The 398,362-nt window shown below is 55.2% G+C and carries 378 protein-coding genes, 4 tRNA genes, 1 other RNA gene and 4 pseudogenes (1 of these 387 running past the window's edge); 253 read left to right on the top strand and 134 right to left on the bottom strand.

Annotation, left to right across the window (positions count from 1 at the left end; all coding sequences use genetic code 11):
• Nucleotides 1-590: hypothetical protein (locus DFR30_RS14340; protein ID WP_207891878.1), on the top strand; the 590-nt coding region annotated here is incomplete at its 5' end.
• Between the two features lie 213 nt (nucleotides 591-803).
• On the opposite strand, the gene DFR30_RS10695 is transcribed toward DFR30_RS14340, so the two are convergent.
• A tRNA-Ala gene (locus DFR30_RS10695) sits at nucleotides 804-879 on the bottom strand.
• A gap of 202 nt (nucleotides 880-1,081) precedes the next feature.
• On the opposite strand from DFR30_RS10695, the gene DFR30_RS10690 reads away from it, so the two are divergent.
• The 10 genes and pseudogenes from DFR30_RS10690 to DFR30_RS10645 all read left to right on the top strand — a co-directional run bounded on the left by DFR30_RS10690 (nucleotide 1,082) and on the right by DFR30_RS10645 (nucleotide 18,299).
• The gene (locus tag DFR30_RS10690; protein ID WP_207891877.1) at nucleotides 1,082-2,251 is read left to right on the top strand and encodes a tyrosine-type recombinase/integrase; all 1,170 of its coding nucleotides are present in this window, start codon (nucleotides 1,082-1,084) and stop codon (nucleotides 2,249-2,251) included.
• A 1,221-nt stretch (nucleotides 2,252-3,472) separates the two neighbouring features.
• Nucleotides 3,473-3,635, top strand: a pseudogene (locus tag DFR30_RS10685) (IS3 family transposase); the annotation flags it as partial.
• Nucleotides 3,636-3,954: 319 nt separating this feature from the next.
• Entirely contained in the window at nucleotides 3,955-4,962 is a 1,008-nt protein-coding gene (locus tag DFR30_RS10680; RefSeq protein ID WP_132973078.1) for a chromate resistance protein ChrB domain-containing protein, read from the top strand.
• Nucleotides 4,963-4,984: 22 nt separating this feature from the next.
• The gene (locus tag DFR30_RS10675) at nucleotides 4,985-5,677 is read left to right on the top strand and encodes a hypothetical protein (RefSeq protein ID WP_132973076.1); all 693 of its coding nucleotides are present in this window, start codon (nucleotides 4,985-4,987) and stop codon (nucleotides 5,675-5,677) included.
• Nucleotides 5,670-10,997, top strand: a complete 5,328-nt coding sequence (locus DFR30_RS10670; RefSeq protein WP_132973074.1) for a beta strand repeat-containing protein — start codon at nucleotides 5,670-5,672, stop codon at nucleotides 10,995-10,997. Before DFR30_RS10675 ends, DFR30_RS10670 begins: the two co-directional genes overlap by 8 nt.
• Nucleotides 10,998-11,008: 11 nt before the next feature.
• Nucleotides 11,009-11,899, top strand: a complete 891-nt coding sequence (locus tag DFR30_RS10665; RefSeq protein WP_132973072.1) for a TolB family protein — start codon at nucleotides 11,009-11,011, stop codon at nucleotides 11,897-11,899.
• Entirely contained in the window at nucleotides 11,896-12,987 is a 1,092-nt protein-coding gene (locus DFR30_RS10660) for a FlgD immunoglobulin-like domain containing protein (protein WP_132973070.1), read from the top strand. The genes DFR30_RS10665 and DFR30_RS10660 overlap by 4 nt, the downstream gene beginning before the upstream one ends.
• Entirely contained in the window at nucleotides 12,987-13,469 is a 483-nt protein-coding gene (locus DFR30_RS10655) for a tetratricopeptide repeat protein (RefSeq protein ID WP_207891876.1), read from the top strand. The genes DFR30_RS10660 and DFR30_RS10655 overlap by 1 nt, the downstream gene beginning before the upstream one ends.
• Before the next feature lie 17 nt (nucleotides 13,470-13,486).
• Nucleotides 13,487-17,821 (top strand): RHS repeat-associated core domain-containing protein, encoded by a 4,335-nt coding sequence (locus DFR30_RS10650; RefSeq protein WP_132973066.1) that lies wholly within the window; start codon nucleotides 13,487-13,489, stop codon nucleotides 17,819-17,821.
• On the top strand, nucleotides 17,805-18,299 hold the full coding sequence (locus DFR30_RS10645; protein ID WP_132973064.1) for a hypothetical protein: 495 nt from the start codon (nucleotides 17,805-17,807) through the stop codon (nucleotides 18,297-18,299). Before DFR30_RS10650 ends, DFR30_RS10645 begins: the two co-directional genes overlap by 17 nt.
• A gap of 287 nt (nucleotides 18,300-18,586) precedes the next feature.
• Here DFR30_RS10645 and DFR30_RS10640 read toward each other — a convergent pair.
• The 5 genes and pseudogenes from DFR30_RS10640 to flgA all read right to left on the bottom strand — a co-directional run.
• Nucleotides 18,587-18,802, bottom strand: a pseudogene (locus DFR30_RS10640) (integrase core domain-containing protein); the annotation flags it as partial.
• A gap of 513 nt (nucleotides 18,803-19,315) precedes the next feature.
• The gene (locus tag DFR30_RS10635; RefSeq protein ID WP_132973060.1) at nucleotides 19,316-20,059 is read right to left on the bottom strand and encodes a flagellar brake protein; all 744 of its coding nucleotides are present in this window, start codon (nucleotides 20,057-20,059) and stop codon (nucleotides 19,316-19,318) included.
• Between the two features lie 112 nt (nucleotides 20,060-20,171).
• Nucleotides 20,172-20,654, bottom strand: coding sequence for a flagella synthesis protein FlgN (locus tag DFR30_RS10630; protein ID WP_132973058.1), 483 nt, complete (start codon nucleotides 20,652-20,654; stop codon nucleotides 20,172-20,174).
• A 5-nt stretch (nucleotides 20,655-20,659) separates the two neighbouring features.
• On the bottom strand, nucleotides 20,660-20,986 hold the full coding sequence (gene flgM, locus DFR30_RS10625) for a flagellar biosynthesis anti-sigma factor FlgM (RefSeq protein ID WP_132973056.1): 327 nt from the start codon (nucleotides 20,984-20,986) through the stop codon (nucleotides 20,660-20,662).
• 90 nt (nucleotides 20,987-21,076) lie between these two features.
• Entirely contained in the window at nucleotides 21,077-21,859 is a 783-nt protein-coding gene (gene flgA, locus DFR30_RS10620) for a flagellar basal body P-ring formation chaperone FlgA (RefSeq protein WP_132973054.1), read from the bottom strand.
• A gap of 81 nt (nucleotides 21,860-21,940) precedes the next feature.
• Here flgA and DFR30_RS10615 point away from each other — a divergent pair, with 81 nt between their 5' ends.
• The 13 genes from DFR30_RS10615 (at nucleotide 21,941) to flgL (ending at nucleotide 34,039) form a co-directional block, all read left to right on the top strand.
• Nucleotides 21,941-22,894: a chemotaxis protein CheV gene (locus DFR30_RS10615; RefSeq protein ID WP_132973052.1), complete on the top strand. Its 954-nt coding sequence runs from the start codon at nucleotides 21,941-21,943 to the stop codon at nucleotides 22,892-22,894.
• A gap of 72 nt (nucleotides 22,895-22,966) precedes the next feature.
• Nucleotides 22,967-23,809, top strand: coding sequence for a CheR family methyltransferase (locus DFR30_RS10610; RefSeq protein ID WP_132973050.1), 843 nt, complete (start codon nucleotides 22,967-22,969; stop codon nucleotides 23,807-23,809).
• 165 nt (nucleotides 23,810-23,974) lie between these two features.
• Nucleotides 23,975-24,370, top strand: a complete 396-nt coding sequence (flgB, locus tag DFR30_RS10605) for a flagellar basal body rod protein FlgB (RefSeq protein WP_132973048.1) — start codon at nucleotides 23,975-23,977, stop codon at nucleotides 24,368-24,370.
• Nucleotides 24,371-24,373: 3 nt separating this feature from the next.
• Complete coding sequence (gene flgC / locus DFR30_RS10600) at nucleotides 24,374-24,787, top strand: flagellar basal body rod protein FlgC (RefSeq protein ID WP_132973046.1); 414 nt, start codon at nucleotides 24,374-24,376, stop codon at nucleotides 24,785-24,787.
• A 28-nt stretch (nucleotides 24,788-24,815) separates the two neighbouring features.
• Nucleotides 24,816-25,487: a flagellar hook assembly protein FlgD gene (locus DFR30_RS10595; RefSeq protein ID WP_132973044.1), complete on the top strand. Its 672-nt coding sequence runs from the start codon at nucleotides 24,816-24,818 to the stop codon at nucleotides 25,485-25,487.
• A gap of 24 nt (nucleotides 25,488-25,511) precedes the next feature.
• Complete coding sequence (flgE, locus tag DFR30_RS10590; RefSeq protein WP_132973042.1) at nucleotides 25,512-26,723, top strand: flagellar hook protein FlgE; 1,212 nt, start codon at nucleotides 25,512-25,514, stop codon at nucleotides 26,721-26,723.
• A gap of 19 nt (nucleotides 26,724-26,742) precedes the next feature.
• Nucleotides 26,743-27,483 (top strand): flagellar basal body rod protein FlgF, encoded by a 741-nt coding sequence (locus tag DFR30_RS10585; protein WP_132973040.1) that lies wholly within the window; start codon nucleotides 26,743-26,745, stop codon nucleotides 27,481-27,483.
• 27 nt (nucleotides 27,484-27,510) lie between these two features.
• On the top strand, nucleotides 27,511-28,296 hold the full coding sequence (gene flgG / locus DFR30_RS10580; RefSeq protein ID WP_132973038.1) for a flagellar basal-body rod protein FlgG: 786 nt from the start codon (nucleotides 27,511-27,513) through the stop codon (nucleotides 28,294-28,296).
• A 27-nt stretch (nucleotides 28,297-28,323) separates the two neighbouring features.
• Nucleotides 28,324-29,049 (top strand): flagellar basal body L-ring protein FlgH, encoded by a 726-nt coding sequence (flgH, locus tag DFR30_RS10575; protein WP_132974456.1) that lies wholly within the window; start codon nucleotides 28,324-28,326, stop codon nucleotides 29,047-29,049.
• A 10-nt stretch (nucleotides 29,050-29,059) separates the two neighbouring features.
• Nucleotides 29,060-30,163: a flagellar basal body P-ring protein FlgI gene (locus DFR30_RS10570; RefSeq protein WP_424565401.1), complete on the top strand. Its 1,104-nt coding sequence runs from the start codon at nucleotides 29,060-29,062 to the stop codon at nucleotides 30,161-30,163.
• Between the two features lie 13 nt (nucleotides 30,164-30,176).
• Entirely contained in the window at nucleotides 30,177-31,142 is a 966-nt protein-coding gene (gene flgJ / locus DFR30_RS10565; RefSeq protein WP_132973034.1) for a flagellar assembly peptidoglycan hydrolase FlgJ, read from the top strand.
• Nucleotides 31,143-31,196: 54 nt separating this feature from the next.
• The gene (gene flgK, locus DFR30_RS10560; protein ID WP_132973032.1) at nucleotides 31,197-33,134 is read left to right on the top strand and encodes a flagellar hook-associated protein FlgK; all 1,938 of its coding nucleotides are present in this window, start codon (nucleotides 31,197-31,199) and stop codon (nucleotides 33,132-33,134) included.
• 2 nt (nucleotides 33,135-33,136) lie between these two features.
• Nucleotides 33,137-34,039 carry a flagellar hook-associated protein FlgL gene (flgL, locus tag DFR30_RS10555; protein WP_132973030.1) on the top strand — a complete coding sequence of 301 codons (903 nt, stop codon included), beginning with the start codon at nucleotides 33,137-33,139 and terminating at the stop codon, nucleotides 34,037-34,039.
• 28 nt (nucleotides 34,040-34,067) lie between these two features.
• Here flgL and DFR30_RS10550 read toward each other — a convergent pair whose 3' ends face one another.
• Both DFR30_RS10550 and DFR30_RS10545 read right to left on the bottom strand, forming a co-directional pair.
• Nucleotides 34,068-34,814 (bottom strand): 4'-phosphopantetheinyl transferase family protein, encoded by a 747-nt coding sequence (locus DFR30_RS10550; RefSeq protein ID WP_132973028.1) that lies wholly within the window; start codon nucleotides 34,812-34,814, stop codon nucleotides 34,068-34,070.
• Complete coding sequence (locus DFR30_RS10545) at nucleotides 34,814-35,527, bottom strand: hypothetical protein (protein ID WP_132973026.1); 714 nt, start codon at nucleotides 35,525-35,527, stop codon at nucleotides 34,814-34,816. Before DFR30_RS10545 ends, DFR30_RS10550 begins: the two co-directional genes overlap by 1 nt.
• Nucleotides 35,528-35,883: 356 nt before the next feature.
• Here DFR30_RS10545 and DFR30_RS10540 point away from each other — a divergent pair, with 356 nt between their 5' ends.
• The 18 genes from DFR30_RS10540 to DFR30_RS10455 all read left to right on the top strand — a co-directional run bounded on the left by DFR30_RS10540 (nucleotide 35,884) and on the right by DFR30_RS10455 (nucleotide 59,462).
• On the top strand, nucleotides 35,884-36,834 hold the full coding sequence (locus tag DFR30_RS10540) for a tetratricopeptide repeat protein (protein ID WP_132973024.1): 951 nt from the start codon (nucleotides 35,884-35,886) through the stop codon (nucleotides 36,832-36,834).
• Between the two features lie 69 nt (nucleotides 36,835-36,903).
• Nucleotides 36,904-42,426, top strand: coding sequence for a sulfotransferase (locus DFR30_RS10535; RefSeq protein ID WP_132973022.1), 5,523 nt, complete (start codon nucleotides 36,904-36,906; stop codon nucleotides 42,424-42,426).
• Nucleotides 42,427-42,598: 172 nt separating this feature from the next.
• On the top strand, nucleotides 42,599-43,444 hold the full coding sequence (locus DFR30_RS10530) for a flagellin N-terminal helical domain-containing protein (protein ID WP_132973020.1): 846 nt from the start codon (nucleotides 42,599-42,601) through the stop codon (nucleotides 43,442-43,444).
• Between the two features lie 79 nt (nucleotides 43,445-43,523).
• Nucleotides 43,524-43,940 carry a flagellar protein FlaG gene (locus DFR30_RS10525; RefSeq protein ID WP_132973018.1) on the top strand — a complete coding sequence of 139 codons (417 nt, stop codon included), beginning with the start codon at nucleotides 43,524-43,526 and terminating at the stop codon, nucleotides 43,938-43,940.
• A gap of 60 nt (nucleotides 43,941-44,000) precedes the next feature.
• Nucleotides 44,001-45,332 carry a flagellar filament capping protein FliD gene (gene fliD / locus DFR30_RS10520; protein WP_132973016.1) on the top strand — a complete coding sequence of 444 codons (1,332 nt, stop codon included), beginning with the start codon at nucleotides 44,001-44,003 and terminating at the stop codon, nucleotides 45,330-45,332.
• A 52-nt stretch (nucleotides 45,333-45,384) separates the two neighbouring features.
• Entirely contained in the window at nucleotides 45,385-45,804 is a 420-nt protein-coding gene (gene fliS, locus DFR30_RS10515) for a flagellar export chaperone FliS (protein WP_132973014.1), read from the top strand.
• Nucleotides 45,805-45,829: 25 nt separating this feature from the next.
• Nucleotides 45,830-46,147, top strand: a complete 318-nt coding sequence (fliT, locus tag DFR30_RS10510) for a flagellar protein FliT (protein WP_132973012.1) — start codon at nucleotides 45,830-45,832, stop codon at nucleotides 46,145-46,147.
• A 266-nt stretch (nucleotides 46,148-46,413) separates the two neighbouring features.
• Nucleotides 46,414-47,859, top strand: a complete 1,446-nt coding sequence (locus DFR30_RS10505) for a sigma-54 dependent transcriptional regulator (RefSeq protein ID WP_132974455.1) — start codon at nucleotides 46,414-46,416, stop codon at nucleotides 47,857-47,859.
• Between the two features lie 126 nt (nucleotides 47,860-47,985).
• Nucleotides 47,986-48,921, top strand: coding sequence for a sensor histidine kinase (locus tag DFR30_RS10500; RefSeq protein ID WP_132973010.1), 936 nt, complete (start codon nucleotides 47,986-47,988; stop codon nucleotides 48,919-48,921).
• Nucleotides 48,921-50,270: a sigma-54-dependent transcriptional regulator gene (locus DFR30_RS10495; protein WP_132973008.1), complete on the top strand. Its 1,350-nt coding sequence runs from the start codon at nucleotides 48,921-48,923 to the stop codon at nucleotides 50,268-50,270. The genes DFR30_RS10500 and DFR30_RS10495 overlap by 1 nt, the downstream gene beginning before the upstream one ends.
• Before the next feature lie 11 nt (nucleotides 50,271-50,281).
• Entirely contained in the window at nucleotides 50,282-50,611 is a 330-nt protein-coding gene (gene fliE / locus DFR30_RS10490) for a flagellar hook-basal body complex protein FliE (protein ID WP_132973006.1), read from the top strand.
• 18 nt (nucleotides 50,612-50,629) lie between these two features.
• Complete coding sequence (fliF, locus tag DFR30_RS10485; protein WP_132973004.1) at nucleotides 50,630-52,279, top strand: flagellar basal-body MS-ring/collar protein FliF; 1,650 nt, start codon at nucleotides 50,630-50,632, stop codon at nucleotides 52,277-52,279.
• Nucleotides 52,272-53,282 carry a flagellar motor switch protein FliG gene (gene fliG, locus DFR30_RS10480; RefSeq protein WP_132973002.1) on the top strand — a complete coding sequence of 337 codons (1,011 nt, stop codon included), beginning with the start codon at nucleotides 52,272-52,274 and terminating at the stop codon, nucleotides 53,280-53,282. The genes fliF and fliG overlap by 8 nt, the downstream gene beginning before the upstream one ends.
• Complete coding sequence (locus tag DFR30_RS10475) at nucleotides 53,275-53,904, top strand: FliH/SctL family protein (RefSeq protein WP_132973000.1); 630 nt, start codon at nucleotides 53,275-53,277, stop codon at nucleotides 53,902-53,904. Before fliG ends, DFR30_RS10475 begins: the two co-directional genes overlap by 8 nt.
• Nucleotides 53,904-55,307 carry a flagellar protein export ATPase FliI gene (gene fliI / locus DFR30_RS10470; protein WP_132972998.1) on the top strand — a complete coding sequence of 468 codons (1,404 nt, stop codon included), beginning with the start codon at nucleotides 53,904-53,906 and terminating at the stop codon, nucleotides 55,305-55,307. The genes DFR30_RS10475 and fliI overlap by 1 nt, the downstream gene beginning before the upstream one ends.
• A 20-nt stretch (nucleotides 55,308-55,327) precedes the next feature.
• Nucleotides 55,328-55,768, top strand: coding sequence for a flagellar export protein FliJ (gene fliJ / locus DFR30_RS10465; RefSeq protein WP_132972996.1), 441 nt, complete (start codon nucleotides 55,328-55,330; stop codon nucleotides 55,766-55,768).
• Nucleotides 55,769-55,836: 68 nt separating this feature from the next.
• The gene (locus DFR30_RS10460; protein ID WP_132972994.1) at nucleotides 55,837-57,090 is read left to right on the top strand and encodes a flagellar hook-length control protein FliK; all 1,254 of its coding nucleotides are present in this window, start codon (nucleotides 55,837-55,839) and stop codon (nucleotides 57,088-57,090) included.
• Between the two features lie 122 nt (nucleotides 57,091-57,212).
• On the top strand, nucleotides 57,213-59,462 hold the full coding sequence (locus tag DFR30_RS10455) for a putative bifunctional diguanylate cyclase/phosphodiesterase (RefSeq protein WP_132972992.1): 2,250 nt from the start codon (nucleotides 57,213-57,215) through the stop codon (nucleotides 59,460-59,462).
• A gap of 188 nt (nucleotides 59,463-59,650) precedes the next feature.
• On the opposite strand, the gene DFR30_RS14675 is transcribed toward DFR30_RS10455, so the two are convergent.
• A complete protein-coding gene (locus tag DFR30_RS14675) occupies nucleotides 59,651-59,779 on the bottom strand; it encodes a hypothetical protein (protein ID WP_279386904.1) in 129 nt (42 codons plus the stop codon).
• A 435-nt stretch (nucleotides 59,780-60,214) separates the two neighbouring features.
• Between DFR30_RS14675 and DFR30_RS10450 the strand changes: the two genes are divergently transcribed.
• The 24 genes from DFR30_RS10450 (at nucleotide 60,215) to DFR30_RS10340 (ending at nucleotide 81,529) form a co-directional block, all read left to right on the top strand.
• Nucleotides 60,215-61,627, top strand: a complete 1,413-nt coding sequence (locus DFR30_RS10450; protein ID WP_132972990.1) for a coiled-coil domain-containing protein — start codon at nucleotides 60,215-60,217, stop codon at nucleotides 61,625-61,627.
• A gap of 538 nt (nucleotides 61,628-62,165) precedes the next feature.
• A complete protein-coding gene (locus DFR30_RS10445) occupies nucleotides 62,166-62,735 on the top strand; it encodes a flagellar basal body-associated FliL family protein (protein WP_132972988.1) in 570 nt (189 codons plus the stop codon).
• A 12-nt stretch (nucleotides 62,736-62,747) separates the two neighbouring features.
• Complete coding sequence (gene fliM / locus DFR30_RS10440; RefSeq protein ID WP_132972986.1) at nucleotides 62,748-63,728, top strand: flagellar motor switch protein FliM; 981 nt, start codon at nucleotides 62,748-62,750, stop codon at nucleotides 63,726-63,728.
• Nucleotides 63,729-63,752: 24 nt separating this feature from the next.
• The gene (gene fliN / locus DFR30_RS10435) at nucleotides 63,753-64,169 is read left to right on the top strand and encodes a flagellar motor switch protein FliN (RefSeq protein ID WP_132972984.1); all 417 of its coding nucleotides are present in this window, start codon (nucleotides 63,753-63,755) and stop codon (nucleotides 64,167-64,169) included.
• Nucleotides 64,170-64,180: 11 nt separating this feature from the next.
• Nucleotides 64,181-64,627, top strand: coding sequence for a flagellar biosynthetic protein FliO (fliO, locus tag DFR30_RS10430; RefSeq protein ID WP_132972982.1), 447 nt, complete (start codon nucleotides 64,181-64,183; stop codon nucleotides 64,625-64,627).
• Complete coding sequence (gene fliP, locus DFR30_RS10425) at nucleotides 64,624-65,367, top strand: flagellar type III secretion system pore protein FliP (protein ID WP_132972980.1); 744 nt, start codon at nucleotides 64,624-64,626, stop codon at nucleotides 65,365-65,367. The genes fliO and fliP overlap by 4 nt, the downstream gene beginning before the upstream one ends.
• 16 nt (nucleotides 65,368-65,383) lie before the next feature.
• Nucleotides 65,384-65,653: a flagellar biosynthesis protein FliQ gene (fliQ, locus tag DFR30_RS10420; RefSeq protein ID WP_132972978.1), complete on the top strand. Its 270-nt coding sequence runs from the start codon at nucleotides 65,384-65,386 to the stop codon at nucleotides 65,651-65,653.
• Nucleotides 65,654-65,667: 14 nt separating this feature from the next.
• A complete protein-coding gene (gene fliR, locus DFR30_RS10415) occupies nucleotides 65,668-66,447 on the top strand; it encodes a flagellar biosynthetic protein FliR (protein WP_132972976.1) in 780 nt (259 codons plus the stop codon).
• Between the two features lies 1 nt (nucleotide 66,448).
• Complete coding sequence (gene flhB / locus DFR30_RS10410) at nucleotides 66,449-67,642, top strand: flagellar biosynthesis protein FlhB (RefSeq protein WP_132972974.1); 1,194 nt, start codon at nucleotides 66,449-66,451, stop codon at nucleotides 67,640-67,642.
• A 2-nt stretch (nucleotides 67,643-67,644) separates the two neighbouring features.
• On the top strand, nucleotides 67,645-69,756 hold the full coding sequence (flhA, locus tag DFR30_RS10405; RefSeq protein ID WP_132972972.1) for a flagellar biosynthesis protein FlhA: 2,112 nt from the start codon (nucleotides 67,645-67,647) through the stop codon (nucleotides 69,754-69,756).
• Between the two features lie 74 nt (nucleotides 69,757-69,830).
• On the top strand, nucleotides 69,831-71,081 hold the full coding sequence (gene flhF / locus DFR30_RS10400; protein WP_132972970.1) for a flagellar biosynthesis GTPase FlhF: 1,251 nt from the start codon (nucleotides 69,831-69,833) through the stop codon (nucleotides 71,079-71,081).
• Nucleotides 71,068-71,955, top strand: coding sequence for a MinD/ParA family protein (locus DFR30_RS10395; RefSeq protein WP_207891875.1), 888 nt, complete (start codon nucleotides 71,068-71,070; stop codon nucleotides 71,953-71,955). Before flhF ends, DFR30_RS10395 begins: the two co-directional genes overlap by 14 nt.
• On the top strand, nucleotides 71,952-72,683 hold the full coding sequence (locus tag DFR30_RS10390) for an RNA polymerase sigma factor FliA (RefSeq protein ID WP_132972966.1): 732 nt from the start codon (nucleotides 71,952-71,954) through the stop codon (nucleotides 72,681-72,683). Before DFR30_RS10395 ends, DFR30_RS10390 begins: the two co-directional genes overlap by 4 nt.
• A gap of 78 nt (nucleotides 72,684-72,761) precedes the next feature.
• The gene (gene cheY, locus DFR30_RS10385) at nucleotides 72,762-73,145 is read left to right on the top strand and encodes a chemotaxis response regulator CheY (RefSeq protein ID WP_207891959.1); all 384 of its coding nucleotides are present in this window, start codon (nucleotides 72,762-72,764) and stop codon (nucleotides 73,143-73,145) included.
• Nucleotides 73,146-73,149: 4 nt separating this feature from the next.
• Entirely contained in the window at nucleotides 73,150-73,920 is a 771-nt protein-coding gene (locus DFR30_RS10380) for a protein phosphatase CheZ (protein ID WP_132972962.1), read from the top strand.
• Nucleotides 73,921-73,932: 12 nt separating this feature from the next.
• Entirely contained in the window at nucleotides 73,933-75,990 is a 2,058-nt protein-coding gene (locus DFR30_RS10375) for a chemotaxis protein CheA (protein WP_132972960.1), read from the top strand.
• 114 nt (nucleotides 75,991-76,104) lie between these two features.
• Nucleotides 76,105-77,166 carry a protein-glutamate methylesterase/protein-glutamine glutaminase gene (locus tag DFR30_RS10370; protein ID WP_132972959.1) on the top strand — a complete coding sequence of 354 codons (1,062 nt, stop codon included), beginning with the start codon at nucleotides 76,105-76,107 and terminating at the stop codon, nucleotides 77,164-77,166.
• A 3-nt stretch (nucleotides 77,167-77,169) separates the two neighbouring features.
• A complete protein-coding gene (locus tag DFR30_RS10365) occupies nucleotides 77,170-77,910 on the top strand; it encodes a flagellar motor protein (protein WP_132972957.1) in 741 nt (246 codons plus the stop codon).
• Between the two features lie 52 nt (nucleotides 77,911-77,962).
• The gene (gene motD / locus DFR30_RS10360) at nucleotides 77,963-78,892 is read left to right on the top strand and encodes a flagellar motor protein MotD (protein ID WP_132972955.1); all 930 of its coding nucleotides are present in this window, start codon (nucleotides 77,963-77,965) and stop codon (nucleotides 78,890-78,892) included.
• A complete protein-coding gene (locus tag DFR30_RS10355) occupies nucleotides 78,889-79,689 on the top strand; it encodes a ParA family protein (protein WP_132972953.1) in 801 nt (266 codons plus the stop codon). The genes motD and DFR30_RS10355 overlap by 4 nt, the downstream gene beginning before the upstream one ends.
• Nucleotides 79,686-80,339, top strand: a complete 654-nt coding sequence (locus DFR30_RS10350; RefSeq protein WP_132972951.1) for a chemotaxis protein CheW — start codon at nucleotides 79,686-79,688, stop codon at nucleotides 80,337-80,339. The genes DFR30_RS10355 and DFR30_RS10350 overlap by 4 nt, the downstream gene beginning before the upstream one ends.
• 86 nt (nucleotides 80,340-80,425) lie before the next feature.
• Complete coding sequence (locus tag DFR30_RS10345; RefSeq protein WP_132972949.1) at nucleotides 80,426-80,908, top strand: chemotaxis protein CheW; 483 nt, start codon at nucleotides 80,426-80,428, stop codon at nucleotides 80,906-80,908.
• A 36-nt stretch (nucleotides 80,909-80,944) separates the two neighbouring features.
• Nucleotides 80,945-81,121, top strand: coding sequence for a hypothetical protein (locus DFR30_RS14335; RefSeq protein WP_165869172.1), 177 nt, complete (start codon nucleotides 80,945-80,947; stop codon nucleotides 81,119-81,121).
• Nucleotides 81,122-81,130: 9 nt separating this feature from the next.
• Nucleotides 81,131-81,529, top strand: a complete 399-nt coding sequence (locus DFR30_RS10340) for a DUF2802 domain-containing protein (protein ID WP_132972946.1) — start codon at nucleotides 81,131-81,133, stop codon at nucleotides 81,527-81,529.
• Between the two features lie 6 nt (nucleotides 81,530-81,535).
• On the opposite strand, the gene DFR30_RS10335 is transcribed toward DFR30_RS10340, so the two are convergent.
• Nucleotides 81,536-81,823 (bottom strand): EscU/YscU/HrcU family type III secretion system export apparatus switch protein, encoded by a 288-nt coding sequence (locus DFR30_RS10335; RefSeq protein WP_132972944.1) that lies wholly within the window; start codon nucleotides 81,821-81,823, stop codon nucleotides 81,536-81,538.
• Complete coding sequence (fliK, locus tag DFR30_RS10330) at nucleotides 81,820-83,349, bottom strand: flagellar hook-length control protein FliK (RefSeq protein WP_165869171.1); 1,530 nt, start codon at nucleotides 83,347-83,349, stop codon at nucleotides 81,820-81,822. Before fliK ends, DFR30_RS10335 begins: the two co-directional genes overlap by 4 nt.
• Before the next feature lie 92 nt (nucleotides 83,350-83,441).
• Between fliK and DFR30_RS10325 the strand changes: the two genes are divergently transcribed.
• Entirely contained in the window at nucleotides 83,442-84,362 is a 921-nt protein-coding gene (locus DFR30_RS10325; protein WP_132972940.1) for a pentapeptide repeat-containing protein, read from the top strand.
• Nucleotides 84,363-84,393: 31 nt separating this feature from the next.
• Here the strand turns inward: DFR30_RS10325 and amrA are convergent, their stop codons facing one another.
• From amrA to glgB, 5 genes are all read right to left on the bottom strand, one after another.
• A complete protein-coding gene (gene amrA / locus DFR30_RS10320) occupies nucleotides 84,394-84,960 on the bottom strand; it encodes an AmmeMemoRadiSam system protein A (protein WP_132972938.1) in 567 nt (188 codons plus the stop codon).
• Between the two features lie 12 nt (nucleotides 84,961-84,972).
• Nucleotides 84,973-85,761 (bottom strand): AmmeMemoRadiSam system protein B, encoded by a 789-nt coding sequence (gene amrB / locus DFR30_RS10315; protein WP_132972936.1) that lies wholly within the window; start codon nucleotides 85,759-85,761, stop codon nucleotides 84,973-84,975.
• Nucleotides 85,762-85,888: 127 nt separating this feature from the next.
• Nucleotides 85,889-87,298, bottom strand: coding sequence for a sensor histidine kinase (locus tag DFR30_RS10310; protein WP_132972934.1), 1,410 nt, complete (start codon nucleotides 87,296-87,298; stop codon nucleotides 85,889-85,891).
• 37 nt (nucleotides 87,299-87,335) lie between these two features.
• On the bottom strand, nucleotides 87,336-88,202 hold the full coding sequence (locus tag DFR30_RS10305; RefSeq protein ID WP_132972932.1) for a phosphate/phosphite/phosphonate ABC transporter substrate-binding protein: 867 nt from the start codon (nucleotides 88,200-88,202) through the stop codon (nucleotides 87,336-87,338).
• A gap of 55 nt (nucleotides 88,203-88,257) precedes the next feature.
• Complete coding sequence (gene glgB / locus DFR30_RS10300) at nucleotides 88,258-90,477, bottom strand: 1,4-alpha-glucan branching protein GlgB (RefSeq protein WP_424565400.1); 2,220 nt, start codon at nucleotides 90,475-90,477, stop codon at nucleotides 88,258-88,260.
• Between the two features lie 78 nt (nucleotides 90,478-90,555).
• Here glgB and glgC point away from each other — a divergent pair, with 78 nt between their 5' ends.
• The 4 genes from glgC (at nucleotide 90,556) to DFR30_RS10280 (ending at nucleotide 95,481) form a co-directional block, all read left to right on the top strand.
• Complete coding sequence (glgC, locus tag DFR30_RS10295) at nucleotides 90,556-91,824, top strand: glucose-1-phosphate adenylyltransferase (protein ID WP_132972930.1); 1,269 nt, start codon at nucleotides 90,556-90,558, stop codon at nucleotides 91,822-91,824.
• Complete coding sequence (locus DFR30_RS10290) at nucleotides 91,814-93,523, top strand: glycoside hydrolase family 57 protein (RefSeq protein WP_132972928.1); 1,710 nt, start codon at nucleotides 91,814-91,816, stop codon at nucleotides 93,521-93,523. Before glgC ends, DFR30_RS10290 begins: the two co-directional genes overlap by 11 nt.
• Nucleotides 93,524-93,543: 20 nt before the next feature.
• The gene (malQ, locus tag DFR30_RS10285) at nucleotides 93,544-95,010 is read left to right on the top strand and encodes a 4-alpha-glucanotransferase (RefSeq protein WP_132972926.1); all 1,467 of its coding nucleotides are present in this window, start codon (nucleotides 93,544-93,546) and stop codon (nucleotides 95,008-95,010) included.
• Nucleotides 95,011-95,115: 105 nt separating this feature from the next.
• Entirely contained in the window at nucleotides 95,116-95,481 is a 366-nt protein-coding gene (locus DFR30_RS10280) for a DUF6455 family protein (protein WP_132972924.1), read from the top strand.
• 34 nt (nucleotides 95,482-95,515) lie between these two features.
• On the opposite strand, the gene glgP (DFR30_RS10275) is transcribed toward DFR30_RS10280, so the two are convergent.
• Nucleotides 95,516-98,074 (bottom strand): alpha-glucan family phosphorylase, encoded by a 2,559-nt coding sequence (gene glgP, locus DFR30_RS10275; protein WP_132972922.1) that lies wholly within the window; start codon nucleotides 98,072-98,074, stop codon nucleotides 95,516-95,518.
• Between the two features lie 24 nt (nucleotides 98,075-98,098).
• A tRNA-Leu gene (locus DFR30_RS10270) sits at nucleotides 98,099-98,185 on the bottom strand.
• A gap of 66 nt (nucleotides 98,186-98,251) precedes the next feature.
• On the opposite strand from DFR30_RS10270, the gene queA reads away from it, so the two are divergent.
• The 5 genes from queA to secF all read left to right on the top strand — a co-directional run bounded on the left by queA (nucleotide 98,252) and on the right by secF (nucleotide 103,683).
• Entirely contained in the window at nucleotides 98,252-99,286 is a 1,035-nt protein-coding gene (queA, locus tag DFR30_RS10265) for a tRNA preQ1(34) S-adenosylmethionine ribosyltransferase-isomerase QueA (RefSeq protein WP_132972920.1), read from the top strand.
• A 22-nt stretch (nucleotides 99,287-99,308) separates the two neighbouring features.
• Nucleotides 99,309-100,424 carry a tRNA guanosine(34) transglycosylase Tgt gene (gene tgt / locus DFR30_RS10260; RefSeq protein WP_132972918.1) on the top strand — a complete coding sequence of 372 codons (1,116 nt, stop codon included), beginning with the start codon at nucleotides 99,309-99,311 and terminating at the stop codon, nucleotides 100,422-100,424.
• A 93-nt stretch (nucleotides 100,425-100,517) separates the two neighbouring features.
• Entirely contained in the window at nucleotides 100,518-100,844 is a 327-nt protein-coding gene (gene yajC, locus DFR30_RS10255) for a preprotein translocase subunit YajC (RefSeq protein WP_132972916.1), read from the top strand.
• A gap of 31 nt (nucleotides 100,845-100,875) precedes the next feature.
• Nucleotides 100,876-102,726, top strand: a complete 1,851-nt coding sequence (gene secD / locus DFR30_RS10250; RefSeq protein WP_132972914.1) for a protein translocase subunit SecD — start codon at nucleotides 100,876-100,878, stop codon at nucleotides 102,724-102,726.
• An 18-nt stretch (nucleotides 102,727-102,744) separates the two neighbouring features.
• Complete coding sequence (gene secF / locus DFR30_RS10245) at nucleotides 102,745-103,683, top strand: protein translocase subunit SecF (RefSeq protein ID WP_132972912.1); 939 nt, start codon at nucleotides 102,745-102,747, stop codon at nucleotides 103,681-103,683.
• Between the two features lie 24 nt (nucleotides 103,684-103,707).
• On the opposite strand, the gene DFR30_RS10240 is transcribed toward secF, so the two are convergent.
• The 10 genes from DFR30_RS10240 to DFR30_RS10200 form a co-directional block, all read right to left on the bottom strand.
• Nucleotides 103,708-104,046, bottom strand: coding sequence for a hypothetical protein (locus DFR30_RS10240; protein WP_132972910.1), 339 nt, complete (start codon nucleotides 104,044-104,046; stop codon nucleotides 103,708-103,710).
• A gap of 100 nt (nucleotides 104,047-104,146) precedes the next feature.
• Nucleotides 104,147-104,356, bottom strand: coding sequence for a hypothetical protein (locus tag DFR30_RS10235; RefSeq protein ID WP_132972908.1), 210 nt, complete (start codon nucleotides 104,354-104,356; stop codon nucleotides 104,147-104,149).
• Between the two features lie 146 nt (nucleotides 104,357-104,502).
• Nucleotides 104,503-105,303, bottom strand: a complete 801-nt coding sequence (suhB, locus tag DFR30_RS10230) for an inositol-1-monophosphatase (protein ID WP_132972906.1) — start codon at nucleotides 105,301-105,303, stop codon at nucleotides 104,503-104,505.
• Between the two features lie 78 nt (nucleotides 105,304-105,381).
• On the bottom strand, nucleotides 105,382-105,729 hold the full coding sequence (locus DFR30_RS10225) for a DUF3106 domain-containing protein (protein WP_132972904.1): 348 nt from the start codon (nucleotides 105,727-105,729) through the stop codon (nucleotides 105,382-105,384).
• An 8-nt stretch (nucleotides 105,730-105,737) separates the two neighbouring features.
• Nucleotides 105,738-106,172, bottom strand: coding sequence for a hypothetical protein (locus DFR30_RS10220; protein ID WP_132972902.1), 435 nt, complete (start codon nucleotides 106,170-106,172; stop codon nucleotides 105,738-105,740).
• Nucleotides 106,159-106,779, bottom strand: coding sequence for a sigma-70 family RNA polymerase sigma factor (locus DFR30_RS14330; RefSeq protein ID WP_165869170.1), 621 nt, complete (start codon nucleotides 106,777-106,779; stop codon nucleotides 106,159-106,161). Before DFR30_RS14330 ends, DFR30_RS10220 begins: the two co-directional genes overlap by 14 nt.
• Before the next feature lie 46 nt (nucleotides 106,780-106,825).
• Entirely contained in the window at nucleotides 106,826-107,227 is a 402-nt protein-coding gene (locus tag DFR30_RS14325) for a hypothetical protein (RefSeq protein WP_165869169.1), read from the bottom strand.
• Nucleotides 107,228-107,282: 55 nt separating this feature from the next.
• Nucleotides 107,283-108,167, bottom strand: a complete 885-nt coding sequence (gene asd / locus DFR30_RS10210) for an archaetidylserine decarboxylase (RefSeq protein ID WP_132972898.1) — start codon at nucleotides 108,165-108,167, stop codon at nucleotides 107,283-107,285.
• A 5-nt stretch (nucleotides 108,168-108,172) separates the two neighbouring features.
• Nucleotides 108,173-108,640 carry a copper chaperone PCu(A)C gene (locus DFR30_RS10205; RefSeq protein ID WP_132972896.1) on the bottom strand — a complete coding sequence of 156 codons (468 nt, stop codon included), beginning with the start codon at nucleotides 108,638-108,640 and terminating at the stop codon, nucleotides 108,173-108,175.
• Nucleotides 108,637-109,272, bottom strand: a complete 636-nt coding sequence (locus DFR30_RS10200) for an SCO family protein (protein WP_132972894.1) — start codon at nucleotides 109,270-109,272, stop codon at nucleotides 108,637-108,639. The genes DFR30_RS10205 and DFR30_RS10200 overlap by 4 nt, the downstream gene beginning before the upstream one ends.
• A gap of 50 nt (nucleotides 109,273-109,322) precedes the next feature.
• Here DFR30_RS10200 and prmB point away from each other — a divergent pair, with 50 nt between their 5' ends.
• Nucleotides 109,323-110,243: a 50S ribosomal protein L3 N(5)-glutamine methyltransferase gene (gene prmB / locus DFR30_RS10195; protein ID WP_132972892.1), complete on the top strand. Its 921-nt coding sequence runs from the start codon at nucleotides 109,323-109,325 to the stop codon at nucleotides 110,241-110,243.
• A 240-nt stretch (nucleotides 110,244-110,483) separates the two neighbouring features.
• A complete protein-coding gene (gene hemN, locus DFR30_RS10190) occupies nucleotides 110,484-111,863 on the top strand; it encodes an oxygen-independent coproporphyrinogen III oxidase (RefSeq protein WP_132972890.1) in 1,380 nt (459 codons plus the stop codon).
• A 57-nt stretch (nucleotides 111,864-111,920) separates the two neighbouring features.
• Here hemN and DFR30_RS10185 read toward each other — a convergent pair whose 3' ends face one another.
• Nucleotides 111,921-112,109: a hypothetical protein gene (locus DFR30_RS10185; protein WP_132972888.1), complete on the bottom strand. Its 189-nt coding sequence runs from the start codon at nucleotides 112,107-112,109 to the stop codon at nucleotides 111,921-111,923.
• A gap of 140 nt (nucleotides 112,110-112,249) precedes the next feature.
• Here DFR30_RS10185 and aroC point away from each other — a divergent pair, with 140 nt between their 5' ends.
• The 3 genes from aroC to DFR30_RS10170 all read left to right on the top strand — a co-directional run bounded on the left by aroC (nucleotide 112,250) and on the right by DFR30_RS10170 (nucleotide 115,786).
• Nucleotides 112,250-113,350, top strand: a complete 1,101-nt coding sequence (gene aroC / locus DFR30_RS10180; RefSeq protein WP_132972886.1) for a chorismate synthase — start codon at nucleotides 112,250-112,252, stop codon at nucleotides 113,348-113,350.
• Between the two features lie 18 nt (nucleotides 113,351-113,368).
• Nucleotides 113,369-114,526 (top strand): MFS transporter, encoded by a 1,158-nt coding sequence (locus tag DFR30_RS10175; protein ID WP_243640723.1) that lies wholly within the window; start codon nucleotides 113,369-113,371, stop codon nucleotides 114,524-114,526.
• A gap of 72 nt (nucleotides 114,527-114,598) precedes the next feature.
• Nucleotides 114,599-115,786, top strand: a complete 1,188-nt coding sequence (locus DFR30_RS10170; RefSeq protein WP_132972884.1) for a hypothetical protein — start codon at nucleotides 114,599-114,601, stop codon at nucleotides 115,784-115,786.
• Here DFR30_RS10170 and DFR30_RS10165 read toward each other — a convergent pair.
• The 16 genes from DFR30_RS10165 to metG all read right to left on the bottom strand — a co-directional run bounded on the left by DFR30_RS10165 (nucleotide 115,783) and on the right by metG (nucleotide 131,292).
• On the bottom strand, nucleotides 115,783-117,240 hold the full coding sequence (locus tag DFR30_RS10165; RefSeq protein WP_132972882.1) for a sensor histidine kinase: 1,458 nt from the start codon (nucleotides 117,238-117,240) through the stop codon (nucleotides 115,783-115,785). The genes DFR30_RS10170 and DFR30_RS10165 overlap by 4 nt on opposite strands.
• A 2-nt stretch (nucleotides 117,241-117,242) precedes the next feature.
• Nucleotides 117,243-118,163 (bottom strand): phosphate/phosphite/phosphonate ABC transporter substrate-binding protein, encoded by a 921-nt coding sequence (locus tag DFR30_RS10160; protein WP_132972880.1) that lies wholly within the window; start codon nucleotides 118,161-118,163, stop codon nucleotides 117,243-117,245.
• Between the two features lie 77 nt (nucleotides 118,164-118,240).
• Nucleotides 118,241-119,257, bottom strand: coding sequence for a phosphogluconate dehydrogenase (NAD(+)-dependent, decarboxylating) (gnd, locus tag DFR30_RS10155; protein WP_132972878.1), 1,017 nt, complete (start codon nucleotides 119,255-119,257; stop codon nucleotides 118,241-118,243).
• A gap of 47 nt (nucleotides 119,258-119,304) precedes the next feature.
• Nucleotides 119,305-119,895: an HvfX family Cu-binding RiPP maturation protein gene (locus DFR30_RS10150; RefSeq protein WP_132972876.1), complete on the bottom strand. Its 591-nt coding sequence runs from the start codon at nucleotides 119,893-119,895 to the stop codon at nucleotides 119,305-119,307.
• A gap of 80 nt (nucleotides 119,896-119,975) precedes the next feature.
• Nucleotides 119,976-120,752, bottom strand: a complete 777-nt coding sequence (locus DFR30_RS10145; protein WP_132972874.1) for an HvfC family RiPP maturation protein — start codon at nucleotides 120,750-120,752, stop codon at nucleotides 119,976-119,978.
• Nucleotides 120,745-121,605 (bottom strand): HvfB family MNIO-type RiPP peptide maturase, encoded by an 861-nt coding sequence (locus DFR30_RS10140; RefSeq protein WP_132972872.1) that lies wholly within the window; start codon nucleotides 121,603-121,605, stop codon nucleotides 120,745-120,747. The genes DFR30_RS10145 and DFR30_RS10140 overlap by 8 nt, the downstream gene beginning before the upstream one ends.
• A gap of 12 nt (nucleotides 121,606-121,617) precedes the next feature.
• On the bottom strand, nucleotides 121,618-122,073 hold the full coding sequence (locus DFR30_RS10135; protein WP_132972870.1) for an HvfA family oxazolone/thioamide-modified RiPP metallophore: 456 nt from the start codon (nucleotides 122,071-122,073) through the stop codon (nucleotides 121,618-121,620).
• A gap of 159 nt (nucleotides 122,074-122,232) precedes the next feature.
• The gene (locus tag DFR30_RS10130; protein ID WP_243640722.1) at nucleotides 122,233-122,670 is read right to left on the bottom strand and encodes a DUF1841 family protein; all 438 of its coding nucleotides are present in this window, start codon (nucleotides 122,668-122,670) and stop codon (nucleotides 122,233-122,235) included.
• 81 nt (nucleotides 122,671-122,751) lie between these two features.
• Nucleotides 122,752-123,387, bottom strand: a complete 636-nt coding sequence (gene nth / locus DFR30_RS10125) for an endonuclease III (RefSeq protein WP_132972868.1) — start codon at nucleotides 123,385-123,387, stop codon at nucleotides 122,752-122,754.
• Complete coding sequence (locus tag DFR30_RS10120; protein ID WP_132972866.1) at nucleotides 123,388-124,074, bottom strand: electron transport complex subunit E; 687 nt, start codon at nucleotides 124,072-124,074, stop codon at nucleotides 123,388-123,390.
• Entirely contained in the window at nucleotides 124,071-124,709 is a 639-nt protein-coding gene (gene rsxG / locus DFR30_RS10115; protein ID WP_132972864.1) for an electron transport complex subunit RsxG, read from the bottom strand. The genes DFR30_RS10120 and rsxG overlap by 4 nt, the downstream gene beginning before the upstream one ends.
• A 3-nt stretch (nucleotides 124,710-124,712) precedes the next feature.
• Entirely contained in the window at nucleotides 124,713-125,756 is a 1,044-nt protein-coding gene (gene rsxD / locus DFR30_RS10110) for an electron transport complex subunit RsxD (protein WP_132972862.1), read from the bottom strand.
• A 4-nt stretch (nucleotides 125,757-125,760) separates the two neighbouring features.
• Entirely contained in the window at nucleotides 125,761-127,410 is a 1,650-nt protein-coding gene (gene rsxC / locus DFR30_RS10105; protein WP_132972860.1) for an electron transport complex subunit RsxC, read from the bottom strand.
• Nucleotides 127,411-127,518: 108 nt separating this feature from the next.
• Nucleotides 127,519-128,079 carry an electron transport complex subunit RsxB gene (gene rsxB, locus DFR30_RS10100; RefSeq protein WP_132972858.1) on the bottom strand — a complete coding sequence of 187 codons (561 nt, stop codon included), beginning with the start codon at nucleotides 128,077-128,079 and terminating at the stop codon, nucleotides 127,519-127,521.
• 4 nt (nucleotides 128,080-128,083) lie between these two features.
• Nucleotides 128,084-128,665: an electron transport complex subunit RsxA gene (gene rsxA / locus DFR30_RS10095; protein ID WP_132972856.1), complete on the bottom strand. Its 582-nt coding sequence runs from the start codon at nucleotides 128,663-128,665 to the stop codon at nucleotides 128,084-128,086.
• Between the two features lie 551 nt (nucleotides 128,666-129,216).
• A complete protein-coding gene (metG, locus tag DFR30_RS10090; RefSeq protein WP_132972854.1) occupies nucleotides 129,217-131,292 on the bottom strand; it encodes a methionine--tRNA ligase in 2,076 nt (691 codons plus the stop codon).
• A gap of 329 nt (nucleotides 131,293-131,621) precedes the next feature.
• On the opposite strand from metG, the gene apbC reads away from it, so the two are divergent.
• The 6 genes from apbC to DFR30_RS10060 all read left to right on the top strand — a co-directional run bounded on the left by apbC (nucleotide 131,622) and on the right by DFR30_RS10060 (nucleotide 136,341).
• Nucleotides 131,622-132,713, top strand: a complete 1,092-nt coding sequence (gene apbC, locus DFR30_RS10085) for an iron-sulfur cluster carrier protein ApbC (protein ID WP_132972852.1) — start codon at nucleotides 131,622-131,624, stop codon at nucleotides 132,711-132,713.
• 201 nt (nucleotides 132,714-132,914) lie between these two features.
• Nucleotides 132,915-133,664: a spermidine synthase gene (locus DFR30_RS10080; protein WP_132972850.1), complete on the top strand. Its 750-nt coding sequence runs from the start codon at nucleotides 132,915-132,917 to the stop codon at nucleotides 133,662-133,664.
• Nucleotides 133,665-133,670: 6 nt separating this feature from the next.
• Nucleotides 133,671-134,009, top strand: coding sequence for a DUF2288 domain-containing protein (locus DFR30_RS10075; RefSeq protein ID WP_132972848.1), 339 nt, complete (start codon nucleotides 133,671-133,673; stop codon nucleotides 134,007-134,009).
• A gap of 394 nt (nucleotides 134,010-134,403) precedes the next feature.
• On the top strand, nucleotides 134,404-134,652 hold the full coding sequence (locus tag DFR30_RS10070) for a hypothetical protein (RefSeq protein ID WP_243640721.1): 249 nt from the start codon (nucleotides 134,404-134,406) through the stop codon (nucleotides 134,650-134,652).
• 97 nt (nucleotides 134,653-134,749) lie between these two features.
• Nucleotides 134,750-135,943 (top strand): NnrS family protein, encoded by a 1,194-nt coding sequence (locus DFR30_RS10065; RefSeq protein WP_243640720.1) that lies wholly within the window; start codon nucleotides 134,750-134,752, stop codon nucleotides 135,941-135,943.
• Between the two features lie 5 nt (nucleotides 135,944-135,948).
• Nucleotides 135,949-136,341, top strand: coding sequence for a hypothetical protein (locus DFR30_RS10060; protein WP_132972844.1), 393 nt, complete (start codon nucleotides 135,949-135,951; stop codon nucleotides 136,339-136,341).
• Nucleotides 136,342-136,347: 6 nt separating this feature from the next.
• On the opposite strand, the gene DFR30_RS10055 is transcribed toward DFR30_RS10060, so the two are convergent.
• Both DFR30_RS10055 and DFR30_RS10050 read right to left on the bottom strand, forming a co-directional pair.
• On the bottom strand, nucleotides 136,348-137,004 hold the full coding sequence (locus DFR30_RS10055) for a HEAT repeat domain-containing protein (protein ID WP_132972842.1): 657 nt from the start codon (nucleotides 137,002-137,004) through the stop codon (nucleotides 136,348-136,350).
• Nucleotides 137,004-138,101, bottom strand: a complete 1,098-nt coding sequence (locus DFR30_RS10050; protein WP_132972840.1) for an HPF/RaiA family ribosome-associated protein — start codon at nucleotides 138,099-138,101, stop codon at nucleotides 137,004-137,006. The genes DFR30_RS10055 and DFR30_RS10050 overlap by 1 nt, the downstream gene beginning before the upstream one ends.
• 191 nt (nucleotides 138,102-138,292) lie before the next feature.
• Here DFR30_RS10050 and DFR30_RS10045 point away from each other — a divergent pair, with 191 nt between their 5' ends.
• A complete protein-coding gene (locus tag DFR30_RS10045; RefSeq protein WP_165869168.1) occupies nucleotides 138,293-138,700 on the top strand; it encodes a CDGSH iron-sulfur domain-containing protein in 408 nt (135 codons plus the stop codon).
• Here the strand turns inward: DFR30_RS10045 and DFR30_RS10040 are convergent.
• Nucleotides 138,690-139,670: a lysophospholipid acyltransferase family protein gene (locus DFR30_RS10040; RefSeq protein WP_132972836.1), complete on the bottom strand. Its 981-nt coding sequence runs from the start codon at nucleotides 139,668-139,670 to the stop codon at nucleotides 138,690-138,692. The genes DFR30_RS10045 and DFR30_RS10040 overlap by 11 nt on opposite strands.
• A gap of 63 nt (nucleotides 139,671-139,733) precedes the next feature.
• Between DFR30_RS10040 and DFR30_RS10035 the strand changes: the two genes are divergently transcribed.
• A complete protein-coding gene (locus tag DFR30_RS10035) occupies nucleotides 139,734-139,988 on the top strand; it encodes a hypothetical protein (protein WP_132972834.1) in 255 nt (84 codons plus the stop codon).
• Here the strand turns inward: DFR30_RS10035 and DFR30_RS10030 are convergent.
• From DFR30_RS10030 to DFR30_RS10015, 4 genes are all read right to left on the bottom strand, one after another.
• Nucleotides 139,982-141,691, bottom strand: a complete 1,710-nt coding sequence (locus DFR30_RS10030; RefSeq protein ID WP_132972832.1) for a potassium channel family protein — start codon at nucleotides 141,689-141,691, stop codon at nucleotides 139,982-139,984. The two genes, DFR30_RS10035 and DFR30_RS10030, sit on opposite strands and share 7 nt — an antisense overlap.
• An 8-nt stretch (nucleotides 141,692-141,699) precedes the next feature.
• A complete protein-coding gene (locus tag DFR30_RS10025) occupies nucleotides 141,700-142,083 on the bottom strand; it encodes a DUF6394 family protein (protein WP_132972830.1) in 384 nt (127 codons plus the stop codon).
• A 165-nt stretch (nucleotides 142,084-142,248) separates the two neighbouring features.
• On the bottom strand, nucleotides 142,249-142,941 hold the full coding sequence (locus tag DFR30_RS10020) for a sensor histidine kinase (RefSeq protein ID WP_165869167.1): 693 nt from the start codon (nucleotides 142,939-142,941) through the stop codon (nucleotides 142,249-142,251).
• A gap of 13 nt (nucleotides 142,942-142,954) precedes the next feature.
• Complete coding sequence (locus DFR30_RS10015; RefSeq protein WP_132972826.1) at nucleotides 142,955-144,604, bottom strand: tetratricopeptide repeat-containing response regulator; 1,650 nt, start codon at nucleotides 144,602-144,604, stop codon at nucleotides 142,955-142,957.
• Nucleotides 144,605-144,683: 79 nt separating this feature from the next.
• Between DFR30_RS10015 and DFR30_RS10010 the strand changes: the two genes are divergently transcribed.
• The 12 genes from DFR30_RS10010 (at nucleotide 144,684) to DFR30_RS09955 (ending at nucleotide 158,764) form a co-directional block, all read left to right on the top strand.
• Nucleotides 144,684-146,591: an ATP-binding cassette domain-containing protein gene (locus DFR30_RS10010; RefSeq protein ID WP_132972824.1), complete on the top strand. Its 1,908-nt coding sequence runs from the start codon at nucleotides 144,684-144,686 to the stop codon at nucleotides 146,589-146,591.
• Nucleotides 146,592-146,789: 198 nt separating this feature from the next.
• A complete protein-coding gene (locus DFR30_RS10005) occupies nucleotides 146,790-147,446 on the top strand; it encodes a NapC/NirT family cytochrome c (protein ID WP_132972822.1) in 657 nt (218 codons plus the stop codon).
• A 176-nt stretch (nucleotides 147,447-147,622) separates the two neighbouring features.
• Entirely contained in the window at nucleotides 147,623-148,276 is a 654-nt protein-coding gene (locus DFR30_RS10000) for a c-type cytochrome (protein WP_132972820.1), read from the top strand.
• Nucleotides 148,277-148,291: 15 nt separating this feature from the next.
• Complete coding sequence (locus DFR30_RS09995) at nucleotides 148,292-150,994, top strand: molybdopterin oxidoreductase family protein (RefSeq protein WP_132972818.1); 2,703 nt, start codon at nucleotides 148,292-148,294, stop codon at nucleotides 150,992-150,994.
• Nucleotides 150,995-151,125: 131 nt separating this feature from the next.
• Nucleotides 151,126-151,698 carry a 4Fe-4S dicluster domain-containing protein gene (locus DFR30_RS09990; RefSeq protein ID WP_132972816.1) on the top strand — a complete coding sequence of 191 codons (573 nt, stop codon included), beginning with the start codon at nucleotides 151,126-151,128 and terminating at the stop codon, nucleotides 151,696-151,698.
• Nucleotides 151,699-151,706: 8 nt separating this feature from the next.
• A complete protein-coding gene (locus DFR30_RS09985; protein WP_132972814.1) occupies nucleotides 151,707-152,711 on the top strand; it encodes a 4Fe-4S binding protein in 1,005 nt (334 codons plus the stop codon).
• On the top strand, nucleotides 152,708-153,319 hold the full coding sequence (locus tag DFR30_RS09980) for a 4Fe-4S dicluster domain-containing protein (RefSeq protein ID WP_207891874.1): 612 nt from the start codon (nucleotides 152,708-152,710) through the stop codon (nucleotides 153,317-153,319). The genes DFR30_RS09985 and DFR30_RS09980 overlap by 4 nt, the downstream gene beginning before the upstream one ends.
• Entirely contained in the window at nucleotides 153,316-153,927 is a 612-nt protein-coding gene (locus tag DFR30_RS09975; protein ID WP_132972812.1) for a hypothetical protein, read from the top strand. The genes DFR30_RS09980 and DFR30_RS09975 overlap by 4 nt, the downstream gene beginning before the upstream one ends.
• A 2-nt stretch (nucleotides 153,928-153,929) precedes the next feature.
• Nucleotides 153,930-155,453 carry a 4Fe-4S binding protein gene (locus DFR30_RS09970; RefSeq protein WP_207891873.1) on the top strand — a complete coding sequence of 508 codons (1,524 nt, stop codon included), beginning with the start codon at nucleotides 153,930-153,932 and terminating at the stop codon, nucleotides 155,451-155,453.
• Nucleotides 155,417-156,061, top strand: a complete 645-nt coding sequence (locus tag DFR30_RS09965) for a 4Fe-4S dicluster domain-containing protein (RefSeq protein ID WP_132972810.1) — start codon at nucleotides 155,417-155,419, stop codon at nucleotides 156,059-156,061. The genes DFR30_RS09970 and DFR30_RS09965 overlap by 37 nt, the downstream gene beginning before the upstream one ends.
• A 266-nt stretch (nucleotides 156,062-156,327) precedes the next feature.
• Nucleotides 156,328-158,412, top strand: coding sequence for an elongation factor G (fusA, locus tag DFR30_RS09960; RefSeq protein ID WP_132972808.1), 2,085 nt, complete (start codon nucleotides 156,328-156,330; stop codon nucleotides 158,410-158,412).
• 73 nt (nucleotides 158,413-158,485) lie between these two features.
• Entirely contained in the window at nucleotides 158,486-158,764 is a 279-nt protein-coding gene (locus DFR30_RS09955) for an MTH1187 family thiamine-binding protein (protein WP_132972806.1), read from the top strand.
• 12 nt (nucleotides 158,765-158,776) lie between these two features.
• Here DFR30_RS09955 and DFR30_RS09950 read toward each other — a convergent pair whose 3' ends face one another.
• Nucleotides 158,777-159,511 (bottom strand): DUF6776 family protein, encoded by a 735-nt coding sequence (locus DFR30_RS09950; protein WP_132972804.1) that lies wholly within the window; start codon nucleotides 159,509-159,511, stop codon nucleotides 158,777-158,779.
• Between the two features lie 115 nt (nucleotides 159,512-159,626).
• Between DFR30_RS09950 and DFR30_RS09945 the strand changes: the two genes are divergently transcribed.
• A complete protein-coding gene (locus DFR30_RS09945) occupies nucleotides 159,627-160,490 on the top strand; it encodes a putative RNA methyltransferase (RefSeq protein ID WP_132972802.1) in 864 nt (287 codons plus the stop codon).
• Between the two features lie 15 nt (nucleotides 160,491-160,505).
• Here the strand turns inward: DFR30_RS09945 and DFR30_RS09940 are convergent, their stop codons facing one another.
• The gene (locus DFR30_RS09940; RefSeq protein WP_132972800.1) at nucleotides 160,506-161,075 is read right to left on the bottom strand and encodes a DUF4136 domain-containing protein; all 570 of its coding nucleotides are present in this window, start codon (nucleotides 161,073-161,075) and stop codon (nucleotides 160,506-160,508) included.
• Nucleotides 161,076-161,173: 98 nt separating this feature from the next.
• On the opposite strand from DFR30_RS09940, the gene DFR30_RS09935 reads away from it, so the two are divergent.
• From DFR30_RS09935 to DFR30_RS09895, 9 genes are all read left to right on the top strand, one after another.
• A complete protein-coding gene (locus DFR30_RS09935; protein WP_132972798.1) occupies nucleotides 161,174-162,043 on the top strand; it encodes a DUF3014 domain-containing protein in 870 nt (289 codons plus the stop codon).
• A gap of 2 nt (nucleotides 162,044-162,045) precedes the next feature.
• A complete protein-coding gene (locus DFR30_RS09930) occupies nucleotides 162,046-162,771 on the top strand; it encodes a glutathione S-transferase family protein (protein ID WP_132972796.1) in 726 nt (241 codons plus the stop codon).
• 65 nt (nucleotides 162,772-162,836) lie between these two features.
• A complete protein-coding gene (locus DFR30_RS09925; RefSeq protein WP_132972794.1) occupies nucleotides 162,837-163,721 on the top strand; it encodes a 3'-5' exonuclease in 885 nt (294 codons plus the stop codon).
• Nucleotides 163,722-163,735: 14 nt separating this feature from the next.
• Nucleotides 163,736-163,867, top strand: a complete 132-nt coding sequence (locus tag DFR30_RS14670; RefSeq protein ID WP_279386903.1) for a hypothetical protein — start codon at nucleotides 163,736-163,738, stop codon at nucleotides 163,865-163,867.
• Nucleotides 163,864-165,690: a cation:proton antiporter gene (locus DFR30_RS09915; protein WP_132972792.1), complete on the top strand. Its 1,827-nt coding sequence runs from the start codon at nucleotides 163,864-163,866 to the stop codon at nucleotides 165,688-165,690. Before DFR30_RS14670 ends, DFR30_RS09915 begins: the two co-directional genes overlap by 4 nt.
• Nucleotides 165,677-167,062 (top strand): integrin alpha, encoded by a 1,386-nt coding sequence (locus DFR30_RS09910; protein ID WP_165869166.1) that lies wholly within the window; start codon nucleotides 165,677-165,679, stop codon nucleotides 167,060-167,062. Before DFR30_RS09915 ends, DFR30_RS09910 begins: the two co-directional genes overlap by 14 nt.
• A gap of 69 nt (nucleotides 167,063-167,131) precedes the next feature.
• Nucleotides 167,132-167,920: a TerC family protein gene (locus tag DFR30_RS09905; RefSeq protein ID WP_132972788.1), complete on the top strand. Its 789-nt coding sequence runs from the start codon at nucleotides 167,132-167,134 to the stop codon at nucleotides 167,918-167,920.
• A 13-nt stretch (nucleotides 167,921-167,933) separates the two neighbouring features.
• Nucleotides 167,934-168,464, top strand: a complete 531-nt coding sequence (locus tag DFR30_RS09900) for a DUF2058 domain-containing protein (RefSeq protein WP_207891872.1) — start codon at nucleotides 167,934-167,936, stop codon at nucleotides 168,462-168,464.
• Nucleotides 168,465-168,589: 125 nt separating this feature from the next.
• Complete coding sequence (locus tag DFR30_RS09895; protein WP_132972784.1) at nucleotides 168,590-169,861, top strand: NAD(P)/FAD-dependent oxidoreductase; 1,272 nt, start codon at nucleotides 168,590-168,592, stop codon at nucleotides 169,859-169,861.
• Between the two features lie 8 nt (nucleotides 169,862-169,869).
• On the opposite strand, the gene DFR30_RS09890 is transcribed toward DFR30_RS09895, so the two are convergent.
• Nucleotides 169,870-171,030 (bottom strand): hypothetical protein, encoded by a 1,161-nt coding sequence (locus DFR30_RS09890; RefSeq protein WP_132972782.1) that lies wholly within the window; start codon nucleotides 171,028-171,030, stop codon nucleotides 169,870-169,872.
• Between the two features lie 246 nt (nucleotides 171,031-171,276).
• Between DFR30_RS09890 and DFR30_RS09885 the strand changes: the two genes are divergently transcribed.
• Both DFR30_RS09885 and DFR30_RS09880 read left to right on the top strand, forming a co-directional pair.
• Nucleotides 171,277-171,705: an autotransporter domain-containing protein gene (locus DFR30_RS09885; protein ID WP_132972780.1), complete on the top strand. Its 429-nt coding sequence runs from the start codon at nucleotides 171,277-171,279 to the stop codon at nucleotides 171,703-171,705.
• 15 nt (nucleotides 171,706-171,720) lie between these two features.
• On the top strand, nucleotides 171,721-172,581 hold the full coding sequence (locus tag DFR30_RS09880) for an alpha/beta hydrolase (protein ID WP_132972778.1): 861 nt from the start codon (nucleotides 171,721-171,723) through the stop codon (nucleotides 172,579-172,581).
• Between the two features lie 8 nt (nucleotides 172,582-172,589).
• Here the strand turns inward: DFR30_RS09880 and DFR30_RS09875 are convergent, their stop codons facing one another.
• From DFR30_RS09875 to DFR30_RS09865, 3 genes are all read right to left on the bottom strand, one after another.
• Nucleotides 172,590-173,036, bottom strand: coding sequence for a dirigent protein (locus tag DFR30_RS09875; RefSeq protein WP_132972776.1), 447 nt, complete (start codon nucleotides 173,034-173,036; stop codon nucleotides 172,590-172,592).
• 68 nt (nucleotides 173,037-173,104) lie between these two features.
• Nucleotides 173,105-173,476, bottom strand: a complete 372-nt coding sequence (locus DFR30_RS09870; protein ID WP_132972774.1) for a hypothetical protein — start codon at nucleotides 173,474-173,476, stop codon at nucleotides 173,105-173,107.
• A gap of 21 nt (nucleotides 173,477-173,497) precedes the next feature.
• A complete protein-coding gene (locus DFR30_RS09865) occupies nucleotides 173,498-173,761 on the bottom strand; it encodes an EF-hand domain-containing protein (RefSeq protein ID WP_165869165.1) in 264 nt (87 codons plus the stop codon).
• 151 nt (nucleotides 173,762-173,912) lie between these two features.
• Here DFR30_RS09865 and DFR30_RS09860 point away from each other — a divergent pair, with 151 nt between their 5' ends.
• Nucleotides 173,913-174,716: a formylglycine-generating enzyme family protein gene (locus DFR30_RS09860; protein WP_132972770.1), complete on the top strand. Its 804-nt coding sequence runs from the start codon at nucleotides 173,913-173,915 to the stop codon at nucleotides 174,714-174,716.
• 11 nt (nucleotides 174,717-174,727) lie between these two features.
• On the opposite strand, the gene DFR30_RS09855 is transcribed toward DFR30_RS09860, so the two are convergent.
• The gene (locus DFR30_RS09855) at nucleotides 174,728-174,982 is read right to left on the bottom strand and encodes a TIGR02647 family protein (RefSeq protein ID WP_132972768.1); all 255 of its coding nucleotides are present in this window, start codon (nucleotides 174,980-174,982) and stop codon (nucleotides 174,728-174,730) included.
• Nucleotides 174,983-175,221: 239 nt separating this feature from the next.
• Between DFR30_RS09855 and DFR30_RS09850 the strand changes: the two genes are divergently transcribed.
• The 4 genes from DFR30_RS09850 (at nucleotide 175,222) to DFR30_RS09835 (ending at nucleotide 177,790) form a co-directional block, all read left to right on the top strand.
• Nucleotides 175,222-175,935, top strand: coding sequence for an HNH endonuclease (locus DFR30_RS09850; RefSeq protein WP_132972766.1), 714 nt, complete (start codon nucleotides 175,222-175,224; stop codon nucleotides 175,933-175,935).
• Nucleotides 175,907-176,758: a nuclease-related domain-containing protein gene (locus tag DFR30_RS09845; protein ID WP_243640763.1), complete on the top strand. Its 852-nt coding sequence runs from the start codon at nucleotides 175,907-175,909 to the stop codon at nucleotides 176,756-176,758. Before DFR30_RS09850 ends, DFR30_RS09845 begins: the two co-directional genes overlap by 29 nt.
• The gene (locus DFR30_RS09840; RefSeq protein WP_132972762.1) at nucleotides 176,755-177,171 is read left to right on the top strand and encodes a GFA family protein; all 417 of its coding nucleotides are present in this window, start codon (nucleotides 176,755-176,757) and stop codon (nucleotides 177,169-177,171) included. The genes DFR30_RS09845 and DFR30_RS09840 overlap by 4 nt, the downstream gene beginning before the upstream one ends.
• A gap of 235 nt (nucleotides 177,172-177,406) precedes the next feature.
• Complete coding sequence (locus tag DFR30_RS09835) at nucleotides 177,407-177,790, top strand: sulfur globule family protein (RefSeq protein ID WP_132972760.1); 384 nt, start codon at nucleotides 177,407-177,409, stop codon at nucleotides 177,788-177,790.
• 16 nt (nucleotides 177,791-177,806) lie between these two features.
• On the opposite strand, the gene DFR30_RS09830 is transcribed toward DFR30_RS09835, so the two are convergent.
• Together DFR30_RS09830 and DFR30_RS09825 are read right to left on the bottom strand one after the other, a co-directional pair.
• Nucleotides 177,807-178,469, bottom strand: coding sequence for a class I SAM-dependent methyltransferase (locus DFR30_RS09830; protein ID WP_132972758.1), 663 nt, complete (start codon nucleotides 178,467-178,469; stop codon nucleotides 177,807-177,809).
• 50 nt (nucleotides 178,470-178,519) lie between these two features.
• Nucleotides 178,520-179,023 carry a GlcG/HbpS family heme-binding protein gene (locus DFR30_RS09825; RefSeq protein ID WP_132972756.1) on the bottom strand — a complete coding sequence of 168 codons (504 nt, stop codon included), beginning with the start codon at nucleotides 179,021-179,023 and terminating at the stop codon, nucleotides 178,520-178,522.
• A 176-nt stretch (nucleotides 179,024-179,199) separates the two neighbouring features.
• Between DFR30_RS09825 and DFR30_RS09820 the strand changes: the two genes are divergently transcribed.
• The 8 genes from DFR30_RS09820 to DFR30_RS09785 all read left to right on the top strand — a co-directional run bounded on the left by DFR30_RS09820 (nucleotide 179,200) and on the right by DFR30_RS09785 (nucleotide 188,797).
• A complete protein-coding gene (locus DFR30_RS09820) occupies nucleotides 179,200-180,756 on the top strand; it encodes a thymidine phosphorylase family protein (protein WP_132972754.1) in 1,557 nt (518 codons plus the stop codon).
• Entirely contained in the window at nucleotides 180,756-181,631 is an 876-nt protein-coding gene (locus DFR30_RS09815) for a ribose-phosphate diphosphokinase (RefSeq protein WP_132972752.1), read from the top strand. The genes DFR30_RS09820 and DFR30_RS09815 overlap by 1 nt, the downstream gene beginning before the upstream one ends.
• A gap of 119 nt (nucleotides 181,632-181,750) precedes the next feature.
• Nucleotides 181,751-183,160 (top strand): c-type cytochrome, encoded by a 1,410-nt coding sequence (locus tag DFR30_RS09810; RefSeq protein WP_132972750.1) that lies wholly within the window; start codon nucleotides 181,751-181,753, stop codon nucleotides 183,158-183,160.
• A complete protein-coding gene (locus DFR30_RS09805) occupies nucleotides 183,157-184,950 on the top strand; it encodes a SulP family inorganic anion transporter (protein ID WP_279386902.1) in 1,794 nt (597 codons plus the stop codon). The genes DFR30_RS09810 and DFR30_RS09805 overlap by 4 nt, the downstream gene beginning before the upstream one ends.
• Nucleotides 184,951-185,108: 158 nt before the next feature.
• Nucleotides 185,109-186,485 (top strand): NfeD family protein, encoded by a 1,377-nt coding sequence (locus DFR30_RS09800; protein WP_132972746.1) that lies wholly within the window; start codon nucleotides 185,109-185,111, stop codon nucleotides 186,483-186,485.
• The gene (locus DFR30_RS09795; protein WP_132972744.1) at nucleotides 186,482-187,237 is read left to right on the top strand and encodes a slipin family protein; all 756 of its coding nucleotides are present in this window, start codon (nucleotides 186,482-186,484) and stop codon (nucleotides 187,235-187,237) included. The genes DFR30_RS09800 and DFR30_RS09795 overlap by 4 nt, the downstream gene beginning before the upstream one ends.
• A gap of 12 nt (nucleotides 187,238-187,249) precedes the next feature.
• Nucleotides 187,250-187,768 carry a hypothetical protein gene (locus DFR30_RS09790; protein ID WP_132972742.1) on the top strand — a complete coding sequence of 173 codons (519 nt, stop codon included), beginning with the start codon at nucleotides 187,250-187,252 and terminating at the stop codon, nucleotides 187,766-187,768.
• Complete coding sequence (locus DFR30_RS09785; protein ID WP_132972740.1) at nucleotides 187,769-188,797, top strand: metal-dependent hydrolase; 1,029 nt, start codon at nucleotides 187,769-187,771, stop codon at nucleotides 188,795-188,797.
• A gap of 16 nt (nucleotides 188,798-188,813) precedes the next feature.
• Here DFR30_RS09785 and DFR30_RS09780 read toward each other — a convergent pair whose 3' ends face one another.
• Nucleotides 188,814-189,899 carry an MBL fold metallo-hydrolase gene (locus DFR30_RS09780; RefSeq protein WP_165869163.1) on the bottom strand — a complete coding sequence of 362 codons (1,086 nt, stop codon included), beginning with the start codon at nucleotides 189,897-189,899 and terminating at the stop codon, nucleotides 188,814-188,816.
• A gap of 168 nt (nucleotides 189,900-190,067) precedes the next feature.
• Here DFR30_RS09780 and DFR30_RS09775 point away from each other — a divergent pair, with 168 nt between their 5' ends.
• Entirely contained in the window at nucleotides 190,068-191,459 is a 1,392-nt protein-coding gene (locus tag DFR30_RS09775; protein ID WP_132974449.1) for a class II fumarate hydratase, read from the top strand.
• Between the two features lie 204 nt (nucleotides 191,460-191,663).
• Here DFR30_RS09775 and DFR30_RS09770 read toward each other — a convergent pair.
• Nucleotides 191,664-191,807 (bottom strand): annotated as a pseudogene (locus DFR30_RS09770) (transposase); the annotation flags it as partial.
• 97 nt (nucleotides 191,808-191,904) lie between these two features.
• Here DFR30_RS09770 and DFR30_RS09765 point away from each other — a divergent pair.
• Nucleotides 191,905-193,263, top strand: a complete 1,359-nt coding sequence (locus tag DFR30_RS09765; protein WP_132972736.1) for a cytochrome-c peroxidase — start codon at nucleotides 191,905-191,907, stop codon at nucleotides 193,261-193,263.
• Nucleotides 193,264-193,361: 98 nt separating this feature from the next.
• Here the strand turns inward: DFR30_RS09765 and DFR30_RS09760 are convergent, their stop codons facing one another.
• The 6 genes from DFR30_RS09760 to smpB form a co-directional block, all read right to left on the bottom strand.
• A complete protein-coding gene (locus DFR30_RS09760) occupies nucleotides 193,362-193,628 on the bottom strand; it encodes an LAGLIDADG family homing endonuclease (RefSeq protein WP_132972734.1) in 267 nt (88 codons plus the stop codon).
• A 38-nt stretch (nucleotides 193,629-193,666) separates the two neighbouring features.
• Nucleotides 193,667-194,030, bottom strand: a transfer-messenger RNA (tmRNA) gene (ssrA, locus tag DFR30_RS09755).
• Nucleotides 194,031-194,061: 31 nt separating this feature from the next.
• Entirely contained in the window at nucleotides 194,062-197,091 is a 3,030-nt protein-coding gene (locus tag DFR30_RS09750; protein WP_132972732.1) for a hypothetical protein, read from the bottom strand.
• Nucleotides 197,091-197,945, bottom strand: coding sequence for an L-type lectin-domain containing protein (locus DFR30_RS09745; RefSeq protein WP_207891870.1), 855 nt, complete (start codon nucleotides 197,943-197,945; stop codon nucleotides 197,091-197,093). Before DFR30_RS09745 ends, DFR30_RS09750 begins: the two co-directional genes overlap by 1 nt.
• A 227-nt stretch (nucleotides 197,946-198,172) precedes the next feature.
• On the bottom strand, nucleotides 198,173-199,423 hold the full coding sequence (locus DFR30_RS09740; protein ID WP_132972728.1) for an MgtC/SapB family protein: 1,251 nt from the start codon (nucleotides 199,421-199,423) through the stop codon (nucleotides 198,173-198,175).
• Nucleotides 199,424-199,433: 10 nt separating this feature from the next.
• Nucleotides 199,434-199,922: an SsrA-binding protein SmpB gene (smpB, locus tag DFR30_RS09735; protein WP_132972726.1), complete on the bottom strand. Its 489-nt coding sequence runs from the start codon at nucleotides 199,920-199,922 to the stop codon at nucleotides 199,434-199,436.
• Nucleotides 199,923-200,029: 107 nt separating this feature from the next.
• Between smpB and DFR30_RS09730 the strand changes: the two genes are divergently transcribed.
• Genes DFR30_RS09730 through DFR30_RS09720 form a run of 3 tightly spaced genes read left to right on the top strand, consistent with a single transcriptional unit; the run spans nucleotide 200,030 to nucleotide 202,211 of the window.
• Nucleotides 200,030-201,439, top strand: coding sequence for a sodium-dependent transporter (locus DFR30_RS09730; RefSeq protein ID WP_132972724.1), 1,410 nt, complete (start codon nucleotides 200,030-200,032; stop codon nucleotides 201,437-201,439).
• 9 nt (nucleotides 201,440-201,448) lie between these two features.
• Nucleotides 201,449-201,880: a type II toxin-antitoxin system RatA family toxin gene (locus DFR30_RS09725; protein ID WP_132972722.1), complete on the top strand. Its 432-nt coding sequence runs from the start codon at nucleotides 201,449-201,451 to the stop codon at nucleotides 201,878-201,880.
• Nucleotides 201,873-202,211, top strand: a complete 339-nt coding sequence (locus tag DFR30_RS09720) for an RnfH family protein (protein WP_132972720.1) — start codon at nucleotides 201,873-201,875, stop codon at nucleotides 202,209-202,211. Before DFR30_RS09725 ends, DFR30_RS09720 begins: the two co-directional genes overlap by 8 nt.
• A 139-nt stretch (nucleotides 202,212-202,350) precedes the next feature.
• Here DFR30_RS09720 and DFR30_RS09715 read toward each other — a convergent pair whose 3' ends face one another.
• Nucleotides 202,351-202,878, bottom strand: a complete 528-nt coding sequence (locus tag DFR30_RS09715; RefSeq protein WP_132972718.1) for an outer membrane protein assembly factor BamE — start codon at nucleotides 202,876-202,878, stop codon at nucleotides 202,351-202,353.
• Nucleotides 202,879-202,968: 90 nt separating this feature from the next.
• On the opposite strand from DFR30_RS09715, the gene fur reads away from it, so the two are divergent.
• Nucleotides 202,969-203,394 (top strand): ferric iron uptake transcriptional regulator, encoded by a 426-nt coding sequence (gene fur, locus DFR30_RS09710; RefSeq protein ID WP_132972716.1) that lies wholly within the window; start codon nucleotides 202,969-202,971, stop codon nucleotides 203,392-203,394.
• On the opposite strand, the gene recN is transcribed toward fur, so the two are convergent.
• Together recN and DFR30_RS09700 are read right to left on the bottom strand one after the other, a co-directional pair.
• A complete protein-coding gene (gene recN / locus DFR30_RS09705) occupies nucleotides 203,391-205,067 on the bottom strand; it encodes a DNA repair protein RecN (RefSeq protein WP_132972714.1) in 1,677 nt (558 codons plus the stop codon). The two genes, fur and recN, sit on opposite strands and share 4 nt — an antisense overlap.
• A complete protein-coding gene (locus tag DFR30_RS09700) occupies nucleotides 205,067-205,945 on the bottom strand; it encodes an NAD(+) kinase (protein ID WP_132972712.1) in 879 nt (292 codons plus the stop codon). The genes recN and DFR30_RS09700 overlap by 1 nt, the downstream gene beginning before the upstream one ends.
• Before the next feature lie 150 nt (nucleotides 205,946-206,095).
• Between DFR30_RS09700 and hrcA the strand changes: the two genes are divergently transcribed.
• The 12 genes from hrcA (at nucleotide 206,096) to DFR30_RS09640 (ending at nucleotide 220,696) form a co-directional block, all read left to right on the top strand.
• Nucleotides 206,096-207,133, top strand: a complete 1,038-nt coding sequence (hrcA, locus tag DFR30_RS09695; protein ID WP_243640719.1) for a heat-inducible transcriptional repressor HrcA — start codon at nucleotides 206,096-206,098, stop codon at nucleotides 207,131-207,133.
• Between the two features lie 103 nt (nucleotides 207,134-207,236).
• Entirely contained in the window at nucleotides 207,237-207,830 is a 594-nt protein-coding gene (gene grpE, locus DFR30_RS09690) for a nucleotide exchange factor GrpE (RefSeq protein ID WP_132972708.1), read from the top strand.
• Nucleotides 207,831-207,907: 77 nt separating this feature from the next.
• Nucleotides 207,908-209,848 carry a molecular chaperone DnaK gene (gene dnaK, locus DFR30_RS09685; RefSeq protein ID WP_132972706.1) on the top strand — a complete coding sequence of 647 codons (1,941 nt, stop codon included), beginning with the start codon at nucleotides 207,908-207,910 and terminating at the stop codon, nucleotides 209,846-209,848.
• Between the two features lie 274 nt (nucleotides 209,849-210,122).
• Complete coding sequence (gene dnaJ / locus DFR30_RS09680) at nucleotides 210,123-211,268, top strand: molecular chaperone DnaJ (protein WP_132972704.1); 1,146 nt, start codon at nucleotides 210,123-210,125, stop codon at nucleotides 211,266-211,268.
• A 14-nt stretch (nucleotides 211,269-211,282) separates the two neighbouring features.
• The gene (dapB, locus tag DFR30_RS09675; RefSeq protein ID WP_132972702.1) at nucleotides 211,283-212,083 is read left to right on the top strand and encodes a 4-hydroxy-tetrahydrodipicolinate reductase; all 801 of its coding nucleotides are present in this window, start codon (nucleotides 211,283-211,285) and stop codon (nucleotides 212,081-212,083) included.
• Nucleotides 212,084-212,169: 86 nt separating this feature from the next.
• Complete coding sequence (locus tag DFR30_RS09670) at nucleotides 212,170-213,117, top strand: lysophospholipid acyltransferase family protein (RefSeq protein WP_132972700.1); 948 nt, start codon at nucleotides 212,170-212,172, stop codon at nucleotides 213,115-213,117.
• On the top strand, nucleotides 213,110-214,090 hold the full coding sequence (locus tag DFR30_RS09665) for a lysophospholipid acyltransferase family protein (protein ID WP_132972698.1): 981 nt from the start codon (nucleotides 213,110-213,112) through the stop codon (nucleotides 214,088-214,090). The genes DFR30_RS09670 and DFR30_RS09665 overlap by 8 nt, the downstream gene beginning before the upstream one ends.
• A 162-nt stretch (nucleotides 214,091-214,252) precedes the next feature.
• Nucleotides 214,253-215,419 (top strand): glutamine-hydrolyzing carbamoyl-phosphate synthase small subunit, encoded by a 1,167-nt coding sequence (carA, locus tag DFR30_RS09660; protein WP_132972696.1) that lies wholly within the window; start codon nucleotides 214,253-214,255, stop codon nucleotides 215,417-215,419.
• Between the two features lie 137 nt (nucleotides 215,420-215,556).
• Entirely contained in the window at nucleotides 215,557-218,781 is a 3,225-nt protein-coding gene (gene carB / locus DFR30_RS09655; protein ID WP_132972694.1) for a carbamoyl-phosphate synthase large subunit, read from the top strand.
• The gene (gene greA / locus DFR30_RS09650; protein ID WP_132972692.1) at nucleotides 218,778-219,257 is read left to right on the top strand and encodes a transcription elongation factor GreA; all 480 of its coding nucleotides are present in this window, start codon (nucleotides 218,778-218,780) and stop codon (nucleotides 219,255-219,257) included. Before carB ends, greA begins: the two co-directional genes overlap by 4 nt.
• A 144-nt stretch (nucleotides 219,258-219,401) precedes the next feature.
• Nucleotides 219,402-219,836: a DUF4149 domain-containing protein gene (locus tag DFR30_RS09645; RefSeq protein ID WP_132972690.1), complete on the top strand. Its 435-nt coding sequence runs from the start codon at nucleotides 219,402-219,404 to the stop codon at nucleotides 219,834-219,836.
• A gap of 149 nt (nucleotides 219,837-219,985) precedes the next feature.
• Complete coding sequence (locus tag DFR30_RS09640) at nucleotides 219,986-220,696, top strand: hypothetical protein (protein WP_132972688.1); 711 nt, start codon at nucleotides 219,986-219,988, stop codon at nucleotides 220,694-220,696.
• A gap of 9 nt (nucleotides 220,697-220,705) precedes the next feature.
• Here DFR30_RS09640 and DFR30_RS09635 read toward each other — a convergent pair whose 3' ends face one another.
• Entirely contained in the window at nucleotides 220,706-220,999 is a 294-nt protein-coding gene (locus DFR30_RS09635) for a YhbY family RNA-binding protein (protein ID WP_132972687.1), read from the bottom strand.
• A gap of 61 nt (nucleotides 221,000-221,060) precedes the next feature.
• Here DFR30_RS09635 and rlmE point away from each other — a divergent pair, with 61 nt between their 5' ends.
• From rlmE to DFR30_RS09485, 30 genes and pseudogenes are all read left to right on the top strand, one after another.
• Nucleotides 221,061-221,681 (top strand): 23S rRNA (uridine(2552)-2'-O)-methyltransferase RlmE, encoded by a 621-nt coding sequence (gene rlmE / locus DFR30_RS09630; protein WP_132972685.1) that lies wholly within the window; start codon nucleotides 221,061-221,063, stop codon nucleotides 221,679-221,681.
• Nucleotides 221,682-221,805: 124 nt separating this feature from the next.
• Nucleotides 221,806-223,725: an ATP-dependent zinc metalloprotease FtsH gene (gene ftsH, locus DFR30_RS09625; RefSeq protein ID WP_207891869.1), complete on the top strand. Its 1,920-nt coding sequence runs from the start codon at nucleotides 221,806-221,808 to the stop codon at nucleotides 223,723-223,725.
• 49 nt (nucleotides 223,726-223,774) lie between these two features.
• A complete protein-coding gene (folP, locus tag DFR30_RS09620; RefSeq protein ID WP_132972681.1) occupies nucleotides 223,775-224,611 on the top strand; it encodes a dihydropteroate synthase in 837 nt (278 codons plus the stop codon).
• A gap of 7 nt (nucleotides 224,612-224,618) precedes the next feature.
• The gene (gene glmM, locus DFR30_RS09615) at nucleotides 224,619-225,974 is read left to right on the top strand and encodes a phosphoglucosamine mutase (RefSeq protein WP_132972679.1); all 1,356 of its coding nucleotides are present in this window, start codon (nucleotides 224,619-224,621) and stop codon (nucleotides 225,972-225,974) included.
• Nucleotides 225,975-225,980: 6 nt separating this feature from the next.
• Nucleotides 225,981-226,589 (top strand): hypothetical protein, encoded by a 609-nt coding sequence (locus DFR30_RS09610; protein WP_132972677.1) that lies wholly within the window; start codon nucleotides 225,981-225,983, stop codon nucleotides 226,587-226,589.
• A 145-nt stretch (nucleotides 226,590-226,734) separates the two neighbouring features.
• Nucleotides 226,735-227,487, top strand: coding sequence for a triose-phosphate isomerase (tpiA, locus tag DFR30_RS09605; protein ID WP_132972675.1), 753 nt, complete (start codon nucleotides 226,735-226,737; stop codon nucleotides 227,485-227,487).
• Between the two features lie 106 nt (nucleotides 227,488-227,593).
• Complete coding sequence (gene secG / locus DFR30_RS09600; RefSeq protein ID WP_132972673.1) at nucleotides 227,594-228,010, top strand: preprotein translocase subunit SecG; 417 nt, start codon at nucleotides 227,594-227,596, stop codon at nucleotides 228,008-228,010.
• Between the two features lie 9 nt (nucleotides 228,011-228,019).
• Nucleotides 228,020-228,104: transfer RNA gene (locus DFR30_RS09595), tRNA-Leu, on the top strand.
• 221 nt (nucleotides 228,105-228,325) lie between these two features.
• On the top strand, nucleotides 228,326-228,682 hold the full coding sequence (locus tag DFR30_RS09590; protein WP_132974448.1) for an NADH-quinone oxidoreductase subunit A: 357 nt from the start codon (nucleotides 228,326-228,328) through the stop codon (nucleotides 228,680-228,682).
• A gap of 154 nt (nucleotides 228,683-228,836) precedes the next feature.
• On the top strand, nucleotides 228,837-229,313 hold the full coding sequence (locus tag DFR30_RS09585; protein ID WP_132972671.1) for a NuoB/complex I 20 kDa subunit family protein: 477 nt from the start codon (nucleotides 228,837-228,839) through the stop codon (nucleotides 229,311-229,313).
• Between the two features lie 11 nt (nucleotides 229,314-229,324).
• Nucleotides 229,325-230,068: an NADH-quinone oxidoreductase subunit C gene (locus DFR30_RS09580; protein WP_132972669.1), complete on the top strand. Its 744-nt coding sequence runs from the start codon at nucleotides 229,325-229,327 to the stop codon at nucleotides 230,066-230,068.
• Nucleotides 230,061-231,314 (top strand): NADH-quinone oxidoreductase subunit D, encoded by a 1,254-nt coding sequence (locus DFR30_RS09575; RefSeq protein ID WP_132972667.1) that lies wholly within the window; start codon nucleotides 230,061-230,063, stop codon nucleotides 231,312-231,314. Before DFR30_RS09580 ends, DFR30_RS09575 begins: the two co-directional genes overlap by 8 nt.
• A 49-nt stretch (nucleotides 231,315-231,363) precedes the next feature.
• Nucleotides 231,364-231,870 carry an NADH-quinone oxidoreductase subunit NuoE gene (locus DFR30_RS09570; RefSeq protein ID WP_132972665.1) on the top strand — a complete coding sequence of 169 codons (507 nt, stop codon included), beginning with the start codon at nucleotides 231,364-231,366 and terminating at the stop codon, nucleotides 231,868-231,870.
• A 3-nt stretch (nucleotides 231,871-231,873) separates the two neighbouring features.
• Complete coding sequence (gene nuoF / locus DFR30_RS09565; protein ID WP_132972663.1) at nucleotides 231,874-233,187, top strand: NADH-quinone oxidoreductase subunit NuoF; 1,314 nt, start codon at nucleotides 231,874-231,876, stop codon at nucleotides 233,185-233,187.
• Nucleotides 233,184-235,595, top strand: a complete 2,412-nt coding sequence (nuoG, locus tag DFR30_RS09560; protein ID WP_243640718.1) for an NADH-quinone oxidoreductase subunit NuoG — start codon at nucleotides 233,184-233,186, stop codon at nucleotides 235,593-235,595. Before nuoF ends, nuoG begins: the two co-directional genes overlap by 4 nt.
• Nucleotides 235,596-235,604: 9 nt before the next feature.
• A complete protein-coding gene (gene nuoH / locus DFR30_RS09555; protein ID WP_132972661.1) occupies nucleotides 235,605-236,645 on the top strand; it encodes an NADH-quinone oxidoreductase subunit NuoH in 1,041 nt (346 codons plus the stop codon).
• 10 nt (nucleotides 236,646-236,655) lie between these two features.
• Nucleotides 236,656-237,147, top strand: a complete 492-nt coding sequence (gene nuoI / locus DFR30_RS09550; protein WP_132972660.1) for an NADH-quinone oxidoreductase subunit NuoI — start codon at nucleotides 236,656-236,658, stop codon at nucleotides 237,145-237,147.
• Nucleotides 237,147-237,752, top strand: coding sequence for an NADH-quinone oxidoreductase subunit J (locus tag DFR30_RS09545; protein ID WP_132972658.1), 606 nt, complete (start codon nucleotides 237,147-237,149; stop codon nucleotides 237,750-237,752). Before nuoI ends, DFR30_RS09545 begins: the two co-directional genes overlap by 1 nt.
• 27 nt (nucleotides 237,753-237,779) lie before the next feature.
• Nucleotides 237,780-238,082: an NADH-quinone oxidoreductase subunit NuoK gene (gene nuoK, locus DFR30_RS09540; RefSeq protein WP_424565399.1), complete on the top strand. Its 303-nt coding sequence runs from the start codon at nucleotides 237,780-237,782 to the stop codon at nucleotides 238,080-238,082.
• A 4-nt stretch (nucleotides 238,083-238,086) separates the two neighbouring features.
• Nucleotides 238,087-240,048, top strand: a complete 1,962-nt coding sequence (gene nuoL / locus DFR30_RS09535; protein WP_132972654.1) for an NADH-quinone oxidoreductase subunit L — start codon at nucleotides 238,087-238,089, stop codon at nucleotides 240,046-240,048.
• Nucleotides 240,049-240,151: 103 nt separating this feature from the next.
• Entirely contained in the window at nucleotides 240,152-241,666 is a 1,515-nt protein-coding gene (locus tag DFR30_RS09530) for an NADH-quinone oxidoreductase subunit M (protein ID WP_132972652.1), read from the top strand.
• 8 nt (nucleotides 241,667-241,674) lie between these two features.
• Nucleotides 241,675-243,111: an NADH-quinone oxidoreductase subunit NuoN gene (nuoN, locus tag DFR30_RS09525; RefSeq protein WP_132972650.1), complete on the top strand. Its 1,437-nt coding sequence runs from the start codon at nucleotides 241,675-241,677 to the stop codon at nucleotides 243,109-243,111.
• 15 nt (nucleotides 243,112-243,126) lie between these two features.
• Nucleotides 243,127-243,486, top strand: a complete 360-nt coding sequence (locus tag DFR30_RS09520; protein ID WP_132972648.1) for a DUF2818 family protein — start codon at nucleotides 243,127-243,129, stop codon at nucleotides 243,484-243,486.
• Between the two features lie 24 nt (nucleotides 243,487-243,510).
• A tRNA-Met gene (locus DFR30_RS09515) sits at nucleotides 243,511-243,587 on the top strand.
• Nucleotides 243,588-243,723: 136 nt separating this feature from the next.
• Entirely contained in the window at nucleotides 243,724-244,014 is a 291-nt protein-coding gene (locus tag DFR30_RS09510; protein ID WP_132972646.1) for a type II toxin-antitoxin system RelE/ParE family toxin, read from the top strand.
• A 17-nt stretch (nucleotides 244,015-244,031) separates the two neighbouring features.
• Complete coding sequence (locus tag DFR30_RS09505) at nucleotides 244,032-244,298, top strand: HigA family addiction module antitoxin (protein ID WP_132972644.1); 267 nt, start codon at nucleotides 244,032-244,034, stop codon at nucleotides 244,296-244,298.
• A 161-nt stretch (nucleotides 244,299-244,459) separates the two neighbouring features.
• The gene (locus tag DFR30_RS09500; protein ID WP_132972642.1) at nucleotides 244,460-246,010 is read left to right on the top strand and encodes a winged helix-turn-helix domain-containing tetratricopeptide repeat protein; all 1,551 of its coding nucleotides are present in this window, start codon (nucleotides 244,460-244,462) and stop codon (nucleotides 246,008-246,010) included.
• 99 nt (nucleotides 246,011-246,109) lie between these two features.
• On the top strand, nucleotides 246,110-246,958 hold the full coding sequence (locus DFR30_RS09495) for a class I SAM-dependent methyltransferase (RefSeq protein ID WP_132972640.1): 849 nt from the start codon (nucleotides 246,110-246,112) through the stop codon (nucleotides 246,956-246,958).
• A gap of 190 nt (nucleotides 246,959-247,148) precedes the next feature.
• Nucleotides 247,149-247,400 carry a hypothetical protein gene (locus DFR30_RS09490; RefSeq protein WP_165869160.1) on the top strand — a complete coding sequence of 84 codons (252 nt, stop codon included), beginning with the start codon at nucleotides 247,149-247,151 and terminating at the stop codon, nucleotides 247,398-247,400.
• A 105-nt stretch (nucleotides 247,401-247,505) separates the two neighbouring features.
• Nucleotides 247,506-247,685: pseudogene (locus DFR30_RS09485) on the top strand (HigA family addiction module antitoxin); the annotation flags it as partial.
• A gap of 144 nt (nucleotides 247,686-247,829) precedes the next feature.
• Here DFR30_RS09485 and DFR30_RS09480 read toward each other — a convergent pair.
• Nucleotides 247,830-248,204 (bottom strand): type II toxin-antitoxin system death-on-curing family toxin, encoded by a 375-nt coding sequence (locus DFR30_RS09480; RefSeq protein ID WP_132972634.1) that lies wholly within the window; start codon nucleotides 248,202-248,204, stop codon nucleotides 247,830-247,832.
• A gap of 411 nt (nucleotides 248,205-248,615) precedes the next feature.
• Here DFR30_RS09480 and DFR30_RS09475 point away from each other — a divergent pair, with 411 nt between their 5' ends.
• The 4 genes from DFR30_RS09475 to DFR30_RS09460 are packed head-to-tail and all read left to right on the top strand — an operon-like array spanning nucleotide 248,616 to nucleotide 255,299.
• Nucleotides 248,616-249,338, top strand: a complete 723-nt coding sequence (locus DFR30_RS09475) for a TVP38/TMEM64 family protein (RefSeq protein ID WP_132972632.1) — start codon at nucleotides 248,616-248,618, stop codon at nucleotides 249,336-249,338.
• 2 nt (nucleotides 249,339-249,340) lie between these two features.
• Nucleotides 249,341-251,590 (top strand): glycoside hydrolase family 15 protein, encoded by a 2,250-nt coding sequence (locus DFR30_RS09470; protein ID WP_132972630.1) that lies wholly within the window; start codon nucleotides 249,341-249,343, stop codon nucleotides 251,588-251,590.
• Complete coding sequence (locus DFR30_RS09465; RefSeq protein WP_132972628.1) at nucleotides 251,590-252,879, top strand: glycosyltransferase; 1,290 nt, start codon at nucleotides 251,590-251,592, stop codon at nucleotides 252,877-252,879. The genes DFR30_RS09470 and DFR30_RS09465 overlap by 1 nt, the downstream gene beginning before the upstream one ends.
• Nucleotides 252,876-255,299 (top strand): endonuclease/exonuclease/phosphatase family protein, encoded by a 2,424-nt coding sequence (locus DFR30_RS09460; RefSeq protein WP_207891868.1) that lies wholly within the window; start codon nucleotides 252,876-252,878, stop codon nucleotides 255,297-255,299. Before DFR30_RS09465 ends, DFR30_RS09460 begins: the two co-directional genes overlap by 4 nt.
• 82 nt (nucleotides 255,300-255,381) lie before the next feature.
• Here DFR30_RS09460 and DFR30_RS09455 read toward each other — a convergent pair whose 3' ends face one another.
• The 7 genes from DFR30_RS09455 to DFR30_RS09425 form a co-directional block, all read right to left on the bottom strand.
• A complete protein-coding gene (locus tag DFR30_RS09455; RefSeq protein WP_132972626.1) occupies nucleotides 255,382-256,509 on the bottom strand; it encodes a glycerate kinase in 1,128 nt (375 codons plus the stop codon).
• 76 nt (nucleotides 256,510-256,585) lie between these two features.
• Nucleotides 256,586-260,158, bottom strand: coding sequence for a pyruvate:ferredoxin (flavodoxin) oxidoreductase (gene nifJ / locus DFR30_RS09450; protein WP_207891867.1), 3,573 nt, complete (start codon nucleotides 260,156-260,158; stop codon nucleotides 256,586-256,588).
• Nucleotides 260,151-261,803, bottom strand: coding sequence for an NAD(P)-binding protein (locus tag DFR30_RS09445; RefSeq protein ID WP_132972624.1), 1,653 nt, complete (start codon nucleotides 261,801-261,803; stop codon nucleotides 260,151-260,153). The genes nifJ and DFR30_RS09445 overlap by 8 nt, the downstream gene beginning before the upstream one ends.
• Before the next feature lie 71 nt (nucleotides 261,804-261,874).
• On the bottom strand, nucleotides 261,875-263,416 hold the full coding sequence (locus tag DFR30_RS09440; RefSeq protein ID WP_165869159.1) for a lipase maturation factor family protein: 1,542 nt from the start codon (nucleotides 263,414-263,416) through the stop codon (nucleotides 261,875-261,877).
• A 95-nt stretch (nucleotides 263,417-263,511) separates the two neighbouring features.
• A complete protein-coding gene (gene glgP, locus DFR30_RS09435; RefSeq protein WP_132972620.1) occupies nucleotides 263,512-266,085 on the bottom strand; it encodes an alpha-glucan family phosphorylase in 2,574 nt (857 codons plus the stop codon).
• 36 nt (nucleotides 266,086-266,121) lie between these two features.
• On the bottom strand, nucleotides 266,122-266,361 hold the full coding sequence (locus tag DFR30_RS09430) for a hypothetical protein (RefSeq protein WP_132972618.1): 240 nt from the start codon (nucleotides 266,359-266,361) through the stop codon (nucleotides 266,122-266,124).
• Between the two features lie 188 nt (nucleotides 266,362-266,549).
• Nucleotides 266,550-266,936, bottom strand: a complete 387-nt coding sequence (locus DFR30_RS09425; protein ID WP_132972616.1) for a DUF3775 domain-containing protein — start codon at nucleotides 266,934-266,936, stop codon at nucleotides 266,550-266,552.
• 288 nt (nucleotides 266,937-267,224) lie between these two features.
• On the opposite strand from DFR30_RS09425, the gene DFR30_RS09420 reads away from it, so the two are divergent.
• The 4 genes from DFR30_RS09420 (at nucleotide 267,225) to DFR30_RS09405 (ending at nucleotide 270,530) form a co-directional block, all read left to right on the top strand.
• Nucleotides 267,225-267,587: a TraR/DksA family transcriptional regulator gene (locus DFR30_RS09420; protein WP_132972614.1), complete on the top strand. Its 363-nt coding sequence runs from the start codon at nucleotides 267,225-267,227 to the stop codon at nucleotides 267,585-267,587.
• Nucleotides 267,588-267,617: 30 nt separating this feature from the next.
• The gene (gene hpf, locus DFR30_RS09415) at nucleotides 267,618-268,187 is read left to right on the top strand and encodes a ribosome hibernation-promoting factor, HPF/YfiA family (RefSeq protein ID WP_132972612.1); all 570 of its coding nucleotides are present in this window, start codon (nucleotides 267,618-267,620) and stop codon (nucleotides 268,185-268,187) included.
• Between the two features lie 48 nt (nucleotides 268,188-268,235).
• Entirely contained in the window at nucleotides 268,236-268,616 is a 381-nt protein-coding gene (locus tag DFR30_RS09410; protein WP_132972610.1) for a DUF6763 family protein, read from the top strand.
• Between the two features lie 75 nt (nucleotides 268,617-268,691).
• The gene (locus DFR30_RS09405; protein WP_132972608.1) at nucleotides 268,692-270,530 is read left to right on the top strand and encodes an adenosylcobalamin-dependent ribonucleoside-diphosphate reductase; all 1,839 of its coding nucleotides are present in this window, start codon (nucleotides 268,692-268,694) and stop codon (nucleotides 270,528-270,530) included.
• A 13-nt stretch (nucleotides 270,531-270,543) separates the two neighbouring features.
• Here DFR30_RS09405 and DFR30_RS09400 read toward each other — a convergent pair whose 3' ends face one another.
• Nucleotides 270,544-271,065: an LEA/WHy family protein gene (locus DFR30_RS09400; protein ID WP_132972606.1), complete on the bottom strand. Its 522-nt coding sequence runs from the start codon at nucleotides 271,063-271,065 to the stop codon at nucleotides 270,544-270,546.
• 151 nt (nucleotides 271,066-271,216) lie between these two features.
• On the opposite strand from DFR30_RS09400, the gene DFR30_RS09395 reads away from it, so the two are divergent.
• Nucleotides 271,217-271,588 carry a diacylglycerol kinase gene (locus DFR30_RS09395; RefSeq protein ID WP_207891865.1) on the top strand — a complete coding sequence of 124 codons (372 nt, stop codon included), beginning with the start codon at nucleotides 271,217-271,219 and terminating at the stop codon, nucleotides 271,586-271,588.
• 38 nt (nucleotides 271,589-271,626) lie between these two features.
• On the opposite strand, the gene DFR30_RS09390 is transcribed toward DFR30_RS09395, so the two are convergent.
• Nucleotides 271,627-272,103: a YbhB/YbcL family Raf kinase inhibitor-like protein gene (locus DFR30_RS09390; protein WP_132974443.1), complete on the bottom strand. Its 477-nt coding sequence runs from the start codon at nucleotides 272,101-272,103 to the stop codon at nucleotides 271,627-271,629.
• A 109-nt stretch (nucleotides 272,104-272,212) separates the two neighbouring features.
• On the bottom strand, nucleotides 272,213-272,500 hold the full coding sequence (locus tag DFR30_RS09385; protein WP_132972604.1) for an EF-hand domain-containing protein: 288 nt from the start codon (nucleotides 272,498-272,500) through the stop codon (nucleotides 272,213-272,215).
• A 320-nt stretch (nucleotides 272,501-272,820) separates the two neighbouring features.
• On the opposite strand from DFR30_RS09385, the gene DFR30_RS09380 reads away from it, so the two are divergent.
• From DFR30_RS09380 to DFR30_RS09370, 3 genes are all read left to right on the top strand, one after another.
• Nucleotides 272,821-273,279: a CBS domain-containing protein gene (locus tag DFR30_RS09380; protein ID WP_132972602.1), complete on the top strand. Its 459-nt coding sequence runs from the start codon at nucleotides 272,821-272,823 to the stop codon at nucleotides 273,277-273,279.
• A gap of 454 nt (nucleotides 273,280-273,733) precedes the next feature.
• Nucleotides 273,734-274,021 carry a hypothetical protein gene (locus DFR30_RS09375; RefSeq protein WP_132972600.1) on the top strand — a complete coding sequence of 96 codons (288 nt, stop codon included), beginning with the start codon at nucleotides 273,734-273,736 and terminating at the stop codon, nucleotides 274,019-274,021.
• 41 nt (nucleotides 274,022-274,062) lie between these two features.
• Nucleotides 274,063-276,051 (top strand): hypothetical protein, encoded by a 1,989-nt coding sequence (locus tag DFR30_RS09370; protein WP_207891864.1) that lies wholly within the window; start codon nucleotides 274,063-274,065, stop codon nucleotides 276,049-276,051.
• Nucleotides 276,052-276,079: 28 nt separating this feature from the next.
• Here DFR30_RS09370 and DFR30_RS09365 read toward each other — a convergent pair whose 3' ends face one another.
• From DFR30_RS09365 to DFR30_RS14320, 3 genes are read right to left on the bottom strand one after another with little or no spacing between them, the layout of a single operon-like run.
• Nucleotides 276,080-276,778 (bottom strand): potassium channel family protein, encoded by a 699-nt coding sequence (locus DFR30_RS09365; RefSeq protein ID WP_132972598.1) that lies wholly within the window; start codon nucleotides 276,776-276,778, stop codon nucleotides 276,080-276,082.
• Nucleotide 276,779: 1 nt separating this feature from the next.
• Complete coding sequence (locus DFR30_RS09360; protein WP_207891863.1) at nucleotides 276,780-278,300, bottom strand: NAD-binding protein; 1,521 nt, start codon at nucleotides 278,298-278,300, stop codon at nucleotides 276,780-276,782.
• Nucleotides 278,301-278,355: 55 nt separating this feature from the next.
• On the bottom strand, nucleotides 278,356-278,523 hold the full coding sequence (locus DFR30_RS14320; protein ID WP_165869158.1) for a hypothetical protein: 168 nt from the start codon (nucleotides 278,521-278,523) through the stop codon (nucleotides 278,356-278,358).
• Between the two features lie 165 nt (nucleotides 278,524-278,688).
• Here DFR30_RS14320 and DFR30_RS09355 point away from each other — a divergent pair, with 165 nt between their 5' ends.
• The 3 genes from DFR30_RS09355 to DFR30_RS09345 are packed head-to-tail and all read left to right on the top strand — an operon-like array spanning nucleotide 278,689 to nucleotide 279,673.
• On the top strand, nucleotides 278,689-279,048 hold the full coding sequence (locus DFR30_RS09355) for a hypothetical protein (protein WP_132972594.1): 360 nt from the start codon (nucleotides 278,689-278,691) through the stop codon (nucleotides 279,046-279,048).
• A complete protein-coding gene (locus tag DFR30_RS09350; protein ID WP_132972592.1) occupies nucleotides 279,045-279,323 on the top strand; it encodes a hypothetical protein in 279 nt (92 codons plus the stop codon). The genes DFR30_RS09355 and DFR30_RS09350 overlap by 4 nt, the downstream gene beginning before the upstream one ends.
• Nucleotides 279,308-279,673 carry a hypothetical protein gene (locus DFR30_RS09345; protein WP_132972590.1) on the top strand — a complete coding sequence of 122 codons (366 nt, stop codon included), beginning with the start codon at nucleotides 279,308-279,310 and terminating at the stop codon, nucleotides 279,671-279,673. Before DFR30_RS09350 ends, DFR30_RS09345 begins: the two co-directional genes overlap by 16 nt.
• On the opposite strand, the gene polX is transcribed toward DFR30_RS09345, so the two are convergent.
• Entirely contained in the window at nucleotides 279,670-281,394 is a 1,725-nt protein-coding gene (gene polX / locus DFR30_RS09340; RefSeq protein ID WP_132972588.1) for a DNA polymerase/3'-5' exonuclease PolX, read from the bottom strand. The genes DFR30_RS09345 and polX overlap by 4 nt on opposite strands.
• Nucleotides 281,395-281,531: 137 nt before the next feature.
• Here polX and amrS point away from each other — a divergent pair, with 137 nt between their 5' ends.
• From amrS to DFR30_RS09315, 5 genes are read left to right on the top strand one after another with little or no spacing between them, the layout of a single operon-like run.
• On the top strand, nucleotides 281,532-282,626 hold the full coding sequence (gene amrS / locus DFR30_RS09335; protein WP_132972586.1) for an AmmeMemoRadiSam system radical SAM enzyme: 1,095 nt from the start codon (nucleotides 281,532-281,534) through the stop codon (nucleotides 282,624-282,626).
• A gap of 42 nt (nucleotides 282,627-282,668) precedes the next feature.
• Nucleotides 282,669-283,937, top strand: coding sequence for an adenosylhomocysteinase (ahcY, locus tag DFR30_RS09330; RefSeq protein ID WP_132972584.1), 1,269 nt, complete (start codon nucleotides 282,669-282,671; stop codon nucleotides 283,935-283,937).
• A 1-nt stretch (nucleotide 283,938) separates the two neighbouring features.
• Nucleotides 283,939-284,655 (top strand): protein-L-isoaspartate(D-aspartate) O-methyltransferase, encoded by a 717-nt coding sequence (locus tag DFR30_RS09325; protein WP_132972582.1) that lies wholly within the window; start codon nucleotides 283,939-283,941, stop codon nucleotides 284,653-284,655.
• Between the two features lie 9 nt (nucleotides 284,656-284,664).
• Nucleotides 284,665-285,099 carry a host attachment protein gene (locus DFR30_RS09320; protein ID WP_132972580.1) on the top strand — a complete coding sequence of 145 codons (435 nt, stop codon included), beginning with the start codon at nucleotides 284,665-284,667 and terminating at the stop codon, nucleotides 285,097-285,099.
• Between the two features lie 26 nt (nucleotides 285,100-285,125).
• The gene (locus tag DFR30_RS09315) at nucleotides 285,126-285,407 is read left to right on the top strand and encodes a DUF3175 domain-containing protein (protein ID WP_132972578.1); all 282 of its coding nucleotides are present in this window, start codon (nucleotides 285,126-285,128) and stop codon (nucleotides 285,405-285,407) included.
• 36 nt (nucleotides 285,408-285,443) lie between these two features.
• Here DFR30_RS09315 and DFR30_RS09310 read toward each other — a convergent pair whose 3' ends face one another.
• The 4 genes from DFR30_RS09310 to DFR30_RS09295 form a co-directional block, all read right to left on the bottom strand.
• Nucleotides 285,444-287,576: a SulP family inorganic anion transporter gene (locus DFR30_RS09310; RefSeq protein ID WP_132972576.1), complete on the bottom strand. Its 2,133-nt coding sequence runs from the start codon at nucleotides 287,574-287,576 to the stop codon at nucleotides 285,444-285,446.
• Between the two features lie 126 nt (nucleotides 287,577-287,702).
• Nucleotides 287,703-288,275, bottom strand: a complete 573-nt coding sequence (locus DFR30_RS09305; RefSeq protein WP_132972574.1) for a DUF4124 domain-containing protein — start codon at nucleotides 288,273-288,275, stop codon at nucleotides 287,703-287,705.
• Between the two features lie 125 nt (nucleotides 288,276-288,400).
• Nucleotides 288,401-289,108 carry a hypothetical protein gene (locus DFR30_RS09300; protein ID WP_132972572.1) on the bottom strand — a complete coding sequence of 236 codons (708 nt, stop codon included), beginning with the start codon at nucleotides 289,106-289,108 and terminating at the stop codon, nucleotides 288,401-288,403.
• The gene (locus DFR30_RS09295) at nucleotides 289,105-289,656 is read right to left on the bottom strand and encodes an RNA polymerase sigma factor (protein ID WP_132972570.1); all 552 of its coding nucleotides are present in this window, start codon (nucleotides 289,654-289,656) and stop codon (nucleotides 289,105-289,107) included. Before DFR30_RS09295 ends, DFR30_RS09300 begins: the two co-directional genes overlap by 4 nt.
• A gap of 278 nt (nucleotides 289,657-289,934) precedes the next feature.
• Here DFR30_RS09295 and DFR30_RS09290 point away from each other — a divergent pair, with 278 nt between their 5' ends.
• A complete protein-coding gene (locus DFR30_RS09290; RefSeq protein ID WP_132972568.1) occupies nucleotides 289,935-291,605 on the top strand; it encodes a hypothetical protein in 1,671 nt (556 codons plus the stop codon).
• Nucleotides 291,606-291,775: 170 nt separating this feature from the next.
• Nucleotides 291,776-292,528, top strand: coding sequence for a DUF3859 domain-containing protein (locus tag DFR30_RS09285; protein ID WP_132972566.1), 753 nt, complete (start codon nucleotides 291,776-291,778; stop codon nucleotides 292,526-292,528).
• 15 nt (nucleotides 292,529-292,543) lie between these two features.
• Here DFR30_RS09285 and DFR30_RS09280 read toward each other — a convergent pair whose 3' ends face one another.
• Nucleotides 292,544-293,137 carry a hypothetical protein gene (locus DFR30_RS09280; RefSeq protein WP_165869157.1) on the bottom strand — a complete coding sequence of 198 codons (594 nt, stop codon included), beginning with the start codon at nucleotides 293,135-293,137 and terminating at the stop codon, nucleotides 292,544-292,546.
• Nucleotides 293,138-293,876: 739 nt separating this feature from the next.
• On the opposite strand from DFR30_RS09280, the gene DFR30_RS09275 reads away from it, so the two are divergent.
• A complete protein-coding gene (locus DFR30_RS09275; protein ID WP_132972562.1) occupies nucleotides 293,877-294,578 on the top strand; it encodes a hypothetical protein in 702 nt (233 codons plus the stop codon).
• A gap of 111 nt (nucleotides 294,579-294,689) precedes the next feature.
• On the opposite strand, the gene ccmI is transcribed toward DFR30_RS09275, so the two are convergent.
• The 10 genes from ccmI to DFR30_RS09225 are packed head-to-tail and all read right to left on the bottom strand — an operon-like array spanning nucleotide 294,690 to nucleotide 305,410.
• On the bottom strand, nucleotides 294,690-295,943 hold the full coding sequence (gene ccmI / locus DFR30_RS09270) for a c-type cytochrome biogenesis protein CcmI (RefSeq protein ID WP_132972560.1): 1,254 nt from the start codon (nucleotides 295,941-295,943) through the stop codon (nucleotides 294,690-294,692).
• Nucleotides 295,940-296,440, bottom strand: a complete 501-nt coding sequence (locus DFR30_RS09265) for a cytochrome c-type biogenesis protein (protein WP_132972558.1) — start codon at nucleotides 296,438-296,440, stop codon at nucleotides 295,940-295,942. The genes ccmI and DFR30_RS09265 overlap by 4 nt, the downstream gene beginning before the upstream one ends.
• Complete coding sequence (locus DFR30_RS09260; RefSeq protein WP_132972556.1) at nucleotides 296,437-296,976, bottom strand: DsbE family thiol:disulfide interchange protein; 540 nt, start codon at nucleotides 296,974-296,976, stop codon at nucleotides 296,437-296,439. The genes DFR30_RS09265 and DFR30_RS09260 overlap by 4 nt, the downstream gene beginning before the upstream one ends.
• Nucleotides 296,976-298,973: a heme lyase CcmF/NrfE family subunit gene (locus tag DFR30_RS09255; RefSeq protein WP_132972554.1), complete on the bottom strand. Its 1,998-nt coding sequence runs from the start codon at nucleotides 298,971-298,973 to the stop codon at nucleotides 296,976-296,978. The genes DFR30_RS09260 and DFR30_RS09255 overlap by 1 nt, the downstream gene beginning before the upstream one ends.
• Complete coding sequence (gene ccmE / locus DFR30_RS09250) at nucleotides 298,970-299,566, bottom strand: cytochrome c maturation protein CcmE (protein WP_132972552.1); 597 nt, start codon at nucleotides 299,564-299,566, stop codon at nucleotides 298,970-298,972. Before ccmE ends, DFR30_RS09255 begins: the two co-directional genes overlap by 4 nt.
• Nucleotides 299,563-299,730, bottom strand: coding sequence for a heme exporter protein CcmD (gene ccmD / locus DFR30_RS09245; protein WP_207891861.1), 168 nt, complete (start codon nucleotides 299,728-299,730; stop codon nucleotides 299,563-299,565). The genes ccmE and ccmD overlap by 4 nt, the downstream gene beginning before the upstream one ends.
• On the bottom strand, nucleotides 299,723-300,463 hold the full coding sequence (locus DFR30_RS09240; RefSeq protein ID WP_132972550.1) for a heme ABC transporter permease: 741 nt from the start codon (nucleotides 300,461-300,463) through the stop codon (nucleotides 299,723-299,725). The genes ccmD and DFR30_RS09240 overlap by 8 nt, the downstream gene beginning before the upstream one ends.
• Before the next feature lie 2 nt (nucleotides 300,464-300,465).
• A complete protein-coding gene (gene ccmB / locus DFR30_RS09235) occupies nucleotides 300,466-301,149 on the bottom strand; it encodes a heme exporter protein CcmB (RefSeq protein ID WP_132972548.1) in 684 nt (227 codons plus the stop codon).
• Nucleotides 301,146-301,781 (bottom strand): cytochrome c biogenesis heme-transporting ATPase CcmA, encoded by a 636-nt coding sequence (ccmA, locus tag DFR30_RS09230; protein WP_132972546.1) that lies wholly within the window; start codon nucleotides 301,779-301,781, stop codon nucleotides 301,146-301,148. Before ccmA ends, ccmB begins: the two co-directional genes overlap by 4 nt.
• Nucleotides 301,782-301,789: 8 nt before the next feature.
• Nucleotides 301,790-305,410, bottom strand: coding sequence for a PPi-type phosphoenolpyruvate carboxykinase family protein (locus DFR30_RS09225; RefSeq protein WP_243640715.1), 3,621 nt, complete (start codon nucleotides 305,408-305,410; stop codon nucleotides 301,790-301,792).
• Between the two features lie 301 nt (nucleotides 305,411-305,711).
• On the opposite strand from DFR30_RS09225, the gene DFR30_RS09220 reads away from it, so the two are divergent.
• The 8 genes from DFR30_RS09220 (at nucleotide 305,712) to pnp (ending at nucleotide 315,403) form a co-directional block, all read left to right on the top strand.
• The gene (locus tag DFR30_RS09220; protein ID WP_132972544.1) at nucleotides 305,712-306,818 is read left to right on the top strand and encodes an alkene reductase; all 1,107 of its coding nucleotides are present in this window, start codon (nucleotides 305,712-305,714) and stop codon (nucleotides 306,816-306,818) included.
• A gap of 139 nt (nucleotides 306,819-306,957) precedes the next feature.
• Nucleotides 306,958-307,434: a ribosome maturation factor RimP gene (gene rimP / locus DFR30_RS09215; RefSeq protein ID WP_132972542.1), complete on the top strand. Its 477-nt coding sequence runs from the start codon at nucleotides 306,958-306,960 to the stop codon at nucleotides 307,432-307,434.
• Nucleotides 307,434-308,966 (top strand): transcription termination factor NusA, encoded by a 1,533-nt coding sequence (gene nusA, locus DFR30_RS09210; protein ID WP_132972540.1) that lies wholly within the window; start codon nucleotides 307,434-307,436, stop codon nucleotides 308,964-308,966. Before rimP ends, nusA begins: the two co-directional genes overlap by 1 nt.
• A gap of 21 nt (nucleotides 308,967-308,987) precedes the next feature.
• A complete protein-coding gene (gene infB, locus DFR30_RS09205) occupies nucleotides 308,988-311,531 on the top strand; it encodes a translation initiation factor IF-2 (RefSeq protein WP_132972538.1) in 2,544 nt (847 codons plus the stop codon).
• A gap of 48 nt (nucleotides 311,532-311,579) precedes the next feature.
• The gene (gene rbfA, locus DFR30_RS09200; protein ID WP_132972536.1) at nucleotides 311,580-311,969 is read left to right on the top strand and encodes a 30S ribosome-binding factor RbfA; all 390 of its coding nucleotides are present in this window, start codon (nucleotides 311,580-311,582) and stop codon (nucleotides 311,967-311,969) included.
• Between the two features lie 14 nt (nucleotides 311,970-311,983).
• Nucleotides 311,984-312,901, top strand: coding sequence for a tRNA pseudouridine(55) synthase TruB (gene truB / locus DFR30_RS09195; RefSeq protein WP_132972533.1), 918 nt, complete (start codon nucleotides 311,984-311,986; stop codon nucleotides 312,899-312,901).
• A 96-nt stretch (nucleotides 312,902-312,997) separates the two neighbouring features.
• Nucleotides 312,998-313,267, top strand: a complete 270-nt coding sequence (gene rpsO / locus DFR30_RS09190; protein WP_132972531.1) for a 30S ribosomal protein S15 — start codon at nucleotides 312,998-313,000, stop codon at nucleotides 313,265-313,267.
• A gap of 57 nt (nucleotides 313,268-313,324) precedes the next feature.
• Nucleotides 313,325-315,403: a polyribonucleotide nucleotidyltransferase gene (gene pnp / locus DFR30_RS09185; RefSeq protein WP_132972528.1), complete on the top strand. Its 2,079-nt coding sequence runs from the start codon at nucleotides 313,325-313,327 to the stop codon at nucleotides 315,401-315,403.
• A 75-nt stretch (nucleotides 315,404-315,478) separates the two neighbouring features.
• On the opposite strand, the gene DFR30_RS09180 is transcribed toward pnp, so the two are convergent.
• The 8 genes from DFR30_RS09180 to dksA form a co-directional block, all read right to left on the bottom strand.
• Entirely contained in the window at nucleotides 315,479-316,849 is a 1,371-nt protein-coding gene (locus tag DFR30_RS09180; protein WP_132972526.1) for a WD40 repeat domain-containing protein, read from the bottom strand.
• A 381-nt stretch (nucleotides 316,850-317,230) separates the two neighbouring features.
• Nucleotides 317,231-318,196: a hydrolase gene (locus DFR30_RS09175; protein WP_132972524.1), complete on the bottom strand. Its 966-nt coding sequence runs from the start codon at nucleotides 318,194-318,196 to the stop codon at nucleotides 317,231-317,233.
• A 5-nt stretch (nucleotides 318,197-318,201) separates the two neighbouring features.
• Complete coding sequence (locus DFR30_RS09170; protein ID WP_132972522.1) at nucleotides 318,202-318,996, bottom strand: response regulator transcription factor; 795 nt, start codon at nucleotides 318,994-318,996, stop codon at nucleotides 318,202-318,204.
• Complete coding sequence (gene acs, locus DFR30_RS09165) at nucleotides 318,993-320,930, bottom strand: acetate--CoA ligase (protein ID WP_132972520.1); 1,938 nt, start codon at nucleotides 320,928-320,930, stop codon at nucleotides 318,993-318,995. The genes DFR30_RS09170 and acs overlap by 4 nt, the downstream gene beginning before the upstream one ends.
• Before the next feature lie 114 nt (nucleotides 320,931-321,044).
• Nucleotides 321,045-322,295 (bottom strand): sensor histidine kinase, encoded by a 1,251-nt coding sequence (locus DFR30_RS09160; protein ID WP_132972518.1) that lies wholly within the window; start codon nucleotides 322,293-322,295, stop codon nucleotides 321,045-321,047.
• Entirely contained in the window at nucleotides 322,292-323,149 is an 858-nt protein-coding gene (gene phnD, locus DFR30_RS09155; protein ID WP_132972516.1) for a phosphate/phosphite/phosphonate ABC transporter substrate-binding protein, read from the bottom strand. Before phnD ends, DFR30_RS09160 begins: the two co-directional genes overlap by 4 nt.
• A gap of 68 nt (nucleotides 323,150-323,217) precedes the next feature.
• The gene (gene gluQRS / locus DFR30_RS09150; RefSeq protein ID WP_132972514.1) at nucleotides 323,218-324,108 is read right to left on the bottom strand and encodes a tRNA glutamyl-Q(34) synthetase GluQRS; all 891 of its coding nucleotides are present in this window, start codon (nucleotides 324,106-324,108) and stop codon (nucleotides 323,218-323,220) included.
• 159 nt (nucleotides 324,109-324,267) lie between these two features.
• Nucleotides 324,268-325,095 (bottom strand): RNA polymerase-binding protein DksA, encoded by an 828-nt coding sequence (dksA, locus tag DFR30_RS14765; RefSeq protein WP_132972512.1) that lies wholly within the window; start codon nucleotides 325,093-325,095, stop codon nucleotides 324,268-324,270.
• 211 nt (nucleotides 325,096-325,306) lie between these two features.
• On the opposite strand from dksA, the gene DFR30_RS09140 reads away from it, so the two are divergent.
• From DFR30_RS09140 to cysZ, 3 genes are read left to right on the top strand one after another with little or no spacing between them, the layout of a single operon-like run.
• On the top strand, nucleotides 325,307-326,083 hold the full coding sequence (locus DFR30_RS09140) for an HAD family hydrolase (protein WP_132972510.1): 777 nt from the start codon (nucleotides 325,307-325,309) through the stop codon (nucleotides 326,081-326,083).
• Nucleotides 326,084-327,238, top strand: coding sequence for a pyridoxal phosphate-dependent aminotransferase (locus DFR30_RS09135; RefSeq protein ID WP_279386901.1), 1,155 nt, complete (start codon nucleotides 326,084-326,086; stop codon nucleotides 327,236-327,238).
• Nucleotides 327,238-327,969, top strand: coding sequence for a sulfate transporter CysZ (cysZ, locus tag DFR30_RS09130; RefSeq protein WP_132972508.1), 732 nt, complete (start codon nucleotides 327,238-327,240; stop codon nucleotides 327,967-327,969). Before DFR30_RS09135 ends, cysZ begins: the two co-directional genes overlap by 1 nt.
• Here cysZ and DFR30_RS09125 read toward each other — a convergent pair.
• Nucleotides 327,902-329,257: an FGGY-family carbohydrate kinase gene (locus tag DFR30_RS09125; RefSeq protein WP_132972505.1), complete on the bottom strand. Its 1,356-nt coding sequence runs from the start codon at nucleotides 329,255-329,257 to the stop codon at nucleotides 327,902-327,904. The two genes, cysZ and DFR30_RS09125, sit on opposite strands and share 68 nt — an antisense overlap.
• A 6-nt stretch (nucleotides 329,258-329,263) precedes the next feature.
• Entirely contained in the window at nucleotides 329,264-329,653 is a 390-nt protein-coding gene (gene queF / locus DFR30_RS09120; protein ID WP_132972503.1) for a preQ(1) synthase, read from the bottom strand.
• A 182-nt stretch (nucleotides 329,654-329,835) separates the two neighbouring features.
• Here queF and DFR30_RS09115 point away from each other — a divergent pair, with 182 nt between their 5' ends.
• The 26 genes from DFR30_RS09115 (at nucleotide 329,836) to DFR30_RS08985 (ending at nucleotide 353,129) form a co-directional block, all read left to right on the top strand.
• A complete protein-coding gene (locus tag DFR30_RS09115) occupies nucleotides 329,836-330,243 on the top strand; it encodes a hypothetical protein (protein WP_132972501.1) in 408 nt (135 codons plus the stop codon).
• 288 nt (nucleotides 330,244-330,531) lie between these two features.
• On the top strand, nucleotides 330,532-334,041 hold the full coding sequence (gene smc / locus DFR30_RS09110; protein WP_132972499.1) for a chromosome segregation protein SMC: 3,510 nt from the start codon (nucleotides 330,532-330,534) through the stop codon (nucleotides 334,039-334,041).
• Between the two features lie 6 nt (nucleotides 334,042-334,047).
• A complete protein-coding gene (zipA, locus tag DFR30_RS09105) occupies nucleotides 334,048-334,737 on the top strand; it encodes a cell division protein ZipA (RefSeq protein WP_132972497.1) in 690 nt (229 codons plus the stop codon).
• Nucleotides 334,738-334,754: 17 nt separating this feature from the next.
• Nucleotides 334,755-336,809, top strand: a complete 2,055-nt coding sequence (gene ligA, locus DFR30_RS09100; protein ID WP_132972495.1) for an NAD-dependent DNA ligase LigA — start codon at nucleotides 334,755-334,757, stop codon at nucleotides 336,807-336,809.
• Entirely contained in the window at nucleotides 336,806-336,961 is a 156-nt protein-coding gene (locus DFR30_RS14315) for a hypothetical protein (protein WP_165869156.1), read from the top strand. Before ligA ends, DFR30_RS14315 begins: the two co-directional genes overlap by 4 nt.
• Nucleotides 336,958-337,563, top strand: coding sequence for a DNA-3-methyladenine glycosylase family protein (locus DFR30_RS09095; protein ID WP_132972493.1), 606 nt, complete (start codon nucleotides 336,958-336,960; stop codon nucleotides 337,561-337,563). Before DFR30_RS14315 ends, DFR30_RS09095 begins: the two co-directional genes overlap by 4 nt.
• Nucleotides 337,564-338,691: 1,128 nt before the next feature.
• The gene (locus tag DFR30_RS09090) at nucleotides 338,692-339,369 is read left to right on the top strand and encodes a tetratricopeptide repeat protein (RefSeq protein ID WP_165869155.1); all 678 of its coding nucleotides are present in this window, start codon (nucleotides 338,692-338,694) and stop codon (nucleotides 339,367-339,369) included.
• A gap of 80 nt (nucleotides 339,370-339,449) precedes the next feature.
• On the top strand, nucleotides 339,450-340,031 hold the full coding sequence (locus DFR30_RS09085; protein ID WP_132972489.1) for a hypothetical protein: 582 nt from the start codon (nucleotides 339,450-339,452) through the stop codon (nucleotides 340,029-340,031).
• Between the two features lie 77 nt (nucleotides 340,032-340,108).
• Complete coding sequence (locus DFR30_RS09080; protein WP_132972487.1) at nucleotides 340,109-340,456, top strand: Rap1a/Tai family immunity protein; 348 nt, start codon at nucleotides 340,109-340,111, stop codon at nucleotides 340,454-340,456.
• A gap of 120 nt (nucleotides 340,457-340,576) precedes the next feature.
• Nucleotides 340,577-341,278 carry a hypothetical protein gene (locus DFR30_RS09075; protein ID WP_132972485.1) on the top strand — a complete coding sequence of 234 codons (702 nt, stop codon included), beginning with the start codon at nucleotides 340,577-340,579 and terminating at the stop codon, nucleotides 341,276-341,278.
• 123 nt (nucleotides 341,279-341,401) lie between these two features.
• The gene (locus DFR30_RS09070; RefSeq protein WP_132972483.1) at nucleotides 341,402-341,773 is read left to right on the top strand and encodes a transposase; all 372 of its coding nucleotides are present in this window, start codon (nucleotides 341,402-341,404) and stop codon (nucleotides 341,771-341,773) included.
• Nucleotides 341,770-342,624 (top strand): IS3 family transposase, encoded by an 855-nt coding sequence (locus tag DFR30_RS09065; protein WP_132972481.1) that lies wholly within the window; start codon nucleotides 341,770-341,772, stop codon nucleotides 342,622-342,624. The genes DFR30_RS09070 and DFR30_RS09065 overlap by 4 nt, the downstream gene beginning before the upstream one ends.
• Nucleotides 342,625-342,705: 81 nt before the next feature.
• On the top strand, nucleotides 342,706-343,038 hold the full coding sequence (locus tag DFR30_RS09060) for a 5-carboxymethyl-2-hydroxymuconate Delta-isomerase (protein ID WP_165869154.1): 333 nt from the start codon (nucleotides 342,706-342,708) through the stop codon (nucleotides 343,036-343,038).
• A gap of 499 nt (nucleotides 343,039-343,537) precedes the next feature.
• A complete protein-coding gene (locus tag DFR30_RS09055) occupies nucleotides 343,538-344,071 on the top strand; it encodes a tetratricopeptide repeat protein (RefSeq protein WP_207891860.1) in 534 nt (177 codons plus the stop codon).
• A 358-nt stretch (nucleotides 344,072-344,429) separates the two neighbouring features.
• Entirely contained in the window at nucleotides 344,430-344,873 is a 444-nt protein-coding gene (locus tag DFR30_RS09050; protein WP_243640714.1) for a cupin domain-containing protein, read from the top strand.
• 57 nt (nucleotides 344,874-344,930) lie between these two features.
• Nucleotides 344,931-345,377: an SRPBCC family protein gene (locus tag DFR30_RS09045; RefSeq protein WP_132972473.1), complete on the top strand. Its 447-nt coding sequence runs from the start codon at nucleotides 344,931-344,933 to the stop codon at nucleotides 345,375-345,377.
• Between the two features lie 124 nt (nucleotides 345,378-345,501).
• Nucleotides 345,502-345,750 (top strand): BrnT family toxin, encoded by a 249-nt coding sequence (locus DFR30_RS09040; RefSeq protein ID WP_132972471.1) that lies wholly within the window; start codon nucleotides 345,502-345,504, stop codon nucleotides 345,748-345,750.
• A gap of 7 nt (nucleotides 345,751-345,757) precedes the next feature.
• Nucleotides 345,758-346,009, top strand: a complete 252-nt coding sequence (locus DFR30_RS09035) for a BrnA antitoxin family protein (protein WP_132972469.1) — start codon at nucleotides 345,758-345,760, stop codon at nucleotides 346,007-346,009.
• Between the two features lie 42 nt (nucleotides 346,010-346,051).
• Complete coding sequence (locus DFR30_RS09030) at nucleotides 346,052-346,657, top strand: DNA-3-methyladenine glycosylase I (protein ID WP_132972467.1); 606 nt, start codon at nucleotides 346,052-346,054, stop codon at nucleotides 346,655-346,657.
• A 415-nt stretch (nucleotides 346,658-347,072) separates the two neighbouring features.
• Nucleotides 347,073-347,471: a DUF6930 domain-containing protein gene (locus DFR30_RS09020; RefSeq protein WP_132972465.1), complete on the top strand. Its 399-nt coding sequence runs from the start codon at nucleotides 347,073-347,075 to the stop codon at nucleotides 347,469-347,471.
• Between the two features lie 337 nt (nucleotides 347,472-347,808).
• Nucleotides 347,809-348,210 (top strand): ester cyclase, encoded by a 402-nt coding sequence (locus tag DFR30_RS09015; RefSeq protein WP_207891859.1) that lies wholly within the window; start codon nucleotides 347,809-347,811, stop codon nucleotides 348,208-348,210.
• Nucleotides 348,211-348,304: 94 nt separating this feature from the next.
• Nucleotides 348,305-349,030, top strand: coding sequence for an NAD(P)-dependent oxidoreductase (locus DFR30_RS09010; protein WP_132972463.1), 726 nt, complete (start codon nucleotides 348,305-348,307; stop codon nucleotides 349,028-349,030).
• 233 nt (nucleotides 349,031-349,263) lie between these two features.
• Nucleotides 349,264-349,941, top strand: coding sequence for a sulfotransferase family protein (locus tag DFR30_RS09000; protein WP_165869153.1), 678 nt, complete (start codon nucleotides 349,264-349,266; stop codon nucleotides 349,939-349,941).
• A gap of 45 nt (nucleotides 349,942-349,986) precedes the next feature.
• Nucleotides 349,987-350,292: a putative signal transducing protein gene (locus DFR30_RS08995; protein ID WP_132972461.1), complete on the top strand. Its 306-nt coding sequence runs from the start codon at nucleotides 349,987-349,989 to the stop codon at nucleotides 350,290-350,292.
• A 65-nt stretch (nucleotides 350,293-350,357) separates the two neighbouring features.
• A complete protein-coding gene (nhaA, locus tag DFR30_RS08990) occupies nucleotides 350,358-351,575 on the top strand; it encodes a Na+/H+ antiporter NhaA (RefSeq protein WP_132972459.1) in 1,218 nt (405 codons plus the stop codon).
• Nucleotides 351,576-351,749: 174 nt separating this feature from the next.
• Entirely contained in the window at nucleotides 351,750-353,129 is a 1,380-nt protein-coding gene (locus tag DFR30_RS08985; protein WP_132972457.1) for an L-serine ammonia-lyase, read from the top strand.
• A 15-nt stretch (nucleotides 353,130-353,144) separates the two neighbouring features.
• On the opposite strand, the gene DFR30_RS08980 is transcribed toward DFR30_RS08985, so the two are convergent.
• Complete coding sequence (locus tag DFR30_RS08980) at nucleotides 353,145-353,741, bottom strand: TetR/AcrR family transcriptional regulator (RefSeq protein ID WP_132972455.1); 597 nt, start codon at nucleotides 353,739-353,741, stop codon at nucleotides 353,145-353,147.
• A gap of 135 nt (nucleotides 353,742-353,876) precedes the next feature.
• On the opposite strand from DFR30_RS08980, the gene DFR30_RS08975 reads away from it, so the two are divergent.
• Nucleotides 353,877-354,305 carry a cupin domain-containing protein gene (locus tag DFR30_RS08975; RefSeq protein ID WP_132972453.1) on the top strand — a complete coding sequence of 143 codons (429 nt, stop codon included), beginning with the start codon at nucleotides 353,877-353,879 and terminating at the stop codon, nucleotides 354,303-354,305.
• A 49-nt stretch (nucleotides 354,306-354,354) separates the two neighbouring features.
• Here DFR30_RS08975 and ftsH (DFR30_RS08970) read toward each other — a convergent pair whose 3' ends face one another.
• Nucleotides 354,355-356,256, bottom strand: a complete 1,902-nt coding sequence (gene ftsH / locus DFR30_RS08970; protein ID WP_132972451.1) for an ATP-dependent zinc metalloprotease FtsH — start codon at nucleotides 356,254-356,256, stop codon at nucleotides 354,355-354,357.
• A gap of 151 nt (nucleotides 356,257-356,407) precedes the next feature.
• Between ftsH (DFR30_RS08970) and chrA the strand changes: the two genes are divergently transcribed.
• The 8 genes from chrA (at nucleotide 356,408) to DFR30_RS08930 (ending at nucleotide 368,631) form a co-directional block, all read left to right on the top strand.
• Nucleotides 356,408-357,763 (top strand): chromate efflux transporter, encoded by a 1,356-nt coding sequence (chrA, locus tag DFR30_RS08965; RefSeq protein WP_132974438.1) that lies wholly within the window; start codon nucleotides 356,408-356,410, stop codon nucleotides 357,761-357,763.
• Nucleotides 357,764-357,872: 109 nt separating this feature from the next.
• Nucleotides 357,873-358,892, top strand: coding sequence for an ABC transporter substrate-binding protein (locus DFR30_RS08960; RefSeq protein ID WP_207891858.1), 1,020 nt, complete (start codon nucleotides 357,873-357,875; stop codon nucleotides 358,890-358,892).
• Entirely contained in the window at nucleotides 358,889-361,330 is a 2,442-nt protein-coding gene (locus tag DFR30_RS08955) for a bifunctional diguanylate cyclase/phosphodiesterase (RefSeq protein ID WP_132972447.1), read from the top strand. The genes DFR30_RS08960 and DFR30_RS08955 overlap by 4 nt, the downstream gene beginning before the upstream one ends.
• Before the next feature lie 148 nt (nucleotides 361,331-361,478).
• Entirely contained in the window at nucleotides 361,479-361,745 is a 267-nt protein-coding gene (locus tag DFR30_RS08950) for a hypothetical protein (protein ID WP_132972445.1), read from the top strand.
• Nucleotides 361,742-362,323, top strand: coding sequence for a PhnA domain-containing protein (locus DFR30_RS14570; RefSeq protein ID WP_132972443.1), 582 nt, complete (start codon nucleotides 361,742-361,744; stop codon nucleotides 362,321-362,323). The genes DFR30_RS08950 and DFR30_RS14570 overlap by 4 nt, the downstream gene beginning before the upstream one ends.
• A 203-nt stretch (nucleotides 362,324-362,526) precedes the next feature.
• Entirely contained in the window at nucleotides 362,527-365,202 is a 2,676-nt protein-coding gene (locus DFR30_RS08940) for a cation-translocating P-type ATPase (protein WP_132972441.1), read from the top strand.
• A 128-nt stretch (nucleotides 365,203-365,330) separates the two neighbouring features.
• Nucleotides 365,331-366,287 carry an ABC transporter substrate-binding protein gene (locus tag DFR30_RS08935; protein WP_132972439.1) on the top strand — a complete coding sequence of 319 codons (957 nt, stop codon included), beginning with the start codon at nucleotides 365,331-365,333 and terminating at the stop codon, nucleotides 366,285-366,287.
• Between the two features lies 1 nt (nucleotide 366,288).
• The gene (locus tag DFR30_RS08930; protein ID WP_165869152.1) at nucleotides 366,289-368,631 is read left to right on the top strand and encodes an ATP-binding protein; all 2,343 of its coding nucleotides are present in this window, start codon (nucleotides 366,289-366,291) and stop codon (nucleotides 368,629-368,631) included.
• A gap of 221 nt (nucleotides 368,632-368,852) precedes the next feature.
• Here DFR30_RS08930 and DFR30_RS08925 read toward each other — a convergent pair whose 3' ends face one another.
• On the bottom strand, nucleotides 368,853-370,196 hold the full coding sequence (locus DFR30_RS08925; protein ID WP_132972435.1) for a sigma-54 interaction domain-containing protein: 1,344 nt from the start codon (nucleotides 370,194-370,196) through the stop codon (nucleotides 368,853-368,855).
• 412 nt (nucleotides 370,197-370,608) lie between these two features.
• Between DFR30_RS08925 and DFR30_RS08920 the strand changes: the two genes are divergently transcribed.
• The 9 genes from DFR30_RS08920 (at nucleotide 370,609) to DFR30_RS08880 (ending at nucleotide 382,236) form a co-directional block, all read left to right on the top strand.
• Nucleotides 370,609-371,859: an efflux RND transporter periplasmic adaptor subunit gene (locus DFR30_RS08920; RefSeq protein WP_243640713.1), complete on the top strand. Its 1,251-nt coding sequence runs from the start codon at nucleotides 370,609-370,611 to the stop codon at nucleotides 371,857-371,859.
• A 25-nt stretch (nucleotides 371,860-371,884) separates the two neighbouring features.
• Entirely contained in the window at nucleotides 371,885-375,250 is a 3,366-nt protein-coding gene (locus tag DFR30_RS08915; protein WP_132972431.1) for an efflux RND transporter permease subunit, read from the top strand.
• Nucleotides 375,251-375,366: 116 nt separating this feature from the next.
• On the top strand, nucleotides 375,367-376,248 hold the full coding sequence (locus DFR30_RS08910; protein ID WP_132972428.1) for a hypothetical protein: 882 nt from the start codon (nucleotides 375,367-375,369) through the stop codon (nucleotides 376,246-376,248).
• Nucleotides 376,249-377,068: 820 nt separating this feature from the next.
• Nucleotides 377,069-377,560: a hypothetical protein gene (locus DFR30_RS08905; RefSeq protein WP_207891857.1), complete on the top strand. Its 492-nt coding sequence runs from the start codon at nucleotides 377,069-377,071 to the stop codon at nucleotides 377,558-377,560.
• Between the two features lie 79 nt (nucleotides 377,561-377,639).
• Entirely contained in the window at nucleotides 377,640-378,422 is a 783-nt protein-coding gene (locus DFR30_RS08900; RefSeq protein ID WP_132972426.1) for a hypothetical protein, read from the top strand.
• A 3-nt stretch (nucleotides 378,423-378,425) separates the two neighbouring features.
• Nucleotides 378,426-379,523 (top strand): tetratricopeptide repeat protein, encoded by a 1,098-nt coding sequence (locus DFR30_RS08895; RefSeq protein ID WP_132972424.1) that lies wholly within the window; start codon nucleotides 378,426-378,428, stop codon nucleotides 379,521-379,523.
• Nucleotides 379,524-380,093, top strand: coding sequence for a hypothetical protein (locus DFR30_RS08890; RefSeq protein WP_132972422.1), 570 nt, complete (start codon nucleotides 379,524-379,526; stop codon nucleotides 380,091-380,093). It begins immediately after the preceding gene.
• 22 nt (nucleotides 380,094-380,115) lie between these two features.
• A complete protein-coding gene (locus tag DFR30_RS08885) occupies nucleotides 380,116-381,621 on the top strand; it encodes a dynamin family protein (RefSeq protein WP_132972420.1) in 1,506 nt (501 codons plus the stop codon).
• 12 nt (nucleotides 381,622-381,633) lie between these two features.
• Nucleotides 381,634-382,236 carry an ABC transporter substrate-binding protein gene (locus DFR30_RS08880; protein WP_132972418.1) on the top strand — a complete coding sequence of 201 codons (603 nt, stop codon included), beginning with the start codon at nucleotides 381,634-381,636 and terminating at the stop codon, nucleotides 382,234-382,236.
• An 8-nt stretch (nucleotides 382,237-382,244) separates the two neighbouring features.
• On the opposite strand, the gene DFR30_RS08875 is transcribed toward DFR30_RS08880, so the two are convergent.
• Nucleotides 382,245-383,174 (bottom strand): HDOD domain-containing protein, encoded by a 930-nt coding sequence (locus DFR30_RS08875; RefSeq protein ID WP_165869151.1) that lies wholly within the window; start codon nucleotides 383,172-383,174, stop codon nucleotides 382,245-382,247.
• 134 nt (nucleotides 383,175-383,308) lie between these two features.
• On the opposite strand from DFR30_RS08875, the gene DFR30_RS08870 reads away from it, so the two are divergent.
• Nucleotides 383,309-383,626: a S24 family peptidase gene (locus tag DFR30_RS08870; RefSeq protein ID WP_243640712.1), complete on the top strand. Its 318-nt coding sequence runs from the start codon at nucleotides 383,309-383,311 to the stop codon at nucleotides 383,624-383,626.
• A 5-nt stretch (nucleotides 383,627-383,631) separates the two neighbouring features.
• On the opposite strand, the gene DFR30_RS08865 is transcribed toward DFR30_RS08870, so the two are convergent.
• The 17 genes from DFR30_RS08865 to dsrA form a co-directional block, all read right to left on the bottom strand.
• Nucleotides 383,632-384,093 (bottom strand): rhodanese-like domain-containing protein, encoded by a 462-nt coding sequence (locus DFR30_RS08865; RefSeq protein ID WP_132972414.1) that lies wholly within the window; start codon nucleotides 384,091-384,093, stop codon nucleotides 383,632-383,634.
• Between the two features lie 18 nt (nucleotides 384,094-384,111).
• Nucleotides 384,112-384,774 carry a response regulator gene (locus DFR30_RS08860; protein WP_132972412.1) on the bottom strand — a complete coding sequence of 221 codons (663 nt, stop codon included), beginning with the start codon at nucleotides 384,772-384,774 and terminating at the stop codon, nucleotides 384,112-384,114.
• A complete protein-coding gene (locus DFR30_RS08855) occupies nucleotides 384,771-386,438 on the bottom strand; it encodes an ATP-binding protein (RefSeq protein ID WP_132972410.1) in 1,668 nt (555 codons plus the stop codon). The genes DFR30_RS08860 and DFR30_RS08855 overlap by 4 nt, the downstream gene beginning before the upstream one ends.
• A gap of 28 nt (nucleotides 386,439-386,466) precedes the next feature.
• Nucleotides 386,467-386,766, bottom strand: a complete 300-nt coding sequence (locus DFR30_RS08850; protein WP_165869150.1) for a HesB/IscA family protein — start codon at nucleotides 386,764-386,766, stop codon at nucleotides 386,467-386,469.
• 37 nt (nucleotides 386,767-386,803) lie between these two features.
• The gene (locus DFR30_RS08845; protein ID WP_132972406.1) at nucleotides 386,804-388,189 is read right to left on the bottom strand and encodes a cobyrinic acid a,c-diamide synthase CobB; all 1,386 of its coding nucleotides are present in this window, start codon (nucleotides 388,187-388,189) and stop codon (nucleotides 386,804-386,806) included.
• 191 nt (nucleotides 388,190-388,380) lie between these two features.
• Nucleotides 388,381-389,598 (bottom strand): NrfD/PsrC family molybdoenzyme membrane anchor subunit, encoded by a 1,218-nt coding sequence (gene nrfD, locus DFR30_RS08840; protein WP_132972404.1) that lies wholly within the window; start codon nucleotides 389,596-389,598, stop codon nucleotides 388,381-388,383.
• Between the two features lie 25 nt (nucleotides 389,599-389,623).
• A complete protein-coding gene (gene dsrO, locus DFR30_RS08835; protein ID WP_132972402.1) occupies nucleotides 389,624-390,391 on the bottom strand; it encodes a sulfate reduction electron transfer complex DsrMKJOP subunit DsrO in 768 nt (255 codons plus the stop codon).
• On the bottom strand, nucleotides 390,388-390,933 hold the full coding sequence (locus DFR30_RS08830) for a hypothetical protein (protein WP_132972400.1): 546 nt from the start codon (nucleotides 390,931-390,933) through the stop codon (nucleotides 390,388-390,390). The genes dsrO and DFR30_RS08830 overlap by 4 nt, the downstream gene beginning before the upstream one ends.
• A 15-nt stretch (nucleotides 390,934-390,948) precedes the next feature.
• Nucleotides 390,949-392,895 carry an NAD(P)-binding protein gene (locus DFR30_RS08825; protein ID WP_132972398.1) on the bottom strand — a complete coding sequence of 649 codons (1,947 nt, stop codon included), beginning with the start codon at nucleotides 392,893-392,895 and terminating at the stop codon, nucleotides 390,949-390,951.
• Nucleotides 392,896-392,959: 64 nt separating this feature from the next.
• Nucleotides 392,960-394,504, bottom strand: a complete 1,545-nt coding sequence (gene dsrK, locus DFR30_RS08820; RefSeq protein WP_132972396.1) for a sulfate reduction electron transfer complex DsrMKJOP subunit DsrK — start codon at nucleotides 394,502-394,504, stop codon at nucleotides 392,960-392,962.
• A 22-nt stretch (nucleotides 394,505-394,526) separates the two neighbouring features.
• Nucleotides 394,527-395,264: a respiratory nitrate reductase subunit gamma gene (locus tag DFR30_RS08815; RefSeq protein ID WP_132972394.1), complete on the bottom strand. Its 738-nt coding sequence runs from the start codon at nucleotides 395,262-395,264 to the stop codon at nucleotides 394,527-394,529.
• 82 nt (nucleotides 395,265-395,346) lie between these two features.
• Nucleotides 395,347-395,679, bottom strand: a complete 333-nt coding sequence (locus DFR30_RS08810) for a TusE/DsrC/DsvC family sulfur relay protein (protein ID WP_132972392.1) — start codon at nucleotides 395,677-395,679, stop codon at nucleotides 395,347-395,349.
• 44 nt (nucleotides 395,680-395,723) lie between these two features.
• Nucleotides 395,724-396,032: a sulfurtransferase complex subunit TusB gene (gene tusB, locus DFR30_RS08805; protein WP_132972390.1), complete on the bottom strand. Its 309-nt coding sequence runs from the start codon at nucleotides 396,030-396,032 to the stop codon at nucleotides 395,724-395,726.
• A 16-nt stretch (nucleotides 396,033-396,048) separates the two neighbouring features.
• Nucleotides 396,049-396,444 carry a sulfurtransferase complex subunit TusC gene (gene tusC, locus DFR30_RS08800; RefSeq protein WP_132972388.1) on the bottom strand — a complete coding sequence of 132 codons (396 nt, stop codon included), beginning with the start codon at nucleotides 396,442-396,444 and terminating at the stop codon, nucleotides 396,049-396,051.
• Nucleotides 396,445-396,460: 16 nt separating this feature from the next.
• Nucleotides 396,461-396,853 (bottom strand): sulfurtransferase complex subunit TusD, encoded by a 393-nt coding sequence (tusD, locus tag DFR30_RS08795; RefSeq protein ID WP_132972386.1) that lies wholly within the window; start codon nucleotides 396,851-396,853, stop codon nucleotides 396,461-396,463.
• 27 nt (nucleotides 396,854-396,880) lie between these two features.
• Entirely contained in the window at nucleotides 396,881-397,951 is a 1,071-nt protein-coding gene (dsrB, locus tag DFR30_RS08790) for a dissimilatory-type sulfite reductase subunit beta (protein WP_132974435.1), read from the bottom strand.
• A 94-nt stretch (nucleotides 397,952-398,045) separates the two neighbouring features.
• Nucleotides 398,046-398,362, bottom strand: the 3' portion of a protein-coding gene (gene dsrA, locus DFR30_RS08785; RefSeq protein WP_132972384.1) for a dissimilatory-type sulfite reductase subunit alpha. The gene runs 931 nt beyond the window's last position; 317 of the gene's 1,248 nt are visible here — the last part of the coding sequence; the start codon falls outside the window, past its right edge — the gene reads right to left on this strand; its stop codon occupies nucleotides 398,046-398,048.

The following is a 398,362-nucleotide window of genomic DNA, read 5'->3' as shown; positions in this document are numbered from 1 at the left end:
GTAGTAGTGATCCGCTGGGTTTATCCGGTGTTTCACCAGGCAGTGTTGTTGCGGGCAGTACTCTGGACATGACCATCACCGGCACGGGCATACAGGACGGAGTCGCAGTGCTGGTCTGCCGCACCGGTGGCGCGACCACTAACTCGGTGACGGTACAGGATGCCAACACACTGGTTACCAATGTCACCATAGCCGCGGATGCGCCAGCGACCTGTGGGGTGACTGCTACCAATCCTGATGGAGCGGTTGCTACGCTGAGCCGTGGCTCAGTAACAGTCGATCCCGACAGTGGTAGTGGAGGTGGTAGTGATCCACTGGGTTTATCCGGTGTTTCACCAGGCAGTGTTGTTGCGGGCAGTACTCTGGACATGACCATCACCGGCACGGGCATACAGGACGGAGTCGCAGTGCTGGTCTGCCGCACCGGTGGCGCGACCACTAACTCGGTGACGGTACAGGATGCCAACACACTGGTTACCAATGTCACCATAGCCGCGGATGCGCCAGCGACCTGTGGGGTGACTGCTACCAATCCTGATGGAGCGGTTGCTGCGCTGGCTCGTGGTTCGGTTTCGGTTACAGCTCAGTAGATACAGCAGTTTGGAATCTCTGTCACAGAGATCGGTTGTTTGATCGCTTGAGGGTGCGGGTTATGCCGTAAATGTCAGGCAGGCCATTGAAGCCGGAACTACTGACTATGTGGTCAAACCCATAAACACAGAAACTATTATGTCCAAGCTGATTGCTGTTCTGTCCAGGTCCGGAGAGTAAGTACCCTTCGGAGATCCTAATATGCAGGAAATTGGTGGAGCCGAGGAGGATCGAACTCCCGACCTTCGCATTGCGAACGCGACGCTCTCCCAGCTGAGCTACGGCCCCATGTCTTCTAAATCAATAGGTTAAGATACTGTTGATCTGTACTGCTATTTTCACGCACACTACACGCACAATGTGAAAGTGACGTGAGGGTTTGGCGCGTGACCATTTACCCACAGTATGGGAGCGATCAACAATGGCAACTTATTCCAAAGAATACGTCTGGATTATACCCAATGCCCCTAAGCCGATAAAGACGTATTCCGTGGGCAAGGCGAGAAGCCTCGCCACCCACTACGGATTGCCCTGGGGTGATATAAAGAAAAAGCAGCGAGGTGTTCGGGTGCAGATCCGGCGGCGTGGGCAGCCCCCGCTATCCAGGACCTTCAAGACAAAGGGGCAAGCTGAAAGCTGGGCTACCCTCCAGGAGCCTAAGATACTGTCGGGTACCTACCGCGATCATTCGGTTGCAAAATCAATGACGGTCGCCGACCTGTTGAATGCTTACACCGAGCATGAGGCATTTAACAAACAGGACCGGTCGCGCGCTGCCCTGTTGAAACGGCTCATGGGCACCATCGGTATGGATGCATTGCATGTCGCCGATTGCATGCAGTTCATACGAACACGTCGTGGAACGAAAACCGAACGGCTTAAAAGATACAAGGCCTGGCTAAATCGGCAAGTAGCTGCTGGATACGAAACTGAAGAAGATGTGCTGGAGCTTTTCGAGGATGCCAGCAAGGGCGGGGTAGAGGTGCCAGCTCTGGTACAAGATGCCACCATACATCGTGATCTTGATGTACTCGGGTCGGCGATCAAATGGGCGCAAAGCCATTTACGCTTGCAGTTGGCCGAGCATCCATTACCGGAGGCCAAGAAAACACTGGTTGTCAAAAATCAGCGTGATCGACGGCCGACCAGGAAAGAACTGGAAGAAATACGTCTTGCATCTGATTCACCTGTACTCAATGTGTTCGTCGAATTGGCCATTGAAACCTGTATGCGGAGAGGCGAGCTCTGTAACCTCCGATGTGAAGATATCGATTGGGAAAATGAAACACTCAAAATAACCAGCGCCAAATCGGACCGCCTGAAAAAAGGTCGTCACAAGGGACGTACCATACCGCTTACCCTAAAGGCAGCTGAGCTTCTGCGAAAAGTCGTCGGCGACCGAAGTAATGGATCAGTTTTGGCGACCAAACCTGATTCTATTACCCAGGCATTCACACGCGCCTGCCAGCGCACAGGTGTAAAAGACCTCGTGGTGCACGATCTTCGCCACCATGGGATATCCTTGCTGTTTGAAGAAACAGGACTGTCTATCGCGGAAGTAAGACTGATGAGTGGGCACGCGAGTATCCGGTCGCTGGAACGCTATGTAAACATGCGTGTAGAGTCTGTGAAAGACAAGTTGCGCGCGGCAGGCAAGTAAAGTGGCGTTGATAATAAAAACCACGACGACTCGATGACAGATTATCTACGGTTTCTACGCAGATATCTGTGATATATCTTACTTCGGACAAATGAAAACATACATATGCCGGAGGTACGAGGTGGCTGTAAAACAGACGTTGGAAGAGGATACATACTACACGGATGAGGACATTGCCCACCTGCTCGGTATCACGATCGGTCGCTTGCGAAATAAGGTAAGCGCTGGCCTACCGTTACCGCCGCGTATTCAACCGCCGTGTTGTCGTAACCGTCTTTGGCCGTGTAAAGCTGTGCACGCATGGCTGGAGCAGTTCAAAGTCACGGAATCACCGATCTGCGATTTTAACGCAAGACATCGTGGCTACAGGTAAGCGGAAAAACACGTACTCCCTGAAGAACATCATTTTCAATTATTACACTGTAATAATGTATCTGGCCCTTATTTTGCCTGACACCTAGAGCTTATATCCCTCAAGCATGCAGCCTTGCTTTGTGTGTATGAATCGTTCGTGGTAGCCCAGGTTTCCACAGTTCACATATTCTCCCGAAAACCATTTCAGCAGCCGTCGGAATCTATCGCCCGAATTTTGTGCGCATAGAAATGACGATGTCAATCTGGAAACAGCATATTTTGACCGAAGGTGCCCTCGTCACTGGCGAGCGTAGCGGGGTAGTGACGAGGGCGGCAATCCCGGTATCCGCGCGGGTATGCGACCGAATTCTAACGTGACCGGCGCGTGATGCGTTCCTAAACTGCCGCCCTCTGATCGATTTTAACCGTGGCCACTGCGTGTACAGTGGCGATTGAGCACAACAGGGCCCTTTGACGTGCTGCGGTTTTTTACCGTGGGTCCATCTTCCAGCCAGAACGGCTACCTATCATTTAAAGGAGGTAATGTAAGCCATAATTGAAGAACGCCCATCCATGGGCATGTTGGTCTACGCGGCCCCATCCTGACAAGGAGAACCCGCGTTGCCTGTGACCAGGCGCATTCAGTTCAGACGGGAGTAGTGTCCCATGACCGTTCCGCGTGAGCGAACCTGGACGGCTACGGCCTCCGGGTGGTCAGAAACACTAACCTGAAAGCGAGAACACTGTGAGAGAACTGAACTACCAACTCAAACAACTCTGCCGGAAAAATCGAGATGGCAGATACAGAGTAAACGTATGAAACGCTCCGACTTTACCGGAGACTCCATTTCTTGAGAGGATGGAGTTATGAACAAGAGAACGGGATACTCGCCAGGGGTACGGGAACGGGCGGTGCGGATGGTATTCGAGCACCAGGCGGAAAATAACTCACCGTGGGCAGCACTGAAGTCGATTGCTGTGAAGATTGGCTGTACGGCTGAGACCCTCAGAAAATGGGTGCGTCGAGCCGACCCTGGGCGGTTACCGCTTCGGGAAACGGTATCGGAGGTAGAATCCCAACAGGAAGCGGACTGGAAACTAACTAGCTTTCTGAATAAAAACAGCTTGCTCAAGCTGCTCTGCATGGAAATTCACCCGCAGCGGTTTACTTCGCATTCTGTGATTGGCATAGCAATGAATTAGCGCAGGTTGACCTTGATTATGGCCCTGTATATAGTTCCACGTTAATAAGAAGTACAAGAATAAAAATATCAATCGTTAGGGGATAGCATGTCGGGGGCGACTCACTCAGTCTACGCTTGTTTTTTGCCATCAGTCGGTATTGCGTGATGGCTAAGTGTTTGGTTGTGTGTCGTTTCATCAGTCTTGCGCTATCCGTGTTGCTGTTGTCGTCGTGTTTTGTCCAGACGAGCTCACCTGCCAAAGAATTCTACACGTGGAACGGTCTTGAACCGGATAAGTGGGCGTCTGCCTGGCTCATCAACCGGCACATTGCACCAACCTCGAAGTTAAGTATCCTTCCTGCTGGCGCCCAGTTGAGTGGCGCTATCGCCTTTGATATTCCCGAGGCGACCTACCGTCGTCGTCACGGGCTGTCAACCTACGAAGGTTTGATACAAGCACATGGCCTCGAAAATGACCCGGTGCTCAAACGGATTGGCGAAATCATCAACCATATTGAAATTTCGCCATGGACCACACCGGACAGTGATGATGCGATTGTGGTTGAGAACCGCTATCGAGATCTGCAACAGAAATTTTCCCGTAACCATGTTCCGGTTCGTTGTTACAGCGGGTTTTTTGACCGCCTCTACCAGATGCTTGAAAGTAACCCGTCCACAATGAATACCATTGGTCTGGAAGCCAGCCTCGATGTGGCTTCCATATGTGGTGAGGATGTAGCGCCCAACGTTGAATACATGCAACAGGCCGTATTGGAGTACCCCATCAACAACATACTGGAGATGATTGCCAAGGGTAAGAAGGTAGTGTTTGTCGATACGCGCGAAGAACCAGAATACGACGAATTTCATATTCCAGGGGCCATCAATATACGCCTTCGTGACGTTAGTTTTGAAACTGTCACGCAGCTTGATGGAGCGGACTTGGTGATCAGTTACTGCATCAAGGACTTTCGTGGTTACGAGGTTGCTCAAGCACTGCGCCGTGTGGGAGTGCAGCCAGTCGGTATTATGAAACCGTATGGACTGAAGGGCTGGAAAGATCTGGGGTTACCGGTTGCTGAGCGTGATGCTGTTTCTGATGAAGCGGCCTTGACGCTATTGCAGCACTGTGCACAACAAAAGGCATGTAGAAACACTAATAATAAATCGTAACGAGAGCGGCTTTACAACGGATATGAATAAAGCGCTGAAAACAACATCGTTGAGCATCAATCAAGCTACCAGGGTAGTACCGTGGTTGCTGTGGGTGTGCGCCTTGGTGGTGGGTGTTTCCATCTTGTTCTCGGTAAGTGAAAGCTTGATAACAGCCTTAACGCGAGCCACCCCACCTGGGCAACTACTTTACGTGTTTTCCAAGCTGACCGGTCTGTTAGCGATTGTGCTGGTTTGGCTGCAGCTTATGCTGTCGTTATCAAGCAGAATCTTCGGGCGGATGGTGTATGCCGGGAGCTGGATACACAGAGCAAGCGGTTTGGCGCTGTTGCTGCTGTTATTTCTTCATGCAGTGCTGTTTGTTGCGGCTGTTTCTGTTCGTAACGGCGAACTTTCGGCAGGCATACTCGTGCCAGACTTTACGTCAGGATATTACACCTCCAGTGTCTCGTTGGGGATTCTGGGTTTATTGCTGTTTGGGCTGGGATCAGGAATATATGTGCTCCGCCAAAAACGTGAACGGTTGTTCCGATGGGGCCACCGATGTGTGATTCTGGCATGTCTGTTGGTATTTGCGCACAGTTATTTAATCGGCAGTGACACTCAAAGCACTCTCATGAGAGCTTTGTACTTACTTTCTTCTACATTCCTGTTGGTAGCGCTGGTGGTTTTATACCTTAAGCCCTTCGTCATGCGGCGTATGCAATATGACTAATCATGCGCTCGATAAAGTCACCCCGTCCGCGACACTGATGGATGCCATGGTCTGTATAAGCAGAAACGCTGCTTTACGGTTGTTTCGATCGAATCTACTTCAGTTTCTCGTTATTTGCTTCCTCTGGGCCCCCATAAACGCTGCGGCAGCTGTCGTGGTGACACCTGCTACAGGGCCGATTTACGGTGGTGCGACAGTGACAATCACGGGCACTGGTTTCGTTTCTGATCCTGTGACCGAAATTTATTTAGGGAGCTCTCTTGCTACAAACTTGGTCATCATCGATGACACAACATTGACCGTTACAACGCCAGTAGGGCCGAGTGCAGGTCCTGTTGCCGTCGATGTCTTTTTCCAGAGCATGACAAATGACTACACAGCCAATGCGTATACCTATGAAGATGTCAGTATCACATCCGTCACCCCTTCTGCGGGGCCGTTAAGTGGTGGTACATCGGTAACCATCCTTGGCAACCATTTTGCTGCACCATTAACCGTGGCATTCGGACCTAATCAGGCTGTTACGGTCAACGTGATTGACAGTCAAACATTGTCGGTTATTACTCCGCCTGAATCTATGACACCAGGGCCTGTCGATGTGGTGGTTACACTCACCAGTGCTATGGCGACTGCCACGCTAGCCAATGGATTTACTTATGGCCAACCGTCGGTGACGGATATATTACCTACTAGCGGCCCGCTGAGTGGTAGCACGGCGATTACGATAAATGGTAGTGGTTTTTCGGGTGTTAGCACGGTTGACATAAACATTGATGGTATCCCGGCGACGGGTGTCACGATAGTCAGTGATGTTGTGATGACTGCTATAACGCCATCAGGAATGACGCTTGGCCCAGTTGATGTTGACATACAATATGATTCTGGCGCTTCAGGATCGACATTCCTTCCGGGTGGGTTTACCTATGAGGACGTCACGGTCACCTCCGCTACACCTTCTTCAGGCCCAATCCTTGGTGGAACGACGGTAACCATCTTGGGAACGTTGTTTTCAGAACCACTTACCGTGACGTTTGATGGAGTACAAGCAACCACCGTTAGCGTTGTTGATAGTCAGACGCTGTCCGTTGTTACACCACCCGCATCAATGTTGGCGGGGTTAGTCGATGTGGTAGTCAGTACCACTGCGCCTGCAGCAACCGGAACGCTGATTAATGGATTTACCTATGTACAGCCGACAGTCTCAGGGGTTAATCCTTCAAACGGTCCATTATACGGTGGGACACCATTCGCTATCAGCGGTAGCGGCTTTTCGGATATAACGACAGTAGAGATAATGGTGGATAGGTTATCAGCTACCGGTATTACTATCGTTGATGACAACACTATAACCGCCACCACCCCGCAGGGCTTGATCAGTGGTCCAACTGATATTAATTTGCAGTATGACTCGGGTGCCTCAGGGGCAGATTTTTTAGCGGGTGCCTTTACGTATGACAATATCAGCATAACCTCAATCTCGCCTTTACAGGGGCCTGCGGGTGGTGGCACGCAGTTACGTGTCGAAGGGTCGCTTTTCACTAGCCCTATGAGTGTTTTAATTGGAGGAGTTTCGGCTACCGATATCAATGTTCTCGATGAGGGCTTGCTTCTCGTAACAACGCCCTCGGGTGTTTCGTCCACGACAGTCGATGTGTCACTGAGCGTACCTGGCACACCCGTATCGGCTACTTTAGCTAACGTTTTTTCTTACGCCGCCTCAAACATAGGATCGATAACGCCTTCCACCGGGTCTACGCAGGGTGGAGCACTTGTGACTATTAACGGTAGCGATATGCCTAACAATGCAACCGTATCATTTGGAGGGGTGCTTGCTACCAATGTAACCCTGATCGACAAGGACACGTTATCTGCGATTGCCCCACCAAACTCAGCAGGAACAATAACGGTCAGCGTTTCTGACGCTTCAGGAACGTTGAATCTCCCCAACGCCTTTACCTACGTGGCACCACCGCCCCAGATAAGCAGTATATCGCCTTCGTCAGGACTGGCAGCAGGTGGGTCAAATGTCACAATTTCCGGTAGTGACTTCCAGTCAGGGCTGAGTGCAACAATTGGTGGTCAGAACTTAACTGCACTAGCGTATGTCGATAGCAACACCGTGACCGGTGCGGTACCGGTGCTGCCGCTAGGTACAGCTGATGTCACCGTGACGAACTCAGATGGCCAGAGCACTACGTTCCCGGCAGGGTTTAACGTGGTTTCCCAGTTACCTCAGGTCTCTAATGTCGCGGGCGATGTGGCACCGTACGGTGCGCCGGATGGGGCGCTAAATGCGGGTGACCTTGTGATAATGCAGCAGTTTGTGACAGGGTCGAAGACACCCACGGCACAAGAGTTACTGGTCGCCGATGTGGCCCCATTAAATAGTCCCGATGGCACCCTGAATGTGGGTGACTCTTTGGTGCTCACGCGCGCTGTGTTGGGACAGATCACGCTCAATCCCATTAGCAACGGTAGCGGGACGCCTTCGGTGGACAGTGCTACGCCGGTCTCCGGCCAGAACCCGTATGTCATTTCAGGCACCGCACTGCCCAATACTACCGTGAGTATCTATGTGAATGGCGTTGTACAACAACAAGTCACCAGTGACGGAAGCGGGGTTTATACGGCCAATGTTGTACTGGAAGATGGACAGAACGCTATCTATGCGAGCGCAGATGATGGAACCGGAAATATCACCACCACCAACCAGGTGCAAGCGACTTACGAGAACAACATCAGCCGAAGTCAGGGCGGCATCGTCCCAACGGATACCGCCTGGACAGCAGGTTCACCACCACAGGCCTATCGGATCACGTCGGATTTGGTTATTACTGCCGGTACCCGCCTGACGCTTCAGCCGGGTGTTGTGCTTGAATTTGATGATAATGTCGGCTTGGTTATAAATGGAGAATTACAGGTGCTGGGCTCACCGGAACAACCAGTAACCTTCACGTCTTCTAATCAAGCAGCCCCCGTTAAGGGCATCTGGACGGGCATCCAGTTTGGCGCCACCTCGGGAAATTCCGTTATTGACGGGGCGGTTATCGAATGGGCCGTCAACGGCATCACTGCGTCAACTGCAAGCAATCTTGTCGTGACGAATAGTAATATCCGCAATTACAGCGTTAGTGGTATTAGTTTTAGCGGTGGCTCAACAGGCTCGATTACCAACAACGTCATTAACAATTTTGATCAAACCGGCAGCGGAATTCTTGTTGACCAGTCATCGCCACTAATCGATGGGAATACACTTCGGAACAACCTGTATGGTATTGATATCTCTTCGGCCTCCCCGCTGGTACAGAACAATGTCATTCAGGAAAATGTGATTGGCATCCTTATACGGGGCGATAATGCAAACCCGGTTGTCAGTGGGAACACCTTGGCAGCCAATACCAATTACGGTGTGCAAGTGACCGGTACCGGCCTGGATGCTACCAACCCACAACCGGTGGTCAGCGGAAACAATCTCTACGGAAATGCTACGGCGGGGTTATATGTTACGGGATATGGCTCCAGTAGCAGTGTGGTGCTGGACGTTACAAATAACTGGTGGGGTGATGCAACACCTGTTCTAGGAAACCAGATACTGGTGAATGCCGGTGATACGCCAGCATCGGCTGTAGACTTCAGCAGCCCACAGACTGGAATATCGGCAGGTCCTGTCATTACGGGGTTGACGGTAACAGAAACCTATATTTCCCCTTCAATCAGCCCTGGGATCAAAGACAGCAGTACTGTCAGCGCCACACTCAGTGAAGCGGCCAATTGGTCAGTTAACATCAGTGGTGGCACCGGGATAGCCCGTACCTTTAACGGGTCAGGCACGACGGTTCTGGCGAACTGGGACGGTCGCGACAACAGTGCCGTGGTACTTCCTGATGGTCGGTATTCGGTGTCGATTAATGCTACATCCAGTAGCAGCGGTTTGAGCTTAGTTGGGAGCCATAATTTCACGATAACCGTGGATAACACGGTACCAGTGGCTGATCTTGACTATGCGCTTCAGAATGCGACCTACCAGAGTGTGCTGAGTATCCCGATTACGGGCAGTGCCGCAGACACCAACCCGAGTAGTTATCAGATTGAGTATGGGGTTGGCTCTGCACCGTCCTCATGGGTGGTTATTTCAAATATACAGAACAAGAATGTGTCTTCCGGTGTACTGGCTAACTGGGCTATTGCAGATACCAGTGGCCTTCAGATACCCAATGGTCTTTACTCAGTTCGAGTCACGGTAAATGATCTGGCTGGGAGTAGTAGTACCGATGTCGTCACTATCGGCGTTCAGAATAGCCTGCTCTACAATGTGTCAGCTGTTGCTACAACAACCATAAGACCAGCCTTTGATGAAATGGCGTCGGTATCGTTTAGTGTATTACTGCCCTCTACCACGGTCACGTACACAATATCCGATGAGCGAACCGGGCAAGTCGTTCGTACGCTTCAACAAGTCTACGGCGCATCTACCAGCAATACCCTTGCATGGGATGGGAAAGATGACATCGGGAACTATGTGCCCGACGAGGCATATGTTTATACGCTTGCTGCGCTTACCGGCCCCGAGTTACAGAGCGTCACGCCAGTTTCTTATCAGAACGCGTTTGGCGGCATAATTGGAGACTTCAACACTAGCTTTGATCCCATTCGAAATGAATTTTGGAATAACAATGTAACCCTGCTAGGGCTGAGCCGAGTGACACTTTGTATTTCGGGTACAAATGCACAAACGTTTTGTGAGGGAACCTCAACCGATGGCTTCAAGGCACTGGACGGTGTCCCGTTTGAGGGAGGCCTCCAGATCGCTTACTGGGATGGCTATGATCCTTCTGGCAATCCATTTTCCGGTAATACCTACGGTTTCTATGCTGCTGCGCCCATACCGTTACCCATCAACACAATTCTCGTAAAGGGAACGACCCCCTTTATTTCAGGTGAGAACACGGCACCCAATATCGAAGTAAAGTCAAACCCATACATCGTCACGCACAGCTACGAGGAGCAAACACAAATACGATTCCAGCTTGATCAGGATTCTGTGGTGAGTGTAAAACTGCTACCGCCGGGCATATCTGACGCCAATGACCCGTCGGCACAAATTCTGGTCAACGCCGCCACGCTATCGGCAGAAGTTTCACCGGGTGTGGCACAAACACACACGGCGATCTGGAAGGGTTATGACGATTCTGTGCCTGTCCCGGATACCAATAACATTCTGGTGGAAACTGAAGGCACGTATACCTTCACCATTGAAGCGACCAGCGTGGTGACGGGCTTGACGTCAATCTACCGTGGCGCAGTGACGTTGTACCATTAGTGATCAATAAAATGCCCTTGAAGCCTAAACGAATCCACACGCCTTTACGCATCGCGGTATTACTGTTGCTGTTGTTACCGCTGAAAGTATTTTCAGCGAACGAGAAAATCGCCTACCTGGCACACAGTAAAAACTTTTGGCAGGTGTGGACGATGCAGGCCGATGGAACAGATCCCCAGCAGATTACCCATACACCGTTCGACAAGAGCCACATCAGTTGGTATCCCGACGGGACACACCTTCTAGTCAATGGTAGTCAAGGACAGATACGCAAGGTCAACGTTCAGACAAAGCAAGAAACCATTCTGGAGTTGCCGATCAAGGGCACGGTCGATGCTGTGGTTTCGCCAGATGGCCTGTCTATTGCCTTTTCACTCAGCGTAGCGGGAAGTATCGATAACAACCATATCTGGCTGGTTAAGGAAGATGGAAGCGGCCTTAAAAAACTCACTGCGATGAAAGGGCTTCAACACGAGCCAGTATGGTCCAGGGATGGAAAAGCCGTGTACTTTTTATCCGGCGAGGGCGATCAGTCACACGATGTGTGGCGGGTTGAACGCGCCAGTAAACGGATAGAAAAGCTGACCGCAGGAAAGCTGTACCACTTTGATATGGCTTTTGCGAACGATAATGCCATGGCTTTTTCCAATAACCAGACCGGTAATTATGAAATCTGGATAAAGCAAAGTGACGGAAGTAACCGTCAGCTTACCCAACATGAATCCATTGATGCACGGCCTTCCTGGTCACCGGATGGCAAGGCCATTGTCTTTGAATCATCGCGAAGCGGGGTGATGAATATCTGGATGAAACCAATCAGCAACAGTGAAGCAGTACAGCTGACACATGAAAAAGTCGGTGCAAGATTTCCGGTGTGGTCAGCAGGCGGGCCGGAGGAATGATGAAATCTGTTTCTGCCCTCATTGCTGCGGTCGTCTTTTCAGCGACATCTATGGGCGTCTATGCGCTCGAAATTGAGCGCGTCTCCCATGCGCCAGCGCAGTTTATTCCGACAAAAGGGAAGTTCACCAACATCAACTTCGCATTGTCTGAGAAGGCTGATGTTGAACTCAAAGTGTTCGATGACCGAGATAAGTTAGTGCGCCGCATTGCGCGCAAGGATCTTGCAGCTGGCGAGCAAACTATCCCGTGGTCAGGACAAGACGAAGCAGGGCATACCGTACCCGCTGAAGCCTATCGGTACACCCTCACGGCAAATACGACCGTTGAGCATGATTTGAGCGATTTGACTGGCGGCGAAACGGTACGCAGCAAGATTCTCTGGAATTCGGACAAGATGCAGTTCGAATACAGCCTCGATAAACCGTCCAGAGTCCTGATTCGTGTGGGTCTTGAAAATCATGGACCGTTGATGGCGACCATCCGTAATTGGGTGCCTCGGCAGGCAGGGAGTCACATTGAGCGCTGGGATGGTAAAGATGCCTCCGGCGAACTTGATCTGTCAAAACACCCGAAGTTGGTGGTCAGTATGCGTGCCTACACGCTTAGCCAGAATACTATCCTGGTCGGGCCCGAGCCGAATCAAGTGTCATTCATCAGAGCGATGACATGGCCATCCGAGAGCCGCAAGGTCAAGAAAAAACCTGTGAAACGGATGATTGCTGCACAACAACAGTCAGCGGAGACGCGTGGCGATTATCTGGTCAATCTTAACTTGCCAGAGGGACTAAAGACCGACAAGCACGGCGTTCCTATTGTCACCGGCCACATTCCTGTTATGTTAGATGTGGATGAGAAACATCGCACCATTGCGCTCAATCGCCGTTCGGAAACAGTATTCTACATTGATGGCCAGTTTACCTTTGAGAATGAGGTGGGTTTTCTGCCGATGGCGTGGATGTTAGATACCACGCACCTGAATAACGGAGAGCACTTCCTCAGCGTCAACCTTCGAGGTTATGAAGGAAACTTTGGCCTGGCCACCCGCAAGATTATTGTTCAGCACCCCAGAACGTCCAAGGTGCCATGATGCGAACGAAAACAATGTATCTTGCTGCCATCCTGCTTACGCAGGTTGTGATTGCTTCAAACGCGTATGCGGCTTCTACGCTTGAAGAAGCGAATCTGGCGTATAAAAATCAGAATATCGATCAAGCTACCCAACTCTATCAGCAAAGCTTGCAAGATGACCCTCAATCACCCGATGCAAAAGTTGGTCTGGCATACTGCTATTTCGTTAAAAGGCAGTACCCAAGAGCGACTGATCAGGTTAATGAGGTACTAGCCATCAATAGCACGCATATTCGAGGCTTGTTGCTACGGGGTCGACTGAACATGCAATCGGGCAATCTGGTCGCCGCGAAAGAGGCTTTTCAGCAGGTCGTTGCCGTTGACCCGAATAATGTTGAGGCGCATACCTCGCTGGGGAATGCGCTGTTCGGCCTTGGTGATGAGGCAGGTGCCGATGCGCATTACAACACTGTCCGATCTCTGGTCAGTCCAGGCCAATAGCCAGGAGCTTATTGCACATGCAAAATTATAAAAGCGATACCCTGTTGAACAAACAACCGAGGCACAAGCTGCTCAGTATTGCGCTGGGGATCTGTTTAAGTTTTACGCTGTGGGTTTTGCAGATTGAACCATCCGGGTGGATTTCTGTCGTCGGAGTGGCTACTGCGGATGACTTTGGGGGTAGTGGTAGCCCAGGAGCGGGGTTGCCGACACAACCGACAGCTTCGCAGCCACCTTTGCAAAACGGGGCGGGTGATGAAAATAAAGATGACGCCGCCGAGAAAGATGAGGGGAACACCGAATGTAAAGGAATGAAAGGCGCCGAAGGAGGCCCCATAAGTCTTTATGATGGTGCCGAACGATTTCGGCGTTTAGATGTTGTTGTCAATGGTCTTTACCCGATTCGCCTCGAGCGGCGTTACGACAGCCGCGCAACGTACGACAGTACATTGGGCTATGGCTGGTCGTTCAACTTCGATCAAAGGTTGTTTGAATATCCTGATAACTCAATAGTGATTCGCTACAACTGTGGTCGCAAGGATCGTTTTGTCTTGACAGGTAACGCTTATCAAGGTGAAACCGGCACACTGCTTGGAACCTTACAGGGGTTGCCCAACGGGGCCTTTGTGTTCGAACACCAGGATGCAGTTAAGGATTACTATGACGCCCAGGGACGGTTGACGGCAAAAGAAAACCGGGACGGTCACCGCTTAGTCATGACGTATAACCCTGCCGGTAAAATGCCGCTAACCGGCACCTCACCTTATGCGGTCGATCCCACACAACCGATGGTGGTTGGGTACCACTACCAGCTAACCAAAGTCGAAGAACAAACGGTAGATGGTACCCTGACCGGGAATGCGCTGACGTTTACCTACGATGTGAACACCGGACGTGTCGCCACGGTGACCGACAACAACAGCCGACAGATCGGCTATGTGCACGACGTCACTACCGGAGGGCTGACGATTGGGAACCTGACGCAGGTCAATGGTCTGGAGAGCCATACCTCTGCCTATATCTATGATGACCGAGATGCACAGTCCAATCTTCAGGACTTGCACAATATTACCACCGTTCAGGAAGGCAGTGCGGCCATTCCGTATGTAATGACCTACGATGTGGAGGATCGTATTGCCACGCAAACACATGGCAATACCTTGCGCGTGATCACCTACGTTATAAACAACCAGCAGACACAGGTCACTAAAACCGTAACGGATTCGGCAGGACTAAACCCATACAATGTTTTGACAGAATACTGGTTTGATCCGGTCAGCCGGCGCACCTCCCGTTTTGAAGACGGTATGGGTAACTGGTTTGAGTACGACTATGATGCGGCAGGATTTCCCGATGTCACGCGTATCTACCACAACCAGGGTACTAAGGCGGTACCCGCACGCGTCTTGCAAAAAACCATCGACTACACCTATGACAGCCTGGGGAATCGCACGGCCGAAGTTGTCACACTTGACAGTGGCGAAATAATCACAAAAACCTGGAGCTATGATACCGGCAAGCTATCATCCACCAGTGTCATCTCTAGCCTTGATCCCAAAGTATTTCAGACAGATTTCACCTTTTATCGAGATGGAAACAACCTTCCGACGACCATCAAAGAAATCAAGCGCCTGAAAGACGACGGCGTCAGTTATCAGACCACAACCTATACCTACGATACGCTTAATCGGTCTGCAACGATTGTGTATCCCGATGGACATAAACGCGTGCTGCTCTATGAGAATGGTAGTCAGTTTGTGACAAAGATCTATCATGAGATATCAGGTGCGGAAAGCCCATTCGATATCACTCGATATGGCTATGATGCCAAAGGCAGCATTTCCGATATCTGGGATGCAAACAACAACCGGACACAGTTTGAATACGACAACCGTTTACGATTAACAAAGCAGACCAATGCACTACTGGAAGAGACGATCTACACCTACGCGAATGACCGTTTACAACAAATTGAGGTAGGAAGAACGGTCGCCGATGGTGAAGGACAGATTGTCAAGCTGAATTACAATGCGAATAACCGGTTAGCTAATCTTCAGCGTAAGGATGACAGTGCTCAGTTCATCACGATTGAGTCCTACACCTACGACAGTGAGGGCCGAAAAACCACCCAAACCGATGGTGAGAACAAAACCTGGACATATGCTTATGATGAAGCGGGCAACCTGAAGACTGTGACTGATCCGCTGCTCAATATAACAAGTTACACCTATGATGCCACCAACCACAGCATCTCTATCATCGATGCCAATTCGAATGAGACCCGAAATACCTACGATGATATCGGACGCATCATCCAGCGTGACGAACTGGGTATCACCCCTAACATCCAGACTTTGTTTGGCTACGATGCGGCTGATAATCTGATTTCAGTCACAGACGGAGAGTTGAACACAACATCATATAGCTACGATAGTTTGTCTCGCAAGACGAGAGAGACCAGACCACTATTGCAAAGCATCCAGTATTTCTATGACGACCGTGACCGGCTGGACTATCTGCTCAACGCTCGGGGTCAAAAGATAGACTACACCTACAATGAGTGGGGTCCGGTCAATGATATTAAGTATTACGCCGACAATGTAACCACCGCGGTTGATCGTACCATCACCTATCAATACTACAACACTGGAAATATCCAGAACATCACCGATACCTACCTCGGCTCCACGCCACTCTACAGTTATACCTACGACGCTTTGAATCGTGCAGATGTTACTAGTCTGTTGCTATATCCAGGTGGGACCATAACCCTTGACGATGACTATGACCGGTACGGTAATCGCGATGCTTTTACGCTAATCGATAGTGGTGGTACTTATGCCCATCAGTATACTCGAAACAAACTGAATCACTTAGTTAGTGTCGTATTACCCGGGACACAAACATTCAGTAGTATTGATTACGATAAAAATGACCGGCTGAAACAGCTAGTCACTCCATCAGGCCTCACCACTAATATCCTGTTCGCTGACAATGGTCCGGTCCGGGATATCTCGATCAATGATGGGGTGCCCACGTTAGAGCAGTGGGTTTACACTCACGACAATGTCCGCAATGTCGACACAATGACGGATGCATCCGGACTGCATGATTATGGTTATGACAATGTTAACCGCTTGACTAGCGCCACCCACCCAGCAGGTTTGGGCATCCCCACGGCCGAGAGTTTTGGCTACGATAAGGCTGGTAACCGGGAGGATCCCATTGATGCCTTGCTGTATGACTATGACGCCAACAACAGGATGCTCACATCACCCGGAGTAACGAGCTACAGCTTCGATGCCGATGGTAACCCTATCACCACGAGCTCCGGAGAGGTCTTCAACTACGATCACGATAATCGCCTGGCTGGGTACAGCAACCCGGGCAACAGCACCACCGCCAGTTATCAATACGATCCACAGGGGCGGCGCATCAACAAGACTGTAAACGGAATCACCACTTGGTATCTATGGGACAGGACGAGCCTGATGATGGAATACAGCAACATAGGTAGTCAGCAAACGCGTTATGCTTATCTGCCGAACCAGTTCACACCAATCCAGATGCAGGATGCTAACGGTATTTATGATGTACACAGCGACAATCTGGATACGCCGAAGTTTCTGACCAATAGCAGCAAGCAGACTGTGTGGAAAGCGGATAATGAGAGTTTTGGAAAAGCTAGCGTTAATGATGATGTGGATGGGGACACAAACATAGTAGCTTTTAACATGCGTTTCCCGGGTCAGTACTTCGATAGTGAAACGGGACTTCACTACAACTTGCAAAGATACTATTCCCCGGATACTGGGCGTTACTTAACCAGTGACCCTATCGGGTTGGATGGCGGCTTGAATTCATACCTTTACGTAGATGCTAATCCAGTTCAATATATCGATCCATTAGGTTTGTATAAATGGACGGGGACTATTATTGAGGGGGAATTTATTGTTGGTATTGGGTCAGGTGGTGCACTTATTGATGTTGAGTCAGAATGTGTGAATGGAAAAAAAGCGTTTGTTAAAGCGACTGGCGTCGGCCCTGGCTTAGGTGTCGGAATTAAGGGAAGCCCGAAGAAAATACCGGGAGGTGAAGGAGGGGATATAGAATTTGATGATTTCAATTTTGTTGGAGATATAGACCCTTCTGTATTTAACGGTACTTTCGGATCTGTGGGTGCCGGATTAGTTATAGGGATTGGTTATTCAGCTTCTAAAATTCAATGTGGGAGTGCTTATGCCAATGATAGTGGATTTACGTTTGGGCTAAACCTTGGGGCTTCGGGTGTAATGGGAACATGCACCGTAATTGAGTATAAAATTGAGGACTGCGATGATTGCCAAAAATAAGGATTTGTCGTTATTCGGATCTATGCTGAGGACTCTTAGAATTACTTCAGCAGTGGCGAAATATATATCTATTCTGAGCGTGGCGTTTATTTTATTTTATGCATCGTTGATATGGTCATTCAAAACTTCGCCAATCGGACTGACAAGTACGGATGTTCTAGTATTTTTCGTTGTTAATCTTATATCTGTAAGTGTATTAGGGATTTCTACTTGGCTGGGATTTAGTAGAAAAGGGTGCAAATATTTGGAAAGGCTGTTTCACGATGACGCAGAAGATATTAAAATATTGCGCGTGATAAAGGTGCTATTTGCCTCTGGGGCTTTAGCATTCTCAATTTATGTAATAATTTTTGTTCTTCTATTATTTGTTGGTGGTTCTAATGCAGTATTGATACTTTTTAATGGAAAAGTAACAGGGGCAGTATTTTTTCTTCTTGCAATTCTATTACTGCCATTCGTTAGAAAGCGATTGAAATAGTATGTAGTGTATGGTTAGCTTCTGAATCCTGGCTTGCTTGTTGAAACGCAGTAGCCAGAGTCCTAGCGCCGTGATTTAAATCAACAAAATTATTTCTGTATTGGTTCAATGTAAATCAGTTCGTAAAAAGCCCTGAAATGGTTTGCATTTGTTCGGCGAGTATCCCTCGGTTGTGTCGGTTATAGGTAAGTGAAAATATAACCACGCCATCGCCATATAACCATACAATGTTATGACGGAATACTGGTTTGATCCGGTCACCCGACGTACCTCCCGATTTGTAGCGGTCAAGTTATTTTGGCCACGGCTTTCTGGGCATTCCAGTACTGCTGTTCGGCCATCACCGGTGGCAAGCCATCATTGTGTGCGTGCGGCCTGAAGCAGCTGTAATAACCGAGTACGTAGTCCGTAATTCCTCGTTTTGCTTCTTCGAACGATCGATAACCGGTTTCCGGTATCCATTCACTTTTCAGACTCCGGAAGAACCGTTCCATTGGGCTGTTGACGCTCCTATGTCAAGCTGCTGTCGCAGCGTCACTCAAATCGGCCAGGATAAGCGGATACAATTTTCGAACAATGTAAAGAGGTGGCCCCAGAAATCTGTGTCATCCCACTAAACTGGTATCAGGAGGAGTGATACATGAAAGACGACATCAAATTCGATGTGGATACTGCGATCAAGGCCCTGCGTGAAAGCAAAGACCTGAGCTTGGTTGAAATCAGGCGGATCGGGCGGGTTTAATTTGGGAAATAACAGCGCCTCACGCACAATTCACGCACAATATTTTCAAAAACAGGTGTGAACGGGGGTGATGAGACATTAACGAATAACTCGGACTCTATGCTGTAATAATAGGATGAAAACGAAATAAAAGAGAAGAATTAAAAGCTTGGGGAAAGAGGGGAATAGCATTGCGAACGCGACGCTCTCCCAGCTGAGCTACGGCCCCATACGGGAAGTCTATCTTACCGTACTGGCCTGCATTTACAATCCTGACCGCGTTGCCGCAACCGGTTCAGACGGGGTTGTGACGCCTTCGCTTGCGTTGTTGTTCGGCGAGAAAGTGAGCGATGATGCGTTCCTGGTTTTTGTCCAGGCTGACGAAGCGGCCACCGATTCTGAGTGAATGGTGTATTTCGTCAACCCGTGCAAAGCGAATTTCTATACTTGTCTTGAAAGACGGAGCTTGCGGCAGGGCAATAGCCACTTCGGAAAGGATCTGGCCGCGGCTGGGGACATCGCTTGTGTGTATGAACGCACCTACACCTCCGGCAGACAGGTCGAAGGCCTCTCCCGATGCACAATGTCCTTCAAGGCGCGGGACGGTAACAGGTATCACTAGTCCGGCATTCAGGCGCAGGCGGAAGTGTTCGCGCCGTTGTATTCGGACAATGCGCTTCGGCAGGCCGATTTTGTACAGCGCAATACCCTTGTCGCTGCTCGCCTTGAGCAGTTTGCAAGGGATACGCACCTCCATACCCTGCAGCCGGCAATGAATGACCGCTTTACGTTTCTTCAGGAATGCCTTGTGGGATATTGGCAGATTGAGTTCATCCAGGTAGTAACAGTCCTGGTCTTCCTTGATGCCGAGAATCGCGCTGCTTGCGGTGTCGGGGCAGCCGGACACGCGCACACTGAGCAGTTCGTGTTCTGCCTTGAGCTGGTGCAGGGTGGCGATAATCATGCAACGGCTGGTGACAGTTTCTTCACCGCTGTTGTGCGCTTCCCCCTGAAGTGCATGTGTCAGTGTCGCTGGCATTGGCCCCGTACCACGCCGCCGGTTGCCGGCGCCGGTTCTTTAATTGGTATGTGTAGTGATTATCCTTATAGGGGATATAATCGGCCCGGGGCCGGCTGTCTTGAGTGCCAGGTCAGACTTTTCCGAGTTCCCGTTGGCCGAGATTTGCCCGTGTTTCGCCGTCCTGTGCATAGACAGACGGGGCACCGGTCTGTCCGCGCAGAATGCAAAGCGCCTGTTCAACGTGCTGGCGTCCGGATTCCAGGATACTTCCGTTGCTGAGGTTGGTGGCCCGGCAGGATTCTATATTGCCCAGGACTTGCTGCCACAGGGTGGAGAGTCGTTCGGCGCAGGGAAGTGTTTTAAAACAGCGCTGCAGGCTGTCGGGGGTATTTTCGAAACCCAGTGATTCAACCAGCGAGCCACGCCGGGTTTCAAGTTGCTCAAGTTGCTGGCTGCAGTCCAGTTTTTGCTGCGTGGTCGTTTCAAGCGCATCCAGATCACGTTCAATCAGCGCGCTACGCTCGGAATCCAGGCACCCCATCAGTTGCCGGCTGCACTCGACTTCCTGCGCCAATGTGGTTTCCAGTGGATGTCGATTCCCTTCGCTGTGCATAGTTCCTACCTCATATCGGTGAGTGCCTGCTCAAGGCTGATCATCTTGTCTGCAATGCGTTCCGGGTTAATGGTAAAGGTCCCGTTTTCAACTGCCGCATGGACGGCCTGGACACGCTGGGTGTCGACCACCGGTTCTCTGGCAATCTGCGCTTCTAACATCTGCAGTTGCCGTGCCTGCCCCGTCAGATTGACGCTGTCGGCGGTTGAACTGCCGGTGCTGGCTTTACCGGATGCCGGGCCGGACTGACTGTTATCCTGTTTTTCAACCGGTTTACCTTGCCCGCTGTCCGATGTCACCAGCGTTGCTACTCGGCTGTTATCTATCTCCATTTCTGGATCCTCATTCGTTATTTCACACTGTTACAGACCCAATATCGCCCGTTACTTCAATAACTTTAGGCGCTTTTTGCGGGGCTGTCACTAAAGCGTCACTTTTACGACGCCCTGTGAAACAACAATACCATCAACGATCCGTCGAGAGCCAGCTGCCTCGATACGGACAACATCGCCGGATTTACCATCGTTGAGCGCCTTACCGCTGCTGCGGATGCTCAGATTGCCCGATTCTGCCACTACAATGACCTGTTCGCCACGTCGTACCAGCTTCGGTGCTTCTACCATCTGTGGTGTGATCACGTCCGCTGCAGACACCATGCGCTTGATGACCATGCCGTCGACAGCGCCGGTATCGGTATAGTAGCCGTAGTTCAGGTTGGCCAGGTTGCGTTCCCGGTATTCCAGGTCGGAGGCCTGTACTCTGGCACCACGCACAAGGGGTTGGCGAGCAACCAGTACCGGGGCGAAAACATCAATGCGTGCAGATATATAGATATTCCATCCAGCTTCGTCCGGACAGCGTACCCCTACAGTGGTGTTGCCGGTTGGCCGGCTGCCGGATGGCGTGTAACTTTCCAGCGGTGAATGGCAGGCTTTCAGACGCAGGCGCGGATCGAGTTGCCCAAGATGGATTTCGGTGCGTGCATTGTGCTGTTCACGTGTAATGGCCTGCAGGTAGCTTTCCGCCGTGGTGCGGATAGCGGCACGGTCTTGCCACGCAGTTGCCGGTTGTCCGGCCAGGATGACCGGGCTGTGTAATGCACTAATAGCCAACAGCATGAAAACCCGGATGAAATCTGATCGGTTCATGGTATTCCCCATTCTCTGTTCGAGTGTTATAGCGTGGAATTGCAATTCGTGTGCCATGTGTTATTCCAGTCAAGCTTCACAGCCTGTCGCCGATAGCCCGTTCGAGAATATGTCACTGTATACAAGGGAGTGAGCACCATGAGCGGTGTTTTGGCTAATGTTGATCTGCGTACCCAGCTGGCTGGGCATAATCGGCTGGAATTACTGTTGTTCCGCCTTGCGGGAAAGCAGTTGTTCGGAATCAACGTGTTCAAGGTCCAGGAAGTCATTCAGTGTCCACACCTGACCAGTATTCCGGATTCACACTCAGTAGTGCGTGGAATTGCCAATATGCGGGGTCGCACGATCACTGTGATGGATCTCGATCGGGCCGTAGGTGGCGCAGGAGTGGAAAATCCTGAGGAAAATTTCGTCGTAGTTACAGAATATAATCAGTATGTACAGGGCTTCCTGGTCGGTGGTGTTGATCGCATTGTAAATATGAACTGGTCAGAAATTTTGCCACCGCCGCAGGGAATCGGTGATGATAACTACCTGACAGCAGTGACCAGGGTAGAAGGTGAGCTGGTCGAGATTATCGATGTCGAAAAAGTGCTTGCAGAAGTGATCGGCTGGAACGAGGAAGTCTCGCAGGAGTTTATCGAGGAAGCAGAAAACCAGGATGATGAACGCAAACCAGTTGTACTGGTCGCAGATGATTCTTCGGTTGCGCGTAACCAGATCAAACGGACACTCGACAAGCTCGGTATAGAGTGTGTGCTGGCCATGGATGGTAAGCGGGCTCTGGAACAGTTGCAGCAGTGGGCAGGCGATGAAGTGGATATACCGCTGCACGAACGGATCTTTATGGTGATCTCTGACATCGAGATGCCTGAGATGGACGGGTATACGTTTACAACCGAAGTGCGCAGGGATCCACGTCTTGAAAATTTACATATCTTGTTACATACCTCTCTGAGTGGTGTTTTTAACAATGCCATGGTCGAGAAGGTCGGTGCCAATGATTTCATAGCCAAGTTCCAGCCCGATGTACTCGCCAAGACAGTGCTTAACCGGCTCAAGTTGTGGCGTGACGAAAAAACAGCCTGCTAGAGCAGGTTTATAATAACAACACGGGCACGGGAGTACGCGTGTCCGACTAGTGACGAAACAGGGAAATTACGTTTGCCACTGTCGAGTATCAGGCCCAGCGAATATGAAGAATTCCGCCGTTTTCTGGAAGACGCGTGTGGTATATTGCTGGGTGAAAACAAGCATTACCTTGTACAGAGCCGGCTGGGAAAACTGGTTCGTGAGAATGCGCAGGGCGGACTTGGCGAACTGGTCATAAAGCTACGCGCGGAGCGGCAGGGGGGTGTGCTGCGCGAGCGTGTGATAGAGGCCATGACGACCAACGAAACCTTCTGGTTCCGTGACAGGCATCCTTTCACGATTCTGGAAGAGACAGTTCTCCCGGACCTGTCGGAACGACGCACGAGGAATGTGCGTATCTGGTCTGCCGCCTGTTCAACCGGGCAGGAGCCCTACTCGATCAGTATGGCGGTTCAGCAGTACCTGTCGCGAAATACCGCTGCACTGTCCGATGTGAAAATCATGGCGACAGATATTTCTACCGCTGTCCTTGAAGAGGCAAAGGCAGCTTACTACGATACTATGCAGCTTGCCCGTGGTCTGGATAATGATATGAAGCAGCGTTATTTCGAGCGCGATGCCTCTCATTGGGAAGAACGTTGGCAGGTTCGCAGGGAAATCCGCCAGCGAGTGCAATTCACGCTGGTTAATCTGCAAGGCAGTTACAGCTCGCTGGGCAAGTTCGATATTGTTTTCTGCCGCAATGTCCTGATCTATTTTTCCGGTGACTCCAAGAAGGACATCCTGTCTCGCATGGCAGGTGCACTGAATCCAGGGGGGTACCTTTTCCTTGGTGCCTCTGAATCCATTTCACAGTACTCGGATGCTTTCGAAATGGTTCGCTGCCCCTCAGGTACGGTGTACCGGAAAAAGTAATTGCTGGTGCCGCCAGGCTTTGCCGCCCTGGCGGTCAGTGATTGCCGCCGGCAACCGTACGGAAAGGCCAAAACCCACGCAAGTCTTTGATTCCCCGTCCCAAGTTCTGTTTGGCACAGCTGTTGCTGTAGTTCCTGCAAAGACGATATTGCAGGAACAGCGAGAATGCCGAACATCATCGACAAAGCAATCGGAATCATGCCTGAGCACCTTTCGGTGTACGGCAAGCGTTCCAGTCTTCTGGCATCCAATATTGCAAATGCCAATACCCCTGGCTACAAGGCGCGGGATATAGATTTCAGGGCTGCGCTTGCGCAGGCCGGTGGAGAGCAGATGGCCCTCAAAACAACACGCGGCAATCACATTGCTGATGCCGGCAGCACTATGTCTGGTCCGGAAATACTCTATCGCACACCACTACAACCGTCGCTTGATGGTAATACCGTCGATTCCCAGCAGGAGAAAGCCCGGTTTACCGAAAATGCTATCCGTTACCAGTCAACACTGACTTTTCTTGGCGGTAAATTCACCAGCCTGAAACTGGCCATCAAGGGAGAATGATAAATGTCCCTGTTTAATATCTTTAGTATTTCCGGTTCGGCCATGAGCGCCGAGTCGCTGCGACTGAACACTACAGCCAGCAACCTGGCAAACGCCCAGAGTATCGGTAGCAGCGAAGCTACTACCTACCGTGCCAAGAACCCGGTATTTGCCGCAATGATGCAGTCATTGCAGGGCGACAATGTCAGCTTCGGTGTCGAGGTAAAGGGTGTCGTAGACAGTACAACACCGCTTGAAACGCGTTACCAGCCTGAGCACCCCATGGCAAATGAGGAAGGTTATGTCTTTCTCCCGAATGTCAACGTTGTGGATGAAATGGCAAACATGATTTCCGCCTCGCGCGCCTACCAGAGCAACGTCGAGGTACTGAATACATCCAAGCAGCTGATGATGGCGACGCTGCGGCTTGGTCAGTAACTGAAAAGACAGCACACAGGACAATCCGATGATTGATTCACAGAATGGAATACCAGGGGTTGAGTTCAGGTCTGTGCAGGACCTGAACAAGGAAAGCACCCGCAAGGAACTTGGTCAGGAAGAATTCCTGAAACTGATGACGACCCAGTTACAGAACCAGGACCCGTTCAAGCCAATGGAGAATGGTGACTTCCTGGCGCAGATCGCCCAGTTCTCCACCGTAGAAGGTATTGGCAATCTGAATACCGGGTTTGAAGAACTGAGTTCATCACTGGTATCGAATCAGGCATTACAGGCTTCCAATCTGATCGGCAGGTCCGTACTCGCCCCGACCGGGGTAGCCTCACTGGATCAGGGTGGAACTATTCGTGGTACAGCACAGATACCTGCAGCCAGTAGTGATGTGACCGTAAGCGTCTTTGACCAGGCGGGCCAGGTGGTTCGTCGTATCAACCTGGGATCGCAGGCTGCCGGTGATGTCGAGTTCCAGTGGGACGGACTGCGCGACGATGGCCAGTACGCTACACCGGGTAATTATTTTGTGTCTGCTGAAGCCAGTGTTGATGGCCGCAACGAAGCGGTTGAAACACTGCTGGCTTCAGAAGTCAGAAGTGTCACATTAAGCAACAGCGGTGGGCTGTTGCTGGATCTTGATGGTATCGGGTCGATGGACTTCAACGAAGTCCGGCAGATCCTGTAACCGATTGGCTGAAGGAGAGACATCATGCCGTTTCGTACAGCACTAAGTGGTTTAAACGCAGCATCCTCGGAGTTACGCATTATTGGTAACAACGTTGCCAATGCCGGCACAACAGGCTTCAAGGAATCGCGTGCCGAATTTGCGGATATTTTTGCAACCTCGAACCTGGGCGTTGCATCCAACGCGATTGGCACCGGTGTCAGGGTGTCTTCGGTTTCACAGCAGTTTACCCAGGGCAACATCGGTTTCACCGACAATAACCTGGACCTGGCAATCAGTGGTCAGGGCTTCCTGATCATGAACGATAACGGCATTAACAATTACACACGTGCCGGCGCACTGGGCGTTGACCGTGATGGCTTTGTCGTCAATAACCAGCAGCAGCAATTGACAATCTTCCAGGCTGATAACAGCGGAAATATTACCGGTGCCACCGGACCGTTGCAGCTGGATCGCTCGGATATCGCCCCGGCAGCAACCACCGCGATCGATGTGCAGGCCAACCTGGATGCTTCCGCAGTCGCACCGACGGCGCCCTTTGATCCGACCAATGCAAGCTCCTACAACAACTCGACGTCATTGACGGTTTTCGACAGCCTGGGTTCGCCGCACCTCAATACCATGTACTTCCGCAAGACAGCGGACAACACCTGGGATGCCTTCCAGTTTGTTGACGGTGCTCAGGTGAATGCTGGTGCGCCAGCCGGTGAAACTATTAATTTTGATTCAACAGGTGCTATTACAAGCGGCTCCCCGACCAGCATGACATTTACGCCTTCCGGCGGTGCTGCAGCTATGACAGTGAATGTTGATTACAACAACACTTCCCAGTTTGGCAGTCCTTTCAGTGTTAATGCACTGGTGCAGGATGGCTTCGCAACCGGGCGCCTGAGCGGTATCGATATCAGTGATACCGGAATCATTACCTCGCGCTTCACCAATGGGCAGTCACGTACACTGGGTCAGATTGCAATAGCAACCTTCAATAATCCGCAGGGTCTGCGTCAGCTGGGTGATACCAGTTGGGCGGAAACTTTCGACTCCGGTGCACCACTGGTCGGTGGTCCGGGTGCCGGTTCCGCCGGACTCATCGAGTCCGGTGCCCTGGAAGGTTCTAACGTGGATCTCACCGAGGAACTGGTCAACATGATAACCGCACAGCGTAATTTCCAGGCCAATGCCCAGGTCATTACCACTGCGGACACCATCACCCAGACTATCATCAATATCCGTTAATAGCGGACGGGAGTAGCACATGGATCGCGTCGTATTTGTTGCCGCCAGTGGAGCCAAGCAGTTACTTGGACGGCAGACGATCAGCAGCAACAATCTGGCCAATGCCAATACCGTCGGTTTCCAGGCTGATATGACGGCTTTCCGTACCCGCATGGTGCAGGGTGCAGGTTTTGATACCCGTGCCTTTGCCCTCGACCAGAGTGTTGGTGTCAGTGGCGCAAAGGGTACAACGCAGATTACCGGCCGCCCCCTCGATGTTGCTGTGAATGGCAACGGATGGGTTGCTGTACAGGCGCCGGATGGTAGTGAGGCCTATACACGCGGTGGCAGTTTGCGCGTCAATATCAACGGCCAGCTGACGACGGCTGCAGGGCACCCGGTGCTGGGAACTGCAGGTCCGGTGCTTATTCCCGAGTATGAAAATCTTGAAATCGGCAGTGACGGAACTATCAGTGTAAAACCGATTGGTCAGCAGCCTTCCACACTGGCCGAGGTGTCGCGTATCAAGGTGGTTTCGCCACCCCACGCTGACCTGGTCAAGGGTGAAGATGGTTTGCTGCGTATGCGTGATGGCAGCACGGCACCACCGAGTACAGATGTCACCCTGATAAGCGGGTCACTGGAAAACAGTAATGTGAACAGTGTGGAAGCCATGACAGACATGATCAGCATGGCCAGGCAATATGAAATGTCGGTAAAGATCATGTCGACAGCCAAGGAAATGGACGAAAAGGCAACCCAGCTGCTGAATATGGGTTAGCGATAAACAGATTAGTGAGGTACTAGCATGAACAAGGCATTATGGGTCGCAAAGACCGGACTGGAAGCACAACAGACACGCATGAGCGTGATTTCCAATAACCTGGCGAACGTCAACACCACCGGCTTCAAGCGGGATCGGGCGATGTTCGAGGATATGCTATACCAGAATGTACGCCAGGTTGGTGCACTTTCCTCACAGAACAGCCGCTTGCCTACCGGTCTGCAGATAGGGACCGGTGTGCGTACTGTCGCAACAGAGAAAATTCACACACTGGGTAATATCGTACAGACCAGCAACAGTCTCGATGTTGCAATCCAGGGGCGAGGATTTTTCCAGATCCTCCAGCCTGACGGTAACATTGCCTACAGCCGGGATGGTTCCTTCAAGCTGGATGAGACCGGGCAGCTGGTTAACTCAAGCGGTCTTGTCCTGCAGCCGGCAATTACAATTCCAGGCAATGCTACCAGCGTTACCGTCGGTTCCGATGGAGTTGTTTCGGCACTGACACCCGGCAGCGCCACGCCGACACAGCTTGGCAGTATCCAGCTGGCTGACTTTATCAATCCGACAGGCTTGCAGGCTGCAGGTCAGAACCTTTTCCTTGAAACCGCTTCCAGTGGATCGCCTACGACCGGGACACCTGGATTGAACGGTATCGGGTCAGTGGTGCAGGGTGCTCTCGAGACATCCAATGTCAATGTGGTGGAGGAGCTGGTGAATATGATCGAAACACAGCGTGCCTATGAAATGAATTCAAAGGCGATCCAGACGACTGATAGCATGTTGCAATATGTGACGAATAACCTCTGAGCATGAGCTGACAGGTAGGATGACATGATGACATCTTCACAAAATCCGCGAAAGCGTCAGTTGGTTCTGTTGCCATTGCTGGTACTCCTGGTTCTGGGAGGGTGTGCGACTGCACCATCACCACGGGACAGCTACCGCCCGACGCCGCCACAGACATATACCAGTCAGGAAAGTACCGATGGTTCGATATACCAGGCATCTCGTGATGTCCGCCTGTTTGAAGATGTAAAGGCTCGTCATGTGGGCGATATCATCACAGTTGTTTTGCAGGAGAGTACTTCGGCATCCAAATCCGCCAAGGCTTCAACAGACAAAACACAGGAAACGGCCATAGCAAGTCCGACGATCCTCGGTGCTACGCCGACGTTTAATGTGCCGGGCCTGATTCCACTGGACAGCAACCGAAACAACACACTGGCGGCAAACCTGAGTTCCTCGAATGCGTTTGAGGGTGAGGGTGATGCAAGCCAGAGCAATAGTCTGACGGGTAACATAACCGTCACTATCGCTAATGTCCTTCCCAACGGTAACCTGGTGATTCGCGGCGAAAAGTGGCTGACCCTGAACAAGGGTGAAGAATTTATCCAGATTTCCGGCATCGTGCGCCCGCAGGACATCAGTACCCAGAACACGGTGCAGTCTACCCTGATTGGTGATGCGCGGATTACCTATAGTGGCAAGGGGTTCCTTGCCGATTCCAATGAAATGGGCTGGTTGGCAAAGTTCTTCAACAGCCCGATCTGGCCTTTCTGACCTGGATGGTATGAATATGCACAGAATGATTTTGATCGTTGTCCTGACACTCCTGTCTGGCAGTGTGTTTGCCGAGCGTATCAAGGACCTTACTCATATTGCCGGTGTGCGTACTAACCAGCTGGTGGGTTATGGCCTGGTTGTCGGCCTGGATGGCAGTGGTGACCAGACCAGCCAGACACCTTTTACGGTTCAGAGCCTGCAGAACATGCTGCAGCAATTCGGCATCATACTGCCGCCGGGTACCAATGCACAGTTGAAGAATGTTGCAGCGGTTGCAGTACACGCAAACCTGCCTGCCTTTGCGAAGGTAGGACAGACAATCGATATTACGGTATCTTCTATCGGTAATGCCAAGAGCCTGCGTGGCGGCACCTTGTTGATGATGCCGCTAAAGGGTGCCGACGGGCGGGTATACGCCATGGCACAGGGGGATCTGCTGGTGAGTGGTCTCAACGCTTCCGGCAGTGACGGATCCAGTGTTACCGTGAATATTCCCAGTGTTGGCAGTATACCCAACGGGGCCACCGTGGAACGAGTGGTGCAGAATCCGTTCCTCAGTGGTGATTCCATCACACTTAACCTGAATCGATCCGACTTTACTACCGCAAACCGCCTTGCCCGCGCCATTAATGAAACCGTAGGTCCGGGGATTGCTCAACCACTCGATGCCGTGTCGATAAAAGTCAGTGCCCCAGGTGACCCCGCACAGCGTGTTGCTTTTGCATCAATGGTGGAGAATATTATTGTTCAGCCGGGCAAGGCTGCTGCCAGGGTGATTATCAATTCACGTACCGGCACGGTTGTCATCGGTGAAAAGGTCCGCATCCTTCCCGCAGCGATTTCTCACGGCTCACTTGTAGTGACCATCAGCCAGGCCCTTCAGGTCAGCCAACCGCCTGCCTTGTCGGGAGGATCGACTGCCGTTACTGCAAACAGTGATGTTGATGTGCAGATGGAAGGCGATCGTATGTTCCTTCTGAATACCGGTATTACACTACAGGATGTAGTCGACGCGGTGAACCGTGTTGGCGCCACACCGGCCGACCTGGTATCTATCCTGCAGGCCCTGAAGGGCGCCGGCGCATTGCGCGCCGAACTGATCGTGATATAGCCGGAGAGTTTTAATGACCCAGGGCATTCTTCAGACCGACGTATATACCGATTTCCAGGGCATTAACACCCTGCGTAATCGCGCACGCACGGATGGAGACAGCGAAGAAACCCTGCGCAAGGTTGCTGAGCAGTTCGAGGCACTGTTCCTGCAGATGATGCTGAAAAGCATGCGCGATGCCAGTCTTGGCGATGGCATGCTGGATAACGAACATACCAAAACCTATCAGGCCATGTTTGACAAACAGATTTCCATCGAGATGAGCCAGGGCCAGGGTATAGGCCTGGCCGATATGATGGTGGAGCAGTTACGCAAACAGGGTGATGGGGATTCTTCGCTTGAACCCGGTGAGCTCCAGATGAATCCGGCACAAAGTATCGACAGGGCCGGTGAAAATTTCCGCTTTCCCGTACAGCAGCATACAGCGACAACAGCAAAACCTGATGCAACCCGAGAGAGCGATGACTGGGTGCCGGAATCACCGAAAGAATTTATTCACAAGTTATGGCCACATGCAAAGCGTGCAGCGGATGAAATCGGCGCCAAACCTGAGATGCTGATTGCACAAGCTGCACTGGAAACCGGCTGGGGGCAACATATGATCCGCGGCAAGGATGGCAGTAATTCCTTCAATCTTTTCGGTATCAAGGCGGACTCAGGCTGGCAGGGCGCGCGGGCAACCACCGAGACCATTGAATTCAGGGACGGATTGATGCGCAAGGAGCGCGCACATTTCCGGGCCTATGCTTCCCCGGAAGAAAGTTTCGCGGATTATATCGAATTTCTTAAACGCAACCCGCGCTACAGCGATGCACTGCAGCGGGCTGATGATGCCCCGGAATTTACCCGTGCCCTGACCGATGCGGGATATGCCACGGATCCCGACTACGCCGGGAAAATCAACCGCATTATGGACAGTTCACACCTGCGTGAGGCACTCGGCGAAGTTGATGTTTCAGCTGCCGGGCCACGTGGCTGATAAACAGGAAGGCGAGATGAACAGACAAACAGCAGGTACTCGGGAGACAGCACCATGGCGGTAGGACTGCTCGGTACGGCCACCTCGGGCCTGCAGGCGTTTCAGCGCTCTATTGCGACCACGGGGAACAATATCAGTAACGCCAATACGGAAGGTTACAGCCGTCAGCGCGTTGAGCTTGGAACACGTCCGCCGAGTTTTACCGGGCAGGGCTTCATGGGAAATGGCGTCCAGATAGAAAGTGTCACGCGCCTGTTTGACCAGTTCACAGCTGACCGGCTGCGTGACACCACCAGTACCAGTGCCCAGTATGACACGCTGTTCCAGTATGCAAGCCGGGTCTCGAACCTGCTCGGAGACAGTGATGCCGGTTTGAGTGCGGGACTGGAGAACTTTTTCAGTTCCATGCAGGATCTGGCGGATAACCCTTCAGCGATTCCGCCACGTCAGCTGGTATTGTCGGAAGCCGGGTCGCTGGTTGGACGTATACAGAATCTCAGTCAACAACTGGATTCCATGCGTAGCGAAATAAACGGCGGCCTGGATACGGTGGTTAATGAAATCAACAGTCTCAGCACCGCAATTGCTGACACCAACCGCAATATTCTCGATGCCCGGTCGCAGGGTGCCGGCCAGACACCCAACGACCTGCTGGACAAGCGGGACATGCTTATCAACGAACTGTCCGGACTGGTGTCAGTTCGTACGTTCGAACAGGATGACGGTTCTGTAAATGTATTCGTCGGGAGTGGACAGTCACTGGTGACCGGTTTTCTCGCATCCCCGTTACAAATTACACGGAACGGGTTTGATGCGCGTCGCTCGGAGATATCCGTGGTCAGTGGCGGTATTCCCGCAGAAATCACCAGCAGTCTCACAGGCGGGAAACTGGGCGCGCTTCTGGATTTTCGCGAGCAGACACTGAATACTGCAGATAATGCCCTGGGCCGTATAGCGGTTACCTTTTCGACCGAGTTCAATCTGCAGCAGAATCTGGGTATGGACCTGGATGGTGAAATGGGCGTGGATATGTTTTCCGTCAGTCAGCCGTCTACGTCTGCGCATATCAACAATACCGGTTCTGCCAGTGTCGTTGCGACTTTCGATACGGCCAATATCCAGGATCTGACTACCAGCGATTACGTGCTGGCCTTTGACGGCGCAACCTGGAATCTTTCGCGTGCCATTGACGGTTTGCCGGTTGCTATGACAGGCGCCGGTACTGCGGCCAGTCCGTTTAATGCCCAGGGCCTGGATTTTGTTGTTTCCGGGGCGCCTGCTGCCGGGGATCGTTTTGAGATAAAGCCGACGCGTGAAGGCTCATCCAGTATGAGTCTTCTGATCGGCGACCCGGGGGACATTGCTGCAGCTGCACCGTTAACGCTGGGGGAGGCAACCAATGCCAACGGCTTGCCAACCAATGTGGGCGATGGTGCATTCAGGCTGCAGGCGGTCGACAGTACATTCACGCCACTGGTTGCCGGTATCACCTTTACTTACGATGCAGGCACCCAGCAGTTCAACTATGCCGGTGACGTGGCAGGTTCTTTTGCCTACGACCCGGTCACTGACAGTGGAAGCACGTTCACTGTGGCAGGGACAAGCTTTATTGTGAACGGGGCGCCGGCTGATGGCGACAGCTTTGTTGCCGCGGCAAATACCAATGGTTCGGGTGATAATTTCAATGCCTTGTTACTGGCGGGCCTTCAGGCTGCAAAAACCATGGAAAATGGCGATACCAGTTTCCAGGGGGCCTATGGCCAGTTGATCAGCGATCTTGGTGCACGTACCCGCAGTGCGGAGATCACTTCACAGGCCCAGGCTGCGCTGAAAAGCCAGGCCCAGGAGTCACGCGACGCGCTTTCCGGCGTTAACCTGGACGAGGAGGCGGCCGATCTTATCCGCTTTCAGCAGGCTTATTCTGCAATAGCACAGGTGATTTCTGTGGCAGAATCCACATTCCAGACCTTGCTGGCAGCTGTCGGGAGATAATCATGCGTATTGGTACATTAAGTCTGTTTCGTCAGGGTGTGGATGCCATGCTCGAGCAACAAACAGCGGTATTTCGTACCCAACAGCAGCTTTCTTCCGGCAAGCGTATCAATACGCCCTCCGATGACCCGGCAGGAGCGGCACAGTTGGTTGGTTTGTCTGACTCACTTGATGTCACGCGTCAGTATCAGCGCAATATCGATTTTGTCCGCAGCCGGTTGCAGCTGGAAGACGCCTCGCTGGCCAACGTCGGTGATGCGTTGCAGCGTGCCCGCGAACTGACTGTGCAGGGGCTCAATGATACAAATGGCCCGGAAGTCCGTGCCGGAATTGCACAGGAGGTTCGTCAGATACTGGACGAGGTCATCGGTTTGGCAAACCGTACTGATGCAAACGGTGAGTTCATGTTTGGAGGATTCCAGGGGCAGTCGGCGCCGTTTTCCGGTGATGGTGCAGGTAATTTTTCCTACGCGGGTGACCAGGGGCAGCGGCTTGTCCAGGTCGGGGCAGCACGCCAGATTGCCGATGGTGATTCAGGGATGGATGTTTTTATGAAAATCCCGGCAGCGGGAGGGGGTTATGAAGATGTTTTCAGTACCCTGTACAACCTTGCCACGGATCTCGAGGCAGATGCTCCCGCCCCGGCCAGCCTCGATCAGCTCGATAACGCACTGGATAATATTCTCGGGGTACGCGCAACAATAGGCGCGCGTCTGAATGCGGTCGATCGTGAGGAAACCAGTAATGTGTCATTAATTGAACAGCTGGAAAATACCCGATCCACGATCGAGGACCTGGATTATGCGGAGGCGGCCAGTCGACTCAATCAGCAGAGTATTACCTTGCAGGCTGCACAACAGGCCTTCGTCAAGGTTCAGAATCTGAATCTGTTTAACTTCCTGTAAGTTTTCATCGGCTACGCAATGCCTGGTTTCAGGGCCTGAAATCAAACGGCTTAACACAAATGCGCTTTCTTGCTCCTGCACAACGGTGTAGCGCCAGTGCCACGATGTGTTCCGTATCAGGCTGGATCAGCCGGAATTCCCAGTTGTCCTCACTGTCATCAATTGCATCATCAAAAGTTATGTCGATCTTCTCCTTGACTACATTAAAGCGTAGCTGGCGGGTCGGGAAGCTGATGCCAATACCAAGTGCCTTGACATAAGCTTCGCGCAGGGTCCAGCGCTCGTAGAAATATTTCAGGAAAGCGGTCCCTTCATATTTCTGCAATTGTTCATGTTCGTGTGAGGAGAACATGCGCTTTGCCACACCGAGGGGATTTGTCCGGTCTTTCAGGCGTTCGGCATCAATGCCGCATTTATCATTGTTTGTGACAATACAGGCAGCGAGTCCATTGGTATGGGTGAGATTGAAACGAAGTCGCGCCTGGTTTTCACAAGCGATTTCCGGACGACCGTGCTTCCCATGACTGAAGCGCCAGTCGGAAGGTGCAATGGCGGCATAGCGTGACAGAACACTGCGCACCATGGCATGCGATACCAGGTAACTGTGGCTGTCGCGGGGATGTAAAAACCGGTCGACTTTGCTGCGCTCATCCGGGTCCAGAATTTCATGGCAGTATTGCAGGATGGCGGAGTCAGATATTGACTCCGGCGTAACCAGCCAGACATGCGCTTCGCTGGAGAGAATGTCCGTATTTTGTTTGGCGGGTGGATTCATCAATGCAGTGCGCCGCCACAGCCTTTCAGTTTGCGGTCATCCAGGCTGATGTTTACCGAGACTTCGTACATCTCTCCGATAGTTGCATCATGGCAGGGTGTTCCGGTGAGTTCCACGACCACCTGGTGGTGCTTGTTGCGGGCTGAATACAGTGTCTTGTGTTCACTTTCAATGACGAGTGGCTCGGGCGTGACAAAGTGGTATGCAGTCTTGTCCGGACCTGTCACCAGTTGCATATCGCCATCAAGTTTGATCTCCAGGATCCAGTCGGGCGCATTTCCTGTGGCGCGGAAATCGATACCGTTTAGCCTGGCGTGCTCACGCGCCGCGCGTAGTGGATTGTTCCGGCAATGTTCGTAGCGGGTGCCCGCAAGTTCGAGCCGGGCCTGGCCATTTTTGTGCCGGAACAGGATTTCCTTGCTTTGGTAGCGTGGGCCGGAGTTGTCATCCACCCGTCTGAGCTGCACAGCGTGGTCTGGCAGAAACAGCCACATGGCGTTGCCTTCCTCGCGCGCCACAAAAGCGAAATTGCTTTCGCATTCCCATGCCCATGTGCGTGCTGCTGTGAGTTTCGGTTCGCCGAGAGGTTCGAGTACCGGGTGACGGGCGCAGCCGGCCAGGAGTAGCAGAATCAGTGCATGGGTAATTGTGATGTGACCTGCCCGGCAATAAAAACGGCCACGCGAGGTCATGAAAGCAGGTGTAAATGACATAGATTTCCCGGTTCAGTTCTGAGCCTCCAGCGGGAGCATGCTCGAAGTCGGGCATTTTGCGCAATGTCGACGAGGTTTTCAAAACGATTATGGTACATAAATTGCTTTTTTCCGGGTAGAAACCCAGATCGGAAGGAAGCTCATGCCAAAATCTGCCGCGAATCGGATGTCACCCCTGGTTAATTTCCCGCCAGCGCCACCACGTTATCCACAGGAGTCCCCACAGAATCCTGTCCGGGTCGGGGTGATTGGTTGTGGGTACTGGGGCCCGAAACTGGTGCGAAACTTTGCTCGGGCGAGTGGATGCGAAGTGGGGGGCGTGGCAGATCACAACCCGGCCCAGCTGTCGAGAGTGGGTGAGGACTACCCCAATATCCCGGGGACGACCGATTTATGATGCGAAAAATGCCGTTGCATTGCGGGATCTTGCCTGGCAGAACCTGTTGCCTGGTGCCCGGGCTGTCATGGAAGTCCCGGCCAGCCTGTCCATGGACTTTGTGCCCCGTCGCCTGGACCGGCGCGGTGATGGCCTGATTATTTTGCCCGCAGTTCTGCAGGGTGTATTACAGGATGCCTTGCAACCACATCCTGACCTGCTTGTTTCATCGTCCCTGCCGGTAGAAAGGAGTGTGTGGACGGGCCTGCTGATGAATGCGCAGAATGATCCTGTCGCGCAGGGTGCGGCACGAGCCGCCTTTTACGCGGCCTGGCGGAAACAGTTGGTCGAAAGCGGGCGCAGCAGGTTATTACAGTGTGCAAAGCTTGCGCCCGGCGAGGTCGAGTGCCTGTACAGGATTTTCCCGGATGCAAAATTTGTCGTGAATGAGGAGAGCGATATCCCGGTTTCCGATGCAGATTGCTCACGGTTTATTGTTGTGGGGCAGATAGCCGATGATTCCCTCCCTGACAGTCTTTATAAAGCGCTGGAGTTACCCCTGCTGGCATGCCCGGATCCAGCGCAATTGATCGCACAAGGTGAGCAGTATTTCGCCAAGGGTGATCTTGCTGGTGCAGAGGCCAGTTTCCGCGAGGCCCTGCGCCTGGATGCGTGTGCTCCTGATGCATATAACAATCTTGCCGTAGTCTGTTGGCAGCGTGGGGATTTGGCGGCTGCACTGGACTTGCTTTCACAGGGTCTTGTGCTGGATTCCCGTCACCTCGATCTACTGGAGAACAGCGCGCGTATTTTACTGGAGACCGGGCATCGGGATGACGCAGAAATACTATGTAATCAGTATCTTGCGATAAATCCTGGCAATAAGGAGATGACCGCATTGCTTGCGCTGACGAGACACGCGGTGGGTTGAACCGCCAAATCCGATCGGAACGGTTCTTGCTTTATATGGGGCATATGTCCGCCTCGCAAGGAAAACGCCATGCCCCGCTTTGATGATCAGGGTTCAAACCTGATTTTCCTCCTGTCACTGCCACGCTCCGGGTCAACGTTGTTGCAACGGATCCTGGGAGGGCACTCGCAGATACATACCCTTGCAGAACCCTGGCTGATGCTGAACCCGCTTTATACCCTGCGCAAGACAGGTGTCAGCGCTGAATACGATGCAGACCTGGCGCGACAGGGTCTGGAGGATTTTCTTGCCGAGCTGGACGACGGCAGCCAGGTCCATCTCGATGCGGTGCGTGCCTATGCTGCCCGCCTGTACGGTGCAGCGCTTGCGCAGTCGGGCAAAACGATTTTTCTGGATAAAACACCACGCTACTACCAGATTATCCCGGAATTGCGCGCCTGCTTTCCAAAGGCAAAATTTGTCTTCCTGTTACGAAATCCTGCCGCCGTTCTTTCATCGACCCTGCAAACCTGGTTCGACAATGATCCGGAAAAACTCAATGGGACGAGTAATTGCAGGGACCTGACCGCCGGGGCAGTGTTTCTCGCCGATGCACTCCGTGACTTTGGCGACAATGCCATCGTGGTGCATTACGAAGATCTTGTCAGTGACCCAAAACAGACGATTGATGTCCTGTGCGATCAGCTGGGGCTGACTTTCGAGGAGAATGTGCTTGATTATAGTCACACGGCGTCCTTCAACGGCCATCACGGTGATCAGACGCGAATACACGAGCACGGAAAGGCCGTTGAAGACTATCGCGATGCATGGGTTCACAACCTCCAGGATAAATCTCGCATGCAGTATACGCTGGACTACCTGGAGACCCTGGGGCCGGAGGTGATGGATGGTCTTGGCTATGACGCCGGGGAAATCCGGGGTGCCTTGCAGACGACACAGGAAAATTCCGAATGGATCGCGGCCGATAAAGTCAACGCGGAGGGTGAAGCATTATTCCAGGGAGGTGATACGGAAGGAGCACTTGATAACTTCAGAAAAGCCCTGGCCTTATGCGATGACTTTGTGCTGGCATACAACAATATGGCCGTTCTTTACTGGCACCGGAAAGATGCCGAGCAGGCGGTAATTGCATTAACGGAAGGACTCTCCAGGCAGCCACGTGACCGGGATCTTGTGTTGACGGCAGGGCATATATTCACTGCGCTTGGTATGAAAAACGATGCCTTGGGACTGCTGTCCGCCTATCTGCATGACTCGCCCGATGACGCTGAGGTGCTGGCTCTGCGTGATGAGATCCAGGTCTTGCCCGATGCGGATGACGTGCCGGAAACCGGATCCGCCAGTATTCAGGAGAGGGACGCCAGTGGGCCGGAAATCGTAGAGCCCGCCGCCGGACCCATCGCAGTAATAACCAGCATCGCTCCGACACGTATCGATGTGCAGCAGCGCGCAATTCAATCCTGGCTTGACCATGGATTTGAAGTCATGTCGCTCAATGTCCAGGAAGAAATTGACCGGCTTGAAGCAGATTTTCCCGGCGTTAATTTTATTCGTGCGAGACGTGACGGGCGCAAACGTCTGGGCAAACCCTATGTCTACATCAATGACATGTTTTCGGCCTTGCGTCAGAGTGGACGGGAAATTGTTGGTGTCATTAATTCGGATATCATCCTGCGTGCCGGCGAGACGCTGAACCGGGTTTTGCACAGGGAGGCGCCAGGAGGCCTTCTGTACGGTTCGAGAATTGATGTCGATCATATCGAGGATGAGGCAGGTCGTTATTATAACCGGGGCTTTGATCTGTTCTTCATGGATCGTGATGTACTTCGTGACATACCGGACAATGGTTTTATGCTGGGCATGCCCTGGTGGGATTACTGGTTCCCGTGTCTGATGTTGCAAAAAGGTGTCACGGTAAAGCGTATAGATAACCCTGGGGCTTACCACTGGTGGCACAAGCCTAACTACAGTACGGAAAACTCCGTGGCATTTGGCGCGGATTTTGTAGAGGCATTCCCGCGACTTCCTTTCATGCATATGTATGAACAGAGTATCGAAGCAGGTCTGGGTGGTTTCAGGTACACCGTGCTATCGGACTGCGCCCTTTATTTTGTGGCCCGAAACAGCGAAACAGTCCGCTTGCCCGGTCCGGGGGGAAGCGAAGCTGTTGCCCGCAGTAATCCAAAAATAACCGCAATAGTGTCCACTTATGCCTCCGGGGAGTTTATCGGGGAGTGTCTGCAGGATCTCGTCAATCAGACAATCGCGGATGATATAGAAATCCTGGTGATCGATGCCGCATCCCCCCAGAATGAGCGCGCCGTTGTCGAGGAATTCTGCAAACATCACTCCAATATCCGTTATCACCGTACACCGGAGCGTATTGGTATATATGCGGCCTGGAACCTGGCTGTCGAGATGGCGAGCGGGGACTACCTGATCAGCTGCAGTACCAATGATCGGCTACGTGAAGACGCTTGCGAGATTCTCGCGCGTAGCCTGGATGACCAGCCTGACGTTGCACTGGTCTATGGCAACAGTTTCCTGACCAAACAACTGCACCGGAATTTCGATAACGCTGAACTGTACAGCATGTATATCTGGCCGGAGTACCGCTACGAGGAGTTACTGGACCGAAGTATGGTCGGGCCTCACCCGATGTGGCGGCGCAGCGTACACGATACTGTCGGACGGTTTGATGAATCGCTGCTTGCGCTTGGCGACCAGGATTTCTGGATACGCCTGGGTGAACAGCACAAGTTGCTGGCATTACCGGATTTTACCGGGCTGTATCTGGTTAGCGAGGATTCGTTAACGGGTAATACAGATGTTTCGCGTGTCGAGGAAGACCGTGTTCACCTGCAATGGGGGTGGCATTATCACTATGAAAAATGGTTTAACAGGCGTCTTGAGAACCTCGATCCCGTGCGCTGCCTGGATGGGCCGACAGTACAGATAATTGTCCGTTCGCCTGGCACGGCAGGCAGCGCCGTGGCGGACACGCTCGACGCTGTTGCAGAACAGGCCTATCCGAACTGGAAGCTGGCCGTGATAGCCAATGAGGCTTGCCCGGATCCACTGTTTGATGAGCATCCGCAACTGACCTGGATTCAGGCAACTGCCGGGTGCGGCCTGGATGAAGGTGTCGAGTCCGTGCTGGCTGGCGTGCAGGAAAACTCGTATGTTGTTTTTATGGAGGCCGGCGAGCGCCTCGATGCGTTGTTTTTAAGTGATGCCTGCGCAGCGCTCGAACGCCACCCGGGGTGGCAGGTGCTCTATTGCGATGACGATTGCGTCTCCGCAAGTGGCGAACTTGGCGATCCACGCTTCAAGCCGGATTTCAACCTGGATATGCTGCGTGGTGCGGATTATATCGGTAATGCCTGCCTGTTCAGGGCAGGGTCCGTCGCTGTAGTCGGCGGGGTACAGGTATTCGATCTGCTGTTGCGTGTGTTTGACCATTTTGGCCGGGAAGGGATCGGTCACCTGGATGAGCAGCGTTTTCACCGCAGCGGCGAGCACGACAACTGTTGCAAGGAAGCTGTTGAACAGCGCCGCAATGCCTTGCAGGCACACCTTGAGCGCTGTGGTGAGCAGGCAGTGATCGAAGACGCGCTCGTGCCTGGCTCATTTATGCTGTCTTATATTTCAGATGACAAACCAAAAGTCAGTCTTCTCGTCCTAGCGAACGAATCGGGTGGTGGTGTTGGAAATGCGGTGCACAGCATCCTGGACAAAACCGTCTACCCTGATTTTGAAATCCGTGTATTGGCCGGTCCCGACGTGCCATCTGCAGTTATCGATCGTCTTAAAGAGATTCAGAAAGAAAATCCGGCCCTCCACCTGGAGCGTTGTGCAAACAAACCTTTGCCTTCCCGGCTTAATCAACTGGCCGGTGATTGTGAAGGGGAGTTTTTGTTGTGGCTGAATGAAAATATACTGGTTCTGCAGGAAGAATGGCTGTCCCGGCTGGTTGCAGCCGCGCAACGCAAGCATGTGGGCGTGGTCGGTGCGCGCATCGTAAACCGGAACAAGGCATTGCTGGACGCCGGCGTAATACCGGGCATCGGTGGTCGCGGGGCAGGGGCAGGCATACTTTCAGGTCAGCACATGGGATCGGCAGGCTATATGGGACGTGCCCAACTGGTACAGGAGAGCGGTGCCGTATCGGCATTGTGCATGCTGGTCAGCAAGGAATTATTCAACAAGGCCGGTGGCTTTGACAAATCGCTCGCTGTCGATCTTTACCGTAGCATCGATTTTTGTGAACGCATCAGGACGGATGGTTTTCAGGTGATATGGACTCCCCATGTCACACTGATGTACCTGGGCGCTATTTCCGCCATCGATGGAAAGCCTGAAAGTGAAGCACAGGTTAATCGTGAAATTGACTTGTTGCAGGAACGCTGGCTGGACCGGTTTGCACGAGAACCCGCATTTAACCGGCACCTCAGTCTCTCTCGCGGGGATTACGGTCTGGAGTCTGCAACACCGTCCGCATGGAATCCCGTGCTGGACACTTTGCCGCGGGTGCTGAGTTTTGGCGTTGGTTCATACGGGTCATGGCAATACCGTGTTACGCAACCCCTGGATGCCTTGCAGGACAAGGGAATGGTTCAACGCATGCACACCGCTCTGGCGGGCAAAGACAAGATTTGTTTGCCCGGTGTAGTCGACCTGGAGCGTTTGCAACCGGACACGTTGTTGATGCATAACGCCCTGCATGATGATTACATCGAGGCGATGGAAAAATACAAGCGTGTCAATGATGCGTTCATAGTCTTCGGACAGGATGACCTGATGACGGCCCTGCCCCCGAAAAACCCGTTTTCCAAAACGGTGTACAAGGACATGAAGCGGCGAGTAAGGAAGTGCCTGTCTCTTGCCGATCGGCTGGTGGTAACAACGGAGCCTTTGGCGCAGGCACTGAAAGGTATGGTTGATGATATTTGTATCATTCCAAATGCACTCGATGAGAATATCTGGGGTCGACTGGAGTCACAACGACATACCGGTCGCAAGCCGCGGGTGGGGTGGGCAGGTGCTCAACAACACCAGGGTGACCTCGAGTTGCTGGAGACGGTCGTAAGAGAACTTGCCGATGAGGTTGAGTGGGTATTTTTCGGTATGTGCCCGGCTGTGTTGCGCCCCTGGGTCAGGGAAATACATGATGCTGTGAATTTTGAGGCCTACCCCGGGAAACTTGCCAGCCTCGACCTGGATCTCGCCATCGCGCCGCTCGAACACAATCGTTTTAATGAATCCAAGAGTAATCTTCGTGTACTGGAGTATGGCGTACTGGGTTGGCCGGTCATTGCAACAGATATTCATCCTTACCAGGGCGTGCCTGTCTGCCGGGTTCCCAACCAGCCGCGAGCATGGATAAATGCAATCAGGGAGCGGATTCATGAATTTGATGCGATGGCCCGTGAGGGTGACCAGTTGCGTGACTGGGTAAACAGGAACGCGATGCTGAAACTGCAGCTGGATGCGTGGATGTCAGCACTCAATCTGTCGACATCCGATCACAGCCGGGAACACCCCCGGCACCGGGCGGCAAGCCTGCAACATGCTGTTTATGCAACAAAATAAAAAGTCATAAAAATAACGCATTGCACTAAAGTTTGCTTCCCCCCGAACGCTAACATCACTGGAAGCGGTGAATACCAAATTTGCTGGTATATCCGCTAGTGATAATCAGGATGTACTGATCCGGTGATTCCAGACCGGTCTTGCACCTTCATAATTTGCAGGAGTGTCTATCATGGCATTAACAATCAACACCAATATTGCTTCGCTTAACGCACAACGTAATCTGAGCAGCTCACAGGGTTCTTTGCAGACATCACTGCAGCGCCTTTCTTCCGGCATGCGTGTCAACAGCGCAAAGGATGACGCGGCTGGCCTGTTCAGTATCCAGAAAATGACGGCCGATATCCGTGGCCTGAATCAGGCAGTTCGTAATGCCCAGGACGGCATCTCCCTCGCCCAGACCGGTGAAGGCGCCATGGACCAGGTCCAGAGCGCAATGCAGCGTATTCGTGAAATTGCGGTTCAGTCTTCCAATGCAACCGTTGAAGACCGTTCCGGTCTGCAGGCCGAGGTGGATCAGCTGACCCAGGAAATTTCCCGTATCGTTGATACTACCGAGTTCAACGGCAAGAAACTGCTCGATGGCACAGGCGGTAGCCTGGTATTCCAGATTGGCCAGGATGGCAATGCTGACCAGCAGATCACCGTTACCGGTCTGGATCTGACGGCACTGACTTCCTACGACACCGACCTGACCGCAACCGGCACAGTCGACGTCAGCTCTGCAGCTGCTGCATCAGGCGCTATCGCAGGTCTTGACAGTGCAACGACTGGCCTTGACTTCGTGTCAGGCCAGCGCGCCACTTTCGGTGCGGTGCAGAACCGTTTCGAATCTGTCGTGGTTAACCTGACCAACTACTCGGAGAATCTGTCTGCTGCACGTAGCCGCATCCAGGACACCGATTTTGCGATGGAAACCGCGAATCTGACACGAGCGCAGATCCTGCAGCAGGCCGGTGTAGCCATGCTGTCCCAGGCAAACGCTCTGCCGCAGACCGCGTTGTCACTGCTGCAGTAAGTCTTGTAGTGGTATAGAAGAACCAGGGAGGGTGGAGCAGGGATGCCCCGCCTTTCCAGTTTTAAAGAGCAGGTGACTTATGTCCAGTGATAACATTTCATCAGCGCTGACACAGGGAGTTGTGCCACAGCAGAGTGCACAGAACCCGGTTCAGGTTTTCCGACCGGAAAAATCTGCAGCCGTGAATGCAATGACCGAATTAAAGACCGGGCGGAATGAAAAGGCCGCAGGTGGTGAAGATTTGCCGCCTGCACAGAATAAACAGGAAGTCGATGAGGCCAGCGTGGAATCTGCTGTCAGCCGTATTAGCGATTTTGTACAGAACTTCCAGAGGGATCTGCAATTCAGTATTGACAAGGAAAGTGACCGGGTGGTCGTGAAAGTTGTTGATTCTGAAACACAAGAAGTGATTCGCCAGATTCCGTCAGAAGAAACTTTGCGCATCGCAAAGAATCTCGATTCACCGGAGAGCCTGATTCTTCGTGAACAGGCCTGAGCTGGCATCGCTTTTGCTTTGTAGCTGTCAGGCTACTGAATTACAGAGCGAGGTTGTGTAATGATTACCGCCCCTGGCGTGGGTTCCGGACTTGATGTTTCGTCCATTGTTGATCAGCTTATGTCGATCGAGCGTCTTCCGCTCCGTCGCATGGAAAGCGACAAACAGGGGCTTGAGGCGCAGCTCAGTGCGTTCGGTAAACTCAAGAGTTCGTTGACAACCTTTCAGTCAGCATTCGAAAATCTCAAAACACTCGATTCATTTGAAATTTACAAGGCGGAGTCCTCGAACGAGGCTGCGTTCACCGCGACAGCAGACAGTACTGCTGCTATCGGTTTTAACAGCGTTCAGGTTGTCAGTCTTGCGGAATCCCATAAAATGGGATCTGTCGCCATTGCTGATACCGATACAACGACGCTTGGTGGCGCCGGCGACCAGATGACGTTTACTATCAACGGGAATGCCTTCACGGTTGATGTCGGCGGCCTGACCCTGTCGGGTATTCGTGATGCCATCAATGATGCAACAGACAATACCGGCGTATCAGCCAGTATTATCAGCGAGAATGCCAGTAGTAACCGGTTGGTGCTGACCTCTACCGAAACCGGTAATGCCAATGTCCTCAATATCAGTTCAACAGGGAGTGTGGGTACAGCGCTCGGACTGACCGATATCAACGACCCGGCACAGCTGGACTCAGAGATGCTGATAGACGGCCTGTACACTGTGACGCGTTCCAGTAACATCATTAACGATGCCATCTCCGGTATAACGCTGACACTTTTGTCCGAAACTACCAGTGCAGACCAACTGACAGTCAGTCGTGATGTCGAGTCGGTGCAGGAATCCGTACAGTCTTTCGTCGATTCCTTTAATGAACTCAATACACTGTTTGACAGCCTCTCGGGTGAAGGTAATGACCTCGAGGCAGACAATACCTTGCGCAGTATCGAGAACCAGATCCGTGCGGTTTTCAATACGCCACCATCCGGTCTGACCGGTAGCTACTCCTACCTGTCGGAAGTTGGCGTGTCTTTTCAGAGGAATGGCACATTGTCGCTGGATGCAGCGGCACTTGAGACAGCCATTAATTCAGACTTCTCCGGCATGGCAGAAATGTTTGCCAATGATAACCAGGGTTACCTGTTCCGGATCGACAGCCTGATCGATAATTTTGTCCAGGCGGATGGGCTGATCAATGTGCGCGAGGACGGGATAAACACCCGGATAGATACTACCGAACAGCGTATTCTGGATATGGAATATCGCCTGGAAATTCGTGAACAGAGATTGCTGAGCCAGTTTAATACGCTGGACTCATTGATGGGACAGCTAAACGGAACAAGTGCGTTTCTGACCCAGCAACTGGCGGCCTTGCCATCGCTGGGGTAAAACCAGTCAGACAGATCAGCCTGCATGATGCAGGTGCAGAGAGGGAATAAAAATGAGTTTTGGAAGTGCGCGAAATGCCCTGAATCAATACAGTCAGAATGCAGTGGAGACGGCAATTGAATCAGCCAGTCCCCATCGCCTGATACAAATGCTCATGGAGGGCGCGCTGGGCAAGATTGCGGCGGCCAAGGGGTTTATGGAACGCGGTGAAATACGCGCCAAGGGTGAACAGGTAGGGTCTGCAATATCCATCCTCGAAGGACTGAAAACCAGTCTGGACCACGAAAAGGGTGGAGATATTGCACGAAACCTTGAAGATCTCTATGTCTATATGGAACGCCGCCTGATAGAGGCTAACCGGGAGAATGATCCTGCCCTGCTCGACGAGGTCTCCGACCTGTTGCGTGAGGTGAAGGAAGCCTGGGACGCCATTGCCAATCACCCGGCCGCACAACACACCCCGGCCGCCTGACAGGAAAACAGGATACCCCGACATTATGGATAGCGCACGTCGTGAACAGCTTGATGAAATCGTCCGGCTAAGCAGGGAAATGCTCGAACTGGCTGAAGAGCTGGAATGGGAAAAAATTGCCGTACTCGAAGTACAGCGCAAGCAAATTGTGTTGGAGTGTTTCCAGAAACCTGCCAAACAGCAGGACGCTGCCGAGGTGGCTGTAGTCATCCGCGAAATTCTCAGCCTGAATCAGCAAGTGACCACGCTGGGCAAGCAATGCCAGACACAGCTGGGAACCGAAATTCATAGCCACAATCGCGGTCGCGCGGCGACCAGCGCCTACCTGAGCCATACTCGCTAGTTTCCGGTTTTTGTAATCCGGCGAGCAGAGAAATCTGTCTGCCAGGGGTGGCTTGAGCCAGAAATAATCGGGCCTCTACAGAAAATCTACGATTTCATTATTTAATACAATAGCTTGGTGGACATTTCTGTCCAGGGGTGTATTTACGACAAAATTTTGACATTTGTGCTGTAGAGTGCTTAACTTTAAGTATTCAGTGTTATCCAACAATTTATAACACCATCCGGATCTGGAAGTGACCCGGTTGAGGGGGAATACAGGTGTCAATCAGCGAACCCAGAGTACTCATTATCGAAGCCGATTCAGATCGCGCGCGCGAGCTGGAATCTGTTTTACGGTTTATTAACTACGAGCCGGATCTGGCGACTGATTGTGGCGCCTGGAAGAGCAAGATCGAGGATAGCCAGGATATACTGGCGGTGCTCGTTGGGAGCTGTAAAAGCGACAAAGCACTGCAAAAGCTGCTGAAAGAAATCCACGATTTTGACGAACACCTGCCCATTTTTCTGCTCACCGAAAAGAACCGCGAACCTACTGTTGCGATTGAGCCCAGTTCCTGCATCCTGGGGCGTGTTGAATTACCGGTTCATTACACCCAGCTAACCAGCGCGCTGCATCAGGCCGAGGTGTACCGTGAAACCCAGGCCGACGGTGGGCACCAGCGCCCGGTTGACCTGTTCCGCAGTCTTGTAGGAACCAGTCGTTCGGTCCAGATGGTGCGGCGAATGATCCAGCAGGTCGCCAAATCCGATGCCAATGTACTGATCCTGGGTGAATCCGGTACAGGTAAGGAAGTGGTTGCGCGTAACCTGCACTACTACTCGACTCGTCGAGAGAATGCTTTTGTGCCGGTTAACTGCGGTGCAATTCCGGGCGATCTGCTTGAGTCAGAATTGTTTGGCCATGAGAAGGGCGCTTTCACCGGTGCCATCAGTACACGCCAGGGTCGCTTTGAGCTGGCCGAGAGTGGCACGCTGTTTCTCGATGAAATCGGTGACATGACGCTCAATATGCAGGTCAAGTTGTTGCGTGTCCTGCAGGAGCGCACTTTCGAACGTGTTGGCAGTAACAAGAGTATCGAGGCGGACGTACGCATTATTGCGGCAACACACCGGGATCTTGAAAAAGCCATCACGGATGGTTCATTCCGCGAAGATTTATTCTACCGCCTGAACGTTTTTCCTATCGAAATGCCGCCATTACGTGACCGTGTTGAAGATATACCGCTGCTGGTGAATGAACTTATTCGTCGCATCGAGCACGAGAAACGTGGTTCCGTGAGGTTGACGCAGAGCGCCATTCTGGCCCTGTGCCAGTACAACTGGCCCGGTAATGTCCGTGAGCTGGCCAACATGGTTGAGCGTCTTGCCATTCTTTATCCGTTCGGTGTGGTTGATGTGGGCGATTTACCGGAAAAATTCCAGGTCGATGGTCTGGGTGGTGAAAGGACCCAGTTCGACGAAGAATTGCTTGCCGCGCATGCACAGCCGGTCAGCTATATGGATGATGTCGAGCCGCGCTTGCCGCGCAATGGCCTCGATCTCAAGGAGCACCTGAGTAACCTTGAAGTTGGTTTCATCAAACAGGCGCTTGATGACGCCAACGGCGTGGTAGCGCAGGCGGCCAAGCGACTCGGGATGCGTCGTACCACGCTGGTGGAAAAACTCCGAAAATATGGACTTCAACGCTCTGATAGCGCGCCGGGAGTTTGACGTCGCGTTCTAGCAGCATCCGTAACATCCTGTAATAAAAGCTGTTTACAATTTGGGCATACTCCTTGCTTTGTAGCTGGTGGGCGCCAGAGCCCCGCCTAACGAAGCACAGGAGCAGGTCCAATCATGAGCCAGTCGGCCGCAAGCAATCAGCAACTTCAGGATGCTTTTGCCCTGTTTAACCAGGTATCGGAGCAACTCACCGGCTCCTACCAGGCACTGCAGCAGCAAGTGACTTCCCTGACGCAAGAGCTGGGCGTTGCACGAACAGAGCGTAGCCGTTTGCTCGACGAGATGCGCATGCTGCAGGATGAAGTGGCGCATTCCCGTCGCCTGTCCAGCATGGGCCAGATGACAGCCCGCCTGGCTCACCAGATTCGCACTCCCTTGTCCACCGCACTGTTATATGCCTCGCAGCTCAACAGTGCCGAACTGCCCCGCCAACAGCACAACTGCTTTGTTGAGCGCTTGCTCACCGGTCTGCGGCACCTCGATCATATGGTTAATGACATGCTGGTGTTCGCACGGGACAACCGGTCCTGCGATGAGGAAAGTATATTTCTTCCCGATGTGCTCGAGCAGGTACGCCAGTTCCTGCTTCCACAGCTTGAAACACAGAAGGCTGTCTGGACAGTCAACTCAAATGGCGAAATACCACCGACCTGTGGTCAGCGTGAGGTATTGGCCAGCGTGTTTTCCAACCTCGCCAGTAATGCACTCCATGCAGCAGGTGATGGTGTGCAACTGGACTGGACCGTCGAGGCAAACCCGTCAGAGCTGAGGCTGGTACTGGAAGACAACGGTCCGGGCGTTGCCGAGTCCCTGCAGGCACAGATATTCGATCCCTTTTTTACAACCCGTGCCAATGGTACCGGGCTTGGCCTTGCCGTGGTGCGTGCCGTGATAACAGCACACCACGGCACAGTAGAACTTGATCCTTCATATACGAACGGTGCACGTTTTGTGGTTTGTCTGCCGGTACAGCAGCATGAGCAACAGCTTCCCAGTGCAATGATGAAGAAGCAGAAAAAGGCAGGTACTGCCTGTTCGAGGTGTGAGTAATGAGTCAACCGGTAGTTCTGATCGTTGAAGATGATTCCGCGCTGAGAGATGCACTTTGCGCGACAGTCGAACTGGCAGGGTTTTCTGTCATGTCTGCGGAAAATGGAGAGCAGGCATTGTCGCTTGCCAAAGAACATGAACTGCAACTGGTCGTCAGTGATGTGCAGATGGATGGCATTGACGGACATACGCTGCTTAACAGGCTGAAATCAGTCGTTCCCGAGTTGCCGGTTGTATTGATGACAGCCTACGGAACGATTGAAAAAGCCGTACAGTCCATGCGGGCAGGTGCAGCAGATTACCTGGTCAAACCTTTTGATGCGGAAGTGCTGGTGGAAATGATCAGGCGCTACCTGCCTGAAAATGACAGCGCTCCCGGTGTAGTGGCGGAGGACCCGGTTACACGCAAGATCGCCGCACTGGCCAGGCGTGTTGCTACAACCGATGCGACAGTCATGATCAGCGGTGAGTCGGGCGCTGGCAAGGAAGTTTTTGCGCGCATGATTCACGAACATTCATCACGCACCAGTGGCCCGTTTGTTGCCATTAACTGCGCAGCGATTCCGGAGAATATGCTCGAAGCTTCCCTGTTTGGTTATGAGAAAGGTGCCTTCACCGGCGCTTACCAGACGCGTGCCGGTAAATTCGAGCAGGCGCAGGGTGGAACCCTTTTACTCGATGAGATTTCAGAAATGGATCTTGGGCTTCAGGCCAAGTTGTTACGCGTGCTGCAGGAGCGGGAAGTAGAACGACTGGGTGGGCGTGAAATTATCTCCCTGGATGTTCGGGTGCTTGCAACGACCAACAGGAGTATGCGCGAGGAAGTTGCCGCTGGTCGTTTCCGTGAAGATCTTTTCTATCGGCTCAACGTTTTTCCCTTGCATATAACGCCGCTGCGGGAGCGCAAGGCCGACATACTGCCACTCGCCAACCGGCTGATTCAGAAATATTGTCCTGAAGGGCATTGTGTGCCGCACCTTTCGAAGGATGCCCAGCAAGCGCTATTGACACATCCCTGGCCCGGCAATGTTCGTGAACTGGATAACGTCATCCAGCGAGCGCTTATTCTGCTCGGTGGTGACCAGATTGAAGTCGATGGTCTGTGTTTCGAAGTCGATACAGCCAACCTGGCAGAGAAAGTGCCGTCAGCCGATGCACCGGCCATGAAAGCCGGTGGCGAAGGCCTGGGAGATGACCTGAAGTCGAAAGAATTTGAGCTGATTCTGGATGCACTCAACCGTGATCGGGGTAGTCGCAAGGCAGCTGCAGAGCGACTCGGTATCAGCCCGCGCACTCTGCGATACAAGCTTGCCCGCATGCGTGAGCAGGGCATAGCCGTTCCGGCCTAGGAGGATTTGATATGAGTACTATCAGTAACGTCGATCAGGTTCTGGCAGAAATGCGGCGTTTAACAGCCGCTGCACAAAGTACTCCGGCAGAACTGGGTCAGACCCAGTCGGCCAGTGGTGAAAATTTTGCCTCGCTTCTGAAACAGTCTGTCGATGAAGTAAACAATATCCAGCAGACTGCGGGGAAATTATCTTCCGCATTCAGTGCGGGTGATCCCAATGTAGATGTAACCGAGGTCATGGTTGCACTGCAGAAAGCCGGTGTGGCTTTCCAGGCTATGACCGAGGTACGTAACCGGCTGGTATCCGCTTACCAGGAAATCATGAGCATGCAGGTTTAATAAAGGCAGGTAACGGTTATGGCAATGGTTAAACAGGAAACTGTCCAGGGATTTCAGGGTTTGCCCGCACTGCGTCAGATCGGTCTGATGATCGGGCTGGCGGCCAGCGTGGCACTGGGTGTGGCCGTAGTGCTCTGGTCGCAGGAGCCTAATTACACGGTGCTCTACGCAGGGCTTGGCAACAAGGATGCCGGAGAGGTTGTCGATGCACTGAAAAAAACAGGTATTGCATTTGAAGTCGACCAGACTACGGGCGCTGTAATGGTCGCCAGTAACCGGGTGCGTGATGCGCGTATGGAGCTTGCCAGGGAAGGCTTGCCGGAAGGCAGCGCCATGGGATTTGAAATGCTTCAGAAGGATCAGGGGTTTGGTACCAGTCAGTTTATCGAAACCGCGCGTTACCAGCGCGCGCTGGAAGGTGAGCTTGGTCGCACTATCAGCACGCTGCGAAACATAGAGTCTGCAAGGGTGCACCTTGCCATTCCCAAGCGCTCCGTTTTCTTACGTGACCGTGCCAAGCCTACTGCATCCGTTATGGTGGACATGTACTCAGGCCGTTCGCTGGATGAAGAACAGGTCGCGGCTATTGTGCACCTGGTGTCATCCAGTGTGCCGCACCTGGAAGCCGAAAAAGTCACTATCGTTGATCAGAAGGGCAATCTGCTGAGTAACGGATCGGCCAATAACAGCATGGCGCCCAGTTCCAGCCAGTTTTCCTATAATCGCAAACTGGAAACAACCTACACGCAGCGGATTCGCGATTTGCTGGAGCCTGTTGTTGGTCCCGGGCGTGTTCGTGCCACAGTCAATGCTGACCTTGATTTCACTGTGACAGAGCGTACCCAGGAAAGTTATAACCCGGATCTTCCAGCGCTCCGCAGTGAGCAGGTGAGTGAAGATATTTCCAATGCAAGAAGTGCCGGTGCAGGCGGCGGTATACCGGGCGCCTTGTCGAACCAGCCGGCGGAACAACCAACGCTGGTCGACCCGAATGTATCAGCTGACGATGCGGAAACAAGTAGTGCAAGCGGTAATCGCAGCAAGCGCAGTGTGCGAAATTACGAGCTCGACAAGACTATTAGCCATACCAGGCTGGCGACGGGAGGCATTCGCAAGTTGTCAATTGCCGTTGTTATCGATAACAAGCAGGAACTCGATGAGAATGACGAACTGGTCAGCAAACCCTGGAGTGATGACGAAATAAGCCGCTTCTCGAATCTGGTCAAGGAGTCAGTAGGCTTTAATGCACAGCGAGGCGATACAGTAAATATTATCAACGCATCGTTTGTGACACCCCCGGAACCCGAGCCGGTTCCAGAGTTATCACTCATGGAGCAACCCTGGATCTGGGATGTCGCCAAACAGGCAGCCGGTGCACTGGGACTTTTGGTTGTTGTCTTCGGCGTACTCAAACCCGTCATGCGCAGTCTGGCAGAAAAAGGTGAACAGGCCGCACAACACCAGGCCGCGCTGGCTGCTGCAGCGGCAGGTGGTGAAGGTGGTGTGGGCGGGCAGGATCAACTCAGCCTGACCGGTGGCTCCCCGCAACTCGCTGCACCGCAGGGAAACAGTTATGAGCAAAGCCTGGAAACAGCAAAAAGTGTCGTCAACGATGACCCGAAGCGCGTCGCGCAGGTTGTCAAGAACTGGGTAGGCGAAGATGGCTGAGGCCGCCACAAAAATGAACGGTACCGAACGCGCGGCCGTGTTATTGCTGACGTTGGGTGAGGAAAGTGCCGCCCAGGTGCTGAAGCACATGGGTCCCAAGGAAGTACAGAAAGTCGGTGCAGCCATGGCTGCCATGACCAATGTTCCGCGTGACCAGGTGACCGGTGTTCTTGAAAATTTCACCGAAACGGTTCAGGAACAAACTGCACTGGGTGTTGGTGCAGAGGACTATATTCGTACGGTAATGGTTGATGCATTGGGCGAGGACAAGGCCAAGGGGCTGATGGATCGCATCCTGCTGGGTAGCAGCAACAAGGGTCTGGAGGCGCTGAAGTGGATGGATGCACGTGCTGTCGCCGAGCTGATACGGCTTGAGCATCCACAGATACAGGCCATTGTTTTGTCCTATCTTGACAATGACCATGCAGCCGAAGTCATAAAGTTCTTCCCGGAACGTACCCGACACGATGTCCTGCTGCGCATCGCCACACTGGATGGTATCCAGCCAAGCGCACTGCAGGAACTCGATGAAATTCTCGAGAACCAGTTTTCCGGTAACCAGAATGTACAGTCATCCAGCGTGGGTGGTGTCAAGTCCGCAGCAGACATTCTCAACTTTGTGGACAGTTCCATCGAAGGTGAGATTATGGAGGCTATCAAGGACGTCGATGCAGAGCTGGGTCAACAGATACAGGATCTGATGTTTGTCTTCGACAACCTGGTCGATGTGGATGATCGTGGTATCCAGGCCCTGTTGCGTGAAGTATCTTCCGATACGTTAATACTGGCGCTCAAGGGTGCCGATGAGGCCATGAAGGAAAAGATTTTTGCCAACATGTCCAAGCGTGCAGCAGAAATGATGCGCGACGATCTCGAAAACAAGGGTCCGGTGCGTCTGAGTGAAGTAGAAGGCGCGCAAAAGGAAATTCTCGCGATAGCCCGTCGCATGTCCGAGTCCGGCGAACTTGCGCTGGGTGGCAAGGGAGCAGAGCAGTTTGTCTAGGGTCATTCGTGCAGACGATCTGAGAGATTGCGAATCATGGCACGTGCCTGAAGTCGGCGCAGCCGGTGAAGCACAACGCCCCATGACAGCCCGTCAGCTTGAAGAAATCCAGGAGCAGGCGCGTCACGAGGGATACGAACAGGGTTTGAAGGAAGGACGTGAGGCCGGTACGGCTGAATTTGTCGAACGTATACAACGCCTGGAACAGTTGATGATGTCACTTGACCAGCCGCTAGAGGCGCTGGACGAGGCAGTTGAACAGCAACTGTCACAACTTGCCATGATTGTTGCACGGCAATTGATCCGGCGTGAACTCAGGTCCGAGCCGGAACAGGTGATCGGTGTGGTTCGCGATGCCCTGGCAGCCTTGCCGCTGGCGGCGCGCAATGTGCGTCTGTCACTACACCCGGAAGATGCCGTTCTGGTGCGCGAGGCATTGTCGCTAACACAGGGCGAAGCCAGTATCGAGGTGGTCGAGGATCCGGTGCAGACACGGGGTGGGTGCCGTGTGTTGACCGAGAGTTCGCAAATCGATGCCACCGTCGAATCACGACTCAATGCCATTATTGCCAACACGCTGGGCGGTCTGCGCAGCAGTGACGAAGATGAAACGGAAACCTGATGTCCCAAACCAAGCGTAGTGAGATCTGGCAAAAACGTCTGCAACCCTACCTTGAAAGGGCGGGTCAATCACAGACGCTGGTGGTCTCGGGAAAACTGACGCGCATGGTCGGACTAACGCTCGAGGCTGTCGGCTGTCAGGCTGCAATTGGTGGGCGTTGCATGATTGAATCCTCACACGGCGAACCCATCGAGGCCGAAGTTGTCGGTTTCCACGACGATAAAATCTACCTGATGCCGATTGGTGAATTGCGGGGACTGGGGCCGGATGCAAAAGTGATCCCGACGCCCGGTGTCTGTGAAGTGCCGGTTGGCAAGCAATTGCTCGGCCGTGTGATCGACGGCGCCGGCCACCCGCTGGATGCCAAGGGTCCGCTGCACAATGAAGCGCATGCGCCACTCACCGGGCGACCGATAAACCCGCTTTCCCGTGCACCGATTCGTGAGCCACTGGATGTCGGTGTAGCCGCTATCAACGCATTATTGAGCGTGGGCCGCGGTCAACGCATGGGACTGTTTGCCGGTTCCGGTGTTGGCAAGAGTGTGTTGCTCGGTATGATGACGCGTTATACCAATGCCGATGTCATTGTGGTTGGACTGATTGGTGAGCGCGGCCGCGAGGTGAAGGAATTTGTCCAGAATATTCTGGGTGATGAGGGCTTGTCGCGTGCTGTTGTCGTTGCCACGCCTGCCGACACCACACCGCTGATGCGCATGCACGGCGCCATGATGGCAACCAGTATTGCCGAACATTTTCGCGACCAGGGCAAGCAGGTGCTGTTGCTCATGGATTCGCTGACACGCTTTGCACAGGCACAGCGTGAAATTGCTCTCGCCATTGGCGAGCCGCCAGCGACCAAGGGCTATCCGCCTTCCGTATTTGCCAAACTGCCGCAACTGGTTGAACGTGCCGGTACCGGTGACCACGGCGGTTCCATTACCGCCTTTTATACTGTGCTTGCGGAAGGTGATGATCAGAATGATCCGATTGCCGATGCTGCGCGTGCGATTCTCGATGGACATGTGGTGTTGTCGCGCGAGCTGGCGGAAGCCGGTCACTACCCGGCAATTGACATCGAGGCATCGATAAGTCGTGTCATGATCGACATCGTGGCGCCGGAGCATGATCTGGCTGCACGCCGTTTCAAACAGGTATTTGCCATGTACCGGCAGAACCGTGACCTTATCAATGTTGGCGCCTACCAGTCCGGCAGTGACCCGAAAGTGGATGAGGCCATCGCCATGTATCCACAACTTTCACAATTCCTGCAGCAGCACATGCACGAGCGGGTGGCCTGGAACGACAGTCTGGCCGGCCTGGCCACGGCACTTGGTTCGCCACCCGCTGAGGCCGCCACCCATGTTAACGCTCAAGCGGCTGCTGCCGACAACCCGATACACTGAGGAAAAAGACGTTGCACGCCATGAGTCGATCAAAACGCATGAAACCTGTACAGCGAGTCGCGGAATCACGCGAGCAGGCCGCTGTACAGAAACTGGGACAGAGTCAGCAGTTTCTCGATGCCCAGCGCGCCAGGCTGGAAGAGCTGTGCGCCTATCGGAACCAGTACAGCCAGTCTTTCCAGACATCCGGCGGGCAGGGACTTAATGCCAACCGGTTGCAGGATTACCGGGTATTCCTGTCTCGCCTCAACGAGGCGATTCATCAGCAGGAAGCCATTATTGTCCAGTGCACCAGTCAGCATGAACTGACTCGACAACAGTGGGTGGAAACACGCAGTCGCCATCAGGCCATCGACAAGGTGATCGAGCGATATCGCAGCGAGGAACAGAAAAACAGTGACCGTCTGGAACAACAGGAACAGGACGAACGCGCCCAGCGGCCAATGAATAAATCGCGGTAACCGGGAAACTGGCACGCCCATTGCTCTGTTAACAGACAGACAACTTGGGTCGAATCAGGAGCAACGGGATGAATGCGTCCTTGCCAACACTACCGGTACCTTCAGCAGGCGTAGATACAGCCGCCCTGCCACAGGGTGAAGGTGTACTAAATCAATATCTTGCTTCCAAAGGAGGGCAATTCGGACCGCTGCTTCAGCAGGCGGTCGGGGCGTTGGGTGAAACGCCGGGCACAGCTGCCGAGGGTCTGGATGCAATATCACTGTCAGAGCAAGTCTTGCCGCCTGAAGGCAAGCTGTTGCCGCTTCTGCAGCAGGTACTGGATGCCGCCGGGGCCGAGGGCCTCGATCCCGATGCCGTCCTTGAAGGTATCCGTGAGAAGCTTGAGGCCGTGTCTGTAGACACAGATCTTGATCCCGATCAGGCGGTCGCAATCGCTATTCACCAGTTTATTGAAGAGAACCCACAGCTTGCGGCATCGATCGATACCGGTCTGTTGCGCAGTTTACCGGGTTATAACGCACGGGCGGCCCAGGAGCATCCTGGGTTACCGGTGAAAAACCCGATGTCAGCTATGTTGTCTGGTAGCACGTCAAATCAGGCCGCCATGGATGGCGAATCGCCAGAAACCGCTGCCCATCGCGGCCCGGCCGGGCAGGCCCGACACGGGGGTGAATTCATGTCACTCAGCATGACCCGGCAGGAGGGCAATTCACAGCATGAAGCCGCGACACTTTTCAGCCGGCTGGCGGCCGAAGTCCGCTCAGCCAGCGGTATGACCGAGGCATTACCACGCAATGACAGTCTTCTGGGTGCGCTGGGTTCCCTGACACCAACTCCGCCCACTGCCCCGGCCGTACAGCAGCCCGCGGCGTTACAGACCGTCGCTCTCAATGCGCCTTTCAACCAGGCCGGCTGGGACAAGGCGCTGGGTGAACGTCTGCAGTGGATGGTCGGTCAGGGTGTCCAGCGTGCCAGTATCAAGCTTAATCCGGCCCACCTGGGGCCTATGGAGGTCCGCATCCAGGTTACGAACGAGCAGGCAAATGTACATTTCACATCGGCACATACCGTTGTGCGTGAGGCGCTGGAGGCATCCTTGCCACGCTTGCGCGACATGTTTGACAATGCCGGGGTAGAACTTGCCGAGGTGGATGTGTCAGGCCATTCTTTCTCCGGGCATCAGGCCGCAGCGGATGGCCGGCAGGATGAAGCAAGACAAGGCAGAAATGCGGTCTTTGGTGCCGAAGGAGAGGCCGAGATCAGCCGGGAAACCCCCCTGTATTTACTGCCGGCCAGCGGGCGGCTCGACTTGTTTGCCTAAGCACTCAAAATTGCAGGGGAATGTCAGCGTGCGACGAGAATGTTTTGCTAACAGACTGATTGTACTTATGCATCTGCCTGTGATAACGTTTTGACACAATTATAACAACGCTGGATTTGGCAATGCCAACACCCACGAGCAAGCGCAGGCGACCGAAGGAGGAGCGGGCCAGCGCACGACGAAAATCCTCGCATCCTGTTGCCGGCAAGGAAATCAATTACGTCCTTCAGCTGACCGGGGAAGATACCCTGCTGCTTGAACGTTACCAGGACATTCTGGCACAAGGCGCGGCCGGCTTCGCTGAAAAAACCTATAACTACATGTTCGATAATCCGGACATTGCCGACGTCCTGTACGCCTATGAACGACAGGGCGGAAATATCGGTGACCTGGTGCGTGGCCAGCTGGAACATCAGCTCGGCCTTCTGAACGGCGACATTGATGAGAAAGCTACCGCCGAAAGTGAGCGAGTCGGCCGTACTCATCACCGTTGGGGTGTCAAACCCGTCTGGTCGATCGGTGCCTATCGTCTGTTTGTCGATCATTTGAAGCAACTCATCGCCCACGAGCCGGCTATTGATGCCGGTGACCGGGATGCGCTGGAATGCGCGTTGCTCAAAGTCGTTTTCCGCGATATGGCGATTACCTGCGAGGGTTACTGGCGAGCGGCGGTTGAGCAGCTCACCAGCCAGCGGGACGAGCTGGGGCATGAGCAGGATCTTGCCGGTGAGCTGCTGAGCAATATCCCCCAACTGCTGTGGACGGTGGATATCGAATCGAACCGCATCACTTACGCCAGCCCCGGTACCCAGGCATTTTGCAGTGATGAAATGGAGGCACCCATCCCGTGTTTCTTCCGCATCCCCGGCTCCGAGCGTGAACGTGTCCTTACCGCCTGGCAGCAGGTGATTGACGGGAATTCAGTACAGCTGGAAATACCTGTCAATAACGAACAGGAAAGCAATCGCTGGTATCGAATGGCCTTTTATCCGACCGCAAACCGGCGTGGTCGTGTACTTCGCGTGCACTGCCTGATGGAAGATGTTACCGACCTGCGTAATGATCGGGAGCGTCTCGAACAGTTGTCTACCCAGGATGAAGTCACCGGTCTTGCCAACAGAACCCTGTGGTACGACCGACTTGCTTCCGCCCTGGCTGTGGCGCGACGTAATCCCGGTGCATCACTTGCGGTGATGGTGCTGGATATCAACCAGTTCAAAATGTACAACGATACACTCGGACATGAGGCCGGTGACGAGTTGTTGCGCAAGATCGCAGAGCGCGTACAGAAATTATTGCGCGATACCGATACGCTGGCTCGACTGGGAGGCGATGAATTCGGCATTGTCCTGCCAATGGTGCAGGATGCCGAAAAAGCGGCAGAACGTGTGGCGCGTGAGGTGATGAGTGCCTTGAGCGCACCTTTTAGCTTCAAGGGGCGCGAACTTTGCCTGAGCAGTTCTATCGGGATCGCGGTGTACCCGCAGCATGGCGAAGACCCGCACTCACTGGCCAGTCACGCCGACAGCGCCATGTACCGGGCCAAGTGGAATTCAGCGCCATTCCTGTTTTTTGAAACCGAAGAAGATGCTTCAGCTACCGAGCACCTGCAATTCTCCGGGCAATTGCACGGTGCGCTTGAGCGTGAAGAATTTGAACTGCATTACCAGCCGAAAATTGACCTGGCAAGCGGGCGGATCTGCGGCGCAGAAGCTTTGTTGCGCTGGCAACACCCACAGCAGGGGCTGGTATTGCCGAAGCGGTTTATCTCCGTTGCCGAACAGCTCGGCATGATCTCGCCGATTACCGACTGGGTGCTGGATACCGCCCTTGCACACAGCAAGCAGTGGCAGGTGGGTGGCGAGCCCGTTGCAATTTCTATCAACGTATCTGCACGCTCATTCCACTCCCCGGGCCTGATTGCAGGGATCCGGCAGGCGCTGCTGAAGGCCGGTGTCGATGGTTCACAACTGGAAGTGGAAATTACAGAAGATACCCTGATGGCGGATCTTGATCATGGCGCAGGCATCCTGGAAGAACTCAGCAAGCTTGGCGTTTCAATAGCCATTGATGATTTCGGGACGGGTTATTCCTCGTTGTCGTACCTCAAGCGTCTCCCCATCAATACCCTGAAAATTGACCAGTCCTTCCTGCAGGATATGGCCAATGACCCGCGTGATGTTGCCATTGTGCGTTCTATTATCGAACTGGGACATAACCTGAATTGCAAGGTTGTCGCCGAGGGTGTTGAAGCCCAGGGAGTGCGCGAACAACTGAAGGGTCTGGGTTGTGACCTGGTGCAGGGCTTCTACATCAGCAAACCGCTGCCGGATGCCGGTTTCCGCGAGTGGCTTTCACACTCCACACACTGAGTTTATTCTTCCCGCCCGCATCACTGCGAACGTAGTGAAGTAGTCTCCAGACAATAAACACATTCCTGTAAAGATTGCAGGTTGCGGTGATAGCGCTGGCTTGCCGGGGTTTTCCGGTTCAACGGTTTGCCCGCTGCGCGGGTTCCCTGCGCTTCTCGCGACATGTGGCGCGACCCCAAACTCGCTGCTCACAGCGTGAGCCGCTCAAACAGGGATCGCTTCATCCACCTGTCACTGCGATGCTCGGCTGCACCGACGAACCGGAAAACCCCGGCAAGCCAGCGCCTGAAACTTTGCGGCAGATTCTTCGCGCTCACTTACGTCATTCCGATATAAGCTGGAATCCACGTCCTGGTATTCAGTGAGTCCTGTTTGCATGTACTTCCGGAAACGATCCGAATTCGTCCTTCTCATGTCATTACGGGTACCTTACCCTTGCGGGTCAAGGCACCGCAATGACGGGAAGTCGCCGGTAAACCGCCCATTGGATAGCTCAGAATGCCCGTGGTTCCTTCAACAGGCAGGGTACGACCCTAAACGGTCATTCGGGATTTAACTAGAATTGCACACCTCCCAAGAAAATCGCATACAGACTTGCATGACCGACTTATGCGCGTTTGCCTTTCAAACTCCTTATAAGTACTCTGCTTTCAGGGGTCTAGAATAAGCCCCAGCAGTTCCGTAGTTCCCATCTGAAGTTTGTTACAACCATTGCCTGAGGTTGGGCTAAATCACGTCATTATGGAGGATGCATGAAAACACTAATGAATATAAACTCATATTTAGGAAAACTACTTACGATAGCGCTCTTAACAGCAATGCCGCTTATTTCGTTCGCAACACATGATCCGGAATTGGAGGCCCTTGAAGGTAGAGTTACAACGGCAGAAGGTGATATTGCAACGGCACAAAGTGATATTTCGGCGGCCGAAAGTAGGATTACGACGGCCGAAGGTGATATTGCGGCTATCGACAGTAGAATTACAACGCTACATACCCCAGTAATTAATGCTGATGCTGCTGTCGTACAGCTTCGCAAGGATTGCGGAACCCTCGATGACTGTTTTACATCTCTCGGCGTTCTCGATAACTGGATTCACTTCGTTAGACAGCCAAAGCCGAGTGTTAACTCGCCTTTACTGGTCGATATCGGGCCAGGTAATTTTATCGAACAAGGTGCTTTCTTTGAGTGCTGGGAGGTAGGACATATTACGTACAGAGGATCTGGGCGCGACAATACTATTATGCCGGAACTGTGGGGGCACGATTGTGATAATTTGTCTGTTCAGGATCTAAAGATCAAAGCAACACCGGGCGGTGCAAATGGAGACGTAACGGCTGGTGTCATTTGGAGTGGCGCTGGGAGCTCTTCTTACTCAAACGTGGAAGTATTGGCAGAGGGAATTGGTTCTATTTCAAGTGTTTTTGGTTGGTGGGATTATGGGGGTGCCGGTAACGGTCTCTGTGCACCGAAATCAAACCGGCCGATTCACTATTGGTTTGGCTCCAAAGTGACAGCAAAAGGCGGCGTGACTATTAAGGGTTTTCTAAACGAGTGTTTCAGCGAACACTGGTTTTATGGAGGCGAGATAAATGCTATTGCAACTGTTTCAGGGACAAGCACCAGCGTGGCAATAGAGCTCATTGACAGCGCGACAATGCAAGTATTTGGTTCGGCGGTACGTAGTATTACTGAAGTTGGGGCGACATTTGGCGGCGGTTGTTGCATCAACGGAGTTAAAGCAACGGCAAATAGTACGTTCCATATGCACGGCGGCATCATAAGTGCCATAGCGAATGGGTCAGCTAGTACTGATATTAGCGTATCGGGTATAGTAACCGTACAAGATGCGAAAGCTCATATCGTGGACACGGCATTCAATGTCGCCGCCTCGGGGAACGGTATTGCTAAAAGGGCCGCATCCACTTCAAGTAATCCGATCCAGTCACCGTTTCAATGGCCACAGAGTGATACGCCGCCTGATATAATTTCAGTTCAGGGCGCTGATACCTTTGTTGAAACCGACTGTGACAACGGTGGGAACTGTGATACTGGAACAGCCCCGCTCCATCCTCATATGATGGTATACGATAGCTCGTGTATTACTGCCGGACCTTGGTTCGACACAACAACAGGTAGGTGTAGAGGGGAGCCGGAGCCATAACTATAGACGGCGGCCTTCGGGTCGCCGTTTTGCATTACGCTAAAGGTCCGGTTGTGGCCGAAGACGGTCATTCACAGGGCATGCACCGAACAAGTTACGGGTGTGGCACTTTTTCACCGGCTTCGGTGCAGCCGAGCATCGCAGTGACAGGTGGAAGAAGCGATCCCTGTTTGAGTGGTTTCGCAGAAACCGCGAGTTTGGAATCGCGCCACCTGTCGCGAGAAGCGCAGGGAACCCGCGTAGCGGGCAAACCGTTGACGGTGAAAAAGTGCCTCACTCGTGACGATTTCAACCACCATTCACTGAAAGGAAGCTGCCAGTCAGGACAGTACTGGTGAGCTGATTACAAAATTCTCCACCCTTTCTTTCACCTTACCCAGCCAGACTTTCGTCGGCTGATAGGTGTCAATTTAGTCAAAACTCTGTCGCACGAAAATTAAGCATCTATAACCAACTGTAAATAATAGAAATATTGCAAACCGGTTTCGTGGCATACGTCTTGCTAATCCCGTAGTTGAAAGCATAAGGGGATTTGCAAATGGCTAAGGAAGACGATCTGGACCTTGATATCGACGGCGGCGATGAGAAGCCAAAATCGGGTTCAAAGAAGATGATTATCATAATCGCACTGGTGGTCGTGCTGTTGAGTGTATCGGCAGCAGCAACACTGGTGTTGACCGGCGTACTTGGCGGCGACGATGAGGCTGTCGCAGAGGAAACCGACAGTAAGGACAAGCCAGCAAAGGGTGCCGAAAAGAAAGCCAAGGGTAAGAAAAAGGAACCCAAAGCGCCATTGAGTTATGTCCCGCTGGATCCGCCCTTTGTTGTGAACTTCAGTGGTGATACGGACGTACGTTTTTTGCAGATAACGGTTGAAGCCGGTACCCGCAACCCGGAGGTTGTAGAACAGATCAAGGAACATCGTCCGGCCATTCGTAATAACCTGGTGTTTTTGTTCAAGTCCCAGGACCCTGTTGCGCTCGATACCCGCGAAGGCATGGAAAAACTTCGCCAGGAAACACTTGTCGCGGTTCAGGAAGTGCTGAAAGCCGAAACCGGCGAACCGGGTGTCGAGAATGTCTACTTCACCAGCTTTGTCATGCAATAAGGCGATCCCACATTGAATGATCTTCTCTCACAGGATGAAATTGATGCGCTGTTACACGGTGTGTCCGGCGGCGACGTAGAAACTGAATCAGACGAGGAATTGCCGGAAGGCGAAGTCCGCGGTTACGACTTTGCCAGCCAGGACCGCATTGTTCGCGGTCGTATGCCGACGCTGGAGATGATTAACGAGCGTTTCGCCCGTTACTTCCGCATCAGTCTGTTCAATATGTTACGCCGTGCCGGCGAGATTTCTGTATCAGGCGTACAAATGCTCAAGTTTGCCGAGTATGTGCACAGCCTGTTCGTGCCAACCAGCCTTAACCTTGTCAAGGTGCAGCCACTGCGAGGTACAGCACTGTTCGTGCTGGAACCCAAGCTGGTATTTGCGCTGGTTGATAATTTCTTTGGCGGTGGCGGTCGTTTCCACACCAAGATCGAGGGGCGTGAGTTTACGCCTACTGAGTTGCGCGTTATCAATATGGTGCTGGAGATCGCTTTCAAGGACCTGATGCAGGCATGGAAGCCGGTCATGGAACTCGGTTTTGAATACCAGAGTTCTGAAGTCAATCCGCATTTTGCCAATATCGTCAGCCCGACAGAAGTTGTTGTAGTCAATACTTTCCGCATTGAGCTTGAGGGAGGTGGCGGTGATCTTCACGTCACAATGCCGTATTCGATGGTGGAGCCGATTCGTGATTTGCTCGATGCAGGCGTACAGAGTGACAGTTCTGACCGTGATGAACGCTGGATGCGGTCAATCCGTGAGGAAATGAAGGAAGCGAGAGTCGAATTAAGCTCGACGCTCCTGGAAACCTCGCTGTCACTACGCGAGATCAACGGTTTGCAGGCCGGCGATGTGATACCGGTAGATTTGCCTGAGCTGGTGATGCTGGAAGCAGAGGAAACACCGGTATTTCGTGGAACGTACGGCAACCATAACGGTAGCCGGGCTATCAAGATTGTTAAAAAAATTATCCCTGATCGGATCGATTAGTGGAAGTGGCAGCAGGAGAGGCCAATGAGTGAAGAAAACGAAAGCCAGGAAACAGAGCCCACAGATGACTGGGATGACGCCATGGCGGAACAGGCTGTAGCCGAAGCCGGGGGTGGCGAGGATACAGCAGCGGCCGAGTTCGAAAACCTCGAGGATACCTCGGGTGGGCCAGCCGGTAATGAAGCCAATATGGATGTCATCCTCGACATTCCGGTCACCATCTCCATGGAGATTGGTCGTACGCACATCAGTATCCGGAATCTGTTACAGCTGAACCAGGGTTCAGTAGTAGAGCTGGACAGACTGGCAGGCGAACCGATGGATGTTCTGGTCAACGGCACACTGGTTGCGCATGGTGAAGTTGTTGTCGTCAACGAAAAATTCGGTATCCGTCTGACGGATGTCATCAGCCCCGCCGAGCGGGTCAAGAAGTTAAAGTAGGATTCCAGTACATGTTTCAGACCATGCAGTGCAGGGTGCTTGTGTTTGCAGGAATGCTGGTAACGGCATCAGCGCATGCCGTCGAGGAAGCCGGCAATCCATCTTCTCCAGCTTCGGGTGCAAACCCGATGGCCGTAAGCAACCTCTGGCAGTTGACGCTGGGCATGGTTGCAGTGCTTGCTCTCATGCTGGGCCTGGCGTGGATACTGAAGCGCACCGGAAAGTTCCAGATGGCGGCAGGTGGCAGCCTGAAAATTCTTGGCGGTCTGTCAATGGGTACACGCGAACGTGTGGTCCTGCTGCAGGTCGGCGATACACAGTTGCTGGTTGGTGTGGCACCTGGCCGCGTACAAACCCTGCATGTGCTCGACCAGCCGCTGGACGCACAGGATCAACCGGCCGGTGGCGGTTTTGCAGATCAACTTGGACGCATGATGGGCAAGGCCGGTTCAAAATGAAGACTCGTATTATAGTGTTGCTTTCCCTGTTTATGGTTATCCCTTCACTGGCCTCTGCCGCACCAGGCTTCGCTGCCCTGACCGTCGAGCCGTCCGGCAGTGGTGGCGAGACCTATTCCGTTACCCTGCAGGTGCTGGCATTCATGACAGCGCTCAGCTTGTTGCCTGCAGCACTGATGATGATGACCTCGTTTGTCCGTATTCTCATTGTGCTTGGCATTCTGCGACAGGCACTGGGCACACAGTCATCACCGTCCAACCAGGTATTGATCGGGCTGGCCCTGTTTCTCAGCCTGTTCATCATGATGCCGGTATTCGACAATATCTACGATGATGCTGTCGGCCCTTACCTGGAAGAACAGATTCCGGCCGAGGAGGCATTGCAGAAGGCAGCCGTCCCTTTGCGTGGATTCATGCTCGCCCAGACGCGTGACGAGGATCTCATGCTGTTTTCGGATATTTCACGCAGCGGGGAGTTTGAAACACCAGACGATGTACCGTTTACGCTGTTGATGCCCGCCTTTGTAACCAGCGAGTTGAAGACAGCCTTTCAGATCGGTTTCCTGGTGCTGATTCCATTCCTGGTTATCGACCTGGTTGTGGCAACCCTGCTCATGTCCATGGGCATGATGATGTTGTCACCGATGATCATTTCCCTTCCGTTCAAGATCATGCTGTTTGTCCTTATAGATGGCTGGTCACTGATTATGGGCACGCTGGCGGCGAGTTTCGTCGTCTGACCCGGAGCATAAAGTCATGACACCGGAAACCGTTATCGAAGTCGGTACCCAGACAATGATAATTACAGCGTCGCTGGCAGCGCCGCTGTTGCTGTCAGCGCTGGTAGTGGGCCTGTTGGTCGGGATGATCCAGGCGGCCACACAGATCAACGAAATGACACTGACATTTGTTCCCAAGCTGGCCGTTGTTGTGCTGGTATTGTTATTTGCCGGTCCGTCCATGCTCAGCGCACTACTCGATTTTGCTACCGGCATTATCGAGAGTATCCCTAGCAGAATAGGCTGAGCAGGATTGATCTGATGCTGTTCACCACTGCGGACATAACTTCCTGGATCGGCACCTTCTTCTGGCCCTTTGTCCGCATTGCGGCAATGCTTGCGATTGCGCCGATTTTTGGCGCGAAAATGGTTCCGGTACGTGCCCGGCTGGTCATCGCGTTACTGATGACCTGGATCATTATTCCCCTGATACCGCCGATACCGGCAGCAGATCCCCTGTCAGCCTCCGGCGTGCTGGTCACAATCCAGCAGATGCTTATCGGTATGGCGATCGGTTTCAGCCTGCAACTGGTGTTCGCAACGCTGGTTATCGCCGGGCAGACCATTGCCATGGGTATGGGACTGGGTTTTGCGCAGATGGTTGACCCACAGAACGGCATCAATGTACCGGTTATCGGTCAGTATTTTGTTGTGATTGCCACATTATTATTCCTTGCATTGAACGGTCACCTGGCGCTGATTCGCATTCTGGCGGACAGTTTCCAGTCACTTCCGATTGGTACGGACAGTCTGACGCGTGAAGAATTCCGAAATGTGGCGGAATGGGGAACACGTATGTTTGCCGACGCCATGATGGTGGCACTGCCGGCAGTCGCTTCCATTCTGCTGGTCAATCTTTCATTTGGTGTGGTCAGTCGTTCTGCGCCACAGCTCAATGTTTTCGGTGTCGGTTTCCCGGTTACCCTGACGCTCGGCTTCATTGTGCTGGTGTTTGCCATTTCCAACCTGTTGCCGCAAATGCAACATCTGCTTGACGGCGCGTTTGGCGCGGCCAGCAGTTTCGGAAGCGGAGGGCGCTAGCATGGCCGAGAATGAAGACGGTCAGGAAAAAACAGAAGAAGCGACCCCCAAACGACAGGAGGAGGCGCGCGAGAAGGGCCAGGTTCCCCGCTCCAAGGAACTGACCACTATGGCGATGTTGCTCATTGCCTCTTTTGCATTACTCATGCTGGGTGAAAGCATGATCACACAGCTTGGTAATATCATGAGCCTGGGGCTTGATTTTGAGCGTGAAAAGGCATTCGACCATTGGGCCATGCTGGAAGTCCTCCAGGAAGGTATTTACCAGGGTATTTCATTGTTGTTGCCATTTATGCTGGTTATGGTGATCACGTCAATCGCAGCTCCAGCGGCTCTGGGCGGATGGAATTTCAGCACCAAGGCGCTTGAATTCAAGTTCGACAAACTCAACCCGTTGTCGGGTCTGAAACGAATTTTCGCCGTGCGCGGGCTGGTTGAACTGGTCAAGGCGCTGGCCAAATTTATCCTGATCGGCAGCGTGGGCGCATGGTTGCTGATGGGGTACTTCCCGGAACTGATGGGCCTGGGCCGTGAATCGGTAGAACATGCATTGGCACATACCGGGCAGATCCTTTCCCATTCATTTATCGTACTCAGTGCATCGCTGCTGGTGATCGCAGGTATCGATGTACCGTTCCAGCTATGGGAACACTCCAGAAATCTCAAGATGACCCGCCAGGAACTCAAGGACGAGAACAAGAATACAGAAGGCAAGCCCGAGGTAAAATCTCGCATACGCAGTATGCAGCGTGAGATTGCACAGCGCCGCATGATGTCGGAAGTTCCCAAAGCGGATGTCATCATCACCAACCCGACGCACTACGCTATTGCCTTGCGCTATGACGCAAAAACCATGGCCGCGCCACTTGTTGTGGCCAAAGGTGTTGAGCTGGTGGCCAGCCAGATCCGAACCGTGGCTGTGGCCAACAAGGTGCCGTTGTTCGAGGCGCCTCCGCTGGCTCGAGCGCTTTATTACAGTACTGAAATTGACCAGGAAGTCCCCGCCGGCCTGTATCTCGCCGTCGCACAGATTCTTGCCTACGTTTTCCAGTTAAAGGCCAGTGTACACGGTGCACCCGTACCCGACCGTCCCGGCGACATTCCGGTACCGGAGGATTACTTCCAGGGGCCCGGGCATGAAAAGCCTGCAGACGGTGATGAACAGCATCCCGACTCAACAACACAAGGTGATTAAGCATGGCAACTGAAGCAGCCACTCTCAACTTACGGGATATTGGACGCAATGGACTCGGTGCGCCGATTTTGCTGGTCATGATGCTGGCAATGGTGATTGTACCGCTGCCACCGATTGCGCTGGACATGTTCTTCACCTTCAACATCACACTTTCGCTGGCCATCCTGATGGTAACGGTTTATGCCTTGCGCCCCCTGGACTTCGGTGTATTTCCGACAGTACTGCTGGTGACCACGCTGCTGAGGCTGGCGCTTAACGTGGCCTCGACCCGCGTGGTTCTGCTTAATGGCCATACCGGTACCGGCGCGGCCGGCAAGGTTATCGAGTCGTTTGGTGACTTTGTGGTTGGCGGTAACTATGCCGTCGGCCTGGTCGTATTCTCGATCCTGGTGATTATTAACTTTGTGGTGGTCACCAAGGGTGCCGGGCGTGTCTCGGAAGTCAGCGCCAGATTCACGCTCGATGCCATGCCAGGCAAACAGATGGCCATTGATGCCGACCTCAATGCCGGCCTGATCACCCAGGACGATGCGCGTAGCCGGCGTGAGGATGTCACGCGTGAGGCAGACTTTTACGGTGCAATGGATGGCGCATCCAAGTTTGTACGCGGTGATGCTATTGCAGGCATCCTGATCCTGTTCATAAATATCATCGGCGGGCTGGCTATCGGTACATTGCAGTTTGATATGCCGGTTGCAGATGCACTGCGCAATTACACACTGCTGACTATCGGTGACGGTCTGGTCGCACAGATTCCGTCACTGGTTCTGTCCTCGGCAACTGCAATCATCGTGACCCGGGTTTCGAGTGAAACAAAAATGTCCGACCAGGTTATGAGTCAGTTGTTCGGTAACCCGATGGTACTGGCAGTGGTGGGGGGCATCATGGGCTTTATGGGTCTTATTCCGGGGATGCCAAACTTTGCCTTCCTGACGCTTGGTGTAGCAGCCGGTGCGGGCGCTTATTATACCTGGAAGCGTCAGCAGCAGGAACTGCTGCCCGCCGTGCAGGAGCCCGTTGAACAGGAAATACCGACGGAAGCTCGCGACCTTAGCTGGGAGGATGTTGGCCCTGTTGACATCATCGGTCTTGAAGTGGGTTACCGGTTGATCCCGCTGGTTGATCGTTCCCAGGGCGGGCAGATGATGGATCGCATCAAGGGCGTTCGCAAGAAACTGTCACAGGAACTGGGTTTCCTGGTTCAGCCTGTACACATCCGTGACAACCTTGAGCTGGCACCAAATGCTTACCGCATTCTGTTGATGGGTGTGCCGGTTGGTGAAGCGGAGATCTACCCGGATCATGAACTGGCGATCAACCCGGGCCGTGTGTTTGGTACCTTGCAGGGTATAGAGACCCGCGACCCGGCATTTGGTCTCGAGGCCGTCTGGATTTCTCCCGCTGAACGCGACAATGCAACAACACTGGGCTACACCGTGGTCGACGCCAGTACTGTGGTGGCCACGCACCTCAGTGAGTTGTTGCAGAGCCACGCCCACGAACTGATTGGTCACGAGGAAGTGCAGCAGTTGCTCGACGTCCTCGCGAAAAATGCACCCAAGCTGGTCGAAGACCTGGTACCTAAAACCCTGTCGATCGGTATTGTACTTAAGGTACTGCAGAATCTTCTGGAAGAGCGTATTCCCGTCAAGGATATGCGCACCATTGCGGAAACATTGGCCGAAGCTGGCGCCAGAAGTCAAGATCCCGGCGCTTTGACGGCGGCTGTGCGTGTTTCACTTGGCCGATCAATCGTCCAGCATATCAATGGGATGGGGCCTGAGATTGAAGTCATTACGCTGGATCCATCTCTGGAACAGATATTGCAATCCTCAATTCAGGCCATCTCGGAAGGCGGCGCCGGAATTGAACCCGGCCTGGCCGAAAGGATGCACCAGTCACTGGCGGAAAGTGCGCAGCGGCAGGAGGCAGCGGGCAAGCCTGCCATCCTGCTGGTGACACCGGCAATACGGGCCTGGTTGGCACGACTGGTCAGACACAGTATCCCGATGCTGAACGTGCTGGCCTACAACGAGATACCGGACAACAAACAGATAAAGGTTGTTGCCAATATCGGAACCGATGCACCGAGTCTCGGTGTTCAGGCGGGGTAAAACGGCAGCATGAAGAAGGATACCAGGTACGTGAACACAGACCGCTTGGCGACACACATTGACGAGGTGCAGGTATGAAGGTGAAGCGATTTTTTGCACCGGACATGCGCCAGGCTATCCGCCTGGTACGTGAAGAGCAGGGACCTGATGCAGTCATTCTTTCCAATCGCCAGGTAGACGGTGGTATCGAAATCATTGCCTCGGTCGACTACGACGAGGCATGGTTGGAGCGTGAAACCACCGGCTCCACGCAACCTGAGGAATCATCGGCGCAGGATAATGTTGCAGAACCTGCAGAAGTACACAGGGCAACCGAAACCTACACACGAAATGCCCAACCTGAAGCACAAGAAACAGCCTTGCCATCACCATCTGTCGACTGGTCACAGGACCCTTCCATTGTCGCCATGCGTGACGAGATTCGTCAGCTCCGTGGTTTGCTGGAAGATCAGCTGGCACACCTGGCGTGGGGCGATATGAAGCGTCGCGAGCCCTTGCATGCCGATGTCATACGGCGTCTCAGCAGCATGGAAATCAACAGCCGGCTGGTCGAGCGGATTTCTGCCCCTGCCGTACATGCGCGGGACGAAGCACACGCCTGGAAACTGGCCATGGCGGAACTGGCGGCCAATGTGCCGGTTGCAGGAGAAGATTTTCTTGATCAGGGCGGTATTGTCGCACTGGTCGGTTCGACCGGGGTCGGTAAAACAACCAGCATCGCCAAACTGGCGGCGCGCTATGTACTCCGTCACGGCCAGCGCCATGTGGCGTTGGTAACCACCGACAGCTATCGTATCGGCGCACACGAGCAACTGATGACCTACGGACGCCTGCTGGGCATACCGGTTCAGGTTGCATCCGATCATAACGAACTGCGCTCCACACTCAACAGCCTGTCAGACAAGCGCCTGGTGCTGATCGACACGGCAGGGATGAGCCAGCGCGATGTGCGCCTGACAGAACAGTTCGCCACACTGGCTGACACCGGTCTGCCAATCCGTACCCTGCTGGTTCTTTCCGCGACGGTTCATCCGTCGGTAATGGAAGAAACCATTCGCGCCTTTTCCGGTGTACCGCTGGACGGTGCAATTCTTACCAAACTTGACGAGGCTGCCAGTCTTGGCGGTGTGCTTTCTGCAGTCATCGAACAGCAGATCCCGTTGCGTTTTGTCGCCAATGGCCAGCGTGTTCCGGAAGATATTCAGGTTGCCCGTGTCAGTGAACTGATACAGCAGGCGACAGATCTTGCATCTGAACGTGGACTTCCTGCGGAATCGATGATGGCAGAAACTTTTGGAGGGTGCCGGGCAAATGTTCATGTCTGAAATGCGAGTTGATCAGGCAGCCGGGCTACGACGTATGGCACAACCGAATCCAGTAAGAGTAATTGCAGTGACCAGTGGCAAGGGTGGCGTGGGAAAGACCAATGTTTCGGTCAACCTGGCTGTCGCACTGGCCGACACCGGCAAGCAGGTCATGGTGCTCGACGCCGACCTCAGCCTTGCCAATATCGATGTATTGCTGGGATTGCATCCGGACAAGAATCTTTCTCATGTCATCGATGGCGAACGCTCGCTTGAAGAAGTCATTATTACCGGTCCATCGGGAATCATGGTGGTTCCGGCATCGTCCGGCGTGAAACGTCTGGCAGAGCTTTCTGTCATGGAAAATGCCGGCCTGATCAGGGCCTTCAGTGAGTTGACCCATGATGTCGACACACTGATTATCGATACCGCTGCAGGAATCAATGAAAGTGTGACCAGTTTCAGTCGTGCCGCCCAGGAGGTAGTAGTGGTGGTGTGCGACGAACCCGCATCAATAACAGACGCCTATGCGCTCATCAAGGTGTTGAATGTCGAATACGGCATTCAGCGTTTCCGGGTGCTTGCAAATCAGGCCCACAGTGCCCAGGAGGGAAGGGAATTGTTTAACAAGATATCACGGGTTACCGATCGTTACCTCGATGTAACGCTGGAGTTTATGGGGGTTGTTCCCCACGACGACTATCTGAAGAAGGCAGTGCGCAAGCAGCGCGCAGTCGTGCAGGCTTATCCGCGCAGCCGTTCTTCGATGGCTTTCAAGAACCTCGCACAGAAAACCGATAAATGGCCTGTGCCGAGTGCGGCTGGTGGACATCTTGAGTTTTTTGTGGAACGTCTTATTCAGTCGCACAACGGACACATGGAGATGCCGGTATGAATGGAGCTGCTATGTACGTCACTACCCCCGATCCTGACAGTGATGACCTGGTCACCAAGCATGCTGCCCTGGTCAAACGTATTGCCTACCACCTGATGAGTCGTTTGCCGCCCAGCGTGCAGGCAGATGACCTGATACAGGCAGGGATGATTGGTTTGCTCGAGGCATCGAGAAATTATGATGCCACACAGGGCGCCAGTTTTGAGACATATGCCGGTATTCGAATTCGCGGATCAATGCTGGATGAAATCCGTCGTACTGACTGGACACCGCGTTCGGTACACCGCAAGGCAAGACAGGTCGCCGAGGCGGTTCGCGAGATCGAAAACCAGGAAGGTCGTGATGCAAGGGATGTCGAGGTTGCCGAGAAACTGGGCATCGAACTGAAAGACTATCACCGCATCCTCCAGGATGCGACAGGCTGCAGGGTTTTCAGTATCGATGATGCGGGTATCAATGGCGAGGAATCACCACAGCAGGCATCGGGTGAGCCTCGTAATGAGCCACTCGACTGCCTGCATAATTCCGACTTCAAGGCTGCACTGGCCCATTCAATTTCGGGCTTGCCGGAGCGGGAACGCCTGGTTATGGCCATGTACTACGACGAAGAACTCAACTTGCGGGAGATTGGCGAAGTGCTCGGTGTCAGTGAATCCCGCGTTTGCCAGATACATGGCCAGGCACTGATCCGTTTGAGAGCAAGAATGGGAGAATGGACGGGCAAGTGATGGTCAGGATATACCGGCACATGCCGAAACAGCACATGGTTAACAGCGCAAGACGGGAGAAGACCCTTGGACAATGACATGAAAATTCTCATCGTGGACGATTTTTCCACGATGCGGCGCATCATTAAAAACCTGTTGCGCGACCTTGGGTTCAACAATACGCAGGAAGCCGATGACGGAAATACTGCATTGCCAATGTTGCAGAACGGGAATTTCGATTTCCTGGTTACTGACTGGAATATGCCGGGAATGTCAGGAATCGATCTGCTGAAGGCGGTGCGATCAGACGAAAAGCTGGCGCCGTTGCCGGTGCTTATGGTGACGGCTGAATCCAAGCGCGAGCAGATTATCGAGGCTGCACAGGCCGGGGTAAACGGTTACGTGGTCAAACCGTTTACCGCTGTAACACTTAAAGAGAAAATCGACAAGATCTTTGAACGTCTCGAAGCAACGGCAGGGTGATTGTATGGAGGCCGTGATCGAAGTCGAAACTGAATCCCTGCTTGACAATGCCCGTGCACTGGTTGCCGAGCTGGAATCCGGTAACGAAGCTGGTGCGGAGAAACTGATCGAGCAACTGGGACGTATGCGGGAGCAGAGCCTGTTCCAGGAGCTTGGCAAGATGACTCGCCAGCTACACGAATCCATTAACAGTTTTGTGCTGGATGACCGTATGCAGTCTCTGGCCAGGTCAGATATTCCTGACGCCAAGGCTCGCCTGAACCACGTTATAGAAATGACCGAGAGCTCTGCTAACCGTACCCTGGGGGCTGTAGAAAGCACCTTGCCGGTGTCAGAAGCTCTCAAGTCACGTGCCAACGCATTGCATGAAAAATGGGACCGTTTTCGTAACAAGGAAATGGATGTTGACGAGTTCCGGGCCATGAGCAGGGAAATCGATGAGTTCCTTACAATTACAACAGAGAGTACTGAAACCATTCATAGCGGCTTGTCCGACATTATGATGGCGCAGGACTTCCAGGATCTCACCGGTCAGATACTCAGCAGGGTAATCACATTGGTCCAGGAGGTCGAGGATAATCTGGTGGATCTTGTCAGGCTGTCAGGTGGCATCGAGCATGTTGAAAAGACAGAAGGGAAACCTGCCGTCAATACCGGTGAGGCTGATGACATGATGCAAGGTGTTGGTCCTGCGGTACCTGGTGTGGAGGCCGATGGTGAATCTGTATCCGGCCAGGATGAAGTCGATGATTTATTGTCCAGCCTGGGCTTTTGAGGGAACAACATAATGAGTCTTGATACCGATGATGAGATTCTGCAGGACTTTCTGGTCGAAGCGGGCGAGATACTTGAACGGCTCAACGAGGAACTGGTTGAACTGGAGCAGAGTCCGGACGATATGGAGATGCTCAATGGCGTATTTCGCAGCTTCCATACGATTAAAGGCGGTGCCAGTTTCCTGAGTCTGGATGGACTGGTGGACGTGTGTCACCGTGCTGAAGATGTATTTAACATCCTGCGCAATGGTGAACGCTCAGTCGATGGCGACCTGATGGATACTGTCCTCCAGGTACTGGACGTGGTTAACAATATGTTTGCCGAGGTGCAGGGTGGCGAGATGCCGACCCCGGCAGAAGCCTCATTATTGAATGCGCTGGAAAAACTTGCAGTGCCGGAAGCTACCGCACCGCCGGAGCCGGATGTATCGTCAGCACCTGATTCGGGGGCTACAGGAGTGTCCACTGAAATTCAGGGTGATGAGGTTGATAGCGATTTTGAGGCCATGCTGGACCAGGCCGGGAGCGCAATACCCACCGGGCAGAAAGCCTCTGTTGTTGGTGGTGATGATATTACAGAAGATGAATTCGAGGCGTTACTGGACCAGTTACATGGTGATGGCAAGGGGCCAGTGGCACACAATAATACAGATAATGAGATAGTGGCTGCACCTGCAAGTGGAAAGAGTACGCCTGCAGCCAGTGACGATATCACAGAAGATGAATTCGATGCGCTGCTGGACCAGTTGCACGGTGAAGGAAAGGGTCCGGCAATGGCCGCCGAAAAAGCGGACGTAAGTGAGCCGTCAACGAAGACAGAGCCGGAACCTCAAGTCACGGAAAAGAAAGCGGCACCGGAAAAGACCAAAGCCAAACCCGCTGTTGCGTCAGCCAGCAAGACGGAAACATCTGTACGTGTAGATACCAGTCGTCTCGACGAGATTATGAATATGGTCGGTGAGCTGGTATTGGCGAGAAACCGTCTGTCCAACCTCAAGGAATCGCTTGCCAATGAAGATGTTTCCATGGCAATTGCGAACCTGGACGTTGTTACAGCGGATTTGCAGAATGCTGTCATGAAGACACGTATGCAGCCAATCAAGAAAGTATTTGGCCGTTTCCCGCGCGTGGTCCGTGATCTTGCCCGCAGCCTCGACAAGGAAGTGAATCTCGAAATGCAGGGCGAAGAGACAGACCTGGACAAGAACCTGGTCGAGGCCCTGGCAGACCCTCTGGTCCACCTGGTGCGCAATGCTGTTGATCATGGTATTGAAACACCGGATGAACGGGAAGCAAAAGGCAAGCCCCGGCAGGGGACAGTTGTACTTGCTGCAGAGCAGGAAGGCGATCATATCCTGTTGTCCATAGACGATGATGGAAAAGGTATGGATGCGGATGTGTTGCGACGCAAGGCTGTCGAGAAGGGCATGATGGATGCTGATTCGGCTGCCCGACTGGATGACAGAGAGTGCTTTAACCTTATCTTTGCGGCAGGTTTCTCAACCAAGGATCAAATTTCTGATGTGTCCGGGCGCGGAGTGGGTATGGATGTTGTCAAGACCCGTATAGGACAGCTCAATGGTAGCGTAGAGGTCGATTCCGAGCCTGGTAAGGGAAGCCGTTTGACTATACGCGTGCCATTGACGCTGGCGATCATGCCGACTCTGATGGTCAAGCTCGGTGAGCAGCCGTTTGCTTTACCGCTTGGCAGCGTAAGTGAAATATTCGATCTCGATACGGAACGCACCAATATTGTGGATGGTCAACTGGTTGTGATGGTACGGGACAAGGCGCTGCCGCTTTTCTATTTACGTGACTGGCTGGTTACCGGCAGTGGTGTATCACAGGAAGATACTGTTAATCACGTAGTGGTCGTTCATGTCGGCAGCCGCAAGGTTGGTTTTGTTGTCGAACAATTGGTCGGTCAGGAAGAGGTGGTTATCAAACCCCTGGGTGCATTCTTGCAGGGTCTTGCCGGGTTTGCCGGTGCAACAATTACCGGTGATGGTCGCATCGCGTTGATACTCGATGTGCCCAGCTTGATGAAAGCGTATTCAAGCCACATGTAGAAAGGAATGAGGTGTGAACTGCTATTTCCGGGAATGCAGACCAGTTTTGCCTCAGGTTGTTTCTATCAATAACAGATATGTGCCGATCGGTGCAGGATTCAAGGGACGGAGTCCATGGTAACGCGTGTATTGGTTGTCGATGATTCGGGTTTTTTTCGCCGGCGCATCGTTGAAATACTGGAAGCAGATCCCGGGCTGAAAGTTATCGGCACGGCAGCCAATGGCCAGGAGGCCATTGATCAGGTTGCTGTGTTGAAACCCGACGTCATCACGATGGATATCGAAATGCCTGTCATGGATGGCATTACTGCTGTTCGTCATATCATGCAATCAAACCCCTTACCCATTCTGATGTTTTCTTCACTGACGCACGATGGTGCGCGAGCCACGCTTGATGCACTTGAGGCGGGCGCGGTGGATTTCCTGCCCAAGCGTTTTGAGGATATCGCCAAGGACAGGGAAGAGGCCAGGATGCTCCTGTGCAGGCGTATTCGTGATGTTGTTAAACCGGCTTCGGGCAGCATAAGAGCACGGCCGGCAAAGCGTATTACTTCTGCCCTGCCCGTTACGCGGGTGCGGGCACCCGTCGCTAAAAAAAGAGACGACTACCGGATTGTAGCCATTGCCAGCTCAACCGGTGGCCCTGTGGCGCTTGCCCAGGTGTTGAGCCGGTTGCCGGCCAGTTTCAATCTGCCGCTTGTTGTGGTCCAGCATATGCCCGCAAGTTTTACGCCGGCATTTGCTGCACGGCTTGACCAGCAGTGTGCCATCAAGGTCAAGGAAGCTGAAGATGGCGACATCGTTCGTGGGGGCCAGGTACTGCTTGCTCCAGGGGGGCGGCAAATGACATTGAAACAACAGGCGGGTGAAGTCCGCGTCGTTATTTCGGACGGTGATGCGTCACTGCATTACAAACCCTGCGCAGATGTGACATTCGATTCTGTAGCTTCCGTATTCGGCGGAAGGGTGCTTGCAGTCGTACTGACCGGCATGGGTGCAGATGGTCGTGAGGGTGTGCGTACTCTCAAGGCGCAGGGTTCTACTGTCTGGAGTCAGGATGAAGAAACCAGTGTCATCTATGGTATGCCGATGGCAGTTGCAGAGGCCGGGCTGAGTGACCAGGTGATGGCATTACGTGATATCGGCCCCGGTATTGCACAGGCAACAGGGGCCTGACGTATGGATATCCTGACGATCACCGGTATCCTGCTTGCGTTGTTCGCCATACTGGGTGGCAATGTGCTGGAAGGCGGGCATATGTCTTCACTGGTGCAGCTGACAGCATTCGTCATTGTTGCCGGCGGCACGCTGGGTGCGGTTATGGTGCAGACACCGATACGTACCTTTGTGCGTGCTATGAAAATATCTTCGTGGGTGGTATTCCCGGTGAAACTGCAGCCGGAAGAGGCTGCGGAAAAAATTGTCAACTGGAGCAATATTGCACGCCGCGAAGGTCTGCTGGGTCTGGAGGCAATCGCTGAGGAAGAACCGGACGAGTTTGCCCGCAAGGGATTGCAGTTGCTGGTCGATGGCAGTGAGCCGGAAGTTATCCGTTCGATTCTTGAAGTGGAAATCGACAGTAAGGAACACCAGGATACGCAGGCAGCAAAAGTTTTCGATGGACTGGGCGGCTATAGTCCGACTATCGGCATCATCGGGGCCGTCATGGGTCTGATACATGTGATGAACAACCTGGCAGACCCCTCCAAGCTGGGAAGCGGGATCGCGACAGCTTTTGTTGCCACCATTTACGGAGTCGGATTCGCCAACCTGCTTTTTCTTCCCATGGCGAACAAACTGAAGAGCCAGGTCCATGCCCAGAGCCAGTTCCGGGAGATGATAGTAGAGGGTGTGATATCGATTGCTGAAGGGGAGAATCCGCGCAATATTGAAACCAAATTACAGGGGTACTATCTGTAGCGGCTTGTTGACACAAGACAGGATCTGCTGCGATTACCGCGGGACAAGAAATATGGCAAGAAGAAAACGCGTAGAGGAACATGAAAACCACGATCGATGGCTGGTTTCCTATGCGGATTTTATTACCCTGTTGTTTGCTTTCTTCGTCGTTATGTATTCAATTTCGTCGGTAAACGAGGGCAAGTACCGTGTGCTGTCAGATTCCATGGTGGCTGCGTTCGCTGATCCGACACGCAGTATGGAGCCTGTTCAGATTGGCGACCTGATGCGTTCACCTATTCAGTCCGAGAACCCCCTCAACCGTAATAAACCCGTCATCGAGCTGTTCAGGCTTCCTCTGCCTGAACGGGATATTCGTGAAAGACTCGACAAGAAGCTAAAGGAAGAACGGGAAAAGGCTGCGCATGAAGCCGAGGAAAAAGCTGCCCGGCAGGAAAAAGAAATTGATGCGGCTTCTGAAGCACTGGCAGATTCCATTGAACAGGCTATGTCCGAACTGATGGACAACGGGTTGATTGATGTACGCCGTGACAAACGCTGGATCGAAGTCGAGATCAAGTCGAGCATTCTTTTTGGCTCAGGTAGTGCGGAACTGGCAGCCGGTGCACAACCTGTATTGCGCAAGTTGGCAGAGAAGCTGGCTCCTTTGAACAATACAATACACGTTGAAGGTTTCACCGATAATGTACCTATCGATAACTTCGAGTTCCGTTCCAATTGGGAGCTGTCGGCGGCAAGGGCTGCGAGTGTGGTGCATCTGTTTACCCGTCTTGGTGTCAGCCCGGAACGGATGGCAGCGATTGGTTATGGTGAATATCGCCCAATAGCCAGTAATGATACGCCGGAAGGCCGTTCACGAAACCGGCGTGTCGTACTGGTGATAATGTCCGGCGCGGATCCGCGCGTCAGTCAGAGTGTAGAGCATCTGCAGACAGAGCGGGATGCAACCCGCCCGGTCACTGCAACAGGTGCCGGACCATGATCATCTGGACGGTATCCAACCAGAAAGGCGGGGTCGGAAAAACCACGACGGCGGTAAGCGTTGGTAGTTTGCTGGCAAAGCAGGGCAAGCGTGTACTACTGATAGACCTGGATCCTCAGGGCTCTCTGAGTGCCTATTTCAGGTTTGACCCGGATAGTGTCGAGTACAGCGTATACACCCTGTTTAATGCAAAGGCTGCCGGAGAGCCACTGACGGCACTGGATAGACTGCTATACCCGACCGGTGTCGAAGGTTTGACTTTAATGCCTGCATCCACTGCCATGGCTACTCTGGACCGCCAGCTCGGCGCACGTGACGGTATGGGGCTGGTGATTGCCGATACACTCAGGCGCCTGTCTGACCGGTTCGACTACGTTCTCATGGATTGCCCGCCCATGCTGGGTATCCTGATGGTGAATGCACTGGCTGCCTGCCAGCAGCTTCTGATTCCGGTGCAAACCGAGTTCCTGGCACTGAAAGGGCTGGAGCGTATGTTACATACCTTGCAAATGATCAGTCGCGCACGTGGCGGGAATCTGGCCTATACCATCATTCCAACCTTCTTTGATCGCCGCACGCGTGCCTCGATGGATGCACTGCGTGCCATGCGCGACCAGCACGGTGAGTACCTGTGGTCGCGCGTTATTCCCGTTGATACCCAGTTCCGTGAGGCCAGTCGGGCCGGTGTGCCTATTGACCTCCACAGCCCGTCGGCACGTGGTACGGAAGCCTATGCTTCACTGGTACGCTGGTTACAGGAACCGGATATACCCATGGCGCAGGCAGCGTCACAATGAAGGCCACGACCAAACAGGACAGTCTGCTGGAACAGCAACTGGCACTGGGCAGTTACCTGGATGCGTTGCTGACAGGTGTGCCGACGCCGCTTGTGCAGGTTACAGAAATCCAGCGAAAGGCAGAGGAGCAGGCGCCGGTTGAGGTGCAGCCTGTCCAGCCTGAGCAGGTGACTGTCTCACTTGCAGACACGGTTCCAGAGTGGGCTGAAACACGTTTCCAGGCGTTGTTGTTTGAAGTGGCAGGCCTGACGCTGGCGGTGCCACTGGCAAAACTCAAGGGTGTCGTGCAGAACATGCATGGGCTGACAGAAATACCGGGGTATTCGTCACTTTTCCCCGCTGTTATGCCTTACCAGGGCGTGCAGTCGACGGTTGTTGATACGGCCCGCTTTGTGTTGCCCCCTGACCGGGCTGCGCAACTCGATGATGATATCAGCGAGCGGGCAGCACAGCTGGTTGTGGTAGACGGGGGGCGCTGGTCACTGGCTTGCTCAAGAATCGGCGATGTCATTGATCTTGAAGCCGGACAAGTGAAATGGCGCACTGCCGCTGGCAAGCGTCGCTGGCTGGCAGGTAGCGTTATAGAACAGATGTGCGCCTTGCTGGATATCGACGAGCTGGCACGGCAACTCGCCGAGGCAATGGCATGATTACTGCATTTCTACCTGCATGAGCGTGATGGCGACCGGTTTTTGACGGGCCTTCACGATGATGAAAAACTGGAGCGAGGTCGGACATGTCCAACGCGGTTGCCAATGTAAATTCAAAAGACGATATAGTTCAGTGGGTTACATTTCGCCTTGCGGATGAAACCTACGGTATCAACGTGATGCAGGTGCAGGAAGTCCTGCGAGTATCCGAGATCGCACCCGTCCCCGGCGCACCCCATTACGTGCTTGGCATTATCAACCTGCGCGGCAATGTTGTGACAGTCATCGACACCCGCACTCGACTGGGTCTGGCAACAACGGAAGTAACCGATTCAACCCGTATCGTGATTATCGAGACCGCCAGGCACGTTGTCGGGATTCTCGTCGACTGCGTGGCTGAGGTAGTCGATGTTGCAACCTCCGAGGTTGAATCGGCACCAAATGTCGGTAGCGACGAAAGTGCCAATTACATTCAGGGTGTCGCCAGTCGTGAGAACGAGTTGCTGATCCTTGTGGACCTGAACAAACTGCTCACCGACGAAGAGTGGGACGAGCTGGCCAGTCTCTGACTGGTTCATGCCGGTGGCTCACGCGGACATGCAGACATGGGCGATATCGGGAGCTTGCCACCAGCCTACCGAATACTCCCTGGCCAGCCGGGTTCGCGGCCGGGTGAGAGCAACAAAGCTCCACAACGCAAACCGGAAAGTGAGCGCAAGGACCAGCAGGACAAGCGCAAGCCTCGCAAGGATGACGGGTCCCAAATCGATGAGTATGTATGAGGTGATATCATGACAACCCTGATTCTGTCATTTCTGGTCGTTGGCCTTCTTGGCTGTATCCTGCTTCAGGTCATTACCGTGTTCCAGCTCAGGGGCGAACAGACTGAAATTCGCGAACAGCACGCCAGTGCACGCGAACGTATCCGGCAACTGGAGCAGGAACTGGGCGCATTGTGCAATGCTTCGGTGGGTGCCGGAGAGCATGTTTTACGCCTGGAACACCAGATGCAACGTATTATCGAACGACAGAACGACCTGGAAATGCGTGCAGTCGGTGAGCGTCCCTATAACCAGGCCAGTCAGCTGGTCAACAAGGGCGCCGATATTGAAGAACTGGTCGATACCTGCGGTTTGACGCGTGGTGAAGCCGAATTGCTGGTGATGATGCAACGCCGCGGCGCGGCCTGACAAGTTCTATTCCGTACCGGGTTCCTCCGGTACCTTCCCGGACAGGTAGTACGCAAAGGCAATGACCTGTGCGACGGCCAGGTACAGTGATTCCGGAATTTCTTCTCCCAGTTCTATATTGGCCAGTATCGAAGCCAGTGGCTGGTTTTCCTGTATGGGGATACCGTGCTTGCGGGCAACCTGCAGTATCTTTTCTGCCAGTGCGTCACGACCCTTTGCGGTAACGCGTGGAGCGCTATCACCGTCATATTCCAGTGCAACTGCAAGCGCAACGGGTTTGTTACGCTGACTCATATTTTTTCCCTGATCAGAGAGGGTGCTGTTGCACCCGTGGGCATCGGGCCAGGTACGCAGTCCAGTTCACCGGTTTCAAGTCCTGCCTTACCGAACATTTTTTGCAGGGCTTGCAGGTTATCCCGGAACAGGGGCAAGGCTTCTTCATTACCTGTCCAGAAACGCGTCGATACGCGTTCGCCACGGAGTGTAATCTGTGCCTGTACCGGACCCAGTCCTGGCAGGTCAAATGCCAGTTGTACCGACCAGCGGTGTTGCGCCTGGCGCTTTTTCGTGCGCGGGTCTGCCTGTTCCCGGGCAAACCGCATCGACCACAAGTCGATGTCATCTCCGCGTCGCACGGGAAGCTCGAACAGCCACTCCAGCAGACCCCTTTCGACTTCACGAGGCTGGCTGGCCAACTGGTGTAACTGAATGCGTGCCAGCGCGGCTTCGGCTTGTCTTAGAAGATCGGTGCGAAGATTTCCGATCCTGTTCGCCAGATCGATCGTTGCCTGGACAGCCGCCTGTGGTGCTGGCATGCCGCCAGGAAAAGGTGGCAGAACCGGGCCGGGCAGGGCAGGAAGCAGCGATCCGCTACTTGTACCCGCGGTCGGCAGGGCTGCTGTTACAGGCAGGGGAGTGCTCACTGGAACAGGTCGGGCGTCAGCCAGCGGTGTACGTACACCCGACTGTAACGCACGGTGCAACTGGTCGGCACTGACGGTTGATGTTGCCGGTGCGGTATTGGCCGGGCTGGTGCCGCCTGTGGGGGAGGGATTGCCGGTACTGCTGTTACCGCCGCGGACAGTACTTGCCGGTGGGGCCAGTGGCGTGTCGCGTAAAGTGCCCGGGGTTGTCACTACAGGCGCAGCGGCCAATGTCGGGGCAACAGGTGATCTTGCAACAGAAGGTGCCCGTGGTCCGGGTGTGCTGCCCGGCCAGTTGCGCAACCGGTCTATCAGTTGTAACAGGTTGGCCTTGAAATCTTTTTCTATTGCCGCCACCGGGCCAGGTCCCGGACTTTGCGCAGAGGGTCTGTTTGCCTGTTGCGCAAGGTGGCGTTCAAGTAACAGACCGGACCGTTCAATAGCGGTTCGCAGCGTGTCCGGTCGGGTTACCGCAGCAGTGTCCGGCAGGTTGCGCATCATTGAACGGGTCAGTTCACGGATGAGCGGGGGAACAGGTGGCTGAGGGGTATTCGCCAGCCGGGAGAGGCTGGCAAGCAGTGGTGTCATGCTGTCCTGCTGTGGGGTCAGGGTACGCATCGCCTGTGCCAGCGTGGTACTTGCAGGGCCAGATGTAATACGTAATACGGGAACTTCACCCAGGCTGCGCACCTGTACGGTCAGTTGCTGGCCTTTCTCGAGGGGCAGTGAAGAGTCGCTGCTGACCTGCCGATTACCGATGGAGAGCAGAATTTTGCCGGCAAGTGATTCCGCAACCGTTGCCTGCAGCAACTGACCGACCTGCCAGCGAATCGTGGTTGCAGCGACATTTGTACCGGTTACCGGCGGTGAGCCGGACGTAGGCCCCGAGGTTTCCATGCTGTTTGGTCCTGTGGCATAAAACTGGCATCTATACTGCATCATTCCATGACTGAAGTGAATGTAAAGCAGGGTAACGGACAAGGATAATCATGAGTGCAGACGGTAGCAGGCGGGTGCTTTGGTATACACGCCGCAACAATGTGGCAAGAGGGCCCTACCCCGACCGCCAGATCAGCCGATATATCCTGCTGGGCCGGATTCGTGAAACCGACGAACTGAAGCCGGAAGGTGGTGAATGGGCGCTTGTAAGGGATTACCCGGAACTGATTCCGGAGATTATGAAACTTCCGCCCAGTGAAGAGACCAGTCAGTTATTACTCATGGCGCAGATGCGTGAAGATGAACGCGCCCCGGGCGACCGGCGTGACCGGGAAACGGATGTGCCTCAGTCCGTCAAGGAGCGGCGCAGTGGCCAGGAGCGTAGACAGGCTGAAACAGACAATGCCCTGCGACACCGTGACCTCAAATACCGGGTGGCGCATGCTGCACATGCTAACGGAAAGCTGTACCGCTACCCGCTGATCTTTACCATGATGGTTTTGGCCGGTTTTGCCATCAGCTTTATGCTGGAAAAAGTCGAGCCTGATGTGGCACCACCGGATTGCAGCGCCAGACCACACCCCGGCGTGGACTGGAGTCATTGTAATTTATCCGGGGTAAAACTGGAGGATGCCAACCTGGTCGGTGCCAGACTGGGAAATGCCCGGCTTGAACTGGCACGGCTCAGCCGGGCAAATCTCAGTGGTGCAAGTCTGGAATACGCCCGCTTTGACCTTGCCAACCTCGAGCAGTCCAATCTTTCTCACGCCAATCTGTTTGGTGCAACATTGCGCGGTGCCAATCTTCGCGCGGCACGCCTGACAGAAACCAACCTGTCCTACGCCAACCTCAGTGGCGCAACGATCGAAGCTGCAGATCTGAGCGGCGCAGTGCTGGATAATGCTATCTGGATAGATGAGCGCACCTGCCTTCCCGGCTCGCGCGGGCGCTGTCTGTTTAAAAAACAGTAATTACAGAGGCTGCATCCGTGGCTTGCAAGGTCTACAAGGTCTTGTCGCCGAAGCTTTCCGTGCTGTAGCGCCATACCCTGATAGTGTCCGACCAGTAGTCTGCCGGAAGTCCGGCCTTGAGTTTTAACTGGCGCAGAAATTCCTCGGGCTGCGGCAAGGATTCCCATACCGAAGGAAGGAAGGTGCCACGTCGTCCGTTCTCTTCAAGGATCAGGCCATCGGTTCCGGGTCGGAGTTGGTTCAGCAGGTCCTGCTCGGATGAAAAAGTGATTTCCTCCGGTGTGCCGAGCACCGAGACTTCGAGTGCCAGGTCATCCACTTCACTTTGATCCAGTGGAGGGAAGCGCGGGTCGCGAAAAGCAGCAGAAAAAGCATTGTGGGCAACGTCAGCTGCCAGTGCCTGGTAAGGTTCAAGGCTGCCGATACAGCCACGTAGCTGTCCATGCCGGTGCAGGGTGACGAAGCTTGCACCGGGTGCAGACAAGGTGGCATCCAGGCTGTTGGTGTCAACCTGTAACGGACTTCCATGCATAAGCCCGTGATGCAGGGACTCCCGGGCAATGTCAATGAGTTGCCTGCGCTGTGTTTCAGTCAACATGGCTTCAGTGACTCACGCAAATGCATAGGCACCGTAACCCACCACCCGGTCACGGCTGCCGGCGGTATCGCCCGAATTGCGCACATCCAGTGCCGTGGCATGCAACTTGTGATGGCGTGCGGCGTACAACAGCCCGTTGAGCGGTGTGCGTCCGCAGGCCTGCGGGTAATCAATGGCTTCAGGATTGAGTTGCTCGATCGCCATGGACGTCGCCTGGTCGAGATGTTGCGCCGTGTGGTAATCATGGTAGTGACTAAGGTCGGAACTGATTACGATCAGGGTTTCCGGTCCATCCCACAATGTTTCGATAATGTCTGTGACTTCCCGGGGACTTGCGTCGCCAACCAGTAATGGCACCAGCCCGACGTCCTTGTTGAGTACGGTTTGCAGAAAGGGCAGCTGCACTTCAAGACTGTGCTCGTCCTGGTGCGCCTCATCCAGAATACGTAGCTGGGGTTTGGTCAGGATGCTGTTCATGGCTTCCTGATCCACACGCATCGTACCCAGGGGGCTGGCAAAGTACTGCGCACTGCTGGCAGCAATCCCTGTAAAGGGAACACGGTGTGCGGGACCGAGCAACACCACGCGTTTTATGCGCTCCCGGCAGGGTGGCAGGAGTGAATAGGCGCTGGCAGCTACCGGGCCGGAATAGATGTAGCCTGCATGCGGTACGACCAGAGCCTTCGGGCATATTTCCACTGGCGCCTCACGGGCCAGCAGTCCCTCTACCTGTTGCTGTAACAGCAATGGATCATCCGGGTAAAACATACCTGCAACAGCGGGTTCACGTATTTGTGGCACCTTGCAACCCTCCCTGTGGATGCAGTTGGCGATTACCTGTTTAATAAATACGTCCAGCCGGTACAAAATGCAAGTAGGGAGACAGGAAGATGTTGTGCCGGCGCCGGAATTTTGGCATCAGTCTGCGTCAGGTTTCACCCAGTGTAAAACGGAACACAGCGCCGGAATCGGTGCGGCTTTCGGCCCAGATATTACCGCCATGCCGTTTTATGACGCGCATAACGGTTGACAGGCCGATACCTGTGCCAGGAAATTCCTGGTTGGTATGCAGGCGCTGGAAGGGGACAAAAAGTTTATCGAGGTAGGTCTCGTCGAAACCGGAGCCGTTGTCCTCGATGCTGAATACTGTACGGCCATCGCACTTTTCCATGCCGATGCGGATATACGGGTTTTCGGTTTTACCGGTAAACTTCCAGGCATTCCCGATCAGGTTCATCATGGCATCACGGAGCAGTTGCGGATCTCCCTGCACCTGCATATCAGGTTTGATATCAACCTGGATTTTACGCCCTGGTGTGTGGCTTGATAATTCATCGACAACCTCCTGGCAAATAGCACTCAGGTTTACCGGCTGGTTACCTATTTCAGCACGGTTAACACGTGACAGTGTCAGCAGATCATCAATGAGCTGGCTCATGTTCAGGGAAGCGTTCTTGATCCGCTGCAGGTAACCTGTTGCGGTCTCATCAAGCTTGTCCCCGTAGTCTTCCAGTAATATATCGGAGAACCCGTTCATGCTGCGCAGGGGCGCGCGAAGATCGTGCGAAACCGCGTAAGCGAAGGCTTCATATTCGGAATTGGCTTCCTGCAGTTTGCTGGTGCGTTCTTCAACCCGTTGTTCCAGTTCCTCGTTGGTTCGGGACAGGGAGCGTTTTTCCTCGGCAATGACGCCGGCCATGGTGTCAAATGCCTGGCCGACCTGGCCGACTTCATCATGGCTGGACAGGCCTGTTCTGACCTGGTAGTTACCGGCCGCAACCTGCTCGGCTGCGTGAACCACGGTGCCGAGTCTTCTTGTCAGCAGGTGTCCAAAACCAATACTGAAAACAGCAATTGCCATCATGCCAATGGCGGCGATTACTGCGCCTCGGGTCAGTGCGTGCCGGAGAATAGCGTTTGTCTCTTCATTTGAGAATTGGACGGCCAGCGTGCCCAGTACACCTGCCGGGTTACTGATCGATGTGACTTGCCAGCTGATGTCGGAGTTGTTCTTCAATGTCGGAAGCGATTTCCCGATAGACGAGAGGTCACTGCTTGCCACAATAATGTTGCGGTCGTCTGCCAGCATGGCGGAAAGTATGCCTGGGTTGCGGGGGAGTTCTTCCACATACCCCTGTATGTTGTCGTAGTCTCCATACAACAGTGCTACACGGGCAATACTACTTATGATGTTGAGTGTAACCTGTCTTGCGGATTCAATCTGTTGTACAGAACTGTTAATGGTATAGCTCAGAGTGGCCCACAAAACGACAGCCATCATCACGGCTTCCAGTATAAAGATCAGCCCGGCGATGCGGTACTTCAGTGAAATCTTCACAGGCAAGACCTGTTAATGGCCGGTAATACGATCCACGTCACTCGGGGCGTTCTCCGCGGGTTTCGTGCGGCATAATCCTGTTTAGCTTGTCCAGTATATTGCGCACCGGATCATAGTCACTGTCGCGGCTGGGAATGTAGTAACTATGACGGAAATCTTTCAGTATCTTTTGTCCTTCTTCGTTGTCCTTCCAGCCGATAATGCGCTGCGCCAGCTTGTCACGCAGTACAGGATCAACACGCCGGTGTATGGCATAAGTCGAGGCAGGAATTGTTTCACTTTCAGCAATCGTACGCAGGTGGATGCCACTCTTTTGCTCGAAAACACCCAACGGATGTTTAGCCGTGACACAGGCTGCGGCTTTGCCAATCCGGATTCGCCGGATACAGGAAAAATGACTGTTCCGGTTGTCGAGCCTGATATCTTTTCCAGGTTGTAAATGGTTTTCCAATAGTAGCTGCAGCCCCAGCAGGGTGACAGCTGCGCTGGCGGGGGGTGTTGCCAGCACCCTGCCACGCAGATCGTCGATTGTCTTGACAGGTGAATCTTCAGTCGTGACAAAAACAGCATTTATCGGCGTTGCGGAACGGACGAAAGATTCATAGCCGTTCTGGCGTGCCAGCCTGGCATAGGAAAATGGCTGCATGAACACAAGATCATAGGTTTGACGTGCCACCTCATCGTCGAATTCGGCAAAGCTTGGTCGGGTACGGAATTGCACAGGTCGTCTGATGGTTCTGGACAGGTCAATCGCTACCGGGACAAACAGGGTTTCAAGTTGTGTCGGTGGAAGGAACGGGAATACGCCAAACAACAGCGGCACCTCGTCGTTGGCTTGTGACATGCCATGCCAGCCCAGGCAGAGCAGCGCAAGGAGTGCTAGTGCAGGTCTGGCCGGGTGCATGCGCTAACCTTGTTTTTGTGGCAGTTGTCCAAGTATAGCGAAATGACAGCAGTTGTCAGCTTTTCAGCAGCACAAGCCCTGCCAGCGGGGGAATGTCGATAACAATTGAAACCGGCTGGTTCATCCAGGGTACAGATTCGCTTTGATAATCACTTTGTACCGGCATGTCGCTGCCGCTGTAGAAACCGGCATCTGAATTCAGCGCCAGGTGGTAGCTGCCATGTTCGGGTACGCCAAGCCGGAAACGCTGGTGCGGTACAGGGGTAAAGTTCATCAGGGCAATAGACAGTTGCCCATCGCTGCGCCGTGCATAACTGAGTAGGGAGCGGTCGGCGTCATTGCAGTCGATCCAGCGGAAACCCTCTGCCTCAAAATCGTATTGATGCAGCGCAGGTTCATAACGATGCAGCCGGTTGAGGTCACCGAGCAATTGCTTCAGGCCGGCGTGACGTTCATCTTCCATCAGGTGCCAGTCGAGCTCTGTATCGGCATTCCACTCGGCGTACTGGCCGAATTCGCTACCCATAAACAGCAGTTTTTTGCCGGGGTAGGTATACATAAAAGTATATAACAGTCGCAGGTTGGCAAAACGCTGCCAGCTGTCACCGGGCATCTTGTCCAGCATCGAGCCCTTGCCGTGCACCACTTCATCGTGAGAAAAAGGCAGGACGAAATTTTCGTTGAAGGCGTAAAGCAGACCGAAGGTCAGCTGGCTGTGGTGAAACTTGCGGTGCACCGGTTCCTTGCTCATGTACTGGAGCGTGTCGTGCATCCAGCCCATGTTCCACTTCATGCTGAAGCCGAGTCCACCGACATCCACCGGGCGTGTGACCTGTGGCCATGCGGTGGATTCTTCGGCGATAACCATGCTGCCCGGCGCTTCGCTGTGAGTGACTTCATTGAGGTGACGCAGGAAGTGTATTGCTTCAAGATTTTCGCGTCCGCCGTATTCGTTGGGTATCCAGTCACCAGGGTCGCGTGAGTAATCGAGGTACAGCATCGAGGCCACAGCATCGACGCGCAGTCCGTCGATATGCATTTCCTCCAGCCAGAAGATTGCGCTGGACAGTAAAAAGTTACGAACCTCGTTGCGGCCGTAGTTAAAAATCAGCGTGCCCCAGTCACGGTGTTCACCACGTCGCGGGTCTTCATGTTCGTACAAGGGGCTTCCATCGAAACGTGCCAGTGCCCAGTCGTCCTTGGGAAAGTGCCCGGGTGCCCAGTCGAGTAATACGCCTACCCCGTGCTGGTGACAGAAATCGACAAACCATCGGAAGTCATCGGCACTGCCAAAGCGACTGGTCGGCGCAAAGTAACCGGTTGTCTGGTAGCCCCAGGAGGCATCAAGGGGGTGTTCTGTTATCGGTAGCAGTTCGATGTGGGTAAAACCCAGTTCAGTGACCCAGCTGACCAGTCGTTCGGCAAGTTCACGGTAGTTGAGGAACTGACCTTGCTCATCGCGTTGCCAGGAACCCAGGTGAACTTCGTAAATCGACATGGGGGCATGCAGCCAGTCGAGTTCATGGCGGGCTTCCATCCAGGTCTGGTCCTGCCAGTGGTGCTGACCGGGACGCATGGCGAGGGAGGCATTACCGGGGCGCAATTCAAAGGCCTGGCCGTAGGGGTCGCACTTGACATGGATAGTGCCGTGTTCGCGATTGCGGATCTCAAACTTGTAGTGGCTGTGTGAACTGACTCCGGGGATGAACAGTTCCCAGATGCCACTGCCGCCACGTACCCGCATCGGGTGCCGGCGACCATCCCAGCGGTTCCAGTCGCCGACGACACTGATTCGTTCGGCGCCGGGCGCCCAGACAGCAAAGTGCACGCCATCGATGCCGTCAACTTCACGGAAGTGTGCTCCCAGGAAACGGTAGGCGTGCAGGTGGCGCCCTTCACCAAACCAGTGCAGGTCGAGGTCACCGATCAGGGCCGGGAAACAGTAGGGGTCATAGTCGGTCCACTCGACACCGTCGTTATCGGTCCAGGTCAGCTGGTAGTGTTCCGGCAGATTGCTGCCGTCACCACGCCATTCGAACAGGTCGGTACCTTCGATGCGTTGCAGGGGTGCGCCTGTCTCGGTCAGCCGAACCTGTGTACACCAGGGAATGAAAACACGAACCAGGGTTTGTCCGTCATCTTTATGACGTCCCAGCACCTCGAACGGATCATGGTGTCGCGCATCGATAATGCGTTGTAACGGGTCGGGCAGCGAGGGCCGGGTTGTGACCTTGCGACCTGTTCCCGACGCCATAGACTGAGTATCTCTGTTCATAAAACCTGTTTGGCTTTCCGTGGGCTGCTCAGATGGTACCATACACCTTGTTGTGTATTACCGGTTCGGAGGAATTTTATGGATGCAGTTTCCACGCCGCGTTTTGTCAGTCGACTGACGCGCGATACGCTGGCCCTTATTCTGGCCGGTGGCCGGGGCTCACGGCTCAAGCAGTTGACTTTGTGGCGCGCCAAACCGGCGGTCCCGTTCGGCGGCAAGTTTCGTATCATCGATTTCCCGCTTTCCAACTGCCTGAATTCCGGTATCAGACGTGTCGGTGTGCTGACCCAGTACAAGGCACATTCCCTGTTGCAGCATTTACAAAGGGGCTGGAGTTTCCTGCGCGGTGAGTTCGGTGAGTTTGTCGAGCTATTGCCGGCGCAGCAACGTATTGAATCGTCCTGGTACGCCGGTACGGCGGATGCCATTTACCAGAACCTTGACATTATTCGCAGCCACCACCCCGAGTACGTTCTTATCCTCGCGGGTGACCATATTTACAAAATGGACTATGGACCGATGATTGCCCAGCATGTCGAGAATTCGGCGGACATGACAGTGGGATGCCTTGAAGTCGACCTGGAAACAGCCACAGCTTTCGGCGTAATGACCGTTGACGAAGAAGGCAGGGTGCTCGGGTTTGATGAAAAGCCCGGGCAGCCGACCCACTTGCCCGGAGATCCCGGCAAGGCACTGGCATCGATGGGGATTTATGTGTTCAATACCGACTTTTTGTTCGAACAGCTTATCAAGGATGCTGACAAGCCCTATTCGAGCCATGATTTCGGACATGACATTATCCCGGACATCATCAGCAAGTACCGCGTGTTCAGCTACCCGTTCCGTGATGCGGAAAGCGGACGTCAGGCTTACTGGCGGGATGTTGGTACGGTGGATGCCTTCTGGGCTACCAACCTGGAGTTGATCGGCGTGACGCCGGAGCTGAATCTTTACGACAAGGACTGGCCGATCTGGACCTACCAGGAACAAATGCCACCCGCCAAGTTTGTCTTTGACGACGATGACCGTCGTGGCATGGCAGTGGACTCCATGGTGTCCGGGGGCTGTGTGATTTCCGGTGCGCAAGTACGCCACTCACTGCTGTTTTCAAATGTTCGCGTTGATTCCTTTTCGATACTGGAGCATGCCGTGGTGCTGCCGGATGTCCTTGTTGAGCGCAGCTGCCGTATTCGTAATGCTGTCATTGACAAGGGGTGCTGTATTCCGGAAGGTACCGTAATCGGGGAAGACCACGAAGCCGATGCGGAACGTTTCCACATTACACCCGGTGGCGTGGTGCTGGTAACGCCGGAGATGCTTGGCCAGGAACTGCATCATGTCCGTTAAAGAAGAACTGCGTGTTGTGCTGTGCTGGCATATGCACCAGCCCCAGTACTGTGACCTGATCAGTGGCGAATATAAATTGCCCTGGACCTACCTGCACGCCATCAAGGACTACGTCGATATGGCTGCACATATCGAGGCCGTTCCCGGGGCTAAAGCGGTAGTCAATTTTGCCCCTGTACTGCTGGAACAGCTGGATGATTATGTGGCGCAGGTAAGCGGTTACCTGCGTGACCACAAGGCTATCCGTGACCCGTTGCTGGCTGCGCTGGTGGCACCTGTACTACCGACACATATCCAGCAGCGTGCCGAGCTTGTCAATAATTGTCTGCGCGTCAACCGTATGCGAGTCATTGACCGCTTCCCCGCCTACAAACGTCTTGCAAGCCTGGCGGACCATTTCTCGAAACATTGCGATGATATGGTCTATGTTGGCGACCAGTTCCTCTCTGACCTGGTGTTCTGGTATCACCTCGGCTGGATTGCCGAGACGGTTCGCCGGGATGACATACGCATGCAGCGCTGGCAGGAACAGGGAAATAATTTCTCCCTGCATGATCGACGCGAACTACTTGTGCTGATTGGTGAATTACTGTCCGGTGTGATCGAACGCTATGCCCTGCTTGCCGATCGGGGCCAGGTAGAACTTTCGATGACACCCTATGCCCACCCGATCATACCGCTGCTTCTCGATATCAACAGTGCACGTGAGGCCATGCCAGACACCGAGCTGCCGGAACTCAGTGCCTACCCGGGTGGTGAGGAACGGGTCAACTGGCATATTCGTGAAGGCTTCAATGTCTTTGAACAGTATTTCCAGCGTAAACCCGTCGGTTGCTGGCCTTCGGAAGGCAGTGTCAGTGAGCCCACGCTGGCACTGCTGGAGAAACACGGCTTCCGCTGGGCAGCCAGCGGTGAAACCGTGTTGCGCAACAGCCTGCGTGAAAGTGACGGCGACAAGGCAGCAGGTGCTGCGGATGCCGTGCTCAAGGGCTACCGGGTCGGTACAGGCAAGCTGGCATGCTTCTTTCGTGACGATAATCTTTCCGACAAGATCGGTTTCGAGTATTCCACCTGGCACGCGGATGACGCTGTTGCCAATTTTGTTCATCACCTTGAAGAAATAGCCAAAGCCAATGCCGGGCGCAAGCTGGCGTTACCGATTATTCTCGATGGTGAAAACGCCTGGGAACACTTTCCGGAAAACGGGTACTACTTTTTACGGGGGTTGTACAAGGCGCTGGCGACGCATCCCACACTCAGTCTTTCGACTTTTGCTGAATGTCTCGATGATGATATAGAAATCGGTTCACTGTCAGAAATGGTGAGTGGTTCCTGGGTGTATGGTACCTTTTCCACCTGGATCGGTGACCCTGACAAGAATCGTGGCTGGGACATGCTGGGAGATGCCAAGCTCGCCTTCGACAAAGCCTGCGCCTCCGGAAATCTCGACAGCGAGCAGGTTGTTGCCGCTGAGCTTCAACTGGCGATTTGCGAGGGTTCTGACTGGTTCTGGTGGTTCGGTGACTACAACCCCGCTGACTCGGTCAGTGATTTTGAAAGCCTGTTTCGCTTGCATCTTTCCAACCTGTACCAGTTGATCGGGCAGGAGGCGCCGGAGTATCTCGCGCACGCCTTTGCACGTGGTACAGGTCAGCCTACTCTGGGTGGCGTCATGCGTCAGGGTCAGGCGCGTGACTGAACCGCAGGGAGGCGGTGAGTATGGATCCTTTTGATCGTCGGCGTGCCGGCATACTGCTGCACCCGACTTCGTTACCCGGCAGTGTCGGCAATGGTGAGCTCGGTATAGAGGCGTACCGTTTTATCGATTTTCTGGCAGATTGCCAGATTGGCCTGTGGCAAATGTTGCCGCTCGGCCCAACCCACAGTGATTTATCCCCCTACCAGTGCTTTTCAGTGCACGCCGGGAATACCCGGCTGATCAGCCTTCAGCGCCTGGTCGAGGCTGGCTGGCTCGATGATGCTGGCCTCGACCCAGAGCAGGATATTAGCGTTCAAAGAAAGACGCGTCTGACGGCAGCGTATAACGGCTTTATGCGCCATGCCGATAACGAAATAAGGACAGAGCTGGATGCTTTTATTGAACAGCATGCCAACTGGCTTGATGACTTTTCACTCTATCAGGCACTGCGTGATGATTTCAACGGCTGTGCCTGGTTCGACTGGCCAAAGCCCCTGCGAGACCGCGATCCAGGCGCAATGGAAGAAGCGCGCAGGCGACTTGCCAGCGCTATAGAACAGGTACAGTTTGAGCAGTTCCTGTTTTTCCGGCAGTGGATGGATTTACGCCACTATGCCAATGATCACGGTGTATTGTTGTTTGGTGATATCCCTATTTTCGTAGCTTACGACAGTGCCGACGTGTGGGCCAACCGGCAATGGTTTGTCCTGGATGAGCAGGGTGGACTGAAGGTGGTTGCCGGGGTGCCGCCAGATTATTTTTCCGAGACCGGCCAGCGCTGGGGGAACCCGCATTATAACTGGCAGGCGCTGGCTGATGACGGGTATCGCTGGTGGCTGGAGCGCATTCGTACCCAGCTTGAATTGTTCGACCTGATGCGCATCGATCACTTTCGCGGTTTCGAGGCCTACTGGGAGATCAATGCCGCTTCTGATACAGCCATTGACGGACGCTGGGTGGCCGGACCGGGCGCAGATTTTTTTGAAGCACTCAGGCAGGCATTTGGTAAGCTACCCCTGGTTGCCGAAGACCTGGGGGTCATTACGCCGGAAGTTACCGCGCTACGCAGACAGTTTGGTTTGCCGGGCATGAAGATCCTGCAATTTGCTTTTGATGGCTCATCGGATAACCCCTACCTGCCACATAACCACGAGCCTCTTTCGGTTGTGTATACCGGCACACATGATAACAACACGACGTTAGGCTGGTATGAAGAGCTGCCGGAAGAACAACGTGGTTTTGTGCGCCACTATCTCGACCTCGGGAGTGACAACATGCCCTGGCCACTGGTACGCACTGCGCTTGCCTCGGTAGCGCGACTGTCCGTGTTGCCCATGCAGGATGTACTTGCACTCGATGCTTCGCACCGTATGAATGTGCCGGGTATTGCCGATGGTAACTGGCAGTGGAGATTTGAATGGGAGCAGCTTTTGCCTGAATACGGTGAACGGTTAAGGGATTGGGTGCACCTGTACGGGCGGGCCTGATAGTAATTCTCGGCGGGTTTCTTGATAAAGGTCATATAAAGACGCGAAGAATTCTGTTTTCATGCCGACATATACAATCAAGTAAAGCTGTTATTGGCGGAATTCATGAATCTGTTTAGCCTCATCATCGCAGGTCTTTTTACAGTATTATCAGTAGCCTTTGTCGCGCTTCTGGCGCTGGCCATTACCCGTAATCTGCAAGTCGGCCAGCGTTACCGGCAGGCTATCGCCAGGCAGCTGTCAAAACTGCGTCTGGCCAGGATGCTGGGTATCCATCACATTGATCAGGACGCCTATTTGCATGCGCAATCTGTCCTGAGCATTCGCGACCAGATAAAACGCTGTTCCGAATGTTCCAGTACAGAAGACTGTGACAGGTTGTTGAACGAAGGTATGGGTGACGAGTCCGATTTTTGTGAAAATGACGAGGCACTCAGGAAAGTCCGGGACAAACTCGCCCCGGCACCCTGAATGGCCGGTGGTGCCTGTTTGACCAGCTAACAGGCTATAGCCAGATCATGCGGCCGGTTTCAAAACGGTGGCTCAGTAACGGATGGCACGGATAGATCCGGATCTGGAAGTGCTGCAGGCCTGGCAGCGGTGGTTCAAGATCGAGTATGAAGCGTGTTTCTCCGCTATCCATTTGCCCTTCAGCCGTGAAACCAAAATATTCTGTTGCGACAAATTCATGGTGTTCGTCTTCCTTGCCAATAAGACATTCGAGTCGTACGTCGTCGGGTGTAAGTTTCCCCAGTTGGGCGGCAACCTCGATACGGAAACGCTCGCCGGCCTTCACGGCACGCGGTGAATGATCAATACGTCGTAGCGATACCGACGACCAAAGCTGACTAATCCTGTCCTTCCAGGCCGCCAGTTCCCTTGCGCCACGCGAACGGTTCTTTGCCAGCGCGCGCCCCTGTCTGGTGGCAGGACTGTAAAACCCCTTGATGTAATCCATTACCATACGCTGTGAGTTGAACTGCGGAAGGGCGGATTTCATGGAGTTCTTGGACATACGCACCCAGCCTTCCGAGAAACCGTGGCCGTTACGGTCGTAGTACAGCGGGATGACCTGGTGTTCGAGGATATCCAGCAACTCGTTGGCTTCTTCCTGGTTACGGAAAGCGGCATCGTAGTGTTCGTCATGCGAAGTGATCGCCCAGCCGTTTTCGCCGTTATAGCCTTCGCCCCACCAGCCATCCAGTACGCTCAGGTTGATCACGCCGTTGAGGCCGGCTTTCTGGCCGGACGTGCCGCTGGCTTCCATCGGGTATTCCGGTGTGTTCAGCCAGACATCGACACCCGACACCAGACGGCGCGCCAGTGACAGATCATAGCCTTCCAGCAACAGGATCTTGCCGACAAACTCCGGCCGCCGGGAAAATTCATGAATCACCTGGATTAATTGCTGGCCGGGCAGGTCACTGGGGTGCGCCTTGCCGGCAAAAACCAGCATGACCGGGCGCCTGGGGTCATTGAGCAGACGTGCCAGTCGTTCCGGATCGGAGAACAACAAGGTGGCGCGTTTGTAGGTGGCGAAACGACGCGCAAAACCGATGGTCAGAATATCGGATTCGTGCGGGCTGAGCAGTTTGGTGATGCGATCGATGTGTGCTTCACCGCAGCGGTTGCGGCGACATTGCAATACCACGCGCCGGCGTACCTGGTTGAGGAGTTCCGATTTGAGCGACTGACGCAGGCTCCAGAAACTGTGATCCGGGATTTCATCAATGCGATCCCAGTATTCCTCGTTAAGCAATTCATTTCGCCATTCCATGCCAAAACGCATGTCATACAGGTTACTCCACTCGTGGGCGAGGAAGGTCTGTACATGTACCCCGTTGGTGACATGACGCATCGGGTTTTCGCGGTAGGGTATCTGGGGCCAGACATAGCCCTCCATTTGTGAAGCAACCTCACCGTGAATTTTACTCACACCGTTATGGAAGCGCGAGCCGTGCAGTGCCAGCACAGTCTGGTTGAAACCACCCTGGTTCGACGGACTGGTGCCGAGTTGCAGAAAATCTTCCATGGACAGGCCGAGCTGTTCGATATAATCACTGAAATAGCTGGAAATCAGGCTGTGATCGAAAATGTCATGGCCGGCAGGAACCGGGGTGTGTGTTGTAAATACTGTGGCGCCTGCAACCTGTTCTATGGCGCTGGAAAAATCGAGCCCGGAAGCCACCAGCTCACGGCATCGCTCCAGCACCTGGAATGCCGCGTGACCTTCATTGATGTGCCACGCTGACGGTTCCAGTCCCAGCGCACGCAGGGCGCGCACACCACCGATACCCAGCACGATTTCCTGCTGGATGCGGGTGTTGATGTCTCCACCGTAGAGCTGGTAGGTAATGGCGCGATCAGCTTCACTGTTTTTCGGCAGGTCACTGTCCAGCAGGTACAGTTTGATATGCCCGGCACGCGCCTGCCAGATCTTCAGTTGCACCGGGCGACCCGGGAAATCCACAACAACGTGCAATTCCTCACCGTTTTCGTTACAGGCGGGTGTCAACGGGAGTTGGTCGAATTCAGTTGTCTTGTAATGTGCAATCTGGTTGCCGTGTTCATCGATAGTCTGGATGAAGTAGCCCTGACGATAAAGCAAGCCGACGGCCACAAACGGAATGCCCAGGTCACTGGCGGCCTTGCAGTGATCACCGGCAAGAATACCCAGGCCACCGGAGTAGATAGGCAGGCTTTCGTGCAGGCCAAACTCGGCGCAGAAGTAGGCAACCAGGTCGTTTTTGGGATTCAGGTATTCATCGATGCTCTTGCGCTGATGTTCATTGAGATAGGTGTCATAGGTCGACAATACGCGGTTATAGGCTTCGACGTAGATGCGGTCTTCGGCGGCTTCGTTGATGCGTTGCTGCGAGACACGGCGCAGGAAAACTTTCGGGTTATGCCCGCAACTCTCCCAGAGTGCCGGGTCGAGCCGGAAAAACAGGGAGCGCACCCCCCGGTCCCAACTGTATAACAGGTCATTGGCCAGCTCGCGAAGGCGCGCCAGGTTTTCCGGAAGCTCGGGCTGGACTTCAAGGGCAAAACGGGTTCCGGACATGCTGTCTCCAGGTAAATTTGATAATGGTGCCGAGGGTGGGAATCGAACCCACACTCCCGTGAAGGAACCGGATTTTGAATCCGGCGCGTCTACCAGTTCCGCCACCCCGGCACAGGCGCGCCAGTATAAGGATTCCTGCGCCTGCCGCAAGCAAGCGCTGTGGTAACATGCCGCGCCATGAAAACCCGGGACTTCCACTATAATCTGCCGCCTGAGCGTATTGCCAGTCACCCGGCACGGCCGCGTCACAGCAGCCGGTTACTGGACCTTGCACCCGATGGGAGCATCAATGACCACACCATGGCGGATTTCCCCGGGCTGGTCGGTGCTGATGATTTACTGGTATTCAACAATACCCGGGTTATTCCCGCCCGTTTGTACGGGCAAAAGGCCAGCGGCGGCAAAGTCGAGGTGTTGATCGAGCGTGTACTGGATGAACGGCGGGCGCTGGCACACGTTCGTTGCAGCAAGTCGCCGAAGGCCGGCTCCCGGCTGCAGCTGGCGGACGGTAAGCTGGATGTCGAGGTGACCGGTCGTGAGGGTGAATTGTTCAGCCTGTATTTCGAGGGCGACGTGCCATTACTGGAACTGCTTGAGCGCTGGGGGCATGTTCCCCTGCCGCCCTATATTGAGCGTGCCGATGAGCGGGTGGATCGGGATGATTACCAGACGCTTTTTGCTCGTCATCCCGGCGCGGTTGCCGCGCCCACCGCTGGCCTGCACTTTGACCGGGAACTGCTGGATGCACTGGCGGCGCGCAACATTCGCACGGCCTATGTGACATTACACGTGGGTGCGGGTACGTTTCAGCCCGTCCGCGTAGAAAATCCGGAACAACACATCATGCACGCCGAACAGGTGACAGTGGATGCTGCCGTGTGCCAGGCGGTCGAACAGACACGCGCCCGTGGCGGTCGGGTCATCGCCGTTGGCACCACCGTGGTACGCAGCCTGGAGAGCGCGGTGCAGGCGGGTGTGCTCAAACCGTTCAGTGGAGATACTCGCCTGTTCATCACGCCCGGCTACCGGTTTACCGCTGTCGATGCGATGCTGACCAATTTTCATCTGCCGGAATCGACGTTGTTGATGCTGGTGTGCGCCTTTGCCGGTTTTGAGCCGGTGATGGCGGCATATCGCCATGCAGTCGAGCAGAATTACCGGTTTTTCAGCTATGGTGACGCCATGTTCCTGCAGCACAGCGCGGTAGAATGACTTTTACGGCAATCGGAAGCTCATGCAATACGAACTGATCAATAAAGATGGCCGTGCGCGGCGCGGGCGACTTGCCTTTGAACGCGGAGTGGTCGAGACACCGGCCTTCATGCCGGTGGGTACCTATGGCACTGTCAAGGGCATGCGGCCTGAGCAGGTTGCCGAGAGCGGTGCGCAGATCCTGCTCGGCAATACCTTCCATCTTATGTTGCGGCCGGGTACCGATATCATCCGCGCCCACGGCGACCTGCACGATTTCATGAACTGGCAGGGCCCCATCCTGACAGACTCGGGGGGATTCCAGGTATTCAGCCTGGATGAATTACGCAAAATCACGGAGCAGGGTGTCGAGTTCCGTTCACCGGTTAACGGTGACAAGGTGTTTCTCGGGCCGGAACAGTCCATGGCCGTCCAGTGCGCGCTCGGTGCCGACATTGTGATGATTTTCGACGAATGCACACCCTACCCGGCCAGCACCGAACAGGTGCGTGATTCCATGCAGCTGTCGTTGCGCTGGGCGCAACGCAGCCGCGAGGCGCACGGAGATTCTCCTGCAGCGCTGTTCGGTATTGTGCAGGGCGGGATGTACCCGGACTTGCGCCTGGAGTCGCTGAAGGGGTTGAAGGATATTGGCTTTGACGGCTATGCCATCGGTGGTCTGTCAGTGGGGGAGCCGCACGAGGAGCGCATCCTGGTGCTCGATACACTCGATCCGGCCCTGCCCGGTGATGCGCCCCGTTACCTGATGGGTGTTGGCACACCGGAAGACATCGTCGAGGCAGTACGTCGCGGGATCGATATGTTCGATTGTGTGATGCCGACCCGCAATGCGCGCAATGGCCATCTGTTCACCACACAGGGAACGTTGCGGCTGCGTAATGCAAGATTTCGTGAAGATACCGGCCCATTGGACCCGGAGTGCGACTGTTACACTTGCCAGCATTACAGTCGGGCCTATCTTTACCACCTGGACAGATGCAACGAGATTCTGGGCGCCCACCTCAACACCGTGCACAACCTGCGCTACTATCAGCGCCTGATGGCGGGTCTGCGTGAGGCGATCCAATCAGGGCGTCTGGAGGCGTTTGTGACGGATTTTTATGCGAAAAGAGGCCAATCCGCGCCGCCTGTGCCATAATAGCGCGCTTGAATTTGCCGGATTCGCAGGAGAGGCCTGCAGAACCGGCGGTCCTGAACCGACGACTTATCAACAGAATACAGGAATACACCTATGAGCTTTTTCATCAGCGATGCACTGGCCGCCGCCCCGGCACAGCAGGCCGATCCGATTATGCAGTTTTTGCCCCTGCTGCTGATTTTCGTCGTGTTCTACTTTCTGTTGATTCGTCCCCAGACCAAACGCGCCAAAGAGCACAAGGCCATGGTTCAGGCGCTAGCCAAGGGTGATGAAGTCGTCACCAACGGCGGCTTGCTTGGGCGTATCACCCAGGCGGATGATAATTTCGTTACCCTGAAGATCGCAGATAATGTCGAGGTCAAGGTGCAACGCCAGGCTATCGCCAGTCTGATGCCCAAGGGCACGGCCAAGGCTTCCTGATACCAACCCTAAAACAAGGTTTGTTCCCGACATGAATCAATACCCGGCCTGGAAATATATTCTGATTGTCGTCGTGATGATCTTTGGCTTCCTGTATGCCTTGCCAAATCTTTACGAGGCGGACCCTGCGGTACAGGTGTCTGCCATGCGCGGTGAACTCAGCGATACCGTCAAGGGGCAGATCGAGGCCCGTTTGTCAGAGAAAAAAATTCCGGTCAAGTCGATTGAATTCGACAAGCGACGTTTGCTGGTCCGGTTTGGCAACACAGAAGAACAACTGGCGGCTGCTGACCAGATCAAGGACGTGCTGGGACCGGATTATGCTGTGGCACTGAACCTTGCACCGTCCACACCGGCCTGGCTGCAGGCGATCAATGCGCAACCCATGTACCTTGGCCTGGATTTACGTGGTGGCGTGCACTTCCTGATGGAAGTTGACATGGATGCTGCCTTGCAGAAGGCACTGGAACGTTACAGTTCTGACCTGCGTACACTGCTGCGCAAGGATAAAATTCGTTATCTCAGCATTCGTCCGCAGGCTGAAGTGTTGCAGGTCAAATTCCGTTCTGCGGAAGACCGCGAGAAAGGGCGCGAGTTGATCCATGGCGAGTTCAGTGATCTCGAATTGAAGGATGTCAATGATGGCAAGGCTTTTGCGCTTGAGATCCGGGTCAGTGAAAGCGAGGTAAGGGAAATACGCAAGCTGGCCTTGCAGCAGAATATCACTACCTTGCGAAATCGCGTGAATGAACTGGGTGTCGCAGAACCGGTTATTCAGCAGCAGGGTGACCGGCGTGTGGTTGTCCAGTTGCCGGGTGTCCAGGATACCGTTGCGGCAAAGCGTATTATCGGCGCTACGGCAACCCTGGAATACCGGGCAGTTGATACCGAGCACGATGTGGAAGACGCCATAAACGGCAAGGTACCGGCCGGTTCGAAGTTATACAAGGATCGTGACGGGCGGTATCACCTGCTGAAGAATCGTATCATTGTGACGGGTGACCAGATCATCAATGCGCGTTCCGGCTTTGACAGCCAGGGAGGCCAGCCACAGGTGACGGTGACGCTGGATGGCAAGGGTGCACGCAAGATGCTCGAGTTCACCAAGGCCAATGTCGGCAAGCCGATGGCAGTGGTGTTTATCGAGAACAAGTCGACCACGCGCATGGTTGATGGCAATCCTGAAGTGGTCAATCGCAAGGTCGAGGAAATCATCAGTATTGCAACCATTCGCGATGTGTTCAGCAAACGTTTCCAGACCACCGGGCTGGACAGTCCGCAGGAAGCCCATGAACTGGCATTGTTGCTGCGTTCCGGCGCGCTGGCTGCACCTATCCGCATTATCGAAGAGCGCACCATTGGCCCAAGCCTGGGTGCGGATAATATCAAACAGGGTTTCACCTCTGTTGTGATCGGTTTTGTCCTGGTACTGGTGTTCATGGCGGTGTACTACAAGGTGTTCGGCCTGGTGGCCGACCTGGCACTGGCGATGAATCTGGTGCTTATTATTGCCATACTTTCCATGCTGCAGGCCACCCTGACCATGCCGGGTATTGCCGGTATCGTATTGACGGTGGGTATGGCGGTTGACGCCAACGTACTTATCTTCGAGCGTATCCGCGAAGAGCTGCGCAATGGCAATACACCGCAGGCCAGTATTCATGCCGGTTATGCGAAAGCATTTTCCACCATTGCAGATGCCAACGTGACCACCCTGATTGCCGCGATCGTACTGTTCAGTTTTGGCAGCGGTCCGGTCAAGGGCTTTGCGGTGACATTGTCCATCGGTATCCTGACGTCAATGTTCACCGCCATTATGGGAACACGTGCGGTCATCAACCTTGCCTACGGGGGCCGTCGTCTTCAGCGGCTGCCGATCTGATTTCAAAGGAATACAGTCATGCGAATCCTCGGTAAAGCGACAGAAATCGACTTCATGGGCAAGCGAAAGATTGCCATGGCATTTTCGACCTTGTTGATCGTGATTGCGTTTGCCTCACTTATTGTGCGTGGGCTGAATTTTGGTATCGACTTTACCGGTGGCACCATTATCGAGGTCGCCTACCCGGATACGGCTGATCTTGCCGAGTTACGCCAGGTGCTTGCCGATGCCGGCCACCCCGATGCGCAGGTGCAACACTTCGGAACTTCACGCGATGTGCTGATCCGGATTGCACCACAGGAGGGACGCAATCGCGCTGAGCTGAGCGACGAAGTGTTATCAGCCTTGCAGGCTGCTGATCCTGCCGTGGAGAAGCGCCGTGTCGAATTTGTGGGGCCACAGGTCGGGGAGGAACTGACCGAGCAGGGCGGCCTGGCCATGCTCTATGCGCTGATCGGTATCCTGATTTATGTCACGCTGCGGTTTGAATACCGGTTTTCTCTCGGTGCAGTGGCCGCGTTGGTGCACGATGTGATTATCACGCTCGGCGTATTCTCGCTGGCACAGGTTGAATTTGACCTGACCGTACTGGCGGCATTGCTGGCGGTGATCGGTTACTCGTTGAATGACACGATCGTTGTGTTTGATCGTATACGCGAAAATTTCCGCCGCATGCGCAAGGGAACGCCGGTCAGCATCATGAATGCCTCGATCAACCAGACGCTTTCCCGGACCCTGATGACATCGCTGACCACCCTGCTGGTGCTGTTGGCACTGTTCTTCCTGGGCGGGGAAATCATCCACGCCTTTGCACTGGCACTGATTGTGGGTGTGTTTATCGGTACCTATTCATCGATATTTGTTGCCGGCTCGACAGCACTGGCGCTGGGCATCAGCAAGGCCGACCTGATGCCGGTGCAGAAAGAAGGTGCGGAAGAGGTCGACGACCGGCCCTGAAGCAGGTTCGTTCCGGCAGTTGGCCTAGCGCGCCTTGCGGACTTCGTCGAAAGGGTCGCTTTCGTCGTTGTCCGGCAGGATTTTATTGCACACAGCGCTGCTGCGATTTTCGCATTTATCATCACCCGCACTACGTATCGTAATGGCGGTCCAGACTGATGCGATGCCCCACATTCCCACGCCCAGAAGTATGGTATTTATACTGGGCCCCATCAGGTTGGTCGGGCCACCCAGCAAGCCATAAATTATACTGGTAATACTGGCCAGCCAGAACACTCCGATAGGGGCCGCGCAACAACCGGCGCAACCAAACCGGCAGGCGGCAAACGGGGGAATCAAAAGAGTCAGTACAGCTCGCTTCATACGCACATCCCGAAACATATTAATGTATGCCCTGTGTGTATATCACACATCAGGATGAGGGGTAAAGCCTGGTTTCGTGCTTTACGGGTGCGTCGTGCGGTTAATCATCCCGGGAGTTGTCCCGGAAGAGAAGAACTTGCGCTTTTTTCGGCTCCGGTCGCGTTCCAGGTTCGAGACTCATCGCGCGTTCGTAGGCTGCCAGTGTGCTGTCGTGGGTCGATGTCGAGCTATCCTGATCCGATGATGCTTCCATGCTGCTCAACAGTTTCCGCCCAATCAGCTTTAATGCTTTATCGCTAATTTTCATCATGCGGGAATCTGGTGGATATCCTGTTGTACAGTTTTATTGTGCTTATATGAGTGGTCAACAACACTGTCGCCACTGAAAAATGTAGCGGCGAAAAAGCAGGCTTCTTGAACTTCCTGCGGGGGTGACAGGCGGGTTTTGTGACAGGTTCAGCTTTTCAGCGCATCGGTGAGGTGAGGGCGTATTTCTCTCAGCATGGCCGGGAACAGTTTTGGTGTAGCAGCAACGATATTACCGCTTTCAAGATGGGAGTGACCGCCGGCAAGGTCACCTATCAGGCCGCCAGCCTCACGCACCAGAAGAATCCCGGCAGCAATGTCCCAGGGATTCAATCCGATTTCCCAGAAGCCATCGAAGCGTCCGGCGGCTACATAGGCGAGGTCCAGCGCAGCTGAGCCTGGTCGGCGAATACCGGCGACATCGGTGATCATGGCGCGGAACATGCCGAGATAGGCATCGAGGTGCTGCATGTCCTTGTAGGGGAAACCGGTACCGAGCAACGCCCCTTCAAGACCTTTCTGGTTAGTGACACGAATGCGACGGTTGTCCAGGAAGGCGCCACCACCACGGCTTGCGGTAAACAGTTCCTGGCGCATCGGGTCGTAGATCACGGCCTGCTCAAGTTTCCCCTTGTGCTGAAGCGCAATGGAAACAGCAAACTGCGGAAAGCTGTGCAGGAAGTTGGTGGTACCGTCGAGCGGGTCAATAATCCATTGATACTCGTCCTTGCCCGGATGCTGGCCACTTTCTTCCGCCAGTATGCCGTGGCCGGGGAAGGACTTGCGGATAACCGCAATGATTTCGTCTTCTGCCTGACGGTCCACTTCAGAGACGTAATCGTTGCGATCCTTGCTGGTGACGGTCAGCCGGTCAAGGTGATTCAGGTGTTTGACGATAATGTCGCCGGCATTGCGTGCGGCGGTTACTGCAATGTTCAGCATGGGATTCATAGGGGCTACCGGCTTTCTGACGTCAAACGGCAGGCGATTGTACCGGGTTGGCGCCGGGCTGTGAATCGTTGTGCGAGGCTATTTGTGCTGGCGCTGGTATTCCTTGCGCAGGCGGCGGCGCTCCTGTGGGGACAGTTGTTCGTATTCGTGCTGTTTCTGTTCGATCTTGCGGCGTTTTTCCGGGGGTAACTGCTGATAACGCCGGGCGCCTTCACGAATGCGCTGCTGGCGGCCTGTGTCGAAGTCATTCCAGCGACCCCGGTAATCCCGCAGCGCTTCCTGTTCTTCCTTGCTCAGTGATTGCCAGGGAATATGCCCGTTTGCAGCCAGGTAGAGGCGTTCCGGGTTGATAGAGGCGTGCGCTGCACCACCCAGCAGCAGGGCGCCGAGGGTTATGGCAAGCGATAATTTATGTCTGTCAGTCATGGCTGGATTCAGGTGCTGGAGTCACTGTTTTCCTTATGGTCGGCCAGCCACAGGTAGAAGTCCAGGTCTTCGTACAGGACCGGGCCGGTTTCCTGCGGGTTCTGTGCCACGCGAATGTCCGGTGGGGTGTCCTGCAGTGAGGGTTTTACCAGCACTACGGCAACCAGCGCCAGTGCAGCGGCCACGGCGAAGGGTAACAGGCGATGGCGGGAAGAGCGGGCTTGCAGGGCCTGCTGGCGAATCTGGTCCAGTTGCACAGCGGGTGTATCGACGGGCAGTCTGCCCGGCAGCAAATGGCCAGCCAGGTCGTAAAGCTTGCGACAGGTTGTACAGTTATCGAGGTGTGCCTCGACATCCGCTTTCAGCTCCGGGTTATCATCGAGCAGGCCTGCGCGCAGGCTGTCGAGTTGTTCGCTGTCCGGGTGTTTTTCATGCATGTTCATGTTCCCATACCTCTGCAAGTGACTTGCGCATGGCGCGCAGGGCGCGGAAGTGGTGTTGTTTGATGCTGTTTTCAGAGATACCCAGCGTCTCGGCGGTTTCGCGGATGCTTAATCCCAGTTGCTCGCGCAGCAGGAAAACCTGTCGCTGGCGTTCCGCCAGTTTGCGCAGGGCTAATTCGATTTTTCCCTTCAGCTCACCATCCGTGGCACCGGCCTCCGGTTGGCTGAAGCCGTCTTCATGTGCAGGTTGCGGGAGTTCATTCTCCAGCATGCCGGTATCCTCATTATCACGTGAATACCCCAGTCCGGTGAGTGATAGTAACTTGCGGGTCGTGTTGCCCAGCAAGCGCTTTCGGCGCTGGTCATTGATCTTGCTGTTGAGGACAGTACGGAACAGTGCAGGCCACTCTTTTTCCGGTTTGTCGCGGTAGTATTCGACAAAGCGCAGCATACTGTCCTGTACCACGTCGAGCGAAACCTCGCGCTCCCACAAAGCGCCATAGGCGACGTGATAGGCCCGACTCTGTACCCCGGCAAGGAAATCGTTCAGCGATGTCTGGACAGACACGGGTTTGCACGCAGGAATGCCTGCCTCCAGTGGGTTCAAGGACAACTGCTCCAGTGTCTGTCCAGCATACAGGTTTACCGGCGGCTCAGTAACGGGCGGTAACAGCATAACCGGAGTGGCGGCGTCGGTCGTTATGGTCATCATGTTTGCGTGAATGGTGATTGTCACGGTTACGGTATTTACGATAGTGGTGGCGATTCCCGTAGGAATCATGGTCATCATCCCTGTGATGACGCCTTTTATGCCGGTTGTCCCTGTATATGTGTTTTTCCACGTAGCGGTCAACGTATACCGGCTGGCGACGGTAAATCTTGCAGGCTCGCCCTGCAGGCCGGTAGCTGTCGTGGTAGGCAAAGCTGGCACGGGGCGTGGCATAGCCACTTGAAATGGTAACGCTGAAGCTGCTGTCGGCCTGGCTGGCCCCGCTCAGGGTCAGTCCGGACAGGCCCAGCAGCAGGGCGGGAATGGTGCGTGTGATCAGGTTCATGGTGTCATCCTCCAGGGGTTCCTGATAGACGACTAACGCAGTGGACCCGATAAGGTTAACGCGGGTTTTCCGCTGATCCTATGGCTTCTCCCATGCGCAGCGGCGCTTCTGCAGCAAACATGGACTGCCAGCGTACGGCATGTTCCCCGAACAGTACGATGACAGTGGACCCCATATTGAAACGCCCCATCTCACTGCCGCGTTGCAGGATGATATCGCTATCGGTGAAGTCGCGGGCCTCAATCTGCCGGCGGTGCGGGGGTGTGACCAGTCCTGCCCAGACAGTTTCAATGGCGGCTACATTGATGGCGCCAACCAGCACCATGGCCATCGGTCCGGCGCAGGTATCGAACAGGGCCACCAGGCGCTCATTTCGTGCGAACAGTCGCGGAATAACGCGCGTGGTATGGGGTGCAACACTGAACAGGCGGCCGGGTACGTAGATTGTCCTGCGCAGCTTGCCTTCCAGCGGCATGTGTACCCGATGGTAGTCACGAGGCGACAGGTACACGGTAATGAAACTGCCATTGCGAAACAGACCGGCGTCTTGTGTATCACCGCCCAGCAGTTCCGTAACGCTGAAGCTGTGTCCCTTGGCCTGGAACACAGTGTCATCGTCAATGTCACCGATCTGGCTGATATGTCCGTCCGCGGGGCTCACAACCGTGCAGGCATCACCTTCAATGGGACGTGTGCCAGGCGCCAGTTCGCGGGTGAAGAAGGCATTGAAATGCTCGAAGTCTTGCGCCTGGCGATACAGGGATTCATCCAGGTTTACGTCGTATTGATGGGTGAACCAGTGAATAAAGGCGTTTTTGAACCAGCGGGTACGGAGTCGCGTCAGGCGCAATGTCAGCCTGGAAATGGCGTGATGGGGCAGCAGGTAGAGCGGCAGTGACTTGAGGTAGTCCTGCCAGGATGCAGTCGGTACGGCTGGCATGCGTATCAGGGGGCCTTGACCGGTACCGTGATGCGCCGTCTTGATTCATCCTCAAACAGCAGATCCAGTTCGACCCGGTCGCCGGCAACCAGGCGTGGTTCAGGAGCGGGCATCATCAGGTGGAGTCCACCGGGCTCAAAACAGACGCGCTTCCCTGCTGCTATCACTACCTTGTCCTGGTGCAGCATGCGCGCCATACCCTTCACGGTTTCGGTGCGGTGCATCATAATAAATTCGAACTGCGGACTTTCTACGCCAACCAGCGTGACAGGGGCGTCAGCGTTATTTTCGAGGCACAGGTAGCCCGCCATCATTGGTGCCCCGGGCGGGGCCTCACGAATCCAGGCATGGTCAATCTCAAGACTGTCGGCTGCACTCGCCATTACTGCCCACAGGGCAAGGCAAACAGACAGCATCCATTTGCCCGGAGCGCTTTCTCTGCCGGCAGTTGCGGGATTCAGTTCTCGTTTCATCGGCTTGCCTCATACCAGTTACGGATGGCCACAAAGTCTGCAGCGATCTTTTGCGGATCGTGTGGCACGTTGAACAGTGCCTGGTAGTGGCCTTCCGGGTTAAACAGGATAATCGCTGCGCTGTGGTCGACCAGGTAGTCCTTGTCGGTTTCGCCAGGTGAGCGCCCGTAGAGGATCCCGAGCTGACGCGTCAGGCGCTTCAGTTCGGCGTCTTCACCGGTTACGCCGACAAAGGCCGGGTGAAAGTAGGCAACATAGCTTGCCAGCACTTCTGGCGTGTCGCGTGCCGGGTCCACGCTGACAAACAGGACCCGTGGCAGCGGCGTCACACCATCGGCTTCAAGCAGCGTCTCAACCCGTTTCAGCATGCCAAGGGCATTGGGGCAGACATCCGGGCAGTGTGTATAGCCAAAAAAGGCAAAACTCCACTGACCACGCAAAGAGTCCCGGGTAAACGGAGCATTGTGGTGGTCGACCAGCGTGAAAGGCACCACTTCGCGGGGCGTGGGCAGCAGCGTACCACCCGCCAGCTGAGGGGGTTCGGGCGAGCTGCAGGACGTCAGCAACCATAGAGCGGCCAGTACCGGTATAATGCGCCCCGCGACACGGGTCGTGATATTTGAATTTAACATGGGCGCGTATTATTCCACTGACGCGGCCGCGACGGTAGGGATCATTTTGCATGGCCGATCAGGCAGAGCTACAAACCATCCGTGACCTGGTGCGCTGGGGTGCGAGCCGTTTCCGTGAAAACGGTCTGGTATTTGGTCATGGCACTGACAATGCCTTCGATGAGGCGCTGGTACTGGTCAGCCACGCACTGCATCTGCCGGTGGGTTTTCCGGAGCATTACCTGGGCGCCAATGTGACCACAGCTGAACGCAGTGTGGTACTGGATTTGCTGGGCCAGCGTATTGAAACACGCAGGCCGGCAGCCTACCTGACCGGGGAAGCGTGGTTTGCAGGTCTGCCATTTTATGTCGATGAGCGGGTGCTGGTGCCACGTTCGCCAATGGCTGAGTGGATCGAGCGGGGTTTTACCCCCTGGCTGGAGCCGGACAATGTCGAGCGGGTGCTGGATCTGTGTACCGGCAGTGGTTGTATCGCCGTCGCCTGTGCCGTCCATTTTGACAATGCCGAGGTCGATGCCGTGGATATTTCGCCGGAGGCGCTGGCGGTGGCGAAGCGCAACGTGGAGCGGCATGGTCTGGAGGACTGGGTCAGGCTTGTCGAGTCCGACCTGTTCGATGCGCTGGAACCGGCACGCTATCAGTTGATTATCAGCAACCCGCCCTATGTGCCTGATGAAGAAATGCAGGCCTTGCCCGAGGAATATCATCACGAGCCGGAACTGGGCCTGCGGGCCGAACAGGCGGGACTGGCCATTGTGGTGCGCATTCTGGCGCAGGCGGCTGACTGGCTGGCGGATGACGGCATACTGGTAGTCGAGGTTGGCAACAGTCAGGATATGTTGATGGAATGTTTTCCCGACGTGCCTTTTACCTGGCTCGACTTTGAGCGCGGTGGTCACGGTGTGTTCCTGCTTGATGCGGGCCAGACGCGTGAATTCCAGGGAGTATTTCGAAGTATTCTATGTAGTTAGTAGCGAATATTAATCCATATTAGAAAGAACGAAAACAGCACACCCGTACGTTGACCCGGTCGAGCAGGCCTTGTTTGAAATCGAGGAGCTTCGCGCCGCAACAGAATACGTTATGAATTCGCCGGGTGCGGCCAGCGGGTTTCTGGAGGAGCTGGAGCGTGATGAGCGTTCTCTTGACCGAGGTCAAGGTGGCTGATGGGCCACCAGCCTAGACTCCGCCTCAATACAGGGGAGAAGAGCATGCAGCAGACGGTCGATTTCGACGCTGATCTGATACGGCGCTATGCCGGTAGTGGTCCGCGCTATACATCCTACCCGACTGCCATGGAATTCAGGCCGGAAGTGGGTTCGGCCGAGCACCAGCACTGGGTACATGCCAGTAACGAAACTGGGCGGCCCCTGTCGCTATACGTGCATATCCCGTTCTGTGCCCATGTCTGCTATTACTGCGCCTGCAACAAGATTGTCACCGCCGACCGCAGCCGGGCCCGCAACTATCTTGATTACCTGTACCGGGAAATTCGCCTGCAGGCGTCGCTGGTTGATCCGGACCGCCGTGTGGAGCAGCTGCATTTCGGTGGGGGTACGCCAACCTTCCTCAGCGAACAGGAACTCTGCGAGTTAATGGCTGTGCTGCGTGAGAATTTTCACCTTGCCGAAGACGACAGTGGTGAATATTCCATTGAGATTGATCCGCGCGAACTGCGCAAGGATACGCTGGGCGTTTTGCGTGAACTGGGTTTCAACCGGCTCAGCCTGGGGGTGCAGGACATCAACCCGGCTGTGCAGAAAGCCGTGCACCGGGAACAGCCGCTGGACGAAACACTGGCCGTCCTCGACGAGGCGCGTCGGCTGGGATTTCGTTCCACCAACATGGACCTGATGTATGGCTTGCCGTTACAGACCGTGGACAGTTTTTCGGCCACACTGGAAGCCGTGATTGCTGCACGGCCTGAACGTTTGTCCGTGTTTAACTACGCCCATCTGCCAGAGCGCTTCAAGCCGCAACGGCGTATCAATACCGAAGACCTGCCGGATTCCGATGAGAAGCTGGCCATCCTGGCGCTGACTATCGAGCGATTGACAGACGCCGGTTACCAGTACATCGGTATGGATCACTTCGCGTTACGCGACGATGAACTGGCCCAGGCGCAACGTAGCGGCAGTCTGCACAGGAACTTCCAGGGTTACTCGACACACGCTGAATCAGATCTTGTCGCCATGGGCGTCAGTGCAATCAGTTCGATGCCGGGCGGTTATACCCAGAACCATACCGATGTGCGTGATTATTACCGCGACCTGGATGAAGCACGCCTGCCGGTCGCGCGCGGCGTGGCGATAGACGACGACGATCGTTTGCGGGCAGAAGTGATCCAGCAGCTGATTTGCCACGGCAGTCTGAATATCCGGCGGGTGGAAAGCGAGTTTGCCGTCCATTTTGATGATTATTTTGCCGCTGAGCTGCAACAGTTACAGCAAATGCAGGCTGATGGTTTGCTGGAAGTCGATGAGCGATACATCCACATCAGCGAACGCGGCCGTCTGCTGATTCGAAATATCTGCAAGGTGTTCGATCGTTATCGTGCGGACCAGGAAGTACGTTTCTCGAAGCTGATTTAGCCCCCCGTCATTGCGAATGACACGGTGAATCAGTGCCTTCCTGGCAAGAGAGATGTGTCAATCCTTGTGGCGGTAGATCAGGCCGGGTTCTACCAGAACTTCATTTTCACTCAGGCGATCGAGCGGGAATTCGTCGTCTTCATACTGTGCGATGCGGTCGAACACATAGGGTTCGTTCTGTAATTCAATGGATTCAAAAATCGGCTTGCCAAAATAGGTGCCGATGGCGTTTCCCCGGTGGCTCACTGTGATCCCCTTGTCTGGTCGGATTGATTGAAGGTTACGGGTTTAATAACGGCGTAACGCCCGGCGCCTTTAACCATGCTGGTTTCAGGTCTACCCGCAGGCAATTCCCCTGCGCCTAAAGTCCTGTACAATAAGCCCCCATGTCGGGAAACAGCATTGGAAAACTCTTTACCGTCACCGGTTTCGGTGAAAGTCACGGGCCGGCCATCGGCTGCATCGTGGACGGTTGCCCGCCCGGTATGGAGCTGTCCGAGGCCGACCTGCAGGATGACCTGGATCGCCGTAAACCCGGTACCTCACGCCATACCACCCAGCGCCGCGAGGCTGACGAGGTGCATATCCTTTCGGGTGTATTCGAGGGTAAAACCACCGGTGCGCCCATTGGTTTGATCATTCACAACACCGACCAGCGTTCCAAGGACTACTCGACCATCATGGATCGTTTCCGTCCCGGCCATGCGGACTACACCTATCAGCAGAAATTCGGTATCCGCGACTACCGGGGTGGTGGTCGTTCATCGGCGCGTGAAACGGCTATGCGCGTCGCAGCGGGTGCCGTTGCAAAAAAATATCTCAGGCAGTCCTGCGGCATCGAGATCCGTGGCTACCTGGCCCAGCTTGGTCCCATTGCACTTGAGTTGAAAGACTGGGACGCAGTGGGCCAGAACCCGTTCTTCTGTCCCGACCCTGGCAAGGTGCCAGAACTGGAAACCTACATGGATGCGTTGCGCAAGGCAGGTGACTCGGTCGGTGCACGGGTAAATGTGGTCGCGACCGGGATGATTCCCGGTCTGGGTGAGCCGATTTTTGATCGCCTGGATGCCGAGATTGCACACGCTATGGTCAGTATCAATGCAGTCAAGGGTGTCGAAATCGGGGCCGGTTTTGACAGTGTGGCGCAAAAGGGTACGGAACACCGTGACGAGATGACCCCGCAGGGCTTTCTCAGTAATCACGCGGGCGGTGTGCTGGGTGGTATTTCCTCCGGGCAGGACATTCTGGTCAGCATTGCATTGAAGCCGACCTCGAGCCTGCGCCTGCCCGGGCGTACGGTTGATATTCACGGTAACCCGGTTGAAGTCATCACCACCGGACGCCATGACCCCTGTGTCGGCATTCGTGCGACACCAATTGCCGAAGCCATGCTGGCAATTGTGCTGATGGATCATTTGCTGCGCCACCGGGCGCAGAACGCAGACGTTCAGTCCGCAACCCCTGTGATCCCCGCAGCCCCCGAGTGATCATTGCGGCAGTTCGGTTTGCCTGACGTCATGTACTGGCGACTTTCCGGTTTCTACTTTTTCTATTTTGCCTCCCTTGGCGCATTGATTCCGTACTGGGGCCTGTATCTCAAGTCGCAGGGATTCAACGCGGTTGAGATCGGTGAGTTGATCGCTATTATTATGGCGACCAAAATCATTGCGCCCAATATCTGGGGCTGGATTGCCGATCACACCGGCCGGCGCATGAGGATTATCCGCATTGCCAGCCTGCTGGCGGCGTTGTCTTTCTGCGGTGTCTTTATTGCGCACGGCTACTGGTGGCTGGCACTGGTGATGGGTGTGTTCAGTTTTTTCTGGAACGCCGCACTACCACAGTTCGAGGCGACCACGCTCAGCCACCTGGGGGATGAAACACACCGCTACAGCAGCATCCGTCTGTGGGGTTCGATCGGCTTCATCGTTTCTGTCGCAGGGCTTGGCGCCGTGCTGGATTTTACCGGTACCGGCTTGCTGCCTGAGGTGCTTGTGCTGCTGTTTGCCGCGATCTGGTTCAGCAGCCTGGCCGTGCCTGAACGCGCGGCAGGACAGCAGGCAATGGGCCACGAACCGATCCTGACGGTATTGCGAAGACCGGCGGTTATTTCTTTATTGCTGGTGTGTTTCCTGATCCAGGCCAGCCACGGACCTTATTACACCTTCTACAGCCTCTATCTCACAGATCATGGTTACAGCGAGTCAGCCATCGGCCAGCTGTGGGCACTTGGCGTGGTTGCAGAGATCGGAGTGTTTCTGCGCATGCATCACTGGTTGCCGCGATTCGGTGCGCGCCGCCTGCTGCTGGCGGCAACACTGTTGACGGCGCTGCGCTGGTTATTACTGGCCCTGTTTGTCGATCAACCCGGCATTATGATATTCGTACAGACCCTGCATGCGGCCAGTTTTGGTGTGTATCATGCGGTAGCGATTCACCTGGTGCATCGTCAGTTCGTCGGTCGCCATCAGGGGCGTGGGCAGGCCCTGTACAGTAGTCTGAGTTTCGGTGCAGGAGGAGCAATCGGCAGCTTGCTGGCCGGTTATGTCTGGGAAGGTTTTGGTGCACAGTGGATGTATGCCGGCGCTGCACTGACAGCATTACTTGCCGGCATCGTCGCCTGGCGTGGCATTCGTGAGGAGACTATGTCTGTTGCACCTTAACCGCCCCGTCACTTCGTTCCTCGCAATGACGGGGCGACCGGATTTTACCTTGTCTGTGGGGAAGGAGGGGAAATGTTCAGAAGGGTACTGTTATTGCTGTTTCTGCCGATCCAGGCGCAGGCTGGTGGGCTGCAGGTATCCGGCTTCCTGGCTGGCGAGGCAATCGGATTTGTATCCAATGCCGCCTACCCCGATCAGTTCGATGGCGTGCAGGCCGCGCTGATCGGGCAGCCGGAGTTCCGTTTCGAAACCGGTGACCGGCGCAACCAGTATGCTTTCATCCCCTTTGCCCACCTCGACAGCCAGGACCAGCGGCGCACACGTGCTGACCTGCGTGAAGCCTGGTGGCTGCATATCACCGATAAATGGGAATTGCTGGCAGGTGTGAACCGGGTGTTCTGGGGTGTAACAGAGTCCAATCACCTGGTCGATATCATTAACCAGACAGACCAGGTCGGCAATATCGACGGCGAAGACAAGCTGGGTCAGCCGATGTTGCAGCTGTCGTTCCAGCGCGACTGGGGTGATCTGGCGCTATACGTCCTGCCAGGCTTCAGGGAGCGCACCTTTCCCGGCAAGCAAGGGCGCCTGCGCTTCCCACTGGTTATTGACGGGGAGGCGCGTTACAGCAACAGTCAGGAACAGCGGCACGTCGACGTGGCAGCGCGTTACTCACACTATATCGGCGACTGGGATTTTGGTCTGTCGATCTTTCACGGTACCGGGCGTGAACCACGCTTTGTTCCTGATGCGACTTTCACCCGTTTCTTTGCGGTCTACGACATCATCGATCAGGCCAGCGTGGATATCCAGTACACACACGACAGCTGGTTATGGAAATTCGAAGGCCTGTGGCGCTCGCAAAACGGCAATCACTTTGTTGCCGCGGTCGGTGGTTTTGAGTACACGCTGTACCAGATTGTGGGCAGCAGTGCCGATCTTGGTCTGCTACTGGAAGTGTCGCGCGATGGCCGCGACGATGATTTCACCGTGTCACCGCCAACAGTACTGGACGATGATATCTTTGCCGGGGCCCGGCTGGCACTGAATGATACCCAGAGCAGCGAGCTACTTGCCGGAGTGATCGTCGATCGCAATGATCGTGCATACCAGTTGTCGGTGGAAGCCGAGCGTCGTCTGGGTGATCGCTGGAAACTGGAGCTGGAAAGCCGCTGGTTCCTGAATACACGTAAAAGTCCCGTATTGTCCGCGTTCAAACAGGACAGTCACGTGACCTTTAGATTGTCGAGATATTTCTAGCCGGCGCGATGCAGGGTGAAGGTGAAAACCGTATTGCCCGCAGCCGATTCGGCTCGAATGGTTCCCTTGTGCCGGTGTAAAATACGTTCCACGGTGGCAAGCCCGATGCCGGTGCCTTCGAATTCATCGCTGTGGTGCAGTCGTTGAAATACCCCGAACATCTTGTCAGCAAAGCGCATATCGAATCCTGCTCCATTGTCCCTGATGTAAAAACTGCCGGGTTCTCCTTCCACTTCACCAAACTCTATGCGGGGCGATGCAGATTTACCCGTATACTTCCAGGCATTATCGATCAGGTTCTGCAGTGCAACGCGTAGTAATCCCGGGTCACCATCGACTTTTGATGTCGGCTTGATCTGTATCTCGATGTCACGATCTGGCTGCTGCTGGCGTAGTCCAGCAACGATTTCCGTGGCCATCGCAGAGAGGTCGACAGGTTTATGTTGCATAGTGTGACGGCTGACCCGGGACAGTGCCAGCAGGTCAGAAATCAGCTGATCCATATGGAAGGTGCTGTCACGGATACGTTGCAGGGCGTGCCGGCCTTCAGCATCAATAGACGATGCATGATCTTCCAGTAAAATCTGGCTGTAGCCAGCCATGGCGCGTAGCGGTGCGCGAAGATCATGCGATACAGAATAACTGAATGATTCCAGTTCCAGGTTGGATTGACGCAATTCGCTGGTGCGTTCTTCCACCCGCTCGCGCAGGCGTTGTTCCTCGTTCTGCAGCTCCGTGTACGCAGCGCCAAGGCGATCCAGCATATCGCTGTACTCGCGCGCCAGCGCACCAATCTCATCTGTTCGTTGCAGTAATTTCCTGTCCAGCTGCGTGGTATGCGCGGCGTCCAGTGATACGTTTGTGATAGAGGTGGCAAGCTCGCTCAACGGGCGGGTATGCCGACGGATGATAAGCAGGGCTGCCCCGAGCAGCAGCAACAGGAACAGGGCCACGATTCCCAGTATTCTGGTCGTTGTTTCACTGTCCAGCAGGTCGCTGCGATTCACATAATAGGCAATGTGGGCATCAGCCAGATGTTTGTTTCCGATATTGACCGGGTAGACGACTTCCTGCACCGGTTGATCTTTAAACATTGTCTGGAAGCTGTCAGGCCCGGTTTCGATACGCTTGTCAGTATCGATACGGTGTCCGATTCTGTCGAGTTGGGTATGCGTCAGGATCAGGCCGTCAGGCCGGGAAAGAAAAGCGTAGGCATAATTGTTGTCCGGCAGAACAGATGACACCCAGCGCTCCATCAGCTCGTAGTCATCCGCCGCCAGGGCATCAACACTGCCTTCAGCGAGTGTGCGGGCCAGCGTGCGGGTAACCATCAGGCGTTCGTTTTCAAGGCGCTTTGTCGCATCTGACAGCAGCATGTAGCCGAGGGTCAGCATGGCGACAGCGAGCAGCACGCCAAGGCTGATGGCCAACCGTGTATACAGGCCCCAGCGCATGATCAGGGTTTCAGGCCGGCCTGCTCCAGCAGTTTCCGGGTCAGGTCTTCCATGGCCGGGTCATAGGGAAGGAAGCGTTTGATCTTCATGGTAGTCATCCCGGTCAGCACACCAAATCCTTCAGGGTCATCCTGCATGTTTACAACGATATTTCGGAAACGCTCCACCAGCTTCGGGTCAAGGTCCGCGCGGGCGGCGATCAGGTTTTCCGGGTATTCATCACTCACGGCAATAATTTTCAGTTCTCCCGTATCGACCTTTTCGCCCATCAGGCGGAAATTCACGCCGCACATGCTGGCGGCACCGGTTTCATTCAACAGGACCTTGTGGATCGATGTCGATAGATTTTTGGTGAAGGTTTCATCGACCTCATCACCGCTTTTGACGCCGTGCGAGCGCAGGTAGGCGCGTGGTGCCAGGTAGCCTCCTGCACCCATCGGGCTGATAAAGGCGATCTGTTTTCCTTTCAGGCCGCTGATGCTGGATATTCCGCTGTCACCCCGAACGAAAATCTCGCTGCGGCTGGTCTTTTTACCATCGATGTTCTGCATTTGCGCAACGCCGATAGCGTGCCCGGCCTGTTTGAGCCGGTAGAACACATGCGAGTTGATATAGAAAAATTCGACCTGTCGGTTCGCGACGGCTTTTTTCATGCGGCCAAAACCACGGGGAACAACAATCTTGACAGGTTTCCCCAGTTTCTCGCCCAGGTAGTCCGCAAAGGGTTGCCATTTTGCGAGTATGCGAGCTGGCGGAGCAATAGATAGCACGCCAAAATGGATGGTTTCGACAGCGTTTGTATCACTCCTGGCCGGGTAGGGAAGTAGCAGGGATAACAGTGCGACGAGAATCAGCGGGTGAAACACATCGGCAATGCTGTCCGCTGGTCTACGGAGTGCCAGCTGGCAGGCTTTAATTATCATTGGGAAAGTATAGCGGGATTTCGCTGTCTCGGCGAAGAAGGTCGCTGAGTGGGACTTTAACCAGCGCTCAGTTGTTCTCAGCCCTTGCCTTTTTCGTGGTGACCACCAAACTGGAAACGCATGGCGGAAAGGATCTTGTCGGCAAAATCCGCTTCACCACGCGAGCTGAAGCGGTTGTACAGCGCCGTAGTCAGTAATGGTGCAGGTGCACCGATTTCAATGGCTGCGATGCTGGTCCAGCGGCCTTCCCCGGAATCGGATACCTGGCCGCTGAAGTCGCCCAGCTCGGCATCGTCACGCAAGGCGGTGGCGGTAAGATCCAGTAACCACGAAGAGATCACGCTGCCACGTCGCCATAGTTCGGCGACTTCGGGCAGATCAATATCGTACTGGTATTCCTCCGGGTTGCGCAGCGGTGAAGTCTCGGCGTCCGAGTCCTGGCTTTGTTTGCCGATACCGGCGTGTTTGAGAATGTTGAAGCCTTCCGCGTAGGCAGCCATCAGGCCGTACTCGATACCGTTGTGAACCATTTTCACAAAATGTCCGGCACCGGCGGGGCCACAGTGCAGGTAACCCAGTTCAGAGGTCGATCGCTCGCCCTCACGTCCAGCCGTGCGTTCAATATCACCGGTACCGGGCGCCAGTGTGGCGAATAGCGGGTTAATATGTTTTACCGCGCCGTCATTACCGCCGATCATCAGGCAGTAGCCGCGCTCCAGGCCCCAGACACCGCCACTGGTACCGACATCGAGATAGTGAATGCCTTTTTTACCCAGGCGGCGGGCACGGACAATGTCGTCCTTGTACCAGGAATTGCCGCCATCGATCACAATGTCGCCGGCATCCAGTCGAGTTTCCAGTATATCGATCTGCTGGCCGACCGCAGCAGCCGGCACCATCAGCCAGACGACACGCGGGCTGTCGAGTTTTGACAGGAAATCGTCAAGGTTTTCTGAACCAATGGCGCCTTCGCTAACCATCTGCTCCACGGGGCCGTGACTTCGATTATGCACTACACACGAGTGTCCGTCCCTGATCAGGCGCCTGACCATATTGGCGCCCATACGTCCGAGCCCGATCATTCCCATCTGCATGATGATTTTCCTTTGTCGCGGTTCATGTAAGACGACATGATACCCTATCAGCGCATAAAGGCCTTGCGGATCCAGTAGTCCATACTGAAATAACGCCCGCCACCGATAAAGAACAGCACCAGCAGCATGATGAAATAGGTGACGGCAAATTCAATACCGTTATTCAGTACCACGAAATTACCGTACTCGGTCAGCCAGTCGTAATTCCCGTACTGCTGGAGGATTTCCTTGGCACGGTCCAGACGCTCGATGGCGGCCATGGTGCGTTCGGTAGCGAACGGCCCGCTGCCTTCGGCAATCGCCAGCCAACCATTGGGCAGGTGGACAGTAACGATCGCCACGACCATGGTGACCATCAACGGAATGGAAATCCAGCGCACCGCAAAACCGACCAGCAGCATAATGGCGCCGGCAGTTTCGGTCAGTGCGGCAGCCCAGGCCATGACTTCCGGGAAGGGCAGGCCGAGGCCCCATTCCGTGTTACCGAACCAGGCAATGATGCTGTCCATATCCGCAAGTTTCTTGGTGCCGGCCATCCAGAAGATGGGTACCAGGTAAAGACGCAATGCGAGTGGCCCGAGGAAGTCAAAGGCACGGGTCTTGTCTAACAGGCGCTGGAGCTGAACGAGCAGATACATGGTTGGTTCTCCGGTCGATAGGTTGCGGCGACTTCAGACCACCCCGATGAGTGGGTGTTCCGCCAGGTTAGAAAAATACGTTATATGTTTGTGCTATTCGGCACATTAACGCCGAGTACAATGTCGCGCTGCCGCCAGGCTTCCAGTATTTGCCTGCCGCCTTCGATAACAACTTCCGGTTTCGGGTGCTTCAGTTCAGCAGCGATTTTCTCCAGAGTCTCGCGACCGGTCAATGAATCATCTTCCTGAAGCAGAGAGAACAAACGCGCGCTGATCGCATTGAGTTCAATAAAGTTCACTTCATCAGTCTTGTCCCGGTACACCATGAGGTATACCGGCTGTTCAGCGGGTGTCTCCGGCTGAAAGGACTCTGCAATCTGGTGTACCGGGTAGTGGTAACTCAGGGGCCACGCCAGGCTGGAAAGCACCGGTGTGCCTTCCAGAAGGTCGCCATCAGGATCATTGACCTGTACAGGATCTTCTTCGGCAATCGACAATGCCAGCTCGACCCACTCGTAGTGGGCCAGCTCGCGCAGGAACGGGAAATCATTTTCGTGCGCGCCTCGTTCCTGCTCGAGGTAGGCAAGAAACTCGCGGGAGATTTCCATGAACAGCGGCGAGTGACAGTGATGGCGGGCGAAAAAGTCTCGTACCATGGCGTGCCAGCTTGTGTCGTCCATAAGCTCGCGCAATACCGGGAAGCCGCCGGAGAGGAATCCTTCCACGTTGTTGTAGAAGAGGTCGCGGTAGATTGCCATGCGCCGGTCTTCGATATCGTCCGGTGCAGGGTTTCTGTCGGGTTGGCGAATATGTGCTGCGAAGGCGTACTGCTGTTGCCTGAAGCCTTGTCTAGCCATGTGTTTTGCTTGGCGTGTTTGCCTGTTGTCGCCACTGTTCCTGCATGGCCGCAATACGTTCAACTTCGGTCAGCAATTCAGGTAACGGGGGAATATTGAAATCCCTCTCAAGCAGTGTTGGTACCGGCCCGAAGTGGGCATAAGCCTTGTCGAGCAGGCTCCACACCGGGTCGATAATGTCGGCGCCATGAGTGTCGACAACGAGATCGTCGGCCTCTTCGTAATGACCGGCGACGTGAAAATACACCACTCGTTCAGCGGGCAGTGCCATCAGGAATTTTTCCGCATCATAGCGGTGGTTGATACTGTTGACATAAATATTGTTTACGTCGAGAAGCAGATCGCAGTCGGCCTCTTCGAGGACGGCAGTGATGAAATCAATTTCCTCCATCTCCTTGCCGGGTGCTGCGTAATAGGACACATTTTCCATGGCGATACGTCGCTCGAGAATGTCCTGGGTACGGCGGATGCGTTCAGCTACGTAATATACAGCTTCTTCAGTGAACGGGATGGGCATCAGGTCATAGAGGTGACCGTCGTCGCTGCAGTAGCTCAGGTGTTCGGTATAGGCACGAATCCGGTGTTCATCCAGGAATCGCTTTACACGGTAGAGAAAAGTTTCGTCCAGTGGTGACGGGCTGCCAATGGAAAGTGACAGTCCGTGACAAACGAAAGGGTAGCGCTCGGTGAAAGCGCGGAACTGTTTGCCCCAGCGGCCACCCATGCCGATCCAGTTCTCCGGGGCGACTTCATAGAAGCCGACCTGTTCGGGGGGGTGGTCTGTCAGCGGACCCATCAGGGTCCGCCGCAGGCCCAGTCCTGCTCCGTTAACCGGGTAGCGGGACATTTTCATGGTAGATACGGCTTACTTGCTGCCGCCGCACTTGCCTTCTTTCATTTTGTCGGCTTTTTCGTGGCCTTTCATCATGCCTTCACCACACTTGCCTTCGCCACACTTGCCTTCCTTCATACTTTTGGCCTTGTTAGCGCCGCATTTTGCTTCACCGCACTTGCCTTCTTTTTCCATTTTTTCTTTGGTTTTTTTCATGCCTTCGCCGCACTTGCCTTCTTTCATTTTCTCGGCGCCTTCCTTCATGCTGCCGCCGCACTTGCCTTCTTTCATTTTCTCGGCGCCTTCCTTCATGCTGCCGCCGCATTTGCCTTCTTTCATGTCACTGTCAGCAACCATGTAGCCGCTGGGCAGTTCGGTCATACCAAAAGGATTTTCGGCCGCATTGGCAACGGAAGCACCTGCCAGTGAGGTAACAAAGGCTGCACCCATTGCAAGGGCCAGGGGTTTCATTGAAGTGGATTTTGACATTGTGTTATGCCTCCTTAAGGCTTTTAACATATAACGGCGTCCGTCGGGCCGCCGTGGTTGGACTGGCAGTCTCGGTGCCATCTGTGATTACAAGCAACAGCCGGTACGACCAGTGGGTAGTGAAAAAGTTTCAGAATAGCCATCTGACAGAATTTCAGGTTAACGTTCCTTCTGCAGGGACTGCAGGCAGTCCAGGTAGTGCGCTTCGTCCGGCGCGGTTCCGTTTTTTTGTGCCTGCCAGATCATTTCGGCCAGGCATTCCATCATTTTGTGTTCCAGTTCATGGGCCTCGGGGCACTGATCGAGCAGTTGCCGGTAGAGACTTTTAATCCCTGCCGGGCGGTCGGTATCGATCTGTTCACGTAGACCCAGGTGCATCCCCATGTGCAGAAAAGGGTTGGTTTCACCCAGTTCCGGCAGATAGTCCTGGCCAAGGGCCTGTTCCGGGTTTTCCAGTAAAGGCTGGTATTCCGGATGCTGTTCGATCACATTTATGATCTGGGCCTGCAGGGGGTCCAGTGGCATACCCTTGCAGCGGGCTTGCCATGCTTTGCAGTAATAGCCACGCAGCTGGTCCCGGTCTTGTCCAAACAGCATATCCGCTTCCACCGTGAATCGGGGTGAGAGAGTACTCAGTTCATTGATCGCGTTGCAAGTTTTACCTGTCGCCAATTGGCGTCAGTTTTCTGTTTTGTCGCGGTATTCGCACAGGTCTTCGATGATACAGCTGCCACAACGGGGTTTGCGGGCTATACAGGTGTAGCGACCGTGCAGGATAAGCCAGTGGTGGGCATCCTGTTTGAATTCGTCCGGCACAAACTTGTTGAGCTTGCGCTCCACCTCATTAACATGCTTGCCCGGCGCGATACCGGTGCGGTTGGAAACACGGAAAATGTGTGTATCGACCGCAATGGTGGGGTGGCCGAAGGCTGTATTGAGAATAACATTGGCGGTTTTACGACCGACACCGGGCAGGGCTTCCAGCGACTCGCGGTCTTCAGGCACTTTGCCGCCATGTTTTTCCACCAGTAACTTGCAGGTCTTTATGATGTTACTGGCTTTGGTGTTGTACAGTCCGATGGTCTTGATGTGTTGCTTCAGCCCTTCCTCGCCGAGTTTGAGCATGGCCTGCGGCGTCTTCACTTTTTTAAACAGTTTTTCCGTAGCCTTGTTGACGCCGACATCAGTGGACTGTGCCGACAGTGCTACGGCTACCAGTAACTGGAAGGGGTTACCGTAACGAAGTTCGGTCGTGGGTTGAGGATTTTCATTGCGCAGTCGGGCGAAGATTTCTGCACGCTTTTTTTTGTTCATTCAGTGACTGGCTTGTGCGACCGGGGTGGTAACAGTGATCGTTGCAGAACGTGTTTGTGCACGTTTGTCGATAATGTTTTTCAGGGCAATCAGCAGACCGAGCCCGATGAAGGCGCCCGGTGGCAGTACAGCGAGCAGGAACCCGTCATAGTGTTCAGAAAACACGATAGTGATATCGGGCAGCAGGTCCCCGAACATCCGGTGTGCATGCGAAAACAGTGTGCCGTGGCCGATTATCTCGCGCAGCGAGCCAAGCGTGACCAGTACCAGCATGAAGCCAAAGCCCATGCTAAAGCCGTCGAGAAAAGACTGGCTGACAGTGTGCTTGGATGCAAATGCCTCGGCGCGCCCGATAATGGAACAGTTGGTGACAATCAGCGGAATGAAAATCCCCAATACCTTGTACAAGTCATACATGAAGGCACTCATCAGCAGTTCGATAACGGTAACGATAGAAGCGATGATCAGTACAAAGACGGGGATACGCACCTCGGGACGTACCAGTGAGCGTATGGCCGATACCGTGACATTGGATGCCACAAGGGTTACCAGTGTCGCCAGCCCCAGTCCAAGACCATTGATAAAGGTGCCGGTTACAGCAAGCAACGGGCACAGGCCAAGGAGTTGTACCAGGCCAACGTTGTTGTCCCACAAACCGTCACGAATAATGGTGCGCTTGTCAGTCATTTTCCAGTTGTGTCCCCGGGGTGTTCTTCAAACAGCTCGTGTCCGTGTATCTGGTAGTATAACAGAGCATTGCGCACCGCTTTCACGACAGCGCGAGGGGTTATGGTGGCGCCGGTAAACTGGTCGAATTGACCACCATCGCGCTTTACTTTCCAGCCCTCCTTGCCAGGGTTTTCGAGTGATTTTCCGTTAAACCCCAGTATCCAGTCCGAGTTCGAGGTCTCGATGCCGTCACCCAGGCCCGGAGTTTCGCGATGCTGCACCACGCGCACACCGGCCAGTGTGCCATCCAGCTTGATGGCGACCAGCAGGCGGATATTGCCGTTGTATCCGTCCGGTGCAACAGGTGCCAGTACGGCAGCAACCGGCCAGCCGTTTTTGCGTGCGCGATAGACGGGCACCGGCTTGGCGGTACCCAGCAAATCCTTGTGACGTACATAGAGAATGTCGTGGAAAATATCGTTGTCGTAGCGATCAGTCGGGATCAGTTCATTCAGACTTTTCAGCAGTGCACGGCGCTCATTGTCATGTATAAGTTCGACAGTATTCTCGTGAGTGTATGCCACCAGTCCACTGCCGACCACGGCAAACAGAAACAGGAACAGTGACGATACCAGGACCGGTCGATAACTCATGCTTCAGTCGTCCTGTTCCTCGCGCTGACCGAATACGCGCGGCTTTGTATAGTAATCGATGGTAGGTGCTGCCATGTTCATCAGCAGTACGGCAAAGGCAATACCGTCCGGGTAACCACCCCAGGTACGTATGATATATACCAGTATGCCGATGCCGGCGCCGTAGTAGAGGCGCCCGCGCGGTGTGGTGGCGGCTGACACCGGGTCGGTCGCAATAAAAAAGGCACCGATCATGGTGGCACCGCTGAACAGGTGAAACAGGGGCGAACCATAGCTGTCGGCATCGGCAAAATAGAACATCAGCGAAATTACGAACAGGCCACCCAGCATCCCGGCCGGTATATGCCACTGGATAGCGCGTTGTTTCCAGAGCCACAGGCCGCCCAGCAGGAAAGCCAGGTTAACCCATTCCCAGCCGTAGCCACCGTAATGGCCAAAACGGGGGTCGCTGAGAATTTCATCCCAGGTCAGGTTCAGGCCGCTCTGTGTTTTTGATTCATCCAGTGGCGTGGCCATGGTGATACTGTCAAGCGTTTCACCATCCGGTGGCTTTCCGGAAAAGACCAACTGTAGCGTCTCGGTGAATCCAGGTCCTTCCTGGCCGATACCGGTTGGTGGTGACCAGAGGGTCATTTGCAAGGGAAAGGAAATAATCAGAACGACAAATCCGATCATTGCCGGGTTGAACGGATTGTAACCGAGCCCGCCGTACAATTGTTTGGCGACCACAATGGCAAACAGTGCACCAATCACAGGTATCCACCAGGGCGCCAGTGGCGGCAGCGACAATCCCAGCAACAGTCCGGTCAGGGCCGCGCTGCCATCCAGCAGGGCAGGTCGTACCGGCTTGCCGCGTAACTGCAATACGGCGGCTTCGGCCAGTAAGGCCGTTGAAGTTGTAATCAGTAAATTAAAAATAATACCCCAGCCAAAAAACCAGGACAGCACCAGTGCGCCCGGGATCAGTGCCAGCATGACCCTGACCATGAGCCGTGACACGTCATTGGATACGGGAAGGTAAGGCGAGCTGCGAGTCGGGAATTCCATGCGTTCAGGCTCCGTCGGGCTTGCTGCTGCTGCGGCGTTGCTCGACTTCGTCGATCTTCACCCGTTGTTCGGGTGTGAGGTTATCGGTGTTACGCGGCGCAACATCGCTGCTCTCGGTTTTCTTTGCTTTCACGCGCGCCAGTGCAGCTGCAATTTCGGATTTCTTGGCATCGGCGTTGCCGACTTTGGGTTTTTTGTCCAGCGACTTGCGGGCGCGGGCGCGGCGTTCTTCCAGGGCTCTCTTTTCACGTTCCAGTCGTTCCAGACGTGCTTCGTGACGCCGGCGGGCCAGGTCAGACTTTTCACGCTCGCGTTCCATGTCCCAGATTTCGGTTTTTGCAAAACGGTAGTACTGCACCAGCGGAATGTGGCTGGGGCAAACCTGGGCGCAACACCCGCACTCGATACAGTCGAACAGGTTATAGTCCTGGATTTTTTCCATGTCACGCGCAAAGGCGTACCAGTACAACTGCTGTGGCAACAGGCTGGCCGGGCAGACGTCGGTGCACTGAGCGCAACGGATACACGGACTGGCCGGCGGTGGATCCGGTAATTCTTTTGTGTTGGCGGCAAGAATACAATTGCTGGTCTTGATGACGGGAACCGAGTCATTGCGCAGGGCAAAGCCCATCATTGGTCCGCCGAGTAACAGGCGTGCGGCATCATCAGTGTAGCCGCCGCATTGTTCGACCAGTGAGGCAATTGGTGTGCCGATACGCACATCGAGGTTACAGGGTTGATGGATCCCTGCGCCTGTAACGGTGACAATGCGGGATATCAGCGGCTCGCCGTTGTTTATTGCGCGCGCAATCGCAGCCGCTGTGCCAACGTTATGGCAGACCACGCCGATATCAATCGGCAAACCCTGGCTTGGAACTTCCTCGCCGGTCAGTGCATAGATCAGTTGTTTTTCGCCGCCAGCCGGGTAGCGGGCCGGCACCGGGGTAATACGGATTTCCTTTTCATCGAGTCGCGTCAGTTCTTTTTGCAGGCAGTCGATGGCATTGGGCATGTTGTCTTCAATGCCGATTACCACCTGTTTTGCGTGCAGCGCATGCCGCATGATACGAATGCCTTCGATAATGTCATTTGGCCGACAGCACATCAGCGCTTCGTCACAACTGATGTAGGGTTCGCATTCGGCGCCATTGATGACCAGTAAATCGACAACGTGGTCTGGCCCGGGGTTGAGTTTCACGGCTGTCGGGAAACCGGCGCCACCCAGCCCGACGATGCCGGCGTCGCGAACCCGTTGACGAATATCAGCGGGGTCAGACTGAAAGACATTTTCCATTTTCAAACCACTGTCCGCGACGCGATCCTCACCATCACTGTCGATTACAATACAGGTTGCAGACAGTCCTGATGGATGAGGTACCGGGTAGTCACCAATGTCGCTGATGACTCCGGAGGTCGGGGCATGAACCGGCGCAGAGATATAGCCCAGAGAGCGGGCAATCAATTGACCGCGCAAAACCCGGTTACCGGTTTTAACAACCGCTTCCGCCGGTTCGCCAATGTTCTGGCTGAGGGGGACGTACAGGCGGCGGGGTATGAGAGCGGGTTTCAGCGGTCCGGTGAGTGACTGCGCTTTTTCCGCGGACAGATGCAGACCTCCGTGGAAGGTCGCAGGTTTTTCGAGCAGCGTGGCCATGTACAGCCGCATTGTACAGGGTTGGCGCTGAAAAATACTGTGGTAATCGTGACGTGTTTGATTGTGATCAAACGCCTGGCCGTGTTGCAGGGTATTACCGGGCCACAACTATCCCGTGCTGGCAATTTCCGGCTGGTCCGGTTCCGGGTAGGGCCATTTCCACTGACTGATATCCTTTTTCACCGGTACCATTTCGATGCAGTCAACGGGACAGGGTGGCAGGCACAACTCACAACCAGTGCATTCATCGGCAATAACCGTGTGCATCTGCTTGGCTGCACCGAGAATGGCATCTACCGGACAGGCCTGAATACACAGTGTGCAACCGATACAGGTTTGTTCGTCGATGACGGCAACCCTCTTTTCCGTATGCTCGCCGTGCTCTTCATTAAGCGGCTTTGGGTCGACGCCGAGTAAATCGGCAAGTGCCTGGATTGTCGCTTCGCCACCGGGTGGACACTGGTTGATATCGGCCTCACCCGCCGCGATGGCTTCCGCATAGGGTCGGCAGCCAGGATAAGTGCATTGGCCGCACTGGGTCTGGGGCAACAGCGCGTCGATCTGGTCAACAATGGGGTCCGACTCGACCTTGAAGCGAATCGCCGAGTAGCCGAGTAGTAGCCCGAACAGGGCTGCCAGCACGCCAATGGCAATCATTGCGGTCAACATGTGTTCAACCCTTGATCAGGCCGGAGAACCCCATGAACGCCAGCGACATCAGTCCTGCCGTCACCAGGGCAATGGCCGAACCCTGGAAGGGCTCCGGTACATCGGCTACCGCAATTCGTTCACGTATCGAGGCAAACAGGATCATCACCATCGAGAAGCCCACTGCCGCGCCAAACCCGTAGAAAGCCGATTCGACAAAACCAAAATCCTGCTGAACATTGAGCAGTGCAACACCGAGAACAGCACAATTGGTTGTAATCAGCGGCAGAAAGATACCGAGCACCTGGTAAAGCACCGGGCTGGTTTTATGCACCACCATCTCGGTGAACTGTACGACCACTGCAATAACGAGGATAAAGGTAATCGTGCGCAGGTATTCCAGCCCCAGCGGCGCCAGCAGGTATTCATTGGCAAGGTAGGCGCACACGGACGACAGTGTGAGTACAAAGGTTGTGGCGAGTGCCATGCCGGTGGCGGTTTCCAGTTTTCGCGACACCCCGAGGAACGGGCACAGGCCGAGGAACTTCACCAGCACGAAGTTGTTGACCAGCACGGTGCTGACGAGGATGAGGGCGATTTCGGTCATTTGCTTATGGTACTGCGATGGGGTGAGTTGGGGAAGTTTTTCAGCCTTTTTCCGGTGTGGTTTGTTGGTTCGTGGGGTAGGGTCGTCGAGGGGGTGTCCTGTTTCTGCCAGGTGATGATTTGCCCGCTCGCGAAACTCGCAGTTTGCGTTGTTGCGCAAACTGCTCAGACAGTCGCTCGCTTGACCGCAAAATGTCTGCGATGCTCGGCTGTATCAACACCTGGCAGAAACAGGACACCCCCTCGACTGGCACTGTGCAGGGTTCCGGCTTTACCGTCATTGCGAGCGTAGCGCGGCAATGACGGAATATCTGGGGTCGGAGTAAAAACTCCTCCGCAAAAGGTTGTAGTGCCGGGGTGACAAGGATTTCCGGCGATTCGGTGCAGCCGAGCATCGCAGCGGCATGTGGATGAAGCGAACCCTGTTTGAGCGGTTTCGCAGAAACCGCGAGTTTGGGTGAGCGCCACATGCCGCGAGAAGCGCAGGGAACCCGCGTAGCGGGCAAACCGTTGAGCCGGAAATCCTTGTCTCCCCGGCACGTTATACCCTGGCTACTTGACCCGCATGCCCGGTTCAGCCCCTTCATCCGGTGACAGGATAAACAGATCCTTGCCGCCCGGCCCTGCCGCCAGCACCATGCCTTCGGATACCCCGAAGCGCATCTTGCGTGGTGCCAGGTTGGCCACCATTACCGTCAGGCGGCCTTCGAGGTCTTCCGGTGCATAGGCACTCTTGATGCCGGCAAACACATTGCGGGTTTCGCCACCGATATCCAGTGTCAGTTGCAGCAGTTTGTCGGCTTTCTCCACGGCTTCTGCCTTGACGATGCGGGCAATACGCAAGTCCAGTTTGGCGAAGGTGTCGAAGTCGATGGTTTCGGCAACAGGTTCATCGGCCAGGGGGCCGCTGGCGGGTTTGTTTTCGGTCACTTTTAAATCCTCTTTTGAGGCTTCCAGCATGGCTTCGATAGCGGCAGGTTCAACGCGTTTTGCCAGGTGTTTGAATGTGTTCAGTGTCGCCGGGAATGCGGCCGGGTCGAGATCATTCCAGGTAAACGCTTGTGTCTTGCCAAACAATGCTTTTGCAACACGTTCGGTCAGCGTGGGAAGGATCGGCGTAAGTAGTATCGACAGCGTGTGGAAGCCGTGCAGGATGCGCGAACTGATGCGGTGCAGGTTATCCCTCTGTTCAGGGTCTTTGGCCAGCTTCCACGGCTCGTTGCTATCGAAGTACTGGTTGATGTGGTCGGCGAGTTTCATGATCTCGCGTATGGCCTGGCCGTACTCACGGGCTTCGTAGTGTTCCGCCACGTTGTCTGCCACGCCCAGCACATCGGCCAGGTAAGTGTCGCGTTCGCTGTCGTCGGCAATGGCCTTGTCGAGGGTCAGCAGTTCACCACCGAACTGCTTGACAATAAAGTTCGCGGTACGGCTGGCGATGTTGACGTACTTGCCGACCAGGTCGCTGTTGATGCGTGCGATGAAGTCCTCGAGGTTGAGATCGATATCATCCACCCCGCCGGATAATTTCGCTGCATAGTAGTAACGCAGGTATTCCGGGTCGAGGTGCTGCAGCCAGGTGCGCGCATTGATAAATGTGCCACGCGACTTGGACATTTTCTGTCCGTTAACGGTCAGGAAGCCGTGCGCGAACACGCGCGTCGGCTTGCGATAACCGGAACCGTCCAGTACGGCGGGCCAGAACAGGGTGTGAAAGCGCAGGATGTCCTTGCCAATGAAATGGTACAACTCGGCATCCGAGTCTTTGCCCCACCAGTCGTCGAAGTTCAGGCCCTGTTTGTCGCACAGGTTTTTGAAACTCGCCATGTAACCCATGGGCGCATCCAGCCACACGTAGAAGAACTTGCCGGGTGCGCTTGCGCCCTGCCCGCGGGTGTCGGGAATCTCGAACCCGAAGTAGGGCGCATCACGCGAGATGTCCCAGTCATTCAGTCCGGCTTCCAGCCACTCTTTCATCTTGTTGGCGACTTCCGGCTGGGTAGAGGTCTGCAGGTAGTCGTCCAGCATGTCGCTGAAGTCCGAGAGTTTGAAAAAGTAATGCTCGGATTCTTTTTCCACCGGGGTGGCGCCACTGATCACCGAACGCGGGTTTTTCAGTTCACTGGCGTCGTAGGTCGCACCGCACACTTCGCAGTTGTCGCCGTACTGGTCTTCGGCGCCGCACTTCGGACAGGTGCCCTTGATAAAGCGATCCGGCAGGAACATTTCCTTTTCCGGGTCGTAGTACTGTTTGATAGTGCGTTTGTCGATATGGCCGGCATCGCGCAGGCGCAGGTAGATCTGCTCGGCGAATTCACGGTTCTCGGGCGAATGGGTGCTGTAGTAGTTATCGAACGCGATATGAAACGCCGCAAAATCCGTCTGGTGCTCGACGTTCATTTTTTCGATCAGTGCTTCCGGCGTTATGCCTTCCTGCTGCGCGCGCAGCATGATGGGTGTGCCGTGGGCATCGTCTGCACACACGTAATAGCACGCGTGACCACACATTTTCTGGAAGCGCACCCAGATATCTGTCTGGATATATTCCACCAGATGACCGAGGTGGATAGAGCCATTGGCATAGGGGAGGGCGCTGGTGACCAGGATTCTGCGGGGCGCGGTAGACATAGTATTCCTGTATGAATCGATAGGTAACGGGTCATTATGCCAGATGTTTCCTGTTCTGGCTGAGGTGGTTACTGAACGGACCCCAGTGAATCCCGGCAAAAATCTGCCACCTGGCCCCGGTGCGGTGCCTTTTTATGGCGCCTTGCGCATGCCTGCGCCGAAGCCATAAAAAGGCGCCATGCCGGGGCGAGCCATCCGGATTCCCCCGCCTAAACCGTACAAAACGGGATGAAGACCGGTGGCCCCGAACTGTGTACAATCGCCGCTTCAAATTTTCAGTAATTTCAAGGCCGGACGGCCGGTTATTCAAGATCCAGAGGAACAGCATTATGGCTGAAGTCACCCAGCAGCAAGTCGAAAGCAAACTGCAGGAATATATCGATCCCTATCTGGAAACAGATCTGGTGTCCGCCAGGGCGGTTCGCAACATTATGATCGAAGGCGATCAGGTGGTTGTCGACATCGTCCTGGGATTCCCCACAGGGAGCTACAAGGATGAGCTGGCGGCGAAGCTGAAAGAAATGATCGAGTCACTGGACGGTGTGACCCAGGCGCGCGTCAACGTCAATACCGCGATCCAGGCCCATTCGGTTCAGAAGGGTGTGAAAACCCTCAGCGGCATCAAGAACATTATCGCGATAGCTTCCGGCAAGGGCGGTGTGGGCAAGTCCACCACCGCGACCAACCTGGCGCTGGCGCTGTCTGCCGATGGCGCTTCGGTCGGCGTACTGGACGCGGACATTTATGGCCCCAGTCAGCCACGCATGCTGGGCATCAGCGGTCAGCCGGATTCAAAGGACGGCCAGACGCTGGAACCCATGAAGAGCTACAACCTGCAGGTGATGTCCATCGGTTTCCTGGTTGACGAAGAGACACCGATGATCTGGCGTGGCCCCATGGTCACCCAGGCCTTGCAGCAGTTGCTCAATGACACCAACTGGAGCGGTCTCGATTACCTGGTTATCGATCTGCCGCCGGGCACCGGTGACGTGCAGCTGACGCTGGCCCAGCAAGTGCCGGTCAGTGGTGCGGTTATCGTCACCACGCCGCAGGATATCGCATTGCTCGATGCCCGCAAGGGTCTCAAGATGTTCGAAAAGGTCGAAGTGCCGGTTCTTGGCATTATCGAGAACATGAGTATCCACATCTGTAGCGAGTGCGGACACGAAGAACACATCTTCGGTGAAGGCGGTGGCGAGCGCATGTCCGAGCAGCACGATGTTGATTTCCTCGGCGCATTACCGCTCGACAAGAGTATCCGCGAAGAAGTCGATAACGGTCGTCCGTCAGTGGTTGCCGAACCGGAAGGTCGTATCTCACAGATCTACCACGATATTGCTCGTCGTACAGCCGCCAAGCTGTCGCAGAAGGCGAAGAACCACGCGGCCAAGTTCCCGCAGATCGTGATCCAGAACAACTGATCTTTTCCATCACGTACCGTTCTGTTCCACCACGTACCGTCATTTTCCATTACGTACCGTCATCCCGGCGCAAGCCGGGATCCAGTATCTTCAACAGGGATACCGGCATTCGCCGGTATGACGGAGTCGGAAATTTCCCGGGCAATTAACCCCGGCGCTTTTTGTGAGCACCGGGGTTTTTTTATGGCAGGATAGGAACCTATGAGTCTTGTATGGCAAAAACAGGCGGATGGTGTGGACTACCAGGTGCGCAGCGCCGGGCGCACCCTGCGCCTGTATACCAATGGTGTCTTCCACAGCCAGTACAACCCGACGCGCCCGGTTACCGGCAGCGTGTGGGACCTGCTGCTGGCGCCCGCGTTTTTTTACCAGCCCGGTGAACTGCAGCGTATCCTGGTGCTGGGTGTCGGTGGTGGTGCTGTAATCCAGAACCTGCGCCGTTTTGTACACCCACAACAGATAGTCGGGGTGGAGCTGAACCCGGTACACCTGTCAGTGGCAGAGCGTTACTTCGGTGTACAGGGTGACGACGTGCAGCTTGTCGAGGCCGATGCCATAGAATGGGTGCGCCAGTACCAGGGCCCCGCCTTCGACATGATCATCGATGACCTGTTTGGGGAAGTGGATGGTGAACCACAGCGAGCGATATATGCTGATGGTAAGTGGGCAGGTTCACTGCTGGCATTGTTGAGTGGTGACGGCGTCATCGTCAGTAATTTTGCCTCCGGCATCGAGCTGGAGGTTTCCGCCTATGTCTCACAGGCCTCCTGTCGTAACCGCTTTGTGTCGGGCTTCAACCTGACAACCTCGCAGAATTACAATAGCGTCGGCGCATTCTTGCGTCGTGCTGCAAGCACGCGCCAGCTGCGCGAGCGGTTGGCTGGGGTGGCAGAGCTGAACCCGCGCCGCCGCAACGGACTGGTCTACCGGATCAGAACACTGTTTGAGTAATCGACCATGAGTGATGAGACACCGTGCTACAGCAAGACTGACCTGCTGCAGCAAACCGCACGTATAAGCTGGCAGGAACTCGAACGGCACTTTGCCCGTGGTGTGGTGCTGCAGGTCGACCCGGCGCTGGACCTGGTTGAGGTTGCGACCCGCTTCGTCAACGACGATCGGGAAACGGTGGAAGGCTGGCTGACATCCGGTCAGGTGCGACACCTGCCGGATGATATTGCACGGGACTGGAATGCCCGTAATCCCGAATTATGGGCGGCAGTCGTGGCGCCCTGGATTGTGGTACAGGAACATGAAACCCGCCGAGCCGGGGGCATTGATACGCCTGCTTATTAATGTGTCAGCTTTCCGGCGCTAAAATACAGCTGAGTTATCCACAAATTCTGTGGATAACTCTGTGGAGTATTTAGCGGACAAACCTGTTTTTAACGGGTATTACAGTTTGTGCGTTAAATTGATCAAAAAGTAACCAATTCGTAATATAATTATTAAACAATAAGTTACAAGCTTATATTTACGTATGACAGAAAGTCAGGAAGGTTTGACACTAAGATTTTCAGTGACCTCACTTCGCTGTGTATAACATAGCACTTATATAGGTAAGGGTTATAACCCGGTCAAGACTTGCAGGAAGGCATTGTCATAAAATCGACGGACTGATTCTGGCGTTGTACGGGGCGTTTTGACAGCGTACCTTTGGCCCGGGCTGGCCAGAGGGAGAAAGGTTTTTATGGGTGTTTCGATATACGGATTGATGGGGGACGGGGGCCGTGGAGTGGTGAAGGAAATCTTTGCCGTCGTCTACGCGCCGAAAAAGAAAAAACGTCTGCCGGCCTCCTGTGTCCAGAAGATGGATTCAGAGTCGGCCGCCCTCGAAGCGTCAGACCCGGATCGCAAGCGCCACGCTGCAGTAGTAGCCGGGCCATCCACGTCGTCAGAAAGTCAGCAGATCTATTACCTGGTGCGTTGGCTGAACTGAACGGTGACCCCGATGACGTCATTGATCTATATCATGGCATTATTACCGCTCGGGATTGATGCTGCGCTATTGCTGCACGTTTCAGGAGATTAATCGGTTGCTTCAAATAGAAGAAAGTACACCCCGTGGTGTGGCCTGGCTGCGGCTGGGGTTCCGGCCATTTTTTCTTGCCGCCCTGGCATTTGGCGCAATCTCCATGCTGATCTGGCTGGGCGTGTTCGGTGGCTACCGTTCACTGCCACTGGCAGGGCTTTCCGGCATGGTCTGGCATGGACACGAGATGATTTACGGTTACAGCATGGCGGTGATTGCCGGTTTCCTGCTGACTGCAGTGCGTAACTGGACGGGTGTTGCCACATTGCGAGGCATACCCTTGTTGTTATTATTTTTGTGTTGGCTATTGGCACGCCTGCTGTTAGCCGTGGGGGATGCGGCATATCTCTATTACGCGGCTGTCTTCGACCTGTTGTTCAATACAGGCTTTCTGGTTGCCATTGCCGTTCCTGTGATGCGTACACGCAGTTGGGCCCAGGCCCCCATCCTGCTGAAAGCCGCCCTGATGGCCGGTAGCAACCTTCTGTTCTACCTTGGAGCGGGAGGGGCGCTGGAATCAGGCATCGTTGTCGGACTGTTTTCCGGACTGTACCTGGTGCTGGCGCTGATTCTGATGCTCAGTCGCCGTGTGTTGCCGTTCTTTATCGAGCGTGGTGTGGGCTATGCCGTGCAACTGAGCAATCGCAAGTGGCTCGATATCAGCAGTGTGGTGTTGTTTGTGGCTTTCTGGCTGGCGGATATTTTTCGCCCCGACAGTCTCCCGGTCAGTCTGCTGGCCATCGCGCTGCTGGTATTACATGCCATGCGCTGGGTTGGCTGGTACACGCCCGGTATCTGGAAAAAGCCACTGCTGTGGTCACTGTATCTTGCCTATGGCGCGATCATCGCCGGCTTTGCGTTGAAAGCTGCCGTCTATTTCCTTGACCTGTCGCCCTACCTGGCGCTGCATGCTTTCGCGGTTGGCGGTGTCGGCCTGATGACTGCGGGAATGATGTCGCGCGTAGCGCTGGGGCATACCGGGCGGGATATTATGGCCCCGCCAGCTGTCCTCACCCCGGTATTCCTGTTACTGGTGGCGGCGCTACTGGCGCGCGTCGCACTACCAATGATCGATGTTTCGCATTACCGCCTGTGGGTCGTGGTGTCACAGGGTTTGTGGATTGTCGCATTCAGCGTACTAACCCTGCGCTACTTCCCGATACTGACCCAACCACGCATTGATGGACAGGACGGTTAGGTGTCGTGGTAAAACCGCAGATACTTTCTGTTGTCGAGTCACCGGCGCATCCGAACTTCTCGGCGTTATACCGACGCCTGGGTTTTGAGGAGGCCAAACTCAATTCACAGCGCAAGGCTATCGGCCAGCTGAAAAAATCAAAACCGGCCTTCCTGGTGGCCGAGTTCAACTACGGTTATGCCAACAACTACGCCGGAGTCAATGTCAGTAACCTGGATACACTGCTGGCCAGCCTGCGACGCTATTCGCCGGAAACCCGTGTTATCGTGCTGGTGGAAAAGGCTGAGCTGCAATACGTGGATAAACTCGCGGCATTGTTCCCGCTCTACCGGACACTGGTGCTGCCGGTCTCGTCTCAGCAGATGACCGAAGTCCTGGGCGGAGAAGACACCAGTTGACGTACGTTACGGCGCCGCTGCATCGAGCAATTCATGCAGCTCTGCCAGTTCATCCGATGCCACCTCGCGAACCGAACTATCGCTGTCCCCGGTCATGGCCTGTAGCCGTTCGGCGGCTTGCGGCAACCCGGTAAGCATCAGGTAATGAGCTGCATCGGTGCGTATGCGCGGGTCTTCATGCTGGCTCAGTTCGAGCAATGCCGGCAGTTTTTCCTGCAAAACCGGACTGCCTTGCAGGTCTTCCAGTACTGCACTTATGCCGATACGCACGGTCAGTTCGGTCTCCGGGGCAGCGGCCAGGTGTAGCAGTGCATCGAGGTGTCGGGGGTTGTTACGGATAGTGTTGATGACCTTGCCCAGTTGCCCGTCCTTCAGCAAAGCGGCAAAACCATCGGACAGTCCGCTCTGGGAGCTGGCGTGCTGCGCCCATTCCGCCAACTCGGCAGGTGAATGCAGGCCTTCCAGTTCAAAGTCACCGATACGTATCCAGGGAACGCCGCGTGCGCCGTGCTGTTCGGCAACTTCCGGGTGGATTTCAATGTTCACGACTTCCAGCCGCCCGATTTTGCCGGATTTGACCAGTTCGGACAGCCCCTGCAGCACGGTCGGGCAGTAGGGGCAGCGGCTGGTCAGTAACAGCAGGGCATCGGGTACTATTGGCATCAGCGCGCAAACTTCCTCTTCAGTTCATCGTGTAGCTGGCGCGGGTAGCCGTTTCGCAGCAGTCTTTTCAGCGCGACACCGGGTTGCTCAATTACTGACGCCAGACCGGCAATATCCCGTTCACCAAGGTGTGCTGTAATAAATTGTTCTGCATGCGCGATAGCGGCCTCTACGTCGGTGAGTTTCTGGTTGAGTGCACTGGCGATCTGGTCCGGTGACAGGTCAAACAGGTCACGCAGTAACAATGCCCGCCGCCAGGATCGGGGTAACCGGGCCAGCGTGGCTGGTAGATGACGCTGGTATTCGACACTCCCGTCATTGACTGCAATCAGGTCTTCAACCCGCAGCACTTCGTCAGGTTGGTAAAATTCATAGATCGAGTCATCGTCGGGATCATAACCCTGCGATACCACGGTTTCCAGGCTGATATCCTGCTCGCGGCGGGCATGCCGGCGTACTTCTTCGTCAAGAATTTCGATGGCCAATTGGTATAGCCAGGCCCTGAACTCGATTGAGTCAGGTTTTTCCGCTTGTCGTTCCCAGGCGCTAACCACTACGCTGTCAACCAGTTCGTCCGGCTGGATATCGGTTGGCGACAAGTCACCGAGATTCTGCAAGTAGGTGATTTCATGCCGTGCAAAATCATAAAGGCCATCCAGGCAGGGTTCTACTTTGGAAAACCAGTCTTGCGGTTGCGCGTGACTTGTCGAAGTTGCAGTGGCGTCAGTCCCGGTTTTTGCCTTGCTGTCATGAAGCTCGCGCCGTCGGCTCTTGCGCTTCCACAGGTGCTCGTGCCGGATTCGGCTCTTGTGTCGAAGGGCCTGGCGTTCAAGCTCGGAGAATGCCTCGGTGATAGCGGTTACAGCGTTTTCCGCTTCCTCTTCTGCACTGAGTATGCGCCCCGGCAGATGGAGGGATAACCCGACCCGGTACAACTCCTTTCCACCGTGTTTCTGTACGGCACCGTGGAGGCGCAAGTCCTTGTTGGAAAATGTACTAATGCGTTTTTCCAGGTGCGCGATGCGTTCGTCTATCTGGTTACGGAGATCTGCTCGAGTGTCCTTGTCGATATTTCTGAAATCAATCCTGTATTGCATTCTCTCGTCCTCGTTGTCTGGTTGGCCCGCCTGTCTCCTAAATGCGGGTTGAGATCAGAAATTCAAGAGCTGTGGCGGCTTGTTTTTTCAGTTTGCTACCCGGTGTGCGTTTTCCTGAAGTTGTGGAAGAATCATTTTTCCTGATTTGTAGGATACAATGCGGGTACAAAATATTTCAGGAGAATGCTGCAGTGGAAAATATCATCAAGGTACTGGCCAATGGCCCGCTGTTGTGCACCGGCGATATCGAGGTGCTGGATGCAGATGGCAAGCGGCTGGAAAAGTCAGATGATGTTGCCTTGTGCCGATGTGGGCATTCAGCCAATAAACCCTTCTGTGATGGATCACATCGAGATGCAGGGTTTGAGGATGACGGTTGTTTTACCGATGACAAGCCAGAGCCGCTAACAGGTGACGGGCCGCTGGTGATTACCGTGCGGGAGAATGCGATGCTGATTGCAAACGGGCCGATGACTATCAGCAGTGCCGATGGTCACTGTACAACCACACGCAATAAGGTGGCATTGTGTCGTTGTGGCGAGTCGGCCAGGAAACCGTTTTGTGATGCCAGCCACAAGCATTGCGGTTTTACCGGTTAACGGGTTGATGTGCAGTGGTTTCCGTGGCGTCTTTGTTGTACTTCCAGCGCTTGTACATCCATAGCCAGTCTTCGGGATGGCCGATGATCTGCTGTTCAACGGCGCGGATATAGCGTTCCATCAGTTCGCCTTCGGGCATGCTCCACGGCGGGGTGCCCAGTAATTCAAAACGTACCCGGTAATGGCCGCGTCTGGTGCGGGTCACATGGGTAAACAACAGTGGCATTTCCAGTATGCGCGCCAGTTTTTCGATACCGGGGTAGAAGGCCGTGTCCTGGTTGAGAAAAGTCGCCCAGTATTTTTCTTCATGCGGCTGGGGTCCCTGGTCGGCGAGCACCGCAACAATGCTGCGTTCACGGGTAAAGCGCAGCAGTCGCGGCAGTGCGCGTTGGGCCGAAATCATTTTTCCGCCGAAACGTTGCCGTGTTTCGTTAAGCATTTTTTCGATGCCGGGATGGTTGAGTGGTTTGTACAGGGTTGCCAGTGGTGCAGACATGCACAGTGAACTTGCCATCTCCAGCCACTCCCAGTTGCCCTGGTGGGCGGCCACAGCGAGCACCTTGCCGTGTTTGTCGAGTAGTTGATCGAGAAGTTCCGGATTGTCGAATTTCACACGGCTGCGCAATCCGGCTTCAGATATGCGCTGCGCATGTATGGTTTCGAAGAGGACGTGCAGGGCATTACGGTATGATTTCGCGGCGATGCGTTTAAGGTTTTGTTCCGGCAGGTCCGGAAAGGCGCGTTGCAGATTGTCCCGGGTTAGCGTGCGTTCCAGGCGAACCACGTAATAAAGCAGCAGGAACAGCGTGTCTGCTACCACATAGAGCAGCGGCAGCGGCAGCCAGGCCAGGCCGCGAATCAGCAAGACGAGTGCGCGTTCAACAGGTTTTTCGGGTTGATCCCCAGGCATGGGGCGGATTATGGCATGCTTTTCCAACGGAAAAGCGTTGCAGCGTGAACGGATGTCCATTGGGTGGTCCGTGCAACAGGGCTATAATCCCCGCTTATGAAATTCCGTTCTACAAGTCTTCTGATGATCTGTGCACTGCTGATGACTGGTTCGGTCAGCGCCTATGGCACGCGTAACTGGCTTGGCGCCAACCAGCATTTCAGCAAGGACCAGCAGCACCACCGCAACGAACGTGGTTACAACCATATGCTCGGCGCCCGTCGTACGACTATCCACACGGAAGATGATCGGACCGGCTGGATGTACGAGGGTGATCTTCGCAACAACAATGCGAGTGGCCGCTACCACTGGAAAAAAGAAGAAAAGCGTCGTTATTGACTGGCTTTCTGTTCGACGTGGCTTGTCAGAAAACGCCACAGGGCACCACTTGGACGATCGTCACCGGTGCGTGAATAATACAGTGCCTGGTGGTCGTGCATGTTGTGTTCCAGGTGGTACCTGGCTTCCTCTCTCCCGCAAAACAGGATCTGGTCGCTGGGACCAAGCGGTTCGTTCATTTCCGGGAGCAGTACGGATTGATCTTCACGCTTGATCAGCAAGGGGACGCAGGGCAGGGTGACATCCCGGTCGCGCGGGTCGCTGCAGATATGTGACAGGCGTACTTCTTCGCCACGAATCAGACAGTCAAAGACCGCTGGCGTATTCAAGGGCGAAATTTCTGCCGCCCAGGTTTCCGGGGCAATATCTTCCACTACACCGGCAACGCGACTGACCAGTACATTGGCCCAGGTTTCGTCCTGGTCGTGTGCCAGTTTAAGAAAATCTTCCAACAGGGGGGCAAGGATCAGGTTGATAATATACTGGGCCGTGATAGTCCCTGGTTGCATCACCAGGTCGGGGCGGGCCGCCTGGAAGATCGCATCATTGCTGCGGTGGTTTTGCCTGATCACGGTAAACAGTTCCGGGTTAAGCGTTTTCGCGGTGATCAGTATGGACAGGTTATTGGTGTCGTTATCGGTGCCGGCGATAACGCCGTTTACGCCTTTAATGCCGGCCAGGAGCAGGGTGCCGGCTTCCGTCCCGCGGCCTTCGATGGCACCCTCCGGTGCATCGGTCAAGCCGAGATCGGCCTCGATAATGCGGGTGTCCACGCCTTCAACGGCCAGGTGTTTCCTTACAGCTTTGCCAAAGCGTCCGTAACCGCACATGATCCAGTTGCCGTGGGGCGGGTTCCTGAAGTCAGACAGTGGTGCATTATGTACACCGGTTATCCATTCGTACACAAGGTACATGCTGGGTGAGTGGAACATCATGGCGAAACGCATACCGAAGATCTCAAACGGGTCAACCACATGGTCGGTACCGAAAGAAGCCATATTGGCGGCAGTATCCGCCGCATCCGACTGACAGATGACCGTCAACTCCGGCGCCAGCAATTTGCTGGTAATGGCAATCGTAAGGTTGCAGGTATCGCTGCCGGTGAGGGCGATAACGCCGATACAGTTCGACAGTTTCAGGCCTGCGGTAATCAATGCATCCGCTTCAGTTGCGTCGGCGTGAAGACCCGGTACAGAATAGGCCAGGTCTTCCACATCGAGATCAAGAACCTTGTTCTGGTTGCTGTCGATGACCACACACTGCATGCCACGATCATTCAGCTCCCTGACCAGCCAGCTACTGGCATCTCCGTAGCCGCAGATAATATGGAAGGGCTCCTGCAGTCTCCTGACCTTGCGCGCCAGTGCTGACTGCGCCAGTACCCGGCGGAAGCTCTGGTCCTGGATCAGGGTGAGGATAGAGCCGATGGCATACAACCAGGAGACAACCGCGGCATAGATAATGACAGTGGTCCACAAGCGCTGAGCATCGGTGAACGGGTAGGGTATTTCACCAAAACCGATGGTGGAACCAAGAAAGCTGACAAAGTAAATGGCGTGAAAGAAATCCATTCTCCAGGGGTTGCCCTGGTCATCCATGCCGGGTATCAGTGTCATGCCGATGATAGAAATGGCATAGGTGGAGATCAGTACAATAAGCGGCAGGCGCATACGCCGCAACAACAGGTAGATGACTTTTTGCATCGGCCCGGCTAGCGGCGGAAGGTGATCGATTCGATAACCAGCAGGATGACCGACACCAGGTTGGCAAGCAGTGCGCCACCCGACATGGAAACAATGCTGGCTACCGCCATGGGGGTCAGTCCGCTATCGCTGATATGGGCCGCGTAACCCCATACCAGTGCCGCGGTGATCAGCTGCAGGTCGGCCACCAGGCTGGTGGCCAGTAACAGTGCACCGATGTGTGCCCGGTCACCGAATTTCATAATGGTGGCGATCAGGCTGACAGTCAATGCCGCGAACAGCTCGTAAGCGTTGTGATGAATCGGGTCATCGAGTTCGCCGATGAAGAAGCCAAAGTTCAGGGTCAGCGCAAGGATGGAAAAGAAAGCAAATATGACTTTTTCGAGATTCATGACCGGGGTTGGCTCCTTTTATTCTGGTTTGTCCGCAAGTGTAGCCGAAATCGCTTACAGCAACAGCTCTGTACAGGGTTCGCGGCTTCCGGGTCGTCCAGTTCAATACGCGGCGCCAGGGTTTCGACGGGTTTGAACAGAGATAGCCGAGGCCCGGCGTGTCGCTCAGGGAAGATAAAGCGTAAAACGTCCACCGCCGTTGATGCCATCATTGCCGGTAGTAAAGAATCCCTGCCGGTCATCATGCCGGTGCAGTGCAGCGATGGTGGCGGCAAAATAGAGCCCCAGCCCGGTACTGCCGGACCTGAAGCTGATGGCGGGGGTACCTTGTCCCTGCTCGTGCAGCATGGAGGGAGGGAAGCCGTTGCCATCGTCCTTGACATACAGGGTGAGGTAACCGTTTTCACGCCCGGCACCGATGTGTATACGGCTACGGGCATATTTATAGGCATTGTTGATCACGCTGCTGATGAGTCCACTGACCAGTTCGTTGTCGAAAAAGCCCTGCAGGTCATCATTGCAATCCATTTCAATGTCAATACCTTTCAGTGCCAGTAACCCTTCGTTGTCGAGCAGGCATTCCTCCAGTACATCGCTGGCGTCGTTCTCGGTAATGTTGGGTGTGTAGCGGGATTCATTAATGCGGTACAGGGTCAGTACCTGTACCAGGTTTGAGCTGAGGCGTTTTCCTTCATAGCGCAGTTGCGAGAACTGGTCGCGTGATGCGCAACTGTCGGGACTGCAGCGTGAATCTATTTCATCGAGCGCCGCAAGCAGCATGCCGACCGAGTTTTTCATGTCGTGCACAGCGTTGGCGAGGATGATGTTAAAGTCCGGTTTTCCCGTGTCGTCGCTCATATCACGTTTCCGTTCAGGCAGGTTCTGCATCGGTATCGTTTTCAGCCGGGAGGCTGGCAGCCAGTTCACGGCAGGTATTGAGCAGCCGGTTATGGCGTTCGCGGTGCATTTCGCTGTTTCCGGCGGCCTGTATAAACCCCAGCGCCTTCGCCAGTGTCTCACGGCCAGGGACCGTATCGCGCATCAGGCGTATCAATGACTGTGCGGCATTCAGGTTGACCACAGGGTTGTGTGGCATACCGTGTGCGGCGCGGGTGAATAATTCAATTGAAGCTTCCACATCCCCGTCCTTCAACAGCTTCACGCCTTCGTTGTTGATGGCGATAATTTCCTTGCGGGTGGTTTCAATCAGTTCGCTGATGGCATCACCGGAACCGGCTTCATCATACAGCTGTGTGATTTTCGCCAGAACAGCGTCATCGTCCTCATGGTCACAGATGAGCTGGCGGATGATAAGGTCGGCGTCTTCCTGGCGATTGTGCGCAAGGCAGGAATGGGCCAGAGATAAACCGATATCAGCAGAAAGCAGCCCCGGTTGCTGTGCGGCGATAGACAAGGCATCGGAGAGTGCGCCGGCACTTTCGTTTTTGTTACCCATCGTAGTGTAGATGCTGCTGCTGACCGTAGCGGCTTCCAGTCTTGCCAGCGAGCTGTGATCGAATTCGCGGTTGATAGACTGTGCGACACGCAGTGCTTCGGCAGATGACTCTTTTTGCACCAGCACCCGCGCCAGTGCCGCATAGTCGGCGGGTTCACGCAGGATGGAGCCTTTGCCGATGCGAATGGCTTTGCGACATGCAGCCTCGGTTACTTCGATGTCTTCATTACGATCAGCCAGTTCAGCAAGTGCACGTTGTCTCGGTAAGGACTGTGGCGAACGTTCGACACCCTCCATCAAAACCTGCTGTGCTTCCCCGTGTTCGCCTAGCCGGTCGCGGGTTTTTGCCAGCCAGTCGTAGGCGGCAATGAACCCTGGGTTACCCGCCAGGATCTTCTCAAACAACCCGGCAGCACATGGATAGTCCTGGCGGAAGAAAGCAATGCGACCCATGTCGAAACGGGCCCAGGGCAGTTCGCGGCCGGCCAGTACGGCTTCGCACAGGTTTCCGGCGCGTTCATAGTCACCGGCACGAATCAGCAGGTCGCTCTTCAGCTTGTAGAGTTCAAAGCGGTATTTATTGTTGTCTTCAAGGTGACGGTCAATGAGCTCGATGGCGGCAGGATATTGTTTGCGGTCCATTGCGCGTGTGATGGTGCGCAGCTCATCCTGTTTGCGGACAAATTTTTTCAGTCTGACCTGCAGGCTGACCCTGGTGACCGGCTTGGAGATATAGCCATCCGGCTGGGTTTCCATGGCGCCCATGACCATCTGGGCACTGGTTTCGGCCGACACCATGATAAACGCCGAACTGAACGGCAACAGGCTACGGTGACGGGCTTCTTCCAGCACCTGCTGGCCGTTCTTGCCTTCACCCAGGTTGTAGTCACAGAGAATAATGTCGTAACGACTTTGCTGCAGCTTTTCGATGGCATCATCGCCATTGCGGGCGGTTTCAATACGCTCCGGTTGCCATGGGATGAGCATGCTGCGCAGGGTCGAGCGCATCTCCGGAAAGTCATCGACGATGAGGATCGTCCTGTGTTTGAGGCTCCATATTGCCATGGCTGCTGGTTGCGTCCGGTTCGTCCCTGTCCGTGCGGCTGGGCCGCGTGAAGATGATTATATCGGTTACAATCGGCCTATGTTGCGATTCACTGAACTTTCCCTGCGGCGCGGACCGCGTCTTCTGTTCGAGCAGGTTTCCCTGCAGATCCATCCCGGCTACCGGGTTGGCCTGACCGGCGCCAACGGAACCGGCAAATCCAGCCTGTTTTCACTGATTCTGGGTGAGTTGCACGTCGATACGGGGGAGATTTTTGTGCCGCGCAACTGGGTAATCGCCCACGTGGCGCAGGAGGCGCCGGCGGGTAATCGCGCCGCCATCGAGTATGTGCTGGATGGTGACCGGGAATTGCGTGAACTTGAGCGGCAACTGGTGATTGCCGAGGCGGCGGATGACGGTGAGCGGATCGCCGAATTGCATGCCAGCTTTGAGTCCGTTGGTGGTTACCAGGCGCGAAGTCGTGCTGCGCGCCTGATGCACGGGCTGGGATTTTCCGTTAATGATGATAATCGTGCGGCCAGCGAGTTCTCCGGCGGCTGGCGCATGCGCCTGAACCTGGCGCAGGCGTTGATGTGCCGCTCCGATTTGTTGTTGCTCGACGAGCCTACCAACCACCTCGATCTGGATGCGGTGATCTGGCTGGAAAACTGGTTACGCGGCTACCCGGGTACATTGATGCTGATTTCCCATGATCGTGATTTCCTCGACAGTGTTACCGACCATATCGCGCACATCGAACAGCAGCATATCGTACTGTATGCCGGCAATTACTCGGCATTCGAAGTCTACCGTGCCGAAAAACTGGCCGGTCAGCAGGCACAGTACGCCAAACAGCAGCGCGAGATTGCGCACATGCATTCCTACGTCGAGCGTTTCCGTGCCAAGGCGACCAAGGCGCGCCAGGCACAGAGCCGTTTGAAAGCGCTGGAACGTATGGAAAAGATTGCGCCGGCACATGTCGATTCGCCTTTCCATTTTACCTTGCCTGCGGCGGAGAAAATGCCGGATCCGTTGCTACGGCTTGACGGGGTTGCAGCGGGTTACGGCAACACCACCATCATCAGCGGTGTGAACCTGGGGCTGTCGCCCGGTGACCGCATCGGTCTGCTCGGGCCAAACGGTGCAGGTAAATCGACACTGATCAAACTGCTGGCGGGTGAACTGGCCGCGCTGACCGGTGACTACCTGCCGGCACAAGACCTGAATATCGGCTATTTTGCCCAGCACCAGATCGAACAGCTGGATCCTCAACATAGCCCGCTCGATCACCTGCAACAGCTGGATCCACTGGCGCGGGAACAGGTGCTACGCGATTACCTGGGCGGTTTCGGTTTTGTCGGTGACCAGGCACTGGCGCTCACCGGTCCGTTTTCCGGCGGCGAAAAATCCCGCCTGGCGCTGGCGCTGCTGGTTTACCGGCGGCCCAACCTGTTATTGCTCGATGAACCCACCAACCACCTGGACCTTGAGATGCGCCAGGCACTGGCCACGGCGTTGCAGGATTTTGAAGGTGCCATGGTGCTGGTGTCGCACGACCGGCACTTGCTGCGAGTGTGTTGTGACCGGCTGCTGCGCGTACACGACGGTACGGTGGACGAATTTCCGCTGGGGCTGGATGACTACCCGGGGTGGCTGGCAGAGCAGACGCGACAGGTGTCGCCTGCCAGTGATCCGGAAGATAGCTCGTCCCGTAATGCCGGTACGCGCAAGGAGCAGAAGCGCCGTGAAGCCGAGCAGCGCAAGCAGTTACAACCGCTTCGCAAAAAGGTCGACAGGGCCGAGTCGCGGCTGGATATCCTGCATGCGCATCAGCAGACGCTGGAACAGCAGCTTGCCTCGCCTGAACTCTACACCGATGAAAACCGCGACCAGCTGAAAACCCTGTTGCGCGAAAAGGCAGAAGTCGACCGGGCTTGTGAAGCAGCCGAGGCCGACTGGCTGGAAGCGGCCGAGTTGCTGGAGTCAGCTACCACAGACGCAGAATAATATGCCCCTGTTCCGGGGCTGCTTTACTTTTCCAGGTTTGTTACCAGACGTTGCGGCGCACCTGCGTCAATTTGTCGCATAAGTTGATCTACATCAATAAGGCAAGGTTGGTGCAGCCGCATAATATCCGCGCCCTGACAGGAAAAATGCTGCCAGATTGGCAGATCGCGTTATTCAGATCAGGATGTTTGGCCACTTATGGGTAAACCGCTATGGAAGAAAAGGCTGTCACAAATCGCCACGGCTTCACCCGTAATCTTCATAGTGGCAAGTGTGCTGCTGGGTGTTCTGCTCTGGGGCGGCTTCAATACCGCGCTCGAACTCACCAACACCGAAACGTTCTGCATTTCCTGCCATGAGATGCGTGACAACGTCTATAAGGAATACCGCAAGACCATCCACTACCGGAATCGCACCGGTGTACGGGCAACCTGTCCGGACTGCCATGTGCCACGTGACTGGGTGCACAAGGTAGTGCGCAAGATCGCGGCCACCAACGAGTTGTATCACTGGATGGCGGGTTCTATCAATACGCGCGAAAAGTTTGTCGCCAGGCGCTATCAACTTGCGCAGCATGTGTGGATGGGTATGAAACGAACTGATTCGCGCGAATGCCGCAACTGCCATGATTTTGAAGCTATGCAGCTGCCACGCGGCACAAAAGTCGAAGAAGACCGTCACTGGCGCGCCAATATGGAAGGCAAGACCTGCATCGATTGTCACAAGGGCATAGCACACCAGCTCCCCGAAGAGTTTCTGGAAATCGAACACGCACGCATCGAAGAGGAAAAAGTCCCCTGTTACCAGTGTCACGCTGATATGCAACGACCGCCGGATGATGACTGGGATGAATGAACGAGGGAGGCTCTTGTTAATGCGTCATTACGGGTACCTTACCCTTACGGGTCAAGGCATCGCAATGACGTGAATGCTGAATTAACCAGAGGTTCCCTGGATGTCTGTATGAAGGTAAGCGAAATAGAAGATCAACGAAATATTGTAATCAGGAGGTGCATCATGGGAGGTCAAAAATGCTGAGACACAACAAGGTCGCTGTGCCATTGCTGGGCGGTTTGCTTACGCTGCTTTTTAGTGCGAGTCAGGTCGCTGTTGCGGATGCAGCGCTGGTTGCGAAGGGCGAGGAGCTCTACAACCAGAACTGCTCGGTGTGCCACCAGCCGGACGCCATTGGCAAAACAGGGTTTGCGCCATCGCTGGCAAACCCGGAGTTCCTGAGCATTGCTTCTGACAAGTTTCTGATGAGTACCATCCGTGATGGCCGAGTAGGGACGGGCATGCCGCCCTTCTCGCATCTCGGGCGCGATTCGATCAAGGCGATTGTTGCCTATTTGCGTTCACACGAGAAAGGTCCCAACCAGGCCGCCAAGGTAGACGCACAACCCGAGGCACATGGCGACCCGAGGCTTGGTGAGCAGTGGTATGACTACATCTGTTCAACCTGTCACGGTATGTCGGGCGACGGTTATGCCGCCGGTGGTACCGGCACGGCTATCGGCAAACCCGGTTTTCTGCACAAGGTGTCTGATGGATTTATTCGCACCACGATCAAGAAAGGGCGTTCCAATACCCGCATGCGTGGTTTCCAGGGGTCGGACGGCCTGGCAAATCTTTCTGATCAGGAAATCGACGACATCATCGTCTACCTGCGCAGTCTGTCGAAATAATCAGGAGGCAAGAGTATGAAACGTTTTAAAATGACACGAAGGAACTTCCTCAAGGGAAGCAGCTTCATTACTGGTTCGGCAGCTGGATCAAGCCTGTTTATCGGTGTAAACCCGGAGCTTGAAGCAGCGCCTGCTGCATCGGCCGGAGATACCGCCACGCGCACCACGGCGCTGGCGCAATGCCCCTACTGTGGCGTGGGCTGCGGCACGGTTATACAGGTGGAGAATGGCAAGATTGTTTCCATGCGTCCCGACAAGGACCACCCGACCAACTATGGTCTGCAGTGCATCAAGGGCCTGACCGCCGCCGAGCCGATCTATGTGGATCGCATGGAGGGTGACCCCTATGTACGCAAGGATGTCTGGGCCGAGTGGAAAAAACCCGGACACGGTGACCTGGAGTATGTGACAAAGACCAAGGGGTCGTTCGATGACGAACACTTTGTCCGCGTGCCCTACAAGGAAGCCTCCGAAATGGTGGCGCACAAAATTGCGCACCTGGCGAAAAAATACAGCGGTAACTCGATCGGCCTGTACGGTTCCGGCCAGCTCACCATGGAAGGCCAGTACCTGGAAAACCTGTTTATGAAAGGTGTGCTGGGTTCCAACACCATCGAGGCCAATGCGCGTATGTGTATGACATCCGCGGTCACCGGCTACTTCGCTACGCTCGGTTCCGATACGCCGCCACTGGCCTATGATGACATCGAGATGTGCGACATGATCATGCATTTCGGACATAACGCCCGCGAGTCACACCCGATCATTTTCTGGCGTGCGGCCGACTACAAGAAGAAGGCGGATATCCCGACCGTCGTGGTCGATCCGCGGCGTACGGGTACGGTCATGGGTTATGAGGACATTGATCCGGATAACTCCGTGCACGTGCCTATCCTGAATGGAGACATCAGCTTTCTGAATTCGATCGCACATGTTCTGCTCGCAGAGCACCCGGATGTGATTGACTGGGATTTCCTCAAGGCGCATGTCAAAGGCTGGGAGGCCTATGTTGATGGTGTCAAGAAGGACTACAGCCCGGAACAGGTACAGGACCGCATGGGTGGCCCCAATCACGATGTGTCACCGGAGTTGATCCGTCGCGTCGCAAGCATGTTCGCCGACGCGACCCGCAAGCGGCTTGCGCGCAGCAAGGGCAAGCAGAGCGGCAAGGGTTACGGCGGTGTCATCATCATGTGGGGCATCGGTTACAACCAGCACATTCACGGCCAGCACAACGTTATTTCCATTGTGAACCTGCTGACGCTGACCGGTAACCTGGCCAAACCGGGCTGTGGTCCATTCTCCATGACCGGCCAGCCCAATGCGATGGGTGAGCGCTTCACCGGTGGTCTGACCGGGCGTTTGCCGTTCAACGAGCCCCTGAAGAACGACAAGCATCGCCTGCACATGGCCAAGCACTGGCGGGTGCCGGAAGCGAACCTGAAAACCGCCATGAACTCCGAGAATCCTGGCATGGCTGTAGGCATGATGGAGCGCGTCCTGAAGGGAGAGGTAAAGGCCATGTTTATGGTCTATGCCACACATATCGACCTGCCCGACCAGGAGAACCTGGTAAGACCGGCGCTGAGCAAGATCTTTACCGTGGTGCAGGAAATTTATCGTCATGCACCCAATAACCTGTACGCCGACGTAATCTTCCCGGCAGCAACCTGGGGTGAAGTCAACGGGGTGTACATCAGTTCCGAGCGGCGTATCAATATCTGCGAACAGGCGGCAATGCCACCCAAGGGTTGCCTGCCAGATCTCGATCTGGTGGTGCACAAGGGCAAGGAGATTGCCAATCTGCTGGGGATGGATGGCGACAAGATCTTCCCCTGGAAGACCGACAAGAACGGCTTTATCGACACCGAGGAAGTGTTCCGCGATGTATGCCGCGCTTCAGCCGGGACCGATACTGATCTTACCGGCATCCTCGAGCGCGAAAAGCTCGATGGTCTTTCACCGTATGAGCAACTCAAGCAATTGCGTGGTATCCAGTGGCCGGCGCCGACCTACGAGATTGCCAAGAATGGCGGCACCAAACGTCGTTACATGATGCAGGAAGGGCAGTGGGAGAACCGGCCCTACGGGTATTTCCGCACCAGGGATGGCAAGGTGCACATGAAACTGTGCCAGCAGGACTACAGTAATCGCGAGGAACTGACGCACAAGCTGATGGAGTTCGGTACGAAGAAGGATCACTACACCATCGATCATATGGATCTGATCAAGGAAGCACGCGACAAGGGTCTTACGCCGGATCTGCCGGACGAGAAGTTCCGTGGCCGTACCTGGGACAAGGTTCCGAAGGATAAATATCCCTACTGGTTCGGTCTTGGCGTGGTGTACGAGCACTTCCATACCGCCAAGTCCAACCGCAGTCCGACCACGCGACGACTGGTGCCGGAAATGTATGTCGAGATGCATCCCGAGGATGCCAGGGAGCTCGGCATCAAGGACGGCGACAAGGTGCGTGTCGTTACACGACGCGGCCAACTTGAAGCGCGTGCGCAGGTTGGTACCAACAGCCTGGTTAAACCGGCGCGTAACAACGTACCGCGGGGGTATATGTTCGGTCCCTGGAACCTGTCGGTGGCTGACAGCGCGGTGCCGGAGAAGAACAAGTGGCTGGCGAATCGTGTTACCAGTCGCGTGTGGGATCCGGTGTCCGGGCAGGTGGACTTCAAGAAGTCCGCAGCGCGTATCGAGAAGATCTAGTGAGTAGGTCTGGTGAGTAACGATATCCCGTCATTGCGAGCGAAGCGCGGCAATCTCCCGAGGCCTTGCACCCTGTCATGGAGATTACCTCGCACTGCTCGCAATGGCGGGTGAATCAGGTCGGGTTTAACATGCAACGCAGAACGTTTATCAAATCGATCGGTGTAGCGGCTGCAACAGCCACTGCACCGGTTGCGTCTGCAGCCATGCCCAAACGCTCCTCGTTGCGCTACCTGCGTCCACCGGGTGCAGTTGCGGAAGACGAGTTTCTCAGCCGTTGCATCCGTTGTGGCCAGTGTGGAGAAGCCTGCCCCAACCGCTGCATCAGTTATTTTGGCATGGGGAATGGTCTGGCTTCGCTGGATACGCCTTATATTATCCCGCGTGAAAAGGCCTGCATCCTGTGTATGAAGTGTGGTGATGTGTGCCCCAGTGGCGCCATTCAGCCTATTGTACGTGAACTGGAGCCAATCCTTGAAGGCGTTCGCATGGGCCATGCCGTGGTCGATAAACGCCTGTGTCTGTCATACCAGGGCAAGACCTGCGGTGTTTGTTACCGCGCCTGCCCGCTGCAGGATGTTGCCATCACTGTTGGATTACTGGAACAACCACATGTCACTGACAAATGCGTGGGATGTGGGTTGTGTGAGCGTTCTTGCATTCAGATGCCGCAAGCAATTCGTATTGTCCCTGACTACGGGTAAAGAAGAGTATGAAGGCTAAACCGTTATTTCTCTGGCGACACCTCAACAAACTGCGCTGGCTGACGCTGGCGACGGTATTTTCGATGCTGGTGTTGTTGCCGTTCCTGCACGTTTACCAGACTTACGTGTCGGCACACGCCTACGACCTGCTGGCGCCGCAGGAAAAAGAACTGTACGACACCATGGAAATGCTGACCAGGCCGTTTGTCAAGGATCCTGCCGAAGACCTGGATGCCATCAAGGGTAACACCTGGTCCGGGACTTTTTTTGGTCTCAAGCTCAGTGATCCGCTGGCAGCGCTGGGGCAGATGGCGGCGGGGATGAACCTGTATACCCCGTTCCTGCTGACGGCACTCATCCCGGTACTGCTTACGGTATTGTTAGGACGTTTCTACTGCGGCTGGATCTGTCCGGCCAGTTTTCTGTATGAACTGAACAGTAACTTCGCCGTTCTGCTGCGGCGAATGGGGTTGCATACCGGGCGCCGTCATCTCGACAAGCGTTTCAAATATGTGGTGCTGTTTGCCGGTCTGGTGCTATCCATGGTGACCGGCTCGGTCCTGGTGGCTGCGGTCTATCCGCCGGCCGTGGTCGGGCGGGAAATCTATTACGCGGTTGCACTGGGTGGCTTTGGCGCAGGTGCCGTGTTCTTTGCCGTGACATTGCTGTTTGACCTGCTCGTGTCACAGCGGGGTTTTTGTCGTTACCTGTGTCCGGGCGGAGCGCTTTACTCCTTGCTCGGCCGTTATCGCCTGCTGCGCATTCAGCGTATCGTCGAGAACTGTAACGATTGCGCCAAGTGCAATGCCATATGTGAGTTCGGTCTCGATCCTCTGAGGGATGGATTTGGACAGGAGTGTAATAACTGTACGGCCTGTATTGCCGTCTGCCCGACAGATGCCCTGACGTTTGAAATCAAGCTGAAGGATGTGGGGTACCAGGGCTATGGACACCTGGGCAAGCGTTACCAGCGTGAACACCCGGCTGACCAGCCGTCGAAGGAGGTCGCATGATTCAGCGGCGCACCGTTTTACAACGACTCATCTATGCCGCGGGTATCACCGCTGCCAGTACATTGCCTTATGGCCTGGTGCGGCTCACGATGCCGGAAGCGCGGGCGGACTTCAGTACACACCTGCGCCCCCCCGGTGCATTGAAAGACGATCTGGCCTTCAATAGCGCCTGTATTGGCTGTGGACTGTGTGGCGAAGTCTGCCCACCACGTTGTATACAGTTCTACCAGCGTGAAGGTGGCGACCGGGCCAATACACCCTATATCGACCCGGAACAGAAAGCCTGTATCCTGTGCAGCAAATGCATGCAGGCCTGTCCCACCGAGGCGCTGACCGAGGTGCCGCGCAATGACGTCGACATGGGGGTTGCCCAGATAGATCGCAGTGCCTGCTACCCGTGGGTGGATCGCGGCATCTGCGGTGCCTGCGTCAGCATTTGTCCGTTGGGAGAACGCGCTATCGGCTTTAAATTCTGGAACCAGTACCAGCCAATCGTCAAGCAGGAATGTGTCGGTTGCGGGCTATGCGTGGAAGTTTGTCCACACCCCAGCCTGCCAATCCGCATCGTGAAACGTTCGGAAGGAACGGTTGCCCGACACAGCGTATGAATATGCTTCGACAGTTTTTACTCGCCTGCAGTCTGCTCGTCTTCATGGCACCGGTACTTGCCCATCACGTGCTGGGGCGCCCGGCCTACAGCCTGAATGAAGACTCCAATACACCGCCGAGCATGCAGGTCGAAACCCAGATCGGCAATTATTTTGTAACCTACATGGTGTACCCGGCGTTTCCCCGTGCCGGCGAACCCGGGCGCATCAACCTGTATGCCAGTCACATGGATAGCGGTGAACCCTTTACCGGCGAAGTGACCTTTAGCGTGCGCGACGATACCTGGTTTGGTGGCGCGGAGCCGGAACAGCTGGGTGTGCAGCCACCGGATGACAACGTGTTTCGCCAGGGGTTTGTGTTCAGTGATGATGGCCGCTACATCATCCGCGCCGAGTTCCAGGCGGATGGTGAGCCTTACCTGGTCGACTTCCCGTTACGCATCGGGCAACCGTCGCCCGTGGGTCCGGTCACGCTGTCGGTAGTGGCATTGCTGGTTGTGTTGATTGCGGCCAACCTGTTCCAGCGCAAGCGTCTGCAACGTGATCGCATTCGCACCGCGCGCCATGATGAACGTGTCGCGCGTAGCAGTGAAGAGGGCGCACCGTGATCATGACTCACCCGGGACTGCCTGCAATATGGGGCATGCTGGTGATCGGCGGCATGATCGTCCTGACCCTGTGGGCGGTTGTTGCCCCTTTGCCCGGTTCTGCCAGCGCTACCGTGTACAGTCTTGCACGTGTGCCCGTGGTGCGAGGTATTGTTCGTTACCTGGTCGCCAGCCCCAAAATTCTGCTGCTTCTGAAACTGATATTTGTCGCACTGTTTCTGCTGGTGATTTATGCCGGTCTGTTTGGTAACCAGATCCCGGAACGTAATATTGCCACACTGCTGACCTGGAACATCTGGTGGGCGGGGCTGGTTTTTTCTGTGTTCTTTCTGGGTACGGCCTGGTGCGCGGTGTGTCCCTGGGACACGCTGGCACAGTGGCTGGTGCGGCGTCGCTTGTGGAAACGCGCCGAGCCGAACAACAGTCTTAACCTGCGTGTGCCGCGTGCCCTGCGTACCATCTGGCCGGCGTTGCTGATGTTTATTGCATTGACCTGGCTGGAGCTGGGACTGGGTATCACCACGAACCCGTATGCCACGGCGGCGGTGTCTTTACTGATGGTAGTGATGGCCACCAGTTCGCTGGCTATCTTTGAACGCAAGGCATTTTGTCGCTACTTCTGCCCGGTCGGGCGTACGGTGGGTTTCTACTCCCAGCTGGCACCGGTCGAACTGCGACCGATTGATACGAATACCTGCGCCGACTGCAAGACGCTGGACTGTTACTACGGAGACAAGGACACCGAACCCTGTCCGACCTGGCTGGTAATGGGGCGCCTGAAACAGAACAGCTACTGCACCTCCTGTGGTAACTGTGTACGCAGCTGCCCGCACGACAACGTGGCGTGGCGGTTACGCTCGCCCAGTGTCGAGGCCGTACAGGATGCACGACCACGCCACGATGAAGCCTGGTTCATGATCGGGTTACTGGCGCTGACCGGCTTTCATGGCCTGTCGATGATGCCATTCTGGGAAACCTGGATGAGTGATATTGCACGTATTCTGAACGACTCGGGACAATTGCTGGCCAGTTTCACGGTGGGTATGTTTGGCAGTATGCTGGCTGTGGTACTGGTATATGCCCTGTTTGTAGCGATCACACGGCAGCTGATAGGGCGCACGTCATTCAGGCGTCTGTTCACCACACTGGCCTTTGTCGCCCTGCCACTGGCGTTCGCCTATCATATGGCGCATAACCTTAACCACCTCGTGCGTGAGGGTGTTGGTATAGGCGCCGTGTTCGAGAATCCACTGGGTACCGGTCTGGCGCCATTGAGCATGGCGGAAAAACACGCGCGTCATTTTGACATGCTGATCTCCCAGCAGACCCTGTTTGCCCTGCAGGCCGGGCTGATGGTGTTCGGGTTCTGGATTGCCGTACAGATCGTGCGTCACCGCGGACGCAGTTTGCTGGCCGATGGCGGGCAAAGTGGTAGCTGGCGTCTGGCACCCATGCTCGGGTTTGTGGTGCTGATGACCGGTTTCCACCTGTGGCTACTGTCACAGCCCATGATCATGAGAATGTAATGGACGCTTCGCGACGCGGATTCTTTCGCCAGGTGGCGAGCAAGACCGGTGAGACGCTGGTCCAGGAAGCAGACCGGCAGGTCGCCCGTCGTGCGGCTCACTGGATACGCCCCCCCTATGCGCTCGACGAACTGGAATTTCTGCTCGCCTGTACGCGTTGCAACACCTGTATCGAGGCCTGCCCGCACCAGACTATTTTCCCTTTGCCGGCTCGCCTGGGCGTACAGTTCGCCGGTTCACCGGCACTGGATCTCAGCCACAAAAGCTGTCACCTGTGTGAGGACTGGCCCTGTGTCAATGCCTGCGAACCGGGTGCCCTGCGTTTACCGGAGCGGCAAGAGGATGAGCCGCTGCCAGCTCCAAAGCTGGCTCGTGCTGAAATCGATACTGAACAGTGCCTGCCTTGGCAGGGTCCGGAGTGCGGTGCCTGCGCGGCGTCCTGTCCGCTACCTGGAGCACTGGTCTGGGAAAACTGGAAGCCGATAATTGATGCAACGGTCTGTACGGGCTGCGGCCAGTGCCGCGAAGCTTGCATCATCGAGCCGCGTGCGATTCGTGTCAGCTCTCTCTATCGCGCGGCTTCCGGCGACGATAGCGGGGCGCCGTAAGGGGGTGACACCGCCCCGTCTCACTGATTTTTATACGGAACCATAAATTCTCCATACAGAACCGGCATTTTCCGGTATCATACGCGGCCATTTAGGACGGAATGGCCATCTGCTGCAGGTGGGTTGGCCAGCGTTCGCGGCACGGCACCTCTTCGCCAGTTTTATCGAGATGCAAGCCATGTTATTGATTTAACATGGTTTGTTTTATTTTCGGTGGGCGGAAAGTGCAGTTCGATGATGTTTTAACCAGCTAACGAGTTGATACCATGACAGAGCTAAGCAACTACCGGAATATCGGTATATTCGCCCACGTGGACGCCGGCAAGACCACGACCACCGAGCGTATTCTGAAACTGACCGGCAAAATCCACAAAATCGGCGAAGTGCACGATGGCGCCGCGACCACCGATTTCATGGAGCAGGAGCAGGAGCGCGGTATTACCATCCAGTCCGCTGCGACCACCTGTGAGTGGGACGGTCACCGGCTGAACATCATCGATACCCCCGGACACGTGGATTTCACCATTGAAGTGTACCGTTCGCTGAAAGTGCTCGACGGTGGCGTGGGTGTGTTCTGTGCATCCGGTGGTGTGGAACCACAGTCCGAGACCAACTGGCGTTACGCCAACGAATCCGAAGTTGCCCGTATTATCTACGTCAACAAACTGGATCGTATAGGTGCCGACTTCTACCGCGTGGTCAAGCAGGTCGAAGATGTGCTGGCCGCCAACCCGCTGGTTATGGTGCTGCCGATCGGTGTCGAGGAAGACCTGAAGGGCATGGTCGACCTGCTGACGCGCAAGGCGTGGGTCTGGGATGAATCCGGTGATCCGTTGAATTACACCCTCGAAGATGTGCCGGCCGATATGGTTGACATTGTCGAGGAATGGCGCGAGAAGCTGATCGAAACGGCTGTCGAGCAGGACGACGACCTGATGGAAGCCTACCTGGAAGGCGAAGAGCCTTCTGTCGATGACCTCAAGCGTTGCATCCGCAAGGGTACCATCGCGCTGGACTTCTTCCCGACCTACTGTGGCTCCTCGTTCAAGAACAAGGGCGTGCAGCTGGTGCTGGACGCCGTTGTCGATTACCTGCCGAGCCCGACCGAAGTCAAGCCGCAACCTGAAGTGGACATGGAAGGTAACGAGACAGGTAAATTCGCCATTGTCGACCCGGACCGTCCGTTGCGCGCACTGGCATTCAAGATTATGGATGACCGTTTCGGTGCGCTGACCTTCGTGCGTATTTACTCGGGCCGCATCAACAAGGGCGACACCATTCTCAACACCTTTACCGGCAAGACCGAGCGTATTGGCCGCATGGTGGTCATGCATGCCGATGACCGCGAGGAAATCAGTTCCGCGCAGGCTGGCGACATTATCGCTATCGTGGGTATGAAAAACGTACAGACCGGTCACACCCTGGCCGATCCAAAGGACCCGGCGACACTGGAACCGATGGTGTTTCCTGACCCGGTCATCTCTATCGCCATCTCGCCGAAAGACAAGGCGGGTTCCGAGAAGATGGGTATCGCCATCAGTAAAATGGTCCAGGAAGATCCTTCTTTCCGCGTTGAGACCGATGAAGAGTCCGGTGAAACCATCATCAAGGGCATGGGTGAGCTGCACCTCGATATCAAGGTCGATATCCTCAAGCGTACCCACGGTATCGATGTTGAAGTCGGTAAGCCGCAGGTGGCCTACCGCGAAACCATTACCCAGCGTGTCGAAGACAGCTACACGCACAAGAAGCAGACCGGTGGTTCCGGTCAGTTCGCCAAGATCGATTACGTTATCGAGCCGGGCGAAGTCAACAGTGGCTTCGAGTTTGAATCCAAGGTCACCGGCGGTAACGTGCCGCGTGAATTCTGGCCGGCTGTCGAAAAGGGTTTCCGCACCAGTATGCAAGAAGGCGTACTCGCCGGCTTCCCGCTGCTGGACGTGAAGGTTACCCTGACAGATGGTGGTTACCACGCCGTCGACTCCTCGGCTGTCGCCTACGAGATCGCCGCCAAGGGTGCATACCGTCAGTCCGTGCCCAAGGCCGGGCCGCAGTTGCTGGAGCCGATCATGAAGGTCGACGTGTTCACGCCGGACGACAATGTTGGCGATGTCATCGGTGACCTTAACCGCCGCCGCGGCATGATCAAGTCACAGGAGCCGGGTCCGACCGGCGTGCGCGTCAAGGCCGATGCGCCGCTGTCCGAAATGTTCGGTTACATCGGTGACCTGCGTACCATGACCTCCGGCCGTGGCCAGTTCTCCATGGAGTTCTCGCACTATGCACCGTGCCCGAACAACGTGGCCGAACAAGTCATCAAGGAAGTGAAGGAACGCGACGCGAAGAAGTAACGCTGCGCAGGCCTTTGATAATGCCGGCCGGGTGCGTAACCCCGCCGGCATTTTTTATGACAGGAGAAAAGACATGAAAGCTACTGCGGAATTACAGGTTGTACCGATTGGTGAAGGCGTTTCAGTCAGGCAACAAATCGGGCGCGTCGTGGAATTATTGAATAGCGGCGACTTCATCCTCGAAACCCACGCCTCGGGAACCAACATCGAAGGTGAGCTGGATGCCATACTGGCCATCGTTGCAAAGATCCATGAACAATTACATGCAGACGGCAGTGTGCGGCTGGTGAGTTACCTGAAGCTGGAAACGCGTACTGACAAGGTACCGACCCTGGCGGGGAAAGCGCTGTAAAAGCACCGGTTCCTACTTTGGGTCCCAGCTGATTTTCTCCGAAGTGCCAGTATATTTCTCACCGTAGGGCTTGGCTTCTATCAGGACATTTCTGGGGCGGAAGTTTTCCGGCAGCACAATCTCTTCCATAATGTTCTGTTGCCGGTTAAACCCCATCTTTACATACGAGCGGTTGTCCGCTGACAGGCGTTTGAATGACAGCCGCTTCGGTTCCTTGTCCAGAAAACCATTGACGGCAACCCAGATAGTGCCCGTCACCCGGTCGTCATTGTTCGCTTCGTTGAGTACGGAAAAGGCAACGCGGAATATACTCACGGAATCTGTCTGCTCGATACGAATGTCTTCAAGACCCAGTGAGTAGCCCGCTGATTCAGTTACGGTGGTTACAGGCCGGGGTGCAGGTGCCGGGCGTTTTACTGCCTTCACTTGCGCGGGTTTCTGTTTGCGTGTGCGCTCGGCGGAAAGGGCCTGGTTGACCTGCTGTACGCTTTGTTCCAGCGCCGCGACCTGCTGCTTCAGTGAATTGCGTTCCTTCTCAAGTTCGGCAATGCGTTGCCCGGATGCCTGGGACTGCCCGACCAGTGGTTTACCGTCTTCCGGTACCCGGGCAGAGCCGGCTTGGTACCCGAGCCAGGCCGTGAGCGCGAATGCGAGCAGCAGCAAACCGTACTGGGTGAGCCGCTGACGGGGATTGTTCGGTACGATTTTGGGTGTAACCGGTGGAACGACTTTTTTACGCGCTATCATCCTTGTTCCTGGCAAGTGGGCCTGATTTCCCGTGCAGTATAACGCGCAACAGGGCATTCGCGACAGGACTGTTACAATAATCACCACCACTGTTATGGCGCAAGCAGGACAACAAATGAACCGTATAAATGCACACAACCTGGCTTGCCCGATTGATGGCGCGCTACTTGTGTGCCATGACAAACAGTTGCGCTGTGAACATGGGCATAGCTTCGACATCGCCCGCCAGGGTTATGTGAATCTGCTGCCGGTTCAGCACAAGCGTTCCAGGCAACCGGGTGACAGCAAGGAAATGGTTGCAGCGAGAGCCCGCTTCCTGAATTCCGGGCTATATGAACCACTCGCCAGCCGCCTGGCCCGGATAACATCGGCACTTGTTCCCGAAAACAGGAAAACCAGCCTGATGGACGCAGGCTGTGGCGAAGGGTACTACTCCGATACGGTTTTTAAATACCTTGAGGACAGGGGTGCAAGTAGCGGCCTTTCCTTTATCGGGCTGGATATATCCAAACCAGCCATACTCGAGGCTGCAAAAAGAAACAGGCAGATTACCTGGCTGGTCGGCACAAATCGGCAACCACCCGTGACACCCGCCAGTATCGATATCATTTTATGCGTGTTCGGGTTCCAGAGCTTTGAAGGATTCCGGCACATACTCAAGCCGGGTGGCAGGCTGGTACTGGTCGAACCCGGACCGGACCATTTGAAAGAGCTGAGAGAAGTTATCTACAGCGAAGTGAAAAAGTCACGCCCGCAGGATCTCACGCCTGTCATGGAAACGGGCTTTTCACTCGTGGACGAACAATCATTTCAATACAAAACCGGTGAAATCAGCAAGCACATAATTGCAGACCTGCTGTTAATGACACCGCATTTTTACCGTACAAATAAAGCCGGCAGGGAAGCAGCAGCCCACCTGGAGGTGCTGGATCTGACGGTCGACATCGTGTTCAGAACACTGGAGTTCCAGAACCCGTAAAGCCGGATATGTCATTCACTGGCGTGCCGGTTGGCTCCCGGGAGGAAATGCATTCAAAATCCCGGCCACAGTACGGTTAATTCTTTCGGTAATATTTTCAGGTGTTTCGTTTTCTTCAAGATAGTCCTGCCCCGTGCCACGCCAGATCAGCTGCCGGCTTGTAGCGTCGAGAATATCGATGATCAGCGTGCCTTCCTGGTATTCGTAGGTATAGGTGCGGGAGAAGGCGCTATACTCCCAGGTGGTGGTCGCGTAACCCGGGTGCCTGTAATAGGTATTAATGGTTTCCTGCTGGATCTTGTTGTCAATATAGCCAAACCAGTTAACGAAAAAGTCGGCCTTGTCCTTGCTCACCAGCTTGTAGCCCCTGGATTGCAGCGTGTTATTCACGGCATTGACCACCCGCTTGATAATCAGGCTGTTATTGATACGGATATCGTCGCTGGGCGGCTTGTCTTCGAGCCACGCGTAGGTTTTCAGCTTTGAAAAATTGTAGCTTGTGTCATAGTCGGTCTGTACTGTCAGCGTGGTGCAGGCTGTGAGCAAAAACAGGCCCAGCAAAGCGGTCGTTATCAGATTCTTCATGGCCTGTGGCTCCTGGTGAGCGAAACGGTATTATTGAGTATACCAATCAGGCCAGCATCGCCAAGGCTGGCAGTTGCCAATCAGGACACGGGTTGAGTATGAAAAAGTCAGATTATCTCATTGCGGTTGCACTGGTGCTGGGCATCGTGGTGGCGGTGAAATATCTTCAGCCACAGCAAACCGGGGAGCAGGTACTGGATCTGCCACCGGAAACCGTTGTGCAGCCAGCCGTTGAGGAGCCAGCCGAGCCGGCGATCCGCTACCCGGTTCCGGAGCTTCCTCAGGTTATTGTCACAGCACCGGCTGAACCGGAACCCTTGCCGCAAAAACCCGCCGAAGAGGCTGCACCACCGGTACCGGAAAAGCCGTTGCCGACGCTGGATGACAGCGATGACGCCATTAGACAGGATCTCTACACGCTGGCTGCCCGACGGACACTGGATTCACTACTCAACCTGAATCACATCGTGCGGCGATTTGTCGTCACGGTCGATAACCTGCCACGCAGGCACTTGTTGAACAGCAAGCACCGCGCTAACCAGTCCGTACCCGGGCAGTTGATCGTCGAACAGGACGAAAACGGTTTTTACCTGAGCAAGAAAAACTATGCACGTTACAACGCCTATATTGATCTGTTGGACGCCCTGGACAGCCAACAGCTCATAGCGCTCTACCTGCATTATTACCCTTTAATACAGGCTGCATACCAGGACCAGGGTTACCCCTCGGCCTATTTCAACGACCGGCTGATCGACGTCATCGACCACCTGCTGGAAACGCCCGATACCGGCGGGCGGGTTTCGCTGGTGCGCCCGCACGTACTGTTTCTGTTTGCCGACCCGGAACTGGAAGGATTGTCAGCCGGGCAAAAAGTACTGCTCCGGATCGGCCCGCGAAACGCCGCCAGGGTCAAGGCAAAGTTGCGTGAATTGCGCAAGGGGCTGGTCAGGAATCCGGGCAGGATATAGCCATGCTGACACTCTACCAGTTCCCGATTTCACACTACTGCGAGAAAGTTCGCTGGGCGCTTGAGTACAAGGGCCTGGCGTACACAAAAATCGATTTGCTGCCCGGTTTTCACGTTAAGACAGTAAAAAAGATTGCAGCGAAGCAAGAGGTGCCGGTCCTGGTGCATGACGGCAGGGTCGTGCAGAACTCCAGTGACATTATTACCTATCTTGATAAAACGTTTCCCGACAGGCCGTTGACACCTGGGTCGGCGGAACTTGAGGAACAGGCGCTACGCTGGGAAGCCTACGTGGATGAAAATATCGGGCCACAGATACGCGTCTATTGTTACCATTATTTTCTCGACAGGACGGATATTGTCCTTCCCATGTTGACGCACGGGCAAGCCTGGCACAGGAAAATGATGTTTCGCCTGGCTTTTCCCAAAGTGCGTGAAGCTATGCGCAAATTCATGCGCATTAACGAACGAACAGCAGGTATCTCCCTGGAAAAAGTGACAGGCGCTGTCGACAAGTTGCACGCACAACTCGAACAAAGCCGTTTTCTTGCCGGGGATAAATTCAGTCGGGCCGATCTGGCTGCTGCCGCATTACTGGCGCCTTTCATCCGGCCTGAAAAGTACGGCATCACGTGGCCGGAAGCCTTCCCGGAGGAAATGGCGTCAGCGGTAAATGCCCTTGGTCCCGGGCTTGACTGGGTCGAGGCCGTGTATCGCGACTACCGATAATGCCCCATTGATATGCCCTGGTATGGTAAATTACGCACAAATATTAACGATCAGCAGGGCAGATCATGACAACCAGCCAAACCCTCATCGACCAGTTGACCGCAACGGGGGACTACAAGGTCATCCGCCGCCTTAAACCTGTCGAGCGCTACCACGAAGATACCGGCGCGGAAAAACACATCGGGATTTACCTCGACACCGAGGCCACCGGTCTTGACCCGGATACCGAAAAGGTCATCGAGCTGGCCCTGGTACCGTTCGAGTATGATGACGAGGGACGTATTTACCGTATCCTCCCGGCCTACAATGCGCTTCAGGACCCCGGGGTTCCGATCTCGGCGTTTATCACAAGCATCACCGGTATTACGGATGAAATGGTCGCGGGGCAGTCCATAGACCTTGACGAGGTCGCGCGTTTTGTTTCCGGGGCATCGCTGGTTATTGCACACAATGCCCGTTTTGACCGGCCGTTTGTCGAATCACTTTACCCGGGCTTTGAGGATATCGACTGGGCCTGCTCCATTGCAGACGTCAACTGGAATGAAGAAGGCTTCGAGGGTGTGAAGCTGGAGTACCTGGGTTACAAGTACGGGTTCTTCTACGAGGGCCACCGGGCTACCATCGATTGCCAGGCCGGTATTGAATTACTGAGCCAGACCCTGCCCAGTGGGGAGCTTGTCATGAAACGCCTGCTGGACAGATCGGGTCGTACCGATGTTCGTATCTGGGCGGAGCGTGCACCGTTCCAGAAAAAGGACCTGCTCAAATCGCGCGGCTATCGCTGGTCACCGGGCGGTGAGGGTGTCCGCAAGGCCTGGTACAGGGACTTGCCCGAGAACCAGGTCGATGACGAGATGCTGTTCCTGAACAGGGAAGTCTATCCAAAACTGGTGGGGGTTTTGCCCATGGACCGGTTTGATGCCAGGGCGCGCTATTCGAAGCGGGTATAGCAGGAACTGCCGATTTGACGCTGACCAACCGTGATACCATGCGCTTTCGCATGCTATTGGGCCGCAAGGCAATGACGGGTGCGCTTGCTGCCAGGGGGTATCATAGTGCAGTTGCCGACCGGGTCGTGTTCATGAGCCGCGAATGAACGAATCCATCGTCCTGAGTATTGCGGCCATTGGCGTACTGGCGCTGGCCTGCCAGTGGTTTGCCTGGTGGGTAAAACTGCCGGCCATCCTGTTTTTGTTGTTGTCGGGTCTGCTGGTGGGTCCGGTATACGGGTGGATCAATCCGGATGCGCTGTTCGGCGACCTGCTGTTTCCCCTGGTGTCGCTATCGGTGGCGGTTATCCTCTTTGAGGGCAGTCTCACACTGCGCTTCAGCGAAATAAAAGGCCTGGAACATGTGGTGCGACGCATGGTCAGCAGCGGCATGCTGGTGACCTGGACAGTGACCACACTGGCAACCTTTACCTTGCTGGATACGTCCTTTCAAATGGCGCTGTTGTTTGGTGCGTTAACCGTGGTCACCGGGCCGACGGTGATCATTCCCCTGCTGCGCACAGTGCGGCCTGTCGCGCACCTGGCGAATATTCTGCGCTGGGAGGGGATCGTGATTGACCCACTCGGTGCGTTGCTTGCGGTGCTGGTGTTCGAATTCATTGTCCTGGGCAGCGGTGGGGCAGCTTTCGGACATACCCTGTTGCTGTTTGCGGAACAGATTCTCACCGGAGTGGTCTTTGGTGCAGCCGCGGGCTATGCCCTGGGTGTGGTATTGCGTCGCTACTGGTTGCCGGAGTTCTTGCATAATGCTGCGGCGCTGATGGTGGTGTTCGGGGTGTTCGCACTATCGAATCATATGCGCGCGGAATCCGGTTTGCTGACCGTCACCGTCATGGGTATCTGGCTGGCGAATATGAAGGATGTCAATGTAGAGGGCATTCTGGATTTCAAGGAAACACTCAGCATTGTACTGATCTCGGGGCTGTTCATCATTCTGGCGGCGCGGGTTGATTTCAATGCAGTGACGGCGCTGGGTTGGGGCGCGCTGGGTGTGCTGCTGATCATGCAGTTTGTGGCGCGGCCATTGAAAATCCTGGTGTCGACCTGGGGATCGACGCTGACCTGGCGAGAGCGTGCCATGCTTGCCTGGGTTGCACCGCGCGGCATTGTGGCGGCGGCGGTGGCTGCACTGTTTGCCCTGCAACTGGAGCAGCAGGGAAATGAACAGGCCTCCATGCTGGTGCCCATGACCTTCATTGTTATCATAGGAACAGTAGCGCTGCAGAGTGTCACGGCACGACTGGTGGCGGTGGCGCTGGGTGTAGCGGAACCGGAGCCGCGGGGCTTTCTCATTGTCGGAGGTAACCCGTTGGCACGCGCGATCGCGGTAGCGCTGCAAAAACAGGATATTCGGGTATTGCTTGCCGACACCAGCTGGAGCAATGTGCGCGCCGCCATGATGGAAAACATACCGGCATTTTATGGCATGGTCGTGTCTGAATATGCCGATCGTCGCCTGGACCTGGTCGGTATCGGGCAGCTGTTGGCCCTGTCCAGTGTGCAGGAGGAAAATGCGCTGGCGGTAATGCGCTACCGGACAGAATTCGGCGCCACCAATATCTATAGTCTGCAGGTAACCCCGGAGAAAGAAGGCAGTGCCAAGACCGGGAAACCCCTCTACGGGCACATTGCCTTTGGCGAGGATGTCAGTTATACACAATTGTCCAGTATGCTGAGCAAGGGTGCCGAGATTCACAGTACCGCCCTGACCGACGAGTTTGGATTCAATGAGTACTACAAGCAGCACTATGGCCGGGCCGTGCCATTGTTCGCGATCAATCCACGCGGAAAGCTGTTTGTGTACACCGCAGACAATAATCTGAAACCAACGGCGGGCTGGACGATCATCAGCCTGATCGAGCCGTCTCCTGAAACAGATGACCCGGAAAAATACAATGAGCCAGAATAAATTCAATGACCGCTACGCACGACTGTTGTTGCTGGTCTCCACGCTGTTTCTGTCGGGTGCATCTGTCCTGCAATGCTCGACCGGTGACACGAGTTTTTCATCAGGCGGGAGCAGCAGTCTGCAGATCAGGACGATAGATGAACAGAAGATCTCTGCCAGCAGCGGCAATTTTAATGGTGCCCTGGGTGACGGTGACCGGTTTGGCAGCGCCGTTGCCGATCTTGGCGACCTGGAATCAGACGGCGTCCGCGACCTGGCGGTGGGCGCGCCCTTTAATGACACGGGTGGTGCCGACAAGGGCGCAGCCTGGGTCTTGTTCATGGACAGCGACGGGCGTGTGGATATCAAGCAGAAGCTTTCCAGCGGGACGGGCGGGCTCGGGACAAACCTGGCCATCGATGATCGTTTCGGCAGTGCACTGGCCGGTGTCGGGGACCTGGATGGTGATGGTGTCTTCGACCTTGCCGCAGGAATGCCCGGCAATGACGATGGCGGTGCAGACCGGGGTGAAATCCGGGTAGCGTTTCTGGATACCGATGGCACGATTTTGCAGACGCAACGTATCACCGATGCCGGTGGAGGTTTTGACGGCAACCTCGACGACGACGATCGTTTCGGCAGTGCTGTTGCCGACATCGGTGACGTGAACGGTGACGGTGTGACGGATCTTGCGGTTGGCGCGCCGAATGATGACGACGGTGGCAGTAACGCCGGCGCGGTATGGATCCTGATGATGAAGGCCGATGGCAAGGTTGCCAGCCAACAGAAAATCACCGAGGGTGCAGGCGGCTTTGACGGCAGCCTCAGTGCCGATGACCAGTTCGGTGCATCGGTTGCCGGTATCGGCGACCTCGATAATGACGGCATACCGGATCTCGCCATCGGAGCGCCGGGTGGTGATGACGGTGGCACGGACCGGGGTGAGATCTGGGTAGTATTTCTCGATGCCGATGGCAGGGTTCGACAGCGGCAGCGTGTCGCAGACAGCGGTGGTGGCTTTGCCGGAAAGCTCAGTAATGATGACCGTTTCGGAACGGCGGTTGCCAATGCCGGCGACATAGACGGTGACGGTGTGACGGATCTTGTGGTTGGCGCGCCGAATGATGATGAAGTCGCAAGCAATGCCGGCGCGGTATGGGTCCTGATGATGGGAACGGATGGCCGTGTCGCAGACTGGCAGAAAATTACACAGGATGCGGGCGGCTTCAAGGGAGGCCTGGATAGCGACGATCAGTTTGGAGCGGCGATTGCAGGTATAGACGACCTGGATAATAACGGGGTGCCGGACCTGGCGGTTGGAACACCCGGGGACGATGACGGCGGGACAGACCAGGGTGCAGTCTGGATTCTGTTCATGGATCGTGAAATCTGAGCCCGATGAAGTTACGCGGCTCGCGTGTTGTTTATCGGCATCAACTAAAAAAACCAGGGGCCATGATTGATGGAAGGACTATTCACTTTCGAAAACCTGTTTACACTCGGCATGTTGATTATGCTGCAGGCGGTACTGGGTTTTGACAACCTGCTGTATATCTCGCTTGAATCGAAGCGTGTAGAACCGGGCAGACAGTCATCACTGCGACGCTGGGGCATCGGGCTGGCTGTCGCGCTCAGGCTGGTTTTACTGTTACTGCTGGTCAAGGTTCTCTCACTGTTCCAGGACACGCTGTTCGCGATCAATATCGAAGGACTGATCAGCGGCGACTTCAACCTGCACGGTGTGGTGGTGTTTGTCGGCGGGATTTTTATTCTGTATGCCGCGCTCAAGGAAATCAGTCACATGATACTGCTGGAAGCGGGAGAACACGTCGAGCGAAAACCAAGTTCATACGCGTATGTGCTGATCTCCGTTATTATTATGAATGCCGTGTTCTCGTTTGATTCCATGCTAAGCGCCATGGCGCTGACAGACAACTACATCATCATGGCAACAGCCATAGTCGCAGGTGGCATATTGATGATCTTGCTGGCAGACCATGTCACAGAATTCCTGAAAAAGAATCGCATGTATGAAGTGGTGGGTCTTTTCATCCTGTTCCTGGTCGGTGTCATGCTGTTGTCAGAAGGCAGTCATGTCTCTCATTTGCACCTGTTTGGCTATGAGGTTACACCGATGAGCAAGTCGACGTTCTACCTGGTGATTTTCGTCATGATCGCGATCGATGTCGTACAATCACGTTATCAGAAAAAACTGCTTGCACAGGCCGGAAGGCTGGGGCAGACAGACTAGAGGGGTAAATCCATTGGCAAACACATTTGGCGACCAGCTGCTAAAAGCCGGACTGGTGAGCAAGGACAAGCTCAATAAAACAAAAAAATCAAAATACAAACAGCAGAAAGCCGGCAACAACAAAGGGACGGACGAGGCCGCCGCGTCGGCCCGGCGTTTGGCGGCAGAGCAGGCCGCGCGTGACCGCGAACTCAATTTGCAGCGAAAACAGGCGGCCGAAGACAAGGCAATCCAGGCGCAGGTTCGTCAGTTGATTGAAATGAACCGGTTGGGACGTGACGGCGGTGAAGTGGGTTATAACTTTCAGGATGGAACGGTTGTCAGAAAGATTTTCGTGACGGAGGAAATCCACGACAGGCTCGGCCATGGACATTTGTCTATCGCCCGTTTTGATGATGGCTATGAAGTGATACCTACTGTAGTGGCGGAAAAAATAAAGCTTCGTGATCAAGCCTGTATTGTCAGCAAGGTCGATTCACTGCCCGCTAGCGAGGAAAACGATCCCTACGCAGACTACAAGGTGCCTGATGACCTGATGTGGTAGTGCCGGGCACGGTTGACCGGTTTTGTGATATTGACAGAAATCAATTATCCGCTGTTGGGAAGGTGCTATTATTTAAATAATTGGGTGGTTCCGGTTATACCCTGGCATATCAAGGAGAAAGTAAAATGGCAAATATCGTTGTTCTGGGTGCAGGTCTCGGTGGTATGCCGGCAGCCTACGAGTTGCGTGATGTGCTCGGCGAGGAGCACGACATCACGGTTGTGAATGCCAACGCGTATTTTCAGTTTGTGCCATCCAACCCCTGGCTGGCCGTAGGCTGGCGCAAGCGCGAGCAGATCACCCTGCCACTTGACACGCATTTATCAAAGCATGGTATCAAGTTTATCCAGGGCTGGGTCGAGACGATCGATGCCGAGGCCAATAAACTGGTGCTGAAAGAAGGCACTGAAGTCGAGTATGACTACCTGGTCATTACCACGGGTCCGAAGCTGGCTTTCGACGAAGTCGAGGGCACCGGGCCTGTCAACGGGTTTACCCAGTCAGTATGCACGGTCGATCATGCAGAGAAAGCTTACCAGGACTTCCAGAAGCTCAAGGACGCTCCCGGCCCCGTAGTTGTCGGCGCGGTACAGTTTGCCAGTTGCTTTGGTCCGGCTTATGAATATGCGGCCATTCTGGATACCGAACTGCGCAGACAGCGCATCCGTGACCAGGTCCCGATGACATTTGTGACCAGTGAGCCTTATGTGGGTCACCTGGGCCTCGGTGGTGTGGGTGATTCCAAAGGGATGCTGGAGCACGAGTTACGCAACCGTCATATCAACTTTATTACCAATGCCCGTGTCAGTCGTGTCGAGGAAGGCACGATGTACGTCGAACAACTCGACGAAAAAGGCGAGGTCGCCGGCCAGGAGGAGCTGCTGTTCAAACACGCCATGATGCTGCCGGGTTTCAAGGGCGTAGAACCGGTGGCTGCTGTGGACGGCCTGTGCAATCCGCGCGGTTTTGTCATTGTCGACGAGCACCAGCGCAGCCCGAAATACCCGAACATCTTTTCTGCCGGCGTCTGTATAGCCATCCCGCCGGTCGAAGCAACACCCGTACCTACCGGCGCACCGAAAACCGGTTACATGATCGAGTCAATGGTGACAGCCATTGTGCAGAACATTAAAGCCGAACTGACCGGCTACCCGGTTGCCTCAAAAGCGACATGGAACGCGTTCTGCCTGGCAGACCTGGGCGATACCGGTGCGGCTTTTATTGCGGTACCTCAGATCCCACCGCGCAACACGACCTGGTTCAAAAAAGGCAAGTGGGTGCACTATGCCAAGATCGCGTTTGAAAAATACTTCCTGCACAAAATGAAGCAGGGTGTATCCGAACCGGTATTTGAGAAGTGGGCGCTGAAGCTGATCGGGTTGTCCAGGGTAAAGTAATCGCCCGGTCAGGAGTTGGCCTCTTCGTAGAGCGTCAGGTATTCCTGTTCCATGGAAGCGTACTTTTCTTCCAGTGACTTGATCTGTTGATCCTTGCCTTCAAGTTCAGACTGAAGCGCTTCGAGTTGTGCTTTCTGGTCCGGGTTTTCAGCGTCAGCAGACGCGCCAGAGTGATACACGGGTTCGTTCTCGTCCAGCTCCAGCAGCGATTTTATTTGTTCCTGCAAGAACTGGTTTTCTTCTTCCAGCACCTGGATGCACATATTCATGTCACGGCTTGCCAGTTCGAACTGCTTGAACCTGGATTGCAGTTCTTCGGCTTTTTCGGCTTCCAGGTTGAGATCGTCGACCAGATGGTGTAATTCTGAAATCTTTCTATTCTGTTTGTCGATCTGTTTAGTCAGCGCGGATGAGCTTTCATTTTCTTGTTCCTGAACCGGGGTGTTTTGCGTGGCCGTTTTTGCCAGTTCATCAGACTGTGATTCCAGTTGATCAAGTTCTGCCTGTAGCCGGTCACGTTGACCATTCATTGTATCGAGCAGTGCCCTGAGTTCTTCCGAGCGCTCTGCTTCCGGCATCAATATTTCGAGTTGTTCAGTGAGCTTCTGCCGGGAAGCTTCGAGCTCCCGGAGCTGTTTTTTCATACTGAAGAACTTGTCGCGGAAACTTTCCAGACGTTTTATTTGTTCCTGGGCCTTGAGCAGCGGGTTATTGCTTTCAGCTTCCTCGAGTTCCGGGTCATCATCTTCGGGTACAGGTGCTGACGGCGGTGTGAACAATTCGGTTACATGCTCCCAGCGCTTTTCCGGGTAGTCGTTACAGCGTTCGGTGACTTTCTTTTCGGATTCCAGCAGCGACAGGCGGTATCTAATCGCCAGTGTGGTTTCATCTTCCGCAGTTTCAGTCTCTGTTTCAGTCTCTGTTCCGGTTCCACCATCTCCTGCTGCCTCGAGCTGGGCCCGTGATTCCAGAATGAGCTTTTCAAGGTAGGGCAGATACCCGGACGTAATGGATTCAAATACGTCGGACTCCGGTGCGGATTCCTCACGGGTCAATTCCTGAACCTGAGCCTGTAGCTGCCGGCGTTTTCGATCAAGCACGAAAACGGCAATGCCCAGCAACACCGCCAGTTCCAGAATGACAAAGAACAAAACTTCTACCACGTCCATGCTTTAGCGGCCCCCAGGGGCAGAATGACCTCGGCTAGATTCTATCTGATTGTTTTTTCGGCACAAACAGGTAAATACTTGAGCTATATCGCCCTTTTTTCACCGGGAGGTGGTGAATTTCAGTGGTGACTTATCGACGTACTGGCGATCCTGGACCATTGTCGTGCGAACAGGCCGGAGTAGGGGTTCTCCCGGGTTGCCGTTTATGGTCTAATGCCCGGCTTTGAATTTGGGGGTTGATGTAAAGTGAAAAAAACAGGATTGGCTATTTCGGTTATTACCGCGTTCTACATGTCCATGGCCGCTGCTCAGGAACCTGGTCCGCGCATAGGATTTAATGGGGGTTTTGCAGACAGTGGGGGAACGGCCGGTGTGAATCTCGGCTATGGTTTTACCGATATTGTCGGGCTGGATATAGAATATGCACACAAATTCGGTGATCAGAGCGGTGAGCTGATGTCAGCGTTTCTGACACTTACAACGACAGGCGAAACTTACTTTAAAGGCAAAATCGGCGCTACGGCTGCTTCAGGTAATGCCTTTGACGGTTCAAGCGGTTCGCTCGGTATCGGCCTGGGACACAAATTGGCAGATGGCTGGGTCGTTGAAGTCGATGTCAACCAATACGCATCCGATGTGACAGGTGGAAACCTGCTGTTCAGGCGCAGCTTTTAACCAGGCATTCTCCCCATGTACACCCCGGGGCTTATACTTTTTGGTGTAATAGCGGTTTTCTCTGCGGGGCTTCTGGCTGTCCATATTGGATTCCGTGCGCCGAGGCGTAAAGAACGAGGCAGTCCGGCAGATTACGACCTCGCCTATACAGAAATCCATATCCCCACAGTGGGTGGCAAGCAGTTGTTTGCCTGGTGGTTGCCGGCGACAGCTGAAGCACCGACAGTCGTCATGTTGCACGGGTGGGGCGGGAATGCCGAGCTGATGTTGCCGCTGGCCCTGCCGCTGCTACGCGCCGGGATGAATGTCCTCTTGCTGGATGCCCGTAATCATGGCCGCAGCGATTCCGCCAGCTTCTCCTCGCTTCCCCGCTTTGCCGAAGATGCCGGTGCGGCGGTGGATTGGGTAAAGGCGCATGGCGACGACCCCCGGAAGCGCGTGGTACTGCTGGGCCATTCGGTCGGGGCGGGAGCGGTATTACTTGAAGCCTCGCGTCGAAATGACATTTCAGCGGTAATCAGTATTGCTGCCTTTGCCCACCCGGAATGGATGATGCGACGCTACCTTTCCCGATTCAGATTACCCGAGTACGGTAAACAATGGGTGCTTCACTACGTGGAATGGGTAATCGGTTATCGCTTCGAGGAAATAGCGCCAATGAATACGGTATGCCGTATTGCGTGCCCGGTCCTTCTGGTTCACGGTAGTGCCGATAACACGGTACCGGTCAGCGACGCACAGGCAATCCTGGACCACTGTCGTGAGAACAGCCCTGAACTGTTATTGATCGAAGACGGAACCCATGATTCAGTTGAAGCTGTCGAACAGCACGGTGATCAGCTTGTTGATTTCCTGAAAAAATCCGCAGTGATCTGATTTACAGATCAAGGCATCAGCCTGTAGCGTAACGTTTGTGTAAACGTCCCGTCGTTATTATTGATCGATTCCATATCACCGCGGATACCGGCATAGATGCCGGTACCACCAACGATACTCATCGTTGAAATTCCGGTGTCAAACTCCCGCCCTGCAACCTGGATCGTTCCGCCATCGAGACTGAGCGTCCACTGGCACTGAAAACTGTGCGCCACCCGGGTGCGGATACAGGCACCGCTGTTGTTACCAACAGGTTGTTTGTGTTCGTCGAGCAACGGCTGGTCGAACACCAGGATATCGCCGACCGAGTCACCGGGTTCCCCTGTGTCGATGACCTGTGCCTTGTCAGTGCGGGCATCTGCAAGGGTGACAAGTTGCAGCGGGGCTTCAGCAGCGCACGCGCCCAGTAGCAGTGCGCAGGCGCAGGTAGCCGCGTATCTGAAAATACAATGCATGCCGGATACCCCCTGGTATTTTCGATGTATTCACGTCGATGCCTTGCCTGTGTAGTCCCGACTGTCGCTCAAAGCCAGAACTTTTCTGTCAGCTTGCCAATGGCTGCACCGGCCGGAAGCACAAGCAGCGTCATGATGAGCGACAAGTAAACTGCCGGCATGGCGCTTGCGTGATCCACATGGATAACACCGGCGCCAAGCCGGGCTGCAATATCGACCAGCAGCAGTGCAACTCCCGCCGTGATCAGCGGGCAGCACCTGAACATTGCCGAAAAGCTTCCGTAAACGATATAAGGCAATAATCCGAGCATCAAAAACGCGCCAGACAGCCTGAAAGCGCCGGTGGGTTGCGGCGCCAGTGCGGTCACCAGCGCCAGTACACTACCTGCCGCAATAATCCAGTAGGCAGCGGCTTTCCCGATGTCCGTTTGTTGGCTCATGTCACTGTCCTCGTCTACCCGTTACTTTTCACCGTATTCCGGGACTTCAACTTCAAACGCGCTGAACTCAACCCTGTCCAGGTGGCCATCTTCATTCTTGTCGGCCCGCTGGTAATAATGGAAAACACGATGCTTGTCCCTGGCCTCATACAGGCTGATATGGCCATCCTGATTCTGGTCCAGGTGACGGAAACGCATTTCCGGCGCGTCGGAGTCTTCCGCCGCCAGTGCGGCCGTCGCAGACAGGCAGGTAAACACAACCACAATAAGAACATGTTTGAACATGTCGGCATCCTCCATTCTGGAGTCATCATTTGAGTCTAGATGACCCCGGCCAGGGTTCCATACATCCCTTATAAGCTGGCGGGGAACTCCCGGTGATTGCCGATCAACGTTCAATGATCAATAATCCGGAACTCCCACCGAGGCCAGCCCCATGAAACCAGCCTACGCGTTCCTGCTCGCCCTGTTACTCGCCGCCCCGACCTACGCCCGGGACACCCTGCAGAACGACCTTGGCATGCGCTTTGTGCACATTCCCGCGGGTGAATTCGTGATGGGTACCGAAGACATCGCCGCCGCCCTCCAGGAAATGCCCGAACCCGAACCCACCGGCCTGGTCGAAGAAACGCCGGCGCACACCGTGGTTATCACCAAACCGTTTTACCTGGGCGAAACCGAAGTCACCCAGTCGCAATGGTTAAAAGTCATGGAAAACAGACCCGGCCCGGAAGCACTGTGGAAGCGCGATGACTGGGCCACATTACCGGTCGTATCGATATCCTGGTTCATGGCAAAACGCTTTGTCGAAGAACTCAATAAAAGCGATACACACAACCACTACCGGCTGCCTACCGAAGCCGAGTGGGAATACGTCGCCAAAGACGGCCGCAACGCCCTGCGCCCGGTGCCCATAGAAGCCCTGGGTGACTACGCCTGGTTTATCAACAACTCCGGCGACATGCCGCACCCCGTCGCCACGCGCAAAGCCAATCGGTTTGGCGTGTACGACATGCTCGGTAACGTCTGGGAATGGGTCGAAGACGGTTATGCCCGGGACACCTACCGCAAAGCAAAACGTGTCGATCCGACCGGCCCCGTCAACGCCGCCGCAAAGGTTCGGCGGGGTGGTTCCTACCACTGCCCGCTGCACCTGATCCGCCCGGGTTATCGAAGCGCCAACCCGCCGGGTACGCGTTATGAAGTGCTGGGGTTCCGGGTGGTCGCGCAGCCGCGCTGAACAGCGCGGATTCAGCTCGCAATACTGTGCTTGTGAGGTGCCAGCATAAGCAACAACGACTGCGCATGCTCCGCAGCCTCCCGACCCAGATCCGTCAGATAACCCCCGTCTTTCTGGGTCACCAGACCCTTCTCGAACAGACGCTGCACCGCCGCAATCTTCTCCGGCGATGCCGTTGAGTGAATCTTGATGCCCTGGTCACTGGTGCGGAGGCTGTAGTACATCAAAACGTTCAGTTCGGCGGTTTCTTCTTCGGTGTAGTGCATGTTGATACCTTCTTGTCATTAAACCACGCGCCGCCACAGGCCTCGTGCAGCGGTAAAGGGATTGTTGGGGCATTATACATCAGAAATCCCGGGAGACCGCTGATCAGTGCGTTTCAAGGGGCGCAGACTAAACCCCTAACATCCTTGATGTTTATTGGAGGAGCGGTGACAATCAGGGCATGGCATGCCAGCCGATGGGTTAAATTAGTTAATCGTGAGTTATAGGTAACTATATCGATATGAATTTTGAAAATTGGCTCGATCAGATAGGCTTATCTAAACGTACCGCAGATAGCTATTCAGGCGCACTATCCAGAACAATTTCTGGGTGGGCCATCGAGGCCAAGCTCATTAAACGGCCTTTAACAAGCATCCAGTCTGCCCAGAAATTCAGAGATGTCGCTGAGCAGATAAAAGCGCTCACCATTTTCCAAGAAAAGAATGTGAAAGGTAAAGGCATGTATAGTGCCGCACTTAACCAATATGAGGCCTATCTTGATGATACGTCAGGTGAAACTATTCAGGAAGATATCGAGGATGTACTCAGCAACGACTCACTTGAGAAAACTGAAAAGTTGACGCAGATAAATGCGCGTGTAGGGCAGGGTAAATTCCGTCAACAGTTGATCGATCAGTGGAAAGGCTGCGCACTGACCGGTTTTAGTGATACACGATTTTTAGTGGCTTCGCACATTAAGCCCTGGCGAGCATCAGATAATCAAGAAAGGCTGGACTGTTTCAATGGCCTGTTGTTGCTACCAAACCTGGATAAGGTATTTGATTTAGGTTTCATTACCTTCATGGAGTGTGGTGGCATTAAAATATCTGAAATGCTAGAGAATAAACCTTTGCTAGGAATTTCAGCGGATATGCACATTGAATTGGGTGATGCTCATCAAGCGTATATGGCCTTTCATCGTGAGTATGTTTTCGAAAAACGCTACGGTGGCTGAAATTATAACTGGGGGCGTCATGGGAAAAATAAATAAAACTAAGCGTTCACCATTAAAAGATAAACCTTTGCGATATCCTGGGCAGTCACTATTGCAGCAACGGAATGATCTTTTCGATAGTAAAATATTAGCTCCGTTAGTTGCTGCGATGATGTTTACCACTCTAGCTGGCATTGAGTGGTTACGCTATTTCCGGCCATCTAAGCCTTCGCCGCTCGCTTATACAGTTTTAGCTTTTCTGGCAATAGCCTACTTTGGTTATCAATCATGGAAAACACTTCCGCAATTAAAAAAAATGAATCAAGGGATCGATGGCGAAAAGGCGGTTGGTCAGTATTTGGAGCGATTGCGAGAGGATGGCTATCAGGTTTTTCATGACGTTATTGGAGATGGTTTTAATCTAGATCATGTGGTAATTGGGCCTGCCGGAGTATTTACCGTTGAAACAAAAACGTGGAGTAAACCTGATCGAGGGTCACCAAAAATTGTGTTTGACGGCGAATCCATCAAGTCCGGTTATATGAAGCCTAATCGAGATCCACTGATTCAGGCTAGGGCGCAATCTGCTTGGCTTCGGCAGTTGTTAGAAGAAAGCACAGGTAAACACTACAATGTGAGGCCCGTCATTGTTTTTCCCGGCTGGTTTATTGAGTCGACGAAGGGCGCGAATAATAAGCTTTGGGTGCTGGAGCCTAAAGCACTACCAAAGTTCCTGTCTAACGTCCCAGATTTAATGCCAGTGGAGGATATAAAATTAGCCAGTTATCATCTTTCTAGATTTGTTCGTTCGCGGGAAAAAAATAATGGAGGCGCCTTACTGTGACCACCACCGTCACCGGAAGCTGCCTGTGCGGCGCCGTCCGCTACGAAGTCACAGGCGAAGCCGAACGATTTTACCATTGCCACTGCCAACGCTGCCGCAAGGCAACCGGCACCGGGCATGCCAGCAATCTTTTCATTACACCACACACCGCGATTCGCTGGTTACAGGGTGAGGCGCTTCTGGGGTTCTACAAGGTGCCGGAGGCGGAGCGGTTTTTTAACAGTTTCTGTCAGCGCTGTGGCGGGCCGATGCCGCGGGTGGTCCCGGAGCTGGATGGTGTCCTGATCCCGGCGGGATCGCTGGATTCGCCGTCACCTTTACCGGCGCAGGCACGCATCTTTTGGGACTCACGGGCGGAGTGGTCCTGTTCGGATGATTTGCCGGCGTTTGCCGAGTATCCGCCGGGCGTCTAGGGGATTACTACCGCACAGGGCACCCCTCGGCCCGCCCGCAAACCTGAATACCCCGATTTCCCCCCTTTTTTGATCCTTCTCAAAGAAAAAAAGACGGGATAGTTAAACACTGTCCGTGTGGGTCTGCGAGGCGTGATTCAGTTTGCCGAAGCAACATTCACGTTCACCCGCAGTATCTACGTGCAGTAACTCATTCATTGCAAATGCAACTATTCAGATGTCGGAGGGTATGGTTATGTTTACATTAAAAAAGATGCTGCTTGCCGCTTTGGTGATTGGAGCGGTTGCACTACCACTGGGTAATGCGCAAGCCTGGTGGGGCGGCCCGGGATGGGGTCCAGGATATGGATATGGTCCTTATAATGGTCCTTATTATAATCGCGGCTGGGGCGATGGCTGGGGTGGTAATGGCTGGGACGATGGCTGGGGCGATGTCCTCGGTGATATGTTCGGTGATGCTGATTTCGACATCGGCTTCAACATGCGTGGCAGCGGTCGGGGTTACGGTCGAGGCCGGGGTTACGGCGATTACTATGGTGATTACTACGGCAACTACTACGGGAACAACGGTTACTACCCGTACTATGGCGGTTACGGTTATCCAGGCTACTGGAGATAGCGGTATAGCGGGCCCACTACCGCACCAGGGCAAGTGTCAGCCCGTCGGCAATCGGTACAAGGCTGATGTCTACCCGGGTGTCGGTATGCAGGGCTTCGTTGAATGCCCGGATGGCGCAGGTGTCTGTGTCCTGGCAGCTGTCATCGATTACGCTGCCTGACCAGAGCGTGTTGTCAATGGCCATCAGCCCGCCGGGTCGCAGCAGTGTGAGTGCGCGCTCGTAGTAGGCGAGGTAGTTTTCCTTGTCCGCGTCGATAAAGGCAAAATCGAAGTGGCCTGTTTCACCGGCCTGTATCAATTGGTCCAGCGTTTCCAGCGCGGGGGCGAGCCGCAGGTCGATTTTGTCCGACACGCCGGCTTCACGCCAGTAGCGCTTTCCGATCGCCGTCCAGGGTTCGCTGATATCGCAGGCCACTAGTGTGCCATCGTCCGGCAGTACGCGGGCGACACACAACGCGCTGTATCCCGTATAGGTCCCGATCTCCAGGGCCTTGCGCGCCCCCATGAGTCGCACCAGCAATGCCATGAACTGCCCCTGTTCCGGCGCAATCTGCATGACCGACATGGCATCGTTCGCAGTCTCCTCGCGCAGGCGCTGCAGTAGCGGGTCCTCGCGGAGGGACACGGCCTGTAGATAGTCATACAGCGCATCGGGGAGTGTGAAGGTTTTATTGGACATGTGGGATTGTCTGCTTCATTCGCTCCGCGACTTGCAATGACGCCCTGAGGCTAGAACATCAGCTTGTCTTCTACCGCAGTGATACCCGCCTGTGCACATTTATGATCATCATCACCGCCGGGGGCACCTGACACGCCCACTGCACCCACAATCGAGCCGGCAGATGTTACCGGAATACCGCCACCGATCATCATGGCACCGGTAATGAACCGGGCGCCGGACTGAACCTTGCCGGCCTGTGTTTCCTCCATCATTGTTCTGGTATCGGTACGAAAGCTGGCTGAAGTCCAGGCTTTGCGTCGGGCAGTTTCCGGGGTATGTGCACCGGCCAGCTGGTCACGCAGGATTACCTGCACGACACCCGCGCGGTCGGTAACAGCAACGGCCACCTGGAAGTTGGCGGCCCGGCAGGCTTCCAGCGTGGCTTGTGCCAGTTCCAGGGCAAGCGCCGGCTTCATGGCTTTGAAGGTGGCGAGGACATCTTCCTCGGCGGGGGTGGAGCTGGCATACAGACTGAGAATGCACAGGTAAATCACTTTTAATGTGGTTTTCATCACTTTGCTCCCTGGCCGGATTCAGGCTGGCAGTTGTTCGTGACCTTCAGTATAGACAGATTCGAAAACAGCGCTTCAACCGTGTGTTGCAACAGATGATTTTATCACTGTGATACGCCAGAATAGCGGTAAATCCAGAATGCACTGCTCACCTTGCCCCGGGTTGTCTGACGGTCATGACAAAAGCGAATCAAAAGAACACTAAAGACACGCTGCGCGTACGCCGGTTGGGGATCGATACCTACCGCGAGAATGTTGCTTACCTGCACCGTGAGTGCGAGATCTATCGGGCGGAAGGTTTTCAGGCGTTGTCCAAGGTGGAAATCCGCGCGGACAGCCGACGTATTCTTGCCGTGCTCAATGTGGTGGATGACGAAAACTTCGTCAAGCCGGATGAACTCGGCTTGTCGGAAGAGACGTTTGCAAACCTGGGCCTGCCGGAAGGCAGTATCGTCTCGGTCGAACATGCGGAACCCCCGGCGTCGATGAATGCGGTACGCCGCAAGATTGCCGGCGAGCGGCTTTCGCTGGAGGACTTCCAGGCCATTATCGGTGACATTACCGAATCGCGCTATTCGAAAACCGAGATCTCGGCGTTCCTGGTAGCCTGTGGCCAGACGGATCTTGACCGCGACGAGGTCTACTTTCTGACCCGCGCCATGCTGGAGTCCGGCGAGCAGCTGGACTGGCACGAGCCGCTGGTCGCGGACAAACATTGTATCGGGGGGATTCCCGGCAACCGCACTTCGATGCTGGTGGTACCCATTGTGGCCGCGCACGGCATGTTGATCCCCAAGACCTCGAGCCGGGCCATTACGTCACCCGCCGGAACGACCGACACGATGGAAGTGCTGGCCAATGTGGAGCTGGATATCGCCAGTCTGCACGATATTGTGCGCAAGCACCGGGGCTGTCTCGCCTGGGGCGGGACGTCGCGCCTGTCTCCGGCCGACGATATCCTGATCGCGGTGGAAAGGCCGCTGGGGATCGACTCACAAGGTCAGCTTGTGGCCTCCATCCTGTCGAAGAAACTGGCCGCCGGTTCGACCCACCTGCTGATCGACATCCCCGTTGGGCCCACCGCAAAAGTCCGTCATATGCGGGAAGCACAGGCGTTGCGCCGGTTGTTTGAATTTGTTGGCGACCGGCACGGTATCTTCCTGGAAGTCATTATTACCGACGGCCGGCAGCCGATCGGTAACGGCATTGGCCCGGTACTGGAAGCGCGCGATGTCATGCAGGTGTTGCAGAATGATCCCGGGGCGCCGGCCGACCTGCGTCAGAAGACCTTGCTGTTGGCCGGGCGTATCCTGGAGTTCGACCCGGACGTGCGCGGAGGCAAGGGCTACGCCATTGCACGCGATATCCTCGATTCCGGACGCGCACTGGAAAAAATGAACGCCATTATCGAGGCGCAGGGTCGGCAGCCTGTCAGTTATGAACCAGGCAAGCTGTCCCAGGATATCTGTGCAGCCCGCGACGGTGTCGTGACCGGTATCGATAACCTGCACATGGCGCACATCGCCCGTTTTGCCGGCGCACCGATGGACAAGGGGGCAGGCGTTGACCTGTTTAAAAAGCTAGGTGAACATGTGAAGAAAGACGAACCGCTGTACCGGGTGTATGCCGAGTTTCCTTCGGATTTCAGATTTGCGGTTCAACTGTGCCAACGCGACAGCGGCTACACCCTTGGCGATGAAGAACAGGTCCCGCAGGCATTCGTGGCATCCTGATGATACTTTGCTTTGACGATTACGCCGAACAGGCCGGTGAACTGGCAGACGCGCTGGCGATGCCGTGCAAGCTTGTCGACCGGCACCGGTTCCCGGATGGTGAGGTAAAACTCACCTTGCCGGTTGCGCTACCGGCGCAGGTGATCATTTACCGCAGTCTTGATCACCCCAATGAAAAACTGGTCGAGTTGTTGCTGGCAGCCCGCGCGGCGCGGGAGCAGGGAGTAAAGGAGCTCATCCTGGTCGCACCCTACCTGTGTTATATGCGCCAGGACATCGCGTTTAACCCGGGCGAGGTTGTCAGCCAGCGCATCATCGGCCGCTTTATCGCCGACCTGTTCGATACGGTGTTGACGGTCGATCCGCATCTGCACCGTGTGCATCACCTGAAACAAGCCGTACCGGCAAAACGCGCGCTGGCGCTGCAGGCAACACCGGCGATGGCGGCGTTTTTGCGTACACACGCCAGCAACCCGATCCTGCTGGGGCCGGACAGTGAATCCGAACAGTGGGTGAAGGCGGTCGCTGAACCCGACGGTTTGCGCTATGCCACCTGCACCAAGCAGCGCCTGGGTGACCGTGAAGTCAGTATCACGTTACCGGATATCGACTTCCGCGATCAGTCCGTTGTCCTGCTCGATGACATTATCAGCAGTGGCGAGACCATCGCCAGGGCGGCCGTGGCCTGCCGGGAACAGGGCGTGGCAAGCGTCGATGTGCTGGTCACTCACGCCCTGTTTGCCCCCGGCGCAGAAAGCCTTTTAAAGGACGCCGGTGTCCGGCACGTGTGGAGTACCAACAGCGTGCGGCATAAAACCAATGCCGTCAGCCTGGTTGCCCTGCTGGGTGATGCACTGCGGTCATGGCTGCACTGATCTGACTCCTTTTCCCATGTTCACTATTTACTTGGACTTGGGCCAAAAAAGCATTTATCCTTTAATTTCATAATAATAAGATACTTACGCGCGAGTTCTTTCAGCACCACGGGTGGGTTGTGAAGTTTAAATTAGCATATCGATTAAAAATATCTGATGTTGCCAGTGTAGCGGTGATGGCAGCCATTCTTGTCGTGATATTTTTTGTTCACGGGGTGGATTACAAGCCGGGCGAGTCACCGGATTGTGAGGCCTGCAGGCTGGATATTGGTCCTATGGAAAGAGCGGGCCACTATGAGGAAATGCTCTGGAACGGCACGCAACACGTTTACCACTCATCAAATGACAACCTCGTTCAGTTCACCCGGGCAAACAATTTAAAGCCAGGGAATAAAGACAATGCGGTTCAAAACTGTATTGATTGCCATAACGACAATCCTGGCGCAAAAGCCGATTCACTTGGTGCATTATGGGTAAAGTTTCCGAGGCTGGATAAAGCTACGGGCAGGATTATAGATTTCGAAAAGGCCGTCCAGTATGAGTTCGTAAAACGTTATGGTGGAACCAAACCCTTTTACAATGAAGTAAGAATTACCGAAATCATGGTCTACGCCTATGAAAAGGCAAGGCAGGAAAAACGCCTTTTCAATGTCGAACCCGACGATGGCATTGCGCTTTCTGACCAGCAACTGGACGGGTTGAAAGCTTCATATGCCTGCCTGAATGTATTTGAAAAACTTGGCAGGCCAAAAGGTGATATCGCCCCCTATATCGTGAAAGGTTGTAACATTTTTACCGACACAACCCGTAACCGGCCAGCCGGTTACGGTTTCTGGAAAACCGAAATGAACTGCTCGTCCTGCCATATGGAGGGCGGAAGCAAGGAACACGCAATCCATATAGGCGACGCCGTGGTAAATTACCCGGGCGTATATTCCTCGAATAACATTATTTACACCAACAGAATGCGCGTGGCCCGGTGTTATGCGCACTCGATTAACGAAATTCTATACGGCTCAAATTCGGAGTATTACAAGCTTCTTACCTTGTATATGGCATGGATCGCTGAAAAGAACGGGCTGTATATCGGGCAGAACAGGGAAAGTCGGGGTATTCAGAATGTCCGTGGCACCGCTGCCCGGCATGCCAGCATAATAGCCGGCCAGAAATCCTATGCGGAGAAATGCCAGATATGCCACGGCCCTGCGGGCTATGGTACCGACCGTTATGATGCCGTGCCTGCGTTCTCGCCTCCACCGATCAACGGAGGCGAAGCCTTTGTGCACACTGCAACCTTGTCCTATTCCAGTCGCCTGGCTTCCTTCCTGCTGAATAACATGCCTCCCGGCGCAACCCACGAAAAACCCCTGCTTTCGTCCCAGGAGGCACTGGATATCGCTGAATTTATCAGTGTTCAGACACGACCCGCGGCGCCCGGCGCGAGCAACTTGTCGGTCTTTTATACATACCTGACAAACACCGCTATGGAGCTCTGGTTTTCCGAGAAAACCGGAGAGGATAACCTGTGACGCCCTTTAGCTACGCAGAAATATCAAGGAATGTTTTCCCCGGTTTCGTCATGGCGCTGATTAACCTGCCGATGAGCATCGGCTTTGCCTTTCTGGCCGGTATCCCGCCGGTAATGATGATAATTGCGAGTATCGTGTGTGCGGTTATCGGCCATTTTCTGAATGCCTCGCGTTATGCTGTCGGTGGCCCCAATTCAGCAACGTCCATTTTAATCGCTGTAGCGATTACTCCCTTTGCGCCGCAAATGAGCGGCCTCTACATTGGTTATGTTGCTTCGCTGGCCTTGATGGTTGGTATCTGGCAGCTGCTGTTTTGTTTTATATTCGCCAAATACCATATTACGGACTATTTCAACCAGGAACTGATCGACGGCCTGGTGTTAGGCATTGGCATTATCTTCGTGCTGGCAACGCTTTACATGGTGCTTGGTTTGCCACAGCTGTCATATCAACAATGGCTGGTATTTGATGTGATCAGCCTGGGTATCGGCAGCTTTGCAGGAGAAGGCAGCTACTTTGCATTGATACTTGGTTGTATCACCATAGTCACGGGATTGCTTATACGCAGAAGCAAGTACAAACGTTACAATATAATCGGCGCGTTGGCTGTTGGCATCGTCGCGCTGTTGGTGCTGGAGTCGTATTACTCGTTTCATATTGAACGGGTCGGGTGGATAAATCTGGGCCTGGCAACCAGTTTGCCCGACTTCAGACAGGCCAGCTTGCCTGTCGCGGCAAACTTTATTGCGCCCGCGTTTGTTATAGCCATTATCAGTACATTACAGGCGATTACTGTGGCCAAGGCGATCAGAGCGGATGATGAAGTCATGAACCCGCTGCGGGATATCTTTTCCCAGGGTATACAGCACATAGCCCTGTCGCTGCTTCATGGTGCCCCGGTGGCCAATTCAATCAATAAAAGCATTGCAAAAAAAGAACTGGGTTCAGGGTCACGTGCCTTGCTCTACTCGGCGGCCTTCACCATCATACTGGTTGTGTTCCTCGACTTCGTGATTGCCTACATCCCCTTGTCGATTCTCGGTGGCCTGCTGTTTTTAAGCGGGTTAAGCATGGTTAATGTCGGCATTATGAAACGCTACCTGCGCAGTTCCAGAAAAGCGGCTGCCATATTCTTCAGTACGGCGTTCCTGGTGGTGGTTGTCGATATTTACACCGCCGTAACTTTTGCCATACTGGCCACCTTTATTATTAACATCATCGAAGTATCGAAAGTACACCTGACATCCAGGATTGAAAACGGCAAGACACTGGTGATTACTATGGAAGGTACTATCCTGTGCCACTCTTGCAGCCAAATCTCGCGCTACTTTAACGAAGTCATTCATCCCGACATTCAGGAAGTTGTTCTGGATGCCAGAAACGCACACTTGCACACCAACGAAATAATGGACTTTAAATGGCTGGCAACCCACGCAAGCAGGGGTGTGAAAGTACGCTTTTTATTCAAGGAAACGGCACGCAATAAACTGGATAATCTGGTTCGACTCAACCCGGATCTTGCCGGTTTTATGAATGGCGACGCTGATACTCAAAACACTGAAACGACGGCATATCCTGCTGACAGGAGAGCCCGGAGAACCGACCCGACAGGCAACATCATACCGATGGGCGACAGGAGAGATAAACGCAGGCTACACCTGAAATATGATGGTGACAGGAGACAAAAAGGCCCCGAATACCTGAAAACTGCCGGCGACAGAAGGCGAGCAAGCTATGAGGACGATGAGTGCCTGCAACAATCCGGGCAACCGGAGACAGCCTGTAGCTAGACGCAACTGGCCAGGCAGAAAAAACCCCGACATCATAAAACGACCAGTGGACACCGGATGTCCAGTTAGCCATTGCATATAAGGGAGTATGTGAGCAAAAACAAACTCATCTAATGCATCTGGGCTATGCTTAATACGTCATACCTGGAGTCCAATAGATGCCGAGACTGATGCGGGTATTTTTGTCCCTACCGTTGTTCGTGGCGGCCGGTCTGCTGTTGGTGGTGGAATCTTCCAGCAGTTCGGATAATCCTGTTATTCAGCTCAGCATCGAAGGCGTTATCGGCCCTGCAACCGATGACTATATCGAGCGAGCCCTCGAATCCGCTGCCCGGCGCCATGCCGAACTGGTCGTGATTCGCATGGATACACCGGGTGGCCTGGACACGTCCATGCGCGGAATCATCAAGAGCATCACGACGTCCCCGGTACCTGTCGCCAGCTATGTGGCGCCGACCGGTGCGCGGGCGGCCAGCGCCGGCACCTACATCCTGTATGCCAGTCATATCGCTGCCATGGCACCGGGTACCAATGTTGGCGCCGCCACACCGATCCGGATCGGTGGACTGCCACAGCCTGACAGCAAGAGGAAAGATGAGCAGGACAAAACAACCGGAGCGGCCGCTCCGGATGCCGGCAGCAAAAAAATGATTAATGATGCGGTCGCTTACCTGCGCAGCCTGGCAGAATTGCGTGGACGCAACCAGGAATGGGCGGAAAAAGCCGTGCGTGAAGCCGCCAGTATACCGGCGAGTGAGGCCTTGAAGCTGAACGTTATCGATATTGTTGCAACCGGCATGGCGGACCTGATGAAACAGGTGAACGGCCGCGAAGTGACAGTGCTGGGCCAGAAACGTGTACTGCAGACTACCGGATCGGTTATCGATCAACTCACCCCGGACTGGCGCAGCCGTTTTCTCAGTATTATCACCAATCCCAATGTCGCCTATATCCTGATGCTCATCGGTATCTACGGTTTGATCCTGGAATTCTCCAACCCGGGTGCCATCGCCCCGGGCACGGTCGGCGCTATTTCTTTATTGCTGGCGTTGTATGCCTTCCAGTTGCTGCCGGTCAACTATGCCGGTATGGGACTGATACTGCTGGGTATAGCGCTCATGGTCGGTGAGGCCTTTCAACCCAGTTTCGGCGTGCTCGGTATCGGTGGACTCATTGCGTTTATTGTCGGGTCCGTTTTTCTGATGGATACCGATGTGCCGGGTTTTGGTATTGATATTTCGGTAATTGTTACCTTCGCTATTATCAGTGCACTGGTTTTTATTGTCGTCATTGGTATGGCGATAAAGGCACGTCGTCGGCCGGTGGTGAGCGGGCTGGAAGAGTTGGTTGGTGCCAAAGCCACTGTACTTTCTGACTTTGATCATCAGGGCAGGGTTTCCCTTCACAGCGAGTCCTGGCAGGCACTCAGCAGCGTGCCGCTGCACAAGGGTCAACAGGTAAAGGTTTCCGGTATCGAAGGTTTAACCCTGCGGGTAGAACCGCTGGAGACTCCAATACAGGAGGAAGCATCATGACAGCATATGCTCTGTACGCAGTCCTGGTACTGGTGGTGGTGTTTTTCGTCTCTGCCATCAGGATACTGCGCGAATATCAACGCGGCGTCGTCTTTCTTCTCGGACGTTTCTGGAAGGTCAAGGGTCCCGGGTTCTTTATTATTATCCCGCTTATCCAGCAAATGGTCAGGGTCGATCTGCGCACCATCGTCATGGATGTTCCCACCCAGGATGTGATTTCTCATGATAACGTTTCGGTGAAAGTGAATGCGGTGGTCTATTTCCGCGTCATCGAGCCCGAGAAGGCCATCATCCAGGTCGAGGACTTCTATGAGGCGACCAGTCAGCTGGCCCAGACAACGCTGCGCTCCGTACTGGGGCAACACGAGCTGGACGAAATGCTGGCGGAACGTGAGCGTCTCAATACCGATATTCAGAGTTCACTCGACCAGCAGACCGACGCCTGGGGCATCAAGGTCAGCAATGTCGAAATCAAACACATTGACCTGGACGAAAGCATGATACGGGCCATTGCCAAACAGGCCGAGGCCGAACGTACCCGGCGCGCCAAGGTCATCCATGCCGAAGGTGAAATGCAGGCCGCAGAGAAACTGCTGGAAGCAGCAAGGACGCTTTCAAAGCAACCCCAGGCATTGCAGCTGCGCTACCTGCAGACATTGACGGAAATTGCCGGCGAACGATCCAGTACCATCGTTTTCCCGTTACCGATGGATCTGATCGAAGCGCTATCCAGCAAGACAAAACAGGTCTGAGGGCCAGCTGTCATGGCATCCCGCAAGGCAAATCTGGCTGATCGTATTCTGGACAAGGCCCTTGAGCTGGGAGAGGCATCGTCGTGGGAAGCGGTTCACTTGCACGATATCGCGGAGCAACTGGATATCACACTCGACGATATTCGCCGCCACTATCCGCAAAAAGACGACCTGGTCGAGGCCTGGTTTGACCGGGCAGACCAGGCGGTGCTTCGTGAACCTGCCAGTGAAGCATTTCTGGGTCTCCCGGAACGTGAGCGCTTTCAGCGTGTCGTTACGCGCTGGCTCGATGCACTGGCACCCCACCGCCGTCTTACCCGGCAGATGCTGGCCTACAAGCTGGAATTCGGGCATATCCATTTGCAGGTTCCTGGCCTTATGCGTATCAGTCGCACGGTGCAGTGGTTCCGTGAAGCGGCCTGCCTGGATACCACCGGGATTCAACGTATCCTCGAAGAGTCCACCCTGACGGCCATGTATCTCAAGACCTTTGCGCGCTGGCTGCTCGCGGATACGTCCACCTCCCGTTAAATGGATACCATCACCCACAGTTTGCTGGGTGCGCTGGTTGTTCGTGCGGTATTCCCTGCAAGACAATCAACACATACCCTGACCGACCGGCAGCGTATGCTGATCGGCGCAGTGGCCGGCGCGTTTCCGGACATTGATTATGTTGCGTCCTGGATCGACCCCATGGTGTATCTCACCCTGTGGCACCGTAGCATTACCCATTCATTTGTCATGTTGCCTTTGTGGGCGCTGCTGGTGGGAGTCACGCTGGCATGGTTGTTCCACAAGCGTAGTGAATGGCGGTTTGTGACCCTGCTCGCAGCAGTGTCTATGGTGTCGCATATCTTCAGTGACCTTATCACCGTCTTTGGCACACAGATACTTGCGCCCCTGTCCGGCTGGCGTGCCAGCATCGGCACGACATTTATCCTGGACCCCTGGTTTACCCTGATTGCCCTGATCGGTGTTGTCGCCGGGGCAAGAAAAGCCGCTAGCGTTATTCCGTCCATCAGCCTGGTTGTGCTGGTGGCCTATGTCGTTTTTCAGGCGCTGCTCAGGCAGCAGGCCCTTGTCATTGCCAAAGCACACCTGTTGCAGGAGGGCGCGGGTGATGCGCAGGTACATGCATTGCCGCAACCCTTTTCCCCGTTCAACTGGAAGATCATCGTGGACAGGGGTGAGCGATATGAGGTGACCTATGTCAATCTTGCCGGTGGTTATCATAAAGCGGGTAAAGGAGAGGGGTTCTGGGCGAAGGTAAAGCAGACCTACCGGTCACCCGACGATCTGCTCTGGACCACCTGGCACCGGTTTGGCAAGGACAAGATTGCCGCTGACCGTATCCGCCAGCTATGGGAGAACAGCCAACTCGATTATTTCCGCCGATTCGCAGAATTTCCGGTGCTATACAGGGTCAGGATGAATGCCATCGAGGACTGTGTATGGTTCACCGATTTGCGTTATGTGCTGCCCTATATGACACCGCCGTTCCGCTACGGGTTGTGTCGTAAGGATGAGGGTTCAACCTGGCAGCTGAACCGGTTGCGGTGAGACTGCGCTGAACGGCTCAGAACAACTCCAGTTCCATTTCCCGGTAAATGAAGCTGGCGTTGGGGCGATGATTGCTTCTATACAGCCTTGTGTCCTTCCAGTCTTCGAACCCGGCTTGTTCGACAGCTTCCTGCAAGTCCAGCCCATCCTCGATGGCTTGTGCCATGACGCTGCGCAACCGTTCGATATAGGATCGAGTCTTCCCGATCATGGGGAAGGGGGCGGTCTGGGCACTGCCATGACCTGGCACCATAAGCCAGGCATCCGGGAACGACTGGCTCAGCCAGTCGATAGATTCCAGGGCCTGCCGGCTGTTGCCGTCACCGATGAAGGTGGTGCGTCCGTTGAACGTCAGATCTGACACCCAGATGATCCTGTCCTCGACCTGTTGTACCACCAGATCACCGAAGGAGTGGTGGGGGCCGACGTTGTAGATATTGAAAGTGACGCCGCCAACCTGGATTGAATACCTGGAGAACGGCTTGCCGCCGATCGTGATATCGGGCAAGACAACCTCGAATCCCTTCATATCCGGCGCAATGATGGAGCGGCGAAAGTCCGCCGAGGGTTCCCAGTGTCCTGAATTGAGATACTGTTCCACGCCTTCGTGAGACAGAATCGTCACACCACCCAGCCGTTTGAAGGCGACCGCCCCATACGCGTGATCGGGGTGGTTATGCGTCACAATCAAATAGCGGATGGGTTTGTCGGTGACCGATCTTATCGTGGCGATCAAGCGCTCTCCGAGCTTAGGTGTGCCGAGCGCATCGATCACTACGACAGCGTCATCCGTGACCACAAATCCGGCATTGCCGTTCCAGCCACGGTTGTACGCATCGAGATCTGCAATGTTACCGAACAGAAACCAGGTGCGTTCATTCAGCCGATAGGCGTGCAGCGGCGCGTCATCCGCATCGGACGCTTTAAGGACGATATTCGGAGCATCGGGCGTATCAATCGCACTTTCCGGGTACCAGGTCCGGGCAGGGTTCGTGCCGTATTCGCGTTCCAGTGTTTCCCCGGCGGCTTCAACACTGAACAATCCCGCTACCACGACAAGGAGCGCGATATGGATGACCCTGGTGGTTTGACGTCCGGACACAACGGTATGGCCTGCTGTTATTTACCTACAGCAAAGTATAGACACGCTGTCCCGTCTGGAAGGTCATAAATCCTCCTTATCCCCAAACAACGCGAAAGTATGCTTTATCAATAGCATCGCATAATTGTTATGACACACCGGTTTCAGGTAGACGGAGGTCTGGCAACGATGTCGCAACGCTACCGTATTGAACATGACGCCCTGGGTGAGCTGCGCGTTCCGGCGCAGGCATTGTACGGCGCGCAGACGCAGCGTGCGGTGGAGAATTTCCCGATCAGTGAGTTGCGCATGCCGGGACCATTTATTCGTGCGCTGGGCAGGATCAAGTCCGCTGCGGCCAGGGTCAATGCAGACCTGGGCCTGCTGGATACCGCTATGGCCGGGGCCATCAGCACGGCCGCGGACGAAATCGCCGCTGGTCAGCATGAAGAACAGTTTCCTGTGGACGTGTTCCAGACCGGGTCGGGCACCAGCACCCACATGAATGCCAACGAGGTCATTGCACGCCTGGCGTCGATGCGGTCGGGGCTGAGCGTGCATCCCAATGATCACGTCAACCTGGGCCAGAGCTCAAACGACGTTATCCCGGGCGCTATCCATATCAGCGCGTGCATTGGCCTGCACCATGACCTGTTACCGGTGCTGGAACAACTACGTGCCACGCTCGACAGCCGTGCCGTGGAGCTGTCCGGCAGGGTAAAGACCGGTCGTACGCATTTAATGGATGCCTTGCCGGTACGGCTGGACCAGGAGCTGGGTGCATGGCGCACCCAGATAGAAAAGGGCATGCAACGCATCACGTCGGGCATGCAGCACCTGCGGCAGCTTCCCCTCGGCGGCACCGCGGTTGGCACCGGTGTCAATGCGCACCCTGATTTCGGGCGGCGAGTCGCTATATTGCTGTCGCGCGAGACCGGGATCGACTTCGTTATCAATGCAGACCTGTTTGAAGGCATCGCCACGCAGGATGCCGCCGTGGCGATGAGCGGTCACCTGAAGACACTGGCAGTAAGCCTGCTGAAGATCAGTAATGATCTGCGCTGGATGAACTCCGGTCCACTTGCCGGGCTGGGTGAGATCACGCTGCCGGTGCTGCAGCCCGGCAGCAGCATCATGCCAGGCAAGGTGAACCCGGTGATACCGGAGGCCGTGGCCATGGTGTGTGCCCGGGTGATCGGTAGTGATACAGCAATCACCGTCGCCGGGCAGTCCGGTAATTTCCAGCTGAACACGATGTTGCCGCTGGTGGCCTATGAGCTGTTGCAGAGTATCAAACTGTTGACCGGCGCGGTGCGTGCACTGGATGAAAAGGCCATCCGTGGTTTCTCCGTCAACCCTGAACAGCTGGCCCGCGGATTAATGTATAACCCGGTGCTGGTGACGGCTTTGAATCCTGTTGTCGGGTATGAACAAAGTGCCGCCATAGCCAGACGTGCCTGGGCAGAGGGACGACCGGTGCTCGATGTGGCCGAGGAGATGACCGGCATCAGCCGCGCAGAACTTGAATCACTGCTCGATCCCGCTCACTTGACAGGGAAACCTGGCCAGCCATGGATATAGAGAGATTTCTCGAGACAAATTTGCAGATCACCCTGCTGGTGGGCATTACTACGATGTTGTCTACAAGTGGCAATCCTGAAATCGATGTGATCGCACCCATCGTAAGCACGAATTCGATCTGAGTCAGGGTATGCGTATAGGAAGTGTAAACCCCGGATTCGGTGGATTTCCAACCATTAGAATGTTGGATTCTGCCGGACTGTGCGCGAAGACTTCGTGGAAGCGGGCGAGGTTGGCCCTGGATTTTGGTACAAGGGCGGTGAGGCATGCGATAAAGTCCAAGGGCTCGAAGATCACATGGGTAGTGCCATCACGCCAGGCGGTCTTGAGGGAGTAGCGGACCTCGCCGGTTATCGCCCGTTGAAAAAGAAGAAAGATAATGCTTAAATGCGAATAATTACTATTCGCATCTATTGTCTTATCTACTCAGGGGAAATTTCCAGACATGAAAGTCCTTTCGCTCATATTAATCGCGACTATAACGATCGCCAATCCGGTCTACGCTGCAAATCAAACCAGGGAACAAAAACTGGGGAAATTACTCTTTCAGGACATCAATCTTTCATTCAACAGAAATCAATCGTGCATGTCGTGTCATGCACTGGACAGTATTGATGTGCCAGTAGCACAACATCATACAGACGACGATTCCAGCGTTACGATGGCACTTAAGCCGATCACTCCGGGATTTGTTGACGCGGCCAATGTACTGGACGGTACATCGGTATCCAACGGCTCTCTTGTGCGCAAATTCGGATCATTGAATGCACCCAGCGTTGGTTACGCGGCATTCAGCCCGGTCTTTTTCCGGGATAGCGAAGAAGAACTCTTTTTTGGTGGTCAATTCTGGAATGGCAGGGCGGCTGATCTGGTTGAGCAGGCTAAAGCTCCATTACTTAATCCGGTAGAAATGGCGATGCCGAACGAATGGAGTGTTATCGAGCGACTAAAGGAAAACAGAAAATACCGGAAACTGTTTAAGCAACGCTACAACATCGATCTGGCAGGTCTCAATGAGGACAGTCCGGGGGTGGCTAACGCCTATCAGGCCATGGCCGAGGCGATCGCCGCATTTGAACGCAGCAGGGAATTTAACCGTTTTGACTCAAAATTTGATTTCGAAGCCGCTGGCATAACAAGTTATAACGATTCAGAGCAGCGCGGGGCTGACCTGTTCGATGGCCGGGCATTGTGCGGTCTTTGCCATACGACAGAGGGTATCGAGGGCGACGGTACCCCCGCATTGCTCACTGACTTCAGTTACGACAACCTTGGTGTGCCGGCCAATCCACAAATCCCGGGCAACCCGGATGCTGATCCGGGTTTACGGGCCAACCCGAACCTGGAAGCGGCACGAGGTGAGCCATCTCCACTGTCCGAGACCGAAGGCCGGCAGAAGGTCATGAGCTTGCGAAATATCGCCCTGACAGCGCCCTATATGCACAATGGTGTGTTCAAGACACTGGAAGAGGTCGTACATTTTTACAATACCCGTGATGTATTAGATCGTTGTATCGATCCGGCGGATGCCACACATCCTGGTTTTGGGGTGACCTGCTGGCCTGAAGGGGAGTTCCATGCAACCCGCAATATCACGGAGCTGGGTAATTTGGGACTCTCGCCCGAGGATGAAGCCGACATTGTTGCTTACCTGAAGACATTTACCGACAACTATCCACGCTGGGGCAATAGTTCCGGTCTCCGTGATCGCAATGTCTCGAAAAAGGCAAAATCACCTTTTGCAGACTTTCCAGTGCCGGTGCACTCAATAGGCAACCAGGCTCCATCCCGGCTTGGTCAGTAAGAACAATGAATCAGTGTTGTGACGAGCAGTACCGGCACTCCCTTTAACTTTCTCAGATACGGTAAAACCTGTCCCGGCAGGGCTAGCGCCTGACGGTTCTAGATGGCATAACTGAAGCTTGGCGTGTGATGCTGTTTTGTTGTGCGTTTACGCATTATCTTGCCGGCGCCCATGGTGTTGATAACATAGTCCAGCAGTTCGATTTCAGTATTGCTGATACTGATGGCGAGTTGATGGTTTTCGTTACAATGCTTCCGGCACAGGGTGACAGTGCCTTCACCATCAATCAGGCCTGCGATATAGGCTGTATCGGTGGGCGAGAGTTTGTTAACTGTCCGGTAAGAAGCCATCCATGGTTCTCCCATAAAAAAATAGCCCTGGTATCATGCCAGGGCTATCGTGTTGGTGGAGGCGGCGGGAATCGAACCCGCGTCCGCAAGCCCTCTGCCATTGGCTCTACATGCTTATCCACGTCTTTAAATTTAACTGGCTGCTACCCGACGGGCAGGGAAAACAGACAGCGATTCCGGATTAGGTTTTAGCGCATCCACCCCGGACTAGTTTCAGCGCGATCCTGTATGGGATGACTCCGGTGATCCGGGCGTACAGGCACGCGCCGGGCCGAAGGCTTTACACCGGTTTTTAAGCGGCTAAAGCGTAGTTGTCGTCGTTGGCAACTATAAGTGTTACAGCTGGATTTACGAGGTAATCTGTCCCTCGGCATGCACCTCAGGTTTCGCAACCCACGTCGAAGCCAGGTCGCCCCCATTTGGAACAAGGGCATTATACCACAAATCGCTAGTTTCCTGGTGGCTGCGGAATAGCCTTCCAGGCTTCTGTCCCCGGGCCGGTACCGGGGTCAAAATACTCCAGGTGTTTGGCAGGGATTCTTGCCGTGTTTCGGGTGCCGTTGCCGATGCCATCTTTCCAGTAAATGGCCACCAGCCCGGTTGCGTTACCCGAAGGCACCAGTTCCACATATCCTTCGCTGCCCTTTCTCACGCGAATCGCATACCGTCCGACCCGCGAGACCCCAATGCCTTCACGGCTGAAATTGGCGCCATTGGTCAGCGTAAGATAACGATCCTTGATAATGCCCTTGAATCCGCTCAATTGGGTCACGTGCAGTGGCGGGACAGGTTCGTCTTTCCCTTTATAGAAATCCTCCACGATGGGTTTCAAATCCCTTTTATGCGTATATATCCAGCTTTCCGGATCGGAGCGTTTGTTTGAGGTTTTGGGGATGCGTCCCTCGCTGTGGCTATCTGCGGTTGAATCCAGTGGGCTTTTTTTGGAGAGCCTGGTTTTTCCTGTCCCGGCGGGGTTGCCGTCTTTATCTTTAAAGCGGTACAACAGCAGGGGGTAATCGGCCTTTAAATCATCAAAGTCCCTTACCGGCATACTGATGCGCCGGCCATAGGCGCTGTCACCAAACTCGACATCGATAATGCAACCCTCGGCATTACGGGTAAACTTCTGTACATCTACTGCATGTAGATAGTCGCTGTTTTTTACGTTAACGACCTGTTTGATACGCCAGCCGTTTTTACGCCACGTGGCCAATGCCTCATTGGACAATAGTTTTCCGTTCGGGAGCTGTAATGTTTCGCCCTCCATAGCGTGTATCAGGGCGATGGAATAATCTTCTTTCCAGCCATTTACCATGGGGTGGCTGGCGTAAGAGGGTTTAACGTCATCGAAGGATATTTCACCCGCCTCGACCAGCACTTTCAATGCGGAAAATTCGTTAAGGTGATTGCCCGTTTGTTCAGCATGTCCAATGGCAATGGCGCCCTGGTTACAGGTCTGGAATTGTTGCGGTGTCCATTCAGGCGTCTGCCCCGTGTCATAGTTTGCGTTCTCGCCATACATGGCTTTGACGGCGTTCAGGTCGGACGGGTCGTGTTGTGGCAGGTTTGATGAATCCGGGGTGTCGGGAACGCCGCATCGCACGGGTGGGAGGCTGTTGTTATCAATCGGCTGGCTGGCTAACACGGGTTCTGCAATAGCAAGCTTTTCGCTGGACACCGAGGACGGCATTCTCCCTTCCAGTGCCTTTTTCTGTTTTATGGCTTTTAATTGATGGTCGATGACTTCGTGTTCGAATTTCCGCTTTTGTTGCAGATCATGTTTCGCCGATGTGTTTTCGCTGAGATGATCAATGTACTTTCCCTGTGACCAGTCGAGAAGTGAAGAAAAGAATACACTGCTGGCGATTCTCAGCCGCTCCGACTGGCCCAGTTTTTTCCCGTAAGGGTCATTCCCGCTGAAGATGCTGTATAGCTCACCGAAGTTGCCAAAACTGATATGGGTATTCGGTATGCCCAGTGCAGCGTTTTCCAGCGTCCAGTCGTAGAGCGCATAGGTAATATCTTTATGAAATGCGTTCAGTGCATTGCGTATTTTCTTTTTCTGCAGCCAGCTGACATTTACAGTAATGGTGTTCATTTCGTAGTGGCCGGTCCACACCACGTTATCGTAATAACCGCTGCGTAAATTTTTCCCCAGGCGAGTGTAATCGTCCTCGATTTTGCCAGCAGCCGGGTAGGGTGTCCCGTGGATATAGATCTCGCGCGGGAGCTGAAGTCTGTAGTCATGGTTCAGCAGGGGCTGGTAGCGTTCCGCCACTTCGAGCCGTAGATATTCGGGCATGGTCGGGTTATGTACGATGGAATCCATGTTCTTCAACATCTGCAATTTGGTGTGGGCAGATTCTTTGGCCGGTTTAAGTGTTACCGGGCTGGTCATCTCCTCTGAGAAAAGGCCGCGCAGGCGGGGGATGGATTCCATGTATCTTGCGAGCTTGCGCTTCAGAGGTGTTTTGTAGACACGAACCCGCTCCATGGCCTCACCAAAACTGAACTTGACGACCTCGCCGTTTATCAAATCCAGGTCCAGTCGTTGCCAGTGGTTGCCGATTTCATTCAGGTAGGACTGGGAGGCAAATGTCGGGTTGTCACCCATCATGGCCGGTACGTAGTGTGTGTAGTGAACCGGCCGTCCTTTGCGCATGGCGCCGGACTTCAACTGGAGGGTGCCGGTCAGGCCACCGTCCTGGCCCCTGACCGAAACAGACAGGTTTTCACCCTGTGCCCTGGCGACCTTGTACGGCAGGTACACATCAACATGGAACAGCTGTCCTTCAACCAGCCCTTCAAGAGGGCGTTGCAGGGCGTCGGTCTGAAGCGGCAGCCTTAGCAACAGCACACTGCTGGCGAGGGCATCCGGCATTTCCAGTTTAATTTTTCGAATTGTCCCCCCGCGAGGTTTTCCTTCTCCCGCTACCCAGGCGCGTCGTTCTGTGGTCGCGTCGCCATCACTCCACCGCACTTCGCCCGGGTACCATTTGGCGAGTAGTGATGGCTGGCCGCATTGCGGTGGTTTACTGAGCTGCAGGCTCCACGTTAATGTCCCTGCAACCTGCTTTCTTGCCCACTCGGGAATCTCCGGGTTGATCTCGTCGGCCGTTGGCGTGTACTTGAGTTCGATATCACCTTCATGCTCGCGACGAATATCGCCTGCTTGAAAAGGTGTATACGTCCCCTTCCAGATCCGTTTGTTGGTATGGGCCTCAATACGGTAGATGAAAGCTTCAACTTCGGGGTCCTGTGGTACGAGTGCGATGGGATCGTTGTTCTTCCCGGATTCCCACAAGCCCAGGAACTCGTTCAGTGAATAACTGGCCGGTGGTTTAATGGTTTTTTTAACCGGTTGTACGGGGCTGTCATCTGCCGCTATCAATGGTGATAAAAACACCAGCCCGGCGCTGACAAGCAGCGCCAGCAGTGTTTTACCGGGAAAGGCCATTAATGCCTGCCTGAATAGCATCAATAGGTTTCCTCTGCGCTGGCACCTTGTGCGGAGTGACTTTCAGAGGGTGTTCCCGGCTGAAACCGGTCCGGTGCAAATTGCCCGATAAAATCCCAGGACAGAATTTGATGCAGGTTGCCCGCCGAACCGGTACCCGATGTAAAACCGACGTATGCCTCGCGTGACTGCAACAGGGCTTCCAGGTCGAGCCTGTGGGTCAGGTTCTGACCATTCGATAAACGGACGCTGAGTTGCTTGCCTATGCCATCGTAGTCGACCCAGGCCCGCCAGACTGCACCGTTATTCATCGGTGTCGGAACCGGCAGCGCAAGTGCTGAAGTCAGGTCTCCGTTAACATCAATGCCGATATGGTTCCCGTCTGCATCCCAGCCATTCGTCCAGGTATCGAATTCGACACCCAGGCTGGGTTCAAGACCCTGTAAACCGAGGCCGCCGCCGTACCCGCCAATTTTTGCCGACGAGGTCTGTACGACAAAAGCAATACCGTCGGCGCCCTGAATCTTGTCGTTGTCTGTGGCCCCCATCGGTTGCGAAATGCGGAATTGAAACGATGTGCTGAACGAGGCATTGCCGCCCAGCTCTATTTTGCACGCATAAAAGGCACCACCCGACTGACCAAGATTGTCTGTGAGTGTGATTGTCCGGTCGCTCATCGATGCGGTGCCACTCAGGGTGATGTTGGATGGATCATCGAGTGAGCCAAGGGAAATTCCACTGGGCATCTCGCCCTTTGCAGCCAATTTGTACTTGCGGCAGCCGTTCTCGGCGGGGCCGGTCTCACCGGTGTCCTCGGTTTCTGAACGATTGTCAGGGGCAGTTGGGAGCTTCTGGGCGTATGAGTGGTCAAACATCATTACTAACAGCACAACAATTAATATGGGAGGGACGAAATGCCATGCCTGACGAGTCTTGTTCATCGGTACTCTCTGTCGTGAGCTGACGGCATGCCACTAAACTATAGACTATAGAACATATTTCGAAGTGAGCCGACTAGCGCTCCTTTAGAATGCGCTGTTTGTCGTGCTTCCAGTACATGGCGGTGGGGATAAGCGAGCCCTTGCAACCCCCCCCCCCAGGTTCAGGCGGCCTGAATCAGATACAGGCCGCCTGCGCCAGCTGCAAGTGTCAGGACAAGTCCGGGCGCAAAATGTTTCGCCATACTGCCGCCGGCGATGACAAAAACCAGTATGCCCTTTACGAGTGTATTGACCAGCGTGGCAAGCAGAATGGCGCGGCTGGCGACGTCTGCAGCCAGGTCTGCTCGCGCCATGTTGGCCAGCGACAGGGTGATGGCATCCACATCGGCCAGCCCCGAGATGGCTGCCAGCAGGTAGATACCGGTCTCGCCCAGCCAGGCGCGGGACGCCTCGGCCAGTATCATGATCGCTGCCAGCAGCAGGCCAAATTGCAGTGCCGATTTGAGCTGCAAGGGGTTTTCAAGGCGGAGTGCTGCCGCGTCACCGGAGTTGCCGGTACCGTGCCACAGCCAGGCACTGTAGCCGGCGGCCACGAGGGTGATCAGGCCAAGAGGTGCTGCAAGATGAGGCAGCAGGGCCGGGTTGATGATGCTGACTTCGATCAGCACCCGCGGGAACATGGTGGCCGAAGCGATCAGCGCGCCGACAGACAGCACGCGCCCCATGTCGATTTGCCGGGCGAGCCGCGAGAAGGTAAGTGTCGTCGCGGTCGATGACACCACGCCGCCGAACAGCCCGGTCAGGATAATGCCGCGCCTGGCACCGACCAGTTTCATGGCCAGGTAGCCGGCAAACGACAGGCCGGCGATGAGTACGACCATCCACCACACCTGGTAGGGATTGAATGCTTGCCACGGGCCATAGCCCTGGTTCGGCAATGCGGGCAACAGAACAACTGATATCAGTAACAGTTTCAAGGCAGCATAAAACGCTTCCGGTTCCAGTCGGCGCAGCCAGCCGTGCAATACCGGCTTCAGGCTCAGCAGGGTAACGGTGACGACAGCGCCGCTGATAGCGATGTGGATCTGGCCGCGAATCGCCAGCGCGCCCAGTGCAAAGGTTATCAGGGCGGCAACCAGCGTCGTTATACCAAGGTCATGGTCAGTCTGGCGTTCGCGCCAGTAGCCGGCAATCAGGATACCGGTTAGCGAGAGGAATGAAATACCGAGCAGGATATCGCCCATGTCTTCGGCCAGCAGCGCCCACAGCCCGCCCAGCAGGCCCAGCAGTCCGAAGGTGCGGATACCGGCGATGCGACTGCCTTCCTCGGCGCTACGTTCTGTCCAGCCGCGTTCGATGCCGACCAGCAAGCCGATCGCCAGCGCAATGCCGAGTTCAGTCAGGTGTTCCATGCCTGAAGCCCTAGCGTCCTTTCATCAGACGCTGTTTGTCACGCTGCCAGTCACGGTCTTTTATGGTGGTGCGCTTGTCGTGCTCTTTCTTGCCCTTGGCGAGCGCGATTTCAAGTTTGGCGCGACCGCGTTTCCAGTACATGGCAGTGGGGATAAGTGAAAAGCCCTTACGTTCCACAGCGCCAATCAGCCGGTCGATTTCGTGGCGGTGCATCAGCAGCTTGCGGCTGCGGCGCGGGTCGGGCTTGATGTGGGTGGAGGCAGTCGGCAGCGGAGTGATCAGGCAGCCGAACAGGTAGGCCTCGTTGTTCTTGAGCAGGATGTAGCTGTCCACCATCTGCACTTTGCCGGCGCGCAGGCTTTTGGCCTCCCAGCCCTCCAGCGCAATTCCGGCTTCCAGCCGGTCGGTGAGGGTATAGTCATGACGCGCTTTTTTATTGAGCGCGATGGTGCTGCTGCTCGCGCCGGATTTGGTTTTCTTTTTGCCGGATTTTGCCATGCGCGCATTATACGCATGTCGTAGCGCGCGTCGGCATTGATTTAAAGGCTTGAGCCGGATACGGATATTCCGGACAATCAGGCGCAACGATGTCGACAGGACAGGTTATGACACCACCAAGAAAATCCATACACGGCAGCTGGTCCAGCCGCCTTGCCTTTGTGCTGGCGGCGACGGGTTCAGCCGTCGGCCTGGGTAATATCTGGAAGTTCCCCTATATTGCCGGGGAACACGGAGGCGGCGCTTTTGTGCTGGTGTACCTGGCCTGTATCGCATTGATCGGCATTCCGATCATGATGGCCGAGGTTATGCTCGGGCGGCGTGGTCGGCAGAGCCCGATCAACACCATGCGCGCCCTGGCTGCAGAGGCCAATGCCAACCATGCCTGGCGCTGGGTGGGCTGGGCCGGTGTGGCGGCGGGTTTTCTGATCCTGTCTTACTACAGCGTAATCGCGGGCTGGGCTTTGGCCTACGTATTCAGGTCCATGGCGGGTGCCTTCAGCGGTGCAACGGCAGAGGGTGTTGGCAGTATCTTCATCCAGTTAACCGAAGACCCCGAGCGGCTGTTGGCGTGGCATACCATTTTCATGGTGATGACTATGATCGTGGTGGCGCGGGGCGTGAAAAGTGGCCTGGAGCAGGCGGTACGTTTCCTGGTGCCTTCGTTGTTCGTATTGTTGATTATGCTCGACGGCTATGCGATGGCCAGTGGTGCTTTTGACGAGGGGCTGAGGTTCCTGTTTACGCCGGACTTCAGCAAGATCGACGCCAACGGTGTGCTGATTGCGATGGGGCATGCCTTCTTCACGCTCAGTCTTGGTATGGGCGCCATTATGGTGTACGGCTCCTACCTGCCGGAGCGTGCCTCGATTGCGCGAACCAGTATCACCATCGCCCTGCTGGATACGCTGGTGGCCCTGTTGGCGGGTATGGCGATTTTCCCGCTGGTGTTTTCCAACGGGCTGGAACCGGGTGTCGGCCCGGGGCTGATATTCCAGACGTTACCGATTGCCTTCGGACATATGACCGGTGGCGTGGTGTTCGGCACGCTGTTTTTTGTGCTGCTGGTGTTTGCGGCCTGGACTTCGGCGATCTCATTGATTGAGCCGGCCGTGGCCTGGCTGGTGGAAAACAAGGGTGTCACACGCGTGCATGCGTCGGTGTATGCCGGTGCGGCGACCTGGGGTGTTGGTCTTCTGACCATCCTGTCATTTAACCGCTGGGCGGATTTTCATCCGTTGTCGTTCATTTCCATTTTCGAGAAGTCGACGATATTTGACCTGCTGGATTACCTCACGGCTAATATCATGTTGCCGCTGGGCGGCCTGGCCATTGCCATATTCAGCGCCTGGGTGATGCGACGCGAAGACACTGTGCAGGAACTCGATATGGGTGACGGACCGGCTTACAGGCTCTGGCATTTCCTGGTGCGCTATGTCACGCCGGTAGCGGTGATTATCGTGTTTCTTAATGTCACCGGGCTGGTCGATTTCTCACACCTGTTTCGGGCGGGGTAGGTGTGACGCATGACGGTAATTAACAAATCTGCCCTGGTGCCCTATTCACCGGCACAGATGTTTGCACTGGTGGACGACATCGAGGCTTACCCCGAGTTTTTGCCCTGGTGCAAGCGCGCACGGGTTTTGTCTCGCACGGAAGACGAAGTGCGTGCAACCATCGAGCTGTCCAAGGGCGGTGTAGAGAAAGCCTTTACCACCTGCAACCGTATCCAGAAGAACAAGATGATCCAGATGCGTCTTGTCGAAGGTCCCTTTAAACGGCTCGATGGCTTCTGGCGCTTTGATCCACTGGGCGAGGAAGGTTGCAAGGTATCGCTGGATCTCGAGTTTGAATTTGCCAGCCGCATGCTCAGTATGGTGGTCGGGCCGGTGTTCAGCCAGGTGGCGAACTCACTGGTGGATTCTTTTCAACAACGTGCGGTGGATGTGTATGGCTGATTCCCTGATCCCGGTCGAAGTGGCGTATGCCAAACCCGAAGAGCAGGTTATTTTGCGGCTTGAAGTGCCAGTGGGCAGCACTGCGCTTCAGGCCATCGAGCTTTCGGGTATTACGCGCCGCTTCCCCGAGATCGATATGAATAACCTCAAACTGGGTATCTTCGGAAAACTGAAAAAGCCGGACCAGGTTCTCTCGGCCGGTGATCGGGTTGAAATCTATCGCCCGCTGATTGCTGATCCCAAGGAAGTCCGTAAACAGCGCGCGGCGCAGGGTAAGCGCACCGGCAAGGGCGGCGGGAATCTCAAGCCGAAGGAAGCCGGGTCGGGCTGATTTCAACTCCATTCCCCACACTCACCCTCACCCCGTCATTGCGAGCGTAGCGCGGCAATCTCCGTCAGGCTGGCACCAGCTTCAAGAGATTGCCGCGCTACGCTCGCAATGACGGGCAGTGGCGGCAAGGCAATCAGGGCTAGTGGGTGTGGCTATCTGCGGGTTCCGGGGCTGGACGGAATGCCTGCTGTTCCGGCTCTTTGCTGTTGAAAGTGATCCAGCGCCAGAAGCGAACCAGGATACCCGGGTCATCGATTTCCTGGTGCGGCACTTCGACAGTGACAATTTTATTTAACGGCTCCCTGGGTGCGTTCGGGTCGGGGAGCAGGGTTCCATCCATGCGCACCAGCGTGTCGTCGTCGAAAAACACCGCCAGGTGTTCGCTGCGTGCTTCTCCTTCACCTTCGGTGCCCGGTTTGTACTGGTAGTAGTAGTCCCAGCGGTCGGCGTGGAACGGGTCGGCAACCAGCGGAGTGCCCAGGATAAACTGCACCTGGCGCCGCGTCATGCCGGTTTGCAACTGGTTGACCATTTCCTGCGTCAGTACATTGCCTTGCTGGATCTCGATCTTGTAAACCCACGGCAGGCGGTTGACGATGGGGTCGCCGGAGCAGGAGGCGAGCAAAAAACTTGCAATGATGGCAATAAGAGTGAGAAGCTTTCGCATCAACAACGGGACCGGTTCGCTCTGTCAAAGAAGGGCGCGATGATAAACGATACAGCCGGTTTTGAATACGCCTGACAGGAAGTAAAAACATTGGAATCCAGTGATCTGCGCAAGGCCGGACTGAAGGTCACCCTGCCGAGGATGAAGATCCTCGAAATTCTCGAAACCAGCGAAACGCGCCACATGAGCGCCGAGGATGTCTATAAACGCCTGCTGGAGGCCAAAGAAGATATCGGCCTGGCGACGGTGTACCGGGTTTTGACCCAGTTCGAGGCGGCTGGCCTGGTGACGCGGCATCATTTTGAAGGCGGACACTCGGTGTTCGAGATGAACGAGGGCCATCACCATGACCACATTGTCTGCACCCGCTGCGGCAAGGTGGTGGAATTTATCGATGAAACCATCGAAAAGTGCCAGGAAGAAGTGGCGAAAAAGGAAGGTTTTACCATCCACGACCACTCGCTGATCATCTATGGCGACTGCACCCGCGAGAATTGCCCCAACCTGAAAGACTAGGTCACAGCCGTCAACTGCCCCAGCATATCGCGCGCGTGATCGAGTGTTGCCCGGGTAATCTTCTGCCCACCCAGCATACGCGCAATCTCATCGATGCGTTCTTCTTCGTCCAGTGCGCGGATATGCGTCCGCGTGGACTGGTCGCCGGTAAGCTTGGTGACCTGCAAGTGCTGATGGGCCTGTGAGGCCACTTGCGGAAGGTGGGTGACACACAGCACCTGTCGATGTTCGCCGAGGGTCCGGAGTTGCTGGCCAACGGTATCGGCAACAGCGCCACCCACGCCGCTATCGACTTCATCGAAGATCAGGCTGGGAATGTCACTGGCTTCGGAGGCAATGACCTGGATGGCCAGGCTGATACGCGACAACTCACCACCGGATGCCACTTTGGCCAACGGCGCCGGCGGTTGCCCCGGGTTGGCGCTGACCCGGAATTCAATCTGGTCGGTCCCCAGTGGCGACAGGCTGTCTGAAGGGGTTTCAGTCACCCCGATGTCCAGTTGGCCACCGCTCATGCCCAGCGCCTGCATCGCCTCGCTGACCTGTCCGGAAAGTTGTCTGGCAGTCTTGACGCGTTGTTTGTGCAGTTTCTGCGCGGTCTTGCGGTAGTCGTCCTGCAGCGTCGAGCGTTGTTGCTCCAGTGCGTCGAGACGTTGATCTGCCTGTTCCAGTTGTTGCAGTTCTTCGGCAAGCTGCCGGTGAAAGCCGGGCAGGGCTTCCGCTTCGATGCGGTGTTTGCCGGCTACCTTGTGCAGGGCATCGATGCGTTGCTCGACCTCCTGCAGTCGTTGCGGGTCGAGTTCCACGCGGTCACGGTAGTCGCGCAGCAGGTCGACGCCTTCTTCCAGTTGAATAAGCGCACTGTTAAACAGTTCGCTGGCTTCTTTAAGGGATGGGTCGATCGCTGTCAGGGGTGCCAGGTCGTTGATGGCCTGTCCGAGCCGGCTGTGCGCGGAACGGTCGTCGTCATACAGTGATTCTGTATGGCCGGCACAGGTTTCCAGTAACTGTCCGGCGTTGGACAGGCGTGCCAGTTCCCCGTGCAGGGTTTCGACTTCGCTGGCTTGCGGCGCGAGGTCGTCCAGTTCCTGAAGCTGAAAACGCAGGAATTCCAGTCGCGAATCACGGTCGTTACCGGTGCCGATGATAGCTTCGATATCTTGCTGTACACGCTCCCAGTCGTTGTGCAGGGTCGCGAGTTTGTCGAGCGTGGCACCGTGTTTCCCGTGCCGGTCGAGTAGCTGACGTTGCAGGTCACGCTTCATCAGTGACTGGTGTTCATGCTGGCCATGAATATCCACCAGGTGTTCACCCAGTTCACGCAGGAGTTGCAGGGGAACCGATGTGCCGTTGATGTAGGCGCGTGAGCGACCTTCGCAGGCAATGACGCGACGCAACTGGCACTCGTCATCGAGGTCCAGCGACTGCTCCTGCAGCCAGTTACGTACACGGTCGAGTGTGCTGATATCGAAGCTGGCGCTGAGATCGGCGCGTTCGCTACCGTGACGGACAGCCCCGGCATCGGCGCGGTCACCGAGCAGCAGGCCGAGCGCACCAAGCAGTATCGATTTGCCGGCCCCGGTCTCGCCGGTCAGCGCGGTCATGCCGCGATGCAGTTCAATTTCCAGCTCATCGATAATGGCAAAGTCGCGAATGTGCAGTGATACCAGCATCAGGGCTGCTCCGCCCAGCGCAGTTTTTTGCGCATGATATCGAAGTGGTCATGGCCGCGCGGGTGGATCAGGCGCAAGTCATGCTCCTTGCGGCAGATGCGTATCAGGTCGCCGCCGAACAGGGTGTAGTTGACCTGACCGTCACAGGTGACCTGGGCCTTGCTGTCGCCATCACCGTGCAGACGAACATCGATGCGCACCTGGTCACTGACCACGATAGGGCGGTTACTGAGGGTGTGCGGGCAGATGGGTACCAGTACAAGCGCGTCCAGTCCCGGGTCCAGGATCGGGCCGCCACCGGACAGGGCATAGGCTGTGGAGCCGGTGGGTGTTGATACAATCAGGCCGTCGGCGCGTACCGTATTGAGGTACCTGTCATCGATATGGGTATCGACCTCGATCATGCGTGCGATATCCCATTTATGCACCACCACATCATTCAGCGCATCGCTTTCACTGACGATGTCGTTTCCACGGATCACGCTGGCATGCAGCAGTGAACGTTTTTCTTCCTCGTAGTCACCGGCCAGGATTTCATTCAGGCGGTCGCACATTTCGTTCGGTGATACGTCGGCAAGAAAACCCAGCCGGCCCAGGTTTACACCCAGCACCGGAACGTCGGCGCCTGCCACACTGCGGGAAGCATTGAGCAGGGTGCCATCACCCCCCACGACAATCACGAGATCGCAGCGAGTGGCAAGCGCCGCGCGCTCCACGACATCTGCAGACGGGTGCTCGAAATAGGCGGCAGCGCTGGGATCCAGCAGCACCGGCAGGCCACGACGCTCCAGTTCGCCCAACAGTGTGGTCAGGGTACTGGCGACGGCGCTATCGCCGGGTTTGGCGATCAGGCCGATGGTCTGGAAGCGATTAGTCATGTCAGGCTAATGCTAGCGGTTCCGTGGCGTTGCGCCAACTGTCTATTTCAGCAAATTTTTTAGCCGGTGCAGGGGGCGGCTGTTAGCACTCCGGATGCAAGAGTGCTAAAGTTACACTTTGAGTAAATCCACAAGAGGCTGGGGAAGGTCGTGGCTGCCGAGCTGAACGAGCGCGCACAGCACTTGCTGAAAGCGCTTACCGAGCGTTATATCCGCGAGGGACAACCCGTGGGTTCGCGTACGCTTGCGCGTGACGCGGGCCTGAAGCTCAGTCCGGCCACGGTGCGCAATGTGATTGCCGACCTCGAGGATCTCGGGCTGGTGCGTTCACCCCACACCTCGGCAGGCCGTGTGCCCACCGTGCAGGGGTACCGGTTGTTCGTGGACACGCTACTGTCGGTCAAGCCGCTGGAACAACAAACGGTCGAAGAGCTCCAGGAGAATCTCGATATCGGGGGAGACAGTCGGGATCTGGTTGAAACGGCTTCCAGCCTGTTGTCCGACGTGACCCGTCTGGCCGGTGTTGTTACCCTGCCACGCAACGAGCACGCGTCGCTGCAACGTGTCGAATTCCTGCCCTTGTCGAACCGCAAGGTGCTGGCGATCCTGGTGATCAGCGATACCGAGGTGCAGAACTGTATCCTCAATACAGAACGAGACTACGGCGCAGCCGAGTTGCAACAATATTCCAGTTTTCTGAATGAGCAGTTCGCCGGCAAAGAACTGAAAAGCGTGCGCGCTACACTGATCGCCGAACTGAAAGAAACCCGTGAAAACCTCAATCGCATGATGACCACTGCCATGACCATGGCAGACAAGATGCTGGGCGAGGCGGAAAAGGGCAGTGATTATGTGCTGGCCGGGCAGACCAATCTGATGGACTGTGATGAGCTTTGCAATGTCACGACAATGCGCCACCTGTTCGAGGCTTTTGATGAAAAGCGCGAAATCCTCGGTCTGCTCGATCAGTGTGTGGAGAGCGAGGGCGTACAGATTTTCATCGGCGAGGAATCCGGCTACCAGATGCTCGACGAGTGCAGCCTGGTGACGGCCCCGTATTCAGTGAACGGCAAGGTGCTCGGCGTGCTGGGTGTTATCGGTCCGACGCGCATGGCCTACGAACGGATTATCCCGATTGTGGATGCGACGGCGCGGATATTGAGCGCGGCCTTGAATCCTAAGGATTAGTCCCCATGTTTTGGCACTGGCGTTGTCATTGCGAGCGTAGCGCGCAATGACGGTTTAACTAGAGATATATTTAATAACATATTGTTTATTAAAGAGGTAATAGATGGCTAAGGAACAGAACGTATCGCCGGAAGACGAGCAGGGTTTTGCTGCGCAGGCAGGCGGGGCGGCGGACGACGGCGGTGAAGCCGGCGATCACAGCCACGAGGAATTGCACGCGCTGCTAACGGATGCGCGCTCCAAGGCGGACGAGCACTGGGATCAGTGCCTGCGTCTGCAAGCCGAGATCGATAACCTGCGCAAACGCAGCGAACGTGACCTGGTCAATGCACACAAGTTCGCGCTGGAAAAGATTGCGGCAGAACTTTTGCCCGTCAAGGACAGCCTCGAAATGGGTCTGGCGGCTGCCAGTGAAAACCACGACGTGGAAAAACTTATTGAAGGCAGTGAGCTTACACTGAAGATGCTCAGCTCTGTTCTTGATAAGTTTAATATTAAAGAAATCAATCCAGTAGGCGAGAAATTTAATCCAGATTATCATGAGGCCATGTCCATGCAGGAACGTGATGATGTGGAGCCGAACACGGTTGTGGCGGTGATGCAGAAGGGCTACATGCTGAATGACCGGCTGATCCGGCCGGCCATGGTCATGGTGTCGAAGGCGCCTGCCGGCAGCTCACTCAACGAACAGGCTTGAAAAACCTGACAGCGCCCCCACCTAGTGAAACAGTTGAAAAGTTTTAAACAGAATTTGAATCCAGGAGAGACAAGCAAATGGGCAAAATAATCGGTATAGATCTCGGAACCACCAATTCCTGCGTTGCAGTGATGGAAGGTGGTGAACCCCGTGTTATTGAAAACAGTGAAGGCGATCGCACCACACCCTCCGTTGTAGCATTCGCGGATGGCGATGAGGTATTGGTGGGCCAGGCAGCCAAGCGCCAGGCGATTACCAATCCGGCCAACACCCTGTTTGCCATCAAGCGCCTGATCGGTCGCCGGTTTGAAGATCCGGAAGTCCAGAAGGACATGGAGCTTGTCCCCTACAAGATCATCAAGGCCGACAATGGCGACGCCTGGGTGGAAGTCAATGGCAAGAAGATGGCGCCGCAGGAAGTCGCGGCCCGCGTGCTGCAGAAGATGAAGAAGACGGCAGAAGACTACCTGGGTGAAGATGTCACCGACGCGGTTATTACTGTGCCGGCTTACTTCAATGATTCGCAGCGTCAGGCAACCAAGGACGCCGGCAAGATCGCAGGCCTGGACGTCAAGCGTATTATCAATGAGCCGACGGCGGCAGCGCTGGCCTACGGCATGGACAAGAAGCGTGGCGACGTCAAGATCGCTGTCTACGATCTGGGTGGCGGTACGTTTGATATCTCCATCATCGAGATTGCAGAAGTCGATGGTGAACATCAGTTCGAAGTGTTGTCCACCAACGGTGACACCTTCCTCGGTGGTGAAGACTTCGACAAGCGCCTGATCGACTACCTGGCCGACGAGTTCCAGAAGGACCAGGGCATTGATCTGCGCGGTGATCCGCTGGTCATGCAGCGCCTGAAGGAAGCGGCTGAAAAGGCCAAGATCGAGCTGTCTTCCAGCCAGCAGACCGATATCAACCTGCCGTACATCACGGCGGATGCGACCGGTCCGAAGCACATGAACCTGAAGATCACCCGTGCCAAGCTGGAATCGCTGGTCGAGGATCTGGTGACCCGCACGATTGATCCGTGCAAGCTGGCGCTGAAAGATGCCGGTCTGTCGGTCGGTGAAATCGACGACGTTATCCTGGTCGGTGGCCAGACACGTATGCCCAAGGTGCAGGAAGCGGTACAGAACTTTTTCGGCAAGGAGCCACGCAAAGACGTCAACCCGGACGAAGCGGTTGCCGTTGGTGCGGCGATCCAGGGTGGTGTGCTCGGTGGCGACGTCAAGGACGTGCTGTTGCTCGACGTAACCCCGCTGTCACTGGGTATCGAAACGCTGGGTGGTGTCATGACCAAGCTGATCGAGAAGAACACCACCATCCCGACCAAGGCGACGCAGGTGTTCTCGACCGCCGACGACAACCAGAATGCAGTGACGGTGCATGTCTTGCAGGGTGAGCGCGAAGTGGCATCGGCCAACAAATCGCTGGGCCGCTTCGACCTGACCGACATCCCGCCGGCACCGCGTGGCGTACCGCAGGTCGAGGTTACTTTTGATATCGACGCCAACGGTATTCTCAACGTGTCCGCGAAGGACAAGGGTACCGGCAAGGAGCAGAAGATCGTCATCAAGGCATCCAGCGGTCTGTCGGAATCCGAAGTCGAACAGATGGTAAAGGACGCCGAGGCGCACGCCGACGAGGATCGCAAGTTCCACGAGCTGGCGGATGCCCGTAACCAGGCGGACAACATGATCCACGCCACCGAGAAGTCACTCAAGGATCTGGGTGAGGACAAGGTCAGTGCCGACGAGAAGGCCGCCATCGACAAGGCGATCGAGGAACTGAAGGAAACCCTCAAGGGTGACGACAAGGAAGCCATCGAAGCCAAAACGGCTGCGCTGGCCGAGTTGTCCGGCAAGCTCGCCGAGAAACTCTACGCCGAGCAGGGTGGCGCCGAAGGTGCTGCCGGTGCGGCACCGGGTGGCGAGCAGGCTGAAGCTTCTGCGGACGCCGGCGATGATGTTGTCGATGCCGAGTTCGAAGAGGTCAAGGACGATAACAAGTAAGCTGTGACCATAGCCCCGGTGATGTTGCCGGGGCGGTTCGAGCGGTTCGCCGCTTATAACAGGACCGCCGGAACGCCAAGTGTTGCCTTCGTGCTAACCTTGGCGTTTTGGTCGTTAACAACGAGGGAAACGCTGGTTAATTTTCATCATCCGTCATTGCGAGGCGTGTAGCGCCGTGGCAATCTCCAAACGACTGTTGCCACGTTACGAGATTGCCGCGCTGCGCTCGCAATGACGGGTTAATCAGACTCTCCCGAAATACAGAAACTAAAATATGTCGAAGCGAGATTATTACGAAATACTGGGCGTGGCCAAAAACGTCAGTGACGCGGAACTGAAGAAAGCCTACCGGCGAGCCGCGCAGAAGCACCACCCGGACCGCAACCCGGACGACGCCGAGTCTGAAGAGAAGTTCAAGGAGGCCAAGGAAGCCTATGAAGTTCTTTGTGATGCGCAGAAGCGCGCTGCGTATGATCAGTTCGGGCATGCCGGCGTCGATCCTTCCATGGGCGGCGGCGGAGGGTTCGGCGGTGGTGGTGGCGGTGGCGCCAGCTTCAGTGATGTTTTCGGTGATGTTTTCGGTGACATCTTCGGGGGGGGGCGTGGCGGCGGCGGGGGGCAGCGCGTCTATCGTGGTGCCGACCTGCGTTATAACCTGGAACTGTCACTCGAGGACGCGGTGCACGGTACGACGGTCAAAATTCGTGTACCCACTTTTACCAGCTGCAAGACCTGCGGGGGGTCTGGTGCAAAAAAAGGCACCCAGCCCACTACCTGTACCACCTGTGGTGGCCACGGTCAGGTACGCATGCAGCAGGGCTTTTTCTCGGTCCAGCAGACCTGTCCGCGCTGTAATGGCACCGGCTCGGTTGTCAGCGATCCCTGTGGCGACTGCCACGGACAGGGTCGTATAAAGGAACAAAAGACCCTGTCGGTGAAGGTGCCGGCCGGTGTCGATACCGGCGACCGGATACGCCTGGCCAACGAAGGTGAAGCGGGTGAGAACGGCGGGCCGCCGGGAGATCTGTATGTGCAGATCCAGGTCAAGGAACACGCAATCTTCAAGCGTGACGATGCCGACCTTTATTGCGAAGTCCCGATCAGCTATGCCACGGCGGCGCTCGGTGGCGAACTCGAGGTGCCTACACTGGACGGCCGGGTCAAGCTGAAAGTGCCGGAAGGCACGCAGACCGGCAAGCTGTTCCGCATGCGTGGCAAGGGCGTTAAACCGGTGCGTGACAATGCCGTCGGTGACCTGTTGTGTCGCGTGGTGGTGGAAACGCCGGTCAAGCTCAGTTCGAAGCAGAAGGAATTACTGCGTGAACTGGACGGCAGCATGAAGGACAATAAGAAGCATAGCCCGCAAGCGCATTCCTGGCTGGACGGGGTAAAGAAGTTTTTCGACGGCGTGAAGTTCTAAAGAGAGAAAACAGCATGACGCGTATAGCGATTCCCGGTGCTGCCGGCCGCATGGGGCGGAACCTCATCGACGCTTGCCAGCGTACCGAGGGGCTTTCGCTGGGTGCTGCGACCGAACGTCCGGGTCATGAGCTGATTGGCAGTGATGCCGGTGTGGTGGCCGGTGTGGGCGCGCTGGGCGTGCTGATCGGCGACAACCTGGAAGCGGTTGTCGACGACTTTGATGTACTGATTGATTTTACCGCACCGGCTGTCACGCTGGTGCACCTCGACCTGTGCCGCCGGCACGGAAAATCCATGGTGATCGGCACCACCGGCTTCAGTGAAGAACAGAAGCAGCAGATTCAGGACGCCGCGAAAGACATCAGTATTGTGTTTGCGCCCAACATGAGCGTTGGCGTAAACCTGTGTCTCAAGTTGCTCGACATTGCCGCGCGCGTACTGGGCGATGATGTCGATATCGAAATTATCGAAGCGCACCACCGCCACAAGGTGGACGCACCCTCCGGTACCGCACTGCGCATGGGAGAAGTGGTTGCCGATGCACTGGGGCGCGATCTTAAAACCTGTGCCGTGTATGGACGGGAAGGCATCACGGGTGCACGTGACCGTAACACCATCGGTTTTGAAACCATTCGTGCCGGCGATATTGTCGGCGAACACACGGTCATGTTTGCCGCCGAAGGCGAGCGTGTGGAAATTATCCACAAGGCTTCCAGCCGAATGACCTTTGCCTCCGGTGCGGTGCGTGCAGCCGGCTGGGTCAGCGGGCATTCCAGTGGCCTCTATGACATGCACGATGTGCTTGGCCTCTGATGGCCGCCCATGTTACCCGGCGCGGAGTGTGCCCGGTTTCCTGATACAGGCTGCCCGGATGCCAGGCCTGCCGGTTTCTCACTGACATGGCGAGACTGCTGTGGAAAGGCGATGAGCGTTTTTCCTGGCTGACCCGGTCTGGTCAGTGGCTGGAAGCGGCATTGATGCGCCTGTTCTGGTGGTTTATGTCGCTGTTGTCTCCCGAAACCGCTTCGTCGTTCGGTGCCAGGGTGTTTGGCTGGCTGGGGCCGCGTAGCGCCAAGCACCGGCATGTTGTTGCCAACTTGCGAATGGCCTGCCCGGACCTCGATGAGCGTGAAATCCAGTTGCTGGCGCGTGGCGTGTGGCGCAACATCGGTAGTGTCATCGCCGAATACCCGCACCTCGGAAAACTGGTCGGCAGGGACGGTGAGCCACAGTTCGAGGTGGTCTGCGAAAATGAAGATGCCGCGTTCCGCAACCGGGAGCGTCCCTGCATCTTTGTTGCGGCACATCTCGGTAACCTGTATTTCTCGGCTGCTGCGCTTCGTCAACTGGGTATCCCTGTCGATCTGGTCTACAGCCCGCTCGCCAATCCGTATCTTGATGCACAGATCCAGGATTACCTTTCGGTACTCGATTGCGGTTTTATTACCAAGCAGAATGCCCTGCGACCGATGCTCAAGGCATTGAAGCAGGGGCGCTCGGTCGGGTTGCACGTTGATGTGCGGGTTGATGACGGGGAGCTGTTTCCGCTACTGGGTGAAGATGCCACTACCACCACAGGACCGGCTTTCCTGGCGGTGAAGACCGGACTGGATATTGTGCCGGTACGAACCGAACGGCTGCCCGGTGCGCGTTTTCGCGTCACCTTGTTCCCGGCGCTGGAACGTCCACCCGAGGATTATTCTGACGCAGACGCCATCCGTTTTCTTACCGAACAAATGAACACGGTGATTGGCAGGCTGATCCGGGAACACCCTGACCAGTGGATGTGCACCAAGCGGCGCTGGCCGAAGTTGCGTATGCGAGACAAGGGCGCCTACGATGCCTAATGAACCTTCGACGACCCCGTCACAGCGGCGAAAGCCGGTGTCCACTGCACCAATACCCGCAAATACCGCCATGCGTTTCCGCTGGTGGCGTGAGACAGTCATGTTGCGCGGACTGTGGTTGCTGGTGGGGGGATTGTCGCCTGAGCGCGCTTCGGCGCTTGGTCGACGTATTATGCGGTTTATCGGTCCGCACTCCGCCAAGCATCGTCATGTCCGTGCCAACCTGGCCATCATGTGTCCGGAACGCAGTAAAACCGAAATCGAGGCGTTGTCGCGGCAGGTGTGGGGCAGTCTCGGCGCGACGCTGGCCGAGTTTGTCCACCTGGATACGCTGACAAACACTGTCACAGACACACCCGCTATCGAGGTCGTCTGTGAGAATACCGATGCGGATTTTCTGGCACACCGGAAGCCTTGCATATTTGTTGCCGCCCATCTCGGTAACTGGGAACTGTCGTCCTGGGGTATCCAGCACTTCGGTTATCCTGTAGATGTCGTCTACAAGCCCCAGGATAACCCGCGGCTCGACGCATTGGTGATGCCGCGCAGGCAGCGACTCGGGTGTGGGCTGGTGCCCGTCCGCAATGCCGTGCGAAATTTGATGAAAAGCCTGAAGCAGGGGCGCTCGGTCGGTCTGCACGTGGACGTGCGTGTAGAAGACGCACCGCTGTCTCCGTTTGCCGGACTTGAGGCTGCAACCACCACCATGCCGGCCTGGCTGGCACGCAAGTTCGAGTGCGATATTGTGCCAGTGCATACCGAGCGGGTGGGGGATGCGCGCTTTCGCGTCATACTGCACCCATCCATTCCCTGGCGGGATGCCACTACAGGTGAGCCAAAATCCATTGAACTGCTTACCGCGGAGATGAACGAGGCTGTCGCAGGCCTGATTCGCCGCGTGCCCGGCCAGTGGCTGTGCACCAAGCGGCGCTGGCCCAAAAAGGCCATGCAGGAGCGCGGCGCCTATTCCTGATTTTGCAGGTCCCTGAACTTCCGATAAATTCTGTTCTGCCACCTTGGCAGGGAGCGGTGCTTCGAGTACAATCTCGCCGCTTCCGATGCAGTCATTCTGACCGCCTGAAGTCGTCTGGCGTCCGGCCAGCAACACAACGCACAACTCCTGCTGGAGGTTTCATTGACTACATCGGCCTTACTGGCCCTGGCAGACGGCAGCCTGTTTCGCGGGCGGTCGATCGGTTCGGCTGGCCAAAGCACAGGTGAAGTGGTGTTCAACACCGCTATGACCGGGTACCAGGAGATCCTGACCGATCCTTCCTATGCGCGCCAGTTGGTGACGCTGACCTATCCGCACATCGGCAACGTCGGGGTGAACCCGGATGATGAAGAATCGTCGCGCATTCAGTGCGCCGGGTTGATTATCCGTGACCTCCCGCTGGCTTACAGCAGCTGGCGTGGCCGCCAGCCGCTGGATGCGTATCTCGGGGAGCAGGGTATTGTCGGTATTGCCGATATCGATACCCGCCGCCTGACGCGTATCCTTCGTGAAAAAGGTGTCCAGGCGGGTTGCCTGATGGCAGGCGAACAGATCGACGAGCAGGCCGCTATCGAGGCCGCACGCGCCTTCCCCGGCCTGAAGGGCATGGACCTGGCGAAACAAGTCACCACCCACCAGCCCTATGAGTGGGCGCAGGGCAGCTGGACGCTGGAAGGTGGCCTGCCCGAGGCACCACACCCCATTGACGAGAAGCTGCCGCGGCACGTGGTGGCCTATGATTTCGGTATCAAGCGCAACATCTTGCGCATGCTGGTGGATCGTGGTTGCCGTATCACCGTGGTGCCGGCACAGACCCCGGCACAGGTCGTGATGGATCTGAATCCGGATGGTGTGTTTCTGTCCAACGGCCCGGGTGATCCGGAGCCGTGTGATTACGCCATCGAGGCTATCCGTACCATTCTGGAAAAGGATGTGCCGGTGTTCGGTATCTGCCTCGGCCACCAGCTATTGTCACTGGCCAGTGGTGCGAAGACGGTGAAAATGAAATTCGGTCACCACGGCGCCAACCACCCGGTGCAGGATCTCGACAGCGGAGTGGTGATGATCACCAGCCAGAACCACGGTTTTGCCGTGGACGATGCAACGTTACCGGACTGCCTCGTGGCCACCCACCGTTCGCTGTTCGACCAGTCCCTGCAGGGCGTGCACCGCAACGACAAACCGGCGTTCAGTTTCCAGGGTCACCCGGAAGCCAGCCCCGGCCCGCACGATGTCGCACCACTGTTCGATCACTTTATCGAACTGATCGATGCGGCACGTGGTGAAAACGCACAGGCAACGGCTTGAAACCGTCATTGCGCGAAATCATCGTCATTGCGAGCGCAGCGCGGCAATCTTTTTCAGTCTGGCACCATGCCAAACAGATTGCCGCGCTGCGCTCGCAATGACGGCACCCTGAATTTATTAAGTGAGCAAACAGGCGCATGCCAAAAAGAACTGACATAAACAGCATCCTCATCATCGGCGCGGGTCCCATCGTGATCGGCCAGGCCTGTGAATTTGACTACTCGGGCGCGCAGGCCTGCAAGGCGCTGAAGGAAGAGGGCTACCGGGTTATCCTGGTCAACTCCAACCCGGCGACCATCATGACCGACCCGAACACGGCGGATGCAACCTACATCGAACCGATTACCTGGGAAACGGTAGCGCGTATCATCGAAAAGGAAAAGCCCGATGCGTTGCTGCCGACCATGGGTGGCCAGACGGCGCTGAACTGTGCACTGGACCTGGCGCGCGAGGGCGTGCTGGAAAAATTCGGTGTGGAAATGATTGGCGCCAGGCGCGAGGCCATCGACAAGGCCGAAGACCGCGACCAGTTCCGTGAAGCGATGATCAGGATCGGTCTCGACATGCCGCGCGCGGCCGTGGCGCACAGCCTGGAAGAAGCGTTCCAGGTGCAGGCGCAGGTCGGTTACCCGACCGTGATCCGCCCCTCTTTTACAATGGGCGGTAGCGGTGGCGGCATCGCCTACAACCGGGACGAGTTCATCGAAATCTGCGAGCGTGGCCTGGAACTGTCGCCGACCAGCGAACTGCTGGTGGAAGAATCCATTCTCGGCTGGAAAGAGTACGAGATGGAGGTGGTGCGCGACCACAAGGACAATTGCATCATTATCTGCTCCATCGAGAACTTCGATCCGATGGGCATACATACCGGCGATTCCATCACTGTTGCGCCGGCGCAGACGCTGACCGACAAGGAATACCAGATCATGCGCGACGCCTCGCTGGCGGTGTTGCGTGAGATCGGCGTGGATACCGGCGGGTCCAACGTGCAGTTCGCCATCGATCCTGAAAACGGCCGCATGATCATTATCGAAATGAACCCGCGTGTGTCACGGTCCTCGGCCCTGGCCTCCAAGGCGACCGGGTTCCCGATCGCCAAGGTGGCGGCGAAGCTGGCGGTTGGATATACGCTGGATGAATTGCAGAACGAAATCACCGGCGGCGCCACACCGGCTTCATTCGAGCCGTCGATCGATTATGTTGTCACCAAGATCCCGCGCTTCACCTTCGAGAAATTTCCACGGGCGGAAAACCGCCTGACGACACAGATGAAATCGGTTGGCGAAGTGATGGCCATTGGCCGCACTTTCCAGGAGTCCATGCAGAAGGCATTGCGCGGCCTGGAAACCGGGATCTACGGTTTTGACGAGCACATCGATCTGGCCCAGGACAATGCGCTGGATACCATCCGTCGTGAACTGCGCGATGCGGGTGCTGAGCGCATCCTGTATCTCGGTGACGGGTTCCGCGCCGGACTGTCGCTGGAGGAAATCCACGACCTGACGAAAATCGACCCGTGGTTCCTGGTGCAGGTCGAAGAGTTGTTGCAGATCGAGGACGAAGTGCGCGAACAGGGTGTTGCTGCACTGAACCGTGAACGTGTCCGCAAGCTGAAACGCAAGGGTTTTTCCGACCGCCGCCTGGCAACCCTGCTGGGTATCGACGAGTCGGCATTCCGCAAGTTACGCCATGAGTTCGATGTACGCCCGGTTTACAAGCGCGTGGATACCTGTGCCGCCGAGTTTTCGACCAGTACGGCCTACCTGTATTCAACCTACGAGGAAGCGTGCGAGGCCGAGCCGACACGCCGTGAAAAAATCATGGTGCTGGGGGGTGGTCCGAACCGCATCGGCCAGGGTATCGAGTTTGACTATTGTTGCGTGCACGCCGCACTGGCGATGCGTGAAGATGGTTATGAAACCATCATGGTCAACTGTAACCCGGAAACCGTTTCTACCGATTACGATACTTCAGATCGTCTCTACTTCGAGCCGCTGACCCTGGAAGATGTGCTGGAGATTGTTCACAAGGAACAGCCGAAAGGTCTGATCGTCCAGTATGGCGGACAAACACCACTGAAGCTGGCACGTGCACTGGAAGAAGCCGGGGCACCTATTATCGGTACCACGCCGGACAGTATCGACCTGGCGGAAGACCGCGAGCGCTTCCAGCAACTGATTGTGGAAAATGCCTTGTTACAACCGCCCAATCGTACTGCGCGCAGTGTGGATGCGGCGCTGGCGTTGGCCGGCGAGATCGGTTATCCACTGGTGGTTCGACCGTCCTATGTACTGGGCGGCCGCGCCATGGAGATCGTGTATAACGAAGATGACCTGAGTAACTACATGGCCGTTGCCGTCAGCGTGTCCAATGAATCCCCCGTGTTGCTGGACCGTTTCCTGAATGACGCAATCGAAGTCGATGTCGACGCCATTTGCGATGGTGAGAATGTCCTGATTGGCGGCATCATGCAGCACATCGAACAGGCCGGCGTGCACTCCGGTGATTCTGCCTGCTCCCTGCCGGCCTACAGTCTCAGCAAAGAAGTCCAGGACGTCATGCGCGAGCAGATGCGGATCATGGCAAAGGCGCTGAATGTAGTCGGTTTGATGAATGCCCAGTTTGCCATCCAGGGTGAAAAGGTCTACGTACTGGAAGTGAATCCACGTGCCTCGCGGACCGTGCCGTTTGTTTCCAAGGCAACCGGACTTCCACTGGCCAAGATTGCCGCGCGTTGCATGGCCGGTCGATCGCTGGTCGAGCAGGGTATGACGGAAGAACGTGTACCTTCGTACTTCTCGGTCAAGGAAGCCGTGTTCCCGTTCGTGAAATTCCCGGGTGTTGATCCCCTGTTGGGTCCCGAGATGAAATCCACCGGCGAAGTCATGGGGATTGGCCGCAGTTTCGGCGAAGCCTTTGCCAAGGCGCAGGTCGCTGCCGGTGAGGTGCTTCCCCGCGCCGGTGGCAAGGTCTTTATCAGTGTCCGTGAGGCCGACAAGGAGGATGCTGTGCAGGTGGCCGCTGAACTGGTCAAGCAGGGCTTTACCGTGGTGGCTACGCGGGGAACGGCCAGTGCAATCAGTGCAGCAGGTACACCCTGTGAGGTGGTGAACAAGGTCATGGAAGGCCGCCCGCATATTGTCGATATGATAAAGAACGAACAGATCGATCTGATTGTAAACACCACAGAAGGCAAACAGGCCATCGCGGATTCATACACGATCCGGGGTGCGGCGTTGCAACACAAGGTGCCCTACAGCACCACTATCGCACACGCCTATGCGACCAGTCTCGCGCTGACCTGTATTGACTCACCGATAGTTGACCGGTTGCAGGATCTGCACCAGGAGTACGTGGCATGAGCGACAAGGTTCCATTGACAAAAAAAGGGGCGGAAAAGCTGCGTGAAGAGTTACAGCGGCTCAAGATGGTAGACCGTCCGCGTATCATAGCGGCGATTGCCGAGGCCCGTGCACACGGTGACCTGAAAGAAAATGCCGAGTATCACGCTGCGCGGGAACAACAGAGTTTTGCCGAGGGTCGCATCAAGGAAATCGATGGCAAGCTCTCCAACGCCACCATTATTGATGTGACGGAGCTGGACGCCGGTGGCAAAGTCGTGTTTGGTGCCACCGTGGTTATCGTCGATGAAGACACCGGCGATGAGGTGACCTACCAGATCGTCGGTGAAGACGAAGCGAACATCAAGGAAGGACGGATTTCCTTCAGCTCGCCGATTGCACGCGCACTGATCGGAAAGTTCCAGGATGATGTGGTCACGGTGGTAACGCCAGGCGGCGAGAAAACCTTCGAGATTGTCGAAGTCCGGTATGAATAATCAAGGAGCCTCCGATTAATTCAGAATTCACGTCATTGCGAGCGAAGCGTGGCAATCTCATACGGTGGAATCAGTCTGTTAGAGATTGCCGCGTCACTTCGTTCCTCGCAATGACGCATTAATTCAGAGGTTCCTTGACTAACCATGCCTTCAGCCCGATTACACGCTGGCGAACGCATCCTGCTGACACTGTGGGTCGGCGGTCTGTGGGCCATCGGCTACATGGTCGCACCGGCCCTGTTTGCCACCCTTGAAGATCGAGCGCTGGCCGGTACCCTGGCTGGCGTCATGTTCAACATCATCGCCTGGGTGGGCCTGGCCTGCGGCAGCCTGCTGTTGCTTTTTAACCAGATTCAACATCCACAAAAACGCCTGAACCTGCGTGCTGTGGTGTTGCTGATTATGCTGGCGCTTACCGCGATCGGTCAGTTTGTACTGGCGCCCGCCGTCGCGGACATGCGTGTTGAGGGGCTCGCAGGTAGCGAGGCATTCGCCACAATGCACGGCATCGCTTCGATCGCCTACCTTTTTACCAGCATACTCGGGTTGGTGCTGGTCGTGGCGCGCCAGGAAAACTGACCAGGCCATCCCCTGAAGGACAGACAGGCGAATAAAAAGTATGATGCCTGGTGAAGAAGCCAATGACGGTAAACATGAGTTCTTTGCTACTGGAGTCTGTCCAGTGAGGAGGGGGGATGTATCTTGATCGTTCACTATTCAGAATAATAATGCGCTTTGCCAGTGTGGTAGCCCTGGTTTTCTCGCTTGCCGGCTGCGGTGGCGGATCTGGTGGAAGCACGGGATTTTCAGTCAATGTGCCGATTCAGTCGCTCGACGGGGCCTGGTTTGGCAGCATGAACGACACGGCAGACGTATTGCGTAGTTACCAGATTACGATAGCCGGTGGGGCCATCAGCCAGATTCTTGTCGATGCAGTCGACCAGGGACTTACCGGTAGCATCGTCCGGGAGTCTGATACCTTGTTTACCCTGACCCTCAGTGATGGAACGGTTGTGGCGTTCTTTATTGACGCAGCGGTACAGCATGCTGGCTTCGTCGATGATGGTTTTAACTTCGGTGTTGTACAGAAAGATGCGCCTGGTTTGCCGACATTCTTTATTAATGATACGGACGGTAACTGGAGCGGGAATAGCGTTGTAACGGACTTCACCACTTCGCAGGAGTTTGCCTCGACAGCGTCATGCCTTAACCTGCTGTGCACCGCCAATGGAAACGGGGTCAGTACAAATGTGGATTTGTCGGGCGCCTTCAGTTCTGCCTTTGGCCGCTGGCAGGGCACGTTTAACAATAGCGCGGGTGATTCAGGTGTTATTACTGTGATGCTAAGCGCCGACAAGCAGTTCGCAGGATCATTTGCCTGCGATGCGGCTGGTGTCTTCCCGGTAGATTGCGATTTCTCGGGCTGGGTGAAGCAGTAACGGCGGAACCTACAGCGATTCGAAGGCGGATTTTTTCTTTCTCTTGCGGAACAGCAGGGCCATGTTGCCTACGCGCTGGATCAGTTGTGCATGGCTGTGCTCGCACATGTCGGCGATTGCCTTGTCACGCGTTTCATGGTCGCCGACAGACAGCTTGACCTTGATCAGTTCGTGGTGCGCGATTGAGCGCTCGAACTCATCCAGCAATGACTTGGTTAGCCCGTTGTTGCCGACCATGATAACCGGCTTGAGTTTGTGGCCAAGCCCGCGCAGATGCTTTTTCTGTTGTTCCGACAGTGACATTCATTAATACTCCGAATCCGGCGCGAAAGTATACCCGAACCCCGCAGGCGAATCAGGGATTATGTCCAGGACCAAGAGCAGCAACCGCTGGTTGAGAGAGCATTTTAATGATGAGTATGTGAAGCGGGCCCAGCGCGAGGGGTACCGTTCGCGTGCCGTTTACAAGCTCGACGAAATCCAGCAGCGTGACCGGGTCCTTAAACCGGGGATGACGGTTGTGGACCTGGGCGCCGCCCCTGGGGGCTGGAGCCAGTATGCGTTGCCGCTCGTCGGCCGTAAGGGAAAAATCATGGCCATGGACATCCTGCCCATGGATCCCTTGCCCGGTGTGGACTTTCTGCAGGGTGATTTCCGCGAAGATACTGTGCTTGAATCGCTGATGAAAATGCTCGATGGCAGGGAGATTGACCTTGTATTGTCGGACATCGCCCCCAATATGAGTGGGGCGGAAGCCGTGGACATCCCGCGATCGATGTATCTTGTGGAATTGGCAGTGGATTTTGCCGACCAGGTGCTGAAACCCGGGGGCGATATGCTGGTCAAGGTGTTCCAGGGCGAAGGTTTTGACGCGCTGGTGCGTAACCTTCGCAAGCACTACAACAAGGTGCTGATCCGTAAACCGAAGGCCTCTCGACCACGCAGTCGTGAGGTTTATGCGCTGGCCCGGGGTAAGAAAGTATAGTATCGTTTCAGGAAATAACCTTCCGGGCCGAAACGCCTTACAGGACAATGCCTTTCAGTCTTTTCCTGCCCGACAATCGCCGTCAGCAATTTTACTAGTTAATGAGGTACACGATTTGAACGACATGGCGAAAAATATCCTGCTCTGGGTGATCATTGCGGTCGTCCTGATGTCAGTATTCAACAACTTCGGACCTCCGGCACCCCGTGCACAGAGTGTTCCTTATTCCGAATTCATTGCCGATGTTAAAGCCGGTCGTGTACAGAGTGTTGTGATCGATGGTCGTGTCGTCAAGGGTCTGCGCACCAGTGGCGAGAAGTTCTCGACCTATACGCCCAACGATCCTGAAATGATCAATGACCTGTTATCCAACGGTGTCGAAGTCAAGGCGCAACCGCCGGAACAGGACTCGCTGTTGATGCAGGTGTTCATTTCCTGGTTCCCGATGCTGTTACTGATCGGTGTGTGGATATTCTTCATGCGCCAGATGCAGGGCGGCGGCGGTGGCCGTGGTGCCATGTCGTTCGGCAAGAGTCGGGCGCGCATGCTCGGCGAAGACCAGATCAAGGTCACTTTCAATGATGTTGCCGGCGTCGAGGAAGCCAAGGAAGAAGTCGCCGAGCTGGTCGAGTTCCTGCGCGACCCCGGCAAGTTCCAGAAGCTGGGCGGCAAGATTCCGCGTGGCGTGTTGATGGTGGGCTCACCGGGTACCGGTAAAACCCTGCTGGCGCGTGCCATTGCCGGTGAGGCGAAGGTGCCGTTTTTCACCATTTCCGGTTCTGACTTCGTGGAAATGTTCGTCGGTGTCGGCGCCTCCCGTGTGCGTGACATGTTCGAGCAGGCCAAGAAACATGCGCCGTGCATTATCTTTATCGATGAGATCGATGCCGTCGGTCGCCACCGTGGTGCCGGCCTTGGCGGCGGTCACGACGAACGTGAACAAACCCTTAATCAGTTGCTGGTGGAGATGGATGGTTTTGAAGGCAACGAAGGCGTTATCGTCATTGCGGCAACCAACCGTCCCGACGTGCTTGATCCTGCGTTACTGCGCCCCGGTCGTTTTGATCGACAGGTGGTGGTGCCATTGCCGGATGTGCGCGGTCGCGAGCAGATTCTGAAGGTTCACCTGCGCAAGGTGCCGGCGGCGGATGACGTCAAGCCGTCCATTATCGCGCGTGGTACTCCCGGGTTTTCCGGTGCTGATCTTGCCAACCTGGTGAATGAAGCCGCGTTGTTTGCTGCGCGTGCCAACAAGCGCCTGGTGGACATGGATGATCTTGAAAAGGCGAAAGACAAGATCATGATGGGCGCCGAGCGCAAGTCCATGGTGATGAGCGAGGACGAGAAGAAACTCACGGCCTATCACGAGGCCGGGCATGCTATTGTCGGTCGCCTGGTGCCCTCGCATGATCCGGTCTACAAGGTCAGTATCATTCCGCGTGGTCGGGCGCTGGGTGTCACCATGTTCCTGCCCGAGGAAGACCGTTACAGTTTCAGCAAGCAGCGACTGGAAAGCCAGATCTCCAGCCTGTTCGGCGGGCGTATTGCCGAAGAGCTGATCTTTGGCCCCGAGATGGTGACGACCGGAGCCTCAAACGATATTCAGCGTGCGACCGAACTGGCGCGAAACATGGTAACCAAGTGGGGCCTGTCGGAAAGACTGGGTCCGCTGACCTACAGCGAGGAAGAAGGTGAAGTCTTCCTGGGGCATTCGGTGACCCAGCACAAGAATGTGTCGGATGAAACCGCACATACCATCGATGCCGAAATCCGTTCCATTATTGATCGCAACTACCAGCGCGCCGAACACCTGTTGAAAGAAAACCTCGACAAGTTGCACAGTATGGCGGAAGCGTTGATCAAGTATGAAACCATTGATTCGGATCAGATCAATGACATCATGTCGGGCAAACCACCGCGACCCCCGCAGGACTGGGACGATGATCAGTCCCGTGGCAGCGGCAAAGCAGCCCCGGCTGAAGAAGAGAGCAAGGGCACCAGCGAAGGTAGTGACCCGATCGGTGGCCCGGCCGGGCAGCACTAGCCGCCCGGGTTATTACGGTACCCCTGCTGTGCTTTGAGCAAACGCTGATATGCGGCTGGATTGCAACGGCAGGTTTCTGGATCTGACACGCCCGCAGGTGATGGGCGTACTCAATGTCACCCCCGATTCATTTTCCGACGGGGGTGATTTTTTTTCGCCTGAAAAAGCCCTGCAGCATGCATTCGACATGGAGGCGGCCGGTGCGGCGATTATCGATATCGGTGGCGAATCCACGCGTCCCGGTGCACAGGAAGTCTCCTTGCAGGACGAGCTTGAGCGGGTGATCCCGGTGATCGAACGGCTCCAGCCGCGGCTCGGTGTGCCGATATCTATTGATACGCAAAAGCCCGAAGTGATGTGCGCCGCTGTCGCGGCCGGTGCGGGCTTGATCAACGATGTCAATGCCTTGCGTGCACCGGGCGCAGTTGAAGCGGCTGCCGACTGTGACGTGCCAGTGTGTCTGATGCACATGCAGGGTGACCCACGCACCATGCAATCTGCCCCGGAATATGACAATGTGGTCGACGAAGTACGTGATTTTCTCCTGCAGCGCGCCGGGGTTTGCAAAAACGTCGGTATTCCCGGGGAGCGCATCCTGCTGGACCCGGGCTTTGGCTTCGGTAAAACCGTTGAACAGAATCTTGCGTTACTGGCCGGGCTCAAAGAGCTGGTCGACAGGGGGTATCCTGTACTCGTCGGCCTGTCGAGAAAATCGATGATCGGGAAACTGCTGGGCGTGGATGTCGAAGAACGCCTGCCCGCCAGCCTGGCGCTGGCGGTGCTGGCGGTTGAAAGGGGGGCAAGGCTGGTACGGGCACACGATGTTGCCGAGACCCGGCAGGCGTTGCAGATGTGTATTGCGTTACAGGAAACGGGCAAGAGGTAGTTGGGTTATGGGAAGAAAGTATTTTGGTACTGACGGTATCCGCGGACGTGTCGGGGAGCACCCGATCAACGCCGAGTTCATGCTCAAGCTCGGCTGGGCGATGGGTCGTGTGCTGGGTTGCGGTGCGTCGAAGCGGGTCGTCATCGGCAAGGACACGCGGATTTCCGGTTACATGTTCGAGTCCGCGCTGGAAGCAGGTCTGTCTGCGGCCGGTCTTGATATCCGCCTGCTCGGCCCCATGCCCACGCCGGGTATCGCTTACCTGACGCGGACGCTGCATGCCTGCGCCGGTGTCGTTATCAGCGCGTCCCATAATCCACACTACGACAACGGCATCAAGTTTTTTTCCGCAGATGGCACAAAGCTGCCGGACGAGGTCGAAGCGGCCATAGAGGAAGAAATCGACAAGCCCATGGTTACTGTGCCATCGGAACGGCTTGGCAAGGCGGAGCGTGTCGAGGATGCCTACGGGCGCTATATCGAATTCTGCAAGAGTACTATTCCACCGCGCAGTTCACTGGCCGGTATGAAAGTCGTTGTCGATTGCGCCAATGGCGCGACCTATCACATTGCACCGAGCGTGCTTGATGAGCTGGGTGCCGAGGTGATCGCCATCGGCGTGTCGCCGAACGGCCTGAATATCAATGACGGTTGTGGTTCCACCTATCCGCAGACGTTAAGTGAAGAAGTGCTGCGACAACAGGCCGACCTGGGTATTGCGCTCGATGGTGACGGTGACCGCCTGATCATGGTCGATCACAAGGGTGAAATCGTCGATGGCGATGAATTGCTCTATATTATCGCGACTTCCCGCCAGGATGCCGACCAGTTGGCAGGTCCGGTGGTTGGCACGCTGATGACCAACCTAGGCCTGGAGCATGCTTTCCGTGACCAGGGTATTGCCTTTATGCGCGCCAACGTGGGTGACCGCTATGTGATGGAGTTGCTGGAGTCGCACGGTGGCGTACTCGGTGGTGAGTCGTCGGGTCATATCATCTGCCTCGATCGTACTTCGACCGGCGACGGTATGGTATCTGCCCTGCAAGTGCTTGCGACTGTGGCACAGCGTGGCAAGTCCCTGCACGAACTCAAGCAGGGCATGAACAAATACCCGCAGCATATGATCAACGTACCGCTGGCGCGGCGCATCGATATCGACAGCAGCACGCTGATCCAGGATGCCGTTCGCGAAGCCGAAGCCTGTCTCGATGGTCGGGGGCGAGTGCTGTTGCGTCCTTCCGGCACCGAGCCGTTAATCCGGGTCATGGTGGAGGGTGAGGATGGAGCGCTGGTGTTGTCACAGGCGCAAATGCTGGCCGAGGTGGTCGGGCGTGCGGTCGATACGTCCAGCGAGGCAGGCTGAGTTTTTATGCGTTTGACGGGTCGGGTACTTCTGTTACTGCTGGTGGCATCGGGTGTCATCGCTGTATTGACCTGGCTGAATCTGCAGACCTATTCAAGACTGACCGATGAGGCACAGGTTGCCCGGCTTACTTTCCAGCCTGTCGCGCCACAACAGTTCCGCGTTGAAGTACGTAGCGGGGATTTCTGTGATACCCGGACTTTCATGCTGTATGGCGACGAATGGCGGATCGACGCACAGTTTCTCAAATGGAAGCCCTGGGCAAACCTGCTTGGCCTGGATGCACGTTACCGGCTCGACCGTTTGAGCGGTCGCTACCGGGATGTTGCGCAGGAAAACGAGAGCCCCCATATTGCCTGGGCACTGTCAGAACCCTCGCTACTCGAGTCTGCAATAGCGGAGACTGGCTGGCTGGCCGGGCTGTCGCCGCTGGATACGGTATTCGGCAGTTCTGTCTACCAGCCCATCGAGCCTGACTATGAATACACCGTGTACCGGGGGCAGAGCGGCTTGCTGGTGCGCAAACAGCCGCTGGCGTTGATTCGTCGCGATGGCGATAGTCTGGTGATCCCCATTGAAAATCCTTGCGTTATGGGTCAGGCAACCCCGGATTAATGTCTCATCCGGCATGACGAAACTGATACGGGTTTCCCCGGGCCAGGGTCATACGCCGGTTGGCGGGATTGCCGATTCCGATTGATTTTTGCAGGCCATACCGCTACGCTACGCGGCTATTTTCAAGGGCTTGCAGGAGAGTCGCATGCGTCAGACACTGGTCGCCGGGAACTGGAAACTAAACGGTTCGCTGGAAAGCATCAAACAACTGGTTGCGGGCATTACTGCCGGCGCCGGGGATACCGGAAATACGCAGATTGCAGTCTGTCCGCCCTTTGTTTACATCCCGCTGGTTTCCAACCTGCTGGCTGACAGCAAGGTGGACGTCGGCAGTCAGGATATCAGTGACCAGGAGTACGGTGCTTTCACCGGTGAAGTCTCTGGTCCGATGTTGAAGGATTTTAACTGTACCTACGCCATTGTCGGCCACTCCGAGCGGCGTGCCCTGTACGGTGAAGACGATGCGTTTACAGCGCGTAAATTTGCGGCAGCACGCAAGTTCGGCCTGATCCCGATTTTATGTGTCGGTGAAACGCTCGAAGAACGCGAGCAGGGTATAACCGAAGATGTGGTTGCCCGCCAACTGGATGCGGTTATCGAGCTGGAAGGTATCGACGCCATTGGTGATGCAGTGATTGCCTACGAACCGGTGTGGGCAATTGGCACCGGCAAAACGGCTTCGCCGCAACAGGCGCAGGATGTACATGCGTTTATCCGCGGCAAGCTGGCCGGTCTGAACCCGGGTGTCGCAGACAAGGTGCAGATATTGTACGGCGGCAGTGTCAAGGGTAGTAATGCCGAGGAGTTGTTCGCCATGGCCGATATTGACGGTGGGCTTATCGGCGGGGCGTCGCTGGATGCCGGTGATTTCCTGGCTATCTGCAAAGCCGGAAACTGACTTTTCCAGGAAATTTCGAATCAAACCGTCATGCCGGCGAATGCCGGAATGACGTATTATTCGGATATCCGCTTAACTATGGAGCCTTGCGCTTCGGGTGTGTTGAATGTTTACAACATTGTTAATTCTACAGGTACTGCTGGGGCTGGCCATTATTGTGCTGGTACTGTTGCAGCAGGGTAAGGGCGCTGATATGGGTGCTGCGTTTGGTGCAGGTTCATCCGGCGCCGTGTTCGGAGCCGGTGGAGGCGGGTCATTTTTCACCCGCGCCACAGCGGTGCTTGCAGCGCTGTTTTTTATTAACAGTGTATTGCTGTCCTCACCTCTGGTGAGGGACGTGCAGAATGCCGACACCAGTGTGACCGAGCGCGTAGAGGTTGAGAAACCTGCTGTCCCGTCGGATCTGCCTGATACCGATATCCCGGCACCCGCTGATGCGGCCATGGACCTTCCGCCAGCCGACGACATGCCGGAAGTACCGGTCGAGCCCTCCGTGCCGGCAACCGACACACCGAAACAGTAAGCCTTATCAGCCGACGTGGTGGAATTGGTAGACACGCTATCTTGAGGGGGTAGTGGCGAAAGCTGTGCCGGTTCGACTCCGGCCGTCGGCACCATCAGTAAAAAGTGGATCGAATGGTCCGCTTTTTTTTGCCCGCTTCATGGGCTTTTTTTATGGGCCCACAAACTCAGATTAACTGCTTGATTTGGCATAAAAAGCTTTCATCTGCTTTGCTTGACACCCGCAAACGCACTGGCCTAGACTGCGTGACGCTTCACGGAAACGTGACATAAGAAGATAACCCGGCGAAAGCCGGAAGCGTTGGATGAGGATTGCATGCTGGAGAATTACCTACCGGTCCTGATTTTTATTGCCATCGGCATAGGAACGGGGCTGGTCATGACCCTGATGGGTTTCATGCTGGGCACCCGTAAGCCCGACGTCGAGAAGACCTCGCCCTATGAATGTGGCTTCGAGGCCTTCGAGGACACCCGCATGCCCTTCGACGTGCGCTACTACCTCGTTGCCATCCTGTTTATTATCTTCGATCTGGAAATCGCCTTTCTGTTTCCCTGGGCCGTGGTGCTCGACGACATCGGCTGGTTCGGCTACATCGCCATGATGATTTTCCTCGGCATCCTCGTAATCGGCTTCATCTACGAGTGGAAAAAAGGGGCGCTGGAATGGGAGTAGCGTCGCGAGCAGTAAGCAGGGGCCCCGCGGAAGCGGGGATGCGCACGGCAAGGAGAATTCCGCCGGAGGCGGAAGAGAGGGGGCCCTGGGGTCCCGTGAGTGACGCCCGATGCGGCTACCCTGGCTGCAAGTTGGCTGAGAGGTGGATCGGATAATGGGAATAGAAGGCATTCTCGAAGAAGGCTTCGTCACCACCTCCGCCGACAAGCTGATCAACTGGGCGCGTACCGGTTCGCTGTGGCCAATGACCTTCGGTCTCGCCTGCTGTGCAGTGGAAATGATGCAGGCCGGTGCCTCGCGCTATGACCTGGACCGTTTCGGCGTCGTCTTCCGTCCCAGCCCGCGCCAGTCCGATGTGATGATCGTGGCCGGCACCCTGTGTAACAAGATGGCTCCGGCATTGCGCAAGGTCTACGACCAGATGTCGGAACCGCGCTGGGTGATTTCCATGGGTTCATGCGCCAACGGCGGCGGCTACTACCACTATTCCTACTCGGTCGTGCGTGGTTGCGACCGTATTGTGCCGGTCGATATTTACGTGCCCGGCTGTCCCCCTACGGCTGAAGCGCTGCTATACGGCATTATACAATTACAGAACAAGATTCGCCGCACCAACACCATCGCGCGCTGAAGAGACAGGACATGCAGGCAAAGGAACTTCTTAAACAGTTACAGGAACGCTTTGGCGATACGTTGCACGAAGCCGTGCTGTTGCTGGATGAAGTCACGATTGAAATAGCGCCGGATGATCTGCTCGACACCTGTCGTGCATTGCGCGACGAACGGGAGTTCGGGTTTGAGCAGTTGATCGACGTCTGTGGCGTCGATTACCTGAACCACGGCGTGGACGAATGGGCGACGGAGGAAACCACAACAACCGGCTTCAGCCGGGGTGTGGACCCGAAAACAGCAGGGCGGTTACCGGGGTTGGAGGAAGATCTTTCAGTGGAGACGCCGCAACAAGATCGGCGCTTTGCTGCGGTATACCACCTGCTGTCTGTCACGCATAACCACCGCTTGCGCATCCGGGTGTATGCCCCGGACCTCCAGTTACCGGTGATTCCGTCTGTGGTGGAAATCTGGAACGGTGCCGACTGGTTCGAGCGCGAGGCGTTCGACCTGTTCGGAATTCTGTTTGAAGGACATCCCGACCTGCGTCGTATCCTTACTGACTACGGTTTTATCGGTCATCCATTCCGCAAGGATTTCCCGTTAAGCGGCAACGTCGAAGTGCGCTACGATCCCGAGAAGCGGCGTGTTGTGTACCAGCCGGTCAGTATCGAACCGCGCGTGCTGGTGCCCAAGGTTATTCGTGGTGATGAACTGGAACCGGTCACGCTGGATGAGGCGGGTGACAGTGATAGTGAAGGCGAAGACGATGCCTGAAATCAGGAATTACACCCTCAACTTCGGACCGCAGCATCCCGCTGCGCATGGTGTGTTGCGCCTGGTGCTGGAACTCGATGGTGAAACTGTACAGCGTGCCGACCCGCATATCGGTCTGCTGCACCGTGCCACCGAGAAGCTGGCCGAGAGCAAGCCCTACAACCAGAGCATCGGTTACATGGATCGGCTCGATTACGTATCGATGATGTGCAACGAGCACGCCTACGTCATGTCCATCGAAAAACTGCTGGGTATCGAGGTGCCGGAACGTGCGCAGTATATCCGCGTTATGTTCGATGAAATAACCCGCATTCTTAATCACCTGTTGTGGCTGGGTGCGCACGGGCTTGATATTGGTGCCATGACAGTGTTCCTGTATACCTTCCGCGAACGTGAAGACCTGATGGATTGCTACGAGGCCGTTTCGGGCGCGCGCCTGCATGCCACCTATTACCGTCCGGGTGGCGTCTACCGCGATTTGCCTGATCGCATGCCGCAGTACCGGGAATCAAAATGGCACGGCAAGGACGAGGTCGATCGCCTGAATCGCAATCGACAGGGTTCCATGCTCGATTTTATCGAGGACTTTACCGAACGTTTCCCGGCCTGCGTGGACGAATACGAAACCCTGCTCACCGATAACCGTATCTGGAAACAGCGTACCGTCGATATCGGTATTGTCACGCCGGAGCGCGCCCTGCAACTGGGTATGACCGGCCCCATGATCCGCGGTTCCGGCATCGCCTGGGACCTGCGCAAGAAACAGCCCTATGAAGTCTATGACCGCATGGACTTCGACATCCCGGTGGGTGTGAACGGTGACTGCTATGACCGTTACCTGGTGCGCATCGAGGAAATGCGGCAGTCCAACCGTATTATCAAACAGTGCATCGACTGGCTGCGTAAAAATTCCGGCCCGGTAATGATCGGTGATCACAAGGTGGCACCGCCCCCGCGTGAAGAGATGAAGCAGGACATGGAAGCCTTGATACACCACTTTAAACTGTTTACCGAGGGCTATTGCCTGCCCGCCGGTGAAGCCTATGCGGCGGTGGAGCACCCGAAAGGCGAGTTTGGTATCTACATGATTTCCGACGGGGCCAACAAGCCTTACCGCGTAAAGATACGCGCGCCGGGCTTTGCACACCTGTCGTCGCTCGATGAAATGTCGCAGGGGCACATGCTGGCCGACGTGGTAGCGATTATCGGTACCCAGGACATCGTATTTGGCGAGGTGGATCGTTGATGAATACCCGCCCCTGCACATTGGTTTGCTTTGATTTCTGGAAATGGTTATGAGTGCCGTACAGGACAACAACACACCTTACACCCTGCCGGACACGGTCAAGGCTGAAATTGACCGCTGGTTGACCAAGTACCCGCCCGACCAGAAGCAGTCGGCCGTGCTCGCTGCACTGCACGCGGTGCAACACGAGAACCTCTGGGTGAGCGTGGCGCAGATGGATGCCGTTGCGGAGTACCTGGAGATGCCGCCGGTGTCGGTTTACGAAGTCGCCAGTTTCTACTCAATGATCGAAACGAAACCGGTCGGCCGCAACACGGTTGCATTCTGTAACAATATCTCTTGCATGCTGTGCGGTGCGGATGACCTGGTTGCGCACGTTGAAAACAAACTGGGTATCAAGCTGGGCGAAAGCACCCCTGACGGCCGCATATTCCTCAAGAATGAGGAAGAGTGTCTGGCTGCCTGTGTCGGTGCGCCGATGATGACCGTCAACGGACACTATTACGAGAATCTGACGATTGAAAAAGTCGATCAGATTCTGGACGGACTGGAGTAGGGTATGACGAACCAGGTCTGTTTCACCACGCTGCAATTCGACGAACCCTGGACGCTTGAGAATTATCTCAAGGTCGGCGGTTACCAGGCGTGGAAAAAAATTCTGCAGGAAAAAACGCCACCGGAAGACGTGGTCGAAATCGTCAAGAGTTCTGCCCTGCGCGGACGCGGTGGCGCCGGTTTCCCGACCGGGCTGAAATGGAGTTTTATGCCACGCAATGCACCGGTGCAGAAATACATTGTGTGCAATTCGGACGAGTCCGAACCGGGTACCTGCAAGGACCGCGATATTATCCGTTTCAACCCGCACGCCCTGATCGAAGGTATGGCCATTGCCGGCTATTCGATGGGCGCTACAATCGGCTATAACTACATGCGCGGCGAATTCCACCACGAGCCGTATGAGCGATTCGAGCAGGCGCTGAAAGAAGCTTACGAATCCGGTTACCTCGGCGAAGACCTGATGGGCTCCGGAATTGACTTCGATCTTTATTCACACCTTGGCGCCGGCGCCTACATCTGTGGCGAGGAAACCGCGTTGCTGAATTCGCTGGAAGGCAAGAAAGGCCAGCCGCGTTACAAGCCGCCGTTCCCGGCCAACTTCGGTCTCTATGGCAAGCCAACAACCATTAATAACACTGAAAGTCTGGCCTCTGTGCCGGCGATCATGCGTAACGGCGGCGAGTGGTTCCTCAACCTCGGCGAGCCGAACAATGGCGGTGAAAAGATCTGGTGTGTGTCCGGTCATGTCAACAAGCCGGGTAATTACGAGATTCCGCTTGGCGCACCGTTTACTGAGCTGCTTGAACTGGCCGGTGGTGTACGTGATGGCCACAAGCTCAAGGCCGTCATCCCCGGTGGTTGCTCCATGCCAGTGATGCCTGCCGACCTTATTATGGGCGCAAAACTTGATTACGATTCGCTGTCCAAGGCCGGTTCGGCACTCGGCTCTGCCGGCATGATCGTGATGGACGACAGCACCTGCATGGTGAAAGCGTTGATGCGTATTTCACGCTTCTACTACGCAGAATCCTGTGGCCAGTGCACGCCATGCCGCGAAGGTTGTGGCTGGATGTACCGTGTCATCAAGCGTATCGAGGAAGGCCAGGGCAGCATGGAAGATATCGACCTGCTGGAAAGTGCAGCAGGGCAGATCGAGGGTCATACCATTTGCGCCTTTGGCGACGCTGCTGCCTGGCCGGTGCAGAGTTTCCTCAAGCACTTCCGTCATGAATTCGAATACCACGTGCAGCACAAGAACTGCATGCCCGGCACCAGTAGTCATCGTGCCGGCGGTACAAAGGGAGCGGCCGCATGAGCGCCAAGCCCGAAGCCGTGGCCGACGACATGCTCAGCGTCATTGTTGATGATGTCGAGTACAAGGCGCGCAAGGGCGCAATGATTATCGAGGTCACTGACGAGAACGACATCAGTGTGCCGCGCTTCTGCTACCACAAGAAATTGCCCGTCGCCGCCAACTGCCGCATGTGCATGGTGCAGGTGGAAATGGGTGGCCGCATGGCGCCCAAACCCTTGCCGGCCTGCGCTACACCGGTTGCCGATGGTATGAAGGTGTGGACGCAGTCTGACTATGCGCGCAAGGCCCAGCGCGCGGTGATGGAGTTCCTGCTTATTAACCACCCGCTCGATTGCCCGATCTGTGACCAGGGGGGCGAGTGTGAATTGCAGGATGTTGCGCTGGAATACGGCCGGGGCATTTCGCGCTTCACCGAAAAGAAACGTGTAGTGCCGGAGAAAAATTTCGGCCCGTTGATTGCCTCCGACATGACGCGCTGCATTCATTGCACCCGTTGTGTGCGTTTCCTGGAGCACGTTGCCGGGTTCAAGGAGCTGGGCGGCCTGGGTCGTGGCGAGAATGTCGAGATCGGCACCTGCATCCAGCACAATATCGAGTCGGAGCTGTCCGGCAACATTATCGACGTCTGCCCGGTGGGTGCTCTGACATCGCGTCCATTCCGTTTCAGTGCGCGGGCCTGGGAGCTGGAGCAAACGCCTTCGATCGCCGCGCACGATTGTGTCGGCTCGAACATTTACCTGCATACGCGTCGTGGAAAACTGATGCGTGTTGTGCCGCGTGAAAACGAGGCGATTAATGAGGTCTGGGCCACCGATCGTGACCGCTTTGCCTACCAGGGCATCAATAGCGAAGACCGTCTGGGTTCACCGATGGTCAAGCGGGCAGACGGCTGGCAGGAAGTCGAGTGGGAAGAAGCGTTGCACATCGCGGCGCAGGCCATTACAGAACGTGTAAAAGAGCAGGGCGCCGACCAGCTCGGCATGCTGGCGTCACCGGGCGCCACACTGGAAGAACTGGCCCTGTTCAATCAACTGGCGGAAGGCCTGGGTGTATCCAGTATCGATCACCGCCTGCGTCAGACCGATTTCACCGGGCAGGCACAGCAGCCGGTTTTCCCGTTCCTGGGCCAGACCATCGAGGAACTGGAACAGGCCAATGCCATCCTGGTGGTGGGTGGGAACCTGCGCAAGGATCAACCCATTATCGGTCACCGTATTCGCAAGGCCGCCAAAGCCGGTGCCAGCGTGATGATGATCAACCCGGTCGATTACCCGGTCACCTATAAACTGGCGCACCGGTCTATTGTGACGCCATCGCACCTGGTGCAGTCCTTGTCCGGTGTAGCGGCCGCCCTGCTGCAAAGCAGGAAGGCGCGTGCCCCGGAAGCTTTGCAGACAATCATTGAACAGACCTTGCCCAATGACACCGAACAGGCGATGGCCGCCACGCTGGCGGATGCTGACAACGCAACGGTGTTGCTGGGTCTCGATGCAGCCATGCACCCGGCCTTCTCAACCCTGCGCGCCATTGCGGTTTTGATTGGCGAACTGAGTGGTGCGAAGATCGGCTTTGTCTCCGATGGCGCCAACAGTGCCGGTGCCTGTCTGGCCGGTGTGTTGCCGCATCGAAGCGTCGGCGGTGCCGCACGCGAAAGCAGCGGCATGGACGCCGGGCAAATGATTGCGCAGCCGCGAAAGAATTACCTGCTGCTGAATATTGAGCCGGAATATGATTGCGCCAACGGCGCACAGGCATTGGCTGCCATGCAGCAGGCCGGGTTCGTGGTGGCGCTTACGCCCTACGTTACCGATAGCATGCGCGATTACGCCGATGTCCTGCTGCCCGTGAATGTCTATGCGGAAACCTCCGGCACCTTTGTCAACGTCGAAGGCCGCTGGCAGAGTTTTGTTGCGGCTTCGCGTGCACCGGGCGACAGCCGCCCCGGCTGGAAGGTATTGCGTGTGCTCGGCAACCTGCTGGACCTCGACGGTTTCGACCAGGTTTCCTCCGAGCAGGTACGTGACGCACTGAGCCAGCAGGTCGGTGAAGTAGAACTCGACAACAGTGCCTTTGGTGATGCGGCAACACCACCCTCGGCAGGTGGCGGACTGGAGCGCATTGCAACACTGCCCATGTACGCGGTGGATAACATTGTGCGTCGTGCCGAATCCCTGCAACTGACGCCGGATGGACAGGTCGCGCTGTTGCGCCTCAACCCGGATGATGCGGCGGCACTGTCGCTGGCCGAAGGCGATCGCGCCACGGTATCCGAGGACGGTAATAGCGTCACCCTCGAAGTTGTCATCGACAAGCGTGTCGCAAAGGGCGCAGCTGTCGCACCGCAGGCAATTGAAGCAACGCTGGCACTGGGCGCGCCATCCGGCACACTCCAGGTAAAGAAGGGATAGGGCGGGGCGATGGAAGAAAGCACACTCATCGACTGGATCATCACCGGCGGCTGGATCCTCATCAAGATCCTGATCATTGTTATTCCGCTGATGTTGTGTGTCGCGTATCTGACCTACGCCGAACGCAAGATCATTGGTTACATGCAACTGCGTATCGGGCCCAACCGGGTTGGACCACGCGGCTGGCTGCAGCCGATTGCCGACGCGCTGAAACTGATGATGAAAGAAATCATCATTCCCGCGAAATCCAACAACTACCTGTTTGTCATTGCACCCACGCTGGTGATTGCCCCTGCGCTGGCAGCCTGGGCGGTGGTGCCGTTCGGTGAAGAAATGGTGCTGGCCAATGTGGATGCCAGCCTGTTGTATATCCTGGCGCTGACCTCGGTTGGCGTATACGGTGTTATCATTGCCGGCTGGGCATCCAACTCCAAGTACGCCTTCCTGAGTACCATGCGCAGCGCGGCGCAGATCGTGTCCTATGAAATCGCCATGGGCTTTGCGCTGGTCGGCGTGTTACTTGCCGCCGGCAGCATTAATCTCGGTGAAATCGTTATGGCGCAGAAGGGCAGCCTGCTGCACTGGTTCTGGTTGCCGCTGCTGCCGTTGTTTGTCATTTATTTCGTGTCCGGTGTAGCCGAGACCAACCGCGCACCGTTTGACGTGGCGGAAGGTGAGTCGGAAATCGTCGCCGGTTTCCATGTCGAGTATTCGGGCATGGCATTCGCGGTATTCTTCCTGGCGGAATACGCCAACATGATCCTCATCGCCACGCTGGCGGCGTTGATGTTCATGGGTGGCTGGCTGTCACCCTTCGAGGGTATCCCGGTACTGGAACCGATGTTCCAGTGGGTGCCGGGCCTGATCTGGCTGATCGCGAAAACGGCGTTCTTCCTGTTCTTCTTCCTCTGGTTCCGTGCCACATTCCCGCGTTACCGCTATGACCAGATCATGCGACTGGGCTGGAAGGTGTTTATCCCGATCACAATATTCTGGCTGGCGATAGAAGGTGCCGCGGTCGTTGCCGACCTTGGCCCCTGGTTCGATTGAGGATGATGCGATGTTAGCCTTGAAACACTACGTGAAAAGCCTGCTGCTCTGGGAGTTGCTCAAGGGTATGCAGTTGACCGGAAAATACCTGTTCGCGAAAAAGATCACCGTGCAGTACCCGGAAGAAAAGACCCCGCAGTCGTATCGCTTCCGTGGCCTGCACGCACTGCGCCGTTACCCGAACGGTGAGGAACGTTGCATTGCCTGCAAGCTGTGCGAGGCCGTCTGTCCTGCGCTGGCGATCACTATCGAGGCGGGTCCGCGTGAGAATGACGGCACGCGCCGCACCACACGTTATGACATCGATCTGTTCAAATGTATTTTCTGCGGCTTTTGTGAAGAGTCCTGCCCGGTCGACTCGATTGTCGAAACACGGGTTTATGAGTACCACTTCGAAAACCGGGGTGAAAATATTATAGACAAGGACAAGCTGCTGGCCATGGGTGACAAATATGAACAGCAGATCGCCGAGGACCGCGCTGCCGACGCGGTGTACCGCTGATGGATTTTGAACGCATCGTTTTCTATGTGCTTTCCGCCATCCTGGTGTTTGCCGCCACGCGCGTGATTACCGTGCGCAACCCGGTACATGCGGCGCTGCACCTGGTGCTGGCATTCTTTACCTGCGCCGGACTGTGGCTGCTGCTTGAAGCGGAATTTCTCGCGATCACCCTGGTGCTGGTCTATGTAGGTGCCGTCATGGTGCTGTTCCTGTTCGTGGTAATGATGCTGGACATAAATGTTGCCGAGATGCGCGAAGGGTTTGTTCACAATCTGCCGGTGGGTCTGACAGTGGCCGGCCTGATGATCCTGGAACTGTGGCTGGTGATAAAGAACAAGGCATTTGATGCTGTACACATGCCGGAGCCGCCTGCGCACGTGGCGGGTTACAGCAATACCCGCGAAATCGGCAATGTCCTCTACACCGACTATGTGTACCCGTTCGAGATTGCCTCGGTCATCCTGGTGGTGGCGATTATCGCGGCCATTGCCCTGACACTTCGCAAGCGCAAGGCGTCGAAACGCCAGGACCCGGCCGAGCAGGTGAAGACACGCCGTCAGGACCGGGTACGTATCATCAAAATGGAGGCAGAGGACAGGGACTGAAAAAGGTTCTGTTCATAGACATACATTATGGTGCTTTCCGACTTTCTTATTCTGGGTGCGGTGTTATTCGGCCTGAGCGTGGCCGGCATTTTCATCAACCGCAAAAACGTCATTCTGCTGCTGATGTGTATCGAGCTGATGCTGCTGGCGGTGAATACCAATTTTATCGCCTTTTCTCATTTCCTCGGCGACACGGCCGGGCAGGTCTTCGTGTTCTTTATTCTGACCGTCGCTGCTGCAGAGGCTGCGATCGGGCTGGCGATTCTGGTCGTGCTGTTCCGTAACCGTCATACCATCAATGTCGATGATCTCGACAGGCTGAAAGGGTAGCGCCGTGGAGACTGTTTATCTCGCCATTGTTCTTGCGCCGCTGATCGGTTCACTGCTGGCCGGCCTGTTCGGCAAGTTTATCGGCCGTAGCGGGGCGCATTGGGCCACCATCCTCGGTGTGGGTACGTCATTTGTCCTGTCGGTGTTTGTGTTCAAATACATGGTCATCAATGGGGGCGAGCCGTTCAATGGCACCGTCTATACCTGGATGGTGTCGGAAGGCATGCGCATGGAAGTCGGCTTCCTGGTCGACCGGCTGACCGTACTGATGATGATGGTGGTGACGTTTGTGTCACTGATGGTGCACATCTACACCGTCGGTTACATGCACGACGATCCGGGCTATCAGCGTTTCTTCAGCTATATCGCACTATTTACCTTCTCCATGCTGATGCTGGTCATGTCCAACAACTTCCTGCAGCTGTTCTTCGGTTGGGAAGCCGTGGGGCTGGTGTCCTATTTATTGATCGGCTTCTGGTACAAGCGGCCCTCGGCGATATATGCCAACCTCAAGGCATTCCTGGTCAACCGTGTCGGTGACTTTGGTTTCCTGCTCGGTATCGCCGCCATCGCCATGTACTTCAATACACTGGACTACGCCGAAGTCTTTGCCGCGGCACCGTCTATGGCGGATGCGCAGATCGAAATATTCGATGGCGTGCCCTGGTCGGCCATGACGGTGATCGGCATCCTGTTATTCATCGGTGCGATGGGCAAGTCTGCGCAGGTTCCGTTGCACGTGTGGTTGCCGGATTCCATGGAAGGCCCGACACCGATTTCTGCCCTGATCCACGCAGCAACGATGGTTACGGCCGGTATCTTTATGGTGGCGCGCATGTCACCGCTGTTTGAATTATCCGAGACGGCACTGAGTTTTGTGCTGGTGATCGGTTCGATCACCGCGCTGTTCATGGGCTTTCTCGGGCTGGTGCAGAACGATATCAAGCGGGTCATTGCCTATTCGACCCTCTCGCAGCTGGGTTACATGACGGTCGCGCTGGGTGTGTCGGCCTACTCGGCGGGTATCTTCCACCTGATGACGCACGCCTTCTTCAAGGCCTTGTTGTTCCTGGCAGCCGGTTCGGTGATTATCGCCATGCACCACGAACAGGACATCCGCAAGATGGGTGGCCTGAAAAAATACATGCCCATCACCTACTGGACTTCACTGGTTGGTTCACTGGCGTTGATCGGTTTCCCCGGGCTGGCCGGGTTCTTCTCCAAGGATACGATCATCGAGGCGGTGCATGCCTCGCAGATTGCCGGCTCCGGATTCGCCTATGTCGCTGTGCTGATGGGCGTGTTTGTAACGGCGTTGTACAGCTTCCGCATGTTCTTCCTGGTGTTTCATACCAACGAGCGGTTTGACGACCACACGCGTCAGCACCTGCACGAAACGCCGGCCGTGATAACGATGCCGCTGGTCATGCTGGCGATCCCCTCTGTGGTGGCCGGTTACTGGATCGACCCGGTCGTGTTCGGGGACTACTTCGGTGATGCTATTTTCGTGAGCCATGCGCACGATGTCATAGGTCATCTGTCGGAAGAGTTCCATGGCGCCGCCGGTTTCATCCTGCATGGCATGCAGGGCCCGGCATTCTGGTTGGCGATGGGTGGTCTGTTTACCGCCTGGTTCGTGTATATCAAAAATCCGGGTCTTGCTGACAAGGCGAAAAACGCGCTGCTTCCTGTTTACCGTGTACTGGAAAACAAGTACGGCTTCGACCGATTCAATGAAATTGTATTCGCCGGTGGCGCACGCGGTACCGGCTGGACCCTGTGGAAACTGGGTGATGTGCTGATAATCGATGGCCTGCTGGTCAACGGCAGTGCAAAAGTGGTGGGCTGGTTTGCCGGCATCGTGCGTCATGTCCAGTCCGGTTACCTGTACCACTATGCCTTCAGCATGATTATCGGCCTGCTGCTGCTGTTGTGGTGGACGGTCGGGTTTGTGCCCAATGGTTAGGAAACCTGTGAATAATTTGTCATCCCGGCACCTGCCGGGATCCAACGTGCTGAAACCCCTGGATCCCGGCATGCGCCGGGATGACGGGCGAAAGGAATAAGGGATGAGTGAGTTACCCCTGCTCAGTATTGTGATCTGGCTGCCGATTATCGGTGGCCTGGTGGTGCTTGCTGCCAGTGAATGGGAAACCATCAACCCGCGCCCGATTGCACTCGGCTTTGCGGTCGTGACTTTCCTGATGAGCCTGATGCTGTATACCGGCTTCGACGTGAGCACGGCAGACATGCAGTTCCAGGAACGCGCCTCCTGGGTCGAGACGTTTAATATCTGGTACCACCTTGGCGTGGACGGTATCTCCATGCCGCTGATTATCCTGACGGCCTTTACCACCGTGCTGGTGATACTGGCGGGCTGGGAAGTGATCAAGAAAAAACCGGCCCAGTACCTGGCCGCTTTCCTGATCATGGAAGGGTTGATGAACGGTGTGTTCGCGGCACTGGATGCGATGCTGTTCTACGTGTTCTGGGAAGGCATGCTGATCCCGATGTTCCTGATCATCGGCGTGTGGGGCGGGCCGCGTCGTGTGTACGCGACCATCAAATTCTTCCTGTACACCTTCCTTGGGTCGGTGTTCATGCTGGTGGCGCTGATCTACATGCACACGCAGTCCGGCAGTTTCGCCATCCTGGATTTCCATACCCTGAAACTGGGGCTAACCGAACAGATCCTGATCTTTATCGCCTTCCTGCTGGCGTTTGCCGTCAAGGTGCCGATGTGGCCGGTGCATACCTGGTTGCCGGATGCGCACGTTGAAGCGCCCACCGGTGGTTCGGTGATCCTGGCGGCCATCATGCTGAAGATCGGCGGCTACGGCTTCCTGCGTTTCAGCCTGCCGATTACACCCGATGCGAGTAACCAGCTCGACTGGCTGATCATCCTCATGTCACTGGTGGCAGTGGTCTACATCGGCTTCGTGGCACTGGTACAGCAGGACATGAAAAAGCTGATTGCCTATTCGTCGATTGCGCACATGGGTTTTGTCACACTGGGCTTCTTCCTGATATTTACCATCATGGACAACAACGCCGGCAGCAGCCATGGGTCGGTAATGGCCCTGGAAGGTGGCATGGTGCAGATGGTGTCACACGGCTTTATTTCAGCGGCCATGTTCCTGTGTGTCGGCGTCCTGTATGACCGCATGCACAGCCGCGAGATCGCTGATTACGGCGGTGTGGCGAATACCATGCCGGTCTTCGCGGCCTTCATGATGCTGTTTGCCATGGCTAACGCCGGCCTGCCGGGGACGTCCGGGTTTGTCGGCGAGTTCATGGTGATCCTGTCCAGCTTCAAGGCAAATTTCTGGATTGCATTCCTGGCGGCGACCACTTTGATTCTTGGCGCCTCCTACACCTTGTGGATGGTGAAGCGGGTGATGTTCGGCGAAGTGGGTAACGATAATGTCGCGGCATTGACCGACATCAATGGCCGCGAAGCCGTAATCCTCGGCAGCCTGGCGGTTATGGTGTTGTTCTTCGGTTTGTGGCCCGGTCCGCTGGTTGAAGTGATGGAAACCAGTATTCAGAATCTTGTCGCACATATCGCGATATCGAAGCTATAGGAATCGGCATGATCATCGTACCCGCCAGTGAATTTGTCATGATACTGCCCGAGATCTTCGTGCTCTCGATGACCTGCCTCATCCTGGTACTGGACCTGTTCCTGAGTGATGATGAACGCAAAATCAGTTACTGGCTGACCCAGCTGACACTGGTGATCGCGGCCGTAATTACCCTGTCTATCGACAAGGGCGAGACACAGTTGCTGTTCTTCGGCACCTTTATATCCGACCCGATGGGCGCCGTGCTCAAGGTGTTCATCTACCTGGTGACCGGTCTGGCGTTCCTGTATTCGCGTTACTACCTGACAGCGCGCGGGTTGTTCAAGGGTGAGTACTACGTGCTTGGCCTGTTCGGCATGCTCGGTATGATGGTCATGGTATCAGCACACAGCCTGCTGACGGTCTACCTGGGACTGGAGCTTTTGTCTCTGTCCCTGTACGCGATGGTGGCGTTTAACCGCGACTCCTATCCCTGTTCCGAAGCGGCGATGAAGTATTTTGTTCTGGGTGCACTGGCGTCCGGCATGTTGCTGTACGGTATGTCCATCCTGTATGGCTTGACCGGCACCCTCGACATCGGCCTGATTGCCGATACGCTGAGCCGGCAGGAAAGCACCGTCCCGCTGGTGTTTGGCACAGTGTTTATCGTAGTAGGCATTGCATTCAAACTGGGCGCCGTACCGTTCCACATGTGGGTGCCGGATGTCTACCAGGGTGCACCGACACCGGTAACGCTGTATATCGGCAGTGCACCCAAGATTGCGGCCTTTGCCATGGTCATGCGATTGCTGGCCGAGTCGGTTGGCTCCCTGCATGCAGAATGGCAGGGCATGCTGGTGATCCTTGCCGTGTTGTCACTGGCTATCGGTAATGTGGTCGCCATTGCACAGACCAACCTCAAGCGTATGCTGGCCTACTCGACCATTTCCCACGTGGGCTTCCTGCTGCTGGGTATCCTGGCCGGTACACAGGCCGGGTACTCGGCAGCCATGTTCTACATCATCACCTATGCACTGATGGCGGCCGGCGCTTTCGGCATGATCATCCTGCTCAGCCGGTCCGGTTTCGAAGCTGACGAGATCGAAGATTTCAGGGGACTGAACCAGCGGAATCCCTGGTTTGCACTGGTGATGTTGATCCTGATGTTCTCCATGGCGGGTGTACCACCGACGGTCGGTTTCTATGCCAAGCTGTCCGTGCTACAGGCTATCGTGGACCTGGACATGATCTGGCTGGCCGGCGTGGCGGTATTCTTCTCGGTGATCGGTGCGTATTACTATATTCGCCTCATCAAGGTGATGTACTTCGATGACCCGACTGACGATCAGCCACTGGCCACAGATTTCGACCTGCGCTTCGCGCTGAGTGCGAACGGGCTGGTCATCCTGCTCCTTGGTCTGTTCCCGGGTAGCCTGATGGCCCTGTGCAGCCAGGTCATCCCCTGATACCCGCCTGAACCCATGACCAGCCAGACTGCCATTATCCTGTTGCTGGTACTTGCCGTGATCGCGGCAAACCTGCCGTGGATCAGTAATCGCATCCTGTTTATCTATACGCCGAGCGGTGGGAAATCCCCCTGGGCACGCCTCGCCGAGTGGCTGTTGCTGTACTTTGTGGTCGGTGGACTGGGTATGGGGCTGGAGCAGAAGAGTATGGGCGAAATCCACGCTCAGGACTGGGAATTCTATGCAATAACCTTCTGCCTGTTCCTGGTTTTTGCCCTGCCGGGCTTCATTTATCGCCACGAACTGCGACATCTCATCGATCGCGAGAAAAAACGCGCCGCTAACCCGCGTAAGTCCTTGCAGGACGGCCAGTAAGCCATTAGAATGCGCGCTTCCTGATGCGGGGTGGAGCAGTCTGGTAGCTCGTCGGGCTCATAACCCGAAGGTCGTAGGTTCAAATCCTGCCCCCGCTACCAATTTTAAAAGCTCAAGTGAGTCAATCACTTGGGCTTTTTTCGTCTCAGTATCTGCGATTAAGTGGTAACCCCGGTATCCTTTGGTAGTTGATCTGCCTCTTGATCATATTATCGGGTTTCGATAACATGATATTCCATGATTGAATCATTCGGGAATCGCCTGGCGGAGGATCTTTTCTACGACCGGCGTTCCCGTGCAACCCGCTCGTTTTCTCCAGAGTTAAGGAGGGCGGCGAGACGGAAGCTGTTATATATACACGATGCATCTGAACTGAAAGACCTGCGTGTGCCGCCAGGGAACCGGCTTGAAGCACTGCGAGGTAATCGGAAGGGTTACCACTCAATCCGTATCAATGATCAATGGCGGGTTGTATTTCGGTGGCAGGGTGGTAACGCCTTCGAGGTTGAGGTCGTTGATTATCATTGAGAGTAGAGGTTTTAACAATGAAACAGCCAGTTAATCCGTTCCATCCGGGAGAAATCCTGTTAGAGGAATTTCTTCAGCCTGCGGGAATGACGCAGGCTGCATTTGCTGAAAAGCTGGGGTGGACCCGTGCACGTTTGAATGAACTTATCCGTGGCAAGCGGGGGATAACTGCCGATGCCGCACTGGATCTGGCCGAGGTGTTGGGAACTTCACCAAAGCTCTGGCTGAATCTGCAAGGAACCTATGATATTGCGCAGGCGATGAAACGTCGGGATGTGGCGTAAATCAGTCAGTCGGGGCTATCGAACGGTTGACGGGCTGCCGGGCGAGTCATTCGCGGTCAGAGCTGCTGCTATCCTGTAAATGTCCTGTTCAACCCGGTTATCTGCCTGGACAGGATTTGCCATCCGGGTCTGTCTGTTACGGCAAGTTCAGGAGAAGTGGCATGATTCTGTGTTTTGGCGATTTCGAACTCGATACTGACCGCTATGAGCTACGTCAGCATGGTGAATGTCGCCAGCTCGAACCACGGGTGTTCGATCTGATTGCGCATTTCGCCAGTCACCCGGCCCAGCTGTTTACCCGCGACGAGCTAATCGATGAAGTATGGAATGGCCGTTTGGTATCGGATACCACTATCTCGACTTGTATCAAGAACGCGCGCAAGGCACTCGGTGACAATGGTGTTACACAAAACTATATCAGGACAATACGCGGCCGCGGGTTTCATTTTACGAAAAACGTATCAGAGCGTCGGACACAAACAGGCCGGACTCCTGCGCTGTCGGGGGCACGGCCGATCCGCCCCGGCAACACCGGGCCCTGTTTGCTTATATTGCCGTTTCGGACCTTGTCAGGCAACCCGGAGATCATTCGGCTTGCGGATGGCTTGACCAGTGCCCTCAGCACCATTCTGACCCGTATTCCGCTATTGCGCCTGAGTGCCCGGACCACCCGCTACAACAACACCGCTGTGGCGCCGGGCGCAAGGGACTTGCATGATGAACTCGGTGTCGATTTTGTTATCGATGCCAATCTGCAGGAGATCGAAGACCGGGTTCGCATTACCGTGCAACTGACCGATGCACGATCTGACCTGCGCCTGTGGGCTGAGCAGTTTTCGATTCCGGCGAATGCTGACAGCGCGATTGATAAAGGCGTAGTGGCCATCATTGCCAAACTCGAACCGCAGCTGCTTCGCGCGATTTACAATACCCTGCGTTCCAATGACGGCGAACCCAACGCGCGGCAACTGTTTCTCGAGGCATACAGCATGCTTGCGCTAAGGGGATGGCATCACGATTCCTTTTCGGTAGCCGCAGAGCTGTTGCGCCGAAGCTGGACACTTGAACCGGACTTTGCCCTGGCGCCTTCCTGCCTGTCGTTGGTCATGGGATTTGGTGAGCGGGTTGGATTGATCGGCGACCGCGACAGCGCCAGGGCCGAGGCCCTCGATGCAGCCGAACGGTCGTTACACCTCGACAGCATGGACTCGACCGTGCTTGGTTTTTCGGGCTGCGCCCTGGCAGACATCGGCTACCCGGACAGGGCGATACGGATACTCACCAACGCGGTTGAGATCAATCCCGCCAATGCCCAGGCCTGGGCTGCACTCGGATCCGTGTGCATGCTACAGGGGCGACTCGATGAGGCAGTCACGCATCTGGATCATGGTATGAGTATCAGCCCCCTCGACAGTCGCCTGTCAATCTGGGGGGCATTCCTGACGCTCGCCCTGCTATTGTCCGACGACGTCGAAGCAGCCTTGCAGCAGGGGCAGCTGGCCTGTCAACGCGACGACCACAGCTATATGCCGCGGGTCATTCTTGCCGGGGTGCATCTGGTGCGTGAGGAACACGAACGCGCGCGTCAGACACTTGACGATGCCTACCGTATCAAACCGGACTTGTCGGCGCTCCAGATAACAACCTTGCTGGGTAATGAACTCGGTGGTGCGTTGGCGCAGTTTGGGCCGTCTGGCAGCGGGGCGAGCTGACTTACCCTCAGTCCCCACCGAAACCACACGCATTCTTCAAGTTACCGGCGCAGATCAAGCATAGACTTTTTCCTGTAATCACACTGACAGGAGAGAGCCATGACCACTGCAAGCTCGACCAGCAAGACAACCATTACCGATACAGTCAGACCGGACTACACGGCCATCAAAACCAAACAGCAAGCCACCTGGAATACGGGTGATTATGGTCGCGTGGGCGTGACGCTTCAGATTACCGGCGAACAGCTCTGCGAATCCATGGACATGCGTTCCGGCCAGTCCGTTCTCGACGTTGCCGGCGGCAATGGTAATGTGTCACTGGCAGCAGCCCGGCGTTTCTGCCGGGTCGTGTCGACAGACTACGTGCCTTCGCTGCTCGCCCAATCGCGCACCCGCGCCGATGCCGATGGCCTGGCCATTGACTATCAGGAGGCGGATGCGGAAGACCTGCCGTTTTCCAATGCCGTCTTTGACAACGTTGTTTCCACGTTCGGCGTCATGTTTGCACCGGATCAGGCGCAGGCGGCTGCAGAACTGCTCCGGGTATGCAAACCCGGCGGCAAGATCGGACTGGCCAACTGGACGCCGACGGGTTTTATCGGCCAGATTTTCAAGACTGTCGGTGGGTATGTTCCGCCACCACCGGGCCTGAATTCCCCGGCTGCCTGGGGGACAGAGCCGTTTTTACAAGAACATTTCGGGACACAGGTCGAGAACATCAGGGCCACGCCACGCCAGTACATATTTCGCTATCACTCACCGGCGCACTGGCTCGACCTGTTCAGGTCCTACTACGGGCCGCTGGTCAAGGCCTTTGAGTTCCTCGATGAGGCCAGCGGTGAATCCCTGGGGCAAGATATCCTGCGCCTCATCGGTAACCTCAACCAAGCCACCGACGGGACGATGGTCGTACCATCGGAATACCTGGAAATTGTGATCGACCGCTAGCCGTCATTAAAATAACGACAGGAGAAAGATCATGCAACAAGAAGAGTGTATAGGAAGTATAAACCCGGTATTCGATGAATATCCAGCCTAGGCATTAATTTACACATGCCGCGTAGCGCGGCCGGACAGATCGACCAGCCATGGACTGATCTCAAGGCAAGTGCACCGGACCCCGGATGCGGATGTAGTGGTGGTGTTATCGGTAATTGTGCTGGCAAATAAACTCGGCATCACCGATCCAGCAGAAATGGATGATATCGAGCTGGATCTGTTGAATCAGCTCTACAATGTTGTCATCAACTCGGTTCTGGTTGATCAGCCCATCACTATTGCTGATATCCGCGAGTGGCATCGCCGTTGGCACTGTTGGCGGAAAATTAATAAACGAGCAGTCAACGGTATCTTTGTAAGTTGTGCCACCTCCATTAAATACCGTGCGTGACTTTTGACGGGATCAGTAGTGCATTGTCCTGCACTGTGCTGCAACGCTAGCAACGGGCGCCCCCACAAGTGCTTGATTTTAAAAGAGCGGTAGCAAGCCGCATTTGCTGAAAAGCTGGGGTGGACCCGTGCACGTTTGAATGAACTTATCCGTGGCAAGCGGGGGATAACTGCCAATGCTGCACTGGATCTGGCCGAGGTGTTGGGAACTTCACCAAAGCTCTGGCTGAACCTGCAAGGAACCTATGATATTGCACAGGCGATAAAACGTCGGGATGTGGCGTAAATCAGTCAAGATGAATTTGGATCGATCTGCAAGAAGTTATGCTGAATACTGTACGTAATTATTTACAGGATCAGTTATGCATTGTGGTGCAACGGATGCCACGGTGGTGAGGCGTTCAGGTGCGTTACCATTCAATGCTTAAAATCATGCTTTCTGTATCGAGGCCTGTAGCCAGGGCAATAGATGCGCGTAGTCACATTCACCGCGTTCCAGCCAGCCAATGATAAACCGATGTGCAGCATCGGCTTCCACTACACATTTCCAGCCATTCAAGCGTAAAAACACATCGGTCGAAAAAAATGCCACGCGCTTTTTACCGTCCACAAAGGGATGATTTATGATCAAGGATTCAAACAGGGCGGCGGCCATCTCCGCGATGTCCTGGTAGTAACCGGTACGGGGCCGGAACAGGGCGCTTTCCAGCAAACCCAGGTCACGTATGCCCGGCGGTCCGCCAAAATGTTCAATGAGGCGTTCATGAATGGTCAGAACTTCGTCCAGGCTGAGGTACTGAATCATAATTACTTTGCTAACAAGCGGCCAAGTGTTTCGTTATCCCGAATGGAGACCTCTAATCCGCATTGTGCCCCGGTTTTTTTGCCGGAGCCGACACCATGCGGTTCCCTATCCTCAAGCGATGTACCCGCCGTGGGTTCTTTCACCGCGGCAGTACACGTTCCTGACCGACCATTTCACCGGGGCCCGGTAAATCGTCGGTTCGCTTTATTTGTCACTGTGCTACCGTTTCTTTGTTGCTCCAGATCACTGTCCCTGGCTGGTAAAGTATAGGCCTTTGGCATATATGGTTTAATGTAGTGCGAGCCATTTAACTGGAAAGGGAGTACAAACTGATCCCGAAACCACGACAGTATTTGGTCTGCGCGCCTTACACCAATGATCTGCGTCGAGGGCTGAGGGAGGGTAGCGGGCATGTCGGCTAATCGCAGTTCGGCCATTTGGGGCATTATTGCCAGTATCGTGTTCGTCACAGTCGTGGTGGGTGTGTTGCTGCTGTTCGACATCGACGATCAGGTGCTGCGGTTACTGGCGTGGCTCGACGCGCAGGGCGCCTGGGCGTCACTGCTGTTTATACTGATTATGGCCCTGGTGGTTGTGCTGTTGTTGCCGGGTGTATTGTTTACCACTGGCGCCGGTTTTGTATTCGGTGTGGTGGAGGGGACACTCTATGTCGTAGTCGGAACCACCCTCGGCGCCGTGATCGCCTTCCTGATAGCGCGCTACCTGTTTGGGGAACGGGCCGCCCGCTTTGTTCGGCAGCACGCCAGATTGAAGCTGGTCAGCGAGGAACTGACGCCCCAGGGCTGGAAGATTGTCATGCTTACCCGGCTGATACCGCTTTTCCCGTTCAAGCTCTCCAACTATTTTTTCGGGCTTACGGCTTTCTCGTTACGGGGTTTCAGCGTCGGCACCTTTCTCGGCGTCATTCCGCTCTCGCTGAACAATGTATATCTCGGTTCGATTGCAGCTGATGTTGCTATGCTTGGGACACGCAACACCGGGCGGACACCGCTCGAATGGGGCCTGTACAGTGCCGGTTTTCTGGTCGCTGTCGGGGTGGTGGTCTATCTCGGCCGGTTGGCGAGCCGGACCCTGGCAAAGTACACCGATGAGGAAGACACGAAGGGAGAATAATAATGCCGTGGTTAAAGTGGTTGCCCTGGCGATTCTTTATTCGCCGTATTGCCCGCGCTCACGGGTTCCTTGACCCGGTGGCACTGCTGGCGCGGTTGCACCGCTTCGCACAGCCTGCCGAGGTGGCAGAACCGGTTGAGCTATTACGCGCCGGGGTGGTGTTCCATGCACGTGGGCTTATTAATGCCCGCGTTATCCAGCACAACCTGGACTGGGTCTGGCCCTGGTGGATCGAGCGGCAGTACGATCCCGAAGACGACGCCTTTGTTCCCCGTGCCTTTTCCATCACGCATGTTAATTTAACCCACCGTAACTGGACGGCCGTCGGGCTACCGGATATCGATGAATTGCCGATAGTCGATCCACGCGGTCTGCTCACACCGCTCTACGACGGCTGGTCGCTGGATGCCTGGGTGATGAGGGATGACGGACACTGCCTGTTGCCATCACGAACAAAGCAAGTCAGTCAGCACTGGGACCTGGGCGACAGTCTTGCGGTGGTCACCGAAACCGCACAAGACGGTCAGACCTTGTGTAGCCATGTTTCGGTGCAGCTTGAATCTGCAGTACCCGTTTGTCAGCTGCGGCTAAGCGCCGGTAGTGAACAGGGCGGGTGGCTGGTGCTGGCACTACGCCCCTGCAACCCTGAAGGGATCAGTTTTATTCACCAGGTCGAGCTCTCTACCGGGCGTACGGACTGGACCATCGACGGACAGCGTGCCGTTACCTTCGGTGCAGCGGCGGAACGGCACCATGTTGCGGACTATCGCGGCGGTGATGTGGCGATCCATCTGCAGGATCGGGAGGAGGAGACGGCAGGTGTGTGTGAGGTGGGTATGGTGACAGCGGCGGCATTGTTTCGTCTGGCACCCGGGCAGCTGCGCGATCTGGATGTGCATATACCGCTTGCACATGGCCCTGCTCACGCGCAGTCGATTTCCACTACGGGCTGGCAGGAAGCACTGCAGGGCTGCTGCCAACTTCGTATAGCGGATGAAAAGGTACAGTTTCTTTACGCTGCTGCCTTGCGTACGCTGATCCTGCATTCGCCCGGTGATGTCTATCCCGGGCCTTACACCTACAAGCGCTTCTGGTTTCGTGACGCGGCTTTCATTATCCATGCCCTGTTATGCGCCGGCCTGTCGGATCGCGGTGAACGCGCCCTGGATCGTTTCCCGAGCCGGCAGACCGTAGCTGGCTACTTCCATTCCCAGGAGGGTGAATGGGACGCGAATGGTCAGGCGCTGTGGATCATGCAGCGCTTTTGTGCATTAACGAACACGCCGCCCAAACGTAGCTGGCGGCAAGCCATCCTGCGTGGCGCCCGCTGGATCGGCAGAAAACGGCTGAGCGGTGAAGCCGACTCACCTCATAGCGGGTTATTACCGGCCGGTTTCAGTGCCGAACATCTCGGGCCTAATGACTACTACTACTGGGACGACTTCTGGGGTATTGCCGGTTTGCGTGCCGCAGCGGATCTGGCCAGCACTATGGATGATAAAGTTGCCAGTCAGGAATTCCTCGCCGAGGCTGATGCATTTCAGGCCGATGTTGATAAAAGCCTCGCCCGCTGTGCTGAACGGCTTGCACGTCCCGCGATGCCGGCTGCGCCCACTCGCCGCCTGGACGCTGGTGCCATCGGTTCGCTGGCGGCGGGTTACCCGGTACAGCTTTGCCCGGCGGACGATCCACGCCTGCTCGATACAGCCGCATTTCTGCTGGACAACTGCAGCGTTCATGGCGGTTTCTTCCAGGACATGATTCACGCGGGTATCAACCCCTACCTGACGCTACACATTGCCCAGGTGCTGCTACGTGCAGGTGATCCACGCTACCTGGAATTACTGGATACTGTCGCGGCGCTGGCCAGCCCTACCGGGCAGTGGCCGGAGGCGATCCATCCGCGTACTGGCGGTGGTTGCATGGGCGACGGCCAGCATGTGTGGGCAGCGGCCGAATGGGTGATGATGGTGCGCCACTGTTTCGTGCGTGAGGAGGGTGACGGTTTGATCCTGTGTCAGGGGCTACCCAAGCGCTGGCTTGAGGGCGGTGCAGTGGCGAACTTCGGTCCTGCGCCAACCGCTTTCGGCACACTGACCCTTGAACTTGTTCCCGGCGACAAGCATGTCAGGGTCAACTGGGAAGCCGAGTGGCACAACAGTGCGCCGCCCATCGAGGTACGTCTACCCGGTTTCCGGCCTGTGGCGGTGCAACCCGGCCAAAGTGCTGTTGAACTGCACAAGGAAGCGTGATGAATATTGTAATGCTGACCAACACCTTTATCCCGCACGTCGGTGGGGTAGCGCGCTCTGTGTCGGCCTTCACTGCCGAATACCGACGCCGTGGCCACCGGGTATTGGTCGTTGCGCCCGAGTTCGATAACCAGCCCGCTGACGAGATGGACGTCGTACGCGTCCCCGCCATCCAGCACTTCAACGGCAGTGACTTCGCTGCACCCCTGCCGGGCTTCAGCCTGCTCGGCGAAGAGCTGGATGTGTTTCAGCCCGATATCGTACATGCCCATCATCCCTATCTGTTAGGTATGACCGCGTTGCGTATCGCGCGCTACCGTAAGCTGCCGCTGGTATTTACCCACCACACCCGCTACGAACAGTACACCCATTATGTGCCACTCGATTCGCCGGCCTTCAGACGTTTCGTGATCGAACTGGCTACCCGCTACGCCAACCTCTGTGACCAGGTGTTCGCTCCCAGCGAAAGCATAGCTGCCTTGTTGCGTGAACGCGATGTGCAGGCGCCCATCGCGGTAGTGCCAACGGGGGTGGATGTGGTGCACTACGCACAGGGTGATGGGGCCGGCTTTCGCAGCGATTGCGGTATCCCTGCCGAAGCATTTGTTGTCGGTCACCTGGGGCGACTGGCACCGGAGAAGAACCTGGAGTTCCTGGCTGGCGCGGTGGTCCACTTCCTCAAGTCTGCACCCGATGCGCATTTTCTGCTGGTGGGCAAGGGTCCATCAGAATCGACCATTCGAACCGTGTTCGAAGCCGCGGATCTGACGGACCGGCTGCATATTGCCGGTATCCTTCAGCCTGCCGAAACAGCCGATGCCTATCACGCAATGGACGTATTCGCCTTTACCTCAAAGAGTGAGACCCAGGGTATGGTACTGACCGAGGCCATGGCCGCCGGTGTGCCGGTGGTGGGGCTGGATGCGCCCGGGGTGCGGGAGGTGGTCAGGGATCAGTGTAATGGCCGCTTGTTACGCGAGGAAAACATCGAAGCATTTGCTGCCGGCCTGCAATGGGTCGCAGCATTGTCTGAAGAAGGCCGGCAAAAACTCAGGCAGGGGGCGAGGGAGACCGCCGAGGCATTCTCCATGCCACGGGTAGCGGACAAAGCTCTTGGTCATTACCAGGCGCTGAGAGAAAAAAGTTATATCACACGCGCTGACGAGTATGAGCAGTGGCAGCGCATCGTGGATCGCATCAAGGCCGAATGGGACATCCTCACGGGTATGGCGGGAGCAGCCACTGTCGCCTTGAGCGAGGCGGAACAGGCTGACCGGACACCACCGTGATCGGCCGCATTGAAACCTGCCTGCGGCGAATACGGCGCGCGTTGAGCCGTAGTGAATGGCTGGCGACCCTGCTGCGTCTGCCAAGGTCCGGGGCACCGTCGACCGCCCCGGGTCTGGTTATGATCCAGATCGACGGCCTGGCCCATACGCAGCTGAAGCGAGCCCTGCAGCACGGCAACATGCCCTTTCTCAATCGGTTGTTGCAGCGTGAACACTACACGCTGCACCGTCAGTATGCAGGCGTACCGGCGACCACCGCTGCCTGTCAGGGCGAGTTGTTTTACGGGGTGAAAGGGGTGGTGCCGGCTTTCAGTTTTCGCGACAGCGCCAGCGGGCGCATCGTCCGTATGATCGAACCCGCCACTGCAGCCGGCGTGGAGCGGGAGCTGGAGGAGAAGGGCGGCGAGCCACTGCTCAAGGGAGGGAGTTCCTACGCGAATAATTACACGGGTGGAGCCAGTGAGCCCCACTTCTGCCCCTCATCGCTGGGCTGGGGACCGGCCCTGCGTGCAGCCAACCCGCTGGTTATGCTGTTTCTGATTCTCAGCAACGCCTACAGTTTCCTGCGCACAGCCGTGCTTCTGGTCGTGGAGCTGGTGTTGGCGGTGGTTGATTTCGTGCGTGGTTTGATTGAAGGTCACGACCTCATCAAGGAACTGAAGTTCGTACCGACGCGGGTGGCGATTTCCATCCTGTTGCGTGAGCTGGTCACCATCGGGGCCAAGATAGATGTCGCACGCGGTGTGCCCATTATTCACCTGAACCTCCTCGGTTATGATGAGCAGGCCCACCGGCGTGGCCCGGCTTCGCTGTTCGCCCACTGGACGCTTAAAGGCATCGACGATGCCATCGCCCGTATCTGGCGCGCGTCGCACCGCTCGGTCCACCGTCACTATGATGTGTGGGTGTATTCCGATCATGGTCAGCAGCAGGTTCAGTCTTATCACAAACTGCACGGCCGCAGCATCGGTGATGCCGTGTCCACGGTGTTCGCAGAGCTCGGACTAACGGCGGGCCCACTGCCGGCGCACAGCCTGCACGGGGTTCAGACCCAGCGGGTACGCCAGCTCGGCGGTAAAAAGATACAGCATTTGTTTCCGGTACAAAGCCTGATGCCAGGCCAGGCGTCCAGTGACCCGGTGGAAGTCGCGGCACAGGGGCCGGTGGGACTGGTTTACTGTAAAGCCGGGCTGGCGCCGGCCGAACGCGATGCCGTGGCACGGGCACTGGTGGCAAGTGCCGGGGTACCACTGGTGCTTGCGCCGGCGGCTTCGGGTGTTGTGACGGCATGGACCGATAGCGGAACCTTTACCCTGCCGCAACAGGCCGCCGATGTGCTGGGTGCGGACCATCCCTGCCTGGAGGAAGCCGCCGCAGATCTGGTCGCCCTTTGTCATCACCGGGATGCAGGAGCGTTTGTGCTCTGTGGCTGGCGTAATGGCGTGACAGCATTAAGCTTTCCTATCGAGAACGGTGCTCACGGTGGCGCCGGGCCTGAAGAGACCAACGCCTTCGCACTGGTACCGACTGATGCGCCCTTGCCGGTCACAGGGCGAGACTATTTGCGTGCCAGTGATCTGCGCAATGCTGCGCTGCATTTTCTGGGTCGCGCCGGTCACGAAACGGCAAAAAATCAAAAGCACATGGATGAACGTTCGGCCGGGATGCGTGTCGCTGCCCGGGATACGCTGCGTATCATGACCTACAATGTGCATAGCTGTATCGGCATGGACGGCAAACTTTCGCCAGAGCGCATCGCCCGTGTGATCGCCCGCTGTGCGCCGGACATTGTGGCCTTGCAGGAACTGGATGTGGGTCGGGCACGCACCGAAGGCATGGACCAGGCCCATATTATTGCCCGGTGCCTGGAGATGGATTTTCATTTCCATCCGGCCATGCACATCGAGGAAGAGCGTTACGGCGATGCGATCCTGACGCATCTGCCCCTGCGACTGATCAAGACAGGAGCGCTGCCGGGATTGCCCGACAAACCGTCGCTTGAGCCGCGCGGGATCCTGTGGGTGGAGGTTGAACTGGGCGGTACAACGATTCAGGTCATGAACACACATCTCGGTCTGTTGGCGCGCGAACGCATTGCCCAGACAGAGGCATTGCTTGGACCGGAATGGCTGGGGCACCCCGCGTGCAGTGGACCGGTCGTGCTGTGCGGCGACTTCAACGCGCTGCCATCCTCGCCCGTGTGCCGCAGGCTGCGTGACCGCCTTAACGACGCGCAGATCGAGCTGGAACATCACCGGCCAAGAGCTACTTTTTCAGGACGCTTTCCCACGGCCCGTATCGACCATGTGTTTGTTGATTCCAGCCTGAGCGTGACCGACATCGAGTTGCCGGATAGCGAACTGGTGCGTGTTGCCTCCGACCACTTGCCGCTCATTGTCGAGTGTCGTATTCCCGATTGACGGCCAGCAAACCCTGATGTATTCATCTTCTCTCCAAAGTCACCGGCTCAGCCGTAACAGGCCGGTGCTTCCGGTGTACCTTTCATAGACAGAACGACCGGGTTGCCAGTGCAGCGGTTTCCCGTAGATACTCTGCAGCGTTCGACATGGCATCCTCGACCGACACGGAGTCCCGGCACAGCGTATAGACTTTCGTTATGCCGATCTTGTCCAGTTCGTTGGCACCTTCACCCAGACTTCCCGCGATGGCAATACAGGGAATGCCCGCTGCCCTGGCGTGCCGTGCAACGGCGGCAGGAGCCTTGCCAAATGCTGTCTGCCCATCAAGCTGACCTTCGGCGGTGATGACCAGGTCCGCGCCCTCCAGTGCGTCGTCGAACTTCAGGAGTTCCAGTACCAGCTCCGCACCCGGTTTTAATTCAGCGTTGAGAAAGGCGATGGCGCCGGCTCCCAGACCACCGGCTGCACCGGCGCCAGCAATGTTGCGTACGTCCTTGCCGAGGAAGTGTTCCAGCTGTCCGGCATACTGGGCCAGTCCGGCTTCCAGTTGCTCCACCTGCGCGGCGTCGGCACCTTTCTGGGGTGCGAAAACCCGGGCCGCGCCTCGCGCACCCAGTAACGGGTTATCTACATCACAGATGACCTGAATCTGTACTTCCCTTAGGCGTGGATCGAGATTGCTGCTGTCGATCCCGGCAATCTCTGTCAAGTGACTGCCACCTGCCTCGACTATCCGGCCCTCGCGATCCCGGAACACTACACCCAGGGCCTGCGCCATGCCCATGCCGCCGTCGCTGGTGGCGCTGCCGCCGATACCGAGCAGGATGCGCTGCGCGCCCGCGTCGAGGGCCGCGAGGATGAGCTCTCCCACGCCACGTGTGTTCGCGGTCATCGGGGCCAGTTCTTGCGGATCGAGTAGTGCCAGACCGGCAGCAGCAGCCGTTTCGATAACAGCCCTATGATGTTCATCGCAATAGAGCCAATCGGCTTCAACCGGTTGACCCAGTGGCCCGCTGACGCGGAGCGTTTTCGGGGCAGCTTTCAGTGCCTGTGTCAGTACCGCAACGAGACCATCTCCACCATCTGCCACGGGCAGCACTACCAGTTCAGCCTGCGGCGCGGCTTGGCGACACCCGGCCGCCAGAGCTTCAGCCGCCTGCGCTGCTGACAGGCTGCCTTTTAGCGCGTTGGGTGCAATGACGATTTTCACAGGTTATTTATATTCGCCCCGGCTATCGGTGTCTAGCGCTCAAGCCGTGCGTCAGTCGCCCTTCAGACTAAAATGGTCAGGCACTCGGATGGAATTTCGAGGGCACCTGCTGTGACATGTACTCGTAGTTCTCCCAGCGTAGATCAACCATCTCCTGGGCAACGCTCATCAGGTGCTCGGCTTCGTCGGGATTGGTCCTGGTGAGAATTTTGTAGCGCATCTCGTTGTAGGCGTATGTCTTGAGCTTGATGGTGGGACGTGGTGAGTCAAGGACAAAGGGCATTTTGCCCGCCTTGCGCAGTTCGGGATTGAAACGGAGAAGCGGCCAGTAGCCACTGGCGACTGCCAGCTTCTGTTGTTCCACTCCCTTGCCCAGATCGTAGCCGTGGGCGATGCAGGGGCTGTAGGCAAGGACGATGGAAGGGCCGTTGTACTCTTCTGCCTCACGCATTGCCAGCAAGGTCTGCTGGGGGTTGGCCCCCATCGCCACACGCGCCACGTAGACGTTGCCATAAGACATGGCCTGCAGTGCGAGGTCCTTGTTACCGACCCGCTTGCCGGCCGATGCAAACTTGGCAGAGGCGCCGAGGGGTGTTGCCTTTGACATCTGCCCACCGGTATTGGAGTAGACCTCGGTATCCAGTACCAGGACGTTGACATTGCGCCCTGATGCCAGCACATGATCGAGCCCGCCAGAGCCGATGTCATAGGCCCAGCCATCCCCGCCGACCAGCCACACGCTACGCCGTACCAGGTGATCGGCAATAGAGAGCAGCTCGCGCGCCCGGTCATCGTCGATTTCCCGCAAGCCTTGAGTCAGTTCCTCGACCCGTGCCCGCTGTTCGCGAATATCAGCGCCGACCAGTTGTTTTGAATTAATAATGGCATCGACAAACCCGGGTTCGAAATGCCCGGACAGTTCCAGCAGGTAGGCCCTGGCCATTGCGGCGTGATGGTCGGCTGCGATGCGCATGCCGAGACCAAATTCGGCATTATCCTCAAACAGCGAGTTGGACCAGGCCGGACCGTGTCCCTGCTCGTTAACCGTCCACGGTGTGGTCGGCAGGTTTCCGCCATAAATAGATGAGCAACCGGTTGCGTTGGCCACCAGCAGGCGGGGGCCGAACAGTTGGCTCAGCAACTTGACGTAAGGTGTTTCTCCACAGCCGGCACAGGCACCGGAGAACTCGAACAGTGGCTGGAGAAACTGGGCGCCGCGTACCGACGAGAAGTCGACGCGGGCACGCGGGTTGGGCGGCAGCGTTTCGAAAAAGGCAACATTCGCGCGCCCTGATTCGTGGATCGGCGCCTTGTCCACCATGTTGATTGCCTTAAGCTCCGGGTTGTCGCTGCTGTGTGCCGGACAGACCTCGGTGCAGAGTTTGCAGCCGGTACAATCTTCCAGGTAGATCTGCAGTGTATAGCGGGTCTCGGGAAATCCCCTGGCGCTCATTGCGGCCGACGGGAAACTGTGCGGTGCCGCTGCCAGTAAACTTTCGTTATAGAAACGTGCGCGGATAACGCCATGCGGGCAAATGAGGCTGCAGTTGCCACATTGAATGCAAAGCTCCGGTTCCCAAAGAGGGACGGTATCGGAAATATTACGCTTTTCCCAGCGAGTGGTACCGCTGGGGAAGGTGCCGTTATTGGGGATCATGCTAACCGGCAGCGCATCACCGTGCCCCGCCATCATCACCGCCGTCACTTCCCTGACAAATCTGGGCGCCTCGGCTGGAACCACCCGATCCAGCGGACGGGTACTGCTGACATGGTCTGGAATCTCGACCTGGTAGAGGTGTTCCAGTGCAGTGTCGACTGCCCTGAAGTTTTTCTCGATGACATCCGTTCCCTTGCGGAAATAGCTCTTCTCGATTGCCTGCTTGATTTTCGTTATCGCTTCATCCCGCGGCAGTACACCGGAGAGAGCAAAGAAACACGTCTGCATGATGGTGTTGATGCGCCGTCCCATACCGACGGCGGCGGCTACGGTACTTGCGTCGATGGTGTAGAACTGAATTTTGCGTGCCAGTATTGTTTCCTGAACAGGTTTCGGCAGACGGTCCCACACCGCGTCACGGCTATAGGGAGAATTGAGCAGGAAGACGGCCCCATCGACTGCGTCCGCCAGGATATTATGTTTCTCGACAAAGTTGAACTTGTGACAGGCAATGAAATTCGCTGACTGAATCAGGTACGGGGCGCGGATGCGATCGGGGCCAAAACGGAGGTGGGAAATGGTCTGCGAACCCGATTTCCTGGAATCGTAGACAAAGTACCCCTGGGCATGAAGGTCGGTATTTTCGCCGATTATCTTGATGCTGTTTTTGTTGGCACCCACGGTGCCGTCTGCACCAAGGCCGTAGAAGAGTGCCCGGGTGACCTCGGGGGATTCGATATCGAAATCCTGGTCATAGTCGAGGCTGGTATGGGTGAGGTCGTCATTGATGCCGATTGTGAAACCGTTTTTTGGTTGTGGCCGGCTGAGTTCCCGGAACACCCCCTGTACCATTGCCGGTGTGAACTCCTTTGATGAGAGTCCATAGCGGCCACCAATCACCCGGGGCAGTTGTGCCAGCCGGCCTTCCGAGAAGGCCGCAAGGAGTGCGGTAGAAACGTCCTGGTATAGCGGCTCGCCAGTCGCCCCCGGCTCCTTGGTACGGTCGAGCACGGCGATGGAGCGCACTGTTGGCGGCAGCGCCTGCAGCAGGTGCTGTGCCGAAAACGGACGAAACAGGCGCGCGTTGATGACCCCCAGCTTTTCACCCTGTGCATTCAGCACCTTGATGGTCGACAGCACCGTTTCGAAGCCGGAACCCATAATAATAATCACGCGATCCGCGCCGGGATCACCTTCATAATCGAACAACTTGTAGTGACGTCCGGTGAGTTGGCCAAACTCATCCATCACCGCCTGGACTATATCGGGCGCGTCCCGGTAAAACGGATTTACCGTCTCCCGTCCCTGGAAGTAGACGTCGGGATTCTGGGCTGTTCCGCGAATGAAAGGATTGTTGGGATTGAGGGCATGTCGGCGGTGTTCGAGTACCTGTTCTTCCTTTATCATGCTACGGATGACTTTGTCCGGGAGCATGTGCAATTTGTTCACCTCGTGGGAGGTTCGAAACCCGTCGAAAAAGTGGATAAAGGGAATACGCGACTTTAACGTTGCGGCATGGCTGACCAGTGCCATATCGTGCGCTTCCTGCACTGACGCGGATGACAGTTCGGCGAATCCTGTCGTGCGTGCTGCCATCACATCCTGGTGGTCACCGAAAATGGAAAGTGCCTGCGCTGCCAGTGAACGTGCAGCGACATGGAATACTGCCGGGGTCAGTTCCCCGGCAATCTTGTACATGTTGGGGAGCATCAGCATCAAGCCCTGGGATGCGGTGAACGTGGTTGTCAGGGCACCGGTCTGCAGTGCGCCGTGTGCAGTGCCCGCAGCACCGCCTTCACTTTGCATTTCGATCACATCCGGAATCTGCCCCCAGATATTCTGCACACCCTTCGAGGCCCACAGGTCGGCCAGCTCGGCCATTGTCGACGAAGGAGTGATAGGGTAGATAGAACAAACTTCACTGACGCGGTAGGCGACATGGGCGACCGCCTCATTTCCGTCCATTGTAGCGATACGACTGCTGTTACCCATGGTGTGCTTCTCCGCTGTTGGCAGGCTCGGGAATCATTTCGATGGCGTGGCAGGGACATTGTTCGTAGCAGACCGCACAGCCGGTACAGCGGGTGTAATCGAACCGGTAGCGAAGTCCTTTGCCGAGTTTGATCACTGCCCCCTCGGGGCAGGCTCCGTAACAGCCATCACACTCGAAACAATTGCCACAGGAGTAACAACGCTGTGCTTCGAACTGTGCTTCCTGCGCATCAAGTCCCTGAACAATTTCGTCAAAACCCTGTGCCCGCTTTTCCCTGTCCAGGCAGGGCTGTTCTGTCTTCGGCGCATCCGTGCGGTACCAGAGGTGGATCATGGTGTGATCTACTACCGGGTGGCGTTTGGGGTAGGAGAAGGGCTCGCCACGAAGATAACCATTGATATAGCGGGCAGCGCGCTTCCCGTGGCCGGTGGCGATGGTGACCGAGCGTTCGCCGGGAATTGTATCACCACCGGCAAAAATCCCGTCGTGACCGGTCATCATGTCGTCTCCGACTATCACTGTCCCGTCGCGATTGAATGATATGCCATCAATCCCCCTGAGGAACGAGGTGTCACTGTCCTGTCCCACTGCGAGAATCACTGCATCGGAATCGAGGGTCTCGAACTTTCCGGTTGGTTGTGGCTTGCCCTGTGCATCGAGTTCCATCAACTCGATCTGCATCTCGCCCTTGTCGACTTCGCTGATGGTGTGCAGCCATTTGATCTCGACACCTTCTTCCAGCGCTTCCTGAACCTCGAAGTCATGGGCGGGCATACTCTTTCGATCGCGGCGGTAGATCACCACCGCTTGTTCTGCGCCAAGCCGCTTCGCCGTGCGTGCTGCATCCATCGCCGTGTTGCCGCCGCCGTAGATAGCGACCTTGCGCCCAAGCAGCGGGGGAGTGCCGCCGTTTGCCTGGCTCAGAAAGGTGACGGCGTCCAGTATTTTACCGGCGTCGCGTGTCGGTATATTGATTTTCTTGCTTATGTGGGCACCTACGGCGATGAATGCTGCCTGGAAGTTGCCGGTTTCCATGTCTGCCAGCAGATCTTCGACTTTGCGATTGAGGACAATCTTCACACCCATGTCTTCGATGCGCCGGATTTCCTGCTGTAACTCGCTGCGTGGCATGCGGTAGGCCGGGATGCCGGTGTGGATCATGCCACCGGCCAGTGCAGCGGCCTCATGGATTTCCACTGCGTGTCCCATGCGGGTGAGGTGGTAGGCGGCAGACAGGCCGCTTGGCCCGGATCCAACAACCAGCACTCTGCCACCCCCGGGTGACGGGGTATAACGGATATTCCATCCTTCCTGCAGCGCGCGGTCTCCGAGAAATCGCTCAACCGCATGGATACTGACACTGCTATCGGTAAAATTCCGGTTACAGCTGTTCTCACAAGGGTGGTAGCAGACGCGGCCATGAACGGCGGGGAGCGGGTTTTCCTCTACCAGCTTCTGCCATGCCTCTTCGAAGTATCCTGCCTGCGCCAGATCGAGCCATGCCTGGATATTTTCACCGGCCGGGCACGCATCATTGCACGGTGGAAGGGAATCCTGGTAAACAGGCCGTCGACTGCGCAGTGCACCCGTACCGACACTGCTACGGGTCAGGTCGGGCGCGTGGGTCATATCCCTTTCAGTCACAGAGCTTCTCCTTGATGGCTTGAGTGTCAGTCTACACTCCAGCAAAAACCTGTCACAGGCGAATTCGTAAATCACTCGACCTGAGGGGGTATGTAAAGCCGGGGGACATGGGGTGGAGTTGATTCTCCTGCTGTCGGTGATGCCGGAAACCCGTGTTGCGGCGCTTGTGCTGAACGCTCCAGCCACGGCAACGGGGTAAAGGGCCCGATATACTCTCTCCACCACCAGTGACCGTTGGCCGCACGTGTTGCGGCATCAGTGAAATGATAACGGTATGCATCAACGCGCAGGTAGCGCGGTGCCTCATCGGGAAACGGGTTGTTCGCCAACAAATCTATAACCGGTTCGGCATTTCTCAATAATGCCTGCATGAAGGCCCGGAAAAAATACCCGTGCATTGGATGCAGGGTGACAAACCACATCTGCCAGTCCAGCCTTGGCTGGTGAGGGAGAACCACCGGTGGCCGCTTCGAGAGGTCGCCCGGCTTGTACTTGAAGACGTATTGCCGCCATTCCTCACCGTCCAGGGAACCGCTGATTTCCAGCTCAAACCGCTCGGTGCGCATTGTCGGGAATACGTGATACTTGCTGACTACCCGGTAGGCTTCTGCATAATTCAGCGCCGTTCCGAGCGGTCCCGTCACCTGTTGCATCTTCGCCAGCTCCCAGAGGTGTGCCAGACTGAGCGTAACAATGCTCACGGCGAGCAAGGCTGTTGCGTAGCGGGTTACCGGGTTTGAACGCACCCCGGCCGCTTCACTGCGGCCCTTCAGGTGGGACTGCAGCCAGTCCGGAACGACGCGCGCCACTGCCTTGTCATCGAACAGAAACAGGCACAGTACAATGGTCAGGATGTTGATCCAGTTATGGTTGCTGGTCAGCATGATCAATACTTGCCAGAGTATCGTCAGCCAGGCCGCGACAAACCGCCAGCGCCTGGGCAGAAACATCATAAACGGCACAACGAGTTCAACGAACAACGTGCCGGCTGTGCCGGCACGCAACACCCATTCCGGTAAATGGTGTGCATACCATGCCAGTGGCGTCGGTAACGGCTGGACTTCAAAATAATAATTCAGTGCGGTCAGGCCCGACCAGCTTGGATCGCCCATAGACAGTTTGGACAAGCCGGACATGAAGCGTAACCGGAACAACAACCAGCGAAACAGGAGAATCACGACGCGCGATTGCGGTGTCAGGAATATTGCCAGAAAACCACTCTCGAGCAGCAGGCCATCCCACTGAAAATTCAGGAACGGCAGACAGGCGTGATACAGCGAAAGATAGAGCACGAAAGCGGCCACCAGGGCCACCCGCTGCCACAGGCCAAGAGCGATCAGCAGTGCTGCAACAGCACCTGACCAGGCAGCACCCACCAGTGCGGCGTCACTGCTGTTTATCCAGAACAGTGTCGGCACGCGCAGGTAGTTGGCAAGTTCCACGGGTTGTGGCAAAGCCGCCAGCTTGTTGCTGAAGGAAAGAATGCCGTTGCTACCGGCCAGTCCCTCGACCTGTACAGCAAGTGAAATAAACGCAATCAGGTAAACCAGCCCCAGAAGGCGCAGGAACAAGGCCGAAACAAGGCGATAACCGGATGTGAAGTCCATGCCCATAGAAGTCATACCTGCGCTGACCACGGAAAAGGATCAAGTAGCCCCGGGCTTCTCCACTACCTGCGTCGCGCAGGGGTGCCGGAAAGTCATTTTCCTCACAACCATAGCATCAATCCACAGGCGAAACGGTGACTGAGCAGCGGATGAGTCGGGTACAACCTGATCTGGTAATATTGGAGGCCGTCAAACGTATCACAGGGCCTGGGGTTGCACAGGTCAGCACGATATATCGTCTCCCCCTGCGTACTTTGCGCATCCGGTTTCAGAAGCACGCTGGCAACGGGGATGAATTCATCCAGGCCGTCGCGCTGACCAATCACACATTCTACTTCCACGTCCCGGGGTTGCAGGTCGTTCAATCCAACGGTAACTTCGACAGGTAAAGGATGACCGGTGACAATTGAATCGGCAGGCGCATTTGTCAGCCGCGCGGTAATTTCTGGCCAGGCTTCGGCAACCACCTTTTCCCAGCAGGCAAGCTCCACCGCCCCGGCGGCGTTATCGGAAGCCAGACGTTTGCCCTGACTGGCTGCAGGTCCGTAATAATCACGCAGGTAATCACTTGCCATGCGGATATTATTAAAGTGAGGCAATATGGTGAGCAATGATGCCTTTGATTTTTCAATCCAGGGCAGGGCTTCGCCGTTTTCATCGCGCGAAAAGTAAAGCGGTAAAACTTCGTGCTCGAGAATATTCAGAAGCTCGTCTGCTTCCATGGCATCACGGGTTTCTGCGTCCAGCTCCGGGTGCGGTGTAATCGCCCAGCCATTGTCACCATCGAACGCTTCCGCCCACCAGCCGTCCAGAATACTGAGATTGATAGCACCGTTAATGGCTGCCTTCATTCCCGAGGTGCCGCAAGCCTCCTTGGGATATTCCGGCACGTTCAGCCACACATCCACGCCGGGGTAGAGGTCGCGCGCCAGGGAAAGATTATAGTCCTCAAGAAGGAGAATCTTGCCACGGAATGCCGGCAGGTTGGCAATCGCGGTAATTTCACGGATCAGCTGTTTTCCAGGCACGTCTTTGGGGTGTGCTTTCCCGGCAAAAATAAAAAGGACCGGTCGATCCGTGTCGTTGACCAGGCGTTCCAGCCGTTCGATGTCACGAAACAGCAGGGTGGCACGTTTGTAGGTTGCAAAACGTCGCGCGAAGCCAATCACCAGAATGTCATCATAAGGTGGCGTCAGATGCCGGATTGAGGTCCTGATTTCCGATTCAACACAACCGTTACGCGTCAATTGTGCAATCATGCGGCAACGCAGTTCTTTTAGCATCGCATTCTTGTGGATATGCCTGACACTTAGATAGACATGATCCGGAATTTCGTTGATGAATTTTCCCCAGAACTGTTTGTCTGTCAGCTTGGCTCGCCAGCCACGCCCCACATACATATCAAACAGCGCCGCCCACGACTGACCCAGAAAGGTGTCAACATCGACACCGTTGGTTACGTAACCGATGGGGTTCTCGTCAGGCGGAATCTGCGGCCAGAGGTGGCTCTCCATCTCGGCGGCAACATGCCCGTGTATACGACTCACACCATTACAAAATCGTGAGCCATGCAGGCCCAGTGTTGTCATATTGAATCCGCTGGTGTGGTCAGAATTCTCGCCCAGTGCGAGAAAACGTTGCTCGCCACAGCCAAGATCGTTGATCAGGGCGCTGAGGTGTGTTCGTACCAGGTCGGTAGAGAAAATGTCATGTCCTGCGGGTACAGGAGTGTGCGTGGTAAAAACCGTATTTGCTGCGGCCAGCTCAAGCGCAGCGTCGAACTTCATTCCGGCAGCCACATATTCCCGACAGCGTTCCAGTACCTGGAATCCGGCATGTCCCTCGTTGATGTGCCATACAGTGGGCGCCAGTCCCATAGCTCGCAACGCACGAACGCCGCCGATACCCAGCACGATCTCCTGTTTAATTCGGGCTTCTGAATCACCACCGTAAAGCTGACCGGTAATGACGCGCTCCTGTGGCGTGTTCTCAGGTATATCACTATCAAGCAAATAGAGCTTTATGTGGCCTGCGCGAACCTCCCATACTTTAATCTTGACCGGGCGGCCGGCAATGATAACGTTGACATCAAGTTCTCTGCCCTGGGCATCACGGGCCTCGGTCACGGGCAGGTCTTCGGGGTTTACGTGGGGGTAATCCGCTAGTTGTTTGCCATCACGCAGGATTCTCTGTGTGAAATAGCCTTCGTGATAGAGCAGGCCGACACCTATAAAAGGCACGCCGAGATTGCTCATTGCCTTGCAGTAGTCACCTGCAAGTATACCCAGGCCGCCGGCATAGATCGGCACACTCTGGTGAAAACCAAACTCCGCGGAAAAATACGCAACGAGATCGTTATCCATATCCAGGGAAGATTCGACCTCGGTCAGCGGCCGTTCCTGAATATAGGTGTCGTACTCCGAAAGAATACTGCGGAAATCGCCCAGAAAAATAGGGTCCCTGGCCGCCTGCTCGAGTTTTTTCTGCCCCACCCGACGCAAAAAGACTTTGGGATTACTGTTGCTGTTTATCCAGGTCTGTTCGTCGAGGTGTCTGAAAAGACGCCGTACACCGCGGTTCCAGCTGTAATACAGGTCATTGGCAAGTTCCTGAAGTCGTTCCAGTCGCTCCGGTAACTGCGGTCTTATTTCAACCTTGAAGTGTGTTCCTGGCATAAAATTCCCGGTTATTCAAAGTGCTGTTTGAGGCTGTCAGTCCTTGTGACAGGAGCCTTCACGTATCCACACACCCTTTTCCTCGCATCGCAGCAGCTCGTCACCGCTGCAAACATACTGTCCTATGGCATAGGACTCGCCGTTGAAGTAGCAGGCGCTGGATTCGAGCTCCAGGTCCAGGGAGAGATATCCATCATCGGCTTCATCGAAAACAGGGGAGTTCTTTAACTCGGGATCCGGGGCGCCGACATGGGGGGCATCATGTGTTTCGGGCATGACTTTTCTCCTGTGAATGTGTTCGTCTTAGGGGAGCCTCTGATTCATTCAGAGTTCACGTCATTGCGAGCGAAGCGCGGCAATCTCATGCAATGGAATCAGTCTGTTAGACATTGCCGCGTCACTTCGTTTCTCGCAATGACGAATTAACCAGAGGCTCCTTGGGCAATAATACTTCATACCACGCATTACTCATCGCAGCTATAACCGAGAAGGTGCAGCCCTTCAAGGAGGTAATCAGCCAGCAACGGGTGAGCGATAAGGTATTCCGCCGTGTTCTCGTCCCAGTTCTGTCGGGCTTCCTGCAAGGCGGCTACCCATTCGTCGGCGCTGAAGTCATTCCTCCCGAGCCACATCAGCGCAACCAGAGCCTGCTGTTGATCAGGTTCCAGATCATCAACAGTAGCCTTGAACTCCTGAAAAACGGAATCCCCGCTGTGGTCAGCCAGTACCTGCAGTGCCCAGTCATCCGTTGGGCTATCGGGTTCATCCGGCAGTGCGACCGCTTCCTTGCTGTGGAAAACTCGCGTCCTGGAAATCAGGAAGCAAACCGTTTCGGGATTCAGGTTCAGCATGGCAACCCCCGTAATATTGACAGTCTGTTCAAGCGTTTTATCACTACCGGGTTACAGTAAAGCACATATTCACTGTGCCGTGTTTGATCTGCCTCAGTATCCACGCAGCATGATTGGCGGGGTGCTGTATTGACAGAGATCAATGGCGACGTTAAATGCTTGCCTTAGGGTAAAGAGCATGACTTCGAGCAGCCTTATAATCCGACTGCTATAGTTATACTGAGATGCTGTCAAAAGAGGGAGATATGTCAGGTGGCAGGTAGTCTTTCGGCGCAGGAAAAGGTTCTTTTGAAAACGCAACTTGAGCAGCGTCGTGCTGAATTGTTGTCATTAATACAAAGACAGCTGCTGGAGTCTGATAATCAAAACTATAATGACCTTGCCGGTCGAGTTCACGACAGCGCGGAAGAAGCAGTCGCCGACCTTCTGGCGGATATCGGTTTCGCTGATATCGATCGCGAGGTCAGTGAAGTCAGTGATATAGAACAGGCGCTGATACGTCTCGCTACAGGCAGCTATGGTGTCTGTATCGACTGTGAAGAAAATATTCCCTTCGAACGATTATCCGCCTATCCGACAGCCAAACGCTGTCTGGTCTGCCAGCAGCATTATGAATCCGGAAGGCAGACGGGTTCGCACGCCAGTTTATAGAAGCAAACGGAAATCCCGGGGAGAACAACTATGCAGATACCCTTACAGATCACCTTTCAGAATATGGAACCATCAGAGGCCGTTGAGGCCCGGATCCGCGAAAAAGCACAGAAACTCGACCGCTTCCATGACCATATTATGGCGTGCCGGGTCGTCGTGGAGCTGGTCGCTCAACACCAGCATCACGGAAAATTGTTTCAGATCCGCATCGACATCACGGTGCCGGGTAATGAGATCGTGGTCAGCCGCGACAGCGGGCTGAATCATGCCCACGAAGATATTTACGTCGCTATTCGCGACGCTTTTAATGCCGCTCGCCGACAACTCGAAGACCGGCTGCGCAAGACCCAGCGCAAGGTCAAAAGCCACGATACACCTCCTCACGGACGGGTTATCGAATATTCCCCCGAGAATGGTTTTGGCAAGATTCAGACACCGGACGGACGCGAAGTCTACTTCCACGAAAACAGCGTTCTGAACGGTCGCTTCCGGCAACTCGACATCGGCAGCGAAGTGCGTTTTGTCGAAGAGCAGGGCGAGATGGGGCCTCAGGCCAGTACTGTGCGACCGGTTGGCAAACACCACATTACCGGACCATGAATGATGCAAACCTGATAGTTTGTCAGGAACGAAGTAGAGGGTAATGCGATGACTACAGAAGCCGATCCCGTTTTAAGAAACTGGTATCAGCACCTCGACAAAGGCCAGAAGTTCCGCGTAGTCGCGCTGAACGAAGACGAGGGCAGCGTTGACATTCAATACTTCGATGGAGATGTGGAAGAAATCGGGCTGGATAGCTGGTATGAACTCGATATCGAACCCATTGAGGCACCGGAAAACTGGAGCGGCCCGGTTGATGTCGCCGAAGTGGACGATTTGGGTACACAGATTACCGATACCAACTCCGATGACTGGGCGGCACCCTGGCAGGAGATTAAATCGGAGGAGCAAGGTGCTGGCCCGGAAGAGGGAGAAGATGACTGGGGTGAAGGCCGTCCCAGGGAAGAGCCGTGGGAGGGTGAGCTATAAACTTTCCGGATCCCGTCGCGAAATCCACTTTGTTCCTGCTATCCCTGTTTTGAGGAACATCGATATACATCAGCCATGAGAAAACCTTACCTCGACACACCCATTGCACAGCATGTCTGGGAAACCAGATATCGACTGGTGGTGGACGGCGTGGTCCGGGACCAGAATATCGAGGACACCTGGCGGCGAGTTGCCAAAACCCTGGTTTCCGTCGAAGAACGTGATACCCCTGACTGGGAAGAACGCTTTTACCGCATTCTGGAAGATTTCCGTTTTCTCCCCGGTGGCCGCATTCTGGCCGGTGCCGGCAGTGGCCGGCGCGTGACCCTGCTGAACTGTTTTGTCATGGGGGTTATCGATGACTGCATGGAGAGCATTTTTGACCGCCTCAAGGAAGGCGCACTCACCATGCAGGCCGGTGGCGGCACGGGTTACGATTTTTCAAATCTGCGGCCAAAGAACAGTGTAGCCCATACCAGTGGCCGCATTGCATCAGGTCCGGTGTCCTTTATGCGTATCTGGGATGCCATGTGTGCCACAGTCATGTCTACCGGTGCCCGGCGCGGAGCCATGATTGCCAGCCTGCGTTGCGATCACCCGGATATCGAGGATTTTATCGATGCCAAGCGGACACCTGGTGAGTTACTGCACTTCAATCTCTCGGTGCAGGTGACCGACGCCTTCATGAAAGCGGTGAATCAGGACGAGCTCTGGCCACTGGTATTTCCGGTCGACAGCCTTGAAGGGGAAGCAGAAAGCGAAACTGTGATGCGCCACTGGACCGGTCAGCGTGAAGCGGTGGCATGCAGGGTAATCCGGCAGATTCCGGCTCGCACACTCTGGGCGCGTATTATGCTTGCCGCTTACGAAACCGCCGAGCCCGGCGTGCTGTTTGTTGACCGTATCAATGCACTCAACAATCTGGCCTACCGGGAACAGATCACCACCACCAATCCCTGCGGCGAAATTCCGTTGCCACCCTATGGTGCCTGTGATCTCGGTTCGGTCAATCTGACCCGCTTTGTACTCGAGCCCTTCACCTCACGGGCACACCTGGATCTGGATGCGATCCGTGAGACCGTGAAAGTGGCGGTCCGCTTGCTGGACAACGCCATTGACTGCTCGCCTTTTCCTCTCGAGGCACAGGCAGAACAGGCACGGGGTTCACGTCGTATCGGGCTCGGTATCACCGGCCTGGCAGATGCGTTGATCATGCTGGGGTTGCATTACGGGAAAGCGGGTGCGCGCCACAAGGCGGAGCAGATCATGCAAACGGTGTGTCATAGCGCCTACCTGGCTTCCATCGAGCTGGCCGGTGAGAAGGGCAGTTTTCCGTTCTTCGACAGGGATCGTTATCTTCAGGGAAAATTTATCCAGACGTTGCCGGAAGCAATCCGCCGGGGCATCAGCGAGCAGGGCATTCGCAACAGCCACCTTACAGCAATTGCGCCCAGTGGCACAATCAGCCTGCTGGCCGGTAATGTTTCCAGCGGCATTGAACCGGTATTCGATTTCAGGCATCGGCGCCGGGTGCTGAATCAGTCCGGCGACTACGAAACTTTCGAAGTAACAGACTATGCTTTCCGTCATCGGGGCGCGTCGATGAATCAAGAGTTACCCGCGAGCTTTGTTGACGCTCGCTCGCTGCCACCTGTTGATCACCTCAGGATGCAGGCGGCGTTGCAACCTTTTGTCGATAACGCAATCTCCAAGACCATCAATGTACCGGAGGACTATGACTTCGAGGATTTCCTTTCCCTGTATGAGACGGCATATCAGGCAGGCGTAAAGGGGTGTACGACTTACCGGCCTACTCCGCTACGCGGGGGGATTCTGTTGTCCGGCAAGCAGCAAGACAAGGAAGAAGGTGCACTGGGTGCGCACTGCTGCAGCATTGAACGGGAAGAAGATTAGCAGCTCTTGACGGTTATGAACCGGCATCGCCGGCGGCGGGCGGCAATAGCGTTCCTTCATAACTGAAGGGCAGGCTGCCCAGCCGGTTTGCCAGACCAAATTTCCCTCTTATTCTATAGTGCATTCCCAGGGGTTTTTTATCCTCTAATGCCTGGAGCTGGCGTAAAAAACCAAACAGCGTACTGACCCCGCTGAGCTCGATAATAGATTCACCGAAACGTGGGAGGGTAACACGATCACTGCTCACACCTTTCAGCAGGGGCTGTCCGTTGACCTCGAGGACATAGCTGATGCCGGATATCTCGAGTGCGTGGTCGTTCGGGTTTTGCAAGCGAACCTTGAGGTGATATTTCTGTTCCAGTGGCCCTACCTCGGCTGGTTCGATCGACACGACTGACAGATTCGGAGGCGTGATGCTGGCAGACAGGGTCGCGCAACCGGTAACCCAGAATGTCAATGCAAATCCCGGGCTCACGACAATCAATGTCAGTATCATGACTCGAAGCGACACTGGAACAGGCAATAAGTTGTTCATAAATTTCCCCCGGCTCTGTTAGCCACGTCTCTGGGATAAGCTGGCAGCTACAAATCTTGTGTGCGCAATTTTGACCAACCCGGCTGTGCAGGGATACGCTTATAGTGCTGGCCAGGTGCGAGTGTTAAGGTAACAGGTGTTCCTATAACGATTGTCTACAGCCATTATGAAAAATAAAGCCATCCACTTACGCCTGGGATTTGCCCTGAATGGCATATTGTTTGCGCTAAAGAGTGAAGCCAGTTTTCGCACGCAACTTCTTGCTGCAATGGCCATTGCTATTGTCCTGATTGTAACGCGTCCATCTCCTGTCTGGTGGGGCATTATCATTCTTACCACAGGTGCAGTGCTTGCAGCAGAATTATTTAACACCGCGCTTGAGAAAACACTGGACCATCTGCACCCTGCACAACACCCGCAAATCAAGCTCGCCAAGGATGCTGCCGCCGGAGCGGTTCTGGTTCTGGGTCTGACTGCAATACTGGTATTTATATCTTTTCTGGCGAGTGTATTTCCAGGTTGATTGACAGTCAGCTTGCCGGTTGAGGTCATCGGCCGGCATTACTGATGCTTCTGGTAAGTCCCTACCAGCTGACCCTGTGCCAGTATGTGCCCTTTCATGGCAGATTCGAGTTGTGCCCTGGTCGGTTTGTTGAGGCCTTCCAGGACAGTATCCAGGGCATACAGCTTGTGAAAATATCGGTGTCGACCAATTGGCGGGCAGGCCCCGCCATAGCCGGTGCGCTTCCAGTCGTTCAGGCCCTCCTGTGTGCCTGATGGCAGGTCAGCCGCAGTGACGCCTTCCGGCAGGCCGGAAGTCTCTGCAGGCATGTTGTAAAGCAGCCAGTGGACCCAGGTCATGCGTGGCGCAGCCGGGTCGGGCGCATCCGGGTCATCTACAATCAGCACCAGGCTTTTGGCATCTTCCGGCACACCTTCCCATGTCAGCGCCGGAGATACGTCATCGCCTTCACACGTGTATTTCGACGGGATTTCACCACCATCCTCAAAGGCTGGAGAATGCATCTGTAATACCATTTTTACCTCCCCGGCGAACAATACGGCGGGTACCAGTAATACTGCCATAGCTAAAACCACTGGCAGCCCACGTCGACCAGCCCTGAGGGTGGTCGATATCGATTCCTTGTTAATAAGGTGCGGCTCCGGGTTCGGCTACTTCGCTTTCTTCCGGGGTCGTGTAGCGCCCCTTGCCCTCAAAAGCATCGAACTCCGTGATATCCAGGCGGTCATCGGTGTTTTTATCGATGGTTTGCCAGCTTTCCGCCAGATCTTTTCTGGCCCCTGCTTCACTACTGCTGACATAGCCATCGCCATCTGTATCCAGTGATTCAAATGTTGCCGGGAAGTCGGCCGAAACTACAGCACCTGACACCAGCAGTGCGCCGGCTACAAAAAAAGATTTACTGGTTTTCATAAGCAGTCTCCTCATGTGAAGATTTCTCAACATTTTTGGGAAGTTCCAGCCAACCCGTCATCCCGGCCGGTACCGGCGTCCTGAATATCAAAGCCAGCGAACCCTGGTACCCGCCCATATCACGAAAAGCGAATCAGCAAAAAACCAGAGCAACTATAGCACTCCCACACCCACAACGTCCTTGACCGATGTCAGTATAGCAGGGGATATTGAGAGCCGTACTGAACAAATAACACGACGACTTTTCTTCCAGCAGAAACTGTTTTTTGGACTATGATCTTAGTGAAAGCATTTACATAGCAAGCATGGAGGATTAAAACATGAGAGTTTCTGAAGTGATGACCCCTGATGTCAGGTGCTGTACCCCGCAAACCGATCTGGAAACCGTGGCGATGGAGATGTGGAATGGCGATTGCGGGTCTATTCCAGTGATGGATGACAACGGTACGCCTGTCGGGATGATCACCGACCGGGATATTGCCATGGCCGGTGCACTCCAGCACAGGGCGTTGCGCGAGATCACCACCGGTGAGGTGACAAACGGTCGCGGGGTTTATTGTTGCAATAGTGAAGATAACATCGAGTCTGCACTTCAAATCATGGCTGAGGGCCACGTGCGTCGTTTGCCGGTGGTCGATGATGCGGGTTGTCTGCAGGGGATTCTGTCGGCTGACGATGTGGTTGCCTATGCCGAGCGTGGAAAGCGTGGCAAGGGAAAACCGGAACTTTCCTTCGAGGACGCAATTGTGACCTTGAAGGCTGTTTGTAAACACCACTAGTACGCCAGGCAAATATTACTGCTTCCTGGCTTCACCTCTCCACGGTGTGAGGCGAGGGCAGGCGGCAGTAAACACCATAACTACATGTATATCCACAATAAACACATACTCCTGGATTCAAACACCTACTCCCGCTGATAAATTTGGCTGTTCACCCGCTGCCGATAAAAAACAGCAATTGGGAAAATAAGCCCAAATATGCTATGTTCTGCAAATACCCTCTGAGGCACGAGCTGGAGGCACGTTTGTGCGGTTTTTTTTATCACCACGATTGTTCCATTTTCAAGGAGGAGTCTCATGTCTGGTTTCAGCAACTCAGCAAGGCATTTTCTGGTTTACCTGGTGTTTTCGGCTTTAGCCATAACAGGTTGTGGTGGTGGAGGCAGTGGTAGTACGAGCATTGCCAGTGCAAGTCCCAGCGGCCAACTCGAAAAAAGTGAGGACAAAAATAATAATGGCAATGAATCCGGTCATTCAGACAATGATAGTGACACGGAAACCGATACGACCGGGGACAACAATACAGGTGGTGACACCGGAGGGAACACTGGAGGGAACACTGGAGGGAACACTGGAGGGAACACTGGAGGGAACACTGGAGGGAACACTGGAGGGAACACTGGAGGGAACACTGGAGGGAACACTGGAGGTGGTGGTACGGATACTGGCAATCTCTCCATTACCACGACCAATAAAAACGGGCCAACGCCTGTTACTACTGCAAGCCAACAGCCCTTTATAACACTTTCGAACTACCAGATAAGCGCTATCAATGATCTCGGCATGCACTGTGCCGATCTGGATCAGAGGGTGGTAGCGATTCTGCCTCCCTTCAATGTTGTTCATGCACAGGTGATCAGGCGTGGTAAAGAACCGGATATTCTGTCAGACACAGACGTTGAAACCGTCTATTCCGGGGCATCCAATCCGAATGATCCGGTACTGTCACAACCCGTCCGGCACAGTATGAATAACACCGGCATTATTTTTAAATCAAATTTCTGGGATATCAACCCGAGAACAGGTAATACGTTCGGCTTTGACCTCATGGATCCATTCTATCCGGCAGGCGTGCTGGCCTCTCTTGGTTATAATCAGCCTGGTGTTATTGATACCGGATTGCCGGTACCTGATCCTGCGCAATTGCCGGCACTGGTAGCCGACCAGCAGGATATGCCGGGTAAAACCGATCCCTATAACGTGAATGCGCCAAAAGCGTTCAAACGCTATGACCGTAACCTGCCATTTTTCAGTAACTTTGCCTTTGGTTACACACAAAAAGAGATGAACTGGTTTGCAGCTGATGGTATTCCGGTCCCGTTTTCAGATGATGTGGGCCGCGAAAACAGCTACCCGTTGATGCGAGTACAGGCACGTGCAGTTGCCGGAAACAGTCTCGGTGAAATAGCCGGTACTGTGCTGGCCTCTGTCGATACGGTGTTACCCATCTCGATAGAAGCCGACTGCAAGGCCTGTCATACCTCGACGGTAGACCTCGGTAATGCCGAAGCCGCTTGTGATCCTGCCTTTGATAGCGGTTGTCCTGCCGGCGGTGGCTCAAAGCGCAGCGATACACCATTCGAGGTTGTCCTCGCCGGTGACGATCCCGATCCCGGCAGTACACAACTACAGAGCGAGGAATGGGCGGCGGATTCCAATATTGTGCGATTGCACGATGCAAAGCACGGTACCCGGCTGGCCGAACAAACGCCGGTTATGTGTCAAAGCTGTCATTACACCCCGGCGCTGGACCTCGCGCAGTCAGGGCCCGGCAACGATAACGGCAAGGATCAGTTGAACCACAAGAGCATGTCCAATGTAATGCACAGCTTCCATGGACAGTTCAAAGACCTGTTCCCTGATATGCCCGCACCCGGAAGTAACCAACAGGCACGGCTGGATGTGCTTGACCAGACCTGCTACGGCTGTCACCCCGGAAAGCGTACCCGGTGTCTGCGCGGTGCCATGTTTAACCGGGGCGTACTCTGCCAGGATTGCCATGGTGGTATGGAGCAGGTCGGTAATGATTTCTCTCGCGATGTGTCGCCGACCCGTCCGGGCAACTTTATCGTCAAGGGTGATTTCTATACCAATCCGGCCACACCACGTGTGCCCTGGGCCAATGTTCCCCTGTGCCAGTCCTGTCATACCGGGGATGCGAACAGTAATCTGGCCGGTACTGCCGGTGCTCTTGTCAGCCCTGCCGATAGTAACGGAAAGACGGATGGTATCCGTCTGTTGCAGGCCTGGCGTTCCGGTGATACGGCGGCCAAACCGATTGTTGCCAGTAACCGTCGCTTTGCCGAGGAGCAGGTCAGCGATGCGAATGGCACACGGCAGGTGCTGTATCGGTTGAGCAAGGGACACGAAGGTATATTCTGTGAAGCCTGCCATGGCAGTACGCATGCGATCTGGCCGGACGCCAATCCCGATGCCAATGACAATGTGGCTGCCAGCCAGTTACAGGGACATACCGGCAAGATTGTCGAATGCAGTACGTGTCATACCGGTGATCTTGGCGTCAACCTGGAGGGTCCCCACGGGATGCATCCGGTGGGCGATGCCGGGGTGAAGTTTGCTGAAGGTGGGCATGAGGATTTTGCCGAGAATAAATTGCAGGCCTGCGCGGCTTGTCATGGTGCAAAAGGGCAGGGAACCGTGCTTTCCAGAATGGCGGCTACACGAACATTCAACGTAGAGGACAAGGGCACTGTAACCCTGCAAAAAGACGCCCTGGTGAGTTGCAGTGTGTGCCACGAGAATCCCTATTAGCATGACGTCTGACGAATTAGCCGGGTCTTCAGGTATCGCACAGCTCCTGTCTGGCCCGCGCTATTTCATCATCAGCACCGATAATCACAAGGACATCACCTTCTTCGAGACTACGCTGCCAGGCTTCGGTGCTGTAAATAAAGTATTCGTGCATTTCACGATCGACGATGCCGACCAGCACCAGGTTGTAATGACTGCCTAGCTGGATATCCTTTGCCATAACGCCACACAGCGACGAACCCGCTGTAACCGGAACCTCGGCCATACTGAGGTCAGCCTGCCCGAACAGGGTCTTGTCGAGTATTTCCGTGATCACAGGTCGTTCAAGAATATCGGTTATCCTGTGGCCGGCTATTTCATGCGTCTCCACTACCTTGTTGGCACCGGCTGCTATCAGTTTGGGGATAGCCTGCTCTCCGTGTGCAATGGTAAAAATGCGTACGTCTGGTGCCAGCGCGCGCACGCTGATCACCAGGAATACATTCTCTGCATCGTCCGGAAACAGGCTGAAAACAAGTTCTGTATCCTTGCCCAGTCCGATTTTCTTCAGCTCCGCATCGTCGCGGTAATCCAGTCGCGCGGTTTCGAAACCTGCATAGCGTGCACGGGCAAGGTTATCTTCATTATCATCGATGATTGTTATCCGGTAGTCCCTGGATCGCAGGTAACCTGCAACCTCGACCGCAGTGCGGTGATAGCCAAATATGGAGATACCGGTCTTTTGCATGCTAGCTTGCCTTCGTCCTGCGGTTGCCTTTTTCAAGGGTTCGACGGAAATGATTCATGCTGACCCGGTGACCCAGTAAAACCAGGATGTCGTGGCCGTGTAGCGTGGTTTCAGGCGGGGGGTTGAAATAAAAATGCCGGTCTTCCAGCGGGAACAGGCCCCTGATCTCGTCCTGGTTCGAGCCATGGTTGGTGATCACGCCAAACAGCAACAGTTTGTGCCGTGCAAAGTCGATCTCCCCCAGGGGACGACCGCAGACAAATGAACCCTCAGGCACTATCAATGTGTCCGGTATGACATCATCCTTTCCGGAAAGAATGCTGTTTATGGCTTCGAACGCCACCGGTTTGCCGACATACTCGGATGCCATCAGGCCAACAATCTCGAAGGGTGCCACAACATGGTCGGCGCCAGCCAGCCGGAGTTTATCAATCACTTCTTTCCTGTTTGCCCGGGATATTATTTGCAGGCGGCTGTTCATCTGCCGGGCACTGATGGTAACGAACACGTTGGTGACATCATCTCCCGCAATACACAGCACGCGTGCGGCACGCTCTGCAACACCGGCTTTTCTCAGCAATTCGTCCGAGGCTGCATCACCCTGGATTGCGGGATAACCCTTGATGGCTGCATCGCGAATGCGCTCGCTATCGCGGTCTATTATCACGAAAGGTGCCTTGCTTTTGACAAGCCGCTCCACGACGACCTGCCCAACCCGTCCGTAGCCGCATATCACCGTGTAATCCCGCATGCGGTCGAGGTCCCCGAGTACCCTGCGTTCGCGCAGGTCGCCGAGGCGCTCCTGAAAAGCGGACACGACGATAGAGGTACTGAAAGCCACGACACCGATGCCCGACACAATCAACGCAAGCGCAATCACGCGCCCTTCGGTTGTCTGCGGCGTGATGTCGCCGTAGCCCACCGTGGACAGTGTAATCATGGACCAGTAAATCGCGTCGAAAAACGACTCGAACTTGCTGCCAACGCGGTCTCCTTCAAAAAGGTAGATCGCTGTACTCGAGGCCAGCAGCACGAAAATCATGAACATCGCCAGGGTGTAAAATTCCAGCCGCTTTTCAGCCAGAATGCTGGCCATGCTGCCAGCACTACGGGTGTAGCGGAATAACTTGAACAGCCGGAATAGCAGGAAAATACGCAGCAAACGAACCGGCCGGTAGCTGGGCAGGATTGCCAGCAGGTCGATAATCGCAATCGGGCTACTGACAAACTCCCACTTTCGCCGGAGAATTTTCAGCAAGGCATGTGCGGGACGGAAGCGCGTAGCGAGAAATTCCGCGCGCTCGTATTCAGCAATTATGATCTCGTGGATGTTGTTGAAGACCCACAAGCGCAGCAGGTATTCGACAATAAAGATCGAGACCGCAAAGTCTTCAAACAGGTCAGCCGCCGGGGTAACCGTGTGGTTGACGTCATATATCAGCAGGAAAACGCTGGCAAGCACCAGCAATATCATGAACAGGTCGAAGTAACGCTTTTGCGGTGCGCGCTCGTTCTCCAGCAAATCATGAAAATATCCTTTGATTTGCAGATAGCGCTTGCTACTGTCAAGAAAAAGACTAAATTGAACAATCCATCCGGCCGGACGCATTTTCCTCTACCTGGAATTCAGACTGCTTCAACACCATGTCGGTAAAACCGACGATCCCGATCACTTTCCCGCCATCAATGACCGACGTGCGGTCACATGCCAGTAGCCACCTGGCGATAGCGGGTAGTAACACCATACCTTATTCGTCATCGTCATGCCGCATGCTGTATGCGGTCCTTCGGAACTGGTCCCGGCATCCCGACAAAGGTCAGAAGTTCTATCCGGTCGTTTGCGCGCACCCAGGCCAAGGCAGTATATTCGAAGTGGACAGAAGGTGTCCCTTGCAGGGAGAATAGATAACATGACGACCCAAACTGAGCAACAGGACGAACTCGACGCCCTCAAGGACGACCTTGCCGCGTTGCGCGACGATGTCAGTGCCATCGCCGCCAGTCTTAGGGAGTTTGTCAGTCAGGCCGCCCAGGCGAAGCGTGCCGATGACGGTACTGGCGGCGCCGAGACGGAGCCGGTCGATAATGAAGCCGCGGAAAATCAGTGGCGGGAGTTCAAACGCAAACTGGAAGAGACCCGGGGACATAGCCAGCAAACCATGCAGGATGTGAGTAAAGAAGTGACACGGCATCCCCTGGCGAGCATCGCGGTGGCCTTTGGTGTTGGCTACGTCACGGCCAAGCTCTTCAAGCTGCTGAGCTGGCGATGAAGACGACACTCTCCGATCTCGTAATCGCCCTGCTGGATTTACTGGAAGCCGAGGGCCGCGCCCTGCGCAGTTCGACGTTGCGTGTCGGCCTGGGACTGGGGCTGCTGGTCATTGCTGTCGGTATGCTGATGGTGAGCGCGGCCTTTTTATTATGGAGTGCCTACCAGTTTGTCTCGCTGTGGCTGGAGCCTGCGCTCGCCGCCCTGGCAATGTCCCTGCTGGCACTGCTGATCGCCTTACTTATCGTGTATCTGGTCAAATGGCTGAACCGCTGACGCCGGAACAGGCCCGCGAACAGTTTCGCAAGGTCAGCGCCGGCCGGCGGGTGCGGCAGTCATTGAGCATCGACGAGGCCAAGGTCCGCCTGCGCGAAATCGATGAAGCGCTGGAAATCAGTCCGGCTGTTGATTACCTCAACCGGCGCGAATGGCGAAATGCCCTGCTTTACCTCATCTACTGGACCAGCACGCCGAACGGGCGCGCCGCCCTGGCGCCGGTGTTGCTGCGTCTGTTATCGATTGTCAGCCTGGTGCTGGGTCTGCTACACCGCCTTTTTGTGCACAAGTCCGATCAGAAGCCTGAAGCCGCGCCGACCGACAACGACCCCGCCTCCGGATCTGGTTAGCGGGTCCCTGCCAGCAGTTTGCGTAATTCTGACAGTGGGCGGGTATTGAGTACATCCTGTTTTTCCAGCCAGCCACGCCGCGCCTGACCAATACCAAAACGCAAGTTGTCGAAGTCCGCGATACTGTGTGCGTCAGAATTTATACTGATCAGCACACCTTCCTCGCGCGCCAGTTGGCAATGAGTATCCAGCAGATCCAGTCGTTCCGGGTGTGCGTTCAGCTCCAGAAAACAGCCGCGTTCACGCGCATGACGGATAATTCTCGCCATATCCACGTCATAGGGGGGGCGTTGGTTGATCAGGCGCCCGCCAGGGTGCGCCAGCAAGGTGAAGTTGGGGTTGTCCATGGCGCGTAGAATACGACGGGTCTGCTTTGCTCGCGTCAGCTCGAAGCGGCTGTGCACGGCGCCGATAACCAGATCGAGCTGTGCCAGAATGTTATCCGGCAGATCCAGGCTGCCGTCTTCAAGGATATCCACCTCGATGCCCTTGAGCAGGGTGATGTCATGATCCCCGGCATTGAAATCATCGATTAATTCAAGCTGTGCCAGCAGCCGTGTGCTGTCCAGTCCGTGTGCAACTGTCAGGCGCCTGGAGTGGTCGGTGATGGCCAGGTATTCCAGTCCATGCTTTCTTGCTGCAGTGGCCATGACCTGGAAGGACTCGTGGCCATCGCTGGCATTGGTGTGCGAGTGCAGGTCACCGCGCAGGTCATTGTTTTCGACCAGTGTGGGCAGCAAGCCGGCTTGGGCGGCCTCGATTTCGCCACGGTTTTCCCGCAGCTCCGGCGGGATGAACGGCAGGCCAATCGACGCAAACACCTCTTCCTCGGTCTTTCCGGCAACGCGCTTTTTGCCCCGAAAAACCCCGTACTCGTTAATCTTGAGCCCTTTGCGCCGGGCGATGCGGCGCACGGCAATATTGTGCGATCGGCTGCCGGTGAAATAGTACAGTGCTGCGCCGTAACTGATTTTCGCTACTACACGTAAATCGACCTGCAAACCACTGCGCAGGATGACAGATGCACGCGTGGTGCCGCTGGACAGTACATTTTCCACTTCATCGTAGGCGACGAAGTGTTCGATAACACTGTGGCCATGGCGTGCAATGACCAGGATGTCCAGGTCTCCCACCGTTTCCCGGCAACGCCGGTAGCTGCCGGCAACCTGCACCTGGCTGACGCCCTCGGCGGTTTTAAGATACCCCACCAGCGACTCGGCATAACGCGCGGCAACAGCCAGTTTGAAGCGTTTCCCGGTATCGGCATGTGCCTGCAGGGCATCGAGGATGCGTGCTTCGGTTTTTGCACCGAAACCGGGCAACCGTTGAATCAGGCCATCGCGGGCGGCACGCTCCAGTTGTTCGCGATTGTGGATATCCAGTTCGTGGTAGAGGGCCTGTACGCGCCGTGGACCCAGGCCCGGCAGTTTCAGTAACGTGGTGAGGTCAGCGGGGAGTTTCCTGCGCAGTTTGTCCAGCGTGCGGCAATGGCCGCTGTCGAGAATTTCATGAATCTTGTCAGCCAGGTTTTTGCCTATGCCAGGCAGGCGGGTGATGTCGTCACCGCGCTCGACCCGTGTGCGCACATCCTGGCCGAGTTCGCGCAGGGTGCGCGCACCGTTGCGGTAGGCGCGAATACGGAACGGGTTGTCGCCTTCGATTTCAAGCAGGTCTGCGATTTCGTCAAATACCGCGGCGATGTCTTCGTTATGAACAGGCACCAAACCCCTCCCGCCTTCTGGTTAAGGCATAAATGCTTACTATACTTTAGACAGATGTCGGGCCTGTTGATACGCGTCAATGACAGGTCTTGATAAATCGGTTATTTGTCGCCATATAGCACACAGGAATGACACTTATGACTGAACGCGATCAATATACTGTAGACACAAAGTACTGGCACAAGCTGGAGGATGGGCGGGTTCAATGCGACCTGTGCCCGCGCTTTTGCAAACTGCACGAAGGCCAGCGTGGCTTGTGCTTTGTTCGTCAAAATCTCGACGACCAGATTGTGCTGACAACCTACGGCCGTTCCAGTGGTTACTGCATCGACCCGATTGAAAAGAAACCGCTGAACCATTTCCTGCCCGGTACGCCGGTGTTGTCGTTCGGTACCGCGGGCTGCAACCTGGCCTGCAAGTTCTGCCAGAACTGGGATATCAGCAAGTCACGGGAAATCCATACCCTGGCCGACGAGGCATCACCGGAACTGATCGCCAGTGCAGCACAGGAGCTGAATTGCCGGAGTGTGGCCTATACCTACAATGACCCGGTGATTTTTCACGAATATGCTATCGATGTCGCCAAAGCCTGCCATGACAAAGGTATCAAGTCGGTTGCGGTCACTGCGGGCTACGTTTGTCCCGAACCGCGCAAGGAATTTTACCAATACATGGATGCGGCCAACGTCGACCTGAAGGCCTTTACCGAAGACTTCTACCACAAGATCACCGGTTCACACCTGGCACCGGTACTGGAAACGCTGGAATACATCAAACACGAAACCGATGTCTGGCTGGAAACAACAACCCTGTTGATCCCGGGCAAGAACGATTCGGACAAGGAAATCAACGAAATGACCCAGTGGGTGGTGGAAAAACTCGGGCCGGATGTGCCCATGCATTTTTCCGCCTTTCATCCCGACTGGAAAATGATGGATGTTCCACCAACACCCAAAGAAACCCTGGTGCGCGCCCGTGATATTGCCATGAAAAACGGCGTGCGTTATGCCTATACGGGGAATGTGCACAATGAGGCAGGCGACAGCACTTACTGTCACAAGTGCGGTGAAAAACTGATCGGCCGTGACTGGTACGTGCTGTCGGACTGGAACCTGACCGCGGACGGGAAGTGCGCATCCTGCGGCACGCCCTGTGCCGGCGTCTTTGAAGAAAGGCCCGGGGACTGGGGAGCGAAACGTATGCCCGTCAGGTTGCGTGACTTTGCAGCCTGACCCGTTATTGAGCGTAATGAGGTGACCGCGCAATCTACAGGGATGGCAATTCCCGACAAATGCGATATTGCGGATCCGGCATTGTCAGGGGCGGGTCGCAGGCGTATCGAGTGGGCGTGGCAGGAAATGCCCGTGCTGCGTGAGCTCATGGCCCGCTACAGTCGGGAACAACCCCTCAAGGGTATTCGCCTGAGTGGTTGCCTGCATATCACCACCGAAACTGCCAACCTGGCCCGTACACTGAAAGCAGCAGGGGCAGACATTGTGCTGTGCGCCAGTAATCCGCTAAGCACCCAGGATGATGTGGCGGCTGCGCTGGTCGAGCACTACGGAATTCCGGTATTCGCCGTACGCGGTGAGTCAACGGAACGTTACTACCGGCACATCGATGCGGCGCTCGACCACCAGCCGGTTATCACCATGGACGATGGGGCCGACCTGGTCAGCCGGATTCACCAGTCGCGTCCCGACCTGGTTGAAAACATGCTGGGGGGTACTGAAGAAACCACCACCGGTGTCATTCGCTTGCGTGCCATGGCTGCGGAGGGCGCGCTACGCTTCCCGGTCATCGCCGTGAATGATGCCATGACCAAGCATCTCTTCGATAACCGGTACGGGACCGGCCAGAGTGCACTGGATGGGGTGATTCGTGCGACCAATATCCTGATTGCCGGAAAGACCTTTACCGTGGTCGGTTATGGTTGGTGTGGTCGCGGTATCGCCATGCGCGCCAAGGGGCACGGTGCCAATGTCGTGGTAACCGAAGTCGAACCCTTGCGGGCACTGGAAGCTGTGATGGACGGTTTTCGTGTCATGCCACTGGTGGAAGCGGCAGCACTGTCCGATTTTATCGTCACGGCCAGCGGGGACAAACATGTTGTCGACAAGATCCACTTCGAAGTTATGAAGGACGGTTGTGTGCTGGCAAACTCCGGTCACTTCAATGTCGAGATCAATATTCCCGCACTGGAAGCCTTGGCCGCCGATAAACAGCGGCCAAGGAAATCAGTCGATGAATACCGGCTTCCCGACGGGCGACGGATCCGCCTGCTTGCGGAAGGTCGGCTGGTCAACCTTGCCGCGGCGGAAGGACATCCCTCTGCCGTTATGGACATGAGCTTTTCCAACCAGGCGCTATGTGCCATGCACCTGGCAACACAAACACAGCGCCTGGATAACCGTGTGCACGGAGTACCCGTTGAAATCGACCAGGAGGTGGCGCGCCTGAAACTGGCAGCAATGAATGTGCAGATCGACACGCTGACGAGTGAGCAGACACGTTATCTTTCCTCCTGGCAGGAAGGTACCTGAGATGCGAAACGGGCAGCAGAATATGATTGATGATATCAATGCCGAAGTGCGTTATACGCACAGCCTGATCGGCAAGGATGCACTCGACCCGCGGGTGATGGAAGCCGTGCGCAAGGTGCCACGAGATGCGTTCGTACCACCGGAGATGAGAGTGGCTGCGTTTGAAAACGGCCCATTGCCCATCGGCTACGGCCAGACGATCTCGCAGCCGTATATCGTGGCCCTGATGACAGACCTGCTGGCACCTGAACCTGACCACAGCATTCTTGAAATCGGCACCGGTTCCGGTTACCAGACCGCTATACTCTCGCAGTTATGCAGCAAAGTGTATACGGTAGAGGTTGTCGCGGAGCTGGGCGCGATTGCAGCAGACATTTTCAAAAGGCTTGGCTATCGGAATATCGAAATGCGTACCGGTGACGGTTACCTGGGCTGGCCGGAACACGCACCGTATGATGGCATCATCGTTACTGCTGCTGCCGCCCGTATACCCGATGCACTCGTTGAGCAACTCAGACCAGGTGGCAGGATGGTTATCCCGGTAGGCTTGCCCTACAGCCACCAGGAACTGATGCTTGTCAAAAAAGACGAGCAGGGTAATACGGAAACAGAAACTGTGCTGGGTGTTGCCTTTGTTCCCCTGGTGGAAGGTGAACGTGGTGGCCGGCATCAGGGTTCGCCAGGTGAAAACGGTTCCAGAAACGACACAGGCTTATGAGGAGGCGTTATGTCTAAAAAGTGGGTTGTGGTCGCAGACCAGAGTAGAGCACGTATTTTTGCCGTTGATGATCCGCACGGCCCATTGCTGCAGGTAGATAAACTGGAGCACCCGGAAGCGCGCAAGCGGGAACAGGAGTTGACATCCGACCGCCCGGGACGCAGTTTCGACAGTGCGGGCCAGGGCCGTCATGCGATGGGAACAGCTGTCGAGCCAAAAAAGGAAGAGGCGCTTCGGTTTGCCAAACAGATTGCCGACTATTTGCAGGCCGCACATCGTGAAGGGCGCTTTAACCGGTTGCTGCTGGTAGCGGGGCCACCGTTACTGGGTTTGCTGAGGGACAAGCTGAAGGTTTTGTCCGGAGCAAATATTTCCGAGATTGACAAAAACCTCGGGCAATATGAAGCGCAGGAGATCCGCAGTCACTTGCCGGATCGTCTGTAAATAATCTTGTATCCATTCCGTCAGCGATGGCCAACGAGAGCAGCAACTGGACAGCCCGTGTCACACGGGAAAGTGATGCGCTGGATCTCGAAGAGGGTGTCTTTACCTGGAAAGACCCGCGTCGAATTGCACAGTCCCTGAAACGCTCCGCCGAGGCCAGCCGGCGGCGCAAGTCCACCCCGTTCCGTTCAGCGATGTCGATGCTCGTGTTCTACATCAACCGTGCCGGCAAGCACCTTGACCCTGAACAGAAAGCCGTTCTGGAGGCAGCTAAAACAGAGTTACGCAAGCTCTACAACCGTAGCTGAACCCGTCTGTATGTGCGTACCTGCCAGGGGAATGAACTAGCCGCTCTGTTCTGTGCTTACATAAGTCCGTAGCGGGCAGCTGGCGGCGTGATCGTTACCCAGTTTTTCCCAGGCGTAATCCAGTGCGTTCTGTACCCGGGCAAAGAAACGTTCCTCTCCCAGGCAATCAATATCGCCGGTGCGTCGGAGGGTATCCATGAACTGGCGTTTCATACGCGCAATCAGCAATTCGATGCCTGACTCGCTCAGGCGCTTGCTCAATTCGACCAGCATCTCCTCGCCGGTGGCATCGATCTGGTTGATACCCCCGGCATCAACGATCACGAATTTCAGATCCGGGTACAGCGAAACCTTTTCAAGGATCTTGTCTTCGAAATAACCTGTGTTGGCAAAGTACAGCGAACCATCGAAACGGATGACAGAAATGTTGTCGCAGGTTTTGAGTTTGTGAACGGTGATGTCGCGCAGACTGCCATCCCGGTAGCGTGACAGCACTGCTACACGGGGTTTCATGGTGCGGTACAAATACAGTCCCAGCGACAGTCCCACGCCGATAAGGATGCCCTTGTCCAGGTGCGGCGCCAGCAGCAGGGTCAGCAGAAAAGTAATGATAGCCACGAATCCGTCGTGTTTGTGTGCCTTCCAGGCATGCCGGACAGGTTCTATACGCACCAGGCCCATGACAGCTACCATGATCACTGCTGCCAGCGTTGCCTGGGGCAGGTGGTACAGCAGTGGTGTCAGCCATAGCAGTGCCACTACGACAACCAGACCTGTGACCACCGAGGAAAATCCGGTTCTGGCGCCAGCGCCGATATTGACCGCCGATCGTGAGAAGGAGCCGGCCACTGCATAACTTTGAAACAGACTTCCGACAATATTGGCCATTCCCTGACCGACCAGTTCCTGGTTGGCGTCGAGACGTTGCCGCGTACGGGTAGCCATATTCCTGGCTATGGCGATCGCCTCCATAAAACCGATCAGCGCAATGGTCAGTGCAGCGCTCAGTAACTGGGTTATGGCATTCCAGTCAAACAGGGGCGCCCGGAAATCCGGGAGACCGCCGGGAACATGGCCAACTACGGCGCCACCGCTGGTGACCAGTAACTCCCGTTCGTCAATGATGTTACGTAACCGCCATATGCCACCCAGTGTTTCCAGACCGGCAGGTACGTTATCCCGTAGATAGAGTTTTGTTTCATTGTTGTCAGCGGCGGGTACCAGTTCGAAATGCAGGTTCCTGAGTTCTTTAAGGTCGTCCTGGTGCTGCTGTAATTTTTGTTGCAGGGTAGAGGCTGAAATATCACGGGCATGCAATGCGCTGAGTGTCTTCGGGGAGTCTTCACCGAATTTTTCCAGGGCAACACGGTAATCATGTTCGGTCATGAGCTTGCGTTTCTGGAATATCCCGATTTCCTTGCGCAGTTGAAATTGCTCCTGGACCAGCAGTTGTACTTCGGGGTTCGCAATATGCTCTGGTGAAACCTGTCGTCGTTGTTCATATCCCCACAACCAGGATACTGCTGTTGTAATAACGACAGCGATCAATACGCCCGGTAGACGGGGATTGAATTTGCGCAGGCCAATCATGATGCAGAAGGCCAGGGTTGCCATGGCCAGTGTAGGCAGGTGCCCGTCGGAAAGACCGGCCAGAAGCGTATTCCAGACCGTTTCATAATGATGCTCGGCCTTGTCTACGCTGACGCCAAGAATCTTACCCAGTTGGGAGGAGGCGATAATAATAGCGGCGGCATTGGTAAAGCCCAGCACAACCGGATGGGACAAAAAATTTACCAGTACGCCAAGGCGCAACAGCCCCAACGTGATCTGGAACAGCCCGACCAGCAGGGCGAGCAGAATGGCATAGGCGATATAGCCTTCACTGCCGGTGCTGGCCAGCGGCTCCAGTGCTGCGGCTGTCATCAGTGATACGACAGCCACCGGGCCGTTGGCAAGCTGACGTGAGGAACCGAACAGGGCCGAAACAATGGGTGGCAGAAATGCGGCGTACAAACCGTAATAGGCAGGCAGGCCGGCGAGCTGTGCATAGGCCATGGATTGCGGGATCAGTACCAGTGCAACCGTCAGGCCGGCAAGCAAATCAGCCCGAAGCGTAGCGGGGTGACGTAATTCGCCTATCCAGGAGAGAAAAGGCAGCAGTTTCGACAAATAGGCCTGGTTTTCTCCGGATCTCCCCACTGGACTGCCTCTTTACCGTTGATTATTGTCCACGGAGGGTAAATAGCCTGTCGCTCGAAGTCCACTCCGTCAAGTCAGGTATGGAGATACCGGGTGCTAAGGGGTGGGTATCACGGGAGAGGGCGGGGGTGTCTGTGCGGCTACAGGCGGTTGAGTGGGAATGTCTACAGGAGGGGGGGCCATTTCCGGTGGTAAACCGGTGATACTCAGTTTGCCGAATCCGCCATTTACGCATTTGTTAAATGCCAGGGCACTGACCTTCATCGATGCGATGTCCTGGCTGTGCCTGAAACCACTGACAAAGTTTATGACATTGAGTGTAAGAGGATTGATGTAACCGGGCCCGCCGTACTTGTCGATCAGCCGGGAGGGTTCTGCCCCCTGCTTTATTGCGCCAAAGCTTTTCGAGGCAAAGTTGCGCACTTGTGCACAGGCTTCGCGATCGGTTGTTTTCCTGGCACCAACACCACGCATCTGTGCGCCGGTTTGTGCGGCTGTACACGGCGTTTGTGAATAGCTGACGCTGCCACTGGCATCCGCACAGCGGTATACCCGGGCAGCCACGGGGTGGCTGGCAACAAGAAGGGCTATTGCAAGCAGTACAGGGGGTAAAAACCGGTCGAATTTAGCGTAATAAAGGTTGGTATCTGGGTATTGCAGTTCACGCATGAGTGGTTGCCCGGTTTGTCTGTGGATCCAGCCCGCAGGCGGGGTTACCCGGGGTGTCGGCAGGACTCACCCTAACCTTTACCTGTGTGGGAAGGTAATGGCATAACGGGACACAGATTTCGGATCTAGATGCGTATATAGGTCCAGCCTTCGGTAAGGCGTTCTATCAGGTGATCAGCAGCCGGTGCATGCGCGTCAACGCCACTGATAACCCTGGCGTCCAGTCCGAGTTCACGCAGTTTTCCCAGGCCTCGGCTACAGGCAATGAAACGGACATTGTCGTAGTGGGCAATGAGACGTTTGATACTGTCGACATGATGGGAGGAGGCGGTGCGCATGAAATCAAGGCCGCCCGAGTTGGCGACGACTTCGATTTGTGCGTCGGTATTCCGGTACTGTTGAAGGATTTGCCTGGTGCGATCAAGAACTTCTACGAAGCGGGTTTCGTCAGCATCGCTGATATGAAGAATCACATGAGGCGCTCCAGTGCTGGCAGTGCCCAGCGCGATGGGCGGTAGGGTATTACCCCTGAGTGAATGACCACCCCAGCCGGCACCAAAGGCAAGTACAGCAATCAGCAGCGAGGCGGCAATCTGGAACGGTGAAGCATGACGCAACCGCCAGTTGATTCCGGGTAGTGCGCGTGTCGGGGCCTTTTCACCTTCAAAGGAAAACTTGACCCATTCCTTGGTGCGCTGGAGTTCACAGGCGCGCGCGCGGGCAGATTCGTCGTTCTCCATCTGGATCAGGATGCGGCTCTTCGTCTGTGCGTCAAGCTCACCATCGACATAAGCGTGCAAAATACGCTCGATTCTGAAGTCTGTTTTACTCACTTGACCCTCCGTAGGTGTCCTCTGGACACCGGTTGAGTGGTGCGAAAGTTGGCGAGTACTTTTTGCAGGGACTGCCTTGAAGTATATAAGCGGCTCATAACCGTGCCAATAGGGATATCCAGTATGTCTGCCACTTCGGCATAACTGAAGCCTGCAAGATCGACCAGTGTGACAGTTTGCCGTTGTCCTGCGGGCAGGCGCAGTATGGCATGTCTTACATGGTCGACCACTTCCTGTTCACTACAGCCGGCCTCGGCATCGCCATCACAGCAGATTTCTACATCGTCAATATCGACGGTGGGCCGGACGCGACGCAGGTACTGTTTCCAGCAGTTACTGAGAATGGTGTACATCCAGGCATTCAGGCGTTCTTCTTCCCGTAACTGGTGAATTCGTTGCAGGGCAATCATCAGGGTCTCCTGTACCAGGTCATCGGCAACTGCCGGTTCACCGGACCAGGAAAGCGCTACGCCATAAAGTCGATCACGGTTATCTGATATTTTTTTGCGCAGACAGCGGGCATTCAACAAGCGGTCAATGATTTCCATACAAACAGAGATGCGATAGCTGCCTGATTTATTCAATAAACCTGTTCACGCTTGCTCATAGCGTTTCTACAGGCGAAGTTAAATCGAATATATCGGGAGCTGACGCATCAACACTATCGTAAGAAAATAAAGTTTTTTGTTAAACGTATCAAGAGGCACATAACAACATGACAAGTTGTTGCACGTTATATTAGCTTCGCAGCAGTCGATCCTGTCCCGTTGGCCTTGGCGCAAATCAGTAAAACCACTAATACTAATATTGTGAGGAGTTCGACACGATGAAAACGATAAATCCACTTACGAGTCTGGCCTATGGGCTAGGTCTCGCCATGCTTGCGGGCAGTGCCATTGCGCACGATCCCGCGTCTGAGCCGGGAACACCGGTTTGTACGGAATCCAATCTCATGGCAGCGGATGCCCAGAATGCACCCTTCTCGAATGCCCCCGGCCCTGGCCGTGTGCTCGAGATGAATATCACTACGGGTGAGCGCGGCATCACGGTTAACGTTCCGTTCAGTGCAGATAATATAGGTACACCGATCTGTGATAACGGAGGCGTCGACTGTCCCGGACCGTGGAAACCAACAGGTGTCTTGTCCGGTGGTGAGGATGGTCATGCCCTTATTACCAGTGCCGCACAGCATGCGATTACAGTATTCCATCGTGATGGTACACCTATCAAAACCGGGCCTACGCTGCCAACCTCGCCATCTCCCGATGGTGGTGGTTACGGGTTTGTACCTCGCCTGTTGGGTAGTGGTTACATGCCTAATGGTAATGTTGCACAAACGGTCTGTGATGCCAATTTCTTCAATGCGCCAAATTCCGATTCGGTAAGCCCGAATGGAAATACACACGCCAGTGGAAACGCATCCAACCTGTTCTTCCCGCCGGTTTTCAGTACACCAGAGCGCGGCGCTAATGGCCGGGTTCTTGTATATGATCAGGTTACGCTGGAAGTGGTCGACGAATACAGCAAACCCACGGAAGGACCTTACGCCAATGACCCACGCTGGAATTGCCCGGCAGGTGTCCTCTTTACCTCTGAGGGTCTGTTCGTGAGTATGTTCCATGGCGATGCGGTGTTTGTGATCGACTGGAAGGACGGTATCGACAAGGCAAGCAGGGGTGTCGGTTCCAACGGCAAGGGCAGTAACGGTGACAGTGACAGCGATGGAGATGATACCTTCAAGCTGGGCAAGAAGAAAAACCAGGCCAAGATCATCCGGGTGATCGATTTGTCCAACGATGGGACTACGGCTACAGGTGGTGCGCTTAACTACGATGATGCACCGAACTTCGATTCCCCGAATCGTCGTGATAACCTGCGTGCTATCCGGATGTCAGAGGATGGAACCCTGTGGGGTACACGTCGTTCACGTTCTGCACCTTGTGCCGAAGGTGATGCCTGTAACCCGGGTGTATTCCGCCAGCACATCTTTGCCTCTGCGCCCGGCGCTGGTCACAGGACCGGCAGTCTCGCGCTGGATCCGGGTGTGAACGTGATCGCCGGTACCACCATCAACCGTATGTCAGGACCGGGTTGTGAGTTTGTCCAGGCGGAGGTGATCGCTAACGGTGGCACGCTGACCGGTGATGAGTGTGATGTTGAAACACTCTATTTCGGAGCCTCTGCAGCTAACCCCGGTTGTGACCCGAACGGTGACGGTATTAATGGCCCCGGCCATCCCGCCAACCAGTGCTTCAAGCCTGGTGGTTCCATCCTTGAGTACCGTATGGATGCGGCACATCTTGATGGCGCCACTGGCTCATGCACCGGTGATCCTGCCGATGGTTACGGTCCGGGAGAGGGCAACGAAGGCTGTGCCATGCCGATTGCGCAGTTTGATTTCGTCTCTGACGGCGCGACCAGCGGCTTGCCGGCTGGTACTGTCGAGACAATTGATCCGCGCATGGTGATGACTATCCACGAAGCCTTCACCCAGTAAGGTGAATCCACAACCAGCCGGAATCTAATACCAAACCGGCTGAAACGTGGTTGTCAGAAGTGAGACCCGGCGGACATAAAATATCCGCCGGGTTTTTTATTTCTGCATATGGTGTATGCGTGTAACATATTTTGAGTCCAACAATTATTGTAAAGAGGAAGTGTTAATCCATGAAGTATCTGATTCTGATTCCGATTGCACTGCTGCTTGTACTGGGTGGTTGTGAGAACAACTCCGGCGCTACACAGGATGGTGACAAGCTTGCGACGTCGTCCGGGAGTACGGCACCGTTGAAACCCTCCGCTAATACCGACGAACCTCTCAAGGGGCATATAGGCCGCCCCGGTCTGTACCGGCTGGTACGCAGTGGGGGAGTAATTAACGACCCTACTACCGGTACCGGAAAGTCAGTCATCAAGCCAGTGGTAGAAATGGTCAAGTCAACTGAACGTATTCCTTTGATCAAGGGCGGGCAGATGTACCTGCAGTATCGTATATGGCCACTGCCCGCACTGCCGGCACATGTCGACCTCAGGCGGGTTGTGAAACACCCCAGAATGACGTTACCTGATGGTTCGTATTCGACGGGCTCGGATAGAACGATCAAAGGGAAGGTCGTCTCCAATCAGGTTATTGCCTATACCGGGTACGGACTGGATGAAGACTACGAGCTGGTTGAGGGCGACTGGATCTTCGAAATCTGGTACCAGGGTAAAAAGGTGATCGAACAGAAATTTACCACCCACCAGCCGAGCAAGGAGGAACTGGCAAAACTGAAGCCCATACTTGCTCTGGGTAATAGAGCGGTTGGCCAGAGCGAGCCTTCTAAGAAACCTTTTTCCAAACGTGACTGGCCCAGGATAATGGTGGGTGCGGGAGGGGTGGCAGTACCGGATACTGCAGAGGCGCCAAACAAACCCTGATAGTCGGGCAGGTGACTATTTAAACTCGAGTGTAATTGTGCGAAAGGTGTGCATCAGGTGGCTCAGGAACACAATCAGGAAGAATGTCATGCCAAGCATTTCCAGGGACTCTTCAACGGACTTGGAAAAATGCAGGACAGTGTCAGCGTCCAGCCCGTAGCGTTGTACCCGGTCATACTCGTTGATTGTGCCTTCGATAAAGTCCTGTCCTACGGCCAGCGCGAGGCAGGAGAACGCTGACAGAATGCCGAGTTTTTCATTGCGGCGGGGTAACGTTTTCCACAGGAAATACAGCATGAATACGCCCAGGGCGATAAATACAGGGCCTGACACGATTTGCCAGGTGTAACTGGGGTAAGCCGCGATAAGGTCAGAAAAAAGCGGAGATTGCTTTAACCCTTCGCCCAGGTGCTCGTGAAGTTCTGCCCCGTCATCAAGAGAGAGATAGGTAAACAGAAGTGCAATTATCAGCCAGCCTGAATACCGCCAGCTTGATCGTTCAATATGGCGGGCCAGTGCAAGGTTTGCCCAGGCGACAAGGGCGACGACGAATGTCAGTGTAGTGGAGTACCAGCCGGCGATGCTGTGTTCTGCGGCAGTGTTGAACATGCGGCGAATGGATTCGCTTGAACTGCCTCCGCGCCAGTTAACAGAGTAATCCAGAAAAAACAGCAATACGGTTATTGCTACGCAGATCAAGAAAATGACCCGGAGTGAACGTCTGGAATTGATTGCTATAGCAGCCACTTTCCGAACAGCAGAAACGTTTTTGCACGCGTCATCAGGTTCCATTGATTTTCCCTTGTGTGCTATTTGTTCACAAACACCTTCGTGTTCATGCCGGTTGTTGACTGTGCCGCGAAGGTCATACTGATAACTGTCAGTATGATCTGTGCCAGGGATTTAATCCATTTCATCTATCCCGATCAAGCCTGCTTGCCCTTATATAAAAAAATATTGAATAAAGTGGTGGGGCTGTACATCTATAAATAACGGCATAAAGCAGAAGCTGGATAACCACATATTTCAGTGGCCGGATTCTTTTTTTAGCCAGTCTGTTTGAGTTATGCATCAGGAAAATACAGGCATTGGGGATACTGTCTCATGAGTGTGAAAAAGCACAGACTTTGGAAGAGCAGCAGACTTTGACAGAACCAATGGAAATAATTTTCTTGTCGATGGCTTCGTCGACCCACGCACGTTGATGGTTATCCACGAAGCATTCGCTCAATAGTAAGTGAATACAGTGAGGAGGTGGGCCCGGCGAATGTCAGGTAGTTGAGTATCGGGAAACATTCGGCGGGAACATAAAATGAACAGAATTGACAACCAAACATGAGGAAAAGAAATGAAGAAATTTAATTTGACTCTAGTTGCAGGTATTATCGCTGGCATGAGTGGGGTGGCGCAGGCTGGCTCTTCTGACACCATTGACGGGTTCATGTCAAGAATAGACGCAGACGCTCCAAGTGGCGACAAGGTCAGTACTGTCCGCGCTAATTGTGGAGGCGGGGTTGAAGGCTTTGATGGTGCGTCAGCCGAAATCGAAATTTCTCAAAAGGGTAACAACAGCAAGGTAGAAATCGAACTGGAAGGCGGTGCCCCCAATACGCTGTACACTGTGTGGGTACGTATGAAAGGCGCTTCACACGGCGCATCATTCGGAGGCAGCCCGATTACCGGAGGTGGTGCAACGCCCCTCGCGCACACCGACGGACTGGCCCAGCTGGTTGCAGACTGGGTTGGAGCGGGTAGTCCGACTCAGCCAAACGGTTTCATCACCGATGCTGATGGTGAAGGTAAGTTAAAAGTCGAGCTGGACTTCCCGGTGGTTGGCGGTGCTTATCCCTTCAACCGGATGGCACATGATGATCATTTGCTTGCCCAAACCAAAAATCCTGATGCCCAGCCAATCCCGACAGCCATTGTGAATCCGTCTGATTCATTGATTGATGCGCCATTCATCATTCGCATGGTTTCACATTGTCAGGATCAGACAGGGCACGGCCTGTCACCATCCAAGCGTGAAGCCTGGTTCCAGTATCCCTGATTGGAAGTAGAGTAAAGCAATAAACAGCAAGGTACGATTCTTTTCTCTCCGGGGCGCAGCTTAAGCAGCGCCCCGTTTTTTTTACTTACAGCCCGGGTTGTGCAAGTATTTTTATTGTCCTACCTTTGCGTTGATCACGACATTTACTGTCTCAGGCGCATTACGTGTCGAAACCGGTTCCCGGGTTCCCTGTAAATCGCCCGCTGCCGGCATGGCCTGACCGGTTTTCGAGATTCTCGCACCGATACTTACCTGTGGAAAGCGTGACAATACCATGGCCGGTGACATGGCCAGGGAATCATCCAGTGTAACCGTTACCGGCAGGTCACGAACCTGTTTGCGCACGATGGCCAGTGGCATACGCGGGCCGCTGACGGCACGCGCGAAGATAAACACAGTGTCGTCGGGTGCGGCGCTGTCTTTCAGGGACGGGTCGAGCGAAACCTTGACACGAAGGGATGCACCGCCACTATCATTTTCAGCAGGAGGTGCTTTTGTTTCTGCGGGCGCGGCAGTACCGAGTTTCGAGCGCGCCAGCTGGATCTGCTGTTGCAGCACCCTGGACGTCTCGGAGCCTGCCTGTGCCTGTGCGGCAACGGCCTGCCAGTTATCCAGTGCGCCCTGGTAGTTGCCGTGCTGGTACAGCCAGTGTCCGAACAGCCACAGGCCCTTGAGGTTATCCGGTTGTTGCGCCAGTGCCTTCTTTAGCATGGCACCCACCTCATCGCTGAAGTTCCCGCCACTGGCGGCAATCAGCGTGTCGGCATAGTCGACCAGCAGTTCGGGTGTATCGCCACCGTATTTTCGCGCCTGTTCATAGGCGGCCGCTGCTTCATCAAACCGTTGCAGGGATGCATAACTGCGTGCCAGCAATATCCAGCCATCCGCGTGATCCGGTTCTGCGGCCAGGCGTTGTGCAAGTTCTTCCAGCACAGCATTGATTTCGTGCTCCGGCATACCGCCGCTATTGTCATTCGCGGCTTGTGCCGCCTGCGACGCCTGTTGTGAAGGATCGACAACACCCAGTTGCAGATAAAGCATGACAGCCAGAAGGGGGATGGCGGGCAACAGTATTGCCAGTAACCAGCGCCCGCTTCTTGAGCTGGCGCGAGGCTTGTCCGGGGTCTCGTCGATGGCGTTGAGCAGTTCACGTTCGAGATCGTGGTGGGCTGACTCAAAGGCGTCGGCATCCAGTTTCCCGGCCTCCATGTCAGCACCGAGTTCGGCCAGCTGTTCACGGATAACAGCGGTATTGAGCTGATCACGGTCGACATCAGTCCTGTGCCGGCTACGTAGCACCGGCACGGCAATAAAAAACAGGGCGAGAACGGCCATGACGCCAGCCAGTATCCAGAAAAGGGTCATGCAGGTTTGTCCCCGTTATTGTTGTCATCGCCAAGCAGTTGTTTCAGACGTTCCTTTTCCTGTTCGGAAAAGTCGGCTTCCGGCTGGCGCTTGCGTTGTCGAACGGTGTACAGCAGTATAAAAAATCCCACCGCGAGCAGACCGAACGGGCCATACCAGAGTATCCAGGTTTCGGGTTTGACAGGCGGGTTGTAAAGAACAAAGTCACCGTAACGTGCAACCAGGTAATCCACGATCTCCTGGTTACTCTTGCCCTGGTCCATCAGTTCATAAACTTCGCGACGCAGGTCGTGGGCAAGATCGGCATCCGAATCTGCCAGTGACTGGTTCTGGCACACCAGGCAGCGTAATTCTGCGATCAGTGACTTGAAACGGGTTTCATCGACATTGCCGCTGAAATCGAAGGCTTCCAGCCCGGCCGCCTGGAGTGGTGAGAACAGGGCGGATGAAATGGCCATGCAGGCAATGAGAACACCATAGAGGCGAAAAGACTTCATCCCTTTTCCTCGCGCAGTTTTTTGACCAGTGGCAGGATTTCGCGTTCGATGGCATCCCGTGTGAGTGGCCCGATATGTTTGTGGCGAATGATGCCCTGTTTGTCGATGATAAAGGTTTCCGGTGTGCCGTAGACACCCCAGTCAATTCCCACGCGACCTTCGGCATCAAAGGCATTGGCGACATAGGGGTCACCAAAGCGTTGCAACCACTGTTCGGCCGCAGGACGCTGGTCCTTGTAATTGAGGCCGTATATCGGCACACCGGACTTGCTCAGCTGAACGAGCAGAGGGTGTTCCTGGCGGCAGGCGACACACCAGGTCGCCCATACGTTGAGCAGTGAAACCTTGCCTTCAAGGTCTGCATTACTGAGCGATTGCTGCGGTTGCTTCAGCTTCGGCAGGTTAAATGCCGGGGCCGGCTTGTCGATCAGCGGGGAGGGGACTCTCTTGGGGTCGATGCCAAGCCCCTTGAACAGCAGGGCAACCAGTGCAAGGAACGCCAGCAGTGGCACGAGGTAGCGGAAAAATGCCGGCATCAGGCCCGCCCTCCCGCGGCCAGCGCATTACCCGGTGCTTCACCACGAAATTTTGCCAGCACGCGCAGTCGGTAGCGTGGGTCGGATGCAGCAAGCAGGCCGCCCAGGGCCATCAACAACCCGCCCAGCCAGATCCAGCGCACCATCGGCTTGTAATACAGGCGCAGTGCCCAGTCGCCGCCACCCAGTGACTCGCCGAGCGAGACATAGATGTCACGAAACAGCCCGGCGTCGATGCCGGCTTCGGTCATGGGTTTGGTCTGTACACGGTATTTACGCTTCTCGGGATGCAGTACAGCAATTTCCTCACCGTCACGGCTGACATGAAGCGTGCCGCGTTGCGCGGTGTAGTTGGGGCCTTCGTGTACGGCAACACCGTCAAAACGGAACAGGTAATCGTTGAGCATGATTTCCTGTCCCGGGCTCATGCGCACATCCTTCTCGACGTCGAACTGGGTCACGAAGGTGACACCAACCACGAACATGGCAATACCAAGATGCGCTACCCACATGCCATAGTAAGAACGACTTCCACGGCCTGCCAGGTCGGCAAACAGTTTCCTGATGCCGCCACGATTACGCAGCCTGAGGTGCAGGCTGGTGAGCAACGTGGTGAGCAACCACATTGAAAGTCCGACCGCCAGTCCGGCAGACCATGAGCCACTCATGAATGGCATGGCCACGGCAACACCTGCCGCAATACTGATGGCGAGTGAAACACGCAGCTGCCGCAGCAGTTCAGCCGGGTCCTGGTGCTTCCAGCGTGTCAGCGGTCCCGCACCCATCAGCAGAATCATGAGCGGAGCAAAGGTTACAAACATACTATTGAACCAGGGAAAGCCGACCGAGATCTTTCCCCACTGGAGCGCGTCGTAGAGTAAGGGCGCCAGCGTACCGAGCAATACCAGCGCAGTAATGAGGATCAGCAACAGATTGTTGCCCAGCAACAGCGTTTCGCGTGACAGTATGTCAAAGCCGCCACCGCGTGAAATACCCGGTGCACGTAGTGCATACAGTAACAGCGAGCCACCGATCACCAGCATCAGGAACACCAGGATAAACAGGCCGCGTGCCGGGTCCGAGGCAAAGGCGTGCACCGAGGTCAGTACTCCGGAACGCACCAGGAAGGTACCCAGCAGACTCAGTGAGAAGGCGAGCAGTGCCAGTAATACAGTCCAGCGTTTGAAGGCGCCACGCTTTTCCGTTACAGCCAGTGAGTGAATCAATGCGGTACCGGCAAGCCAGGGCATAAAGGAGGCGTTCTCGACCGGGTCCCAGAACCACCAGCCACCCCAGCCGAGTTCGTAATAGGCCCACCAGCTGCCGAGCACAATGCCGATGGTAAGGAACATCCAGGCCACCAGCGTCCAGGGGCGCGACCAGCGCGCCCAGGCATTGTCCAGCTTGCCGCCGATCAGCGCCGCTATGGCAAAACTGAAGGCGACCGACATGCCGACGTAGCCCATGTAGAGCATTGGCGGGTGGATCGCCAGGCCAAAGTCCTGCAACAACGGGTTAAGTTCCCCACCCTGTAAAGCCACGGGAAACAGCCGTGCAAAAGGATTCGAGGTAAACAGCAGAAACGACAGGAAGCCGATACTGATCATGCCCATCACCGAGAGGACACGCGCCACGATGACATCTGGCAGGTTGCGGGTAAAGCCGGCAACCGCAACCGACCAGGCGGAAAGGATCAATACCCAGAGCAGTAAAGAGCCTTCGTGTGCACCCCACACGGCGGAAATCTTGTAGATTGTCGGCAGCTCGGTGTTGCCGTGCTGTGCAACATAAAGCACAGAGAAGTCATCGCTCAGAAAGGCATAAACCAGTGCGGCAAAGGCAAATGCAAGAAACACAAACTGGCCATAGGCCAGTGGACGCGCCATTGCCACCCATGAGGGGGTGCGGTTAAGACTGCCGATCAGCGGGACGGTTGCCTGAACTACCGCCAGGCACAGTGCGAGGATAAGCGCGAAGTGTCCAAGTTCGGGAATCATGGCGTGGCACCCTGTTTGGTGGCGGAATTCACCTCACGCCCCAGGGCGTCCTCTCTTCCGCCTGCGGCGGAATTCACCTCACGCCCCAGGGCGTCTTCTCTTCCGCCTGCGGCGGAATTCACCTCACGCCCCAGGGCGTCTTCTCTTCCGCCTGCGGCGGAATTCACCTCATGTGATTTCTTCAGTGCATCGGCGACTTCCGGCGGCATGTAGTTTTCATCATGTTTGGCCAGCACTTCATCGGCGATGAATACACCGTCTGTATTGAGTTTTCCATGTGCCACTATGCCCTGTCCCTCGCGGAACAGGTCGGGAAGGATGCCGGTATATTCAATCGTCACTGTTCTGGTGTTGTCAGTGACATCGAAGCGTGTGGTCAGTCCATTGGGCAGACGCTTGACGCTGCCGTTGGTAACCAGGCCGCCGAGCCGGAAGGTGTGGTCGGCTGGCGCCTCGCCCGAAGCCACTTCGCTCGGCGAATAAAAGAACATCAGGTTCTGGTTAAAGGCATTCAATGCGAAACCGACAGCGATGGCGACGCCGGCCACCATCAGGCCGATCAGGATCAGGCGTTTACGGCGGGCAGGATTCATTGTTTCATCCTCTGCGCGCGCTTTTCACGCTGCGCCAGTTGGGTTAACAGTTTACGGCGTCCCCTGACAGGGGCGATCAGGTTCGCCAGCAGCACGACCAGCGTGATGCCGTAGGAACTCCAGACGTAGGTGGCGTAGCCGCCCATGTGCAGAAAGTCATTCATTTTCAGCCACCAGTTCCTTGACCCAGCTTGTATTGCGTTCACGCTGGAGTACTTCGACACGCGCGCGCAGCAGCACAACCACGGCGTAAAAGAGTTTGAAGGCAACAGCCATCAGCAGCAGAGGAATCAGCATGCGAAAATCAATGGAAGGCGCATCGAATTTTGTCACAGTTGGTCCCTGGTGCAGGGTGTTCCACCATTCAACCGAGTAGTGAATGATCGGTATATTAACGACACCGACCAGGGCCAGGATCGAAGTGGCGCGTGCTGCAGTGCGTCGGTCATCGATGGCGTTGTACAGGGCGATCACACCCAGGTACAGGAACAGCAGGATCAGTTCCGACGTCAGACGCGCATCCCAGACCCACCAACTGCCCCACATGGGCTTGCCCCAGATGGAACCGGTAATGAGTGCCAGGAAGGTAAACGATGCACCGATGTGCGCACTGCTGATGGCCATGATCTCGGCCAGCTTGATACGCCACACCAGTCCGATGACGCCGGCGATGGCCATCACCATATAAATGAACAACGACATCCACGCTGCCGGCACGTGTACAAACATAATGCGGTAGCTGTCGCCCTGCTGGTAGTCCGTCGGTGCCACCAGCAGACCCTGGTAGAGGCCGGCCAGCATGAAACCGAGACAGGCGACACCCAGCCAGGGTATCCACTTGCCACTGATGCGGTAGAAATGTTTGGGTGAGGCGAGCTTGTGGAAGAAACGTAACATGGTCAACTCATACTAATGCGCAGGGATGCGGCGGTGGCGGCGGGCGACAGACTGATGGCCAGGATCAGCAACGCCGTTAGCAGGGAAAGATGTGCGCTGACCTGTAGCCCGGCATCACTGCTGGCGACAGCGCTGGCAGCAAAGATCAACACCGGCACGTACAACGGCAACACCAGCAGTGACAGGATGGTACCACCCTTGCGCAGGCCAACGGTCAGTGCCACACCGATAGCGCCAACCAGGCTCAGTACCGGTGTACCCAGTGCCAGTGTAATCAGCAGTGTTTGCATTGCATCACCGGACAGGTTGAGTAGCACGCCGAGCAACGGTGCCACAATCAGCAACGGCAGACCGGTGATCAGCCAGTGCGCCAGCACCTTGGCAATCATCAGTACCGACAGCGGGTGAGGACTGAGCAGTAACTGTTCCAGTGAACCGTCGTCGAAGTCGGAGCGAAACACGGTCTCCAGTGACAGCAGTGATGCAAGCAGGGCGGCGACCCAGATAATACCCGGGCCGATTTCGCGTAACAGTGCCGGGTCGGCACTGATGCCGAGTGGAAACAGCGCCGTCACCAGCACAAAGAACAACAACGGATTGATCATTTCCGAACGTCGACGGTAGGCCAGCGTCAGGTCGCGACGCAGCAGAGTGCTGAAAGCCTGTGGGAGTGTGGCGGGTGTCATGCGGAAAGATTAATGTGCGTAATGTCGCTGCTGTCCAGTGTTACGGCGTGATGTGATGTAACGGCGAGCATACCACCGTCCTCCAGGTGTTTGTTGATCATGTTCTCAATCAACGAGATGCCGTGTGTGTCAAGTGATGTAAATGGCTCATCGAGAATCCACAATGGCGACCGGGTTGCCAGCAGCCTCGCCAATGCCAGCCGCCGCTTCTGTCCGGCTGACAGATTAATAGCGCAGACATCATCGAAGCCACCAAGTTCCATGGCATCCAGTGTTTCGGCAATGCCCAGCTCCGAGGGAGTACCAAGGCTGCGTGCGAAAACGAGATTTTCCTGCGCCGTGAGTTCCAGCTTGATACCGTCCTTGTGTCCGACCCACGCGGTTACGGCGTTATACCCGGTCGACAGCCGGTAGATGTCCCCACCGTTCCAGTGGATATGGCCTTCATCAGGTTGGCGAATACCACACAGAATACGCAACAGTGAGGTTTTTCCACTGCCATTGCGGCCTTCGACCAGCAAAGCCTGGCCGGCTTTCAGGGAGAAGGATAATTCGCTGAACAGGCTGCGGTCATCACGTATGCAGGTGAGATTGCAGGCTTCCAGCGTGTGGTTCTGATCGTAGGGGGCCATGCGTCTCGCTATTGCAAACGAGCACGCCGGAAGCGGGCCTTGAAGCGTTGCAACAGAGTCAGGTGTTTAACGTCCACGCCGTCGGCCACTTTGGCCGGTTCAACCGCGCCACTGTCGGAGAAAGACAGTTTCATGCGGTTCCAGTTGATCAACTGGTTGGCGGCGGCGACCGTTGAAAGCCCGAGCGGGTCAGCGCCCAGTGTGCCAACCAGGCTTTTGAGATAACGACGGCTTTGTGTCTGCTTCAGCCGTTCGGTTGCACGCTGGTAACGTCCGGCAATGTCGAGACGTTGCGCCTCATCGGCGTAATCGGCGTCGTCCATGAACTGCTTCAGGTAATTTACATTGCGTTGCCACAAGGCAATGTCGCGGTACTGTTTGACTTCCAGGCGCTGTTTGTACCAGCGCGACTTGAGCAGGTTGTCACGGGTAAACATGTCCCGGAATTCAGGGTGATGGGCATCCATGCCTTCGTGCTTGCCGGTTGCCATGATATTGATCAATGCCTGTAGCGGCGGGCAGGCGTCCTCGATGCTGCCATCGTCGATGAACCGTTGAGCCTCACGCTGTTGCGCTTCGACAATATTATTGACACCGTCAACGAACACGTCGGGGTTCTGGACTTCCGGCTTGAGAATTTCCTCGGTAAACACAGCGGCGGGATTGTCAAAGATCTTGCCGAAGAAACCGTGTACGAAGCGGCTGGTGATGCGATAGCCAAGCCGGCTGGCCAGAACCTGTTCATCGTTGTGCTCGAAGTCTTCCAGTTTTTCCAGGTAACCTTTTTCAATCAGCCAGACCGGATCACGTTGCTCGGGTTCGAGGCGTGCCCAGATTTCCGGTACCAGCAGGCTGATGTCATGGTTAACCCGGACTTCCGGGCCGACGTGGCCCGCGGAGCTGGAAAAGCCGGCATAGCCGGTGAGGATATACGATACCAGTGCGTTGTTCAGGTCGGCCACTGTACGCAGGGCATTGAACGGCCCCTTGGTGAGCGCGCCTTCACTGCCGGCGCCTGTAGTGGAGGGCGACTTGCCGGTCAGGCTGCACAGGAAATCCATGAACAGCTCCGGCAGCTCCTGGTAGTGAATCGGGTTATAGACGGCCAGTGGACGAATACCGGGTTCGGGCGGGTTGTTGCGGCGACCGGTCAGCACGGCATCAACCGGGTGGCAGACTTGCTGTTCCAGCGGCAATTTGCGGTGGAAGCGGGTACTCATTTCGGCGACGTGTTTGCGCACCGGGTTGACCAGGTCCGGCCGTGTCTGCAGGTAGCGTGGATTCTTCGATGGCGCGCCGTCCACCATGCGCGGGTGTGCGGATGAAACCACATACGGGCTGTTTTCTTTGTACGCGGATTTCAGCAAATCCTGCATCGGTTGTGTGAACTGGTAAAAAGTATGTACATCCTCGACCAGTTCCCTGACCTTGTCGTGATTGAGAGGTTCGTAGTTGGCAAAGAAATTATCCGGCCTGGACATATCAAGCTCGGTCTGCTTGTCGAAGCCCGGGATGATGGCGTCATCGGGGCGCTGGAAAAGCCGGTATTCACAGTTGTGCGTCAGCTTGACACTGTGCGCGCCGGCACGCGCCGGTGCGCAGTCAGCAATACAGGATGACGGCACCACCACCGAGGCGGTGATGTCATCTTCCATCTGTATCTTCTCGGTGGCGATATAGTCCTGGCGTAATTTAAAGGTTCGCCACTTGGCGTCACGGTCAAAACCGACGCGCAGGTAGGAGGCGACAATATGGCGGTCATCGAGTTTCAGTTCATGCGCCGGAGCACCGTCCACCCGGTCCACGGACAGGTGATCACGCCAGTTGTTGCCCCATTCCGGCCGGTAGAAACGCTTGATGATAAATACCAGCGCCAGGATGCGTGGTGATATGGAATCCAGCCACGCGTTGAATTCATCGGTGTAACTCGAGCTGGGTGTCAGCAGTTTGATAACGGAGCCGAGGCTGCGCTCAGGGCTGAGCGGCTTGCGCATCGGGTCGCGGTCTTCTTTTTCGAAGCCGGGTTTGAAGCGCGTGCTGTAGTCCATGTCGAAAATGGCCTGCACCTGGTCGAGGTCTTTTTGCAGGTCATCGACGAACAGCGAGCGATAGATCACGGCATCATTCAGTGACTTGGATATCTCTGATTTGCCACCGCCGGAAACGGTAGAAGGTTTGTGGCAGAAGGTACCTTCCGGGTTGGTGCCGACCAGTCGCCAGGACGGTGCGCCCGGGTGTTTCAGCATTTCGACCTTGTAGCCGTTGGGCTGCATGTAGATCTTTTCCGGCTGCAGACGGATCGTTTTCTGTTCACCCTCTTTTTCCCAGGTGATGGTCTGGGCGTTCAGGTCCATGCGGACCTTTTGCGGGACGTAGACAATCTGCGGAAACTTTTTGTCGATGGCATAGCCTTCCGGCTTCACATCCATTAGCTCACTATAGCGTTCGGCAATTTCATCAAAGGAATAACCGGGCTTGTGTGTACGGCTGTCGACGCCGTATTCCTCGCCATGATTTCGGCGCGGGAAAGCCAGTGCGCCACCGGCGTGTTCTTCTTCGGCCATGCCGTACAGGTTGGCGGCAAAGCCGATCTGTGTCTTGACTTCCTTCTTGCAGTAGCCGAAGTAATTGTCGGCCAGCAGCGTAATGATAACGCCGCTTTCGTCACGTGCCGTAATCTTGAAAGCCTGGCCGTTGTTGTAGATCTCGTCATTGTCTTTCCAGCACATGCCGTCGGCACGTTGCCGTTCAGTGGCGTCATCCCGGTGCGGCAGCCCCAGGTCTCTCTTGGAGAGGCCGACCAGTTGCGGCGCCAGGATCACGCAGCCGGTGTGGCCGGTCCAGTGATCCACGTCCAGCGCGGCATCGAATTCGGCAAGGTAGGGATTACCGCCATTGCCGAAAATACTTTCCACAAAATCGAGGTTGCTGACCAGGTTGCCGGGCGCGAAGAAATGAATCTCCATCGACTTTTCCGCTTCCTTGCCGGGAATGGCCGGGCATACCACCGGCCGCAGCAGCAGTGACACAAACATATGTGCCGGGTCGGGCAGGTTGGCGGTGAAAGGAATGGTCAGCAAATCCTTCGGCGGATTCAGTGCGTGGGTGAGCATGTGTGCAAAGGCGATTTTCGGAACGGCTTTTTTATCGCCGGGAATCGGCAGGCCGCCTTCGGCGATATGGAAAGAGCCTTCAGTGGTGCGTCGGTCACTGGCCGGGTTGTGCAGCACACCGTTCTTGACCCGGTAGCTGGAAACAATGTCCGAGCGGAATACATCCTCACCCATCGGCAGCGACAACTCACGTGCCACGCCGTGTCGATCCAGTATAAAGGACTGGGTCGGCAATGACGGTACTCTGTCCAGTGACAGATCATCCAGGTAGCGATTGAGGAAATCCTGGATACGCTGGTCGACCCAGCAGTGATAATCGGCCAGCAGGCGATTCTTTTCGCGATAGCTGCGCAGCAGGTCGCCGGAGATATCGAGAAAGCGGGCGGCATCTTGCGGTACACAGGTGGGTTGGCCGGAAGAGGCCAGTTTAAGATTGATGTAGAGTTGCAGTTCTTCGCGTTCCTGCTCGGGACATTCCACTTCCCTGTTCACACCTAGCGCGTGCGCAAAATCCATCAACCTCTCCTCACTGGCTACTGATACTGGCTACTACGATCGATTTTTATTGCCGGTGCAAATACCCGGAGGGTCGCACCTTGCGTAGCGGGGGTGGTATCTTAGCGAATCTTTCAGGGGAAGTCAGAGAGGTTAAGTGACGCGGATTCCATAGTGGATTAAGAATATCCTCTAACATACAGTTATTTATTATAAAAATAATTGATTTGCGTTGATGTATTGCGAATAACCCTGGTGAAGCACTGAACCGCGCAAGCTGATGGATCAGGACTTTATATATTCCATGACAAGGAACGACATCATGCCTGCAAATACCGTATCGAAGACAAACCTGTTCACGCCGCTGGCGCTGGGTGACATGACCTTGCCCAACCGCATAGTGATGGCGCCGCTGACGCGTAATCGTGCGGGCGAGGGAAATGTGCCCACTGATCTGAATGCGCTGTACTACAGACAGCGTGCCAGCGCAGGACTGATAATTACCGAGGCGAGTCAGGTCTCGCCGCAGGGTGTGGGTTATCCCGCGACACCCGGCATACACACGAATGAACAGGTTGCCGGTTGGCGCAAGGTCACAGAAGCGGTACATGCCGAAGGTGGACGTATTTTTATTCAGCTCTGGCATGTCGGGCGTATATCACACCCTTCGCTGTTGCCCGGAAATGAACGGCCGGTCGCGCCTTCGGCTATTCGTCCCGAGGGTGATGCAATAACCTGCGAAGGCATGCAGCCTTTCGTGACGCCACGTGCCCTGGAGCTCGAGGAAATACCGGATGTGATTGCCGACTATGCCGCTGCCGCACAGCATGCAAAGGACGCGGGGTTCGATGGGGCGGAGATACACGCGGCGAACGGGTATCTGCTGGACGAGTTTCTGCGCGATGGCACGAATAAACGCACCGATGCCTATGGCGGAAGTATTGAAAACAGGATGCGACTGCTGGATGAGGTTGTTACCGCAGTGAGTGATGTATGGCCGACCCATCGTATCGGTGTGCGGCTTTCGCCCGAGAACCGCTTTAATGACATCAGTGATTCGCAGCCGCAAGTAACATTTAACGCCGTCGCAGAAATGTTGCGCGGGCACAGGCTCGCTTACCTGCACGTGCTTGAAGGCGACATGATGAGTGGAGAACGACACGTGAACTATGTCGAGCTCAGGCACACATTCGCTGGCATCTACATGGCCAACAACAACTACGACCAGGCCAGGGCCGAGCAGGCGCTACAGCGGGGCGACGCTGACCTGATCGCTTTTGGCCGGCTGTTTCTGGCCAACCCCGATTTGCCTGAACGCTTCGCCCGCGGCGCCCGGCTGAACGAGCCGAACCCGGAAACCTTCTACGGAGGGGCTGAGGAGGGATACACGGATTACCCCTTCTTGCAGCAAAAACCCGGGCAGGCATAATCGAAGGAGCGGGGTGGGTACATTTTCCGAAAGCCTTCTGATACAATAGCGGAGATGTCTCCCGGGGTCGGCGGTAAATTGACGGTTTCCGGGTTTTGGAGTGGGCCATTGGCCCATTTTTTGTTTGTGGTGGAAATGTATGCCGCGAGAATCTGCGGAACTCCGCGCGCTCCTGGAGCCGGCGGTGACAGCACTGGGATTTGAACTGGTCGGGGTGGAGTTTATCCGCGCCAAACAGGGTGTGCTGCGAGTTTACATTGACAGCGAGCAGGGCATTACGGTGGAAGACTGCAGGAAGGTCAGCCACCAGGTGAGCGGTATCCTGGATGTTGAGGACCCGATCCGCGGGCAGTACGCACTGGAAGTGTCGTCGCCCGGTCTGGACCGGCCGCTGTACCAGCTGAAAGATTTTGAGCGTTTCGCCGGGCATGAAATCAGCGTGCAGCTAACGGCTGCCGTGAACGGCCGGCGTAAATTCCAGGGCACCCTGATAGGCCTGAGAGATGGCCATGTCGTGGTGCAGCTGGGTGAGGAAGAACTTGTGGTGGCGCCGGATGAAATAGACCGGGCGCGACTGGTTCCCGATTTTGATTCGCATCGTGCGGAGGGTGCGTAATGAGTAAAGAAATTCTTTTGGTCGTAGATGCTGTTGCCAACGAGAAGGGTATCAACAAAGAGATCATCTTTGGCGCGATCGAGGCTGCACTGGCATCGGCGACCAAAAAATGCCACGAGGGAGACATCGAGGCGCGCGTCGAAATAGACCGCGAGACCGGTGACTACAAGACCTTCCGACGTTGGGAAGTGGTCGAGGAACATCCTGACACCGAAGCGGGTGAAGACGACGAAGAAGGTGGCTTCCGCTATCCCAGCCGCCAGATCCTGCTGGAAGAGGCGCGCAAGCAGAACCCGGATATCCAGGTCGGTGACTACATCGAGGAAGAGATCGAATCTATTGATTTCGGCCGTATCGGTGCGCAGACCGCCAAGCAGGTTATCGTGCAGAAGGTTCGCGAAGCCGAGCGTGCCCAGGTGGTTGATGCCTACCAGGATCGTGTTGGCGAACTGGTGACCGGTATCGTCAAGCGTGTGGAACGCGGCAATGTCTACCTGGACCTGGGGGCTAACGCCGAGGCTATTATCTACCGCGAGGAAATGATCCCGCGCGAGGCTGTGCGCCCCGGTGACCGCCTGCGCGGCTACCTCAAGGAAGTGCGCAGCGAGCAGCGCGGACCGCAGCTGTTCGTCAGTCGCGTGGCACCGGAATTCCTGGTGGAGCTGTTCAAGCTGGAAGTGCCGGAGGTCGGCCAGGACCTGATCGAGATTCTCGGCGCTGCCCGTGACCCGGGCATGCGCGCCAAGATTGCGGTGAAATCCAACGACCCGCGCATTGACCCGGTCGGTGCCTGTGTCGGCATGCGTGGATCACGCGTGCAGACCGTATCCACCGAACTCGCCGGTGAACGCGTCGACATCATTCTTTGGGATGAGAACCCGGCGCAGTTTGTTATCAACGCCATGTCACCGGCTGAAGTCGTGTCGATTGTGGTCGACGAAGACAAGCACAGCATGGATGTGGCAGTAGCCAACGACCAGCTGTCGCAGGCCATCGGGCGTGGCGGCCAGAACGTGCGCCTGGCCAGCCAGCTGACCGGCTGGGAACTGAACGTGATGGACGAACAGCAGGCTGCCGAGAAGTCCGAGGAAGAAATGAAGGTTCTCACCAACCTGTTCAAGGAAGACCTGGATGTCGACGAGGAAGTCGCTGTAATCCTGGTGCAGGAAGGTTTCTCAACGGTCGAGGAAATTGCCTACGTACCCAACAGCGAGCTGTTGCAGATCGAGGAATTCGAGGAAGATATCGTCGAAGAGTTGCGCGGACGCGCCCGCGATGTGCTGCTGACACGTGCCATTGCCAGTGAGGAAAACCTTGGTGGCAGTCGTCCGGCAGATGATCTGCTGGAGATGGAAGGCATGGACGAAGACCTGGCCTTCACGCTGGCAGGGAAAGGCATAGTGACGATGGAAGACCTGGCGGAACAGGCTATTGATGACCTGATGGATATCGATGGCATGGACGAGGAGCGCGCGGGTAAACTGATTATGACGGCGCGTGCGCCCTGGTTTGCAGAAGAAGAACAAGGGTAACCGTCGAGGAGACGCCTTACGATGAGCGACGTTACAGTACGACAATTTGCTGATGTAGTCGGCTTGCCGGTGGACCGCCTGCTGGCGCAGCTGGGCGAGGCCGGCATGCAGATCAGTGATGCGGATGAAACAATCTCCGACAAGGAGAAGATGCAGTTACTCAGCTATCTGCGTAAGAGCCATGGCAGAACTGAAGCCCCCACCGAGACACAGCCGAAAAAAGTGACGCTGCGTCGCAAGATGCACACGGAGCTGAAAACCGGCTCATCCGGTCGCGGCGCAACAGCCAAGACGGTCAGCGTCGAAGTTCGCAAGAAGCGCACTTACGTCAAGCGTGCCGAACTGGTTGCCGAAGAAGAAGACCGGCTCAAGCAGGAGGCCGAGGAAAAGGCGCGCCTGCTGGCCGAACGTGAAGCCAAGATCCAGGCCGAGAAAGACGCCCTGCGCCGTGCCGAGGAAGAGGCTGAACGCAAGGTGGAAGAAGAGCGCAAGCAGAGCGAGGAAGTCCTGCGCCTGAAAGAAGAGGAAGAAGCGCGCAAGGTAAAAGAAGCGGAAAGCAAGGTTTCGGATGAAGCCCAGGCACAGGCGCGCGCCGAGCAGGAAGCGCGCCAGCAAAAAACCGAAAAAGAGCGCAAGACGCGCCACCGCGAGCCAGTTGCCGATCAGCCGACCAAGTATGGCCGCAAGGAATTGCACGTTGCCAAGGGCAAGGGCGGGCGTCGTAAAAAACCCAGTGGACGTCGTTCAGGTGTTGCCGTCAAGTCATCCGGCGAGCATGGCTTCGAGCGACCGACTGCACCGGTTGTACGCGAAGTGGAGATTCCGGAAGCTATCTCCGTCGGTGACCTGGCGCAGAAACTTTCTATCAAGGCGACCGAGCTGATCAAGTCACTGATGAAGATGGGTGTCATGGCTACCATCAACCAGTCACTGGACCAGGATACGGCGGTTCTGCTGGTTGAAGAACTGGGCCATACCGCCAAACAGGTTTCCGAAAACGATCTGGAAATCGAGATCGAGCAGCAGGCCGCCGCCAAAGTGACGGGCGAGCAGGTGCCACGTCCGCCGGTTGTGACCATTATGGGTCACGTCGATCACGGCAAGACTTCATTGCTCGACTATATCCGCCGCACCCGCGTTGCCGCCGGCGAAGCGGGTGGTATCACCCAGCACATCGGTGCCTACCACGTCGAAACCGGCAAGGGTATGATCAGCTTCCTTGATACACCCGGACACGCGGCCTTCACTGCGATGCGTGCACGTGGTGCCAAAGTGACGGATCTCGTTATCCTGGTAGTGGCAGCCGACGATGGCGCCATGCCGCAGACCATCGAAGCGGTTGAACACAGCAAGGCGGCCGGTGTGCCGGTGGTTGTCGCCATCAACAAGATCGACAAGCCGGACGCGGATCCCGAACGGGTAAAAACCGAACTGTCACAAAAGGGCGTCATTCCGGAAGACTGGGGTGGTGATACCCAGTTCATCGAAGTGTCTGCCAAAACCGGGCAGGGCGTTGATGAACTGCTCGACGCCGTGTTGCTGCAGGCCGAACTGCTGGAACTGAAGGCTGTTGTGGACTGCCCTGCACAGGGTGTTGTGATCGAGTCAGCCCTCGACAAGGGCCGTGGCCCGGTAGCGACAATCCTGGTGCAGAACGGCGTACTGAAAAAAGGCGACACACTGGTGACCGGTCACGAGATCGGGCGCGTACGTGCCATGTTTGATGAGTCCGGCAAGCCGATTGAATCGGCCGGACCGTCCATGCCGGCAGTGGTGCTGGGTCTGTCCGGAACACCGGCGGCGGGCGAAGACGCGCAGGTTATCAATGACGAGCGCAAGGCACGCGAGCTGGCCGAATTCCGTCAGCAGAAACAGCGCGAAGTGAAACTGTCCCGTCAGCACCAGTCCAGACTGGAAGACGTGTTCAGCAACATGGGCAAGGGCGTGAAACAGACGCTCAATATCGTGCTCAAGGCGGACGTGCAGGGCAGTGTCGAAGCATTACGTGAAGCCTTGACCCGCATTGTGACCGATGAAGTCACGGTCAACGTGGTGTCCTCGGGTGTCGGTGGTATCACCGAAACCGACGCCAACCTGGCGCTGGCATCCAATGCCATTCTGATCGGCTTTAACGTGCGTGCCGATGCCTCGGCGCGACGCATTGTCGAAGAAAACGAAATCGATTTGCATTATTACAGTGTTATCTACGATGCCATTGACCATGTCAAGGCGGCTGTCTCCGGTATGTTGTCACCGGAAGTCACCGAAGAGATCATCGGTCTCGCCGAGGTGCGCGATGTATTCCGGGCACCAAAGATCGGTGCGATTGCCGGCTGTATGGTGACCGAAGGCGTGGTGCGTCGTAATGCCCCTATCCGGGTATTGCGCGACAATGTGGTTATTTATGAAGGCGAGCTGGAATCGCTGCGTCGTTTCAAGGACGACGTCAACGAGGTGCGCAGCGGTACCGAATGCGGTATCGGCGTGAAGGGCTACAATGACGTCAAGCCCGGCGACCAGATCGAAGTCTTCGAACGGACAGAGAGGGCGCGTACGGTCGAATAATCCGGCCGTTGAGATCGCGCCGGTTTCCGGTAGCGACGGTGAGTTGTCATGCCCAGAGATTTTCCCAGAACGCGCCGTGTTGGCGAGCAGATTCAGCGCGAACTCGCGACTCTGATTCGTGACGAAGTGCGCGATCCGCGCGTTGGCCTGGTCAGCGTGTCGGCTGTTGAGGTTTCGCGTGATCTGTCTCATGCCAAAGTCTACGTCTCGACCCTGGGCGAGCAGGAAGAAATCACCGAACTGCTGAAAGCGCTGGAAGGTGCGGCGGGCTTCCTGCGCCACCTGCTGGGGCAGACACTCAAGATGCGGCATGTACCGCAACTCCATTTCAAACAGGATCATTCCCTTCAGGAAGGGGCCCGTCTGAGCGCGTTGATCGATTCTGTCGTGAAGGCAGATGCGAAACCCGACGACGATACCGATCCTGATAACAACTGAGGATTTTACCGATTATGGGTCGACGCCGCGTACGAGGCCGGGATGTAAATGGCATTTTGTTGCTGGATAAACCGTCGGGGATAACCTCCAACGACGCCCTGCAACAGGTCAAACGCCTGTATTTTGCCAAAAAGGCCGGTCATACCGGCAGTCTGGACCCACTCGCGTCCGGTGTGTTGCCTGTCTGTATGGGCGAGGCCACCAAGGTATCCGCATTCCTGCTGGATGCCGACAAACGCTATGAAGTGCGCTGCCAGCTGGGCGTGAAGACCACCACGGCGGATGCGGAAGGTGAAGTGGTCAGCACCCGCCCGGTGGAAAACTACAGCGATGCACAGATTGAATCGGTGCTGGAGCAATTCCGTGGCGCCATCGAACAGATCCCGCCCATGTACTCGGCGCTCAAGCACGAAGGTCAGCGACTCTACAAACTGGCCCGCCAGGGTGTCGAGGTGGAGCGCGACCCGCGCCCCGTGGATATCCACGAACTCACCCTGACCGGGCGCGGCGACGATTGGCTGGATATTTCGGTACATTGCTCGAAAGGCACCTATGTCCGTACATTGGTAGAGGATATTGGCGAGAGGCTTGGCTGTGGTGCACACGTGTCGGCACTGCGGCGCACGGCCGTTGGCCCGTATGGTGATGAAAATCTCGTCACCCTGGAGCAGCTTGAAGCGGTCAAGGAAGAAGATAAACGTGCCACTGATGACCTGCTGCTACCCATTGAAACTGCGCTAACTCAATGGCCAAACGTGAATTTATCCGCTGATGCAGCGTTCTACCTGCGCCAGGGGCAGGCCGTTCTGGTGCCGCGCGCACCGACCAGCGGCTGGGTGCGACTGTACGAGGGCGAGCATACCTTCCTCGGCATGGGCGAAATTCTCGACGACGGCCGGGTCGCCCCGCGCCGGATGATGAAAGGTGCCTAAGCTATTGAGCGAACAGGCCTGTACAGGTAAACTACCCGGCTTGCGTCTGGCCTGTTCGCTGGATGCAACAATACGACTTACATTTTGGAGCAAAGCATGGCTTTATCAACCGAACAGAAACAACAGATTGTCACTGATTACCAGCGCGCGCAGGGCGACACCGGTTCCCCCGAAGTACAGGTCGCGCTGCTGACCGCAAACATCCAGGAACTGACATCACACTTCCAGGAACACAAGCATGACCACCATTCCCGCCAGGGTCTGTTACGCATGGTCAGCAACCGCCGTAAATTGCTCGATTACCTCAAGGGCAAGGACGTCAGCCGTTACCAGGACCTGATTGGTCGCCTGGGTCTGCGTCGCTAATACCTCTTCGATATTGCATTCAATCAACAGCTGTAGCCACCAGTTAAGGACTTGCCAGTGAATCCGATCAAGAAATCGTTCCAGTACGGCGACCAGACCGTGACCTTCGAAACCGGCGAGATCGCCCGACAGGCCAATGGCGCTGTCATGGTCAGCATGGGAGAGACCGTCGTCTTTGTCACCGTGGTAGGGTTAAAACGCGGTTCGGAAGGCCGGGACTTTTTCCCGCTGACGGTGGATTACCAGGAACGCACTTACGCCGCCGGGCAGATACCAGGCGGCTTTTTTCGTCGTGAAGGACGCCCGAGTGAAAACGAGACACTGCTGTGTCGCCTGATCGATCGTCCGATTCGCCCGCTGTTCCCGAAAGGTTTCACCAACGAAGTACAGATCATCGCTACCGTGATGTCACTCGACCCGGATATTGATCCTGATATTCCTGCACTGCTGGGTGCTTCTGCGGCCTGCTCGATTTCCGGTTTGCCGTTCAGTGGACCGGTTGGTGCAGCCCGTGTCGGCTACATCGATGGCGAGTATGTCCTGAACCCGACACGCAGTCAGCTGGAAGATTCCCGGCTGGACCTGGTCGTGGCCGGTACTTCAAAGGCCGTGCTGATGGTTGAATCCGAAGCGAAGGAATTGCCGGAAGATGTCATGCTCGGATCCGTTGTATACGGACACGAGCAGATGCAGGCCGCCATCAACGCTATCAGCGAACTGGCTGCCGAAGTCAACACACCGGCCTGGGACTGGACTGCACCGGAACCGAACGAAACATTGGCCAAAGCCGTTGCCGAAGCCAGTGAAGCGGCATTTGGCGAAGCCTACCAGATTGCCGACAAGCAGGACCGCTACGCGCGACTGGATGCCATTCGCAGCGAAACCATCGACAAGCTCGCCAGTGATGACGCGAGTGGCTTCAGCGCCGAGGATATCCGCGGTGCAATGGACAAGCTGGAAAAACGTATCGTCCGCAGCCGTATTATCGAAGGCAATCCGCGCATTGACGGACGCGACACCAAAACCGTCCGTCCGATTACCGTTCGCACCGGTGTATTGCCGCGCGTTCACGGTTCCGCCCTGTTTACCCGTGGCGAGACCCAGGCGCTGGTGGTTACCACGCTCGGTACAGAGCGCGATGCGCAGATTATCGATTCCCTGCAGGGTTCATATCGCGAGCACTTCATGCTGCACTACAACTTCCCGCCTTACTGTGTCGGCGAGACAGGTCGTGTCGGCAGTCCCAAGCGCCGCGAAATCGGCCATGGCCGCCTTGCCAAGCGTGGCATGCTGGCCGTCATGCCGTCAGTCGAGGAATTCCCCTACACCATTCGTGTCGTGTCCGAGATTACAGAGTCCAACGGTTCCAGCTCCATGGCCAGCGTCTGCGGCAGCAGCCTGTCCATGATGGACGCCGGCGTGCCGTTGAAAGCACCGGTGGCCGGTGTTGCCATGGGTCTGATCAAGGAAGGCGAAGACTTCGCCGTGCTGACCGACATCATGGGTGACGAAGATCATCTCGGCGACATGGATTTCAAGGTGGCCGGTACAGAAGCGGGTGTGAATGCCCTGCAGATGGACATCAAGATTGACGGTATCACCAAAGAGATCATGGAACAGGCGCTGGCCCAGGCACAGGAAGCACGCCTGCACATTCTCAAGGAAATGAACGCCGCCATCGATACGCCGCGTGAAGAGATGTCAGCCTATGCACCGCGTTACATTACCATGAAGATCAACCCGGATCGCATCCGCGACGTCATCGGCAAGGGCGGCGCAACCATCCGCATGCTGACCGAGGAAACCGGTGCCAGCGTTGATATCGACGATACCGGCACCGTCAAGATTGCTTCCGTGGACCACGCCGCCGGTGAAGAGTGCAAGCGTCGTATTGAACAGCTCACCGCCGATGTCGAAGTCGGGCACGTGTATGAAGGCAAGGTTGCCAAGCTGATGGACTTCGGTGCTTTCGTGACCATCCTGCCAGGCAAGGACGGGCTGGTACACATCTCCCAGATCAGTGACGAGCGTGTCGAGAAGGTCAGCGACAAGCTGTCAGAGGGTGACACCATCCAGGTCAAGGTGCTGGAAGTCGACAAACAGGGCCGTATACGCCTCAGTATGAAGGCGGTATAAAAAAAGGGCCGTAAGGCCCTTTTTTTATGGATACCGGCTTTCGCCGGTATGACAGTAAGCCAGTTCAACAGTGAGCTAGTTCAACAGCAAGCTGTCCTTTGAGCTGTCCAGCATGCTGTACAGGTTATCCAGGCCATCGTCATACTCGACCTGCATGAGGCCGTTATCAGACTTCTTGCCGAGGTTCTGCTTGTTCCAGACCAGTTTACCGGTCTGCGAGTCATACACGCGTAGCAGACCACCCTTGCAGCCTACAGCGACGCGCTGGCTGTCCGGGGAAATATCCGTGACACAACGCTTGCCTTCGGTCATGGACTCGGTAATTTCAAGCTCGGTGCGTTCACCGGTAGTGGTGCTCAGCAACACAACCTTGTCCGCCTTGCCGTAAGAGTGGGGCAGGCCGTCGTCACCGAAGGTAATCAATGAACGCTTCGGCATGACAATGGCGAAAAACTTCAGGTCGGGTGAAACACGAACACTGGAAATACGGCGTGGCTTCTTGGCGTCGCCGCTGGCCCATTTCAGGGTGTGTTCCTTGCCGCTTTCGATGTCGTATACATTGCGCAGCGAGATCAGTTGTTTGCCATCCTTGCTGAATTGCAGGGAGCTGAACTGGCGCGGAATCATGAAATCACTGCCCGAGTAGGTTTCGACAACATGACGTTTGTCGCTGTCGGTATCGATGACAGCGAACTGGTCACGGCCGACGAATGCCACGCGGTTACCGGCATCGGTAATACCCAGCGCGTAGACGCCTGCATCGATATGTTCGATGGTGCGGGTGATGGTGAATTTTTCCAGATCCATCACGTGTAAATCGGAATTGTATTCAAAGGCGACCTGCTGGTCCTTGTCGTTGGTGCGTGCCGTACAGGTATTCACCACGATGGCGGCGAACTTGCCGTTATTGGAAGGCACAATCGGCCCGACATAATCATGGAAACCGGTCTTGGGGTCGCAGTTACCGTTCTTGGCATTGATCTTTGACAGTTCAATACGGGCCGGCTGCTTGCCCGAGAAATCCATGTAGCCACCGATGAAGCCAGGCAGCTGTGTTTTCTGGTTGTTATCCATAACACCCAGTGAACTCGGTATCACCAGCACCTTGCCGCTCGGGTAGGAACCCGTCATCACCACATCCTTGAAGTTGCTGATCCCCCAGCGGCGGTTGCCCACGCGGCCATACTGGCTACCGAACAGTGCATCCAGATCCTTGCGGTCACCCAGCGCCTCGACCAGTGCGCCACTCTTTGCATCCCAGATTTTTATACCACCGGTATGCTCGACCTTTTCGGCCAGCGTATAGCCTCCGGCACCACCTGTAATAAGATGTCTGCCATCTTCAGTGAAGTGGATCGAGTAAATATCAGCTTCGGATGCATGGCTTGCGCCTGACAGTAGCACCAGGCTCAGCGCGGTTGTCTTGATCAGGTTCGAACGTGTCATAGTGTGTTTAGCCTCAACAGGTCATCCTGGTCGTAGGGGACCGTAAAAGCGGCTCCCTGCAGGGTGTAGATTCTCAATTCTGTGCGCCAAGGTATTGACGAATCAGTCTGGGTGGAGTATCGGCATGACCCTACACAGCTTGAGGACAGTGTTGAGAAATTCTGTTGCTTAACCGCTTGTTATGTCTATTCCCGCATTAAAAATATCTATACTAGATTAGCCAAAACAACAGGATATGGATTGAAGCTAGAAATTATCTTGGGTATTGCCGATGCGCCTGTGCTGACAGGGTTCAGCGACAAACAGGAACAACACCGGCCTGAATCGAGAGAATAAGAATTTACTTATAGTGCACAGATATGGTGCAAGAATAGCGCTGGATCACTGACTTTCCCCGGCGATCAGGTAGGCTGCAACGCGCTGATCGAGCCAGTAATGCGGGCGCAGGGGCCATCGTCCGGAAACAAATCCTACATGACCGCCGCTGCGATAAAGTTCGAGTACTACGCCAGGACCCGTTTCGTCGCTGCGGGGAATGGCGTCGGGAGTCATGAACGGGTCATCCAGTGCGTGAATAATCAGCGTCGGTGTGGTGATGCGTGATACAAACTGTCGGCTGCTGGATTTTGTGTAGTAATCATCAACACCGTCAAAACCGTGCAGGCGTGCGGTGACTTCATTGTCGAACTGGCGGAATGTGGTGAGTTTCGACAGACGTGACATATCAATCGGCATGTCGACATGCTGTGCCTTGCGACGCAGTGAGTGCCTTAGCTTGCGCAGCAGGTAGGCCTGGTAGAGGCGCGACAACCCGCGCTCCAGCCGGGCTGCGGAATTGGCCAGGTCAAACGGTACCGATATCGCAACGGCGCGCTGTAGCTGCTGCTGTTGCGGGTTCTCGCCCAGCCATTTCAGTAATACATTCCCGCCCAGTGAGACACCGACGGTATACAGGTCGCGTTCGGGGTAGCGCTGCCTGATATGCTCAATAATCGTTTGCAGGTCGCCGGTTTCGCCTGAGTGGTAGCCACGTGGCAGCCGGTTGGGTTCACCGTTACAGCCGCGAAAGTACATCTGTACACACTGCAGTCCGGAACGATCCAGCGTCTCCAGAAAGCTGGAGGCGTAGTGTGAATCTAATGAGCCTTCCAGGCCATGCAGCAGGAGTACCAACGGCCCCGTCTGTTCGCGTGTCCAGTCCAGGTCGAGGAAATCGCCGTCGGTGAGTTCAAGTCGTTCGCGTTTCAGAGGCGGGGGTCTGCGAACACGGAACAGTGTCGGAAAGAGTGTCTGCAGGTGGGCGCCCGGTAGCCACCAGGCAGCCCGGAACCCGCCATCTGCCGGCATCCTGGTCAGGAGAGCAGTCGCTGAATGGCGCTGCGCAGTGTATCGACGTTGAACGGTTTGTCGAAAATGGCCGAAACCCCGCTTTGTTCCACACCGGCCAGCCTTGCCTTGTCGGTTTCAGAAGTCACCATCAGCACCGGCACGCTCTGTTGGCTGCTTTCACTGCGGATATAGGTGCTGAGTTCCCTTCCGTCCATCTCGGGCATGTTGTAGTCCGTGACAATCAGGTCGAAGAACTGGCTTTCGATAATGCCAATGGCCTGTTTGCCGTTTTCGGCTTCGCTGATTTTTTCGACACCGAGCTTCTCCAGCATACTGAGAATAATGCGCCGCGATGTGAAACTGTCATCAACCACCAGTACATTCAGTTCTTCCGGAGCAATGTTCTCCAGTTCCAGCGGTTCCGGTTCCAGAAAATCCAGCGCGTTGTACATGGCGGTACGAAGCTGTTCCTGGGTGCAGGGCTTGGGAAGGATGGCGATAACACCGGCCTGGCGTAGTGGTTCCAGATAATGGATATCCGTCTCGCTGGAGATCAGCATGAAGGCAACATCAATCAACTGGTCATCCTCACGCATGCGCAGAACCAGATCGGTGCCGGTCATATCGGGCAGGTGCATGGTACTGATCACAAGGTCAGGCGTGTTGGCCTGCATCAGTGCCAGCGCGGTATCACCATCCTGGGCCCAGCGAATGGCAGGCGTTCCCATCGCGGTGAGGTAGCCATCGATTATACGATGTTGCGTAGAGGAGGGTTCAACCAGCAGTACATCAAGTTGTTGTAATGAAAGCAGGCTCATTGATGGGCCCGGTTGGCGAGCAGTTCATCGACCACGCCCGGATCGGCGAGTGTGCTGGTGTCACCCAGGCTATCGATTTCATTGGCGGCAATCTTGCGCAGGATGCGGCGCATGATTTTTCCGGAACGGGTTTTGGGCAATGCCGGCGCCCACTGCAGGACATCAATGGTGGCGATAGGCCCGATTTCGTTACGAACCAGTTTGATCAGTTCGGTCTTGAGCGCGTCAGTCGGTTCAATACCCTTGACCAGGGTGACGTAGGCATAAATACCCTGGCCCTTGATGTCATGCGGGTAGCCGACCACGGCCGCCTCGGCAACGGCATCGTGCAACACCAGCGCACTTTCCAGTTCCGCCGTACCCAGGCGGTGCCCGGAGACGTTCAGTACGTCATCAACACGCCCGGTAATCCAGTAATAGCCGTCCTTGTCGCGGCGCGCACCGTCACCGCTGAAGTACATGCCGGGATAGGTTGAAAAGTACGTCTCCTTGAAGCGTTTATGGTCACCGTACACGGTGCGCATCATGGCCGGCCAGGGGCGCGTGATGACCAGGTTGCCTTCGGCCTCGCCTTCCAGCAGCTTGCCCTCGTTATCGACCAGCGCCGGCGCCACACCAAAAAACGGCACGGTTGCCGAACCGGGTTTGGTGGCAATTGCGCCGGGCAGGGGCGTAATCATGTGGCCACCGGTTTCAGTCTGCCACCAGGTATCGACAATCGGGCAGCGTCCGTCACCGACAACATGGTAGTACCATTCCCAGGCTTCCGGGTTGATCGGCTCACCGACTGTGCCAAGCAGGCGCAGGCTGCTGCGGCTGGTCTTCTTGACCGGGCCTTCGCCTTCTCGCATCAGCGCGCGTATGGCGGTTGGCGCAGTATAAAAAGTTGTGACCTGGTGCTTGTCGCACACCTGCCAGAAGCGCGAGGCATCCGGCCAGGTGGGAATACCTTCGAACATCAGCGTCTTTGCGCCATTCGCCAGCGGGCCATACACAATATAGGTATGGCCGGTAATCCAGCCAACGTCGGCGGTGCACCAGTAGGTTTCACCGTCCTGGTAGTCAAACACATACTGGTGTGTCATGGCGGCATACAACAGGTAGCCACCGGTGGTGTGCAGGACGCCCTTGGGTTTGCCGGTGGAGCCCGACGTATAAAGGATGAACAGCGGATCCTCGGCGGACATGTGTTCCGGCTCGCAGTTTGCATCGACGGTAGCGGCGATCTCATGCAGCCACACGTCACGTTCCTCGTGCCACTGGATGTGGCCGCCGGTACGACGTACCACAACCACCGTGTGCACATCCGGGCAACCTTCCAGCGCCTTGTCGGTGTGTGCCTTGAGCGCCACGGCCTTGCCGCCGCGAACACCTTCATCGGCGGTAATCACCACACGGCAGTCCGAGTCGAGAATGCGGTCCTTGATCGACTCCGCCGAGAAGCCACCGAACACTACCGAGTGCACCGCACCGATGCGCGCGCAGGCCAGCATGGCGTAGGCCGCTTCCGGGATCATCGGCATATAGATACATACCCGGTCGCCTTTTCTGACGCCACGCTTTTTCAGCACATTGGAGAAGCTGCAAACTTCACGGTGCAGCTCGTTGTAGGTAATGCACTTGTCCTGGGCCGGGTCGTCGCCCTCCCATACAATGGCTGTCTGGTCGCCACGCGTATCCAGGTGCCGGTCGATACAGTTATAGCTGGCGTTAAGCTCGGCGCCGCCAAACCACTCGATGCGGGGCTCGTTGAAGTCCCAGTCGAGCACCTTGTCCCAGGGCTTGTACCAGCTGATGAACGCTTCTGCCTGCTGACCCCAGAACCCGTCAGGATCGTCGATGGAGCGCTGGTACATGTCGCGGTACTGTGTTTCATTAATGTGTGCCTTGGCAGCAAAGGCGGGGGGTACCGGGTAGACCTTTTCCTCGGACATCCACAAACTCCTTCTGGTGGCTGGATAGGCAAGCCTGTATTGTTGTTCAGATTTGGCACATTGTACGGACAATCGGGAAGCAGTATCAATGCGCTTCGGGTGTGTGGGTGGATGTCAGCGACCCGGCTCCAGTGAGAAAGTAATCGTGCAGCCTTTACCAGGCGCTGCTTCGGCATGGATTTCGCCATTGTGCATTTGCACGACACGTCTGACACTGGCAAGGCCGATGCCCGTCCCTTCAAATTCCGTTGAGGTATGCAGTCGCTGGAAGGGCTCGAACAGCTTGTCGACATACTGCATATCAAACCCGGCACCGTTGTCGCGCACATAAAAATATTTTACGCCACGCTGCCTGCGCATCCCGACCTCAATCATCGGGTTTGCGGTATGTCGAGTATATTTCCAGGCGTTGTCTATCAGGTTGCCCAGTAGTTGTTCAACCAGCTTCGGATCCCCGCGAACCCGCATCCCGGGTTGTTCGCGGCAGGTGATCTCACGTTCTGCGTCCGCCTGCCGGTGTTGCTCGAGCAGGGCTGTCGCAATTGCGCTGATATCACAGTCAGCGGGTTTCACGGTCGCCTGTGAAAGGCGTGAGAGCTGTATCAGGTCATCGATCAGCGCACTCATGTGCTGGCCGGCATGGTGAATACGGTTCAAGTGATCGAGGTCTTCTTCGTCAAGTTTGCCAGCACTGTCTTCTTTTATAATCTGTGCAAAACTGATAATTGCCCTGAGTGGCGTACGCAGGTCATGCGCCAGGGTGTAGCTGTAGGCTTCGAGTTCGTTTTTGGCAAGTTTCAGTCTGTGAGCACTTTTTTCCAGTTGTTCTTCGGTGCGCAGATGTTCCTCGATTTCTTCATTCAGGGGGCGTAGCGCAATACGTCGCAGGACATAGCCCAGCATTACAATGAGTGCCAGGGAAAAAGCGATTAACTGGCTTAACAGAGTCAGTGTATATGCGCGAATATGGGACGTGTCGACAGTCAGGTGGATAGATGCAGATGCATTGTCACCGTAGTGGATGGTCTGGCTGAACTGCTTCCAGTGTTCCGGGTGTTCAGCCTTTTTGTAGCTGCCCAGTTCAAAGCCGTTGGCTGTGACGATGTCGATACTGCTGATGTGCGTACTGCTGGAGCCCCAGTTGAGCGCAGCGCTTTCGACAGAACTGTAGTCGCCGCGGGTCAGGTCCTCTGACACCAGGTTGGCAAAGATCCTGGCCTCATTCGACACGGAGGTTTCCAGTTCGGTGATATTGCGCTGGTAAACCTGGGAAATAATCAGGCCATCTGCAATGGCCATGAAGATGCCAAGAACAGCGATGAAGCCGATAATCGAGCGCCTTGTCCTGGACAGCTCTTCTGTCACCCGGAATCTCCGTCAGCACGTTTCAGGGTGCGCAGAATGTCGCGCAGTGTTTGATAATCGCTGTCTTTCACGCGAACCATGGCGGTCATGCCGGGCTTGATGGCTTCCATGATCTTGCGGCCATTCGCTGACTTGTCGAGAGCCAACAGCAGGTTGCCGATACGCTTGACCCTGCTGCGATCCATGCGCTTGCTGGCGACGAACAGGTGTTCCGCGATTTCCGGTGTGTAAGTGACGAGTTTCAGGCCTTTTGCCCGGTATTTCTTGTAGACGGCCTCTTTGACACCCCCGGCATCGAAATCACCGGAGAGCACACCGAGCGCCACATTGTTGTGCGAGCCGAGGAAACGGTAGGCTGCCAGGTCTTCGAGTCTGATGCCGGCCTGTAGCAGCATATAACGTGGTAGCAGGCTGCTCATAGTCGACTCCGGGTCGCCAAAGGCGAAGCGTTTTCCCTTCAGTTCAGCGAGTGAGCGGATGGTGCTGTCGCTGCGGGCAATGATCGCGCCACGAAAAGTGGCCTTGCCGTGTATCACCTGTTTTGCCAGCAAGGGTTTTTCGCCATACTTTTCCGTCAATGCAATGTACGAAGCCGGTCCCAGGTAGGCGATATCGAGACGGTCTTCGCCGATAGCCTGGATATGCGACTGGTAGTCCGGGCTGATGCGGATTTCCACCCGTCTTCCGAGTCCTTTTGACAGGTAGTCAGCCAGAGGTGTGAAAGCGGCGAGCAGACGGGAGGGCGTCTTGTAGGGGTGAATGCCCAGCAGGAGGGGCGTGTCGGCAACGGCGCATGGTAAACCGGTGACCAGCAGTACACCGCAAAATACTAAAACAAACTGTGCAAACTTCATGGCCGCTGCTCCGGACAGACTGGAACGGAATGTTGTCTGGTCATTGTACGGATAATCTTCGTACCGCTTCAACGTGCTTCTATCGTCGCTACCCGCGGCAGCAGGTCAATGCGCCATATCCCGATGGCCCAGTGCAGAAAACTGGCCGGTGATTCCTGTTCCAGTTCGGCAGGCACCGTGTGACCCAGGAAGCGCAACGCACGCGCCAGTTGCCGTGTGGGTTGGTTGCGATCGAGCGGTGCGGCAAAGGTCTGTTTGCTGAGCTTGGCGCCATCCGCCTTCACCGCGACCGGCAGGTGCAGGTAAGCGGGGGTCGGCAGTCCGAGTTTTTGTTGCAGCCATATCTGGCGGCAGGTGGAATCCAGCAGGTCAGCCCCGCGCACGATATCGGTTACACCTTGCGCTGCATCATCGACCACCACGGCAAGCTGGTAGGCAAACAGACCGTCGGCGCGGTGCAGGATAAAATCACCGACCTGCGTTACAAGGTTTTCCTCCACGGGGCCTTGCAGACGATCCGTAAAATGGATCACGCTGTTATCGACGCGGGCGCGTACCGAGCGTGCCTCGCGGCCCTCCTGCAGGCCACTGCGGCAGGTGCCCGGGTAGATGCCGCCGGGCAGGTCGGCCTCGCGTATTTCCCGGCGCGTACAGGCGCAAGGGTAAGCCATGCCCTGTTCAATCAGTTGTTCAAGCGTGGCCTGGTAAGCGGCATGCCGCTGACTCTGGTACATCACCGCGCCGTCATGCCGCAACGCAAAGTCTTCCAGCGTTTGCAGGATGTCCTCTGCCGCGTCCGGCATTTCACGTGGCGGGTCGAGGTCTTCCATGCGTACCAGCCAGCGCCCGCCCTGTGCGCGCGCATCAAGATAACTGCCCAGTGCAGCGACCAGCGAGCCGAAATGCAGCGGTCCGGTAGGTGAGGGTGCAAAACGGCCAATGTAGGGGGTGTCCGGCATGAAGTGCATAGTACTTGGCCAGAGCCGGCCTTGTCAGCAGACGAAAAAGTCTGCACGGAGATACCCTGGATCACCCGGTACGCTTGCCGGATAACCCGGTGGACGACCGGCTGGTCGAGAGCGAAGGGTTATCCCTGCTGCCCGGCAGCAGGGAATTTTTTAGCCGCGTTGTTTTTCCCGGATTTCGTCCAGCGTCTTGCAGTCGATGCAAAGCGTGGCGGTCGGGCGCGCCTCGAGGCGGCGGATACCGATTTCGATACCGCAGGCTTCGCAGTAACCGTATTCATCGTTTTCCAGGTTCATCAGCGCTTCATCGATCTTTTTGATCAGCTTGCGTTCGCGATCGCGGGCGCGCAGCTCCATGCTGAACTCTGATTCCTGCGTGGCGCGGTCATTCGGATCGGGGAAGTTGGCGGCTTCGTCCTGCATGTGATGGACCGTGCGGTCCACTTCTTCCATCAGGTCATGCTTCCATGCATTAAGAATTTTACGGAAGTGCGCGACCTGTCCTTCGCTCATGTATTCCTCGCCCTTCTTTTCGATATAGGGCGCGATACCGGGTACAGGGCCGGCATTGGCGGAGAGCGGGGCAGGTGCTGGCCTGTGCGCTGATTTCTTTTTCGGCGCCTTTGCTCTCGGTGTGAGTACTTCTACCGGTGCCTTTGCGGCAGCTTTCTTGGCAGACGTTTTCTTTGTAGCTACTTTCTTCGCAGGGGCTTTCTTCGCAGCGACTTTCTTCGCAGCGACTTTCTTCGCAGCGACTTTCTTCGCCGCGACCTTTTTCTTTACCGGCGCTTTTTTAGCGGCAGCTTTTTTGCTGGCGGGTTTTTTCTTCGCAACGGTTTTCCTGGCGACAGCTTTTTTCTTCGCTGGTGCCTTTTTCTTTGCCGGTGCCTTTTTGGCGGCGACTTTCTTCTTCGTTACTGTCTTCTTTGCCGCAACCTTTTTCTTCGCTTTCGCCTTCGCAGCCTTTTTCTTGGCAGCCATGCAACTTCTCCAAATTAAAACAAGCGGTGCTCTATATCAGAAACCCGTACCCGTGGCAAGTATTCTGCCCCCGGCCGACCAAGTGGCGTAGTTTCCGGCTGTGCATCGACGGAGTCAAGCATGAATCGGTTAAAAGTGTCGGGTCAATGAGGCTTGTTGCGGGTTTCACCAGTGCGGTACGCTAGACGGATTTGGTGGGCAGGATAATTTTATGGGTCGGTTAACAACCTTGCTGTTCGATGTTGATGGAACACTGGCGGATACGGAAGAAATCCATCGTCAGTCTTTTAACAAGGCATTCAGGCAGGCGGGTCTGGACTGGGAGTGGTCACCGGCCTTGTATGCTGAATTACTGGCGGTCACCGGCGGCAAAGAGCGCATCAAGCACTACCTGGCGACACACCGGCAGGATTTCGAGCCGCCACTGAAGCTCGATGAATACGTGGCTGGCCTGCATGCCGCCAAGACCGACATCTACACCCGCACCATGGCGGCCGGTGACCTGCCGCTGCGCCCGGGCGTATTACGCCTGATCGAGGAAGCGCGTGCGGCAGGGCTGAGGCTGGGCATTGCCACCACCACCACCCCGGCCAATGTGACCGCCTTGTTACAGCACAGTATCTCGCACGAGGCCATCGGCTGGTTTGAGGTGATTGCCGCCGGTGCCGTGGTGCCGGCCAAGAAACCTGCGCCGGATATCTACCATTACGCCATGCAGGCCATGGACGTAAGTCCGGATGAATGCCTGGCGCTGGAGGATTCCGCGAACGGTCTGCGTGCGGCGCGCGATGCCGGACTGGAAACCCTGATCACAACCAACGATTATACCCGTGACCACGATTTCACCGGTGCGGTACTGGTGGTGGATACGCTCGGTGAGCCGGATGCGCCCATGACAGTGCTTTCCGGCGAACCGTGCGACAAACCCTGCATCGACGTCGAGTGTCTCCACAGACTGCACGCGGCCACCCGGGGAGAGGCAAGCTGAGTGACCGCGCGGCGCATTGAATTCATCACGCCGTTTCATGTGATGGCGCTGCTGGCGCGGGCGCGCGAGCTGGAAGCGCAGGGGCGCAGCATTGTACACATGGAGATCGGCGAGCCGGACTTCTCCACCCCGCAGCCGATTATCGATGCCGGCATCCGCGCCCTGCAGGAAGGCCGCACCCATTACACCCCGGCCGTGGGCCTGCGCCAACTGCGCGAGGCCATTGCCCGCGATTACCGCAAACATGATGGCCTGGATATCGATCCGCGCCGCATCCTTGTCACGCCCGGTGCCTCCGGCGCCCTGCAACTATTGCTGGCGCTGCTGGTCGATCCCGGCAGCGATGTGCTGATGGCCGACCCGGGCTACCCCTGTAACAGCAACTTCGTGCGCCTGTTCGACGCCCGGCCGGTGCGTGTGCCGGTTAGCGCCGATCAGCACTACCAGCTCGACGCCGCCAGCATTGAAAAACACTGGGCCGACAATACCTGTTGCGCCATGATCGCCAGCCCGTCCAACCCGACCGGTACCGTGATCGCGCCGGATCGGCTCGAGGCCCTGTATCACGCCGTACGCCAACGCGGTGGCAGCCTCATTGTCGATGAAATCTACCAGGGGCTGACCTACGGTGAGCGTCCGCGTTCCGCGCTGGCACTGGGCGATGACGTATTCGTGATCAACAGCTTTTCCAAGTACCAGGGCATGACCGGCTGGCGGCTTGGCTGGCTGGTGGCACCCGAGGCCCACATCGACGCCCTCGATGCATTGGCGCAAAACCTGTTCCTCGCCGCGCCGACCCTGGCCCAGTACGCCGCACTGGCAGCGTACGAGGATGACGCGCAAGCCATCATCGAATCACGCCGGCAGGCATTTCAGCAGCGCCGTGATTACCTGTTGCCGGCGCTGACCGCGCTGGGCTTCGATATCCCCGTGCAGCCGGAAGGCGCCTTTTACCTGTACGCCAACTGCGAACGCCTGACGGACGACAGCTTTGTCTTTACACATGATGTGCTGGAGCAGGCCGGTGTCGCCATCACCCCCGGTATCGACTTCGGCGACTGGCAGGTGAAGCAGCACGTACGTTTCGCCTATACAACGGGTATGGATAATTTAAAGCTCGGTGTCGAACGCATTGCCGGACACCTGAAAAAATAATGAAAGACCTTCTCAACGGCCCACGTTACCTGCTGCAGGGCGCGGCCCTGTTAACGCGCCCGAAACTGCGCCGCTTCGTCATCATTCCGCTGCTCATCAATCTATTGCTGTTCGGTGGCCTTATTGCCTGGGCCTACCACTGGGTCGACGGTACAACGCAATGGATGTTGTCGCGCCTGCCATCGTGGTTGCAGTGGTTGAGTTTCTTTATCGTACCGCTGTTCTGGACAACCAGCCTGGTGGTGATCTTCTACAGCTTTTCAGTCGTCGCCAACCTCATTGGTGCGCCCTTCAACGGGTTATTGGCCGAGGCGGTGGAAGCGCACCTGACCGGCAAGGCTTTCGCGTCGAACTGGCGTGACGTGGTGCGCGACATACTGCCGGCGACCTTTTCGGAACTGCGCAAGCTGCTGTACTACCTGCTGCGTGCCATCCCGCTGTTTATCCTGCTGTGGATTCCGCTGGTGAATGTACCGGCGACGGTGCTGTGGGTGTTATTCGGCGCGTGGATGATGACAGTGCAGTACATCGATTACCCGATGGGCAATCACCGGCTGTTTTTCGCCGATCAACGGGCGCGGTTACGCAAGCGGCCCTTACTGGCATGGAGCTTCGGTGGGCTGGTGATGGTTGCCACGATGATTCCGGTGGTGAACTTTGTTGTCATGCCGGCGGCGGTGGCGGGGGCGACGGTGATGTGGGTTCGGGAGGAGGGTTTGCAGAAGCGCTGAACTCCCCCCCATCCCGCGCCAGCCTCGCGGCGCCAAACGCCGCTTCGCTGTGCAGTGCCTGTGAAACCGGCACCCCCAGTTTCTTTGCGCGCAGTTTCTCCCAACGCCTGTTATGCGCGCCACCCCCTACCGTCAGAACCTGCTTCACTACAGGTGCGCCGCACGCGCGGAGCAGTCGATAGCCCTCAGCTTCGATATTCGCCAGGCCTTCGAGGATGGCCTGGAAAAATTCCCGCTCAGATGCCGGGCGAGGGGTCAGTCGTGGCGCCAGTGCCGGGTCGGCAATCGGGAAGCGTTCGCCGGGCGCGGGTAACGGGTAGTAGTCGAGGCCGGTGGGATGGTCAGGGTCGAGCAGGCGACTGTAACGGTTGATGTCGCAGTGATTGAAAAACGGTTTCAGCACGGCACCCCCGGCGTTTGAGGCGCCGCCGGCCAGCCAGCGGTCACCGAGGCGGTGACTGTAGATGCCATGGTCGGCGTCGAACACCGGCTGGTTGGACAATACTTTCACCACCAGTGTGCTGCCCAGTGAAGTGACGCCGGTACCCACCTGTGTTGCGCCGGTGGCGAGGAAACCGGCAGTACTGTCGGTGGTGCCGGCGACCAGTTGTGCGCCGGGCCAGTGCCAGCGCGTGGCCAGTTCATCAGACAGTGCGCCGACAGGGGTGCCCGGCGCGACGATTTCCGGCAAGGCGGTTAGATCTACCCCGACATCCGCCAACCATTCGGACCATTGTCGCGCGACCGGGTCGTAGCCGAGTTTCAGCGCGTTGTTCTCGTCGCTGTAGCGGAATTGCCCGCTGAGTTTTCCGGTCAGCCAGTCGGCCTGGTGAAGGGGGATGGCTGCGCTGTCGGGGCTGTCGAGTTGATCACGCAGGTACAGGTACTTGGCCAGGCTGGCGCTGGCGCCACGCGCGGCACTGTGTTGCGGGGCCACGGCGCTGACCCGTTCGGCCGCCTGTAGCGCGCGCGCGTCGTTATACATCAGTGCCGGGGTGAGCGGTGTGCCGTCCGGCTTGCACAGCAGCAGCGTGGAGGAGGTGCCGTCGAGCGCAATCCGCACCACCTGTGTATTGCGCAGGGAAGCCGCCAGCTTGTCCAGCGCGTCGCACAGCGCCTGCCACCAGAGGGCAGGGTCCTGTTGCACACTCTTGTCGGCGGTGCCGCGTTCGGGCGCAGGCAGGGGCGTGGTTACGGAGGCGAGTACTGCATCATGCGCATCGATCGCGCAGGCACGCATGCCGGAGGTGCCGACATCAATCCCGATGAAGGCCTGCCGGGTGCTCATGGGGGCTCAGGGCAGCTCGACCCGCTCCGGCGCTTTCCAGACCGGGTCGCGGTGTTCGGCGACGATGGTGGTGTAAACCCCGCCGCGCACGTTGAAGTCGGCCGTCAGGCGCATGAAACGCGGATTACAGACCGACACCAGCTTGTCGAGGATCTGGTTGGTCACGTCCTCGTGGAAAGCGCCCTCGTCGCGGAACGACCAGATATACATCTTCAGCGATTTCAGTTCCACGCAGTACTCGTGCGGCACATACTCCAGCTCCAGCTCGGCGAAATCCGGCTGACCGGTCTTCGGGCACAGGCAGGTGAATTCCGGCATGCGGATACGGATGGTGTAATCGCGCTGAGGGTGCGGATTGTCGAAGGTTTCGAGTGCTTTGCTGGGCTGTGTAGACATGCGCGCAAGATACAGTATGCGGTTCAAGCAACACAAGTGTCAGGGGGGGCAGGGCATTGCTTTCCAGCGACATGTTCAGGCCATGGGTGCAGCCCGTTAAATCCTTGTGTTCCGGGTATTCAAGGAACCAACCCGGGTGGCCACTGGTCCACCCAATTCTCCACATACACTGGTGAATCATTGTGAAATCCAGAATGTTGTCCCTGTTGTTATGCCTGTTACCAGTGGCGGTAGTACAGGCCGACGAAGTAGAACGGGTTTTATTTCTGGTCATCGAAAGCAGCGAGGTTATAGCCTCCAATACCCGGTCAGGCACTTTCGAGAGTGTGAAACTGAAGGCGAAGGAACACATTGAAGCCCATGAGACCGGTAATGCGGTAGCTGTTATTGTGACCAATCAGCGCTTTGTAGCTTATGGCGTCATTGCCGGCGGTTGGCAGAGTATCCGCCGCGAGGCTGGCGAGAAAACTGAAGCCATTCAGGTCGAGGACTATTCAGCGACTGTGCTCACCAGTAAACGCATTCTCAGCTTCTATGGTCGTACGGGTGCCTGGAATCAGGTGCCTCGCCGCTTGCAGTTCCGTCGCTGATTGTCTGGCGCCAGCCTGACGGGGCCCTTCTATCCGCTTATCCCGGATATACGCCAAACAACACAAGTATCAAGGGAACAGGGAGTTGGCATTTTAATGTCGAAACAACACGAAATCCCGGGCCCGTCATTGCGAGCGCAGCGAAGCAATCTGTTTGATCGGGTGCGAGGCTGTGGGAGATTGCTTCGCTACGCTCGCAATGACGGGAATGCTGCGCCGGCATGACGAGGGGTGTTTTGGTGTCATGTCAACCTTGTCAGACATAGCCGGTATCGGTACAGTTCGGCCATGCGACTGAGCAAGCTTAAACTCTCCGGTTTTAAATCTTTCGTCGACCCCACTACCGTGCACTTTCCGTCCGAGCTGACGGGTGTGGTAGGGCCGAACGGGTGCGGCAAATCCAACGTCATCGACGCGGTGCGCTGGGTCATGGGCGAAAGCTCGGCCAAGCACCTGCGTGGCGACTCCATGGCCGACGTCATCTTCAACGGCTCCACGGCGCGCAAGCCGGTGGCGCAGGCCTCGGTCGAGCTGGTATTCGACAACGCGGACGGCGCGCTGGGCGGCCAGTATGCCAACTACAATGAAATCTCCCTGCGTCGCCAGGTCACGCGCGACGGGCAGTCGGCGTACTTCCTGAACGGCACCCGTTGCCGACGCCGCGACATTACCGACATTTTCCTCGGCACCGGTCTCGGGCCGCGCAGTTATTCCATCATCGAGCAGGGCACCATTTCGCGCCTGATCGAGGCCAAACCGGAAGACCTGCGCAACTTCCTGGAAGAGGCCGCCGGCATCTCCAAATACAAGGAGCGCCGCCGCGAAACCGAAAATCGCATCAGGCACACCAAGGAAAACCTCTCACGTCTCGATGACTTACGTGATGAAATTGAGAAACAACTTGAAAAGCTGAAACGCCAGGCGCGCAGCGCTGAACGCTTCAAGGATCTGCGCGAGCAGGAACGCCGGGTCAAGGCCGAGCTGCTGACGCTGCGTTACCAGTCGCTGCACGAAGAAAGTGCCGACCGCCGCAAGCGCATCCAGGAAAACGAGACCGCGCTGGAGGCTGTCATGGCCGCATTGCGTGCGGTCGAAGCCGGGCTGGAGACAGGTCGCGACGCGCATGTCGAGGCCACCGACCGCTTCAATGAAGTGCAGGGCCGCTTCTACGAGCTGGGCGCCGAAGTGGCGCGCATCGAACAGGCCATTCAGCACGGCAAGGAAACCCGCCAGACCCAGCAGGAAGAGCTGGAGAAAACCGAGCAGGCGTGGAACGAAGTACAGGCGCACATCAAGGTCGACAGCCAGCGCCTGGAGCAACTGGCGAAAGAACTGGCCGAGAACACCCCGGCCCGCGAGCAGGCACGGACCCGTGCCGACGCATCGCGCGCCAAACGCGAGGCGGCCGAGCAGGCCATGCAGACCTGGCAGAGCGAGTGGGACACGTTCAACACCCGCGCCAATGAAATCACCCAGACCGCGCAGGTCGAACGCACCCGCATCGATCACCTGGAGCGTCACCTCAACCAGCTGGCACAGCGCCGCGAGCGCATCGAGCAGGAACAGAAGCAACTCGACAGCGCCGCGCTGGAAGCCGAAATCACCGAACTGGAAAACCAGGCCACCGAACGCCAGCAAGTGGCGACCGCCTTGCAGGGTCAGCTCGAAACCCTGCGGGCGCGCATCGACGAACTGCGCGAGAGCACGCGTAACCAGCAGCGTGAACTCAACCAGGCGCAGGGCGAGCAGCAGGACATTCGTGGTCGCCTGTCGTCCCTGCAGGCCTTGCAGCAAGCCGCGCTGGGCGAGAACGAAGGCGAGATCAAACACTGGCTGGAAGCACAGGGCCTGGACGATGCCCCGCGCCTCGCCAAACAACTCGACGTGGACAGCGGCTGGGAACGCGCCGTGGAAACCGCGCTGGGCTTTTACCTTGAGGCTGTGTGCGTCGATGGCAGCGATGCCGTGTCCGACACGTTGGCCGACATCAAGCAAGGCACGCTGTCATTGGTCGACACCCGTGCGAATGTCGCCGAAGAAAGCGCCAGCGCCGGTACCCCGCTGACACAGAAAGTCCGCGCCCCCTGGTCGCTTAACGGTCTGCTGGCCGGTGTCTACGCCGCCGACAGCCTCAACGAAGCCTTGCAGATGCGCCCGCGCCTGGCCGCGCACGAATCCGTGGTGACCCGCGACGGTATCTGGGTCGGCCCCGGCTGGCTGCGCGTCGCGCGCGATGCCGACGGCAAGTCCGGCGTACTGGAACGTGAGAAAGAAATCAATGCGTTACAGGGACAACTTAAAGAAAAACAACAACTGATAGCCAGCCTCGAAAGCGCCCTCGAAAGCGGTCGCGGCGAACTCCAGACCGCCGAGGCGCAGCGCGAGGAAATGCAGGTCGAGGCCAACCGCGCGCACCGTGATTTCAGCGATGCACGCGCCCAGTTCGATGCGCGCCGCACCCGTCTCGAACAGATCCACAAACGCAACGAAGCGCTGCAACAGGAAGCCGGCGAAATCGCCAGCCAGTTGAGCGAAGACACCAAGGCCGCCGACGAAGCCCGCGCCCGCCTGCACGAAGCCCTGTCCACCATCGATACCCTGGCCGACGAACGCGAACAGCGCTCCGCGCAGCGCGACCAGTTGCGCCAGGCCCTCGAACAAGCGCGCAGCGAAGCCCAGCGCGACCGCGACCAGGCGCACGAACTGGAACTCAAATACCAGTCCATGCACACCGAGCAGGAAACCACTCGCCAGAACCTGGAACGCATGCGCGGCCAGCAGGGTCACCTGCAACAGCGCCGCGAAGAACTGCGCCAGTCACTGGCCGACGGCGAAGCGCCACTGAAGCAGCTGGAAGAAGAACTCGAAGTCAGCCTCAAACAGCGCCACGAAGTCGAAACCGAACTCGCCGACCGGCGCCGCAAACTGGAAGCCGTCGAGCACAAGCTGCGCGAAGACGAACAGAAGCGTCACCGCGAAGAACAGCAGGCCGAACAATTGCGCGACCGCCTGGGCCAGGAAAAACTGCATTGGCAGGAGATCAAGGTGCGCGGCGAGACGCTGCTGGAGCAGATCGCCGAAAGCGGTTTCGAGCTGGCGCAGCTGGCCGAAGAAATGGCCGAAGATGCCACCCTGGAAGCCTGGGAAACCGAGGCCGAATCACTGGCCAACCGTATCGCCCGGCTGGGCCCCATCAACCTCGCCGCCATCGAGGAATACGAAGAGCAGTCCGAGCGCAAGCAATACCTCGACGCCCAGCACCTGGACGTCACCTCGGCACTGGATACACTGGAAAACGCCATCCGCAAGATCGACCGCGAGACGCGTACCCGCTTCAAGGAGACCTTCGACAAGGTCAACAGCGGTTTGCAGGCCATGTTCCCGCGCCTGTTCGGCGGCGGCCACGCCTACCTGGAACTGACCGGCGAAGACCTGCTCGACACTGGCGTGACCGTCATGGCGCGTCCCCCGGGCAAGCGCAACAGCACCATCCACCTGCTGTCCGGTGGCGAAAAGGCACTCACCGCCGTGGCGCTGGTGTTCTCCATCTTCGAACTCAACCCGTCACCGTTCTGCATGCTCGACGAGGTCGATGCACCGCTCGATGACGCCAACGTCGCCCGCTTCTGCAGCATGGTGCAGGAAATGTCCGAACGCGTGCAGTTCGTGTTCATCACCCACAACAAGATCACCATGGATCTTGCCAACCAGCTCACCGGCGTCACCATGCACGAACCGGGCGTCTCGCGCCTGGTGTCCGTGGATGTCGATGAGGCCGTGCAACTCGCGGCGGTCTAGACGGATATGGATGATCTACGCGTCATCCTGCTACTGACCGGCGCCGCCTTTATCGCCGGCGTGTATCTCTGGACCCGCCTCCAGCAGCGTCCCGCCAAACGCAAAACCCGACGCACCGCGCCGTCGATGAGCGGTAACGTGGACACAGACCTGGACGTGGCCGACGAACTGGCGCGCATGGAACAGCTGGTAGCAAACCCGGGCGGCGACCCCGACTGGCACGACCCGCTGGAAGCCGAAGCCCCGCAACAGACAACCCGTGACTTCAATAATCGCGTACTGGTGATTTCGGTGATTGCCGAAGACGGCGATCCGTTCCAGGGCGAAAAACTGCTCAAGGCCTTCGCCAACAACGACCTGGTGCACGGTAAAAAAGGCATCTTCGAACGCCACGTGGAGCAGGGCGGTCACGACATCGCCGTATTCGGCATCGCCAACCTGGTCAAACCCGGCACCTTCCCGCGCGACATGCCCGCCTTCACCACACCGGGCGTGAGCCTGTTTTTGCAATTACCCTGCGCCATCGGTGCGCTGGACGCGTTCGACGACTTCGTCAACACCGCCGAACGCCTCGCCGTGGAACTGGCCGGTGAACTGCGCGACGAGAACCACCAGTTACTCACCCACCAGGGACTGATGCTGGTGCGCGAACAACTGGCCGAGGCGCAGGCGCGCTCACGCGTCGCGGCATCCTGACTCCGACGGGACCGGCCTTGAACGTCAAACAACGCGTCGAAAAACTGCGCGAACAGATCCGCTACCACAACTACCGCTACTACGTCCTCGACAGCCCGGAGATCCCCGACGCCGAGTACGACCGCCTGCTGCGCGAACTGCAACAACTCGAAACCGAACACCCGGAACTGATCACCCCCGATTCCCCCACCCAGCGCGTCGGCGCACAACCGCTGGAAGGCTTCGGCGAAGTGCGCCACGAAGTCCCCATGCTGTCACTGGACAACGCCTTCAGCGACGAAGAACTGGCCGAGTTCGACCGCCGCGTGCGCGAACGGCTGGAGATCGACACTGTCGAATACGCTGCCGAACCCAAGCTCGACGGCCTCGCCATCAGCCTGCTCTACGAAGACGGCATGCTGGTGCGCGGCGCCACCCGCGGCGACGGCAGCACCGGCGAAGACGTCACCCAGAACGTGCGCACCATAGAATCCATCCCGTTACGATTAATGGGTAAAGACTATCCCAAACGCCTGGAAGTGCGCGGCGAAGTCGTCATGCCACTGGAAGGCTTTCACCAACTTAACAAACGCCAGCAAGCCGAAGGCCACAAACCCTTCGTCAACCCGCGCAACGCCGCCGCCGGTTCACTGCGCCAGCTCGACCCCAGAGTCACCGCACAACGCCCGCTTGAAATGTACTGCTACGGCATCGGCCTGGTAGAAAACGGCAAACTGCCCGACCGCCACAGCGCCATCCTTGCGCGCCTGCGCGACTGGGGCCTGCGCGTGTACAAAGGCGTTACCACCGTGCGCGGCCTCGACGGTTGCATCCAGTACTACAAAAAAATGGAAAAACGACGCGACAGCCTGCCGTTCGACATCGACGGCGTGGTGTTCAAGGTCGACAGCATTGACGAACAACAACGCCTCGGCTTCGTCGCCCGCGCCCCGCGCTGGGCCATCGCACGTAAATTCCCCGCGCAGGAAGAACTCACCCGCGTGCTCGACATCGACGTGCAGGTCGGGCGCACCGGCGCCATCACCCCGGTGGCGCGGCTGGAACCGGTGTTTGTCGGCGGCGTCACCGTCACCAACGCCACCCTGCACAACGAAGACGAAATCCGCCGCAAGGACGTCCATATCGGCGACTGGGTGATCGTGCGCCGCGCCGGCGACGTCATTCCCGAAGTCGTGTCAGTGGTCAAAGACCGCCGACCCAAAAACGCCAGACCCTTCGTTATGCCGACAAAATGCCCGGTGTGCGGCTCCGACATCGAACGCGTGGAAGGCGAAGCCATCGCGCGCTGCACCGGCGGCCTGTACTGCGAAGCGCAGCGCAAGGAAGCCATCAAACACTTCGCCTCGCGGCGCGCCATGGACATCGAAGGCCTCGGCGACAAACTGGTCGAACAACTGGTCGATGAAAAACTCGTCAACGACGTCGCCGACCTGTATAGCCTGGATGTCGATACCCTGGCCGGCCTGGAACGCATGGGCAAAAAATCCGCCGACAACCTCATCAAGGCACTGCAAGACAGCAAACACACCACGCTGGAACGCTTCCTGTTTGCGCTGGGCATCCGCGAAGTGGGCGAAGTCACCGCGCGCGCACTGGCCAGCGCCTTCGGCGCCAGCGATACCAAACTGTCAGACAAAAAGCGCACCCGCGCCGACCTCGAACGGCTCGCCAAGGCTACACAGGAACAACTCGAAGCCATCCCCGACATCGGCCCCGTCGTCGCCGGCCACATCGTCAAGTTCTTCCAGCAAACCCATAACCGCGACGTGATCGACAAGCTTCTTGATGCCGGCATCACCTGGCCACCCCAGGAAGTCGCCGCCGCCCAACCCCTGCAAGGCAACACCTACGTACTCACCGGCACACTCGCCACCCTGACCCGCAACGACGCCAAGGCACGCCTGCAGGCACTGGGCGCCAAAGTGGCCGGCAGCGTATCCGCCAAAACCAGCGCCGTCATCGCCGGAGAAAAAGCCGGCTCCAAACTCGCCAAGGCCGAAAAACTCGGCGTGCCGGTGTTGTCCGAAGACGACCTCATTCAACTCCTGGAACAGGGCGAGCAGGGCGCATGAGCGGCGAAGTCCAGTACTGGCCCCTGCTGATCGGCTGGACCGTGGTGGTCATGCTGTTACTGTTCGGCTGGAAACGCCAGGCCGCCATCGCCGCCGCCGGCATGGCCATCGTTACCTACGCCGTCGTCACCATGGGCCTGGGCCACACGTGAAAAAAGCACTGCGCCAGGCCGAACGCTACCTGGCAAAAACTGACCCGGTCCTCGCCCGCATGATCGAACAGCACGGCCCCTGCACCCTGCAACGCGACCCACACCCGCGCTTCCACACCCTGGTGTGGGCCATCGTCAACCAGCAACTCTCCGTCAAGGCCGCGCGCAGCATCGAAGGCCGCCTGCTCAAACACTTTGACAGTGACGTGTTTCATCCCCAACATTTTTACCGCGTACGCGAAACCACCCTGCGACGTTGCGGCCTGAGCGGCGCGAAGATACGTTACATCCGCGAAATCGCACGCCGCGTGCGCCAGGACGAACTGGACCTGCATGGTCTCGATACACTGGATGATGAACGCGTGGCAGAACGACTGATGGACCTGCCCGGTATCGGGCAATGGACCGCCGAGATGTTGTTAATGTTTTCACTGGGCCGGATGGATGTGTTGCCGGTGGGGGATCTTGCGTTAAGGAAGTCCATGCGGGTGCATTGGGGGTTGGGGGAGGATGTCCCGCACGATACCTACATTGAACTGGCGGAAGCCTGGCGCCCATACCGGACGGTGGCGAGCTGGTATATCTGGGCGGCAGTGGACTAGACAGTAACGCGCCTTCAGGTAGCTACTGTTGATCCATACAGCAGCATTCCGGATACAGGCGTTGTCCGCTTTACACAGGGTTATCACGGAGTTGCAGCGCCGCGTTTGCAACAAAAAATGGACGTATTAGACGGCACACGCCGCCTATCCACCCAAATTCCCGATATCACGGCGCACGCCGTCTACTATTACCGCTTGAAACCTGCCGTTAATTTGTATAAAAGTAACAGTAGGTTAGGGGGATTTCATTTTGCGCAAAAAAGTCATGATAGACGGCAATCGCCGTATAGCCACCCGACTGGGGGAGCTATATGGCCCGCGCCGCGTGTTTCCGGATATACGGCATACGCCGTCTAACTATAGTTCTAGCGGTCAAACCGAAATTTCTTATAAAGCTGAACAGAAAAAGCGGACAGACAGGATGAAAAAAACATGATATTAAGCGAAGGCAGAAAGCGCTGCGTTTCAAGCGTGCTTGGAAAAGACAGCGCTTTCTGCCTTCGCTTACCTAAGTGTTCATCCGGTCAGTCCGCATTTTATGATCAGCGGAAACTGATACTTCAGAGGGTTGCCGTAGAACAACGCACTACAGCAGACACGTGCTTCGCACGTGCAGCTGAGTTACACCGTTATGTGGCAAGGACACTGAGTGATGGATGCACTAATTAAGGCCGGCGGTATCTATAGTTTCGGTTTCGTAATTTTCCATCTCATGTTTTGGCGTATCTTTAATTGGGGGGAAGACCTTAGGACATTGTCTTTTTTAAATAGGGCAATAATGCAGGTTATGAACGTAAGCCTTATTTTCACATTCGTCATATTTGGCTATATCTCTCTGTTACATACTAAGGAGTTAATGGAATCAGCATTGGGCCATAGCCTCCTTGTTCTTATCGCACTGTTTTGGTTGTTTAGGGCAATTGGGCAAATCGTATTTTTTAAACTAAAACATTGGGGGTCTGTCGTATTTTTTCTTGTGTTTTCCTCTGGGGCGGTGCTTTATGGTATTCCTGCTGCATATGCCACATAACCACCGCACCCAGTTCGCCGCTTTGCGGCTCGGACGCCGCAAACAGCGCGGCGCCGCTGGTGCAGGCCGTTAGGCATTCATGCTAAATGGGGAATAATATGCAGAGAGTAGTACCGCAGTACTTTATTGGAATGCTAATCCTTGGGGGGCTTTTGATTGGTTGTGCTTCACAACAAACGCAGCCAGACCCTGAAGTACAAAAGCTTATCGCAAAAGCCGAATCGGGGGATACAGAAGCCCAATTTAAGCTGGGTGCTGCTTACGATTATGGTAAGGGTGTTCGTAGTGATGGAAATGAGGCCAAGAAATGGTACCGGAAAGCCGCGGAGGCAGGTCATGCAGAAGCGCAGAATAGCTTAGGAAGTGGGTACCAGGCAGACAAGCAATATGAAGAAGCAATAATTTGGTACGAAAAAGCCGCAAAACAAAATCATGCATTAGCAACTAATAATCTCGGCTACCTTCATGATCTAGGCTTAGGTGTCCCCAAAGACAGGCAAAAGGGTTATGCATTGTACTTACGTGCTGCGGAGTTGGGCTGGGCTGAGTCAATGTTCAATTTAGGTCAAATGTACGGATCTGGCCAGTTAGGCCAAGCAGATATGGTTAAAGGCTGTATGTGGGCAATAAGAGCATTGAAATATTCCAAGCATGGTAGAGTCAAGGAACAAGCTGCGGGTACAGTTAAGTACTGCAAACAGACATTATCTACAGAAGACTATAAGAAAGCAGAGCAGGATGCTAATTCATGGTCACCACAATCAGCGCTGAGGTAAGAATGCCTAACCATGTTCCCCAGCTGACAGCCAGCTTCGCAGGCTGCAGCTGGGCTTAAACGTTATGAGCGGGAATGGATATGAGTAAAAATAAGAGCCATCACTTAGGGAAGGAAAACTGGAAATCTTTCTTTGAAGAATTCATGGCAGAATCTGATAGGGCTGCCGTGGTGCTGGGTGCTGCGAAACTAGATTTACTGCTATACCAAATATTGGAGAGATATCTTACTCCGTGCCCAACAGGTAAAGATGAGCTTCTAGATGGCGACTCTCCATTGTCGACCTATAGTTCTAAAATTAACCTTTGTTTTAGGCTGGGCTTAATCGATAGTCAGCTTTCAAGAACACTACACCTCGTTAGAAGAATTAGGAACAACTTTGCTCATGAGGTATCGGGTTGCGATTTAACTTCAGGGGCTCATAAAGATCGCGTTCGTGAATTATGCTCACCGTTGAAGGATTTCCCCATATATAAAGATGTGTCTGAGAAAGCTAGTGAGGAGTACGATATTTCTGGTGCGCCTCTCGATTTTAGGCTATCACTAGCGTTCGCATCGGTAGCTCTCGATAAAAAGCTGGACACCATAAATACTATTGGAAATGACGACCCGCAACCACTAATAACAAAGCGCATATTGAATTATGAATCGGAAAGCTCATAACAATGCGGCCCAGTTGGACGGCTTCGCCGCCACTGGCCTTAAACGTTATGCCGCTTAATAGATACAGGAAGAATTCAATGTCACGAGTACCAATGATGCTGCTTATCGGAATGATGGTGCCTTTAAATACTATTGCGGCAGGATCAGCAGAAACACTCCTAAGTCATTGTAAAGGTGTTAGAGACAGTTCGTATTGCTCTGGGTATATAGCCGGGTTTTATGATGGGCGGACAACGAACGATTACGGGAAAAAAGAACTAATGAGCTGCCCACCAACGAAACCTAATGGGATGGATCTAGCCATTAGTTACACTCAAATGAAGCAGGTATTTATAAAATGGGCGGAGGCACATCCAGAAAACCTTCATTGGGCTGATTGGCAGGCAGTTCGTCAAGCGTTTGCCGAAGCGTGGCCATGTCCTTAGAGCGCGTGCTGTTACGGTATAACAACAGCGCCCAGTTAGCCGCTTCGCGGCTGGGACGGTGCAAACAGCGCACCGCCCCTGGCGCTGGACGTTAGATGCCTGATGCACAGTAATTGCAATATGGAAAATGTGGCTAAAGTATTGGAGGTTTGGAATTCTTATCTCTGTAAGAAGATAGACCTTGGTGGGTTGATTTCCCGAAATCCAGCAGCACATAAATGGAAGGCCACATATCGCAGCATTGTTTTGCGAGAACTCACGTTTTGGCGTGTAACTGACCTATTGAACCAAATGGTGGTTCTTTCAAATACCGGGCATATTCTTGGTGCAAGAATCCTGCTCCGTAGCACCATTGAGACGCTTGGTATTCTTATCTATTTAAACCAGAAAATGAAAGCCGTACTGGAGGGAAAAGAAGAATTCAATGCTTTTTCTGACATGACATCACAGTTAATGTTGGGGTCAAAGAATAAGACTACAAAACTCAACGCAATTAATGTTACACACACAATACTTGAAAAATGGTGCGAGAAGAAATATCCCGGGATTTTCGAAATTTACGCAGATCTTTGTGAAAGCGCCCACCCAAATTATGAAGGCGTCTGCTTTGGTTACTCGTTTGTAAACGAGAAAGAATATGAAACGGTTTTTGAAAACAGGTGGGCTGAGTTGTATGCCTCCAACCTGGGAGAATTGACATTGGAGTTTATGCGCGTGTTTGAAGAAGAATACAACAATGTCTGGCCAGCTGAGTATGAGAAGCTAGAGAAGTGGCTCGTTGAGAATGATCAAAATCTTGAGGCTGCGAGAAAAGGCGTCTAACCATCCCGTCAACCCGGACTGGCTAACCCGCCGCTCCTCGTTCCTCGTCGCTCTGGGTTAGCCAGCTGAACTAGCACCACTTTAGTAGACAGTCACCCACTGTTTTACTAGAGAGGCCCGGAAATGGGACAGACGAAGAAGCGTAACTACGACCGATACACCCTTGCATTCAAACAACAAGCCGTTAAGTTAGCGAATCACCCAAGCGTTACAGCCAAAGATATAGCAGAAGGCCTCGGCATCCATGTTGTCATGCTCTACCGGTGGCGAATGGAGCACAAAAATGGTGAGTTACGAGAGAACAGGCATATGAAACCGCCCAAGTCATCGCTGAAACGGCGTAAGACACGTACAGATCCGGCCAAAGCCAAGGACGACGAACTGATCAAGGCCAACAAGCGGATTCGGGAACTGGAGAAAACGCTGGGACTTCGCACGGAGGAGCTGGACCTGTTAAAAAAAGCGCGGCGGTTCTTCGAGAAAGCAAGGCGGTGAAGTTCGCCTTTATCGAGAAGAACCGAGGCCAATATAAGGTCACAAGGCTATGCGACTTGCTGGGTGTCTCCCCCAGCGGCTTCTATGCGTGGCAGTCACGTCCGGAGAGTCAGCACCGCCAGTACGACAAAAAACTCATGTCGCTCATCAGGGAGCTGCACCAGGGATTCCGGCGCAGTTATGGTGCCGCCAGACTGCACCAGGAGCTGATCAATAAAGACTATCCATGCAGTCGAAGGCGAATCAACCGCCTGATGCGTGAGCTGGGTATCAAGGCTTCCACGACAGGCCTGTATGCCTGGCGACCCGGTCAGCATATGTTTTACTCCTGCACGGGCAACCGGTTAAAACAGGAGCCGAGACCCGAGGCACCGGGTGTGCAGTGGGTGGGGGACTTTACCCACATCAAAACCCGATCTGGATGGCTCTACCATGCTGTGGTGCTGGATCTGTTTAGCCGCAAGGTCGTGGGCTGGTCGTTTAGTCGGAAGCGGAACGCAGAGTTGACCAAAAGCGCCTTACGCATGGCCTTGTCACGTTGCACACCGGAGGCAGGATGTATCTTCCACTCGGATCAAGGCATCGAGTATGCGGCCCATGAATATCGTGCGCTGGTAGAATCGGCGGGTATGACGCGAAGCATGAGTCGTAAAGGCAATCCACTCGACAATGCAACGGCGGAATCCTTCTTCCATACCCTTAAAGCCGAGCTGGTACACCACCGGCTGTTTGAGAATGACATTGATGCCGTCGCACATATCGTTGAATATATAGAGTTCTACAATCGAGAGCGCCTGCACTCGGGGATTGACTACCAATCGCCGGAGAAATATGAAAAGCTGTGCGCATAAAGTGTCCACGAAAGTGGTGCTAGATCACTCGGCTGGTGTACAACGTTATGTGTAAAAAAATGAATAAATAGGAGGTAGGAAATGCCGCATATCATAATTGAGTATCCGGAACAGGCGATGAAAGATGTTGATATCACTACGGTCTTAAAAACTGCACGTGATGCTATTGTCGACAGTGGGTTATATAAGTTAAGTCAAATTAAAACCCGGGCGTATGCGTTTGGTGTGCATACCTATGCTGATGGCACTGATCCTTATATTCATATACAGGCAAGGATTTGTTCGGGGCGCGATGAAGACAACCGAAATCGTATGAGCCAGGTCATTCTTTCAGGAGTAAAAACGCTGGAGCTCCCTGTTTCGGTAATAACGGTTGAAGTGGTTGACATGGATCGAGCCTCTTATGCACGATAGGTTGGATCAGTCTGAATATCTATTAGGGAATAATGCACAATGAATAACATACAGGTAAAAACACATAACTATTCATTCAACATTGACCATTTTTACACGCCGCTTTGCTCTGTGTAAAAATAGCATGTTAATTCGAGCGTTTGCGGCCTAAGAAATATTAGGGGGGCTAATGAGACTGCGATTGAGATTGTTATGGTTAATGCTTTCCTCGTTTTGGAAAAGCCGATAGTAATCTTAGATGAAGCTGTTTTAAATTTAACAGTGTTGCCAAACGATATTGATATTACAAAAATTACGAATGACCGCTATAGCGCGCTCATGGATCTTGGAAGAATGGATTATGCATTTCGTTGCGGCCTGAGAAATGCGATGCTTAAAAATAAATGGATACCAGTAGCTACCTTCAATACTCTTCGTTTTCGATATGCCTAAAGAGGGAAGCATGATAAGAATCACCGGGTTTGCGATATTGAGCGTGTTGCTACACGGGTGCGCTGCCATGCTGGTTCCAGAAACCAGTGACCCCAGAGAAAAATTAGGTTGGGCCGCTGAATTGTTCAACAATCAAGAAAGGCCTCTCCCCGCAGAGAGGCTGATACGGGAAGCTATTGAAATATGCATTGACTCCAATGACTATTCCTGTCTTGGCAGAGCTAATGTGACATACGGATTCTTCTTTAGATCTGATTCAATTGGAAAATGGGAGAAGTTCTACCGAGAAAACGGATTTATGGATAAAGAAGCAACTTTTGATAATAGGCTCGAAATATCAAAGCGGTATTTCGAAAAAGGTATCGCGTACTATGTAAAGACAGGAGAATATGATGCGCTCACTAATGCGTATCTGAATTTGGGGTTCGCATACTATTTCCTTGGAGAGCATAAAGAAGAATGCGGGCCTTATGAAAAAAGTCTGGAGGCATATCAGAAAAATATTACTAGAAACCCCGATGCCAACGTGGCCGTGCCAGAAGGTGCGTCTAGTTTCCCTGAGTATGTTGCTGGTCAACAAAAACGCGCTGGTTGTATTTAGGCATAACAATTCGGCCCAGACGGACGGCTTCGCCGCCGCTGGCCTTAATCATTAAGTTTCATGGATAGGGAATGGGGCCTTACACAATCCTATCTTTATATGGGTGCCAGAAGCGCCGGAAAAAGGCCTATGCTATGGGGCGCGGTCGGCTTTCTTGTGGGAAGTATGGCTTTATCGGGTTATATCCATTTGGCCTGGATATTTGATTGGGGTGAGTCGAGAACAGGATCATCCACAGCCGGGCTAATTTTTATTTTTATACCAATTTATGTCCTTATATCTGGAGGTATAGGTTATCTTATTGGTTGGGGCATTGACCGAGAAAAGTTTAATAATGAAACGTAACAGGAGAATCGGAATGAAAAAAACATTAATAACAGGCGCTCTGCTGTTGGCAGTTTCCACAAACTTGTCTGCATCGGACCAGGCATTGGTTATCTCGGCAGATGCCCCGGCGCTGCAATGGGGTCCATGTCCTGCCTTTATACCGGAAGGATGCGAGATTGCGGTATTACAAGGCGATCCCGCACAAAACAATGTTGATATTTACTTTAAGGTGCCTGGTGATTTCAGTATTCCATACCACACGCATACGTCACAGGAACGCATGGTCCTGGTTTCGGGCGAACTCGAAGTCACGTATGATAATCATGAAACGGCTGTTATAAACAAAGGTGATTTCGCGTACGGGCCGGCAAAATTGCCTCATAAGGCGTATTGCAGGAAAGGCGATGATTGTATTCTTTATATAGGGTTCGTCGCCCCGCTGGATGCAATGCCGATTGAAGAAAAGCAGCATTAGTTTGTACGTGCGGGAGTTCCTGCGGTTTGGTTGACTCCCCGGGAGGCTATTCAGGCTATGCCAAACATCATCCACAGAATCGGGATCAACTGTCCCCCCGGTAAAGTATTCGAATTATTAACAACAAACGAAGGCCTGTCCAAATGGTGGACAACGGACACTTCCGGCGCAGGCGATGTCGGGTCTGTTATCGAATTTCGTTTTGAGGGTATGGGCCCCGATTTTGAGGTCATAGAGTTACAAACTGACGCGCTCGTGCGGTGGAAACACGCGGGTGAGATGCCTGGCGCATGGATGGGCACTGAAGTGTCGTTTCAGCTGAGTCGTGAGGGTAACCAGACCTGGGTGTTATTTTTGCATTCGGGGTGGAAAGAACAATCGGAGTTCATGGGGCACTGTAGTACCAAGTGGGCTGTATTCCTGCTTAGCCTGAAAGATGCCATCGAAACCGGCAAAGGCAAGCCGTTTCCGAACGATATTCATATTGACCATGATGAGTCGTGATGAAGGTGCATAACCCGCCACATCCCGGTGAAATGCTTCGTGAGCTCGGTCTGGAACCCATAGAGATAGTATTGCCAGGATAGAGAGCTTGGCTATATACATATAGTATGCATACTATTTATTTATGGACCTTGAATGGGACCCTGCGAAAGCGCGGTCAAATTTCACGAAGCATGGAATCCGCTTCTCTGACGTAGAACCCGCTTTCTACGATCAGTACGCCATCACTATGCCCGATCCCGGGGTATCGAGTGAAGCGCGGTTCGTCCTGATTGGAATGGATGCCCTGGGCAGAATCGTGGTTGTTGTTTACACATATCGCGGCAGTTTAATACGGATTATTTCTGCGCGCGCTGCAATGAAGCCAGAGTGAAAAAGTTATGAAAAAGGAATACGACTTTAGTAAAGGCAAACGAGGACCCGTTGTAAAAAACACGGGTAAAACTCGTATTACCATCTACCTGGACGACGATATCATCGAGGCGTTCCGTGAGAAGGGGGATAAGCTTGGTCGAGGTTATCAAACGCTGATCAATGATGCCTTGAGGGAAATACTGTCGAAGAAGGGTTCTGCCGTGGATGCCAGGACCCTGAGGCGAATCCTTCGTGAAGAGCTTAAAAAGGCAGGCTGAGCAGGAAGGCCCACTTACCGGTTTCATGTCACAATTGATTAAATGAGCAATCTCATAAAAGGCCCCGATGGTAAACCGCGTTGCAGCTGGTGCAGTGCGACGCCGGAATACATTGACTATCACGACGAGGAATGGGGCTACCCGGTAGACGACGATTATCACCTGTTTGAAAAGCTGTGTCTGGAAAGCTTCCAATCCGGGTTAAGTTGGCGAACCATCCTTGCCAAGCGCGAGAACTTTCGGGCCGCATTTCGCAACTTTGACTTCGATGAAATGGCGCGTTTTACACAGAAAGACATCGACAGATTGCTTAAGGATGCAGGGATTGTTCGTCATCGGGGTAAAATCGAGGCGGCGATCAATAATGCAAAATGCGCAAAAGAGCTGATCAAACAGGAAGGTTCATTAGCCGCTTACTTCTGGCGTTATGAACCCGACAGGAAAAAGCTTGCTGAACCGCAAACTGTCTCTACCTGCGAAGAATCCGTGGCGCTATCGAAGGATTTAAAGAAAAAGGGCTGGAAGTTTGTCGGCCCAACCACGGTTTATGCCTTTATGCAGGCGATGGGGCTGGTTAATGACCATGCAAAAGGTTGTGTGAGCAGAACCAAAGTGGCGAATGCCAGAAAGCAATTCAAACGGCCATGATGTGCCTTGGTGATCTTTAAAACGTCCGAACTCAATTTTCATTATTTGAGCGACGAGCCCGGTTATCGGCCGGCACCTTACTTCGCTTCTCGTGGAATGAAGTGGATACAACACTATGATGCACCTGGTACGGAAGATGATGAACTCGTGTACTACCTGACAGCATCTCACCGTCTTGTTTCCCTGGGGCTAACCAAAAAGAAGCAAATGGAACTCGGCCTCAATCAGGACTAACTCTGGTGGTTTCCAGCATCAATCGTTCAACCGCTTGAAAATAATGTAGTAAAAGCGTAGGTTCTCTTCAAATATTAAGGGGCGTGCCAGGTGAGGTGGTGCGGGATATAGGGAGATTTTACGTGTTGTAACACGGCATTTTTCCAGATATACAATGCTAGGTTTCATAAACCTGGAGCTCATGTTGCCAATCGATCCTGCACAGTTCACGAACAACGAAGCATGGCTGCTGCTTCAACTCAATGATGTCCCGGTACAAACCACGCAAGATGGTGATTTTAACGCATTGGCAATCATGGAGCTTTCAACAGGCATGATTTTCGGCATGGAGATGGTTCGAGTGACCGAATCGGAGATGTCAGAGTTTCAATCAAGAAAGTTGTTGGCTGCAGCGGAGGCGCAGGCCGGCTCACGACCACAACAGCTATTCATTGATTCTGAGCGTAAGGCGGATAATGTCTCCTCAGTTGCTACAGCAATGGGCATAAGCATTGAGCGTGCACCATCTGACGAACTGGCGCCTCTTTCCCGAGAGGCGAGAGATGGGTTTGCAGCGCATATTTCGAGAGGTCCGCCTTGATAACACCATTGGTACCACCAATTTTGGACGTTATGCATAAATAGAGAAATTAGGCGATGAATGAGCATGAGAAAATAAATTACGTTGAATTCCCTTCGAGCGATATCGAATTTACAAAGGACTTCTTTAAACAGGTATTCGGGTGGTCATTTCCAGGTGGTCGTCGCTTTCACTTCACAGAGCCAAGTGGCAATGAGTTTGCGGTTTGGTCAGATATAAATGCATAGCAAATGCACCCGGTCCGCCCCTGCGGGGCTCGGACGCCGCAAACCTCGCGGTGCCGCCGGGGTGCATGCCGTTAGCCCGTTATCTATAAATGACAAGCGAGGAAATAGATATGGAAGTGACAAAGTACGAAAAACTATGGATTGATGGTCTGAATCGTGGAGATGTTTCGGTCGCAGATGAGGCCTTTTCACCAAACTGTGTTATCCATATGGCGGGAGCGCCGGAGCCAGACCTTTCGGTTGCTGCATTTAAAGATTTGGTCGGTGGTTTATTGACGGCGTTCCCGGATTTACAGCTGACTGTAGAAGACCAAATTATCTCGGGTGACAAAGTCGCGACACGATGGTCGGCTGTTGGAACGCACACAGGTCCTCTCGGGGATTCTCAGCCTACGGGCAATCGGGCGCGGTTTGAAGGATTGATTTTTGATCGAGTGGTAGGGGAGCAGGTAATCGAACGATGGGAGCAATGGGACCAAATGGGCATGCTGCAACAGATTGGTATCGTTTGATCTGGTACAGCCAGATAACAAGACGGCCCAGGTGGACGGCTTCGCCGCCACTGGCCTTAATCGTTATGCATCTTAATAAAGTCCGAGTGACAAAATGAAGAAAATGTTAATTTTAGGTGCAAGTGGTGCTACGGGTCGATTACTTGTAGAAATACTGCTTAAGAAGGGTGTTGAGATAATTGCCATTGTTCGTAATGCAAGTTCACTAACAAACATAGTTGGCCCTCATCCAGGCCTGCAAATAGTTGAAGCAGATATATCCGAAATACCTGAAAGTGACCTTGCTCAGTATGTTAGAGACTGTGAAGCAGTTCTATGTTGTCTGGGACATAATTTAACTTTCAAAGGCATGTTTGGTCATCCCAGACGTCTTGTGACTAATGCTGTTAAAAAAATCACCAAAACTGCTGAGACAGTTCACGCTAATAACAAAATGAAAATAGTTCTCATGAATACAACAGGCAATAGCAATCGCGACATTCCTGAAAAGCCTCCATTTTCCCAAAGGTTTGTTATTTCTATTTTGCGTTTCTTGCTTCCTCCTCATGTAGATAATGAGAATGCTGCTGATTTTCTTCGCCTTGAAATTGGACAAAACAACAATAGTATTGAGTGGGCAGCGGTTCGCCCCGATGCTCTTGTAAATGAAGATCAAATCAGTCAATACGATATATACACATCTCCCATTAGAAATGCGATATTTGATGCTGGCTCAATCAGTCGTATCAATGTTGCTGATTTCATGTCTGAGTTAGCTATAAATTCAGAGCTATGGGATGAATGGAAGGGAAAAATGCCAGTCATATACAGTCATGCATAAAAATGTATAACAAGACACGGGGGCTCGTTAGTACCACTGTTATGTGCCAACCAGGAGATTAAGAATAGATAATATCGCATCTGCATATTCAAGAGGCATTCCGTGAGAAGGGGGATAAGCTTGGTCGAGGTTATCAAACACTGATTAATGATGCATTGAGGGAAATACTGTCTAAGAGGCCAGTTGTTAATGTCGCGGGTGTTTTCTGGAAATGACATCAGGAGGATAAAGCCATGGCGTTAAAAGTAATCGGGGCCGGCATGGGCCGGACAGGTACGGCATCCCTGAAGGTTGCGCTTGAAGCCCTGGGTGTTGGTCGTTGCTATCACATGAGCGAAGTGCTGAAAAACCCTGAGTGTACTGCGGACTGGGTCAATGTGGCCGCAGGTAAGGCGGATTGGGACGGGATATTCAGTGATTATTCCGCAACCGTTGATAATCCCGGCTGCAACTACTGGAAGGAGCTGGCGGCATATTACCCGGACGCGAAAGTGATACTGACCGTTCGTGATGCGAACAAATGGTTTGACTCAACCAACGAGACGATTCATTCTGTTGAGTTTGCCGCGTTCATAAAAAATTCTCCGTTTGGGGAGATGGTGCAAAAGACCATTTGGGACAGGATGCAGAATCGTATGCAGGATAGCGTGTATATGGTCGATTTCTTCACCCGACGCAGCGCAGAAATCGTTGCTTCTATCGCGGCCGACAGGCTCCTTGTCTACCAGGTCAGTGAAGGTTGGGAGCCACTTTGCCGGTTTCTCGATGTCCCGGTTCCGGACATGGCGTTTCCGCGCATCAATAGCCGGGACGAGACCAAACAACTGTTGTCAAACCTGATTGCCGCCAGTGGCGATCAACTCAGTGAGGACGCCATGGCGGCGGCAGGTCGTGAACTGCATGGGCACTGAAAAATAATGGGTGTTGTCTCGTTGGACATCATTGACTATTAGCCTGTGAAACTACTCTACACGCACGAGAATCCGATTCTGGTTGGCAATGCCAAAAACATTGTCGAGAATTCGGGCATAGAAGTCATCATGAAAAATGAGTATGTATCAGGCGGCATCGGCGAGCTGTCACCCCACGATACCTGGCCGGAGCTCTGGGTGGCCAATGATGCCGACTATGAACGAGCGGAAAAGCTGCTACAGAAGGCTTTTAACCAGGAAAACACCAAAGAATGGCGCTGTACCCATTGCGGTGAGCTTAACGATGCCTCGTTCGATTTCTGCTGGAAATGTCAGAGTGGACGCATGTAATATTCGCACAGGGTTAATCTTGAATATGTACTACTGATCTAAATCTCTGGAGCGCGAAGGATATCATGAGCAATACTCAAGAATTATTCATTACCAGGTTCTTCAGACTTGAGTCGTCTGGCGGCATTATTCTTATGTTCGCGGCTATGCTTGCCCTGGTATTCGCCAATACACCGCTACAATCTTATTATGCTTTATTTCTTAATACGCCTGTAGAGATTCAGGTCGGCACGTTTGCTATCGCAAAACCCTTACTACTCTGGGTTAATGATGGGTTAATGGCGATATTCTTTTTCCTGATCGGCCTGGAGTTAAAGCGGGAGCTTATCGAGGGCGAACTTTCGGATAAGCGCAATATCATTCTGCCCGGTATCGGGGCAATTGGTGGCATGGCGGTTCCTGCGCTCATTTATACGTATTTCAATTTTGCAGACCCCGTGGCCATGAAAGGCTGGGCAATTCCGGCTGCAACGGATATTGCTTTCGCACTGGGCGTCTTGTCGTTAATGGGTTCACGAGTCCCTGTCAGTATTAAAATATTTCTCACTTCATTGGCAATTTTTGATGATATCGGGGCGATTATCATCATCGCTGTTTTTTACACGGCAAAGATATCGCTTACGTCGCTTGCTGTTGTGGCCTTTTGTATAACCGTTCTTGCCTTGTTGAACAAGCGCAATCCCGAATCGACAAGCCTGTATATCGTGGTTGGTGCTGTTATGTGGGCCGCCATGTTGAAGTCCGGTGTCCATGCAACATTGGCTGGCGTTATTCTGGCCATGTTTATCCCGATGAAGTCAAAAACAAATACTACATACTCGCCCTTGAAGAGAATGGAGCATGACCTTCATGCTGTTGTTGCATTTTTTGTATTGCCACTATTTGCCTTCGCCAATGCCGGCATCAGTCTTTCCGGTGTCGGATATGAACAGATAGCCCACAGCGTTCCATTTGGTATTGCGCTCGGTTTATTCGCAGGAAAACAGGCGGGTGTTTTCGGTTTTTGTTGGCTGGCGATCAAGCTTAACCTGACCAGGTTGCCAATGGGTATGTCCTGGAGTTCACTGTATGGTACTTCGGCCTTATGCGGCATTGGTTTTACAATGAGTCTGTTTATCGGGTCACTTGCATTCGAGGAAACGGGTGTTAATCAGACATTCGATGAACGGCTCGGCATTATTTTAGGTTCATTGGCATCTGGCATTATTGGTTATATGGTTTTACGTATGAGTTTGCGTTCCAACAATCAACTCAGCAAGGACGCGGCAAAAAATGTGGGTTGACGTTAGTGATTTTCATCCAGGGAGCCTCTGATTAATTCAGAGTTCACGTCATTGCGAGCGAAGCGCGGCAATCTCCTGCAATGGAATCAGTCTGTTAGAGATTGCCGCGTCACTTCGTTCCTCGCAATGACGAATTAATCAGAGGTTCCCTGGTATATAACGGTATTTGTGATTATGTTTATCAGCGTACTGGACCTTTTTAAAATCGGCATCGGCCCATCGAGTTCCCATACGCTCGGTCCAATGGTTGCGGCCTATGATTTCGTTAGTCGTATAAATGAACAAAAGCTTGTTCAATCCGGCACAGAAAGGGTATTTATCCGGTGCACCCTGAAAGGGTCACTGGCTTTTACCGGAAAAGGGCATTCTACCGATCACGCGGTGGCTTTGGGGTTGCACGGTTATCAACCGTACAGTCTTGCGGATAAAGACGTTACTGAACTGCTCAAACAGGTCCGGGAAAGTAACGGTATTGTCCTGGATAACGATACCTGCATTGGTTTTGATCCTGAGGAACACATCGTTTTTGATAAAGGCGATCCCTTGCCCGAGCATCCCAACGGGATGGTGTTTGACCTTACGGATGCTGACGGCGGGATACTATATTCCAAAACGTATTTTTCCATTGGTGGCGGATTTATCAATACCCTGGAAGAAATCAGTCAATTGCAGGCGCCCCTTAAAATGGAGTCTTCTGCTTCATGCCAATATGCTTTTGACTCGGCCAGTTCAATGTTACAGATGGCGAAAGACAGTGGTCTTTCAATTGCCCGGATGAAACAGCTTAATGAACTCGAACATCTGTCTGAAAATCTGCTTTTAGAGGGCATGGACAAGATATGGGGTGCCATGCAAGCGTGTATAGAGAAAGGGCTGAGTGCTGAAGGGGTTCTTCCCGGTGGGCTGGGTATTTCCCGTCGCGCAAAACACCTGTACGAGGATATTAAAAGCAATCCCGATAGCGCCAATATCAATGATTGGCTATGCGCGTATGCCATGGCTGTGAATGAGGAAAATGCTGCGGGACAAATGGTGGTCACCGCACCAACAAACGGTGCAGCCGGTGTGATACCTGCGGTTCTCTATTATTTTGTCAACCATGAACAAGGCACTATTGAGCAGGTGCGGGCGTTTCTTCTTACGGCCAGTGCCATCGGAGGTTTGATTAAACACCGAAGCTCGATTTCCGGCGCTGAAGTGGGTTGCCAGGGTGAGGTCGGCTCGGCGGCGGCGATGGCTGCTGCGGGTCTGTGTTCTGCCCGTGGTGGTACGCCTCAACAGGTAGAAAATGCCGCAGAGATCGCCCTTGAGCACCACCTGGGTATGACGTGTGATCCTGTTAATGGTCTTGTGCAGGTGCCATGTATAGAACGTAATGGTTTTGGCGCTATCAAGGCGTATACAGCGACCTCTCTGGCGCTCAGGGGAAGTGGTGATCATTTCATGCCGCTGGATAGCTGTATTGAAGCGATGAAACAAACCGGACTGGAAATGTCGCATAAATATAAGGAAACATCGCTGGGTGGCCTTGCCGTAAGTATCACTGAATGTTGATGTATAACTTATGTTTTAAATGCCACACTGCTGCAACAGGCAATCGCTTGAACTCTGTATCAGGTGCTTGAGCTCATTTTTTGAAAAGCCCGATTTGGCCATGGTGATCATGCCGGAAATCAATGCGGTTACGTGATTGCCAAAGTCCTTGCTGTCCATTTCAGTACTGATTTCGCCTGCAGCCTGTGCCTGTTTGAAGCGTTTGACGAGGGTATCCCGCAACAGGGGCAAGGCTGAGTTCAGCATCGCCCTTGTTTCTTCATCGTGTTGCTCGTTTTCCAGTATGGAAAGCATCACCATACAGCCTCCGGGATGCCCCGGGTTGTAGTGCAGGCGTATGACTTCGTTCAGCACGTTCTGCAGCGCGATCGGCAATGACCTGGCATTTGTTATTGCATCGATGAAGCCGGACAGGGCGCTGTTCATGTAAAGCCTGAGGGCTTTCTGGAACAGTTCGCGCTTGCTGCCGAAGGTGTTGTAGATGCTGGTCGGGTTGAGCTGCATGACCTGTTCGAGTTCTTTCATGGATGTTGCCGAGTAGCCTTTTTCCCAGAACAGCAGCATGGCGGCTTCCAGTACCTTGTCTTCGTCAAAATTCTTCGTTCGGGCCATCGGGTCACCTGCTTTTAAACCGTATAGCAATTATAACATTCACTACAAAAAAGTCTTGACAGGTCTGGCGACGGGCAATAATGTAGTGAACGCTACAATAAGTAGCCAGATCTTTCATTATCAGGGAGATGCATCATGAACCATTATTCCACGGCAAATATTGGAAAGCTCAACGCGCTGGAGCAGCACGTGTTTGCGCCGGAAGGGGCGCCCATCAGGCTGGTGGGTAAAGCGTTTCTCGGTGAACTCATCGGCCTGACGGGTATGGAGGTGTCGGTCAACAAGGATGCGCCGAATACCGGGGTCGACTTTTACCACTCGCATAATGACAACGAAGAGGTTTATGTCTTTATCGGTGGCGCAGGCGAGATGGTGGTCGGTGATGACCGCTTTCCGGTAGAAGAGGGCAGCGTGGTGCGCGTGGCCACCGGCGTCAAGCGTGCATGGTGGAATACGGGACAGGACGATCTCTATTATGTCGTAATCCAGGCGCCGGAAAATGGACTCAAGGCATCAAAGCTGCATGATGCGCAACTGGTCGATGAAACAGTGCCGTGGGTCTGAGGCCTGCAGGGTGGATGAAATATCGCTGAAGTGGACATAACTGACAGGTTCACACTACCGGTGCATTTCCTTCACCTTCTGTCTCCCGGATGACCTGCATGACCTCATCTCCATCCATGACTTCCTTCTCGCGCAGATGCGTCGCCAGTGTGTCCAGGGTCTTGCGGTGTGAGGTGAGGATCTCCTGCGCGCGGCTGTGGCCTTCTTCCACCAGGGTGCGGACTTCCTCGTCGATCTGGCGTGCGGTTTCTTCGCTGTAGTTGCGTTCTTCCTGTTCCATGCCCAGGTACATCAGTTGCTGGTGCTTGCCGAAGGTAAGCGGTCCCAGCTTTTCGCTCATGCCGAGCCGGGTCACCATGGAGCGGGCGATTTCGGTGGCACGTTCCAGGTCGTTTGAGGCGCCGCTGGAAATGTCGCCGTAGACGATCTCCTCTGCCACTCTGCCACCCAGCAGGATGGCGATCTGGTCCTTGAGTTCGCTTTCGGTGGACAGGAATTTCTCTTCCACCGGTAGCTGCAGGGTGTAGCCCAGCGCCGCCACGCCGCGCGGGATGATGGACACCTTGTGCACCGGCTCTCCGGTCGGTACCGTGACGGCCACCAGGGTGTGGCCGGACTCATGGAAGGCGACGCGTTCCTTCTCTTCGGCACCGAGGCCGCGGTGTTTCTTTTCCGGGCCGGCGATGACGCGGTCGATGGCGGCCTCGAAGTCTTCCATGGTGATGGCCTGGTGGTCCAGGCGCACGGCATGGATAGCGGCTTCATTGGCGATGTTGGCGAGGTCTGCACCAACAAAGCCGGGCGTGCGCTGCGCTACCACCCGCAGGTCGACGTCGTCGGCCAGTGTCATGCCGCGGGTATGGACCTTGAGGATGGCGACGCGCGCCTCCAGGTCGGGCTTGTCGACCACGATCTGGCGGTCGAAACGGCCGGCACGCATGAGTGCCTTGTCGAGAATTTCCGGGCGATTGGTGGCCGCCATCACTACCACACCGACCGAGGGGTCGAAGCCGTCCATCTCGGTGAGTAGCTGGTTGAGTGTCTGTTCGCGCTCGTCGTGACCGCCCATGGCCGGGCCCATGCCGCGGGCGCCGCCAATGGCATCCAGTTCGTCGATGAAGATGATACAGGGGGCTTTCTGGCGCGCCTGTTCGAACAGGTCACGCACCCGTGCAGCGCCTACGCCGACGAACATTTCAATGAACTCCGAACCGCTGATGCTGAAGAAGGGTGCCTTGGCCTCGCCGGCCACGGCGCGCGCCAGCAGGGTCTTGCCGGTGCCGGGCGGGCCCATCAACAGTACGCCCTTGGGCATGTGGCCGCCGAGGCGTTGTATGCGTGTCGGGTCCTTGAGAAAGGCAATTGTCTCGGTCAGTTCCTGCTTGGCTTCTTCGGCGCCGGCTACGTCGTCGAAGGTGACCTTTACGTCATCCTCGGAATGAATGCGTACCTTGTTGCCGATGTTGAGGAAGCTTCGCCCCATGCCACCCATGCGCTTGGCCATCCAGCCCCAGAGCAGAAACAGCACGCCGAAAGGCAGCACCCAGTTGAGGAAGAAGTTGGTCAACCAGTTGTCGCTGCTGCGCACTTTATAGGTGACGCCGTGCTTCTCCAGGTCTTTCGCCAGTTCAGTGTTCCACAAGGGTACGGTGATAAAGTGCTTCGGTTCCAGGGTGGTCGGTTCCTTGATTGTCAGGGTACCGGTAATGATCTTGTCCGTGACGATGGCTTCGGCGACCTCACCATTTTCGACATGTTTGAGAAACTCGCTGTAGGGGATCTCTGTCTGGCGCACCTCGCGGTAGCCCTGCCACATGTAGAAGGATACCAGCAGGAAGATGAGATACAGCCATAGCGTGAAATCGGGCCGCTGCCAGAACTTGAGCTCGGATGGCTTGTTGATTTCGATCTGCGGCTTGTCGTCACCGATTTTGAAGTCACTCTTGTTCATATTACCCTCACCGGTTTAGCGGGTGCCCGTAGTCGTCAGCGGACAGGATACACCGGACAATGCGATTCGTCCTGTACGATGTGAAAGCAGGGCAGGCTAGTTATGCAGGCTTCGAGTATACTCGGTCGCGGTGAATAACGATAAAGGTGCCATGCGCGTGCCAGCTGCTCCACCCGATGCAACACAACAACCGCCGCCCGTCTCTTTTGCTGAAGCCTTCTTCTACTGGCTGAAACTCGGCTTCATCAGTTTCGGTGGCCCTGCCGGCCAGATCAGCATGATGCACCAGGAACTGGTCGAGAAGCGGCGCTGGATTTCCGAGCATCGTTTCCTGCATGCGCTTAACTACACCATGGTGCTGCCGGGGCCGGAGGCGCAGCAACTGGCGACCTATATCGGCTGGCTGATGCACGGGGTGTGGGGCGGCATTGTCGCCGGCGTGCTGTTTGTGCTGCCGTCGCTGTTCATTCTGATGGGGCTGACGTGGGTCTACCTGGCGTTTGGCGATGTGCCGGCGGTGGAGGGGATTCTGTACGGTATCAAGCCCGCGGTGACGGCGATTGTGGTGTTTGCGGCTTACCGCATTGGCTCGCGGGCGCTGAAGAACAATGTACTGCGCGCACTGGCGGTGCTGGCGTTTATCGCGATCTTCGCCTTTGATGTGCCTTTTCCTTATATCGTGCTGATGGCCGGCCTGATCGGTGCGGTCGGTTCGCGGGTTGCGCCGGACAAGTTCAGGACGGGCGGGCATCACGGCGATGGCAAGAATTCTTACGGCCCGGCGATTATTGATAATGATACCCCGGTGCCGGCGCACGCCCGCTTTAGCTGGGGTCGCTGCATCGCGATCGGGCTGGTTGGTGTGTCGATCGGTGCCGGTGTGCTGGCGCTGTTGGCGTCGCGCTGGGGTTGGGACGGCACACTCACGCAGATGGGCTGGTTCTTTACCAAGGCGGCGCTGGTGACGTTTGGCGGTGCCTATGCGGTATTGCCCTATGTCTACCAGGGCGGTGTCGAGCATTACCAGTGGTTGACCGGCGCGCAGATGATCGACGGCCTGGCGCTGGGTGAGACCACGCCCGGGCCGCTGATTATGGTGGTGGCGTTTGTGGGTTATGTCGGCGGCTGGACCCGAGAGCTGTTTGGCCCGGACCTGCTGCCGCTGGCGGGTGCCGCCGGCGCCAGTGTCGCCACGCTGTTTACCTTTCTGCCTTCGTTCCTGTTTATCCTGATCGGTGCCCCGGCGGTCGAGGCGACGCGCGGTGATGTGAAGTTCACTGGACCATTAACCGGCATCACTGCCGCAGTGGTGGGTGTGGTTCTCAACCTGGCGGCGTTCTTTGCCTATCACGTGTTGTGGCCGCAGGGGTTCGACGGTCGTTTCGAGTGGTTCTCCGCCCTGATCGGTGCAGCAGCGTTTGTGGCGTTGTTCCGCTACAAAGTGGGAGTGGTGACGGTTATTGCCGCGTGTGCGGTGGTGGGGCTGGGGTACTCGCTGGTGTTCTGAAATGTCCTGGTAACAGGACTGTTTTCGGGTCAGTTCAAGGCCACTTGCACGCAGGACGGGGTGGGGTGCTACTATGCAGGTAACACAATTGCACAGGCAGGCTAACGCCATGAAATATCTTGGGTTATATAAGCGCTTGCGGGCCGATCTCATGGCGGTATTTATTGTTTCGATTGCGCTGGTTCTGGCGGGGTGCGGGAGCCCTGAAGACACGGATATCAAGACTGTCGGCATTGTGCTGTTCGGGGATTCGCGACAGCCGCAGGTGAATGGCTTTCAGGAGGAGTTAACCCGGCTCGCCAACGATGAAGATTTTTCAATACGCTATTTAATCCGAAATGCCGGCAACAAAAGACCTGCATTGAAGGTGCTTGTCAAGGAACTGGCCGATCAGAAGGTTGACCTGCTTGTGGCGGCGGGTGGGCTTGAAGCAGACACTATGAAGGAAATGGTTGACGGTACGAAGATACCGGTTGTAGTGCTCTACGTGAATTCGATCATCGAGAGAGGTCTCGTTAAAAGCCGTAGTGACCCGGGCTGGGATGTGACAGGTGTGGACAACCTGAACGCAGAGTTGTCAGGCAAGCGTGTTGAGCTTATGCGCGATCTGTTGCCCGGTATGAAGAAAATCCTGATTTTGTATTACAAGTCTATCGCCCCTTCGCGAATCGGTGTTGAAAAAGCAAAAGAAGTCGCCGAAAAGAGTGGTATATTCGTGGACGCCAGGGCGGTTTCCAGTCGGGATGAAATAAAACAAACGATGAAACGTCTTGAGCCGGGTGAGGTTGACGCCATGTTGACCGTACCGACAGCACCCATCGACAACGCATTGACTGAAATAATTTTACCGAATGTGTATCGCTTGAAACTCCCGCTAATGACGCACTCCCGGCCCCTGGCGGAGAAAGGGGCATTGGCCAGTTACGGGGCCAATTTTTATGATATGGGCAAGCAGGCCGCTCGTCTTGCAGGCAAGGTGCTGCAGGGTGTTGAAGCGGGAAAAATACCGTTTGAGACACCCAAGATAATTATTTATACAATGAATGAAAATGTCAGGAAGGATATGGAGATTGATCTGAATGACGTGGCACGAAGCCAGGTGAATGAATATATCTCAATCACTAAATGAAGAGAATCCCCGTTAAAACGCCACGGCGTGTTGCCAGCAAGATCATTCTCCTTGTCGTAGCCCTGGAGCTGTTCTCTATCGTCTTGTGGGGGGCGTTGACCTACAACGGCTCACGCGACGAGCTACTCAAATCCAGGAGTGAGCAATTACGCGAAATAGCCCTGAGTACGACGAATGAAATAGGGAGATTTTTTCTGCCGGTATTCATCGAGTCTGAAGTCATCTCCGAGCTTCTGGCCGGCGGAGCCACTGGCTCAGCCGTACAGCCCGTGATCTTGTTGAACGCTTTTTTAAATCGTCGACCCGAGGTTGAGGAAGTCAGCCTGATTGACAGTGAAGGAAAAGAAGTAAAGCGTGTTTCCCGAATGAGCGGGTTGGGTAAAGACGAGGTGCGGGTATTTAATGATGACGCTGTGGTACAGCGTGCCTTGTCGGGTAAACGAACTATCGGCTCTGTTATGTTTACCGAATATCTGGAGCCAGCAATACGTGTTGCAACCCCCATGCGCTCTGAAAACGGACGGATCGGTGCGGTGCTGGCCATTGTTAACCTGAAGTGGCTGTGGGATACAGTGCAGTCCATATCGGTAGGGAAAAGCGGTTATGTGTATGTGGTTGATGAAGCCTTGCAGCTGGTTGCCTACCCGGACCCGAGCCTGGTGTTATCAGGCAGGGATTTATCCACTTCAACAGTCCCTGCTGCCCTGTTCAGTCAGGCTGAAAGCAGTATGTTGAGCATATATACCAGTATTTCCGGCGATGTCGTAGCGGGTGTCAGTCATTTCGATCCTGTGCACCGGTGGTGGCTGGTTGTAGAACAGCCGGTTGATGAAGCACTCGCCCCGCTGGATCGGTTGATCAGCCGTTTTATCCTGGCTTTTATCCTGGCGACAGTTTTAACCGTGGCTGCTGTGGTTTATTTTTCCAGGGTGATGATGCGTCCACTGGAGGAGCTTGAGCGTGCCATTGACCAGTTGAAGCAGGGTGGCAGGGAGGTTCGTGTTGATGTCCCGGAGAATACCGAACTGTCATCACTGTCAACTTCGTTTAATGAAATGGCCACCAACCTTGACGAGACAAGTTATAAGCTGCACTACCAGGCCTACCACGATGAATTGACCGGCTTGCCCAACAGGGTCCGGTTGTTTGAAACGCTTGAAAGTGTTCTGGATAAATGCAATCAATCCACCAGAAAACCGTTTGCGCTGTTATTGCTCGATCTTGACAGGTTCAAGGAAATTAATGATTCGCTCGGCCACAAATGCGGAGACATATTGCTCAAGGAATTGAGTAAACGATTGCAGGGCGTGCTGAATGAAGATGAATTGCTGGCGCGCCTTGGTGGTGATGAATTCGCGATTGTTCTGAAAAATGCAGATAGCGTGGACAAGGCGAGAAAGGTGGCTGAAAGAGCAAGGCAGGTTATCCAGGAGCACTTCGAAATGGAAGGCCTGCGGCTGCTGATCGATGCCAGTGTCGGTATTGCAATGTACCCGGAGCACGGTACTGACAGCAGCACACTGATGCGACACGCAGATATTGCAATGTACCATGCCAAAAAGGCAGGGGTGGGTGTTGCGTTATACGATGACAGTTATGATATACACAGCCAGAAAAGGCTGTCTCTCATCAGTGGCTTGCCCAGGGCTATAAAAGAAAACGAGTTAATTCTCCACTACCAGCCCAAAATACGTGTTTCAGACAGGACAGTATCGAGTCTTGAGGCGCTGATCCGCTGGCAGCACCCTGAACACGGTTTGTTGCCTCCCGATCAATTTATACCCATTATCGAGCTCGGCGATTCCATTATCGAATTAACGAACTGGGTGATTAACCGGGCCTGCCTCGATTGTCGAAAGTGGCAGGATCAGGGTATCAGTGTTGATGTTGCCGTTAATGTGTCAACCCTTAATATCCAGGATGAGCAGTTCATCAAACGCCTGGACAGGATACTCGGGGAGCATCATATTCATCCGGGGCAATTACAGCTTGAAATAACTGAAAGCGTCATAATGTCGGACACAAAAAGAGCACAAAAAACGATCCGTGCACTTGACTCGATGGGGGTGGGAATATCCATCGATGACTTCGGAACCGGCTATTCTTCGCTGGCGTACCTGAAAAGAATTCCGGTGGACGAGCTGAAGATCGACAAGTCATTTGTTATGGATATGGAGCAGGATGACAATGACGCTGTCATTGTCAGGTCAACCATCGATCTTGCGCATAACCTGGGACTGGAAGTAACGGCAGAAGGTGTTGAGACTGCTGGTGCACTGGATCTCCTCGATGTGCTGGGTTGCAACTATGCGCAAGGATATTATATTTGCCGCCCCGTTCCAGCGGATAAGATAGCCCCGTGGATCGATACCTGGAGCGAAGAAAATAATGATCACGTCAACATCCACACCAGGGCAAATTCAGAACGTTCTTCATGATCTCCGGCTGAGATAGCCCCGGCAATACCCCCAGCGTTGTAAACTGTCTGATGCGAATCCCGATTTCGATCTTTTTGTGATATCCCCGGGGCATGTATAATGCACGCTACAGGTAGCAAGCATGAAGCCGGGGGGCAGAAGAGATCGAATGGAAAAAACAGACAAGATGCCAATATGGGTGTTTCTCGCATTTTCGAGTATTTCAACAAGAAAAGGGGCCATGCTGCTGATCTGGGCTTGTGTATTGTTTACCGTTTACACCATTCCCTGGGCCGGAATTTTCACTGACCATGAGTGGGTCGCGAACCTGTTCGTGATCGAGGACTGGAGCTGGTTTGCAATGATGCTGCCGATTTCGTTCTGGTACTGGATCAGTTTGAAGTGGATCGACAGGCATACCGGGTGGACAAATTGAGTATTGAACAGACGCTACAGGAACGTAGCGGATCAACATGTGAACTATGTGCGGCAACCGATAACCTCGGTGTTTATGCTGTCCCGCCTGACGCGGGCGACAGTGCAGACAAGTGCATCCTGGTCTGTGCAACCTGCCGCGAGCAGATTGAAGACCCGGACAAGGTCGATCCCGATCACTGGCGTTGCCTGAACGACAGCATGTGGAGCCAGGTGCCGGCTGTACAGGTGATGGCGTGGCGCATGCTTACGCGCCTGCATGCAGAAGGGTGGCCGCAGGATCTGCTCGACATGCTTTATCTCGATGAAGATATGCTTGGCTGGGCAATGTCCGGTCTCACGGAAGAGAATGACGGGAATACTGTCAGGCACGTCGATAGCAATGGCGCCGTGCTCGAGGCGGGCGATACGGTCACGCTGGTCAAGGACCTGGATGTCAAAGGTGCGAATTTCACTGCCAAGCGCGGCACAGCTGTCCGTGGCATACGGCTGGTGGCGGACAACCCGGAACAGATTGAAGGCAAGGTCAGCGGTCAGCAGATTGTGATCCTGACAAAATTTGTAAAGAAATCGAACTGAAGAGATTAAGGAACCTCTGATTAATTCATATTCCGTCATTTAGTTTATATCCCGTCATTTAGTTCATTTCCCGTCATTCTGGCGTATGCCAGAATCCAGTGGTTTCAATGAGAGGGATACCGGCCTTCGCCGGTATGACGGATTAATCAGAGCTTCCTTAAACGTTGTATCGCCCGCCCGGTTGCGATACAACAGGCATAATCATGATGGATCCCATGCCTGCGCCACATGCCAAATCCACCGGGGAAGTGCTGGAAGCACTGCACACCTCGCCGCATGGTCTTGCCCTGGCTGAAGCTGCAGCACGCCTGCAGGTACATGGCCCCAACGAACTCCCGAAAGCCCGGCCACCCGGGCTGCTACAGGTTTTTGTCCGTCAGTTTTACAGCCCACTGATATATGTACTGCTGGCAGCGGCAATTCTTTCCCTGCTCATCCAGCATGTGACGGATGCGGGTTTTATCGCAGCGGTACTGCTGATCAATGCGGTTATCGGAACAGTCCAGGAATATTCAGCCCAGCGCGCAGCCACGGCGCTCAATGAGCTGGTGGCGACGCATTGCCGCGTGTTGCGTGACGGTGATACCTATGAATTCGATGCCAGCGGGCTGGTGCCCGGGGATATCGTGTTACTTGAATCCGGTGACCGCGTGCCGGCTGACCTGCGCCTGCTTGCCGCGAACGATCTCGAGGTGGATGAGTCCCTGCTGACAGGTGAATCGCTGCCGGTTCACAAGGATCACACGCCGGTGTTGCCTGTTGATGCGGTACTGGCCGAACGCCGTAATATGGCCTTTGCCGGCACACTGGTGTCGCGCGGCCGTGGCCGCGGGGTCGTTGTTTCAACCGGGCTGGCCACTGCGCTCGGCCAGATTGCGGCGGACGTACTCGGGCACGCGCTGGGTAAAGCGCCGCTGGTGGTGCGTATGGAACGCTTCACCCGCTTTGTGGCCATTGTTGTCGGTGTGGCTGCTGTCATCATGGCGGTGGTGGCGTTATGGCAGGGCATGTCCTACAGCGAGGTTTTCCTGCTGGCTGTGGCACTGGCGGTATCGGCTATTCCAGAAGGTCTGCCGGTGGCGCTGACGGTGGCGTTGGCAACGGGTATGCACCGTATGGCAAAGCGTCATGTCATTATCCGTCGACTGGTTGCCGTGGAAGCACTGGGTTCCTGTACCTTTGTCGCCACCGACAAGACCGGGACCCTGACGGTGAATCAACTGACGGCCCGGCGCATCCTGTTTCCCGGGCTGGAACCGTGGGAAGTCACTGGCGAGGGCGTTATTCCGGAGGGTATGATCCTGGCGCCGCGTGGCGCACCGACCGCTGCGGAAGAAGCCCTGCTGGAACGCCTGTGCCAGGCAGCCGTATTGGCCAGCGAGGCTTTCCTGGGACACCGCGACGGCAGCTGGACGTGGCACGGCGATGCGGTTGATGTGGCGTTACTGTCGCTGGCGCACAAGGCCGGTTTTAACCGCGAGGAGATGCTCAACGCCTTTCCGGAACTGGCCATCATTCCTTTCGAGTCGGACCGCATGTACGCAGCGAGCCTCAATCGGGTTGAAGGCGAGTCGCGTGTGTCTGTCAAGGGTGCGCTGGAGCGTGTGCTGCCGATGTGCTCGAAGATGGCAACCGGCGGCGGCGATGTACCGGTTGATACGGCACTGCTTGAAGGCCACGCGCAAACGCTGGCCGAACAGGGCTTCCGTGTGCTGGCAATTGCCGATGGTCAGGTGAATGTTGACAGTAGTGAGCACTTTTCCGGCGAACACCTGCATGACCTGACCTTGCTCGGCCTGGTGGGAATGATTGACCCGCTACGTCCTGAAGCCAGGGCCGCCGTCGCAGCCTGTCGTCAGGCCGGTATCGCGGTGGCCATGGTGACCGGCGATCATCCACAGACGGCACTGGCTATTGCCCGTGAACTTGAGCTGGTGCAACGCGACGAGCAGCTGGTGACCGGCCCGCAATTGCGCCAGGCGGAAGATGAAACGGCGGTGGACCGACTGGTACGCGATGCGCGGGTTTTTGCCCGCGTCGAGCCACGCCAGAAACTGGATATTGTGCACTCGCTGCAGCGACAGGGGCATTTTGTTGCTGTCAGTGGTGACGGCGCCAATGATGCGCCGGCTCTGCATGCCGCGCAGGTCGGAATCGCCATGGGCCTCAGTGGCACCGACGTCGCGCGTGAAAGCGCGGATATGATTATTACCGACGATAATTTTGCTTCTATCGTAGCCGGTGTCGAGGAAGGGCGCGTCGCCTACGCCAATGTGCGCAAGGTAATATTCCTGCTGGTGTCGACCGGTGCTGCCGAGCTGGTGTTGTTTACGCTGGCGCTGTTTACCGCCCAGCCGCTACCGCTGCTTGCGGTGCAATTGCTATGGCTCAACCTGGTGACCAACGGTATCCAGGATGTCGCGCTTGCGTTTGAACCGGGCGAGGGTGACGAGTTGCGGCGGCCGCCACGACCGCCACGCGAGGCGGTGTTCAACCGCCTGATGGTGGAACGTGTTGTGATTTCCGCGCTGGTCATCGGCGGTATGGCTTTTACGGTCTACCAGTGGTTATTGGGGCGTGGCCTTGATATTGACGAAGCGCGTAACGGCACGCTGTTGCTGATGGTGCTGTTCGAGAATATTCACGTGTTCAACAGTCGCTCCGAAACGCGGTCGGTTTTCCGGCATAACCCGTTGCGCAACCCGATTCTGTTGGTTGGAACGGTTGCAGCGCAGCTGATCCATATTGGTGCAATGTACACGCCCGGCCTGCGCGACGTGCTACGGATACAGCCGGTGTCGCCACAACACTGGCTGGATTTGTTGCTGCTTGCCCTGTCGGTACTGGTGGTCATGGAATTGCACAAGCGGTTCAGATAAGTGCAGGTCAACCGTTACAGGGTTTAAGGCAATGCAATGTATTGAATTACAATAACTTGAAATAGCATGAGTGTCGGGGTAGCGTGTGACTGTCAGGCGTGGGCAATGAAAGGAAGCAGGTAGACAGCATGTTCATAAGATATTTCTGCATTGCTGCCTTACTGCTGGTGTCAGGGGGTTGCAGCCGCCCGATGGAAGAGCCGTTGCGCGTGGGCAGCAATATCTGGCCCGGTTATGAAAGTCTCTATCTCGCCCGTAGCCTCGATCTCTTTCCAAAGCAGACTATCCACCTGGCAGAGTTGCCTTCCGCGACGACAGTGATGCAGGCAATTTCTGCGGGCTCTCTTGATGCAGCCTGTTTGACACTTGATGAAGTACTGACCGCCCGCTCACGGGCTGTGGACCTCCAGGTGTTGCTGGTCATGGATGTGTCAGCCGGTGGCGATGTAATACTGGCCCGCCCGCCAATCCGCAGCCTGGGCCAGTTGCGCGGAAAAACAATTGCTGTGGAAAATACTGCCGTTGGGGCCATTCTTCTGGACGGAGCACTGCGGGCAGCGGGGTTGCAGCCTGAAGACGTGACGCTGGAATTTGCCGGCGTTGATGAGCACGAGAGCATCTACCAGTCTGGCAAGGTTGATGCCGTGGTGACGTTCGAGCCTGTGCGTAGTCATCTTCTGGCACAGGGTGCTGTGCCGTTATTCGACAGCCGCCAGATTCCGAACCGGATCATCGATGTGTTGGTGGTCCGCGCTGAAGCAATTGAAAAGTACGAGTCACAACTTCACGACCTTGTCCGTGGACATTTTTCTGCACTGGCCTATCGACGCGACCACCCTGATGACGCTGATCGTCGCATGGCGCCGCTATACGGGGTTGAGCCGGAGCAGATGAAGACCCTGTTTGAAGGCCTGAAAATCCCTGGGCTTGCTGAAAACAGGCACCTGCTTGGCGGTAGTCCACCCGCACTGGAAGCCACGGCTCGCGCACTGACAGAGGTTATGAATCGTGCGGGGTTGCTCCGCGATGAGGTGGAGATTTCCGGTATGTTCCAGCCCCGTTTTCTACCGGCCGGGTCGCTCTGATATGCGCACCCTGAACCTGCGTGTCTGGTTTCCGGTATTTATTACCCTGCTACTCGGCCTGGTGCTTCTGTTGTGGAGTGCCCTTCAGTACCGCCACCTTGTCGAGCGCACCCAGCAACAACAGTTGTCACTGTGGCGTGACACCTTGTCCAACCTGCAGGTCAATATCAGCCATGAACTTTTACGCGGTGATAGAGAAGAAGCCCAGTTTCTGGTCAGTCAATATTCAGTTAATCCTGACTTGTTGGTGCTGGCCGTAATCGATCACCGCGGCAAGGTGTTGTTGGCCAATCGCTATGAATGGCGAGCTCAGGCTGAACAAAGCCTGCCAGGGTATGGGCGCCTTGTTCATGGCCACGGTGAACCGGGTGATGGCCTGCATCTTGATATTCACATCGACGACAAAGGCGATACTATCCATGCAACCCTGCCTGTTTCACTGACCGGAGAAGGTGATGGCCTGGGTAATTTGCAGCAGGGAAAGATTTACTTCCTCTACGACCTGACGCGGGCCAGGCAGAGCGTGCGCAACCTGCTGGTCGCGGACATGTCGATTATGTCGCCGTTGCTGTTACTGGGGGCTGCGCTGGTATGGTTGATATTCCAGTACTTCATCAGCAGACCCCTGGATATATTGCGTGCTGCCAGTATCAAGATGTCAAAAGGGCAGTTTGAGCCGGTTGAGCTGAAGGGCAAGGGCGAGCTGGCGAGGCTGGGGAAAAGTTTCAATGAAATGGCGCGGCGAATAACTACCGAACAGCGCCGCCTGTATGATAGTGAGCAGCGCTTCCGGAAGCAGGCGGAAAATCTGAACGAAACCTCACAACGTCTGGCAGAAGCACAGCGCATGGCGCATATCGGTAACTGGGAGATAGACCTGACCAATGAAATATACTGGTGGTCTGAAGAAACCTGCCGTATTTTTGAAATTGATCCGCAGAAAAAAGATCTTACACTGGAGACATTCCTCGAAGCCGTTCACCCGGAAGACAGGGCCAGGGTCGTGGCTGCCTGCGAGGCAACCCTCGAGAACAGAGTGCCATACAATATCGACCACCGGCTGTGTATGCCGGATGGCCGGATAAAATATGTCCAGGAGCGTGGCAAGACGTTGTATGACGATGCCGGTAACGCGCTGCGCTTTACCTGTGCAGTGCAGGACATTACTGAGCGCGTCAGCATGGAAGAGGCCCTGCGCCGGGCCCAGAAAATGGATGCTATCGGGCAGCTTTCCGGTGGTATCGCGCATGACTTCAACAATCAGCTTGGTATCGTTATCGGTTACCTGGATATCCTGAAAAATGATGCCGGTATTGATGACCGGTCGGGCAAGTGGATCGATACGGCCACCCGCGCAACACTGCGCTGCATGGATCTTACACGGCAACTGCTGGCATTTTCCCGCAAGAAAGGCCTGGAGAAAGACATTGTCGATCTTAATGCCGTACTGGAAGACCTGGAGACCATGGTGTCGCGTTCGGTCACACCTGAAATAGAGGTGCAGTATTTCCTGGCGGATGAATTGTGGCAGACTGAAATTAACGCCGGAGAATTCCAGGATGCGATTCTGAACCTGGTGATAAATGCCCGTGATGCCATGCCGGGTGGCGGGAAGCTCCTGATTGAAACAACCAACAGGTGGCTGGATGCGGATTATGCAGCAATAAACCCTGAAACCACGGCGGGTGATTATGTAGAGCTAATGATCAGCGATACCGGTACCGGTATGGATGGGGAAACTCTGGAGCGGGTTTTCGAGCCGTTCTTCACCACCAAGCCTGAAGGCAGGGGCACCGGGCTGGGCATGGCGATGGTCTATGGTTTTGCACGTCGTTATGGCGGTAACGTCAAGGTGTATTCTGAAGTCGGTGTTGGAACGACGGTCCGTATGTATCTTCCGCGCGCAACAGGCGAGGCGCATGCCGGGAGTAGCGACATGGTTGAAAGGGGCGAGTTACCCGGTGGCAGTGAGTCTGTTCTGATTGTCGATGATGAGTCCGATCTTCTGCAGCTTGCTGACCAGTATCTGAGCCGACTGGGTTATCGAACCTTTACTGCGGAAAACGCCCCGCAGGCCTTGCAGATACTGGAAGGCAATGAGCAGGTCGATATACTGTTCAGTGATGTTGTGATGCCAGGTGGGATGAACGGCTATGAACTTGCGCAACAGGCAACGGAAAAAAGGCCGGGTATTAAAGTCTTGCTGACCTCGGGCTATACTTCAAAAATCATTGCCCATAATGGTCTGGCGCGGTTTTCCGCGCACATGTTGAACAAGCCTTATCGTGAGGCGGACCTGGCCCGCCGTATAAGAAGTGTACTCGATGAGGGTGGATCGAAATGATCCACGGCGGTATCTAGTTTTTGCAGCAGCCTGTTGCGTACAGTGTTACACCAATCATAACAAGGACAATAACGGCACCACTAAGCGTGAAAGCATCCAGAAACATATTCGTCTCCCTTTGAAAGTTACTGGCTGTAATATTAGCTAAATCTAATATTAATATCAATTAAATATTAACGAAATTGTATTACTTATTGATATATATAATATTATTGCTTCTCTCAGATCAGGTTCAGGCGGTGCATCCGACGCCAGAGTGTACTTCGGTCTATTCCCAGGTTACGTGCGGCCTTGGCGCGATTCCCGTTAGTGACAGCGAGCGCATCGAGTATTTCTTTCTTGTGCGGGTCGGATTCCGTTGAAGCTGTGTTGGTGCGGGTGCGTACTTCGCAGTTGTTACGGTGATGGCGTATATCAAACGGCAGGCAGTCCGGACTTACCCGTCCGTTCCTGGCCAGGATCATGCCGTGTTCAACAGCATTATTCAGTTCGCGTACATTGCCCGGCCACGGGTAGTTCATCATCATCTGCATCGCGTCATAGTCACATTCAATATTGTCGGGGTAACCACGACTGACCAGCTGGTCGCAGATATAATGAACCAGTAGCGGAATGTCGCCCGGCCGTTCGCGCAGGGCAGGGATCTCGACCGGGATTACGGCCAGTCGGTAATAAAGGTCGGCGCGGAAGTCACCGGCATCGACAAGTTCCCGCAGGTTCTGGTTGGAGGCAACGATAATACGCACATCAACATTGATGTTCTTGTCCGATCCCACCATCTGGAAGGTTTGTTCTTCCAGTGCCTTGAGTAATTTCGGTTGCAGGTGCAATGGCAATTCGCTGATTTCATCCAGGAACAGCGTACCGCCGTGTGCGCTCTGTAACCTGCCTTTACGGTCCTGGGTTGCACCGGTGAAGGCGCCTTTGACGTGTCCGAACAGTTCGGACTCCAGCAATGCATCCGGTATGGCTGCACAGTTGATTTCTACCAGTGGCTCGCTGCTCCGGTCACTCATTTCGTGGACCATACGTGCGATCAGGCTTTTTCCGGTACCGGACTCACCCTGTAACAAAACCGATGCGCAGGTAGATGCAATCTGTTCCATCATGACCGATATCTCGATCATGTGTGGATCCTGTGTAATGAGCCCTGCGCTTCGCTCGTCATTCAGCACGGCCTGCAGGCGACGCCTGTCGGTAATATCCGACATAACCATCAAATGTACCGGAGAAGGCTTGCCGGGAACCGGCACAGTGGAGGTATTCACTTCCAGGAAGCGGGTTTTTCCATTGCGCGTGATGCGCTGCTCGAAGTGATGCCTTCCAACGGGCAGGTGATCCATGGCCAGCGAGCTATTGGCGGCTGTGGTCAGTGACTTTTGCAAGTCTATACCGGTACATGCCTGAATATCACTGACGGAATCAAAGTCCGTAAATCCCAGTAACTCGTCAGCTGCCGGGTTGTGGAAAAGGATCTTGCCCTTGTAGTCGGTGAGTATTACTCCTTCGTGAATGTGCGCAATGACTGCGTCCATCAGCGGCGCAAACTGCTCCAGCGTTTTCATTCAGCCTCCTCATCTCACACTGCAATTTTCCGATGTTCTAGTGCATCAGAATATTATTGAGTACTAAATATATCTCTCTGCACTTTGCAGGACGTTGATGCAGATCAAATGCAACACTTTTGTGTTGCAACGGGTGAAAACCGTTGCACAATTGTTGCATGCTTATTTCTGTCTCGAAAACAGAAAAGCTTTCAACAGGTAATGAACTAAAGCGAAAGGAATGTATCAGGTACTTGTGTTGCAACGACACAAACAGAGATATAGAAAAATCTAATAGAAACATAAACATGTAAACCTGGTACGGGCCTTGCTCTAGTCACTGTAAATTAATGTTCCTGCCCCTATGTGTTTCGCGTTGCGGTGCGAAAAAGTCAGGACATCAACTGACAGTATAGTGTCTGAGGAGACAGCCGTGAGGATAACAGGTCATAAGCCGGTCAAGCGGGTCAGTTCTGTTGTACAACGCCGCGAATTTCATTGGCCGGACTTCTGTCGGCAGCCTGCATCGTTTCATTTTATCCTTCTTGGTTTCTTTATTTCCAGTCTTGTTGCATCGCTCGCGCTGGCCGCGGAGAGCACGGGTGGCGAACAGATCGTTACGGTGCAGGCCAGCAGTGCAGCGAATGCCGTCACCCTGGGCGGTACCGTGGTTGCCTACAAGGAGGTTACGTTAACCGCCCAGATTCCGGGCCGCATTGACATGATTGCCGGTACCGAGGGTGACAAGTTCAAGAAAGACGACATCCTGGTTGCCATAGACGATTCGCAATTGCTGGCAAAACGCCGCGAGGTGCTATCGCAGATCGCTGCCGCACAGTCGCAGATTGCCAATGCCCGCGTCCAGTACGACCGCGAGATCTTGTCACCGCAGGATCGCAGTATTTCACGTTCGGGCGGTATGGGTATGCCCGGTATGTTCGACCAGATGTTTACCCAGCCGTTTGCCCAGAGTGTTATGCCAGGCAACTACGGTGGTAATCGCTGGGTGGATGAACGCGCCAACCTGTATGCCCGTGGCACACAACTCAGCCAGGCTGAGTCGCAACTGGCAGCTGCACAGTCACAGCTCGAACAGATCGACGCAAAGTTGCGCGATACGCGATCTTTCGCACCCTTCGATGGTGTCATTATCAAGAAGATGGTGGAGAAGGGTGACACGGTACAACCCGGACAGCCGTTGGTTGAATATGCTGATCTGACGTATCTGCAGGTACAGGTCAATGTACCGGTACGGCTCATGAGTGGACTGAAGAAGGGCATGATGGTGCCGGTCAGGATCGACGTCGGTAATGTCCGCGTCAATGCGCGTGTTGCGCAGATCTTCCCGACGGCGGATCCGGTTCGCCACACAGTTGTTGTCAAATTTGATCTTCCCGTCGGCGTGCCGGGTGGCCCGGGCATGTATGCCGAGGTCATGGTGCCGGAAGAATCATCATCGACCAAGGAGGTGCCCGTTATACCCGACAGTGCTGTGCTTTGGCGTGGCAGCCTGCCGGCGGTGTATGTGGCAACACCGGATAATGGCAAGGAACTGCGCCTGATCCGGCTGGGCGATTACATCAGTAACAACCAGGTTGCCGTTCTGTCCGGGCTCAAGGTGGGCGAGCGTATATACGCTGTTCCGCCAGCCGAGGCTTCTCCGGACTGGAGTAAGAAGCCATGATTTACCGTTACCTGTGGCGTGTGTTATGACAGATAACAAAGACAACCCGGAAAACAGCAATTCCTCATCCGAAACGGACCTGGAATTGCTTGAGATCCGTGACCGGGAAGAGGTCGAGAACAAGCATCTCGGTATGGCCGGGCGCATCGCCTGTACCTTTATCGATTCGCCGATCACACCGTTGATGATGGTGGCGGCGCTGTTCATCGGGTTACTGGGGCTGATGTTTACTCCGCGCCAGGAAGACCCGGAGATCTCGGTGCCTATGGTCGACCTGTACGTGCAGTATCCCGGCGCTTCGGCCGAGCAGGTCACCAGCCTGGTGACTGAGCCGCTGGAACGTATCATGAGCCAGATTCCGGGCGTGCGTCATGTTTACTCTGCCACTCAGCGTGGCCAGGCGATAGTGACGGTGCGGTTTCTTGTCGGTGAGCCACTGGGACCCTCCATCGTCAAGGTCCATGACAAGATTCAGTCAAACCTGGACAAGATACCGCCAGGCGTGGCCATGCCACTGGTGAAGCCGAAAGGTATCAACGATGTCCCCGTGGTGACGATCACCCTGTCTTCGGATTCAGTTGACGATGCTGCGTTGCGCACGCTTGGGGTGGATGTTCTGCAACGCTTGCGCGAGGTGCCTGATTCCGGTCAAGGGTTCGTGGTCGGTGGTCGTGCTGAGCAGGTGCAGATCGAGGTCAACCCGGAACGACTGGCCGGGTTTAACCTGACGCTGGACCAGTTGGCGCAGACCATACGCGCGGCCAACCAGCAGATGAAAGCCGGTTCGCTGGAAGCCAGTGACAATGCATACACTGTTTATACCGGCGCGTTTCTTCATAGCGCCGATGAAATCGGCAGCCTTGTGGTGGCAACCCGCGGTGGTGCCCCGATCTATATTCGCGATGTAGCAAAGGTTGTACACAGCCCGGAAGAACCACACCAGATAGTGGCTTACTCGACCGGTCAGGCGGGTGTAGACCATGAGGAAATGGCGAACAGTGAACCGGCTGTAACCATTGCTCTGGCCAAGAAGGAAGGGACAAATGGCGTCACAGTGGCAAATGATGTCATCGCCAAACTGGAACTTCTGCAAGGCCACCTGATCCCTGACAATGTACGTGTCACGATTACCCGTGACTATGGCAAGACCGCGAATGACAAGGTCAATGAACTGTTGCTGGCCTTGTTCGAAGCTGCCGTTGCCGTGGCAATTCTCTGCCTGATTGGCCTGGGTACTCGCGCAGCCTTTGTGGTCATTACCGTTATCCCGATTGTTATTCTCATTACGGTCTGGGCCGCCTGGGTGCTCGACTACAGCATCAACCGTGTCAGCCTGTTCGCCCTGATATTTTCCATCGGTATTCTGGTCGATGATGCAACGGTTGTGGTGGAGAATATATTCCGCCGCTGGATGGAAGCTGGGCGTACCACGGTGGGTATTGCCATCGATGCCGTTCGAGAGGTCGGTAACCCGACCATTCTGGCGACCATGACGATCATCTCGGCGTTGTTGCCGATGGGTTGGGTAAGTGGTTTGATGGGGCCCTACATGAGACCGATTCCGGTACTGGGTTCTGCCGCCATGTTCTTTTCACTGTTGGCGGCCTTTATATTCACGCCATGGTTCGCGGTTCGTGTCCGTCCGTCGAGTGTCAAGGCCTTCCGGAAAGCCGAAGCACGTGAAAAGCGTACCCATGAAATTATCGGCAAGATATACGAGCCACTTATCCGGCCATTGATCAACAATCGCAAACTGGGAATTACTTTTCTTGTTAGTGTCATTGTCATGACTGCCGGTGTGTGCAGCCTGTTTTATTTCCAGGTTGTCGCTGTAAAGATGTTGCCGTTCGACAACAAGCCGGAATTCAATGTGGTTGTCAACATGCCGGAAGGGACTGCGTTGCCGGTTACCGCCAATGTCATACATCAACTGTCCGAGCGTATGCGTGCTGAAATACCGGAAGTCATAGCGATCCAGACTTATGTCGGTACAGCATCACCTTTCAATTTTAACGGACTGGTGCGCCACTATTACCTGCGCCAGAAACCCTGGATGGGCGATATCCAGGTCATGCTGCTGGACAAGCATGATCGTGAAAGAACCAGTCACGAGTTGTCGGTGGTGGCACGCGAGTTGCTGGATCCTGTTGCTGAAAAAATGGGTGCGCGTATCCAGGTAGTCGAAATGCCGCCGGGCCCGCCGGTTTTGCAAACTGTTGTTGCCGAAGTGCATGGCCCTGACCCGATAACGCGTCGCCAGGTCGCCCGCGACCTGGAAACCATGTTCCAGCAGGCTGAAGGCCTGGTAGATGTCGATACTTATATGGCAGATCCCTATACCTACTGGAAGTTTGAAGTCGACCGTGAAAAGGCAACCCGGGTTGGCGTTACGGTAGAAGCGGTCAATCGCAACCTGGCTATGGCTATGGGTGGTTACAAACTGGGCGATGTGAAACGCGGTGCACCACTTGAACCTACCTATATCGTGATACAGGCGCCCCTGTCGGTACGTGCACGAATCTCGCAACTGGCCAATCTTCCTATTCCCGCTACAGATGGAACGAATATTCCGCTGGGAGAGCTCGGGACGTTCGTCAAGCACCTTGAGGATCCCTATATCTACCACAAGGATCTCCGTGGTGTGGAATATGTCACCGGTGAAATGACCGGTCGTCTCGGTGCCCCGATTTACGGCATGTTCAATGTTGAGGATCTGATCAGTGAATACACCACACCGGACGGGGTAGTGATGGGTGGTATGCCGATGAACCTGCTTGGGCCACCCGACAACGATCTTCACTCGGGTATTGAGTGGACGGGCGAGTGGACGGTCACCTATGAAACATTCCGTGATATGGGGCTGGCGTTTATGGCGGCAATGCTGCTGATCTATGGACTCATCGTTGTTGAGTTCCGTGACTACGCACTGGCCGGATTAATTATGGCACCAATACCACTAACCTTGATCGGGATCATACCAGGGCACTGGATTATGGGTGCAGAATTCACTGCAACATCGATGATCGGAATGATTGCTTTGGGTGGAATTATCGTGCGTATTTCAATTTTGCTTGTTGAGTTCGTCAAGATCGAAGTAGAAAACGGAAAGGATATTCGCGAAGCCGCAGTTGATGCTGCAAAAACACGTCTTCGTCCTATCCTGATTACTTCACTGACAATGATGGCCGGTGCAGCTGCCATATTGACCGACCCGATATTCAACGGCATGGCGGTGTCTCTTATGTTCGGCGGTGGTGTGGCAACACTGTTCACCCTGATCGTGATTCCGATGGGATGTATCAGTGCCGAAAAACGTTTCCGCAGACATGGTTGTGATGTTCTGGAGCACCGCATTGCGGAAGAAGACGCACATAAGCAGGCAGAAACATAGTGGCTGTGACAGGCAGAAATACTGGAAACTTTGTTCAGTAATGAAATGGAAAAGGCGCTTGGCGCGGAGGGCATGACGTGATCACAAAACTTAAATTGAATCAGGCAGGCCGGCACATGCGGATGTTGCTGGCGGTATCAATCTCGGGTCTGCTGCTGACACCGGTTGTAATGGCAGATCAAAATGCAACGGCTGCAGCAGCGCCTTCTGCCCAGGGGGCATGGAATCCCTATGCCGCTCCCGGTGCAGTTCCACCACCACCAGGACCTTACGGCCCCCCGCCTGGAGCAAGTGCTCCAAACTTCCGGCCGGATCCCGCCCTGGAGGGTGCACGGCAAGCTATGCCACCTGGAATGCCGGCAGATTTCTCCGGGAGTAACGGGCAGGGTTCACTAACGCGTCAGCAATTTAATGAAAGACAGGACGCGCATCGTAAACAGATGGACCAGTATTATCAGCAACGTGAAGCCGAGATGAAAAAGCGCGTTGAGGAAATGCAAAAGCGTATGGATGCCATGGAGGCGCAAAGTGAAGCGGAATTCAACCGGCAACGCCAGGCCATGTCTCCACCTGAGCGAAAACAAATGCAGGTTCCTGATGATGTACAGAAACGCTGGGAGCAGCAGAAGGCGGAGCAGGAGAAACGTTGGGAGCAACAAAAAGCCGAGCAGGAAAAGCGCATGCAACAGCTGAAAGCCGAGCATGAGAAGCGCTTTGAACAGATGAAGGCCCGACAGGAACAACATATGCAGGCTCGGGAGCAATATCGTCCACAAACTGAAGTACCTGCGCAGCCTGCCACGACACAGCCTGCACCGCAAGCGGCTGCACCGGCGCCACAACAACAACCAGCACCAGCACCGGCCTACGGCTATCCACCTCGCGGTTACGGCTATGGCTACGGCTACCCGCCACCGCAGTACGGAAACCGGGGACCAGGCTGGGGTTACCCACAGTATCCGGCACCGGCGGCAGGTGGTCAGCCACCGGCACGCTAAAGTGTGAGCAAAGAGGCGCGTATGAGCACCGACTCTCAACAGGTAGGCGGATTTGCACTACCTGAAGGGGCACGGAAAAACCGCCATACGTTGAAGTGTGTCATTACGACACTGGTTATCCTGGCAATGAGTGCATGCAGTAATGATGAACCGCGACAAAAGGTTGAGCAAAGACCGGAAAAGCCGCCGCAGGCAATCGTCGTACAGATTCCAGCTGCACAGTTGCCTTTGCCGGTGGTGCAGCCTCAGTACATCACACCACCGCAGCCCCGGCCTCAGCCTGTTGAAACAGACAGCAGTAACCCATGGGCTGTCAAAACTCAGCCGGAACGTTACGGGCAGTACCGTACGCAACAGTGGGGGCAGCCAGAGCCACCGAGACCTCAATATACACAACCGGCGACCGGTTCCCGTTATCGACCACTGGATCCGGTGCCTGCTGCCCAGCCCAGGGCACCCGTTGCTCAACAGGCTGTTCCGCTTTACCGGCCCGTGGCGCCATACGATCGCTTGTCAGGCAGCAGTTTTGGTACACCTGCCTATCCGCCTTATGGTGGCAGAGGATACCCGGGGTACTACCCTGCTGCCCCGGGAGGTGCATACGCTCCAGCCTGGCCTGGTATGGGATGGCCGGGTTACTGGTAATGGTTTATGAAAACAGATTAGGAAAATAGCAGTATCCAAATCCTGGAGATCTGGATCGGCTAACGAAGAACGTTTGTTCCCCTCGTTTTTCGTAGCGTTAACCCAACAAGGGGAGCAACTGGCAGTACGGATGGTCCGTGCTTCTATTTTTAACGTTCAGATCGGAGGTACCGAAATGATCAACTTGAAAAAAACTGTAATTGCAGCAATGTTGGCCGGTGTTACAGCACTACCTATGACGTCTGCCAATGCATGGTGGGGCCCCTGGAACAACAACGGATGGGGCAACAATGGCTGGGGTAACAATAGCGGCTGGGGTAACAATAACAACGGCTATGGAGACGGCAGCGGCGACATGTTCGGTGATGGCGACTTCAGTATGGGCTTCAGCGGACGTGGTTCCGGCCGTGGTTCCGGTCGCGGTTATGGTCGTGGATACAACGACTACTATGGTCGTGGCTACGGTAATAACTATGGTGGCTATGGCGGTCCTGGCTATGGTTATGGACCGGGCTATGGTGGGCCAGGCTATGGTGGACCGGGCTATGGTGGACCGGGACCTTATGGCGCACCCTACGGTCGCCCGGGTGGCCCGGGTGGCCCCTACGGTGGCCCCTATGGTCCTCCCCAGGCACCATCTGCTCCTCCTGCTCCGGCCAACAAGTAAAGGCCTGATGGGTACGGGTCTGCACAGGGGTGCAGACCCGTAAGTCCGGCCGGCTGATGATCAGGAGGGGTTCTTACTTGTGAAATGGGTTGCAGGGATCATCCTGGTTTTTGGGCTGTGGACAGTCGGTTATGGAAACGGTAATGCGGCATCTGGCATCCAGTTTTCAGGGCGGACCTTACAGTCAGCACCCGATGGCCGGCTACGACAGGCAAAAGTGTTTGTTGGAGATAATCGTGTACGGATGGAGTACCGCAAGAAAGAGCTGGATATTGTAGAGATATATGATCTGGAAAACGGCCGGATCCTGTTACTTGTTCCACAGCAGAAACTCTACATGCAGCGTGCTCTTCCAGCGGGCAAGATGATTAATCCACTCCTTCCGCCCGGAGACAGTAACCCCTGTTCGGTGCTTGCAGAAGGGCAGTGTAGAAAGCTTGGTAACGAGGAGGTCTATGGAAGACCGGTATCGCGCTGGGAAGTGACAGTCGAGCGCAAGGGAGAACGACTACGAAGTTTGCACTGGATTGATGATGAACGATTGATGTCACTACGTGATGTATGGCCGGATGGGTCGGTGTCCGAACTGATGTTGATCGATATCGAGCAGTTGAATGGACGAATGGCAGAGCACTGGCAACGTACCACAGCGCCATCCGAGGGTGAGCACTATGTGACTAACCTGTGGTACGACCCCGAGCTGGGAATGATTGTTCGCGAAGAGCGTCCCGGCGGCTACATTCGGGAAATAAAGGATATACAGATTGGAAAACAGCCGGCAGAACTGTTCCATGTGCCGGAAGACTACCGCCTCATTGAAGATGACGCGGGTAAACAGGAATTACAGACTGGCAGGCATTAGGCGATGAAACTGGTACAAAAAATACTGAGTCACGGCTTACTGATTGCATTTGTTTTGGCAGCCATCTTTGTCTACACAAAACGGGTCGAGATATTTCCGCAGTGGTTCGGGAAGCGTGCAGCTACTGAGCAACACGCCGGTACGGTTGCCCAGGACAAGAAGGGTATACCACAACAACAGGCTTCGCCGGAAACACCTGGTAGCGGGTTCACAGGCAACAGCATGTCCGGCTCGATGGCCCCTGACACAGGGCGAACCGGGAGGGTCGAGGCCGCACCTGTGCCCGAAGATGTACAGGAACCGGCAGTGATGCCGGTAGCGCCACCAGAAGCCGCAGTAGCACCGGAGGTTCCGGAGCAAGTGCCCACGGCGATACCTGAGATGGCAGCCAGGGCACCGGAAACAGTAGCGACAGTACCGGATGCCACAGTAACGTCACCAGAAACGGCTGCTGTAGCAGGGGGGCCAGAAATAGCTGAAGAGGTGGTGGTGCAAGTCCCGGCTCAGGTTCAGTCCAGGGCACCGGGGCAGGATATGCCTCAGGATCAGGTCATATACCGCGATCAGGCTGAACTCCAGGATCAGGCAACGGATCAGGCAACGGATCAGGCAACGGATCAGGCAACGGATCAGGCAACGGATCAGGCAACGGATCAGGCAACGGATCAGGCAACGGATCAGGCGTTCAGGCCGTCACAGTCTGAATCTGGTGTAGCCGAAAAATCCGGGCCGGCACCATCACCGGTGGTGGAAGAGCCAGCCGTAGTGGTTGAAACCACAGTGGATGTGGCGCTTCAGGATCAGTTGGTCAAGGCTCGCCAGTATTTTTGGCAGCGCAATCTGCCTGCTGCCGAGAAAACGTATCAGTCACTTGCTGAACGTTACCCGGATAATCCGGATGTCTGGGGTGAAATCGGAAACTTCTACTTTGCAACGCACCAGCGGGGACCTGTGATAGAAGCCTATTCCCGGTCAGTGCAATTACTCATCGCTAATGGCGAATCTGCACGCGCACGCCAGCTTGTAAAGGTTTTATACCGGCTGGGTGCGCCGCAGGCACGTAAGTTGGATATGCAGATAACGCAGCAAGCGGGTGGCTGAATGACCGAAGAAAAGTCAACCCAATCTGACCCGGAGGATATTGACAGCAGTCAGGTTGTCGAGGAAGCGGCGCTGGAAGCTGAGCATCGGGTCGCGAATGACATGGCCCAGTATATGAGCCAGTTCGCCCGCAGCTTCGAGGCCAGTGCAAGACGCTGGGAACTGGTTGTCTACCCGAGCATGCTGGCATTTATTATTCTGGCAGGCTACGGGTTCTTCCTGATCTACCAGTTAACCAGCGACATCAACAAGATTACTTACCAGATGGCGGATATCCAGACCAGTATGGTTAATATCAACCAGAACTTTTCATCGACGACAAACAACATGAATACCGTGGCGAAAAACATGGTGAAGATCACTGACTATATGCAACAGATGAGTCATGACATCAAGGAGCAAAATGCAGCCATGGGGGCCATTGTGGTAACCATGCGCGATATGACGCAATCAATCGATTCCATGTCAAATACGATGTATTACATGCGTTACGATACGCAGTTGATGGGAAGAAATATCGAAAATGTATCGGGGCCGATGCGCTTCATGAATAATTTCATGCCCTGGTGATTGCGCTGCTGAGGGGACTAATATGCGACCAGATAAAAGTATCCGAAAGCGGCTGAAGAGCCTGGAGCTTCACCTTAAAGAGGAAAATCCGATACTGGTGTCCGCAGTGGATGGTTTTCGGCAGCTGTCACGTGTCGGTTATGCCATGGGGCTGCTGGACAGAAGTGAGTCTTATGCCACGCGGATTTCCTGGTGGCCACTGATATCGGTGCTGGGTACATTCTCATCGGGTAAATCAACTTTCATAAATCAGTACCTGTCTTACCCGCTTCAGGATACGGGAAACCAGGCCGTCGACGACAAGTTCACCGTAATTTGCTATGGCGGTGACAATGATGCGCGTACTCTGCCGGGCCTGGCGCTTGATGCCGACCCCCGCTTCCCGTTCTACCAGACCAGTGAGGAACTGGAGAAGGTCGAGAATGGACAGGGTCGCCGCATCGATGCCTACCTTCAGTTAAAGACTTGTAACAGTGAAAAGCTCAAGGGGCGGATCCTGATAGACTCCCCCGGCTTTGATGCTGATGAACAGCGTTCGGCGACCCTGCGTCTGACAAACCATATTATTGACCTGTCAGACCTGGTGCTGGTGTTTTTTGATGCGCGTCATCCCGAGCCTGGCGCCATGAGCGATACGCTTGCACACCTGGTTGGCGCTACCAAAGACCGGGCGGACAGCAGCAAGTTTTTGTATATCCTCAACCAGATCGATACAACCGCACGGGAAGATAACCCGGAAGAGGTGATCGGCGCCTGGCAGCGGGCATTGGCCAGGGAAGGGTTAACAGCTGGACGCTTTTATACCATCTATGATCAGGAAGCTTCAGTCCCGATCGAAAATGAATCACTGCGTCGTCGTTTCGAGTGGAAGCGTGACCAGGACCTGAGCGAAATTCTCAACCGGGTAGAGCAAGTCAGCGTGGAACGGGCCTATCGAATTGTTGGCGCGCTGGAAAAACGTGTGCGAGAAATTGAAGATTACTATGTTCCGCACATACGTAAACTGATTGTGCGCTGGCGGCGCCAGGTACTGATACGTGATGCGGGCTGGTTATTGCTGGTCGGGCTTGCCGTTGTGGGAAGCCGCTTCCTGCCGCAGGATATGAAATCGATGCTCGACAACAGTGTGCAGCAGGTGATGACAGAGCCGACCATGATGCTGGGAGCTGGTACCTTACTGGTTATTATAGCGCTTTTCCTGCATTTTCGCGCCCGCCGATCGGCTGCCGCCAGTGTTATAGACAGTATTCAACGGCGTTATGTCGGTGAGGAGTGTGAGTGCCTGAAGCGTGCTTTCAAACGAAATACCGGAGTACTGCACAGTATTTTTTCACCGGATCCTGTCGGATGGTCGCGGCGTAACCGTCGTACGCTGAAGTCCCTTGTCAGCAGTGCCAATCGACTGGTGCAAACGCTGAATGACCGGTTTACGGATCCTTCCGGAAAGCGGCCCGGCAGCCCAAAAGTGGAGGAGGTGCAGGCCGAGGCAGTGGCTGGTGAAGTGCTTCCGAAAGAGGAAACAGCCTGACGGTGGCTGCAAATGCTGAGGCGGGCTCATAAGTTACTTTTAGCAGTCAGCTTTTCCCTGCTGTTCGCGAGTCCGCATGTTGCGTCCGCCTACTCCCTGCATGGTCCTGATTATGTGCCGATACGGCGCTCATTGCCCAATGGCATCGATATGATGGAGTATGGTCTTTACTGGCTGCAGGACATGACGTCCGCCTACGAGCCGCGTGATCCGTCATCCGTTGTTCGCCTGATGGAAGAGCAGGCTGCACGATACTTCGACTTTGCCTATATGGCATACCTGATCGGTGGCCCTGAGTACGTCAAACTGGACATCCTGAAACGCAGCCATTTTCAGAATCGCGTGCGTGATCGTTTGTTCGAGCTGCTGGCGAAAGAGACGGGTATGTATGATGTACGGATGCCGCGCTTTCGCCCACTGTTCCCGATAGTAACAAGTCGCTACAGCTGGGTTGCCGGCGGTGATTTCTATCATCGGGGCGGACCGGTGACGCGCCTGTATTTTCATTTCTATCTGACGCCACGCGGCTGGCGAATTTATGATGTCACCAGTAACGGGGTGAGTGTGGTGGATGTATTACGGAAGCAGCTGGTTATTACCCGCAGCAGGGATTAATGGAAGCGCTAGCGCGGTGTCTCCCATGCCATCGGGTACAGCAGGTCCAGTACCTGGTTGAACGCAGCGGAACTCTTGCCGATGCAGTCGATGATCTGCTGCTCTTTGATGTGCGTAAGTTGCAATGCCCCGGGCTGTACGTGCTGCACGGCCTGCTCGGCAATCGACTCCGAATTGAGGTCTGAATCAAGCAGGGCGCCGTAAGGATCATAGAAAGGTGAACCCAGTGGATCCTTGCTCTCCTGCGCGCAGTGAGTGACCTGGTCGGCGATATGCACTATGGCTGCTTCGAGGTGTGCATTTTCCGCTGCATCCGGATTGTGGTGATAACGTATCGATGCGCACAGGTTTTCGGGCATGTTCCAGTGCAGCAGCAGAGCCTCCCCGACTTCTGCGTGACTGAAGCCAATCAGGTCTTCCTCGATTTCGCAAATATCACGCTTTGATTGCAGTCGAAGGGCCTGTGCATTGGCTGTTTCTTCAGGGACTTTCATTAACATCAGCAGGCGGCCAACATCGTGTAGCAGTCCTGCGGTGAACAGACGTTCGCTGTGCAGGACATTGCAACACTGTGCCAGATTGCGCGCCAGCAGGCCTGTGTACACGCTGTGTTGCCAGAAGCCTGCCATGTCGATCAGGTCCGGCGGGATATTCGAGAACACCTCTGCGGCGGATGCGGCCAGTGTGAGGTTACGTAGCTCACGCATCCCGATCATGTTGACGGCACGCGAAACGGTGTCGATTTTACGCGGCAGGCTGAAATAGGCGCTGTTGACCAGTTTCAGCAAACGGGTGGTCAGTGCGGTATCCTTGCTGACCACGTCGGCGATGTCATCGGCGGTCGTATGGGACGAGTCGGCCAGCGCCTGTACCTGGATACAGACTTCAGGCAGTGAAACCAGACGTACATTGCGGGTTACCAGATCCTGCGGTGTCACGGAATTCCCTCTAAAATCAAACCAATGCTGCTGTATTTTGCGGCTTGTAGCGGCCTTACTTTAACGCTGATGAAAGGCGTGGTTCATGCTAAAATCCGTTCCGGATGAATTGATAGAAATATGAGGTAGTTACCTTGGAAGCGACAGGTTGTTCCGCGAGCGAGCCGTTTGCACTGCGGGTGCTGGGAGACATGATGGAACCGGAATTCAGGGACGGTTGCGTCATCATTGTCGACCCGGAGGGTCTGGTCAAGGACGGCTGCTACGTGGTGGCTCAACACGATGAGGAGTTCTATTTCCGGCAGTTGCACATTGATGGCGACCGCTATTTCCTCAAGTGTGTAAACGAGGGCTATGACGAGTTACTGGAAATTCCCGGTATCGAGGCTATTCACGGTGTAGTTTCCCAACAGGCCGGTACGCGCCGCAAGCAGCACAAGCACTATCTTTAACCTTGTTACTGGCCCATCTGTTCGGGACGCAGTCTTGGCGTGAAGTATTCGATGGCGCTGTCTTCATCGACCGGCTTGCCGTCGCTATCTACCATTTCCTGGTCATCATCACTCCAGCCGCGCATTCCGGTTTTCAATGATTTGACGTTCCGGTACCCGAGTTGTTGCATGACATCGGCGACCAGCACACTGCGTTTACCCGACCGGCAGATTACAATAATTTCACGTTCACGAGCAGTGACCAGTTCCGGCACCGTTTCTTCATAGTTATATTCACAGGCCGTCTCCAGAATGCCGCGTGGCACGTTCAGTGCGCCCTGGATATGCATGGCATCGAATTCGTAGGGTTCGCGGACATCCAGGAGCATCAATCCCTGGTCCTGTTCCAGAATTTCGGCCAGATCCCAGGGGAAAATTTCTTCGACATGTTCCAGGGCTTCATTTACGAGTTGTTCATAGGTTTTCATTGTTTTGTGATCAGTTGGTTATTGGTTATTTTCCCGATTGCTACGCAGCCCCTGTTCGACTGCAATGACAGCAGCTTCAACGCGCGAATGTACACCGAGCTTTCTCAGAATGGCTTTGACATGCAGTTTTACGGTGCCATCCGATATACCCAGGTTGCGGGCAATGACCTTGTTGCTCTGGCCTTCGGCCAGCAGGCTGAGTATCTCGCTTTCGCGTGGGGTCAGTTCGTCGAAGGGTGATGTCTTGTTGGCAAGGCTGCCGTCGCCCTGTACGACTTTTGCGAGTACCGGCGCCAGGTCGGGGGCAACCACGGTCTTTCCGCTGACGATATCCCGTAGCGCCATGACCAGCTGGTCAGGTTCCATATCTTTCAGCAGGTAACCCTGTGCGCCGTTGCGTAGTGATTCCACCAGGTCACGTTCGTCGGTACTGGTGGTGAGCATGACAACAGGATTTTCAAAGCCGGATTCGCGCAGTTTTCGCAGTACGCCAATCCCGTTGATATCCGGCATGCGCATGTCCAGCAGTACGACGTCCGGTTTCAGCTCCTCGGCACGCTGTAGCCCTACACGCCCGTCGCCAATGGATGCAATAACTTCAATGCTTCTGTGTGCCAGAAGTCCTTCCAGGCCAACACGGAACAGGGTGTGATCATCGATCAGGAGGACACGTAAGCTCATTTATTACTCACAAGGTTCGAAGGTAAATCGACGGTAACATTGCTATCAGCATCGTTGTCATCACGGGGGAGGGGGAAAGTCAGGGTAACACGTGTTCCTTCACCGCTTTCACTCTCGATTTTGATTTTACCGTGGATACGGGCGGCTCTTTCTTCAAGAATCTTCAGGCCGAGGTGTTCACCGGGGCCTCCTTCGATCACCTTGTCCGGCATTCCGACGCCGTCATCCTCGATCATTACCATGTAGTCATGGCCCGGGGTCGCGCGCATGAGTACGCGCACAGCGTTAGCCTTGCTGTGTTTGCGGATATTGGCGAGTGCTTCCTGGATAATGCGCAGAACCTGTATCTCTACTTCTGCCGGCAGTTTTGTCCCGTCCCATTCCAGTTGTAAAAAAGCACTGATTTGCGAGTTGCGGCGGAACCTTTCCACGGCCTGCTCGACTGCCGGTACAAGGCCACGTTTGTCGATGGGGGCGCGGAAATGGGCGATCAGTTCACGTAACTCGGTATAGGCTTCGTCGAGGCTGTTTTCGATGCGTTCCAGTTCCTGCCACAGTGCGGATTCCTCGCCGCTGTGCAGGGTTTCATCAAGAACACGCACCTGAAATTTCAGACTGGCCAGACTTTGTGCCAGAGAGTCATGCAGCTCATTGGCCAGCCGGGTGCGCTCTTCCATAATGGACAGCAGGTTGGCTTCTTCGTCGAGTCGCGACTTCTCGATAGCCATGCCGAGGTGGTGCCCGATACTGGTGAGCAGGTCTTTCATGTCCTCTCGCTCGACCAGGCCGTGTTGTTTGGTGAACAGGTTGTATACGCCCAGTACCTTGCCGCGGTAGCGGAGTGGTACGGCGATCATTTCCACCTTTTCGGTATCGAAGAACGGGCGCCCGGCAAACTGTCCGCAACCCTTGAGATCATCCAGTGCGTAGACTTCCCCGTTCTGTGCAGCCTGGCCACACAGGCAGCGATCGATGCTGACCAGTTGCTCCTTTTTGACAACTTCCGGGGACAGCCCGCTACTGGCAATCAATTGCATATTGCCATCGTTTGTCAGCATGCGCACTGTACCGGCGCGAGCATTAACGACGTCCTTGAGCGTGTGAAGGAAGCGTGTCAGCAGGTCTTCGAGGTCATTGGCAGCGTTGATGTTGGCTGCAATATCATAGAGAATTTCAAGTGAATGGGTCTTCTGCTGGATGCGGTTTGTTTGTTGTTCGACTTCTGACTGCATGTCCAGCGACAGGGATTCGAGCCGCTCGGCGAGTGCGTTGATGTCACGATAGAGTTTACTGAAATCCGGCTGGTCGGATTTTGGCAGGCGCGCGCTCAGCTTGCCATTGTGCATCTCGTTGACCCAGTGGCGCAGCTCTGTCAGTGGTGCCACCAGGTCGCGACGTGCGACATGGAAGGTAAAGGCGAGCAAGGCAATACCGCTGACCAGTAATACGCTGTTGGCCAGGTGCAGCCAGTTGGACTGTTCTGCATGCAGGAAATCCCAGATATTCATCAGACCCAGTATCAACAAGGTGACACCCAGTGCGGAAAGTGCTGCGAGGAACTGCCGGGTCGTCGGCCAGTCGGGCAGGGGCAGGCGTCTGCGCGACGAGCGCTCTGAGGCATCCGCAAGATTGTGCTGAGCTGCCTTTTTTTCCGACTCGGTCATGTTTAATCAATCAGTGGCTGGCGAGGTGTTACTGTTGCGCCGGATCATTGGGGTTGATGAAGATTATCTCTTTGCTGCCATCGAGGTCGACGTAATCGATAATAGCGCCGTTCAACATTTCCAGACTTTGTGGTGCTACGACGATTTTAATACCTTCCGACTCGAAGTTGTGATCATCCTGGCGATTGATATCATCAAAGCCCAGAGCATAGTGGAAACTGCCGTCTTCCCGGCGGGTCACGGCGACACGCAGTGGCATATCTGCCATATTGCCCTGGGACGCGGATTCGCGGATGTGTTCGGCTGCCTCGGGAGTCAAACTGATCATAGTGTAATACCCTTGCTGTCGGTGAATTGATCCAGTGCTAATTGTGCCGTGTTTTGCACGTCTGGATAAAGTGTAAAAAGCGTTCAGTCCAGCGGTTTTTCGAGGTGCTGCGCTGGTGGGTGTAGCAGGCCAGCAGGTTGTGCAGGCGGTAGCCATCGTGTTTCCCGTCAATCCCTGTGCCGCGTAGCACATTGTATTCCCAGTTCGCGGGCGGCTCCAGGTTTTCCAGCCCGGAGTAGTGGAATTCATGGGCGGCTATTTCGTTTTCATCGTCGCTGCCTGCAGGCCAGAGCGGGTTATCGGTTTCCCTGAGTCGTACGTAGCCCCGGCCCTGTGGTCGGGTGTGCATGATCGTATCGCCGGGTACTGCGCCTACCATTTCGCAACGCCGGTCATTCCATGTCAGGCTGCGTGAAAGGTACATCAGGCCGCCACACTCTGCGTACACCGGCAGGCCAGCCTCGATGGCGCGCCGGATTGCTTCGCGGAGCGAGAGGTTGGCTTGCAGTTTCTCCATGCAACTCTCCGGAAAACCGCCGCCGATGAACAGCCCGTCCAGCGGGGGAAGTTCAGCATCACGCAGTGTGTCGATAAAGACCAGTTCAGCACCGGCCTGGGTCATGGCATCCAGGTCGGCCGGGTAATAGAACCCGAAGGCCTCATCTCGCGCGATACCAATGCGCAGCGGTAAGTCGAGGGGTTTGATGGCAAACGGAGAGGCGACGGGCACTGCCGGTAACGGGCTGCATGCTGCCAGCTCCATCAGCCTGTCCAGGTCGACCTGGCGTTCTATGGCATTGCCTATCGACCGTATGTGTTGTTCCGCCGCACCTTCCTCATTGCTTGGAATGAGCCCGAGGTGGCGTTCCAGAATTTCCATGTCGGGATGTCGGGCTACTGCGCCTAGCACCGTGACATCGGTGTAGTTCTCGATAACGGCGCGCAGCTTGGATTCATGACGACTGCCGCCCAGCTGGTTGAGGATGACACCGGCGATGTTGATATCAGGATCGAAGGCCTGGTAGCCGAGTATAAGCGGGGCAATACCACGGGTCATGCCGCGTGCATCGAGTACAAGTACGACCGGGGCGCCAACCAGTTTGGCGAGCGCGGCATTGCTGTTGCTGCCATCAAGATCGAGCCCGTCGTACAGGCCTTTGTTGCCTTCAATAATATTGATGTCGGCAGACTGACCGAACCAGGCGAGAGTATTGCAGATTTCTTCCCGCTGCATGGTGTAGAAATCGAGATTGTGGCAGTTTTTGCCGGCTGCGCGCCCCAGCCACATCGGGTCAATGTAGTCAGGGCCTTTCTTGAACGGTTGCACATCAAGTCCGCGCTGCCGGAGGGCGGCACAAAGGCCAATGGTGATGGTAGTTTTACCGGAGGATTTATGGGCAGCCGAAATCAGGATCTGTGACATGTGAATCCAGGGATGGTCTGAGGTGTCATTGCAGCACTTCACCCCGTAGTGTAGTCACGAATCCGGAAATACTGATTCCGTCATTGCGAGCAACGCGAAGCAACCTCCGACAGTCTGGCACCAGCCCGGGGAGATTGCTTTGCGTTGCTCGCAATGACAGGGGGTGTGGTGGCCAACTGGCCGTATTTTCCCTAGTCAGTTTTCGCCGCATGCGGATCGACAACCGCATCTTCCAGTGTGACCGGAAGGAACTTCAATACCCGCACTGCTATGGTGACCATCAGCAGGGCTGTGGCAATACCGCCAACACCCAGTGTGATTTCCCAGATTGAAGGGCTGTAGCTGCTTACCTGCCCATCAAAGAAACTACTTGTCACTTCGTAACCGGGAAACATCTCCAGCGGGTAGGCCTGTCCGCCAATCAGCAGGACATACAGCTGGGCGAATCCGCCGATTATGACCAGTGCCGCAGCAGTTGCTATGGCCGGGCGGGACTTGCCGATGGTCGGGTGGTAGACCATGGCCAGTGGCAGCAGGCTACCGATCAGGATCTGTACGATCCAGAACAGTTTGGTGTAGATACCGCCATCCATCAGGATAAAGTGCTCTACGCCGTTGTTCTCGGCAGCATACAGGTTGGTCAGGTGGTACACGGCCACAAAATACAGCACTGAGGCGATAAATACGCCGAGCAGGTTCTTGAGGCGGAACAGGACGGCATCGCCCAGCGGGCGTTTGGTCCAGGCATAGGCGGCCATCAGCACCAGGATAAAGACGGCCAGCCCGTAGGCGAAGGACATAATCACGAACATCGGTGCCAGCAGGGCGGCATCGTAGGCCTGGCGTGCGACAAGGAAGCCGAAGATAGAGCCGGTACCGGTTGTCAGTATCAGTCGCCAGATGAAAGCGATAAATCCGGCAGCCGGGTAATACTTGTTCATCTTGCGTTCCATCATGAGCCAGATATAGATGGCTACGACGGCAAGGAACCCGTTATAAAGAATAATGTTCCAGGCAAAGATGGACTTGAAGTTGTAATAGGTCATGGCAATGATCAGGCGATCCGGGTGACCCAGGTCGAGTACCAGGATCATCAGGCCGCCAACCAGCATGGATATGGCCAACAAGGCGGAAAGTCGCCCGAGCGGTTTGTACAGGGTTTTGCCGAATACCGTGCCGATCGAAGCGGGGTTCAGTATCCCGGATGCAGTGACAATCAGGAAAATGGCAAACACGTGCGGCATGCCCCACACAATCTGGTTGGTCATGCCGGTGACATAGTGTCCTTCGTGCTCCATGTACAGTACGGCACCCAGCGCAAGGGCGATCAATGCGCCAAGTCCGCCCAGCAGGATCCAGAAGCCGGTACTCTTGCCTTCAATTTCGCGATATTTCAGCACTTGTTTCATGGGTGATTCGCCAGTTCCGTCAGTGTCAGATGCCGCGGTAGCGGACGCCGGTATTCAGGTTGAGGTCGGCACGGATTTCCTTGCCGCCATACTGTTTCAGTTCACGCGAAATCTCGCTGTTTTCGTCGTAGAGATCGCCGAAGACCATGGCTTTATGCGTTTCGGCATTGCAGGCTTCCACGCACGCCGGAGTGCCGTCTTCGTCAACACGGTGCACACACATTGTGCAGGATTCAACCGTACCCTTGCCGCGGGGCGCCCAGGGTTTCTGATCCTTGAGGTCTTCATGTATAAAACTGCGTGCCTTGTAGGGGCAGGCCATCATGCAGTAGCGACAGCCGATACAGATGTGCTTGTCGACCAGAACGATACCGTCTTCGCGCTTGAATGACGCACCGGTCGGGCATACATCGACACAGGGTGGATTTTCACAGTGCTGGCACATCATCGGCAGGGTGGTAACGTGTTGGGTTGCCTTGTCCTTGATGGTGACCTTGCGAATCCAGTGGGCCTTCTGCTCGGGGCTGGAATGATCTTCTGAAGGATTGGCTGAACCCCAGCCGTTTTCTTCCTCGCAGGCTGTAACACACGCGTTACAGCCGTTACCGCATTTGTTGGCGTCAACCAGAATGCCCCAGCGTTTGTCGTTGCTGACAGGCTGGTCAGCCGGCTTCGCCTGGGCGGGTGTCGTTAGAAATACGCCCGGGGCAATCGCGGCTGCGCCGGCGGCACCACCGGCTTTTGTAATGAACTGACGGCGAGTGGGGTCCATGGGCTTGCTGGTATCACTCATTGAGCTTGATCCTCGTTGGTCAGCAACTGTACTGTTTCACTGGCCAGTTTGCCGGCAAAGGGTTCAGTGGAGTGGTGCGGTGCCAGGCCGGACTGCAGTTTGCGCAGCTTTGATGCGCGGACAGGTACGTCTGAATGACACTGGAAGCAGTCAATCTTGACCGAGGCATAGGTGTGGCAGGTTGCACAGAAATGCCGTTCGTCTTCCACGCGCACGTACTCGCCCTGCTCATCCTTGACGGCGTGACAATTGATGCACTCTTCTAGCGAGTACTGCCGGGTACGGATACCTTCGTGCATGGTTTCGTCACGCTGGTGCAGGATGTACTCCATGTGATTACGGCGCATTTCCGCTTCCGGCGCAACACAACCGGTCTCCTCGCTGAAACGCCGGGCCGGTTCGGTGATAACAAGATCAGAGAAGGGCAGAGGGTCCTTTTCATCCTCGCCTTCATCTTCGTCTGCTGTTGCTGCCAACGGCAACAACAGCAAAGCTCCGATCATCAGCGCAAACAGACGCATCAGCAGTTTGGTCTGACTCATGTCGCGCGACTCCGTTTATTCACCCAGGGCCATGTCAATGTATCCGGTCGGGCAGACATCGGCACAGATATGACAACCCACGCACTTCGCGTAGTCGGTTGCAACATAGCGGCCTATGGTGTGCTCGTCCTTTTTGACACGGTATACAGCGTCCTGCGGACAGTAGATGACACAGTTGTCGCATTCGAAGCACATGCCACAGCTCATGCAGCGGCCAGCCTCGGCGGCAGCAGTTTCGTCGTCAAAGCCCTTGGTGCGTTCTTCGAAGTGATTCAGAACGTGCTCGGAATCCGGCGCATCCTCCTCGCGCAGGTGACGCGGTGTGTACTCGAAATGACCCAGGAACAGTTTGTCAGAGGTGATGACTTCGTTCTTGGAGCGGTCTTCGAAGTTGTGGATCGCGAATTTAGCTTCATTGGTGCCGCGGGTTTCGCCGACCGTATAGGGGGCAGGATCCAGGCCGGCTTCCTTCATCTTGTCCAGCAGGTTGAAGTGGTGCTTGTCGACCTTCGGGCGCTTCTTGAACTCGGCATGCTTCAGGTAGAGATCAATAGATTCGGCAGCAATCGATGCCTGGCCAATGGCAGTAGTCAGCAGGTGCGGACGAACAATGTCGCCAGCAACGAAGTGACCGGGTTTGTTCGGCACCTGGTAGAACTTGTCGGCATCCATCAGGTTGCGTTCGTTGGCGAAATCTTCCAGACCGGCCATGTCGCCGCCCTGGCCAATAGCGGCAACGATAAGATCGGTTTCGACAACATATTCCTTGCCGCCCTCGACCTTGACCGGGCCATTGTTTTCCCACTTGCAGTCAACCAGCTTAAGCGCGGTTGCACGGCCATCGCTGTTGCGAATGATTTCGACCGGCATGACTTCATTCATGAGTACCACGCCTTCACGGACAGCGTCATTTACCTCGTGCTCGGCGGCTGTCATCTGGTCGCGCGGGAACAGGGCGGTCAGGGTGACGTTGTCACAGGCCTTGCGCAGTGAGGGATCAATGTCACCGTGCTTGATCTTTCCGGTGACGGCATCTTCAGGGTTCTCGTTGTAATCCTTAAGCGTGCCGATGCGGCGAGATACGGAAACCACGTCGATAGAGGTATCACCACCACCAACACAGATCACCTTGTTCGCGGTGTACTTCATATCGCCTTTATTGAACTCTTCAAGGAAGTCCACGGCGCTGACACAGTTCGGGGTTTCATCCCAGCCTTCCAGCGGCAGCGGGCGACCGACCTTGCAGCCCAGGGCCCATAGAATGGCGTCGTATTCTTTTTCCAGGTCTTCGACGGATACATCGCGGCCGACGCGTGTGTTGGCCTTGAATTCGACATCACCCATTTCGAGGATACGGCCGATTTCCCGATCCAGTTCGGCGCGCGGAATACGGTAATTGGGGATACCGTAGCGCATCATGCCGCCGAGTTCGGCGTGATCGTCGATAATGGTCGAGGCAATGCCACGTCGACGCAACTGGTAGGCCGCAGCCATACCGGCCGGTCCACCACCGATGATCGCAACCTTTTTGCCGGTGAGGGCAGGGGTTTCCTCGAATTTGAAACCGCCCTTGAAGGCTTCATCACCGATGTACTGTTCGACAGCATTGATGCCGACAAAGTCTTCCACGTCGTTGCGGTTGCAGCCGTCCTGGCACGGTGCCGGACAGACGCGACCCATTACGCCCGGGAAGGGGTTGGCATCGGTTGAGCGGCGGAAGGCATATTCCTGCATGCTGATGCCTTCCGGCGGTGTTTCCAGTCCGCGTACGATATCCAGCCAGCCACGAATGTCCTCACCGGACGGGCAGCTGCCCTGGCACGGCGGCGTACGGTGTACGTATGTCGGACACTTGTGCGAATGATCACCTTCAAAAATCGCGTCATTCCAGCGGTCCCACTTGCTGTCACCTTCTTCATACTTGCGAAACGTTAATTTCTTGTCGTCGCGAGAAGTAGCCATGCCTGTTCTCCTGTTATCTGAATCCGTTCAGGATTCAATGTTGCAATACGATGTTGTGTTCGGTTTATGCGGTTTCGGCCTCGCCGTTTTCATCGGCGGTGCCGTCGAGTTCCGCTTCCTGCTCGGAACCTTTCAATACAATAGCGTTACTGACCAGCTGGTGGACACTGACAATCTGATCCATGCTGAATCCGAAGTAGGGCAGTGTCTTGGCAAACTGGCTCTTGCAAATAGCGCAAATGGCCGCGAGGTTGGTCACGCCATGTTCCTCGGTCACTTGCTTGAGCGCCTGCATGCGCGGCATTGCGCCCTTGACACGAATCTCCATCAGGTCATCGGTCAACAGACCGCCGCCGCCGCCGCAACAGAAGGTTGCGTCGTGAATGGTGTCGTCGTCCATGTCATAGTAATTGTTGCAGGATGCCTTGATGACTGCGCGCGGTATAACAAACTGACCGCCTTCAAAACCACCCATGCCGGCGCCGCGGGCGACGTTGCATGAGTCGTGGAAGGTGAGTGTCATGTGATCGTTCTCGGCCTTGTTCATCCGCAACTTGTTCTCATTGAGCAGGTCATAGGTGAACTCGCAGATGTGTTGAGGAATCGGGTACTTCTGGTCAAGGAAGTCGAACGGACCGGCCAGTGTATTCAGGAAACTGTAGGCCACGCGCCAGGCGTGTCCGCACTCACCGAAAATGATGCGCTTGACGCCCAGGTCCAGGGCAGCCTTGCGAATGCGCAATGCCAGCTTGCGCATATTATCGTAGCTGCCGATGAACATACCGAAATTGGCTGCTTCACTGGCCTCTGAACTCAGGGTCCAGGAAACACCGGCTTCGTGGAAGACCTTTGCATAGCCCATCAGTCCATCGACATGGGGTTCGGCAAAGAAGTCGGCCGACGGGGTGATCAGCAGGATGTCTGCGCCCTTTTCATCAAGCGGCAGGCGGACTTTCACGCCTGTTTCGTCTTCGATATCTTCTTCCAGACCTTCCAGTGTGTCGGCCAGTGCAGGTTGAGGCAGACCAAGGTTATTGCCGATCTTGTAAACCTTGGCAATGATCTCGTTACAGTACTTCTGACCTTTACCGACTTCATCCATGATTTCGCGGGCAGCCATGGAGATTTCAGCGGTATCGATACCGTAAGGGCAGAACACCGAGCAGCGTCGGCACTGTGAGCACTGGTGGAAGTAGCTGTACCAGTCGTCCAGGACTTCTTCGGTCAGATCGGTCGCGCCAACCAGTTTCGGAAAATACTTGCCGGCGAATGTGAAGTAGCGGCGGTATACCTTGCGCAGCAGTTCCTGGCGTGCAACCGGCATGTTGTTGGCATCGGTTGTACCGAGATAATAGTGGCACTTGTCTGTGCAGGCGCCGCAGTGAACACAGGTATCCAGGAAGACTCTCAGTGAGCGGTACTTGCCCAGCAGATCACCCATTTTATCAATGGCGACTTCCTTCCAGTTATCGACCAGCTCTGCAGGAAAGCCAAGGTCAGTCTGGTGGTCCGGCTTGGCGGTAAAAGGTGCCAGATGATTGGTCACGTTTTCCCGCGGTTCGGGGACTTCCAGGTATTCTTTCAGTTCAGGTACGTCGAAATCAGCCACGCTTCAAATCCTCCGGTCCGGTTTACCGTTCGCCCGCTTCCAGTTCCTTCGCCCAGTCAGCGATGTGACGCTGCTCGCGGGAACTGTCGGTCTGGTTTCGGGTTGGGCTGAAGAAAACGCCCGGCGCATGTAACAGTTTGCTGATCGGGAAAATGATCATCAGCGTTGCAACCAGTCCAAGGTGGACCAGCAGCAGCGGATCGGTTGGCAGGGATTGCGGTGAGAAGTGCAGCATTCCCAGGAAAAAGGCCTTGACCGAAATAATATCAGTGTGCACGAGGAAGCTCATGCCAATGCCACTCATGGCGATGCCAACCAGCAGGGCCAGCATCAGGTGATCGGACGGCGTAGAGATATAACGAATACGTGCGACCAGAAAGCGACGTGCCCACAGGCCCAGCAGGCCGGCCAGCATTGCAAAGGCGGCATATTTGCCAAAGGGCTGCACCCAGTTCACCCAGAACCAGACCGGTTCGGTGAAATAACGCAGGTGGCGCAGCAGCACCAGCAGCATGCCGAAGTGGAACAGAATACCGAACAGCCAAATCCACTTGTTGGAGCGAAACAGGCTTTCAAAGAAAGCTACTTCACGGAACATGCGCAAGGCAACACCCGTCTCCGTGCGCGGAGCCGGCATGGTCGGAATTTTCAGAGGAGCGGGCGTCTGCGCGTAGGTTTTAATGCGCAGGACCAGACCAACTACCAGGAACACAGTCGCAAAGTAGAAGAGTCCGACATACAGGGCCGAAACTAAGGACACGCTCACTCTCCTCCGTCAGGAAATTCTATAAAACGTGGGGGAGATCATCTCCCCCACGATCAACAACGTCGTCAGCCGGGGCCTAGACGCAACCGGTCGGCTTGGGCAGACCGGCGTATTTGCAGGCCTGTTTGGCAGGACCGTACGGGAACAGTTCGTACAGGTACTTGCTGTTACCTTTGTCCTTGCCCAGTTTCTTGCCAATTGCCTTGGTCAGCACGCGAACGGCCGGGGCGATCTGGTATTCTTCATAGTACTCACGCAGGAAGTTGATGACTTCCCAGTGCGCGTCAGTCAGTTCGTTGCCTTCTTCCTTTGCCATGGCAGTGGCAACATCAGGTTCCCACTGGTTCAGATCTGCCAGGTAACCTTCTTCGTCGGTCTCAAAGACCTTGCCATTCACTTCGATAGACATTGTTGCTCTCCTCGTTTGCAGCAGTAGTGCAAATCAATTGCGGTTTATAACCAGGACTGTACCTTGTCGTATTCTGTGACAAGGTCCACGAATCCGCCGTAGTCGACAACTTCAAGGCCATCGATAACGTGGTGTTCGGACATGCCGCGGGCGGCGATATCCGGGCCAAGCACGTAGATCTTGTGATCTGCCAGTGCGGCCTTGACCTTTTCAGCGACAACTGTGCCGTCAAAGGCAGCGTAGACGCCATCCTCGATCAGCAGAACACCTGCGCCCTTGACGGCATGACGCAGGGCGGTGTCCAGTGTGCGGCGCTCAAAAGGCGATTTGTTTACCGTATGTAGCATTGGCATAGTGATTCTCTCCGTATCAGAAGCTCAGGATGACTTCCTGTTCTTCCATCAGTTCGGCCAGCTGGTCGTTATTAACCACCTGAACCGGTACGACCAGGTCGTCTGTGGTCAGACCGCGGGATTCCAGCGATTCTTTTTCCACATACAGTTTCTCGACATCGTAACCTTCGAGGGCACGGTAGGTCGGAGAGAAGTTCTTGACGCCGATAGCTCCGGTGTCCTGCCCCTTCTTGATCTGATAAACACCGTCATCCATAAATACGAGCGTAACGTCCTGCTCGAATGCGGCGGCGATCAGTACAACTTCCAGCGACTCCAGGGCATAAATTGTGCCGTAGGGTGCGCGACGGTTGACATACATGAACTTGCGGACGGGTCCGTCAAGCTCGTCGTCTTCCCATGGTTCAGACATAATTCTGTTTCCTCAATTAGTCGCCAAAGATGACCATTCGGTCAGACTGGATACCGGCTTCGATGAGCTGACCAAGACCTGAAATACGGAAACCGTCGGCCATATTGTGGCCTTCTTTTCCCTGACGCTTGGCCTCGTTCTCATCGAGAATGCCGCGGCGTTGTGCCGCTGCGATACAGATAACCAGGTCCAGATTGTGTTCCTTGGCCATCTCGGTCCACTGTTCGGTGATATTACGGTCGTCCTGCGGGGGAACCGCGTAACGTGTGCCGTTATTCACACCGTCGTGGTAAAAGAACACGCGAAAGATCTCGTGTCCTTTTGCCAGTACTGCCTTGGTGAACTGGATGGCCGTATCAGCAGACTGGTGCTGATACGGACCTTCATTGACCAGTACGGATATTTTCATTCATCTACTCCGGAATCAGGCCGTTTCTTAGAAACGGATGTGTGTAGATGCGTTCAGGCTGGCGCGTGCGCCACGCCAGTTGTCCACATGGTACTTGGTGAACGGCAGTCCTGTGACTTCAAAGAACCGTGGCCAGCCGATACGCTCAACCCATTCGTTGATACGTTCCCAGTCCTTCGCACCGGCCTTGTATTCCTTGAGAATACGCTTGACGATGGCGGTTGCTTCAGGCCAGCGCGGCGGGTTGTTCGGGATACCGGACGCGACCAGCTTCTGGAAGGTCGGCTTGCCACGTGCATTGGAGTGGTTACCACCAATCCAGACGGCCAGCTTGGAGTGCTCGGCGTCATTGATCTGCATCGGCGGGCAGGGCGGGAAGCAGGCGCCGCAGCAGATGCATTTTTTCTCGTCGACTTCCAGCGAAGGCTTGCCGTTAACCATGGCCGGACGAATCGCAGCAACCGGGCAACGTGCCACAACGGAAGGACGCTCACAGACGTTGGAGACCAGGTTGTGATCGATCTTCGGCGGCTTGGTGTGCTGAACGTTGATGGCGATATCGCCCTGGCCACCACAGTTGATCTGGCAGCAGGAAGTGGTGATATGCACACGGTTCGGCATGTTCCAGGCAGTGAACTCACCGATCAGCTCATCCATCATGGACTTCACAACGCCGGAAGCGTCGGTGCCCGGGATGTCGCAGTGCAACCAGCCCTGGGTGTGGGACAGTGAAGTGACGGAGTTCTTGGTACCGCCGACAACAAAACCGGCATCGGTCAGTGCCTTGACCAGCGGCTCGACCTTGGCGGCGTCGTCAACAATGTATTCGATGTTGGAACGGATGGTGAAGCGGATGTAGCCGTCAGCGAATTTGTCACCGATGTCGCACAGGGTGCGCAGGGTGAACACGTCGAGAATACGCTGGGTGCCGGCCTTGACGGTGTAGACCTCGTCGCCATTGTTGGCAACGTGACGGAGTACGCCGGGTTGCGGATCATCGTGGAATTTCCACTGACCGAAATTTCTGCGCATCGTGGGATGCATGTACTGGAAACCATCGGGACAACCGGATTCGATCGGTTCCCTCATGTCTGCCATTGCCATGTGATTCTCCTAAACTTGTCTGTGCTGTCAGGACAGGCCCGGATCTGTTCCGGGCCTGAATTCAACGTTTTAAATCAGCCGGTGGTGCTCAGGCTTCAGCCTGACGCTGGAACCACTTCTCGGCTTCCTCATCCCATCCATCCATACGGACATAGGAGGACTGACGCGGGTTGTTGACCATGTGCGGGTCAACCTCTACGTCGATACCTTCAAGGAAGTTAACCAGGCCGATACGCTCGATCATTTCACCGCAGCGTTCGTGTTCCAGTCCGTTCTCTGCCCAGAAATCGATGATTTCTTCGGCCATCTCAACCAGAGACTCGTAGTCTTCCTCGGTTTCCAGCTTCTTGAACGGAACCACCACGGTACCCATCAGATCGCCGATCTTCAGGGTGCGCTTGCCGC

Origin of the sequence: Thiogranum longum (assembly GCF_004339085.1) — a bacterium.
Classification (GTDB): Bacteria; Pseudomonadota; Gammaproteobacteria; order DSM-19610; family DSM-19610; genus Thiogranum; species Thiogranum longum.
The sequence above is the reverse complement of the archived record's forward strand: the minus strand, read 5'-3'. Positions and strand labels throughout refer to the sequence as shown.

Bases quoted from the DNA above. Each gene is read 5' to 3' on its own strand.
- DFR30_RS10680 (WP_132973078.1), top strand. From the start codon at position 3,955: ATGGCTAAGTGTTTGGTTGTGTGTCGTTTCATCAGTCTTGCGCTATCC.
- DFR30_RS10675 (WP_132973076.1), top strand. From the start codon at position 4,985: ATGAATAAAGCGCTGAAAACAACATCGTTGAGCATCAATCAAGCTACC.
- DFR30_RS10670 (WP_132973074.1), top strand. From the start codon at position 5,670: ATGACTAATCATGCGCTCGATAAAGTCACCCCGTCCGCGACACTGATG.
- DFR30_RS10665 (WP_132973072.1), top strand. From the start codon at position 11,009: ATGCCCTTGAAGCCTAAACGAATCCACACGCCTTTACGCATCGCGGTA.
- DFR30_RS10660 (WP_132973070.1), top strand. From the start codon at position 11,896: ATGATGAAATCTGTTTCTGCCCTCATTGCTGCGGTCGTCTTTTCAGCG.
- DFR30_RS10655 (WP_207891876.1), top strand. From the start codon at position 12,987: ATGCGAACGAAAACAATGTATCTTGCTGCCATCCTGCTTACGCAGGTT.
- DFR30_RS10650 (WP_132973066.1), top strand. From the start codon at position 13,487: ATGCAAAATTATAAAAGCGATACCCTGTTGAACAAACAACCGAGGCAC.
- DFR30_RS10645 (WP_132973064.1), top strand. From the start codon at position 17,805: ATGATTGCCAAAAATAAGGATTTGTCGTTATTCGGATCTATGCTGAGG.
- DFR30_RS10635 (WP_132973060.1), bottom strand. From the start codon at position 20,059: ATGCCAGCGACACTGACACATGCACTTCAGGGGGAAGCGCACAACAGC.
- DFR30_RS10630 (WP_132973058.1), bottom strand. From the start codon at position 20,654: ATGCACAGCGAAGGGAATCGACATCCACTGGAAACCACATTGGCGCAG.
- flgM (WP_132973056.1), bottom strand. From the start codon at position 20,986: ATGGAGATAGATAACAGCCGAGTAGCAACGCTGGTGACATCGGACAGC.
- flgA (WP_132973054.1), bottom strand. From the start codon at position 21,859: ATGGCACACGAATTGCAATTCCACGCTATAACACTCGAACAGAGAATG.
- DFR30_RS10615 (WP_132973052.1), top strand. From the start codon at position 21,941: ATGAGCGGTGTTTTGGCTAATGTTGATCTGCGTACCCAGCTGGCTGGG.
- flgB (WP_132973048.1), top strand. From the start codon at position 23,975: ATGCCGAACATCATCGACAAAGCAATCGGAATCATGCCTGAGCACCTT.
- flgC (WP_132973046.1), top strand. From the start codon at position 24,374: ATGTCCCTGTTTAATATCTTTAGTATTTCCGGTTCGGCCATGAGCGCC.
- DFR30_RS10595 (WP_132973044.1), top strand. From the start codon at position 24,816: ATGATTGATTCACAGAATGGAATACCAGGGGTTGAGTTCAGGTCTGTG.
- flgE (WP_132973042.1), top strand. From the start codon at position 25,512: ATGCCGTTTCGTACAGCACTAAGTGGTTTAAACGCAGCATCCTCGGAG.
- DFR30_RS10585 (WP_132973040.1), top strand. From the start codon at position 26,743: ATGGATCGCGTCGTATTTGTTGCCGCCAGTGGAGCCAAGCAGTTACTT.
- flgG (WP_132973038.1), top strand. From the start codon at position 27,511: ATGAACAAGGCATTATGGGTCGCAAAGACCGGACTGGAAGCACAACAG.
- flgH (WP_132974456.1), top strand. From the start codon at position 28,324: ATGACATCTTCACAAAATCCGCGAAAGCGTCAGTTGGTTCTGTTGCCA.
- DFR30_RS10570 (WP_424565401.1), top strand. From the start codon at position 29,060: ATGAATATGCACAGAATGATTTTGATCGTTGTCCTGACACTCCTGTCT.
- flgJ (WP_132973034.1), top strand. From the start codon at position 30,177: ATGACCCAGGGCATTCTTCAGACCGACGTATATACCGATTTCCAGGGC.
- flgK (WP_132973032.1), top strand. From the start codon at position 31,197: ATGGCGGTAGGACTGCTCGGTACGGCCACCTCGGGCCTGCAGGCGTTT.
- flgL (WP_132973030.1), top strand. From the start codon at position 33,137: ATGCGTATTGGTACATTAAGTCTGTTTCGTCAGGGTGTGGATGCCATG.
- DFR30_RS10550 (WP_132973028.1), bottom strand. From the start codon at position 34,814: ATGAATCCACCCGCCAAACAAAATACGGACATTCTCTCCAGCGAAGCG.
- DFR30_RS10545 (WP_132973026.1), bottom strand. From the start codon at position 35,527: ATGTCATTTACACCTGCTTTCATGACCTCGCGTGGCCGTTTTTATTGC.
- DFR30_RS10535 (WP_132973022.1), top strand. From the start codon at position 36,904: ATGCCCCGCTTTGATGATCAGGGTTCAAACCTGATTTTCCTCCTGTCA.
- DFR30_RS10530 (WP_132973020.1), top strand. From the start codon at position 42,599: ATGGCATTAACAATCAACACCAATATTGCTTCGCTTAACGCACAACGT.
- DFR30_RS10525 (WP_132973018.1), top strand. From the start codon at position 43,524: ATGTCCAGTGATAACATTTCATCAGCGCTGACACAGGGAGTTGTGCCA.
- fliD (WP_132973016.1), top strand. From the start codon at position 44,001: ATGATTACCGCCCCTGGCGTGGGTTCCGGACTTGATGTTTCGTCCATT.
- fliS (WP_132973014.1), top strand. From the start codon at position 45,385: ATGAGTTTTGGAAGTGCGCGAAATGCCCTGAATCAATACAGTCAGAAT.
- fliT (WP_132973012.1), top strand. From the start codon at position 45,830: ATGGATAGCGCACGTCGTGAACAGCTTGATGAAATCGTCCGGCTAAGC.
- DFR30_RS10500 (WP_132973010.1), top strand. From the start codon at position 47,986: ATGAGCCAGTCGGCCGCAAGCAATCAGCAACTTCAGGATGCTTTTGCC.
- DFR30_RS10495 (WP_132973008.1), top strand. From the start codon at position 48,921: ATGAGTCAACCGGTAGTTCTGATCGTTGAAGATGATTCCGCGCTGAGA.
- fliE (WP_132973006.1), top strand. From the start codon at position 50,282: ATGAGTACTATCAGTAACGTCGATCAGGTTCTGGCAGAAATGCGGCGT.
- fliF (WP_132973004.1), top strand. From the start codon at position 50,630: ATGGCAATGGTTAAACAGGAAACTGTCCAGGGATTTCAGGGTTTGCCC.
- fliG (WP_132973002.1), top strand. From the start codon at position 52,272: ATGGCTGAGGCCGCCACAAAAATGAACGGTACCGAACGCGCGGCCGTG.
- fliI (WP_132972998.1), top strand. From the start codon at position 53,904: ATGTCCCAAACCAAGCGTAGTGAGATCTGGCAAAAACGTCTGCAACCC.
- fliJ (WP_132972996.1), top strand. From the start codon at position 55,328: ATGAGTCGATCAAAACGCATGAAACCTGTACAGCGAGTCGCGGAATCA.
- DFR30_RS10460 (WP_132972994.1), top strand. From the start codon at position 55,837: ATGAATGCGTCCTTGCCAACACTACCGGTACCTTCAGCAGGCGTAGAT.
- DFR30_RS10455 (WP_132972992.1), top strand. From the start codon at position 57,213: ATGCCAACACCCACGAGCAAGCGCAGGCGACCGAAGGAGGAGCGGGCC.
- DFR30_RS10450 (WP_132972990.1), top strand. From the start codon at position 60,215: ATGAAAACACTAATGAATATAAACTCATATTTAGGAAAACTACTTACG.
- DFR30_RS10445 (WP_132972988.1), top strand. From the start codon at position 62,166: ATGGCTAAGGAAGACGATCTGGACCTTGATATCGACGGCGGCGATGAG.
- fliN (WP_132972984.1), top strand. From the start codon at position 63,753: ATGAGTGAAGAAAACGAAAGCCAGGAAACAGAGCCCACAGATGACTGG.
- fliO (WP_132972982.1), top strand. From the start codon at position 64,181: ATGTTTCAGACCATGCAGTGCAGGGTGCTTGTGTTTGCAGGAATGCTG.
- fliP (WP_132972980.1), top strand. From the start codon at position 64,624: ATGAAGACTCGTATTATAGTGTTGCTTTCCCTGTTTATGGTTATCCCT.
- fliQ (WP_132972978.1), top strand. From the start codon at position 65,384: ATGACACCGGAAACCGTTATCGAAGTCGGTACCCAGACAATGATAATT.
- fliR (WP_132972976.1), top strand. From the start codon at position 65,668: ATGCTGTTCACCACTGCGGACATAACTTCCTGGATCGGCACCTTCTTC.
- flhB (WP_132972974.1), top strand. From the start codon at position 66,449: ATGGCCGAGAATGAAGACGGTCAGGAAAAAACAGAAGAAGCGACCCCC.
- flhA (WP_132972972.1), top strand. From the start codon at position 67,645: ATGGCAACTGAAGCAGCCACTCTCAACTTACGGGATATTGGACGCAAT.
- flhF (WP_132972970.1), top strand. From the start codon at position 69,831: ATGAAGGTGAAGCGATTTTTTGCACCGGACATGCGCCAGGCTATCCGC.
- DFR30_RS10395 (WP_207891875.1), top strand. From the start codon at position 71,068: ATGTTCATGTCTGAAATGCGAGTTGATCAGGCAGCCGGGCTACGACGT.
- DFR30_RS10390 (WP_132972966.1), top strand. From the start codon at position 71,952: ATGAATGGAGCTGCTATGTACGTCACTACCCCCGATCCTGACAGTGAT.
- cheY (WP_207891959.1), top strand. From the start codon at position 72,762: ATGAAAATTCTCATCGTGGACGATTTTTCCACGATGCGGCGCATCATT.
- DFR30_RS10380 (WP_132972962.1), top strand. From the start codon at position 73,150: ATGGAGGCCGTGATCGAAGTCGAAACTGAATCCCTGCTTGACAATGCC.
- DFR30_RS10375 (WP_132972960.1), top strand. From the start codon at position 73,933: ATGAGTCTTGATACCGATGATGAGATTCTGCAGGACTTTCTGGTCGAA.
- DFR30_RS10370 (WP_132972959.1), top strand. From the start codon at position 76,105: ATGGTAACGCGTGTATTGGTTGTCGATGATTCGGGTTTTTTTCGCCGG.
- DFR30_RS10365 (WP_132972957.1), top strand. From the start codon at position 77,170: ATGGATATCCTGACGATCACCGGTATCCTGCTTGCGTTGTTCGCCATA.
- motD (WP_132972955.1), top strand. From the start codon at position 77,963: ATGGCAAGAAGAAAACGCGTAGAGGAACATGAAAACCACGATCGATGG.
- DFR30_RS10355 (WP_132972953.1), top strand. From the start codon at position 78,889: ATGATCATCTGGACGGTATCCAACCAGAAAGGCGGGGTCGGAAAAACC.
- DFR30_RS10350 (WP_132972951.1), top strand. From the start codon at position 79,686: ATGAAGGCCACGACCAAACAGGACAGTCTGCTGGAACAGCAACTGGCA.
- DFR30_RS10345 (WP_132972949.1), top strand. From the start codon at position 80,426: ATGTCCAACGCGGTTGCCAATGTAAATTCAAAAGACGATATAGTTCAG.
- DFR30_RS14335 (WP_165869172.1), top strand. From the start codon at position 80,945: ATGGGCGATATCGGGAGCTTGCCACCAGCCTACCGAATACTCCCTGGC.
- DFR30_RS10340 (WP_132972946.1), top strand. From the start codon at position 81,131: ATGACAACCCTGATTCTGTCATTTCTGGTCGTTGGCCTTCTTGGCTGT.
- DFR30_RS10335 (WP_132972944.1), bottom strand. From the start codon at position 81,823: ATGAGTCAGCGTAACAAACCCGTTGCGCTTGCAGTTGCACTGGAATAT.
- fliK (WP_165869171.1), bottom strand. From the start codon at position 83,349: ATGGAAACCTCGGGGCCTACGTCCGGCTCACCGCCGGTAACCGGTACA.
- DFR30_RS10325 (WP_132972940.1), top strand. From the start codon at position 83,442: ATGAGTGCAGACGGTAGCAGGCGGGTGCTTTGGTATACACGCCGCAAC.
- amrA (WP_132972938.1), bottom strand. From the start codon at position 84,960: ATGTTGACTGAAACACAGCGCAGGCAACTCATTGACATTGCCCGGGAG.
- DFR30_RS10305 (WP_132972932.1), bottom strand. From the start codon at position 88,202: ATGCACCCGGCCAGACCTGCACTAGCACTCCTTGCGCTGCTCTGCCTG.
- glgB (WP_424565400.1), bottom strand. From the start codon at position 90,477: ATGAACAGAGATACTCAGTCTATGGCGTCGGGAACAGGTCGCAAGGTC.
- glgC (WP_132972930.1), top strand. From the start codon at position 90,556: ATGGATGCAGTTTCCACGCCGCGTTTTGTCAGTCGACTGACGCGCGAT.
- DFR30_RS10290 (WP_132972928.1), top strand. From the start codon at position 91,814: ATGTCCGTTAAAGAAGAACTGCGTGTTGTGCTGTGCTGGCATATGCAC.
- malQ (WP_132972926.1), top strand. From the start codon at position 93,544: ATGGATCCTTTTGATCGTCGGCGTGCCGGCATACTGCTGCACCCGACT.
- DFR30_RS10280 (WP_132972924.1), top strand. From the start codon at position 95,116: ATGAATCTGTTTAGCCTCATCATCGCAGGTCTTTTTACAGTATTATCA.
- glgP (WP_132972922.1), bottom strand. From the start codon at position 98,074: ATGTCCGGAACCCGTTTTGCCCTTGAAGTCCAGCCCGAGCTTCCGGAA.
- queA (WP_132972920.1), top strand. From the start codon at position 98,252: ATGAAAACCCGGGACTTCCACTATAATCTGCCGCCTGAGCGTATTGCC.
- tgt (WP_132972918.1), top strand. From the start codon at position 99,309: ATGCAATACGAACTGATCAATAAAGATGGCCGTGCGCGGCGCGGGCGA.
- yajC (WP_132972916.1), top strand. From the start codon at position 100,518: ATGAGCTTTTTCATCAGCGATGCACTGGCCGCCGCCCCGGCACAGCAG.
- secD (WP_132972914.1), top strand. From the start codon at position 100,876: ATGAATCAATACCCGGCCTGGAAATATATTCTGATTGTCGTCGTGATG.
- secF (WP_132972912.1), top strand. From the start codon at position 102,745: ATGCGAATCCTCGGTAAAGCGACAGAAATCGACTTCATGGGCAAGCGA.
- DFR30_RS10240 (WP_132972910.1), bottom strand. From the start codon at position 104,046: ATGAAGCGAGCTGTACTGACTCTTTTGATTCCCCCGTTTGCCGCCTGC.
- DFR30_RS10235 (WP_132972908.1), bottom strand. From the start codon at position 104,356: ATGATGAAAATTAGCGATAAAGCATTAAAGCTGATTGGGCGGAAACTG.
- suhB (WP_132972906.1), bottom strand. From the start codon at position 105,303: ATGAATCCCATGCTGAACATTGCAGTAACCGCCGCACGCAATGCCGGC.
- DFR30_RS10225 (WP_132972904.1), bottom strand. From the start codon at position 105,729: ATGACTGACAGACATAAATTATCGCTTGCCATAACCCTCGGCGCCCTG.
- DFR30_RS10220 (WP_132972902.1), bottom strand. From the start codon at position 106,172: ATGAACATGCATGAAAAACACCCGGACAGCGAACAACTCGACAGCCTG.
- DFR30_RS14325 (WP_165869169.1), bottom strand. From the start codon at position 107,227: ATGAACCTGATCACACGCACCATTCCCGCCCTGCTGCTGGGCCTGTCC.
- asd (WP_132972898.1), bottom strand. From the start codon at position 108,167: ATGCCAGCCGTACCGACTGCATCCTGGCAGGACTACCTCAAGTCACTG.
- DFR30_RS10205 (WP_132972896.1), bottom strand. From the start codon at position 108,640: ATGAAACGAGAACTGAATCCCGCAACTGCCGGCAGAGAAAGCGCTCCG.
- DFR30_RS10200 (WP_132972894.1), bottom strand. From the start codon at position 109,272: ATGTTAAATTCAAATATCACGACCCGTGTCGCGGGGCGCATTATACCG.
- prmB (WP_132972892.1), top strand. From the start codon at position 109,323: ATGGCCGATCAGGCAGAGCTACAAACCATCCGTGACCTGGTGCGCTGG.
- hemN (WP_132972890.1), top strand. From the start codon at position 110,484: ATGCAGCAGACGGTCGATTTCGACGCTGATCTGATACGGCGCTATGCC.
- aroC (WP_132972886.1), top strand. From the start codon at position 112,250: ATGTCGGGAAACAGCATTGGAAAACTCTTTACCGTCACCGGTTTCGGT.
- DFR30_RS10170 (WP_132972884.1), top strand. From the start codon at position 114,599: ATGTTCAGAAGGGTACTGTTATTGCTGTTTCTGCCGATCCAGGCGCAG.
- DFR30_RS10165 (WP_132972882.1), bottom strand. From the start codon at position 117,240: ATGCGCTGGGGCCTGTATACACGGTTGGCCATCAGCCTTGGCGTGCTG.
- DFR30_RS10160 (WP_132972880.1), bottom strand. From the start codon at position 118,163: ATGATAATTAAAGCCTGCCAGCTGGCACTCCGTAGACCAGCGGACAGC.
- gnd (WP_132972878.1), bottom strand. From the start codon at position 119,257: ATGCAGATGGGAATGATCGGGCTCGGACGTATGGGCGCCAATATGGTC.
- DFR30_RS10150 (WP_132972876.1), bottom strand. From the start codon at position 119,895: ATGTATCTGCTCGTTCAGCTCCAGCGCCTGTTAGACAAGACCCGTGCC.
- DFR30_RS10145 (WP_132972874.1), bottom strand. From the start codon at position 120,752: ATGGCTAGACAAGGCTTCAGGCAACAGCAGTACGCCTTCGCAGCACAT.
- DFR30_RS10140 (WP_132972872.1), bottom strand. From the start codon at position 121,605: ATGAAAATGTCCCGCTACCCGGTTAACGGAGCAGGACTGGGCCTGCGG.
- DFR30_RS10135 (WP_132972870.1), bottom strand. From the start codon at position 122,073: ATGTCAAAATCCACTTCAATGAAACCCCTGGCCCTTGCAATGGGTGCA.
- DFR30_RS10130 (WP_243640722.1), bottom strand. From the start codon at position 122,670: ATGCTGTTTGGACAAGACCGGGACCAGCTGCGTGGCTATTACTGCAAA.
- nth (WP_132972868.1), bottom strand. From the start codon at position 123,387: ATGAACAAAAAAAAGCGTGCAGAAATCTTCGCCCGACTGCGCAATGAA.
- DFR30_RS10120 (WP_132972866.1), bottom strand. From the start codon at position 124,074: ATGACTGACAAGCGCACCATTATTCGTGACGGTTTGTGGGACAACAAC.
- rsxG (WP_132972864.1), bottom strand. From the start codon at position 124,709: ATGAGTTATCGACCGGTCCTGGTATCGTCACTGTTCCTGTTTCTGTTT.
- rsxD (WP_132972862.1), bottom strand. From the start codon at position 125,756: ATGGAATTCCCGACTCGCAGCTCGCCTTACCTTCCCGTATCCAATGAC.
- rsxC (WP_132972860.1), bottom strand. From the start codon at position 127,410: ATGGCCACGCTGCTCGAAAAACCTGCGACCTTCCACGGAGGTCTGCAT.
- rsxB (WP_132972858.1), bottom strand. From the start codon at position 128,079: ATGTTGACCGCAATGATTGCCATTGGCGTGCTGGCAGCCCTGTTCGGG.
- rsxA (WP_132972856.1), bottom strand. From the start codon at position 128,665: ATGACCGAAATCGCCCTCATCCTCGTCAGCACCGTGCTGGTCAACAAC.
- metG (WP_132972854.1), bottom strand. From the start codon at position 131,292: ATGTCTACCGCGCCCCGCAGAATCCTGGTCACCAGCGCCCTCCCCTAT.
- apbC (WP_132972852.1), top strand. From the start codon at position 131,622: ATGGCTGAAGTCACCCAGCAGCAAGTCGAAAGCAAACTGCAGGAATAT.
- DFR30_RS10080 (WP_132972850.1), top strand. From the start codon at position 132,915: ATGAGTCTTGTATGGCAAAAACAGGCGGATGGTGTGGACTACCAGGTG.
- DFR30_RS10075 (WP_132972848.1), top strand. From the start codon at position 133,671: ATGAGTGATGAGACACCGTGCTACAGCAAGACTGACCTGCTGCAGCAA.
- DFR30_RS10070 (WP_243640721.1), top strand. From the start codon at position 134,404: ATGGGTGTTTCGATATACGGATTGATGGGGGACGGGGGCCGTGGAGTG.
- DFR30_RS10055 (WP_132972842.1), bottom strand. From the start codon at position 137,004: ATGCCAATAGTACCCGATGCCCTGCTGTTACTGACCAGCCGCTGCCCC.
- DFR30_RS10050 (WP_132972840.1), bottom strand. From the start codon at position 138,101: ATGCAATACAGGATTGATTTCAGAAATATCGACAAGGACACTCGAGCA.
- DFR30_RS10040 (WP_132972836.1), bottom strand. From the start codon at position 139,670: ATGGACATCCGTTCACGCTGCAACGCTTTTCCGTTGGAAAAGCATGCC.
- DFR30_RS10035 (WP_132972834.1), top strand. From the start codon at position 139,734: ATGATCTGTGCACTGCTGATGACTGGTTCGGTCAGCGCCTATGGCACG.
- DFR30_RS10030 (WP_132972832.1), bottom strand. From the start codon at position 141,691: ATGCAAAAAGTCATCTACCTGTTGTTGCGGCGTATGCGCCTGCCGCTT.
- DFR30_RS10025 (WP_132972830.1), bottom strand. From the start codon at position 142,083: ATGAATCTCGAAAAAGTCATATTTGCTTTCTTTTCCATCCTTGCGCTG.
- DFR30_RS10020 (WP_165869167.1), bottom strand. From the start codon at position 142,941: ATGAGCGACGACACGGGAAAACCGGACTTTAACATCATCCTCGCCAAC.
- DFR30_RS10015 (WP_132972826.1), bottom strand. From the start codon at position 144,604: ATGGCAATATGGAGCCTCAAACACAGGACGATCCTCATCGTCGATGAC.
- DFR30_RS10010 (WP_132972824.1), top strand. From the start codon at position 144,684: ATGTTGCGATTCACTGAACTTTCCCTGCGGCGCGGACCGCGTCTTCTG.
- DFR30_RS10005 (WP_132972822.1), top strand. From the start codon at position 146,790: ATGGGTAAACCGCTATGGAAGAAAAGGCTGTCACAAATCGCCACGGCT.
- DFR30_RS10000 (WP_132972820.1), top strand. From the start codon at position 147,623: ATGCTGAGACACAACAAGGTCGCTGTGCCATTGCTGGGCGGTTTGCTT.
- DFR30_RS09995 (WP_132972818.1), top strand. From the start codon at position 148,292: ATGAAACGTTTTAAAATGACACGAAGGAACTTCCTCAAGGGAAGCAGC.
- DFR30_RS09990 (WP_132972816.1), top strand. From the start codon at position 151,126: ATGCAACGCAGAACGTTTATCAAATCGATCGGTGTAGCGGCTGCAACA.
- DFR30_RS09985 (WP_132972814.1), top strand. From the start codon at position 151,707: ATGAAGGCTAAACCGTTATTTCTCTGGCGACACCTCAACAAACTGCGC.
- DFR30_RS09980 (WP_207891874.1), top strand. From the start codon at position 152,708: ATGATTCAGCGGCGCACCGTTTTACAACGACTCATCTATGCCGCGGGT.
- DFR30_RS09975 (WP_132972812.1), top strand. From the start codon at position 153,316: ATGAATATGCTTCGACAGTTTTTACTCGCCTGCAGTCTGCTCGTCTTC.
- DFR30_RS09970 (WP_207891873.1), top strand. From the start codon at position 153,930: ATGACTCACCCGGGACTGCCTGCAATATGGGGCATGCTGGTGATCGGC.
- fusA (WP_132972808.1), top strand. From the start codon at position 156,328: ATGACAGAGCTAAGCAACTACCGGAATATCGGTATATTCGCCCACGTG.
- DFR30_RS09955 (WP_132972806.1), top strand. From the start codon at position 158,486: ATGAAAGCTACTGCGGAATTACAGGTTGTACCGATTGGTGAAGGCGTT.
- DFR30_RS09950 (WP_132972804.1), bottom strand. From the start codon at position 159,511: ATGATAGCGCGTAAAAAAGTCGTTCCACCGGTTACACCCAAAATCGTA.
- DFR30_RS09945 (WP_132972802.1), top strand. From the start codon at position 159,627: ATGAACCGTATAAATGCACACAACCTGGCTTGCCCGATTGATGGCGCG.
- DFR30_RS09940 (WP_132972800.1), bottom strand. From the start codon at position 161,075: ATGAAGAATCTGATAACGACCGCTTTGCTGGGCCTGTTTTTGCTCACA.
- DFR30_RS09935 (WP_132972798.1), top strand. From the start codon at position 161,174: ATGAAAAAGTCAGATTATCTCATTGCGGTTGCACTGGTGCTGGGCATC.
- DFR30_RS09930 (WP_132972796.1), top strand. From the start codon at position 162,046: ATGCTGACACTCTACCAGTTCCCGATTTCACACTACTGCGAGAAAGTT.
- DFR30_RS09925 (WP_132972794.1), top strand. From the start codon at position 162,837: ATGACAACCAGCCAAACCCTCATCGACCAGTTGACCGCAACGGGGGAC.
- DFR30_RS09915 (WP_132972792.1), top strand. From the start codon at position 163,864: ATGAACGAATCCATCGTCCTGAGTATTGCGGCCATTGGCGTACTGGCG.
- DFR30_RS09910 (WP_165869166.1), top strand. From the start codon at position 165,677: ATGAGCCAGAATAAATTCAATGACCGCTACGCACGACTGTTGTTGCTG.
- DFR30_RS09905 (WP_132972788.1), top strand. From the start codon at position 167,132: ATGGAAGGACTATTCACTTTCGAAAACCTGTTTACACTCGGCATGTTG.
- DFR30_RS09895 (WP_132972784.1), top strand. From the start codon at position 168,590: ATGGCAAATATCGTTGTTCTGGGTGCAGGTCTCGGTGGTATGCCGGCA.
- DFR30_RS09890 (WP_132972782.1), bottom strand. From the start codon at position 171,030: ATGGACGTGGTAGAAGTTTTGTTCTTTGTCATTCTGGAACTGGCGGTG.
- DFR30_RS09880 (WP_132972778.1), top strand. From the start codon at position 171,721: ATGTACACCCCGGGGCTTATACTTTTTGGTGTAATAGCGGTTTTCTCT.
- DFR30_RS09875 (WP_132972776.1), bottom strand. From the start codon at position 173,036: ATGCATTGTATTTTCAGATACGCGGCTACCTGCGCCTGCGCACTGCTA.
- DFR30_RS09870 (WP_132972774.1), bottom strand. From the start codon at position 173,476: ATGAGCCAACAAACGGACATCGGGAAAGCCGCTGCCTACTGGATTATT.
- DFR30_RS09865 (WP_165869165.1), bottom strand. From the start codon at position 173,761: ATGTTCAAACATGTTCTTATTGTGGTTGTGTTTACCTGCCTGTCTGCG.
- DFR30_RS09860 (WP_132972770.1), top strand. From the start codon at position 173,913: ATGAAACCAGCCTACGCGTTCCTGCTCGCCCTGTTACTCGCCGCCCCG.
- DFR30_RS09855 (WP_132972768.1), bottom strand. From the start codon at position 174,982: ATGCACTACACCGAAGAAGAAACCGCCGAACTGAACGTTTTGATGTAC.
- DFR30_RS09850 (WP_132972766.1), top strand. From the start codon at position 175,222: ATGAATTTTGAAAATTGGCTCGATCAGATAGGCTTATCTAAACGTACC.
- DFR30_RS09845 (WP_243640763.1), top strand. From the start codon at position 175,907: ATGTTTTCGAAAAACGCTACGGTGGCTGAAATTATAACTGGGGGCGTC.
- DFR30_RS09835 (WP_132972760.1), top strand. From the start codon at position 177,407: ATGTTTACATTAAAAAAGATGCTGCTTGCCGCTTTGGTGATTGGAGCG.
- DFR30_RS09830 (WP_132972758.1), bottom strand. From the start codon at position 178,469: ATGTCCAATAAAACCTTCACACTCCCCGATGCGCTGTATGACTATCTA.
- DFR30_RS09825 (WP_132972756.1), bottom strand. From the start codon at position 179,023: ATGAAAACCACATTAAAAGTGATTTACCTGTGCATTCTCAGTCTGTAT.
- DFR30_RS09820 (WP_132972754.1), top strand. From the start codon at position 179,200: ATGACAAAAGCGAATCAAAAGAACACTAAAGACACGCTGCGCGTACGC.
- DFR30_RS09815 (WP_132972752.1), top strand. From the start codon at position 180,756: ATGATACTTTGCTTTGACGATTACGCCGAACAGGCCGGTGAACTGGCA.
- DFR30_RS09800 (WP_132972746.1), top strand. From the start codon at position 185,109: ATGCCGAGACTGATGCGGGTATTTTTGTCCCTACCGTTGTTCGTGGCG.
- DFR30_RS09795 (WP_132972744.1), top strand. From the start codon at position 186,482: ATGACAGCATATGCTCTGTACGCAGTCCTGGTACTGGTGGTGGTGTTT.
- DFR30_RS09790 (WP_132972742.1), top strand. From the start codon at position 187,250: ATGGCATCCCGCAAGGCAAATCTGGCTGATCGTATTCTGGACAAGGCC.
- DFR30_RS09785 (WP_132972740.1), top strand. From the start codon at position 187,769: ATGGATACCATCACCCACAGTTTGCTGGGTGCGCTGGTTGTTCGTGCG.
- DFR30_RS09775 (WP_132974449.1), top strand. From the start codon at position 190,068: ATGTCGCAACGCTACCGTATTGAACATGACGCCCTGGGTGAGCTGCGC.
- DFR30_RS09765 (WP_132972736.1), top strand. From the start codon at position 191,905: ATGAAAGTCCTTTCGCTCATATTAATCGCGACTATAACGATCGCCAAT.
- DFR30_RS09760 (WP_132972734.1), bottom strand. From the start codon at position 193,628: ATGGGAGAACCATGGATGGCTTCTTACCGGACAGTTAACAAACTCTCG.
- DFR30_RS09750 (WP_132972732.1), bottom strand. From the start codon at position 197,091: ATGCTATTCAGGCAGGCATTAATGGCCTTTCCCGGTAAAACACTGCTG.
- DFR30_RS09745 (WP_207891870.1), bottom strand. From the start codon at position 197,945: ATGTTTGACCACTCATACGCCCAGAAGCTCCCAACTGCCCCTGACAAT.
- DFR30_RS09740 (WP_132972728.1), bottom strand. From the start codon at position 199,423: ATGGAACACCTGACTGAACTCGGCATTGCGCTGGCGATCGGCTTGCTG.
- smpB (WP_132972726.1), bottom strand. From the start codon at position 199,922: ATGGCAAAATCCGGCAAAAAGAAAACCAAATCCGGCGCGAGCAGCAGC.
- DFR30_RS09730 (WP_132972724.1), top strand. From the start codon at position 200,030: ATGACACCACCAAGAAAATCCATACACGGCAGCTGGTCCAGCCGCCTT.
- DFR30_RS09725 (WP_132972722.1), top strand. From the start codon at position 201,449: ATGACGGTAATTAACAAATCTGCCCTGGTGCCCTATTCACCGGCACAG.
- DFR30_RS09720 (WP_132972720.1), top strand. From the start codon at position 201,873: ATGGCTGATTCCCTGATCCCGGTCGAAGTGGCGTATGCCAAACCCGAA.
- DFR30_RS09715 (WP_132972718.1), bottom strand. From the start codon at position 202,878: ATGCGAAAGCTTCTCACTCTTATTGCCATCATTGCAAGTTTTTTGCTC.
- recN (WP_132972714.1), bottom strand. From the start codon at position 205,067: ATGCTGGTATCACTGCACATTCGCGACTTTGCCATTATCGATGAGCTG.
- DFR30_RS09700 (WP_132972712.1), bottom strand. From the start codon at position 205,945: ATGACTAATCGCTTCCAGACCATCGGCCTGATCGCCAAACCCGGCGAT.
- grpE (WP_132972708.1), top strand. From the start codon at position 207,237: ATGGCTAAGGAACAGAACGTATCGCCGGAAGACGAGCAGGGTTTTGCT.
- dnaK (WP_132972706.1), top strand. From the start codon at position 207,908: ATGGGCAAAATAATCGGTATAGATCTCGGAACCACCAATTCCTGCGTT.
- dnaJ (WP_132972704.1), top strand. From the start codon at position 210,123: ATGTCGAAGCGAGATTATTACGAAATACTGGGCGTGGCCAAAAACGTC.
- dapB (WP_132972702.1), top strand. From the start codon at position 211,283: ATGACGCGTATAGCGATTCCCGGTGCTGCCGGCCGCATGGGGCGGAAC.
- DFR30_RS09670 (WP_132972700.1), top strand. From the start codon at position 212,170: ATGGCGAGACTGCTGTGGAAAGGCGATGAGCGTTTTTCCTGGCTGACC.
- DFR30_RS09665 (WP_132972698.1), top strand. From the start codon at position 213,110: ATGCCTAATGAACCTTCGACGACCCCGTCACAGCGGCGAAAGCCGGTG.
- carB (WP_132972694.1), top strand. From the start codon at position 215,557: ATGCCAAAAAGAACTGACATAAACAGCATCCTCATCATCGGCGCGGGT.
- greA (WP_132972692.1), top strand. From the start codon at position 218,778: ATGAGCGACAAGGTTCCATTGACAAAAAAAGGGGCGGAAAAGCTGCGT.
- DFR30_RS09645 (WP_132972690.1), top strand. From the start codon at position 219,402: ATGCCTTCAGCCCGATTACACGCTGGCGAACGCATCCTGCTGACACTG.
- DFR30_RS09640 (WP_132972688.1), top strand. From the start codon at position 219,986: ATGCGCTTTGCCAGTGTGGTAGCCCTGGTTTTCTCGCTTGCCGGCTGC.
- DFR30_RS09635 (WP_132972687.1), bottom strand. From the start codon at position 220,999: ATGTCACTGTCGGAACAACAGAAAAAGCATCTGCGCGGGCTTGGCCAC.
- rlmE (WP_132972685.1), top strand. From the start codon at position 221,061: ATGTCCAGGACCAAGAGCAGCAACCGCTGGTTGAGAGAGCATTTTAAT.
- ftsH (WP_207891869.1), top strand. From the start codon at position 221,806: ATGGCGAAAAATATCCTGCTCTGGGTGATCATTGCGGTCGTCCTGATG.
- folP (WP_132972681.1), top strand. From the start codon at position 223,775: ATGCGGCTGGATTGCAACGGCAGGTTTCTGGATCTGACACGCCCGCAG.
- glmM (WP_132972679.1), top strand. From the start codon at position 224,619: ATGGGAAGAAAGTATTTTGGTACTGACGGTATCCGCGGACGTGTCGGG.
- DFR30_RS09610 (WP_132972677.1), top strand. From the start codon at position 225,981: ATGCGTTTGACGGGTCGGGTACTTCTGTTACTGCTGGTGGCATCGGGT.
- tpiA (WP_132972675.1), top strand. From the start codon at position 226,735: ATGCGTCAGACACTGGTCGCCGGGAACTGGAAACTAAACGGTTCGCTG.
- secG (WP_132972673.1), top strand. From the start codon at position 227,594: ATGTTTACAACATTGTTAATTCTACAGGTACTGCTGGGGCTGGCCATT.
- DFR30_RS09590 (WP_132974448.1), top strand. From the start codon at position 228,326: ATGCTGGAGAATTACCTACCGGTCCTGATTTTTATTGCCATCGGCATA.
- DFR30_RS09585 (WP_132972671.1), top strand. From the start codon at position 228,837: ATGGGAATAGAAGGCATTCTCGAAGAAGGCTTCGTCACCACCTCCGCC.
- DFR30_RS09580 (WP_132972669.1), top strand. From the start codon at position 229,325: ATGCAGGCAAAGGAACTTCTTAAACAGTTACAGGAACGCTTTGGCGAT.
- DFR30_RS09575 (WP_132972667.1), top strand. From the start codon at position 230,061: ATGCCTGAAATCAGGAATTACACCCTCAACTTCGGACCGCAGCATCCC.
- DFR30_RS09570 (WP_132972665.1), top strand. From the start codon at position 231,364: ATGAGTGCCGTACAGGACAACAACACACCTTACACCCTGCCGGACACG.
- nuoF (WP_132972663.1), top strand. From the start codon at position 231,874: ATGACGAACCAGGTCTGTTTCACCACGCTGCAATTCGACGAACCCTGG.
- nuoG (WP_243640718.1), top strand. From the start codon at position 233,184: ATGAGCGCCAAGCCCGAAGCCGTGGCCGACGACATGCTCAGCGTCATT.
- nuoH (WP_132972661.1), top strand. From the start codon at position 235,605: ATGGAAGAAAGCACACTCATCGACTGGATCATCACCGGCGGCTGGATC.
- nuoI (WP_132972660.1), top strand. From the start codon at position 236,656: ATGTTAGCCTTGAAACACTACGTGAAAAGCCTGCTGCTCTGGGAGTTG.
- DFR30_RS09545 (WP_132972658.1), top strand. From the start codon at position 237,147: ATGGATTTTGAACGCATCGTTTTCTATGTGCTTTCCGCCATCCTGGTG.
- nuoK (WP_424565399.1), top strand. From the start codon at position 237,780: ATGGTGCTTTCCGACTTTCTTATTCTGGGTGCGGTGTTATTCGGCCTG.
- DFR30_RS09530 (WP_132972652.1), top strand. From the start codon at position 240,152: ATGAGTGAGTTACCCCTGCTCAGTATTGTGATCTGGCTGCCGATTATC.
- nuoN (WP_132972650.1), top strand. From the start codon at position 241,675: ATGATCATCGTACCCGCCAGTGAATTTGTCATGATACTGCCCGAGATC.
- DFR30_RS09520 (WP_132972648.1), top strand. From the start codon at position 243,127: ATGACCAGCCAGACTGCCATTATCCTGTTGCTGGTACTTGCCGTGATC.
- DFR30_RS09510 (WP_132972646.1), top strand. From the start codon at position 243,724: ATGATTGAATCATTCGGGAATCGCCTGGCGGAGGATCTTTTCTACGAC.
- DFR30_RS09505 (WP_132972644.1), top strand. From the start codon at position 244,032: ATGAAACAGCCAGTTAATCCGTTCCATCCGGGAGAAATCCTGTTAGAG.
- DFR30_RS09500 (WP_132972642.1), top strand. From the start codon at position 244,460: ATGATTCTGTGTTTTGGCGATTTCGAACTCGATACTGACCGCTATGAG.
- DFR30_RS09495 (WP_132972640.1), top strand. From the start codon at position 246,110: ATGACCACTGCAAGCTCGACCAGCAAGACAACCATTACCGATACAGTC.
- DFR30_RS09480 (WP_132972634.1), bottom strand. From the start codon at position 248,204: ATGATTCAGTACCTCAGCCTGGACGAAGTTCTGACCATTCATGAACGC.
- DFR30_RS09475 (WP_132972632.1), top strand. From the start codon at position 248,616: ATGTCGGCTAATCGCAGTTCGGCCATTTGGGGCATTATTGCCAGTATC.
- DFR30_RS09470 (WP_132972630.1), top strand. From the start codon at position 249,341: ATGCCGTGGTTAAAGTGGTTGCCCTGGCGATTCTTTATTCGCCGTATT.
- DFR30_RS09465 (WP_132972628.1), top strand. From the start codon at position 251,590: ATGAATATTGTAATGCTGACCAACACCTTTATCCCGCACGTCGGTGGG.
- nifJ (WP_207891867.1), bottom strand. From the start codon at position 260,158: ATGGGTAACAGCAGTCGTATCGCTACAATGGACGGAAATGAGGCGGTC.
- DFR30_RS09440 (WP_165869159.1), bottom strand. From the start codon at position 263,416: ATGGGCATGGACTTCACATCCGGTTATCGCCTTGTTTCGGCCTTGTTC.
- glgP (WP_132972620.1), bottom strand. From the start codon at position 266,085: ATGCCAGGAACACACTTCAAGGTTGAAATAAGACCGCAGTTACCGGAG.
- DFR30_RS09430 (WP_132972618.1), bottom strand. From the start codon at position 266,361: ATGCCCGAAACACATGATGCCCCCCATGTCGGCGCCCCGGATCCCGAG.
- DFR30_RS09425 (WP_132972616.1), bottom strand. From the start codon at position 266,936: ATGCTGAACCTGAATCCCGAAACGGTTTGCTTCCTGATTTCCAGGACG.
- hpf (WP_132972612.1), top strand. From the start codon at position 267,618: ATGCAGATACCCTTACAGATCACCTTTCAGAATATGGAACCATCAGAG.
- DFR30_RS09410 (WP_132972610.1), top strand. From the start codon at position 268,236: ATGACTACAGAAGCCGATCCCGTTTTAAGAAACTGGTATCAGCACCTC.
- DFR30_RS09405 (WP_132972608.1), top strand. From the start codon at position 268,692: ATGAGAAAACCTTACCTCGACACACCCATTGCACAGCATGTCTGGGAA.
- DFR30_RS09400 (WP_132972606.1), bottom strand. From the start codon at position 271,065: ATGAACAACTTATTGCCTGTTCCAGTGTCGCTTCGAGTCATGATACTG.
- DFR30_RS09390 (WP_132974443.1), bottom strand. From the start codon at position 272,103: ATGGTATTACAGATGCATTCTCCAGCCTTTGAGGATGGTGGTGAAATC.
- DFR30_RS09385 (WP_132972604.1), bottom strand. From the start codon at position 272,500: ATGAAAACCAGTAAATCTTTTTTTGTAGCCGGCGCACTGCTGGTGTCA.
- DFR30_RS09380 (WP_132972602.1), top strand. From the start codon at position 272,821: ATGAGAGTTTCTGAAGTGATGACCCCTGATGTCAGGTGCTGTACCCCG.
- DFR30_RS09375 (WP_132972600.1), top strand. From the start codon at position 273,734: ATGGCAATGAATCCGGTCATTCAGACAATGATAGTGACACGGAAACCG.
- DFR30_RS09370 (WP_207891864.1), top strand. From the start codon at position 274,063: ATGCACTGTGCCGATCTGGATCAGAGGGTGGTAGCGATTCTGCCTCCC.
- DFR30_RS09365 (WP_132972598.1), bottom strand. From the start codon at position 276,778: ATGCAAAAGACCGGTATCTCCATATTTGGCTATCACCGCACTGCGGTC.
- DFR30_RS14320 (WP_165869158.1), bottom strand. From the start codon at position 278,523: ATGGTGTTACTACCCGCTATCGCCAGGTGGCTACTGGCATGTGACCGC.
- DFR30_RS09355 (WP_132972594.1), top strand. From the start codon at position 278,689: ATGACGACCCAAACTGAGCAACAGGACGAACTCGACGCCCTCAAGGAC.
- DFR30_RS09350 (WP_132972592.1), top strand. From the start codon at position 279,045: ATGAAGACGACACTCTCCGATCTCGTAATCGCCCTGCTGGATTTACTG.
- DFR30_RS09345 (WP_132972590.1), top strand. From the start codon at position 279,308: ATGGCTGAACCGCTGACGCCGGAACAGGCCCGCGAACAGTTTCGCAAG.
- amrS (WP_132972586.1), top strand. From the start codon at position 281,532: ATGACTGAACGCGATCAATATACTGTAGACACAAAGTACTGGCACAAG.
- ahcY (WP_132972584.1), top strand. From the start codon at position 282,669: ATGGCAATTCCCGACAAATGCGATATTGCGGATCCGGCATTGTCAGGG.
- DFR30_RS09325 (WP_132972582.1), top strand. From the start codon at position 283,939: ATGCGAAACGGGCAGCAGAATATGATTGATGATATCAATGCCGAAGTG.
- DFR30_RS09320 (WP_132972580.1), top strand. From the start codon at position 284,665: ATGTCTAAAAAGTGGGTTGTGGTCGCAGACCAGAGTAGAGCACGTATT.
- DFR30_RS09315 (WP_132972578.1), top strand. From the start codon at position 285,126: ATGGCCAACGAGAGCAGCAACTGGACAGCCCGTGTCACACGGGAAAGT.
- DFR30_RS09305 (WP_132972574.1), bottom strand. From the start codon at position 288,275: ATGCGTGAACTGCAATACCCAGATACCAACCTTTATTACGCTAAATTC.
- DFR30_RS09295 (WP_132972570.1), bottom strand. From the start codon at position 289,656: ATGGAAATCATTGACCGCTTGTTGAATGCCCGCTGTCTGCGCAAAAAA.
- DFR30_RS09290 (WP_132972568.1), top strand. From the start codon at position 289,935: ATGAAAACGATAAATCCACTTACGAGTCTGGCCTATGGGCTAGGTCTC.
- DFR30_RS09285 (WP_132972566.1), top strand. From the start codon at position 291,776: ATGAAGTATCTGATTCTGATTCCGATTGCACTGCTGCTTGTACTGGGT.
- DFR30_RS09280 (WP_165869157.1), bottom strand. From the start codon at position 293,137: ATGTTCAACACTGCCGCAGAACACAGCATCGCCGGCTGGTACTCCACT.
- DFR30_RS09275 (WP_132972562.1), top strand. From the start codon at position 293,877: ATGAAGAAATTTAATTTGACTCTAGTTGCAGGTATTATCGCTGGCATG.
- ccmI (WP_132972560.1), bottom strand. From the start codon at position 295,943: ATGACCCTTTTCTGGATACTGGCTGGCGTCATGGCCGTTCTCGCCCTG.
- DFR30_RS09265 (WP_132972558.1), bottom strand. From the start codon at position 296,440: ATGAAGTCTTTTCGCCTCTATGGTGTTCTCATTGCCTGCATGGCCATT.
- DFR30_RS09260 (WP_132972556.1), bottom strand. From the start codon at position 296,976: ATGCCGGCATTTTTCCGCTACCTCGTGCCACTGCTGGCGTTCCTTGCA.
- DFR30_RS09255 (WP_132972554.1), bottom strand. From the start codon at position 298,973: ATGATTCCCGAACTTGGACACTTCGCGCTTATCCTCGCACTGTGCCTG.
- ccmE (WP_132972552.1), bottom strand. From the start codon at position 299,566: ATGAATCCTGCCCGCCGTAAACGCCTGATCCTGATCGGCCTGATGGTG.
- ccmD (WP_207891861.1), bottom strand. From the start codon at position 299,730: ATGAATGACTTTCTGCACATGGGCGGCTACGCCACCTACGTCTGGAGT.
- DFR30_RS09240 (WP_132972550.1), bottom strand. From the start codon at position 300,463: ATGTTACGTTTCTTCCACAAGCTCGCCTCACCCAAACATTTCTACCGC.
- ccmB (WP_132972548.1), bottom strand. From the start codon at position 301,149: ATGACACCCGCCACACTCCCACAGGCTTTCAGCACTCTGCTGCGTCGC.
- ccmA (WP_132972546.1), bottom strand. From the start codon at position 301,781: ATGGCCCCCTACGATCAGAACCACACGCTGGAAGCCTGCAATCTCACC.
- DFR30_RS09225 (WP_243640715.1), bottom strand. From the start codon at position 305,410: ATGGATTTTGCGCACGCGCTAGGTGTGAACAGGGAAGTGGAATGTCCC.
- DFR30_RS09220 (WP_132972544.1), top strand. From the start codon at position 305,712: ATGCCTGCAAATACCGTATCGAAGACAAACCTGTTCACGCCGCTGGCG.
- rimP (WP_132972542.1), top strand. From the start codon at position 306,958: ATGCCGCGAGAATCTGCGGAACTCCGCGCGCTCCTGGAGCCGGCGGTG.
- nusA (WP_132972540.1), top strand. From the start codon at position 307,434: ATGAGTAAAGAAATTCTTTTGGTCGTAGATGCTGTTGCCAACGAGAAG.
- infB (WP_132972538.1), top strand. From the start codon at position 308,988: ATGAGCGACGTTACAGTACGACAATTTGCTGATGTAGTCGGCTTGCCG.
- rbfA (WP_132972536.1), top strand. From the start codon at position 311,580: ATGCCCAGAGATTTTCCCAGAACGCGCCGTGTTGGCGAGCAGATTCAG.
- truB (WP_132972533.1), top strand. From the start codon at position 311,984: ATGGGTCGACGCCGCGTACGAGGCCGGGATGTAAATGGCATTTTGTTG.
- rpsO (WP_132972531.1), top strand. From the start codon at position 312,998: ATGGCTTTATCAACCGAACAGAAACAACAGATTGTCACTGATTACCAG.
- DFR30_RS09180 (WP_132972526.1), bottom strand. From the start codon at position 316,849: ATGACACGTTCGAACCTGATCAAGACAACCGCGCTGAGCCTGGTGCTA.
- DFR30_RS09175 (WP_132972524.1), bottom strand. From the start codon at position 318,196: ATGCCGGCAGATGGCGGGTTCCGGGCTGCCTGGTGGCTACCGGGCGCC.
- DFR30_RS09170 (WP_132972522.1), bottom strand. From the start codon at position 318,996: ATGAGCCTGCTTTCATTACAACAACTTGATGTACTGCTGGTTGAACCC.
- acs (WP_132972520.1), bottom strand. From the start codon at position 320,930: ATGTCCGAGGAAAAGGTCTACCCGGTACCCCCCGCCTTTGCTGCCAAG.
- phnD (WP_132972516.1), bottom strand. From the start codon at position 323,149: ATGAAGTTTGCACAGTTTGTTTTAGTATTTTGCGGTGTACTGCTGGTC.
- gluQRS (WP_132972514.1), bottom strand. From the start codon at position 324,108: ATGCCGGACACCCCCTACATTGGCCGTTTTGCACCCTCACCTACCGGA.
- dksA (WP_132972512.1), bottom strand. From the start codon at position 325,095: ATGGCTGCCAAGAAAAAGGCTGCGAAGGCGAAAGCGAAGAAAAAGGTT.
- DFR30_RS09140 (WP_132972510.1), top strand. From the start codon at position 325,307: ATGGGTCGGTTAACAACCTTGCTGTTCGATGTTGATGGAACACTGGCG.
- cysZ (WP_132972508.1), top strand. From the start codon at position 327,238: ATGAAAGACCTTCTCAACGGCCCACGTTACCTGCTGCAGGGCGCGGCC.
- DFR30_RS09125 (WP_132972505.1), bottom strand. From the start codon at position 329,257: ATGAGCACCCGGCAGGCCTTCATCGGGATTGATGTCGGCACCTCCGGC.
- queF (WP_132972503.1), bottom strand. From the start codon at position 329,653: ATGTCTACACAGCCCAGCAAAGCACTCGAAACCTTCGACAATCCGCAC.
- smc (WP_132972499.1), top strand. From the start codon at position 330,532: ATGCGACTGAGCAAGCTTAAACTCTCCGGTTTTAAATCTTTCGTCGAC.
- zipA (WP_132972497.1), top strand. From the start codon at position 334,048: ATGGATGATCTACGCGTCATCCTGCTACTGACCGGCGCCGCCTTTATC.
- DFR30_RS14315 (WP_165869156.1), top strand. From the start codon at position 336,806: ATGAGCGGCGAAGTCCAGTACTGGCCCCTGCTGATCGGCTGGACCGTG.
- DFR30_RS09090 (WP_165869155.1), top strand. From the start codon at position 338,692: ATGCAGAGAGTAGTACCGCAGTACTTTATTGGAATGCTAATCCTTGGG.
- DFR30_RS09085 (WP_132972489.1), top strand. From the start codon at position 339,450: ATGAGTAAAAATAAGAGCCATCACTTAGGGAAGGAAAACTGGAAATCT.
- DFR30_RS09080 (WP_132972487.1), top strand. From the start codon at position 340,109: ATGTCACGAGTACCAATGATGCTGCTTATCGGAATGATGGTGCCTTTA.
- DFR30_RS09075 (WP_132972485.1), top strand. From the start codon at position 340,577: ATGGAAAATGTGGCTAAAGTATTGGAGGTTTGGAATTCTTATCTCTGT.
- DFR30_RS09070 (WP_132972483.1), top strand. From the start codon at position 341,402: ATGGGACAGACGAAGAAGCGTAACTACGACCGATACACCCTTGCATTC.
- DFR30_RS09060 (WP_165869154.1), top strand. From the start codon at position 342,706: ATGCCGCATATCATAATTGAGTATCCGGAACAGGCGATGAAAGATGTT.
- DFR30_RS09055 (WP_207891860.1), top strand. From the start codon at position 343,538: ATGCTGGTTCCAGAAACCAGTGACCCCAGAGAAAAATTAGGTTGGGCC.
- DFR30_RS09050 (WP_243640714.1), top strand. From the start codon at position 344,430: ATGAAAAAAACATTAATAACAGGCGCTCTGCTGTTGGCAGTTTCCACA.
- DFR30_RS09045 (WP_132972473.1), top strand. From the start codon at position 344,931: ATGCCAAACATCATCCACAGAATCGGGATCAACTGTCCCCCCGGTAAA.
- DFR30_RS09040 (WP_132972471.1), top strand. From the start codon at position 345,502: ATGGACCTTGAATGGGACCCTGCGAAAGCGCGGTCAAATTTCACGAAG.
- DFR30_RS09035 (WP_132972469.1), top strand. From the start codon at position 345,758: ATGAAAAAGGAATACGACTTTAGTAAAGGCAAACGAGGACCCGTTGTA.
- DFR30_RS09030 (WP_132972467.1), top strand. From the start codon at position 346,052: ATGAGCAATCTCATAAAAGGCCCCGATGGTAAACCGCGTTGCAGCTGG.
- DFR30_RS09020 (WP_132972465.1), top strand. From the start codon at position 347,073: ATGTTGCCAATCGATCCTGCACAGTTCACGAACAACGAAGCATGGCTG.
- DFR30_RS09015 (WP_207891859.1), top strand. From the start codon at position 347,809: ATGGAAGTGACAAAGTACGAAAAACTATGGATTGATGGTCTGAATCGT.
- DFR30_RS09010 (WP_132972463.1), top strand. From the start codon at position 348,305: ATGAAGAAAATGTTAATTTTAGGTGCAAGTGGTGCTACGGGTCGATTA.
- DFR30_RS09000 (WP_165869153.1), top strand. From the start codon at position 349,264: ATGGCGTTAAAAGTAATCGGGGCCGGCATGGGCCGGACAGGTACGGCA.
- nhaA (WP_132972459.1), top strand. From the start codon at position 350,358: ATGAGCAATACTCAAGAATTATTCATTACCAGGTTCTTCAGACTTGAG.
- DFR30_RS08985 (WP_132972457.1), top strand. From the start codon at position 351,750: ATGTTTATCAGCGTACTGGACCTTTTTAAAATCGGCATCGGCCCATCG.
- DFR30_RS08980 (WP_132972455.1), bottom strand. From the start codon at position 353,741: ATGGCCCGAACGAAGAATTTTGACGAAGACAAGGTACTGGAAGCCGCC.
- DFR30_RS08975 (WP_132972453.1), top strand. From the start codon at position 353,877: ATGAACCATTATTCCACGGCAAATATTGGAAAGCTCAACGCGCTGGAG.
- ftsH (WP_132972451.1), bottom strand. From the start codon at position 356,256: ATGAACAAGAGTGACTTCAAAATCGGTGACGACAAGCCGCAGATCGAA.
- chrA (WP_132974438.1), top strand. From the start codon at position 356,408: ATGCGCGTGCCAGCTGCTCCACCCGATGCAACACAACAACCGCCGCCC.
- DFR30_RS08960 (WP_207891858.1), top strand. From the start codon at position 357,873: ATGAAATATCTTGGGTTATATAAGCGCTTGCGGGCCGATCTCATGGCG.
- DFR30_RS08955 (WP_132972447.1), top strand. From the start codon at position 358,889: ATGAAGAGAATCCCCGTTAAAACGCCACGGCGTGTTGCCAGCAAGATC.
- DFR30_RS08950 (WP_132972445.1), top strand. From the start codon at position 361,479: ATGGAAAAAACAGACAAGATGCCAATATGGGTGTTTCTCGCATTTTCG.
- DFR30_RS08940 (WP_132972441.1), top strand. From the start codon at position 362,527: ATGATGGATCCCATGCCTGCGCCACATGCCAAATCCACCGGGGAAGTG.
- DFR30_RS08935 (WP_132972439.1), top strand. From the start codon at position 365,331: ATGTTCATAAGATATTTCTGCATTGCTGCCTTACTGCTGGTGTCAGGG.
- DFR30_RS08930 (WP_165869152.1), top strand. From the start codon at position 366,289: ATGCGCACCCTGAACCTGCGTGTCTGGTTTCCGGTATTTATTACCCTG.
- DFR30_RS08925 (WP_132972435.1), bottom strand. From the start codon at position 370,196: ATGAAAACGCTGGAGCAGTTTGCGCCGCTGATGGACGCAGTCATTGCG.
- DFR30_RS08915 (WP_132972431.1), top strand. From the start codon at position 371,885: ATGACAGATAACAAAGACAACCCGGAAAACAGCAATTCCTCATCCGAA.
- DFR30_RS08910 (WP_132972428.1), top strand. From the start codon at position 375,367: ATGCGGATGTTGCTGGCGGTATCAATCTCGGGTCTGCTGCTGACACCG.
- DFR30_RS08905 (WP_207891857.1), top strand. From the start codon at position 377,069: ATGATCAACTTGAAAAAAACTGTAATTGCAGCAATGTTGGCCGGTGTT.
- DFR30_RS08895 (WP_132972424.1), top strand. From the start codon at position 378,426: ATGAAACTGGTACAAAAAATACTGAGTCACGGCTTACTGATTGCATTT.
- DFR30_RS08890 (WP_132972422.1), top strand. From the start codon at position 379,524: ATGACCGAAGAAAAGTCAACCCAATCTGACCCGGAGGATATTGACAGC.
- DFR30_RS08885 (WP_132972420.1), top strand. From the start codon at position 380,116: ATGCGACCAGATAAAAGTATCCGAAAGCGGCTGAAGAGCCTGGAGCTT.
- DFR30_RS08880 (WP_132972418.1), top strand. From the start codon at position 381,634: ATGCTGAGGCGGGCTCATAAGTTACTTTTAGCAGTCAGCTTTTCCCTG.
- DFR30_RS08865 (WP_132972414.1), bottom strand. From the start codon at position 384,093: ATGAAAACCTATGAACAACTCGTAAATGAAGCCCTGGAACATGTCGAA.
- DFR30_RS08860 (WP_132972412.1), bottom strand. From the start codon at position 384,774: ATGAGCTTACGTGTCCTCCTGATCGATGATCACACCCTGTTCCGTGTT.
- DFR30_RS08855 (WP_132972410.1), bottom strand. From the start codon at position 386,438: ATGACCGAGTCGGAAAAAAAGGCAGCTCAGCACAATCTTGCGGATGCC.
- DFR30_RS08850 (WP_165869150.1), bottom strand. From the start codon at position 386,766: ATGATCAGTTTGACTCCCGAGGCAGCCGAACACATCCGCGAATCCGCG.
- DFR30_RS08845 (WP_132972406.1), bottom strand. From the start codon at position 388,189: ATGTCACAGATCCTGATTTCGGCTGCCCATAAATCCTCCGGTAAAACT.
- nrfD (WP_132972404.1), bottom strand. From the start codon at position 389,598: ATGAAACAAGTGCTGAAATATCGCGAAATTGAAGGCAAGAGTACCGGC.
- dsrO (WP_132972402.1), bottom strand. From the start codon at position 390,391: ATGAGTGATACCAGCAAGCCCATGGACCCCACTCGCCGTCAGTTCATT.
- DFR30_RS08830 (WP_132972400.1), bottom strand. From the start codon at position 390,933: ATGAGTCAGACCAAACTGCTGATGCGTCTGTTTGCGCTGATGATCGGA.
- DFR30_RS08825 (WP_132972398.1), bottom strand. From the start codon at position 392,895: ATGGCTACTTCTCGCGACGACAAGAAATTAACGTTTCGCAAGTATGAA.
- DFR30_RS08810 (WP_132972392.1), bottom strand. From the start codon at position 395,679: ATGTCTATCGAAGTGAATGGCAAGGTCTTTGAGACCGACGAAGAAGGT.
- tusB (WP_132972390.1), bottom strand. From the start codon at position 396,032: ATGCCAATGCTACATACGGTAAACAAATCGCCTTTTGAGCGCCGCACA.
- tusC (WP_132972388.1), bottom strand. From the start codon at position 396,444: ATGTCTGAACCATGGGAAGACGACGAGCTTGACGGACCCGTCCGCAAG.
- tusD (WP_132972386.1), bottom strand. From the start codon at position 396,853: ATGAAAATATCCGTACTGGTCAATGAAGGTCCGTATCAGCACCAGTCT.
- dsrB (WP_132974435.1), bottom strand. From the start codon at position 397,951: ATGGCAGACATGAGGGAACCGATCGAATCCGGTTGTCCCGATGGTTTC.